This window comes from Pseudomonas benzenivorans (assembly GCF_024397895.1).
Taxonomy (GTDB): domain Bacteria; phylum Pseudomonadota; class Gammaproteobacteria; order Pseudomonadales; family Pseudomonadaceae; genus Aquipseudomonas; species Aquipseudomonas benzenivorans_A.
Genome location: NZ_CP073346.1, coordinates 1,133,490 through 1,588,061 on the forward strand (window position 1 = coordinate 1,133,490; position 454,572 = coordinate 1,588,061).

Below are 454,572 nucleotides of genomic sequence, written 5' to 3' on the forward strand. Positions count from 1 at the left end.
TCCACCAGGTCGCGTAGGTGGAGAAGCGGAATCCGCGTTCGGGGTCGAACTTTTCCACCGCGCGGATCAGGCCCAGGTTGCCTTCTTCGATCAGGTCGAGCAGCGACAGGCCCCGGTTGACATAACGCCTGGCGATCTTCACCACCAAACGCAGGTTGCTTTCGATCATCCGCTTACGCCCAGCGGGATCGCCCTTCTGCGCCAGGCGCGCGAAGAACACCTCCTCTTCGGGAGTGAGCAGGGGAGAGAAGCCGATTTCGTTGAGGTACAGCTGAGTGGCGTCGAGCGCCCGAGTGTAGTCGATGTATTTATGCTGCTTGCTGCTGGTGGAATTCTTGGCCTTAGCGCGAGAAGCCGGCGCTGGCTTCTCCTCTTTCGACCCGCCGTCCAGAACGATGCCCGGCTCCATCAGGAGCACTTCATCGTCGACGTCAAACTCCGGCGTTTCTTTTTTTTTGAGAGCCATTGTGGTTGCTCCTTGCTGAGTTCGACAGCAAGCCCGAGCGTTGCCTGGATCCTTGGCTACACTAGAGCCCGTTCCTCCTACGAAATGGAACAGGCTGGCGACCGATCAACGACGCGGCAGGTATTGCAATGGGTCTACAGGTTTACCCTGACGGCGAATCTCGAAGTGGAGTTTCACCCGGTCGGTTCCCGTGGAACCCATCTCGGCAATTGTCTGTCCGGCCTTGACCCGCTGCCCCTCCCGTACCAACAGCCTGCGGTTATGTCCGTAGGCACTGACGTAGGTATCGCTGTGTTTGATGATCAATAACTCGCCGTAGCCCCGTAAACCACTCCCGGCGTACACCACTGACCCATCAGACGCAGCTAAAACAGGCTGGCCCAATTCCCCCGCGATATCAATGCCTTTATTCAAACTGCCGTTTGAGGAAAAGCGCCCTATCACTGCGCCATTTGATGGCCAGGCCCAGCCGGTCGCGGAGCGCTGAACCGGCTGCACCGGCGTGGTCGCCGGGGTCACCTGAACCGGTGCCTTTGGCGCGCTGCGTACCGTCGCCGGAGGGGCCTGAATAGCGGGCGCTGGCTGCACGACAGGCGCCGGGCGGGTCATCACCGGCGCCGATTTCGCCACCACGACCGGGGGCGTGGTGCGATGGCCATCGAAGCGAATGACCTGCCCGACCCGGATCAGGTAGGGCGCGGTGATGCCGTTGCGGGCCGCCAGCGCCTTCCAGTCCCAGCCGAAGCGAAAGGCGATCGAATACAGGGTATCGCCACGGCGCACCACGTACTGGCCACTGGTCACGGTCGGGCGTTGTTGAGTCGCGGCGCGATGGGCACGGTCGACCACCTGCACCCCACCGGACGGCGGGCTGGCGCAGCCACTCAACAGCACGCCCAGCAGCAGTCCACTCAACAGGCAACGGGCACTGCTGCAGCGAATTCGCGATTGAATGGCAGTGAAGCTCACCCGTGTCTCCCTAATCTGGCTACTGGCGTGGGGTAGTAGGCGCGTATTGTGCCGTAATTAATCGCGGCAACCAGCGTTTTGCTGGAGACGTGCAGCCAGCCACTCCAGGCCGAGCACCAGCAGCACCCCGAACAGGGCCAGGCCAATCGCCAGCAGCAGCTGCGGGTCTTGGCCACTGATCTCGGCAAAGCGCCCGGGCAGCAGATTGGCCTGCAGCAGTGGCACCGACTCTCCGTGGCGGTCGGTGTGCCAGGTCAGGGTCTCCTTCCACGGCCAGATCTTGTTCAGCGAACCGAGCATCAGCCCGGTAAGGAACGCCAGGCTCAGGTCGCGCCAACGCACCAGCAACCAGCGCAGAATGCTGGCGAAGCTGACGATGCCGACCAGGCAACCGCTGGCGAACAGCACCAGCACACCGACATCCAGGCTTTTGACGGCGCCGAGCACGAAGGGGTAGAGCCCCAGCAGCACCAGGATGAAGCTTCCGGAGATGCCCGGCAGGATCATCGCGCAGATGGCGACGGCGCCGGCGAAAAACAGGCTGAGCGGATCGTGCCCCCACTGCATCGGCGCCGCCACGGTAATCCAGTAGGCGAAGGCCATACCGAGGATGAAGCTGAGCCCGCGACTCCAGTTCCAGCGCTGAATCTCCCGCGCCACGATGTGGGAGGAGACCAGAATCAAACCGAAGAAGAACGACCATACCGGAATGGGTTGCTCAACCAGCAGATAGCTGATCAGCCGCGCCAGACTCAGCACACTGGTGAGAATGCCGGCCAGCAGGACCATCAGGAAGGTCGCATTGGCCGCCTGCCAGGCCGCCACGATACGCCCGCGCAGCAACATTCCCAGCGCTGCCGGCACGCTGGCGATCGAGCGCAGCAGCTCATCATAAATGCCGCTGATAAAGGCGACGGTACCACCGGACACCCCGGGCACCACGTCGGCCGCGCCCATGGCTATGCCTTTGGCATAGAGCAGAAAATGTTTCTTCATGGATCCATCCAGTTACGCGAAAGGTCAGGCCAAGGGCCCATTGAGCAGCGGCACGAAACGCACGGCGTCCAGCACGTGCCGGGCAAATCCGTGTTCCTCGCGAACGATCAGCAACAGCTGCTGCACATCGCCGGTGCCGACCGGAATCACCAGGCGTCCGCCCGGGGCCAACTGATCGAGCAGGGCCTGGGGCACCTCGGAAGCCGCCGCGGTGACGATGATGCCGTTGTAGGGCGCCAGCGCCGACCAGCCCTCCCAGCCATCCCCCCAACGGAACACCACGTTGCGCAGGTTCAGTTCGCTCAGGCGTTCCTTGGCCCGCTCCTGCAACCCCTGGATGCGTTCGACGGTGAACACCCGCTCCACCAGTTGAGCGAGGATCGCGGTCTGGTAACCGGAACCGGTGCCGATCTCCAGCACCTTGTCCAGCGGGCCGGCCGCCAGCAGCAGCTCGCTCATCCGCGCCACCATATAGGGCTGGGAGATGGTCTGGTTACTGCCGATCGGCAGCGCCGTGTCTTCGTAGGCGCGATGGGCCAGGGCCTCATCGACGAACAGATGACGGGGCGTGCGGCGGATGGCTTCGAGCACGTGGGCGTTGGACAGGCCCTCCTCGTACAGGCGCTGGATCAACCGCTCGCGGGTGCGCTGCGAGGTCATACCAATGCCCCGGCGCTGCAGTTCGCCCTGGTCCCGGTTCATCAAAGCAGGCTCTCCAGCCAAGGTTGCAGGCCGGCCAAGCCTTCCCTGAAGGTGCGGTCCAACTGCAGCGGGGTCACCGACACATAGCCTTCCATCACCGCATGAAAATCCGTTCCCGGACCGCCATCCTCGGCGGCGCCGGCGGCGGAAATCCAGTAGCCCTCCTTGCCCCGCGGATTGACCACCTTGACCGGCGCCGCCGCCCGCGCACGGTGTCCCAGGCGCGTCAGCTGGATACCGCGGATCTGCTCCAGCGGCAGGTTGGGGACATTGACGTTGAGCACCGTGCGCGGCGGCAGGTCGAGGCGCTCATGGGCGGCCACCAGCTTGCGTGCGAAATAGGCGGCAGTCGGCAGATGGTCCGGTGCCCGCGACAACAGCGAAAAGGCGAAGGCCGGGCGCAGCAGGAAGCGCCCCTCCAGGGCGGCGGCCACGGTGCCGGAATACAGCACGTCATCGCCCAGGTTGGCGCCAAGGTTGATCCCCGACACCACCAGATCGGCCAGTTCGGGCAGCAGGCCATTGAGCCCCAGGTGCACGCAATCGGTGGGCGTGCCGTTGATGCTGATGAAGCCGTTGGCCAAGGTCTGCGGGTGCAGCGGCCGGTCCAGGGTCAGGGAGCTGCTGGCGCCACTGCGGTCCTGGTCGGGCGCGATCACCGTGCAATCGGCATAGTCGAGCAGCGCAGCATGCAGCGCGGCGAGACCCGGCGCCGCTACGCCGTCGTCGTTAGAAATCAGAATACGCATGGGTTATCCGTCTGCCCTGCCGGCAGCAGATCGACGAGTTCGCGCACCAAAACGGTGGCGAAGCATCCAGCCGGCAGGACGAATTCCAGTTGCAGAATGTCAGGCTCCGGATAATGCCACGTCAAACCGCCGATGGGGAGGCGCAGGATGCGCCGTTCGTGCTGCAGGCCCGCTTCTGCCAGCCAATCGACCAGCCCTGACTCGTCCAGGCTCAGGCGCTGCTCCAGCTCCTGGGCGGCGCCACCGGCCGGTGAGGGGCCGACGCCCCACAGCGGCCCGGTCGGGTGCAGGTCGAGCAGCGCCAGGCGTGGATCGCTGCACTCGGCCTCGCCGGCCATGAAGAAGCTGCGGCTGTCGGTGAAGGCCAGCAGGTCGCCGACCTGCGCCCGGTTCCAGCTGCCGGCGGCCACCCGCGCGGCCAGGGCACGGTTGAACAGGTAACTGCGCGCCGCCGAGAGCACCCGCGAGCGCACATTGCGCTTCTCCGGCAGGCTGTTGCCCGCGGCGAAGTGCCGGGCATGGGCCAGGTTGCCGCCCTCATGACCGAAGCGTTGCGCCCCGTAGTAATTGGGGATGCCCTGGGCGGCGATCTGCTGCAGACGCTGGTCCAGTGCCGCAACATCGGCCTTGAGCTGGGTCAGGCGCAGGGTGAAGCCATTGGCGGCATGGGCACCGCGCTGCAGCTTGCGGCTGTGCCGCACCTGCTTGAGGACGCTCAGGCTGGCGTCTTGCGCCGCGCTCAGATCGGGATCGAGCTTGCCCGGCAGGTGCAGGCTGAACCATTGCCGGGTCAGGGCTTGGCGATCCTTCAGGCCGGCGTAGCTGATCATCCGCAGCGGCACGCCAGCGGCACGGGCAATGCGCTTGGCGGCCTCCTCGGTATTGAGTTCGCGCTTCTCCACCCACAGCCAGAGGTGTTCGCCCTCGCCGGCCAGGGGAATGTCCAGCACCTCGTCGACCTGAAAGTCTTCCGCGCTGGCCTTGAGCAGCGCAGTGCCGCAGGCCGGGCCGTGGGCGCGCGGGCCGAGCAGTTCGAGCTCGGTCATGGGCCGACCAACAGCGCCACGGCATGCACCGCAATGCCTTCCTCGCGACCGGTAAAGCCGAGCTTCTCGGTGGTGGTGGCCTTGACGTTGACCTGATCCAGGTCGACCTGCAGGTCTGCGGCGATCCGCTCGCGCATGGCCGGAATATGCGGGGCCATCTTCGGCGCCTGGGCGACTATGGTGGCGTCGACATTGCCGACCCGCCAGCCCTTGGCCTGGATCAGGCCGAGCACGTGGCGCAGCAGCGCCCGGCTGTCGGCGCCCTTGAAGCGCGGGTCGGTGTCAGGGAAATGCTGGCCGATATCGCCCAGCGCCGCGGCTCCGAGCAACGCATCGCTCAGCGCGTGCAGCAGCACATCGCCGTCGGAATGGGCGATCAGCCCGAACTTGTGGGGAATCTGCACGCCGCCGAGGGTGACGAACTCGCCCTCGCCGAAGCGGTGTACGTCGTAGCCGTGACCAATACGCATAAAGAACAACGCCCTGAAAATTCAGGGCGTGATTCTACAGGAGTATCGGCGACTGGGCGCTTTCAGCCCTGCAAGGCCTGCGCGTGATGGCGCAGGTGATCGCCGATGAAGCTGGCGATGAAGTAGTAGCTGTGGTCGTAGCCCGGCTGCAGACGCAACGTCAGCGGATGCTCCGCGGCCTGGGCGGCGGCCTGCAATGCCTCCGGCTTGAGCTGGTTGGCCAGGAAGTCATCGCGATCGCCCTGATCGACCAGGATCGGCAACTTCTCCTCGGACTCGGCCAGCAGCGCGCAGGCATCCCACTCGCGCCAGCGCGAACGATCCTCGCCGAGGAAACGGGAGAACGCCTTCTCGCCCCAGGGACAGTTCATCGGGTTGCTGATCGGCGAGAAGGCCGACAGCGACCGGTAACGCCCCGGGTTGCGCAGCGCGCAGACCAGGGCGCCATGGCCGCCCATGGAGTGACCGCTGATGCCGCGCTTGTCCGATACGGGAAAGTTGGCCTCGATCAGCGCGGGCAATTCCTGCACCACGTAGTCGTGCATGCGGTAATGCCGAGCCCAGGGCTCCTGGGTCGCATTCAGGTAGAAGCCGGCGCCCAGACCGAAGTCCCAGGCCCCTTCAGGGTCGGCGGGGACATCGGCGCCACGGGGGCTGGTGTCCGGCGCCACGATGATCAGTCCCAGCTCCGCGGCCAGGCGCTGGGCTCCGGCCTTCTGCATGAAGTTCTCGTCGGTGCAGGTGAGGCCCGACAGCCAGTACAGCACCGGCAGCTTGGCGCCCTGCTCGGCCTGCGGCGGCAGGTAGACGGCGAACACCATGTCGCAGTTCAGGGTGCTGGAGCGATGACGGTAACGCTTGTGCCAGCCGCCGAAGCTTTTCTGGCAAGACAGATTTTCCAAAGTCATGACCTTCTCCGTAGGGTGGAAAGCGCCTCGCGTTCTCCACCGCTGGACGGTGGATGCCGGAAGCGGCATCCACCTCGAGCAATCAGAAGTGAATTACGGTGCGGATGCTCTTGCCTTCGTGCATCAGGTCGAAGGCCTGGTTGATGTCGTCCAGCGGCATGTTGTGGGTAATGAAGGTGTCCAGGGGGATCTCGCCCTTCTGCGACTTCTCGACATAACCCGGCAGCTCGGTGCGGCCCTTGACGCCACCGAAGGCGCTACCACGCCAGACCCGGCCGGTGACCAGCTGGAACGGACGGGTGCTGATCTCGGTACCGGCCGGCGCCACGCCAATGATGGTCGACTCGCCCCAGCCCTTGTGGCAGCACTCCAGCGCCGCACGCATCAGCTGCACGTTGCCGATGCACTCGAAGCTGTAGTCGACTCCGCCGTCGGTCATCTCGACGATGACGTCCTGGATCGGCTTGGCATGGTCCTTGGGATTGACGAAGTCGGTCATGCCCAGCTCACGGGCCACGGCTTCCTTGGCCGGGTTGATGTCGATACCGATGATGCGCGAGGCCTTGGCCATCTTCGCACCGATGATCGCCGCCAGGCCGATGCCGCCCAGACCGAAGATCGCCACGGTGGCGCCCTCTTCGACCTTGGCGGTGTTGAGCACCGCACCGATGCCGGTGGTGACGCCGCAGCCCAGCAGGCAGACCTTGTCCAGCGGCGCTTCCTTCGGGATCACGGCAACCGAGACTTCCGGCAGCACGGTGTACTCGGAGAAGGTCGAGCAGCCCATGTAGTGGTAGACCGGCTGACCCTGGTAGGAGAAGCGCGAGGTGCCGTCCGGCATCAGGCCCTTGCCCTGGGTGGCACGGACCGAGCTGCACAGGTTGGTCTTGTTGGACTTGCAGAACTTGCACTGGCCGCACTCGGCGGTGTACAGCGGGATCACGTGATCGCCCACTTTGACCGAGGTCACCCCTTCGCCAACCGCCTCGACCACACCACCGCCCTCGTGACCCAGGATGCAGGGGAACACGCCCTCGGAATCCTGACCCGACAGGGTGTAGGCATCGGTGTGGCAGACACCGGTGGCGACGATGCGCACCAGCACTTCGCCGGCCTGGGGCGGCGCGACGTCTACTTCGACGATTTGCAGCGGTTGGTTGGCGGCAAAGGCCACGGCAGCACGGGACTTGATCATGTTCGCTCTCCGGCGGGTTGCAAAAGTGGCGGAAAGTATAGATCAGCGGTTTACGTCAATAATCAGCCGCCCGTAAAAACATTATTGCCATACAGGGACAATAGCCCCTTCTAGCACCTAGAATCGCGCCATCGACAAGGCACAAGGAGCGCGGCGATGAACCGCTGGGAAGGACTGGATGAATTCGTCGCGGTGGCCGAGTGCGGCCAGTTCACCGCGGCGGCGGAGCGCCTGGGGCTGTCGTCCTCCCAGGTCAGCCGGCAGATAGCCCGCCTGGAGGAGCGCCTGCAGACCCGGCTGTTCTACCGCAGCACCCGCCGGGTGGCGCTGACCGAGGCCGGGCAGACCTTCCTGCAGCATTGCCAGCGCCTGCAGGACGCCCGCGAAGAGGCGCTGCGCGCCGTTGGCGACCTGGGCAGCGCGCCCAAGGGGCTGCTGCGCATGACCTGCGCGGTGGCCTACGGCGAGCGCTTCATCGTGCCACTGGTGACCGACTTCATGAGCCGACATCCGCAATTGAGGGTCGAGATCGAACTGAGCAACCGCACCCTGGACATGGTCCAGGAGGGCCTGGACCTGGCCATTCGCCTGGGCCGCTTGCAGGACTCGCGCCTGGTGGCCACGCGCCTGGCGCCGCGGCAGATGTACCTGTGCGCGGCGCCGGCCTATCTGCAGCAATACGGCCGCCCCCACAGTCTGTCCGAGCTGAGCCGGCACAACTGCCTGATTGGCAGCTCCGACATTTGGACCTTTCAGCTCAACGGCCGTGAATCGGCGCAGCGGGTTCAGGGTAACTGGCGCTGCAACAGCGGCCAGTCGGTGCTGGAGGCGGCATTGCGCGGCCTAGGCCTGTGCCAGTTGCCCGACTACTACGTGTTGGAACACCTGCGCAGCGGCGCGCTGGTGTCGCTGCTGGCCAACCAGCAGCCGCCCAACACCGCGGTCTGGGCGCTCTATCCGCAGCAACGCCACCTGTCGCCGAAGGTGCGTCAGCTGGTGGACTTCCTCAAGGACGGCCTGGCGCAGCGCCGCGAATACAACCTGAAGCACTGGCCGGAGATAGAAGGGAGCGATGGTCAAGGCTGACGCCAGAGCAGCGCCAGACTCTGCAGGTCTTCCGGTCGGGTTACCTTGAGGTTGTCGGCGCGTCCCTCGATCAGGCGCGGCGCGTGGCCAGCCCACTCGATCGCCGAAGCCTCGTCGGTGATCGCCACGCCGGACACCAGGGCATCGGCCAGCGCCCGATGCAGCTGGCCGAGGCGAAACATCTGCGGCGTGTAGGCGTGCCAGATCGGCGCACGGTCGACGGTTTGCTGCACCCGGCCATCGGCGCCGGCGCGCTTGAGGGTGTCGCGCGCCGGCACGGCCAGCAGGCCGCCGACCGGGTCGTCGGCAAGCTCGCCGAGCAGCAGGTCGAGGTCGCCGCGCGTCAGGTTGGGTCGCGCCGCGTCGTGCACCAGCACCCAGTCCTGCTCCTCGGCGCCCAGCTCCGCCAGGCGATGCAGGCCGGCCAGCACCGAGTCGGCACGCTCGCACCCACCTTCGGCGCGCTGGATGCGCCCGTCCTCGGCGCACGCCAGGGCCGGCCAGTAGGGGTCGTCGGCCGCCAGGCTGACGACCAGGCCGCGCAACTGCGGATGATCGAGAAAGCAGGCCAGGGTGTGCTCGAGAATGGTCCTACCGGCCAGTTCCAGGTACTGCTTGGGGCGGTCGGCGCGCATGCGACTGCCGACACCGGCGGCCGGAATCAGCGCCCAGAAAGGAGGCAGGCTGGAAGCAGTCATTCGGTCAACTGGAAGAGGGTCTCGCCCTCTTTGACCATGCCCAGCTCGTGACGGGCGCGCTCTTCGACGGTCTCCATGCCTTTCTTCAACTCCATCACCTCGGCCTCGAGGATACGGTTGCGCTCCAGCAGGCGCTGGTTCTCGCCTTGCTGGTCGGCGATCTGCTGCTTCAGGTCGGCCACCTGGGCCAGGCTGCCATCACCCACCCACAGGCGGTACTGCAAGCCGGCGAGCAGCAGAACCAACATCAGCCACAACCAATAGGGGCTACGCATAGGGGAAAAAGCATCCGAACGAAAAAGGGGCGACTCGCGCCGCCCCTCTTTTACCACGACTGAGTTCAACCACGGAACTCGGCGCGACCCCGATAGGCGGCCTTGCCGGCCAGCTGCTCTTCGATGCGCAGCAGCTGGTTGTACTTCGACACGCGATCGGAGCGGCACAGCGAACCGGTCTTGATCTGGCCGGCGGCAGTACCCACCGCCAGGTCGGCAATGGTGCTGTCCTCGGTTTCGCCGGAGCGGTGCGAGATCACCGCGGTGTAGCCGGCGGCCTTGGCCATCTGGATGGCCTCCAGGGTCTCGGTCAGCGAGCCGATCTGGTTGAACTTGATCAGGATCGAGTTGCCGATGGACTCGTCGATGCCGCGCTTGAGGATCTTGGTGTTGGTGACAAACAGGTCGTCGCCGACCAGCTGCACCTTGGCGCCGATCTTGTCGGTCAGCACCTTCCAGCCGGCCCAGTCGGACTCGTCCATGCCATCTTCGATGGAGATGATCGGGTAACGCTGGCTCAGCCCGGCCAGGTAGTCGGCGAAACCGGCGGCGTCGAACACCTTGCCTTCGCCGGCCAGATCATACTGGCCGTTCTTGTAGAACTCGCTGGAGGCGCAGTCCAGGGCCAGGGTGACGTCATCGCCCAGCTTGTAGCCGGCATTGGCCACGGCTTCGGCGATGGCCGCCAGGGCGTCTTCGTTGGACGCCAGGTTCGGCGCGAAGCCGCCCTCGTCGCCCACCGAGGTGCTCAGGCCACGGGCCTTCAGCACGGCCTTGAGGTGATGGAAGATCTCGGTGCCCATGCGCAGGGCGTCGGAGAAGGTCTTGGCGCCGACCGGCTGGACCATGAACTCCTGGATATCGACGTTGTTGTCGGCGTGCTCGCCGCCGTTGATGATGTTCATCATCGGCACCGGCATGGAGTACTGGCCCGGGGTGCCGTTGAGGTCGGCGATGTGCGCATACAGCGGCACGCCCTTGGCCTGCGCGGCAGCCTTGGCGGCAGCCAGGGACACGGCGAGGATGGCGTTGGCGCCCAGGCTGGCCTTGTTCTCGGTACCGTCCAGCTCGATCATCGCGCGGTCCAGGGCCTGCTGGTCGATGGCGTTCTTGCCCAGCAGCAGCTCGCGGATCGGCCCGTTGATGTTGGCCACGGCCTTGAGCACGCCCTTGCCCAGGTAACGGCTCTTGTCGCCATCGCGCAGTTCCAGCGCTTCGCGGGAACCGGTGGAGGCACCGGACGGCGCGCAGGCGCTGCCGATGATGCCGCCCTCGAGGATCACATCGGCTTCCACGGTCGGATTGCCACGGGAATCGAGAACCTCACGGCCTTTGATGTCGACGATCTTTGCCATTGCGTTGAGCACTCCAAAAGTTGACGAAAGGGTAGCGCCGGACTGAGCACCTATTACCCGCGGTCGAATGGACCAGCGACTAAAATGTATCAGCTAGCCAACAAAATTGTATACAACCAATGCCTTTAATGAAGAACCACCTTTTCAGGCAGTCTCAATCGGCGGAAAACTCTTGATCAGGTCGTCCAGCTGCTTGAGCTGAGCCAGGAAGGGCTCCAGCTTGTCCAGGCGCAACGCGCAGGGACCGTCACACTTGGCGTTGTCCGGGTCCGGATGGGCCTCGAGAAACAGGCCGGCCAGGCCCTGGCTCATCCCCGCCTTGGCCAGGTCGGTGACCTGGGCGCGACGACCGCCGGCGGAGTCGGCACGACCGCCCGGCATCTGCAGGGCGTGGGTGACGTCGAAGAACACCGGGTACTCGAACTGCTTCATGATGCCGAAGCCGAGCATGTCGACCACCAGGTTGTTGTAGCCGAACGAGGTGCCGCGCTCGCAGAGGATCAGCTGATCGTTGCCGGCCTCCACGCACTTGGCCAGGATGTGCTTCATCTCCTGGGGCGCAAGGAACTGGGCCTTCTTGATGTTGACCACCGCGCCGGTCTTGGCCATGGCCACCACCAGGTCGGTCTGCCGCGAGAGAAAGGCCGGCAGCTGGATGATGTCGCAGACATCGGCCACCGGCTGCGCCTGGTGCGGCTCGTGTACGTCGGTGATCACCGGCACGCCGAAGGTTTTCTTCACTTCCTCGAAGATCTTCAGCCCCTCGTCCAGGCCCGGGCCGCGGAACGAGGAGACCGACGAGCGGTTGGCCTTGTCGAAGCTGGCCTTGAACACATAGGGAATGCCGAGCTTCTCGGTCACACGTACGTACGCTTCGCAGGCCCGTATGGCCAGGTCGCGCGACTCGAGCACGTTGATGCCGCCGAACAGCACGAATGGCTTGTCGTTGGCGATCTCGATCGCGCCGACACGGATGGTCTTCTGCGCCATGGCTGTTATGCCTTCTTCGCTTGCTGGGCCAACGCGGCATTGACGAAGCCGCTGAACAGCGGGTGACCGTCACGCGGGGTCGAGGTGAACTCGGGGTGGAACTGGCAGGCGACGAACCAGGGGTGATCCGGTGCCTCGACCACTTCCACCAGCGCACCGTCGCCGGAACGCCCGGTGACCTTGAGGCCCGCCTCGATCAGCTGCGGCAGCAGGTTGTTGTTGACCTCGTAGCGATGACGATGGCGCTCGACGATCACGTCCTGACCGTAGCATTCACGGACCTGGGAACCGCTTTCCAGCTGGCAGTCCTGGGCGCCCAGGCGCATGGTGCCGCCCAGGTCGGAGGCTTCGGTACGCTGCTCGGTGGCGCCGGTGGCGTCCTGCCACTCGGTGATCAGGCCGACCACCGGGTGGCTGCCGCTGCTGTCGAACTCGGTGGAGTTGGCATCGCTCCAGCCCAGCACGTTGCGGGCGAACTCGATTACCGCGACCTGCATGCCGAGGCAGATGCCCAGGTAGGGAATCTTGTTCTCGCGGGCGAACTGCACGGTCTTGATCTTGCCTTCCACGCCGCGCAGACCGAAGCCGCCGGGGACCAGGATGGCATCGACGCCGTCCAGCAGTGCGGTGCCCTGATTCTCGATGTCCTCGGAGTCGATGTAGCGCAGGTTGACCTTGGTGCGGTTCTGGATGCCGGCATGGCTCATCGCCTCGATCAGCGACTTGTAAGCGTCCAGCAGCTCCATGTACTTGCCGACCATGGCGATGTTCACTTCACGCTCGGGGTTGAGCTTGGCATCGACCACGCGGTCCCACTCGGACAGGTCGGCGCCGCCGCAGTCCAGGCCGAAACGCTCGACGACGAAGTCGTCCAGGCCCTGGGCGTGCAGCACCGACGGGATCTTGTAGATGGTGTCGACGTCTTCCAGGGAAATCACCGCACGCTCTTCGACGTTGGTGAACAGGGCGATCTTGCGCCGCGAGGACACATCGACCGGGTGGTCGGAGCGGCAGACCAGCACGTCAGGCTGCAGGCCGATGGAGCGCAGCTCCTTCACCGAGTGCTGGGTCGGCTTGGTCTTGGTCTCACCGGCAGTGGCGATGTACGGCACAAGGGTCAGGTGCATCAGCATGGCGCGCTTGGCGCCCACTTCCACGCGCAGCTGGCGAATGGCCTCGAGGAAAGGCTGCGACTCGATGTCGCCGACCGTGCCGCCGATCTCGACCATGGCCACGTCGGCATCGCCGGCGCCCTTGATGATGCGGCGCTTGATCTCGTCGGTGATGTGCGGAATCACCTGGATGGTGGCGCCCAGGTAATCGCCCCGGCGCTCCTTGCGCAGCACGTCTTCGTAGACGCGGCCGGTGGTGAAGTTGTTGTTCTGGGTCATGGTCGTGCGGATGAACCGCTCGTAATGGCCCAGGTCGAGGTCGGTCTCGGCGCCGTCGTGGGTGACGAACACCTCGCCGTGCTGGAACGGACTCATGGTGCCCGGATCGACGTTGATATAGGGGTCCAGCTTGAGCATCGTGACCTTCAGGCCCCGCGCCTCCAGGATGGCCGCCAATGAAGCCGAGGCGATGCCTTTCCCCAAAGAAGAAACAACACCACCCGTGACGAAGATGTAGCGCGTCATGAAAAACCCTAGAAGTCTGCGTTTAAGCGGTCAGCGCCGCCGGGGAAAGCGAAGGAAAGCCGAAGCTCCAATCGCGGACCAGCCGCAATTGGCAAGCCGTCACCGACTCCGGAATTCTCGAGGAAAGGGAGTCAGCAAAAGCTCTAATAAGACGGGAGCGTAGTCTACCGGAAAGGCCCTACCAGCTCAAACCCGGATCACAGGGTGGCGGCTGCCAGCTGAGCCGCGACTGCCCGTCGACCGGCCCATCCAGTCCGGACAGATTGGCCACCGCCCGCACCTCGCCGTCACACAGCAACAACGGCAGGCGACCGCGAACGAAAGCCGGTACCTGACGCTCGTTGAGCAGGCGCTTGAGATCGCGGTGACCGCGACCGGGCAGATTCATGACCTCGCCCCCCTGGCGATAGCCCAGTCGCCACTCCCCGCCCCCACTCAACCGCCCCTCGATACGCACACTGCCGTTACCGGGCAGCGGCAACACCTGATTGGCCTGTGGCGCCACAGCGGGCAGCGCCGGCGTTCGCAGCCAATCGCCGGCGAGCCACCACAGCCGCTCGTCGGCCCGATGCAACTCCCCGGCCGCGAGACGCCAGATCGGCGCGGCGTCGACAGCCGCCGAGAGCAGGGCCTGCCAGCCGACCCAGTGCTCGGCATCCGGCATCGCCGTCAGCGGGCGCAGCCAGGCACGCAGGGCGTTGCGCTGACGCGCCTCACTCAAGTCGCGCAATGGCGCCAGGGCCAGACTCGGCATCGGCAGCCAGCCAAATGCGCTGGGCGCTCGCGCCGGCGCCAGGTCCAGCTGCGCCAGCTCGTCGAGCAACAGCGCGGACTCGCCCAGCAAAACGGCACTGCGCGCCATGCTCGCGGCCGCCTGCGGCCAGCGCGCGCGCAGCGCCGGCATCACCTGGTGGCGCAGGTAGTTGCGCGCATAGCGGTCATCGGCGTTGCTGGGATCTTCGATCCAGGTCAATCGATGCTCGGCGGCGTAGGCCTCGAGCTCGTCTCGCGAGCACTGCAGCAGGGGACGCAGCAGCTGTCCCCCACCCAGCGGCCGACTCTGCGGCATGGCCGCCAGCCCCCGGGTGCCGGCGCCGCGCAACAGGCGAAACAGCAGGGTTTCGGCCTGGTCGTCGCGGTGCTGCGCGGTGAGCAACAGCTCACCCGCGCCGAGTGCCGTGGCGAAGGCCGCGTAGCGGGCGTCGCGCGCGGCACGCTCGACGCTCGCCCCCGGCTCCACCTCGACCGCCTGGACCTGCAGGGGAACGCCCCATTCCTCGCACTGGCGCCGACAATGCGCCGGCCAGGCGTCGGCCGCGGCCTGCAGACCGTGGTGGATATGGAGAGCGGAAAGTGGCGGCAGGGCCTCGCGTTGCGCGAGACCAGCCAACAGATGCAACAGCACGGTGGAGTCGAGCCCACCGGAAAAGGCGACACGCCAGGCGGGCGCATCACGCCAAGGAGCCAGATTCCCCAGCACCTTGGCGTGCAGGCTCATTTAGGCGACGCCGTAACTCATCAGGCGCTCGTAGCGACGCGCCAGAAGCTCGGCGCTGTCGAGCTTCTTCAGGGTGCTCAGCTGGGAAGCCAGCTCCTGGCGCACCGACTCGGCCGCCGCGGCCGGATCGCTGTGGGCGCCGCCCAACGGCTCGGGAATTACCTTGTCGACGATGCCCAGGCCCTTCAGGCGCTCGGCGGTGATGCCCATGGCCTCGGCGGCGTCCGGCGCCTTATCCGCAGTCTTCCACAGGATCGAGGCGCAGCCTTCCGGCGAAATCACCGAGTAGGTCGAATACTGCAGCATGTTCAGACGATCGCACACGCCGATCGCCAGGGCGCCGCCGGAGCCACCCTCGCCGATCACGGTGGCGATGATCGGGGTCTTCAGGCGCGCCATCACCCGCAGGTTCCAGGCGATCGCCTCGCTCTGCCCGCGCTCCTCGGCATCGATACCCGGGTAGGCGCCGGGGGTGTCGATGAAGGTGAGGATCGGCATCTTGAAGCGTTCGGCCATCTCCATCAGGCGGCAGGCCTTGCGGTAGCCTTCCGGACGCGGCATGCCGAAGTTGCGGCGCACTTTCTCGCGCACGTCACGGCCCTTCTGGTGACCGATGACCATCACCGGCTCGCCATCCAGGCGCGCCACGCCGCCGACGATGGCGGCGTCATCGGAGAAGTGCCGGTCGCCATGCAGTTCGTCGAACTCGGTGAAGATGTGCTGCAGATAATCCAGGGTGTAGGGGCGGCGCGGATGACGGGCGAGCTGGGCAATCTGCCAGCTGGTCAGGTTGCCGAAAATGCTTTCGGTCAAGGCGCTGCTCTTGTCCTGCAGGCGGGCGATCTCTTCGTTGATGTTCAACGCGTTGTCGTTACCCACCAAGCGAAGCTCTTCGATCTTGGCTTGCAGGTCGGCGATCGGCTGTTCGAAATCGAGAAAGTTCGGGTTCATAGTCATCCGTCTTGCGTCGACGGCCAAGCGGCCGGGGAGCTGTATCCGTTTCGCGCCCTACCTTAAGGGATCAGGCGCATTGAGGTCGACACCCAATAGCGTGTCGGACCGACTGGCGAGGCACGGCCTCGTCTATCAGCGGTAGTGCAGGAAGACGTTGTCTCGCCCGAACTGGTCACGCAATGCCTGAATCAGGCTGTCGGCCGGGTCGATTCGCCAGCTTTCGCCAAACTGCAGCAAAGCCTTGGCGTCCTGTCCGGTGTAGTCCAGGGTGATCGGGCAGGCGCCCCGATGGCGACTGCACAGGTCCGCCAACCAGCGTAGCCGATCGCCCTTGAGCGTCGCACTGGCAACCTTCAGTCGCAGGCTCTCGGCCAGGCCGGTGCGCGCCTCCTCCAGGCTCATCACCCGTTTGGCGCGCAGGCGCAGTCCGCCGGAGAAGTCGTCGTTGCTCACTTCGCCTTCGACCACCACCAGGGCATCGGTCTGCAACAGCGCCTGGGCACCGGCGAAGGCATCGGCGAACAGCGAGGCCTCGATCCGTCCCGAGCGATCGTCGAGGGTGATGAAGCCCATCTTGTCGCCCTTCTTGTTCTTCATCACCCGCAGGGCGACGATCAGCCCGGCGACTGTCTGGCTGTCGCGCGCCGGCTTGAGGTCGACGATGCGCTGGCGGGCGAAACGCCGCACCTCGCCCTCGTACTCATCGATCGGGTGGCCGGTCAGGTACAGGCCGAGGGTCTCCTTCTCACCCTTCAGGCGCTCCTTGAGCGTCAGCTCACGGGCCTTGAGGTGGTTGGCGTAGACGTCCGTCTCGGCGTCGGCGAACACCCCGCCGAACAGGTCCATATGCCCGCTGTCATGACTGCGCGCAGTCTGCTCGGCCGCCTGCACCGCCTCTTCCATGGCCGCCAGCAGCACCGCACGATTGCGGTCGATATTGGCGTGGTAGGCCTTGATCTCGTCATGGAAGTAGGGCCCCAGGCGATCCAGGGCACCGCTGCGGATCAAGGCTTCGAGGGTGCGCTTGTTGATGCGCTTGAGGTCGACCCGCGAGCAGAAATCGAACAGATCCTTGAACGGGCCATCTTGACGGGACTCGACGATGGCCTCCACCGGTCCCTCGCCAACGCCCTTGATCGCGCCCAGGCCATAGACGATGCGGCCGTCGTCGTTGACCGTGAATTTGAATTCCGAGGTGTTCACGTCCGGGGCGTCGAGGCGCAGCTTCATGCTGCGGCACTCCTCGATCAGGGTGACCACCTTGTCGGTGTTGTGCATATCCGCCGACAGCACCGCAGCCATGAAGGCCGCCGGGTGATGGGCCTTCAGCCAGGCGGTCTGGTAGGAGACCAGGCCGTAGGCCGCCGAGTGCGACTTGTTGAAGCCGTAGCCGGCGAACTTCTCCACCAGGTCGAAAATGTTGCCCGCCAGGTCGGCATCGATGCCGTTGTTGGCGCAACCCTCGATGAAGCCGCCGCGCTGCTTGGCCATCTCCTCCGGCTTCTTCTTACCCATGGCACGGCGCAGCATGTCGGCGCCGCCGAGGGTGTAGCCGGCCATGACCTGGGCGATCTGCATCACCTGTTCCTGGTACAGGATGATGCCGTAGGTCGGCGCCAGCACCGGCTTGAGGCCTTCGTACTGATAATCCGGGTGCGGGTAGGCGAGCTCCGCGCGGCCGTGCTTGCGGTTGATGAAGTCGTCGACCATGCCGGACTGCAACGGGCCGGGGCGGAACAGCGCCACCAGGGCGATGAGGTCTTCCAGGCAGTCGGGCTTGAGCTTCTTGATCAGCTCCTTCATGCCGCGCGATTCGAGCTGGAACACCGCGGTGGTCTCGGCCTTCTGCAGCATCTGGAAGGTCGGCTTGTCATCCAGCGGGATGAAGTCGATGTTCAGCGGCTCCAGGCCCTGCTTGGCCTGTTCGCGGTTGATGGTCTCCATGGCCCACTTGATGATGGTCAGGGTACGCAGGCCGAGGAAGTCGAACTTCACCAGGCCGGCCGACTCGACGTCGTCCTTGTCGAACTGGGTCACCAGGCCGCCGCCCTCTTCATCACAGGCGATCGGCGAGAAGTCGGTGAGCTTGGTCGGCGCGATCACCACGCCGCCGGCGTGCTTGCCGGTACCCCGGGTGATGCCCTCGAGCTTGAGCGACATCTCCCAGATTTCCGCCGCCTCCTCGTCGACCTTGAGGAAGTCGCGCAGCGCCTCCTCCTGCTCGTAGGCCTTCTCCAGGGTCATGCCGACCTCGAAGGGAATCATCTTCGACAGACGATCGGCCAGGCCGTAGGACTTGCCCTGGGCCCGCGCCACGTCGCGGACCACCGCCTTGGCCGCCATGGAGCCGAAGGTGATGATCTGGCTCACCGCGTTGCGCCCGTACTTCTCGGCCACGTAGTCGATCACCCGGTCGCGACCGTCCATGCAGAAGTCGACGTCGAAGTCGGGCATCGACACCCGCTCGGGGTTGAGGAAGCGCTCGAACAGCAGGTCATAGGCCAGCGGATCGAGGTCGGTGATCTTCTGCACATAGGCCACCAGCGAGCCGGCACCCGAGCCCCGGCCGGGGCCTACCGGGACGCCGTTGCTCTTGGCCCACTGGATGAAGTCCATGACGATCAGGAAGTAACCGGGGAAGCCCATCTGGATGATGATATCTAGCTCGAAGTTCAGGCGGTCGACATAGACCTGGCGCTTGGCCTCGTAGTCCGGGGTGTCCGGGGGCAGCAGCACGGCCAGACGCTCTTCCAGGCCGTCGAAGGAGACCTTGCGGAAGTACTCGTCCATGGTCATGCCGTCGGGGATCGGGAAGTTCGGCAGGAAGTAGGTGCCGAGCTGCACCTCGATATTGCAGCGCTTGGCGATCTCCACGGAGTTCTCCAGCGCTTCGGGCAGGTCGCTGAACAACCCCCACATCTCTTCCGGGGTCTTCAGGTACTGCTGGTCCGAATAGGTACGCAGGCGCCGCGGGTCGTCGAGCGAGCGCCCCTCGCCGATACACACACGAGTCTCGTGGGCGGCGAAATCCTCCTGTTTGATGAAGCGCACGTCGTTGGTCGCCACCAGAGGCGCACCGAGTCTGTGGGCCAGCGCTACCGCGGCGTGCAGGTGCTCCTCATCATTGACCCGGTTGGTGCGCTGCACCTCCAGGTAGAAGCGCTCGGGGAACACCGCCTGCCACTCGCGCAGCCGCGCTTCGGCTTCGGCCTGATCGCCCTCGAGCAGGGCATGACCGACCTCCCCTTCCTTCGCCCCGGACAGGGCGATCAGGCCCTCGGCAGCGGCCTTGACCCAGTCGCGCTGGATGATCACCAGGTCGTTGCTCTGCCCCTCCATCCAACCGCGCGAGACCAGCTCGGTGAGGTTGCGGTAACCCTGGGCATTCATCGCCAGCAGGGTCATGCGGCTCAGGGGGCCGTCCTCGTCGGGACTGGCCAGCCAGATATCGGCGCCGCAGATCGGCTTGATTCCGGCGCCCATGGCCGCCTTGTAGAACTTCACCAGGGCGCACATGTTGCTCATGTCGGTGATCGCCACCGCCGGCATACCGGCTCCCGCGGTCGCCTTGATCAGCGGTTTGACCCGCACCAGGCCGTCGACCAGGGAGTACTCGGAATGCAGACGCAGGTGGACGAAGGAAACGGTCATGGCAAGCCTATGCAAAACACGAAAACGACAAGGCCCGGATTGTACCGGGCCCGGGGATAAAGACCAGAGATGCGCGCCCAGCGAGGCCCCCGTCGCCCTCAGGACTCCAGCAGGGCGCGTACCGGCGCGAACGAACGCCGATGAATGGGCGTCGGCCCCAGGCGCCGCAGGGCCTCCAGATGGCTCGGCGTGGGATAGCCCTTGTGCCCGGCAATGCCATAGCCGGGGTACTGCAGGTCGAGCTGCTGCATCTCGCGATCGCGACTGACCTTGGCCAGGATCGAGGCGGCGGCGATGGCCGGCACCTGGCTGTCGCCCTTGACCACTGCGGCGCTGGGCACCTGCAGGCGCGGGCAGCGATTGCCATCGATCAGCGCCAGCTTGGGCGTCACGCTCAGTCCCTCGACTGCACGCTGCATGGCCAGCATGGTGGCCTGCAGGATGTTAAGCCGATCGATCTCCTCGACTTCGGCGCGGGCAATGCACCAGGCCAGCGCCTTCTCGCGGATCTCTTCGAACAGCTGCTCGCGGCGCGCCTCAGTGAGTTTCTTTGAATCGTTCAAGCCAACTATCGGTCGCTGCGGATCGAGAATCACCGCCGCGGTGACCACGGCCCCGCAGAGTGGTCCACGACCGACCTCGTCGACGCCGGCCACCAGCTCCTGCACCTGGGTGAAATCCAGCCCCAACTGCATCAGGCGCGCCCGACCAACTCGAGCACGGCATCGGCTGCCTGAGCCGACGCATCGCGGCGCAGCGCGCGATGAATCAGGTCGAAGCTCTCGGTCTGCTCCTCGCCTTCCTCCAGGAGCGGCGCCACATGCTGGGCCAGGGCCTCGGGCGTCGCCGCGTCCTGGATCAGCTCGGGCACCAACAGGCGCTCCGCAAGCAGATTGGGCAAGGAGATATAGGGACTCTTCACCAGGCGCTTGAGGATCCGGTAGGTCAACGGTGCCACCCGGTAGGCGACCACCATGGGTCGCTTGTACAGCAGCGCCTCCAGGGTTGCGGTACCGGAGGCGATCAGCACCGCATCGCAGGCGGCCAACGCCTCGTGGGAACGACCGTCGAGCAGGGTCAGCGGCAAGTCCCGCCCGACCAGCAACTGTTCGAGCTGTGCACGACGCTCGGGACTGGCGCTCGGCACCACGAAACGAATGCCTGGGCGCAGGGCCCGCAGGCGCGACGCCGCATCGAGAAACAGGCTACCCAGGCGCGCCACCTCGCCGCCGCGACTCCCCGGCAACAGGGCCACCACCGGGCCATCGACCGGCAAGTCCAGGGCGCTGCGAGCCGCAGCACGATCGGCATCCAGCGGGATGGCATCGGCCAGGGGGTGACCAACGAAGCGCACCGGCACCTGCTGGGCATCGTAGAACTGCGCCTCGAAGGGGAACAGGGTCAGCATCAGGTCGCAACCCTGACGGATCTTCAACACCCGCTTTTGTCGCCAAGCCCAGACCGAGGGGCTGACGTAATGCACGGTCTTGATACCGGCGCGGCGCAGCTTGAGCTCGAGGTCCAGGTTGAAGTCCGGGGCATCGATGCCAATGAACACGTCCGGCCTGGCCGCGATCAGGTCGCGCCGCAGTCGACGCCGGCGCGCGAGCAGCTCCGGCAGGCGGCCGAGCACCTCGACCAGCCCCATCACTGCCAGACGCTCCATGGGAAAATAGGACCTCAACCCCTCGGCCTCCATCAGCGGTCCGCCAACGCCGATGAATTCGATCTGCGGGTGCCGGGCTTTAAGCCCCTGCATCAGCCCCGCTCCGAGGATATCGCCGGAGGCTTCGCCAGCCACCAGGGCGACGCGCAATCGCTCGGCCATGAACTAGCGGGTAATGCCGCGTTTGGAAGCCAGGATCGAGTCGCGGAAGACTGCGACCTCGGGAAACTGCGCCGACGGCTCGGCCAACTCGGCCAGGGCCTGCTCGACCGTCAGCCCCTGGCGATACACCGTCTTGTAGGCGCGCCGCAATGCGGCAATGGCCTCGGTGCTGAAGCCACGACGACGCATGCCTTCGAAATTCATGCTGCGCGCCTCGGCGGGGTTGCCGAAGACCGTGACATAGGCGGGCACATCCTTGCCGATGGCCGTGCCCATACCGGAGAAGCTGTGGGCGCCGATGCGGCAGAACTGGTGCACCAGGGTGTAGCCGGAAAGAATCGCCCAGTCGTCGACGTGGACGTGGCCGGCCAACGCGGTGTTGTTCACCAGAATGCAATGATTGGCGATGACACTGTCGTGGCCGATGTGCGCATAGGCCATGAACAGGTTGTGGTCGCCGATGGTGGTTTCGCCACGATCCTGCACCGTGCCGCGGTGGATGGTGACCCCTTCACGAATGACGTTGTGGTCGCCAATCACCAGGCGCGTGGGCTCACCCTTGTACTTGAGGTCAGGGGTATCTTCCCCGACCGAGGAAAACTGGTAGATGTGGTTGTGCTTGCCAATCCGGGTCGGCCCCTTGAGTACCACATGAGGGCCGATCACCGTGCCCTCGCCGATTTTCACATTGGCGCCGACGATCGACCAGGGACCAACGACCACGTCGTCCGCCAGCTGTGCGCTGGGGTCGATGATGGCACGAGGGTCAATCAAACTCATAGTTTGCGTTCCGCACAGATGATTTCGGCCGAACAGACTTCCTTGCCATCAACGCTGGCCTTGCACTCGAACTTCCAGATGCTGCGCTTGGTACTGAGGAACTTGGCCTCGAGAATCAGCTGATCACCCGGGACCACCGGCTGACGGAAGCGCAGCTTGTCCGAACCGACGAAATAGTAGAGGGTACCATCGGAGGGCTTGGCCCCCATCATCTTGAAGCCAAGGATACCCGCGGCCTGGGCCATGGCTTCGATGATCAACACACCGGGCATGATCGGGTGCTCGGGAAAATGCCCATTGAAGAAAGGCTCATTGATGCTGACATTCTTATAGGCACGAATGCACTTGCCCTCAACATCCAGCTCGGCAACCCGGTCGACCAGCAGGAACGGGTAGCGGTGCGGCAGGTATTCGCGAATTTCGTTGATGTCCATCATGTCCAGAGAAGCCTGTAGTAAAAAGAGGGGAGCACGACATCCGCCGGGCTCAGGCATCAGATGAGGCATTACCGCCCGAGGTCACGGCAGCCAACTGTTTTTCCAGTTCTTTCAGACGCCGTGCCATGTCGTCCAACTGACGAATGCGTGCCGCACTCTTCTTCCACTCACCGGCGGGCTGCATGGCCGTGCCGGACGAGTAGGCGCCAGGCTCGGTGATAGAGCGGGTGACCATGGTCATACCGGTGACGAACACGCCATCGCACACCTCGATATGCCCGACCATGCCGACGCCGCCAGCGATCATGCAGTTCTTGCCGATCTTGGTGCTACCGGAAATCCCGGCGCAACCGGCCATGGCGGTGTTGTCGCCGATCTGCACGTTGTGCGCGATCATGATCTGGTTATCCAGCTTGACGCCGTTGCCGATCAGGGTGTCTGCCAATGCGCCACGATCGATGGTGGTGTTGGCGCCGATCTCGACGTCGTCACCGATCAGCACCCCGCCGATCTGTGCAATCTTCTGCCAGACGCCCTTCTCATTGGCGAAGCCAAAGCCCTCGCCGCCAATCACCGCGCCCGACTGGATCACCACCCGCTTGCCGATGCGCACGTCGTGATACAGGGTCACGCGAGGAGCGAGCCAACCACCCTCACCAATGACCGAACGTGCGCCCACCACGCAATGCGCGCCCAGGGTCACCCCGGGACCGATCTGCGCACCACTTTCCACCACGACATAGGCACCGATGCTGGCGCTGGCGTCGACCTGCGCGTCGCCGGCAATCGAGGCGGTCGGGTGCACACCCGCTGGCGCCTGCGGCTTGCGATCGAACAGATGGGAGAGCTCGGCGTAGGCCAGGTAGGGATTGACGACGATCAAGGCGTCACCAGCATAGCCCTCGGCATCAGCTTCGGTCAGCAGCACCGCGCCCGCCTGGCAATCACCCAGGTACTTGCGGTACTGCGGATTGGCGAGAAAACTCAGCTGATCCGGACCGGCTTCCTGCAAGGTCGCCAGTCCGCTGATCGGCTTGTCGGCGGCGCCACGCAAGGTGGCGCCCAAACGCTCGGCCAGTTGGGCCAGGGTGAAAAGCGGCGCCTTCATGTTCAGCGCAGCTGGTTCATGCGCTCGATGACTTGCAGCGTGATGTCGAACTGGGGTTTGACATCGATCACCGCGCCGCGCTCGAGCACCAGGTCGTAATTACCCTTCTTGATCACTTCCTCGACCGCCTTGTCCAGGTTCGGCTTGAGCTTTTTGAGCATGTCGCGGTCGGCAATGGCCTTGGCTTCGTTGAGCTCCTTGGACTGGAACTGGAAGTCGCGGGCCTTCTGCTTGAACTCCAGTTCCAGGCGCTCGCGCTCGGCGGTCTGCATCTTCTCGCCGTCCTTGACCAGGCGATCCTGGATGCGCTTGGCGTCGCTCTCCAGGGTCTTGAGCTTGTTCAGCTGCGGGCCGAACTTCTTCTCGGCATCGACGGCGTAACGCTTGGCCGCATCGGACTCGAGCAGCGCCATTTGATAGTTCAGCACCGCGACCTTCATTTCGGCGAAGGCAGGCATTGCCAGCAGGGCAGCACTTAACAGAACCAGTTGAGTCAACTTACGCACGATGCACTCCTGCAAAAAACTGTGATTGTTCAGGGGCCAGCCCCTTAGAAGGTCTGGCCGAGGGAGAACTGGAATACCTGGGTGTCGGCATCGTCGGGTTTGACCACCGGCATCGCCAGGCTGAAGCTCAACGGCCCCAGCGCGGTGATCCAGGTCAGGCCGACACCGACGGAGCTGGCCAGTTCGCCGGCGTCGATGCTGGTGCAACTGGTCTGGGTTTTGCCGCAGCTGGTGTCAAACACGTTGCCCACGTCCCAGAACAGCGCGGTGCGCAGCGAACGCTGGTCCTTGACGAAGGGCATCGGGAACAGCAGCTCGACGCCACCCTGGACCAGCACGTTGCCACCGAAGGGCAGCGGGTCTTGATCCGGGTCGAACTGGGTCCCCGGATTCGTCCCTTTGCTCGGGGTACTGCGTGGCCCCAGGCTGCTGTCGTCGAAACCCCGTACCGAGTTGAAACCGCCGGCGTAGTAGTGCTCGTAGAACGGCAGTTCGGCGGTCGATCCATAGCTGTCGCCATAGCCCAGCTGGGTGTGCAGGCGCAGGGTATAGGTGTTGCTCAGCGGTTTGAAGATCTGCCCGCGGTAATCGACCTTGTAGAACGACAGGTCGCTGCCCGGAACGGTGGTCTCGAACACCAGGCTCTGGGAGTGGCCACGGGTGGCCAGCACGCCCTTGTTCAGGGTCGACTCCGACCAGCCGACCGAGGCCTTGAAGTTCAGGTAGTTGTCGCCTTCCTGCTCGATGAACTTGAAGATCTCGTCGACCGTGAACACGCCGGTATTGATGGTGTCCTGCTGGGCGGTCAGGCCATAGGTCAGGCGCGAGGTTTCGCTGATCGGGTAACCGATGCTCACGCCTGCGCCCAGGCTATCCACGGCGAAGCTCGAGACCTGTGTGTCCAGCTCATCGTAGTCGGTGGTGCGATAGAAGGCGTTGTAGCCCAGGCTGACACCGTCTGGCGTCCAGTAGGGATCGACGAAGCCGAAGTTGTAGCTGGTCTGATACTCGCTGCGATTGAGGCCGACGCTGACCTTGTTACCGGTCCCGAGGAAGTTGCTCTGGCTGATCGAGCCACCGAGAATAAGGCCGGCGTTCTGGGCGAAGCCGACACTGGCGGTGATCGAACCGGACGCCTGCTCCTCGACGCTGTAGTTGACGTCGATCTGGTCGTCGGTGCCCGGCACCGGCGGGGTTTCGACGTTGACTTCCTTGAAGTAGCCGAGACGCTCCAGACGGGTCTTGGACTGGTCGATCAGGTAGGTCGAGGCCCAGCCGCCTTCCATCTGGCGCATTTCCCGGCGCAGCACGTCGTCTTCGGTCTTGGTGTTGCCGCGGAAGTTGATGCGATTGACGTAGGCGCGCTTGCCCGGGTCGACGACGAAGGTGATCGACACCGTGCCATCTTCATCGTGGGCTTCCGGCACGCCATTGACGTTGGCGAAGGTGTAACCCTCGTTACCCAGGCGACGGGTGATCAGCTCCGAGGTGGTGGTCATCACCTTGCGCGAGAACACCTGGCCTTCCTTGACCAGCAGCAGCGCGCGAATGTCTTCTTCCGGCACCTTCAGGTCGCCGGACAGCTTGACTTCGCGGACGCTGTACTTCTGCCCTTCATCGACGTTGACCGTGATGTAGACGTGCTTCTTGTCCGGCGTGATGGACACCTGGGTGGAGGAGATGTCCATGTTGATGTAACCGCGGTCCAGGTAGTAGGAACGCAGACGCTCCAGGTCGCCGGAGAGCTTTTCGCGGGCGTACTTGTCGTCGTTCTTGAAAAACGACAGCCAGTTACTGGTCTTCAACTCGAACAGGTCGATCAGATCTTCGTCGGCGAAGACCGTGTTACCCACCACGTTGATGTGCTGAATCGCCGCGACCGAACCTTCGTTGATGTTGATCTTCAGCGCCACCCGGTTGCGCGGCTGGGGGATCACTTCGGTCTCGATCTCCGCCGAGTAGCGGCCCTGGGCCACGTACTGACGCTGCAACTCGTTGCGCACGCCCTCGAGGGTCGCGCGCTGGAAAATCTCGCCCTCTGCCAGGCCGGACTGGTTGAGACCCTTGAGCAGATCTTCGCTGGTGATCGCCTTGTTGCCATCGATCTCGATGCTGGAGATCGAAGGACGCTCCACCAGGGTGATGACCAGCACGTCGCCATCGCGCCCCAACTGGATGTCCTGGAAGAAGCCGGTCTTGAACAGTTCGCGCGTGGCTTCCACCAGGCTGCGGTCATCGGCCTGTTCGCCGACATTCAGCGGCAAGGCGCCGAACACGCTGCCGGCGGAGACCCGCTGGAGGCCGTTGACGCGAATATCGGAGATGGTGAAGGACTCGGCGTGAACTTCGGCGATCATCAATGCGGCAAGCACCGCAGGTAGCAGCAGACGTTTCATGAAGTCCTTTCTTATTCCAACTGACGATAAAAAATCTGTCGCTCGAGGCGACAGATTTGTAATTCAGTAGCGACTACAACCGACCGAGATCGTTGACCAGGGCCAGCAACATGACCCCTATCACCAAACTGATGCCGATCTGCATCCCCCACCCCTGCACCCGCTCCGACAGCGGACGACCGCGCGCCCACTCGACCAGATAAAAAAGCAGATGCCCCCCATCCAGCACTGGGATCGGCAGCAAGTTGAGAACCCCCAGACTTATGCTCAGATAGGCGAGGAAATTCAGGAAATCCCCCAGGCCCGACTCAGCCGAAGCGCCCGCCACTTTAGCAATGGTTATCGGCCCGCTCAAGTTTTTTACCGAGAGCTCGCCGAACAGCATTTTCTTTAGCGAATCAAGGGTCAGCAGGCTCATGGTCCAGGTGCGCGACAGCGCTTCACCGACGGCCTCCAGCGGACCGAAGCTTACTTCGCGGAGCATCTCGGGCGGCCATTCGCCGCCTTCCACGCCAGCGCCCAGGTAGCCGCTACGGCCCTCACCTTCGCCACGCGCGGCCAGCGTCACCGCCAATTCCCGCTGTCGACCCTGGCGCTCCACCAGCAGGCGAACGTCCCGGCCCGGCAGCGCACGCACCCGATCGACCAGCTGCTGCCAGTCGTCCAGAGGCGCATCGTCCAGCGCCAGGATGCGATCACCGATCTGCAGGCCGGCCGCCTTCGCCGGACCCGCGTCATCCAGATGTGCCAACACCGGCGCCAGCATCGGCCGCCAGGGCCTAATACCCAGGGACGCGATGGGGTCCGGCTGGTCGACCCCCTGGAGCCAGTCGGACAGCGCGATCTGCCGCGGACTCTCGAGTGTGGAGCCCGGCTCTCGCACGGTGACCTGCAGACTGCCCGTCTCGCCTAACCGCCGCACCAGTTGCAGATTGACCGCCGCCCAACCGGCGGTCGGCTCGTCATTCACGGCGACGATTTCCTGCCCCGCCTGCAAACCGGCCTCTGCTGCCAGGCTGCCGCTCTCGACCGCACCGATGACCGGCCGCACCTGCAGGCTGCCGAGCATGGCCACCAGCCAGAAGAACAGCAAGGCGAGCAAGAAGTTGGCGATAGGCCCCGCCGACACGATGGCGATGCGCTGGCGCACCGTCTTGCGATTGAACGATTGATCGAGCTGCGCCGGCGGCACGTCGCCCTCGCGCTCATCGAGCATCTTCACGTAGCCGCCCAGGGGAATGGCAGCAATGACGAACTCGGTACCCTGACGATCATGCCAGCGCAGCAACGGACTGCCGAAACCGACCGAGAAGCGCAGGACCCTGACCCCACAGCGGCGCGCCACCCAGAAGTGGCCGAATTCGTGGAAGGTCACCAGCACCCCAAGGGCAACCAGGGTACCGATAATCATGTACAGCGTACTCATAGGGCTTCTCCGTGCCGCTTAGCCGCGGCGGCTCAGCCATTGGGTGGCCAGTTGACGGGCCTGACGATCAGCCGCCAACACCGTTTCCAGGCTTTCGACCGCAACCACCGGCTCTGTGTTCAGCACCTGGTCGATGATACTCGCGATCTCGGGAAAGCGAATACGCCGGTCGAGAAAGGCCGCCACCGCCACTTCATTGGCCGCATTGAGCATGGCCGGCGCAGTTCCGCCCGCCTCGGCCGAGGCCCTGGCCAGGCGCAGGCAGGGGAAGCGCTGCTCGTCCGGCGCCTGAAAATCCAGGCGGGCGATGGCGAACAGGTCGAGCGGCGCCACGCCCGAGTCGATCCGCTGCGGCCAGGCGAGGGCATGACTGATCGGCGTGCGCATATCGGGATTGCCCAGCTGCGCCAGCACCGAACCATCGACGTAATCGACCAGGGAATGAATCACGCTCTGTGGGTGAATTACCACTTCGACCTGGTCAGGCCGGGCATCGAACAGCCAGCAGGCCTCGATCAGCTCGAGACCCTTGTTCATCATGCTGGCCGAATCCACGGAAATCTTGCGCCCCATGGACCAGTTGGGATGGGCACAGGCCTGCTCCGGGGTAACAGCGGCCAACTGCTCCAGCGGGGTTTCACGGAATGGCCCACCAGAGGCCGTCAGCATGATTCGGCGCACCCCGACCTGCTGCAGGCCACGCCCATAGTCGCCCGGCAGGCACTGGAAGATCGCATTGTGCTCGCTGTCGATCGGCAGCAGGGTCGCCCCGCTGCGACGTACGGCCTCGATAAACAAGGCGCCGGACATCACCAGCGCCTCCTTGTTGGCCAGCAACACCTTCTTGCCCGCCTCGACGGCGGCCAGGGTCGGCTTGAGCCCCGCGGCTCCGACGATCGCCGCCATCACCGCATCAACCTCGGCGTGCGCCGCGACCTGGCACAAGCCCTCCTCGCCCGTCAGCACCCGGGTATCCAGCCCCGCCGCGTGCAGGCCTTCCTGCAACGCACGGGCCGAGTCGGCATCGGCGACCACGGCAAACCGCGGCCTATGGATCAGGCACAAGGCCTCAAGCTCTGCGACCCGGCTGTGCCCCGACAGGGCAAAGACCTGATAACGCTCCGGATGACGCGCAATGACATCGAGGGTACTGAGGCCGATGGAGCCCGTGGCGCCAAGCACGGTAACCTGCTGCGGCAGACTCACAGCACACCCCAGCCAGCCAGCCAGAGCAACGCGGCGAACACTGGCACCGCCGCGGTCAGGCTGTCGATGCGGTCCAGCACGCCGCCATGGCCTGGCAGCAGGTTGCTGCTGTCCTTGACCCCGGATTGACGCTTGAACATGCTCTCAGTCAGGTCACCGACCACCGAAATCAGCACCACCACGGCGGCGCCGGTCAGGGCCAGCAAAAGCGCAGCGCCGCCCCAGCCTCGATAGAGCCCGGTGACCAGGGTCAGCAACAGGCTGGTGAGCAGCCCGCCGAGAAGCCCCTCCCAGCTCTTGCCCGGACTGACCTGCGGGGCCAGCTTGCGCCTGCCAAAAGCCTTGCCGGAGAAATAGGCGCCGATATCCGCCGCCCACACCAGCACCATCACGGCCAGGATCAGGCCATTGGCCATGGGCCACTGCTTGAACAGCACCAGACCCTGCCAGGCCGGGAGCAGAATCAACAGACCGATCAGCAACTTGTGCCCAGCGCCCTGCCAGTAGCGACTGCTGGCGGGGTAGCCCAAAACCAGCAGGGTCGCCAGCCCCCACCAGAGCACGCCCAGCGCTACAACGCCGGCCGCCAGAGCAGGCACGTGGTAGAGCCCGAACAGCAACAGCGCCACCAGCGCCGCATAGGCGACGCGCTGGGGCTGCCCCTCGAATCCGGCGAGACGCGCCCACTCCCAGGCTCCCAAGCCGATCACCGCACCGATGAACAGGGCAAAGGCCGCGCCCTCGAGCAGAAAAAAGCCGCCCAGCGCGATGGGCAACAGCACCAGCGCGGTAATCACTCGTTGTTTAAGCATTAAGTGCGCGCCTCGGCTTCGACCTGTTCACTGGTTCGACCGAAACGCCGCTGGCGCCTGGCGAAATCAGCAAGCGCCTTGCGCATGGCCTCATGTTTGAAATCCGGCCAGAACAGGTCGGAGAAGTACAGCTCGCTGTAGGCGAGCTGCCAGAGCAGAAAATTGCTGATGCGGTGCTCGCCGCCGGTGCGGATGCACAGGTCGGGCAAAGGCAGGTCGCCGGTGGCCAGACACCCCTGCAGCAGCTGCGGCGTGATGTCCTCCGGGCGCAAGTGACCGCCCTGGACTTCGCGCGCCAGGCGCTGCGCGGCCTGGGCGATGTCCCACTGGCCGCCGTAGTTGGCAGCGATCTGCAGGATGAAACGCTTATCACCGGCAGTCTGCGCCTCAGCCTCGCGCATGGCCGCCTGCAACTCAGGATGGAAGCGCGAGCGATCGCCAATGATGCGCAGGCTGATGCCATTTTCGTTGAGCTTGCGCGCCTCGCGGCGCAGCGCCCCGAGAAACAGCTCCATCAGCGCCCCCACCTCATCGGCCGGGCGCTGCCAGTTCTCGCTGGAGAAGGCGAACAGGGTCAGCACCTCGACCCCGGCCTCGGCGCACACCTCGATCACCGCACGCACCGCGTCGACGCCCGCCTTGTGCCCGGCTACCCCCGGCAGCAGGCGCTTCTTCGCCCAGCGATTGTTGCCATCCATGATGATGGCAACATGCCGCGGGACGGCGACCTGAGTCCCGCCTTTGGTCTTTTCCATGACGACACCCGGCTGTCAGACAGCCATCAGATCCGCTTCTTTCTGCTTCATGGTTGCATCGATCTCGGCCACGAACTTGTCCGTCAGCTTCTGCACCTCATCGGCGGCGCGGCGCTCCTCGTCCTCGCTGATCTCCTTCTCCTTGACCAGGTCCTTCAACTGGCTCAGGGCGTCGCGGCGAATATTGCGCACTGCCACGCGGGCATCTTCTGCGGCATCGCGCGCCTGCTTGGTGTAGCCCTTGCGGGTCTCCTCGGTCAGGGCCGGCATGGGGATCAACAGCAGCTCACCCAGGTTGGTCGGATTGAAGCCCAGACCGGAGCTCTGGATCGCCTTGTCCACAGCTGCCAGCATGTTGCGCTCGAAGGCCACTACCTGCAGGGTCCGCGAATCCTTGACGGTGACGTTGGCGACCTGATTGATCGGCGTATCGGTGCCGTAGTAGGGCACCATGACACCGGCCAGGATGCTCGGGTGGGCCTGCCCGGTGCGGATACGACTGAAGGCGTGGGCCAGGGATTCCAGGCTCTTCTGCATGCGTACCTGGGCGTCTTTCTTGATCTCGTTGATCATTGCTTGTCTTCCTCAATCAAAGTGCCTTCGGTGCCACCGACTACCACGTTGAGCAGGGCGCCAGGCTTGTTCATGTTGAATACGCGCAGCGGCATCTGGTGATCGCGACACAGGCAGATGGCCGTCAGGTCCATGACCCCCAGCTTGCGGTCCAGCACCTCATCGTAGGTCAGGCGCTCGAACTTCTCGGCATGCGGATCCTTGAACGGGTCGGCAGTGTATACGCCATCGACCTTGGTCGCCTTCAAAACCACGTCGGCATCGACCTCGATGGCGCGCAGGCAGGCCGCCGAGTCGGTGGTGAAGAAAGGGTTGCCGGTACCGGCGGCGAAGATCACCACCTCGCCGGTCTTCAGATGACGCATCGCCTTGCGCCGGTCGTAATGGTCGGTCACCCCGACCATGGAGATGGCCGACATGACGATGGCCGGAATGTTCGAGCGCTCCAGCGCATCGCGCATGGCCAGGGCATTCATCACGGTCGCCAGCATACCCATGTGGTCGCCGGTCACCCGATCCATGCCCGCCGCGCTCAAGGCCGCGCCGCGAAACAGGTTGCCGCCGCCGATGACCAGACCGACCTGCACACCGATGCCGACCAGCTGACCGACTTCCAGGGCCATGCGATCGAGCACCTTGGGGTCGATGCCGAAGTCTTCCGAACCCATCAGCGCTTCGCCGCTAAGTTTGAGCAGAATGCGCTTATAGCGCGGTTGACGACCACTCACCTGCTGAGCCATTACCAGTCTCTCCTGCGGCGTTTGAATTCTGCGCGGGCGAAAATACCCGCCGTAATCGGGCGCTTAGACCGCACCCAGAGCCTTTGGTGCCAAGCACCGCGACTCGCTTCCCAGGCCAATTGCCACCCCACTTCGAAAAAGAGGCCGCACGCGCGAGCGGGCAGCCTCTTCGGGGCGACAGCCTGAGCAGACTGCTAGACCAGTTTACTGCTTGCTGGCAGCAACCTGGGCAGCAACTTCGGCAGCGAAGTCGGTCTCGGCCTTCTCGATGCCTTCGCCTACTTCGTAACGAACGAAGGAAACGATCTCGGCACCGGCCTTCTTCACCAGCTCACCGACCTTGACTTCCGGGTCCATGATGAACGCCTGCTCAACCAGGCTGGCTTCAGCCAGGAACTTGTTGATACGGCCCTTGACCATGTTCTCAACGATGTTTTCCGGCTTGCCGGCGATCTTCTCGGCGTTGAGCTGCAGGAAGATTTCCTTCTCTTTGGCAACCAGCTCTTCGGAAACCTGATCCGGGCTGATAACAGCCGGGTTGGACGCAGCAACGTGCATGGCAACGTGCTTGGCCAGCTCGTCGTTGCCGCCCTTCAGGACCACCAGAACACCGATGCGGTGGCCGTGCAGGTAGGCACCAACGGTGTCGCCGGAAACGGCAGTCAGGCGACGGATGTTGACGTTTTCGCCACACTTGGCAACCAGCGCCTCACGCGCGGACTCGCGGGAAGCGATCAGCGGAGCAGCCTCGCTCAGGTTCTGCTCGAAGGCCTCGTCCAGGCTGTCCTTGACGAACGCCTTGAAGTCGTCCTGCAGAGCCAGGAAGTCGGTCTGCGAGTTGACTTCGATGATCAGGCCACGGCCACCTTCGACGCGAACGGCAATCGAACCTTCGGCAGCAATGTTACCGGCCTTCTTGGCCGCCTTGATGGCGCCGGAAGCGCGCATGTCGTCAATGGCCTTCTCGATGTCGCCACCGGCGGCAACCAGGGCCTTCTTGCATTCCATCATGCCTTGGCCGGTGCGCTCGCGCAGTTCTTTAACCAGGGCTGCAGTAATCTCTGCCATGTTCGAATCCTCTTGGATAGGTCTTCAACCACTTCACCCGTCAGGCCGGGTGATTAATTCTGTGAGTGGCAAAAAGGGGGCCTAGCCCCCTTTTTGCGCAGCGAGTAACGCTAGAAGCTTACCGCTTAGCCTTCAGCCGCTTCGGAAGCCGGGGCTTGCTCGACGAACTCGTCGGTGCCGCCACCAGCATTGCTGCGACCACGCACTACGGCGTCGGCCATGGCACCCATGTACAGCTGGATGGCGCGGATGGCGTCGTCGTTACCCGGGATGATGTAGTCCACACCTTCCGGGCTGCTGTTGGTATCGACTACGCCGATGACCGGAATGCCCAGCTTGTTGGCTTCGGTGATGGCGATGCGCTCGTGGTCGACGTCGATCACGAACAGGGCGTCCGGCAGGCCGCCCATGTCCTTGATACCACCCAGGCTGCGATCCAGCTTTTCCAGGTCGCGGGTGCGCATCAGGGCTTCTTTCTTGGTCAGCTTGGTGAAGGTGCCATCCTGCGCCTGGGTTTCCAGGTCACGCAGACGCTTGATGGAAGCGCGAATGGTCTTGTAGTTGGTCAGCATGCCGCCCAACCAGCGGTGATCGACGAACGGCGAGCCACAACGAGCGGCTTCTTCGCGAACGATCTTGCCAGCGGAACGCTTGGTGCCGACGAACAGAATCTTGTTCTTGCCCGCAGCCAGCTTCTCAACGAAGGACAGCGCCTCGTTGAACATCGGCAGGGTTTTTTCAAGGTTGATGATGTGAATCTTGTTGCGCGAGCCGAAAATGAACTTGCCCATTTTCGGGTTCCAGTAACGGGTCTGGTGGCCGAAGTGCACACCGGCCTTCAGCATATCGCGCATATTGACTTGGGACATGATAGTTCCTTAATAAGTCGGGTTAGGCCTCCACGCATCCCAATCTCCAACCCTTGCGGGCACCCAGGAAACCGTGTCGATACGTGTGTGGGTTTGGGCTTTCGGGCTTGAAGCCCTGAAAGCGGCGCGTTTTATACCACACCACCACCTCATAAGCTACACGCAGCGTGCATATCCCGCTGTGCGGAGCGCTCGCGTGCGGCCGGGCGCCGCCTTCTCTGATAGAATCCCGGCTTTCCTTTTTTTGCCTTGCGCCGTCGAGCGCCGAGAGAGACCGCATGACCGTCACCATCAAGACGCCGGAAGAAATCGAAAAAATGCGCGTGGCCGGCCGCCTGGCCGCCGAGGTGCTGGAAATGATCGGCGAACACGTCAAGCCCGGCGTGACCACCGATGAACTGGACCGCATCTGCCATGACTATATTGTCGACGTGCAGCAGGCCATTCCCGCGCCACTCAACTACAAGGGTTTCCCCAAGTCGATCTGCACCTCGGTCAACCATGTGGTCTGCCACGGCATCCCCAATGAGAAGCCGCTCAAGGACGGCGACGTCATCAATATCGACGTCACCGTGATCAAGGATGGCTACCACGGCGACACCAGCAAGATGTTCATGGTCGGCAAGGTGCCCGAGTGGGCCGAGCGCCTGGCCAAGATCACCCAGGAATGCATGTACAAGGGCATCGAGCTGGTCCGCCCGGGCACCCGTCTCGGTGATATCGGCGAAGTGATCCAGAAGCACGCCGAGAAGAACGGCTTCTCCGTGGTTCGCGAGTATTGCGGACACGGCATCGGCAAGGTGTTCCACGAAGAACCCCAGGTCCTTCACTACGGCCGCGCCGGTACCGGCATGGAACTCAAAGAAGGCATGACCTTCACCATCGAGCCGATGATCAATCAGGGCCGCGCAGAAACCCGCCTGCTCGGCGACGGCTGGACCGCCATCACCAAGGATCGCAAGCTCTCGGCGCAGTGGGAGCACACCATCCTGGTCACTGCCGACGGCTACGAGATCTTCACCCTGCGCAGCGACGACACCATCGCCCGCACCTCGGCCTGATCCGCCGCCAATAAAGGAAAGCCGCTGCATGCCGCAGGTAGACCCGGAATTGTTCGACCGCGGCCAGTTCCAGGCGGAACTGGCCTTGAAGTCCAGCCCCATCGCGGCCTTCAAGAAAGCCATTCGCCGCGCCCAGGACGTCCTCGACGCACGCTTTCGCGCGGGGCGCGAGGTGCGCCGCCTGGTCGAAGACCGCGCCTGGTTCACCGATCAGATCCTGCGCGAGGCCTGGCACCGCCTGGACTGGCGCGGCGACACCGAGATCGCCCTGCTGGCGGTCGGCGGCTACGGCCGTGGTGAGCTGCACCCCTTTTCCGACATCGACCTGCTGATCCTGCTCGACAGTGCCGATCACGAGGCCTTCCGCGACCCGATCGAGCAGTTCCTCACCCTGCTGTGGGACATCGGCCTGGAGGTCGGCCAGAGCGTGCGCTCGGTCGAGGAATGCGCCGAGGAGGCCCGCGCCGACCTGACGGTGATCACCAACCTGATGGAAAGCCGCACCATTGCCGGCCCGGAGCCCCTGCGCCAGCGCATGCTGGAGGTCACCAGCAGTGAGCGGATGTGGCCGAGCAAGCAGTTCTTCCTGGCCAAGCGCGAGGAGCAGCGCGCCCGCCACCGCAAGTACAACGACACCGAGTACAACCTCGAGCCAAACGTCAAGGGCTCGCCTGGCGGTCTGCGCGACATCCAGAACATCCTCTGGGTCGCGCGCCGGCATTTCGGCACCCTCAATCTGCACGCGATGGTCGGCCAGGGCTTCCTCCTGGAAAGCGAACAGGCCCTGCTCGCCTCCAGCCAGGAGTTCCTCTGGCGGGTGCGCTACGCCCTGCACATGCTCGCCGGTCGCGCCGAAGATCGCCTGCTGTTCGACCATCAGGGCCAGGTCGCCGCCCTGCTCGGCTTCGAGAGCAGCGACAGCCAGCGCGCCATCGAGCGCTTCATGCAGAAGTACTACCGCGTGGTCATGGGCATCGCCGAGCTCAGCGACCTGATCAAGCAGCACTTCGAGGAAGTCATCCTGCGTGCCGGCGAGAAGGCGCCAGCCACCCCGCTGAACAGCCGCTTCCAGCTGCGCGACAGCTATATCGAGGTCACGCACCCGAACGTCTTCAAGCGCACGCCCTTTGCCATCATGGAAGTCTTCGTGCTGATGGCCCAGCACACCGAGATCAGGGGCGTGTGCGCGGACACCATCCGCCTGCTGCGCGACCACCGCCACCTGATCGACGACGAGTTCCGCAACGACATCCGCAATACCAGCCTGTTCATCGAGCTGTTCAAGAGCGGCCAGGGCATCCACCGCAACCTGCGGCGGATGAACCGCTACGGCATCCTCGGCCGCTACCTGCCGGAGTTCGGCCATATTGTCGGACAGATGCAGCACGACCTGTTCCACATCTATACGGTCGACGCCCACACCCTCAATCTGATCAAGCACCTGCGCAAGTTCAGGTGGCCGGAGTTGGCGGAGAAGTTTCCCCTGGCGAGCAAGCTGATCGACAAGCTGCCCAAGCCCGAGCTGATCTACCTGGCCGGGCTCTACCACGACATCGGCAAGGGCCGCGGCGGCGACCATTCGGAGCTCGGAGCGATCGATGCCGAGGCCTTCTGCGCCCGCCACCACCTGCCCGAGTGGGACGCCAAACTGGTGGTCTGGCTGGTCCAGCAGCACCTGGCGATGTCCACCACCGCGCAGCGCAAGGACCTCTCCGACCCCCAGGTGATCCACGACTTCGCCCTGTTCGTCGGCGACCAGACCCACCTGGATTACCTCTACGTGCTCACCGTGGCCGACATCAACGCCACCAACCCCAGCCTGTGGAACTCCTGGCGCGCCAGCCTGCTGCGCCAGCTCTACACCGAGACCAAGCGCGCCCTGCGCCGCGGCCTGGAAAATCGCCTGGAACGGGAAGAGCAGATTCGCCTGACCCAGGGCGCCGCCCTGGACATCCTGGTGCGCGGCGGCACCGATCAGGACGATGCCGAGCAGCTCTGGGCGCAGCTCGGCGACGACTATTTCCTGCGCCACACGGCGGGCGACGTGGCCTGGCATACCGAGGCGATCCTGCAGCACCCCAATGACGGCAATCCCCTGGTGCTGATCAAGGAAACCACCCAGCGCGAGTTCGAGGGGGGCACCCAGATCTTCATCTACGCCCAGGACCAGCACGATTTCTTCGCCGTGACCGTGGCGGCCATGGCGCAGCTCAACCTGAACATCCACGACGCGCGGATTCTCACTTCCACCAGCCAGTTCACCCTCGACACCTACATCGTGCTGGAGGGCGAGGGCGGCTCGATCGGCGACAATCCGGCGCGGATCAAGCAGATCCGCCAGGGCCTGATCGATGCGCTGAAGAACCCCGACGAGTACCCGAGCATCATCCAGCGCCGGGTGCCGCGACAGCTCAAGCATTTTGATTTTCCACCGCGGGTCACCATCTACAACGATGCCCAGCGGCCGGTGACCGTGGTCGAGCTGACCGCCCCCGACCGCCCAGGCCTGCTGGCACGGGTCGGACGAATCTTCCTCGATTTCGACCTGTCGGTGCAGAATGCCAAGATCGCCACCCTCGGCGAACGGGTGGAGGACGTGTTCTTCGTCACCGACGCGAACAACCAGCCGTTGTCCGACCCGGCGCTGTGCGTGCGCCTGCAGGAAACCATCGTCGCCCAGCTCACCGAAGCCAGCGAGCTGCTGAGCGAACCGAACCGAATCAGTATTTGACCGACCGCCTTGCACCGCCGCGGCGCCCAGCGAGGCCCGTCGGCAAGCCCCAGCAGTCCCAGGAAATTGCCATGAATGATGCGTTGAACCAGTTGCAGCCCTACCCCTTCGAGAAGCTCCGTGCCCTGCTGGCCGGCGCCCAGCCGAGCGCCGCGAAGAAGGCCATCGCCCTGTCGATCGGCGAGCCCAAGCACCGCTCGCCGGCCTTCGTCGCCGAGGCCCTGAGCGCCAACCTCGACCAGTTGGCGGTCTACCCGACCACCCTGGGCGTGCCGGCGCTGCGCGAGGCGATCGCCAACTGGTGCAGCCAGCGCTTCAACCTGCCGAACGACTGGCTCGACCCGGCCCGCCACGTGCTGCCGGTCAACGGTACCCGCGAGGCGCTGTTCGCCTTCACCCAGGCCGTGGTGCAGCGCGACGACCAGGCCCTGGTGGTCAGCCCCAACCCCTTCTACCAGATCTACGAAGGCGCGGCCCTGCTCGCCGGTGCCCAGCCCCACTACCTGCCCTGCCTGGAAGAACACGGCTTCAACCCGGATTTCGACGCGGTGCCGGCGGACATCTGGCGACGTTGCCAGATCCTCTTTCTCTGCTCGCCGGGTAACCCGACCGGCGCCCTGATCCCCCTGGACACCCTGAAGAAGCTGATCCAGCTGGCCGACGAGTTCGACTTCGTCATCGCCGCCGACGAGTGCTACAGCGAGCTGTACTTCGACGAGCAGCACCCGCCCGCCGGCCTGCTCAGCGCCTGCGCCGAACTGGGCCGCAGCGATTTTGCGCGTTGCGTTGTGTTCCACAGCCTGTCCAAGCGTTCCAACCTGCCGGGCCTGCGCTCGGGCTTCGTCGCCGGCGACGCCGAGATTCTGAAAGCCTTCCTGCTGTACCGCACCTACCACGGCTGCGCCATGCCGGTGCAGACCCAGCTGGCCAGCGTCGCCGCCTGGAACGACGAGGTGCACGTGCGGGCCAACCGCGCCCTGTACTGCGAGAAGTTCGACGCGGTGCTGGCGATTCTCGACGGCGTGCTCGAGGTGCAGCGCCCGGACGGTGGTTTCTACCTGTGGGCCAAGACCCCGGTCGACGACGAGACCTTCACCCGCGAGCTGTTCGCCCGCGAGCAGGTCACCGTGGTGCCGGGCTCCTACCTGTCGCGCAGCGTCGACGGCTGCAACCCGGGCGCCAACCGCGTGCGCATGGCCCTGGTCGCACCGCTGGCCGAGTGCGTCGAGGCCGCCGAGCGCATCCGTGACTTCGTGAAGAGCCTGTAACCATGAGCAAGACCCTGTTTGGCATCAAAGCCTGCGACACCATGAAGAAAGCCCGCACCTGGCTCGACGAGCACGGCGTGGACTATGCCTTCCATGACTACAAGGCGGTCGGCATCGACCGCGCGCACCTGCAGCAGTGGTGCGAGGAGCACGGCTGGGAGACCATCCTCAACCGCGCCGGCACCACCTTCCGCAAACTGGATGAGGCGCAGAAGGCGGATCTCGATCAGGACAAGGCCATCGAACTGATGCTGGCCCAGCCCTCGATGATCAAGCGTCCGGTGCTGGACCTGGGTGACAAGACCCTGGTCGGCTTCAAGCCCGAGCGCTACGCTGCCGCGTTGTCCTGAACCAAGGAGCACCGTCATGGAGATCGCCTGGTTGCTGTTCATCCCCGCCTGCTTCGCCCTGAACCTGGCGCCGGGACCGAACAACCTGCTGTCGCTGAACAACGCGGCGCGCCAGGGCCTGCGCGTCGCCTGCCTGGCCTCCAGTGGCCGGCTGCTGGCGTTCGCCGGCATGATCGCCCTGGCGGCGTCCGGCCTGGCCCTGGTGCTGCAGGCTTCGGCCAGCCTGTTCCTGGCCATCAAGCTGCTCGGCGCGGCCTACCTGTTCTGGCTGGCCCTGCAGCTGTGGCGCGCCCCATCGGCGCAGCTCGACGGCCGGGCCGGCTCGCCAGGTCAGTCGTTGTGGACGCTGTGCCGCCAGGAGTTCTGGGTGGCCGCCGGCAATCCCAAGGCCATTCTGATCTTCACCGCGTTCCTGCCGCAGTTCGTCAACCCGCAACAGCCGGTGACCCTGCAGTTTGCGGCGCTCGGCCTGGCCTTCCTGCTTCTGGAATGGCTGGCCGTGCTGCTCTATTCACTGGCCGGGCTGCAGCTCGGCCGCCTGCTCGCCGCCCCTCGGGCGCGGCAATTGTTCAACCGTGGCTGCGCCGCCCTGCTGGGCAGCGCCGGCCTGGGCCTGCTGCTCAGCCGCCGGCCCGCCTGATTCCACCTATTCAGCAAGAGGAAAATCCATGTCCACCCAACTCTTCAGCGTCGCCTTCGGTGTCGGCACCCAGAATCGCCAGGGCGCCTGGCTGGAAGTGTTCTACGCACAACCCCTGCTCAATCCGGCCAGCGAACTGGTCGCCAAGGCCGCCGAGAAGCTCGGCTACAGCGGCGGCAACCAGGCGATCGCCTTCACCATCACCCAGGCCGGCGAACTGGCCGAAGCCCTCAAGGGCATCGACGCCGCCCAGGCCAAGCTGCTGACCCGTCTGGCCGAAAGCCACCAGCCGCTGGTCGCCACCTTCCTCGCCGAAGACGCGGCGCCGGCCAGCACGCCCGAGGCCTACCTCAAGCTGCACCTGCTGTCCCACCGCCTGGTCAAGCCCCACGGCGTCAACCTCACCGGCATCTTCCCGTTGCTGCCCAACGTCGCCTGGACCAGCCAGGGCGCCGTGGACCTCGCCGAACTGGCCGAACGCCAACTGGAAGCCCGCCTCAAAGGCAAGCTGCTGGAGGTCTTCTCGGTGGACAAGTTCCCGAAGATGACCGACTACGTGGTCCCGGCCGGCGTGCGCATCGCCGACACCGCGCGCGTGCGCCTGGGCGCCTACATCGGCGAAGGCACCACCGTGATGCACGAAGGCTTCGTCAACTTCAACGCCGGCACGGCCGGCCCGGGCATGATCGAAGGCCGTGTCTCCGCCGGGGTATTCGTCGGCAAGGGCTCGGACCTGGGCGGCGGCTGCTCGACCATGGGCACCCTGTCCGGCGGCGGCAATATCGTCATCTCCGTGGGCGAAGGCTGCCTGATCGGTGCCAACGCCGGCATCGGCATCCCCCTGGGCGATCGCAACACCGTGGAGTCCGGCCTGTACGTCACCGCCGGCACCAAGGTGGCGCTGCTCGACGACAAGGGCGAGCTGGTCAAGCTGGTCAAGGCGCGCGAGCTGGCCGGTCAAGCGGACCTGCTGTTCCGCCGCAACTCGCAGACCGGCGCCGTGGAGTGCAAGACCCACAAGTCGGCGATCGAGCTGAACGAAGCGCTGCACGCCCACAACTGATGGTCGAGGCCCACCCGGCAACCCCGGGTGGGCTACCTTTTCTACACCTTCTCCCGATTTCCCTGCCATGTCCCTGCCCTCCCCCTGGCGCACCGATTTCCCCGGCATCCTGGCGCTCGAAGCCGAGGGCCAGACCTACCTGGACAGTGCCGCCACCGCACAGAAGCCCCAGGCCGTGCTCGATGCCCTGCTCGGCTACTACGGCGCCGGCGCGGCCAACGTGCATCGCGCCCAGCACCTGCCCGGCGAGCGCGCCACCCGCGCCTTCGAGGCGACCCGGGACAAGGTCGCGACCTGGCTGAATGCCGCCGAGCCGAGCCAGATCGTCTTCACCCGCGGCGCCACCGAAGCCTTCAACCTGCTGGCCTATGGCCTGGAGTCCGAGTTCCAGGCCGGCGACGAGATCGCCGTCAGCGCCGCGGAGCACCACGCCAACCTCTTGCCCTGGCAGCAGCTGGCGCAGCGTCGCGGCCTCAAGCTGGTGGTGCTGCCCCTGGATGACGGCGGGCGCATCGACCTGCAGCGGGCCGCCGAGCTGATCGGCCCGCGCACCCGGCTGCTGGCTATCAGCCAGCTGTCCAACGTGCTCGGCTGCTGGCAGCCGTTGGCCGAGCTGATCGCCCTGGGCAAGGCCCAGGGCGCGCTGTCCGTGGTCGACGGCGCCCAGGGCGTGGTCCACGGCCGTCACGACGTACAGGCGCTGGGCTGCGACTTCTACGTGTTTTCCAGCCACAAGCTCTACGGCCCGGATGGGGTCGGCGCGCTCTACGGCAGCCGCGCGGCCTTGCGCCGCCTCGGTCACTGGCAATACGGCGGCGAGATGGTGCGCCTGGCCGATTACCAGTACGCCGAGTTCCGCGACGCGCCGCTGGGCTTCGAGGCCGGTACGCCACCCATCGCCGGGGTGATCGCCCTCGGCGCCACCCTGGATTACCTGGGCGGACTGGACGCCGCCGCGGTCAGCGGCCACGAGGCGGCGCTGCACCTCAAGCTGCTCGCCGGCCTGTCCGCCCGCGACGGCATCCAGCTGCTCGGCGCGCCGCGGGTGGCGCTGGCCAGCTTCGTGGTCGAGGGCGTGCACAACGCCGATCTCGCCCATCTGCTGACCGAACAGGGTATCGCCGTGCGCGCCGGCCACCACTGCGCGATGCCGCTGCTCAACAGCCTCGGCCTGGCCGGTGCGGTGCGGGTGTCCCTGGGGCTGTACAACGACGACACGGACCTGCAGCGTTTCTTCACCGCCCTGGACCAGGCCCTGGAGCTGCTGCGATGAGCCTCCCCAGCAGCGCCGAGGAAGCACTCGACGCCTTCGCCCAGTGCCCAGGCTGGGAACAGCGCGCGCGCCTGCTGATGCAATGGGGCGAGCGCCTGACGCCGCTGCGACCGGAGGAACGTGACGAGGCCAACCGGGTACACGGTTGCGAGAGTCAGGTCTGGCTGGTGGGCGAGGTGCAGGAGGGCCATTGGCACTTCCGGGCGGCCAGCGATGCGCGGCTGCTGCGCGGCCTGCTGGCCGTGCTGCTGGCGCGAGTCGACGGCCTTAGCTGCAGCCAGCTCGGCGAGGTGGACCTGACGGACTGGTTCAACCGCCTTGGCCTGTCGCGGCAACTGTCACCGTCGCGCAGCAACGGGCTGAACGCCGTGCTGCAGCGCATGCGCCAGCTGGCCGCAGAGAACTAAGGCGCTTTCGCCGCGCGCTCGGCCGGTCGCCGCGCCCCGGCGACCAGCTTGTCCACCGTCTTGGCCACCGCTGCCATGCCGAAGCTGGCGGTGACCATCATCACCGCCCCGAAACCGCCGGCACAATCGAGCTTCACCCCCTCACCGACGAAGCCCTTGGCCTGGCACACCGTGCCGTCCGGCTTGGGGTAGCGCAACTGCTCGGTGGAGAACACGCAAGGCACGCTGTAGGTGCGCCCCGGGGTGCGCGAGAAGTTGTACTCGCGGCGCAGCACCGAGCGCACCTTGGCGGCCAACGGGTCGTTGAAGGTCTTGTTGAGGTCGGCGATCTGGATCTGGGTCGGATCGACCTGACCGCCGGCACCACCGGTGGTGACGATCTGGATCTTGCGCCGCTTGCACCAGGCGACCAGCGCCGCCTTGGCCGCCACGCTGTCGATGCAGTCGATCACCGCATCGAGCTGCTCGGTGATGTATTCGGCCATGGTTTCGCGGGTGACGAAGTCGGCCACCGCGTGCACCACGCAGGCGGGATTGATGGCACGGATGCGCGCCGCCATGGCCTCGACCTTGGCCTGACCGACCGCACCGTCCAGGGCATGCACCTGGCGGTTGGTGTTGGTGATGCACACGTCGTCCAGGTCGAACAGCGAGATTTCACCAACGCCCGAGCGCGCCAACGCCTCCGCCGCCCAGGAGCCCACACCGCCAATGCCGACCACCGCGACATGGGCGGCCAGCAGGCGCTCTGCCCCTTCGCGGCCATACAGGCGGGCAATTCCGGCAAAGCGTTGATCGTCGAACTGCATTTCATCACCTCGGCACCCAGAACACGGGCAGGCGCGCATTATAGGAAGGCTGCGGCTATCACCCAAGGCCGGATGACGCGACCCTGAAGTAGAACCGTCCCCCTACCCTGAATCCGGAGGCTGAAACCGCGGTACTCAGGCCCCAGCGCGATTGCCTGCCGACCAGCCCCAACCGAATGCCCCCTTTCACGGCACAGCCCGGCCCATAGCTACCAACTGGGCCTCGATCACATTAACCGCCGGGTCAACCGGTTATACTGCCCGGCTGACGTGCCGGGAGGCGCGGCACGACCACAGGGACGTCGTTCACACAGGAGATTCACCGTGCACAAGCTACTCACCCTCGGCGCCTGCCTGCTGCTTGGCGCCTGCGCCGGCCAGCAACAGACGACTCACAGCCACGCGCCGCAGGCGGACGCCGACGCCTTCCCCGCCGGCACCCTGGCGGCCGTCAATCATGCCGAAGCCGTGCCCCTGCCGGTGAACCCTGGCCTGCTGCCGGCGCAGCGCTCGAACACTGTCGAGCAGGCGCGCCTGGCGCCGCCGTCGCTGTCCAACTACCGGGTATATGCCATGCACCTGAGAAAGGGCGAACGCTATCGGCTGAATGTCAGCTCGCTGTGCCGTGACGCGTGCCTGGACCTGCCCAGGCCCAGCCTTACGCCGCGCGCCTTGCTGCTCGATGCCAACGGCGCGGTGATCGCCAGCCAGCAGTCGCCGGCTGCCGTCGGCTTCGGCCCGCAGAGCCTTGGCTGGGACGGTGAAGCGCCGGAAGATGGCACCTACTACCTGCTGGTGGCGGCGGATGTGGAGAGCAGCGGCAAGGCCATCGTGATCGACGATGTGTGGGTCAACAATTCGCCGCTGATGGCCGTGGAGACCGGCCTGAACGGCGCGCCTATGCTGGACTGACAGCTTCGCGGCAGCTGGGCGACCCGCTCGAGCTGCCGCCGATAGCCTCTATCGAGACGAATGATTTCAGCTTTGCCCCTGCGCCCAATAGCCTGTGTGCCTGCCGTCAACGCCGTCCACAGGTACTCCGATGCACCGTCCGAATCGCTTCGCCCTCGCCGGCCTCGTGCTGGCACTCGCCGGCTGCACAACCCCGCCACCGGCGGAGCGCCCCTACAGCGACGCCGAGATCAAGCAGTTCTCCCTCGAACTGCTGAGCCGCAGCGGCCTGCCCTATGAAGACTACGAGCGAGTCCGCCGCGCCCTGATGAAGCCCGAGCGGCGGATGTCCAACACGATCCGCGATCTCGACTCACTGCCCCCCACTGACCCGCGGCGCGGCTGACGCCAGCCGCCCGCTATTCGCAGCGCAGCGCCTCCACCGGCTGCAGGCGCGCCGCCCGGCGGGCCGGGGCAATGCCGGCGAACACACCGATCAACGCGGCCAAGAGCAATGCCAGCAGCAGGAACAGCGGCTGCAGGGCGAGGGGCAGCCCCGGCAACAGCAGGTGCAACACAACCAGCAGCAATGCCATCAGCAGCAACCCCAGCACCCCGCCGAGCACGGACAGCAGCAACGCCTCGCCGAGAAACAGGCCGAGCACCTGCCGCGGCGTGGCGCCGATGGCGCGCAGCAGGCCGATTTCCGCGGCGCGCTCGCCGACCGTGGTGGTCATGATGGTAAGGATGCCGACCGCGCCGACCAGCAGGGAAATACCGCCGAGTGCGCCGATGGCCAGACTGAGGATGGCGAGGATACGGTCCAGGCTGCGCAGCATGTCGTCCTGGGTGGTGAGGCTGAAGTCCTCGTCGCCGTGGCGCTCGATCAGCAACCGGCGGATCTGTTCGCTGAGCGCCAGGGCCGTGGTCCCGCCATTGAACACCACGTTGATCTTCGCCAGGCCGCTGCGGTTGAACAGGTTTTCCGCCCAGTCCACCGGAATGTAGGCGATATCATCGATATCGAAGCCGAGCAGCCGGCCCTTCTCCTCCATCACGCCGATCACCCGGAAGCGCATCCCCCCGACACGCACCATCTGGCCCAACGGGTTGGCCGCCCCGAACAGCTCCTCGCGCAGGGTATGGCCGAGCACCACGTAGGGCGGCGAGCGCCCGTCGCGCGGCTCGGGCAGGAACTCTCCGAGGGCCAGGCGAAAGCGCCAGGCCTGGGCCATCTGGTGACCGCTGCCGAGGATGCCGATGCGCCGGTCGAGGCGGCCATACTGCACGTCGCCGTGGCCCTGGATGATCGGCACCACCGCCTCGACGTGGGGCAGTCGGCGCAGCGCATCGGCGTCGGCGATGCTCAGCGGGCGCACGCTGCCGAGCAGCCCGCCGAGGCCGGCGGTCTGGGTCAGGCCCGGGCGGACCGACACGTTACGCGTGCCGAACTGGGCGAAGTTGTCCTGCACATAGTCGCGCAGGCCCTCGCCGATGGCGGTGAGCAGCGCCACCGCGGCGATGCCGATGGCCACGCCGAGCAGGGTCAGCAGGCTGCGCAGCGGCCGGCTGAGCAGGGCCGAGCCCGTCAGCCGGAGCGCATCCTGCCAGTACATCAGCGGCCCCCGGCCAGCGGCCGCAGTGCCGCCACCGGCGCCAGGGCCGCGCCGCGACTGGCCGGCAGCCAGGCGAACAGCAGGGCGCAGGCCAGCGCCAGCGCCAGAGCACTGAGCCGCGCCCACCAGGGTGCGTAGAGCGGCAGCTGGAAGAGCAGGCGTGCAAGCCACAGCAGCAGCTCGCCGAGCAGCAGGCCGGCCAGGGCACCGCCCAGGGCCAACACAGCCGCCTCGCCGAGAAACAGCAGGCGCACCTGTCCCGCCGTCGCGCCCAGGGCCTTGAGCAGGCCGATTTCGGCCGTACGCTGGCTGACCGATATCCAGGTGACGTTCATGATCAGGATGCCGGCCACCAGCAGGCTGATGGCGGCGATCCCGCTCATCGCCAGGGTCAGGGCCGCGAGAATATCGGTGAAGGCGCCGAGCAGACTGCCCTGGCTGATCAAGGTGACATCCTCGTCTCCACCATGACGATCCCTGAGGGTGGCGAGAATCTGCAGGCGGCTGCTGGCCATAAAGCGTGGCCCGCGGATCTCGGCGAACACCCGCAACAGCCCCTCGCGGTTGAACAGCGCCTGGGCATTGGCCAGCGGGATGATCACCAGTTCGTTGAAATCCATGCCGAAGGATTCGCCACGCGGCTCGAGGATGCCGATCACCCGAAAGCGCCGGTCACCGGCACGCAACCACTCGCCGAGCGCAGGCCCGGTGCCGAACAGCTCGCGGCGCAGTCCGGCGCCGATCACGCAGACCGCCTCGGCCTCGTCGAAGCCCAGCTCCGGCAACGGTCGTCCCTGGGCGACCCGCAGCCGGCGAATGGCGAAAAACTCGGAACTGGTACCCAGGGCCAGGGCCTCGCGACTGCGATTGCCGACGTTGACCTGCAGCTGCCCGGCCTGCTGCGGCGCGACCCGCCGCACATGGGGCAGGCGCGCGATCGCCCGGGCGTCCTGTGCGGTCAGATCCCGCGGCGACAGGCCGGTGATCGGCGGCATGCCGCCGGTGGTTTCGCTGCGTCCGGGGAGGATGATCAGGGTGTTGCGCCCCAGACTGGAGAACTCGTTGAGCACGAAGGCCCGCGCACCCTCACCGAGACCGGTGAGGAGGATCACCGCGACCACGCCGATGCCCACCGCCAGCAACAGCATCAGGCTGCGCGAACGATGCCCGCGCAAGGCGCCGAGCCACAGCTGCACGGCGTCCCCGGCGCGCATCAGGCCAGCTCCCAGCTTGCCTCATGCACCCGGCGACCGTCGCACAGCCTCAGCTGGCGCCGCGCGCGGGCCGCGTGCTGGGCATCGTGGGTCACCACGATCAGGGTCAGGCCCTCGGCATTGAGTTCCTCGAGCAGGGCGAACACCTCTTCGCCGGCGCGGCTGTCGAGGTTGCCGGTGGGCTCGTCGGCCAGCAGCAGCTCCGGCTGCATGGCGATAGCCCGGGCGATCGCCACCCGCTGGCGCTGCCCGCCGGACAGTTCGCCCGGGCGATGCTGCAGGCGGCTGCCCAGGCCCAGGCGCTCGACCAGCTCATGGCTGCGCTGGCGACGCACCTCGGGTTCGATGCCGGCCAGGACCATCGGCAACTCGATATTCTCCAGGGCGGTCAGGCGGGGAATCAGGTGGTAGGACTGGAACACGAAGCCGATCCAGCGGCTGCGCAGCTCCGCGCGGCGGGCCTCGCTGAGGGTCGCCGTGGCCTCGCCGTTGAGCCAGTACTCGCCGGCATCCGGGGCGTCCAGCAGGCCGAGGATATTGAGCAGGGTCGATTTGCCCGAGCCGGACGGCCCCATCACCGCCAGGTAGTCGCCGGCGGCAACCTCCAGCTCCAGCGCATCGAGCCCCACGACCCGCTGCTCGCCGGCCTGAAAGCAGCGGGTCAGCCCGCACAGGCGGATCATCGCCGCGGCTCCAACTGCTCGGCCGAGACCACCGCGATGCCATCCTTCAACCCTTCCTGGTCGAGACTGGCAAGAATCCGCTCCCCCTCCTGCAAGCCTCCGAGCACTTCGGTCCAGCGCCAGTTGGCCAGCCCGGTGTTCAGCGCCACCTCGCGCAGCATCCCGGTGTTGGGGTCGTAGCGCAGCACCCGGCGCCCCTCCAGCAGGGTCTCGGTGGGGATGCGCAAGCCCCCGGCGCTCTGCTCCAACAGAATCTCCACGTCGGCGCTGTAACCGGTCAGCAGCGCCACGTCGACCGGCAACTGGACGAAGCGCACCTCGACGTCGACGGTGCGCGCCTGCTTCTCCAGCTCGCGGACGAAGGGCGCGATGCGGCTCACCTGGCCGGTGAAGGAGCGTCCACGGAAGGCATCGAGACTGATGCGCACCGGCATGCCGATGCGCACGCGACCGGCGTCGACCTCGTCGATTGGCGCGTCCACGTAGAGGCAGCTGTCGTCGATCAGGTCCACCGCCGGCGGTGTCGGGATGCCCGGCGGCGACGGGGTGACGAACTCGCCGAGTTCACCGTTGATCTGCGCCACTATGCCGGAGAACGGCGCGCGCAGATTGGCCTGGTCGAGCAAGGCGCGCTGCAGCGCCAGGTTGGCATCGGCCTCACGGATCAGCGCGTCGCTGGAGCTGCAAACCATCTGCGCCAGGCGCGCGCGGGTCTCGGCCTGGTCCAGGCGGTCGGCGGCCAGGAGCTTGCGCGCGGCCAGGCGCTCCAGGCGCTTGAAATCGCGCTGATCGAGCTTGGCCTGGCGACAGGCCTGCTCGCGGGCATTGCGCTTGGCCTCCAGGCGCGCCTCGGCCTCCTGCACCCGGGCCTGACGATCATCCTGACGCAGCCGCATCAGCACCTGGCCCTGTTTCACCGACTGGCCCTCGTCGACCAGCAGTTCGCTGACCTGGCCGCCAATATTGAATGACAGACGCGAACGCCGGCAGGACTTCAGGGTTCCGGCCCGGGTATTGGCCACCAGCGTCTCCACCGGGCCCCGCTCCACTGCCACCAACTGCACAGGCATGGGCTGGGGGCGGTTCCACCACCAACCAAACGCCAGAAAACAGGCGAGTACAACTAGGCTGATCGATAGACTACGCATAGGTGCCTCTATTTTGACACTGGCTTCTTGAGCCTAGGACAGCCCCTCGTAGATGCAACGAGGCATTTCTGCTGTTGGTCGCCTGATAACCGTTCTTAGTCCGGTTGAGCCATAGGGCCGCCCCAGGCTGCGCGCTGGCCCCGGCCGCCCTGGGCGAGGCGAGCGCGCATGGCGGCGCTCCGTTCGATTCGGAGGCGCAGAAGCGCGCGCCCCTTCAGTGCCGGCAGTGAGGTCCGAGGGATGATCAACCCTTGCGTGGAAGCCGCCGTGCGCGGCCGCGCCGAGTCGCCTAGAGCAGGGTCTTGGCGGCCAGGGTCGCACCGACGCCGATCAGCAGAATCGCCAGTACGGCCACGGCGGCCGGCAACAGACCCTTCAGTCGTGATCCAGGGGCACCGGGTGGCGGCTCGGCCTGCGCCAGCGGCCGGGGCGCGGCTGCACCGCGTAGCGGGTTGAGCGTGCTGGCGGCGGAGCTGGCGGGCTTGCCCTTGAGGGGTTTGGGCAGATCGAGGGCGCGCATGAACAGGGTCGCATCCTCTTCCTCGGCCGGCGCCACGGCGACCTTGGGACCTATCACCAGCAGGCTGACCGAGCCCATCTTCAACTGGTCGCCTGGCTGCAGCACCGCCGTCGTCACCCTCTGCTGGTTGACCCTCACGCCGTTGGCCGAGGCCAGGTCCTTTACCTCCAGCACATCGTCCTTGAGGAAAAACTCGCAATGGCGGCGCGACAGCTCCAGGTCGCTGAAACTCATCTCGCACCTGGCGGAACGGCCGAAGGTCATCGAGCCATGGATGTGGAACTTCTTGCCCTCGTGCTCCCCCTTGATCACCTGGAGAAACCAGCGCGGCGCCGTTTCGGCCTTGCTCCGGGCCGTCGCCGGGTCGAGCAGCAGCAACTCCAAAGCCCCCAGGCGCACCCGGTCGTTGGCACGCAGCTGGTAGCGTGCCCCGATGCGCTCTTCATTGACGAAGGTGCCGACCTGGGTACCGCAGTCGGTGAGGTAGTAGTAGCCGTGATCCAGACGCACCTCGGCATGGAAGGCGGCGATCAGGGGATCGTCCAGCACCAGGTTGTTTCGACTGTCGTGGCCGATAGTGAAACGCTCGTCCGCCAGCCAGATAGGTGCCTGACGGTTGTCGCCGAAATGAACTCTGAGCATGTGCCGTGCTGCCTCGAGAAAGACCCTGAGCCGATGGGACGCCACGCAGTGCGCAGGCCTGGTCGCCGACCGCTCACCGATTGAAGATGTTGTTCCACAGCCGTTTGATCGGATTCTGGCTACCCTGCTGCGGCGCTTGCGCGCTCCGCTGACGAGGCGCCGCTGCCGGCGCGCGCGGCGCCTGAGCCAGGCGCACCCGCCGATCGTGATCGTCATAGAGTTTTAGCAGGGTTTCGTTGGCTGGCTCGACCTCCAGCCCCTGCTTGATGTGTTCCAGCGCCAGCGCAGGCTCACGCCGGGCGTAGGCCCGCTCGCTCAGCTCGATGAAGCGCTGCACCACACGGTCCAGGCCGGCGAGGGCCAGCAGGTTATCCGCTTCCCAGGTCAGCACACGGCGAAAATAAAAGGTCGCGCTGTCATCTTCGGGCAGCAACAGGCGGTTCTCCGCCATGCGTTGTTCGGCCAGCGCCAGGTCGCTGGCGATGTGGGCCTGCAGCACTCGCTGCAAACCATCCAGGGCCTGGGCATTGTCCGCGTCCAGGGCCAGGGCCTGGCGGAAGAAGTAGTCGGCATTGTCCTGGTGCGGCGCGAGCAACTGACCTTCGACCAGGCGCTGCTCCGCTCGGGCCAGGAAATCGGCCAGCTGCATCTGCCGGTAGCCGAAATATCCGGCACTGCCCGCCCCGACCAACAGCAGCATGCCGAGCAGCGCCCAGACCAGCAGCGGGCGCCGAGCGCTCACGGATTCGCCGCCCCGTGCAGGGCCTGGCCTGAGCGCCGGCGCTCGGCGGGTGCTCTCGGTGTCGTCCTCGGACAGCTCGTCAAGACTCGCCAGCAATACCCGGCAATCGTCGAAGCGCTCGTCCGGGTCCTTGGCCAGCATGCGCGCCAGCAACCACTGAAAGTCCTCCAGCGCTGGCGACAGCTGCGGCAACTCCATCTGCAGGTGGTTCATCACGGTCTGGGTGTAGTTGGCGCCGCGAAAGGGATTACTACCAGTGAGCATCTCCAGCAGGATCACGCCGAGACTGTAGATGTCGCTGCGCGCGTCCAGCGGCTGGCACTGGGCCTGCTCGGGGCTGCTATAGGCGGGACTGCCGACGGCAATTCCCACCTGGGTGAGGTCTTGATCGAAGCTGACCTCCTTGGCCACGCCGAAATCGGTGAGTACGGCGGTGCCGTCTTCACGAAAGAGGATATTGGCCGGCTTGATGTCCCGGTGCACCAACCCGCTGTCGTGGACCACGGCTAGGGCGCTGGCGATCTGCCGGACAATGCGCAGCGCCTGGAGCGGTTCGAACTGCTGCCCCTTGTGCTGGGCCAGGTCGCCGCCGGGGACGAACTCCATCGCCAGGTAGTGGCGACCGTCGGCGAGCCGGTCGATGTCGTGGATGGTGATGATCGAGGGGTGATGCAGCGAGGCCAGCAGGTGGCCTTCCCTGATAAAGCGCTGGCTGAACGCCTGATCGTCGGCGCTGAGCAGCACCTTCACCGCCACCTTGCGATGCAGCGACAACTGGGTGGCCAGGTAGACCTCGGCCATGCCGCCCTTGCCGAGGCGGCCATGCACGCGGTAACCGGGAATCTCGAGCAATGCTTCGGTCATGGCGATGGTCGGCTATCCAGTGGTCAGGATTTCAAGGGTTTGAACAATCTGCTGAGAAATCCGCGCGGGCGTTCGACCGCGGCCGGCCCGGTGGGACTGCCGCCCAGCACGATGCAGGAAATATTGTCACGCCCCCCCTGGTGATTGGCCTGGGCGATCAACGCGGCCACCAGTTCATCCAGGGTAGCCGCGGCGGCGCACTGCTGCTGAATCTGCCCGTCGTCCAGCTCGCCGGTCAGGCCATCACTGCACAGCAGCAGCAGCTCGTGCGGCTGCAACCGGCCCTGCAGCAGGCCGACCTCCAGGCTCTGATCCTCACGCCCCAGGCACTGGAAGATCACCCCACGCTGGGGATGGCAGCGCGCCTCGGCCTCGCTCATCTCGCCGGCATCGATCATCGCCTGAACCCAGCTGTGATCGTGCGTCAGGGGCTCGATGGCATCGGCGTCGACGCGGTAGGCGCGGCTATCGCCGACCCAGGCAATCTGGTAATCGGCGCCGCGACACTGCACGGCGACCAGGGTGGTACCCATGCCACGGCACTCGGCGTCGGCCTCGGCGGCCGCCAGCACGGCGGCATTGGCCGCATGCACCGCCGCGCTCAGCTCAAGTCCCTCGACGCTGGCGGCGCGCAGCGCCTGCAGGGCCAGGGCACTGGCCACCTCGCCGCGCCGGTGGCCGCCCATGCCGTCGGCGACCGCCCACAGGCCAAGCTCGGGGCAACAGAGCACGGCGTCTTCGTTGTGACCGCGTACCTGGCCGACGACGGTATCCGCTGCATACACCAGGGGCTGTAGATTCGCTGTCATCGACATGCCTGCTGCCACCCCCTCATGGATCGAACACCGAATACAGACCATAGCGTGGATGATGCGACGACACCGCCACGGCTGTCACCGGTTCGGCCGACTATTCCCGCGAAGTGTTAACCAGTCGAACCGCCCCCGTCCTGCACCGGACAGGCGGCGCGCATGCGCGCCCATGGCCCGCGCCAGAGGTCGACCAACCGGCTATTCTTAAGCTGACGCTGACGGCTGTCAGTTCATGCAGGCTCATGCAGCCTGGGAGGTGGGAGTGACCTGGAAAGCAATCATCCTGGCGAAATCGTCGACCACTTCTTAGCGTGAGATAACGATCATGAGCAAAGGTTTGGATGCGAAGAAACAAGGGAAGAAAAAGCCGCTGAAGAGCGCCCACGAAAAGCGCATGGCCAAGAAGGACAAGCGCGCGGGCAAGGGCCTGCTGGGCAGCCACTCGGCCAACTCCTGAACCCACCGCCCAGCGCAGACCAGGCGTCTGTCGCTGGGCCCCCAACCCCCACCACGGACCCATGCCCGATCTGCAGTTCTGCGCCTTACCGACTCAACTCACGCCGCTGGCCGACAAGTTCTATCGCAGCCATCGCTCGCCCATGCGCCCGCGCCAGCAGGACAGGGTATGGGTGGCCCGACAGCAGGATATTCTCGCCGCGCTGTGCCTGCGCCCCGTTGCCGGCGGTCAGTGGCTGACCAGCCTGTTCGTCGCGCCACAGCACCGTCGACAAGGACTGGGCCGCCAGTTGGTCGAACGAGCCCTGGCCAGCGCCGAGGGTCCCACCTGGCTGTTCTGCCACCCGGAATTGCACCCCTTCTATCAACCGCTGGGCTTCAGCAGCCACGCTTGCCTGCCAACGGAGCTCAGTGAGCGCCTGCAGCGCTACCAGCGGCACAAGGCCCTGATCGCCCTCGCGCACGGCGCCGACATCGACTGCCCCACGCAGCGATGATGGCGGGATTCCCTGCAAAAGCGTGCAGCAACCCGCCTCCATAATGGCACTTTGCCCGGAATTGCTCCTTGCCAGATCGGGGCAAAGCTCTGCATGCTTGACCGGCCTTTAGCCCATTAAAAATAAAAGTACCGGCTATGCCCAAGCTCACCTCGCTGCTGCTCAGGCGGCTGCGCAAAGACTATCAACTGTCCATCATCACCCTGATGGGCCTGTTCGGCGTCCTGGCCGTTACGCCTTACGCGGTGTACCGCTTCGTCCAAGGCAACTACCTGGTCAGCATCGCCGACAGCATCATCGTGCTGTCGACCATCTTCGCCGTGCTCCACGCCTGGCGGACCGGCGACACGGTGAAACCGGGAATAGCGCTGGCGGTGATCTTCTCGGCGGGCGCCACGGTGATCGCCATCAACCTCGGGGTCAACGGCCTGTTCTGGATCTACCCGCTGACGCTCTTCAACTTCTTCATGGTTTCACCGGGCAAGGCCATGGTGCTCATGCTCATGGTGCTGGCCTCCCTGCTCGGCCATGCCTTGTTGATTCCCGGCTCGGTATTCGAAAGCGACTACCAGATGATGTCGTTCCTGGTCACCGGCCTGATGGCCAGCGTGTTGACCTGCATCTTCGCCTTCCGCACCCGCAGCCAGCGCGATCAGCTGCAGGCCATGGCGATCCTCGACCCGCTGACCGGTGCGCGCAATCGCCGGGCGATGAACGAAGAGCTCAGAATCGCCGTGTCCACCCATCGCCGCCATGGCAACAACTACGGTGTATTGGTGATGGACCTGGACCATTTCAAACAGATCAACGACAAGTTCGGCCATCCCGCAGGCGACCAGGTGCTGGTGGATTTCGTCGATCTGATCCAGCAGTCCTCGCGCCAGGAGAATCGCCTGTTCCGCTTCGGCGGCGAAGAGTTTCTCCTGCTCCTGCCCAATACCGACGTGCCGGCCCTGGAGGCCGCAGCCGCGCACCTGCAGCGTCAGGTCAGGGAAGACCTGCGCGGCCCCGGGGGGCCGGTGACCATGTCCGTGGGCGGCGCCATCCTGCGCACGGGCGAACCCTGGGAAGGCTGGCTGCAGCGCGCCGACGAACACCTGTACCAGGCGAAAAGTTCCGGTCGCAACTGCTCCATCATCGAAGCAAAGCCCGAGTCCCAGATCGCCTGAACCCTAAAGCTCCTGAGGCTGCCCCCGCCGTTTAGCGCCGCTGCGCTCAGTGGATGACCGACACCGCGACAAGAGCGGTGGCGAAGAACGCGCGATCACGCCTACTTGTCGTCGCTCAGGGCAGTCATTCACTGACGGGCAAGTTGGCCGAGGCTTCTCTGGAACAGGCTTTTCCGGGCGACAGGCGACCCAGGTAGAAGAACAGCGGCAGTCGCGATCAAGGTCCAGGGCCGTCCCTGCAGAGCGCTCGCCTGTAACAATCGGGTCGCTGGCCTGTCTACAGATCGAACCCTTGTGCAGAGACTCGCCATGAAACGACGTTCCCTTCTCCAGGGCATGGCCCTGCTGCCAGCCCTGCCGCTGCTGGCCAGCCAGGTGCCACCGGGCCTGGCCGAAACCAAGACGGCCGGCATCACCGTGGTACCACTCGACAAGCCACACGAGGCCTGGCGCGAATTGCTGGCGCCCGATGCCTATGCGGTGCTGTTCGAGGAAGACACCGAGCGCCCCGGCAGCAGCCCGCTGAATCACGAAAAGCGCGCCGGCACCTACATCTGCGCCGCCTGCTACCTGCCGCTGTTCGACAGCCAGCACAAGTACGACAGCCGCACCGGCTGGCCGAGCTTCACCCAGTCGATCGAAGGCCATACCGGCTTCAAGCGTGACTTCAGGCTGATCTTCCCCCGCACCGAGTACCACTGCGCGCGCTGCGGCGGCCACCAGGGCCACCTGTTCAACGATGGCCCGGCACCCCGCGGCGAACGCTGGTGCAACAACGGCCTGGCCCTGCGCTTCGTTCCCCAGGGCGATGCCCTGCCCGCCCTGAGGAGTTGAGCATGAGACCTAAGCCGTTTCCCAGCCTCGGCCTCGGTGCATGGGCCGCCTTGCTGCTCGGCGCCCTGCTGCTCAGCGCCTGCAAACCCGGCGCGCCGCAGGTGCAGCAGGCGCAAGCCAGCGAGCCCAGCGACCTCGCCGCAGGCGAACAGGGCGTCGCGATCTTTGCCGGCGGCTGCTTCTGGTGCACCGAGGCGGACTTCGACAAGCTGCCCGGGGTGATTTCGACCACCTCCGGCTACACCGGCGGCCATGCCGCCAACCCCAGCTACCAGCAGGTCTCCGCCGGCACCACCGGTCACACCGAGGCCGTGCGGGTCAACTACGACCCGCGCAAGATCGGCTACGCAGAACTGCTCGAATACTTCTGGCCGACCATCGACCCGCTGACCGCCAATGCCCAGTTCTGCGACCATGGCTCGCAATACCGCAGCGCGATCTTCTACGGCAACCCCGAGGAAAAGGCCCTGGCCGAAGCCTCGAAAGCCGCCTTGCAGGCCTCGGGCCGCTTCGACCGGCCGATCGTCACGGAAATTTTGCCCACCTCGACCTTCTACCCGGCCGAGGAGTACCACCAGGACTATCACCGCAAAAACCCGCTGCGCTACACCTACTACCGCAATGGTTGCGGCCGCGACGACCGGCTCGAGCAGCTGTGGGGCAAGCAGCACTGAGCTGGCACCCGCGCCGACTCGGGCCATGAGAGCCCGATCGGCCGTGGGGAAACAGCCTGACGGCGGCCAATGGCCGCCGTTTTGCTTTAAGATGGCGGCCTTTCCGCTAGACGCCGCCCTGGAGCCGCAATGACTGCCCCCGCCTCGCCCCTATCCGCCACCCTGGAGCTCGCCTGCGATCTGATTCGCCGTCCTTCCGTCACGCCGGTCGATGAAGGCTGCCAGGAACTGATGATGCGCCGCCTGCAAGCCGCCGGCTTCGCGGTCGAGCCGATGCGCATCGAGGAAGTGGACAACTTCTGGGCCAGCCACGGCGAGCAGGACGGTCCGGTGCTCTGTTTCGCAGGCCACACCGACGTGGTGCCGACCGGCCCGCTGCAGGCCTGGCAGCACCAGCCGTTCGACGCCCTGATCGACGAGCACGGCATGCTCTGCGGCCGCGGCGCCGCCGACATGAAGGGCAGCCTGGCGTCGATGATCATCGCGGTGGAGCGTTTCGTCGCCGACCACCCCAAGCACAAGGGGCGTATCGCCTTCCTCATCACCAGCGACGAAGAAGGCCCGGCCCAGCACGGCACCAAGGCGGTGATCGAGCGCCTGGCGGCGCGCCAGGAGCGCCTGGACTGGTGCATCGTCGGCGAACCCTCGAGCACCTCGCTGGTCGGCGACGTGGTCAAGAACGGTCGCCGCGGCTCCCTCGGCGCCAAGCTCACGGTGCGCGGCGTGCAGGGCCACGTGGCCTACCCGCACCTGGCCAAGAACCCCATCCACCTGGCCGCACCGGCCCTGGCCGAAATGGCCGCCGAGCACTGGGACGACGGCAACGACTTCTTTCCGCCGACCAGCTTCCAGGTCTCCAACCTCAACTCCGGCACCGGCGCCACCAACGTGATCCCGGGCGAGCTGCAGGCGATCTTCAACTTCCGCTTCTCCACCGAGTCGACGGTCGAGGGCCTGCAGAAGCGCGTCGAGGCCATTCTCGACAAGCACGGCCTGGACTACCACGTGGAGTGGGCGCTGTCCGGCCTGCCGTTCCTCACCGAGCCCGGCGCCCTGCTGGATGCCGTGGCCGCCAGCATCAAGACGGTGACCGGCCGCGAGACCACGCCGAGCACCAGCGGCGGCACCTCCGATGGCCGCTTTATCGCCACCCTGGGCACCCAGGTGGTCGAACTCGGCCCGGTCAACGCGACCATCCACCAGATCAACGAGCGGGTGCTGGCCAGCGACCTGGATGTGCTGACCGAAATCTACTACCAGACCCTCGTCAAGCTGCTCGCCTGATGCTCAGCTGTCCGATCTGCCAGGACGCCCTGAGCGCGGTCGACAACGGCGTGGCCTGCCCCGCCGGCCACCGCTTCGACCGCGCGCGCCAGGGTTACCTGAACCTGCTGCCGGTGCAGCACAAGAACAGCCGCGACCCCGGCGATAACGCCGCCATGGTCGAGGCGCGGCGGCGCTTTCTCGAGGGCGGCCACTATGCCCCGCTGGCCCTGCGCCTGGCCGAACTGGCCGCCGCCCAGGCGCCCGAGCGCTGGCTGGATATCGGCTGCGGCGAAGGCTATTACACCGCGCAGCTCGCCGAGGCCCTGCCCCAGGCCGAGGCCGAGGGCTATGCCCTGGACATCTCCCGCGAAGCGATCAAGCGCGCCTGCAAGCGCGCCCCGCAGCTCGAATGGCTGGTGGCGAGCATGGCCCGGGTTCCCCTGGCTGACGCCAGCTGCCAGCTGCTGGCCAGCGTGTTCAGTCCCCTCGACTGGCGGGAAGCCCGGCGCCTGCTTGCCCCCGGCGGCGGCCTGCTGCGCATGGGGCCCAGCCGCGAGCACTTGCTGGAACTGCGCCAGAAACTCTATGACGAGGTGCGTGACTACGACGATCAGAAGCACCTCGAGTTGATACCCGAAGGCATGCGCCTGGCCCACAGCGAGACCCTGCGCTTCGCCCTGCCGCTGGCCAGTGCCGAGGCCCGTGCCGACCTGCTGGCGATGACCCCCCACGGCTGGCGCGCCAGCGTCGAGCGGCGTAACGCGGTGATCGCCGCGCCGTTCGAGGTGACCGTCGCCATACGCTACGATTGGATCGAGAAACTCTAGGGACCTGCCCCATGCGCCAACCGGATATCGAGATTTACCTGAAGGATGCCGAGCATCAGGCCGTCGCCGACTGGCTGGGCCAGGCCATCGGCCCCTGTACGCCCTGGCAGCAGAAGGGCCAGACCTTCAAATGCCGCGCCGGCGAGGTGCCGGTAACCTGGCTGCCGAAGGCCGTCGGCAAATGGCACAGCCTCTTCCTGGAAAGCGACGCCACGCCCTGGGAGGACGACCTGGCCTGCGCCCAGGCGGCCTTCGCCGCGCTGCAGGTCGAGGTGCGCTGTGCCCCCGGCGGCTGGCAGGAAGAGGAAAGCGACGAGCAGGCCGACCGCTGGCTGCGCATCAGCGCCGATGGCGTCGAAGAGATCACCTGGCGCACCGGCTGACGCCGATTCCAGGCGCTAAGCGTGCAAACAAAAAAGCCCGTCGATGACGGGCTTTTTTGTGCGGCCGGGATTCAGATTGCGGCCACGTCTTCGGCCTGCAGGCCTTTCTGGCCCTGGGTCACCGCGAACTCGACCTTCTGCCCTTCGACCAGGGAGCGGTGGCCGTCGCCACGGATGGCCCGATAGTGCACGAACACATCGGCGCCGCTCTCGCGCTGGATAAAGCCATAACCCTTGGAATCATTGAACCACTTGACGGTTCCAGTCTCACGATCAGCCATTACTACACTCTCCAACTCGCAGTTTTTTATTGTCCCGTAAAGGCGCTTCGACGGTTCGGTGCACACGTTGTTCCAGTCATGCCCGACCTCGCCGAAGCAGGCGCGGAGCGGGTACAAACGATGGCGTTAAAACAACGACCGCTGCCGGAGTATAAAGCAAGCCCGGAGCCTGAAAAGCACTTTTTTGATCGGGCTGAGAGCCATGCGGCACTAAGCTCTCAGCCCTTTTTTGAGGACTCCGTCAATGGCCTTCCGACGCTGCCCGGACAGCCCCGCCATCAACCCTGCCGACGCCGCCGCCACAGCCACAGCGCCAGCACGCCGAGGGTCAGCAACAGCGGCACCAGGGCGATGTTGACGAACTTCAGGGTCCGCCCCAGTGCCTCGATATCGGCGTTGAGCCGATAGCGCACGTCGCGCAGCTCCTTGCGGATCTTCAGTTTCTCCTGGAGGAACTGCTGCACCGTGGCCTGCTGTTCAGGACTCAGCTCCAGCGCCTTGCTCGGGTCGTCGCTGCGCTGCAGGGCGGCGAGCTTCTGCTCGGTGTCGGCCAGGCGCGCCTGCAGCGCCTGCTCCTTCTCGCGGAAGCGCGCCTCGGCCTCGCGCTGCAGTGCCTCGACCACCTCGAACGGCCGGCTGAAGCGGCCGCGTGAACGCACGCTGATCAGCGCCTCGGAACCGCTCAGGTTGTCCAGCGCGTTGATCGCGAAGCCGGCGTTGTCCGCCCAGGGCTGCGGGATGCGCTGGCCGAAGAAGTCCTGCACCTGCACCCACATGCGATCGCTCAGCAGGTCGGTATCGGCCACCACGATGACGTTGATGTTGTCCGCCTGCTTGAGACCGTCCTTGCGCCCCTCGATGCCGTCCGGGTAGGCCGACTGCGCCGGCCCGCTGATACGCGCGGCGAGGGTGTAGCGTTCGCCGGTCGGCTGCAGCTCGCGGATCAGCTCCTCGGGGTTCTGCAGCAGGCCGAAGCGTTTGACATCGAAGGGCATCGCGTACTGCGAACTCTGGATCAGGGGGATGAAGCGGGTCTTGGCGTCTTCCAGCGGTTCGAGCATGCCGGCGGTGGCCACGGTCAGGTTCTCCAGCGCCGCGGTGCTGATATCGTCCTGGTCCAGGGCATTCTTCGGCAGGCTCAGCCAGGCGGCATGGCGCACCGGCCGCTCGCCCTGGCCCATGCTCACGGCCATGGCGTAGGCACCGTCGCCAAGCACCTGATCGGGCAGCATGCGCAGGCCCCAGGACTTGAACAGCGGCCCCAGGTCGGAGGACTTGTCGAGGGCCATTTCCCCGGGCAGCTCGGCCAGGGTATCGGCTTCGCTGAACGGGTCGACAAAGGCCAGCAGCTTGCCGCCGCGCAGGACGAACTGATCGATGGCGTAGAGGGTCTGCTGCGGCAGGTGCTTCGGGTGCACCAGCAGCAGCACCGAGACCTTCTCGGGAATCTGATCGATGTCGGTTTTCAGGCTCTCGATCTTGAACAGCTGGCGGATCTCCTCCATGACCATCCAGGGCGGCGTCGGCTGGCGCGCCATCATGTCGAAGCCGCCGTTGATCTGCAGCCCCGCGAGCACGCCGACCACCGGCCGCTCGGGCTCGGCCAGGCTCTGCACCAGGCGGCTGAGTTCGTACTCGAGGAACTCCTCCTGATCCAGGGCGAAGAACGGGATGACCTGGGTATCGCCCCGGGCGTTCTTGCCGGCCAGGCCGAAATAGAGCGAATCGCCACCCTGCTGCAGCGGGATGGCCTGCAGGCCGAATTCGGCGGCCCTGTCCTCGTCCTCGGAGAAGGGCTCGGGGTCGATCACCTGCAGCTTGAGCTGGCCGTCGGCCTCGCGCTGGTAGGCCCTGAGCATCTCCTCCACGCGGCTGGCGTAGGTGCGCAGTGCCGGCAGGTCCTTGGCCAGGCCGTCGGAGTAGAAGAAGCTCAGTTCGATCGGCTCCTCCAGGCTGCCGAGTATCTGCTCGGTGCCGGCGGAAATGGTGTAGAGCTTCTGTTCGGTCAGGTCCAGGCGGGCGCCACTGAGGCCCAATCCGGCGAACAGGTTGAAGGCAAGAAACGCCAGGGCGATGAGCACCAGCCCGGCGCTGGAATACATCAGCTTTTTCATCGGCGCAGGTCCTCAGTCGGCTTTCTTCAGGTCGATGACCACCGCGGTCGCGGCCAGCCAGGCGGCGATCAGGGTGAGGAAATACAGCAGGTCGCGCAGGTCGATCACGCCCTTGCTGATGGCATCGAAACGGGTCAGGAAGCTCAGCGAAGCGACGGCGTCGACCCACCACTGCGGCGCCCAGCCGCTGAAGGCATCGAGCACCATGGGAAAACCGCTGACGATGAACAGGAAGCACAGGCCCACGGCGAGGATGAAGGCGATCACCTGATTCTTCGCCAGGGCCGACATGCACGAGCCAATCGACAGGTAGGCGCCGGCCAGCAGCCAGCTGCCCAGGTAGCCGGTGACGATGGCGCCATTGTCCGGCTCGCCCAGGTAGTTGACCGTGATGACCATCGGGAAGGTCAGCAACAGGGCCAGGCCGGCGAACACCCAGGCGGCGAGGAACTTGCCGGTGACCGCCTCGAAACGGCTGATCGGCAGGGTCATCAGCAGCTCGATGGAGCCGGACTTGCGCTCCTCGGCCCACAGGCGCATGGCGATGGCCGGCACCAGGAACAGGTACAACCAGGGGTGGAAGTTGAAGAAGGGCGCCAGGTTGGCCTGACCGCTCTCGAAGAAGCCGCCCAGGTAGAAGGTGAACACCCCGGACAGCACCAGGAAGATCACGATGAACACGTAGGCCAGCGGCGTGGCGAAATAGCTCGCCAGCTCGCGTTTGAAGATAACCGACAGCTGCGTCATACCACCTCCCCTCGGGTCAGGCTGCGGAACACCTCGTCCAGGCGGCCGCGCTCGACATTCAACTCCTTGATCCTCCAGCCGCGCTCGGCGATCAACCGATTGACCTGGGGGAAGATCACCTGGCCCGGCCTGGCCAGCACGCTCAGGCTGTGTTCCTGGGCATTGGCCTCCACCCCGAGCACCCCGGGCAGGGTCGCCAGGGCGTCATGGTCCAGCGGCTCCTCGGCCAGCAGGGTCACCGCCTGGTGGTAGCGCGAGCGGCTCTCCAGTTCCAGCGGCGTGCCATCGGCCAGCAGGCGGCCGTGGGCGATCACCACGGCGCGGGTGCACACGGCCGAGACCTCCTCGAGGATGTGGGTCGAGATGATGACGATCTTGTCCCGGGCCAGGCCCTGGATCAGCTTGCGCACCTGGTGCTTCTGGTTCGGGTCGAGGCCGTCGGTGGGCTCGTCGAGGATCAGCACCCGCGGATCGTGCAGAATCGCCTGGGCCAGGCCGACCCGGCGCTTGAAGCCCTTGGACAGGGTCTCGATGGTTTGCCCCAGGACCTTTTCCAGTTCCACCTGGGCCACCGCGTGCTGGACCCGCTGCAGTTTCTCCTTGCCGCGATAGCCGCGGACCTCGGCGATGAACTGCAAGAAGCCCTGGACCGTCATGTCGCCATAGCAGGGCGCGCCCTCCGGCAGATAACCGATCTGCCGCTGGGCCTTGCGCGTGTCCTTCTGGATGTCGAAACCGAGGATGCTGGCGCTGCCGGAGGTCGGCGCGAGAAAGCCGGTGAGCATCTTCATGGTGGTGGACTTGCCGGCGCCGTTGGGGCCGAGAAAGCCCAGCACTTCACCGGGCTGCACGCGGAAGGACAGATTGTCCACCGCGGTGTGCTGTGCAAAACGCTTCGTAAGATTTGTTATCTCGATCATGGTCTCTCACCATTGCGGTCAAACCCTGTCCGCTACCCGTACAGCAGCGAGACGGGCCTTTCGAATGCGCGCAGGACTATAAGGACTCGGGCTTTGCCAGTGCAAGGCCACGACTTTGCGCAAATGTTGCGCCGCCGCGCAAAGCGCGGCGAGGGTCAAGTTTTTTGCCGGCGCGCCGGCGATACGGCACACTAACCGGCCCGAGCAAGTGCTCGTTTTACACCACCAGCAGACTCCGTATGACCCGTTCTCCGTTCCATCGTCTCGTGTTCGGCACCCTGCGCCGCCTGCTGTACCTCTGGGTACGCTCGGAAACCATCAACCAGTCGGCCTTCACCCTCAAGCTGGACCGCAGCAAGCCGGTGTTCTACGTGCTGCAGCTGCCCTCGCTGAGCGACCTGGCGGTGGTCGACCGCGAGTGCCGCAAGGCCGGACTGCCACGACCGGTCCTGCCGGTCAGGGTGGGCAAGCTGGAGGAGCCGGCGGCCTTCTTCTACCTGACCCCGGAGCCGGACTGGCTCGGCCGCCAGGACAAGCGCGGCAGCTCGCCGACCCTGGCGCGGCTGGTCGCGGCGCTGAGCCAGCAGGCCGTCGACGATGCCCAGATCGTCCCGGTCAGCGTGTTCTGGGGGCAGTCGCCGGACCGCGAGACCAGTGCCTGGAAGCTGCTGTTCGCCGACAGCTGGGCGGTCACCGGGCGCCTGCGCCGGCTGGTCAGCATCCTGATCCTCGGGCGCAAGACCCGGGTGCAGTTCTCCAGCCCCATTCACCTGCGCGAACTGGTGGAACAGGACAAGGGCCACGAGCGCACCCTGCGCATGGTCCAGCGCATGCTGCGGGTGCACTTTCGCAACCAGAAGACCGCGGTAATCGGCCCGGACGTGTCGCACCGACGCAACCTGGTCAAGGGCCTGGTGCATGGCCCGCTGGTGCGCCAGGCGATCGGCGAGGAATGCGAGCGCAGCGGTATCAGCCCGGAAAAGGCCGAGGCCCAGGCGCTGCGCTACGGCAACGAGATCGCCTCGGACTACGCCTACACCGCGATCCGCTTCCTCGAACTGGTGCTCAGCTGGTTCTGGAACAAGATCTACGACGGCATCCGGGTCAACCATATCGAGGGCGTGCAGGAGGCGGCCCAGGGCCACGAGGTGATCTACGTGCCCTGCCACCGCAGCCATATCGACTACCTGCTGCTGTCCTACCTGCTGTTCCGCAACGGCCTGACACCGCCGCACATCGCCGCCGGCATCAACCTCAACATGCCATTGATCGGCGGCCTGCTGCGCCGCGGCGGCGCCTTCTTCATGCGCCGCAGCTTCAAGGGCAACCCGCTGTACACCGCGGTGTTCAATGAATACCTGCATACCCTGTTCAGCAAGGGCTTCCCGGTCGAGTACTTCGTCGAGGGCGGACGCTCGCGCACCGGGCGCATGCTGCAGCCCAAGACCGGCATGCTGGCCATCACCCTGCGCAGCTTCCTGCGCAGCCACCGCCTGCCGGTGGTCTTCGTGCCGGTATACATCGGCTACGAGCGGGTGCTGGAGGGCCGCACCTACCTGGGCGAGCTGCGCGGGGCGAGCAAGAAGAAGGAATCGATCTTCGACATCTTCAAGGTCATCGGCGCGCTCAAGCAGCGCTTCGGCCAGGTCTGGGTGAACTTCGGCGAACCGCTCAAGCTGGCCGAGTTTCTCGACCAGCAGCAGCCGGACTGGCGCGAGCAGGACTACGCCGGGCAGTTCCGCCCGGCCTGGCTGAACGAGACCACCCATCGCCTCGGCCAGCGCGTGGCGCAACGGCTCAACGAGGCGGCGGCGATCAACCCGGTCAACCTGGTGGCCCTGGTGCTGCTCTCCACCAGCAAACTGGCCCTCGACGACAGCGCCCTGGCGCGGGTCCTCGACCTCTACCTGGCGCTGCTGCGCCAGGTGCCCTACTCGCCCCACACCACCTTGCCGGAGGGCGACGGCCGGGCGCTGATCGACTACGTCAAGGGCATGGACCTGCTCGCCGAACAGCGCGACGCCCTGGGCAAGATCCTCTACCTGGACGAGCACAACGCGGTGCTGATGACCTACTACCGCAACAATGTGCTGCATATCTTCGCCCTGCCGGCGCTGCTGGCGAGCTTCTTCCAGAGCAGCGCGCGGATCAGCCGCGAGCAGATCCTGCGCTTCACCGAGGCGCTCTACCCCTACCTGCAATCCGAGCTGTTCATTCGCTGGGAAGTGGAAGAACTGGAGACCGTGGTCGATCAGTGGCTGGCCGCCTTCGTCGGGCAGGGTCTGCTCAAGCTCGAAGGCGATGTCTATGTGCGGCCGGCGCCGAGCTCGCGCCAGTTCGTGCTGCTGACTCTGCTGTCGCGGGCCATCGCGCCAACCCTGCAGCGTTTCTACATGGCCATCGCCCTGCTGCTCAACGCCGGGCAGAACCTCATCAGCGCCGAGGAACTGGAGGACCTGTGCACGGTGATGGCCCAGCGCCTGTCGATTCTCCATGGCCTCAATGCCCCGGAGTTCTTCGACAAGAGTCTGTTCCGCCATTTCATCCAGACCCTGCAGGACCAAGGCGTGCTGCTGCAGGACGAGGCCGGCAAGCTCGGCCACCACGTCAAATTGGGCGAGCTGGTCGAAGGCGCGGCCAAGCGCGTGCTGCCGGCCGAGCTGCGCCTGTCGATCCGCCAGGTGGCGCTGGAGCGCGGCGAGCAGGCCCCGGCCAGCCAGTGAGTCAGGACGCGCTGCGGGTCAACCAGCGAAACAGCGCGAGCTGGGACGGCAGGTAGAACAGGTACTCGGGGTGCCACTGCACGCCGAGGATGGGCCGGCCATCGCTGGACTCCACCGCCTGCACCAGGTTGTCCAGGTCCCAGGCCACCACCTGCAGGCCATCGCCCGGTTTGCGGATGGCCTGATGGTGCAGGCTGTTGACCCGCAGGCGGGCCTTGGCGCAGACCTGGGCCAGCCGCGACTCGGCATCGACGCGCACCTGCTTGGTCGGCAGCAGGCCCGGCCGGTTGTAGGTGTGCACGCGCATCGGGCGAATGTCCTGGTGCAGGTTGCCGCCCAGCACCACGTTGATCAGCTGCGCACCGCGGCAGATGCCGAGCAGCGGAATGCCCTCCTCCAGCGCCTGCTCGATCCAGCGCATTTCCAGCGTGTCGCGCTCCGGGTCGCTGCGCACCATGGCCTCGATGTCGCCGCCGTAATGCTCCGGCGCGATATCGTCGCCGCCGCCGATGATCAGGGCACTCAGGGGCCGGCCGCTGGGGGCATGCGCCACGCTGATGCGCTCGGCCTGGGCACCGACCAGGCGCAGCGCGCAACGGGTCGACCACCAGGACGGCGACCAGCGCCGATGGTTGCCGGTTACCCCCACCCGCGGTCGTTCAGCCATCGCCCGACGTACTCCAGCCATGCGCCACGATTGAGTCCCAGCAGCGGCCGCCAGTGCTGCCCGAAGGCCTCGCCAAGGGCCTGCAGGTCGTCCTCATTACCGGCCAGCTGCTCGACCACCCACCACAGGTTCCAGGAACTGGCCAGGGACCAGTCGGCCTTCTCGATCTGGCAGTTGGGCAGGCGGTAGTGGAAGGTGGGCCGGGCCTTGATCTTGGGGTCCGGCACCGCCTGGCGCACCCGCTCGGCATCGATCTGCGCCAGCAGCGGCAGCAGGTCGAGCGCGCGGTTGCGCGTGGCGTTGTGCTCGAGGTAGTCGTCGAACAACTGCGCCATGTCGGGCCTGGGCTGCTCGACCAGGCGCCTCACGTAGGCTTCCGGGTACAGGTCGATGTAGGGACTGATCTTGCGCGACAGGTCCACCTGGTGGGCGTCCACCAGCCACCATTGCAACAGGCCGAAGGCACGCAGGTAGGCGCTGATGGTGGCGGGATCGAGCCGCGGAATGTCCGGATTGAGGTGCACGCCGAAGGCCGCCATCGGCGAGTTCTCGGTGCCCACCGCGCCCGCCTGGCGCAGGCCGGCGATCATGCCGTCCAGACGCCCCAGCTCGCCGATGTCGATGGGGGGGCAGACCACCTCCAGGGGCACCATCAGGCTCGCGGCCCGACTGAGCAGGTCCATCCACTCCGGGCTGCCTTCCTGGGCGTTCTCCGCCTTGAGCGACTGGCGTTTGAGGAGGTCCCAGTCCAGCTCGATGTTGAACTTGCCCAGACCGTCCACCCGCAGCACCCGCTCGCTCGCCGAGGTTCTCGACAGCTCGCCCCCCAGCGCATCCTGCACCGCCGCGGCGGTCTGCTCCAGGGTCAGGCCGGTGAACTCCAGCTCGAAGCCGACCTGGCGCGACGCGCCGTCTTCCTTATGAGGGACTGGGGGCTGCTTGAATTCGAGGTCTCGAGGCATCGCGTCAATAGCCTTTGCAGTGGGAAAGGCCTTCCAGTAATAACCTGTGGGACGCCTCGGCGCAAACCACGGCGGGCCGCCGGCGAACACCCCACTACGAGCCGACCGCCGCCAGGCCCGGGTTTGCGCAGCCCCGCCGCTCCGCTAAGCTCGACCCATCCCCTCCTGAAGAAGGACCGCCCCATGTTGCGCCTTTCCACATTGATCGCCGGCCTGGCCTTGTCCGCCAGCGCCTTTGCCCTGTCGCTCGCCGACCTGACCCAGCAGGACGCCAGCGGCGGCCTCAAGGACGCGCTGATCCAGGGTGCCCAGGTCGCGGTCAAGCAACTCGGCGCTCCCGGCGGTTTCAACGACAACCCACAGGTACGCATCGAGCTGCCGGGCAACCTCGGCAAGGCGGCCAAGACCATGAAGCTGATGGGCATGGGCAATCAGGTCGAGCAGCTGGAGCTGAGCATGAACCGCGCCGCCGAAGCGGCCGTGCCCGAAGCCCAGGCGCTGCTGGTCGACGCGGTGAAGAAGATGACCCTGCAGGACGCCAAGGGCATCCTCAGCGGCCCGCAGGATTCCGCCACCCAGTACCTGGACCGCAGCAGCCGCGAGCAGATTCGTGCGCGCTTCCTGCCGATCGTCAAACAGGCCACCGACCGGGTCGGCCTGGCCCAGCAGTACAATGCCTTCGCCGGCCAGGCGGCCAACTTCGGCATGCTCGACGCCAAGAACGCCAGTATCGAAGGTTACGTCGCCGAACAGGCGCTGGATGGCCTGTTCGCCATGATCGCCGAGCAGGAGGCCAGCCTGCGCAAGAACCCGGCCGGTGCCGCCACCAGCCTGGCGAAGAAGGTCTTCGGCGCCCTGTAGCGCGCTTAGCTGGCTTCTTGCAGCAGTTCGCGCACGCCCTGGGCCATCTTATGTTTCGCCGCCAGACGCTGGGTGATGCGCTCGACCGTTTCCAGGCGCGCCGCCGCCAGGCTGCGCATTTCCATCAGCGCCTGTAGGGCCACGGCAGACTTGTCCAGACTGGCGCGGGTCGAAGTATCGACCTGCGACAGGCCGGCACGTGCATCTTCGGCGGTACCTTGCAGCCCCGCCACGATGCCGCGGATCTGCTCGCTGGCCTCGTTGCTGCGCTTGGCCAGATTGCGCACCTCATCGGCCACCACTGCGAACCCCCTGCCCTGCTCGCCGGCCCTGGCCGCCTCGATAGCAGCATTAAGCGCCAGCAGATTGGTCTGCTTGGCGATGTCCTGGATGCTCCCGACAATCACGCCGATGCGTTTGGACTGGTCGCTGAGTTCGTTGAACACATCGATGATGTGCAGCATGTACTCGGCCAAGGCGCCAATGGATTCGGTCGAAGCCTGGATGCTGTCGCAACTCAGGTTCAGGTTATCCCCGGCACGACGGGCCAGCGTGTTGGCCTGCTGAATGTCGTCTTCACTCTGCGCGATGGCGTCGATCAATGACAACAGGCGCTCCTGCAGTTCCTCTATCGGCAGGTAGATCGCAGGCTCGCTGGGCTTCGTCTCGACCGTCACCAGGGACACCGGCTGCTGCGCATGCGGCTCGTTCAGGGGAATGGATTCGGCCAGGACAACGGGCGCAGCCGCCGTCAGGGCGTGATCCCGCGAATAGAACCACAGGGCAAACAGACAGCAGGCCAGAGCAGCAGCTGCCACGCCCTGGTGCATCCTCTCGAAGCCAAGGGCTACCAGCATGGCGGTAGCCAACCACAAGGCGAGAATTACCACCTTCTTTTGCAACATATCGATTCTCCGCTAAGAGTTGCCTCCCGATTTCGGGAGCTTCTCTCTCCATTCCGAGAGAAGCTGAGGTAAGGAGCAGAACTCACTCGGGCTGCAGACCAGGAGCCACCCGTTCCAGTCCCGATCAGTGTTGGCCAGCGCTTGCCAAGCCCCCAGAGCCGTGCCTCTCTGCCAGGCGCGGATTGCCTTGCAGCAAGGTCGGCGTTTGCCCTGGCACAGGCACTAGATCGTCACTGGATTCATCATCCATACACCAGCCGCCAGGGGCGACCGACACGCCCTGACGCGCGCAATCCTTCGTGACAAGCGTCGAGGCGGTCAGCGGATGACCGGCCAGGCTTGGCTATCGCCTGGTTTCAAATTGCGCTGCTGACCTTGACCGGAATTCTAGGCAGCCTTAGATTATTTAGACATGCAATATCAGAAATACTCATCATTTAAATTATGAATATTTATCCCTCATGATTCGCTTGAGCGAGATCGACCTGAACCTGCTGGTCGTCTTCCAGTTGATGTATCGGGAGCGAAAGACCGGGGTGGTGGCCGAACAGCTGGGACTCTCGCAACCGACCATCAGCAACGCCCTCGCGAGGCTTCGCAAGACCTTTGGCGACGAGCTGTTCGAGCGCACGGCCAGGGGCATGCGCCCGACCCCTTTTGCCGAGGGAATAGCCGAGTCCATCGCCACGGCACTGACCAGCCTGGAAGAAACCTTCAACCGCGATGATCAGTTCGTACCGAGCACCAGCACGCGGGCTTTTCGGGTGGCCATGACCGACCTGGGCGAAGTCCATCTGCTGCCGAGCCTGATGACCCGATTCGCCGAAGAGGCGCCAGGGATCACCTTGACCACCGTGCGCGACAACACGATTCCACTCAAGGAGGAACTGGAATCTGGCAGCGTCAATCTGGCACTCGGCCTGCTGCCGCAGCTTGGCGCGGGGTTCTATCAGCGCCGGCTGTTCAGCCAGAAGTACGTCTGTCTCATGCGTCGCGAGCACCCGCTGGCGAAAGGACCGTTCGACCTCGAGCAGTTCAGCCAGGCGCACCACGCCGTAGTGGTTGCCCAGGGCACTGGCCACGGCAGGGTGGAAGAGCTACTCGCCAAGTCGGGCGTGCCGCGCCCCGTGAGGCTGAAGCTGCCTCACTTCGCCGCGGTTCCCTACATCATCAGCGAAACCGACCTGATCGTGACAGTCACCGAGAAGCTTGCCTCGCAGACCGCGAAGCGGTTCGATCTGGTTGCCCGCCCGCACCCGATGGAGATGCCGACAGCTCAGATCAACCTCTTCTGGCATCGGCGCTTTCATCAGGACAAGGGCAATATCTGGCTGAGGAATCTGATTGTAGAGATGTTCGCGGAATAACTTGCCACCGGTATCCAAGGATCCACGGCGAGACGAGCGCTCCAGCGCAAGTCTGTAGTGGCATAGGGTCGGCGTAGCCAGCAAGCCGGCCCCAATGAACCTTTCAATTGGCGAGCGCTTCTTGCTGGCGGCCTGCACCAGGTAGAGGAACAGGCCGGCCACCCCATTTCCACCCCACACTCAACCCGGAGTCGATATGACCATTTCCCGATACGAAACCAGCGCGCGCATGAGCCGAATCGTGGTGCATAACCAGACCGCCTACCTCTGCGGCCAGGTGGCCGAAGATCGCACGGCCGGGATCACCGAGCAGACCCGCACCATGCTGGCCAAGGTCGACACCCTGCTGGAGTCGGTCGGCAGCAGCCGCGAACAGATCCTCTCCGCCACCCTCTACCTCAAGGACATGAGCCTGTTCGCCGAGATGAACAGCGTCTGGGACAACTGGGTGCCAGCTGGCCATGCACCGGCCCGCGCCTGCGTGCAGGCGTCGATGGCCAGCCCCGAGCTGCTGGTGGAAATCTCGGTGATCGCCGCCGTCTCCCCCTGACAGGCGCCCGCCCCGAGCCGACGACGCCTCTCCTGAAGATGGGTGCCGCGAGCCCGGTCATCGACCTTTGTCAGCCCGCTGACATCCCTGTCTAATGTACGGCCCATTCATCGACCACTCGCCTCGAGCAGCGCCAATCGCTACCTTGGGGCGCTTCGCTGCAAGGAATCCCGCCATGCCGCTGGGCAAATCCCTCGCCTCCTGGTGCCAGGAGTATCCATTGATCGCCGAGCTGATCGCGCTGCAGCCGGTTAGCTGGTTCAACCCGGGGGTCGCCCCCGCCGCCGAGGCCCTGGACGACGTCGGGCTGAACCAGGCCGACGTCGACGCCGCCAGCGCGCGCCTGGCCCGCTTCGCGCCCTACCTGGCCCGGGCCTTCCCGGAAACGGCGGGCAGTGGCGGCATCATCGAGTCGCCGATCATGCCGGCGCCACGGCTGCAGGCAGAACTGGCCAGGCGCTATGGCCTGGAGCTGGGCGGCGCGCTGTGGCTCAAGCAGGACAGCCACCTGCCGATCTCCGGCTCGATCAAGGCCCGCGGCGGCATCTACGAGGTGCTCAAGCATGCCGAGCAGCTGGCGCTGGCCGAGGGCCAGCTGGGGCTCGAGGACGACTACGCGAAACTCGACAGCGAGGCGGCGCGGGCCTTCTTCGGCCGCCACAAGATCGCCGTCGGTTCCACCGGCAATCTAGGCCTGTCGATCGGTATCATCGGCGCGCGCCTGGGCTTTAAGACCACCGTGCACATGTCCGCCGACGCCCGCCAGTGGAAGAAGGACAAGCTGCGCGCCCACGGCGTGGAGGTCGTCGAATACGCCAGCGACTACAGCGTGGCAGTGGCCGAGGGGCGCCGCCAGGCCGATGCCGACCCGCTCTGCCACTTCGTCGACGACGAAAACTCGCCCGACCTGTTCCTCGGCTATGCGGTGGCCGCCGAACGCCTCAAGGGGCAACTGGCCGCCGCCAATATTCGCGTCGATGAGCAGCATCCGCTGTTCGTCTACCTGCCCTGCGGCGTCGGCGGTGGGCCCGGCGGGGTGGCCTTCGGCCTCAAGCTGGCGTTTGGCGATGCGGTGCACTGCCTGTTCGCCGAGCCCACCCACTCGCCCTGCATGCTGCTCGGCGTGCATACCGGCCGGCATGAGCAGATGGCGGTGCAGGACTTCGGCATCGACAACCTCACTGCCGCCGACGGCCTGGCGGTGGGCCGCCCCTCCGGCTTCGTCGGCCGCGCCATGCAGCGCCTGATCGACGGCTACTACACCGTCAGCGACGAGGAGCTGCTGCGCCTGCTGGCGCTGCTGGCGGCCAGCGAAGGACTGCGCCTGGAGCCCTCGGCCCTGGCCGGGGTGCCGGGCATCGCCCGGGTGCTGGACGAGCGCCAGGGCTACCGGGCCCGCCTCGGCCTGACGCCCGAGCGCCTGGCCGGCGCCACCCATCTGGTCTGGGCCACCGGCGGCAGCATGGTGCCGGACGCCGAGATGGACGCCTATCTGGCACGCGGCCAGGCCTTGCTGCGGGCCGAGCAGGACTAGCTAGCCTGGCGACTCCGCGCAGAAAAAAGCCCGGTCGTACGACCGGGCTTTTTCATGGCAACGCCTGACGTCAGCGGGCCGTGGGCTTGACCCTGAACCAGGCGGCGTAGAGCGCCGGCAGGAACAACAGGGTGAGCGCCGTGGCGATGATCAGGCCGCCCATGATGGCCACCGCCATCGGCCCGAAGAACACGCTGCGCGACAGCGGGATCATCGCCAGCACCGCGGCCAGGGCGGTCAGCACTATGGGGCGGAAGCGCCGCACCGTGGCTTCGATGATGGCCTGCCAGCGGTCCAGGCCGGCGGCGATGTCCTGCTCGATCTGATCGACCAGGATCACCGAGTTGCGCATGATCATCCCGGACAGGGCGATGGTGCCGAGCATGGCGACGAAGCCGAAGGGCTGGCGGAAGATCAGCAGGAACAGGGTCACGCCGATCAGCCCCAGCGGCGCGGTGAGGAACACCATGGCCGAGCGCGAGAAGCTCTTGAGCTGCAGCATCAGCAGGGTCAGCACCACCACGATGAACAGCGGCACGCCGGCGTTCACCGACTGCTGCCCGCGCGCCGAGTCCTCCACGGTGCCGCCGACGTCCAGCAGGTAGCCGTCCGGCAGGGCGGCGCGGATCGGTTCCAGGGTCGGCAGTATCTGTTTGACCAGGCTGACCGGCTGCTGCTGGCCATAGATGTCGGCGCGCACGGTGACGGTCGGCAGGCGGTTGCGGTGCCAGATCACCCCCTCCTCGAAGCCGTACTCGAGCACCGCGATCTGCGCCAGGGGCACCCGCTTGCCGCTGTCGGTGGGCACCGCCAGGCTCGGCAACAGGCCCAGTTGCTGGCGCTCGCCGGGGGTGCCGCGCAGGAGGATCTCGATCAGCTCATTGCCTTCGCGGTAGTGGCTGACCGGCGTGCCGGTCAGCGAACTCTGCAGGAAGCGCGACAGGTCGGCGCTGCTCACGCCCAGGGCGCGGGCACGCTCCTGGTCGATGTTCAGACGCACCACCTTGCTCGGTTCTTCCCAGTCCAGGTGCACGTTGACCACATGGGGGTTCTGGCGGACCTTCTCGGATACCTCACGGGCCAGGGCGCGAACCTCGTCGATATGCTCGCCGGACACGCGGAACTGCACCGGATAGCCGACCGGCGGGCCGTTCTCCAGGCGCGAGATGCGCGTGCGCAGGGTCGGGAACTCCTGGTTCAGGGTGTCGATCAGCCAGCTGCGCAGCTTCTCCCGCTCCTCGATGCTCTTGGCCAGGACCACGAACTGGGCGAAGCTGGCCGCCGGCAGTTGCTGGTCCAGCGGCAGGTAGAAGCGTGGCGAGCCGGTGCCGACGTAGGCGACGTAGTTGTCGATGCCCTCATGCCCGCGCAGCAGCTCCTCCAGGCGCTTGACCTGGGCCTCGGTGCTGCTCAGCGAGGCGCCCTCGCCGAGCTTGAGGTCGACCATCAGCTCCAGACGCCCGGAGGCCGGGAAGAACTGCTGGGGCACGAAACGGAACAGCGCGATGGAGGCGACGAACAGCACCAGGGTCAGCACGATCACCGTCTTGCGCCGGCGCACGCACCAGTCCACCACCCGCCGCACGCGCTGGTAGAACGGCGTGTCGTAGGGATCGTAACCCTGCGCGCTGCCGCCGTGCTTGGCCGCGTGCAGCTTGGCCAGGTCCGGCAGAAGCTTGGCGCCCAGATAGGGCACGAAGACCACCGCGGCGATCCAGGACACCACCAGGGCGATGGTCACCACCTGGAAGATCGAGCGGGTGTACTCGCCGGTGCCGGATTGCGCGGTGGCGATCGGCAGGAAGCCGGCGGCGGTGATCAGGGTGCCGGTGAGCATGGGAAAGGCGGTGCTGCTCCAGGCGTAACTGGCCGCCTTGAGGCGGTCGTAGCCCTGCTCCATCTTGATCGCCATCATCTCCACCGCGATGATCGCGTCGTCCACCAGCAGGCCCAGCGCCAGCACCAGGGCGCCGAGGGAAATCTTGTGCAGGCCGATGTCCAGGTAATACATGGCGGCGAAAGTCATCGCCAGCACCAGGGGGATCGACAGCGCCACCACCAGGCCGGTGCGCAGGCCCAGGGAGAAGAAGCTCACCAGCAGGACGATGATCAGCGCCTCGGTAAGCACCTGGACGAACTCGCCCACGCCGGTCTTCACCGCCGCCGGCTGGTCGGACACCTTGCGCAGCTGCATGCCGGCCGGCAGGGTCTCCTGCAGGCGGGCGAACTCGCCCTCCAGGGCCTCGCCCAGGACCAGGATGTCGCCGCCGCTCTTCATCGACACCGCCAGGCCGATGGCGTCTTCGCCCATGAAGCGCATGCGCGGCGCCGGCGGATCGTTGAAGCCGCGCTTGACCTCGGCCACATCGCCGATTCGGAAGGTGCGCTCGGCCACTCGAATGGGGAAGTCGCGGATCTGCTCGACCGACTCGAAGCGCCCGGTCACCCGCAGCTGCACGCGATCGGAGGCGGTCTCGAAGAAACCCGCCGAGGCCACCGCGTTCTGTTCATCCAGCGCCTGCTGCACCACGCCCAGGGGCAGGCCGAGGGTGGCCAGCTTGGTGTTGGACAGCTCGATCCAGATCTTCTCGTCCTGCAGGCCGAGCAGATCCACCTTGCCGACGTCCTTGACCCGCTGCAGCTGCAGCTGGATGCGGTCGGCGTAGTCCTTGAGCACGGCGTAGTCGAAGCCGGCGCCGGTCAGCGCGTAGATATTGCCGAAGGTGGTGCCGAACTCGTCGTTGAAGAAGGGCCCCTGGATGCCCTGGGGCAGGGTGTGGCGAATGTCGCCGACCTTCTTGCGCACCTGGTACCAGAGCTCGGGGATGTCCGCCGAATGCATGGAATCGCGGGCGACGAAGGTGACCTGGGACACGCCGGGGCGCGAGAAGGAGACGATCTTGTCGTACTCGCCGGTCTCCATCAGCTTCTTCTCGATGCGCTCGGTGACCTGACGCGACACCTCCTCGGCCGTGGCCCCCGGCCAGTTGGTGCTGACCACCATGGCCTTGAAGGTGAAGGGCGGGTCTTCGCTCTGTCCCAGCTTGGTGTAGGACAGCGCCCCGACCACGGCCAGCAGCAGCATGACGTAAAGGACGATCTGGCGATTGCGCAGCGCCCAGGCGGACAGGTTGAAATCCATCGGGCCTACTCCTTAGCCGCCAGCTCGACCAGACGGTTCTCGCGGTCCACCGGACGCACCTGCTGCCCCTCGCGCAGCACCTGCACGCCGGCCGCCACCACCCAGTCACTCGGGCTCAGGCCTTCCAGGATCGGCACGCTCTTCTCGCCGTAGGCACCGATCCGTACCGGCCGGCGCTCGAGGGTGGAGTCCGGCGCAGTGACCACCCAGACGAAGGGCCGGCCCTTCTCGGCGCTCAGTGCCGAGAGCGGCACCGCCAGCGGCACCTCGCCGTTGTGGGCGATGAAGACTCGGGCGCTCTGCCCCAGCTCGGCCGGCACCTCGCCTTCGCTGAAGGCGACCCGGGCGGCGAAGGTGCGCGACTGCGGATCGGCCGACGGCGACATCTCGCGGATGCGCCCGGAGAAACGCTGATCCGGTTGCGACCACAGCTCCACCGCGACCTGCTGCCCCACCTTGAAGCGCTCGAAGGCCTGCTCGGGCAGGCTGATCAGCACCTCGCGCTCGCCGTTGGCGGCCAGGGTGAAGACGCTCTGCCCCGCCGCGACCACCTGGCCGACCTCGACCATGCGCCGGGCGATGATGCCGTCCTGGGAAGCGCGCAGCACGGCGTATCCGGCCTGGTTACTGGCGACATCGAACTCGGCCTTGACCTGCTTGAGCCGCGCCTGACCGGAACGGTAGAGGTTCTCCGCGTTGTCGAACTGCGAGCGGCTGACCAGCTGGCGCGCCAGCAGCTTCTGATAGCGGTCACGCTCGGCGCGGACCAGGCGCAGATTGGCCTCGGCCGCGGCGACCTGGGCGCGCATCGCCTCCAGCTGCAGGCGCACGTCCTGGGGATCGAGCTCGGCCAGCGGCTGGTCCTTCTTCACCCGATCGCCGACTTCGACCAGGCGCTTGGTCACCTTGCCGCCGATACGGAACGCCAGCTCCGGTTCCAGGCGCGCGCGCACCTCCCCCGGATAGCTGTCCATCAGCTCGCCGGCCGGCTGGGGCTGGACCACCAGCGCCGGACGGATGGACTGCGCGACCGGCTCGCCATTGCCGCAGGCGGCGAGCAGAGCGATTAAACTGGCGGGCACTGTAACGGACAGGACATGACGCAACATGATCGAAGACCTTTCGCCAAGGTTTGGAATATTTGTACTGCCGGGTATAGTAAAAATAGCAAACTCGCCAGTCCAGTATTAAAAGCAGCCAATGTCCAAGCAATTGTTACCACCCAGCGGCCCCGGCCGACCGAAAGACCTCACCAAGCGCCAGGCCATCCTGGATGCGGCGAAGAACCTGTTCCTCCGTAACGGCTACGACGGCAGCAGCATGGACGCCATAGCGGCCGAAGCCGGGGTGTCCAAGCTGACGGTCTACAGCCACTTCACCGACAAGGAGACGCTGTTTTCCGAGGCGGTAAAGGCCAAGTGCCAGGAACAGCTGCCCGAGCTGCTGTTCGAGCTGAAGGACGATGCCCCAGTCGAGCGGGTGCTGCTGGATATCGCCCGCGGCTTCCACAGCCTGATCAACAGCCGCGAGTCGATCGAGCTGCACCGGGTGATGGTCTGCATGGGCACTCAGGACCCCAAGCTGTCGCGGGTCTTCTACGAGGCCGGGCCACAGCGCGTGCTGCAGGAGATGGAGCATCTGCTGCGCCAGGCCGACCGGGCCGGCAAGCTGCGCATCGACGACCCGCATGAGGCGGCCGACCAGTTCTTCTGCCTGGTCAAGGGCGGCGCCAACTTCCGCCTGCTGATCGGCTGTGGCGAGCCGCAACACGGCGCGGTCGCCGAGCAGCATGTGGCCAACGTGGTGAAACTGTTCATGCGGGCCTACCGGCCCGACTGATCAGGCCTTGCCCAGGGACTTCTTCGGGTAGATGTCGTAGCGGCTCGACTTGCCCTCCAGGGCGTAACCGGGCTTGGGCCCGTCGATGACCGGCGCCTTGCGCGGGCGCTTGACCACCACCCGGTGGCTGGCCAGCCCGAGGGCCGCGGCGAGCAACGCCGGCGCATCCAGGTCGTCGCCGACGAAGGGGCGGAACAGGCGCATTTCCTTCTTCACCAGCGCGCTCTTGTCGCGGTGGGGAAACATCGGGTCGAGGTAGATCACCTGGGGCGCCTCTTCCGCCCAGGCCCCCATCAGCTCGATGGCATTGCCGGCCAGCAGGCGCATGCGGGCGACGATCGCCCCCACCTCGGCATCGCCGGCGGCGCGCGCCAGGCCATCCTCGAGCAGCGCGGCGATCAACGGCTGGCGCTCGATCAGGGTCATTTCGCAGCCCAGGCTGGCCAGGACGAACGCATCGCGCCCCAGGCCCGCGGTGGCATCGAGCACCCGCGGGCGCACGCCCGGTTGCACCCCGACGGCCTTGGCGATCATCTGTCCGCTGCCGCCGCCGAACTGCCGGCGATGGGCCATCGCCCCTTCGACGAAGTCCACCCGCACCGGCCCCGGCGCCTGGGGCCCCAGTTCGACCAGCTGCAGCCCCGCTTCCCCCAGTTGCAGGGCGAACTGCGCCTCGCCGTCCTGCGGCAAGCCGAGGCGCGCGGCCCAGGCGGCGGCGGCCTCGGTCAGGTGGGCGGCCAGGGCGTCCATGCGAATGCTGGCGCTGGGCTGTGGATCAGTCATGGGAATCACGCTCGACATCGTTCAATTTGGCCGCGCGGCGGCCGATAACCGGTTTGGGTCGGCATTCTGCCAGACCCGGCCCCGTCCAGCCGCACCGAGTTGTCGATGATCAACGCCCCCGCCATCTTTCGCCCCGCCTCCGTCCCCGGCAGCAGTCTGCCCGCGGCGAGCAGTGCGGCGGAAGTACGCGGCTATCTGGACTTTCAGCTGCTCATGAGCCGGATGCTGTCCGAACAGGCGCCGGCCGGCGCAGAGCCCGCGGAGCCTGCCGCCACGCCGGCCAGCGCCGACCCGGACCAGCGAGCGTTCGTCACCCGCCTGCAGCTCGAGCTGGGCGAGCATCTGAAAGCCAGCTGGCAATGTGTCGACCGCCTGAGCCTGGCCATGCTGGCCGACGCCTGCGACGCCTGCGCCCGGGTCAGCGCGCCAGCGGCGACGCTCGCCCTGCCCGCCCCGCAACACTGACCGCGGCGGCCAGGGCGGCACCGCGGTTCAACGGCCCTGCTGCGTGGTCGCGCGAAAGCGTCCCGGGGCGACGTCGAAGAACTCGCGGAAACAGCGACGGAAGTGGGAAATGCTGACGAAGCCACTGGCCACGGCGATCTCCGCCATGGACTTGTTGGTCTGCTGCAGCAGCTGGCGCGCGCGGGTCAGGCGCAGCTCCAGGTAATAGCGCGAGGGGGTGGCGTTGACGTGGCGACAGAACAGACGCTCCAGATGACGCCGGGAGATGCCCACGCACTCGGCGATCTCATCCACCACCAACGGCTCGTCGATATTGTTGTGCATCAGCTCCAGCGCCAGCTTCAGGGTCTGGGGCAGAGTCGGGTCGTAGTCCACCGATACCACCGATACATCCATCACCTCACGCATCTTGTCGCAGCTGAGCACCTCCTCCACGGCACTGACCAACTGCTCGCCGCCGCTGCAGCGCACCACCTCGAGCATCATCCCCAGGGAGCTGTTGGCGCCGGCGCAGCTGATGCGCTCGCGATCGACCACGTGGGCATGGCTGGACAACTTCACCCGCGGGAACAGCTCGGCCATCATAGCCCGGCCATCGGGGTGGAAGGCGCACTCGTAGCCGTTCAGCAGGCCGGCCTCGGCGAGAAAATAGGCGCCGTTCCACAGGCCGCCGAGGATGGCGCCGGCCGCCTCCGCCGAGCGCAGCTTGCTGCGCAACAGCGGCTCGCCCTGCAGGCGCACGCGGAATCCGCCGCACACCACCAGGACATCCAGCTTCTTTTCCTCCAGCTCGGCCAGGCGGCAGCCGGCCGAGATGGCGATGCCCAGATCGCTGACCACCAGCGCCTCAGTGCCCCCGACCACCAGCACCTCGAACAGCGGTGACGAGCTCATCAGGTTGGCGGTGACCAGGGCATCCACCGCACCGGTGAAGGCCATCATCGAGAAGTGTTCCTGCAACACGAAGGCGACCCGCCGCGGCGGCAGCGAGGGCCCCGCGCTCACCATCTTGTCGAGGTGAGCCAGGTTCTTGTTTTTCAGCACGCTCTCGAAGGACGATCTCATCTGGCAACTCGGTCGGACATGAAGGCCATGGGGTTATTCTACTGATTCCGGCTGGAGGCTCGGCAAGCGCCGCGACCGGGCCACGCCTGCAGCCTCATGGCCTGCGGCGCGATGCCCGCTAGCATAGCCTGCCCCCTCGGTCATTCCGCAAAAAATCATCGATGTAAATGACCTGTAACAGCGCGATTACAAGCTGATACAGCAGGCGATAAAGCGGTTCACATCGGCTTGCTAGGTTGAATCCTCCAAGAACTACAAAAAAGATCGCCGGCTTCGCAAGGCGATCGCCCCTGGAGGAAGCACGTGAACCGTAACGACAACAATCGACCGTCTCTCATCCTCGCCCTGATCCCCATCGTCCTGACGCTCGGGGTACTCGGCATCCAGCTCTTCTACTACGGCGACTTCACCCCCCACGTTCCCCTGGCCATCGGCCTGGCCATCACCGCGCTGATCGGCTGGTTCCAGGGCTACCGCTGGAAGGACATCGAAGAAGGCTCGCTGCACGTGGTGTCCATCGGCCTGCAGTCGATCGGCATCCTCATCGTGGTCGGCATGATCATCGGCACCTGGATCGCCAGCGGCACCGTACCGCTGATGATCTATGGCGGCCTCAAACTGCTCTCGCCCGAGCTGTTCCTTGCCGTCGCCATGCTGATGTGCGCGGTGGTGTCCGTTTCGCTCGGCACCTCATGGGGCACGGTGGGCACCGTCGGTCTGGCCTTGATGGGTATTGGCGCAGGTTTCGACGTGCCGATGTACTGGACCGCCGGCGCCGTGGTCTCCGGCGCCTTCTTCGGCGACAAGATCTCGCCGCTGTCGGACACCACCAACCTGGCTCCGGCCGTTACCGGCGTCAACCTGTTCGACCACATCCGCAACATGCTGCCCACCACCGTTCCGGCCATGCTCATCGCCCTGGTCATCTACCTGCTGGCGGGCTTCCACCTGATTGGCGGCCAGGACGTCGACGCCAGCAAGATCGACCAGATCACCAACGGCATCGCGCAGAACTTCGAGCTGAGTTGGGTGCTGCTGTTGCCCGCCGTGCTGGTCATCGGCCTGGCATTGAAGAAGATGCCGGCATTGCCCTCGCTGTTCGCCGGCGCAGTCACCGGCGGCATCCTCGCCATGGTCTACCAGGGCGCCAGCCTGCACGAGGTGTTCAGCTTCATGCAGAGCGGCTACAGCATCGACACCGGCATCAAGGCGATCGACAGCCTGCTCAACCGGGGCGGCATCCAGTCCATGGCCTGGGTCATCACCCTGGTGATGATCGCCCTGGCCCTGGGCGGCGCACTGGAGCGCACCCGCTGCCTGGAGGTGATTGTCGAGGCGGTGCTCAAGCGCACCCGCAGCTTCGGCAGCATGCAGGCCTCGGCCATCGGCACCTCGGTCGCCACCAATCTGGTCGCCGGCGACCCCTACCTGTCCATCGCCCTGCCCGGACGCATGTACGCCCCGGCCTATCGCGGCAAGGGCTATTCGACCCTCAACCTGTCCCGCGCGGTCGAGGAAGGCGGCACCCTGATCTCCCCGCTGGTGCCCTGGAACGCCGGCGGCGCCATCGTCATCGCCTCCCTGGGGCTGACCGTCGGCGAAGGCAACTTCGAGAACCTGCTGTACATTCCGCTGGCCTTCGCCTGCTGGCTGTCGCCACTGATCGGCATCGCCTACGCCTACCTGGGCTGGTTCTCGCCCAGGGCCAGCGCCCAGGAGCGCGCCAGTTGGCAGGAGCTGGGTGAAGCGGTGCAGGTCGTCGAGCCGGCCGAACCGGGTTTCCGCACCGTGGCGGCGGCCGACTGAGCTAACCGGCGGGCCAAGCCCCGCCGCAACCGCCACCCGCAGGGCCGGCCGTCATCGACGCCCGGCCCTGTTGCGTTGGCGGCGCCGCACCCGGGGGGTCAGCCCTCGCAGGCCTCGCGGGCGCTGGCCAGGGAACGGCGCAGCACGCGCTTGAACTCGGCCAGCAGCGCCGGACAGCCCGCACCCTCGTCCTGCCGACTGCCGTCTTCCAGTGCCTGCGCCAGCTCGGCCGCCGCGACCAGGCCGAGGGTCTGGCAGCTGCCGGCCAACTTGTGCGCCAGCTCGCCGACCTCGTACAGATCGTCCAGCTGCAGGGCCTGCTCCAGCTGCGCCAGCACAGCCGCGGCCTGCTCCTCGAACTGCTCGAACAGGGTGGCCAGGCGAGCCCGGCCGAACACCTGACGGTGCATGCCCAGCAGCTGCAGATCGACCCCCGACTGCACCACCGATGGTGCAGGGCAGGCCGCGCCCGGCGTCTGCTCGCACAGGCGCGCCAGCAGTTGCTGCAAGGCCTCGAGCTGCAGCGGCTTGGCCTGCACCGCATCGATGCCCGCGGCCTGGTAGGCCCTGATGTCCGCCACGCCGACGCTGGCCGTCAGGGCGATCACCGGGGTGGCGGCGTTGAGGCTGTCGCCGGCGGTGCGAATGGCGTGGGTCACCTCGATACCGCTCATCCCCGGCAGGTGCATGTCCATCAGGATCGCGTCGAAGGCCTGCTGCCGGCACACCGCCAGGGCCTGCTCGCCGTCCGCAGCCAGCTGGACCAGATGCCCGGCGTGCTCCAGCAGGCCGCGGATGACCTGCTGATTGATCGGTGTGTCCTCCACCAGCAACAGACTCAGACTGGCCAGCTGCACGGGAGTAGCGTCGGCTACTGACTGCTGCGACGGCGCCTCGGCGGGGCTCAGCGCCACCTCGAACCAGAAGGTACTGCCATTGCCCTCAACGCTGTGCACACCGATTTCCCCGCCCATGGCCAGGACCATCTTCTGGCAGATGGCCAGACCCAGGCCGGTGCCGCCGAAGCGCCGGGTGATGCTCTCGTCGGCCTGGGTGAAACGCTCGAAGATCCGCCGCTGTTGCTCGGTGCCGATGCCCATGCCCGTGTCGCACACCTCGAAACGCAGGTGCTGGCCACCGCGCTCGCCCGCGCCAACCCGCACCTCGATGCTGCCTTTATCGGTGAACTTCAGCGCATTGCTGAGCAGGTTGGACAGCACCTGGCGCAGACAACCGGCGGCGCCGTGGTAGCAGGGATGCAGCGTCGACTCGATCCGGCAGCTGACCCGCAATCCCTTGTTCTGAGCCTGGGCCCCGGCCAGCAGGATCTGCTCCTCGAGCAACTGCCGCAGATCGAACGGCTGCTCTTCCGGCACATAACCGCCCTCCTCCAGCTTGGCGTAGTCGAGCACCCCGTCGAGGATCGCCAGCAGGTTCTCGCCGGACTGGCGCAGGGCCTGCAGGTAGCCGCGAGCCTGTCCGGTCTGGCGGGTGTGGGCCAGCAGCTGGGTCATGCCGAGGATGCCGCTGATGGGTGTGCGAATCTCGTGGCTGATGCCGGCGAGAAACTGCGAGCGCGCCTGGCTGGCGGCTTCCGCCGCCTCCTTGGCCTGGCGCAGGCTGCGGGTGCGTTTTTCGACCCTGCGGCGCAACTGCTCGCGACTGAACAGCAGTTGCTCGTGGGCCCGTTCGCGGCGGTCGATGTCCTGGTTGATCGCCAGGCGCATGTCGTTGAGCGCTTCGGCCACCGCATCGAGTTCGTCGCTGCGCGCCGCTGGCTGACGTTCCAGTTGCAGCGGCGCATCGCGCGGACCGCTGCCCAGGCTGCGGGCATAGCGGGCCATGCTCTCCAGGTGGCGGGTGACCAGGCGCTGGAAGATCAGCATGACCACCAGCACCACCAGGAAGATGGTCAGGGTCTGGCCGAGAAACAGGGTCAGGGCGCTGCGACCGAGGCGGGCATAGACGGCGCCCAGATCGGTATGCACCACCAGCTGACCCAGGTTGCGCGGGCCCAGGGACGTCTGGTGAAGCAGCTCGAATCGGTGCTGCGCGGTACGCCCAGCGGGCTTCGGCCCCGCGTGCAGGAGCAGGCTCTCACCGCTGTCGGCGTCCTCCAGGGTCAGCGCGCTGATGTCGGGGAAGTCGAGGATGCCGCGCATCTGCAGGCGCAACTGCTCCTGGTCGACGTCCCAGATGCTCTTGGCCAGACTGCCCAGATAGACGTTACGAATCAGCTCGATGCGCTGCTCGATCACCCGCATCTCGCGGCGGTACTCGATGACCGCCTGGATGGCGGTGGACAGGACCACGAACAGCAGGCTGCTGACCAGCACGTAGCCCATCATGCGGTAGCCGAGCGGGTGCTCCTGGCGATAGGTGAGCAGTTTGCGCCATCGGCTTTCAGGGGGCTGGGTCATAGAGGCTGGGCATGCGGTGGGGTTCGGCGAGGTAGCGGGCGCTGTAGTGCTCGTCCAGGCGGCGCAGGGTGCCGTCCTCGGCCAGCTCGCGCAGACGCTGGTCGAGGTGCGGCAACAGGGCCAGCAGCGAGGGTTCACGGCGCACGCCGAGGTAATAGTGTTCGGTGACCAGCTCGCCCGGCTGCTGGACGATCAGCTGGTCGTAGCCGAATCGACGGTTCTGCAGCGTCCAGCTGTACAGGCCGACCGGCATGAAGTCGATGCGCCCCTGGGCCAGCTTGATGAAATTCTGCTCGCCGCTGGAGACCCACTCGATATTCAGGTGCCGAGCGGCAAACTGGTCGAAGCGCTCGCCGAAACTGTCACCGAGCAACAGGCCGACGGTCAGCCCGCGCAGGTCGTCCCAGTCGTCGAAGCGCACCGGTCGGTCGCGACGGGTGAACAACAGGATGGGGTCGGCCACCAGCGGCGACTGGCTGAAGCCCATCCAGGCCTCGCGCTCGCGCGTGCGGTAGGCCGCCACCACTATATCCACGCGGCCCCGCTTGACCTCCAGCAGGCAGCGCTTCCAGTTGCCCAGCACCAGCAGGCGCACCTCGTGGCCCAGCTCGGCGAACAGCTCGCGCGCGACCTGGGGCGCCAGGCCCACCAGCTGACCCTGGGAATGCCAGGACACCGGTGGATAGGACGGATGACCGCAGGCCAGCAGCTCGCGCGCCAGCGCCGCCGGCGCGAGCAGGCACAGCAGCAGTCCGAGCGCCGCGCGTTTCACCGGGACTGCAACGCCTTGGCCGCGAGCAGGTAGCCGACCCCGTGGATCGTCAGGATGATCCGCGGGTTGGCCGGGTCATCCCTGAGCTTGCGGCGCAGACGACCAACCAGCACGTCGACGGTGCGGTCGTTCGGTGCCCACTCGCGGTTGCGCATCTGGTCGAGCAGCTGATCACGGCTCATGGTCTTGCCGATGTTGCTCAACAGCACGCTGAGCAACTGGAACTCGCCCGCGGTGAGCGGGCTGACCTGGTTGTCGCGGCCGCTGACCTGGCGCAGGCCCAGGTCCACCGTGCATTCGTCGAACCGCAGCAGCTCCGCCTCGACCTGGCTCGGCGCCTGGGCGCGAGTCAGCCGCACGCGACGGCAGAGGTTCTTGGCCCGGGCAAGGATTTCGCGCGGGTTGAAGGGCTTGGTCACGTAATCGTCGGCGCCGCACTCCAGGCCGATCAGCTGGTCGACGGCGTCCTGGCGGGCGCTGATCAGGATGATGCCGACCTCCGAATGCACCCGCAGCTCACGGGTCAGGGTCAGGCCATCCTTGCCCGGCATGCGGATGTCCAGCAGGATCAGGTCCACCGCCTCGCGCGCCAGGATCTGCTCGGCCTCCTCGGCCGTGGCGGCGGCCAGCACCCGGTAGCGCTCTTCGGAAAAATAGTTGCACAGGCACTCGCGGGTGATGAGTTCGTCATCCACCACCAGCACCGTCAGGTCATCGAACATGCCAGGCCTTCCAGGACTGAAAACTGTCGACTGGACCTCGGTTGGAGCCGTTCGCTGCCCAGTCTGGTCGATGCACTGTATTACAAACGCACGCGCCCCAGGTGCCTACTTCCGACACCTGGGGCGCGCTGGCGCAGGGCATCCTGCCCGCGGCGACTCAGAACGGCAGGGGCAGCTTGGCGGTGCGGCCGCCGTCGACCACCAGGATCTGCCCGGTGACGAAGGCCGCCTCGTCGGAGGCGAGGAACACCACCGCGCCACCGACATCCTGCGGCGTGCCGGTGCGGCCCACCGGGTGCATGGCCAGCAGGCCCTGGCGCGCCCCGACCGGGTCGGCCTGGACGTCGATGTAGGCGTTGCTCAGGTCCGAGTCGATCCAGCCCGGGGCGATGGCGTTGCAGCGCACCCCGTCGCGCCCCAGGTCCACCGCCAGGGCCCGGGTCAGGCCGTGGATACCGGCCTTGGAGGCGCAGTAGGCGGCGTGCTGCGGGTTGGCGCCGAGGCCTTCGATCGAACCGATGTTGATGATGCTGCCGCCGCCGCGCTGGCGCATCTGGCCCAGCAGCTCGCGGGCGAGGAACACGGGCGCGCGCAGGTTGACCACCAGCATTCGGTCCCAGTCCTGCTCGCTCATCGTCTCGATCGGCTGCTCGAACATGAAGCCGGCGTTGTTCACCAGCACATCGATGCCGCCGATCAGCTCGGCCGCGGCCTGGGCGATCAGGCGCGGGGCGCCGGATTCGGCCAGGTCGGCCTCGACGAAGAACACGTCCGGGTGATCCGCCAGCTCGGCGTCCAGGGCCTGGCGCTGGGCCACCAGCACCCGCGCGCCGGCGGCCAGGAGTTTCTCGGTGATGCCGCGGCCGATGCCGCGGCCGCCGCCGGTGACCAGGGCATTCTTTCCAGTCAGTAACATGGTCGTCTCCTTAGCCCGAAACCGGCTTGGCGCCGGTCACCTCGAGGGTCTCGCCGGCGATGTAACGGGCCTCGTCGGAGGCCAGGAAGGCGATCACGTCGGCGATGTCCTCCGGCTCGGCGATGCGCCCCAGGGGCACGCTCTTGTTCAATTCTTCCACCGCCTGGTCCGGGTCCAGGCCGCGACGGGCGAAGCCGGTGCGGATCATCGGCGTGTTGATCTCGTGGGGGCACACGGCGTTGACGCGGATGCCCAGGGGCGCGCAGTCGCGGCCGAGGTTCTTGCTCAGGGCCGCCACCGCGCCCTTGCTGGTGCAGTAGGCGACGTGCCCCGGGCCCGGATAGACGCCCCACACCGAGGAGGTGTTGACGATGGCCGCGCCCTTGCGCCCCTTCATGTGCGGGATGGCCGCGCGGCAGATGTAGAACACCGCGTTGAGGTTGACGCCCATGGCGTCGAACCACATCTCGTCGGTGGTTTCCTCGATGGTGCCGCGGGGGATGATGCCGGCGTTGTTGAGCACGATGTCGAGGCCGCCGAAGGCCTCCACCGCGGCGCTGACCAGCGCCTCGCAATAGCTCTTCTGCTTCAGGTCGCCGGCCAGGTAGCTGACCTCGGCGCCGAGGGCGCGGGCGCGCTCGGCGATGGCCGCGCAGCCCAGCTCGTCGCGGTCCGACAGCATCAATCGGGCGCCCTCGCGGGCGAACAGCAGGGCCAGGGCCTGGCCGACGCCGCCGGCGGCGCCGGTGATCAGGGTCGCTTTCTCGGCAAACTTCATAGGGCGATCTCCATGGCGTGAGGTTGAGCCGCCAGCGCTTGCGCGGCTTCGGGCTGGAACAGCAGATCAAATAGAACCGAGCAGTCGCTGCTGGCCGGCAGCGCGGCGACGGCCTGCTCGATGGCCTGGCACTGGCTAGCACTGAGGCTGACCGAGGCCAGCAGGTGGAACTTGGCGCTGAATTCCGCCGCGCTCATGGCGGTGGCCGGATCGCCCTTGGCCGCGGTGATCGGGCTGGTGAAGCCTTGGCCATCCTTGAGCGACACCGAGACCCGCGAGAGGATTTCATTGGGGAAGCGTGCCGACAGGTCATCGGCCTCGACGATCTCGATGCGCCGGCTGACCGCGAGGATGTCGGCGGCGTGGATCGCCTCGCCGGTCACCTCCAGCGGGCCGACCTGGCCGCGGGCCACCAGGGCCGCCAGGGGGAACGCCAGGGCGTACTGGGCCTCGTCGGCGTTGGCCGGGGTATGACCCTGCAGACGCATGGACTCGTGGAAGGTCTCGACCTCAATGCGCTCGATGGCCTCGCCGGTGATCTGCGGGTGCTCGGCCAGCAGCGCGGTCATCGCGGTCAGCGCCGGCTGCGCCCAGCGGCACACCGGCCAGGGCTTGAAGTACTGGGCGTCGATCTCCCAGCGCTGGCCGAGGTCGTGCCACTGGGCGGCCACGGCCGTGGTCTCCACGGTTTCGGCCGGTGCCCCGGTGACCCCGGCCTGGGCCAGCAGCAGGGCGTTGAGCCCGGCATGGGCGCCGGCGCCGTGGGCGTCACGCAGCATCGAGGGGTGATCGACCAGGCGCATCATCGGGCAGCGCGGGCCGAAGTATTCGGCAATGCCCAGGGCATGGCGGAAGGTCTGCTCGTCCAGGCCGAGCAGGCGCGCGCCGCCACAGACCACGCCAAGCCCGGAGAAGGCGCCGGATGCGTGGTACTCGGGCGCCGTGGCCATCAGCGCGGCGCCGGCGCGCAGCGCCGTCTCGTAGCCGATGCACAGGGCGCTGAGCAGCTCCTCGCCGCTGATCGCCCGGCCCTGCTCGCGGCAGGCATCGACCAGCGCCAGCAGCGCCGGCACCACGGTGGCGCCGGCATGGCCCTTGGAGGTGAAGTGGCCCTCGTGGGCATCCAGGCTGTCGACGCTGAAACCGCCGGCCCAGGCCGCGCCCAGGGGGTGCACCGCGCGCCCGTCGAACAGCAGGCGGCTGGCCAGGGCGCCGGCCGGGTAATGGCTGACGGCGTAGTGTTTGAGGGCCTGACTGGTCTGGTTGTCGCGGGCGCCGGCGGCGACCCCGAGGATATCCAGCAGGCAGGTCTGCAGCAGCGCGCGGGTATGGGCCGGCGCCTGGTTGAAACTGAAATCACGGACGAACGAATAGAGCGACATGCGGTAACTCCACAGACGACACTCGGACAGGCGGGAAAAAAAGGTGCCCGTAGCGGGCACCTAACAGGGTGGAAGCGGGAAAGGCAGGACTCAGTTGGCGGCGGCGCGGGAGGCGGCCAGCCAGGCGTCGAACTGCTCGCGGTTAGCGGCGATCCACTCGGCGGCGTGGCGCTCGATATCCTTGGCGCTGTTCTCGCCGTTCTGCATCTTCAGGTTCTGCGCGCTCTCATCGCCGGAGCTGATCTGCACCTGGGACAGGAACTTGGTGGCGACCGGGTTCTCGGCGGCGAAGTCCTTGTTCAGCACGCTCTGGATCTTGTCCACGGCGAAACCGAGGTTCTTGCCGTCGAAGCTGGTGTTGGTGTCGTTCTTGCCGTCCGGCAGGTCGGTGTGCGGCACTTCCAGCCAGACCACATCCTTGCCCTCGACCAGCACGCCGGCGATCCACTGCGGCACCCAGGTGTAGTAGAGGATCGACTGACCGTCCTTGTAGCGGGCGATGGTGTCGGCCATCAGGGCGAAGTAGGAGCCGCGGTTGTGGCTGACGGTCTGCTCCAGGTCATAGGCCTTGAGGTGGTGGTCGATCACCAGCTCGCAGCCCCAGCCCGGGTTGCAGCCGGTGAGGTCGGCCTTGCCGTCGCCGTTGGCGTCGAACAGCTTGGCGATCTCCGGCTTCTTCAGGTCGGCCACGGACTTGATGCCATGGGCATCGGCGGTCTTCTTGTCGATCAGGTAGCCCTGCAACACACCGGGGATCACTTCGCCGGCCTTGACCAGGGTGTCGTCGCCGCCGACCTTCTGGTAGAAGGTGTCGTGCAGCTTGTCCCACAGGTGCACGGAGAAGTCGGCATCGCCGTAGGACAGCGCCAGCATCATCGCCGCGTATTCGGTTTCCTTGGGTTCCTGTACCTCGTAACCCAGCTCGCGCAGGCCGGCCATGGCCACCTCACCGCGGAAGCGCTCCTCGGCGATGCTCGGGAAGATCGGCGTCACTTCCACGCCCTCGCCGGGCTTCTCGGCGCTCGCCGCCTGGCCATACAGTGGCAGCAGGCTCAGGGACGCCACGGCGGCGCAGTGCAGGACCTTCTGGGTGAAGCCACGCTTTTCGAAACTCATCGTCATCTACCTCTGGGTTTTGTTGTTCGTCGGGTATTTCGATTGGGTTCAGGAACCAGGCCTCAGGCCTGGGCTTTGGCACTTGCCGGGCGGCTGCCCAGCAGGCCCATCAGCAGGCCGATGGGGCCGCTGTGGTACCAGCGCAGGCTCGGGTCGGCGCTGCTGCGCTCGCCCATGGCCTGGGTCAGGCGGTCGAGGAAGATTGCCAGCAGCACCAGACCGACCCCGCCAACCGTGGCCAGGCCCATGTCCAGGCGGCCGATGCCGCGCAGAACCATCTGCCCCAGGCCGCCGACCGAGATCATCGAGGCGATCACCACCATCGACAGCGACAGCATCAGGGTCTGGTTGACGCCGGCCATGATGGTCGGCGCGGCCAGCGGCAGCTGCACGCGCCGCAGCATCTGCCAGGGGGTGCAGCCGAAGGCGCGGGCCGCCTCGATCTTGTCTTCCGGCACCTGGCGGATGCCCAGGTTGGTCAGGCGCACCAGCGGCGGCACGGCGAACACGATGGTCACCAGCACCCCCGGCACGTTGCCGATGCCGAACAGCATCACCACCGGCACCAGGTAGACGAAGGCCGGCAGGGTCTGCATGGCGTCGAGCACCGGCCGCACCACCTTCTCCAGGCGATCGCTGCGGGCCGAAAGGATGCCCAGGGGCACGCCGACCAGGGCGCAGAAGAACACCGAGGTCAGCACCAGGGCCAGGGTGGTCATGGACTCCGACCAGACCCCGATCAGACCCAGCAGGGTCAGGGTCACGGCACACAGCAGGCCCATGCGCGGCCCGGCCACCTGCCAGCCAAGCAGCGAGGACAGGAGGATGCCGATGGTCGGCGGGATGCTCTGCAGGGTGAACTCGAAGCCGTTGAGTACCTGGTCGATCGGCCAGCGAATGGCGCGAAAGAAGTCGCGAAAGTTCTGCACCAGGTAATTGAGGCTGCTTTCCACCCAGTCGCCCAGGGGGATGTTCAAGGTCTGGAAGGGATCGAGAAGGCTGAACTCTGACATCGTGGTTACCTATTCTGTGAAGTTGCGGCGCATGCCGGGTCGACGGTCCGCCGCTCAGTGGCGACTCATGGTGTGCAGCAGCAAGCTCTTGGAAATGGTGCCCTTGAAGGCGCCGGCATGGTCCAGCACCGGCACCGGGTAGGGCACCTCGGCGACGATATCCAGCACGTCGTGCAGCGGCGTATCGATGTAGATGGGCTGGTGGCAGTCCAGTCGGAGCTGCTCGATGCGCCCGGGTTCGGCGCCGTCACGCATCTGCGCCGGGTCGACCACGGCGAGCAACTTGTCCTGCTCGTTGACCAGGTAGCCGAAGGGCACGCCTGCGGCGAAGGCCGGCACATGGCCGTTGACCCGGCACACCGTGGTCGGGTCCAGTTGGGCGACGTCGCCGGCCTTGAGCACCCGGGAGCTGTCGAAGCCCTTGAAGAAGGCCTCGACATAGTCGTTGGCCGGGTTGCACAGCAGTTCCTGGGGCGTGCCGATCTGCACCACCCGACCGCCTTCCATGATGGCGATGCGATGGCCGATGCGGATGGCCTCTTCGATGTCGTGGGAGATGAAGATGATGGTGCGCTGCTGCTCGGCCTGCAGGCGGATCAGCTCGCCCTGCATCTCGCTGCGGATCAGCGGGTCGAGGGCGGAGAAGGCTTCGTCCATCAGCAGGATGGTCGGGTCGTTGGTCAGCGCCCGGGCCAGGCCGACACGCTGCTGCATGCCGCCGGACAGCTGGTGCGGGTAGCTGTTCTCGTGCCCGGCCAGGCCGACCTGGGCCAGGGCCTCCATGGCCCGGGCGCGGCGCTCCTGCTCGCTGATGCCGGAGATCTCCAGGCCGAACGCGGCGTTGTCCAGCACGCTCATGTGCGGCATCAGGGCGAAGGACTGGAAGACCATGCCCATTTCCTTGCGCCGCACGTTGGTCAGCTCCTTGTCCGACAGCCCGGTGATCTCCCGGCCGTTGAGGTGGATGCTGCCGGAGGTGGGTTCGATCAGCCGGTTGAACAGGCGCACCATGGTCGACTTGCCCGAGCCGGACAGGCCCATGATGACGAAGATTTCGCCGCGCTTGACCGAGAAGCTGGCGTCGAACACGCCGACGACCTGGCCGGTCTTCTGGAATATCTCGTTTTTGTCGGCGCCCTTGCGCAACATATCCATGGCCACTTCCGGCTGCGCGCCGAATACCTTGAATATGTTCTTGACCGAAAGTATCTCGTCAGCTTGGGTCATTACGCCCTCTTCTTATCGATATATACAGCGTGACTTGGCTGGCGCCGTTTGGCGCTTTATCCAGGGCGAAGTCATCCCGCCAGCACACAACTTCGGAGAAGTTGTCGCCGGCCAATCAATGGCCTGGATCACCGTGAATATGCCCTTGGTGGCGACCTGTAGGAGTGCCGCCGGGTGAGTTCAAATTAGAGTTTGGGCGGCCGAGCGTCCAACTACATTTGTTCGGCTTAAACAATAACCTGATGTTATTGATTGACCGGGCAGTCACCGCCGAGCGAAGTGGCTGGCGGAGGCGCACAGCGCTCAAACGCAGTACCGGGAAAGCGCGCGGGCAAGGAGGTCGGGAAGCAAGCGCCCAGCCGGGCGCCGGGCTATCTTCTGGGTTGGGCGTAGCCGGCTTTCATGCGCTGGGCTGCCGCTTCGGCCGCCTCCAGCCCGGCGTCGACGGCCTGCTTGAAGCCGGCGTCGAGCATGGCCTGCAACCCGGCGGCGGTGGTGCCGCGGTAGTCGAGCATGGCCTGGACCATCTCGGCCGGCGACATGCCGCCGCGGCCGAGCAGCTGGCTCGCACCGACCACCACGCCGCGCACCGCGTTCTCGGCCACCTGAGGCGAAATACCCCGGGCCAGGGCATGGGCGAGCATGGCCTCGGCCAGCAGCGCCGGATAGGCCGCGCCCGAGCCGACCAGTCCGGTCAGGTAGTCGAGGTCGGCTTCGCCAGCCACTTCGTCGGCGCTGCCGCAGGCCTCGAACATCGCCTGGGTGAAGGCCTTGTCGGCGGCCGTCACCGCCGCCGTGGCGAACCAGGGCGCGTAGCACTGGCCGATCTCGGCCGCGGCATTGGGCATCGCGCGGATCACCCTGCGGCTGCCGGTGCGCTCGACAAGGGTGTCGACCGAGACCCCGGCCATAAAGGAGATCACCAGCTTGTCCGCCGCATCGACCTGCACCTCGGCGAACTGCTCGGGGCGCACCGACAGCACGATGACGTCGGCTTGCCGCGCCAGTTCCCCGTTATCCGTGGTCAGCTGCACCTCGGGCCAGGCGTCGAAGCCCTCGACCCGCCCGCTGCGGCTGGAGAGAATCAAATTGGCCGGCGCCAGCACGCCCTTGACGAGCATGGCGGCGCCGATGGAGCGGCCCAGCCAGCCGCCCCCGCCGATGATTCCGAGCGTCATTGCCTGTGCCATCTCACCCCCTATGAGCCGATTTCGTTGATTCAAGGGAAAGGCCGCGGTTCGCGGCGCCGCTTACCGCCCGTACCGGCGCAGCACACCTGTACGGTGGGCAGCGCCAGTGGATGGCTACGGCCGGCCACCCCAGGGGCGTGGAACTTTGCTCGCTCGAGTCCGCGGCGCTAGCGCTGCAGCGGACTCTTCGCCCCCAGCGCCACCAGGGTCGGCGCCTGCACGGCATAGCCATGGCGGGCATAGAAGCGCTCCAGTTCGCGGGGCTGCGGCAGCTGGCCGGTGAAGATCTTCACGTACTCGGGAATGCGCTGCATGCGCGTCAGCGCATCCTCGCGGGTGTTCATGCTGATGTAGCCGATCTGCGTCAGGTAGGTGGAGCGGGCGCGTACGTCGGCACTGATGGGCTCGTAGCCGAAGCGCTCGAACATGGCGCCCAGCGCCGCCAGGCGTGTCTTGTCCGCTACCTCGACCTCCTCCGCCACCCTGGGTTCCTGCAGCGCCCAACTGCGCACCGCGAACTCGAACTGGGAGTCGAACAGGGACGGATTCAGCCAGCAGTCGAACACGTTGAGCGTGGCCTCGGCGATGCTTTCGGCGTAGGCGTCGGCCTGGCTGACCAGGTTGCCGGTGTTCTTCGCCCGCCAGCGCTCGATCAGCGCCGCCAGCAGTTCCTCGCGGTCCTTGAAGAACCAGTAGAAGCTGGTGCGCGACAGGTTCAGCTTCTTGGCCAGTGGCTGGATGCGCACGGCCTCGACGCCCGACTCGACCAGGCTGTCGTAGGCGGCCTGCAGCCAGCCCTCGGCCGAGCCGCGCCAGCCGCTCTCGGTGGATTTGCTCTGTGTAGTCATGGCCCGATCCTAGCGGCCGCCCCCCCTCTGTACAAGCAGAATGTCCAGAAACGTTGGTAAAAATGACATAGCTGTACATTCAACCCAAACCACCAGCGCCGCTGGATATTCCGCCAGGAACAGCTAGACGCCTTAGAACCAATGATTTGACTCTGTAAACGCCATTGCCTGCGACATCAAATAGTCGTGAGCGACATCTGAGCTTCAGACAAATGTACATCTAGGTTCACTAAATAGACACTCATGTACATTAAGCCCGAACGGCCACCCCAACCCTTCTCTGCGTGGAGCCCAGACCATGTCCAACGACCCGCTTCTCCAGCCCTACCAGCTCAAGCACCTGACCCTGCGCAACCGCATCATCACCACCTCCCACGAACCGGCCTACCCCGAGGACGGCATGCCCAAGGCGCTGTATCGCGCCTACCACGTGGAGCGGGCCAAGGCCGGGGTGGCCCTGACCATGACCGCCGGTTCGGCGGCGGTGTCGCGCGACAGCCCGCCGGTGTTCAACAACATCCTCGCCTACAAGGACGAGGTGGTCGGCTGGATGAAGGACCTGACCGACGAGTGCCACGAGCACGGCGCCGCGGTGATGATCCAGCTGACCCACCTGGGCCGGCGCACCCGCTGGGACAAGGGCGACTGGCTGCCGGTGGTGTCGCCCTCGCACAATCGCGAGGCGGCCCACCGCGCTTTCCCCAAGAAGCTGGAAGACTGGGACATCGAGCGCATCATCAAGGACTACGCCGACGCCGCCGAGCGGATGAAGGCCGCCGGCCTCGACGGCATCGAACTGCAGGCCTACGGCCACCTGATGGACCAGTTCTGGTCGCCTTTGACCAACGAGCTGGACGCGCCCTACGGCGGCTCCCTGGACAATCGCCTGCGCTTCACCTTCGACGTGCTCAAGGCCGTGCGCCAGCGCGTCGGCAACGAGTTCATCGTCGGCGTGCGCTACACCGCCGACGAGGCGCTGGCCGGCGGCCTGGGCGCCGAAGAAGGCCTGGACATCTCGCGCCGCCTCAAGGACAGCGGCATGGTGGATTTTCTCAACATCATCCGCGGCCACATCGACACCGACCCGGGCCTGACCGACGTGATCCCGATCCAGGGCATGGCCAACTCGCCGCACCTGGATTTCGCCGGGCAGATCCGCGCCGCCACCGACTTTCCCACCTTCCACGCCGCGAAGATTCCGGACATCGCCACGGCGCGCCACGCCATCGCCTCGGGCAAGGTCGACATGGTCGGCATGACCCGCGCGCACATGACCGACCCGCACATCGTGCGCAAGCTGATCGAAGGCCGCGAAGAAGCCATCCGCCCCTGCGTCGGCGCCAACTACTGCCTCGACCGCATCTACCAGGGCGGCGCGGCCTACTGCATCCACAACGCCGCCACCGGCCGCGAAACCAGCATGCCCCACGACATCCCCAAGGCCGCCGCGCGGCGCAAGGTGGTGATCATCGGCGCCGGTCCCGCCGGGCTGGAGGCGGCCCGGGTGGCCGGCGAGCGCGGCCACCAGGTGCTGGTGATCGAGGCGGCCGACCAGCCCGGCGGGCAGATCCGCCTGACCGCCCGCAGCCCGCGCCGGCGCGAGATGCTCAGCATCATCGAATGGCGCATGAGCCAGTGCCAGGCCCTGGGCGTGGAGTTTCGCTTCAACACCTGGGCCGATGCCGAGAGCATCCGCGCCGAGCAGGCCGACGTGGTCATCGTCGCCACCGGCGGCTTCCCCCACAGCGAAGTGCTCAGCGCCGGCAACGAGCACGTGGTCTCGGCCTGGGACATCATCTCCGGCGACGTCAAGCCGGGGCGCAACGTGCTGCTGTTCGACGACGCCGGCGACCACGCCGCCCTGCAGGCCGCCGAATTCATCGCCCAGAGCGGCGCCAAGCTGGAAATCATGACCCCCGACCGCAGCTTCGCCCCGGAAGTCATGGCCATGAACCTGGTGCCCTACATGCGCTCGCTGCAGAAGCTCGACACCACCTTCACCGTCACCTACCGCCTGGCCTCCGTGGCCCGCGACGGTGGCGAGCTGGTGGCGCAGATCGACAGCGACTACGGCGGCGTGCGCAAGGAACGCCGGGTGGACCAGGTGGTGGTCAACCACGGCACCCTGCCGATGGACGAGCTGTACCTGGAACTCAGGCCCTTCTCGCGCAACCTCGGCGCGGTCGAATACGCCGACCTGATCGTCGGCCAGCCGCAGACCCGCGACGACAACCCGGACGGCGAGTTCCAGCTGTTCCGCATCGGCGATGCAGTGGCCGCACGCAACACCCACGCGGCCATCTACGACGCCCTGCGCCTGGTCAAGGACCTGTAAGGGCCGGGCCTGACGAGCCAGCAGGCACCAGGGGCACATGACGATCGAACCGTCATGTGCCTTGCTTCCGCGCAGGTTGCCCCCGACCCACCGACCTCGCTCACGCCCTACAGCAGCACATAGCTGACCTGCGCTCGCAGGCAGAGCGCGCGCATTCACTGCTCGAAAATTGGGAAGCAGTACGGCCCAGGGCATGAGCAGCCTTGGCAAACGACGACCCTCGGCTTGACCCCATCGCGGCCTGGAAAAACCGACACCTCAGCCAACAGCAGTCGAATACTGTCGAATGCGCGTGCTTCCTCAGCACCGACTCGGAAATATTGGGTTTTTCGTGCATGGCCCATCATTTTCTTGTTGCCCCCGCTGGCACCTCCCAAACAGGCAAGGAACGCCCAAGGCGAAAAGAAATGTCACCCAAATAACGGTGCGTTCAACCCGCCAACTGGCGTCTAATTTTCGTTACGCGTTGCTTACGGAATAGTTGCCAAGCAAAACGACTGCGCTCCGGCACAACGATTGGCGGGCGACGACGCAACAAACTCCGCGCATGCCAGAACCACCACTCAACACGAAAGCCATCGTGCTCTCAACCGAGGAGACCAGGGACCATGCGACAGTCTATAGCCGGCTCAATGAGCGCCATTTATTTAACAGGCGCCATGCTTCTCAGCGGTACAGCAACTGCACAACCTGCTTGGTCAGACGCGGCGCCGTTGCCGTCGCCACGACAGGAAATTTACGCCACTACGCACAACCGGATGATTTATACGGCCGGCGGGCTTGGAGAAGGGGCTTCTGCGGTACGGAGCGAATTTAACGCTTTCGATCCGCAGGAAAATCGCTGGATTGAACTGGCCAAGCTGCCCGCCCCTCGGCATCACGTCACGCTGTCAGCGCTGGACGGCGCAATCTACGCGGTGGGCGGTTTTTCCGGCGCGTTCCCAAACTGGAAATCGGAAAGCTCAGCCTATGCCTACGACCTCGAGACGGGTCAGTGGAGCGCACTCCCTGCTCTGCCTGTTGCACGAGGTGAGCATGTCTCGGCGGCGGTAGATGGAAAGATCTACGTTATTGGCGGACGGGTCGGAGGAACACCAAAGGCAGCTCATTACAAGGATTACCGCGATACGAGTCGCGTCGATGTTTTTGATACAGCCAACCGAACCTGGTCGCGCGGGGTCGACGCGCCAACTGCGCGAAACAGTGCGGCGGGTGTGGTAATTGGCGACAGAATCTACGTCGTCGGTGGTCGCCAGTATCTTGAGTCGAACGGCAACGCAGTCAATGTGAACGTGGCAGCCCTCGAGGTCTTCAATACCAAGACCGGGCTGTGGTCAGTAAAGGCACCGATGCCGAGGGCTTCGGGCGGCATCGCCGCAACCACACTCGATGGAAGACTCTACGTTTTCGGCGGTGAACAATGGACCCCGACCAAGGAAGTGCTCGCCAATGGCTGGGCTTATGATCCGTCTGCGGATGCCTGGGAAGCCTTGCCAGACATGAAGGTGCCACGGCATGGGGCGGCGGCCGGTGCCATCGGTGATCGCATATTCGTTTTTGGCGGGGCGACCAAAGTCGGTGCGGGCGACGTGGCTGTAAACGAGGCGCTTGCGCTAGAGCCGTAACCACATAGCTAAAGGGTCGGAGTGATTTATTTTTATTCACTCCGCCCCCTTTATTGCTGCTCGCCCTGTCGAACCTGTGGATGGTGCGCAGACATTTACTGACGAATGCAGGAGAGGTGCGCCTGTAATGTGGGAAATGGCCGATGCAAGCTGCTCGCGGCGGCTAAAAGTTCAGAAATGAGCGGATGACTTGATCCTTTTTGGTCGAATCGTCGCATCTAAAATCGGCAAGGGCTGAAGTCGGCCGGAAATACCGGGCTACTTCAGACCATCCTTAGGCAAAAAACAGTAGCGAGAACTTAAAAAATGAACAAAACGCAACGGCCGATTAATTCTCACAAAGCCTATCATGCTCATATTTATTTCGACGAAGCGACTAAAGCACAGGCAAGGAAACTGTGTGACATTTCTGCAGAGAAATTTCATCTCAACGTCGGTCGATTTCACGAAAAGTTGATTGGCCCACATCCATGCTGGAGTTGTCAGGTGACATTTGGTGCGAAGGATTTTGAAAACTATATTCCTTGGTTAGATGCTAACAGGGAAAACTTGACGGTATTGGTTCACGCGCTCACAGGTGACGATTATAAAGATCATACTGAGTTCGCCTATTGGCTGGGCCAAGAAGTTGAATTGAATTTGGCTTTTTTCAAAAATACCTAACAAGCATATATGGACGCCCCCCGCAAGCAGCGAGGAATCGCTTTTCAAGCATGCCGTCAGTGTGGTTGGGAAAAAGGGGACAGGTCTATTTATTCAAGCCAAAGGGGGGCGGAGAGCTAAAGGGGTCGGAGTGATTTATTTCTACTCACTCCAACCCCCTTTTATTACGACAATCCGGTCGGCGAGCTCCAGCTGTTGCGCATCGGCGACGCGGTAGCGGCGCGCAACACCCACGCGGCCATCTACGACGCCCTGCGCCTGGTCAAGGACCGCTGACAGAGGCTGCCTGCACGCCGCACACGCCGTCCAATGACGGCGTGTGCGGCGTGCAGGATGTCAGCAGTGAAAGCTCCACCGACCAAGCCGCTCCAAGCCCCCTAATTGATTAAATCCGCTTATGCATGGCATTGGGCGAACTCGTTTGTCAGCAAAACCGCGCCAGCCTAAATTTCACCCACCCGAATAGGGAGCCGCTGATTGATTCGGTTTGCCGCCGCCGAGGCACCCCGCAAGCCTTGATCCAGCTGCGCCTTCGGGACGTTGGCAAAACACCGAGCGACACGCCGCGCTGTTCGCGTTGGCAAACGCTTTGGTAAGCCCCTGCAAGCCAGGGAACAGGTGAATTGAGAGCAGCAAAGCGCTGACACTTCGCCGGAACATCGATTGTTGAAGCGCGAACGGGACAGCAGCCAATAGCGGCGGCCACTTCAGAATCTTTATTAAGAGAAACAGTCTTGGAAAACTACATTTCTGGAATGGGGCTTCCTCAGGAAGCCATATTCGACCTTGATCGTGCCAAGCGTCTTTATTCGAAGAAGTGGTTCTTCGCGGGCACCCGCGGTGACGTGCCCAAACCCAGGGACTACCTCAAGTTCTCCTTGTTCGACGACGAGTATTTCCTGCTGCATGGCACGGACGGCGTGATCCGTTGCATGGCGAACCGCTGCGCGCACCAGAGCGCCCGCCTGCTGCGCGAGACGCATGGAACATGCCCACCGATGATCATGTGCCCCAACCATCAGTGGGTCTATGAACTCAATGGCGGCCGTTTGCTCAATGCACCTGGATTTGCCCCCGACTTCCCTGGCTCGGAGCTGGGACAGTCGATGCATCTCGACAGCCTGCCAGTGGTCGAGGTACACGGTCTGCTGTTCGCCAGTCTGGACCCTGAGTGTGATCGCAGCGATCTGGAAGAAATCGAGAAAATCATCGCACCCTACGCGGCGCCGTTTGGCTTGCAAAACGGTGGCTACAAGCTGGCCTATCACGAATGCGAAATTGTCGACGCCAGCTGGTTCTTGGTGATGATCAACAACCGCGAGTGCTGCCATTGCAATATGAACCACCAGGGCCTGGTTAAACTATTCGACCCCTCCAGTTTCAATGGCGCGCAATCTCCAGCCTATGAGCAACTGTTTGCCCGGGCGGTACAGCGCTGGGAGTCGCTCGGACTGGCGTGGCAGGAGCAAGCCTTCTCACCGAATGATTGCTGCCGCGTGGCGCGCTATCCCATGCAGGAAAACTTCCAATCCATCACCTTTGATGGCAAGCCGGCCAGCAAGAAGCTGATCGGCCCGTTCAAGGACTACGATCAAAGCACGCTGTCGATGTGGTTCAACCCCAACGCCTGGATTCACTTCACCTCGGACCACATTGCGACCAACTGGGTGCTGCCGCTCGGCAGTGACAAATGTGCGCTCTATACCAGCTGGATCGTGCGTGAGGATGCCGTCGAAGGCGTCGATTATCATCCCGAACACATGAAGGAAGTCTGGCAGGTGACCAACGCGGAAGATGTCGCCCTGTGCCAATCGATGACCGCAGGCGCCAAGTCCGCTTTCTATCGACCGGGACCCTTCGCGAAAGATGAGAAGTTTTGTGTTCAGCTAAGCGATTGGTACATGGAGCATTCGGCCGGCTGAGAATTCGCCGGCCTGGCGGGTCAGTGCTTGCCGCCGTGCCTGCGGCGGGGCCGTTGAATCAGCGCCTGGAGAAAACGGTGAACATCGCGGGCTCAGGCCCGCGATGTTCGTTTATCAGCCGTCTGAGCTTCGCCCGTTATCCACTCATGAAAGGCGCGTACGGCGGGTCGCTCCAGCGCGTCGTCCCGGCACACGACAAAATAGCCGTAGCCCTCGAGCGAGATATCGAAAGGCCTGACAAGACGCTTGAGGGATATCTCGTCGGCAATAAGCTCATCGGCCATTGCCCAGCCGCGCCCATCGATGGCCGCCTGGAGGTAAACGTTCGGGTCGCTGATCTTCATGTCATAGGTAGGCCCCGCATCATCGAAACCGGCCAATTTCAGCCACTTCGACCACGCCTCATAGTGCACTTCATCGCGCAACAGAGCCTGCTTGCGTAGCCCTTGAGAGGAGGCTGGAGCCGCCAGGTTTTCAAATAGCGCGGGGCTACAGACAGGGCTGACGGCCGAGGAAAACAACAACTGACTGTTGAGGCCAGGTTGCGGAGCCCAGTCACGCGCCTTCCACATGATCACCATATCCACGCCATCGACACCTGGGCGTGCATTGGTCTCAGGGTGCTGCAATCTGAGCTGGATATCCGGATGCAGATTAGAGAAGCGCCCCAATCTTCTAGACAGCCAATGAATCGCAAAATAGGTACTGAGCGCGACCGTGAGTCGCTCTTCGCGGCTTGTGGCCGAAAAAGTGGCTATTCCTTCGGCAATCTCTGAAAACGCCCGTTGCAACACGGGTAACAGCTGTTGCGCACCCTCGGTTAGCACCACTGTACGTTTCTCACGCAAGAACAGCCGGGCGCCGAGTTCATCCTCCAACATGCGAATCTGGTAACTGACGGCGCCCTGGGTGATATGCAGTTCCTGCGCGGCCTTCGTAAAGCTCAAGTGGCGTGCTGCCGCTTCGAAGGCTCGCAGCGCGGAAAGAGAAGGCAGTCTGGCCATCGGTTAATAGCGTCCAGATTAATTGGATGGGTCATTCAGGTTAGCGCCCATGCGCTATTGCCTTCGCCGTCGTCCAATCACGGACTGGACTATCGCAAGGGCGCGCTTGATCCGGTCAAGCTTGAACGGGTTTCGTCCTCGCCGAACTCAGTCAGCGCGATCTCGCCGCCCACTCGAACGAGGAAAGTCTGCGCATTGCGGTGCCTCAGGCACAGCACCTAACCTTTACACCCATTGTTGCCATACGGCAGGTCGGTTGCGACCTGTAGCGTCCCCCCGCCGTCAGCCCCTCCTCCTGCGGCCCCTTGCGCCCAATTGCTGCTCTGCATTACCCGCCGATGACCACATCCTGCAGATGGGTGTAGCTGTCAACGAACCGCTTGTATTTGTGCTGGCCGCTGGTGTACGGCTGGTACTTGCTGGGTCTGTCTGCACTGATGCAGGTAGGCACCACATCGACCACCGCATCGAAATCGAGGTCGATGAAGAACGGCACCGAATAGCGATCCACACCGCTGGTATTGATCACGCGGTGCATGGTGGAGATATAGCGGTCGTTGGTGAAGGTCTGCACCAGATCGCCGATATTGACAATGAAGGTATCCGCCACCGGCGGTGCGCTGACCCATTCGCCGTCTCGATTCTGCACCTGCAGACCGCCATTGGAATCCTGGGAAAGGATGGTCAGAAAGCCGTAATCGGTGTGCGCACCAATGCCAATCTCTTTCAGCGTGATATCGCCGAACTGTGGCGGATAGTGCAACAGCCGCTGAATAGTGATCGGTTTCTTCTGCAGTTTCTCAAAATAATCCGCCGGCAGATTCAGGCTCAAGGCGATCGCGCTGATCAGTTTACGTGCAAGCCCCAGCATGGCTGCGTGATAGGTCTCCATGACCTGCTTGAATTCTTGAATAGACTCCGGCATCAGGTTGGGGCCAAAGAACGGTGATACCGCCTCTTCGTGCCGACCATAGTCAAAACACTCTTTGAAATCCCTGGTGTTCTGCGGGTCGACATTTTCGCCATACATGGGAATGTAGCCGCGCAAGGTCTGGCCGGAGTTGACGATATTCAACCGATTCTTGACGTCGAATGGCAAGTCAAAAAACTTGCGGGAGAGCCGATACACATCACGCACCAGAGAAGCGGGGACCCCATGATTCTTGATATACAAGAAACCGACATTCTCACAGACACGGCCAATTTGACGCGCCACCGAATGCACATCACTGTCATCCAACAATGGCCCGACATCGACAATGGGGATCTCGTTGAAAGACGTTGACTTGCTGGAAAGACAGCTCTCGATTACTTGCGCCATACTCTGACCCTCGATTTCGGTGGAGTGAAGATAGCCGCTAGCTTCTGCTCACCGGGGTTTCAGAGCTATAACAGAACCGAAGAAATTTATAACTTTTTGACGCTGCGCAAGTGGCTCGGGGAAAAGCCATAGGCCTCCCTGAATCGCTTGGTGAAGTAGCTCTGCGAGGCGAACCCCGTCGCCTGAGCAACAGTTGCGATGGGTAGCAGGGTATCCTCGATCAGGGTCCTGGCGCGCCGCAGCCGCAATTGGAGATAGTAATTGACTGGCGTGGTGTTTTCGTGAGTGCGGAATACCTGCTCCAGCGTCCGCACCGTCGCGCCAATTTTCCCGGCCAATACTTCGATGGGGTAAGGCGCATCGATATTGCTTTCCATCAGTTCGATTGCCGCCCCCAGGCAGGACGACTTCATTCTCAACTCAAGATAGCGGCGACTGTTCTGTATTTCATCCCGCGTTCTGATTCTGTCCTGACAGAACTGATGGGACACTTTCAATGCAAAGTCGGCGCCATGGTCTTGGCCGATGATATAAAGCAGCATGTCGAGCGCGGTAGTGCCGCCCTGACAGGTAAAGACACCCTCCCCCACGGTATAGATGCTCTCGTCAACCGTGACAGCCGGATAGAGCTCCTTGAACGTCGCTATTTGCTCGTTAAACAGCGTGCAGGGAGTTTTTCCCAGAACGCCCGCTTTGGCCAGGATAAAACTGCCACTGGACAAGGATGCGAGTCTGCAACCTTTCTTTTTCAGAGCCTTCAACTTCGAGAACAGCGCGACCCCATCATATCCAGCCGCCTTCTTGTAAGCACAAACAAACAACAAGTTACTGTCTTCGATGTCGCCACAGTGCCCGGACACCCTGATGGGAACGCCGTTCGAGCTACAGACCTCAGTCGCCGTCGGATCGACATCCCCGCTGTACAACCGGTATTCATAGGCCACTTCACCCCATAGGGCGTTGGCGACGCTAAGCGCCTCGATCGCCAACGAAAAAGAAGTCAGGGCAAATCCGGGTACCAGTACAAAGCCGACGCGCCTTGTCTCACATTGATGCAGCTGTGGTGGCATGGCGGCCATTCTCTCTGCTTGAGCACACGATAAGAACGCGGGCGGGAGCCTTGTCATGCCCGCCAGGCTCCGTTGCATCGTCACGCGACATAACCCGGACGTTTCACCAACGCTAAAGGGGTCGCTAAAGGGGTCGGAGTGATTATTTAATCACTCCGACTTCTTTGTTCCGCTTTCAACGGCCTGCTAGGAGATCTCGTCCGTCTCCTCCGGCACCGGTACCGGCACCAACGCAGGCTCCGGCAAGGTGCCGCCCTGGCGAGACAGGATGATCGCCGCCGCCACCACCAGCAGGCCGCCGCCGAGCATGCCGGCGCTGATCTGTTCGCCGATCAGCAGCACGGCGATGGTCACCGCCACCACCGGCTCCAGGGTCGACAGGGTGGAGGCCGCGGACGAGCCGATCAGCGGCGAGCCGGCGAGGAAGAAGGCCACCGGCAGAATGGTGGCGAACAGCGCCAGGCCCAGCATCGACCACCAGGCCGGCGCCCCGGACGGCGTCGACGCCCCCCAGCACAGCGCGGCCACGGCGAAGGTCAGGGCGCAGCCCAGCAGCACCATGGCCGCCGAGGCCAGCGGCTGCTCGTGGCGGATGCTGTGGGTGCCGTAGATGATGGCCGCGCCGTAGCTCAGGGCCGAGAACAGCGCCCAGAGCACCCCGGACAGGTTGCCGCGCAGGCTCAGGCCGGTGGCCAGCAGCACGCCGCCCAGGGCCAGCACCAGGCTGAGCAATTTCAGCGGGCTGGTGCGCTCGCCCAGGTAGGCGATCGACAGGGCGGTGACGAAGGCCGGGAAGGAATACATCAGGATCACCGCCAGGCTCACCGAGGTGCTGCGGCTGGCGGTGTAGTAGCCCAGGGCAGTCAGGCCGTAGCCGATGCCCACCAGCAGGTTCTGCCAGGCCAGGCGCCCACGCGGCAGGCGAATACCGCGCAAGCGCAGGAACAGCATCAGGATCGAGGCGGCGATGGCGAAGCGCACCAGCAGCAGGCCCACCGGGTCGGCGCCACCGGCATAGGCGTATTGGGCGAACAGCGGCTGCAGGCCGTAGCAGAAGGCCGACAGCAGCACGAGCATTAAGCCGCGGGCATAGGCGCTGCCGAGTAGCGGGATGGACGCAGGCTGCATCGCTGATGCTCCTGTAAGAAGATACGCTCGGGGAAACCAAAAGCCCCGCATGACCGGGAAGGGCCATACGGGGCAGTGCGTGTTGTCGGTGGGCGCGTCAGTCGGCCAGCTTGCGCGCCATGGTGGCGCAGTACCAGTCGTCGAACTGGCACACGCCGTTCTCGGCGATCGAGGAATACGGGCCCGGCTCATAGGCCGGCGAGTTGACCCCGGCCTGGGTGCCCTCGACCAGGCGGCGATCCTGGTCGTTGGTGGCCAGCCACACCCGGGTCAGGGTCTCCAGGTCGTAGTCGAGGCCTTCCTGGGCATCCTTGGGCACCAGCCACTTGGTGGTCACCAGGGTCTCGTTGGGCCCCATCGGCAGCACGCGGAAGCTCAGGGCGTGGTCGCCGAGGAAGTGGTTCCAGGTCGAGGGGTAGTTGAAGTACAGCAGGGCGCCGATGTTCTCCACGCCGCTGGTGTCCAGGCGCCGACTCACCGCTGGCTTGCCGTTCATGGTGTAGCTGACGGCGCCGGAGGACAGCGGAATGCGGGTCATGCGGAACTGGCCGTTCTCGTCCATCACCAGGCGGCTGGGCAGGCCGCCCGCCTCGCAGCTGTCCCAGTGGGCGACCAGTTCGGGGTCCTCTTCACCGCCGACCCCGGCCACCGAGAGGTTCTCGACGAAGGAGTTCATCAGCTCCGGGTGGGTGCCGTCGCAGTGGAAACACTCGCGGTTGTTCTCGAACACCAGCTTCCAGTTACCCTTCTCCACCAGGTTGGACTCGAAGGCCACCTTGCAGTCGTCGAGGTTGTGCGGGGCGATGAAGGGCGACAGGGCGGCGCGGAATTTCTCGAAGTCCGGCGCCTGCTCGGCCACGCAGACATAGATGTAGCTGTTGACCACCTCGCAGTGGGCGGACTTGAGGCCGTACTCGGCGTTGTTGAAGTCCACGCCCATGTTGCCGGCGAACAGCAGCTTGCCGTCCAGGTCGAAGGTCCATTTGTGGTAGGGGCAGACCAGCTTGGCCACCTTGCCGCTGGCCTCGCTGCATACCTTGGAGCCGCGATGGCGGCAGGCGTTGTGCAGCGCGCGGATCTGGCCGTCGCCGCCGCGCACCACCACTACCGGGTAGTCGCCGATCTGCAGGGTCAGGTACTGGCCCGGTTTCTCCAGCTCGAAGGTGTGCCCGGCGAAGATCCACTCCTTGTGCCAGATCTGCTCCAGGTCCTGGCGATACACCTCGGCATCGCTGTACAAGGCCGTCGGCAGCGCATGACGCGGCTTGCGCTGCTGGATGAGTTCTGCAACCTTCGCTTTGTTGTTCACGTTATCGGCACTCCAACACTTATCCGGATGATCCAACGGGCGCTATCGGATAACCTCCGAGCCCGATTGCGGGCGGCAACGCCGTTTTTGGCACAGTCGAAAGTCTAGTGCGGGGCTATAGTCGGCAGAACCGACTTTTTATTCAGGAAATTGAATACTTGCCGTTATGGTTAAACACACTGAACCCGATCAGACGCTGATCAAGATGCCCTCGCTGCGCGCGGTGAAGTCCTTCGTGGCCGCGGCCAAGTACCAGAACTTCACCCGTGCCGCCGAGGCCCTGTGCGTGACCCAGGCGGCGATCAGCCGGCAGATTCGCGAGCTGGAGACCTACCTGGGCGCCGAGCTGTTCAAGCGCGCCGGCCGCGCGGTGGAGCTGACCGCCGCCGGCGCCATCTTCTTCGATGCCGCCCAGCTGTCGTTCGTCAACATCGCCCAGGCGGCCGAGCGCATCCGCAGCCGCAACGTCGGCAAGCGGGTGCTGACCCTGTGCTGCTCGCCGGCGTTCTCGGCCATGTGGCTGGCGCACCGCCTCCCGAGCTTCTTCAGCGCCAACCCGGACGTCGACCTCAACCTGATCACCACGCAGAACTTCCTGTCCATGGAACCCGGGGTGCGCCCGGACATCTTCATCACCAAGATGGCCAAGATCCGCGCCGGCTACCGCAGCCTGCCGATGTTCCACGACGTCATCTACCCGGTGTGCACCCCGCGCTACCTGGAACAGCACCCGGAGCTCGGCAGCCTGGAGGGGCTGCGCGACAGCGTGCTGCTCAACCTCAGCCCCTACGGCCGCTCGCAGGTGGCCGAGCACGTCGACTGGGGCGTCTGGCTGGCCTTCCACGACGTCGATATCGAGGCGCGCGGCAGCGACAGCCCGCACTTCTTCAACGCCAACGACTACAACATGCTGGTGCAGATGGTCCTCAACCACCAGGGCGTGGCCCTGGGCTGGCACCACCTGGTCGGTCATCTGGTCGAGCAGGGCCTGCTGGTGCGTCCGGTGCCCGAGCAGGTGGTGCACAAGGAGAGCCAGCACTACCTGACCTTCAACGAAGACAAGGAAGACGACGAGGCCTGTTGCCGCCTTCGCGACTGGCTGATGGAGCAACTTTGATAACGGCCGGTTATTGGCTGCCACAACCCCACGTTATCCATATCCAGTACAAGGCGAGTTGAACTTTCAAGCGTTCGCCTTCCCCCCAATAAGAGGACCTGCCTGGCGCAGGTTTTTTTATGCCTGAAGCCCCCATTCTCGGCCCATCCATAACCTTTGATTATTAATTAACGGCCCTAAATGTTTCTTGTTGCCGGGCGCAGAACGGCCGTAACCTTTTTCTCGAAATCGACCCAACATTCAACTTCTTGGAATCAGGTGATCGCATGAACTTCGATGGTATTTGGACTCCCGTGGTAACGCCCTTCAACCAGGATGGGGCGATCAACTTCGCCGCCCTGCGCGAGGTCATCGACAGCCTGATCGGCGACGGCGTGCACGGCCTGATCATCGGCGGCACCACCGGCGAGTACTACGCCCTGAGCAATGCCGAGCGCAAGCAGCTGTTCGACGCGGTCGCCGAGCAGGCCAAGGGCCGCATCACCCTGATGGCCGGGATCAACGCCACCAGCACCGAGGAAAGCCTGGACCTGGGCCGCTACGCCAAGGCCGCCGGCTACGACTGCATCCTCCTGGCCGCGCCCTACTACTGCCAGCCGACCCAGGAAGAACTGCTGGCCCATGCCCTGTGCGTCGACGATGCCCTGGACATGCCGATCATGCTCTACAACTTCCCGGCCCGTACCGGCACGCCGATGAGCTTCGAGTTCATCGACGCCCTCAAGGGCCGGCCGAACTTCCAGGCGATCAAGGAGAGCACCGGCTCGATCGAGCGCATGCACACCCTGACCCAGGAATACGCCGACCAGCTGCAGACCAGCTGCGGCATGGACGACCAGGTGCTGGAGTACTTCACCTGGGGTGCGCGCAGCTGGGTCTGCGGCGCCTCCAACTTCCTCGCCCGCGAGCACGTGGCCCTGTACCAGGCCTGCGTGGTCGAGCAGGACATGCTCAAGGGTCGCCAGCTGGCCCAGCGCCTGTTGCCGATGCTCAACCTGCTCGAGGGCGGCGGCAAGTTCTGCCAGTACATCAAGCAGGGCTGCGAGTTGGCCGGCCTGCCGGTGGGCGTGACCCGCCGTCCCCTGCTGCCGCTGAACGACGCCGAGAAGTCCGCCTTCAAGCAGACCTACGAGCAGCTCATCGCCCATCGCGGCTAACCCTTCGGGCGTGGAGGCACTCCCTATGCAACTGCACTGCAATTCCCTGCCCCAGAACGATGGGCGCTGCGGTTGGTACGAGACCCTGCCGCCACCGCCGCCGAGCACGCCGCTGCGCGGCACCGTACAGGCCGACTGGGTGGTGCTCGGCGCCGGCTACGCCGGCCTGGCCGCCGCCCGCCGTCTGGCCGAACTGCAGCCCGAGGCCTCGGTGGTGCTGATCGACGCCAAGCGCGTCGGCTTCGGCGCCGCCGGGCGCAACTCCGGCTTCATGGTCGACCTGCCCCACGACCTGACCTCCCACAGCTACACCAGCAGTCACGAGGCCGACCACAAGACCATCCGCCTGAGCCGCGGCGCCATCGACTACACCCGCGAGATCGTCCAGCGCCACGGCATCGACTGCGACTGGCGCGAGCAGGGCAAGCTGCATGGCGCGGCCAACGAGCGCGGTGGCCTGGCCCTGGATGAATTCGCCAAGGGCCTGAGCGTCCTCGGCGAGCCCTATCGCCTGCTCGATGCCGGGCAGATGAAGGCCGTCACCGGCAGCGACTTCTACCAGGCCGGCCTGCATGCGCCGGGTGCGGTGCTGGTGCAGCCGGCGGCGCTGGCGCGCGGTTTGGGCCAGAGCCTGCCAGCCAACGTGCGGCTGTTCGAGGAAAGCCCGGTGCTGGACATCGTGGTGGGCAAGCCGCACACCCTGACCACCGCCGAGGGCTGCGTGAAGGCGCCGCGCCTGGTGCTGGCCAACAACGCCTATGCCTCGAGTTTCGGTGAGCTGGGCCTCAAGGGTCGCCTGCTGCCGGTGTACACCTACGGCAGCATGACCCGCCAGCTGACCGAGGAAGAGCAGGCGCGCCTGGGCGGTGAGCAGAGCTGGGGCCTGATTCCGGCCGACCCGCTGGGCTCCACCGTGCGCCGCCTGGCCAATGGGCGCATCTGCGTGCGCAACTCCTTCACCTACAACCCGGACGTGCACGCCTCGGCTGGCACCCTGCAACGGGTGCTCAAGGCCCACCGCACCTCCTTCGCGCGGCGCTTCCCGATGCTCCCGGAGGTCGACTTCGAATACACCTGGGGCGGCGCCCTGTGCCTCTCGCGCAACGCCGGCTCGGTGTTCGGCGAGCTCGCCCCCGGCGTGTTCGGCGCCATGTGCTGCAACGGCCTGGGCCTGACCCGCGGCACCATCTCCGGCAAGTTGATCGCCGAGTACGCCCTGGGGATGGACAGCGACCTGCTGAGCATCATGCTGGAACAGCCCAAGCCCAGCCGCAATCCGCCCGAACCCCTGCTCGGGATCGGCGTGCGCTCCTCCATCGCCTGGAAAGAGTGGTCCGCCGGCGTAGAACTCTGAAACTGTCCCAATCTTCAGGAGAACAACAATGACTGACGCCCTCACCCGCAGCGCCATCGACCAGCAGCTCGAGCGCCTGGAATACCGCAACCTGGCCTTCATCAACGGCCGCTTCGTCGCCGCCCGTTCGGGCGCCACCTTCGCCACCCTCAACCCGGCCACCGGCCAGGTGCTGACCGAGGTCGCCGCCTGCGACGCCGAGGACATCGATGCCGCCGTGCAGGCCGCCCGCGCCGCCTTCGACGCCGGGGTCTGGTCGAAGCTGGCGCCGGCCGAGCGCAAGGCCATCATGCTGCGCTTCGCCGACCTGATCGATGCCAATCGCCTGGAACTGTCGGTACTGGAGTCCCTGGAGGCCGGCAAGCCGGTCGGCGAGTGCTTCGGCATCGACATCCCCGACACCGCCAACACCATCCGCTGGCACGCCGAGGCCGGCGACAAGCTGTACGACGCCATCTCGCCGTCCAGCCCGGGCAACGTGGGCATGATCCGCCGCGAGCCGATCGGCGTGGTCGGCGCCGTGCTGCCGTGGAACTTCCCCTGCATGATGGCCGGCTGGAAGCTCGGCCCGGCGCTGATCACCGGCAACAGCGTGGTCCTCAAGCCCGCCGAGCTGACCTCCCTGGCCACCCTGCGCCTGGCCGAGCTGGCCTTCGAGGCCGGCATCCCGGCCGGCGTGCTCAACGTGGTGCCGGGCCTGGGCCACACCGCCGGCAAGGCCATCGGCCTGCACCCGGACATCGACCTGGCGGCCTTCACCGGCTCCACCGAGGTCGGCCGGCTGTTCCTCGAGTACTCGGCCAAGAGCAACCTCAAGCGCGTGGTGCTGGAGTGCGGCGGCAAGAACCCCCAGGTGGTGATGGGCGATGCCGGCGACCTTTCGGCAGTGGCCGGCAACGTGCTCGCCGCAGCCTTCTGGAACATGGGTGAGAACTGCTCGGCCGGCTCCCGGCTGATCGTTCATCGCTCGCTCAAGGATGCGCTGCTCAAGGAAATGCTCAGCCAGCTGGAAGACTGGGCCACCGGCGACCCGCTGGACCCGAGCGTACGCCTCGGGGCGCTGATCGAAGAGGCGCACATGGCCAAGGTCCTGGGGCATATCGAGCAGGCCAAGGCCGAGGGCTGCAAGCTGGTCACCGGTGGCGTGCGCCTGCATGCCGAGAGCGGCGGCTATTTCGTCGCCCCGACCATCTTCGAAGCCGACTCCAACGCCGCCTCGGTGGCCCAGGAAGAGATCTTCGGCCCGGTGCTGGCGGTGATCGCCTTCGACACCGAAGAAGAGGCCATCGCCATCGCCAACGACACCTGCTACGGCCTGGCCGCCTCCCTGTGGACCGCCAACATCAACACCGCCCACCGCATGTCGGCGGCCATCCGCGCCGGCACCGTGTCGGTCAACTGCTTCTCCGAGGGCGACATCTGCACCCCGTTCGGCGGCTACAAGCAGTCCGGCTTCGGCGGCCGCGACAAGTCGATCTATGCCCACGACCAGTACTGCGAGTTGAAGACCACCTGGATCCAGTTGTCCTGACGCCAGCCTCTCCCGGCCGCACCCGCGGCCGCTCCCCCTAGATCGACAGTCCCCTCCCGGCAACCGCCGGCGAGGGGGCTTTGCCTATTGCCGAGAAACGCCCATGCACAGCCTCACCAGCAGTGATTACCTCAACCCGGTCAGCACCCAGACCTGGGCCAACGGCCGCCATCTGGTACGCTGCCTCAAGGTCATCCGGGAAACCGCGGACGTCATCACCTACTGCTTCAGCATGCAGGAGCCGGTGCTGTTCTTCTTCAAGCCCGGGCAGTTCGTCACCCTGGAGCTGGAGATCGACGGCGAGCAGGTGATGCGCTCCTACACCATCTCCAGCGCGCCCTCGATTCCCTACAGCTTCTCCATCACGATCAAGCGTGTGCCCGGCGGCCTAGTATCGAACTGGCTGCACGAACACCTGAAGGAAGGCGAGGTGATCGCCGTGCACGGCCCGGTCGGCCAGTTCAACTGCATCGACTACCCGGCCGACAAGGTGCTGCTGCTCTCCGGCGGCGTCGGCATCACCCCGGTGATGTCCATGGCCCGTTGGTTTTTCAACACCAACAGCGAAGTCGACATGGTGTTCGCCCACAGCGCGCGCACCCCGGCCGACATCATCTACCGAGCCGAACTGGACTACATGTCCACGCGCATCGACAACTTCAAGCTGCACCTGATCTGCGAACGCAACGAGACCGGGCAGATCTGGGGCGGCTACCGCGGCTTCCTCAGCCGCGAGATGCTCCAGCTGATCGCCCCGGACTTCCTCGAGCGCGAGGTGTTCTGCTGCGGCCCGGCGTCCTACATGCGCGCCGTGCGGCGCCTGCTCACCGAGGCCGGCTACGACATGGCGCGCTACCACGAGGAGTCTTTCGGCGAGACGCCTGCCGAGGACATTGCCAGCGCCGAGGAACAGGCGGCAGAGGCCCAGGCCCTGGCCGACGAACCCCAGGTCAGTCACTGGGTGACCTTCAGCGACTCTGGAAAATCGGTGCAGGCGCCACTGGGTGCGACCCTCTACGAGGCGGCCGCCAGTGCCGGCCTGACCATTCCCAAGGCCTGCGGCATGGGCATCTGCGGCACCTGCAAGGTGCGCGTGGCAAGCGGCGAGACCGCCATGGAGCACAACGGCGGCATCAGCGAGGAAGAGATCGCCGAGGGCTTCGTGCTGAGCTGCTGCACCCGGGTCACCGGCGCCGTCGAGGTGGAGTACTAGAGACCGGCCTCAGAGCAGCGCCAGCTGCTCTCGAGTATCTGGCGGAGTCGGCTCCGGCAGCACCGCCAGGCCGGGCAAACGCTGCCTCAGCTGGGCATGAAAACGCCGCGCCAGCTGCGCCGCCAGGCGGTTGTCCGGGGTGTGCAGGAAGGCATAGGGGGTGCGCCCCGCCTCGATCCAGGCGGCGACCTTGTCCAGCCAGGGCGCCATAAAGGCATCGTTGGCCGCCAGCTCCGGGTGGCCGATGAAACGCAACTGCGGCGCCTGGCTGAAGGCGGTCGGGCGCACCGGCAGGCGCGGCTTCTTCGCCTGGGCATGGTGCACGGCGGGTTCGTCCGAGTTACAACTGAACAGCGCCCGCGAATCCAGGCAGATTCGCTCGATCCCCTGCCCCAGCAGCAGACGGTTGAGCGCCCGCTCCTCCTCGCCCCTGGCGAAGAACGCCGGGTGGCGCAGCTCCACCGCCAGATCGGCGCCCGCCCAGTGCTCGACGAAGGCAGCCAGCTCCCCCAGGCGCGACGGACCGAAGCTCGCCGGCAGTTGCAGCCAGAACGGCGCCACACGGTCGCCGAGGGGCGCGAGCAGGCGGCGAAAGCTGTCGGCGGCGCCCAGTTGCTCACGCAGATCGCCGCCATGGCTGATATCCCGCGGCAGTTTGGCGCAGAAGCGAAACTGCGCCGGCATCGCCGCGGCCCAGCGGGCGACGGTATCGGGCGAGGGACTGGCATAGAAGGTGGTGTTGCCCTCCACCGCATTGAACAGCTGCGTGTAGAGCGGCAGGAAGTCGTGCGCCCGGGCGTTTTCCGGGTACAGCGAGCCGCGCCAGGCCGGCTCGCTCCAGGACGGGCATCCGAGGAAATAGGGCAGCACTAGGCGTAGAGGTCGAGACCCAGCACCTGCTGCGCGTCGGACTCGCTGGCAAAGGCGGCGGTGCTGCTGTAGCTGGCGAGGGCCTGGGCGGCGCGGTTGCTCAGCGTGGGGCGGTAGTCGGGCTCCTGGGCCCGCGCCGACAGGTTGTCGCTGCCGCCGCTGGCGGCCTGAACCCGGCGCAATTGCGGCAGCTGCTCGAAGCCCTGGCTGCTGGCCGGTGCGGCCGGCTGCTCACGACGCGCCTCGACTTCCCGCTGGGTCTCGCGATAGGGCGTGACCGCCGTCCCCGAGCGGGGGCCGCGATCTGGCGAGTAGGGAGCGATGGAGCCGTCGATGCGCATCAGTTACTGCTCGGCCGGGTGGGCCAACTGTGTGGGATTTGACCAATCTACCGCCGTCGACCCGGCTTGGCAATCGAGCACTGGGCCGCGAGCCGCGCCAGATCGGCCGCAGCCGACTATTGCGGGGCCTTGGGCGTGGCGACCTGGTCGCGCAGGTACACTGGCTGCGCCTGGTCGGCCGGCAGCGCCTCGCCACGGGCCCAGGCGAAGCGGGCCAGGCTGAGCAGGTCTTCGGCGTGGGGCAGCATCGCGCCGTCCTGTCCGGCCAGCATCGCCGGCAGCCGGGCGGCGTGAGTGCCCCAGCCGGTGCCGGCGCCGAACCAGTCGCCGGCGGCCTCGCGCGGCAGCCCGGCCAGCTCCGGCGGCAGCACCGCCTCGTCACCGAGCAGGCGCATCTCGCCCTGATCGGCGCGGTAGCAACCCCAGTAGACCTCGTCCATCCGCGCATCGATGGCCGCGGCTACCTGCTGCGCGCCGTGCTCGCGCAGCGCCCGCTGCGCCAGCACGGCCAGATCGGAGATCGGCAGCACCGGTCTATCCAGGCCGAAAGCCAGGCCCTGGACCACGCCAATGGCGATGCGCACGCCGGTGAAGGCACCGGGTCCACGGCCGAAGGCGATGGCATCGACGGCCGACAGGGCGACACCCGCCTCGTCCAGCAACGTCTTGATCATCGGCAGCAGCCGCTGGGCGTGCAGGCGCGGAATCACTTCATAGTGGCTGTACACCCGGTCGTCATGCAGCAGGGCGACGGAGCAGGCTTCGGTGGCGGTATCGAGGGCCAGCAGAGTGGTCATGGCGAATGGGCAGACTGGAGATTGGCCGGGCATTAAAACGGTTTACGCGCGTTTTGGCCAGCCGCCGCCCCGTCATTGCGACGGCGCGGCAGTCTGGCACCCACCACCGGGGGGCGGGTGCCTGGACTTCAGTGCAGCTGGTCGGGGCTGACCACCAGCCAGTTCTTGTCGGCGGTCACCGGCAGGCCCAGTTCGGCCTGGCGCTTGGCCGCGGATGCCTGCCAGTCCTTGACCTGCTGGATGTACTTGGCCTTGCGATCGACCCAGATGCGCAGGCCGCCCTTGCTGGTATCGGTGGCGTTGAACAGCATGTAGCCATCGGACAACGGGGTGTCGCCGGCCACCAGCACCGGCATCTTCCACTGGTCGATCCAGCCGAAGATGGACCCGAGCTTGCCTTCGTACCAGGTCATCGGGTTCATCAGGTAGGGGGTCAGCTCCAGGTCGAGGTTTTTCGCCGGGTCATAGTTGCCCTTCTGCACCTGCAGGCGCGAGGTGGTCAGGGCGCCGGTCTTGCGGTCCTTGAGCAGCATGTTGACGCCGATAACGTTCTGCGGCTTGACGTTGTAGCCGTACTTCGGGTCGCTGGCGATCATCCGCACCAGCTCCTCGCTGGCGGCGCTGATCACGTAGACCTCGATGCCGTTTTCCTGCAGGCGGTTGTACAGCTCCTGCATGCCGGCGAAGGGCTTGGGCGGGTTGACGCTGCCCTCGACCACCTTGTCGCCGTCGTAATACTTCAGCGGGATCGGCTTGCCGTAGGCCATGACCTCGTCGACATAACCCTTGAGCTCGCGCAGGGTGAAGCCGGAGAAGATCTGCGCCACCCAGGGGTAGCACACCAGGTTGTCGACTTCGCACAGGCGGTAGTAGTAGCTGTTGAGGCTTTCCTTGAACGCCGGGGTGTCCTTGAACGGAATCAGCTTGAGCGAGGGATCCATGGTCTCGCGGGTCAGCACACCCTTCATTTCCAGATAGGGCAGCAGCGACTCCTCGATGTCGAACTGGTAGGTGGTGTTGTCCATGTCGAAGACCGCGTAAGCGCCCTTGTTGGCGTTGGCGGCGATCATGCTGTCGATCTTGGCGGCCGCCTCGCTGGGCCAGTGCTGCAGCTCGGTAGCGGCCACGGCGCCCAGGGACGCAACGCTCATGGCCAAACCCATCATCCACGCCTGCATAACTCTCATGTGTTCTCCTACTTCCGTTTAGTGAGGAATGAAGCCTATCTGGTATAGACCAGAGACTCGAGCCTAGCTTGCCCGAACAAGATGACTGTTCCGAGAACGACGACAACCCGGCTGCCGCAACGCCAGAAACGACAACGGCCCGCAAGCGGGCCGTTGTTTCAAGGAGACCGAGAACTCAGCTGAGCGCGGCCAGTACCTTGGCGGTGATCTCGTCCACCGAACCGACGCCGGCGACGGCGCTGTATTTCGGCGTGCCTTCGCTGGCGGCCAACTGCTGGTAGAAGTTGACCAGCGGCTTGGTCTGCGAGTGGTAGACCGACAGGCGATGACGCACGGTCTCTTCCTTGTCGTCGTCGCGCTGGATCAGCTCGTCGCCGGTTTCGTCGTCGAGGCCGGCAACCTTGGGCGGGTTGTGCTCGGTGTGGTAGACGCGGCCGGACGCCGGGTGCACGCGACGGCCGGCGATGCGGCTGACGATTTCCTCGTCGTCGACGGCGATCTCGACCACGTAATCGATGGTCACGCCGGCTTCCTTCAGGGCTTCGGCCTGGGGAATGGTGCGCGGGAAGCCGTCGAAGAGGAAGCCGCCGGCGCAATCCGGCTGAGCGATGCGCTCCTTGACCAGGTTGATGATCAGGTCGTCGGAGACCAGGCCGCCGGCGTCCATGACGCTCTTGGCCTTCAGGCCCAGCTCGGTGCCGGCCTTGACCGCCGCGCGCAGCATGTCGCCGGTGGAGATTTGCGGAATGCCGAACTTCTTGGTGATGAAGCCAGCCTGGGTACCTTTACCGGCACCGGGCGCCCCCAGCAGAATCACGCGCATCGATGTGCTCCTCAAGACTTAAATAGAAAATCGTCGGACTCGCCTCTTGGGGCCAATCTCAGAATGGTTTCGGCAGCACTGCGCACGGGTGCCTGACTGCCAGAAGGCCGATCAAGATACACAGCGCATCCCTGGCGCACAAGCCACCGAAAGTCGCACAGGCTGTCGCAGCCCGGACGCCTGAAAGACGCCCGCCGAGCCGCTTACAGCCACCGCCCGGCGCCTGGCCAGGACGCCGGGACAGCTTGATCAGCCGGTGTTGCGCAGCCCTGCGGCGATGCCCGCGACACTGACCAGCAAGGCCTGCTCCAGAGGGCTGTCGGCCTCATCCTGGCGCTGTCTGGAGCGCGCCAGCAGCTCGGCCTGCAGCAGGTGCAGAGGGTCCAGATAGGTGTTGCGCACGCTGATGAACTCCAGGGTCTCGGGGCTGTGCGCCAGCAGCTGCGACTGACCGGTCAGCCCCAGCACCGCGGCCACCGCCTGCGACAATAGGTCGCGCAGATGCTCGCCCAGACGTCGCAAATCCGATTGAACGAGGCGCTCATCGTACAGGCGGGCAATCGCCGCGTCGGCCTTGGCCAGGACCATTTCCAGCATGTCGATGCGGGTGCGGAAGAACGGCCAGTGCTCGCGCATCTGCCCGAGCAGCTCGCCTTCGCCGCGCTTCAACGCGTTGCACAGGGCGTACTCCCAGCCGAGCCAGGCCGGCAGCATCAAGCGCGTCTGGGTCCAGGCGAAGATCCAGGGGATCGCCCGCAGGCTTTCCACCCCGCCCGCGCGGCGCTTGGCCGGCCGGCTGCCGAGGGGCAGCCGGCCGAGCTCCTGCTCCGGGGTGGCCTGGCGGAAATATTCGACGAACTGCGGGTGTTCGCGCACCACGCCGCGGTAGGCGGTGACGCCATCGGCGGCCAGCCGGTCCATCAGCTCGCGCCAGGCCGGCTCGGGGGTTGGCGGCGGCAGCAGGGTGGCCTCCAGCACGGCGGCCAGGTAGAGATTGAGGTTCTGTTCGGCGACATCCGGCAAGCCGAACTTGAAGCGGATCATCTCGCCCTGCTCGGTAGTGCGGAAGCGCCCCGCCACCGAGCCCGGCGGCTGCGACAGGATCGCCGCATGGGCCGGACCGCCGCCCCGACCGACGGTACCGCCGCGGCCGTGGAACAGCAGCAGTTCGACCCCATGGCCAGCGCAGACCTGCACCAGGGTCTCCTGGGCGCGGTACTGGGCCCAAGCCGCCGCCGTGGTGCCGGCATCCTTGGCCGAGTCGGAATAGCCGATCATCACCTCCTGCGGCCCCGCCAGGCGCGCGCGGTACCCCGGCAGGCCGAGCAGGCGGTCGATCGCGGGCCCGGCGTGATCCAGGTCGGCAAGGGTCTCGAACAGCGGCACCACACGCATCGGCCGCTGCAGGCCGGCTTCCTTGAGCAGCAACTGCACCGCCAGCACATCGGAAGGCGCGCCGGCCATGGAGATCACGTAGGAACCCAGCGAGGCGGCCGGCGCCGCCGCCACTTCGCGGCAGGTGGCCAACACTTCGGCGGTTTCGGCACTCGGCTCGAAATGCGTTGGCAGCAAGGGCCGACGATTGTCCAGCTCGGCCAGCAGGAAGCCCTGGCGGGCCTCTTCGCCCCACTCGGCGTAGCGCCCCAGGCCCAGGTAGTCGGTGATCTCGTCGAGCGCCGCAGTATGGCGGCTGGCATCCTGGCGCACGTCCAGACGCACCAGGAACAGGCCGAAGGTCACGGCGCGGCGCAGGCAGTCGAGCAACGGGCCATCGGCGATCACGCCCATGCCGCAGGCGTGCAGGGACCGGTAGCACAGGTTCAAGGGTTCGAGCAGTGCAGCATTGTCCTGCAGCACTGCCGCCGAGGGCGTTACCGGGCCCTGCAAAGAATCCTGGGCCCAGGCGCGGGTCGCCCGCAGACGCTCACGCAACTGCTTGAGCAGGCTGCGATAGGGCTCGGCGCTGTCGCCGACGCGGGCCCGCAGTTCGTCGCTGGCCTGCTGCATGGACAGCTCGGCGGCCAGCTGTTCGAGGTCGCGCAGGTACAGATCGGCGGCCATCCAGCGTGCCAGCAACAGCACCTCGCGGGTCACCGTCGCGGTGACATTGGGGTTGCCGTCGCGGTCACCACCCATCCAGGAGGCGAACCGGATGGGCGCCGCCTCCAGCGGCAAACGCTGGCCCGTCGCCGCCTGCAGGGCGCGGTCGGCCTGGCGCAGAAAGTTCGGCACGGCCTGCCACAAGGAATGCTCGATCACCGCGAAGCCCCACTTGGCCTCGTCCACCGGACTCGGCCGGCTGCGGCGAATCTCCTCGGTATGCCAGGCCTCGGCGATCAGCCGCTGCAGGCGCTGACCCACCTGTTCGCGCTCGGCGGCAGACAGGTCGCTGTGATCCTGGGCCGCCAGCTGGGCGGACATGGCGTCGTACTTCTGGATCAGGGTGCGACGCGCCACCTCGGTCGGGTGGGCGGTCAGCACCAGCTCGATCTCCAAGCCGCCGAGCTGGCGCGCCAAGGCCTCGGGGGCATGTCCACCGGCCCGCAGGCGCTGCAGCAGGTCGGGCAGCACCCGCGCCTCGAACGGCTCGGGCTCGTCGGCGCCGCGGCGGCGCACGCGGTGGTACTGCTCGGCGATATTGGCCAGGTTGAGGAACTGATTGAAGGCACGCGCCACCGGTAGCAGCTCATCATCGGCAAGCCCATCGAGGGCCGTGCTGAGCTGCTCGGCGCCGGCGGCGGAGCCCCGCCGAGCCGCCTTGGCGCCCTTGCGGATGCGCTCGATCTTGCCCAGAAAGGCCGTGCCGAGCTGGGCACTGATGGTATGGCCGAGCAACTCGCCGAGCTGGTGCACATCCTCGCGCAAGCGCGCGTCGATTTCCGTCATGGTCAATCCTCCGTCGGTGGCTGGCTCAAGAGTGCCCAGCGCGGCAACTTCTTACAAGGGCGCGACGCCGAACCTGCTGGCGCCGGGAGCGGTCTAGTCTAGATAGAAAGGGGGCGCGAAAGGCCTGGCCCCCTTTGAGCGGATAGCACACCGTTTACCTGCAGCAGGCAAAGGACGAGGTAGTTATGAAGATTCGCGAGCTTGTCCATCACTGGGAACAGAACGCCAAGGGCCGCCTGACCCGCAACACCTACCAGATCCACCTTGACCTGGAAGCTGCTGCGCGCCTGGCGGCGCTGACCGAGATGTACCCCAAGCACCACACCGAAGAGCTGCTGGGCGAGCTGATCGGCGCGGCCCTCGAGGAACTGGAGGCCAGCCTGCCCTACGTCAAGGGCAGTCAGGTCGTGGCGACCGACGAACTGGGGGACCCGCTGTACGAAGACATCGGCCCGACCCCGCGTTTTCTTGCCCTGTCACGCAAGTACCTGCGTGAACTGATGCAACAACAGGACAGCGCCGAGCACTGAGCCCGGCGCCCCCCCGGTCTACTGCGTTGCCGAGGGCGTCTGCGCGCCAAGGCAGCGCACGGCCTGCTTGCGATTGTCCACCAGCACCCCGGTGAGCCCCTTCTGCTCCAGATCGAACAGCACCAGCACCCCATCGACGCACTGCGCCACCTGCCCGGCGGGCTTGAGGGAAACCTTGTAGTCTTCGCCGGGAACGGTCTTGAGCATGGTGAAATCGGCGAGCAGCAGGGCATCCTGGGGCTTGGCGATATGCAGGTAGCCGTAGTACCAGAGCACGGCAATAGTGGCGCAGATGCTGCCGATGGCGGTGAGGATCAGGGGAATGGGCTCGCGTTCACTCATTGAGGGCTCTCAGAAACGGGACGTTCCGCCAGATGCCGCAGGCCGGCGAAACCACTGGGGTCACGCATGAACTGCAGCATCAGCTGGCGCCAGTCCGGGTCGGTAAATGTCTGTACGTGGCCACCGCGGGTCGGCTGGAACACCCGCGGCGGAGCCGCAGCTTGATACAAGCGCTCGCCGTTGGAAAGGGGCACCAGCGGATCATCGACGCTGTGGTAGATCAGCAGCGGCAGGTTTTCCAGACGGTCCATGACGTTGATGGCGCTGTCCTCATCGGGCACCAGCCAGCTCAGCGGCACCTGCAACGACCAGGTCAGCCAACTGGCCCCCAGGGCGTGCCGGGCGACCTCGCGGTAACTGGCCGGCACGCCATCGAGGATCAACGCGCTGACCCGCGCGCGCTGCCGCGGCTGCTCGGCCAGGTAATGCACGGCCAGGGCACCGCCCAGGCTCTGACCGAGGACGAACAGCGGCTTGCCCTGGGCCGGCGGCGCCTGCTCCAGCCAGGCGAACGCCGCCGCGACGTCCTGATACACCGCCGGCAGGCTTGGCGAACCTTCGGACAGGCCATAGCCGCGGTAGTCCAGCATCAACACCTGATAGCCCTGCTCCGGCAGCCACCAGATACCGCCGAGGTGGCTGGCCAGGTTGCCGCCGTTGCCATGCAGGTGCAGCACCGTGCCCTTGACCTCGACACCGGCCTTGGCCGGCAGCCACCAAGCGTGCAGGCGGGTGCCGTCGGCGGCCTTCAAATACTCGTCGCGGTAATCCAGGCGCGCATTGGCCGGCGTGTAGGGCAGGCCCGGCTCGGGATAGAACAGCAGCTCGCTGCAGCCGTGCAGGCAGACCAGGACGGCCAGCAGCCAGCCGAGGCCTTTCACTGGCCGCCGGCGCGAGTTTCCTCGCGCGCCTTGAATGTCGCCTCATAGACCCGCTCGGCCAGCCGCGAGAACGGCAGGCTCTGGATCCACACCGTCCCGCTGCCCTTGAGCGTCGCCAGGAGGATGCCCTCGCCGCCGAACAGCATGCTCTTGAGCCCACCGGCCAGGGCGATGTCGTAGTCGATACCGGCGCTGAACGCTACCAGGCAGCCGGTGTCCAGGCGCAGGGTCTCGTTGTTCAGCTCCTTGCGGATCACCGTGCCACCGGCGTGCACGAAGGCCAGGCCATCACCTTCGAGCTTCTGCAGGATGAAGCCCTCACCACCGAAGAAGCCGGCGCCTAGGCGCTTGTTGAAACTGATGCCCAGGGCGGTGCCGTGGGCGGCGCAGAGGAAGGCGTCCTTCTGACAGATCAGCTGGCCACCCACCTGGGCCAACTGGATCGGCACCACGGTGCCCGGATAGGGGGCGGCGAAGGCCACCCGGGCGGGCACTTTTCCGGCATTGCTGAAGTGGGTCATGAACAACGACTCACCGGTGAGCAGGCGCTTGCCGACACCCCACAGCCTGCCCAACACCCCGTTCGCCGAGCCGTCACCCATGCGGGTTTCGAAGCGCACGCCCTCGGTCATGTAGTTCATCACACCGGCCTCGGCGATCACCGTCTCGCCGGGATCGAGGATGATCTCCACGCTCTGCGCCGAGGCGCCGAGAATTTCGTAATCGAGCTGATGACTGGGCATCGCGGGCTCCTGGCAAATCGAGCCGGCTGCCCGACCCGAACGGCATCCGGGCTGACAGCCTGCTGGCACTTGGCACCGTCGCTTGCGAAGGCAGAATCCCTTGCAACACCGCCTGGTCGGGCGCAGCGGCCGCTAGAGGATATTGGCGTAGTCGGCCTCGATCCGGTCGAGGCTCAGGTGATTGAGGAAGTTGGAGAAACACATCCACGCCGACAGCGAGTTGAGGTCGCTGAACTGCGGCGGCAGGTATTTCGGCGCCACCACCAGGCCTTCGTCGACCAGCTGACGCAGGGTGCGCATGTCCTCCAGGGTGGTCTTGCCGCAGAACAGCAGCGGAATCTGCTCCAGCTTGCCCTTGCGCACGGCCAGCTGAATGTAGTTGTAGACCATGATGAACCCCTTCAGATACGACAGGTCCTTGGTGAAGGGTAGTCCGGTCGGGGACGAACCGCGAAACGCGCGACTGGCGTTGCTGTAGCTGTCCTCAAGACTGAAGCCCTGCTGGCGATAGAAATCGCAGACCTGCAGGAAATCGGCGCCCTCCTCGGCCATGTGGATGGCGCGGGTGCGGTTGGTCAGCTTGCGCAGGCGCGTCGGGTAGGAGGCGAAGGCGATCACCTCCATGAGGATCGCCAGGCCCTCCTGGGTCACGGTGGACGAGGGTGGCCCCTTGGCCAGGAAGGTGCAGATCGGCTGGTTCTGCCCGTTGAGGGTGGTGGCCACGTGCACCAGGCCCTCGTGCACCTCCAGGGCCTTGACGTCGCGCTCGTTGAACATGGCGTCGGCGCGGATCTTGATGTAGTCGGCGCCGGCCGCCGCATCGGCGAGGATGCCGTCGGACTCGAATACCCGGATGGTCTCCTCCGCCTCGCCGAACACCTTGTTCAGGCGATGCTGGAGCAGGTCCACGGCCTGCTTGGCCGTGAGGTTCTTCGGTTCGTCCTTGAGGTCGCCGCGGTCGTCGATGTTGTTCAGGAAGTCGGAGAACATCAGCCCCAGGTCGGACAGGGTCGGATCGCCGGCATGGAAGGCATCGGACGCGGCGCCATAGAGGTCCTGGGAGATCAGGCCGAAATCCTCGGTGCCGCGCGCCTCGAGCATGCGGATCACCATGCGGTACTCGCGGCACATGCGTCGCATGATCTGCCCGACCGGATTGAACTGACCGAGCTGACGGGTGATGTCGCGCTCGATGTTCTGGAACTCCAGCTTCTTCGCCGCGGGGTCATAGGCCAGCGGGCGTCCGGCGTAGTAGTCGCGATCGACCGCCGGCAGCTTCTTGCCCTTGTGCTTGAGAAAGTCGGCGCGGACGTTGTCATCCCACTTCACCGCATCCAGCACGCGAATCGGCGTCTGCGCCTCGACGATACGGTCGGACAAGCCGCGCACGGTCAGTTGATAGTCGTCCAGCTCGTTGAGACTGTTCATCGAATCCTCATTGCGGCGCCCGCGGTTACCGACCGACGCGCTGATAGCGTGCGACTTCGACGAACACATCCGCGTTGGCCGGGTTATCGAGATAGGCGAACAGCTTGTCCAGCGGGCTGGTGATCAGCGCGCCGTCACCCTGGGAGGTATCCACCACCTCGCCCGCCAACACGCCCAGTTCGACCTCCTGCAGGATGCGCTCGACATCCAGGCTGTAGAGCACCAGTTCGCTACGCTGGGTCAGCTCGAAACCGGCGATGGCGAAATTCGCCCCCAGGCGCTTCGGCAGGCCGACGGACAGGTACCAGCGCCGGCCGTGGTGGGCCACGGTAAAAGCGTACTCCTTGCGGCTGTCGAGGTTTTCCGGGTCGTCGACAAAAGTCTCGGCCCTGTAGGTATTGGAGCCGGAGCGACTGATCCGTAGGAACAGCTCCTCACCCCACTCATTGGTGCGCGCCCATTCGCCAAGCAGGGGAATCGGCGCCGCTTCATTGGCCGGGATCGGATCCTTGACGGTGACCAGGCAACCACTCAATAGCAGGAAGGACAAGGCGACCACCATGCGCCAGGCTTTCATTACGCTCTCCTTGTGAAACGATTCGGCACTGCGCCCATCGGCGAACTCATCAGTTGAGACAAAGCGAGCCACGGCGAGGTTCGATGCTGGCCCCCATGGCCCACATATAACTTAAGCGTATAACACAGCGGCCTGCCTGATGTCCGCACTGGATACGCCCTGCCCCTCAGAGCCCCAGCACCAGGTGCATGTAACGCTTGAGCGTGGCCAGCATGCCCTGGCTGTCCAGATGCTCGACGCCATCCAGCAGCCCCTGATACTCCATGCGCAGGATGATCGCAGTCAGCAACCGGGCATCCTGCTCCGGCTGCTGCGAACCGAGCACCTCGAAGAAGCGGATCACGCCCTGGGCGAGAATCTGCCCATGGGCACGGACCAGGTCGTGCAGGCGGGGATTGAGCAGCGCCTCCTGCTGGAACGCCTGCTCGGCCAGCAGATGGTCGCGACGATTGATGAGCTGATAACGCACGTACTCCACAGCCAGGCGGGCAATCTCGTCGGCCAGACGACGCCTGGCCTCGCCGCTGCCGTCGAGCTGGCCGACCAGTTCCTGCAGCACCCCCTCGGTGCTGCTCCAGAACTTCGCCATGTAGGCGGCGCTGCGCTCGACGAACTGGGCGAAGGTATCGGTGATCAGGTCGTTGATGTCCTTGAAATAGTAGGTGGTGGCCGACAGAGGCACGCCGGCCTCGGCCGCCACCGCGCGATGGCGCACGGCGCGCACGCCCTCGCGCACGATCAGGCGCATGGCGGCATCGAGTATCGCCTGGCGGCGCTGTTCGCTTCCTTGACGACTGGCCTTGCGCCCCAGGTACTGGACGCTCTCAGCGACGGCGGTGGCCACCTTGGTGGCGTTTTCTTGAGCAGGCTTATCGATCACGGCGGAACAATCCTCTGGCACATACGAACTGACTTCAGGCACAACCTCTAGCCCGCAGAATAGGCGATGGTCAGCGCACAAAAAAGCCGCCCTAAGGCGGCTTGCGTTCCCGTCAGGCCTGTGGGCGCATGTGCGGGAAGAGGATCACGTCGCGAATCGACGGCGCATCGGTGAGCAGCATGACCAGGCGGTCGATGCCGATGCCTTCGCCGGCGGTCGGCGGCATGCCGTATTCCAGGGCGCGGACGAAGTCGGCATCGTAGTGCATGGCCTCGTCGTCGCCGGCGTCCTTGTCGGCCACCTGGGCCATGAAGCGCTCGGCCTGGTCCTCGGCATCGTTCAGCTCGGAGTAGGCGTTGGCGATCTCGCGGCCGCCGATGAACAGCTCGAAACGGTCGGTGACGCTCGGGTCCTGATCGTTGCGCCGCGCCAGCGGCGACACCTCGAAGGGGTACTTGGTGATGAAGGTCGGCTGCTCCAGCTTGTGCTCGACCAGCTCCTCGAAAATCATCACCTGCAGCTTGCCCAGGCCCTCGAAGCCCAGCACCTTGGCGCCGGCCTGCTTGGCGATGGCGCGGGCCTTGTCGACGTCCATCAGGTCGGCGGCGCTGATTTCAGGGTTGAACTTGAGGATCGAGTCGAACACCGACAGGCGGGCGAACGGCTCGCCGAAGTGGAACACCTTGCCCTGGTAGGGCACGTCGGTGCTGCCCAGCACCAGCTGGGCCAGCTCGCGGAACAGCTCCTCGGTCAGGTCCATGTTGTCTTCGTAGTCGGCGTAGGCCTGGTAGAACTCGAGCATGGTGAACTCGGGGTTGTGCCGGGTCGAGACGCCCTCGTTGCGGAAGTTGCGGTTGATCTCGAAGACCCGTTCGAAACCGCCGACCACCAGGCGCTTGAGGTACAGCTCCGGGGCGATGCGCAGGAACATCTGCATGTCCAGGGCATTGTGGTGGGTCTCGAACGGCTTGGCCGCGGCGCCGCCGGGAATGGTCTGCAGCATCGGCGTTTCCACTTCGAGGAAGTCGCGCTGCATGAGGAAGTTGCGGATATGGGCGATCACCTGGGAACGCACGCGGAAGCTGTGACGCACCTCCTCGTTGACCATCAGGTCGACGTAGCGCTGGCGGTAGCGCAGCTCGGTGTCGGTCAGGCCGTGGTGCTTGTCCGGCAGCGGACGCAGCGACTTGGTCAGCAGGCGCACGTCGGTCATCTCGACGTACAGGTCGCCCTTGCCGGAGCGGGCCAGGGTGCCTACGCAGCCGATGATGTCGCCCAGGTCCCAGTGCTTGATGGCTTCCAGGGTCTCGGCCGACAGGGTCTTGCGATTGACGTAGACCTGGATGCGCCCGCTCATGTCCTGGATCACCATGAAGGCGCCGCGGTTGAGCATGATGCGCCCGGCGACCTTGACCGGAATGGCGGCGGCGGCCAGATCTTCCTTGCTCGCGTCGACGTATTGTTTCTGCAGGTCCGCGCAGTAGCAGTCGCGGCGGAAATCGTTCGGGAAGGGGTTACCCTGCTCACGCACGGCGGCAAGCTTTTCCTTGCGCTGGGCAATCAGCTTGTTTTCTTCCTGCTGCAGTTCGTGTTGGTCGTGCTGCTCGAGTTGTTGGTCGCTCATGGTCGCTTGGTTCCGTAACTGGTTCGTCCTCTCTTGCCGGCGGGCAGAGAGTCGGGGTGAGGGGGCGGACAGGACAGCGCAGCGTCCGGCCCCTCACCCCCGTCCTCCCCCGGCATCGGCCGGGAGAGTCAAAAGCCTTACAGGCCCTGTTTCAGGCTGGCCTCGATGAACTCATCGAGGTCGCCGTCGAGCACCGCGTCGCAGTTGCTGTTCTCGATGCCGGTGCGCAGATCCTTGATCCGCGACTGGTCGAGCACGTAGGAGCGGATCTGATGACCCCAGCCGATATCCGACTTGGAGTCTTCCAGGGCCTGGGAGGCGGCGTTGCGTTTCTGCATTTCCTGCTCGTACAACTTGGCCCGCAGCATCTTCATGGCGGTGTCCTTGTTGGCGTGCTGGGAACGCTCGTTCTGGCAGCTGACCACGGTGTTGGTCGGCACGTGGGTAATACGTACCGCCGAGTCGGTGGTGTTGACGTGCTGACCACCGGCACCGGAGGAGCGGTAGGTGTCGATGCGCAGGTCGGCCGGGTTGATCTCGATCTCGATGTTGTCGTCGATCTCCGGCGACACGAACACCGCGGTGAACGAGGTGTGGCGGCGGTTGCCGGAGTCGAACGGACTCTTGCGCACCAGGCGGTGCACGCCGATCTCGGTGCGCAGCCAGCCGAAGGCGTATTCGCCCTTGATATGCAAGGTGGCGCCCTTGATCCCCGCCACTTCGCCGGCGGACAGCTCCATGATGGTGGCGTCGAAGCCACGCTTGTCGGCCCAGCGCAGGTACATGCGCAGCAGCATGTTGGCCCAGTCCTGGGCCTCGGTGCCGCCGGAGCCGGCCTGGATGTCCAGGTAGGCGTTGTTCGGGTCCATCTCGCCGCTGAACATGCGGCGGAACTCGAGCTTCTCGAGGATCCCGCGCAGGCGCTCGACCTCGGCGGCGACATCGTCCACCGCGCCCTGATCGCCTTCCTCGGCGGCCATGTCCAGCAGATCGCGGGAGTCGGTCAGGCTGCCGTTGAGGTCGTCGAGGGTCTCGACGATCTGCGCCAGGGACGCACGCTCACGCCCCAGGCTCTGGGCGTACTCGGGATTGTTCCAGACGTTCGGGTCTTCCAGCTCGCGGTTTACTTCGACCAGACGATCATGCTTTTGATCGTAGTCAAAGATACCCCCGAATAGTCTGGGTGCGCTCGGACAGGTCCTTGATGCTGTTGAGGATCGGGTTGATTTCCATGGCGGACGGCACTCGCAGGTGAAACTTTCGGAAAAGCCGGCGAGTATACCCCAGGCCACGCCCCTCTGGCAGCCCGAATAGCGGGCGCCAGCACGGCCGAGCGGACCGACGGCCGCGCGCGGCGGGCCGGGACGATCCTCCACGACTCAGCGCGGGGCGATATGCGCCACCATCAGCTGCACGCTTTCCTGGCCGCGGTACTCGTTGACGTCCAGCTTGTAGGCCACCTCGACCCAGCGCACCGTGGGATTGGGCCAGACTTCGCGGTCGACGTTGAAGGCGATGCCGTCCAGGGTCTGGCCGCCGCACTCGGTCTTGAGCACCAGTTTGAGGTGCTTTTCGCCGACCACCCGTTGCTGCACGATCTGGAAGATGCCGTGAAACAGCGGCTCGGGAAAGTGCTGCCCCCAGGGGCCGGCATTGCGCAGCGCCCGGGCCAGCTCCAGGTGAAACTCCTCCACCGCCAGACTGCCATCGGACAGCAGGCGCCCGGTCAGGTCATCCTCCACCAGCTGGCGGCGCACTTCGGCATCGAAGGCCGCGGCGAAGGCGCCGAAATGCTCCTGGCGCAGGGACAGGCCGGCGGCCATGGCGTGCCCGCCGAACTTGCTGATCAGCCCCGGATGCTTGGCCGCCACCGCGTCCAGCGCATCACGGATGTGGAAGCCCGGCACCGAGCGCGCCGAGCCTTTCAACACCCCGTCGCCGGCGTCGGCGAAGGCGATGGTCGGCCGGTGATAACGCTCCTTCAGGCGCGAGGCGAGAATGCCGATCACCCCTTGGTGCCAGTCCGCCTCGAACAGGCACAGGCCGAACGGCAGGTCCTCCAGCGCCAGCTCCTTGAGCTGGGCCAGGGCTTCGCGCTGCATGCCCTGCTCGATCGTCTTGCGATCCTGATTGAGCTGATCCAGCTGCGCGGCCATGTCGCGGGCCAGCGCCTCGTCCTCGCAGAGCAGGCACTCGATGCCCAGGCCCATGTCGTCCAGGCGCCCGGCGGCATTCAGGCGCGGACCGAGGATAAAGCCCAGGTCGGTGGAGGTGATGCGCCGATGATCCCGTCCGGCCACCTCGAGAATCGCCCGCAGCCCCGGTCGCGCGCGGCCGGCACGGATGCGCGCCAGGCCCTGGTGCACGAGAATGCGGTTGTTGGCGTCCAGCGGCACCACGTCGGCGACGCTGCCCAGGGCCACCAGGTCGAGCAGCTCGGCCAGGTTCGGTTCCGCCAGACCAGCCCGGGCGAACCAGTCCAGCTCGCGCAGACGCGCCCGCAGCGCCAGCAGCACGTAGAACATCACCCCTACGCCGGCCATCGCCTTGCTGGGAAAGGCGCAGCCAGGCTGATTGGGGTTGACGATGGCGTCGGCCGCCGGCAATTCGGCACCGGGCAGGTGGTGATCGGTAACCAGCACCTTGAGCCCGGCGGCCTTGGCCGCCGCCACGCCGTCGACGCTGGAGATGCCGTTGTCCACCGTGATCAACAGTTGCGGCTCGCGCTGCAGGGCCACCGCGACGATCTCCGGGGTCAGGCCGTAGCCGTACTCGAAGCGATTGGGCACCAGGTAGTCGACCTCGGCGGCGCCGAGCAGGCGCAGGCCGAGCACCCCGACGGTACTGGCGGTGGCGCCATCGGCATCGAAGTCGCCGACGATCAGCAGGCGCTGACGCTGCTCCAGGGCCTCGACCAGCAGCGTCACCGCCGCCTCGATACCCTTGAGCTGCTGATACGGAATCAGCCGCGCCAGGGCCTTGTCCAGCTCCGCTGCCGATTGCACGCCGCGGGCGGCATACAGGCGGGTCAGCAACGGCGGCAGGTCGCCCAGGTCGGGCAGGGTTTCGGGCAGCGGGCGGGGTTCGATACGCATCGGGATTCCAATATCTGTTTTATGCAAACAAGCCGTAGGGTGGAAAACCGCGAAGCGTTTCCCACCAGAAGCCGGAGGATGTAAACAGCGACATCCACCCTGCAGAAGCGATCAGCGTTCGCCGACCAGCCACTCCAGGGGAATCTCGTGCTGGCCACGCTCGTCGGTGACGAACAGCTCGCCGTCGCTGATCATCACGCTCCAGCTCAGCGCCCGCGGCATGTCCAGGGCCAGGCTGGCCAAGGCTTCCTGGCCTACCGCAACGACGTTGATGTTCTTCAGGGTGCGCACCGGGTCGAGTTCCTTGGTCTGCCACACCCGCAGGTTGCCGTAGGCCACCAGGCTGAACTTCTCGGTGCGCCGCGAGCACCAGGTGATGCGCTCGCTGTCCGGCTGACCGACCTCGATCCAGTGCAGCACGCGGTCGTCCAGGCTCTTCTCCCACAACGCAGGCTCATCGACATCGGACAGACCACGACCGAAGGCCAGCTGCTCGTGATAGAACAGCGCATAGGCGATCAGCCTGGCGGCCAGGCGTTCCTCGGTTTCCGAAGGATGGCGGGCGACGGTGAAGCGCAGGCTCTGGTAGACGCTGCGGTCGAGGTCGGTGAGGTTCAGGTCGATCTTGTAGGTGGTGGACGGCAGGGCCATGGGCGGGCTTCTTGACTGGGCGAAAAGGCCGCAAGTCTAACCCAAACGACCGCTGCCGAACCGCCGGATCGCCGAGCCGTCGAGTCAGCAGCGCATCCGCTGCTCGCTGCCATCCTCGGGATCCAGGTAATGGATGATCGCCTGACTGGTGCTCAGCTCGACCTGCAGCCGGCAATAGTGCGGACCATGCCGCCAGGCCATGGCCAGGCTGCTGTCGCCGGACTGGATCAGTTCGAAACGACCGCCGAAGGCCGGGTGCTGGCAGCGAAAGCGCATCAGCGCCAGCAAGCGCTGCACCACCGGCTGTTGCAGGGCCTCCTCGGCCTCGGCCTGGCCGTAGTAGCGGCGATTGACGTCGCGCGCCTCGCCGCTGCGCTCGGCCAGCTCGAAATCGTTGCAGCCGGCCAGCAGGCCGACGTAGTAGACCTGGGGAATGCCCGGGGTGAAGAACTGGATGGCCCGCGCGGCGATATAGGCCTCGTCGTTGCGCATCAGCGCCTCGTAGAAGGTGCAGGTCAGTTGGTAGATGGCCCCGACGCTGTGCACGTTGACCGCCGAGCGGCGCATGATCGGATCGGCGCTGCGGGTCGAGACCTCATCGACCAGGTAACGGATCTCCGCTTCCGGCAGCACGCCTTCGACGTCGGGAATGCAGATGCCGTCGTGGGTATCCAGCACGGTGACCTGGTTGCGCGGGCACATGCGCAGCCACTGCTTGAGGTAGCGGCTGTTGCCGGCCAGGAAGGCATGCAGCACCAGCGGCGGCAAGGCGAAGGCGTAGGGACGCATGCTGCGCCGCGAGATGGCGTACTGGTAGCTGATGTGGTCGTGCACCTCCGGGAGCATCTCGGCGCCGTATTTGGCGCCGGTCTCGCGGAACCACTCGAGGATCCGGTAGACGTCCGGCTCGACCAGAAAGCAGCTGCTGCCGATGCGTTTGGTGGTGTAGCCGAAGGCGTCCAGGCGGAACAGCTTGACCCCGCGCGCGGCGAGGAAGGCCATGTACTCCTCCATCAGCTGATAGGTCTGCGGCGACTCGTAGTTCAGGTCGATCTGCCGCTCGGTGAAGGTGCACCAGACCCGGCACTGGCTGCCGTCGACCAGCTGTACCTGGCGAAACGGCTCCTTCTCCTTGCGGATATGGATCTTCGCCAGGTCCTCCAGGCTGATCTCGCCCAGCCTGTCGACCTGGACGAACAGCTCGGCGGACGGCGATGCCTGGCCGCGGGCGAGAAAGTCGAGGAACTGCGGCGACTCGTCGGAAATATGACTGATGATCAGGTCGACACAGAGGTCGAAGCGCGCCGAAATGCGCTCCACATCCGCCCAATCACCGTAGCGCGGGTCGACCTCCATATGGGTCAGCGGCGAGAAGCCACCGTCGGCGTTGGACGGATAAAGCGGCAGGATGTGCACGCCGCCAAGCGCTTCGGCCAGGTGCTGGTCGAGCAGTTGATAGAGTTCGCCGAGATTGCGGCCGAGACGGTCGGGATAGGTGATCAGCTGGACAGCGTTGCGCAGTGGCATGCGTACTCCTGAATGGACTGGATGCATTGCGAGCCCGTGGCCCCCCTCCCCTCGTTTAGGAGAAACCCAGCCGACTCGTCAAGCCAGGCTTCCAGCCGTTGCCGTGCCAAGGCAGCGCGCCAGGCGACGCCGATCGGCCTGCAGGCCAGGGCAGGCAGTGCCTGCGGCCACTGGTGATCGCGCCGCACGCGGCCGCTCATTTTTTCCCGCCGGGCAGCCCCCAGGCTGCGTGCAATCGAATAGGCTAGGCCCAGCCAACTGCCCACGGAGCCAACATGCAAGCCGCCAAACCCCTCACCGGCCTGAAAGTGATCGAACTCGGCAGCCTGATCGCCGGCCCCTTCGCCGCGCGCATCTGCGCCGAGTTCGGCGCCGAGGTGGTCAAGGTCGAGTCGCCCGACGGCGGCGATCCGCTGCGCAAGTGGCGCAAGCTGTACGAGGGCACCTCGCTGTGGTGGTTCGTGCAGGCGCGCAACAAGCAGTCGCTGACCCTCAACCTCAAGCATGAGGCCGGCCGCGAGGTGCTGCTGAAGCTGCTCGCCGAGGCGGACATCCTGATCGAGAACTTCCGCCCCAGGGTACTGGAGAAGCTCGGCCTGGGCTGGGACGTGCTGCACGCCCTCAACCCCAAACTGGTGATGGTGCGCCTGTCCGGCTTCGGCCAGAGCGGCCCGCTGAAGGACCAGCCGGGCTTTGGCGCGGTGGGCGAGTCCATGGGCGGGTTGCGCTATATCACCGGCTTCGAGGATCGCCCACCGGTGCGCACCGGCATCTCCATCGGTGACTCCATCGCCGCCCTCTGGGGCGTGATCGGCGCCTTGATGGCGCTGCGTCATCGCGAGGTCAACGGCGGCCAGGGCCAGGTGGTGGATGTGGCGTTGTACGAGGCGGTGTTCGCGATGATGGAGTCGATGGTGCCGGAGTTCGACGTGTTCGGCTTTATCCGCGAACGCAGCGGCAACATCATGCCCGGCATCACCCCCTCCTCTATCCACACCTGCAGCGATGGCAAGCACGTGCAGATCGGCGCCAATGGCGACGCCATCTTCAAGCGCTTCATGCAGGCCATCGGTCGTCATGACCTGGCCGACTCCCCCGACCTGGCCAGCAACGACGGCCGCGATGCACGGCGTGACGAACTCTACGGGGTGATCGACCGCTGGGTCGGCTCGCTGCCCCTGGAGCAGGTTCTGGCCACCCTGAACCGGGCCGAAGTACCGGTCAGCCGGATCTTTTCGGCCGAAGACATGCTCGGCGACCCGCAGTTTCTCGCCCGGGAGATGTTTCTCAGCGCCAAGCTGCCGGACGGCAAGCCGTTCAAGATGCCCGGCATCGTGCCCAAGCTGTCGGACACCCCGGGCTCTGCCGAGTGGATCGGCCCCAAGCTCGGCGAGCACACCGACATGCTGCTCACTGAACTAGGCTATGACCATGAGCAGATCGCCGAACTGCGGCGCAGCGGCGCCGTCTGAAGGCACCCGGGAGGCGTGCGATGCAGCAGGCCGAAGACAAGCTGCCGACTGATGTGCTGCGGGCCCTGCATGCCGGTCACCGCGCGAAGGCCATCGGCTTGCTGCGCGCCCATTCGGCCATCGGCGCCCAAGAGGCCGAAGCGCGCATCGACCGCTATCTGGAGGAGAACCCGCCCATCCCCCTGCGCGGCGCGGGCATTCTGGTTTCCAACCGGCTCAACGCGCTGGTATGGCTGGCACTGATCGTGCTGATGGGCCTGGCCTACTGGCTGCTATCGGGCTAAGGCGCAACAGCGCGGGCGCCTAGAGTCGGTGACTGAACAGCAGCAGGAGCACGCCCAGCAGCAGGCTCAGCAACAGCCAGAACAGCAGACCGTGGCGGCGACCGCTTCCCCGGGCGGCGGCGAACAATTCGGGATGATCGTGCAGGTAGGCCTCCACCTCGGCCTTGGCCTCCCGCAGATCCAGCCCGCGACTTTCCCGCAGCCGCTTGATCGCCTCGATCTTGTGACCTTCCTTCAGTGCCGCGACCACCTCGGCCGGCATGTCGTCCTGCTGTTGGCTCATGACTAGCCTCGCGCCACCCTGTCGGTAACACCTTGAGCCTAGCCGGCAACGGCTGTCCCTGCCGAGAGCCCCAAAAGACAAAGGCCCGGTGCCGCCAAAGGCGGCACCGGGCCTTGCTGACTGCAGCCGAGAGTTAAAGCGGCTTGCCGCGGTTGCCGTGGGCGTTGACGAAGCCCTGCACGGCCTTCAGGTCGTTGGCCAGCACGGTGCAGCGCTCCTCGCGCTCGAACAGATCGGTGAGGTGCGGCGGCAGCTGCGGCGACTGACCGATGCCGGCCTTCTCCACCGCTTCCGGAAACTTCACCGGATGGGCGGTGCCCAGAATCACCATGGGCACTGCCAGGCTGCGCCGGCATTCACGCGCAGCGCGCACGCCGATGGCGGTGTGCGGATCGAGCAGCTCGCCACACTCCTTGAACACCTCGGCGATGGTCTCGCAGGTCGCCCGGTCATCCACCGCCAGGGAATCGAACAGCTTGCGCGCCTCGGTCCAGCGGTCTTCTTCGACGCTGAAGCCGCCACCCTGCTTGAAGTTGGCCATCAGTTCGGCGATCGCCGCGCCGTTGCGCCCGTGCAGGTCAAACAGCAGACGCTCGAAGTTCGACGACACCATGATGTCCATGGACGGCGACAGGGTCGGGTGCAGGGTGTCCTTGACGTACTGATTGCCGCTCATGAAACGGTGCAGGATGTCGTTGCGATTGGTCGCCACGATCAGCTGACTGATCGGCAGGCCCATGTTGCGCGCCAGGTAGCCGGCGAAGATGTCGCCGAAGTTGCCGGTCGGCACCGAAAACGCCACCGAGCGCGCCGGACCGCCGAGCTGCAGGGCCGCATGGAAGTAGTAGACGATCTGGGCCATGATCCGCGCCCAGTTGATCGAGTTGACCGCCACCAAACGCGTGCCCTTGAGGAAGCTCTGGTCGGCGAAGCTGTCCTTGACCATCTCCTGGCAGTCGTCGAAGTTGCCTTCCACGGCGATGTTGTGAATGTTGTCACCGAGGATGGTGGTCATCTGCCGGCGCTGCACCTCGGACACCCGCTGGTGCGGGTGGAGGATGAAGATGTCGACGTTGTCGCAGCGGCGACAGCCTTCGATGGCGGCCGAGCCGGTGTCACCGGAGGTGGCGCCCATGATCACCACGCGCTCGCCGCGCTTTTCCAGCACGTGATCGAGCAGGCGACCGAGCAGCTGCAGGGCGAAGTCCTTGAACGCCAGGGTGGGACCGTGGAACAGCTCGAGCACCCACTCGTTGCCGTTGAGCTGGCGCAGCGGCGCCACGGCGTTGTGGGCGAAGACCCCGTAAGTCTCCTCGAGGATCTTCTTGAAATCGGCGTCGCTGATACTGCCGGTGACGAACGGGCGCATCACCCGGAAGGCCAGTTCGTGATACGGCAGGCCGGCCCAGGAAGCGATTTCCTCCTGGGTGAAGCGCGGCAGGTTTTCCGGCACATAGAGGCCGCCGTCGCTGGCCAGACCGGCCAGCAGCACGTCTTCGAAATTCAGGGCCGGTGCCTGGCCGCGGGTACTGATATAACGCATGACTCTGCTCCTCAGACCAGTTGCTCGACACGGATACGGACGACGCTGCCGACCACGTCGTCCAGCGCTTCCAGGGCGGCGATCGCCTCGTTGATGCGCGCCTCGACCACCCGATGGGTGACCAGGATCATCGGCACCAGGCCGTCATGCTCCTCGACTTCCTTCTGCATGATCGACTCGATGTTGATGCCGCGCTCGGAGAGGATGCTCGCCACCTGGGCCAGCACACCCGGGTGATCCTTGGCCTGGATGCGCAGGTAGTAGGCGCTCTCGCACGATTCGATCGCCAGGATCGGGTGGTCGGACAGCGAGTCCGGCTGGAACGCCAGGTGCGGCACGCGATTGGTCGGGTCGGTGGTCAACGCGCGAACCACGTCGACCAGGTCGGCCACCACCGACGAAGCGGTCGGCTCCATGCCGGCGCCGGCACCGTAGAACAGGGTGCTGCCGGCGGCATCGCCATTGACCATCACCGCGTTCATCACGCCGTTGACGTTGGCGATCAGGCGGTCGGCCGGGATCAGAGTCGGGTGCACGCGCAGCTCGATGCCGCTGGCGGTGCTGCGCGCCACACCCAGGTGCTTGATGCGATAGCCCAGCGCCTCGGCGTAGTTGACGTCGGCAGTGGTCAGCTTGGTGATGCCTTCGGTGTAGGCCTTGTCGAACTGCAGCGGGATGCCGAAGGCGATGGAGGCCAGGATGGTCAGCTTGTGCGCCGCATCGATGCCTTCGACATCGAAGGTCGGGTCGGCCTCGGCATAGCCGAGGGCCTGGGCTTCCTTGAGCACGTCCTCGAAGGCACGGCCCTTCTCGCGCATTTCGCTGAGAATGAAGTTGCCGGTGCCGTTGATGATGCCGGCCAGCCAGTTGATGCGGTTGCCCGCCAGACCCTCGCGGATCGCCTTGATCACCGGGATACCGCCGGCCACTGCCGCTTCGAAGGCGACGATGACGCCCTTCTCGCGGGCCTTGGCGAAGATTTCGTTGCCGTGCACGGCAATCAGCGCCTTGTTCGCGGTGACCACGTGCTTGCCGTTGTCGATTGCCTTGAGCACCAGATCGCGGGCCAGGGTATAGCCGCCGATCAGCTCGATGACGATATCGATCTCGGGGTTGCTCGCCAGCTCGAAGACATCCTTGGTAATCGCGATACCGGTAATGTCGCACTGCGGGTTCTGCGAACGCAGCGCAATCTGCGCCACTTCGATGCCACGCCCGGCACGACGCGCGATTTCCTCGGCGTTGCGCATGAGCACGTTGAAGGTACCGCCACCGACGGTTCCCAGCCCACAGATGCCTACTTTGACCGGTTTCACACTGAACTCCCCATCTGCACTGCGTAAAACGGCCGGAGCAAGCTCCGGCCGTGGAAAAAGAGCCGCACCTTACGAAGCGGCCGAATATTAGTCAATCGACTCGAGACCAGTAACTACTTGGCCTCCAGGGCCTGCTGGGCCAGCTGCGGCGCCGGCTGGTAGCCGGGAATCAGCTTGCCGTTGGCCAGGACGATCGCCGGCGTGCCGTTGACCCCGATCATCTGCCCCAGGGCGTACTGCTGGGCCACCGGGTTGTCGCACTGGGCCTCGGGCACGTCCTTGCGGGCCTTGGCCAGGTCCATTGCCGCCTGACGATCCTTGGCGCACCAGACGCTGACCAGCTCCTTGTAGGCCGCCCCCTGCAAACCCTGGCGCGGGAAGGCGAGATAGCGCACCTCGACGCCGAGCTTGTTGAGCTCGGGCACCTCGCTGTGCAGCTTCTGGCAGTAGCCGCAGTCGGTGTCGGTGAACACGGTGATATGGGTCTTGGCCTGCTGGGCCGGGAACACCACCATTTCCTTGGCGGGAACGTCGTTGATCTGCTTGGCGATGGCCAGGCTCTCTTGCTGCTCGGTCAGGTTGACCGCCTGGCCGTCCTTGAACTGGTACAGGTAGCCCTGCAGGACGAACTGGCCGTCGGCGCTGGCGTACAGCTGGCGGCCGCCCTTGAGCTGGACCTGGTAGAGGCCCGGCATGGGGCTCTCGGCGATGGCCTCGATCGGCATGTCGGGCTGGATCGACAGCAGATTCTTGCGGATCGCCTGGTCGGGATCTGCGGCCAGGGCGAAGGTGCTGGCCAGGGCTACAGCCACAGCCGCCGAAATGCGAGTGAAACGCATGGAAACTCCTGTCGAGCGAGGGACTAACGAAGATCGCCACAGCCTACCATAGAAGCCCGCCAAGGCAGACCGCGGCAGCCAGACGGCCGTCTCAGCCGCGCGGGTGGTGCTGGGCGTGCAACTCCTGCAGGCGCGCGCGGGCAATGTGGGTATAGATCTGGGTGGTGGACAGGTCGCTGTGACCGAGCAGCATCTGCACCACGCGCAAGTCCGCACCATGGTTGAGCAGGTGGGTGGCGAAGGCGTGGCGCAAGGTGTGCGGCGACAGCGCCTGGATGATGCCGGCGGCCCGGGCCTGGTGCTTGATGCGGTGCCAGAAGGTCTGGCGGGTCATCTGCACGCCGCGCAAGCTGGGGAACAGCACGTCGCTGGGCTTGCCGTCGAGCAGCAGCGGCCGCGCCTCCTTGCTGTAGCGCTCGATCCAGGCGATGGCTTCCTCGCCCAGGGGCACCAGGCGCTCCTTGCTGCCCTTGCCGAAGACCCGCAGCACGCCCTGACGCAGATTGACCTGCTCCAGCGTCAGCCCGACCAGCTCGCTGACCCGCAGGCCGCAGGCATAGAGCACCTCGAGCATGGCCCGGTCGCGCAAGCCGAGCGGGTCATCCAGGTCGGGAGCCCCTAGCAAGGCCTCCACATCGGCCTCGGACAGCGACTTCGGCAGCGGCCGCCCGAGCTGCGGCAGGTCAACCTGCAGGGTCGGGTCCAGGGCGATCAGGCCTTCGCGCAACAAGTACCGGTAAAAGCCGCGCAAGCCGGAAATCAACCGCGCCGTGGAGCGCGCCTTATAACCTTCGCCGAGGCGCCAGGCCAGATAGTCGAGAATCGCCTCGCGCCCGGCCTGCTCCAGCAACAGCCCGCGACCATCCAGCCAGCCGTTGAAGTGAGCCAGATCGCTGCGATAGGCGGCCCGCGTGTGCACGGACAGGCCCTTTTCCAGCCACAGGGCGTCGAGGAAACGATCGATCAGGGGGTGGTCTATGGCGGGCATACGGGACTATGGCGGCATCTGAAAGCGGGTTAGTCTTTCACAGCCTGGCCAAGTACGACCAGCGCCTTGCATTCCAAGGACATTCGATGAACGAACCACAGATCCTCCTCGCCTTCGCCACCATTGGCGCCTGCGCTTTGGCCTGCCAGTGGCTGGCCTGGCGCCTGCGCCTGCCGGCAATCCTGTTCCTGCTGATCAGCGGCATTCTCGCCGGGCCGGTGCTTGGCTGGCTCGATCCGCAGGCGCTGTTCGGCCCCCTGCTCTTCCCCATGGTGTCGATGGCGGTGGCGCTGATCCTGTTCGAGGGCAGCCTGACCCTGCACCTGTCCGAGTGGCGTGAAATCGGCAGCGTGGTCAAGCGCATGGTCACCGTCGGCGCCCTGGCGACCTGGGGCGTGATCGCCGTGGCCACCCACTACCTGCTGGACTTTTCCTGGGAGATGGCCCTGCTGTTTGGCACCCTGACCCTGGTTACCGGCCCCACCGTGATAGTGCCGATGCTGCGCGTGGTGCGTCCCAAGTCCTCGGTGGCCAACATCCTGCGCTGGGAGGGCATCGTCATCGACCCGATCGGCGCCCTGCTCGCGGTCGTGGTGTTCAGCTTCATCATCGCCAGCGGCGAAGCCGAGGGCTGGAATCAGAGCCTGACCACCTTCGCCGGGGTCATCCTCTGCGGCTCCCTGCTCGGCGTCGCCGGCGGCTGGGCCCTCGGTCAGGTGCTGCGACGCCAGTGGCTGCCGGACTACCTGCACAACCTCGCGGTGCTGGCCACGGTGCTGGGCGCGTTCATCATCTCCAACATGCTCATGCATGAGTCCGGCCTGCTCGCCGTGACCGTGATGGGCATGTGGCTGGCCAACATGAAAGGGGTGGATGTCCGGCATATCCTGCACTTCAAGGAGAACCTCAGCGTGCTGCTGATCTCCGGCCTGTTCATCCTGCTCGCCGCACGCCTGGACCTCGGTGCACTGCTCGCCCTGGGGCCGGCGGTCTTGGTGCTGCTGGCGGTGATCCAGTTCATCGCCCGTCCGCTGAACGTGGCCCTGTCCACCTTCGGCTCCAGCCTGAACTGGCGCGAACGAGCCCTGCTGGCCTGGATCTCCCCGCGCGGCATCGTCGCCGCCGCGGTGTCGGCGATCTTCGCCATCCGCCTGAGCGAGACCGGCCACGCCGGCGCCGAGCTGCTGGTGCCGCTGACCTTCGCCGTGATCATCGGCACCGTGGTGCTGCAGAGCGCCACCGCCCGCCCCTTGGCCAGCCTGCTGAAAGTGGCCGAGCCGGCGCCCAGCGGCTTCCTGATCATCGGCGCCAACCCGGTCGCCCGCACCATCGGCAAGGCCCTGCAGCAGCTGGGCAGCCGCGTGCTGCTGACCGATTCGAGCTGGGAGAATATCCGCGCCGCCCGCATGGACAACCTGCCGACCTATTTCGGCAATCCGGCCTCCCAGCATGCCGAAGCCCACCTCGACCTGGTCGGCATCGGCCACCTCCTGGCGCTGTCCCCGGCCGGCGAGCTGAACACCCTGGCGAGCATGCGTTTTCGCCACGAGTTCGGCCACACCCGCCTGTTCAGCCTGGCCAGCGGCCAGGAGAGCCGCCGCAGTGACAAGCATCGCGCTAGCGACGAACACCGCGGCCACCCCCTGGGCAGCCAGTCGCTGACCTACCCCCAGGCCGCCAGTCGCCTGGCTCAGGGCGCCGAGCTGTACAGCACCACCCTGACCGACAGCTTCACCTGGAACGACTACCAGGCCCTGCATGGCACGCGCGCGACCCTGCTGTTCGCCCGCGCCCCGGAAGGCCGAGTGCAGGTGGTGACGCCGCAGAGCGAGCTGCTACCGCAGACCGGCTGGACGCTGGTGGCCCTGATCGAAGCCCAGGCGAGCGACAGTGCGAATACCAGGCAGGAAAGCCTCGCGACCTCATAATCATCAGTCCGTCCGAGCGCGCCGCCAGCACCTCGATGGTGGCGCGCCCAATCCGGCGACTCTGGCTCATGCAGAATCGGACGCTGCCACGACGAGCCCTGAGCCGGCCATCCGTCGTCGCGACTTCTGACGAGGCCTGCGCGCTATCTGCGGCGTGATGAGATGCACGGCGACCGGCGAGTCACGGCAGTGAGCACCGCCTCGCAAATCCCCCGTTTGGTTTTTTGCCAACCGCAAAAACAAAAAAAGCAGCCCGAGGGCTGCTTTTTTCTGCAGGGAAGCGCCTTAGGCGAGCTTCTCCTTGATGCGTGCGGCCTTACCGGACAGGTCACGCAGGTAGTACAGCTTGGCTTTGCGCACGTCACCGCGACGCTTGACAGCCAGGCTGTCGACCAGCGGGCTGTAGGTCTGGAAGGTACGCTCAACGCCGACACCGTTGGAGATCTTACGCACGGTGAACGCGCTGTTCAGACCACGGTTGCGCTTGGCGATTACCACGCCTTCGAAGGCCTGCAGACGCTGGCGATCGCCTTCCTTCACCTTGACCTGAACGACAACGGTGTCGCCTGGGGCAAAGGTCGGGATCTCTTTGGTCATCTGCTCAGCTTCGATCTGCTGAATAATCTTGTTGGTCATGCTGCGCTCCTAAGACAGGCCACCCGGCCGGTCATCGATACGTTAACTATCGTCCCGCTGGCGGATGTATTCCTCCAGCAGCTTCTTCTCTTCTCCAGAAAGCGAGCGGCTATCCAGAAGATCGACACGGCGTTCCCAGGTCCGACCAAGGGACTGCTGCAAACGCCAGCGCCGGATGTGTTCGTGGTTGCCACTAAGCAACACCTCGGGAACACGCTTATCCGCATACACCTCCGGGCGGGTGTAGTGCGGGCAGTCGAGCAAGCCATCCGTAAAGGAGTCTTCCTCGGCCGAGTCTGCATGACCTAATGCACCAGGCAAAAGGCGCGTTACCGCATCGATCAGCACCATGGCCGGCAGCTCACCGCCGGACAGGACGTAATCCCCGATCGACCATTCCTCATCCACGTGCGCCTCGATAAAGCGCTCGTCGATGCCTTCGTAGCGACCGGCGATAAGGATCAATGCCTCCTCGTTCGCCAGTTCGCGTACTGCTGACTGGGTCAGCTGACGACCTTGCGGCGACAGGTAGATCACCTTCGCCTGACCACCTGCGGCCTGCTTGGCATCGAGCAAAGCATCCTCAAGTGGCTTGATCTTCATCACCATGCCGGGACCACCGCCAAAGGGCCGGTCATCCACAGTGTGGTGACGGTCCGTGGTGTAGCTCCGCGGATTCCAACAGGTCAGCTGCAACAGCCCCTGTTTCACCGCGCGACTGGTGATGCCGTAGTCGCCGATGGCGGCAAACATCTCCGGGAACAGCGTAATGACTTCGACACGCAAGCCTGGCATGGTGTTCAGAAGTCCGCGTCCCAGTCGACCTGCATCTCGCCGGCAGCGAGATCAATCGCCAACACGCACTGCTCCGTATAGGGCAACAGGCGCTCGCGATCATCCAGACTGCCCGAGCAGGGCTTGACCACCATTACATCGTTGGCACCGGTCTCGAACAGATGATCGACCTTGCCGAGCAATTGCCCTGCCTGATCGATGACCCTGAGGCCCTCCAACTGATACCAGTAGAACTCGCCATCGCTGAGCTCCGGCAGCTCGCTGCGGGGAACGCAAATCTCGAAGCCGGCGTACGTACGCGCCACTTCGCGATCATCAAGTCCCTTCAGCTTTGCCACCAGGACCTTGCCCTGCAAGCGTCCACTGGCCAACTCGACCTGCTTTACCTCGCCGTCGCGCTTGAGCGTCCAGCGCTGGTAATCGAGCACGTTGTCCACAGGATCGGTAAAGGAATACACCTTCACCTCCCCTCGCACGCCATGCACCGAAACTATCTTGCCGAGTACAACCAGATCCTCGGCGGGTGCCGGCGTCGTGCTCATAGGAATGCTTAGGCTGCGGCCTTAGCAGCTTCCTTGAGCAGCTGAGCAACACGCTCAGACGGCTGCGCGCCCTGGCTCAGCCAGTAGCTTACGCGCTCTTGATTCACGGACAGCTTCACTTCGGCACCCGAGGCAACCGGGTTGAAGAAACCGACGCGCTCAACGAAGCGACCATCGCGCGCATTGCGGCTGTTGGTCACGGTCAGGTGGTAGAAAGGGCGCTTTTTGGAGCCGCCACGGGCAAGACGGATGGTTACCATTGAACTTCGTTCCTGTAGTCGGTGCTGCAAAACTGAAATGCAAGCATAGGGCACTAGGCCCGAAAGGCCGCATATTCTAAGGATTATCCGGCCTTTTGCAAATCTCTTTTTCCGGCCGCCGGTCGCTGCCGGTACGCACGCCCTGACAGCGCGCGCGCGCGGGGGTCAGATCTTCGGCAAACCGCCACCCGGGAACATGCCGCCCATCCCGCGCATCATCTTGGCCATGCCGCCCTTGGCGGTGAACTTCTTCATCATCTTCTGCATCTGCTTGTGCTGCTTGATCAGCCGACCGATGTCCTGCACCTGGGTGCCGGAGCCCATGGCGATGCGACGCTTGCGCGACCCGCTGATGATCTCGGGGTCGCGACGTTCGGCGGGGGTCATCGAGTTGATGATCGCCTCCATCTGCTTGAACTGCTTCTCCGCGGCACCCTGGGCGCCGCCCATCTGCGCCAGGTTGACGCCGCCCATCTGCGGCAGCTTGTCCATCAAACCGCCGAGGCCACCCATGCTCTTCATCTGCTGCAGCTGGTCGCGGAAGTCTTCGAGGTCGAAGCCCTTGCCCTTCTTCAGCTTCTTGGTGAGCTTCTCGGCCTTCTCGCGGTCGAGGGTCTGCTCGGCCTGCTCGATCAGGCTGAGCACATCGCCCATGCCAAGGATGCGCGAGGCGATCCGCTCCGGATGGAAAGGCTCGAGCGCCTCGCTCTTCTCACCCATGCCGATGAACTTGATCGGCTTACCGGTAATGTGGCGCACCGACAAGGCCGCACCGCCACGGGCATCGCCGTCGACCTTGGTCAGCACCACGCCGGTCAGCGGCAGCGCGTCGGCAAAGGCCTTGGCGGTATTGGCGGCGTCCTGGCCGGTCATGGCGTCGACCACGAACAACGTCTCGGCCGGCTTGATCGCGCCATGCAGCACCTGGATCTCGGCCATCATCTCGGCGTCGATGGCCAGGCGACCGGCGGTATCGACAATCACCACGTCGATGAACTTGAGCTTGGCTTCCTTGATCGCCGCCTCGGCGATCGCCACCGGCTTCTGGGTGATGTCCGAGGGGAAGAAGGTCACGCCGATGTCGGCGGCCAGGGTCTCCAGCTGCTTGATGGCCGCCGGGCGATAGACGTCGGCCGAGACCACCAGCACGCTCTTCTTCTTGCGCTCCTTGAGGAAGCGCGCCAGCTTGCCCACCGTCGTGGTTTTACCGGCGCCCTGCAGGCCGGCCATCAGCACCACTGCCGGTGGCGTGACATTCAGGGCGAGATCTTCGTTGGCCGCGCCCATCAGGGCTTCCAGCTCGGCGCGCACGATCTTTACGAACGCCTGGCCCGGCGTCAGGCTCTTCGACACCTCGGTGCCGACCGCCCGCTCCTTGACCTTGTTGACGAAGTCCTTGACCACGGGCAACGCGACGTCGGCTTCGAGCAGGGCCATGCGCACTTCGCGCAGGGTGTCTTTGATGTTGTCCTCGGTCAGCTTGGCTTTGCCAGTGACACTTCGCAGGGTCTGCGAGAGGCGGTCGGTAAGATTTTCGAACATGCGCGTTCCTTTCGGGTTCTTCTGAACCGAGGCTGAGCTTGCGGCAGGCGGCGGATTATAGCGAAGAGTCCCCGGCACCGACACCGCCAGCGGTCTTTCGTGGGGCGCCGGTTGTATGCCACACTCAGCGCCTTTCGGGCCTGCCTAACAAGGATTTATGCACCCTCTGCTGCCCAGCCTCGCAGCCGCCTGCCTCTACGCCGGCGCGACTGCCTACCAGAGTTTTCGACTCAGTCGGCGCACCGCGCCGGACAAACGCCTGCTGAGCCTGCTCGGCCTGCTCGCCCTGCTCTTTCACGGGGCCAGTCTGTTCATCCAGATGAATCATGCGACAGGCCTGGCCCTGGACTTCTTCAACGCATCCAGCCTGATCGCCTTCGCGGTGATCCTGCTGAGCCTGCTGGCCTGCATGCGCATGCCGGTCGAGAACCTGCTCCTTCTGCTCTACCCGCTGGGCTGCCTGACGGTGCTGCTGGCGCAGCTCATGCCCAACGGCACCCTGCGACCGATCAGCGAGAGCCCCGGCATTCTGGCCCATATCCTGCTGTCGATCATCGCCTACGGCATCCTCACCATCGCTGCCTTCCAGTCGCTGCTGCTGCTGTTGCAGGACCACCAACTGAAGCACAAGCACCCGTCGGGACTGATCAAGAGCTTCCCACCGCTACAGACCATGGAAAGCCTGCTGTTCGGCTTCCTCTGGGCCGGCTGGGCGCTGCTTTCGCTGTCGCTGCTGTCAGGCGCGGTGTTTCTCGACGACCTGTTCGCCCAGCACCTGGCGCACAAGACCATCCTCTCCAGCTTCGCCTGGGTGGTGTTCGCCGTGCTGCTGTGGGGCCGCCATCAACTCGGCTGGCGCGGACACAAAGCCATCCGATGGACCCTGGCGGGCTTCTGCCTGCTGATGCTGGCGTATTTCGGCAGCAAGCTGGTTCGCGAATTCATCCTGCATATCTAGGCCCTGTCCCGTGGAAAACGCACACCCCGGTTTCTTGATTGGCCTGCTGGTCTTCCTGCTGGCATGCTCGGCCTTCTTCTCCAGCTCGGAGACCGGCATCCTCAGCCTCAACCGCTACCGCCTGCGCCACCTGGCCAAGGAGGGGCATCGCGGCGCCAAGCGGGTCAGCGACCTGCTCAGCCGCCCGGACCGCCTGCTCGGCACCATCCTGATCGGCAACAACTTCGTCAACATCCTCGCCTCGGCGATCGCCACCGTGCTGGCCATCCAGCTATGGGGCGAGGCCGGTATCGCCATCGCCACCATCGGCCTGACCGTGGCGCTGCTGATCTTCGGCGAAATCACCCCGAAGACCCTGGCCGCCCTGCACCCGGAACGGGTCGCCTACCCGTTCAGCCTGCCGCTGCTGGTGCTGCTCAAGCTGTTCTATCCGCTGGTGGTGCTGCTCAGCTGGATCAGCAATGGCCTGCTCAGACTGCTCGGCGTCGACCCTTCGAGCAAGAACAACGACAGCCTGACCACCGAAGAGCTGCGCAGTGTGGTGCGCGAATCCGGGCACGAGCTGCCGAAGAACCGCCAGAGCATGCTGCTGGGCATCCTCGACCTAGAGAAGGTCACGGTGGACGACATCATGATTCCGCGCAACGAGGTCACCGGGATCAATCTGGACGACGACATCGAAACCATCATCGACCAGTTGCGCACCACCCCGCATACCCGCCTGCCGGTGTTCCGCCAGGACATCAACCAGATCGAGGGCGTTGTGCACATGCGCCAGATCGCCCGCCTGCTCAGCCATGACCAGCTGACCAAGGACGCCCTGCTCAGCGCCTGCAACGAGCCCTACTTCGTCCCGGAAAACACGCCGCTGTCGACGCAGCTGATCAACTTCCAGAAACACAAGCGGCGCATCGGCATCGTGGTCGACGAATACGGCGACGTGATCGGCATCGTCACCCTGGAGGACATCCTCGAAGAGATAGTCGGCGACTTCAACAACCAGGACAACCTGCGCAGCCCGGACATCCACCCCCAGGAGGACGGCACCCAGGTGATCGACGGCGCCGCCTATATCCGCGAGGTGAACAAGGCGCTCGGCTGGCACCTGCCCTGCGACGGCCCGAAGACCCTCAACGGCCTGATCACCGAGGCGCTGGAAAGCATCCCGGACAGCACGGTGTGCCTGAAAATAGGTCCCTACCGCCTGGAAATCCTGCAGTCCTCGGACAACCGCGTGAAGAGCGTGCGCGCCTGGCAGGCCAGCACTACCCCGCAGCCGGAATCGCTGGAAGAGTAAGGCGCTCGGCCACCCCCTGGGCCCACACCCGATAGCCCAACCCGGACGGATGGTAGCCATCCAGCGCCAGGTACCGGCTTGAGAACGGCAGGCTCACGGCGCAGTAGTCCGCCGCCGTCTGCCCGGCCAGCCGACGCAGGCGCGCATCCAGCAGCGCCGCCCGCGCGCCAAGCAGGGTACGCAGCAGCCAGGGCAAGGCGTGAAAGTGCTGCAGCGGCGGCACCGCACTGAAGGCGACGCGCGCCCCGCGCGCTTTGAGCGCCTCGGTCATCAGCCCGAGCGCCAACTGCCAGCGCCGCAGCGAGGTGAGTCCGGTACTGTCGTTCACCCCGAACACCAGCAACGCCAGCTCCGGTGAATCGTCCAGCGCCCGGGGCAACAGGCGCTCACAGGCCTGGGCCGCAGTGATCCCATTCTCGCCGCAGGCCCGCCAGGCCACGGGCCGACCGAATCGTTCGCTGAGCGCCTGAGCCAGGCAGCCCGCCAGGGCGTGCTGCAGGCAGCTGACACCCACCCCGGCCACCGTCGACTCGCCCAGTACCAGCAGCCGAAACGGCTCGCCTGACAGTTGCGCCCCGGCCAGGCCCTGGGCGGGGCCCGCCGCCGGCGCCAGGCGCAGGGCATGACGACGGGTGTGCAGGGCCAGCGGCAGGATCAGCGGCAGCGCCGGCAGCAACAGCAGCCACCAGCGCAGCTCGCGCCAGGCACTCACAACTGGGGGCTGACGGCCCGGGCCGCGCGGGTGGCCTTGTCGCGGGCCGCCTGCAGCGACTCGTCACGGGCCAGGGCCACGCCCATGCGTCGCTGCCCACTGACCTGCGGCTTGCCGAACAGGCGCAACGCGGTGTCCGGCTCGGCCAGGGCCGCGCCGAGATTTCCGAAGCTGACCTGCTGCGACTCCCCCTCCACCAGCACCACCGCCGATGCCGACGGCCCGAGCTGGCGAATTGCCGGAATCGGCAGACCGAGAATGGCCCGCGCATGCAGGGCGAACTCGGAGAGGTCCTGGGAGATCAGGGTGACCAGACCGGTGTCGTGGGGCCGCGGGGAGATCTCGCAGAACCACACCTGGTCGCCCTTGACGAACAGCTCGACGCCGAACAGGCCGCGGCCACCCAGCGCCGCGGTGACCGCCAGGGCGATGCGTTCCGCTTCGGCCCGAGCCTTGGCGCTCATCGGCTGTGGCTGCCAGGACTCCTGGTAGTCGCCCTTGACCTGACGATGACCAACCGGCGCGCAGAAGGTGGTACCGGCGCTGTGGCGCACGGTGAGCAGGGCGATCTCGTAGTCGAAGTCGACGAACCCCTCGACTATCACCCGCCCCTTGCCGGCACGTCCGCCGGCCTGGGCATAGTCCCAGGCCGACTGCAGATCATCGGGACTCCGGAGCAGCGACTGGCCCTTACCCGAGGAACTCATGATCGGCTTGATCAGACAGGGAAAGCCCAATGCCTGCACTGCTGTGCGACATTCCTCGAACGAGTCGGCGAAGCGGTAGGGCGAGGTTGGCAACCCCAGCTCCTCGGCCGCCAGCCGGCGAATGCCCTCACGGTTCATGGTCAACTGCGCGGCACGCGCGCTGGGAATCACCGTATAGCCTTCGTTTTCCAGTTCGACCAGGGTCGCCGTGGCGATCGCCTCGATCTCCGGGACGATGTAATGCGGGCGCTCCAGCTCGATCACCGCACGCAGCGCCGCGCCATCGAGCATGTCCAGCACGTGACTGCGGTGCGCCACCTGCATCGCCGGCGCATCGGCGTAGCGATCCACGGCGATCACCTCGACGCCCAGGCGCTGCAACTCGATCACCACTTCCTTGCCCAATTCGCCAGCGCCACAGAGCAGCACGCGGGTTGCACTGGGCGACAGCGGGGTTCCGATACGGGGCATAACTCATCCTCGAGAGGTTTCGAATACAAGAGGGGGAAAAAACGTGAAACGGGGGCGGGGCAGCCCTACAGCAGCATGCCCTTGGCCGCGGCACGCTCATGACAGCGCTGCAGCACCTGACGCCGCTCGCCGTCGTCCATGCGGCTCCAGTGGGTGATTTCGGCGACATTGCGCTGACAGCCGATGCAGATGTCCTCGTCGTCCAGCGCGCAGATCTGCACGCAGGGCGAGGCCACCGGACGATCTACGTGCATCAGTCGTCCTGCTCGGCCAGTTCGCGGGCATAGCGCTGGGCGTTGTGCACGTAGTGGGCGGCACTGGCCTCGAGCATCTTTTTCTGTTCCTCGCTCAGCGTGCGGATCACCTTGCCCGGCGAGCCGACCACCAGGGAGCCATCGGGGATTTCCTTGCCTTCGGCGATCAGGGTATTGGCGCCGATGATGCAGTACTTGCCGATCTTGGCGCCGTTGAGCACCACGGCATTGATGCCGATCAGGCTGTAGTCGCCCACCGAGCAGCCATGCAGCATGGCCTTGTGGCCGATGGTGACGCCCTTGCCAATGGACAGCGGAAAGCCCATGTCGGTGTGCATCACGGTGCCGTCCTGCACGTTACTCTGCGCGCCGATGAGGATCAGCTCGTTGTCGCCACGCAGCACGGCATTGAACCAGACGCTGGCCTGCGCCTCGAGCCTGACCTTGCCTACCAGCGTGGCGTTCGGCGCCACCCAGCTGTCCGGATGGGCCTCGACCTGCGCGTGTCCCAGGCGGTATTTCATGAACGGCTCCTCGTCTTGCGATTCAATGGAGCGCGATGAAATGCGCAGGGGGCTGGTGCAGGGCGATCTCGGTGTCGTACAGCAGGTTGACCAGCTCGACCAGCATGATCGCCGTCAGCCCCCAGATCTTGTATTCGCCATATTGGTAGCTGGGCACGTACCAGCTCTGCCCTAGGTAGTCGATGCGATGGGTAACGTCCCGCGGATCGTCGCGAAAGAACGCCAGCGGCACCGAAAATACCGAGGCGATCTCGCCATCGTTGGCCTCGTAGTCGACGTAGTCCGGGACCAGGCCGACATAGGGCGTGACGTGGATGCCATGGCGCGACACCACCGAACTGAGCGGGCCGATCACCTCGACCAGCCCCGGCGGCAGGCCGATCTCCTCCTCCGCCTCACGCAGCGCGGTATGGATCAGGTCACGGTCCTCAGGGTCGCGGCGGCCGCCGGGAAAGGCCACCTCGCCGCCATGGGTGGATAGACCGCTGGCGCGCAGGGTCAGTATCACTTCCGGTTCGTCGCTGCGGGTGATCGGCACCAGCACCGCCGCTTCAGGGAAGTCGCACTCGGTCTCCAGAAGGCGCGGCCTGTGACCTCGCACGCGGTGGAGCAGCTCGTCCAGCATGGGCATTCTCGGGCATTATTTCTGCCCCGGATAATCGCACGAAAGCCAGCCGGCACCCAAGCCCCGCCGGCCGCCCACGCCGCCGACAGCGCTTGCCGCCAAGCCGGCTGGCGCGCCAAGATAGGCCATGAGCCCGGAGGATTCGGCATGAAGTTCTGTTGTCAGTGCGGCAACCCGGTCAGCCAGCGGATTCCCGCTGGCGACAACCGCCTGCGCTATGTCTGCGAGCATTGCCACACCATTCATTATCAGAACCCGCGCATCGTCGCCGGCTGTCTGCCGGTCTGGGGTGAACAGGTGCTGCTGTGCCGGCGCGCCATCGAACCGCGGCGCGGCTACTGGACCCTGCCGGCCGGCTTCATGGAAAACGGCGAAACCCTGGAGCAGGCGGCTGCCCGGGAAACCCAGGAGGAAGCCTGCGCCCGGGTGCGCGACCTGTCCCTCTACACCCTGTTCGACCTGCCGCACATCAATCAGGTCTACCTGTTCTTCCGCGCCGAACTGGTCGACCTGGATTTCGCGGTGGGCGAGGAGAGCCTCGAGGTTCAGCTATTTCACGAGCGCGACATCCCTTGGTCAGAGCTGGCTTTCCCGACTGTCGGCCGTACCTTAGAATGCTTCTTCGCCGACCGCCGGGAGCATGTCTATCCGGTACGCAACGAGCCCCTGGAGGCCTTGCGCGCGCTCCACAAGAAACCACTTTGATCCCTGGATACCCCCATGCGTCGGTTGCTCGCCCTGCTCTGCCTGTCCCTCAGCCTTGCCGCCCAGGCCAGCACCACCAACAGCCTCGACGGCCCAAGCGTGGACAAGGTGCTGGTGGTCAAATCCGAGCGCAAGCTGCAGTTGATCAGCCGCGGCCAGACCCTCAAGTCCTACCGCATCTCCCTCGGCAAGCAGCCCAACGGCGCCAAGCAGCGCGAGGGCGATCTGCGCACCCCCGAGGGGCTCTACTGGATCGACTGGCGCAAGACCAGCGAGAAGTACCAGCTGTCCTTGCACATCTCCTACCCCAACGCCCGCGACATCGCCAAGGCCCGCGACCAAGGGGTACCGGCCGGGGGGATGATCATGATCCACGGCACGCCGCTGGACGAGGAGTACCCGGAGTGGTTCTTCCATACCCTGGACTGGACCGAGGGCTGCATCGCCATGAAGAACAGCGACATGCGCGAGGTGTGGACGCTGGTCAAGGACGGCACCCTGATCGAAATCCGCCCATGATCATCCGCTCCGAGCGGACGGCATAAAAAAGGCGCCCTTTCGGCGCCTTTTTTCATTTGATCGTCCTAGAACTGCAGATCGGAAAGACGCCACACCTCGAACGCCGGGGTCTCGTAGGGGTGACTGCCCTTCAACGCCTTGACGGTTTCATGGATCAGCTCGTCGGCCACCACCAGCTCGACCTTCCACTCAGCCAACTGCTCCAGGGTGCCGGTCTGCCCGAGATACGGCTGACTGCCCTGCAGCGGACGGAACTGCCCTTGCCCGAGGACCTGCCAGCAGCAGCTGTCGTATTGGCCGATACGCCCGCCCCCGGCGGCGAAGACGGCCCGCTTCACCTCTTCCAGGTGGCTTTCCGGTACGTAGAAACACAACTTGTACATCAGGGTCTCCGCAGCTGGAACTCAGATCAGCACACCACAGCAGGGTGGCACTTTGCCTGGAAAGCGATCCACGGCACTCGTCACAGGATGAAGTTTTTGACCAACAGCGCGCGGCGACGTTCAGCCGCGCGCAACGAGGACAGGGGATAGTCTAGCGCGAGGTCTGCGGAATCGGATTCAGCTCATGAAGGGGTGACGACGGCGCCTAACCCTCACCGTGATCCATGGCCGGCAGCGACGGCCGCGGAAGCGATTGCATCGACGAGGACGCGACGCCGGGCTTGCCCCGGCGTGCTCAGGCGAGCGATGGCGCGGACAAGTCCGCGCCTCGGTACTCAGTCCACCCAGACCCGGGCGTTGCGGAACATGCGCAGCCAGCCGGCATCGTCCTGCCAGTCGTCCGGACACCAGGAGTTCTGCACGGCGCGGAATACCCGCTCCGGGTGCGGCATCATGATGGTGACACGGCCGTCGCGACTGGTCAGGCCGGTGATGCCGCGCGGCGAACCGTTGGGGTTGGCCGGGTAGGCTTCGGTGACCTTGCCGTGGTTGTCGACGAAGCGCATGGCCACGCAGCCGGACAGGTCGGCCTCGAGCAACGCCTCGTCACTGGCGAACTCGGCATGGCCCTCGCCATGGGCGATGGCGATCGGCATGCGCGAACCGGCCATGCCGCGCAGGAAGATCGACGCCGACTCCTGCACCTGGACCATGGCCACGCGGGCCTCGAACTGCTCGGAGCGGTTGCGCACAAAGTGCGGCCAGAATTCGCTGCCGGGGATCAGCTCATGCAGGTTGGAGAGCATCTGGCAACCGTTGCACACACCCAGACTGAAGCTGTCCTGGCGCTCGAAGAAGGCGCTGAACGCGTCGCGCGCGCGGCTGTTGAACAGGATCGACTTGGCCCAACCTTCGCCGGCGCCGAGCACGTCGCCGTAGGAGAAGCCGCCGCAGGCGACCAGGCCCTTGAAGGTCTCCAGGTCGACGCGACCGGCGAGGATATCGCTCATATGCACGTCGATCGCGTCGAAGCCGGCGCGATCGAAGGCCGCGGCCATCTCCACCTGACCGTTGACCCCCTGCTCGCGCAGCACGGCGATCTGCGGGCGCACGCCTTTCTTGATATAGGGCGCGGCGATGTCCTCGTTGACGTCATAACCCAGCTTGGCGCTGAGGCCCGGGTTGTCTTCCTCGAGCAGCGCATCGAACTCCTGATCGGCACACTGGGCATTGTCGCGCAGGCGCTGGATCTGGTAGCTGGTCTCGGACCACTGACGCTGCAGCAGACGACGCTCGCCGCCGAACACCGGCTGACCGTCGAAGCTGATGCTGACCTCGGCGTTGTTGAGCGGCTGGCCGATCACCGCCACGCAGTCGCCCAGGCCGGCCGCGCTGAACTGCGCCAGCACGTCCGGGGTGGCATCCTGGCGCACCTGGATGACCGCGCCGAGCTCCTCGTTGAACAGCACCGCGGCCAGCTCCTCGCGGCCATCGGCCAGCGCGTCGAGCTGCAGGTTGAGGCCACAGTGGCCGGCGAAGGCCATTTCCAGCGCGGTGACCAGCAGGCCGCCGTCGGAGCGATCGTGGTAGGCCAGCAGGTGACCATCGGCGTTGAGGCCCTGGATCACCGCGAAGAACGCCTTGAGGTCTTCGGCGTCGTCGACGTCCGGGGCCTGGCGGCCGATCTGCCCGTGCACCTGGGCGAGGATCGAGGCGCCCATGCGGTTCTGCCCGCGACCCAGATCGACCAGGATCAGGTCGGTCTCGCCCTTGTCCATGCGCAGCTGCGGGGTCAGGGTCTGGCGAATGTCGCTGACCGGGGCGAAGCCGGTGACGATCAGCGACATCGGCGCGGTGACGCTCTTGTCGGCGCCATCGTCCTGCCAGCGGGTCTTCATCGACATCGAGTCCTTGCCCACCGGGATGGTGATGCCCAGCTCCGGGCACAGCTCCATGCCGACGGCCTTGACCGTGTCGTACAGCCGCGCGTCTTCACCCGGGTGGCCGGCGGCGGCCATCCAGTTGGCCGACAGCTTGATGTCGGAAATCTTCTCGATGCGCGAGGCCGCCAGGTTGGTCAGGGTCTCGCCGATCGCCATGCGTCCGGAAGCCGGGGCATCCAGCAGGGCCAGCGGCGTACGCTCGCCCATGGCCATGGCTTCGCCGGTGTAGACATCGAAGCTGGTGGCGGTGACCGCGCAATCGGCCACCGGCACCTGCCAGGGGCCGACCATCTGGTCGCGGGCGACCAGGCCGGTGATGGTGCGGTCGCCGATGGTGATCAGGAAGCTCTTGCTGGCCACGGCCGGATGGCGCAGCACGCGGCTGACGGCATCCTCGAGGTCCAGGCTGCCGGCGTCGAAGTCGTCACCCAGTTCCGCCTCGCGACTGGCCGAGCGGTGCATGCGCGGCGCCTTGCCGAGCAGCACGTTGAGCGGCATGTCCACGGCGTTGTTGCCGAAATGGCTGTCGGCGACGGTCAGGTGCGGCTCCTCGGTGACCTCGCCGACCACCGCGAACGGGCAGCGCTCGCGCTCGCAGATCGCCTTGAAGCGCTCGAAGTCGGCGGCGTCGACAGCCAGCACGTACCGCTCCTGGGACTCGTTGCTCCAGATTTCGTGGGGCGCCATGCCCGGCTCGTCGTTGGGCACGTTGCGCAGCTCGAAGCGGCCGCCGCGGCCGCCGTCGTTGACCAGCTCGGGGAAGGCGTTGGACAGGCCGCCGGCGCCGACGTCATGGATGAAGGCGATCGGGTTCTTGTCGCCCAGCTGCCAGCAGCGGTCGATCACTTCCTGGCAACGGCGTTCCATTTCCGGGTTCTCGCGCTGCACCGAGGCGAAATCCAGGTCGGCCGAGCTGGCACCGGTGGCCATCGACGAGGCGGCGCCGCCACCCAGGCCGATCAGCATGGCCGGGCCACCGAGCACGATCAGCTTGGCGCCGACGGTGATCTCGCCCTTCTGCACATGCTCGCCACGGATGTTGCCCATGCCGCCGGCGAGCATGATCGGCTTGTGGTAGCCGCGCACTTCTTCGCCGCGCGGCGTCATGATCGCCTGCTCGAAGGTGCGGAAGTAGCCGGTAAGCGCCGGACGGCCGAATTCGTTGTTGAACGCGGCGCCGCCGAGCGGGCCTTCGATCATGATGTCCAGCGCCGTGACGATGCGCTCGGGCTTGCCGTAGGGCACTTCCCAGGGCTGTTCGAAACCGGGGATCTGCAGGTTGGACACGGTGAAACCGGTCAGGCCGGCCTTGGGCTTGGCACCGCGGCCGGTGGCGCCTTCGTCGCGGATCTCGCCACCGGAGCCGGTGGAGGCGCCCGGGAACGGCGCGATGGCGGTCGGGTGGTTGTGGGTTTCCACCTTCATCAGGATGTGCACCGGCTCTTGCACCGCACCGTACTGGCGGGTCTCGCCATTGGGGAAGAAGCGCCCGGCTTGGTGACCGACGATCACCGCGGCGTTGTCCTTGTAGGCCGACAACACCCCCTCGCTGTGCATCTGGTAGGTGTTCTTGATCATGCCGAACAGGGACTTTTCCTGGCTTTCGCCGTCGATGTCCCAGCTGGCGTTGAAGATCTTGTGGCGACAGTGCTCGGAGTTGGCCTGGGCGAACATCATCAGCTCGATGTCATGGGGGTTGCGCCCCAGGTCGCCAAAGCTCTTCACCAGGTAATCGATTTCGTCCTCGGCCAGGGCCAGGCCCAGCTCGACGTTGGCCTGCTCGAGCGCGGCGCGGCCACCGCCCAAGACGTCCACCGCAGTCAACGGCTTGGGCTCGGCATGGCTGAACAGCGCCGCGGCGCCTTCCAGGGAGTCCAGCACCAGCTGGGTCATGCGGTCGTGCAGCAGCGCGGCGACCTGCTCGGCCTCGACCGCGTTCAGCTCGCCGGACACGTAGTAGGCGATGCCGCGCTCGATGCGCTGGATCTTCGCCAGACCGCAATTGCGCGCGATGTCGCTGGCCTTGCTCGACCAGGGCGATATGGTGCCGAAGCGCGGAATGGTCAGGAACAGGCGGCCGCTGGGCTCCTGCACCGGCACACTCGGCCCGTACTTCAACAGACGGGCCAACACCCGCTCTTCGTCGTCGCCGAGCACACCGGAAACGTCGGCAAAATGCGCGAACTCGGCATACAGTCCGGTCACAGCAGGTATCTTGCCGGTCAGTTGCTCGAGCAATTTACCGTGGCGGAAAGCAGAAAGGGCGGGAGCGCCGCGCAGGATCAACATCGGGGACAGCCTCTGGGAAGGGGTGTACTTTGAGGCCGTGCATTCTAGCCTAAAGCGACGCGCGGCGGCACCCGTAGCGCAGCCCATACGGCGCGTTGAGCGCTAGCAGAGACGGCTGACGCTGTCGAGATATGGCGCATCGAGCGCTTTGCGTATACTGCGTTAATGTTTGCCCAATCCGCGTTCCGCTCCCGCTGCGCCCGCTGGCTGTCAGCGATCGGGATCCTCCTGCTGCTCGGTGGCTGTGTTGAAGAACCCAGCACCCTCGAGCGCGTCCAGGCGGACGGCGTGCTGCGCGTGATCACCCGCAACAGCCCCTCCACATACTTCCAGGACCGCAACGGCGAAACCGGCTTCGAATACGAGCTGCTCAAGCGATTCGCCAAAGACCTGGATGTCGAACTGCAGATCGAAACCGCCGACAACCTCGACCAGCTGTTCGCTCGCCTCGGCGAGGCCAAGGGCCCGGTGCTGGCCGCCGCCGGCCTGGTGGCAAGCGACGGGCGGCAGCAAATCGCCCGCTTTTCCAAGTCCTATCTGCAGGTGACCCCGCAGATCATCTACCGCAACGGCCAGCAACGCCCGACCCGTCCGCAGGACTTGCTCGGCAAACGCATCCTGGTGCTCAAGGGCAGCAGCCACGCCGAGCAGCTGGCGGCGCTCAAGGCCGAACAGCCGGAACTGAAGTACGAGGAGTCCGCCGAGGTGGAGGTGGTCGACCTGCTGCGCATGGTCGACGAGGGACAGATCGACCTGACCCTGGTCGATTCCAACGAGCTGGCGATGAACCAGGTGTATTTCCCCAACGTCCGGGTGGCCTTCGACTTCGGCGACTCGCAGAGCCTGGGCTGGGCCGTCGCCCCCGGCGAGGACAACAGCCTGCTGGAGGAGATCGACGCCTTCTTCGCCCGCGCCCAGGAGAACGGCAGCCTCAAGCGCCTGACCGAACGCTATTACGGCCATGTCGACGTGCTCGGCTACGTCGGCGCCTACACCTTCGCCAAGCACCTGCAGCAGCGCCTGCCACGCTACGAGAAACACTTCCGCCAGGCCGCCCGCGTCGAAGGCGTGGACTGGCGCCTGCTGGCTGCCATGGGTTACCAGGAATCGCTGTGGCAGCCCACCGCCACCTCCAAGACCGGTGTGCGCGGCCTGATGATGCTGACCCTGCGCACCGCCCAGGCCATGGGCGTGTCCAACCGCCTCGACCCCAAGCAGAGCATCGACGGCGGCGCCAAGTACATCGTCAAGGTGAAGAAACAATTGCCCGAGAGCATCGTCGAGCCGGATCGCACCTGGTTCGCCCTGGCCGCCTACAACGTCGGCGCCGGCCATCTGGAGGACGCGCGCAAGCTCACCGAAGGCGCCGGCCTGGACCCCAACAAGTGGCTGGATGTGCAGAAGATCCTGCCGCGCCTGGCGCAGAAGCAGTGGTACAGCAAGACCCGCTATGGCTACGCCCGCGGCGGTGAGCCGGTGCACTTCGTGCGCAACATCCGCCGCTACTACGACATTCTCACCTGGGTCACGCAGCCGCAGCTGGAAGGCACCCAGGTGGCCGAATCCGGCCTGCACGTGCCGGGGGTCAACAAGAATCCGCCGCGCGACCAACTGCCGCCGCTCTGACTCCTAGCGCGCTTCCCGGCGGGCCTTGAAGAAGGCGCTGAGCATGGCGCTGCACTCCTGAGCCAGCACCCCACCCTCGATCAGCACCCGATGATTGAGAAAGCCCTGACTGAAGAACTCGCCGCGACTCATCGCCACGCCGGCCTTGGGCTCGGTGGCGCCGTAAACGACCCGCTCGACCCGCGAATGGACGATCAGGCCGGCGCACATGCTGCACGGTTCCAGGGTCACGTAGAGGGTGCTGCCCGGTAGGCGGTAGTTGCCGAGCGCCTGCGCCGCGGCACGGATCGCCACCATCTCGGCATGGGCACTGGGGTCAGAGGTAGAGATCGGGCAGTTGAAGCCGCGGCCGATGACGGCGCCGTCCTGCACCAGCACGGCGCCGACCGGCACCTCGCCGCGCTCGGCGCCCTCGGCGGCCTGGGCCAGCGCCTCGCGCATGAAGCGCTGATCCTGGCTCCTGTCGATGATTTTCGGCTGACGCATCAGGCCACCTCAATCGCGGCCATCAGGCCGGTTTCCATATGATCGACGACATGGCAATGAAACATCCACACGCCTGGATTATCGGCGACCAGGGCAATGCGCGCGGTTTCGTTCTTGCCCAACAGGTAGGTATCGGTGAAGTACGGGGTGATCTTGCGCCGATCCGAGTCCAGCACCTTGAAGGTCATGCCGTGCAGGTGAATCGGGTGCAGGTACTGGGCCATGTTGCGCAGCACGAAGATGTAATGACCGCCCCGCTTCAGGCTGGCGATGGGCCGATCGGCGCAGGTCTTGTCGTTGACGTTCCAGGCCTGCCCGTTGATCTGCCAGTAGCGATAGCCGGCCTGCTCGACGTTCTGCGACAGCATCGCCGCCCACTCGAAATTGAAGCGCAGGGTCTCGGCCCGGGCCAGGTCCGGCTCGGCGACCGGATTGGCCGGCAAGGCCGGCGGCCAGTCCGCAACCGCCGCGCCACTGACCTGGCTCTTGAGGGTCGCCAGACGTAGCGGACCGTTGCGCAAGGCCAGCTCGACGCCCGCCGCGGGCACCTTGAGCGCCAGGTCCATACGCATGCCCGGCCCCAGCCAGTACTCTTCGCCCAGGGGCCGTGGCGCGACCGGATTGCCATCCAGGGCATAGATGCGCGCCTCGGCGCCCGGCAGATTGAGCCGATAGGTCACCGTGTTGTCGACATTGATCAGGCGCAGGCGCACCACCTGCCCGGCCGGCAAATCCAGGGTCGGCGCATGCGTGCCATTGACCGTGCTCAAGCGCCCGCGGGTGCCCTCGCGCGCCGCCTCACGGGGCACGCTGAAGGCACTGAAGGCGCCCTGCTCATCCACATGCCAGCTCTTCAAACAGAGCGTGCGCTCATGCACGAAGCCGCTCGGCTCGCACTCCTCGACGATCAGCGGGCCGACCAGGCCGCGGCCGAGCTGCTCGCTGCTGGCGGTATGGGGGTGGTACCAGAAGCTGCCAGCATCGGGAGTCTTGAACCGGTAGTCGAAGTACTCGCCCGGCAGCACCGGCAACTGCGAGACATAGGGCACCCCATCCATCTCCAGCGGCAGGCGGATGCCGTGCCAGTGAATGGTGGTCGGCACCTCGAGGCGGTTAATGAAACGCACCCGCAGCCACTCGCCCTGCCTGGCGCGTATCTCGGCGCCCGGCGCCTGGCCACCGAAAGCCCAGGCCGGGGTGAGATGGCCCGGCACCAGCTCAAGATCCAGCGGCGCGGCAATCAGCTGGTAATCGTACTCGGCGGCGACCAGCGGCCGCCCCAGCCAGTAACGCACGCCGCCGGCGCCGAGGCCGACCGCGCCGAGACCGGCCAGGCCGGCCAGCATCTGTCTGCGGGTAAAGGACATCTTCAGTTCCGTGACCCGAATGAAAGTCGGGAGAATTCCGTCCCGGACTGTAGCCGAGCGCTCAATTGCAACATCTTCTCATTTAAGCGCCACCACTGGCGAGCCCGAACGCCAGGCCGCGATGGACCCGCGGGCTACAGATGCGACAAGGGCAGCCTGGGCTGCCCTTGTCGTTCAGATCACTCCCACTCGATCATCAACAAGCCGCCCGAGCCCGCTTGGATAAAGGGGTTGGCTGAAATTGACATGGGTCCTACCGTCACTTCTACCGTCAATCGCACAGAGCTTTTGCTGACGCGGGAGATAGGTCGGCGGAGCGACGACTCGGACGAATCAATCAGTCCTCATATTATCCGTCCCTTGCCTGCGAGACGAGCCTGAATATGCGTTGCCTGAAACCGGCTGAGTCAACTGAGCCCGCACGTCCCACAGACCTAGAATCCCACCTACGCCATAGCTGGTTGCCATCCTGAAACCCTCGGGCTAGAGTGCGCCCGTCGTGGTCAATCCCACGGCAGGGCGTGAGAACCCAGATGTTGTCCAAGGCGCGGTAGCGCCATAGTGCGAAGCCAATGGTTATCCATTGTGCTGCTGCATATCTATGGCGGGCCGTGTGAGGGGAAGCGTTCAACCAGGGCGTGAAGCTAGCCCAGACCTGGCTCGACCACGCGCGCAGCCGCTGGCACTGGGCAGTCATGATCGCCGAGCGAGATCTGCTGCCCTACGCGATGGAGAGGCGCGCGTTCGAGGTTGGATTCCTAAGCCGCATTCATCAGCGGGTTTGCTCTCAAAAGCACAGCGTCCAGCCGGTTAGAACCATATCTCTGCAGCTTTAAAGCAAGTGGTCGAGCCGGCTTTTCCGGCTCGCGCTTACCGCCAAATGCCCAGAGCCAAATTCATAGCCTTCGGCTCACCGGGGATCGTTAACACACTTAACGCAATCAGGGCACCGATGGCCTACGCAGAGCCTATGCATGCGTCCGACGAAAACACCGTGCAATCCATACCAGCGGACGAGTCCATAACTCACTAATATATATAGCGTAATCAAGGGCGCTCGCTGCAACCGATGCCCAACAATGCCGGACGAGTTTCAACGCTTTCCCGCAAAACTCCCTTCACAACCGAGCTGTTGTCGAAGCCATCAACACCGTAGTACGCCTGCGTACAAGCAGCCAAACGAGCCAACTTCCAGATTAGCGGCCGTGGCGGGAGCCGTTTATCTATCCTGGGCGATGACGACCGAAACGAACTAACGAGGCGCGAGGGGATTAGCGGCTCATATCTCGGATTCGGCACAGGTACTAGGAATAGGACCTCGTGGTGTTTAGGCAGACTGCGCCCCTCAGTGGCTATAATCCCTTCCCTTGGCCCCTGTAGGAATACATCATGAACAAAGCTGAACTGGTTGAGGCCATCTCGCTCTCCGCCGACCTGCCGAAGTCCACAGCAACACGTGCACTAGACGCCATCACCGGCACCATCTCAGCAGCCTTAAAGAACGGCGAAGACGTCACGCTCGTGGGATTTGGCACCATCGCGGTGAAGACCCGTGCCGCGCGCGACGGACGCAATCCTCAGACAGGCGCGACCATCAAGATCGCGGCAGCTATGCAGCCCAGCTTTCGGGCCGGCAAGATGCTTAAAGACGCTGTCAACTGACGCCCGAGCATGACCTAAGCGCCTCTGTTCCTTGACCACTTCTAGCTGCCCGCCATAACCACCTTCATGCTGAGAGCCAAATAAAACGGTGGGGCAAGACCCGTGGCGAAGTGCGCTTGGAGTTGGCCTGCCGTCGCGCCCTCAGCCTCGGCGCGTGCAGCTACAAAAGCCTCGAATCGATCCTGCGCCAGGGCCTGGAAAACCTGCCCTTGGCTCAGGCCAACCTGCCTCTGCTGCCGGACGACCACGCCAACCTGCGCGGCCCCGGTTACTACCACTGACCCCAAGGAACCCCACCATGCTGCCTCACCCGACCCTGGACAAGCTCCAGCCCCTGCGCCTGCACGGCATGCTCAAGGCGCTCGCCGAACAACTGAAAATCCCCGACATCGACAGCCTGAGCTTCGATGAACGCCTCGGCCTGCTGCTCGACCGCGAGCTGGCCTAGCGTGACAACCAGCGCCTGGTGCGGCTGCGCAAGAAGGCCAAGCTCAAGTACGCCAACGCCTGCCTGGAAGATCTCGACCGCCGCTCCGGCCGCGGACTGGACGAGCGCCTGATCGCCAGCCTGGCCAACGGCGACTGGATACGCCAACAGCACAACCTGCTGCTGACCGGCCCGACCGGCGCCGGCAAGACCTGGCTGGCCTGCGCCCTGGGCAACCAGGCCTGCCGCCAGGGCTACAGCACCCTGTACCTGCACACCCCGCTCCTGCTGGAGCAACTGCGCATCGCCCACGGCGACGGCAGCTTCGGCCACACCCTGCAACAGCTGGCCAAGGTCGATGTACTGGTGCTCGATGACTGGGCGCTGACCCCGCTGGAGGAAGGGGCTCGTCACGACCTGCTGGAAGTGGTCGACGACCGCGCCGGAAGCCGCGTAAGCGCTCCACGAACCCCACCTGCCCATAGCCCGCCGATCATTGGATGCTGAGCTCCCGTTTTACTGGAGCTCACCCCATGATGCGTCCCGACGCCAAGGTGCAGAGGGTCTACCTCTATCCCAAGCCCGTCGACTTCCGCAAGTCCATCAACGGCCTGGCCGCCCTGGTCGAGCTGGATATCAAGGTCGAAGTGTTCAACCCGGTGCTGTTCGTGTTCCTCAATCGCACCCGTAGCCAGGTCAAGATCCTCTACTGGGAGCGCAATGGCTTTTGCCTGTGGCTCAAGCGCCTGGAAGCCGAACGCCTGGGTTGCTGGGCGCATGCGCGGCGCAAGTTCGTCGACGCGCAGAAGGTGCAACCGAAGGGAAAAACCGGCCGTGCCGACATGGCACTGAACCTGATCAACAAGCTCTACGGCATCGAGCGTGACCTGAAAGAGGCCACCGACAGCGAACGCCTGGCCGCCCGTCAGCAACGCAGCCAACCCCTGCTCGACCAGCTCAAGGCCTGGCTGGACAAAACCCAGCCGCAGATCGTCGGGCAGACGGCCCTGGGCAAGGCGGTGAACTACCTGGCCAGCAACTGGAGCAAACTGGTGCGCTACGTCGAAGGTGGGCATCTGCCGATCGACAACAACCGCGCAGAGAACGCCATCCGCCCGTTCGTCATCGGTCGCAAGAACTGGCTGTTCAGCGACACGCCCAAGGGCGCCACGGCCAGCGCACAGATCTACAGCCTGATCGAAACCGCCAAGGCCAATGACCAGGAGCCCTACGCCTGGCTGCGCTACATCCTCGAACGCCTGCCAACCGCCAGCAGCGTTGAAGACTACGAAGCACTGCTGCCGTGGAGTTGCCGGCTAGCTGCCCCATCCTGACAGGCTCGCCCCAACAGTAATAGGTGGGGTTTGTGGAGCGCTTACGAAGCCGCTCCACCATCCTGACCAGCCAGCTCCCCATCGAACACTGGCATGGCTGGATCAACGACCCGACCCTGGCCGACGCCGTCCTTGACCGTCTGGTGCACAGCGCCTATCGACTGACGATGAAGGGCGAGTCGCTGCGCCGGAAAAAAACCGAGGAGCAAACCGCATCGTGACCGATGCGATTACAATCCAGAACCCGCGCAACCGGGGTGGAAGCGCCGGTCACGTACCAGCGAAACGCTCGGTCACGTTCACCGAAATCCGCAATCAGCGATCTCACCTGGCACAGACTCAACGCACACCGATGTAAGAAATACAAGCAGCTATACAGAGCAGGTATTGCCCGAGACCCCCTGGGCGTACCTGCTGAGCAGAACGGCTAGCAGCCCTGCTACCCCCTCATCAGAACAGCGGCAATGAGTAGCTAATGATCAGGCGGTTCTCGTCCTGAGCACGCTGGACGTTGCCACGGTAGGTGATATTGCGCCAGCCGAAGCCGACGTTCTTCAACGCACCACTCTGCACTACATAGTCCACCAACAAGTCACGCTCCCACTCCTTGCCATGGCTACCTCCAGCCGTGTTGATTTGATCACCACTGAAGTAGGCAACGGTGCTAGTAAGGCCGGGGATACCGAGACCGGCGAAGTCATAGGTGTACATCGCGTATTGGGTACGCTCACCGGCACGGTTGAACTGCCCAACAAAGCGATCGGTGCCGATGTACATGGAGCCACCTACTGCGCCTTCCCCCAATCCGCCTTGGTTGGGCTGGATAAAGTTACTGCCGCCGGAAACCTGCTGATAACCCGCCACCAAAGTGTGAGCATTGTTGTTATAGGTCAGCGCAAGCGACCAAGTATCGTTATCGATTTCACCCGTGTTGCCTTCGGTGTAACCACCGGCGCTGTAGCCTTTGGCCCGGCCGCTGGCGGAGCTGTTCGCACCGTCGGAGCGGGTACGAAAATAGCGCAGGTCAGCCTTGAGGCTTTGCTTCTCACCCAGTTTCCACAGCGGCTGCAGGCCGATAAAGTTCTGTGTGTAATAGTCCTCAAGGTTTGAGTAGTAGTACTGCGCCGTCAGCAATTGGTTAACGGCGTAGTCGCCACCGGCAAAGAACAGGCCATCACTTTCGCGGTTACCAGCAGCCGGACCAACCACTGCCAGCCCCGTGCGGTTGCTCGATGCACGGCCCACGGCTTTGTCGATCCAGCCTGTGTGCAGGGTCAGACTGTCGATGTCACGGGAGGTGATGTGTAGACCTTCGAAAGTCTGTGGCAGCAAGCGCGCATCGGTAGCGACCAGAATGGGCAGGCGTGGCGTCAGAGTGCCGTAACGCAGCTCGGTTTGGGCGACGCGAGCTTTGGCAGTCAGGCCCAGACGGCTCCAGTTGCTAACGCCCTTTCCATCGCGGTCATCGGGAATCATCGAGCCGCCAGGGTGATGCCCCTTGCCGCCATCAAGTTTGATCCCTTGCAGGCCAAGGGCATCAACACCAAAACCAACTGGTCCTTCGGTGAATCCCGACTCGAAGCGCAGCATAAAGCCCTGCGCCCACTCTTCACTCCGCGACGAGGCACCCTTACCGCTTCTGAAGTCACTGTTGATATAGAAGTTGCGCAGGTTGAGGGTGGCATGGCTGTCCTCAATAAAGTCAGCCCAACTGCTGGAGCTGGCGAGGGTGCTGATGCAGACCAAGCCAATAGCGGAGGGTTTAACATAGGTATTTTTCGACATCGTTCGATCCTTATATTTGCTTTACTTACTTTCTGTTGCAGGCACAGCAATAAAAATCTGAGCATGAATAAAGAAATAAAAACTACGCAAACAAAACCCACAAGCCCTATATAAGAGGCCTGCCCAAATACGCTATACAAGATAATAGAAACGCACTCCGCGCGCTATCACGCAGACTACCTTAAATCACTTTAAAAACCACCTATCACTGCGTCGCAAATACATCTAACGCATCACAACGCCACCTAAACTATACTCTATCAACTGACTCAAACAGTGCGAAATACCAGATATCAGTAATAACTTTAGCAGCTGTCGTAACGTCCGTAATATCACTACACAGTTGCGCCTGAGAAAACCAGACAAACGCCGATTGCTCAGTTGTAGAAGCCAGCGCCTCAACCACCTTTGTAGCACTTACACCACGAATCTCGCTGATACCGTGATCACGGTAAAGTGCCGCCACGACTGGCTTTATATGGCGCTCACGCATATACCACCACATATCCCTATATCGGGTATCGACCATGGTGGCCTCAATGAAAGCACGCATCACCTCGCGATTTTCATAGTAATGCCTCATATACCCAAGATTGGATCTGTACAACGTTTCATAGGGTTCTTTTTTAAATGACCCTGTGTAGCCCGCACGAGTGACTGCGTATAATTCCTCATGAATATCTTCAACCACCGACAAAAAGAGATCGTCCTTTTGCTCGAAATAGCGGTACAGCGCACCAAGCGACAAGCCTGCCTCAGACGCCACGTCCGTCATCCTCATACCCACATATCCTGATGAAGAAAAGACCCGGCGTGCAGCGTCCAAAATATTCTTTCGGGTACGCTGACCCTTTGGGGTTAATGCCTGGGACGGCTTAACTTCACTCTGGTTAGATTCCATTATCTCTCCTCAACCCTATCCGCAGAAGGATACGTCGTTAAAGTTCCTGCCTATTTAATTCAGCCAAACAGACAGGAACGGTGCACCATTTAAAACCATAACCCAATCGAACTACATTTTACTGGGAAGCCAAGTCACAATTTGCGGCCAATAAACAATGGCCAGCAAAACCACTAACTGCACAAGAAAGTAAGGTATTGCCGCGCGGATAATTTCCCAGTAAGTGGTATCTTTCGGGGACACCCCCATCATTACAAACAGCAGCAGGCCCAAGGGAGGAGTAATCAACGACATTTCGAGGGTGATCAGCACCATCACTCCGAACCAGATCATGTCCAGTTTCAGGGCGGCAACCAGCGGCAGGAGTATCGGGAAGGTGATCATCATCATCGAGGTCTGATCAACAAACATGCCCAGAATCAACAGCACCAGCAGCATCATCAGGAGGACTTCGTAGGTTCCCAGGTCAAAGGACAGTGCAAACTTTACTGCCTCACTGCTGGCACCACTGAAGGACAGGAGTTGCGCGAACGCCGCGGAGCTGAGCAGGATAATCAGCAGCAGCGACGTGCTGCGCGATGATGCCACCAGGCTGGTGATCAGGGTTTTGAGGTCAACGCGGCCTTTGAACAGCGCCACCAAAAATACTGCTACCACACCGAATGCGGAGGATTCAGTCGGTGTAGCCACCCCCATGACCAACAGACCGATGACAGCGAAGACGATCACGCACATCGGCAGCAGCTCGCCCATAGCCTGCAGGAAGTTTTTGCGCCAGCTTTTTATTTCCACGTCATAGGCCGGTGCATGGTCCGGATTGATCACCACTTGCACACCAATCAGCAGCATGTAGGCAGCCGCAATGATCAGGCCCGGTACAATCCCACCCACCAGCAAGTTACCGATGTTCATGTTACCCAGCGTGGCCAGCAACACTGCAAGACTGGACGGCGGAATCAGCGCCGCGATGCAGCCGGCGCCCATGATCGGGCCATACACCATGTTCTGGTGATACTTTTTCTCGAACATGGTCGGTGCCAGTGTGGTGCCCATCATCGCCGTGTTGGCCATGCTGGAACCGGACAGTGTGGCGAAAATAGTGCCGCCGGACACCGCCACGAACGACAAGCGACCGGGTACACGGCCCATCAGTAGTTCAACGGCATCGAATACCCGAGTGGCCAGCCCTGTTCGGAAGAACAGCTCGCCCATCAGGATAAATAACGCCACTGGAATCAAGGTAAACGTCGAAATCGACTGGGTGGAGTTATAGATAACCTGCTGAATACCGACGTCGCCGCCCATCAGAGCAAAGGCTGCAACTAGGTTGACGGTAATAAAGGCAACGGCTACTGGCATACCCAAAGCTGCCAGCAGCATAGTGCCTAATATGAAGGCAGTAACAACGAAATACCATTCCATATCTCCACCTATTACTTGTTGTTAATTTCGAGACGAAAATAAACCAGCAGGAAACTCCTGACCGCTTGAAGCGACATCATGCCGAAGCAAAAAGTAATCGGTGCGGTCAGAACTGCGAACGGAACAGAAATGGCCCGCGCATCCAGATAGCCATTTTCAATAGCAATGGCGGTCACTTGGGCAGCATACACCGCCATGACTGCGCACGTGACCGTGGTGATAAAAAGGCCGACCAGCAACAGCACACGGCGGACCTTGACTGATACAGACTTGATCAGTGCATCGACCACAATATGCTGGCCGTCGCGCATGACTTGGGGCGCGGCAAACAAGGTGGCCAACATTAAAGCGTAAGCGGTTATCGGGTCCGGCCACAGCGGTGGCTGGTCCATAACAATGCGTGCAATGGCGGCGTAGAGTACGCCATACAGCAACAAAGCTATTAACGCAGCGGCGGTATACAGCGCCACTTTGTTAATCGCGTCCATCAATTTTTCAATGCGATACAGAAACGTCATTTTTCACCTATACAACTGTAAGTATTTATATTTTTGCGAGACGCTTTGGGCATGACTCTGATTAATCGTGGGTGTAGATTTTCATAACCCCGTCTAACTCGAAGTTGAAGGTACTTTTGTTTCTTTCGAGAAAGTCGCGATAGGAGCTTTTCGCGATGGCTGCGAAGTTGGCGCGTCCTTCGTCACTCAAGACCAGCTCTTCCATGCCGAGCTTTTGCAGTGACTTAGTCGCGTTCTTCTCACGTTCGCCATACAGCGCATACAGGTCGTTTTCAAATTTCAGCGATGCCTGAGTCAGAATTTCGCGGGCCTGTGGAGATAGCCGGTTAATGCTGTCGTTGTTGGCGAAAATCGCCACGCTGCCGGTGAACATACGCGGTTTGATCACATACTTGAGGTAAGTCGCCCAGCCGGCGCGCTCGACGTCAGTGATCGTGAAGCCCACGCCATCGACCATGCCACGCTCCAGCGCACTGTAGGTTTCGCCGTATGGGATCACCAAACTGGTGGCGCCGAGTTTTTCGTAAACCGGCATGTACAGCGGAATGGCGCGCAGGCTAAAACCACGCAAATCCGGAACACCATTGGCCAGGATCTTCGGTTTGCGTGTGGTGAAGATGTACAGGCCGTAATCGCCGTCGGCAAAGGCGATGAGCTGAGAGTTCAGGCGCTTGCCCAAAGACTCGTTGTAGAGCTCAACACCACCAGCTTCACGTACTTCTGTGGCGGTTTTGGTTTTGGCGGCAAAGACATCCGCCTCTGGGAAGCGTCCGGAGAGGTAAACCGAAGGCGTGTGGAGCATGTCCACGATGCCGTTGGACAGCATGGTGCCCTGCTCAGACGCTGGACCGGTTTCAGGTCCACCTTTGTGCTTAATCTGTACAACGCCCTTACCCATTTCATTGACTAGGGCGATGTAGTTAATAAAGTCCTTTCCCAAATCCGAGGAGCCAGGATAGGCCGACACCGCGGTGAGCACCTCGACCGGTTTGGTCTCAGCCAGGGAGTAGCTGTTACCAGCCATTACTACTATTGTCGTAATAAGCAATATTCCTAACTTCTTCATTTGCATTTCCTTTATTATCTTTGTTAATGCTTGACTTTGCTGCTGTTAGCCCACAAGCCACCCCCGATTCACCGGACTTAACTTGTGGGGCGAAACAGTGTTATGAGAGCGCGCTTTTGAGAACCTTCCCGGAACTGGCGATGGGCATTTCGGCGATGAAGTCGACGATTTTCGGAACTTTGTAAGCAGCCAGGTAGCTTGAGCAGAAGTTGATCAACTCCTCGGCAGTGACCTCAGGATCACGCTTAACCACCACCGCTTTAACGATTTCGCCATATTTCGGGTCGGCCTTACCGATCACTGCGGCGGATGCAACACCGCTGTGTTTCATAAGAATTTCTTCAACTTCAATCGGTGCGATTTTGGCCCCACCGGAAATAATCTGTTCGCGCTTACGGCCGACGATGAAGTAGCAGCCATGCTCATCGACAGTGACGATGTCACCGGTTTTGAACCAGCCGTTCTCAAGCGCTTCAGCCGTGCGCGCCGGATCTTTGAAGTATTCGCCATAGAAGCTTGGGCCTTTGACCAGCAACTCGCCCCGCTCACCCGGCGCAACATCGTTACCGGCGTCGTCAATCAAACGCACTTCAGTTGGTTCAATCAGATAGCCTGACGAGCCCTTGCTAGGTGCGCGCTCGCGACGCAAGTCAAACGAGAAGATCGGGCGGATTTCAGTCATGGCGTAGTAAGGGCTGACCTCAATACCCAGGTAGGCTTTGCAGTCGTCCTTAACCTGTTCGGTCAAGGCGGCACCCGAGCACATGGCCACACGCAGGAAAGACAGGTCGGGTTTGATCCCCTGCTCTTTGGCGTACTCCGCCAGAATGGCATACATGGTCGGCACACCCGGGAAGGTGGTCGGGCGGTACTGCTGCATAGCATTAAGTACCAACTCGGGCTTAAAACGCGGCAGGATAATCGTCGCTGCGCCATGCGACAGGGCTACGTACGAGGCGGCATGCAGGCCGTAGGAGAACGTCAGCGGCAGCGCCACCAGGACTTTGTCCGCCGCGCTCATGGTCCACATGTTGCCGTAGGCGGTGGCCGATTCCATCTCGTTGAGGTGCGACACTGGCACACCTTTAGGCGCGGCAGTGGTGCCAGAGGTGTAGCAGATAAGCACCAAGTCTTCCGGCTTTTGCCACATCTCGCTTTCTGCTAGCGGCTCAGCGACAGCGACTTTGACAGCGTATTGCTCAAGGCTCAGCAGCGCCGGTGCATTAACAATGCCGTCAATCCCTGCAAGGTATTTGTCGAGCAAATCTTCCATACAGATAACCAGCTTGGGCTCGCTGTGATCGATGATGTAGCGAATCTCACTGGCGGCGTAACCTGCGTTAACCGGGACAAAGGTCGCCCCGATAAATGCCACAGCCAGGTAGTTAACCAGTACATCAACACGGTTTGTAGAGATCATCGCCACACGATCACCGCTGCCGATATCCTGCTCTTGCAGCACACGGGCAGCCTTCAGTACCGAGGCCGACAAGGCGCTGTAGGACAGCACGATGTCATCATGAATCAAGGCCACGCTTTCGGGCGCATTGCGTCCGAAAGCGAAGACCGGTGCAACAATATTCTTGTATTTGCTTTTCATGATCGGTTCCCCGTTACACCAGACCGAGTAGAGTCGGGCCATCGCTCGCCAACATTCCGCGGGCAATGATGTTGCGTTGAATTTCGTTGGAACCTTCGGTGAGCATGTACAGCGGTGCCTCGCGGTAGAAACGCTCGGCTGGGAACTCCGCCACATAGCCATAACCGCCAAGTACGCGCATGGCTTCGCGGGTGATGTTGATACCTGCTTCGGTGGCGAACACTTTGGCCATCGAGGCCATCATGTCGGCGCGACCCAGTTTCTCTTTCTGACGTACGGCTTCACGGACCAGACAACGCGCAGCGGTCAGCTCAGTACCCATGTTGGCCAGGTGAATTTGAATAGCCTGATGCTTGCAAATCGGCACACCAAAAGCCTGACGCTCTTGCGAGTAACGAAGGGCAGTATCCAGTGCTGCGCGCGCCAGCCCCACCGCACTACCTGCCATGGCTATCCGCCCGACTTCAATCACCGACAGAAGTTGCGACAAGCCCTTCCCGATCACACCGCCAACTAGGGATTCTTTCGGAAGTTGCACGTTTTCGAAGCGTAACTCTGCGGTGTCAACATGATGGAAGGCCATCTTGTCGATCAGGCGGGTCAACTCGAAACCAGGCGTATCGCGCTCGAGTATGAACAGGCTTATATTGCTCTCGGTACTGGAGGCATTGCCTGCAGGAATGGTACGCGCAAGCACTAGATGCAGACCGGCCCGCATACCGTTAGTGATGAACACTTTGTCCCCGCTGAGGGTATAGCTACCATCGGCGTTTTCACGGGCTGTGGTACGGATGGATTTGAGGTCAGACCCTGCGCCCGGCTCAGTTAGGCTAATCGCTCCGCGGCCGCTGCCATCGGCCAGGCGCGGCAGGTAGTTGCTCTTTTGCGCGTCGGTACCGAACAAAGTGAGGATGCGCGCAACGGTGCAGTGGCTATTGAGGAAGCTAGGCAGGGACGACCAGCCAGCCGCCAGCTCTTCCATGATGGCCACGTACTCAGCCAGCGACAGGTTAATACCGCCAAACTCTTCCGGTACTGGCATGCCGAACAGGCCTAGCTCCGCCATCTTGTCGAGGATGTCCTGAGGGAATTCATCCCCGGCCTCGATCTCCGCCACGCGCGGGATAACCTCGCTCTGCAAGAAGCGCTTTACGCCAACAACTACTTCCATCTCATCTACATCGTGCGACATCTTCTTATCCTCTCTCTACGTACCGTATGGGCCACCTCGCATGCGCCAGGGACCAATCGCTAGGCACTACGTCCTATTTGAAAGAAACAACGCCGTCTTTCAGAACGGCAGTACCGTTGTCATGCGCCTCAAAGCGCACCTGGCCGTTTGCGCTCGCCAGCGAGACTGCGATGGACGCGCCCGGTAATACCGGTGCGCTCAGGCGTACTGACATGGATTGCAGGCTGGTCGGATCAACACCCAGATTTTCAGCAACCTCGCGCAGCGCAATGCCCAAGGTGCACAGGCCGTGCAGGATAGGTCGCTCGAAGCCGTTGGCCTGAGCAACACTGGTGTCGATGTGGATGGGGTGCAGGTCACCGGTCAGGCGGTACAACGCCGCGTGTTGTTCGGAGGTGGTGAACACCGAGCCCGGATGCAGTGCAGGGACCTGCGCATCTGCGGTTTTCGCCGGTGTGTTGCTGCCCCCCCAGCCACCAACACCCGGCAGGAAGATGGAGTAACCCAGGGTAAAGAACTCGCTGGTGACTTCAATTTCTACAATGGTGGCCTTGCCCTTATCCCAAGCAGCGACCACCTTGCCACGGCTCTCAAAACGGCCGCTGCGTGGCAGTTCTGCATGCATGACCAGCGATTGGGACGCGTGCAGCGAGCGCTTGGGGTCATAAACACCCAGCGCGCCGGTTTTTTCAACAGCCCACAGACCCAGCGCACAGGCGTAACCCGGCAGTACTTTCAGATCACGCTCGTAAACCAGGGACAGGTCGGAGGCTTTGGCACCACAGGCCAGTGCGTAGAGGATCGCATCACGCTTGGTGTAGGCGATCTCGCTGGTCCCCAGATCGTAGCCAATGAGTTCCTGGAAGGTCGAAGGTAAGGCGGTAGTCATCTTCTAGCCCTTTTTGATTGTTGAAATAATTCTGTTCCGGTCGCTGGAGCCAAGCAGATCGCGGCGCAGTTGCTGCCACTCGTGTGCCACAAACTCATCAGCTAAATGCGAGTTCAGCGCCGCTTTGGCGGCGTACACAGCACCGGCTGGCAAAGCCGCAATCGCGACAGCGATGGCGTCGGTTTGTGATTGCAGATCGTTGTCTTCAACCAGGTGTGTGGCGATGCCTGCTGTGGCTGCTTCTGCGCCGTTGAGCGTGTCGGCTTGCAGCAGCAGGCGTGCCATGGCCGCCGGTGTGACCGAGCGCAGCATGTGCGCGAGGCTATCGGGGTTGTATAAAATGCCGACCTTGGCAGCCGGCAGGGCAAAGCGTGTGCGCGCTGCAGTCACCCGCAGGTCACAAGCCATTGCCACGTCCAGCGCAGCCCCCATGCACACCCCGTGAATGGAGGCCACAACGACGGCCTTTGACCCACGAATCGCCGCAGTCAACTCGGCTACGGCATCGTCGTACTGCTCGTCGGCCACGGTGCCGGTGATCTCGGCAAAATCCGCTCCGGCGCTAAAGCACGGACCGCTGCCGCTCAGCACAATCACCCGCACGTCCTGAGTTGCTGCCGCGCTGATCGTGCTGAGCAGCTCGGCAATCATTGGACGTGACAGCGCGTTGCGCTTATCCGGACGCTCCAGGCAGATGCGCAGTACACCCGCTGAATCGACGTGTGAGCGAATGACACTCATGCCAATGGCTCCGGGTTACGCGGCGCCGTGCTGGGCTTACCCAGGTACTGGAACCCGATCGCCTCTTCCAAGGCTTCGGAAATATCCAGCAGCAGAGGGTCTGCCCCCACACGTGCCACCAACTGCGCACCGACCGGCAACTCGTTGGCCAGACCACAGGGAATAGACGCGGCAGGGTTACCTGCCACGTTGAACGCGGCGGTGAACGGGAACGGACCCCAGACACGCGACGTTTTCACACCATTGATCGACTCAGGCCGTGTACCGATATCGAACGTGGTGGTTGCCGTGGTCGGCGTCAGGATGATGTCGTACCTGTCAAACAGGCGGTCGACCTGAGTGCGGTAGACAAAATGCTGTGCACGCGCACTGGCGATTTTCTCCGGCGTCAGATCACGGGCAGCATTGAGGCTGGACAGCTCATAGTTGGAGAGTAAGTGCGGTGCGATATCCAGGATATGCCCACGCTCGCGCCATTCTTCTGCCAGAACGAGCGGACCGAAAACATCAAACCAACCCGACAAATCGAGGTCAGGTTGTTCAACGTTGTGCCCCAGGCTTTGCAGCAGCTCAGCCACCTTCCTCACGGCGGCTGCCACAGCGCTGTCGACCGGGTTACCTTCTGGATTGGGGATATATGCGATGCGCAACCCACGCTGCTCACGGCGACTGAAATCAGTCTCCATCAGCACACCTAGGAAGCGGCGCGCATCGGCAACTTTATTGGTCAGTGGGCCTGGGCAGCAGAACTCGCTCATACCACGGAAGCCGCCTTCATCCATGCAACTGGCATAAGTTGGCTTGATGCCATATACACCGGTGAACGAGGCCGGAATGCGGATCGAACCGCCACCGTCCGCACCCAATGCCAGCGGCGCATAGCCTGCTGCAACTGAAACCGCCGCACCGCCACTGGAGCCGCCCGGTGATTTTTCGGTATTCCATGGGTTACGCACGACGTACGGCAGCCGGTTTTCGTTAGTGGCTGACTGACCGCACTCTGCGGTGTTGGTTTTACCTACGAACACGGCACCGGCTTTGCGCAGGCGACGCACAACGCCGCTGTCCTCAAACGCCCTGTAGTTTTGGTACACCAGCGAGCCGCGGGTAGAGACGAAACCAGCCACATCAAAAGTATCTTTAATGGTCACTGGCACACCTGCCAACGGGCCGGCGCTGCCATCACGGTAGGCCTTTTCAGCTGCCTTGGCCTGCTCGCGTGCAAGATCATCCATGCGCGTAAGCATTGCGCGGCAATTGCCGTCCAACTGGTCGATTTTGCTCAGCGACAGTTCGGCAATTTCCAAGGGAGAGGCTTGGCCGGTGCGGAAGAGCTGAACCAGCCCCTCCGCCGACGCCAGGCTCTGATTCTCAGCAGCGTGACGGTCAGGCATGCGGATGAACCCCGCCACTGATGCCGTAGGACTCGCCGGTGATGTAGCCCGCTTTGTCGCTGGCCAGGAACGATACGAGGTGCGCAACATCTTCGGGAGTGCCCAAGCGACCGACAACCGAGCGGTTCTCCAAGTAGCCATCGAAAAAGCTGTCTGGGTATATGCGGCGCAGGAAATCATTGTAGATCAGGCCCGGAACCACCGCGTTAACACGAATACCGTGACGGCCGTTTTCAGCCGCAGCCACACGGGTCAACGCCATTACGCCAGCTTTGGCGGCGGAGTATGCCGCGCCGTGCTCTTCAGTCATCTCCCAGCCAGAAATAGAGGAGATGTTGATGATGTTGCCGCTGCCGCCCTTGATCATGTAAGGCAGCGCATGACGCATGCAGCTGAAAGTGCCGGTCAGGTCGATGTCGATGCACTTCTGCCAGGTTTCCAGCGACATCTCGGCAACCTTCTCGATCTTGCTCCAGCCAGCGTTGTTAACCAGAACGTCGATTCGGCCGAACTTCTCATAGACTTCACGGCACAGTTGTTCTGCGGAACTGAAGTCAGCGACATCCAGCATATAAGCCGGGCACTCGATACCGGTTTCCGCCTGCAGCTCTTCGGAGAGCTTGTTGCGGCGCACTTCATGGATGTCGGTGATGACGACGTGCATACCGTCCTGCGCGAGCTGACGGGCAATCGCAGCACCAATACCAGCACCTGCAGCAGCAGTTACGATGGCAACTTTTCTTTCAGCTTTCATTTTCTAAGTCTCTGAGTTGTTTATTTTTTAAGAAATTCTGGCAGTCAGCGCTGCGTCAATTGTCTGCGCGTAAAGCGCTGGCTGGTCGACGCTCATAAGGTGACCTGCACCCGCTACTTCGTAGTAACCGGCGTTAGGCATGGCTTCTTTGAGCATGTCAGCGGCTTTGGCCGGGCAGAACACGTCCCGATCGGCATGAATGATGTCTACCGGAGACAAGATCGCTCCCAGTTGTTCAGTCATTGGAGCGTCGCCCAGGCCAACCATGGCTTGAGCTGCGTTGATGTAACCGGCACCTTTGCCCACCGCTGCTACGCGCTTGAGTGCAACCTGATCAACCATGTCGCGCGCTTGAATGATCTGTGCGTCAGTATCTTTTGAGAGTTCGCCGGCGAAGCTGAATGGGTCAGTTTTCAGCAGCTCTATGCGCTCGCGGAAGAACTGTTGGGCAGCCCGACCGACCTTACTGGAGGTACCAGCCACAATGGCATGCTTGATCAATACGGGGGATTTCAGCGCTGCCGCCAGAACAATCACGCCACCAAGCGAGTAACCCACACAAGCAGCCGGGCCGGTGACGGTTTTAACGAAACCGATAAGGTCGTCAGCCAGTTGCGAAACGCTGCCTTGTGGGTTGCCGAGAGTGGTTTCAGCATGCCCGCGCAGATCAACTGAGTAGCAGGTGAAGGAGCCAGCGAGCTGCTCGACAATAGCGTTCCAACTGCTCTTGTCTTCGGCCAACCCGTGGATGAATACCACAGCCGGACCGCTGCCTACTTGCGTGTAAGAAATGTCGATATCACCGACAGAAACATTGTTTTTTTCATGTTGCATTGCCGCTTCTCCACAGCATCTTTTGCAGTAAATTAGTGCCAAAATGAAATAAAAGCAATAGTGACGTCACTTTTTCTTTCTTACAAAAAAAGCCTGTAGAAAAGTCGCAAACCACCGTTCCAGACGCAGGCCAACGGCCTGCTCAGGACCGCGCAAAAAGTTGAGCATCGCAGGCAAACTGCTACAACCGGCGCAGCCAGTCGCCTTGCGATGACGCGTTACATATTGGGGTAGTTAGGCCCGCCGATGCCCTCAGGGGCCACCCAGGTGATGTTCTGGGCTGGGTCCTTGATGTCACAGGTTTTGCAGTGCACGCAGTTCTGCGCGTTGATCTGGAACTTTTTCTCGCCGTCTTCCTGGGTGACGATTTCGTACACCCCGGCCGGGCAGTAGCGCTGTGCCGGTTCGTCGTAGAGCGGTAGGTTCTTGCTCAGCGGAATGCTTGGGTCAGTGAGCTTCAGGTGGCAAGGTTGTTCCTCTTCATGGTTGGTGTTGGAGAGGAATACCGAGCTGAGCTTATCGAAGCTGAGCTTGCCATCGGGTTTCGGGTAGCTGATCTTCTGCGCGTCTGCTGCCGGCTTCAGGCAGGCGTAATCCGGCTTGGTGTCGTGCAGGGTGAAGGGGATCTTACCGCCAAAGATGTTCTGATCCAGCCAGTTGAAGCCGCCACCGACCAGCGGGCCAAACTTGTGCAGAGCCGGGCCGAAGTTGCGGCTGCGGAACAGTTCATCGTACAGCCAGCTGGCCTTGAATGCATCGACATAGCCGGTCAGTTGATCGCCGCCTCCTTTGCCAGCAAACAGTGCATCAGCCACGGCTTCAGCAGCCAGCATGCCGGACTTCATCGCAGTGTGGCTGCCCTTGATCTTGGCGAAGTTCAAGGTGCCCAGGTCGCAACCGATCAGGGCGCCACCGTTGAAGACCATTTTCGGCAGGGAGTTGAGACCGCCTTTGCAGATGGCGCGAGCACCGTAAGCGACGCGTTTGCCGCCTTCCAGGTACTGGGCAATCACCGGGTGATGTTTGTAGCGCTGGAACTCATCGAACGGCGACAGGTGCGGGTTGCTGTACGACAGGTCGACGATCAGGCCAACTACTACCTGGTTGTTTTCCAGGTGATAAATGAAGGAGCCGCCGGTGTTTTCGTTCTTGGCAACGTCCAGTGGCCAACCAGCGGTGTGCACCACCAGGCCTTGCTCGTGTTTGGCTGGGTCGATGTCCCAGATTTCCTTGAGGCCGATGCCGTAATGCTGAGCATCGGCTTCGGAGTCGAGGTTGAGTTTCTTGATCAGCTGCTTGCCGATATGGCCACGACAGCCTTCGGCGAACAGGGTGTACTTGGCACGCAGTTCCATACCGGGGGTGTAGTAACCCTCTTTCGGGTGACCTTCGCGGTCGACGCCCAGATCACCAGTAAGAATGCCGTAGACCGAGCCGTTCTCATCGATCAGCGCTTCCTGAGCGGCGAAGCCTGGGTAAATTTCTACGCCGAGGTTCTCGGCCTGCTGGGCCAACCAGCGGCACAGGTTACCCAGGGAGATAATGTAGTTGCCATGGTTGTGCATGGTATTGGGCACAAAGAAGTCCGGGATCTTGGTGGCCTTCTCTGCGTTGCTGAGCACGTAGATGTCGTCGCGCTTGACTTGGGTGTTGAGCGGCGCGCCGAGCTCCTTCCAGTCGGGGAACAGTTCATTCAATGCACGCGGCTCGAACACCGCACCGGAAAGAATGTGCGCGCCGACTTCCGAGCCTTTTTCGACCACGCAGACGCTGATTTCTTTACCCGTTTCGGCGGCTTTCTGCTTCAATCGGCAGGCGGCGGACAAACCAGCAGGGCCGGCGCCGACGATGACGACGTCGAACTCCATAAATTCGCGTTGCATGTGTTGTTATCCTCACGGCTTGGTAACGGGGCTGCAAAAGTAAAAGGGCAACATGAGCGCTGCCCTTCTACCGACATCAACCGAGCAAAGCGCTCAGCTCTGGCACAGCTTCGAACAGGTCTGCCACCAGGCTGTAGTCCGCCACCTGGAAGATCGGCGCTTCCTCGTCCTTGTTGATCGCAACGATCACTTTGGAGTCTTTCATGCCGGCCAGGTGCTGAATCGCGCCGGAGATACCGACGGCGATGTACAGCTCTGGCGCAACGATCTTGCCGGTCTGACCGACCTGCATGTCGTTCGGTACAAAGCCTGCGTCAACGGCGGCGCGTGAGGCACCCACTGCAGCGCCTAGCTTGTCGGCCAGCGCGTACAGGTGTTTGAAGTTGTCGCCGTTCTGCATGCCACGACCACCGGAAATGACGATCTTGGCAGCGGTCAGTTCAGGACGGTCCGACTTGGCCAGTTCTTCGCCGACGAAAGCCGATTTACCAGCGTCAGCTGCGCCGTTCACTGCTTCAACAGCAGCACTGCCGCCTTCGGCAGCAACCGGATCGAAACCAGTGCTACGCACGGTGATCACTTTCACCGCAGCGGAGGACTGTACGGTGGCGATAGCATTACCGGCGTAGATCGGACGCTTGAAGGTGTCAGCGCTTTCAACAGCGATGATTTCCGAGATCTGATCAACGTCCAGCGCAGCGGCAACGCGCGGCAAAATGTTCTTACCATTACTGGTAGCAGCAGCCATGATGTGGCTGTAGCCCTTGCCCCCCTCGCCATTCACAAGAGCAGCAACCAGCGGCGCGACGTTTTCCGGCAGTTGGTTGGCATAGGCGGCGTTGTTGGCAACCAGGACCTTGGCTACGCCAGCGATCTTGCCAGCGGCATCGGCAGCAGCGCCAGCATTTGCACCGGCCACCAGAACGTGAATGTCGCCACCGATCTTCTGCGCAGCAGCAACGGTGTTCAGGGTAGCGGCAGCCAGGGCAGCATTGGTGTGTTCAGCGATAATCAGGATAGTCATTTAGATTACCTTCGCCTCGTTCTTCAGTTTCTCGACCAGTTCAGCCACGGACTTGACCTTGATGCCAGCGCTGCGGGTAGCAGGCGCTTCGACTTTCAGAGTCTTGACGGTGGAAGCGGTGGAAACGCCCAGATCAGCCGGAGTAACAGTTTCCAGCGGCTTTTTCTTGGCTTTCATGATGTTCGGCAGCGACGCGTAGCGCGGCTCGTTCAGACGCAGGTCGGTGGTCACGATAGCCGGCAGGTTCAACGCTACAGTCTGCAGACCGCCGTCGATTTCGCGGGTTACATTGACCTTGTCGCCAGCCACTACAACCTTGGAGGCGAAGGTGCCCTGGGCGAAGCCAGTCAGCGCACCGAGCATCTGGCCGGTCTGATTGTTGTCGCTGTCGATGGCCTGCTTACCCAGGATCACCAACTGCGGCTGCTCTTTGTCGACCACTGCCTTGAGCAGCTTGGCCACAGCCAGGGAGTTCAGCTCGTCGCCAGACTCAACCAAAATCGCACGGTCAGCACCCAGTGCCAGTGCGGTACGCAACTGCTCTTGAGCAGTGGCCGGGCCGATGGTGACGACGACGATTTCGCTCGCCACGCCTTTCTCTTTCAGACGTACAGCTTCTTCCACGGCGATTTCGCAGAAAGGGTTCATCGACATCTTGACGTTGGCAAGATCAACGCCGCTGTTGTCCGCTTTGACGCGAACTTTGACGTTGTAGTCGACCACTCGCTTTATAGCGACCAGTACTTTCATACAGCTCTCCTCTCTCAGACCCGTTCAAAAATTGCAGCGATGCCCTGGCCACCGCCGATGCACATAGTGACTAGCGCGTAGCGACCGCCACTTCGTTCAAGCTCGTAAAGGGCCTTGATGGTAATTAGTGCGCCGGTAGCACCGATCGGGTGACCAAGGGAAATGCCGGAGCCATTGGGGTTAACTTTGGCCGGGTCTAAACCAAGCTCTTGAGTCACGGCGCAAGCCTGAGCGGCGAATGCTTCGTTGGCTTCGACTACATCAAGGTCGCTGACGCTAAGACCGGCACGCTCAAGGGCCAGTTTGGACGCCGGAACCGGGCCAATACCCATGTGCAACGGATCAACACCGGCCACGGCATAAGACAGCATCCGCGCCAGCGGCTTGAGGCCACGCGCCTCGGCAACGGAACGTTCCATCAGCACTACCGCAGCAGCGCCGTCATTAAGGCTGGAGGCATTGCCTGCGGTGACCGTGCCGTCGTTACGCTCAAAAGCAGGTTTCAGCTTGGCCAGATCGTCGACGGTCAATTGCGCGCGTACGTGCTCGTCGGTGTCGAACTGCACGTCGCCGCGGCGGCTTTTCAGTGTGATCGGCAGGATCTGCGCCTTGAAGCGGCCCTCTTCGATGGCCTGAGCCGCACGACGGTGCGACTCGACGGCCAGCGCGTCCTGATCTTCGCGGGATATGTTGTAGGTGCGGCGCACATTTTCCGCCGTGATACCCATATGCACCTTGTGCAGCGGATCGGTCAGCGCGCCCAGCATCATATCGACCATACCGCTGTCGCCCATACGTGCGCCGAAGCGCAGCGCGGGTACAGAGTAAGGGGCACGGCTCATGCTTTCTGCGCCGCCCGCCAGGGCAATTTCACTGTCGCCAAGCAGGATATTCTGCGCCGCAGTGATGATCGCCTGCAGGCCCGAGCCGCACAGACGGTTGAGGGTCAGAGCGGTAGACGCATCACTAACACCGCTGTTCAGGGCGACAAGGCGTGACAGGTACATATCCACCGCTTCGGTGTGGATGACGTTGCCAAACACCACCTGATCCACGTCGCTGCCATTTACGCCAACCCGCTTCAGCGCTTCGCTGGCGACCAAGGAGCCCAATGCGCTGGGTGAAAAATCTTTCAGGCTGCCGTCGAAATCACCGATGGCCGAACGCACACCGCTGACTATCACGACTTCACGTTGTTGCTGTTGCATGAAAGCTGTCCTCTTACCGAGTAATGAGTGGTGTCAGGCTTTGTTGATGCGGTTCAGGCCCGCAGCAACCAGTTGTTCAAGTAGTGGCGCAGGTTTGAACCACAGTTCACCGTAGGCTCCCAGCTGGGCACGGTAGTGGCGCAAACCCTCAAGTACGCGGCTGAGGCCCAGGTGTTCGGCGTAATGCAGCGGGCCACCTAACCAGGTAGGGAAGCCATAACCGCAGGTCCACACCAAGTCGATATCGCCTGCGCGCAGGGCAATACCTTCATCAAGAATCTGGATACCTTCGTTGATCAGCGCGAACAGGCAGCGGTCATGGATTTCCTGATCACTGATGACGCGACGTTCGATCCCCAACTCGGCCGCCAGCCCCTCGGTCATGGCCAGTACTTCAGAGTCGTCCTGACGCTCGCGACCTTCGTAGATGTAAGTTCCGCGGCCAGTCTTCTGACCAAAGCGACCCAGCGCGTACAGCTCGTCAGCCAGTCGGCAGTAACTGGGGTCTTCGCCCAGCACGGCGCGCATCGGCGTACGGATCAGATAGCCGACGTCGATACCCACCAGGTCGTACATGCTCAGCACGCCCATGTTGAAGCCAAGGGCGGTGAGCACGCGGTCGACCTGCGCCGGGCTGGCACCCTCCAGCAGCAGGCGATAGGCCTCGCGGGAATAGGGCTCAAGCATGCGATTGCCGATAAAGCCGTGACAAACTCCGGACACCACCCCCAGCTTACCGATCTGCTTACCGAGTTTGAGCGCGGTAGCCAGCACGTCCGGAGCGGTTTCTTTGCCGCGCACTATTTCCAGCAGGCGCATGACATTGGCAGGGCTGAAGAAGTGCAGCCCGATCACATCCTGCGGGCGGCTGGTGAAGGCGGCGATCTGATCAACATCGAGGGTTGAGGTATTGGTGGAGAGAATCGCTCCGGGTTTGCAGACCTTATCTAAGGTCATGAACACCTGACGTTTTACATCCATGCTCTCAAACACGGCTTCAATCACCAGATCGGCATCCGCCAGGTCGGCATAGTCCAAGCTGCCGCTGAGCAGAGACGTGCGCTGTTCGACCTGCTCTTGAGTCAACTTGCCGCGCTTGGCGGTGATCTCGTAGTTCTTGCGGATTTGCCCGAGGCCGCGCTCCAAGGCTTCAGCTTTTTGCTCAAGCAGCAGCACCGGGATACCGATGTTGACGAAATTCATGGCGATGCCGCCGCCCATGGTGCCCGCACCGATCACCGCGACTTTATTGATGGGACGCAGTGGCAAGTTGCTGTCGAGGTTTGGCACCTTGCCTGCCTCGCGCTCAGCGAAGAACAAATGACGCAGAGCCTTGGACTGCGGTGAAGCCATGGCATCGGTGAACAGCCCAAGCTCAAGCGTCAGGCCTTCCTGCAACGGCAGCTCGCAGGCCGCTTGTACGGCCGACAGAATCATTTGCGGGGCAACCTGACCAGCACATTTGCCGGCCTTCTGCGTCGCATAGGTGCTGAAAAAATCGATGGGCAACGCGCTACCAGGCTGAGGATGTCGGCTGCTGGGTTGTGCAGGTGCGTTGCCAGTCAGCAACTCGCGGGCAAAGGCGCAGGCCTCATCCCGCAGGCTGCTGGCAGATCCGGCCACTCGGTCGAGTAAACCCAACTCCAGGGCGCGCCCGGCGTTTACAGGTTGCCCGGACAACATTAACTCCAACGCCTGCTCAGCGCCGATCAGACGCGGTAGGCGCTGGGTGCCACCTGCGCCCGGCAGTAAGCCCAGATTAATCTCCGGCAAGCTCAGACGCGCCTTGGGCTCGCTGATGCGATAACCGCAGGCCATGGCCAACTCCAAGCCGCCACCAAGGGCCAGCCCAGCAATAGCAGCAATGACGGGTTTGCTGCTGCACGACAACTCATTAAGCAGCTCAGGCAGGCTCGGCTCTTGCCAGAAGCCACCCACCTCGAATTCAACAATATCCGCGCCCGCACAGAATGGTAGGTCGCGACCGTAGATCACGATGGCCTTCGCGGCTGGATCGGCGCAGGCATCACGCAAAGCGCTCAGCAACTCGCCGCGCAAACCGTGACCCATGGCATTGACGGGGGCTCGAGCCAGACCAATCAGGGCCAGATCGTCCATCACGGCGTAATCAATAAGGGTGTACATGGCAAACGTCCCTCGGAACAATTATCTAAATGCGGGCAAGGGCAAGCAGGGGACGTAACGAGTCCCGACACCATGGCCACGTGCTAGAAAAACTCTGCAATCAGAATCAGGTCGACTGTTTTGCTGGACGAGGCGCGGGTAGATCCCCCGTCCCATGCAAACCCTGGAATCAGTCAGCTCCAGAGCCCAGTAGCGGGCCAGAACCTTGCTATTGGGCGCTAGGGATTGGCGTGTCGGCAGCCCCGTTTTGGGGCGCCCGCTACACACATACGAGCATGTGCATGTTGTTCACGCGACGGCTCGCAGCCTGGTGGGGCGCGGTTAACGCCCTGTCCTGTCAGGCGGTGATCAGAAGAACGCCTGCAGGCCGGTCTGTGCACGGCCGAGGATCAGCGCGTGAACGTCGTGGGTGCCTTCGTAGGTATTGACCACTTCCAGGTTGACCAGATGGCGGGCTACACCGAACTCGTCGCTGATGCCGTTGCCGCCCAGCATATCGCGGGCCATACGGGCAATTTCCAGCGACTTGCCACAGCTGTTGCGCTTCATGATCGAGGTGATTTCCACCGCAGCAGTGCCTTCGTCTTTCATGCGGCCCAGACGCAGGCAGCCTTGCAGGGCCAAAGTGATCTCGGTCTGCATGTCAGCCAGTTTCTTCTGGATCAGCTGAGTTTGTGCCAACGGACGGCCGAACTGCTTGCGGTCCAGGGTGTACTGGCGGGCGGTGTGCCAGCAGTCTTCGGCGGCGCCCAGGGCACCCCAGCTGATGCCGTAGCGAGCCGAGTTCAGGCAGGTGAACGGGCCGCGCAGGCCACGTACATCCGGGAAGGCGTTTTCTTCAGGACAAAACACGTTGTCCATAACGATTTCGCCGGTGATCGATGCACGCAGACCAACCTTGCCGTGGATCGCCGGGGCGCTCAGACCCTGCCAGCCTTTCTCCAGCACGAAGCCGCGGATTTCGCCGGCGTCGTCTTTCGCCCAGACCACGAATACGTCAGCGATTGGCGAGTTCGTGATCCACATTTTGACACCAGTCAGGAGGTAGCCGCCGTCCACTTTCTTGGCGCGGGTGATCATCGAACCTGGGTCGGAACCATGGTCCGGCTCGGTCAGACCGAAACAACCGATATATTCGCCGCTGGCCAGCTTTGGCAGGTACTTCTGCTTGGTGGCTTCATTACCGAATTCGTTGATTGGCACCATCACCAGGGACGACTGCACGCTCATCATAGAGCGGTAGCCGGAGTCGACGCGCTCCACTTCGCGGGCGATCAGGCCGTAGCATACGTAGTTCAAACCGCTGCCGCCGTAGGCTTCGGGGATGGTCGCGCCGAGCAGGCCGGTTTCGCCCATCTCGCGGAAGATCTTCGGGTCAGTCTGCTCGTGACGGAATGCTTCCAGCACGCGAGGTGCAAGCTTGTCATCGGCGAACTGCTGGGCACTGTCGCGCACCATGCGCTCTTCTTCGGTCAGTTGTTGATCCAGCAGCAGAGGGTCTTCCCAGTTGAAGCGAGCATTACTAGCCATGCGTGAAATCCTTGAATGTTATTGTGATCTACTAGGTCGGTTGACAGATGCTAGGTGCTGGCAATGGCCACAGACAATGCGGTGATGACGGCGTGCATACCGTCCTGCGCGAGCTGACGGGCAATCGCAGCACCAATAAACAACACAGCCGGACCGCTGCCTACTTGCGTGTAAGAAATGTCGATATCACCGACATAAACGTTGTTTTTTCTTGTTTCATTGCCGCTTCTCCACACCATCTTTTGCAGCAAGTTAGTGTCAAAATGAAATAAAAGCAATAGTGACGTCACTTTTTTCTTTTTATCGAATTAAACCCTTGGAAATGTCGCATAAGCCCGCCCCAGAGGCAGGTCAACAACCTGCTCGGAGCCGCACAAAATGTCGAGTTTCGCAGGAAAACTGGCATAAACGGCGCAGCCAGGGTAAGCGAACGGGCATTACACCTTGCCGGTGGATACCCAGTTGTACGGCAGCAGCTCGGCCAGGGCGCTGGCCTTCTGCGTCGGCAGGCGCGTCAGCACATCCTTCAAATAGGCATACGGTTCATGCCCATTCATGCGTGCCGACTGGATCAGGCTCATGATCGCCGCCGCCCGTTTGCCGCTGCGTAGCGACCCGGTAAACAACCAATTCGAGCGTCCAAGGGCCCACGGCCGGATCTGGTTGTCGGGTAGTCAGATGCGGTTACCCGCGTCCAACCCCCTAAGAACCGTGCATGCGAGTTTCCCAGCACACGGCTCAAGCCTCTGCTAAGGCGCCATTGGGCACCCGGTTATACATCGTCGACATTGGCAAATTGCACATCCCTTGGGCAACGTAGGTGGTAGATCTCAAGATTAGCGGCCGCATCCGTCCCACCATGACTCAGCTTCACACAATGGCGGCTGTGCCATGGTGTGTCTTTGGTGACCGGTTTAAGGCATGCGCAGCAGCGGCCACCTTGCTGTAGCCACACCCGGTACAGCTTGGCCCGACCCTTTGGGGAGATAAGCATTCTTTTGCCCCATCGGGATTCGAAGTACTCATCCCATGCAGGGTCGTGAGGGTTGGCAGCGGCCTTGATCTTGATATGCCGCACAATTGGCGTACCCGAGGCGTCCACTAACGTGTACTGACGCTTCCAACCATCGGCGGATTTTTCAGCACATGAGAACACCCATCGACGCGCCCCTTGTACTTTGAAATACCGATCCTTCACCGGGGCGACATTGCTCGGCAGACTGTCGGCCAAGTCCTTCACCAGTGCCGCCGGCAGCAACAGGATGGTGCCGGGCGTGAACAGCGCCTTGCGTTAGAACGAGGTACCTATATGGGAAGGCAGGTCCTTGCCATCGATGATCTCGTACGCCTGCCCGAGCTTGTCCAGCCCGCTTTTGTAGGCTTCCAGGACACGTAGCCACTTGCCCTCGATCCCGGCCTGATATTTGCCAATCGGGCTCAACTGGCAATCGATTGCGAACTGGGAAACCAGGCGCTTGATGATCTCCTGTGCCGCGTGGTTCAGCTGCAGATTCATCCGGGCGGTCGCCGGATTACCGATGTAATCGGGAGCGCCGAGGTCATGCGGCAGGTCGATGGCGAACCCGGAATTTCTGCCCGAAGCGCCATAGCCCACCTGCTGGGCTTCGACCAGCACGACTTCATCTTTGGGGAACTTCAGGGCCAACTGCCGTGCGGTAGCCAAGCCGGTGAACCCGGCCCCCACCACCGCCCAGCGGGCGCGGGCCTGGCCGGCGTGAGCCGGACGGGCCGTGCGGTTCCTGCTGAGATGGAACCAGCCGCAGGAACTATCGTCAGCTGGGAGTTCTTGTATTTTCACGACGATCGACTCTCCAAGATGTGAGTCGATTGTGCGGCGGGCGGCATGTGGCGCCTATAAAGAAAATGATGATTGTCAGCAGGAATCTCTCCCTTCCTCTGCAGCGCCGATTAGCCTTCGCAACTGAGTGCCATTCGTGAAATCAAGTCCGACTAGCTGCTAGGGATGGTCTTATCTGGCATTGAGCAGGATGGCAACCCCGCAAAACGAAAGCTCCCAACAACCAACCGTAGTCCTGCGACGACACGCCGTAATACTCGATGTAGACGAAGGGCGAAGCGGTGATAATGGCAAACGACAAACCCATGCACAGGATGAACCACCTGCGCCTGCGGCTGACGGGTAATCAGCGCATAGGCACGAAACACCGACCCGAAGGACTCGCCGCAGCTGTAGGCAGGATGAGTTTCAGGAGTCTTGCTGAGCACCAGCAGCAGGCGGCGCCGACCGAAGCTATCCGAAGGCAAGCCATACAGCAGCATGCCAAGCCAGAGCCCCCCGCCAGAATGACGCTGATATCCAGCTGAATGTGCGCCTCGGGTGCCTGCAGAGCCTCGGTGATCGTCGGCAGGCACATGTCGATCGAAAGCGGGCAAAGGCGGCCAGTGCCGCCAACGGGACAACAAGGCGCTACGGATTGGCTGCGCCAAGCCTTTGGATGCGCTCTCAAAAGAAGAAGGCTTACGGAGAGCCTTAGCGAAACCAGAACGCCGGAGGGTTGCCTTCCGGCGGTTCAGATCGCTCAGTAGCCCTGGCCCGGTATCCAGCTGGTGCCGGCCAGCGGTACTCGCGCCATAGCGGCGGACTCCACAGTCAGCGCCACCAGGTCCTCGGGGTCGAGGTTGTGCAGGTGCGACTTGCCGCAGGCCCGCGCCATGGTCTGGGCTTCCAGCACCAGCACGCGCAGGTAGTTGGCCAGGCGCCGGCCACCCTCGACCGGGTCCAGGCGTTTGGCGAGCTCCGGGTCCTGGGTGGTGATGCCGGCTGGGTCGCGGCCGTTCTGCCAGTCGTCGTAGAAGCCTGCCGCCGAGCCGATCTTCTTCAGCTCCTCGTCCAGACGCGGATGGTTATCGCCCAGGGCGATCAGGGCCGCGGTACCGATGGCCACGGCATCGGCGCCCAGGGCCATGGCCTTGGCCACGTCGGCGCCGTTGCGGATGCCGCCGGAGACGATCAGCTGCACCTTGCGGTGCATGCCCATCTCCTGCAGCGCCTGCACCGCTTGCGGGATGGCCGGCAGGATGGGGATGCCGACGTGCTCGATGAACACTTCCTGGGTGGCCGCGGTGCCACCCTGCATGCCGTCGAGGACGATCACATCGGCGCCGGCCTTAACCGCCAGCTTGACGTCGTAATACGGGCGGCTGGCGCCGATTTTCACGTAGATGGGTTTTTCCCAGTCGGTGATCTCGCGAATCTCGGCGATCTTGATCGCCAGGTCGTCCGGACCGGTCCAGTCAGGATGACGGCAGGCGCTGCGCTGGTCGACACCGATCGGCAGGGTGCGCATGCCGGCGACCCGCTCGGTCACCTTCATGCCCAGCAGCATGCCGCCGCCGCCCGGCTTGGCGCCCTGGCCGAGGACGATCTCGATGGCGTCGGCCTTGCGCAGGTCATCCGGGTTCATGCCGTAGCGCGACGGCAGGTACTGGTACACCAGGTGCTGCGACTGGCCGCGCTCTTCCGGCGTCATGCCGCCGTCACCGGTGGTGGTACTGGTGCCGGCGATGCTGGCACCACGGCCCAGGGCCTCCTTGGCGTTGGCCGACAGCGCGCCGAAGCTCATCCCGGCGATGGTCACCGGGATCTTTAGGTGCAGCGGCTTCTTGGCGAAGCGGTTGCCGAGGATCACGTCGGTACCGCACTTCTCGCGGTAACCTTCGAGGGGGTAACGCGACACGCTGGCACCGAGCAAAAGCAGGTCGTCGAAGTGCGGCAGCTTGCGCTTGGTGCCGCCGCCACGAATGTCGTAGATGCCGGTCTCGGCGGCCCGCTGGATTTCCTGGATGGACAGGCGGTCGAAGGTGGCCGACTCACGCAGCACTGGAGGGGTTTTCTCGCTCATGGTCATGCTCCTGGATCAGTACGCGGAGGCGTTGTCGACTTTGAAGTTGTACAGTTGGCGGGCCGAACCATAGCGTTTGAAGTTCGCCGCCTTTTCATTGAAACCGGCGCGATCGAGCAGCGCCTGCAGCTCCTCGAGGTGCTCGGCAAGCATCTCCTTGGCGATGCAGTCCGAACCCAGCGACTCAACGGTGCCCTTGACGTAGATGCGCGTCTCGTACAGTGAGTCGCCCAGCGCATCGCCGGCGTCGCCGCACACCACCAGGCGGCCGGCCTGCCCCATGAAGCAGCTCATGTGGCCGATGCTGCCGCCAACGACGATGTCGACGCCCTTCATGGAGATGCCGCAGCGCGCGCCGGCATCGCCCTCGATCACCAGCAGCCCGCCGTGGGCGGTAGCGCCGGCGGCTTGGGAGGCGCTGCCCTTGACCCGCACGTAGCCACTCATCATGTTCTCGGCGCAACCGACGCCGACATTGCCATGCACGGTGACCGATGCCTTCTGGTTCATGCCCGCGCAGTAGTAGCCGGCATGGCCCTCGATATCGATGGAGATGTCCTGGTTCACGCCAACCGCGAGGTTGTGCGCGCCATTGGGATGGGTGACCACCCACTCGCGGTCCTGCAGGTCGCTGGCCTGATCGTGCAGGGCCTGGTTCAGCTCACGCACAGTGGCGGTGCTCAGATCAATGGTTTTCATGTGCGTGCTCCTTAAGCCGACTCGCGTTCCCAGATGTACATGGTGGCCGGGACCGGTTCCCAGACCTTGGCCTTGTCGATGCCCGGCAGGCTCGACAGCGCTTGGTATTCGGAGGCCATGGCAACGTAGTCCTCGGTCTCGGCGAGGATCGCCGGTTTGCAGGCAATCGGATCGCGTATCACCGCAAAGCCGTTACGGGTACCAATGGCGAAGGTGAAGAAGCCGTCGAGATCCTCCAGCGACTTGTCCAGGGCCTGCTTGAGGGTGTCGCCCTGCTGCAGGCGCCAGGTCAGGTAGCCGGCGGCCACTTCGGTGTCGTTCTCGGTTTCGAAACTGATGCCTTCGCGGCGCAGGTTCTGACGCAGGCGCGAGTGGTTAGACAGCGAGCCGTTGTGCACCAGGCACAGGTCGGCGCCGGTGGAGAACGGGTGGCTGCCTTCCATGGTCACGGCACTTTCGGTGGCCATGCGGGTGTGGCCGATGATGTGGCTGCCGCGCATGCCGGCCAGGCCGAAGCGCTGGGAAATTTCCTTCGGCAGACCCATGCCCTTGAGGATCTCGATGCTCTGACCGGCGCTCATGATCCGCACGCTCGGCGCCAGCTCGGCCAGCACGGCACGCACGCCGGCCTCCTCGGCCTGCACCTTGAGCACCACGGCGCTGGCGTTCTGGACCCACTCCAGGGCGGTGCCCAGGCGCGCATCGACGGCGCCGATCAGCGCCTCGAAGTCGAAGCCTTCGGTGGTGGCCTGCAGGGTCAGCTTGACCCAGCCATCGGCCACTTCGTCACCGTAGATGGCGAAGCCGGCACTGTCCGGGCCGCGGTCGGTCATGGCTTCCAGCATCGGCTCGAAGAGCTTGCCGAGCTGAGATTCCAGCTTGGGATTTTTCAGGTATAGACCCACGATTCCACACATATCAGAAACTCCAGGGCAGAAGACGTCCCACCCAGTCACGGGACGTCAGAAAGGGTTGGTGACGATCGAAAATCAGAAGAACTCGGTGTAGCGCTGGATTTCCCAGTCGCTCACATGGCGGCTGTACTCCACCCACTCCATGCGCTTGAGCTTGATGAACTCATCGACGATCCCAGGGCCGAGCACCTCGCGAAACAGCGGGTCGGCCTCCAGCGCGTCGCAGGCTTCCTTGAGCGACTGCGGCAGGGTCTTGATGCCGCGCGCGGCGATCTCCTCCAGGCTCAGCTTGTAGAGGTTCTCGTTGCAGATATTGTCGATTTCCAGCTTGCGGTCGATGCCATCGAGGCCGGCGGCGATGATCGCGGCAGTCACCAGATAGGGGTTGCAGCCCGCATCCGGCAGACGGAACTCCAAGCGCCCGTAGGGCACCCGCACCATCGCCGAGCGGTTGTTGGCGCCAAAGGCGATGAAGGCCGGCGCCCAGGTCGCTCCGGACAACGAGTTGCCGACCACCAGGCGCTTGTAGGAGTTCACCGTGGGCGCAGCGAAGGCGCACAGCGCCGGGCCGTGGGCCAGCAGGCCGGCGGCGAAGTGGTAGGCCAGCTTCGACAGGCCCATGCCACTTGGATCGCTGGCGTCGTGGAACAGGTTCTTGTTGCTGGCACTGGCTAGCGACAGGTGGAAGTGCATACCGTTGCCCGCGCGCTTGGGATCGGGCTTGGGCATGAACGAGCAGATCATGCCCATGTCGTTGGCGATCTCGCCGGCGGCCATGCGGAAGAAAGTGAAGCGGTCGGCCGACTCCATGGCGTCGCTGTACGTGTAGTTGATCTCGAACTGGCCGTTGGCATCCTCGTGGTCGATCTGATAGATGTCGAAACCCACCGGCTGAAGCGCCTCGGTCAGGCGCTCGAGGAATTCACGCGAACGCGACAGGCCCTTGTAGTCGTAGCAGGGCTTGTCCAGGTTATCGGAGCCGTCGACCAACTGCAGCTTGCCCTGGGCGTCACGGCGGAACAGGCTGAACTCCGGTTCCAGGCCGGTGTTGAGGATCCAGCCCTTGTCGCTCAGGCGCTGCACCTGCTGCTGCAGCACATAGCGGCTGTCGTACGGATGCGGCTGGCCCTCCACGTGACCAATGCACACCACCCGCCCATAGCCCTGCTGCCAAGGCACCGGGATCAGCGTGGCAAGATCGCCACGGGCCATGAAGTCCGGGCCATGGGGCTCCATGCCCATGCCGCAGATGGCAAAGCCGGCGAACCCGGCGCCTTCCTCGGCGACCGCCTTGAGGCCGTTGACCGGCACGGATTTGGTCTTCGCGGCGCCGTGGATATCCACGAACTGCGCCAGCACGTACTTGATCCCGTACTGATCGATGATGCGCTGCGTTTCAGTGGGCAACATGAGTCTTCACTCCTGGAAAAATGGCATGGCAATGGGGTGATGGCAGGCAACAAGGGCACAGATGCGCGCGACGACCGCAGGATTTCCAGGCATGCCGATTGCTCGGGCGGCTGGAGGGAATGCTTGGAGGTGGGTCATGGCGCATTAAATTCCTTAAGGGAAATTTAGTTTCCCACAAGGAATGCAATCAGCTTGCCAACCCGAAGCGAGGCTGACGAAACGGGTTTAATCAGCGCTTCGCCACTATTTATATGGGAAACTACTATTCCCTTGAGGAAAGTCGCGGCGCCGTCCGGTGGCGAACTCCTCCCCGACGCACTTTACCGGTGCGAATGTTACTTTCTTGGACAGAAACAGTGCAGGACATTGAATCCATGTCGACCGACACCCCACCGCGCCTCCGCCTTGAGCAGTACCTGGGCATGCAGATCAAGCGCCAGCGCCAGGCACAGGAGCTCAAGCTGGCAGACGTGGCCCGCATTGCCGGCATCAGCCAGGGCATGCTGAGCAAGATCGAGAACGCCCAGGTGTCGACCAGCCTGGATACCCTCAGCCGTCTCTGCGACGTGCTCGGCATGCCCATGTCCAAGCTGTTCAGCCAGTACGACCAACCCGACGGCAACGCCATCCTGATCAAGGCCGGCGAAGGCCTGGAGGTGGTTCGCCGCGGCACCGAGAAAGGCCACACCTACCATCTGCTCAACCACACCCGGGGGCCGAAGAAGAACTTCGAGGCCTATATGGTGAGCATGGATGACGCCAGCGAGGAGTTCCCCACCTTCTCCCATCCCGGCACCGAGTTTCTCCACCTGCTGGAGGGCGAACTGATCTACCGCCACGGTAACCAGCTCTATCACATGCAGGCCGGGGACAGCCTGACATTCGATGGCGACGTGCCCCATGGCCCGGAGGAACTGGTGCAGGTGCCGATCCGCCTGCTGTCGATAATGAACTACGGCAACGACTGACGACTCAGACCGCCGCTGAAGTCCCCTGCCGTATCGGCGCCTTTCCCCAAGGCGTCGTCCCTCCTTTTGGCTTGTGCATCCCCAGTGCTGCCCCAGGTGCCCCCTTCCCCGCTGAAACTCAACTAGGCGCCCAGCCAAAAACTTTCCTGTGATGATAAAAAGTTTCATGACCTGCTAGACCCGCGAGCCCTCTTCGCATATAAAGGCACACAGGGAAATAATTATTCCCCATGGGAAACTTTCTCCGCCGATAAATTCCGATTTCACCCTTGAACTTTCGCCTTGCGATGCGCTGCCACCACCTGAACAGAGGACTCGAAATGCAACACGCCACCCGTCATTTCATCATCAAGATCAGCTGCCCGGCGTCCTCGGGCATCGTGGCAGCAGTTACCACCTACCTGGCGGACAAGGGTTGCTACATCAGCGAGATGTCCCAGTTTGACGACGACACCAGCGGGCGCTTCTTCATGCGTGCGGTGTTCCGCTTCAATGACGGACAGCAGGCCGACATCATTCCAGTCGAACAAGGTTTCACCGATGTGGCCGCCCGCTTCGACATGGAGTGGACCCTGCACAGCAGCTCCCAGCCGATGCGCGTGCTGCTGATGGTGAGCAAGTTCGACCACTGCCTGACCGACCTGCTGTATCGCCACCACAAGGGCGAGATGGACATGCAGATCACCGCCATCGTCTCCAACCACCTCGACCTGCGGCCCATGGCCGAGCGCGAGGGCATCCGCTTCATCTATCTGCCGGTGACCAAGGAGACCAAGGCCGAGCAGGAAGCGGCGCTGATGGAGATCGTCGACGAGACCCGGACCGAACTGGTGGTGCTCGCCCGCTACATGCAGATCCTTTCCGATGACCTGTGCCAGCAACTGTCGGGCCGCGCCATAAATATCCACCACTCCTTCCTGCCCGGCTTCAAGGGCGCCAAGCCCTATCACCAGGCCTACGCCCGCGGCGTCAAATTGATCGGTGCCACCGCCCACTACGTAACCAGCGACCTCGACGAGGGGCCGATCATCGAGCAGGAAGTGCAGCGCGTCGACCACGCCTACCTGCCCGAAGACCTGGTCGCCATCGGCCGCGACACCGAGACCGTGGCCCTGTCCAAGGCGCTCAAGTACCACCTCGAGCACCGGGTATTCATCAACCAGGACCGCACGGTGATCTTCCGATGAGCACTCAATCCCGCGTCAAACTCATCGACGGCAAGGCCGCCGCCGCCCGGGTGCTGGCCGAGGTCAGCAGCGAAGTCAGCCAGTTGCACGGCCTCGGCATCCAGCCCGCGCTGGCCGTGGTGCTGGTGGGCAGCGACCCGGCCAGCCAGGTCTATGTGCGCAACAAGGTAATGCGCGCCGAGGAAACCGGGATCCGCTCGATCGAGCACCGGCTGCCGGCCGACACTGCCGAGACCGCCCTGCTCGAACTGATCGAACGGCTCAACGCCGATCCGGAGGTCAACGGCATACTCGTCCAGCTGCCCCTGCCGCTGCACATCGACGAGCATCGGGTGCTGCAGGCCATCGATCCACTCAAGGACGTCGACGGCTTCCACGCCGAGAATGTCGGCGGCCTAAGCCAGGGCCGTGAGGTGCTCACCCCCTGCACACCCGCCGGCTGCCTGCGCCTGCTGCAGGACAGCTACGGCGAGCTGGCCGGCAAGCACGCGGTGGTGATCGGCCGCTCCAACATCGTCGGCAAGCCCATGGCCGCACTGCTGCTGCAGGCCCATTGCAGCGTCACCGTGGTGCACTCGCGCAGCAGCAACCTGCGCGAACTCTGCCGCCAGGCCGACATCGTCGTCGCTGCCGTCGGCCGCCCGCGCCTGGTCGATGCCAACTGGCTCAAGCCTGGCGCAGTGGTCATCGACGTCGGCATCAACCGCATCGAACAGGACGGCAGGAGCCGACTGGTCGGCGACGTCGACTTCGACAGCGCCCTCGGCGTGGTCTCCGCCATCACCCCGGTACCTGGCGGTGTCGGCCCCATGACCATCGCCTACCTGATGAAGAACACCCTGGCCGCAGCCCGCCTTCAGCACCGGACTCTCATTTCGCAACCCCAGCTTTCGGAGGCGTCATGCCCTTCAATCTCCTGAAATACGGTCTGAGCTCCGAGTACGCGGTGGAGGTCGACCTGCCCCCGCCGCGGGAGCTGAAAAAGTCCTATGACGTGGTGATCATCGGTGCCGGCGGCCATGGCCTGGCCATCGCCTATTACCTGGCCAAGTATCATGGCGTCACCAATGTGGCCGTACTGGAAAAGTCCTACCTGGGCGGCGGCAACACCGCACGCAACACCGCGGTGATTCGCTCCAACTACCTCACCTCTGAAGGCGTGCGTTTCTACGCCGAGTCGGTGAAGCTGTTCCAGAACCTGGCCAACGAGTTCGATTTCAACATCATGTACTCCGAGCGCGGCCAGCTCACCCTGGCTCACACGGACGCTACCGTGCGCGCATTCCGCCAACGCGCCGAAGTGAACAAGCACTTTGGCGGCCGCACCGAAATGATCGACCGCCAGCAGATCCGCGAACTGGTACCGACGCTCAACCTCGACCCCGGCCACCTGCCGGTGATCGCCGGACTCTGGCATATCGACGGCGCCACCGCCCGTCATGACGCCGTGGCCTGGGGCTACGCCAAGCAGGCGGCCAAGCGCGGCGTGGAGATCCACCAGCTCACCGAGGTGCAGGACCTGGTGGTGGAGAACGGCCGGATCACCGCGGTGAAAACCAACCGTGGCACCGTGCAATGCGGCTGCGCCGTGCAGGCCATTGCCGGACACAGTTCGCTGATGATGGCCAAGGCCGGCATCCGCGCGCCCATCCACACCTACCCGCTGCAGGCCATGGTGACTCAGCCGTTCAAGCCCTTCCTCGATCCGCTGGTGAGCTCCTCGGCGCTGCACTGCTACGTGCAGCAGACCAGTCGCGGCGAGATCGTCTTCGGCGGCGGCTCCGACCCCTACCCGCTCTATAACACTCGCTCCACCCTGGACCTCAAGGAGAGCCTGCTGGCCCACGCCATCGAAATGTTCCCCTTCATGGCCAACGCCAAGCTGATGCGCCAGTGGGCGGGCATCACCGACATGACCCCGGACTACAGCCCGATCATGGGCCTGTCACCCGTGCAGAACTATTACCTCGACGCCGGCTGGGGCACCTGGGGCTTCAAGTCCACGCCCATCTGCGGCAAGACCATGGCCGAACTGGTGGCCAGCGGCGGCAAGGTGCCCGAACTGATCAAGCCGTTCGCCCTGGAACGTTTTTCCACCTTCCAGCAGGTCAACGAGATGGGCGCCACGGCGGCCAGTCACTAAAGGAGCGGAAGATGAAAATCATGATTTGCCCGCTCAACGGGCCACGCAATATCAGCGAGTTCACCTACGGCGGCGAGTTCAAGCGCATGCCTGACCCCGTCACCTGCAGCGACGGCGAATGGGCCGACTACGTGTTCAACAGTGACAACGCCGCCGGCGTGGTGCGCGAGTGGTGGATGCACAACGCCTCCAGCTACTGGTTTCTCGCCGAGCGCCACACCGTCACCGACCAGATCATTCGCACCTTCGACCCGAAAGAAGTGTTCACCCAGCGGGTCGAGTTTTGCCCCCCCCCCCAGGAGATCGCCGGATGAGCCAGCCCAGCCGCTTGCCCGCCCCCATGGGCCTGCTGATCGACCGCGCTCAGCCCCTGGCCTTTCGCTTCGATGGCACCGATTACGGGGGCTTTGCCGGTGACAGCATCGCCAGCGCCCTACTCGCCAACGGCCGCTGGCTGCTGTCGCGCTCCTTCAAGTACCACCGCCCACGCGGCCCGTTGACCATGGCCGGGCAGGACGCCAACACCCTGGTGCAACTGCCCGACGAGCCTAACGTGCTGGCCGATGCCCATCGGCTCCAGGCTGGCCTGGAGGTGTCCGGACAGAACTTCAACGGTTGCCTGATCAACGATCGCGACGCCTACCTGGGCAAATTTTCCAAACTCATGCCGGTGGGTTTCTACTACCGCTCCTTCTACAAGCCCAAGGGCATGTGGAAGGTCTGGGAACCCTTGATCCGCAAGAAGGCCGGCCTCGGCGTGCTGGACCTGAACTTCAAGCCGCAGTACTACGACAAGGCTTACCTGTTCGTCGACCTCGCCGTGATCGGTGCCGGCCCCGCCGGCCTGAGCGCCGCGCTGACCGCCGCCAATGCCGGCGCCAAGGTGCTGCTGGTCGAGCAGCAGGCGATTCTCGGTGGGTCGCTGACCTATGCCCGCTTCGATATCGACGGCACCCGCGGCGAAACCTTGCGCCGCGAACTGGTGGAGGCGGTGGAAAGCCATGCCAATATCCAGGTGCTGGCGGACGCCACCTGCAACGCCTGGTTCACCGAGAACTACCTGCCAGTGATCCAGGGTCGGCGCATGTACAAGGTGCGCGCCCAGCAGTGCATCGTCAGCGCCGGCTCCTTCGACCAGCCGGTGGTGTTCCGCAACAACGACCTGCCCGGCGTCATGCTCGCCAGCGCCGCCCAGCGCCTGATGAAGCTCTACGCAGTCAAGCCCGGCAAGCGCGCCGTAGTGCTCACCGGCAACGACGACGGCTACCTCACCGCCCTAGACCTGCACGAGCAGGGCGTACAGGTCGCCGCCCTGGTGGATATGCGCCGGCAGCCCGGCAATGGCACACTGAAGACTGCCCTCGAGCGTGCCGGTATCACCTGTCATCTGGACAGCACCGTTTACGAGGCGCTGCACGAAAAAGGCATGCGCCACGTCAGTGGCGTGGAGCTGCGCAAGATCAACGGCCAAGGCCAAGTAGCCGAACACGGCTTGCGGCTGGATTGCGACCTGGTGTGCATGTCGGCCGGCTATATGCCGGTCTACCAGCTGCTCTGCCAGGCCGGCGGCAAGCTGGCCTATGACGAGCAGAAAGCCGAGTTCGCCATCAGCGGGCTGCCGCAGGGACTGGCCGTGGCCGGTTCGGTAAATGGTCGCCACAGCCTGGACAACGTGCTGCTCGATGGCGCCCTCGCCGCCGCCCGTGCCGTGAAGGCTCTGGGCCTCGACGCTGGGATTGGCGAACAGGCCTTCGGCGAAGAGGCGCGAGTCAACTTCGACTGGCCGATTTTCCCGCACCCCAAAGGCAAGGATTTCGTCGACTTCGATGAAGACCTGCAGGTGCGCGACATCGTCAATGCCACCCGTATCGGCTACCGCGACGTACAGCTGGTCAAGCGCTTCTCCACCGTTGGCATGGGTCCATCTCAGGGACGTCACTCGGCGCTGCCCACCGCCCGCCTGGTGGCCAAGGCCACTCAGCGCAGCATTAGCGAGACCGGTGTGACCACCGCCCGGCCACCGTTCGAGGCGGAGAAACTCGCCCACGTCGCCGGCCGCGCCTTCGATCCCTATCGGCAGACGCCGATGCACCGTCGCCACCTGCAGGCCGGCGCGAAGATGATGCCCGCCGGCATCTGGCTGCGCCCCGCCTACTACGGCAAACCGGAAGAACGCGAGCGTTGCATGCAGGACGAAGCCCGTCACGTGCGCGAGCGCGTCGGCCTGATCGATGTCTCCACTCTAGGCGGCCTCGACGTTCGCGGCCCGGATGCCGCCGAACTGCTGGAGCGCATGTATACCTTGCCATTCAAGAAGCAGCCGGTAGCGCGCACTCGCTACGCCCTGATGACCAACGAGCACGGTGTGGTGATCGACGACGGAGTCTGCGCGCGGCTGGCCGACAACCACTTCTACGTCACTGCTACCACCAGCGGCGTCGACCGCATCTACCAGCAGATGCTCAAATGGAACGCCCAGTGGCGCCTCAATGTCGACATCGCCAACGTCACCGCCGCGATCGCCGCGGTGAACCTGGCCGGTCCGCTGTCACGCCAGGTGCTTGAGAAGGTCTGCCAGGATGTCGATCTGAGCGCGGAGGCCTTTCCCTATATGGGTGTGCGCACTGGCCGCGTAGCCGATATCCCGGCACGCCTGATGCGCGTCGGCTTCGTCGGCGAACTCGGCTATGAGATTCATGTGCCGGCGCGCTATGCCGAGCGCCTGTGGGACGTACTGATGGACGCTGGCGCCGAGTTCCGCATCCGTCCGTTCGGTGTCGAGACCCAACGTCTGCTGCGCCTGGAAAAGGGTCATGTGATCGTCAGCCAGGACACCGACGGCATGACCCATCCCGGCGAACTCGATCTGCAGTGGGCGATCGGCCGTAAGAAGCCGTTCTTCGTCGGCAAGCGCTCCATCGAGATCCTCGAGGCCCAGCCGCTCAAACGCAAGCTGGTCGGCTTCAGCCTGCCCCAGGGCAGCCCGCAGCCACTCGAGGGACACCTGGTCCTCAAGGGCGCGGACATCAGCGGCAACGTCACCTCCTGCGAGTATTCGCAGACTCTCGGCCAGATCATCGGCCTGGCCTACGCAAGCGCCGACCAGGCCGAACCAGGTGCGCAGATCCCGATTCGCGTGGAGGGCGGCCAGGTGGTCAACGCCACAGTGGTGAACCTGCCCTTCTACGACCCACAGAACCTTCGCCAGGAGCGTTAAGCCATGACCAGCCTCACCGCCGAAGATTTCATCGAACGCAGCCCGCTCTACCCCCTCCATGCCGGTGCGCGCCTGGCCGCGCTCGGCAACAGCGCCGTGGTGGCGCGCTACAGCGAACAGGAAGAGCGCGCACAGCTGGAACGCTGCGCCCTGATCGACCTGACCAACCTGCCCCGGGTGGGCTTTCGCGGCGCGGACAGCGCCGCCTACCTCAGCGCCCGCGACTTCCAGTTGCCGGATGCAGCGAACCAGTCCCTGACCCAAGCCGACAGCAGCCTGATCGCGCGCCTGTCGCAGACCGAATATCTGCTGCTCGGCAGCCTGCACGATGTCGGCGCGCGGATTGCGGCGCTAGAAGCCGACTGGCGCCTCGGGGACAGCGCCAACTACCTGCTGCCGCGCCAGGACAGCCATGCCTGGCTGCAACTGACTGGGCAATACATCGCCGAAGTCATGGCCAAGCTCTGTGGCGTCGACCTGCGGCCAAAGGCCTTCCCGATGGGTGCGGTGGCACAGACTTCGGCAGCGCGGATCAACGTCATCGTCATCAACCAGAGTGCCGGTGACCTGCCGAGCTTCCAGATCCTCTGTGACCGGGCTTCGGTCAACTACTTCTGGGACGCCATGCTCGATGCCATGCAGGAGTTCGGCGGAGCTCCGGTCGGCGTCGACGCCCTGCTGGACTGAACAGGCAACGGCACCTGCCTGGCAGGTGCCGTCTTGCCATGGTGCACAGATGAACGACATCGAAGAGATGGAACGCGAGACCGATTACCGCGTACCCGCCTTGCAGCGCGGCCTGAGCATCCTTGGCATGTTCAGCGCCCGGGAGCGCATCCTCAGCATGAGCGACATGGCCGAGCGCCTTGGGGTGAGTAGCTCGGCGGTGTACCGAATCGTGCAGACACTGGTCGACATGGGCTACTTGCGCCGAGTCGGGCGCAACGCCTTCGAGCTGGGTACCCGGGTAATTTCGGACGGCTTCAGCTATCTGGCCAGCCGCGACATCGTCGAAGTGTCGATGCCCCACCTGAACGCCCTGCGCGATCGCACATCCCTATCATGTCACCTGAGCATTCGCGACCAGACGGACAGCCTCTACCTGTACCGGGCCTTGGCTCCTCAGCGACTGACCGTGAATATCCCGGTCGGTACGCGGCTGCCCTGCCACAGCACGGCCATGGGCCGAATGCTGCTCACCGGACTGGACGAGCTCGAACTGGCCCAGCTCTATCACAACGTCCGCCTCGACGATTATCCGCTGCCAGCCCCGCGCACCCTGCCGGAACTGCAGCAGCTCATCGCCCGGGATCGAGAACAAGGCCAGGTAGTGCACCGCTCCGACTACTCCACGGCCATCGCGACCGCGATCTACGACCATCAGGGACAGGTCGTTGCAGCGATCAACCTTTCCGGACCGGATGCCGTGATGACTACCCCCTTCGCCCAGGAGCAGTTTCTGAAGTCGCTGTTAGCTACTCGCGACAGCATATCGGGCGAGCTGGGGAGCTTGTAGGGACAACTGAGAAGAGCCAAGGACGGTTCGCGACTTGGATGACCGAAAACCACGAATAAGTTCAATGCAGGTGTTTGAGGCTTATAGACTCCCGCAGCCTCAAAGCACTTCGATCCGTCCGCCTAGGCGCGCCTGCGGTGCGCAGCGTTCAACAAACTCATTTCACTAAACGCTGAAGCAGGCGCTCAAGGCCGGTTCGTTCCAGGAAAAATACAACTGCAATTGGAGGGTGACCCGTTTTGACGCGCCGGATATACCCTACCGTATGCCTGTATGTGGTAGGACTTAGCGCCTCTGTCACTGGAACCCGATTGCTATAATCCATAAGTGCTGATGCAAAAGATCAGCAATCTTTCCTGAGTCAGATATGTTGCTCCTCCTGCACACCGCAGCGCGCCTTGGGTTCCGGGAGAGAAGAATGTGCCGATGCCGGTCTCGATCAGGATGTTGCGTACATCCTCCTTCGCCAACAGCGCACTGCAACTAAGTTCGAATACGGTTTTGCTCGTCCGCCGGCATCCAGCGCTGCCAAAGGGACTTGGGCGCATTGCCGAACATGGCGCCACCATCAAGCTTCTGACTGTTGCCTACCAAAGAGGTAAGAGTTCGCATTTCTGGGCCTCGATCAAGAAGTAGGGGCTTGGTCAGGCCGGCCCCGAGAGCAGGCGCTGCACCGGCAGGCAAGCAGTTGCTCAAGCACGTTCAATGGCCAGGGCCACGCCTTGTCCTCCACCGATGCACAAGGTGGCCAGGCCTTTCTTGGCGTCGCGACGGACCATTTCATGAACCAGGCTAACCAGCACCCGACAACCCGAAGCGCCGATCGGATGACCAAGTGCGATGGCGCCGCCGTTGACGTTGACCTTGCGATAGTCCAGATCGAGCTCGCGGCTGACCGCGAGTGCCTGGGCTGCGAATGCTTCGTTGGCTTCGATCAGGTCCAGTTGTGCGAGGCTCCAGCCGGCTTTGTCCAGTGCTTTGCAGGTCGCGAAAACCGGGCCTATGCCCATGATTGCCGGGTCCACGCCGGCGCTGGCGCTGGCTTTTATGCGTGCCAGCACTGGCAAGCCCAGGCTCGCGGCTTTCTCCGCGCTCATCAGCAATACGGCGGCGGCCCCGTCATTAAGTGTCGACGCATTGCCGGCGGTCACACTGCCGTCGGCTTTGAAGGCTGGCCGCAATTTGGCCAGGGTCTGTGCGGTCGTGCCCTGGCGTGGTTGCTCGTCGACGCTGAATTCAATGGGGGGGGCATTGCGCAGCGGTATTTGCACAGGGATGATCTCGGCCTCGAAGCGTCCGCACTCGATAGCTTCACAGGCGCGCTGCTGTGAAAGGGCGGCGAAGGCGTCCTGTTCATCACGCGACAGTCCGTACTGCTCGGCCAGGTTCTCGGCGGTGATTCCCATGTGGTAGTGGTTGAAGGCATCCCACAGGCCATCTTCGATCAAGCTGTCTACCAGCTTGCCGTGACCCATTCGCAGGCCCGAGCGCGCCTGTTCGACAACATAGGGCGCCAGGCTCATGTTTTCCTGGCCACCTGCGATGATGATTTCGGCATCCCCGCAGCGAATTGCCTGGGCGCCGAGAATCACCGCTTTTAGGCCTGAGCCGCAGACCTTGTTGAGTGTCAGTGCCGGCACCGTATGAGGCAGTCCAGCCTTGAGTGCTGCCTGTCGTGCCGGATTCTGGCCGGCACCAGCGGTGAGGACCTGGCCGAGAATGACTTCATCGACCAGTTCCCCCGCAATGCCACTTTGCGCGAGTAGCCCCCGAATGACCGTCGCCCCCAGTTCGACTGCGGGAATACGGCTAAGCGCGCCTTGAAAACTACCGATAGCGGTGCGGTTGGCCGCTACGATCACAACTTCATGCATGAAAACTCCTGGGGCAGGGGTTACCCGGACCTGATTCGTGGGACACAGGGACTGTTGTTGGCGTTAGCTGGTGTGCTGAGTCATAGCGCGTTGATTCACTGCGCTGTGCTCGCATTTCTTTCGGTACGTTTCTGCATTGCCTCAAAGCCCTGGTTGAGGACATCGCGGATGCAAATCAACAGCGGATCCAGCTGCGACCGGTATAAAAAAGCGCGGAGCCTAGGTGCAGCACTCCGCGCAACGCTCAATCGTCAGAACTGCTCGGCGCTCAGGCCGAACAGTGGGGCGCTGCCGGCGCGGATACAGGCTTCCAGGCCCAGGGTGCGCGGCAACAGGCGTGAGAAGTAGAAGGCTGCAGTCGCTAGTTTCGCGGTGTAGAAGTCGTCTGCCTCGGCTTTGGCCTGTGCGACAGCCGCCATCCGTGCCCACATGTAGGCATAGGCGACATAGCCAAGTAGATGCAGGTATTCAACCGAGGCGGCTCCGACTTCGGTGGGGTTGTCCTTGGCCTGATCCATCAGCCAATCGCTGACAGCCTCCAGGCGCTCGGTCGCTGCTAGAAGATCGTTGCGGTACGGTGTTTCGGCCGGGGCGGCAAAGGCGCGGATTTCTCCGGTGAACAGACGCAGCGTGGTCCCGCCATTTCCCAGCACCTTGCGCCCGAGTAGGTCGAGGGCCTGGATGCCGTTGGTGCCTTCGTAGATCTGCGCAATGCGCACGTCGCGCACCAGTTGTTCCTGGCCCCACTCGCGGATGTAGCCGTGGCCGCCGAACACCTGCTGGCCGTGCACGCAACTATCGAGCCCTGTATCGGTAAAGAACGCCTTGGCCACCGGCGTCAGCAGGGCGACCAGGGCCTCGGCGTTGCGTTTCTCCTCGGCGTCTTCGGCAAACTTGCTCAGGTCGAGTTGTTGCCCAACGTAGCTGGCGAAGGCGCGCCCGCCCTCGGTCATGGCCTTCATGCTGAGCAACATGCGACGCACGTCGGGGTGCACGATGATCGGGTCGGCGCTCTTGTCCGGTTCCTGTGGGCCGCCCGGTGCGCGGCTTTGCAGGCGCTCGCGAGCGTAACTCACGGCGTTCTGGTAGGAGGCTTCGGCGCAGCCGATGCCCTGTAGGCCGATCGACAGGCGCTCGTAGTTCATCATCGTGAACATCGCTGCCAGCCCCCGGTTGGCCTCACCGACCAGGTAGCCGCTGGCACCGTCGAAATTCATCACGCAGGTGCTGGACGCTTTGATGCCCATCTTGTGCTCGATCGAGCCGCAACTCACGGCGTTGCTTGCACCCAGGCTGCCATCGGCGTTGACCAGTTTCTTGGGCACCAGGAACAGCGAGATGCCTTTGGGGCCAGACGGCGCATCCGGCAATTTGGCCAGCACCAGATGGATGATGTTCTCGGTCAGGTCCTGTTCGCCGCCGGTGATGAAGATCTTGCTGCCGCTGATGCGGTAGCTGCCGTCGGCCTGGGGTTCGGCGCGGGTGCGGATCAGGCCCAGATCGGTACCGGCATGGGCTTCGGTTAAGCACATGGAACCGGCCCAGCGGCCCGCGTACATCGGTGGCAGGAAGGTGCTTTTCAGTTCCTCGCTGGCATGGGCATCGATCGCCAGACAGGCACCGGCGCTCAGCGCCGAGTAGAGCGCGAAGCTGGAATTGGCGGCGTAGAGCATCTCCTCGAACTGCACGGCGAGCATTTTCGGCATGCCCATTCCGCCGTACTGCGGGTTGCCCGACAGGCCGACCCAGCCTCCGTTGATGTAGGTCGCGTAGGCCTCCCTGAAACCGCTCGGCGTAGTGACCTGGCCATCCTGCCAGCGCGCCCCTTCTTCGTCGCCCGTGCGGTTGAGCGGGGCGATCAGCTGGCCGGTGACCTTGGCGGCTTCCTCGAGAATCGCGCTGGCGGTTTCGGCATCCACGGCCTCCGCCAGGACCGGCAGGCGCGCCCAAAGGCTGGGGGCCTGGAAGACTTCATGAAGGACGAAATGCAGGTCGCGCAGGGGGGCATTGAATTCAGGCATAGCAAACTACTCATAGTGGTTCACGCATATCGCGCGCGAAATGATAAAAGACATAGCCTCGATTTCGAACATCACGTCGGGAAGCGCCAGTGCCTTAACCTCGACGATACTGTCCGCCGGATAGGGCGGGCGGAAGAAACGTTATTGCAGCGTCACCACCTTGAGGAAATAACGCATGTCGGTGATTGACAGCGTGACTTTAGTCACGTCATCCCGGCTAGAGCCTCCGGGCAGGAGCATCTGTTCAAGCTTGCAAAAGCCGCACTCGGTTTGCCGCAAGAAATCGCTTGACCCGACCACCACACCTTGGCGTCCATGAAAGCCTGGCCCGAAATGAACAGCCAGCCCCCGCAGCAATCGCCTGTTACAGGGCAAAGGCTCGAAGGATTTCGGATCGGCCCATACCCGCTGCATTGCAGTTGCAGGCTGCCTCATGACGCTCTCCTTATGAGTGGCGTTGCCCGGACGATGTGCTCAGTCGGCAGTGATCCGCAGCACCACCTTGCCAAAGTGTCGCCCCGACTGCAGATGAGCTAAGGCGCCTGGCAGCTTGAGCCAGTCATGCATACTATCGATCATCGGCCGCAAGCCACTGGCCTCGATGGCATGGTTCATCGATTCGAACGACTGGCGCGGCCCAACCGAGATACCGCGTACTCGGGCATTACGTTGCAGGATCAGCAGCGGGTTAATCTCGCCCTGGTGACCGCCCAAATAGCCGATCACATTGACCTGCCCACTGGGATGCAGAGACTGCAACGACTGCGTAAAGCTGCGCGGGCCACCCACCTCGAGTACATGGTCGACGCCATAGCCGTCGGTAATGGCCATGACCTGCTCATGCCAAATGGCCGTACTGCGGTAGTTAATCAGCCCGGTCGCCCCCAGCTTTGCCAAACGCTTTAGCCTGTCGTCCTGGCTGGAGCTGACGATCACCCGCGCGCCATGCAGCAACGCGAACTGAAAGGCAAACAATGACACTCCACCTGTGCCTTGCAGCAGCACCCAGTCGCCGGCCTTCAATTGGCCCTCGACTACAAGTGCCTGCCAGGCCGTCAATGCGGCACAGGGCAAGGTGGCGGCCTCTTCCATGGACAAATGCGCCGGGCAAGGCACCACTCCCCGCTCATCGAGCAGCACATACTCGCTGAGCATTCCGTCGAGCGGGCCGCCAAGCGGCAGTGCAGCACTGTCGCTCAGTCGGCCAGCCTCCCAGCCCTGCCAGAAACAGCCGATCACCCTCTCGCCCGGCGAGAAGCGCGTGACCGCCGCCCCTACCTCGACCACTTGACCGGCACCATCGGAGAGCAAGGTGAACGCCTGTTGTGGCTGGCCCTGGTAGGTGCCAGTCGCCATCTCTAGGTCACGGTAATTCAGCGCAGCAGCCTGCACCTTGATCAGTACTTGCCGCGGGCCGGGCGTGGGCCGCGGCAAGTCGATTAGCCGTAGCGCATCGAACCCGAACGGCGGCGTTGCCTGCCAGGCTTTCATGCTTGACCCTCCCCACTCTGCAGGCGCTTGAGGCGGCGCCACAATGTGGTCTGGCTGATGCCTAAGTACTCTGCGGCCATGCTCTTGTTGCCGCCGAACACTTGCAGTGCCTTGACGATTTCCTCCTGCTCTACGTGATGCAGATGTCCACATTTCTCTCCTTCGCCAAGCGGTGCATAGAGCTCTGGCACCACCCGTGGCAACGCGTCGACCAACGCCTCCCAACTGCCGTAGAGGCGCTGCGAGACGATTAGCCTTTCCACGACGTTCTCCAGTTGGCGCACGTTGCCTGGCCAGTGATAACGACGAAACACCGTTGTTACACCCTTGATCAGCGCGTCCGGCTCCACCTCGAGGGCATAGCGCAGGCCTTCGCGGCGCATCAGGTAGCTGGTAAGCAGCGGAATGTCTTCGACCCGCTCGCGTAACGGCGGGATGTGCACGGCAAAGGTGCTGATGCGGTAGTACAGGTCTTCGCGGAAGCGCCCGGCACGGACTTCGTCCATCAGGTCGACGTTGCAGGCCGCGACGAACTTGATGTTCAGCGAGATTGGCCGGCGCGCGCCTACCGGGCTCACCTCGCGCTCCTGCAATACGCGCAGCAGCTTGGCCTGCTGTGGCAGGGGTAACGAATTGATTTCGTCCATGAAGAAGGTGCCGTCGTTGGCGTTCTCGAGCAGACCGGACTTGCCGCCGCTCTTCGCGCTGGTGAAAGCACCATCCGCGTAACCGAACAGTTCCGATTCGAAAAGCTCAGCCGGGATCGCCGCGCAGTTGATCGCTACGAACGGCCCATTAGAGTTGGCGCTGGCGGCGTGCACCTGACGCGCCGCCAGCTCCTTACCAGTGCCAGTTTCGCCGCGGATCAGCACAGTGCCAGGCGTCGCGCCGTATACGATCAGCTGGTTCTGAACTTCTGCCATACGGCTGGACTGGAACACCAGGCGCCGGCCGTCGTCCTGCGGTACTGCCAGCGGGCTCAGTTGAAAGCTATAGAGGAAACCGACAGGCTCGCCGTCGAGTTCAAATGGCTGCTTATTCAGACTGCACAAACGGTCGCCTAGCAACAGGCCTTCGGCCCGGAGGCTCAGAGCACCAAGCATCTTGCTGTCGAGCACACCATCCAGGCGCCGACGCCGACTGATGGTGGGAATCAGCGTGCTGGCCGCCGCGTTCCACGCAACCACCCCGCCGCTGCGGTTGGTCAGGATCTGCGGTTGCTGATTCTGTTCCAGAAGGAATTGACCGATAGCCATCTGCTGTTGCTCACGCTTGTGTTGACCGGCTTGGCGAATTGCCTTGCGAAGCAGGTTGCGGCACGACTCGCGCGAGTACAGCAGAACCGACTGCAACCCTGCGTGCTCGGCCAAGTCGCAGGCGTAGCTGGATCCGATGACCACGCCAAAGCCCTCACCGCGCACGCTGTGGAAGATTTCCTTGGCGTGCTCGGCGGTACTGTATGTGTGGTGAGTTAGCTTGATCCCGTCGAACAGGCTGAGCAGTTCGACATTGAATTCCTGCCGCTCGTAGCTGAGCAGCAGGATCTTCGAGGAGATGCGTCGTGCGGTGAGCACCGCCTGGATCAGGTCTGTCTGCTCCACCTTTAGCGCCAGCACCGGGATCGGCAACGTGTCCTGCAGGTAGAAGGCGTTGGCCCCGGCGCTGATAAAGATATCAACTTGTTGCTGATCAATCAGGTCACGGGCCGCCTTGACCGCATCATTGAAGATGTTGTCGATTATGGTGATGCTAGCCAGCGATTCGAACTCTGGAATCAGGCTGTGCACTACCTGGCTCAATTTCGAGTTGCCGATCAGACAAATCCTGACCTGGTCGGGTTCTGCGTTGGCGAATTCCACGGATTGCTAACCCCTTTTTGTTGCACGGAATCTGAAACCTGCTTGCGAACTAGAAATCAGGAGCGGGGAGCAATCGCTCAGCTACGAAAAAGCCAGGGCTCACTGACCCGGCGGCGCTCCTCGTACGCGCTGATCTGCGGCCCGAAGTGCAGGCTCTCGCCCACCTCATCGAGGCCGTTTAGCAAGCGCTGACGGCGTCCTTCATCGAGTTCGAAGGACCATACTCCATCCCCAATTGAAAGTAAGCGCCGCTCGACATCAACCTTGGCCTGCAGCCCAGGCTGCGCCTCGGTCTGAACGAAAAGCTCGTCCACCACACCCTGCTCCAGCACCATAGGCAGCACGCCGTTGTTGAAACAATTGTTGCGGAAGATATCGCCGAAACTAGGGGCGATGACCACCCGCAAGCCGAAATCGCGCAATGCCCAAACTGCGTGCTCACGGCTGGAACCGCAGCCGAAGTTGGCCTGAGCCAACACCACGCTGCCCTGGCGATAGGGCGACTGGTTGAGGATGAAGTTCGGGTTCTCGCGGCGCTTGTCCAGCGACGTGTCAATTTCCCCGGGGTCGAGGTAACGCTCGTCATCAAACAGGAAACCACCGAACCCCGAGGCCTCGAGGCTCTTGAGGTACTGCTTGGGCAGCAACATGTCGGTGTCTATGTTGGCCCGGTTCAACGGAATGATGATGCCCTGGTGAATGATCAGCGGCTGCATGTTCATAGGTTCCTGAAGTCAGTCAGTTCACCCGCCACGGCAGCCGCGGCGGCCATGGCGGGCGACATAAGGTGGGTGCGCCCGCCCTTGCCCTGGCGACCTTCAAAATTGCGGTTGGAGGTCGCCGCGCAACGCTCACCGGGATTCAGCCGATCAGCGTTCATCCCCAGGCACATGGAACAGCCAGGGGAGCGCCACTCGAAACCGGCTGCCTTGAAGACACGGTCTAGCCCTTCACGCTCGGCCTGCAGGCGAACGAGGCCGGAGCCCGGTACCACCAGCGCCTGGCGAATACGGTCGTGCACGCGACGACCCCGCAACACTTCGGCCGCTGCGCGTAGGTCCTCGATGCGGCCATTGGTGCAGGAACCAATGAAGATGCGGTCCACCGCCACACCGACCAGCGACTGGCCCGGCCGCAGGTCCATGTATGTCAGCGCACGCTCCCAATCCATACGCTGCAACGCATCCCGCGCCATGCCCAGAGTCGGGACGTGGCCATTAATCGACATAACCATTTCCGGCGAGGTGCCCCAGGTTACCTGCGGAAGAATGTCGTCAGCCTGGACTAGTAGCTCCTGGTCAAACTGCGCGTTACTATCCGAGTGCAGCGTTTCCCGCCAGTAGGAGACGGCCGCTTCCCAATGTTCCGCCGTCGGCGCCAGCGGGCGGCCACGCACGTACTGTTCTGTGATCTGGTCATATGCAATCAGGCCTACGCGCGCGCCTGCCTCGATGCTCATGTTGCACAGAGTCATGCGCGCTTCCATCGACATCGACTCGATCGCAGGACCGCAGAACTCAATTGCATGCCCGCTGCCACCGGCGCTGCCGATCAACCCAATGATGTGCAGGGCCAGATCCTTGGCGGTAACGCCCAGTGCAAGTTGCCCTTCGACACGAATGCGATAGTTCTTCAGCTTGCGGCTGCGTAACGTCTGGGTCGCCAAAACATGCTCGACCTCACTACTGCCGATACCATGGGCCAGGGCTGCCAGTGCGCCGTGGGTCGCAGTGTGCGAGTCTCCACACACCAAGGTCATGCCCGGCAAGGTCAGTCCCTGTTCGGGACCGACCACATGGACGATGCCCTGGCGCATGTCGTCGAGCGCGAACAGCGGGATGCCAAACTCGCTACTGTTACTTTCCAGCACAGCGATCTGCTGTCGGGCGATACGATCGCTGATACCGCCCAGGCCCTGTTCGCGGTTTATGGTCGGCACGTTGTGATCGGGTGTCGCCAAACTGGTGTCCACGCGCCAGGGCTTCCTCTGGGCTAGACGCAAATTGGAGAAGGCCTGCGGCGATGTCACTTCGTGCAGCAGGTGGCGGTCGATATAAAGCAGTGTGGATCCATCGGCCAGATCTTCGATCCGATGACGATCCCAGAGCTTGTCGTAGAGCGTTTGTGCTCCCACAGTAGTTACCTCGGCAAATGAATTGCTGCTCTTTTTCTGTCAACGCTTGGCGGGTGCCCAGGGCATCCAGCGGTACAACTCGCTGCCACCTGGATCCGCGATTCGGTAGCCGCAATAACTGTCCAGTCGGCCACCCGCTCTCGGCTGCACGATGCAGAACGGCCGGCGACATGCGGCTTCATTCTGTCCGGCATCGTTGAGCGCCTGGCGAGCCTGCCGCAACACTTGGTCGAAGGAGGCCACCTGCTGGCCATCAAGCCTTGCCACTTTGGCCTGGAAATGACCGACCCACGCCGCGACGAATACTTCGCAAAGGTCGCCGCCGGCCACGTCCACTGCTGGCGACGGCCCGCGGTGCGGGGCTTTCGTCGAGCATCCGGCGACGGCAACCAGCACCAGTGCACTAGCCCAGTAGCGCAAGACAATCCTCCAGATCGCGCACATCGGCATACTTGATCTGCAGGTCACGCAGGTTGGCCCGATGCGCCTCTGCATCGCGATCCCCTACCGCCTGCTCGGGCAAGATCACACGGAACTCGTGCTGCAAGGCATCCAGTGCGGTCGCCCGCACGCAGCCACTAGTGGTCAGTCCTGTCACCATTACTCCATCGGCACCGGCATCCAGCAGGCGCTGAGCCAGGTCAGTGCCGAAAAACGCACTGGCCCAATGTTTCACCAGCACCGGTTCGCCTTCCAGCGGGGCCAAGCGGGGGTCGATCCCGACCAGTTCCGAGCCCGCTGACAGCACGTTAAGTGCCGGGATCTTTTCGCGGAAGACCCGCGCCTGCGACGGGTTGTCATAAGCCACCGTGGTGAAGATCACTGGCCAGCCGCAGCGGCGAAATGCCTCCAGCAGCTTACGGTTGGCCTCGATTATCGCTGGACATTCACTGGCCAGTGGGCTTTTCGTCGGGTCGGTGAAACCGACTGAGAGGTCCACCAGCACCAGCGCATAGCGCTGGGCCGGGGACAGAGAGTGTGAAACCAGAGCCATGGCGATTCCTCAAGCCCAGGACGGCGTAGTCGGTGCCGGCAGGCCCGTTTCGGCCAGGCAACGCGCCTTGAGCTCGTCCAGGGTGCCGCCACGATCGAACAGCTGGATTTCGCAACGCTCGGCAGCCATTACTTCACGCAGGGCACAGGTCGCCACGTCATCCACCAAACCATCGGTGATGACCACGCCGTACCGGCGAGCGCCTTCGACACTGACCAGGCCCTTGTGAATATCGCTGAGGATCTTCGTCGGGTCGCGTTGTAGCGGGTCGCCCCAGCCGCCGCCGCCCCAGGTATCGAACAAAACTAGATCGCCCGCCTTGACCTGGATGTTGTCGCACTTGGCCGGCAGCATCTGCCGCGTGCCGTCGGCACGGATCAGTTCCTTGCGGCTGCGTGCTCCCGGTGCGCCGCCGTTGACGCCCCAGGGATAGGTCAGCCAGCGGTCATCGTGGATCGAGACTTCGCCATCGACCAGCAGTCGGTACGCCACGCGCAGGCCGTTGCCGCCACGATGCAGGCCGGCGCCGCCGGAGTCGGCGAGGGTCTCGTAGGTTTCGATGCGCAGCGGGAAGTACGCCTCGACGAACTCGTTGGGCACGTTGGTGAAGCCCGGCCACAGCGAGTGGCCGTCCGGGCCGTCGCCCACCGGCCGTCCCGGAATGCCGCCGAAGCCAATCTGGAACAGCTGGAACCACTCACCTTGCTGGTCGTAACCCGAATACATGAAGTGCGGCGAGTCGGAGAAGCCGGCGGCGTTCATCGCCTGCGGCGTACTCTGGCCGAGCAGTCCACCCATCATGTCGAAGATACGGCCCAGCAGGTGGGTCCTGCAGGACAGTGCGGCCGGGAAGTTCGGCTTGAGAATTGAGCCCTGCGGAATGCGCACTTCGACTAGGTCGTAGAAGCCGTCGTTGAGCAGGATCGCCGGGTCGAATAGGCTGATGGTCAGCGCGCCGAAGAATATCTTGAACATCTCTTCGTTGACGTAGAAGTTGACCGACGACGGCGCCTGCGGGTCGGTGCCTTCGAAGTCGAAGATTGCCTTGTCACCCTCGCGCCACAGGGCGCAACGCAAGGTGTAGGGACCGAGACCGGCGCCATCGTCGCAGATGTAGTCCTCGAACTCCTGCCGGTGCTCGGGAACCACACGGCTGATTACTTCCTTCATCGCCCGGTGGGTGCGCTCGAGCATTTCCTGTTGGGCGCTGTAGAACACGTCGTCACCGAAGCGCTCGGCCAGTTCGACGCAACGTTTGCCGGCGGTACGGCAGGCGGCAACGATGGCGTTGAGGTCGGAACGGTTCCAGCGCGGCATGCGCACGTTGTGCAGGATGACGTCGAGCATGTCGCTGTTCATCTCGCCACGGCGATACAGCTTCACCGGCGGGATGCGGATGCCTTCTTCCCAGATCGAGCTGGCGTTGGTCGGCAGGCTACCCGGCACCTTACCGCCTACGTCGGACATGTGGCCGAACATGGCGGCGTAGTTGATCACCCGGCCGTCCTTGAATATCGGCATCAATACCAGCCAGTCCGGCAGGTGGCTAACCGCGCCGCTGCACAGGTAGGGGTCGTTGGTGAGGAACACGTCGCCTTCCTCGATCTCGCCGTCGTAGCTGCGCAGGAAGCCTGTGATGAAGGAGCCAAACTGGCCGACGATCATCTTGCCGTCGCAAGTGGCGATCATCGGGAAGGCGTCGCCCTGCTCGCGGATGCCCGGACTCATGGCGGTACGGAAGAGCACCGCGTCCATTTCGTTACGGGCGTTTCCCAGGGCATTCTCGACGATGTCGATGGTGATGCCGTCGACCTCGACACGCTGGAACGGATTGCTGTTTTCTTGTTTGATACGCGCAACCATGACGCTTACTCCTGATGGCCCAGCGGGCGGATCAACAGATTGCCGACGCGGTCTACGGCCGCTTCGTAACCCGGAAGAACGAGGGTGGTGGAGTCCATCTCCATGACGATGGCCGGCCCCGGCACGACCAGGCCCGGACTCAGCTTGCCGCGCGCATACAGCGCTGCACGGTAGTCCTGGCCGGCGTAGTGCACCGGGCTCTGGCCGACCTGCGCCTCTGCGAGGCTGCTGGCGGCGCTCTCGAAGGCACGCTCGGTGATTTCCGGGCGCGGCGCGCGGGCGATGGCGCGCAGGTTGACCAGCTCATGGGCTTCGTTGAGGGCGAAGGTGAACAGCTGTTCGTGCTCGGCATCGAAGGCTGCAGTGATGGCCTGCATGCCGACGCGGGCCAGTTCATCCGGATCGATGTCAAGGGTCAGCAGCAGCGCCTGGCCCTGGTAGCGCACGTCGGCCTGCCAGGTCAGTTGCTGTACCTCGGCCGGGATGCTCTGTGCGGCCAGCGAGCTGCGCACGCTGTCGCCAAGCTGCTGGAGAATCTGCACGACTTCGTCGACGCTCATGTCGTTGACTCGCCGCACCAGCGAGCGCGAGGCCTCGTCCTTGACGCGGGTGGTGGCATCACCGTAGGCGCAGAGCACCCCCGGGCCCGGCGGGATGATCACCGGCCAGGCATTCATCAAGATGCCTAGGGCGTTGGCGTGCAGCGGGCCGGCCCCACCGAAGCCGCACAGAGCGAAGTCACGCGGATCGTAACCCTGCTCGACGCTGATCAGACGCAGTGCGCCGAACATGTGTTCGTTGGCGATGCGCACGATGCCTTCGGCGGCCTCGAACAGCGATACGCCCATGGCATCAGCAGTGACCTGCACGGCGGCGGTCGCCAGATCCTTGCGCACCTGGAAGTCGCCGCCGAGCTTCTGCTCGGCTGGCAGATAACCCAGCACGACGTTGGCATCGGTCACGGTAGCCACGGTGCCGCCCTTGTTGTAGGCCGCCGGACCGGGCACGGCGCCGGCGCTTTCCGGGCCGACGCGCAGGGCGCGGGTCAGTTCGGGCACCGCGGCCATGGAACCGCCGCCGGCACCGATGGTGCGCACGTCGACCGAAGGTGCACGTACCGCCACATCGCCCACGCGGGTTTCGCGGCGAATGCGCGCATGGTTGTTGTCGATCAGCGCCACGTCGGTGGATGTGCCGCCCACGTCAAAGGTCAGCACCTTGCTGAAGCCGCCACGGGAGCAGAACCAGATTGCCCCAGCTACGCCGCCTGCCGGGCCGGAGAGCAGCAGGTTGACCGGCGTGCTGGCCGCCGACTGACTGGTGGCCAGACCTCCGTCGGAGCGCAGGATGGACAGTTGCACGTCCGGGCGCAGGCGGCTGCACAGCTCGCTCTGCAGGTGCTCCAGATAGTTGGCCACTTCCGGACGTACGTAGCTATTGACTACGGTGGTTTCGGTGCGCTCGTACTCCTGCATCTCCGGCACCACTTCCGAGGACAGCGAAACCGGCACGCCGGGCATCACGTCACGGGCGATTTCGTGGATGGCCTGTTCGTGGGCGCCGCTGGCGTAGGCGTTGACCAGGCTGATGGTCAGCGCCTCGATGCCGGCCTGCTTGAGACGCAGCAGATCGGCGCGGATCGCCTTGCGGTCCAATTCGCGTACCACCGCGCCATGGGGGTCGATACGCTCGTCGGCTTCGACGGTCAGTTCCAGCGGGGCGAGCAGTTCGCCCTTGTTGAAGGTCACCCAGCCGCCCAGGCCGCCGGGGACGAAAGAGCGGGCGATATGCAGTACCTGCTTGTAGCCCTTGGTGGTCACCAGGCCGACCTTGGCGCCGCGGCGGGTCAGGATGGCGTTGGTCGCTACCGTGGTGCCATGCATCACGGAGCGAATCTCGGACGGATCGACACCCGAGGTCTGACAGATCTTCTCTATCCCATTGAGCACGGCAATGGAGGGATTGTGCGGCGTGGAAGGCACCTTGGCGGTATAGCTGTAACCCGTCACATCGTTGATCAGGAGCAGGTCGGTAAAGGTTCCGCCTACATCAACACCCAAACGAAAACTCATGTTGCCTCCAAGCACTTTCTTGGCTTTGTTGTGCATCTTGGGCCGGGGCGCATCGGGGCCCCGGCTGGTTCGGCTTAACGCGCGGCTTTTTCGAGTTCGCGCAGGTTGACATCGTCAGCAGTGACTCCGGGCGTGTTCAGGCGCGGGCCACCGAGTACGAATACCGTACCGTGACGGCGCTGGTAGTCGATGGTGAAGCCGGCCGCGGACACGATCCCCACGTCGCCATCCTCGGTCTTGATGGTCTTGAGGTGATAGTTCATCCACTTCCAGAACTGCCCTTTGCGATCATAGGCTTCGGCCTGATAGAAGCGCGGAAACTGGGTGTCCATGTACATCACTTTCTTGCTGTACGGGTGCTCCGGCGGGGTGGTGGCCTCCAGCACCCAGACTTCACGCGGCTCCCATTCGGCCTTGGGGTTCCAGTGCGGCGCGTTGTCCAGGTCGATGACCGGGAACTCGGCATTGCCGCTGGCACTCTGGTTCCATGTTTCGCCTTGGGAGTTGGCCACGGCGAGAATCCAGCGCTTGCCCAGGAGTTTGTAGTCCGGGTACCAGCTCGGGTGGGCGTTGAAAATCTCGATGTCGTCACTGAGCTGGTCGGTGCCGCCGATCGGGTCCATCCAGGTACCACCGGACAGCCGACGGGTACGCCGCACCGACTTCACATAGGCCCAGGAGTCTTCCAACTTGGGCGAGTCGTAACGCACGGTGAACAAACCTAGGCCGCGAATATCGTTGGGGTAGGTCGCGTACAGTAAAGTCTTGGTCAAAATGCTGCCGTCACCCTCAACGGTCTGCGCGGTGCCCAAGCGGCCCTTCATGTAATAACGCTTGAACGCCCACTCCTGACGACGCTCCAGGCCGACCTTGTCGTTGAGGAACAGGTAACCGAAACTCGGGTAGTCCTGCAGGTTCTTGGTTGGCTGGGCGTAGTGATGGTTCCAGATCAGCTTGGCGGCCGCGTCCGGGTCGTCCTGGCTGACGTTGGGGAACGGGATGCCCGCCACCCAGCCATCGACCTGACGGGTGTCACGGTTGTACACCGCCTTGCCTTCATTGGCCTTGGTCGCGGCCATGTAGTCCTTGCCCAGGGTGATCGGCTCGGAGGGCTTGAGGGTGATGGCCAGGCCTTCGTCCTTGATCAGGATCTGCATGCGCTCGGTGAGCAGGTCGCCGACGCCATGGCCCTCGAAGGTGTCGCCCATGTGCTGGACGAGGTTGCTTGCATCGATCCGCGTGCCAGGCGTCAGCTCGGCGGCCTGAGCCGCCAGCGTGACCGAAAAGGTCAGCGCGAGAGAAGCGACAAAGTGATTCTTGAAAGATGTCATTGTTGTTATCTCCAGGATCAGAACTGGTAGGTCACGCGGACAGCCAGTTGGTCGTTGCCATCGAAATAGCCGAATAGGTTGGTATTGTTGAAGCCCTGCAGCGCGCGTTTCTGCCGCTCATCGTTGAAGAACAGATCCGCCTCGACCCGAACCCGCCAGTTGTTGCCATAGGCAAACTCGACGCTCGGCACCATAAAACTTCCGCCATAGGTCAGGTCAGTACCAACTGCCAGGCTTGGATTGATTCGATCGTTGTCGTAGTTGGTTGCCAAAATAGCCGTGGCAATGGTCGAGAACTCTTTGGTACGACCACTGAAACCTGCGCTGTTGACGACTTCATCGTCACGGTCATAGTTGGTGATCCAGGTATTGAATAGCTGCACCGAGAAGAACGAGGGGCGACTGGTGCCCAGGTAGTTCTGCAGCGCCAGTTGCTTGTCCATGCGCACCATGGTTTTCACCACGTCTTTTTCGATGATGCCGCAGAAGCCAGGAAAGAATGCGCAACCACCCCTCTCACCCGCTTGGATACCGATGTTGTAAGGGGAGTTGGGGATGTAGGAGATTTCGGTGGAAAACACCGCGTCCACCGATTCGAGGTAGCGGTTCGCCGTCACCCCAAATACATCAACGAACGGAAAGATCAGCTCACCCACCGTCGAGCCTGGATCAGATCGATAGTCGTTCTTGTAGGCGCCGACGAAGGTCCGTCCGCTTGCGGCATCACCCACGCCTAGCGGGCTGTTCGGGTTGGCATTAATCACCGGGTTCACCGACGGGCCGTGGAACCAACCCAGCGAGTATTCCCACTCTTCGGCCATGCCCTTCCAGCGCAGACCATAGGACGGGTCGTCCATGTCGGCAGCCTTGTGTTCGTAGTTGTAGGGCACGTCCGCACCGAAGGTCGCCGACTCGAAGGTGATGCCCTTGTTCGGGTTGTTCGCCCAGCGTCCACCCTCTAGATCGAAGCTGTTGCCACGATCACGTGCACGGTTCATGCGCCCGGGGATGTACAACATTTGCAGGGTGCCGTCGACACTGTCGAAGCGCTCCATCACGTTGACCATCCACAGTGGCTTGCGCACATCCTCGTTCTCCGGCTCGAGGAACGAACGGATGCGCATGTCATAACCGTGAATAACATCTAGCGACTGGAAGAAATCGGTCTCGCCCCAGACTACTTGCTGCTTACCCAGCTTCAGGGTGGTGGTGGGCGTAACCTCGTTCTGCCACCACAACTCGCGAATCTCTTCGCTGTTGTAGACGTCATCCATCAGGTTGACCGAAGACTTGGTACGGTTGCTGAAGAAGTCAGACGCGGCGTTACCGTCCATTGACTCCTGCAAATCTTTCAAGTAGTTGGTTTCAACTTCGCGGGCCACACGCCCGGAGATGTTGAACTGCGAATTACCAAAGTCTTTGAACAGATTTAGCTTGAGGGTGGTACGCGCCATAGAAAGGTCGTAGCGATAGTTACCCTTACGCTTGGCACCGACCAACCCGTTAGAGTCATCAGTGTCCATCAGATAAGGGTTTTCCAGATTCCAGGACAAATGCTCACGCAAGTAGCCGCTTACCTCCCAATCGGAGAGAAACCCCTCCTCGGCATGGGCACCCGCCTGTGCGCCTAGCCCCGCCAGCAGAACTGCGCAGGCAATTGGCGTTTTGCCCGGCCACACTCTCGTATTATTTTTCTGTGCGCTCATTTTAGTTCCTGATGTGTTCAGGTTGATGGATTCGTCCAATAATTGGGACTTCATTTTTCGTCTGGCCGTGTTCAAATATGAATTTCGGCTTGAACACCAGCGCAAGCGAAGGCATGACGAAGAGTGAGGTGAGTGCTGAGACCATCAGCCAGAGGCCGATCAGCATGCCCATCTCCGCCTGGAAACGAAGGGAGGAGAACGACCAGAACAAAACTCCTGCTGCAAGAGTGAAAGCCGTCAGCAGCACGCCACGACCTGCCGAGCCCAGCGACTGGAGTACCGCGTCGAGCGGTTCGGCATCTGGGTGTTTCTCCAGGTACTCCTTCATGGAATCGACGATGTAGAAGGCGTAATCCACGCCCAAGCCGATGCCCAAAGCCACCACAGGCAAAGTGCTGATGCTCATACCGATGCCCTGCCAGGCCATGAAGGCGAAGGTAACCACGTTGGAGATGAGCACCGGGATGATGAAGAAGATCCCGCTGACCGAAGAGCGATAAACCACCAGGCAGCACAGCACCACCACCAGGAAGGCCAGCGCGGTCGCCTCGATCTGGTCGCCAAGTAGAATCTCGTTGACCGCGGCAATGATGCCCAGCACACCACCCACCAGTTTCACCTCTGCGCCTTCTAGCGGGTTGTCGCGGATGAACTCGTTGGCATAGTGAGTCGCTTTGCGCAGGGTTTCGCCCTTGTGATCACGGAAGAACAGAGTCACAGCGGCGTTACGGAACTGCACGTCGGCGAACTGGGTCAGGTCATCCGGATCGGCGCCCTGCATATAGAAGCTGATCAACTCGCCGTTCTCCATGCGGCTGAGCCCCAGCTCGCCGTAGCGCGGGTTGCCCTCGTAGAGGTTACGGCGAATGTCGATGACGATGTCGGCCAGCGATACGGAGCCGCCGACTTCTGGCTGGCGTTCCATATAGCGCGAGAAGCGCAGCATCCAGTCGAGCACCTCAGGGGTTTTCATCGCATCCAGCTCTTTGCCTTCGAGCACCACGAACATTTGCTCGGAGCCAGGATAGAGACGGTTGATCTCCGCGTTGTCGCGGTTGAAGGACGAGTCCTGCCAGAGAATCGGCGAACCGTCGCTGGCGTCGCCGACGTTGATCCGGGTAGCCTCGAACATGAAGCCGCACAGCAACACCAGGGTTACCGGGGCGACCCAGTAGCGGGCACGGCTGCGCACCAGCCACTTCGCAGCGTTGAGGACGAACTGCATGAAACCGTCGAGGTTGACCGGATGCACATAGCCTCGCGGGCGCTTGACGTAGGACAGCAGAGCCGGCGTCAGCAATACTGCTGACACTGCGATGGTCATCACCCAGATCGCGCCGATGATCGCCACTTTGTGCATAAGCGGAATCGGCGTAAGGATGACGCAGAGAATCGCTCCTGCATCGGCATACAAGCCCAGCATGCTCGGACGGAACAGCTCGCGCATTGTCTGTTCAGCGGCCTTGCGCGGTTCGATGGACTCGCCCACCGCCAGATCATCGAAGCGAGTGATCAGTTGCACCGAGTGGGAGAACGCCCGCGCCGTAATGATGAAGGCCACCACGATCACCAGCGGGTCGAAGTTGTAGCCCAGCAGGCTGCCCACTCCCAGCGCCCAGATAGCCGAGACGACTCCGGCCATCAGCGGCAACAACGTGCCGCGCCAGGTGCGGCTAAAGACGAACAGCAGAATCAGCATGGCCGCAAGCGACAGTAGTGCGATGCCAACGGTCTCACTGAGGTAGTGCGCCACCCAACCATACAGGATCGGTTCGCCGACCAAATGCAGGCTGACTTCATCCTTGACCGGCGAGGCGTCGAGAATGGCCTCAATCTGCGGAAAGATCTTCGAGTAGTCGACTAGGTGGTCGTAGAAATCGACCTGGATCAGCGCCGAGCTCAGCTCACGGTCGACATACAGGCCATAGACCAGCGGGTTGTTTAGCACCGCCTGGCGCAGCTCGCGCATCTGCTGCACATCCTTGGGCAGGTCCGGCCACATCAGCGGACGGGTTTCGATTCCCTCGCTGGAAGCATTGACGCGTTTGAGCTTCTTCGACGCCAGCGAGGTGATCTGCATAGGATTGACGCCCTCGACCTGCTGCAGGTCGTAGGTGATCCGGCGCACTTCACCGAGCACACTCTCTCGAAAGATATCGCCCTCTTCGGCCTTGACCAAAATGGTCACGCGATTACTCGCGGCGAAACTATCCTGATACTTCTGGTGCACCTTCACGTACGGGTGGTCATGGGGGACCATGTCGCTGAAACGGGTGCGGATATCCAGGTTGACTAGGCTGATAGCGAAAACTGCGGTGATCACCCCGACCACCACGCATACCAGCAAGCGATTACGGATCGCCCACAGTGAGAGGTGCGCGGCAAAATTCATGGCTGCATTCATTGTTGTTGCTCCCGAGGCCAGAGTCGCAGGTCGTCCTGGCGCAGCAAGCCGAGTTGATGGCCGATCAACACCACACCGTCAGCGGTGTCGAGCAGGCGGCTGTGATAGCTCTTGTCGAGCCCATTCGGAGTCCAACTCTGCCAAGTACCGGCAGGCTCCCGAGAGCGGAACAGCGCACCGCGATCCCCCGTGGCCAGCCACTCACCACGGTGTACGGTGACGTCGAACAAATGCTCACGAGTGAACCGCTTCACGGCCTGCCAGGTGTCGCCACCATCTGTGCTGATGAAGGCCTGTCCCTGGTTGCCCACCGCAATCCCGGTGTGGTCGTCGAAGACCAGAGCACGCAGGCTTTCGCTACCCAGTTCCTGAATGCTCCAGGTAACGCCACCATCGCGGCTGCGCAGCAGGCGTCCGAATTCGGCGGTGATCCACAGATCACCTTCCACACCGGCACGAATGCTGTTGAACGTGACGTCTTCACCAACGCCCATGGCCTCCCAGTGCGCGGCATCAGCATCACCGCGAAACAGCGCGCCCATCTCGCCGACCGCCCAGAAATGGCCGTCGATGAAACTTATGCTCAGAAGCTTCCCCGCCAGGTCGGAGACCACCAGGCCCTGGCTCTGCCATGGTTCGCTACCTAGCCGGGTCCACAGACGCCCCTGGTTGCCCACCACCACTTGCCGCCCCTTGTCGGAAACTGCGATGGATTGCAGATTGCTTCGTGCCGGCAACTCTTCGCGCGTCCAGCTCGCCCCGGCATCGAGGCTCGAGAGCAAGGCACCGTTCTGACCGACTACCCACAACCGCTCGCCCAGTACCGCGCCATCGAAAAAGGCATCGCGGCGCTCAAGCAGCGGTTGATCCAGCGGTACCGGATTTACCGAGGGTTTAATGAACACCGCGGCATACGCCAAGCTGCCGATGACCATCCAGGGTGCCAAACAGGCAGCCCGGCCAAGGAGGCGATTAAACATGGTTCACCCCCTGGCGCTTGCCGGACTGACGCTCGAGCCAGCGGAATGAATGACCGCCCAGCGGGGTATTGGTCAGCGCCTGCACTCGCCGCACCGTATTGACCAATGCCAGCGGTTCGATACCGGTACGCAGCCCCATGGCGTCGAGCATCAGCACTAGATCTTCGGTGGCCAGATTACCGGTCGCACCAGGCGAGAATGGACAACCACCAAGGCCGCCGATGGAACTGTCGAACTCGCGCACGCCGCAGTCCAGCGCGGCCAGCACGTTGGCCAGGGCCATGCCACGGGTGTCGTGGAAATGGCAGGATAACTGGCCGGCAGTGCTGCGCGATGCCAGCCGCTCCAGCACTTGGCGCACGGCATGCGGGTTGGCCGCGCCAATCGTGTCTGCAACGATCACCTTGCGCGCGCCGGCTTCAAGCATGCGCATGGCAAGCGACTCCACCACCGCGGGTGGTGTCAGTCCCTCAAACGGGCATTCAAAGGCCACAGCCACATAGGCGCGAGCCTCGATTCCGTCTTCTCGGGCTCGCTGCATCAGCTCGGCACAGACGGTAGCGGTCTGCTCGAGGCTCATGTTTATGTTGCGTTGGTTCATGGTCTCGGTGGCCGAGAGCACCACGGCCACCGACTGCACACCGGCTTCGCGCGCCAGTTCGTAACCCCGTAGATTTGGCACCAGTGCCGAGTAGGCGACCGCGCCAGCCATCGGTAACAAGCTGAAAAGCTCGCTGGTGCCAGCCATCTGCGGCACCGCCTTGGGCGACACGAAGCTGCCTACTTCAATGCTGCGGATACCGCCAGCAAGCAGGGCGTCAATCATCGTTAAACGCTCCTGGATGCTCAGCGTCTTGCCCTGGCTTTGCAGCCCGTCGCGCGGGCCAACTTCATTGACTATGACGAAATCGCTCATGGTTCACCCCACCGTCCGCTGCGTTTTAAGCGCGGCGACGCGCGCCTCGTCGTAACCCAGCACGCGCCGCAGCACTGCGTCGGTGTGCTGGCCCAGCAGCGGCGGCGCGCTGAAACTTTCTTCGTTGTCGGCAGAGAGCTTGATCGGGTTACCCGGCGCCTCGACGCTTCCGCCTTCGGGATGCGGGATACTCACCACCATGCGGCGGTGGCGCACCTGCGGATCGGACAGCGCCTCGCTGAAGCGATTGACTGGCGCGCATGGCACGCGCACGGCGGACAGCTTGGCAACCCAGTGCGCGGTGTCGCGGGTAGCGAAAAGTTCGTTGAGGATGCCGTCGATCAGTCGCTTGTCAGCCAGGCGGGCCGGCTGGGTCTTGTACTTGGGATCCTTGAGCGCCTCGACATCTAGCAGGCCGACCAGGTTGTCCCAAAAGCTGTCGAAGATCACCGCGACGATGATGAAACCGTCGGCCGTGCGGTAAGTGTTGTACGGCACGTGAACGAAGTGGCCGTTGGCCAACGGCTCAGGGTTTTCACCGCTGAGGAAGTACATGGTGGCCATGTAGTTAAGCATGCTGATCTGGCAGTCGAGCATGCTGATGTCGACGTGCTGACCATGGCCCTTGCTATGGCGCGCCTGCAGCGCTGCAAGCACACCCATGACAGCGAACATGCCGCCACCCAAGTCGCCAATTGGAATACCTGCGCGGGTCGGGTTTTCGGCATTGTCGCCGGTGATCGACATGCCGCCACCAATTCCCTGTACCACTTGGTCAAACGCAGGGCGCAGGTAGTTGGGGCCGTCCTGGCCGAAGCCGGACACAGAACAGGTAATAATCTTTGGGTTGATCAGCTTGAGGTGGGAATAGTCGATCTTCAGCTTCTGCGGAACACCAGCACTGAAGTTGTCCAGCACCACGTCGGCCTTGCACACTAGGTCGTAGAACACCTCGAGGCCGGCTTCGCTCTTGAGGTCGATGCACACGCTCTGCTTATTGCGATTGAGCGTTAGGAAGTAGGCACCCATGCCATTGAGCGAATGCCGCGGATCTTTAGCCAGCAATGCGCGGGTACCTTCACCCGCCAGCGGTTCGACCTTGATTGTTTCCGCACCTAGGTCGGCAAGGATCATTCCGGCATAGGGGCCGGACAGCATGTGAGTCAGATCGAGGACCCGAATTCCCTCTAGCGGTTTGCTCATCGTTACTCTCTTTTACTTGTTTGAAATATCCGCAAAAGAGGTATTGCAATCCGCCTGCCAACTTTAACACGAGTTTTAAATTATTGTTTTATAAGTGTTTTTTTAGCGAACACTTAAGCTGTCTCAGCTCTGTTGATATCTAGCTATTTCATGCTGAAGTTAATTTTTTCAGTTTGAATTTTCCGTTCTCGGCCGCAGTTGCGATGGCGATGGCGATGGCGATGGACATGAACACGGCCTTCGACCCGGAGGTGAAACTCCATTGCCCGCGGGCCGAGGTGGTATACGACCTGTTTCATGTGGTGGCGCGCTACGGCCGCGAGGTGATCGACCGTATCCGCGCGGATCAGGCCAACCTGCTGCGGCATGACAAACCGGCGCGACAAGTGGTGAAGCGCAGTCGCTGGTTGCTGCTGCGCAACCGGGCCAGCCTCAAGAGCGAGCGAGCGAGCGAGCGGTGCAGTTGCAGGAACTGCTGCAAGCCATTGAGTCACTGGCCACCGTCTACCCTCTCAAGGATCCGCTCAAGGACATCTGGTACGCGCCCAGCGTCTGGGAGGGCTGGCAGCGCTGGCGGGACTGGCAACGGCACGTCCGGGACAGCGGCCTAGCACCGCTGCAGCGCTTCGCCAAGAACCTCAGGCTTTACATTCGCGGCATCCTCGCCAGTGTCCGCTTCCCGATGCACACCAGCGTGCTGGAGGGCGTGAACAACCGCATCAAGGTCATCAAGCGCATGGACTATGGCTTCCGGGACTCGGACTACTTCTTCCTGAAAATCAAGGCTGCTTTCCCCGGGAAAGTGCGATGAACCAAAAAGTGGCTATGTACCAATAGCGTGCTGCAGGGTTCTGCCTACTGCCTCCTGAATGCAGTGAACTGGCCGAATACTTCGCTGATAGAGCCCTAGCATGCGGCGCCAGCCCAGGTAATTCGGGAGGTAGCGGGTGGCCACGCCATGAAAGCGGGCCATCCAGCTCGTCAAGCGGCTGTGGTAGGCGTTGACGTTCTGGATATGGAAAGCGCCTTGGCGTACGCGCTGACCGGGGCGGGCATGCACGACCTGATGGGTGGTGCCCTGTGTCCGGGCAAAACTGGCATAGACCGCCGCCCCGTCACTGCAGAGCACGGCCTCCCGGTCGATCAGCGGCATCAACGCCTCTCGCACATGATTGGCATCGAGCTTGGCCAACTTGAAGTCAGCGGTGTGGCCCTCCCGGTCGCGCACCACCATCACCGGGATCTGGTCTTTACCCGTGCCGCGGGTCACGCCCCCCCCCCCACCTCGTTTACGGGGCGGCCGAGGCAACTGCCTCTGGTCCTTGAAGGACTCCAGAAAGAACGTCTCATCCACTTCGACAATCCCTGCCTCATGCGTGGCGTGATGCTCAGCCGCTGCAGCCAGAAAGCGATGCCTCCAGAGCAGAGCGGTGTTCTTGCTGATGCCGCATGCCTGGGCCGCCTTGCGCACGCTAAGCCCGTCGATCAGTGCCTGGGCGTAGTCTTTCCAGCGTTCGGGGTAGTGCAGGCGGGCAAGGCCTGTGGCCGACAGCGCGGTGCATGTCCGTCGACAGCTGCGGCAGCGATAGCGGCGCAGGCCTCGTGACCAACCCCAGGGCGAAAGCTGCTTCGCGCTGGTCGGGCAATGCGGGCAACGCTGCAGTGCCGGCAGGCAATCGAGCACTTCTGTCGCCGGCGGGTTCTGCAGTGCTCGAAGAAGGGTGGAATGCTGCTGGGTGCTGAGCTGGCTCAATTGAGCCAGCCAGTGGTGAAAGGCCTGAGTATCCATGATGGGTAGGTCTCCCGAACGGATGCCTACCATTCAGATTTGTTAATGCAACACATCATTGGGACATAGCCAAAAAAAAAGCCGGTCACATGTCTGTGCCGGCCAAGGAGCAACGCACGATGAATCAGCTGAAGCGGGTCTGCTTGATCGGGCCGTTGAATTGCTCAATCGAGCCCGGTTCTATGTAACGCTTCCAGTTGTCGAATATCTCCCGACCGGCCAGGAAGCCCTCGAAGATCGCGTGATCAGTCTTACGCGGCACCACGCAATCACCCACGCGATGGACATTCTCCAGCTCGACCTTAAGCGCGTGGTACAGGTCGTCCACCGGCAGATGGCGTACCGCTAGGACAATGCTGTCGAAGCCCTCCAGGGTTTCCTCCTCGGCGCTGTACAGATTGAACAAATCCACCGCCGGACCACGTACCTGGCTGACCCAGGCATTCAGCGTATAAGTCAGGCCACGACTGAACAAATTGGCATATACTACCGGCTGATCGAGGGTGGTCCCGAGGCGGTGGAACAACGCATTCCAGCGCGTGACCACATGCACTTCGTGACCACTCTCCACCAGCAGTTCTGTGATGCCAGCAGAGTAGCGGTTGCCCTCCTCATCCAGCACCAGCACACGCTTGCCAACACGCTCCGGATGCGCCAGCACGTCGAGTGCAGTTAACACGTGATCGGCATCCAGACCAGGCACCTGGTCGACCAGCGGATTGATGTCTGAATAGCCACTACGATCAGGCAGCGAGCCGGTTGCGACGATTACCCCATCCGGCTGCAATGCTTTGATCGACTCGACGCTAGCCTCGCAGCTAAGGTGTACTTGCACGCCAGCCTTGGCCATATGCACCTTGAGGTCTTCAGTGATCCAGGCGAAGGAGTCACGCCGTGGTAGACGGACGATTTGGTTGACCTGGCCTCCCAGCTCGGCACCCTTCTCCAGCAAGGTAACCCGATGCCCGCGCTTACCTAGCCCTTCCGCTGCCTTCATTCCAGCGGGGCCACCACCGATCACGACCCAATGCTTCGCCGCCGGCGCCAACTCCAGAGTCTGCGGACCGAAGACCTCCTCGCGACCGGTGGCCGGGTTGATCTGGCAGGTCATCGATGTGCCGTGGAATAGCCGCGAGACACAGCCCTGGTTGCAGCGCAGGCAGTGGTAGATCTCGTCCTCGCGGCCCTCCGCGGTCTTGCGCGCGAATTCTGGGTCGGCGATTTGTGCGCGGGTCATCGCCACCATGTCAGCGTCACCGCGGGCGAGGATCGCCTCGGCTTCGCCGGCACTGCCAATTCCCGATACGCAGAACACTGGCAGCTTCACCGCACGTTTGAGGCGCGCCACCGGGTCGACCAGCCAGCCGTTCGGCACATCGTACGGCGGCATGATGTAGGTGGCTGACTGGTACACTCCGGCAGTGGCCATGATGTAGTCGATATGGCCAGTGGCCTCGACCGTCTGCGCCACCTTGATCCAGTCGGCGATCTCCATGCCACCAGGGACCATCTCGTCCATCGATAGGCGAATGCCGACCACGAAGTCCGGCCCAACCTTATCGCGCACCGCCTTGATCACCTCCAGCGGAAAGCGCATACGATTCTCGTAGCTACCGCCGTATTCATCCCCACGCTTGTTGAACAACGGTGAGATGAACTGGTGCAACAGATAGCTGTGCGCCAGATGCACCTCGACCCCGTCAAAGCCAGCCAGGCGCGAATACTCCGCCGAGCGGACCCAGCCCTCGACGATCTCGTCCATGTCCGAGCGCTCCATGGCCTTCGCCATTTCACCGAACACCGGCGACTTAATGTTGGACGACGACCAGAGCACTCTATAGTCATCCATGGCGTGGGTTTCGCCCATCACACCAAAGTGGTTGAGCTGGGCAAAGATGTGCGCACCGAAGCCATGCACGGCCTCAGTCAGCGCCGTGTCGCGCTCGACCATTTCCTCACGGTAGCCGTAGGGATATCCACGGCAGAACGTGTTGGAGGTCGGGTGGATTAGGCGGTTGCCGGTGACCATCAGGCCGATGCCACCCTTGGCCCGCGCGGCATGGTAGTAGATGTCCCGGTTATTGGTCAGTCCATCGGGCGAGTTGAAAGCCATGGCATGGGCTGACTGCATGATTCGATTGCGCAGAGTGATCCCGCGCAGTTGCAAGGGTTGGAACAGATGCGGATAGCGTTCGACAGTCATAACTATTCTCCCACGGCTGGTCATCCACCAGCCGCGCTCATTCGGAAGAAATGGTGGAATGAATCAGAGTGCCGGAGCCCCCATGGCGCCGCGCCAATCGGCACCGAAACCCTCCAACTCGCCCTGTTCGATGAATCGCGTCGGGTCGTCCAACAGTTCGCGGCCCGCCAGCATGCCTTCGTAGAGGGTGTCCTGCAGCGGACGCGGCAGGCGGGCATCCCCAATGCAATGCAAGTTCTTCACCCGCCCCTGAAGGGCTCGGTACAACGCATCGTGTGCGCTGTGCCCAGCGGCGATGACAAAGGTTTCGGCCTCCAGGCACTCACTGTCCTGGTCGGTGAACAGGTTGAACAACTGCGCGCGCTTGCCATCGATGCCGCGTACCCAGGTGTTCAGGGTGTATTTCAGCCCCTTGCGGAACACATGCTGGTAGTTCACCGGCAGGTCCAGGGTCAATGCTAGGTTGGGCGATAGCGAAATGAAGCGGCTGACCAGGTGCACTTGATGACCACGGTCGAGCAAGTATTCAGCCGTGCCCAGTGCATAGCGGCCACCGTCCTCGTCGAACAACACAACACGCTTGCCTACGCGCGCCGGGTTTTCGAGCACCTCGACTACACTGAGCACGTTGTCCTGCTGAGTACCCGGTACTCGATCCACCGCGGGACGCGTCGAAGTGAAGGCGGTTTTCAGAGGTGTCGATCCGGTGGCCAGAATCACGCCATCTGCTCCGAACGCCACTACCTCATCGGCACTCATGGTACAGTTCAGGCGAACCTCGACACCGGCCTTGCGCAGCTGCCGCTCAAGGTCGCGAGGAATGAAGCCAAACTTCTGCCGGCGCGGCAGTTGTGCGGCCAGGTTGAGCTGGCCGCCGAGACGGTCGTCCTTCTCCACCAGAACGACCCGATGGCCACGCTGGCGCAAGGTCAGAGCTGCCTTCATGCCGGCCGGTCCTCCCCCCACTACCAACCAATTGCCTGGTTCTTGCGCCGGTTGCAAGGTATGCAGACCGAAGCGCTGCTCACGCCCGGCCGCCGGGTTGACCACGCAGGATATCGCATTGCCCGCCATCAGCCGGGCGATGCACGCCTGGTTGCAGCGGATGCAGTGGTTAATCTCGTCTTCGCGCCCCTCGCGCAGCTTGTTGCAGAACTCAGGGTCGGCGATCTGTGTGCGAGTCATCGCCACCATGTCGGTAGCGCCGTTGGCCACTAATGTCTCTGCCTTGTCCGGGTCGACGATGTGGCCGACGATGAACACCGGAATATCGCTGACTTCACGCAAGGCGGCTCGTAGGCGGGCACCGTCATCCACGAGCCAGTTCTCAGGGTAGTCGCCCGGTGGAATCTGGTCGGCGTGGGCTGCATATGTGCCAGCGGTGGCGCTGACATAATCGATTAACCCAGTCTCTACCATCTTGCGGGTCATCTGGATCGCCGTCTCGGCGTGCATGCCATCGACGGTGCACTCATCAAGCGACACTCGGATGCCGACCACGAAATCCGAGCCGACTACGTCGCGCACTCGCTGCATCGTCTCAATGGGGAAGCGCACGATATTTTCCAGGCTTCCGCCGTACTCGTCGGTGCGTTTGTTGTATACGAAGGACAGGAACTGCTGGTGCAGATAGCCGTGTGAGTAATGCAATTCGACCCCATCGAAACCGGCCGCTTTAGCGTTCAAGGCGGTCAGGGCGAAGTGTTCCGACACCTCATCCATGTCCGCCTTGGTCATCCCCTTAGCCCACTCGTTGTAGGCCGGCGACTTCATGGTCGATGGTCCCCACTGTACGCGGTAGTCGTCAAGCGCACCGCTTCGTCCCTGCGGTCCGAAGTGGATCAACTGAGCTATGATTCGCCCTCCGAAGGCATGCACCGCATTCACCATCTCGGCATCACGCTCGATCATCTCTTTGCGGTTTCCACGCGCCAGGGAGCGATTGGGGCCGGTAGAGCTGGGGTGGGTGTGGCGTGCACCGGTTACGATCAGGCCAATGCCGCCCTTGGCGCGTTCAGCCTGGTAGTGAATGTCACGATCGTTGGTAAGCCCCTCGGCCGAGGCGAACCCTTTGGCGTGGGCAGTTTGCATGAGCCGATTTCGAACGGTGATGTTGCCGATCTTCAATGGGGTAAAAAGTGAGGGATAGCGAAGCTCCCCCGGTGTCTTGGGCTGGATCATTTTACTCATCCTTTTATCTTGTTTTGGTGAGTTGTCCGCTTTCGAGAGACGGCCCTGTAGCGACAACCTTGCGACGCCTCTGCCGAGGCCTGTCGTAAAGCTCCCTGAGAGCATCACGACGATGCTCTCGGGACGTACATACGATTTCCTCAGCGCAGGACGTTCTCGCCGCTCATAAAGACGAACACGCGACTGAATTTTCCATCCTTGACGTACCAAAAGTTGCAGTTTCGCAAGCGGGTTTCATTGCCTTGCGCATCCTTCAGGTACACGTTGAAGCGCGAGCAGATAGTCTGCGTCTCGACATCGATCGCGAGTTCGAAATCGCCGTGCCAGATCTCCTCGAAGTTGCTGAATAGATTGTCGAACATCTTGCGCACGCCTGGATGGCCGTAGTGCGTGAGGTTGTCGGTCTGGATAGTGAAAGATACGTCTTCATGAAAGCAGTCCAGTACGGCCGCCATGTTCTTGCTGTCCACGTTGGCGAAGTACTTCTGCGTAGCCATATCGCTCAGTTGCGCACGGGAAAGACGACTCATAGTGCTTGTTCTCCTTATTGATGTTATTGACCAGCAAAGCAGTGATAGGCGGCGTCATTGAGGTTCTGCGGAGTGGGATAGGCCTTGCGGCTCTGCTTGAGCCCCAGGGTCAGCAACATTTCGCAGAGCTTGTAGGAAACCAAGCCAGGGTTAATCACCGGAATCGGAAGGCGCTCCGCCAGGTAGGCGTGAGACTGGTGCATGGTGGTCGAGCCGAGCACGATCACATCCGCGCCGTCCTCCTCCATTGCCCGGCGCGCCTCGGCCTCGAGCTTGGCGAACACAACCTCTTCCTTGCCTTCCAGCAGCTCTTTCAGATCAGGACGGGTCTTAATTGAGCGCAGCGAGGCCAGGCGCGACCACAAGTGGTATTCGGTCAGGGTCTTTTCATACAGAGGAAACCACTCATCCCACATAGTGATAATGCTGAACTTCTTGCCCAGCATGCAGGCGGTGTGAAACGCCGCCATTCCTGGTGCGATCACCGGGATATCCAGCCGCGAGCGTAGCGCGGCCAGGCCAGAGTCGCTCACAGTGTCAATGCACACGGCGCTGTAGCCTTCTTCCTGAGCTCGGAGTCCGGCTTGTACTACGGAAAAATCCATGAGCAGCACATCGTACGCGCTATCGCCCAGCGAAGCGCCCTTGGCGACCGGAACAAACTCGGGATAGAAGCCGGGAAGAACCATACTGTCTGGCAGCTGTGACGCTCTGTTGTCGGCACCTATCTTGTCCATAGGGATGGGGATAATGACTTTAATACGATGGTCCACAAATACCTCCCGTTATTACCGAAGCGAAATTCTATTAATCACAACTTGATCTACTAGCAAGTACTAGGCCAACCGCTCACAGCCAACTCAACTTGTTGATTTAATTATATTTATTTAAATAGCCAGAACAGAGAAAATTCCAATTCGGAGAATTATTTTTCAAATTGAAATACTGGAAACTAAAGCAGGCGGACTACTCCAGGCCACCCCCAGGAAGAATGAGATGCCATCGCATTGCAACTGAACATGCGTCCGCGCAAACGCTTCGACTTCAAGATCCCTATCGAAGTCATCAATGAGGTGATGCAGAAAACCATGGCTATACGGCATGATGCTCTAGTTTCAATTCAATAGCGTATTGCAACCATCTTCCGCACCCCGAATCTTTCAGATTGCATCCAAGTCTTTCTATATGAATCGCGATCCATTCGAGTTATATTTTAGAAACAAATAAATCTATATAAATCATCAGCTTATTTTCCTATGGGATATGGCATTTCTTTTGCTTGGTCTTGGTTAAATAAAGCCCGTGCCAAGGTATTTTACGCAACGGTTATTTCTCTAGGAGACCAGCATGGCTCGTACGTATCAGGATTGTTACCCCCATCCACCGGTCCCATGCCTACCTGAGTGAGCATCTGCCCATTCCAGTGATCATTCCTGTCTTAGTGTCCTACAAGCTCTGTGAACTACTCCTGAGCTTGGGGCTTAAACAGAGTCGCAAGGCTTATCCCGCTCTGTAGAACCTAAATGACGCTGCTTATTAAGGCCTTTCCGGAAAACTAGTCCAATAAAAGAAGGAGGTGCATTATGAGTAATATTTAAGAAAATGGTCCGTCCCACGACGACGGACCACTAACCAGAACAAGAAAAAAGGATAAGCACAACAATCCAACCCATGATATCTAGCCGGCTTGATGTTTCTTCGCCTGGTAGTTCACTTAATATCAACACTATCATCGCGAAAAATTCGCTTACCACTATTATTGAATCCGTTAAGTTTCTCGCCGCTCTTATAGACAACGCCGAACATTGACCAAGAATATTCAGAAAAGGCGCATATCCCTCACCGGCTTCGAGCACGAAGTTCAACTAGATTGTCGACGGGAGTTCCCGGAAGTAAATTTTTTTTCACTTTCCGTGAAAACAAAAACTATTCCGGACGTTTCATCTCATTTGCTTGGGGCAGAGTGATACCATGACACCAGATCTAAATACTGGCCTTGTAGAAGCCACACAGAATAGCGCAACAATTTGCAACGAAGCGTGGACACTGGATTACGAACGGCGTGTTCTATCAAGGGCGCGCCAAGAAATAACACTAACAAAAACAGAGGTAGTTATCTTACAAAGCTTCGTTGTCCGTGAGCAGCGCGCGCTTAATAAGTCCGAGCTTTTTGCCTGTCTAGGCAAAAAGCCGGACAGCTATACGGGATTAAATATGTGCATATACAGACTTCAGAGTAAGTTCAATAGGCACGCGGACGGAGCGGATCTATTTAGATCGATCCGCCATCGTGGGTATTGTTTAGTACAAGAAATTAAAATACGCGACCAGGGTAGACCTTAAGGGGTGGTTCCAACCTCAGTTTTACCGGCCACTGAGCCCGGAGGTAATCTGTATCTTGGACAAACCTTAGGGCCGAATTCAGGTAATGTAATACCTTAAAAGTTTGCACAACGCCGTAGAAATAATAACAAACCTAGGGTGAAGTAATGAATCGAGCTTGGGTAATCCTTATGGCAGCTTTGCCGCCGTCAATCTGGGGCAGCACCTACTTGGTAACCACCGAATGTCTACCGGCGGATAAACCGTTGACGGCGGCGGTGTTGCGTATTCTGCCGGTGGGCTTGCTGCTGGTGCTATTCAATCGACATTGGCCGCGTCCTGAACAATGGCTGAAATTGCTGGTACTCAGCTTACTATGCATGTCGTTGCTGCATTGGCCGCTGTTTGTCAGCGCTTATCGTCTACCTGGCGGGCTGGCGGCATTGTTGATTTGTGCTCAACCGCTGATCGTTCTGGTTCTGGGCTATCTGCTGTTTCAGCAACGAACCAAGGCACGCATTCTACTTGCCTCCTTGATTGGCTTGGCCGGTGTGGCGCTGGTGCTGGTATCGCCCAGCCGCTTGGTTTGGGACACCCTCGGTATATTGGCGGCCGCGTTGGCGGCGTGCAGCATGGCATTGGGCACGCTGTTGATCCGTCGTTGGCAGTTAAACATCCCGGTGTGGGCATTTACAGGCTGGCAGTTGCTATTAGGTGGCCTGTTGCTGCTGCCGTTTATGTATTGGTTCGAGCAGCCTCTGCCAACCCTGCAAGCTAAGCACGTGGGCGGTTATCTGTACCTGGCCGTGCTGGGTACGCTGATTCCTTACCTGCTTTGGTTTAGCGCCATGCGCTCTCTGGAGCCGGTGCTGATTTCAATATTTTTGCTGCTAAGTCCGCTGTCGGCACTTACGCTCGGTTACTTTTTCTTGGATCAAACGCTGACCCTGTGGCAGCTAGCGGGCGCCTTAACGGTATTTGCCGGCATTGTGCTAAGCCAATACACAACTCGGCCGCGTGCTTCGATAACAACAATAAAGACCTGATCAGATGTGAGCCCCATATAGAGTACTCCCGTTACCCGTTGCTGATATTGCCACTCAAATTTTTCAGTCAAGGACTGACTTATACGCTGAACTCGTGGGGTCAGCCAGGTACGTGGTTCGGCGGTGGATTTGTTCAACCTGTACAGCGCCGAGGAGGAAACCCTGGAGGGCTTCGACAGCATTGTCCTCGCGGTGCGCCATCTGCCGGTGACCGACCTGTACCACGCGCTTAAGGTCGAGCTTGAGAATGTCCATCGCGTGGGCGATTGCGTGGTACCGCGTAAGACTGATCACGCAATCTTCGAGGAATTCCTGGCCGGTCGGGAGATATTCGACAACTGGAAGCGTTACATAGAACCGGGCTCAATTGAGCAACTCAACGGCCCGATCGACTGTCGGGCGCTGGGGATCATCGAAATCCACAAGAAAATCGCTGGTCAGAACCTGCGAGGTGCCCTGGTAGCAACCATGGGGAAGGCCAAGCTCCTCAGCGAGGCGCTCCGTATCTTCGACCCGCATCGGAAACTGTTCACGGATATCGGTGACATGGGGAGACCGATCCAATGTCAGGAAGATGGCAAGCTCGAGATCGGATAGAAGGTGGTGAAGACGTCGCGTCTTGCTACCGGGGAGGCGGTGGGAACGGCCCTGCGAAGATACATCCCTGGTGTAGATGAAAGGCTTGTAGTCCGGTCCCTGGCCTTGGCCACGGCCCTCCTTTAGCCTTCGATCGATCTGGGCCCGGGTCAGTCCCTTGAATGTTCCAGACATGATAAAGCCACCATCCGCTGTGTAGATCATCTCAACATAGCGGATAGTGGCTTAGGATGAAACTCTATTAATACGGATGATACTTTATTCGCACCGATGAGACTTTATTTAGCTCCCACAAAACCACACTTCTTTTGCTTGACTCTGGAGTGGGCTCCAAGGTCTATCGTCAAATTAGCGTGACGGATTGAGGGAGGTCGCCTACCTCTGAGTCCAGCGCTACCTGGAAACTATCGACATAGGAGGAGCGACAGCATGGCTACGCAACGTCAGATCGAAGTTTTCAGCGCAGGTTGTCCCGCTTGCGAGGAGGTCGTAGCGCTCATCCAGAACGCGGCTTGTCCATCTTGCGAAGTTCATGTACTGGACATGCGCCAAACCGCCGTCGCCCAACGCGCCAGGGCGCTGGGCGTGCGTTCGGTGCCGGCCGTGGTTATCGACGGCAAGCTGGCCGATTGCTGCGCCAACCGTGGGATTGATGAAGGCATATTGCGCGCAGCCGGTCTGGGCCGGCCACTGCCCTAGCGGCGTGGCGATGCTCACCATCGGCCAACTCGGTCGGCTGGCCGCGGTCAGCCCCGATACCCTGCGTTACTACCAGAACGAGGGTTTGTTGCAGCCAGATGGCAAGAGCGCTGCCGGCTATCGGCTGTACACAGCTGCCGCCGCCCAGCGGATTCGCTTCATCAAACACGCCCAGGAGTGCGGTTTTTCACTGGCCGAGATCCGCGAACTGCTGACCCTGCGTCATAGCGAATCGGCGTGCTGCGGCGATGTCCGCCGTCTGGCGGTCGAGAAGAAGCTGCTGCTCGAACACAAGATTCGCGCGATGCAGGCGATGTCCACGGCACTCGACCGGTTGATCACCGATTGCAATGATGAGGCCGGCCCGGTAGACGACTGTCCGATTCTAGCCGCGCTGGATCAGGCCGATGCGCCGGCGCCACCCCGTGGAGGCCGAGCATGAAGGTCGAACTGCTCCAGCTTGCAGGCTGCGATCGCTGCTGCGATGCCCGCCTGGACTTGCAGGCGGAGGCACAACGCCTACTGGGCGCCGAACTGGAGTGGCGCGAAGTAGATGCGCTGGTCGAGTTGGACTATGCCGTCGAACTGGGTGTGCTGTCCCTGCCAGCACTCGCCATCGATGGCCAACTGGTGTTCGCTTCGCTGCCAACGCCTGCGCAACTGGCTGCCGAACTGCGCAGGCGACTGGGAGAACGTCCCGATGGAGCTTGAGGCGCTGCGCTTGGCGATTACCCAGGGCACCCTCGTCGCCGTTGGCCTGAGCCTCATGGCGGGTCTGTTCTTCAGCCTGAGTCCCCTGGCTTTGGCGGCGCTGCCGGTGCCGCTCGCTTATGTCACCCGTGCCCGTTCGCCTCAGGATGCCGCTCGCTATGGCCTGAGTTTCATCGCCGGCATGCTCGCGGCCCTGGCTCTGCTGGGCCTGTTGGCCGGCTTGGGCGGTGGCTGGGTGCAGGATTTGCTGGGGCGCTATTGGGGTCTTGTCCTTGGACCCTGGCTGATCCTGCTTGGGCTACTGTGGTTGGGTCGAATCAGGCTGTCCTTGCCTGCCCCGGGCTTCAAGGCCAGACGACCCAGCACGGCCTGGGGCGCTTTTGCACTGGGCGTACCGTTCTCGGTGGCGGTGTGCCCGGTGTGCGCGCCGGCGCTGATCGTCCTGCTGGGAGCAGCCGCCGCAAGTGGATCACCGGCATTGGGCGCACTGCTGCTGGCCAGTTTCGCCGTGGGTCGTGCAATACCGCTGGCGATCGCGACCACGGCTGTCGGAGGGCTGCAACAGTTGCAAGCGGTGGCTCGATTCGGCCAGCTCTACGAGCTGTGCGGCGGCATTGGCTTGGTGCTGACCGGGCTGTACCTGCTCAACGCCTATTTCAGGTTCCTGCCCGCACTGGCGGGTTAGGCACAAACGCCATGGCCCGTTTAGCTCGCCACAACAGCACCCCGCAGGTCGAACCTGCTCCCCCAGGGTCAGTGTTGCGCTGGCTGGCACTGCTGTCTTCATCGGGCACCCTGATCTGTTGCGCGCTGCCGATTCTGCTGGTGTCCCTCGGCCTCGGCACCGCCGTGGCCGCCCTGACCGCCGAGTTACCGCTGCTCATCACCCTGGTCGAATACAAAGCCTGGGTGTTTGCCGTCTCGGCCGCGCTACTGGCGGTGGCCGGCTACAGCACCTTTCGCCCTAGCCGGCTATGCCCAGTCGACCCGGCGCTGGCCGCGGCTTGCCAGCGCGCGCAGCGCTTGAGTGCACGGTTGTTCTGGCTGTCGCTGACGATCTGGAGCCTGGGCTTCTTGATGGCCTATCTCGCCTTGCCGGTACGTATCTGGCTGGGCGAATGAAGCCTCCACCCGAAACGGAGGGACTCGATGAAAACGCTCAATATGAAATCACTGCTTACCCTGCTGCTATGCCTGCCAGTTCTGGCCTGGGGCATCCAGCGTCAGGTGGTAGAGATCGAGGTACGCGGCCTTACCTGCCCGTTCTGCGTCTACGGCTTGTCGCAAAACCTCAACAAGGTGCCAGGCGTAGACAAGGCCGAGGTCGATCTCGACGCACGCCGTGCCCGGATCGAGCTGAGCCCAGGACAGACGCCCAACATCGAGCAGTTCAGAGCCATCATCCGCGACGCCGGTTTCACCCCGGGCGAGGCCCGAGTGCATAGCGAGGAGCTGAGCCCATGAGAACTTCCGCCGCGAGTTTGCTGTTGATCGCCGGCCTGGCCGTGCTGCCAGCGTCGGCCATGGGCCTGCGCTCCTTCGTTGCCCTGCCGCTGGAAAAGGGCGGCACCGTATTGCGGCCGCTGGTGGAGTACAACGGCGAAGCCGACACGACCCAGCTCACCACTGAGCTGGGTTACGGGCTGTCCGCGAACCAAACGCTGTTGTTGGCGCTGCCCTATAGACTTGCCGGTGGCCAAGGCGAGCGAATCGGGGATCTTTCGGCGCTCTACCGTCACCAGCTCTGGTCAGCCGATAGCTATTCCGGCACCACGCGCTGGTCGTTGCTCGGCGGTGCCTTCGTTGATCGCGACGGGAAGCTGCGCCCGCAACTGGGCACTGTCGCCACTTGGTTCCACGACCGTCATGAGATAGATGCCGACTTGCTGGCCGCCGGGAGTGGCAGTGGCGCCCCCCGCAGCGGGCGCTACGACCTGTCCTGGCAGTACCGTCTGAACCCGGGCGACAGGGTGTGGTGGATGTCGGTTCTGGAACTGGGCGGGCGCTGGCAAGAAGGACACCGCGCGACACAACAACTGACGATGGGGCTGCAACGCATCGAGGGCCGCTGGGTCATCGAAGGTGGCGTGGTGCGCGACCTCAACAATGACCACGACACCTCGACCTTACTGGGCGTCCGCTTTCATTTTTGAGCGTCGAGGGCAGGACTCTAAAGCAAAATGCGACTCCAGCTGCTTCTTTGCGTGCACCGCTTCTCATCTGGTTGCAGCTCGGTGGTTGCAGAAGAAGCGATCCAGCCATCAATGGGGACACCCGATCCTCCCACCCTGTGGCTCAGGCTCTTCGAATGAGCGATGCCCCGTCTTGAAGGCGGAGGTAGTCGGTACAGCACGTTCGATGTGCGTGGCGAACAATCCTGCTACGCCACAGTATGTTGCCATCCTGAAACCCGCAGGCTAGAGTGCGCCCGTCGTGGTCAATCCCACGGCCGGGCGTCAGAACCCGATGAAACCAGGGCGCGGTAGCGCCATAGCTGAGCAGCAGACACGCTGATGTACTGCTATCGCTTTTCTATGGCAGGCCGTGCGGGGCAGGCTTTTGCCTGGCCGGTTCCCTTGGTTTCCGGTTTCTGACCCCCGTACGGTCTGCCACCATACTGCGTCAGAACGGTCGGTGGCGGCTCCTTAATCAAACCGAGGAGCATAAGGAAAATGCGCTACCCCCTTTTTACCCAAGAGCTCCGCCTTGGGCCTCTGGTCTTGTTGTTTGCCTCCATCCCGGAGGTGCGCCATGGCTGAGTTCGAAACCTGCGTTGTGCCCTTCCCGCGGCAGCCGAGTCCGCTGCACGAATCCGAACGCTCGCCCCTGCCCGTCGAAGCCGCCGCCGAATTGCGCGCCACCATGCTCGGTAATTTGTTGGATCAACTGGCCGAGCCGGACGGCTTTCAGCCAGATGACCTGCGTGTACGGGTGGCGGCCTACTCGGCCCTGGACCTGCTGGACGAGCTGGTCGTGCTGTACCGCCGCGCGCTGTCCGAAGCGCGAGGAGGTGTCGCGTCATGAGCAAAGGTGTCGTCACCCTGCTGCCGCCGCACGACGGCCATCCCGGCATGGAAATCAACTGGGCTGCGGACTGTCGTCCGGCCTTCAACCGAGGCGTCAGCTTTGCCCAGACCTGGCTCGACAACACCCGCAGTGGTTGGCTCTGGGCGGCGATGATCGCCGAGCGCGATCACCTGCCCCGGGCCATCGAGCGCCGCGCTTTCGAGGTGGGTTTTCTCAGCCGCATCCACCAGCGCCTGTGCTCACCCCGCTGCGGGGTGGAGCCGCTCAGGGATGTAACCCTGAGTCTCTAGGCCAGTAGCTGAGCCGGCGCTGCCGCCGGCTCAGCTGACAGAAGCAGGGGTTCTTGCCCCCTCAAAATCAAGAAAAATAGACGGTTTCCACCCGGCCGCTGCGCGGGGTGGAGCCTCCGCGATTTTTCCTGACTTTTTCACGACGGCCTTAGTCGCCCTAGTCGGCAGGGGTTCATGCGCAGCGCAAGCGCAGAACCCTGAAGACCAAGGAGCGAAAGCCATGAGCGAAGAAATCAGGATTTTTGTAGCCGACCTGGCCGCCTACAACGCCGGTCACCTGCATGGCGTCTGGATCGATGCCACCCTGGAGCTGGACGCCATCCGGGCGCAGGTCGACGCCATGCTGGCAGCCTCGCCGGTCGAGGGTGCGGAGGAATACGCCATCCACGACTTCGAGGGCTTCGACGGCTATCGCCTCGGTGAATACGCAGGCCTGGAGAGCGCCCACGAGATCGCTTGCTTTATCGAGGAGTACCCCGCGTTCGGCGGCGCCCTGCTCGCCCACTTCAACGACCTGGAGCACGCGCGCAAGGCGGCCGAGGAAGACTACTGCGGCTGCTACAGCTCGCTGGCCGACTACGCCCAGGAGCTGACAGAGGAAACTAGCAGCATTCCCCAGCACCTGGCCCTCTACATCGACTACCGCGCCATGGCTCGCGACCTGGAGATGGGCGGCGATGTGTTCACCCTGGAGACCGGCTTCGAGCAGGTGCACGTGTTCCGGAATCGCTAGACCGAACGCAGGGCACCGGGGCCTACCCGGTGCCTTTGTTTTCTGCGCCCCTGTCCTGTCGGCCACCCGCGCGCCCCACCCAGGAGGCTGATCCACGGTGCGAGCACCTGGCGCTCAGCCTGAAGCCGTCGCCCTGTGGGGATGCTGATTCAGACCGTTACGGTCTTACGTCTTTGCCCAAATCCGTAGATCCGTATCCACGGATTTACGGATCTGTGGGGATGCGGATTTACGCTTCTACGGATTTACGGAAATCCGTGAATGCGTAGTTCAGGTTTTACAGAAAGCCGTAGAAGCGTAACTACGTAGCCCCACGCGCTCGGTTTGTCACGCAGGTGCTTGTGGCTGGTGGTCGCTCGCGTAAGTGGGCGTACTCGGTCAGCGCCCAGACCTTGCGGGTCTCAATCCACGCCCCTGTTGCCTTCGCATTCGCCCAGACCCAACCCAGCATGATCAACCACGACGAGTGCCGCACGGTGCACCTCCCACGTCAACGGAGGACACCCCCATGTCGCGCTCACCCGAGCTTTCCCGTCACCCGCAGCCCATCGATCTCGACGCCCCGCTGCACCGCAAAGCCGGCCCCACGGCCCACGCCCTGAGACCCGTAGAGCGCGCCAGTGAAGCGCTCACGCCCCAGGCCTGCCCTTCCCCGCGCTACCTCACCAACCACGAAGCCGCGGCCTTCCTGCGCCTGTCGCCGCGCACCCTGGAGAAGCAGCGGGTGATCGGCGGCGGGCCGCGTTTCCACAAGTTCGGTCGACGGGTGATGTATGCGCTGGCCGATCTCGAGGCCTGGGCCGGTGAGCGCAGTTTCGAGACCACCTTCGACCCCGAGTACCTCGACCGCCACCCGGGAGCCCAGCGTGATGAGCAGTGAAGCCCTTGCCCATGAATCGCGACGTACGTGCCCTGCCTGCGCAGAGCGGGCAACTGGAGCTGTTTCGTGCCCTGCCGGGCGATCTGGCGCCGCGCGACGCCCAGGACCTGATGGCGCACCCGTTCTTCTCCCTGGCCAAGTCACGCCGTACGGTGCCCATCGACTTTCGCTCGGGCGAAGTGAGGGTGCGCGTGGAAGGCACGCTGGAACATGGCATCGCCACGATCTGGGATGCCGACATCCTGATCTGGGCGGCCAGCCAGCTGGTCGAGGCGCGCGATGCAGGCATCCCCACCTCGCGACTGATGCGCGCCACGCCCTACCAGATCCTGCGCTTCATCGGCCGCGGCACCTCGTTGCGCGACTACCAGCGCCTCAAGGCCGCCCTGGATCGGCTGCAGTCGACCAGCGTGGCCACCTCGCTTCGCGCGCCCAGCGGCCGACGCCTGCACCGCTTTTCCTGGATCAACGAGTGGAAGGAGCTGGCCGCGGCGGATGGCCGGCCGCTGGGCATCGAGCTGATCCTGCCGGACTGGTTCTACCGCGGGGTGCTGGATCAGGCCCTGGTGCTGACCATCGACCCGGCCTACTTCCGCCTCACCGGCGGCATCGAGCGCTGGCTGTACCGCCTGGTGCGCAAGCATGGCGGCAAGCAGAAGGACGGCTGGCAGTTCGACTTTCGCCACCTGCACCGCAAGTCGGGGAGCTCGGCGCGCTATTCGGACTTCGCCAAGGATCTGCGCGCGCTGGTCGTTCGTCAGTCGCTGCCGGGGTATCGCCTGGAGGTTGTGCGCCTGTGTCCCTCGACCGAACTGCTGAGCTTCCGGGCCGTGCCGTAGACGGCACGGGGATAACTTCGGGAAAAGCTGTGAATTCAGTCGTGCTATCAGGCGCAAGCGGACTCGTGCTATCGGGCGCATCACTATCGTGCCATCAGGCGCACAAACTCCTCTGCAGGCCACGGCTGGCGCGGCATCCAGCCTCCCTTAACTTAACTAACTTAAAAGCTCTAACTTGTTATTGGGGCAGCGCCCGATTGTGGACAGGTGCCGATCGGGGCGGTTTGGCCGGGGAGAAACGGCCATGATCCTCGCCCTGCTCAACCAGAAAGGCGGGGTCGGCAAGACCACCCTGGCCACCCACATCGCCGGCGAACTGGCCCTGCGCGGCCACAACGTCATCCTGCTCGATGCCGACCCGCAGGGCTCGGCCCTGGACTGGACCCAGCGACGCAGCCAGCAAGGCTTGCCCCGGCTTTTCGGCGCCGTCGGCCTGGCCCGCGAAACGCTGCACCAGGAGGCGCCGGAGCTGGCCCGCCGTGCCGACCACCTGATCATCGACGGGCCACCGCGCATTGCCGCCCTCGCCCGCTCGGCGTTGTTAGCCACCGACCGCGTGTTGATCCCGGTGCAGCCCAGCCCCTACGACCTGTGGGCCAGCGCGGAGATGGTCAACCTGATCCGCGAGGCGCAGCTGTTCAGGCCTGCGTTGCGCGCGGCGTTTGCCATCAACCGCCGCGTCAGCACCACGGTGATCGGCCGGGAAGCGCGCGGCGCCCTGGCCGAGCAACCGCTGCCGGCGCTGCAGGCCGAGGTGCGCCAGCGCATCGTCTTCGCCGAAAGCGTGGCAGCCGGTCGCCTGGCCCGTGAACTGGCGCCGGACAGCGCCGCCGCGCACGAGGTCAGCCGCCTGGTCGACGAGCTGCTGGGGTGGTCAACATGAGCGGCAAGCGCATCGGTATCGGTGCACGCCCGCTGGCCGATCCGCAGGCCGAGGCCTGGATACGCCAGGGCGCCGCCATCGACAACGGCAAGGCCGCACGCTACACGGCGCGGCTGACACTGGACGTGACGCCGGCACTGCGCACGCGGATCAAGCTGGCGGCGTTCAATCGCGGCGTAACGGTGGCGCAGCTGCTGCGCGAGGTGCTGGAGCGGGAATACCCGGAGGTCATGTCATGAGGCGGGGCACTCGCTGTGCGCGCTGGCCCCTGGCCCTGGCAGCCGGCGCCCTAGTTGCACTGGGCTGGGCGGCGCTCGCGAAGTCGCCGCCATGGCTGGTCTACAACGCCTCCTACAGCGCGCCCATCGGCTGGTATCGCATCACACCAACCAGCACGGTTGCAGCCGGCGATCTGCTGCTGGTTCGCTTGCCAGCAGAGGCGATGACGCTGGCAGCGCAGCGGGGCTATCTACCGGCGAACGTGCCGCTGCTGAAGACCGTGGCGGCAGCGGCGCCGCAGCAGGTGTGCGTGCAGGGCAACCAGGTGCGCATCGATTACCGGCTGGTGGCCAGGCGTTTGCGACGAGATCGACAGGGTCGCACGCTGCCAGCCTGGACAGGTTGTCGGCGCCTGGTTGGCGATGAACTGTTCCTGCTCGGCAGCCACCCAGAGTCGTTCGACAGCCGCTACTTCGGCCCGGTGCCTGTCGACGCGGTAATCGGCCAAGCGCAGCCCTTGTGGTTGGAGTCGCGTCGATGAGCCGGTCGTTTCCAGGTCGATCCGCCTGCCGACTCTGCGTGCTCGGCGTGCGCAATCGCGCGCCGCCACTCTCTCGGCAGAACTGCCCTTGCCCACCGGGTCGGACACTCGTTGGCACGCAACCTGATCACCCTGATCAACCACCCGGGACAGGCCAAGGCAGAGGAAGAGCGGAGGGCAAGATAAAAGGGGGCGGCACTTCGTTGGCCCGGAAAGCAGTCTGCACGGGGGTTGGAGACGGCACCCAGCTGGTGCTGTGGCGTGCCGTATATACCCAATAGCCGCGCCACTACTGGCCCAATCTCGTGCCTAGTACGCGGCACTACGATTAACTTGGAGGAGCTTCCGACATGGCAAAGGAGCGCCATCAGAGCAACAGAGCAGCCGGACTCATGCCTGCCACAAGGTAGCGATCAGGGCGGCGATACGCCCCATCTGCCCCATACCAACTTAATGGCGAAGGCCTGGCAACTGAATCAGCGACCACCCTGCCTCCGGCTCCTCCAGCACCAGCCGCACGCCTTGCATGGGCCTTGGGTCCAGCAACTTGGGCGCCAGGTCACCTACCATCCAGTTAGCTGTATTTGACGCAATGATCCGGCCCTCGGTGGATATCAAAACTGCTTCGTTTGCCAAGCACATGAGACTGCGGATCAGCATTTTCTCGACGTTGTGCAGTGAAAGGTCCAGCCCGGCGACCCCGATGAAACGGTCATCGACGATGATCGGCATCGTGAAGGTCAGCACGTACATGTTGGTGCCATAGAGATCTACATACGGCCCCTCGACGCTGCTATTGTGAGAATCCCGCGGACGGGCATACCACGGCATGTTGGTGTAGTCGTAGAAGTTCTCTCGGCGCCGGTCGAAGTTCGGGCGTAACGGCAGGGTTTTGCCTCCATCGGCCAGGTACCACCATTCGAGGTGCATCTCGCGGTCGGCCAGACAACCTGGCTCGACGATCACCCCGCCACCACAGCCGAACGCGCCCGTAGCCAGCAATTGCGCATCGATCGCAGGACGCAGCAGTGCCAAATCCTTCGAGGCCGGCTGACGCCCCTCCGCTAGCACACGCGCCCACAGCTCGACCGTTACGTCCACCAGTTGCCGAACCTGGCTGAAGATGGTCCCCACCGTGCTGTTGAGCTGCCGGGCACAAACAGCAAGGGGGTCGTTATCGCTCACGACAGACATGGCATTTTCCTCACGCAGGTTCTTTTGTACGTTGTTGTTATCAAAATGCTCTGGCACTGCTTGGTATATGGGCCGAGTTCGCACCGCAACGGCCAGGCAGCGAGCTCAGCTCGGCAGCTCATTGTCGGCCAGCAGCTCCAGGCGCAACGCCATCAGACGCTTGATGCCCCGGCTCACATGAGCTTCGGCCAGAGCTCCAGCCAGCACCGCATCGCCATTGACCAAGGCTTCGAGAATGGCCCGGTGCTCCTGTTCGATCACGGTCACGTCACTGCCACCGGCGGCTTCCATCCAGAGCAGCTCGCCGATTTCCGACTGCAGGCGCATTTCGGCATGGGTCAGGCGCAGCGACTGAGCGGCAGCAGCCACCTCGATATGGAAGCGCGCATCGGCACGATGCCGAGCCAGGCGCGTGGAGGCCTGTTTCAGCGACTCGATGTGCTGGGCAATGCGCGTCTGCTGCTCGCGGGAACTGCGATGAGCCGCCAGACGCGCCGCGGTACCGGAAATCGCTATCTGCTCGTCGCCAAGATCGCGCAGGTCCGGGCCGCTCATGTCCTGCAAACGCCGAAGCAGCAACGGCTCGGGCAACTCCACCGGTGCACAGACGAAACTGCCACCGTTGCGCCCTCGACGCGTCTCGATCAGCCCACGTTGACGCAAGGTGACCAGCGCCTCGCGCAGCGTCACAGTCGCCACCCCCAACTGCAGGGCCAGCTCGCTTTCACTTGGTAGTTGCTGGCCCTCGGCGAACAGCCCCAACTCAATGGCCTCCACCAGCCGGCGCACCACCTCGTCGGTACGGCCTTCCTGGCGCAGGCGGATAAATGCGGTGCTGCGGGCGGTATTCAGGGCACTCAATTGACTCTCCCTATTCAGTAGGTTCAACCAGGCCCGAAGGGCAAAGGGTTAAACGTTCAATTCCGCATCTTATAGAGGTTAGGGGGGCACTGATACGGTCGCTACCCCCCCTCTCCAACCCATGAAATCGCGTTCGCGAGCAATTATCGATGAAAAGGTTGGCAACCTTCAAACATTAAGATATGTTTTCATATGTTTAAGGCCTGAACCCCAACGACAAAACCCACAAGGGAGCCGCCATGCAAACGAACCTCCTGATCGACGGCCAGCTGGTCGCCGGTGAAGGTGCCAGCCACGCCGTGTACAACCCCTCCATCGGCGAAGTGCTGGTCAACATCAACGAGGCCAGCAGCGCCCAGGTGGACGCCGCCGTACAGGCCGCCCAGCGAGCCTTCGACGCCTGGTCGCAGACCACGCCGAAATGCCGTGCCGAGCTGCTGCTGAAGCTGGCCGAGCGCATCGAGGCCGAAGCCGAAACCTTCGCCCGCCTTGAGTCGCAGAACTGCGGCAAACCTTATCAGGCCGCACTGAACGACGAGATTCCGGCGATTGCCGACGTGTTTCGTTTCTTCGCCGGCGCCAGCCGCTGCATGAACGGCTCCGCCGGTGGCGAATATCTGCCCGGCCACACCTCGATGATCCGCCGCGACCCACTGGGCGTGGTCGCCTCCATCGCGCCGTGGAACTACCCGCTGATGATGGTGGCCTGGAAGCTCGCGCCGGCCCTGGCCGCTGGCAACTGCGTGGTACTCAAACCGTCCGAACAGACCCCGCTGACCGCCCTGAAGCTGGCCGGCATCATCAACGATCTGTTCCCCGCCGGCGTGGTCAACATTCTCATCGGCAAGGGCCCCAGCGTTGGTGAACCTCTGGTGACCCATCCGCAGGTGCGCCTGGTCTCGCTCACCGGCTCCGTGGCCACCGGTGCACGCATCGTTGCCAATACCGCCAGCAGCGTTAAGCGCACCCATATGGAACTGGGCGGCAAGGCCCCGGTACTGATCTTCGAGGACGCCGACATCGACGCCGCAGTCGAGGGCATCCGCGCCTTCGGCTTCTACAACGCCGGCCAGGACTGCACCGCAGCCTGCCGCTTGTACGTGCAGCAAGGCGTCTACGAGGAGTTCGTGCAGAAGCTGGGGGCGGCCGTGGGCAGCATCCGTTACGGCCTGCAGGAGGACCCGCAAACCGAGCTCGGCCCACTGATTACACGCGACCATCTGGAGCGCGTGGAAGGCTTCGTCGAACGCGCCAAGGCGCTGCCGCACATCCGCGTGATCACCGGTGGCAAACGCGTGCCCGGCCCAGGCTACTTTTTCGAACCGACCGTGCTGGCCGACGCCCGCCAGGACGACGAAATCGTCCAGCGCGAGATCTTCGGCCCGGTGGTCAGCGTCACTCCGTTCAGCGACGAAGCCCAGGCCCTGAGCTTCGCCAACGACTCCGACTACGGCCTGGCTTCCTCGGTCTGGACCCGCGACGTCGGCCGCGCCAATCGCCTGGCCTCGCGCTTGCAGTACGGCTGCACTTGGGTCAACACCCACTTCATGCTGGTCAGCGAAATGCCCCACGGCGGCATGAAGCAATCCGGCTACGGCAAGGACATGTCCATGTACGGCCTGGAAGACTACACCTGCGTGCGGCATGTGATGTTCAAGCACTGAGCCTGAGCAGCAGCCTTGTGCGCCATTGAGGCATACAAGGCCTGGCACAAGGGGTGCGCCCCAATCTCAATAAGGGCTAACTGCCTTCGAAATAAAACATATAAAACAATAGGTAAAATGGCATAAATCCTACTTGGTCTCTGCCATTCACCAGCGAGGAGTCACCATGCTTATCACCGGCATCAAGAGCCGCCCGGTCTATGACCGCCTGCAACCGATGGTAGGTGGCCTGCGCCACCTTATCGTGGGCCAGGGCAGCGGCGGTGCGGCCATGCTGCGCCTGATCGGGGAGATGTCCCCGGCCCAGCGCCAGTCCAGCACCCTGCTCTACTCCACCGAATCTTTCTCCGGGCACAACCACCTGACCGAGCTGCGCCAGACGGAAGCCGACGACCTGCTGGTGTTCGACAGCAATCATGCGCTGATCGAAGGCCTGCGTCGCCTGCTGGAAAGCGCACACATGGGCACCCGTCTGTACCTGAGCGGTTCGGAGAGCTTCATCGGCACCGCCATGCAGGCCGCCAACGCAGTGGATCTTAATCGTGACGAAGTGCTGCGCGAGCACAGCGGCACCCTGGTACGCCGCGTCTGGTGCGCACACTGCGACACCTATACCGAGAACGTCACCCAACGCGTGTTCATCTGCCCCGGCTGCCAGCTGAACCTGGTCGTGCGCGACCACTACTCCCGCCGTCTGGCCGCCTTCCAGGGCATCAAGGCCGACGGCGAAGTCCCGGGCGAACTGCCACCTGCCGAGGAGCTGGATACATGAACACCCATAACGGAACCCTCAGCGTGCGGGTCGCGCGCATCGAGACCCTTACTCCGGAAATCAAACGTTTCACCCTGGTCGATCCGGACGGCAAGCACCTGCCGGCATTCTCCGGCGGTAGCCACGTGGTGGTGGTGATGGAAGACGGCGACAAGACCCACCGCAACGCCTACTCGCTGATGGGGTCGCCCTACGACTCCAGCGCTTACCAGATCGCCGTACGCCGGGTCGAAGATGGACGTGGCGGCTCGCGTTATCTGCACGACCGCGTGGAACAAGGCGCGCTGTTGCAGATCCTGCAGCCGGCCAACCTGTTCCCACTAGCCAAGCATGCCCGCCAGCACATATTCATCGCGGGCGGCGTGGGCATCACCCCGGTGTACTCGCAGATGGAAGAGCTGCACATCAAGCAGGCCGACTTCGAGCTACACCTGTCGGTACGCGGAGCGGAACACACCGCCCTGGGCCTAGAGCTGCAGGCCCGCTACGGAGCGCGCGTACACCTGTACGTACAGGGCCAGGATGCGCGCATGGACATCCGCCAGATTCTCGCCGGGCGCCCGCTGGGCAGCCACGTCTACGTCTGCGGCCCGGACAGCATGATCGACGACACCATCGACAGCGCTCACGTCCTGGGCTGGACCGACAGCCACATTCACTACGAACGCTTCGTCGAGCAGGGCTCCAGTGGCCAGTCGTTCAGCGTCACCCTGGCCCGCCAAGGCGTGACCATCGAGGTGCCCCCAGACCAGTCGCTGCTCGAAGCCGCCGAACAGGCCGGCTACAAGGTGCCCTACCTGTGCCGCGGCGGCGCCTGCGGCTACTGCGAAACCGAAGTGCTGGAACTCGACGGTGAACTGGACCACCGCGATGACTGGCTCAGCGAGGAGGACAAGCTGAGCAAACGCAAATTCATGCCGTGCGTATCCCGCGCCACCTGCAGCCGCCTGGTCGTAGACCTCTGAGATAGGAAAACAAAAATGACCGTATTCAAGCCAATCGAAACCTACGCCGACGACGACGCCAAGGACTTCACCTATTGCAACAGCCGCGAGGCCATCTTGCGCCTGCCCTTTCCGTACCCGGAAGACCAGTACATGTACTCGATGAACGTCGAGCCCCATGTGCCGTTCGGCCAGGGTGCGCTGCGCGCCCAGTTCGATATCGACGAGCATTACATTTCCGAATGCCACCACCGTGCGCAAACCCTCGACAGCCAGCCAGGTGTGCACTATGCCGCGCTGCCGCACATGATGGAGGCCCAGTGGGACCTGCTGGAGCTGCTGATGGAGTCCTACTCGCGGGACTTCCCCGAGCACTTCACACTGGTGAAGAACGGCAGCCAGTGGCACTGGATCAACCGCCCGCTGAAGATCGACCAGACCTTCACCTTCGGCGACGCCAGCAGCCTGCCGATGGAGCCTATGGAGTACATCACCCGCCAGGCCCAGGGCGAGTTCATCCTGCTCGAAGAGCGTGACGACACCCTGGTGATGGGGGCCGGCATGGCCACCCAGCGCGCCGACTACTCACTTCGCTTCAACCTGGGCATGAGCTTCATGGAATTCCACGGCCCAGTGCCGAAGCTGCACGAAATGGGCATCCTGCAACGCGCGCTGAAGTTCCTGCTGCGCCTGCGTCCGGGCCACCCGGTGCGCCGCACCAACTGGTCGATCACCGTCAACCCGCGCCTGGAAACCTCCGCCGAGACCCTGCCGGACTGGGCGCCGGATCGTACCATCGTCACCCCGGAAAACGCCGGTGAGCTGGTCAACCTGCGTATCGAGCTGCAACCGCTGCACCGCCTGCCGCGCAGCAACGCCGTGCTTTTCCCGGTGCGCACTTACCTGGTCAGCCTCAAGCAGCTGGCGGAGGCCGCGCCACAGTGGGCCAAGCGCATGCACCGCGTGATCCGCGACCTGGATCAGGAGCTGGTGGACTACAAGGGCTTCACTCGCTACCGCGACGCCATGGTCACCTGGCTCTCGCAGTACGACGACGGCACGCCTGTCGACGAAAGCCTGCAGCAGTAAATCTCAATACCCTGGGCGCGTCATTCCAGCGCGCCTTTTCTGCAATGCCATACTGGCCAATCAGGGATTACCCCGATGAATAAAACAATACGCAATGCCTTGCCCGAAAGCTGGAGTCTGGTGTTTTCCGCGGCGGGTTCCGCCTATGGCGTGGGCCTGCTCGGCCTGTGGGCGCTGCCGTTTTTGATCAGCGCCATCATCAACGACCTCGATCTCAACGAAGCCCAGGCCGGGCTACTGATGTCGGCCGAGTTCGGCTTCACCATGCTCGCCTCGCTGCTGGTGGCGCCCTTCATGGGGCGCGCGCCGCGCCGTACCCTAGCGCTAGGCGGCACCCTGCTGGCGATTGCCGCCAACCTGGTCAGTGCGCACATGAACGACCTGTATGCCCTGGGCGCCGTGCGCTGCGTGGCTGGTATCGGCGCGGGTCTGGCCCTGGCCTGCGGCAATGCCTGCGTAGCCAGTGCGAAACAGCCAGACCGCATTGCCGGGCATATGAACATCCTCTCGGTGTTGCTGATGATCGTGGTGATGCTCGGTTATGCCAAGGTCATGGCGCTGTATGGCTTGGCCGGCCTGTACTACGCGATGGCGGGAACCATGGCGGTGATGCTACTGGCGATTCCGGCGATGGAGCAGCGTGCAACGCTGGTCGAAGCCGCGGTGGTCGCGAAAAGTGGCCCGGGCAATGTACTGCTGAGCCTGCCGGCGATCTGCATGATGCTGGCGATGTTCGTGTTTCAGGCTCGCGACACCATGGGCTGGGCCTTCGTCGAGCGAATCGGCATCATGGTCGGCTACAGCGGTGAAGAGGTGGGTGTGCTGTTGTCATTCCAGTCCTTCGTCGGCCTGGTTGGGCCGCTGCTGGCGGCGATGATAGGCAAGCGCTTCGGCCTGAGCACCCCCGTGATCCTGGCGATCTTGCTGACCGGCGCGACCAGTCTGTGCTACGTGCTGGGCGAGTATTCCAAGACCATGTACACCGTGGGCGTGATGACTATCTGCATCACCTACTTCTATGCCCTGAGCTACCTGACCGGGCTGGCAGCAGCGATGGATCGCGAAGGCCGGATCGTAGCCGCATCAAGCAGCTTCCTGAGCCTGGGCCTGGCCGTGGGACCGGCAATTTCCGGTGGCTTGATCTCGCTGGGCGGGTTCAGCCTGGCGGCATGGGGCATCGCGGTGACCGTGGTGCTGACCCTGCTGCTGGTCATAGTCCCGCTGGCGAGCATTCGTCGTGAACATACCCAGATGAACCTGGCGGTAGCCTGACACGTACATATCTACAAGAGCGCCTGCTCTTGTAGATACTACGGTGCCGACGAGGGGGGGGCGAATCACCGAAACGGTAGTTAACGCCCCCTAAACCTCAAACCATATATTGTGGCAACTCGCGCTTATGCGCGGACTTGCAGCGGGAGAAACAACCCTTTTTCAACAGAATTGGTCGGGAACTACTCTTGCGTCCGCCGTTCTACGCTACAACAAGTTGTGCCGACGGACACTGATATCCACCATCTCCCCATGGAGCGTAATCATGGAGATAGAGATGGATACTTATGCGCGTACAACCGATGCCCTCGAGACTGCGTCTGAGCAGCACCTCCCCTTACCGGGCACGGAAGCCTACGAGTCGCTTCCGCAGTTCCCCAAGGGCAGTCCCCTGCCCTTCCGGCGCACCATTCGCAAGCATGAGCTTAGACAGATCGTCCCCCTGGCTGAATCAACGATCTACGAAATGGAACGTCGTGGCGAGTTCCCCAGGCGCTTCAACCTGACACCACGTTGCGTGGTCTGGGACCTGGCCGAGGTGGAGGCCTGGATCGAGGAGCGCAAACGGGCACCTCGGGTCAATATCAGCAAGCCGGATGTTTACCTCAGGAAAACCCGCCCTGTCCGGGCGGGCTCAAACCAAGCATGAAGTCGGCGCCGGCCTCATCCGACAAGGGCCTGCAGTTCCTTGGAGGTGGGACGCGTTAGCCGCCGCTCTTCCTTCGCTAGATTGACCTGTAGGGCCACCTGAGCCACGTCCAAGACACCGCCAGGCAGCAAATAGCTGCCTTTGGCCTGCAGCCAGGTCAGCACGTCCGCCAGGTGCCAGATCGAAGCACTGCCCTCGTGCACCGGCGTGGGGAAGCTGCTCGGATAAGCCAACATCAGCTTGCGCATGTTCTGGCGTGACACGCCGACGATCTCCGCCACATCGGTTAGTCCGACCAGGTCCGGTGCCACCTCGATCAGCCTGGCCGACAGTACGGCACTGCGCACGTCGGCCAGTCCGCTGCGCACAGCCGCTTCAGCGTTCTCCGCTTCACGGGTGAACTCCAGCGCCAGACGACCTGGCTGGCCAATGCCGATCAGGGCATCGTCGCATCCGGCCTCACCGAGGCGCTCGACCAATGCTTCCAGGTCACGGTCATCGTCGGCCAGTTGGTATTTCAGAGTGAAGGTGTATTCCATAGCGCTACTCCTCTGCGCCCTCAGCGCCCTCAGCGCCCTCAGCGGTCTGCCGCTGCTTACGGTGCGTGGTGCAGTTGTCGACGACGCGCCGAAGGGCACGCGCATGGTTGCCTGGATTCTTCGGTGTACTCCACACGCTGGTGATGCAGAATTCGCCGCAGCGACACTCTTCATCGTTGTAGGGGCAGTAGATTCGCCCCCAAGCATGGCTACCACCCAGCTCTATGCGCCAGCCCTGCTCTTCGGCATGCCTGAGTGCTTCTTCGACCTCTTTCTTCGAGTGAGAAGGACGGGTCATCAGTGATCTCCAGTATTCGCATGACCGGCAAGGTTGTCAACTGACAACCTTGTACTTTCCTTAAACCGTGGCACTCAACACCGGCACTACAACGCTGTCCGGCAGCAGTTGGGGAACATGAGTGCGGCCATCGATCCAGGCGTCGACCATGTCCGCCCACTCCTGCAGCATGTGCCGGCGCTGCTCCGCGTACTCGGCCTTGTTGTAGACCGAGCGAGAGGAGCGACCATCTTCGTGAGCCAGGCATTTCTCGATCCAGTCGCCGTTGAAGCCCACCTCGTTGAGCAGCGTGGAACCCGTCCTGCGCAGATCGTGGACGGTGAACGGCTCCAACGGCAGGCCTGCTTCCTTCGCACGGGAGGCGATAAGCTGGGTGATGCGGTTCAGGGTGGCGTGCGACATGCAGCGGTAGATGTCATAGCGCGAGGGCAACACATAGCGGGAACCAGCCGCACAGGTGTGCAGCGCCACGAAGATGTCCAAGGCCTGGCGCGACAGGTAGACAACGTGCGGGTTACGCCCCTTCATCCGTTCCTTGGAGATCGTCCAGGTGGCGTTCTCGAAGTCCACCTCGTCCCAGGTTGCCTCGATCAGCTCACTCTTGCGTACCAAGGTCAGCAGCACCAGCCGCAAGGCCAGTTTGATCGTGGGATAAGCAGCGATGGACTCCAGTTGATGGAAGGCCAGCCGAATTTCGGTCGGGCTCAGTGCCCGATCCTTCGGCACGAAAGTGGCGATGGAAGACGACTTAACGTCGTCAGCCGGATTCTCGACCTTCTCGCCATGCAGGATCGCGAACGCGTAGACCTGTTTCACGATGTCGCGAATATGGACCGCAGTTGCCGGCGCTCCTCGAGCCTTTACCTTGGCACACAGGGCTCGCAGATCGTCAGGGGTGATTTCGGTCAGCAGCCGATTGTCGAAGACCGGCAGGATGTCGCGATCGATGATGCTTTTGCGCATCGCGCGCGTGCTGTCGGCCATGCGCGCGCCGGCCAACCACTTCGTCAGCGTTTCACCGAAATTCTTGGCAGCATTGAGGCGCCGCTTAGCGCGCTGCTTCTCCAGGGAGGGAGACTTGCCCAGAGCGACCATGCGCTTGGCATCGAGCAGCTTCTCGCGAGCCATGGCCAGGGAAATGCCAGTTGGCCCATAGCGTCCGATGGTCAGCGTTTCTCGGCGCCCATTGAGACGGTAGTCGTAGCGAAAGGTGACGGTACCGGTAGGCGATACCGTCACGTACATACCATCGCGGTCGGAAGCCTTGTACAGCTTGGACTTGGGCTTGAGATTGCGCAGTTTGGTATCAGTAAGCATCGAGGTTTTTACTCCTGTTCATGACGGCTTTTACCGTCAAGGGTCAGGAGACCTGTTGATGCCGGGAAAGCCGCACGGAGCAAGCTTTCCCAAGGAGCGATTTACCGTCAAAGACCGGTTTTGACCGGATAGTAAACAGAACGGTCTCAATCCGACCGCTGTTTACTACCGTCACCGCTACCGCCAATCCGTTCTGCTAATCGGCGATAGGCCTCGATAACCATTGCAACGAATTTTCTTTTAAATCAACACGTTGCAATTGGCTATCGATACATCTCAATGAGCCCAGAAGGACCCGACATCACTCCCACTCGATGGTGGCAGGCGGCTTGCTCGACACGTCGTAGGTGACGCGGGAGATGCCCTCGATCTCGTTGATGATGCGGTTGCTGACCTTCTCCAGCAGCTCGTAGGGCAGGTGCGCCCAGCGCGCGGTCATGAAGTCGATGGTTTCCACCGCGCGCAGGGCCACGACCCAGGCGTAACGGCGGCCGTCACCAACCACGCCGACCGACTTGACCGGCTGGAACACCACGAAGGCCTGGCTGGTCTTGTGGTACCAGTCGAAGTTGCGCAGTTCCTCGATGAAGATGTGGTCGGCGCGACGCAGCAGGTCGGCGTACTCCTTCTTCACCTCGCCGAGAATACGCACGCCCAGGCCCGGACCCGGGAAGGGATGGCGGTAGACCATGTCGTAGGGCAGGCCCAGCTCCAGGCCGATCTTGCGCACCTCGTCCTTGAACAGCTCGCGCAGCGGCTCGACCAGCTTGAGGTTCATTTCCTCCGGCAGGCCGCCGACGTTGTGGTGCGACTTGATCACGTGGGCCTTGCCGGTCTTGGCGCCGGCCGACTCGATCACGTCCGGGTAGATGGTGCCCTGGGCGAGGAACTTGATGTCGTGCAGCTTGCTCGCCTCGGCATCGAACACGTCGATGAAGGTGCGGCCGATGATCTTGCGCTTCTTCTCCGGGTCGGCTTCGCCGGCCAGATTGCCAAGGAACTGCTCCTCGGCGTTGGCGCGGATCACCTTGACGCCCATGTTCTCGGCGAACATGGCCATCACCTGCTCGCCCTCATGCAGGCGCAGCAGACCGTTGTCGACGAACACGCAGGTCAGCTGCTCACCGATGGCACGGTGCAGCAGCGCGGCGACCACCGAGGAGTCGACGCCGCCGGACAGGCCCAGCAGCACATTGCTGCTGCCGACCTGGGCGCGCACCTGGGCGATGGCGTCCTCGACGATGTTGGACGGCGTCCACAGGGCCTCGCAGCCGCAGATTTCCAGGGCGAAACGCGAGAGGATGCGGCCACCCTGCTTGGTGTGGGTCACTTCCGGGTGGAACTGCACACCGTAGTAGCGACGGTCATCGTCGGACATCGCGGCGATCGGGCAGCTCGGGGTGCTGGCAAGGATGTGGAAGCCTTTCGGCAAGGTGGTGACCTTGTCGCCATGGCTCATCCACACGTCCAGACCGAACACGCCGTCGTCGTCCACGTGGTCCTCGATACCGTCGAGCAGGCGGCCCTTGCCGACCACGTCGACACGGGCGTAGCCGAACTCACGGACGTCCGAGCCCTGCACCTTGCCACCCAGCTGCTCGGCCATGGTCTGCATGCCGTAGCAGATGCCCAGCACCGGCACGCCGAGGTCGAACACCGCGTGGGGCGCGCGCGGGCTGTCGGCCGCATGCACCGACTCCGGGCCGCCGGCGAGGATGATGCCGCGCGGAGCGAAGGCGCGGATGTCCTCGTCGCTCATGTCGAAGGGGTGCAACTCGCAATACACGCCGATCTCGCGCACGCGGCGGGCGATCAGCTGGGTGTACTGGGAACCGAAATCCAGGATCAGGATGCGGTGAGCGTGAATATCATGGTGGGCCATGGCCGTCTCTCGTAGCGGAATTCACAAATGACACGGGGCTGAATCGAACAGCCCCGTGACTTCATAGCAACTCTGTGGCGTTACCCAACACGGTAGTTGGGCGCTTCCTTGGTGATCTGCACGTCATGCACATGGGACTCGGCCATGCCGGCGCCGGTGATGCGCACGAACTCCGGCTTGGTGCGCATCTCCTCGATGGTCGCGCAGCCGGTGTAGCCCATGGAGGCGCGCAGGCCGCCCATCAGCTGGTGGACGATGGCCGCCATGGCGCCCTTGTAGGGCACGCGACCTTCGATGCCCTCGGGCACCAGCTTCTCGGCACCGGCGGAGGAGTCCTGGAAGTAGCGATCCGAGGAGCCCTGGGCCTGGGACATGGCGCCCAACGAGCCCATGCCGCGATAGGCTTTGTAGGAACGGCCCTGGAACAGCTCGACCTCGCCCGGCGCCTCTTCGGTACCGGCCAGCATCGAGCCGATCATCACCGCCGAAGCACCGGCCACGATGGCCTTGGACAGGTCACCGGAGAAGCGGATGCCGCCGTCGGCGACCAGCGGTACGCCGCTGCCAGCCAGCGCCGCGGCGACGTTGGCCACCGCAGAAATCTGCGGTACGCCGACGCCGGCGACGATGCGGGTGGTGCAGATGGAGCCGGGACCGATGCCGACCTTGACGCCGTCCGCGCCGGCCTCGACCAGCGCCCTGGCGGCGTCCCCGGTGGCGATGTTGCCGCCGATCACCTGGACTTCCGGGTAGTTCTGCTTGACCCAGCGTACACGGTCGATCACGCCCTTGGAGTGGCCATGGGCGGTGTCGACGATGATCACGTCGACACCGGCGTTGACCAGCGCGGTGACCCGGTCGCCGGTATCGGCACCGGTGCCCACGGCGGCGCCGACGCGCAGGCGACCCTGGTCGTCCTTGCTGGCCAGCGGGTAGGCCTTGGCCTTCTCGATGTCCTTGACGGTCATCATGCCCTTGAGATTGAAGGCGTCGTCGACGATCAGCACCTTCTCGATGCGGTGCTTGTGCAGCAGCTCGCGCACGGTTTCCTTGTCGACCCCTTCCTTGACAGTGACCAGGCGCTCTTTCGGCGTCATCACTTCACGCACGGTGGCGTCCAGGCGGTTCTCGAAACGCACGTCGCGGGAGGTGACGATGCCGACCAGGTCACCGTTGGACAGCACCGGCACGCCGGAGATGTTGTTCTGCCGGGTCAGCTCGAACAGGTCGCGGATGGTCGCCTCGGCCTCGATGGTGATCGGGTCCTTGACCACGCCGGCCTCGAACTTCTTGACCTTGCGCACCTCGGCAGCCTGCTGCTCGATGGTCATGTTCTTGTGGATGATGCCGATGCCGCCTTCCTGTGCCATGGCAATGGCCAGGCGGGCCTCGGTAACGGTGTCCATGGCGGCGGACAGCAGCGGAATATTCAGCTCGATGCCACGGGTCAGGCGAGTCTTGAGGCTGACATCCTTCGGCAGAACTTCGGAATAACCAGGAATAAGTAGAACGTCGTCGAAGGTAAGAGCTTCTTGACTGATACGCAGCATGGCGGGGGCTCCCAGACGGGAAAATTGGAAGCGCGCCATTATACCCAGGCGCCCCCCTCCACTCAATGCAAAGAATGCACCGAAGACTCAGGGGCGTGCGGCCGCGCGACGAGCTGCGGCCCAGGAGCGGAACTCACGGGTCGACGCTCACCCGCGAGAGCGGAAAACCCAGGCGCTCGGCGAACTCGTCGAGGAAGTCCTGCCTGAACCCGGCCGCTCCCCAGCCGTTGAAGATGAAGCCCAGGTTGGAGAAACCGCAGGGCTGCAGAAACAGGAAGCCGTTGATGTCGTCCTCATGGCCACACTCCGGGCAGCTGAAATTGTCGGTATGGCCCGGCATCCATTCCTCCAGGCTGTCGAACAGGGCCTCGCCGATTTCCCGGCGGCACTGCGGACAGCCGGCCTCCTCGAGAAAGTCCCGGGTCGGCGTGTAGATACAGCGCTTGGTGACGATCTCCAGGCCGTTGATCGTCTGCCCGAACGGCAGCAACTGCGGCTGCTCGACCACCAATCTCGCCCCCGGCGCCAGGGCATGGGCCAGGCCACCGGCAGTGCGACCACAGGGCGTCAGCCGCTCCTCGACTATGCGCCGCTGCACCAGCCAGCGGACGATCGCCCGTGCCCGCGCCTCGTGCCCGGGAAAACTGGAAACCCGCGGCACCAGGATGCTTTGTTGCTCGCCCATGATCTGGTCTGCCTTGAGGGAAAGGCGCGCAGCTTAATGGCGCCGGCGCTGCGGTCAAGCCATCGCCCTATGGCAGGCCCGGCAAAGCCTTTATCATGCCGGCCATGATCAAAGACCCGTTCCAGCGCCTGAACCTCGACCGCGAGGTGCTCAGCGTCAGCCAGCTCAACAACCGCGCCCGCCTGTTGCTGGAGGATGTGTTCGCCAGCATCTGGGTCGAGGGGGAGATCTCCAACCTGGCCAAGCCGGCGTCCGGACACATCTATTTCACCCTCAAGGATAGCCAGGCCCAGGTGCGCTGCGCGCTGTTCCGGCAGAACGCGGCACGGGTGCGACAGGCCCTGCGCGATGGTCTGGCAGTCAAGGTGCGCGGCAAGGTCTCGTTGTTCGAGGGGCGTGGCGACTATCAGCTGATTCTCGATGCGGTCGAGCCGGCCGGCGACGGCGCCCTGCGCCTGGCCTTCGAGGCGCTCAAGGAGAAGCTGGGCGCCGAGGGGCTGTTCGCCGCCGAGCGCAAGGTGCCTCTACCGGCGCACCCGAAACGCATCGGCATCGTCAGCTCGCCCAGCGGCGCGGTGATTCGCGACATCGTCAGCGTGTTCCGCCGCCGCGCGCCGCAGGTCGCCTTGACCCTGATCCCCACCGCCGTGCAGGGCCGCGAGGCCACGGCGCAGATCGTCCGCGCCCTGCAACTGGCCGACCGCCAGGGCTTCGATGCACTGATCCTGGCCCGCGGCGGCGGCTCCCTGGAAGACCTCTGGAGCTTCAACGAGGAGGCCGTGGCCCGCGCCATCGATGCCTGCGCCACGCCCATCGTCAGCGCCGTGGGCCACGAGACCGACGTGTCGATCAGCGATTTCGTCGCCGACGTGCGCGCCCCGACCCCCTCGGCCGCCGCCGAACTGCTGGCGCCCGACTCCAGCGAGCTGGTGCAGCGCCTGCACGGCCTGCAGCGCCGCCTGATGCTCTATATCAAGGGCCGCCTGGCGCGTGAGCACATGCAGCTGGACGGCCTGCGCCGGCGCCTGCGCCATCCCGGCGAGCGTCTGCGCCAGCAGGCGCAGCGCCTGGACGACCTGGACATGCGCCTGCGACGCGCCTTCGAGCGCCAGCTGCACGTCCGCCAGGAGCGCCTGGCGCGCCTGCAGACCCGCCTGGCCGGCCAGCACCCGGAGCGCGCCCTGCAGCTGCTGCGCCAGCGCCTGGCCAGCCTCGCCGAACGGCTGCCACGGGCCATGCGCGAGGGGCTCAAGGAACGCCGCCTGCAACTGCACAGCCAGGTGCAGACGCTCAACGCGGTCAGCCCCCTGGCGACCCTGGGGCGCGGCTACAGCATCCTCCTCGACGACCGCGGCCAGGCCATCCGCCGCGCCGCCGACACCCAGCCGGGCCAGCGACTCAAGGCGCGCCTCGGTGAAGGCGAGCTGGACGTGCGCGTCGAAGACAACCATGTGCAGCCGGCGACCCTGTCGCTGCTGGACTGATGATCCATCCGGCGGAAGAAAATGGTCTCGTCCGCCCCCAGCTGGGGAATCCCATGCGCTTTGCCCTGCTCGTCCTCACCCTGTGCCTCGCCCTGCCCGCCCAGGCCGATGGCTTCATCACCCGCCTGCTGAACCAGCCGGTGCCCGGCGGGGTCGCGGTGATCGACCTTGGGCCGGGCACAGATGCGCCACGAGTCCGCTACCAGGACAGACCGGTGCTGGTGATCCACGAGGACAGCCAGCGCTGGATCGCCATAGTCGGCCTGCCCCTGAGCGTCCGCCCCGGCAACCAGCAGGTCGAGGTGGACGGCCGGACCCAGAGCTTCCAGGTCGGCAGTCGCCACTATGCCGAGCAGCGCATCACCCTGAACAACCCGCAGCAGGTCAACCCCAACCCGGCCAACCTCAAGCGCATCGAGCGCGAGCTGGCCGAGCAGACCCGCGCCTACCGCCAGTTCAGCCCGCGCCAGCCGAGCAACCTGCTGTTCGATCGGCCGGTTGCAGGTCCACTGTCCAGCCCCTTCGGCCTGCGCCGCTTCTTCAACGGCGAGGAGCGCAACCCGCATTCCGGCCTGGACTTCGCCGCGGCGCGTGGCACGCCGGTCAAGGCGCCGGCGGCGGGCCGGGTGATCCTGGTCGGCGACTACTTCTTCAACGGCAAGACGGTGTTCGTCGACCACGGCCAGGGCCTGATCAGCATGTTCTGCCACCTCTCGGCGATCGACGTGAAACTGGGCGAAGAGCTGCCCCGCGGCGGCGTGCTCGGCAAGGTCGGGGCCACCGGCCGCGCCACCGGGCCGCACCTGCACTGGAACGTCAGCCTCAACGACGCGCGCATCGATCCGGCGATCTTTATCGGCGCCTTCAAGCCCTAACCGCAATACCGCGCAAGACTCCGATAACGGCAAACACCGGCCCGCTTTGCTAAGGTGCGCCCTCGTCGCCGGCCCGCCCTCGAGCTGAGCGCCCTGCGCAAGACGCGAGGCGTGCGCGCAGCGCGACCGTTACCCCGCAGCGAACGAGGATCGTCATGAAGGAACACTACGCCACCACCCTCCAATGGCTCGAGCGCTACCCGCAGCTGCACAGCCTGATCAGCCTGGGCCTGCTGGTCCTCGGCGCCTGGATCGCCAACTGGCTGGTCAAGCGCATCCTCCTGCGCGGCCTGTATCGGGCGCTGGAGGCCACGTCCGTGGGGCAGGACCCGGCCATCGCCGAGTCGAAGATCACCGCGCGCCTGGCCAATATAGTGCCGGCGCTGATCCTCTCCGCCGGCATCGGCCTGGTACCGCACCTGCCCGAGGCCGCGGTCACCGTGGTCGACAACGTCTGCAGCGCCTTTATCGTGCTGACCGTGGCCCTGGCGCTCAGCGGCGCCCTGGGCCTGCTCAACAGTTTCTACGAGCGCCGCCCGGACGCCCACCTCAAGCCGATCAAGGGCTACATCCAGCTGCTCAAGATCGTGGTCTTCGCCATCGCCGCGATTCTCGTGATCGCCACCCTGATCGACCGCTCGCCGCTGATCCTGCTGTCCGGCCTCGGCGCCATGGCCGCGGTGCTCATGCTGATCTTCCAGGACACCCTGCTGTCACTGGTGGCCAGCGTGCAGATTTCCTCGAACGACATCATCCGCGTCGGCGACTGGGTGGAGATGCCGCAGCTCAACGCCGACGGCGACGTCATCGACATCGCCCTGCACATGGTCAAGGTGCAGAACTGGGACAAGACCATCACCAGCATCCCGACCAAGCGCTTCATCAGCGACCCGTTCAAGAATTGGCGCGGCATGCAGGAGTGTGGCGGCCGGCGGATCATGCGCAACCTGTACCTGGACCAGACCAGCATCGCCTTTCTCGAGCCGGAGCAGATCGATCGCCTGCGCCGCCTGACCCTGCTTGGCGAGTACCTGCAGAACAAACAGAACGAGCTTCAGGAGTGGAACAGCGCCCTGGCCGATGCCGGGAAAGAGCCGGCCAACACCCGCCGGGTCACCAATATCGGCACCTTCAGGGCCTACGTGGAGCACTACCTGCGCCAGCACCCCGGGGTGCATCAGGACATGACCCAACTGGTGCGCCAGCTCAACCCGACTGCCAACGGCCTGCCGCTGCAGCTCTACTGTTTCGCCAACACCACCGCCTGGGCACGCTACGAGGGCATCCAGGCGGACATTCTCGACCACTTGCTGGCGATCCTCCCGGCGTTCGGTCTACGGGTGTTCCAGCACCCGAGCGGGGCGGACATGCGCGAGCTGGGACGCCAGCAGGCGGCGGCGAACACGCCAGTCTGAGTACTTCGTTCTGCCCGGCCGAGGAAGACCCCGTCCGGGCAAAAGCGCTGCGCAATCGGAGCCAGCCCTCAAGCAACTCTGCGCAATAAAAAACCACCTGAACAGCCAAAATAGCGGTTTCTACCAATTTTTTCACAATGCTTGCCAGCATTGGCCGCCATGGTTAGGGTTGACGCCATGAACGCTACCCATACCCTCATCCTCCTGCGGCAACACGCCAATCTCTGCCTGGTCAGCCAGCGACTGCGTGGCTAACGCCCCTCCTTTCTGATCTCGCCGATTTTGCCTGGCCCCTCAGTGGCCGCCGCCAACAAGGATTTTTCCATGAGCATGCTCAAAGACCCGTCCAGCAAGTACCGCGCCTTTCCCGCCATCGACCTGCCCGACCGCACCTGGCCGTCGAAGACCATCACCGAAGTTCCGGTGTGGTGCAGCTCGGACCTGCGCGACGGCAATCAGTCGCTGATCGAGCCGATGGATGCGCAGAAGAAGATGCGCTTCTTCAAGACTCTGGTGCAGGTCGGCATCAAGCAGATCGAAGTGGGCTTCCCCTCCGCCTCGCAGACCGATTTCGACTTCGTCCGCGAGCTGATCGAGGGCGGGCACATCCCGGACGACACCACCATCCAGGTACTGACCCAGGCCCGCGAAGACCTGATCACCCGCACCTTCGAGTCGCTCAAGGGCGCGAAGAAGGCCATCGTTCACGTCTACAACGCCACCGCGCCCTCCTTCCGCCGCATCGTCTTCAACCAGGACAAGGCCGGCGTGGTGAATATCGCGGTGAACGCGGCGCGGATCATCAAGGACCTGGCCGCCCGGCAGCCACAGACCCAGTGGACCTTCCAGTACTCGCCGGAGATCTTCACCTCCACCGAGCTGGAGTTCGCCGTGGAGGTCTGCGACGCGGTGCTCGACGTCTGGCAACCGACCCCGGACAACAAGGCCATCCTCAACCTGCCGGCCACCGTGGAGGTGGCCACCCCTAACGTCTACGCCGACCAGATCGAATGGTTCTGCCGCCATATCAGCCGCCGCGACAGCGTGCTGATCAGCCTGCACACCCATAACGACCGCGGCACCGGCGTGGCCGCCAGCGAACTGGGCCTGATGGCCGGGGCCGACCGCGTCGAGGGCTGCCTGTTCGGCAACGGCGAGCGCACCGGCAACGTCGATCTGGTCAACCTGGCGCTGAACCTCTACACCCAGGGCATCCACCCCGGCCTGGACTTCTCCGACATCGACGCGGTGCGCAAGGTGGTCGAGGAGTGCAACCAGATTCCGGTGCACCCGCGTCACCCCTACGTCGGCGACCTGGTCCACACCGCCTTTTCCGGCTCGCACCAGGACGCCATCCGCAAGGGCTTCACCCAGCAGGACCCGGACGGCATCTGGGAGGTGCCCTACCTGCCGATCGACCCGGCCGACATCGGCCGCAGCTACGAGGCGGTGATCCGGGTCAACAGCCAGTCCGGCAAGGGCGGCATCACCTACCTGCTGGAGCAGGAGTACGGCATCAGCCTGCCGCGACGCATGCAGATCGAATTCAGCCAGGTGGTGCAGAAGGAAACCGACCGCCTGGGCCTTGAGATGAGCGCCGCACAGATCTACCAGCTGTTCGACCGCGAGTACCTGCAGGCCAGCGCGCCCTACGCCCTGAAGAGCCATCGCCTGCAGGAGGAGAATGGCACCAGCGCGGTCGACGTGGAGATCGTCGCCGGCGGCGAGAGCCAGCATTGGCGCGGTATTGGCAAGGGTCCGCTGGAGGCTCTGGTGGCCGGCCTGCCGGTGGCCGTGGAGATCATGGACTACTGCGAGCACGCCATAGGCGCGGGCACCAACGCCAAGGCGGCGGCCTACATCGAACTGCGGGTGGACGGCGGTCGTGCCCTGCATGGCGTGGGCATCGACGAGAACCTCACCACCGCCAGCTTCCGCGCCCTGTTCAGTGCGCTGAACCGCGCCCTGAAGCAGGTCGAGGCCCAGGCCGCCTGAAGCACTCGGCCAGACCGAACGACGCCGGGCACTGCCCGGCGTTTTCGTTTCTGCAGGATGGGCCATGCACAGCGAACCTCATCGACCCTGGGTATCGCTGCAATCAACTCAGGCTAGGGCTTCAGCTCGAAGGCATCGGCATCCAGATAGGCCGGAAAACGCTCGCGGTAGGCCGCCAGTGCCGCGCCAGACAGGGCGAAGCGGAACACCCCGCCAGCCGCCTCGGCGTTGAGCAGCGCTTCGCCCTGGAAGTCCAGGACCTGGCTGTCGCCGCTGTAGGCGTGGCCCTTGCCGTCCTCGCCAATGCGGTTGACCGCCGCCACGTAGCACAGGTTCTCGATCGCCCGGGCCGGCAGCAGGCGGTTCCAGTGCTGGCGCCGCGCGGCCGGCCAGTTGGCGGTGTAGAGCAGCAGGTCGGTGTCACGGGGATCACGGCTCCACACCGGAAAGCGCAGGTCGTAGCAAATCAGCGGGCGGATCTGCCAACCCTTGAGCGCCAGCAGCTGCTGCTGATCACCGGCAGCGTAGTGCTTGTGTTCACCGGCCATGCGGAACAGGTGACGCTTGTCGTAATGCGCCAGCGAGCCGTCCGGGCGCGCCCAGAGCAGGCGATTGCGGTAGCTGCCGTCGGCCGCCTGGATGATCAGGCTGCCGGTGACTACCGCCTGCAGGCGGCGGGCCTGCTCCTGCAGCCAGACAGTGCTCGGGCCGTTCTCCGGCTCGGCCAGGCTGGCCGAGTCCATGGAAAAACCGGTGCTGAACATCTCCGGCAGCACCACCAGATCGACGCCCTCGAGGGGCGCCAGCAGCGTTTCGAAATGCGCCCGGTTGGCCGCCGGGTCGTGCCAGGCCAGCTCGCTCTGCACCAGGGCCAGCTGCAGGTCGGGTAACAGGCTCAGATCGCGCATAGCTTCTCCGCGGCCTGGCGCAGGGTGTCCTCGCGCTTGGCAAAACAGAAGCGCACCAGGCGCAGGTCCGGGGGCGGCAGCTGGTAGAACACCGAAACCGGAATGGTCGCCACGCCGTGCGCGCGGGTCAGCCACTCAGCCATGGCGACGTCGTCCAGGTCGTCACGGATCGCCGAGTAGTCGGCCAGCTGGAAATAGGTGCCGGCGGCGCGTTGGAAGGTGAAGCGCGAGTCGCCCAGCAGGTCGCAGAACAGGTCACGCTTGGCCTGGTAGAAAGCCGGCAACTCCTCGACATGCTCGGGGTGCTCGGCCATGAAATCGGCCAGCGCCCACTGCAATGGCGTGACGCCACAGAAACTCACGTACTGGTGCACCTTGCGCAGCTCGGCGGTGAGCGCCGGCGGCGCCACCACGTAGCCGGTCTTCCAGCCGGTGACGTGGTAGGTCTTGCCGAACGAGCTGACCACGAAGGCGCGCCGGTACAGTTCCTCATGGGCCAGGATGCTGGCGTGGCGGGCGCCGTCGAACACCAGGTGCTCGTAGACCTCGTCGCTGACCAGGTAAATGTCGCGGTCGCGGATCAGCGCCGCCAGCTGATCCAGCTCTTCGCGGGAAATCAGCGCACCGCTGGGGTTGTGCGGGCTGTTGAGGATGATCAGGCGGGTCTTGGCGCTCAGCGCCTCGCCCAGCCGTTGCCAGTCGATGGCAAAGCCAGGCAGCGCCAGCGGCACGTGCACGCAGCGGCCGCCGGCCAGTTCCACCGAGGGCTCGTAGCTGTCGTAGCAGGGGTCGAAGACGATCACCTCGTCGCCCGGGCGGATCAGCGCCTGGATGGCGCAGAAGATGCCCTGGGTGGCGCCGGGGCTGATGGTGACCTCGTTGTCCATGTCGACCCTGCGGCCATAGCTGCGGGCGATCTTCGCCGCCACCTGCTGGCGCAGCGCCGGCAACCCGGCCAGCGGCGCGTACTGGTTGTGGCCGGCGGCGATGTGCCGGCCGACCGCGTCGCGCAGCGCCTGCGGGCCTTCGAAGTCGGGAAATCCCTGGGACAGGTTGAGGGCCCCGGTCTCGGCGGCGAGCTGGGACATGCGGGTGAAGATGGTGGTGCCGACATTCGGCAGCTTGCTGTGGATCATGACGTCTTCCTGCTGATCACCGCGAACGGCTGGCGGTGCCGAAGGGCCAGGATAGCCGATCGACCGGGCACGAAAAAGGCGCCCGCAGGCGCCTTCCGTTAGAGCGGGGCGGCCGGGATCAGCGCTTCTTGTCCTTGCGCTTCTTCTCGGCCTTCTTGTGGTGACTCATCAACCGGCGCTTCTTGTTGACCTGACGATCGGTCAGGGTGTTCTTCTTGTCCTCGTAGGGGTTCTCCCCGCCCTTGTACTCGATGCGGATCGGCGTGCCGACCAGCTTGAGCACGCGGCGGTAGGTGTTCTCCAGGTAACGGGAATAGGCGCGCGGAACCGCGTCCACCTGGTTGCCGTGGATCACGATCAGCGGCGGGTTCGCGCCACCCAGGTGGGCGTAGCGCATCTTGATCCGGCGGCCGTTGACCATCGGCGGCTGGTGCTCGCGCACCGCGTCCTCGAGGATCTGGGTCAGGCGACTGGTGGGCCAGCGGGTGATGGCCGACTGGAACGAGGCCTGCACAGACTTGTACAGGTGACCGACACCGGTGCCATGCAGCGCCGAGATGAAGTGGATGTCGGCGAAGTCGACGAAGAACAGCCGGCGCTGCAGCTCGGTCTTCACGTAATCGCGCTCGCCGGGCTCCATGCCATCCCACTTGTTCAGGGCGATGACCAGGGCGCGGCCGCTTTCCAGGACGAAACCGAGCAGGTTGAGGTCATGGTCGACCACGCCCTCGCGGGCATCCATGACGAACACCACCACGTTGGAGTCCTGGATGGCCTGCAGGGTCTTGACCACCGAGAACTTTTCCACCGCCTCGAAGATCTTGCCGCGGCGGCGCACGCCGGCGGTGTCGATCAGGGTGTACTTCTCGTCGTCGCGCTCGAAGGGAATGTAGATGCTGTCGCGGGTGGTGCCGGCCTGGTCATAGACGATCACCCGGTCCTCGCCGAGCATGCGGTTGACCAGGGTCGACTTGCCGACGTTGGGCCGGCCGATGATCGCCAGCTTGATGCCATCCTTCTCGCTCGGCCCGGGAATACGCTTGGCTTCCTCGCCCTCGGCCACCTCTTCGGCCTCCTCGCCCTCCTCCGGCTCGCCGGCGTCCTTGGGGAAGTCACCCAGCACCGCCTCGAGCATCTGGGTGATGCCGCGGCCATGGGCGCCGGCGATCGCCAGGGCCTCGCCCATGCCCAAAGGGCTGAACTCGGCGCGGGCCAGATCGGGATCGAGGTTGTCGACCTTGTTCACCACCAGGAAGCTGCGTTTGTTGCGCTTGCGCAGGTGCTCGCCGATCATCTGGTCGGAGGCCGACAGGCCGGCCCGGGCGTCGACCAGGAACAGCACGGCATCGGCCTCTTCGATGGCCTGCAGGGACTGCTCGGCCATCTTCGCGTCGATGCCCTCCTCGTCACCGGAGATGCCCCCGGTGTCGATGACGATATAGGTGCGCCCCTGCCACTTGGCTTCGCCGTACTGGCGATCGCGGGTCAGGCCGGATAGGTCGCCGACGATGGCGTCGCGGGTCCTGGTCAAGCGGTTGAAGAGGGTGGACTTGCCGACATTCGGACGGCCCACCAGGGCAATTACGGGAACCATTAGGCTCTCCACTACGTTATTTCAGAAAATACAAAGGCCGCTGCCTGGGCAGCGGCCGGAATTCACAACTCGGGCCGGCTCACCCCACAGCGTCGCTGTGCAGCATAGCCAAGCCCGCTAGCGGCCGGTCACTTGATGGTCAAGGCAACCAGTTTGCCACCGTTACCGTAGGCGTACAGCCAGCTGCCGACCACCAGCGGGCGGGCCCGCAGGCCGTCGCTGTCGACACGCTTGCGGCCGACGAAACGACCATCCACCTGGCTGATCAGGTGCAGGTAGCCTTCCAGATCGCCGAAGGCGACGTAGCTGGAGAACACTTCCGGCGCCGACAGCTGACGGCGCGCCAGGGCGTCATTGTTCCACAGCGCCGAAGCCGAGCGCTCGTCGATGCCTTCGACACTGCCGTCGGCCAGGCTGACGTAGACGTTGCCGAAGCCCTGGGCCACGCCGACCGAACTGGAGGCCTCGCGCTGCCAGAGCACGCGACCGCTTTCCAGCTCCAGCGCCGCCACGCGGCCCTGGTAGCTGACGACGTAGAGGGTGCCACCGGACAGCAGCAGGCCGCCGTCGATGTCGACCACCCGGTCCAGTTCCGAACGCCCCTGGGGAATGGCCACGCGCTGCTCCCAGACCGGCAGGCCGCGCTGGGTATCCACGGCGATGACCTTGCCGCTGGACAGCCCGGCGATCGCCAGACGGTTGGTCAGCACCGGACTACCGGTACCACGCAGGGTCAGTACCGCCGGGGTATTCTCGAAGATCCAGCGCTGCTTGCCGCTGTCGGCATCGAAGGCAATCAGGCGGTCGTCCTGGGTCTGCACCAGCACCACGTCGCCATTGACCGCAGGCGCCGCCAGCACCTCGCTGGTGACGCGCGAGCGCCACTTCTCATCACCGGAGGCAGCGTCCAGGGCGATCACCTCGCCCTTGAGGGTACCCAGCAGGACCAGGCCATAACCCGCGCCGACCGCGCCGGAAACCGGTGCCTCGAGGTCCTGCTTCCAGATCACCTTGCCGGTCAGGCGGTCGAGCGCCATGACCAGGCCTTCGACGTCAGCGGCGAAGATGCGCTCGCCGTCGACGGCGGGAACCAGCATATTGAAGGTCTCGCCCTGGCCTTCGCCGATCGAGCGGCTCCACTCCTCCTGCAGCACCACTTCTTCTTCGAAGTCGCTCAACTCGGCGGGCGGCAATTCCTTCTTGGTGTTGCTGCTGCAACCCACGGCCAATACGGCCAGGGCCAGCAGTGCGGCATTCTTCCAACGCATCACGTCACGCATCCCCTTTTGCCAGGTCGTCGAGCTTCATCTGCAAACCGCCCACTGCGGCGTCTTCGGCCAGTGCAGCCTTGGCCTTCAGGTAGGCGGCATGGGCCTCATCGTCACGCCCCAGCTTCACCAGCAGGTCGCCCTTGAGCTCTTCGCGGCTGGCCAGGTAGGCCGGCTCCGCATCGCCCTCGAGCAGCGCCAGCGCCTTCTCGGCCTGGTCCTGCGCAGCCAGGACACTGGCCAGACGCTGACGCGCCAATTCGGCCAGGGTGTCGTCGGCCGGCGAGTCGACGATCACCTGCAGCTCGCGGGCGGCGTCGTCCAGCTTGCCGGCCTCGACCGCAACTTTGGCGACGAACAGGCTGCCGTACTGGGCGTAATGGCTACCGCCGAATTCGTTCTTGAGCTGGTTGCCCAGTTCGGCGACCTTGGCGGCGTCCGGCTCGCCCGCCGGAGTCAACGCGGTCTCCAGCAACTGCTGGTAGAGCATCGAGGCGTTCTGCGCCTGGCTGGTCTGGTATTTCTGCCAGCCCTGCCAGCCGACCACCGCCACCAGGGCCAGTACCGCACCAGTCAGCAATGGCATGCCGTTGCGCTGCCACCATTCCTTGATCACCGCCAGCTGTTCTTCTTCGGTACGCGATTCCACCCCAATACTCCTGTTCGCTAAATCGGCGTGTGCTTGATGCGTTAAACCTGCTCGAGGCAGGGTGCCAGACGCTCGGCGAGAGCGTCCCAGGCGATGGTTTGCTGCTCGCCCTGATCGCGCAGCGGCTTGCAACCTACCACTCGCTGGGCCAGTTCGTCTTCACCCAGAACCAGCGCGAAGAGCGCCCCGCTCTTGTCGGCCTTCTTCAACTGACTCTTGAAACTGCCGGCCCCGGCGTTGACCTGCAGGCGCAAGCCCGGCAGCTGGTCGCGCAGACGCTCGGCCAGAACCAGCCCCGCCAGCTCCGCCGCCTCGCCGAAGGCGCACAGGTAGACATCGACCTGGCGGGCGATTTCCGCCGGCACCTTGTCCAGGGTCTCGATCAGCAGCACCAAGCGCTCGATGCCCATGGCAAATCCGACGCCCGGCGTCGGCTTGCCGCCCATCTGCTCGACCAGGCCGTCGTAGCGGCCACCGGCGCACACGGTGCCCTGGGCGCCGAGGCTGTCGGTGACCCACTCGAACACGGTCTTGCTGTAGTAGTCCAGGCCGCGGACCAGCTTGGGGTTGATCACATAGGGGATGCCGGCGGCATCCAGGCGCGCCTTCAGGCTCTCGAAGTGGCTGCGCGAATCCTCGTCCAGGTAATCCGCCAGCCGCGGCGCATCGGCCAGCAGCGCCTGGGTTTCCGGGTTCTTGCTGTCGAGCACGCGCAGTGGATTGCTGGTCAGGCGACGGCGGCTGTCCTCGTCGAGCTGATCGGCCCGCGCCGACAGGTACTCGACCAGCGCCTCGCGGTAGACCGCGCGGGCCTGGCTGGTGCCCAGGCTGTTGAGCTCCAGGCGTACCGCCTCGCGAATGCCGAGCAGGCCCCAGAGGCGCCAGGTCAGCACGATCAGCTCGGCATCGATGTCCGGGCCGTCGACATTGAACACTTCCACGCCGATCTGGTGAAACTGGCGGTAGCGGCCCTTCTGCGGACGCTCGTGACGGAACATCGGGCCGATGTACCACAGTTTCTGGGATTGCCCGCCACCGGCCAGGCCGTGCTCCAGCACCGCTCGCACGCAGGCCGCGGTGCCTTCCGGACGCAGGGTCAGGGAGTCGCCGTTGCGGTCCTCGAAGGTGTACATCTCCTTCTCGACGATGTCGGTGACCTCGCCGATGGAGCGCTTGAACAGCTCGGTGAACTCGACGATCGGCATGCGGATCTGCCGATAGCCGTAGCCGTCCAGCAGACGTGCCACGCGCTCTTCGAAGTAACGCCAGAGCGGGGTCTGCTCGGGCAGGATGTCGTTCATGCCACGGATGGCTTGCAGGGACTTGCTCAATTCGATTCCTTAGCTATTGCAGGTACGCAGGGACTCAGCTGCGCACGATCAAGGCGGCATCTGCGGCGACCTTCTCGGCCGCCTTCTGGCGGATCAGCCTTTCCAGCTCATCCACCAGGTTGTCATTGTTGAGCTTCTGCGCCGGCTTGCCGTCGATGTACACCAAGTTGTTCGGCGTGCCGCCGGTCAGCCCGACATGGGCTTCCTTGGCCTCCCCCGGACCGTTGACCACGCAGCCGATCACGGCCACATCGAGGGGCACCAGCAGGTCTTCGACCCGTGCCTCCAGCTCGTTCATGGTCTTGACCACATCGAAGTTCTGCCGCGAGCAGCTCGGGCAGGCGATGAAGTTGATGCCCCGCGAGCGCAGGCGCAAGGACTTGAGGATGTCGAAGCCGACCTTGATCTCCTCGACCGGGTCGGCGGCCAGGGAGATGCGAATGGTATCGCCGATGCCCTCGGCCAGCAGCATGCCCAGGCCCACCGCCGACTTCACCGTGCCGGAGCGCAGGCCGCCGGCCTCGGTGATGCCCAGGTGCAGGGGCTGCTCGATCTGCTTGGCCAGGAGGCGATAGGCTTCGACCGCCATGAACACGTCGGAGGCCTTGACGCTGACCTTGAAGTCCGGGAAGTTCAGGCGATCCAGGTGCTCCACATGGCGCAGCGCCGACTCGACCAGGGCCGCCGGGGTCGGTTCGCCGTACTTCTTCTGCAGGTCCTTTTCCAGGGACCCGGCATTGACCCCGATGCGGATTGGAATGCCCTTGTCCCGCGCAGCCTCGACCACCGCGCGGACGCGGTCCTCGCGGCCGATATTGCCGGGGTTGATGCGCAGGCAGTCGACGCCCAGCTGGGCCACCCGCAGGGCGATCTGATAATCGAAGTGGATATCGGCAACCAGCGGCAGGGCGACCTGCTGCTTGATCTTGCCGAAGGCCTCGGCCGCGTCCATGTCCGGCACCGAGACCCGCACGATATCGGCCCCCGCCTCTTCCAGGCGGCGGATCTGCGCCACGGTGGCAGCCACGTCGTTGGTATCGGTGTTGGTCATGCTCTGCACCGAGATGGGCGAATCACCGCCAACCGGTACCGAGCCGACCCAGATTTTCCGCGACTGACGACGCTTGATCGGCGATTCGCAATGCATGTTATTGCCCACCCAGCTTCAGGCGCGCGGTCTCGCCGGTGACGTAGGGCGAGACATCGACCGCCTGGCCGTTGTAAGTCACTTGCGCGCCGCGGGCAAAGCCCAGGCGCAGTTCCAGCGGCGCCTTGCCGGCCAGCCGCAGACTGTCGCCACTGCGCTTCAGTGCGCTGACCAGGACCTTGCCGTTGGCGTCGGTCAGCTGAGTCCAGCAATCGGCGGTGAAGCGCACCTCGACGACGCCCTCGCCGGAAGCGGCCACCGGGACCTCGGCCGCCTGCTCGGCGGCGGACGCCGCCACTACCGGCTCACTGGTCGCCGGCGCGTCTTGCGCCTGGGTCACCGGCTCAACCGGGGTTTCCAGCGATGCGCCCGGCGCAGGCGCCGGGTTCTCGGTCACAACCGCCTCAGGAGCCGGCTCGGTCAGTTCCTGGGTGGCCACCTGCTCGCCCTGCTGCAATGTTGCGCCTGGCAGGCTCAGCTCGCTCGACTCCTGGGCCGCGACCACAGCCTGGTCCTCCGGCTCGTCAAGCGCGTGAATCTGCGTGGTGCCGTCGGCACCCTCCACTTCGACGTGCTCGAGGCTGGTCGCCGGTTCCTCGGCAGTACGCTGGGCCTGTTCCTGCCACCAATAGAGGCCGACGCCGGCCAATGCCAGCAGCAATGCCAGACCGACAAAACGCAGGATGTGCTGCGAATGGCTCAACGGTTGCTCGATGCGGCCGAGGCTGTGCACGTTGCTGCCCGCCGCACTGCTGCCGGTGAACTGGTCGAACTCCAGCACCAGGCGCGCCTGGTCCATGCCCAGCAGCTTGCCGTAAGCACGGACGTAGCCCCTGGCGAAGGTGTGCCCCGGCAGTTTGTCGAAGGCACCGTCCTCGATCTGCCCCAGGCGCTGGGGCGTCAGGTTCAGCTGGGTTGCCACCTCGGCGATCGTCCAGCCCTTGCTTTCGCGACCGATGCGTAGGGATTCGCCTGGATTGACGTTTTGCGCCACTGCTTCTTCAGAATGCGCCGCTTTCATCTTTGCTCCGACAGGTATTGCTGATATTCCGGTGTCCCGGGATAAAGACGTTTCAGCTGCAGACCGAGGCTGGCCGCAGTGTCGCGGTCCTCGAAGATCGCCGCCAGCCGCGCCCCCAGCAGCAGGCTGCGGGCGTTCTGCTCGGCCAGTGCGCTGAAGCTGTCGTAGTAGCGGCGGGCCGGCACGTACTGCCGATCCTCGAAATGCAGCTGCGCCATCTCCAGCAGGGCTCGCGGCTGCCGGCTGTTGAGGCGCAGGGAACGCTCGAAATAGGTTTTCGCCTGCTCGCGCTGCTCGAGCATCATGGCAGTCATGCCGAGGTTCTCGAATACACGCGAGCGCTCCGGGTAGAGATTGTCCCGGGCGGCCTGCTGATAGCGCTCCAGCGCCTCGTCGTAACGCTTCTGTTCGAACAGGAAACTGCCGTAGTTGTTCAACAGGCGAGCATCGTCGCCGCGCTGCGACAAGGCCTTGCGATAGTGTTCGTCAGCCAGTTTGGCTTCCATCTCGATCTGAAACACCAGCGCCAGGGCGGCGTGGGCATCGGCGCTGGACGGATCGAGCTCCAGGGCTTTCTTCAACGGCACCTTGGCCCGCTCACTCGCCCCTTGCTGCAGGTAGCCCAGCCCCAGATGGACATAGGCGTCACGCGCCTCGTCGCGCCCCTTGTCGGTTCTCATCGGGTCGACGGCGCCGGTCGATACGCATCCGGCCAGCAGGCTGGCGATTAGCAAGAACAGCGCTGGGCGCAGGGTCATGGGTTTCCTCTCTTCAGGTTCGATTGGCGGAGGACGGCGTGGTGTCCGCCTCGCTGCTCAATTCACGCACGGCGATATAGCGCGCGCTGCGACGGGTACGGTCCATGACCTGACCGACCAGTTGACCACAGGCGGCGTCGATATCTTCGCCACGGGTGGTGCGCACGGTGACGTTATGCCCGGCCTTGTGTAGCAGGTCCTGGAAACGGCGGATGGCATTATTGCTCGGCCGCTCATACCCGGAGTGGGGAAAGGGATTAAACGGAATCAGGTTGATCTTGCAAGGCACATCCTTGAGAAGTGCGATCATCTCCTCAGCATGGGCCGGCTGATCGTTCACATCCTTGAGCAGGGTGTATTCGATGGTCAGCACCCGCTTTTCGCCAAGACGCGACACGTAGCGCTTGCAGGCGGCCAGCAGCATCTCCAGCGGGTATTTCTTGTTGATCGGCACCAGCTGGTTGCGCAGCGCGTCGTTGGGCGCGTGCAACGACAGCGCCAGTGACACGTCGATGACTTCACCCAGCTTGTCGATCATCGGCACCACGCCCGAGGTGGACAGGGTCACCTTGCGCTTGGAGATGCCATAACCGAGGTCGTCCATCATGATCTTCATGGCGGCGACCACGTTGTCGAAATTCAGCAGCGGCTCACCCATGCCCATCATCACCACGTTGGTGATGGCGCGATCGATCTTCGCCGGCACGGTGCCGAAAGACTTGTTGGCGATCCACACCTGGCCGATCACCTCGGCGGCGCTCAGATCGCTGTTGAAACCTTGTTTGCCGGTGGAACAGAAACTGCAGTCCAGCGCACAACCGGCCTGGGACGAAACGCACAGCGTGCCACGCCCGCCTTGCGGAATGTACACGGTCTCGACGCAGCTGCCCGAGGCCACCCGTACCACCCACTTGCGTGTGCCGTCGGTGGAAATGTCTTCGCTGACCACTTCCGGGCCGCGAATCTCGGCACAGGCCTTGAGCTTCTCGCGCAAGGCCTTGCCGACATTGCTCATGGCGTCGAAGTCATCGACGCCAAAGTGGTGAATCCATTTCATCACCTGGCCGGCACGGAAGCGCTTTTCTCCGATCTGCTCGAAGAACTGCTCCATTTCTGGCTGGGTCAGACCCAGCAGGTTGATCTTGCCGGTAGCTTCAGTCATGGCTTCACCCTCGCGTGTTTCGCCTTAGCGAATGCGCGCGCACACTTCGGTGGAAGCGAAGAAGTAAGCGATTTCGCGAGCTGCGGAAGCCTCGGAGTCGGAACCGTGTACGGCGTTCTCGTCGATGGAAACGGCGAAATCGGCGCGGATGGTGCCGGCAGCAGCTTCTTTCGGGTTGGTGGCGCCCATCAGCTCGCGGTTCTTGGCGATGGCCTCTTCACCTTCCAGCACCTGAACGATGACCGGGCCGGAAGTCATGAAGGCAACCAGGTCCTTGAAGAAGCCACGCTCGCTGTGCTCGGCGTAGAAGCCAGCGGCTTCGCGCTCGGACAGCTGAACCATCTTCGAGGCGACGACGCGCAGGCCGGCCTTTTCGAAGCGAGTGGTGATCTCACCGATGACGTTCTTGGCGACGGCGTCAGGCTTGATGATGGAGAAGGTACGTTGAACAGCCATGGAAAACTCCAGAAACAGGGATTAAAGCGAAAAATTAAACCCGCGAATTATACGCGGGTTCCGGTTAAATGCGTAGGGCGGCGCCGGCTCGGCGCCCAGCTCAGTCGAGCTCTTCGATCCAGGCCGCCTGAATCGCCTCGAGAACCTTCTCTCCGCCGCGCTGCGGATCATCGGAGAACTCCGGCAAATCCAGCACCCAGCGGTGTAAATCGACGAAGTTGACGTAGCGCGGGTCGACTTCGGGCTTGGCTTCGGCCAACTGGATGGCAATCTCCAGCACATCGGTCCATTTCAGACTCATGACCTGCTCCTTACTTCCCTAAGAGGTTCAGTGACCTTCGGAAACCTGATTGATGGTGTACTTGGGAATCTCCACCACCAGATCCTGGTCCGCCACCACCGCCTGACAGGACAGTCGCGAATTCGGCTCCAGCCCCCAGGCCTTGTCGAGCATGTCGTCTTCCAGCTCGTCGGAAGGCTCCAGGGAGTTGAAGCCCTCGCGAATCACCACGTGACAGGTGGTGCAGGCACAGGACTTCTCGCAGGCATGCTCGATATCGATGCCGTGAGCCAGGGCGGCATTGAGCACCGTCTCGCCCGATTCCACCTCGAACACTGCGCCCTCGGGGCAATGCTCGGCGTGGGGCAGAAAAATCAGCTGCGGCATGCTTACTCCTCAATCTCGTTAAGACTACGGCCGGCCAACGCGGCCTTCACCGTGGCATCCAGGCGGCGCGCAGCAAAGGCGTCCGTCACCTGGGTCAAGCGTTTGGTCTGCTGTTCGATGGCCAAGCCATCGTCGCCCGCCATCAGCTCGCGCAATTCATCCATCTGCGACTCGATCGCCAGACGCTCGTCGGCGCTCAACAGGCGCTCGCCGTCGGCCTCCAGCGCCGCCTGCACGGCCTCGAGCAGGCGCCGGGCGTCGACCTGCTGCTCGCGCAACACCCGCGCCACCTTGTCGTCGCCGGCGTGCTGGAAGGAATCCTGCAGCATCCGCGCGATCTCGCCATCGGTCAGGCCGTAGGACGGCTTGACCTGAATGCTCGCTTCGACACCGGACGCCAGCTCGCGGGCCGACACCCCGAGAAGACCGTCGGCATCGACCTGAAAGGTCACGCGGATCTTCGCGGCGCCCGCCACCATCGGCGGAATGCCGCGCAATTCGAAACGCGCCAGGGAGCGGCAGTCGCTGATCAGCTCCCGCTCGCCCTGCAACACATGAATCATCATGGCCGTCTGGCCGTCCTTGTAGGTGGTGAACTCCTGGGCGCGGGCCACCGGGATGGTGGTATTGCGCGGAATCACCTTTTCCATCAAGCCGCCCATGGTCTCCAGACCAAGGGACAGCGGAATCACATCCAGCAGCAGGAGCTCCTCGCCCTCGCCGCGCTGATTGCCCGCCAGGGTATCGGCCTGGATTGCCGCACCGATGGCAACCACCTGATCCGGGTCGATATCGGTGAGCGGCTCACGGCCGAACAGCTCGCTGACCGCCTGGCGCACGCGCGGCACCCGGGTGGAGCCACCAACCATGACCACCGCCTCGACGTCCTCCAGCTCGATCCCGGCATCGCGCACGGCGCGCCGACAAGCCTTGAGGCTGCGGGCGACCATGGACTCGATCAGCTGATCGAAATGCTCGCGGGTCAGCACGCCGCGCCAGGCGCCATGGCTCAACTCAACCGAATCGCTGGCGCTGAGCGCCTCTTTCGCAGCACAGGCCGTGCTGAGCAGGCTGCGCTGGGCACCAGGATCGAGGTCGGCGGACAGGCCTGCCTGCTCGACTATCCAGCCGGCAATGGCGTGATCGAAGTCATCGCCGCCCAGGGCGCTGTCGCCGCCGGTGGCCAGCACCTCGAAGACCCCACGAGTCAGGCGCAGGATGGAAATATCGAAGGTACCGCCGCCCAGGTCGTAGATCGCCACGACACCTTCGGCCTGCTGATCCAGGCCATAGGCCACGGCCGCCGCGGTCGGCTCATTGAGCAGGCGCAGCACGCTCAAGCCAGCCAGGCGTGCGGCGTCCTTGGTGGCCTGGCGCTGCGCCTCGTCGAAATAGGCCGGCACCGTGATCACCGCACCGACCAGCTCGCCTCCCAGGGTGCTCTCGGCACGCTGGCGCAGAACTTTGAGAATATCGGCCGAAACCTCGACCGGGCTCTTCGCGCCCTGCACGGTGTCGATGAAAGGCATGTGCGACTGGCCTTCGACGAAGCGATAGGGCAATTGCTCACCCAGCTGCTTGACGTCTTCCAGGCCACGCCCCATCAGGCGCTTGACCGACAGCACGGTGTTCAACGGGTCACTGGAGGCGGCCGCCTTGGCGCTCTCACCCACTTCGACGCGATCGACGTGATAACGCACGGCAGAGGGCAGGATCACCTGCCCGTCAGCGTCCGCCAAGGGCTCGGACAGGCCGCTGCGCAGCGCAGCAACCAGCGAATTGGTGGTACCCAGATCAATCCCCACAGCCAATCGACGCTGGTGTGGCTGGGGGCTCTGTCCGGGCTCAGCGATCTGCAGTAAGGCCATGATTAATAAATGCTTATCTGGATTTCAGGTACGCAGGAAAACTGCGTTAGCGTTAGTCGTCGAGGCGCTCTTCCAATTGACGCACCTCGTGAGCGAGCTTGTCGAGGAACTGCATGCGGCGCATCAAGCGCTCGGCTTCCTCGCGCCGCACGGGATCATCCCAGCAACTGGCGAAACTTTCGTTCAGCTCGTCCTGAGCCACTTTCAGGCGCCGCTTGAACGCCGCCACCCCCGCCAGATCCGCACTGTCCTGCAGATCCTCGAGCTCCTCGCGCCAGTGCATCTGCTGCATCAGGAAGCCCGGATCCTGCACCGTGACCTCAAGTGGCAACTCGGGGCCACTCAGGGTCAGCAGGTAGCGAGCCCGCTGGGGTGCGTGCCTGAGCGTCTGGTAAGCCTCGTTGAGGCTGGCCGAACGCTCCAGGGCCACCCGCTGCTCGCGCTCAGGGGCGTCGGCGAAGCGGTCCGGATGGACAGTGCGCGCCAGCTCTCGATAACGCGCAGCCAATTCGTCCAGGTCCAGGCGGAAACTCGGCTTCAGGTCGAACAGGGCAAAATGACAAGGACTTCCCACAAGCGCCTCAGATGTTGAAGCTCTCGCCGCAGCCACATTCGCCGCGCACGTTGGGGTTGTTGAACTTGAAACCCTCGTTCAACCCTTCCTTGACGAAGTCCAGCTCGGTGCCATCGAGGTAGACCAGGCTCTTCGGATCGATGATCACCTTGACGCCGTGACTCTCGAACACCTGATCCTCGCCGGCGGGTTCATCGACGAACTCCAGCACATACGCCAGGCCGGAACAGCCGGTGGTGCGCACTCCCAGGCGAATACCCTCGCCCTTGCCGCGCCCCTCGAGGGAGCGCCGCACGTGCTGCGCGGCAGCTTCGGTCATGCTGATAGCCATCGACATACCTCCTTAGAGCAAACCTTTCTTCTGCTTGTAGTCGCGTACGGCCGCCTTGATGGCGTCCTCGGCGAGCACCGAGCAGTGGATCTTCACCGGCGGCAGGGCCAATTCCTCGGCGAGCTGGGTGTTCTTGATGGTCTCGGCTTCGTCCAGGGTCTTGCCCTTCATCCACTCGGTGGCGAGGGAGCTGGAGGCGATGGCGGAACCGCAGCCATAGGTCTTGAACTTGGCGTCTTCGATCACGCCCTGCTCGTTGACCTTGATCTGCAGGCGCATCACGTCACCGCAAGCCGGGGCGCCGACCATGCCGGTGCCGACACTGGGATCTTCCGCGTCCATCTTGCCGACGTTGCGCGGGTTTTCGTAATGGTCGATGACCTTTTCACTGTATGCCATGCTGTCATTCCTCTCTCATCAGGTGCCGCTCTTCGGCAGCTAGATTAGTGTGCTGCCCATTCGATCTTCGACAGATCGACACCGTCCTTGTACATATCCCACAGCGGCGACAACTCGCGCAGCTTGGTGACCGCCTCGCGAACCTTCTGCGCGGCGTAGTCGACTTCTTCCTCGGTGGTGAAGCGACCGAAGGTGAAACGGATGGAACTGTGTGCCAGCTCGTCGTTGCGGCCCAGGGCCCGCAATACGTAGGACGGCTCCAGGGAGGCCGAGGTACAGGCCGAGCCGGACGATACCGCCAGGTCCTTGAGCGCCATGATCAGCGACTCACCCTCGACGTAGTTGAAGCTGAGGTTGAGATTGTGCGGCACCCGGGAAGTCAGGCTGCCATTGACGTACAGCTCTTCCAGACCATCGACCTGAGCGAAGAAGCGGTCGCGCAGGGCCAGCACGCGCTGGTTTTCCTGGGCCATCTCTTCCTTGGCGATACGGAAAGCTTCGCCCATGCCCACGCACTGGTGGGTGGCCAGGGTGCCGGAACGCATGCCGCGCTCGTGACCGCCACCATGGGTCTGGGCCTCGAGGCGCACGCGTGGCTTGCGGCGCACATACAGGGCGCCAACGCCTTTGGGGCCGTAGGTCTTGTGCGCCGAGAAGGACATCAGATCGACCTTGAGCTTGTCCAGGTCGATCTCCACCTTGCCAGTGGATTGGGCGGCATCGACATGGAACAGCACGCCACGGGAGCGGGTCAGCTCACCGATACCCGCGATGTCGTTGACCGTGCCGATCTCGTTGTTCACGTGCATGATCGACACCAGAATGGTGTCATCGCGCAGCACCGCCTCGACCATGGCAGGCGTGATCAAACCGTCCTCGCCCGGCTCGATGTAGGTGACCTCGAAGCCCTCGCGCTCCAACTGGCGAGTGGTGTCCAGGACCGCCTTGTGCTCGATCTTGGAGGTGACGAGGTGCTTGCCCTTGCTGCTATAGAAGTGGGCCACACCCTTGATCGCCAGGTTGTCGGACTCGGTGGCACCGGAGGTCCAGACGATCTCGCGAGGGTCCGCATTGACCAGCTCGGCGACCTGACGGCGTGCATTTTCCACCGCCTCTTCAGCCTTCCAGCCGAACACATGAGAGCGCGACGCCGGATTACCGAAGTTGCCATCGACCAGCAGGCACTCACTCATTTTCTGGGCGACACGCGGGTCGACCGGCGTGGTGGCGGAATAATCGAGGTAAATCGGCAATTTCATTGACTCTCTCCTAACAGGTCTCGGACTTCGCTGCCCGGCTGCCCTTGCATTCAATCGACGGTGGACGCTTCTATCTTGTCCAGATGCGGCATCAAGCCACTGCTGCAGCGACGCTGATCCTGACGCTGAGCAACTTCCTGCACCTCGCGGCGCGTCACCAGATCGGCGAGGCTGATGCCACTGAGGAATTCGTGAATCTGCTGACTGAGGTCACACCACAGGTGGTGGGTCAGACAGGTGTCGCCGGCATGGCAATCGCCCTGCCCCTGACAGCGGGTGGCGTCGACCGACTCGTTGACCGCATCGATCACCTGGGCCACCTGAATGCCGCACATGTCGCGCGCCAGCTGATAGCCGCCACCCGGACCGCGCACGCTGGACACCAGATTGCCGCGGCGCAGCTTGGCAAACAGCTGCTCCAAGTAGGACAGGGAAATGCCCTGGCGCTCGGAAATATCGGCGAGGGACACCGGCCCATGCTGCGCGTGGAGCGCGAGATCGAGCATCGCCGTGACGGCGTAGCGGCCTTTGGTGGTCAGTCGCATGGAGGGTTACCACGGAATATCTGTGTGCCGCGAGTATGCAATTCCCGAGTATTTAAGTCAACTATAAGACCTATTGATTTACTCGGGATTAAGCGGCGCGAGGGGCGCGAGGGGCGCGCAGGATAACAAAATGCCGCCCCCCATGCATCAGGCGGCCGGCTTGCCGTCCTGATCCTTGCAGACACCGGCGAAGTCCTCGTCACGCAGCGCCGGCAATTCCTTCGCGCAGTAGTCGCTGCCCAGCGCGGTAAGCGCGCTGCACATGCCTTCCAAGCGGCCATCCACTGCCTGCAGATGATCGAGCAACTGACCGATGGCCCGCGCAACCGGGTCCGGCATGTCCTGACCGACGCCGTAGGCATCGAAGCCAAGCTTTTCCGCCATCGCCTGACGCTTGGCCTCCTGGTCGCCGTCGAGCTTGGCGATGATCCGCCCCGGAATCCCCACGGCGGTAGCCCCCGCCGGCACCGCCTTGGTCACCACGGCGTTGGAGCCGATCTTCGCGCCCGTGCCGACGGTAAACGGCCCCAGCACCTTGGCGCCGGCGCCGACCACCACACCATCCTCGAGGGTCGGATGGCGCTTGCCCTTGTTCCAACTGGTGCCACCCAGGGTCACGCCCTGGTACAGGGTGACATCATTGCCGATCTCGGCCGTCTCGCCGATGACAATGCCCATTCCGTGGTCGATGAAGAAGCGCCGCCCAATCTTCGCCCCCGGGTGAATCTCGATTCCGGTCAACCAGCGCCCGAAGTTGGACACCATTCGCGCCAACCACTTCCAGCCAGAACCCCACAGCGCATGGGCCACACGATGCAACCAGACCGCATGCAGACCCGGGTAGCAGGTCACCACCTCCAGGGCGTTACGCGCCGCCGGATCGCGATGAAATACACTCTGGATATCTTCCCGCATGCGCTCAAACATCAGACTTCCCCTGTTTATGGTGCTCACCACGCGCGGCCTTGACGGTTTCCGTCAGAATGCCGCGCAAGATATTCATTTCCAGCTTACTGACACCACTACGACCATAGAGGCGCCGCAATCGACTCATCAAGTGCCGCGGCTTGGCCGGATCGAGAAAACCGATTTCCACCAGGGCCAACTCCAGGTGCGCATAGAAAGACTCCAACTCATCAGCCGTTACCGGCTGCATATCGAGCATGGCCGTGGCTTCCACCTTGGCGACCTTGGTCGGCTGATTCTGCGCCGCCAGCCAGGCCATACGCACCTCATAGGCCAGCACCTGCACCGCCGCCGCCAGATTCAGCGAGCTGAACTGCGGATCCGACGGGATATGCACATGGAACTGGCAGCGCTGCAGCTCTTCGTTGGTCAGCCCGGCATACTCACGACCGAACACCAGCGCCACCTCACCGCCCTGAGCGGCCTGCTCACAGGCCGTCACGCCACACTCACGCGGATCAAGCAGCGGCCAGGGGATACGACGATCACGGGCGCTGGTACCGAGCACCAGGCTGCAGCCGACCAACGCCTCCTCCAGCGTGCCCACCACCAGGGCGCCGTCGAGGATATCGGTGGCGCCGGACGCTCGCGCCACCGCGTCCCCACTGGGAAAGTCGATCGGATCGACCAGCACCAGTCGTGACAACCCCATGTTCTTCATGGCGCGCGCAGCGCCGCCGATATTGCCCGGATGACTGGTATTGACCAAAACCACGCGAATGTTCTGCAGCAACTCGAGCACTCACATCAAAAAACGAAGGGGAACAAATCTTACAGAACCCCCCTCATTTATGCCATGCGCGACACAGGCAGCACTTCAATCGTTTGGCTTTTCTGCTAGAATGGCCGGCTTTCTTTAACGACCCAGGTGAACATCCATGCAGCCCATGCTGAATATCGCGCTGCGCGCAGCCCGTAGCGCCGGTGAAATGATTTTCCGCTCGATCGAACGCTTGGACGTCATCTCGGTCGACGAGAAAGATGCCAAAGATTACGTGACCGAGATCGACCGCTCCGCAGAGCAGCTGATCATTCAGGCACTGCGCAAGGCCTACCCGAACCACGGCTTCCTCGGCGAAGAAGGCGGCCTGATCGAAGGCAGCGGTGAAGGCGCCGATTACCAGTGGATCATCGACCCGCTGGATGGCACCACCAACTTCATCCGCGGCGTCCCGCACTTCGCGGTCAGCGTGGCCTGCAAGTACCGCGGCCGCCTCGAGCATGCGGTCATCATCGATCCGGTTCGCCAGGAAGAGTTCACCGCCAGCCGCGGCCGCGGCGCCGCCCTCAACGGTCGCCGCCTGCGCGTCAGCACCCGCAAGAGCCTGGAAGGCGCCCTGCTCGGCACCGGCTTCCCGTTCCGCGACAGCCAGCTGGACAACCTGGAAAATTACCTGGGCATGTTCCGCAGCCTGGTCGGCCAAACCGCCGGCGTACGCCGCGCTGGCGCCGCCAGCCTGGACCTGGCCTATGTCGCCGCCGGCCGTTTCGACGCTTTCTGGGAGTTCGGCCTGTCCGAGTGGGACATGGCCGCCGGCGCACTGCTGATTCAGGAAGCAGGCGGCCTGGTCAGCGACTTCAGCGGCAGCCATGAGTTCCTCGAGAAGGGCCAGATCGTCGCCGGCAACACCAAGTGCTTCAAGGCGGTGCTGACGGCGATCCAGCCGCACCTGTCGACCTCGCTGAAGCGCTGATCGCCCCGCTCCAGAAAAAACCGGCCTCGCGCCGGTTTTTTATCGCCCATAGAAAAAGCGCCCCGCGGGGCGCGTTTTTGTGTGCACTGGAAAAGCGGTGACTACTGCGCGGGCGCGGCCAATACCAGCTTGCCTTCCCTGACCGGAATCTGGCGACCCGGATCATGATCCATGCGCACCTGACCCACCTCGCCGTCCAGCCGGTACTCGACATCGTAACCGACCAGCTTCTCGCTGGTGTCGGTCACCGTATTGCAGCGGGTTTCGGTGGTGGTGTAGGTGTCATTGGTCTGCATATTCTCCTGCACCTTGTTGCCGGCATAGCCGCCACCCACTGCGCCGGCGACCGTGGCGATCTTCTTGCCGGTGCCGCCGCCCACCTGATTGCCGAGCAAGCCACCGACCACCGCGCCGATCGCCGTACCGGCGATGCGGTGCTGATCCTTGACCGGCTTCTGCCGGGTCACGGCGACGTCGCGACATTCCTCACGGGGGGTCTGGATGGCTTCCTTGACCGGCTGCACCGCCAGCACCTCGGCATACTCGGGACCGCTGACCATCTTGTAGGTCGCGACCGCGCCCCCGGCAGTGACTGCCACAGCGCCCAATACCGCGCCCACGAGCATCGATTTGTTCATGGTTTCTCCTGGCTCACGCTCTGTCTATTCGGCGGATCTCGCCTTGTTCGCAGGCTTCGACCGAGGCCAGCCGCGGCAAGTTCCATGCTCACCGCAGCCACTCGTCCCGAATGCGACAGCGCGCACAGACTCAGGGACGATCGTCGACCTCTTCGGCGACCACCGGCGGGATCAGATCCTCGACCGTCAGGTCGAGCCATACCAGTACCACGTTGGCGATATACACCGACGAGTACGTGCCAACCAGCACACCGATAAACAGCGCAATGGAAAAGCCGAACAGGTTGTCGCCGGCGAACAACAGCAGCGCACCGACTGCCAGCAAGGTGGAAATCGAGGTTGCCAGGGTGCGCAGAAGGGTCTGGGTGGTAGAGATGTTGATGTTGTCGAGCAGGCTGGTCTTGCGCAGCACCCGGAAGTTCTCGCGCACCCGGTCGAACACCACGATGGTGTCGTTCAGCGAATAGCCAATGATCGCCAGCAGGGCCGCCAGCACGGTCAGGTCGAAGGTGACCTGGAAAAACGCCAGGAAGCCCAGGGTGACGATGACGTCATGCACCAGCGAGAGCATGGCCCCCATGGAGAACTTCCACTGAAAGCGGAAGGCCAGGTACAGCATTATCCCGCCCAACGCCAGGAGCATGCCGAGCCCGCCCTGGTCGCGCAACTCCTCACCCACCTGCGGCCCGACGAACTCGACCTTCTTCACCTCGAGCGCATCGCCGGACTGGCGCAGGGCCGTGGCGACCTTGCTGCCCAGATCGGGATCGTCACCCTGCATACGCACCACCACATCGGTGGTCGCACCGAAACTCTGCACCACGGCACCGGCAAAACCGGCCTCGGACAGCTGCTGGCGCACCTTGCCGAGATCGACCGGCTGTTCGTAGCCCAGCTCGATCTGGGTACCGCCGGTGAAGTCCAGCCCCAGATTCAGGCCCTTGATAAACAGGCTGCCCAACGACAGAAGCGTCAGCACCACCGTGAGGGCGAACGCGATATTGCGCACGCCCATGAAGTTGATCGTACGATTCATCTCAGCCCCTTAGATCCACAGCTTCTTGAAGTCACGCCCACCGACACTCAGGTTGACCATCGCGCGCGTCACCAGAATCGCCGTGAACATCGAGGTGAGGATCCCCAGCGACAAGGTCACGGCAAAGCCCTTGACCGGACCGGTTCCCATGGCGAAGAGGATGCCGCCGACCAGCAGGGTGGTCAGGTTGGCATCGACGATGGCCGTGAAGGCGCGATCGAAGCCTTCATGAACGGCGCGCTGCACCGACATGCCATTGGCGATTTCCTCACGGATGCGCGAGAAGATCAGTACGTTGGCGTCCACCGCCATACCCATGGTCAGCACGATACCGGCGATACCCGGCAAGGTCAGGGTGGCACTGAGCAGCGACATCAGCGCCAGCAGCATGACCATGTTGAAGCCCAGGGCAATGGTCGCCAATACACCGAAGAAACGGTAGATCGCAATGATGAACAGCGACACGAAGAGCATGCCCCAGAGCGACGCATCGACACCCTTGGCGATGTTGTCGGCACCCAGGCTCGGGCCGATGGTGCGCTCCTCGGCGAAGTACATCGGTGCGGCCAGGCCACCGGCGCGCAGCAACAGCGCCAGCTCGGAGGACTCGCCCTGGCCGTCCAGGCCGGTGATGCGGAACTGACTGCCCAGCGGCGACTGGATGGTCGCCAGGCTGATGATCTTCTTCTCCTCGACGAAACTCGGGATCGCCACTTCCTGCTCGACGCCGTCGACCACCTGGCGGGCGTAGCGGGTCACCGGCTTCTGCTCGATGAAGATCACCGCCATGCTGCGCCCGACATTGTTACGGGTCGCCCGGCTCATCAGATCGCCGCCATGGCCATCCAGACGGATATTCACCTGCGGCCGGCCGTTCTCGTCGAAACTGGCCTGGGCATCGGTCACCTGGTCACCGGTGATGATCAGCTCGCGCTCCAATTGCACCGGCGGCCGACCCTCTTCGCGAAACTCGAAGGATTCGGTCGAAGCACGCGGCGCATCCAGCTCGGCAGCCAGGCGGAACTCGAGGTTCGCGGTCTTGCCCAGGATGCGCTTGGCCTCGGCGGTGTCCTGCACGCCCGGCAGCTCAACCACGATGCGATTGGCGCCCTGGCGCTGAACCAGCGGCTCGGCCACACCCAGCTCGTTGACCCGGTTACGCACCGTGGTCAGGTTCTGCTTGATCGAGTACTCACGGATCTCCGCGAGCTTGGCCTGGGTCAGACTCAGGCGCAGCACCTGCTGGTCGCCGCGCTCGACTGTGGCCTGTTCGAAGTCGGTGAAGTCCTGACGAATCAGACGCTGCGCTTTCTCCAGGGTCGCCTCATCGGCGAAGCCCAGCTGAATCACGCCATTGGCTTCGGGCAGGCTGCGATAGCGCACCCGCTCCTTGCGCAGCAGGCTCTTGACCTCGCCCTCGTAGACCTTGCGACGGGCGTCCAGGGCCTTGTCCATGTCCACTTCCAGCAGGAAGTGCACGCCACCGGACAGGTCCAGACCCAGCTTCATCGGTCCGGCGCCGATATTGCGCAACCAGTCCGGGGTGGTCTGCGCCAGGTTCAGGGCGACCACGAAGTCGCCACCCAGCACCTTGCGCACCACGTCCTTGGCCGGCAACTGGTCTTCCTTGTTGACCAGACGCAGCAGACCCGCGCGCCCCTGCTCGGCCAGGCTGGACGCCTTGACCTCGATGCCCGCCTCGCTCAGGGCGCGACTGGCGCGCTCCAAATCGGCCTGCTCGACGCGCATCGCCGTGCTGTTACCGCTGATCTGAATCGCTGGATCGTCCGGGTACAGGTTGGGAGCCGAATAGACGAAGCCGATCGTCAGCACAGCCGCGATCAGCAGGTACTTCCACAGAGGAAATTTATTGAGCATGACGCCGCCCGTTATGACGCGGGGCGCATTAAGCGCCCCGTCGAGTGGTAATGATGTGAAACTCAGATGGCTTTCAGCGTGCCCTTGGGCAGGGTGGCGGCGATGGCCACTTTCTGGATCTTCAGCTCCACGGTGTCAGAGGCTTCGATCACCACGAAGTCATCGCTGACCTTGGTGACCTTGCCGGCGATACCGCCGCTGGTCACCACCTCGTCACCTTTCTGCAGATTGCCGATCAGGCTCTTGTGCTCCTTGGCGCGCTTGGCCTGCGGACGCCAGATCATCAGGTAGAAGATGACCAGGAAACCGACCAGAAACACCCACTCGAAACCGGTACCGGCAGGACCAGCAGCCGGGGCAGCGGCATCGGCGTAAGCAGCGGGGATCAAAAAGCTCATTTAACACTCCTGTTGGATAAGGTCTTTAGAACAGCGATAGATCAGGCGAGCGGCGGTGTCGGCAGGCCGCGTCGCGCATAGAAGGCATCGACAAAGGCGGCCAATGTACCCTGTTGAATTGCCTCGCGCAAACCAGCCATGAGGCGCTGATAGTGGCGCAAGTTGTGGATGGTATTGAGCATGCTTCCCAGCATTTCGCCGCACTTATCCAGATGATGCAGGTAGGCCCGGGAGAAATGCTGGCAGGTGTAGCAATCGCAGGACGCGTCCAGCGGCGAGTCGTCGTGCTTGTGCACCGAATTGCGGATTTTCAGCACCCCGGTCTCGACGAACAGATGGCCGTTGCGTGCGTTGCGCGTCGGCATCACGCAGTCGAACATGTCCACGCCGCGGCGCACCCCCTCGACCAGGTCCTCCGGCTTGCCGACGCCCATCAGGTAGCGCGGCTTGTCCGCCGGCAACTGCGCCGGCAGGTAGTCCAGCACGCGGATCATCTCATCCTTGGGCTCACCGACCGATAGGCCGCCAATCGCCAGACCGTCGAAGCCGATCTCGCTCAGCCCCTCCAGCGAGCGCATGCGCAACTCTTCGTGCATGCCGCCCTGGACGATGCCGAACAGCGCGGCGCTGTTCTCGCCATGGGCCTCCTTCGAGCGCTTGGCCCAGCGCAGCGACAGCTCCATGGAGCGCTTGGCCACGTCGAATTCGGCGGGATAGGGCGTACACTCGTCGAAGATCATCACGATGTCGGAGCCGAGGTCGCGCTGCACCTGCATCGACTCCTCCGGCCCCATGAACACCTTGGAACCATCTACCGGCGAGGCGAAGGTCACGCCCTCCTCCTTGATCTTGCGCATGGCGCCCAGGCTGAACACCTGGAAGCCGCCCGAATCGGTCAGGATCGGACCCTGCCATTGCATGAAGTCGTGCAGGTCGCCATGGCGCTTGATCACCTCGGTACCCGGGCGCAGCCACAGGTGGAAGGTATTGCCGAGAATGATCTGCGCACCGATGGCCTCGATGTCGCGGGGCAGCATGCCCTTGACCGTGCCATAGGTGCCGACCGGCATGAATGCCGGCGTTTCGACCACGCCCCGGGGAAAGGTCAGGCGCCCGCGACGGGCCTTGCCATCGCTCGCCAGCAACTCGAAAGACATGCGACAGGTGCGCGTCATAGTGTTTCCTCGGGGCCCCGCGGTGCGGGATTGCGGGTGACGAACATGGCATCACCGTAACTGAAGAAGCGATAACCCTCGGCGACCGCACTCTGGTAGGCCGCCATGGTTTCCGGGTAACCGGCGAAGGCCGACACCAGCATCAGCAGGGTCGACTCCGGCAGGTGGAAGTTGGTGACCAGGGCGTCGACCACATGCAGCGGACGGCCCGGGTATATAAAGATGTCGGTGTCACCGCTGAATGCCCTGAGCACGCCGTCGCGCGCCGCGCTTTCCAGCGAACGCACGCTGGTGGTGCCGACCGCGATCACCCGCCCACCTCGGGCCCGGCAGGCGGCCACGGCATCCACCACGTCCTGGCCGACCTCCAGCCACTCGCTGTGCATGTGGTGATCCTCGACCCGCTCGACCCGCACCGGCTGGAAGGTGCCCGCACCCACGTGCAACGTGACGAAGGCGGTCTCGACCCCCTTCTCGGCGATCGCCGCGAGCATCGGCGCATCGAAGTGCAAGCCGGCCGTGGGGGCTGCCACCGCGCCAGCGCGCGCCGCATAGACGGTCTGATAGCGCTCGCGGTCGGCGGCCTCGTCCGGGCGGTCGATATAGGGCGGCAACGGCATATGGCCGATGCGCTCGAGCAGCGGCAGGACTTCCTCGCCGAAACGCAGCTCGAACAGCGCGTCGTGTCGCGCCAGCATCTGCGCCTCACCACCGCCCTCGAGCAGGATGGTCGAGCCCGGCTTGGGCGACTTGCTCGAGCGCACATGGGCCAGCACCCGATGGCTGTCCAGCACGCGCTCGACCAAGATTTCCAGCTTGCCGCCCGACGCCTTCTGGCCGAACAACCGCGCCGGAATCACCCGGGTATTGTTGAACACCATCAGGTCGCCGGGACGCAGGTATTCGAGCAGGTCGCCGAACTGACGATGGGCGAGCTGGCCGCTGGGGCCATCCAGCACCAGCAGGCGACTGGCGCGGCGCTCGGCCAGCGGGTGACGGGCGATCAGGGAATCGGGCAGTTCGAAATGGAAGTCGGCAACGCGCATGGCGGGAAAGGGGTCGTATTTCAGGGCGGCAAAGCTTACCGGAATTCCTGCAAACTGACCACGCAGGTGGATTGACCGAGGACAACGGCCTCCCTATACTGCGCCGCCATTGTGCCCCGGTGGCGGAACCGGTAGACGCGGCGGATTCAAAATCCGTTTTCGAAAGAAGTGGGAGTTCGAGTCTCCCCCGGGGCACCATAGTTTCAGTCGCTTCAGCCACCCAGAAGCGACATCAGGCAGTCGTCCGAACTGCCTTCCCAGCGCTCTCGATTTCCAGCCTGAACAACCTCCTCGATAGTCCGTGAAAGCCCTCGATCCGCCACGATTCTCGGGCCGCGCAGGGGTTGGCATTTGCCCAAAACTTAGCGTAGAGTGATTGAACTGTGTTTGCATGGGTCGCCGTGAATCGTGACCTGATGCAGTAGATCCTCTCGATCCGCTACATCCCGCTCGACTTCTATTACTCTTTGCAACCAGTCTCAGTCCTCTATTATTTAGGGGCTGTCATCAACTCTAGTTTCAAGGAAATAAGACATGTCGAATCGTCAGAACGGTACCGTCAAGTGGTTTAACGACGAGAAAGGTTTTGGTTTTATCACTCCAGAAAGCGGTCCGGATCTGTTCGTGCACTTCCGCGCGATCGAAGGCAACGGCTTCAAGAGCCTGAAAGAAGGCCAGAAAGTCAGCTTCGTTGCAGTGCAAGGTCAAAAAGGCATGCAGGCTGACCAGGTTCAAGTCCTGAGCTAAACCTGCCGCTTTGAAGAACCCCTGATGTCATCATCAGGGGTTTTTTTATGCCTAAAGGTAGGCAAAAACGCCTGCTTAAGACTTAACCGCACTATTACCCGACGAGCCCACCATGCCGAAACACCTGCTGCGCCCGCAGGGTGAATTTCCCGCCGCCGGCCTGACTCGCCGCCTCGCGGCCCTGTTCTACGACTTCCTGCTGTGCGTCGCCCTGCTGATCGTCGTGACCTTCATCTACAAACTGGTGCTTATGGGCTTCTATGGCGAAGCACAGCTCAAACAGCTGTCCGACGCCGGCGCCCTGGACGGCGACCCCTTGCTGTCGACCTTGCTGCTGCTCAGCCTGTTCGGCTTCTTCGCCAAGTTCTGGACCCACACTGGCCAGACCCTGGGCATGCAGGTGTGGGGGATCCGCATCCAGAACCCCGATGGCAGTGCGATCAGCCTGTGGCAGGCACTGCTGCGCTTTCTGGTCGCCATCGCCTCATGGCTAAGCTTGGGCCTGGGTTTTCTATGGATTCTGTGGGACAAGGAGAAACGCAGCTGGCACGACATCTATTCCGACAGCCGCACCGTGCAACTGCCAAAGAACATCCACAAGAAGTAAGCCTTAAGAAAAAAGCCGGCGATGTGCCGGCTTTTTTCATGTGGCGGCGCCTTAACCAGCGCGTCGCAGCAGCACCATACCCACCAGCGCGCAGATACCCGCGGGAATCACCACCGCGAGCAGCGGCGAAAAGCCGAACACCAGGCTGGACGGGCCGAGCAGATCCTGGGCGATGCTGAACACGAACCCCACCAGCACCCCGGTGAATACCCGCTGCCCCAGGGTGACGGAGCGCAGCGGGCCGAAGATGAAGGAAATGGCCAACAACACCAGGGCGGCGGTCACCAGTGGCTGCAGCACCTTGGTCCAGAAGGCCAGCCAATACTGACCGTTGTTCAGCCCCTGCTCGCCCAGGTACCGGATGTAGCGCCACAACCCCGTCACCGACAGCGCATCCGGCTCCAACACCACAGTGCCGAGCAGCTGTGGATTGAGCTCAACGTCCCAGCGCTCGGTCGGCGTCTTGATCACCTCGGTGCTGCGTTCACGGAAATGCGTGGTCGCCACCCGCTCCAGCTGCCAGTGATCGCCCTGGAACTGGGCCCGCCGTGCGAAGCTCGAAGACAGCAGATGACGCTGCTCGTCGAAGCGGTAGCGGGTCACGCCATACAGCACGCCATTGGGCTGCACGGCGTTGATATGCACGAACTCCTGCCCCTGGCGGTGCCACAGGCCGCGCTTGGCGCTCTGCGCCTCGCCGCCTCCCTGCGCCATGGCGCGATTGGCCTGAGCCTGGTTCTCGCTCCAGGGCGCCAGGTACTCGCCGATCAGGATGCCGACCAGCATCAGCACCAGCATGGGCTTCATCACCGCCCAGACGATCCGCCCGACCGATACGCCGGCGGCGCGCATGATGGTCAACTCGCTGTTGCTGGCCAGACTGCCGAGGCCGATCAAACAGCCGATCAGCGCCGCCATCGGCAACATTTCATAGACCCGCCGCGGCAGGGTCAGCAACACATACCAGGCGGCCTCGCCGAGGCTGTAGCCGCCCTCTACGTCGCCCAATTCGTCGATGAAGGCGAACAGCAACGACAGGCCGACGATGATCCCCAGCACGGACAGGATGGCGTAGAACACCTGAATGCCGATGTATTTATCCAGCCTAACCACGAGCCACCTCCCGCGCAGTACGACGCGCTGCCCACTTCAAACGCAGCGGCTCCCAGTAGAGCAACAGCAGACCGATCAGCACGAACACTGCGTGCACCCACCACAAGCCCAGCTCCTGGGGAATCTTGCCCTTGTCCAGGGCACCGCGTGCGGCGATCAGCAGCCCCAGATAAGCCATGTACAGGAGAATGGCCGGCAGCAGCTTGAGGAAGCGCCCCTGGCGCGGATTGACCCGCGACAGCGGCACGGCCAGCAGGGCAACGACGAACACCAGCAACGGGATCGACAAGCGCCACTGCAGTTCGGACTGCAGGCGCGGGTTGTCGCTGCCGATCAGCTCGCGGGTCGGCACCGCCTCGCGCTCGCTGATCTCGCCCCTCACCGAGGGCTTGGGCAGCAGCACACCGTAGGTATCGTATTGAATCGCCCGGTAGTCCGCCTGACCGGGATTGCCGTCGTAGCGGTAGCCGTTTTCCAGAATCAGGTAGCGACTGCCGTCGGCCTGCAACTCCTGGCGCCCGCTTTCGGCCACCAGCACGGTGATGCCACGCTCCTTGCCGCCCTCGCGGGAAAAGCGCTTCTCGGAAATGAAGATCCCTGCCAACTCGCCGCGGTCTTGGGACAGCTCCTGGGTATAGGTCACCCGCGAGCCGTCCTTCATCGCCTGAAAGCGCCCCGGCACCAGGGTGTCGAACTCGGTCAGGGCATCCTGCTCGTTGAGAATCCGCATCTGTTCGGCCACGCCCTGGGGCGCCAGCCCCAGGCTCAGCCATGCAACCAGCAGCGCCACCAGCAACGACGGCGCCAGGCTGTAGACCATCAGGCGCTGCTGACTCATGCCGGTGGCCGACAGCACGGTCATCTCGCTGTCCAGATAGAGCCGCCCATAGGCCAGCAGGATGCCGAGAAACAACCCCAGGGGCAGGATCAGCTGCAGGAAGCCGGGGAGACGGAAGCCCATGATCAGAAACAGCACCCCCGGGTCCAGCAGGCCTTGCGCTGCCTGCGCCAGATACTTGATGAAGCGGCCACTCATGATGATCACCAGCAGCACGGCACTCACCGCACTCAGGGTCACCAGAACCTCACGGGACAAATAACGGAAGACGATCAAACCAGACACTCCAGGGTTGTCAGGCTCAGGCGGCTACGATCAAACTAGCCGCACTGCATGCCGGCTCGCCCACGGACGAACCACTGAAAAAATAGCCGGCATTATCCTGCAATACCGACTTCTTGTCTTGGGGACACTACGCCATGGAACTTCTTGCCAAAAGCGCTCGCCCGGAAACCTTGAAAACCGCCACCCTGGTCATCGCCGTCGGCGAAGGCCGCAAGCTCGGTGAAACGGCGACCGCGGTCGACAACGCCTGCGCCGGCGCGATCAGTGCGCTGCTCAAGCGTGGCGACCTCGCCGGCAAGCTCGGCCAGACCCTGCTGGCGCACAACCTGCCAGGCCTCAAGGCCGAGCGCGTGCTGCTGGTCGGCAGCGGCAAGGACGCTGAACTCTCTGACCGTCAACTGCGCAAACTGATCGTCGCCGCCCACGCGATACTCAAGGGCCTGGGCGGCAGCGACGCCGTGCTGGCGCTGCAGGACCTGAGCGTCAAAGGCCGCGACGCCTATGGCAAGACCCGTCTAATGGTAGAGACCCTGGTCGACGGCGACTATCAGTTCGACCAGTTCAAGAGCCAGAAGGCCGAGCCGCGCGCCCTGAAGAAAGTCACCCTGAGCTGCGACAAGGCCAACCTGGCGGATGTCGAGCGCGCCACCCAGCATGCCCTGGCGATCGCCGCCGGCATGGCCTTCACCAAGGACCTGGGCAACCTGCCGCCAAACCTGTGCCACCCCAGCTACCTGGCCGAGGAGGCCAAATCCCTGGCCAAGGCGTACAAGAACCTCAAGGTCGAGGTTCTCGACGAGAAGAAGCTCAAGGAGCTCGGCGCCGGCGCCTTCCTCGCCGTGGCCCAGGGCAGCGAGCAGCCGCCGCGGATGATCGTGCTCAACTACCAGGGCGGCAAGAAGACCGACAAACCCTTCGCCCTGGTCGGCAAGGGCATCACCTTCGACACCGGCGGCATCAGCATCAAGCCGGCCGCGTCGATGGATGAAATGAAGTACGACATGTGCGGCGCCGCCAGCGTGTTCGGCACCCTGAAAGCCGTGCTCGAGCTGCAGCTGCCGATCAACCTGGTGTGCCTGCTGGCCTGCGCCGAGAACATGCCCAGCGGCCGCGCCACCCGCCCTGGCGACATCGTCACCAGCATGAGCGGGCAGACCGTGGAGATCCTCAACACCGACGCCGAAGGCCGCCTGGTGCTGTGCGACACCCTGACCTACGCCGAGCGCTTCAAGCCCCAGGCGGTGATCGACATCGCCACGCTGACCGGCGCCTGCATCGTCGCCCTGGGCAGCAACGCCTCCGGCCTGATGGGCAACAACGACGAGCTCGTCCAGCAACTCCTGAGCGCCGGCCAGAACGCCGACGACCGCGCCTGGCAGCTGCCGCTGTTCGACGAGTACCAGGAGCAGCTCGACAGCCCCTTTGCCGATATCGCCAACATCGGCGGGCCGAAGGCCGGCACCATCACCGCCGGCTGCTTCCTCTCGCGCTTCGCCAAGAAGTACCACTGGGCTCACCTGGACATCGCCGGTACCGCCTGGATCAGCGGCGGCAAGGACAAAGGCGCCACCGGCCGTCCGGTGCCCCTGCTGACCCAGTACCTGCTAGACCGCAGCCAGGCCTGACCCGCGCCGGGGCGAGCGTGCCCGCCCCGGCCACCGCCGCCCATCGTCGAAACCGCCATGCCCCGAATAGAGTTCTACGTCCTCTCCTCCGCCACCCCTGCTGACCGCCTGCGCGCCGCCTGCCAGCTGGCGATGAAGGCCTGGCGCGCCGGCCTGCCGGTATTCCTGCGCGCCGCCGATGCGGCGCAATGTGCCGAGCTCGATGAGCTGCTGTGGCGCTTCAAGGCGGAAACCTTCGTCCCTCACGACCTGCATCAGCATGATCCGCAGGCTCCGGTGGTCATCGGCCTGGATGAGCAACCGGCCACCGAGCAGGGTGTACTGATCAACCTCAACCCGAGCCTCTCGCCCTTCGTCGACCGCTTCAGCCGGGTCATCGAGATCGTCAATCAGGAACCGGACCTGCTGACCGCCTGCCGGGAGAATTACCGCAGTTACCGCCAGCGGGGCTATGATCCGAAACGAGTCGAGCTCTAGTTGCACGCCATGGACAAGCCAACGCCACCGAAAAAACCCACCCAACTGCTGAACGACCTCGAGTCGATCCGCGAACTCCTGGGTGACGAGGGCCTCGAGCCGCCGCTGCTGGTCGACGCCCTCGACCCGGATGTCATCCCGGTGCTTTCGGACATCGTCAGCGCGCCGCCGCTCCCGGTGCCGACGCCAGCGCCCAGCTATCGACCCAAGGCCGCTGCCGAACCGCTCGAGCCTGCCCCCCTCGCGGACCTGCGCGGCACCCTGGAGCAGACGCTGCAGCGCGACAGCGGCGCCGAACTGAAGCGCCTGGACAGCGAACTGCGCGCGGCTGCCCAGCTGATCCTGCAGGATGTCATCGACGACTTCGTGCCGCAGATCGAAGCCGAGCTGAAACGCCGCCTGGAAGCGCGCCTGACCCGCTTGCTGCCACCCCGCCGCAGCTGAATCGCCGGCGGCGCACCCGCCCCACCAGTCAGCTTCCCCGCGCGCGGCCTTACGCCCCCCACGCCTTCCCCGTTATACTTGCCGGCTTTTCCGATCAGCCGTCAAAAGGGTCCCGCCGCGCATGGACAAGACCTACCAGCCGCACGCCATTGAAACCGCCCTGTATGAGAACTGGGAGGCGAACAATTATTTCGCCCCACAGGGTTCGGGCGAGCCCTACACCATCATGATCCCGCCGCCGAACGTTACCGGCAGCCTGCACATGGGCCATGGCTTCAACAACGCGATCATGGATGCGCTGATCCGCTTCCGCCGCATGCAGGGCCGCAACACCCTGTGGCAGCCGGGCACCGACCATGCGGGCATCGCCACCCAGATGGTGGTCGAGCGCCAGCTGGCCGCCGACGGCATCGGCCGCCACGACCTGGGCCGCGAAAAATTCCTGGAGAAGGTCTGGGAATGGAAGGAGCAGTCCGGCGGCACCATCACCCGGCAGATCCGCCGCCTGGGCAGCTCGGTCGACTGGTCGCGCGAGCGCTTCACCATGGATGAGGGCCTGTCCGAGGCGGTCAAGGAAGCCTTCGTGCGCCTGCACCAGGACGGCCTGATCTACCGCGGCAAGCGCCTGGTCAACTGGGACACCAAGTTCCACACCGCCATCTCCGACCTGGAAGTGGAGAACCACGACGAGAAAGGCTCGCTGTGGAACCTGCGCTACCCGCTGGCCGATGGTCACAAGACCGCCGACGGCAAGGACTACCTGATCGTCGCCACCACCCGCCCGGAAACCATGCTCGGCGACGCCGCCGTGGCCGTGCATCCGGAAGACGAGCGCTACAAGGCGCTGATCGGCACCTATGTGGAGCTGCCCCTGGTCGGCCGGCGCATTCCGATCATCGCCGACGACTATTGCGATCCCGAGTTCGGCACCGGCTGCGTGAAGATCACCCCGGCCCACGACTTCAATGACTATGAAGTGGGCAAGCGCCACAACCTGCCGCTGATCAACATCTTCGACAAGAACGCCGCGGTACTGGCCACCGCCCAGGTGTTCAACATCGACGGCAGCGTCAACGCCGAAGTGGATGGCAGCCTGCCGGCCGAGTACGCCGGCCTGGACCGCTTCATCGCGCGCAAGCAGATCGTTGCTGCATTTGAAGCCGCCGGCCTGCTGGAGAAAATCGACGAGCATGCGTTGAAGGTGCCGAAAGGCGACCGCTCCGGCACCATCATCGAGCCGTGGCTGACCGACCAGTGGTACGTCAGCACCAAGCCGCTGGCCGAGAAAGCCATCGCCGTGGTGGAAAGCGGCGAGATCCAGTTCGTGCCCAAGCAGTACGAGAACATGTACTTCAGCTGGATGCGTGACATCCAGGACTGGTGCATCAGCCGCCAGCTGTGGTGGGGCCACCGCATCCCGGCCTGGTACGACGACGCCGGCAACGTCTATGTCGGCCGTGACGAGGCGGAAGTGCGCGCCACCCACAACCTCGGCGACGCCAACCTGCGCCAGGACGAGGACGTGCTGGACACCTGGTTCAGCTCCGGCCTGTGGACCTTCTCCACCCTCGGCTGGCCGCAGCAGACCGACTACCTGAAGACCTTCCACCCCACCGACGTGCTGGTCACCGGCTTCGACATCATCTTCTTCTGGGTCGCCCGGATGATCATGCTGTCGACCCACCTGACCGGACAGATCCCGTTCAAGACCGTGTATGTGCACGGCCTGGTTCGCGACAGCCTTGGCCAGAAGATGTCCAAGTCCAAGGGCAACGTGCTCGACCCGCTGGACATCGTCGATGGCATCAGCCTCGACGCCCTGCTGGAGAAGCGCACCAGCGGCATGATGCAGCCCAAGCTGGCGGAGAAGATCGCCAAGCAGACCCGCGCCGAGTTCCCCGAGGGTATCGCCGCCTACGGCACCGACGCCCTGCGCTTCACCAACCTGGCGCTGGCCTCCACCGGCCGCGACATCAAGTTCGACATGGGCCGGGTCGAGGGTTACCGCAATTTCTGCAACAAGATCTGGAACGCCGCCAACTTCGTCCTGGAGAACACCGACGGCCAGGACTGTGGCGTCAACGGCGAGGAGGTCGAGCTGTCCTCGGTCGATCGCTGGATCATCTCCGCCCTGCAGCGCACCGAAGCCGAAGTGACCCGCCAGCTCGACGCGTTCCGCTTCGACCTGGCGGCGCAAGCGCTGTACGAGTTCATCTGGGACGAGTACTGCGCCTGGTACCTGGAGCTGGTCAAGCCGGTGCTGTGGGACGAGAACGCACCGCTCGAGCGCCAGCGCGGCACCCGCCGCACGCTGATCCGGGTGCTGGAAGTGGCGCTGCGCCTGGCCCACCCGTTCATGCCGTTCATCACCGAAGAGATCTGGCAGCGGATCAAGGCGCAGGCCGGCAAGGACGGCGCCACCCTGATGCTGCAGGCCTGGCCGGTGGCCAATGAAAGCCGCATCGACGCCGCCGCCGAAGGCGACATCGAGTGGGTCAAGCAGCTGATGCTGGGCCTGCGGCAGATCCGTGGCGAGATGAAGATCTCCATGGCCAAGCGCATCGACATCATCCTGCAGAACGCCAGCGACGAAGACCAGCGTCGCCTGGCCGACAACCTGCCGCTGCTGAACAAGCTGGCCAAGCTCGAATCGGTACGGGTGCTTGCGGCCGGCGAAGAAGCGCCGATGTCCGCCACCGCCCTGGTCGGCGACATGCAGGTGCTGGTGCCGATGGCCGGGCTGATCGACAAGGATGCCGAACTGGCGCGCCTGGACAAGGAAATCGCCCGTCTGGACGGCGAGGTCAAGCGGGTCGGCGGCAAGCTCGCCAATGAGGGCTTCGTCGCCAAGGCACCGGCCGAGGTGCTCGACAAGGAGCGCGCCAAGCTGGCCGAGGCGGAACAGGCCCTGGGCAAGCTGGTCGACCAGCGCGCCCGCATCGCCAGCCTCTAAGGCAACCCAAAGGCCCGCTTCGTGCGGGCCTTTTTGCATCTGTGGCCGAGCCTAGAGGTTCGCCACAGGGCACCCACGGCGGCGCAAGCCTTTCCATAACCCCCGTGGTTGAGGCATGCTCCCCGCCGCTTTCAGACCCGAATAACAACAACCTGCTGACGGGAACCCACCTATGTACGCCCTCATGGCCCTGATATTCATACTCGGCTACCTGTGTATCGCCCTCGAGCACCCGCTGAAGATCGACAAGGCCGCCTCGGCCCTGCTGACCGCCGTAATGGCTTGGACCGTGCTGGTGCTCGGCGCCGAAAGCATCACCCCCCTGATTGCCGCCGCCCTGGAGCATGGCAGTAGCGACAGTGCTCACTATGCAGTGAGCGAACTGCGCCATCACCTCGGCGAGATCTCGGAAATCCTGTTCTTCCTGATGGGGGCCATGACCATTGTCGAACTGATCGACGCCCACGAAGGTTTCAAGGTCATCACCGACCGCATCCGCACCACCAAGCGCGTACACCTGCTCTGGCTGGTCGGGCTGATCACCTTCTTCCTGTCCGCCGCGCTGGACAACCTGGCCACCACCATCGTCATGATCTCCTTGCTGCGCAAGCTGATCGCCGACCAGCACGAACGCTGGTTCTACGCCGGCATCGTGGTGATCGCCGCCAACGCCGGCGGCGCCTGGTCGCCGATCGGCGACGTCACCACCACCATGCTGTGGATCGGCCACCAGATCACCGCCAGCGGTATCGTAGTCAAGTTGATCGTGCCGAGCCTGGTGTGCCTGCTGGTCCCGTTGATCATCATGAGCTTCGTACTCAAGGGCGATATCAAGTCGCCCAAGCTCAAGGAAAGCCTCGAAAGCCGCCGCGACCCCACCACCCCCTTCGAACGCAATCTGGTGTTCTGCCTGGGCCTGGCTGCCCTGGTCTTCGTCCCGGTGTTCAAGACCGTCACCGGACTGCCGCCTTACATGGGCATACTCTTCGGACTGGGTATCCTCTGGATCACCACCGAAATCATCCACCGCAGCAAGAACAGCGAGGATAAAGACCCCCTCTCGGTGGTCGGCGTACTGCGCCGCGTAGACGTACCCAGCGTACTGTTCTTCCTCGGCATCCTGCTGGCGGTCTCCAGCCTGTCGACCGCAGGCCACCTGCTCGAGGTGGCCACCTACCTCAAGGACAGCCTGGGCAACATCTACAGCATCGCCATTTCCATCGGCCTGCTCTCGGCCCTCGTGGATAACGTGCCAATGGTCGCCGGCGCCATGAAGATGTACCCGCTGGTCAGCCCGCAGGCCCTGGCAGAGGCCGCGGCCGCTGACGTGCCGTGGCTGAGCAATTTCGTGGTCAACGGCAACTTCTGGGAGATGCTCGCCTACTGCGCCGGCACCGGCGGCAGCTGCCTGATCATCGGCTCGGCAGCCGGCGTAGCCGCCATGGGCATGGAGAAAATCAACTTTCTCTGGTACCTCAAGTACATTACCGGTCTGGCCTTTGCCGGTTATATCGCCGGCGCGATGACCTATATGGCCATCTTCGCCCTCTAGCTCAGGCGCGCCAACGGGTGCCTCACCAGGCACCCGTTGCCTTTCTCAAGGTGCATGCCATGGAAATCAGCAAAACCCGTAGCAGTTTCTACCGTCGCATCTACGTGGCCTGGCTGATCGACAGCGGCAGCGCGACCAGCGTGCCGGCGTTGATGGCGGCCACCGGCATGCCACGGCGCACCGCCCAGGACACCCTGACGGCGCTGGCCGACCTGGATATTAACTGCGAGTTCGTTCAGCAGCAGGGCGAGCGCAACAACGCCGGCCACTACGTGATACGCGACTGGGGCCCCATCGATCCGCAGTGGATCGCCAGCCACCTGGGGCGGATCAAGTCCATACTCGGGTATCCCTGAACCGGAGAGCGACATGCGCGGCTCTCTTCGTCTGCTGCTGGTGCTGCTGTTTCTCGTCGGCCTGTATGGGGCGTTCGAGGCCATGGGCCTGCGCGCCCGGTTCAACCTGCAGATGCTCCAGGAGCTGATCCTGATGCACCAGGTGATCGGCCTGCTGCTGTTCAGCCTGCTGTTCGCCCTGGGCAACCTGACCCAGATTCCCGGCTGGCTGTTCCTCGCCGCCGCAGTGCTGGCGCTGCGTCGGGTCCACGGGGGACTGGCCACCTACCTGGCTGCCAGCTTTTCCTGCGTATTCACCTTTTTCATCATCCGCCTGCTCGGCGGCAATGCCCTGCGCAAGCTCGACAGTCCCCTGGCCCAGCGTCTGCTGGCGCAACTCGACCGCCGTCCACTGGCCAGCATCGTCGCCCTGCGCATGCTGTTCCAGACCGTGCCGGCGCTCAACTACAGCCTCGCCCTGTCCGGGGTGCGCTTTCGCCACTACCTGCTCGGCACCCTGCTGGGGCTGCCGCTGCCGATTGCCCTGTATTGCCTGTTCTTCGATTACCTGGCGATGTGGCTGAATATCGCCCAGAGCTAGCCAGGGCCGCCCCATTGTGAATAATGCCCGGTCCTGCACTCGCCCAAGCGGACTGCCATGCCTCGCCGACCCTCGCGCCCCACACCGTCCCAGCCCGCCGCCCAGGCCGACAAGGGCCAGCTGCACCCGCGCAACCGCCACCAGGGCCGCTACGACTTCCCGGCGCTGATCGAGGCCAGTCCGGAATTGGCCGCCTTCGTCATTCTCAACCCCTATGGCAAGCAGAGCATCGACTTCGCCAACCCGGAGGCGGTGAAGGTGTTCAACCGCGCCCTGCTCAAGCAGTTCTACGGCATAGCGCACTGGGATATCCCGGCGGACTACCTGTGCCCGCCGATCCCCGGCCGCGCCGACTACCTGCACTACCTGGCCGACCTGCTGGCCGAGGGCAACGGCGGCGAGATTCCCCGCGGCGCCCGGGTCCACGCCATGGACATCGGCGTCGGCGCCAACTGCATCTACCCGCTACTGGGTCATCACGAATACGGCTGGCGCTTCCTCGGCGCCGACATCGCCGCCAGCGCCATCGCCTCGGCCCGGGCCATCGTGCAGAGCAACCCCGGCCTGAGCGAAGCCATCGAACTGCGCCAGCAGGATCACGCCGAGCACATCTTCCAGGGCCTGCTGCAGGCCGACGAGCGTTTCGACCTGAGCCTGTGCAACCCGCCCTTCCACGCCTCGGCGGCCGAAGCGGCCAGCGGCAGCAAGCGCAAATGGCGCAACCTGGGCAAGCTCGATCCCAAGCGCAAACTGCCGGTGCTCAACTTCGGCGGCCAGGCCGCCGAACTCTGGTGCCAGGGCGGCGAGGCGGCCTTTATCGGCCGGCTGATCCGCGAAAGCGCGCAGCACCCGGAGCAGGTGCTGTGGTTCAGCAGCCTGGTGTCCAAGGCCAGCAACCTGCCCGGCGTCCATGCTGCCCTGCAGAAGGCCGGCGCCCGCGACGTGCGCACCGTGGAAATGGCCCAGGGCCAGAAGCAGAGCCGCTTCGTCGCCTGGACCTTCCTCGACCCGCAGCAGCGGCAGGCCTGGCGCCAGGCGCGCTGGCAATAGCCCCTGACCGCGGCGTACGCGTCGAGTACGACGCGCACTGGACGCCTAGCTCGAGCGCCAGAAACGCTGCATCTCGACGAACAGGAAAGACGCGGTCCAGGTGATCAGCACCAGCCCGGTCAGGGCCTCGATACCGGTCAGGAAGCGCAGCTCACCCAGCGGCTCGATGTCGCCGAAGCCCAGGGTGGTGAAAGTGGTGAAGGAGAAATACACACAATCCATCAGGCTGCCGTCGAAGTTGCCCGCCAGGCGCCCCCAGCCCTCGGCGTCATGCATGAGGAAATAGGCAAAGGCGAAGATCCACACCTCGACCGCGTGGGCCAGCAGCGCGCCGCAGACCCCCAGCACAATGCGGAAGCGGTGACGGACCCGTAGTTTCGGCAACAGTACTGTCAGTCGAAAGAGGAATTCGTAGTGGATGACCACGGCACCGATCACCACCAGGCTGTTGACTAGAAATAGGCTGATCACAGGGGCCCCGACCTCCATGGAAATGACAGCTGCGCCGGCCCGCACCGACCACGCCTCAAACCAGCAGTATGCCGGTGCCGCAACCACCCGGCCACGCAAATGCCTCGATATATCGGCCGGTGCTGGAGATCGACCCGAAGCCCGTCAACCCGCGCCCAGCGGCTAGCTAGAATGCACAAGCGGCGCAGCGCGCCGGCCAAGTCCGCGCACGATTCGCTCAGGCCTGCGGCATCGACGCATCAGCGCGCGCCTCATCGCTGGGCAGGCACCTGGCAGCTACGCTATAAGTTCCCGTGCCACCGGCACGTCCAGAATGGCCGAGCCGGCTACAAAGCGGACCGCTGCATAAATCAAATCACCAATACGCAGTCTCAGGTGTAGGGAGTGGCTGGAGCCATGAGCAGTGACCCCGCTCGCAGCAAAGCAAGGCCCAAGACGAGGCGTCGGCTTCGCGAGTGGCGCGGACACTCGATCACCGCCGGTTTCGTCCTGCTATGGCTGATCGGCTCGCTGGCCATCTATCGCGACGCCCGGCAGATGATCGTCGACACCGAAGCCAAGATCCGCAAGGAAATGAGCCTCGAGACCCGGGCCATGGCGCAAACGCTGGCCGGGATGCTCGAGCGCACCTACCTCACCATCAGGACCGTCTCGCTCTTGCCGGCGGTGCGCGCCGCCGTGCCGCACAACCGCGCCAACACCGACGAAGACGTGGTCGAACAGGGCTACTTCAGCGACCGCGACACCACCATCATCCAGCAGCTGTACAACCACATCGCCGCCGACATCGACGTCTCGGAAATCTATCTGGTGTACGACGGCTTCGATCCCGAGCAGGGCCAGGTGCCCTTCCTGATGTTCGACGAAGTGCTGCTCGAGCGCATCGGTCTGGCCAAGGAGGCGGAGCCGACCCATGACGCCGACGAGCCCGAGGAATACGAGGCTGCCGAATATATGGAGTACGTCCAGCAGCTGGACCACCTGCGCCGCCACGCGCCACTGCTGCCTGTGGAGGCGCCCAATGGCATCGCCGCGGTTACCTCGGCGCTGCTGCGTACCTGCGACAACTCCCAGTACACCTCGCTGGCCAACGGCGACGAGCGCGACAGTCACGGTCTGCTGCTGTCCGTGCCGGTCTATGACCTGTCCAGCAAGCAGTTCAAGGGGCTGGTCACCGCCGTGCTGCGCGCCAACGTGCTGGAAGCCGCGCTGCTGGGCTGGCCGCGTCTGCCCATCACCGAACTGGACAAGCGGCTCCTGGCCCAGCGTCACACCGACCTGAGCACCGCGCCCGCCGAGTACGTGCTGGAAAACCGCGAAACCGGCGACCGCATCATGGACCGGCGCAGCGCCAGCCTGCCACGCTTTCTCGGCGGCCTGGAGCAGCCGGCGATTCATCTGGAACAGACGCTCGAGCTGCCCTACTCCTCGGCCTGGCACCTGCACCGCTACAAGTCGACGGCCCACCTCGACAGCGCCATCGCCCCGATCCAGCGCGACATGTGGCAGCGCCTCGGCCTGCTCAGCCTGCTGCTGGCCGGACTCGGCCTGGCGGTGGAGCGGGTCTTCGCGGTGCAGCGCAAGTCGACTCGCACGCTCACCCGCATGGCCAACTACGACGCCCTGACCGGCCTGCCCAACCGCCGCCTGGTGGCCGAGCACCTGTCGCACGCCCTCGATCGGCAGCAGCCCGGGAACAGCCAGTACGGCGTGCTGATGATCGACCTGGACGACTTCAAGGAAGTCAACGACACCCTCGGCCACCAGATCGGTGACCGACTGCTGATCGAGGTATCGCAGCGCTTCGTGCACAGCCTGCGCACCTCGGATCAGCTGTTCCAGCTGCACAACGAGGCCGCGCCGGCCGATGAGCACAGCGCCATGGTCGGTCGCCTGGGCGGTGACGAATTCCTCGTACTGCTACCCAACCAACCTGGCCTCGAGCAGATACTGGGCATCGCCGAACGCCTGCAGGCCAGCCTGCTCGAGCCCATCGACCTGGGCCAGGACCAGGTCTACGTACACGCCAGCATCGGCATCGCGGTCCATCCAGAGCATGGCAGCGACGGTCCGCTGCTACTGCGCAGCGCCGATACCGCCATGTACCTGGCCAAGCGCCAGGGACGCGGACAGACGGTGGTGTTCCAGCAGGACCTCGACGAGAAGTCGCGGCAGCGCCTGCAGTTGCTCACCGACCTGCACTCGGCCCTGACCCAGAAGCAGTTCGTCCTGCACTACCAGCCCGAACTGAACCTGGCCAGCGGCCGGATCGATTGCGTCGAGGCGCTGATCCGCTGGCAGCACCCGACCCTGGGCCTGATCTATCCGGCAGACTTCATCACCCTGCTGGAGCAATCGGCGCTGATTCTCGAGGTCGGCCAATGGGTTCTGGAGACCGCCTGCCGTCAGCTCAAGGCCTGGCAGGACGCCGGCTCGGGGATCGAACACATGTGCGTCAACGTATCGCTCAGACAATTGACCCAGCCGGGCTTTGCCGAAACCCTACAAAGCACCATCCGCCGGGCTGGCATCTCGCCTGGAAACTTGAGCCTGGAGCTGACCGAGTCGATGCTGATGCAGCATCCGGAGGCGAACATCCGCCTGCTGCACGAGCTGCGCAAGACCGGCGTGAAGATAGCCCTGGACGATTTCGGCACCGGCTACTCATCGTTCAGCTACCTGCGCCAACTGCCGCTGGACGTGCTCAAGATCGATCGCAGCTTCGTCATCGACACCGCCACCGAACAGGGCCAGGCCATCTGCCAGACGCTGGCGGCGCTGGCGCAACGCCTGGGCCTCAAGGTCATCGCCGAGGGAGTGGAGACGACCGAGCAGTTCTTCAACATGAGCGAGGTCGGCAGCGACTGGATGCAGGGATACCTGATCTCCCGGCCTCTGGCAGCGGAGCGGACCGAGCAGTTAGCCCGGTCCTTCGACTGGCAGGCGTTCAAGACCGACAACGGCCTGCACGGCCACAGTCCCGACTGGGCGCCCCGTCACCCGAGCAGCGCCACGCAGCCGTCATAGCTAATGACTGCGGCCGGCCGCCGGCGCCCAATTAGCAGGCAAAGCGGCAATCCAGGCCGCTGTAGCCCATGCCGATGCCCTTGTGCACCTTCAGCTGCACCGGGATGCGTTCCTTGAGCGCCTCGACATGGCTGATCACCCCGATCATCTTGCCGCTGGCATTGAGGCTGTCGAGGGCATCCAGGGCTACCTCCAGGGTTTCGCCGTCGAGGGTGCCGAAGCCTTCGTCGAGAAACAGCGAGTCGATGCTGGTCTTGTGGCTGACCAGATCGGACAGCGCCAGGGCCAGGGCCAGGCTGACCAGGAAGCTCTCGCCGCCGGACAGCGTCCGGGTGTCGCGGGCCACATCCGCCTGCCAGGTGTCGATCACCTGCAGCTCCAGCTCGCCGCCGTCCTTGCGCGCCAGCTGGTAGCGGCCATGCAGGCGCTCGAGCTGCCGGTTGGCCAGGTAGACCAGATGATCGAGGGTCAGGCCCTGGGCGAACTTGCGGTACTTGGCGCCGTCGGCCGAGCCGATCAGGCTGTTGAGCTGCTGCCACAGGTCGTAGTCGGCCTGCTGGGCGTCGATCGCCGCGAACAGCGCCTGCTGATTCAGCCGCCGCGCGGCATCGCCCTGCAGCAGCGCACGGATTTCGCCCTGGCGTTGGCTCAGACCCTTGAGTTGCCCGCTGACCTCCAGCAGGCGCGCCTCCAGCTGTTCCCGCGGCCTTGTGTGCTCGGCACCGGCTTGCTGCTCGGCCAGTCGCTGCATGGCCGCCTGGGCCAAGGCCTGGGCCTCGTTCAGCGCACGCTGCAGGCGCGCGTGCAGCTCGCGCAATGCGCGGCGCTGCGACTCGTCCAGCACGGCCGCGAGGAAGGCCGCTTCGTCGCCAAACGGACTGGCCTGCAGCGCCGCCTGCCAGGCGTCGGCGGCCGCCTCCTGGGCCTGGCGCTCGACCGCGAGGCGCCGCTGCAGCGACTGGGCGCCGCCCTGCAGCTGGAGATGACGCTGCTGCGCCTGTTCCCACTCGCCTTGTAGCCGCTGCACCTCGGCCTGCGGATCGGCCGCCGGCGCCAGCGGTGCGAGTGCTGCGCGTTGCTGCTCGCGCCAACGCTGCTGCCACAGCTCGGCCAGCTCCTGCCCGCGGGTCAGCCGGTGGCGTTGCTCGCCCTGCTCCTGGGTCAGTTCGCGCAGGCGCTGCTGATCCTGCTGCCAGGTCTGCCACTCCTGCTCCCGCGCCTGAAGCCAGGCGACGCCCTCTTCCGGCAGCGCATAACCCAGCTCGGCCAGGCTCTCGCCCAGGCGCTGGCGCTCTGTTTCCAAAGCGGCGCCCAGCTGCTCCAGTCGCGTGCCGCCGGCCTCCGATGTCTGCTGCAGGTTGAGCCGATCCTTTTCCAGCATGGCCAGGCGATTGCCGCAGGCGGCCAATTCCTGGTCGCGCCGCTGCAGCTCATCGCCCGTCTGCTGCAGCGTGCCCTTGCAGCCATCGAGCTGATCGAGACGCGCCTGCAGGGCGGCCTGGCGCGCGGCGCTGCGTTGTAGCGCGGCGGCAAGCGCCGTTTCATCGTCCGCCGACAGCTGCGCTTGCCGGCATCCCTGCTGCCAGCGTTCCTCGGCCTGCCGCATCTCCTCCCGGCAGCGCTCGCGGTTCTGCCGGGCCTGCTCGATCTGCGCCTCGACCCGGGCCAACTGGCGGTTCAGCTCGTCACCCTGGCCATGCACCTGCTCCAGCGCCTGCCGCTTCTCCTGCAGCGCCTGCGCGGTGGCCGACAGGTCCAGCGCCTGGTACTCGGCAATCGCCGGGTGCTCGCGGGCGCCGCACAACGGGCAGGCTTCGCCCGGCTGCAAGGCGGCGCGGTAATGCTCGAGCTGCTCGATGCGCCGCTCCTGTTCGAGGAGTTTCTGCTTGTCCTCGATCTGCTGGCGCAGTTCGCCGAAGCGCCTGCGCAACTCATCCCGCTTTGCCCCCAGCCGGGTCCGTTCGGCCTGCTGCTGCGCCAGCTGCGGCTCGAGCGCGGCGAGCTGCGCGGCCAGCTGCCGACGCTCCCCGGTCAGCTGCTCAAGGCGCTCCAGCTGACGCCCCTGCTCGAGCAGCTGCTGCCATTGCCCGCGCAGGGCGGCGTCGTCCTGGCCATCCAGCAGCCCATGCAGCTGCGCCTGCTGGCTGGCATGGGCCTGTTGCGCCTGGTTTCGCGCCGCCTGCGCAGCCTGGAGCGTGGCCTGCTGCTGGCGCAGCGCCTGCGCCAGCTCGTCGAGCTGTCGACTCAGCTGCTGCTGGCTGGCCTGCAGCTCGCGCGTATCCGCTCGCCCCTTGTCCAGCGCGGCGAACTGCCCACGCCAGGTTCCGAGACATTCGCCCAACCGAGCCCGCAGCGGGTGTGCGGCCAGGCGCTGCGACAGCTCGGTCTGGCGCTCGACCAGTTGCTGCAACGCCTGCTGCTGCGCCTGCAACGCCTGCTGGCTCCGCTGCTCGCCGCGCCAGGCCGACTCGCACAGATGCTCGGCCATCTCCCGCAGCCCCTGCTCGGCCAGCTGCAGCTCGGCCTGGCTGCCCTGCAACTGCTGACGGGCGCGCTGCCACTCGCGATAGGCCGGCTGCAGCTCGGTCGCCGGCTCGCTGGCGGCCAGCCGCGCCAGTTGCGGCGCAGCCGCCTGCCACGCGGCCTGGGCCTGCTGCTCGGCCTGCGCGGCCGTCTGTTGCTGGGCTTGCGCCTTGGTCAGGTCCTCGTACCAGCGCAGCTGGCGTTGCAGCTCGACCTGCTCGGCGCCCAGGTGCCCCTCATCGGCGCCGAGGCGCTCGGCCTCGGCCTGGAGTTCGTCGCGCTGCTCGTCGCCGAGCAGCTCCACGCCCTCGGCCCGGGCGCGCAGCTGATCCAGGGCCGCCTTGACCTCGCGGGTCTGCTCGAACACCCGCTGGGAGATCTGCCCGTAGATGTCGGTGCCGGTCAGCTCCTCCAGCAGCTCGGCGCGCTGGTTGGCATTGGCCTCCAGGAACGCGGCAAAGCCGCCCTGGGCCAGCAGCATGGACTTGGTGAAGCGCTCGAAATCCAGACCGGTAAGGCGCTCGGTCTCGCGCAGCTTCTCGCCCACCTTGTCGGTGAGAATCTGCCCGTCGGCCGCGGCCAGCTCCACCTTGGGCGCCTGCAGCGCGCCGTCGACCTTGTCGCGGGCCCGGCGCTGGCTCCAGAACGCGCGGTAGCCGACGCCCTTGACCTCGAACTCGACCTCGGCCAGGCAGTCGGCGGTGTGCCGGGTCATCAGCTCGTTGCCGCTGGCCGACAGCGTGCTCATGCGCGGGGTGCGGTGGTACAGGGCCAGGCAGATGGCATCGAGCAAGGTGGTCTTGCCGGCACCGGTCGGCCCGGTGATGGCGAACAGGCCGTTGCCGGCGAAGGGTTCGGTGGTGAAATCCACCTTCCACTCACCCTTGAGCGAATTGAGGTTCTTCAGGCGCAGGCTGAGGATTTTCATGTCAGGGTCGGGGAACGTCGGAAAACGGCCATTCTGCCATCGATGGGGGACTGGCGCAGACGCTTCATGCACGGATTCAGGCGAGTCCTGCAGCGGAACAAGGCCGATAACAAGTGTGATCTTCGCGATCGTTTGAACGCTTCGCCCCCGCTGTGCGAACTACAGAATGGCCAGGGCATGACTGCCCACAACAGGCCGGATATACGAATGCAACCGCACTGACGACAGGCTTGAAAAGCGATTCCTCACTGCTTGTGGGGAGCGTCCATATACCTGTTGTTATGCGTGCACTTTTTTCGGTTTCCAAAGAGCGCGAAGTGCTCTCCAAGTGAATCCATTTTGAAAACACCTGTTTTTTAATTCTTGCTCGGACAATACGCTGTCTTTTTCAAAGCCATTAAGACGAGTTCTATGTATATCCCAGTCCGAATTGACAAACATACGGTCTGCATTGCCACCCAGGTCTCTTATTTTTCGTGCGGCAGCACGGTGCTTTCTCCGTGTTTTCACTAGAAACAAAGCTGCAAGGATGCTGACAGGCTCATTGAAATCAATATTTATGGGTAAGCAGACAGGTCCTGCATATTGAATGAAGTGCAGATTTTTCTTTTCTAGACAGGTGTCGTTATTTATTGAAATTCGTATATATAAGACATTGAATGTGGTGTTCTCGTTGCGGGACTGCCAGAATGTGTGTAGCGACCCTATTTGAGAATCATCGATGAGAATGCCTCTGGCTCCAGTTAGCGCATCAAGTATAGGTTTTGTTATGTTGTCAATGTCGCCAACTTTATCTGTTTCTTGGCGATCAACGCCGTGAAGATACCACGTGAATTCTACATTTACGCTTCCCGCAACAATCCATGCAAATTTAGAGAGCTCTTCTTGTATTGCTCTGCAGATTTCGGTTTTCTTTTCGTTGCGTGATTGAACGCTGATAATCTGCTCAATTTCCAGCTTTAATATAACTTCGCTGTTGGCGGACTCTTCGATCAGATACCAATTTTTTAAATCGCAGTTATCTGTTGTTATCGAGATATTCATGTGCAGCCCAAGCTAAGTGCATAACGTTTGGTTAAGGGGCGGGCTTTAGCCCGTCCCAGTGAGCGCAGCGAGCGATTTGAATGCTGTAATGGACACTCCCCGCGCCACGCTTCTATACCGATAGCGGTGCTGACTGTTCGCTGGGAGGGTGTGATGAAACGCATAGCGGTTGATCTGGCCAAGTCCGTTTACCAAGTTGCCGAGAGTGTCCGTGCCGGCGTGGTGAGTCAGCACAGGCGGCTGAGTCGTGAGGCGTTCGGGCGATATATACAGGAGCAGGCCGAGTCGGTCGAGTGGCTGATGGAGGCCTGTGGCACGGCGCACTATTGGGGGCGGCTGATGCAGGCGCGCGGGCATCGGGTGGTGCTGCTGCATGCGCGCCATGTGCGGCCCTACCGGCGCGGCAGCAAGACCGACCGCAACGACTGCGAGGCCATCCTCGAGGCCGGGCGCTGCCGGGGCATGCGCCCGGTGCCGGTGAAGAGCCTGGAACAGCAGCAGTTGCAGCAACTGCACAAGCTGCGCGAGGCCTGGAAAAAGTCGCGGGTGCAGCGCATCAACCTGCTGCGCGGGATCTTGCGCGAGGCCGGCCTGCAGGTCGCCGACGGCCCGCGGGCCTTTCTGCGCCAGGCCGGCGAACTGGTCGAGCGGCCGGAGGTCGGCGCCCTGCGCGGCGCGCTGCAGGTGGTGCTGGCCGAGATCAGCCTGTACGAACAGTCGATGCACGAGTGCGAGCAGCAACTGGCACGGCTGCACGCCGACGACGCCATCGTGCACAAGCTCGACGAGGTCAGCGGCATCGGCCTGCTCACCGCCAGCGCCCTGAAAGCCGCGGTCGGCCAGCCTGAACGCTTCGCCAACGGGCGCCAGCTCAGCGCCTGGCTGGGCATGACCCCGAGCGAACACAGCAGCGGCCTGCGCCGGCGCCTGGGGCGCATCAGCTGCAAGGGTAACGTCTATGTGCGCACCCTGCTGGTTCACGGCTCGCGCGCCAGCCTGTTGGCGGCCAGGCGTTGCCAGGCGCGCACGCCCGAACGCCTGACCCACCTGCAGCGATGGGCGTTGGCGACGGCCGAGCGTATCGGCCACAACAAGGCGGCGGTGGCCCTGGCCAACAAGCTGGTACGGATCTGCTGGGCGGTGTGGTGCCACGAGCGACGTTTCAGCGGTGACTGGCCCAGCGCCAGGCCCGCCTGACGGCGGGAGTAATCAGGAGGGAATGCAGGTTTTCCAGTGGTTGTGGTGAGAGGCGAGACTGTCGAAACAGGCGAGTCCTGCAGCGGAACAAGGCCGATAACAATGCTGATCTTCGGGATCGTTTGAACGCTTGGCCCCCGCTGTGCGAACTACAGAATGGCCAGGGCATTACAGCCCACAACAGGCCGGATATACGAATGCAACCGCACTGACGACAGGCTTGAAAAGCGATTCCTCACTGCTTGTGGGGAGCGTCCATATACCAGTTGTTAGGTGCTCTACTCATCAGGTTTTGATTTTGCGTCCCGTTTCTCAATGCCCTCTAATTTTGCTTTTGGCAAATCACTGTAAAGTTCATTTATTTGCTTAGGCTGGGAAATCATTTGCTCGCAAATTATATTGACGAGTCCAAAAAGTTTTACGGCTATTTCTTTGTTGTCGTTAAGATTTATTTCGCCAGGGTGAACTGACTCGTTCCCAATAACTCGGACAACGTCTAGAGCTTTTTGGATTAGAGGATTCAACCCTTTTGCTACAAGAGCCGCTATATCCTTGTCAATATTTTTCCCGCTTTCTCCTAGCTCTTTGCAGAGATACTGGACGCACAACCTTAATAGTGCAGCAGCTCCTTTTGGTGAACAGCTGACAATTTCTCTGGCTTCTTCAAAGAGCTGTTTAATGTGCTCGGGAAGGTCGTTGTTGGCGGGGATGTCGATTTTTGTATTTGGGTAGACTATATGGTCATGGACCCATACTGATATTTCTTTGCAGTTGTAACACTCGGAAATGTTGCAGTTTTGAACGATAGGGCGGCTGTATAGACTGTTGTTGTTGTTTTCAAAGAAGGGTTTTTCACGGAGCATTTTTTCGCAAAATGACACCAAGTTGTCTCTGGTTTCCTTCGGTATTTCTCTGTCAGCCTTGAACTCCTCAATCATTTCCAATGTTGGTATGGATGGTGTTCTATGTTTCTCGCCGTATGCGTCAGCTACAAGCTGATACCAATGCTGCGTAGTGTAGGCGCCGCAATGAGGGCAGTTAAATGCCGTTTTCGTAATAAGCGGTATGGTGTTTTCACTTGTCACTGAGAACTCCTTTGACACCTAACGTTTGGTTAAGGGGCGGGCTTTAGCCCGTCCCAAGGAGCGAAGCGAGTGATTTGAACCAATTGTTATATGCGTATCACGATGCTTCATTGATATAAATTTTGTGCTCTGTGCCTTTGTTGTCGATGGCCTGCATATATTTGCTTTGGCTGGCAGGCCATACAAGCAATAAAGATGAAAGACTTTCCAGATTCACATTGTGGGATGAACAATGTTTTTTTAAGGAATCGCCCCAATAGCCAATTGATTTCTTGATTCTTTCTGACTCAAGCTGAGCTGGACTGAACTCTCTTGTTAGCCAGTTTATTTCGATGTCGTATCCCTGATTATGAATTTTACCAATTTCATCAATGACGTAATCTTGATCAACGTAATTCATTAAGCTGACAAAGCTATGGCCAAAGTTATGAATTGCAGACTTGATGTTTTTATACTTCATGGCTAGATCAGCATATAACGCCAAAAACAGCGGCGCATTTATGCGTCCGGCTGCTTTTTCTTGTTAGGGCTTTGCGATTCTTCACGCACGTAGCTGACTGCAGATGAAAAAAGCATTACCACATAAGCCAAACTCAGAATAATTTGAAACATTACCACCAACCTGGATGATCCACTCGTGGGCGTAATATCTCCGTAACCGACAGTTGTTGCTGTTACTAATGAAAAATACACCCCATCGATAAAAGAAAGAGTTCCGCTAGAGAAAGCATCTTCGGTAATGTTTGAGATAAACGTATATATCACTCCAAACCCATATACCATGAACAAGAATGAAAGAAATGCTAAAAATAGAACTCCAAATCCACTCTTTTTCTCTACGCCCTTTTCCTCATAGCGATGTAAATCTAAAAAGCTAAAAAGTCGTTTTCTTTCAAAGTGGAACACAGCAGCTGCGGATTCGTAAGCAAATTCGGCAATTAACATCCAAAGCTGGAATAACATAAATGCGGCAAACGCTGTATTGCCTACGGAAATCTCCATTGTTCCAGATGCAACTAAAGCTGGCAGGACAAAAAGATAGAAAATCGCCGCTATGCTAACGATAGGTAAAAATACAATTCTAAATACTCTTTTCATACTCTCGATGTGCTTCCTTGTGCCCTAACGCCAATATTAAGCGGCGCCCGACTGGGGCGTCCGGTGGACGGCCGCCAGGCCGGGAACGAACTTGAATGAATGGTTAGGCATAGATTACTCCGGCGACTCCGAGTCTCGAACAGGTACCTCGTTAATTCCGGTAAAAACGCTCAGAATGCCGGCACCAAGAATGAAGCCGAATGCCAAATTTTGGGATAGGCTAAACAAGAATAGCGTGAGCGTGACCATCCCTAGACCTATACCTCCCATCGCTGCGATCGCCATTGCTTCCGGTGAATGCGAAATGAGGTGAAAACCAAATATCTTTCGCGGCTCTATCCGGAACTCCGAAAGCCATGCTCCTACAATACATAGTGGCATGCTGAGCCCTAGCATTAGCGCTATACCAGAGTGTTGGTCCCACCACTCTGGTGTTGTTGCCATGGTAAGAGTGACTGCAAAGCAGGCTCCGGCCACTGCATACGATATTTGAGCAACTCGCTTCATCCTGATGCGCCATTTCCGAATTCAATTTGTGCCTAACGTTTGGTTAAGGGGCGGGCTTTAGCCCGTCCCGAGTGAGCGAAGCGAGCGACTTGAACCATTTGTTAGAAGGCTACACGCTGAATGCGTTCGTGCGGCTCTACTAAGGTATTTAGGGCGATTAGCCTATTAATTGTTATTTGAAACTGCCCGTTAGTTGGTGGTTTCCGCCCTTCAAAATTACGCCACACGCGATCACCAAGGCCATTATATATTTCTGTAAAACTTCCATCTTTATGGATTTTAAGAACAAGAACGTATTCAGGAGATGATCTGAAAGCCACGCTTGAGCCTTGCGTGGCTTTTATTTCGATTGATTTTCCGTCTTTTATTGCGTCGCGACCTTTCGATGAAGCGGTAAGAAGCTGAAGACCATAGTAATGCGCAGCTAGAGCTTCGCCAATACTTCCGACCATGTGACCGTCAGGGGTGAAATGCCGGCCTTCAAACATAACTTCAAGCTCAGATACCAAGCTATAGATTTGTTGGATTATCTTGGGGAATCGCTCGGTATCCATATTGCCTTCTAACGCTTGCAGTTGCGGCTTGGGTAAGCTGGCGGCTTTTTTGCTGCGCAGCGCGAAAAAGGTGACAGTTTACCCAAGTCCGGCAAGCTGCACTTGTTAGTTGCTGTCACTAGATAGAACCCTATCTTTAGCTAGACATTCTTTTTCAAATTTTAGAGCTTCTTTTCTATCGCCGAGATATCGAGAAACTCCACCAAGAGCCATAAAACCGCCTATTTGATGCTTATGATACCCAATGAGCAGGCCACCAGAACAATTATGAGCATGGCAGCCTTGTAACACCGTTGCATTATTAGTTATTAGAATATTAGTGGGTCGCACCAAGATTTCGACGCCATTGTGAAGGAAACGACCACGATTTATTACAACCTTATTAGGTGGTTGAAAGTCTATTTCAATAAGTATTTTTCGGTGAGCTTCCCTGACAGTCAAGGTTGTTCCTACCAGCTGAATGTCCCATGGTTCTGTTGAATAGAACAGCTGGTTATTTTTTATATGCAGAATTGGGTTATTAACTTCATCAAATACAACCAAATTTAACAAGAAATGACCATCGGCTAGAATCAGTCCGATTAGAGGAGTACCGTCAACACTAATTGGCGCCATCGCTGTCCCGTAACCCTGATCTTCACAGGTAAAGCTGTTGCCACCAATTTCAACACAAGCCTGCTTCCCAGAAAAGTGGAGGTCGTATGGTTTTGACGCATTTTCTTTAAGATTGAAAGGTGATGAGTTGGCCTCCCTCACAGCTTCTTTTGGCAGAAGACCACCCGTTTTCTCACGATGATGCTGATCGCAAAGAAGAGTTATTTCTTCAGCAATATGGCGCTTTACTTGAGCCCATTCTTCCATATGCTCATACTCATATAAAGGCATGCCACATATCACACAACCAAAGCCGCAACGCTGTCTTACCTCTCTTTGAATGGGAAGCGGAATATTCCGGCTATTGCATTCCTTTATTTCATCCATGGATACCTCGATGTCTTTGGGCAACTAACGCTTTGCTCAGCCGAATTTTGGCTGGAATGGAGTTTTGGGGTAAAGTGGCGGAGCCACCCCAAAACGGAAAGTAAGCCAAAATGTCGGATGCAGCAACTTGTTAAGTGTTGACGCCATACACGTGTAATTTAGGTTGATTATCAGGACACCAGACCGCCTCATTAAGTATCTTTTCAAGCCCATACTCGACCGATACATCATTTTGAAAGTTGCTGGTGTAATCAAGCTCGTAAAAAAGAACTTCTCGACTGGCTATTTTTTCTTCAAGTCTTTCGATTAAATAGGACTTAAGACTATCTCGGCTCATCTCATCGCCGAATCTCTGAACCAACTCACTAAGAATCTCTTCGACATGAGACTATTCGTGAATATTAATATCCACGATACCTTCTTTAGTTTTCGGTGATATATCCATAAACACTTAACAGTGATTAGATGGAATTCTGCGTTAATCCGATAGTAGAGAATTCTGCATAACACCGCATCACTTTGCCTATCCCCCAACAAAAATCAAAAGCAAATCAATGGGTTAACCATACCTCGTCAATCGAGACGCGTATTCGCTTGACTTCTCTATCGTGCCCTACCATTACTACTGTATAAAAACACAGCCAGCAGGATGCCGAAATGGACAGTTCAGCCTCCAAACCCCGACTGCAGGAGCAGGTCAGAGCGGTGATGCGCGTGCATCACTACAGCATCCGCACAGAGAAGTCCTACTGGTACTGGATCCGCTACTTTATCCGCTTCCATCAGTTGCGCCATCCTCTTGAGTTGGGCGCGGCAGAGGTGAATACCTTTCTCACCTGGCTGGCCGTCGAGCGCAAGGTGGCAGCCGCGACCCAGAATCTGGCGCTCAATGCCTTGGTGTTTCTCTACGACAAGGTGCTGCAACAGCCACTGGGCCAGGTCGGCGAGGTCGTACGGGCCAAGCGTTCCGCGCGCATTCCCTGCGTACTGACCCATGCCGAGGCGACCGCGCTGATAGGCCTGCTGGGTCAGCCCTACCAATTGCTGGCCTCACTCATGTATGGCGCCGGCTTGCGAGTGGTAGAGGCGGCACGTCTGCGCATCAAGGATGTGGATTTCGACAAGCAGGTGATTACCGTGCACGACGGCAAGGGCGCGAAGGACCGCACCACCTTGCTGCCGGCCGCGCTGATCACGCCGCTGCAGGAACGCCGGCAGCGCATGTTCGCGGCCTGGAAGCAGCAGGACAGCTTCTACCAGGCCCCCGTCAGCCTGCCCTTCGCGCTGCGGCGCAAATACCCGAATGCGGCGCGTTCGTTCGAGTGGCAGTGGCTGTTTCCTTCCACTGGCCTGTGCATGGATGAAGATGGCCGCGTGGTGCGCCATCACATCCATGTCAGCTCCATCCAGAAGGCGGTCAAGCAAGCGGTGCGGCGCTGCGCCCTGCATAAGCCGGCCGGCTGCCACACCTTTCGCCATAGCTTTGCCACCGAGCTGTTGCGCCGCGGCAGCGACATACGCACGGTGCAGACCTTGCTGGGCCACGCCGATGTGCGCACCACCCAGATCTATACCCATGTGCTGGGCCAGGCCTTTGCCGGGGTGCAAAGCCCGCTTGGCTAGGAGTCAGTCCGTTCGCCCTGCACGGCCTCCAGCACCTGGCGGTAGAGCCCCTGCAGCCGCTGTGCATCGGCCGCGTCCAGTTGCTCGTGCTGCAGGCGCTGGGCGAACACCTCCTCCACGCTCAGCTCATCCAGGGTTTCGCGGCCCTGGCTGCGCAGGCCAACGGCGGCATTGGCGCGCTCGCGGCGAATGCGCAGCACCTCCACCGGCAGGCCTTCGCACAGCGTGGCGACGCGCTGCTGCAGGTCGCTGAGGTAATCGTCGCCGCTCACGCGGACCTCCAGCCAAACCGGCCGCTCGGCGCTGCCCTGGGCGGCCGCCTCGACTATCGCCTGCTGCAGTTCCTGGAGCGATCCAGCCACCGACAGCAGCGGCTGGAAGCGCGGCACCGACAGTGCCCTGACCGCTCCCAGGCCCTGCCCGTCCAGCTCGACCAGCAGCACCTCCTTCAGCTGCCGGGCCTCGTCGAAGCTCAAGGGGATCGGCGAGCCGCAGTAGCGGATGTGCGCCAGGCCGCCGACCTTCTGCGGCCGGTGGATATGCCCCAGGGCGATATAGGCGGCCGGCGGGAAGGCGCTGGTGGGAAAGGCCTCGAGGCTGCCGACGTAGATCTCGCGCACCGACTCGCTGGCGCTGGCGCCGACCGTGGTCAGATGCCCGGTGGCGATGATCGGCAGCTGACCGCCGAGCGCATCGCGCCTGGCCTCGGCCAGGTCATAAAGGTCGCGGTAGTGCGCCTGGATCGCCTGCTGCAGGGCGCCCTGCTTGTCCGCCGCGCTCTGCCCGGCCTGGCTCAGCAGCACATCGCGGGGACGAATGAAGGGAATGCCACAGAGAATGGCGCCGGGCTCACCATCGCGGCGTTCGAGCACCAGCAGCTGCTCGTCGAGGTCCGCGCATACGCCAGGAATCACCCGGGTCCCCAGGCGCTCCAGCAGGGTCTTGCTCTCGCCGAGCATGGCCACCGAGTCGTGGTTGCCGCCGAGCACCACCAGCGCGCAGCCGGTGGCGGACAGCTCGACGACGAAGCGGTTGTACTGCTCCCGGGCGTAGCTGGGCGGCGCGCCGGTGTCGAACACGTCGCCGGCGATCAGCAGCGCGTCGACGGCATGCTCGCGGACCTGATCGATCAACCAGGTGCAGAAGGCCTGATGCTCGGCCTGGCGGGTCTTGCCCATGAAGTGCTGGCCCAGATGCCAGTCGGAGGTGTGGAGGATGCGCATGGAACCGCTCACATCGGCCAATCCGTGACCACCATGTGGGTCTTTACCTTGTGCATGCCGGGGTAGTTTTCGATCTGCCCGCGGATCTCGCTGAGCCGCTCCATGGACGGCGCCTCGATATACACCAGCATGTCGGTCTCGCCGCTGATGCCGCTGCAGCGACGTATCTCGCTGAAACTGCGCATGCGCGCCACGTAGTTCTCGCAGCGCCCGCCCTGGTAGAACAGCTCCAGATAGGCCTTGACCACCGCGCCTGCCGGCTCGGCGACCCGGGCGTGGTAGCCCTTGATCACCCCGGCCTGCTCCAGATGTCGGATGCGCTCGCTCACCGCCGAGCGTGACAGATTGACGTCGCGGGCGATCTGGCTCACGGCCAGACGGGCATCGGCGCGCAACAGGGCGAGGATCTGCTGATCGAACTTGTCCACTCGGGGGTCTCACGCAAAGAACGGATTGACGGGCAATACCGCCATTTTGCCGGTCAAAGCCGGCGCTTCGCCAGCCATCGAGGGGCGCGAGGCGGCGTAACATGGCGGGGCCAGAAAAGGATCGCACGAGCATACATCATGAGTCGCCTCAACCAAGAACTGGGTCTGTTACAAGGCATCGGCCTGCTGAGCACATCGCTGCTCGGCACCGGCATCTTCGTCGTGCCGGCCCTGGCCGCCACCGCCGCCGGCGACGCGTCGCTGTGGGCCTGGCTGATCCTCATCGCCCTGGTGCTGCCGGTGGCCTTCACCTTCGCCCAACTGGGGCGCCGCTTTCCCCACGCCGGCGGTGCGCCGCACCTGATCGGCCGCGCCTTCGGCCCGCGCCTGGAGCGCGTCAGCGCCTGGCTGTTCCTGGCCGTGCTGCCGGTCGGCCTGCCGGCGGCGCTGAACATCGCCAGCGGCTTCTGGCAGGTGTTGTTCGACCTGGGCCATGGCCAGCTCCTGGCAGTGCAGCTCGCCACCCTGGCGGCCATCCTGCTGCTCGGCCAGCGTCCGGCCAAGGCCTCCGGAGCGGTGCAGGGCGCCATCGCCCTGGCGATCATCGCCACCGTCGCGCTGGTCTGGTGGCTGGGTGATCTGCCGCGCGCCAGCCAGCCGCTGCTGCCGCCCCTCGCCGGTTCCTGGCAGCTGCTGCCGGCGGCGCTGGGGGTGATGTTCTGGTGCTTCGTCGGCATCGAGGCCTTCACCCACCTGGGCGAGGAATTCAAGCGGCCGCAGCGCGACTTTCCCCTGGCCCTGCTGCTCGGCGTGCTGCTGGCCGGCGGGGTGTACTGGGCCTGCTCGGTCGCCGTGCTGAGCTTCAACGCCTACGGCAACGTGCATTCGGACGCCGCCTCGCTGCCGCGCATGCTCGACCTGCTGCTGGGCGAGAAGGCGCGCTGGCTCAGTGCGCTGGTCGGCTACCTGGCCTGCTTCGCCTCGATGAACGTGTATATCCAGGGCTTTGCCCGCTTGATCTGGAGCCTGGCCGACGAAGGCAAGCTGCCGGCGGCCATGGCCCAGCGCAATCGCCACGGCGTACCCGGCCGCGCCCTGCTGCTGGTGGTGGCGGCCTGCGCCCTGTGCGCCACCCTGGCCTGGAGCCTGTCGCTGTCGGTGGACCAACTGATCCGCTACGCCAACGGCAACTTCGTGCTGATCTACCTGCTGAGCATGGCGGCCGGCTGCTACCTGCTCAGGGGCCTGTGGCTCTGGCTGGCTGGACTCAGCACCCTGCTCTGCACCGGGGTGTTGGCCATGCTCGGCCACGACGCCTGGTACGCCCTGGGCTTGCTGGGCCTGCTCGTGCTGCTCGACGGCGTTCGCAGCCTGCGGCCGCGCAGGTTGCCCGGTGCAACGCATCCCTCGCCCTAGACTGGAGGGGTGACCCCGTGCGGCCGTGGGTTCTATGCTTGGGGCGAACCCGCCGAAAGGACGCCCCATGCGCCGTGTGCTCAAAGACCTGAAGATCGTTCTGCTGGCCAACCTGTGGATAGTGCCGGTGGTGGCCGGCCTGGTCGGCGCCTTGTTCTACTTCGTCGCCCCGCCGCCGCCGATGAGCGCCACCATGGCCACCGGCGCGGAGGGTGGCGGCTACCGGGCCTTCGCCGAGAAGCTCAAGGCGGAGCTGGCCAAGCAGGGCTTCGAGTTGACCCTGCAGCCCAGCGCCGGCTCGCGGGACAACCTGCAACGGCTGCTGACCGCCGAGCCGCAGGTGCAGATGGCGCTGGTGCAGAGCGGCCTGGAGCGCCAGCTCGAGGCCGCCGAGCGCGCGCGCCTGGAAAGCCTGGGAGCGGTGTATCAGGAGCCGCTGTGGCTGTTTCACCGGGCAGACATCGGCTTCGAGCAACTCAGCGACCTGCACGCCCTGCGGGTGAGCCTGGGCGGTGTCGGCAGCGGCACCCGCGCCGCCAGCGAAGCACTGCTCGCCGCCAATGGCATTACCGCTGACCAGTACCCGGCCGGCTGGCAACCCTTGGGCGGCAACAAGGCCGCGGATGCCCTGATCGCCGGCGAGCTGGACGCCGCCTTCTTCGTCAGCCCGGCGGAGAATGCGCGCATCCAGCGCCTGGCCGCCACGCCCTCGCTGACGCTGGCGCACTTCAGCCGCGCCGCGGCCTACCAGGCGCACCTGCCCTTCCTCAAGCGCGTCACGGTCGCCGAGGGCCTGCTCAACCTGGGCCTGAATGCACCGGCCAGCGCCACCGACATCCTCTCGCCGGTCGCCACCCTGGTGGTCAACCAGGACTTCCACCCGGGGCTGGCACCGCTGATCCTCGAGGCGGCACGGGAGGTGATGAAGGACGGCAGCCTGCTCGACCCGGCCGGCAGCTTCCCCAGCGCCGAGCCGCGTACCTTTGCCTTGTCCGGCGACGCCGCGCACTACTACCGCAACGGCCTGCCGCTGCTGCAGCGCTACCTGCCGTTTCGTATCGCTTCCCTGGCCGATCGCTACATCATCCTGCTGATTCCCCTGCTGATGGTGCTGATCCCCCTGTTCAAGGCGGTCGGACCGCTCTACCGCTGGCGCATCCGTGCGCGCATCTACCGCTGGTACAAGCACCTGCGCGAGATCGACCGGCAGCTGGACGCCGGCACCCTGCCGGAACGCCTGGGCAGTGAAATCCAGCGCCTGGAGCGTCTGGAGGACAGCCTGTCGAAGGTCGAGGTGCCGCTGTCCTACTCCAACGAGCTGTACCAGCTGCACATGCACCTGCGCTACGTCATCGAGCGTTTGCAGGCCTTGCAGCGGCGACGGGCGACCCAGGACGAGCCGCTCGGGTAAACTGCCCGCCATCTCCGGGGCGTCGACTGCCGATAGCGCACTGCCACGCCCCCGCTTACCGCTGAAGCTTGCCAAGAGAGTCACCCATGCCGATCCGCCACTGCATCGTCCACCTGATCGACAAGAAGCCCGATGGCACCCCCGCCGTGCTGCACGCCCGCGACACTGAGCTGGGGGCCTCCCAGGCCATCGAGAACATGCTCGCCGACCTCAACGAGAGCTATAACGCCAAACAGGGCAAGGCCTGGGGCTTCTTCCACGAGGAGTCCGGCGCCTACCCGTTCAGCGGCTGGCTGAAGGCCTATGTCGAGGACAGCCAGGACTTCACCGCCTTCAGCCGCCAGGCGGTCGAGCACCTGCAGAAGCTGATGGAGGAGTCCAACCTGTCGGTCGGCGGGCACGTGCTGTTCGCCCACTATCAGCAGGGCATGACCGAGTACCTGGCCATCGCGCTGCTGCACCATAGCGAAGGGGTGGCGGTGACCGACGCGCTGGACGTCACCCCGGCCAAGCACCTGGACCTTGGCCAGCTGCACCTGGCGGCTCGGATCAACCTGTCGGAGTGGCGCAACAACGCCCACTCCAAGCAGTACATCTCCTTCATCAAGGGCAAGAACGGCAAGAAGGTCTCGGAATACTTCCGCGACTTCATCGGCTGCCAGGAAGGCGTCGACGGCCCGGGCGAGACCCGCACCCTGCTCAAGGCCTTCAGCGACTTCGTGGAAAGCGAGGACCTGCCGGAAGATGCGGCGCGGGAGAAGACCAAGACCCTTGTCGACTACGCCAGCAGCCAGGCCAAGCAGGGCGAGCCGATGACCCTGCAGGAACTGTCCGGACTGATCGACGAGGAGCGCCCCCAGGCGTTCTATGAGCACATCCGCAACAAGGACTACGGCCTGTCCCCGGAGATCCCGCCGGACAAGCGCACCCTCAACCAGTTCCGCCGCTTCACCGGGCGCGCCGAAGGCCTGTCGATCAGCTTCGAGTCGCACCTGCTGGGCTCGAAGATCGAATACGACGAAGCCCAGGACACCCTGATCATCCGCAACCTGCCGACCCAGTTGACCGATCAGCTGAAGCGGCGCAAGGACTGACCCCCGGCGCGCCAGGCTGAGCTAGAGTCAGAGGATCGGGGTCCAGCCTCTGTCGCCAGGAACCGGAAATGAAGTTCCCCCGCCGCCGGGCAAGCATGCGCTCGCATGACCGCCACTGGCTCATGCAGGGGCTGCTGTGCCTGACGCTCCTGGCCACCCCGGTGCCCCTCATGAGCTCGGATGAGCCACCGCCGGCGGCCTTGCGCAGCGATACCGCGCGCTTCGTCGCGGTGAACGTGGAGTTCACCCTGCTGCACGAGATGGGCCACCTGCTGATCGCCGAACTGGGTCTGCCGGTCCTCGGCCGCGAAGAGGACGCCGCCGATCAGCTCGGCTTCATCAGCCTGTTCCTCTCCTCCGGACGCCAACGCGACGCCGGCTTCTACGCCAAGCTGCTGGACGTCGCCGACTACTGGCGCCTGGAATGGCAGCGGCCGAAACCGGCGTCCGAAGAGGTCTATGTCTGGGGTAGCCACGGCCTGGACGCCCAGCGCTTCTACAACCTGGCCTGCCTGATCTACGGCAGCGATCCGGATCGCCTGGAATGGGTGCCCAAGGTCACCGGCCTGCCGGTGGAACGCGCGCTCTACTGCGATCAGGAGTACGCCCAGGTACGCAAAGCCCTGGCCTGGGTCGAATTGCAGCACGGACGCCGCCCTGGCGAGGCCGACGGCCATGTCATTCGGGTGGTCTACGAACCAACGAGTCTGCGTAGCGGTCAGTACCTGCTCGAACAGCTGCGCCGCTCCGGCGAGGTGGAGGCGATCGCCCGTCGCGCCAGCGAGACCTACCGCCTACCGCGCGACCTGGTGCTGCGCCTGGCCAATTGCGGCGCACCGGATGCCTGGTACAGCCGTACCGGTGCCGAACTGGTGCTCTGCTACGAGCGCCTGGAACATTTCCAGACCCTCGCCGCGCAACTGCCCGATCTGCGCCAGGCAAAGGCGCCAGCGCGCTGCGCCCTCTGCGCCAGCCCCTAGTCGCCGCTTGACCTGCCGTCAGCCTGGACCCCGACCGCGCGAGCCCTGCGACCTCTGCTAACGCGCCTCGATGCGAAAGCCCATGCGCGGGAAATGTACATGCACGCAGCCGGCACGCGGGTCTTCCCGGCGCAGGATCAACTCCTCGCTGCCGCAGAACAGCAACTCGCCCTCGACCGGGTCGACGCCGTAGTCGGTGGCAGCGATCGCCACCTGCTGGCCCGGCTGAAAGCCGTTGGGGTCGACGAAGGCCTCATCCGGCAGCGCCGCCGGCGTAGCCTCGCGCGCCACGGCGATGGCCTCGTCGGCGCTCATGTCGCTGAGCGAGCCGTGACCGAAGCCCAGCACCCGGGCCAGCCACGCGGTTACAACCGGGTAGTCGTCGACCAGGGGCGCGGTCACCGGGGTGCCACGCAGGAACCACAGCGGATGGGCCATGGCGAAGTCAGCCAGCGACGGCTCGCCGAACAGAAAATCGCCCTGCTCCCGCGCCAGCTGCTGGTGCAGGCGGGCCATCAGGCCCGGCCACTGGTGCTTGGCCTGCTCCAGCGGCAAGCGGGTGGCCTGACCGCCGCTGAACAGAGCGCTGCGGTCGGCGACAAAGGCCTTGAGGAACTCCGGCGGCAGCGAGCCGAAACGCGCGGCGACGGACTCGGGCTGGAACACCAGGCTCACCGCATGCTGGAACACCAGCGTATCGGCCCATTGGGCGAAACTGGCGACATTGAACTCCTGGCCCTCGGGAAACAGCGCCGGAATGGCCTTTTCCGCCTCCAGGCGGCGGGCAATCACGCCGGTATCGCAGTAGATGTCGGCACCGACCTGCAGCACCGGGGTCTTGCGATAGCCACCGGTCAGCGCGGTCAGGTCCGGTTTGGGCATCAGCGGCGGAATCATCACCGAGCGCCAGGACAGCTGCTTGAAGCCCAGCATCAGGCGGGTCTTCTCGGCGAACGGCGAGGTCGGGTAATGGTGCAAGATCAGCTCGTGCATGAAGGGCTCCGCAACGCGTGGATAAAGTTCAAGCTTAGCCGGCTGCGCCGCGCCGGCCTACCCGGCTAGCCTGATAGCGCCTCATCAACTGCACCGATAGCGCCGGCAGTGGCCACCAGGGTTTCCTTGGCAGCCTTGCCGAGACGTTTGATGGCGCGCTCGCGGCGCAGCGCATCCCCCTTGCCGGCACAGGCCTCGGTGTAGACCAGTGCCTCCGCTGGGCTGGAGTGGAAGAACCGCGCGCCCTTGCCGCTCTGATGCTGGGCGAAGCGGCGCTGTGGGTCGTCGCTGATGCCGCAGTAAAGCGCGCCGTTAGCGGCACGCACCAGGTAGACGAACCAGGTCTTGTCGCAGGCTTCAGTCATCGACCGCAAACCACTCCCGGGCCGTACGCCACAGGCAGATGCCGACGAAATAGGCCGATGCCAGCAACCAGACCGCCAGCAGCCAGGTCGGGTTGACCGGATACTGCACAATCAGCAAGCCGCAGGCGAGCATCCACACCAGGGTGACCGTGATATTGATCGGCATGAACTGGCGTACCCGGAACGGGTGGAGGAACTTCATCCGCGTCAGGGTCAGGCCCGACAGCAGCAGGATGGTGGCAACGCTCAACCAGGGCGAGAAGTCCAACAGGTACAGGTACACCACCACCACGTTCCACGCCGCCGGAAAGCCGACGAAGTAGTTGTCCTTGCTCTTCATGTTGACGTTGCAGAAGCAAAACAGCGAGGACAGCAGAATCAGCCCGACAGCCGGCAGCAGGGTGTAGTCGGGCAAGGGCACGAAGCGGTAGACGAAGATCGCCGGAATGAACACATAGGTGAGGTAGTCGATCACCAGGTCCAGGGTCACCCCATCGAAATGCGGCAGCACCCCCTTGACGTCGAACTTGCGCGCCAGGGTGCCATCCAGGCCATCGATCAGCAGCGCCAGACCGAGCCACAGGAGACACACCTCGGGCCGCCCATCGAGCACCGCGACCAGCGCCAGCAACGCGAGAATGACCCCACTGGCAGTCATCGCGTGCACGGTCCAGGCCTTGGCCTTGTCTAGGGATAGCAACAGTTCATTCACGGTCGGGCTTCCTGGAGGGCGGCGCTCATGCTCATCGGACAGCGCAACCTTGCACGCTGCGCCTATATCGGATGAAAGCACGGGGCACAGAGATTACCACTGCGCCAGCACACAACCTAGGAAGCCGACCGCCGCCTACCTAACGCGCCGCCCTGAACTGCGCCAGCCCCTTGAGGGCCTGGCGACGAATGGCCTGCTGCACCGGCGGCGCCCAGCCCAGCAGCCACCCCTTGAGCCCCAGAGCCTGACGCGACCAGCGCCACAGGTCGAAACTGTCATGGTGCTCGATGATCTTGCCGTCGCGGAAAAGAAAGCGGGCCTCGATCCGGTTGACCACGTGCCTGCCGGTCTGGCTGAACAGGTAACGGGCGACCCAGCGCGCACGGCCCTCATGTTCGTCCGCCTGCACCTGGTCGAAGGTCAGGGAAAAATCCTGGGCCCGCGCCGCGAGCATGCGCCACATATCGGCCGCCTCGGCGCCGCGCAGGTCTTCGAACACCGGGTCGCTGAAGCGCACCCCTTCGGCGTAGCAGGCGGCCATGGTTTCGGCATCCAGTTGCTGGAAGGCCTGATAGAAGTGCGTGATCAGCTCGGCATTGGCATGGCTCATCGGCCCGGCTCCGTAAACAAGACGCCACCAGTATGGTCATGCATTGGCGGTACCGCGATTGGCGAAACGGACAACAATGTGGCAATAATCGCCAACCTGCTGCCAAGGCTCGCCCCCATGCTCGAGATCGCGCTCCATGTCTGCCCACAGACGCTGTGCTCCAGCCTGAGCATGGCTCACGACACCTTCGCCCTGGCCAACCGCCTGGCCGGACAAGCACTGTTCAACCCGCGTCGCTTCAGCCTGGATGCCCAGGCGGTTGAATTGGAGTTCGCCCGTATCCGGGTCGACGGCGGCCTGGAGCTGGCGGCCCGCGCCGACCTGCTGATAGTGCCGGCAACCGGCAGCGCCATCGACGCCAGCCTGGCGGCGAATGCAGCATTTCTGCCCTGGCTGGCGCAGCGCCCCGCGCGCCAGCAGGTCGCCAGCCTGTGCAGCAGCGCCTTTCTGCTCGCCGCCGCCGGCCTGCTCGACGGGCGTCGCGCCACCACCCACTGGGCACTGGCCGACGCGTTCCGCAGACGCTTCCCAAGGGTTGAGCTGGACATCGAGCAGTTGCTCTGCCACGACGGCAACCTGCTCACCTCCGGCGGTGCCCATGCCGGCCAGGACCTGTGCCTGTCCGTGGTCGCTCGGCATGCCGGCGACGACCTGGCGCGACGGGTCGCCAACGCCCTGGTATTCGACAGCCCGCGCGGCCAGCAATCGCGCTTCGCCCCGTTGCTCCCCCAGCTCAGCCGCGAAGACGCACAGCTCGGCCCGCTGTTGCACTGGCTACATCAGCATCACGCCGAGCCGATCGACCTCAACCGCCTGGCCTCCCTGGCCAACTGCTCGCCGCGCACCCTGCTGCGGCGCTTCAGGGCGGGCACGGGCCTGACGCCCAACGACTATCTGCAGCGCCTGCGTATCGCCGCCGCGCAGCGCGCCCTGGGCAACCCGGCATGTTCCCTGGAGCAGGTGGCCGAGCTGGTCGGCTACGCCGACCGTGCGTCCTTCGCCAAACGCTTCAAGCAACTCTGCGGGGAAACCCCTGGAGCCTTTCGCCGGCGCCTGCGTCAGGCGAACTGAGACCGCCAAGAGCAGGCTTGAGGCAAAGAAAAAGGGGAGCCCTGAGGCTCCCCTTTTCTTGCTGCGAGTCGATCAGTGCAGGATCTGGCTGAGGAACAGCTGGGTCCGCTCGTTCTTCGGGTTGGTGAAGAAGGTGTCCGGATCCGCCTCCTCGACGATCTCGCCCTTGTCGAGGAACAGCACGCGGTTGGCCACGGTACGGGCAAAACCCATCTCGTGGGTCACGCAGAGCATGGTCATGCCGTCTTCGGCCAGCCCCACCATGGTGTCCAGCACCTCCTTGACCATCTCCGGATCGAGGGCCGAGGTCGGCTCATCGAACAGCATGATCTTCGGCTTCATGCACAGCGCCCGGGCGATCGCCACGCGCTGCTGCTGGCCCCCGGACAGCTGCCCGGGATACTTGAGCGCCTGCTCCGGAATGCGCACCCGCTCCAGGTAATGCATGGCCACTTCCTCGGCCTCCCGCTTGGGCATCTTGCGTACCCACATCGGCGCCAAAGTGCAGTTCTGCAGCACGGTGAGGTGCGGAAAAAGGTTGAAGTGCTGGAACACCATGCCAACCTCGCGGCGCACCGCCTCGATGTGCTTGAGGTCGTGGGTCAGTTCGGTGCCATCGATAACGATGCGCCCCTGCTGGTGCTCCTCCAGTCGGTTGAGGCAGCGGATGGCGGTGGACTTGCCCGAGCCGGACGGCCCGCAGAGGACGATGCGTTCGCCCTGCTGCACGTTCAGGTTGATGTCCTTGAGCACATGGAACTGGCCGTACCACTTGTGCACGCCGTCCATCTGGATGATTCCCGGCGCGGCGCTGATCGATTGCTTGATAGCTTCACTCATGTCGAAACTCCTAACGCTTGTGGCCGGTGTCCAGCTTACGCTCCAGATTCATGGAGTAGCGGGACATGCCAAAACAGAAAATCCAGAAAATCAGCGCGGCGAACACATAGCCCTCGGTGGCCATGCCCAGCCAGGCTGGGTCGGTGGTCGCCTGCTTGATGCTGTTGAGCAGGTCGAACAGACCGATGATGATCACCAGGCTGGTGTCCTTGAACAGCGCAATGAAGGTGTTGACGATGCCGGGGATTACCAGCTTCAGCGCCTGCGGCAGAATCACCAGGCCCATCATCCGCCAATAACCCAGGCCCATGGCTGCAGCCGCCTCGTACTGCCCCTTGGGGATGGCTTGCAGGCCACCGCGTACCACCTCGGCGATGTAGGCCGACTGGAACAGGATCACCCCGACCAGGGCGCGCACCAGCTTGTCGAAGTGCATGCCTTCAGGCAGGAACAGCGGCAGCATCACCGAGGACATGAACAGCACGGTGATCAACGGCACACCGCGCCAGAACTCGATGAACGTCACGCAGATGACGCGTATCGCCGGCATGTCCGAGCGCCGCCCCAGTGCCAACACGATGCCCAGTGGCAGGGCGCCGACAATGCCGACCGCAGCGATCACCAGGGTCAGCATCAGGCCGCCCCACTGGCTGGTTTCCACCTCGCTCAGGCCGAAGAAGCCACCATGCAGCAGCCAGAAGGCCAGCAGCGGATAGGCGACCAGAAAGCTCAGGCCGTAAACAGCCTTGCGCGGCATCTGCGGGATAAACAGGGGGGCCGCCCCGATCACCGCCATCCACAGCGTCAGGTCGACACGCCAACGCAGGGTCTCCGGGTAAAAGCCGTACATGAACTGGCCGAAGCGCTGCTGCACGAATACCCAGCAGGCGCCCTCCTTGGTGCAGTCCGCACGTGTGGTACCGACCCAGTTGGCGTCGAGGAACGCCCACTGAATCATCGGCGGCACGATCAGCCAGACCAGATAGATGGCGACGAAGGTCAGCAGCGTGTTGAACCAGTTGGAGAACAGGTTTGCGCGCAACCAGCCGAGCACGCCGACGCTCAGCACCGGTGGCGGCATGTCCGGTTTGAAAGTATGAGTCTGCATGGGCTGCTCCTTACCGCTCGATCAGCGCGATGCGCTTGTTGTACCAGTTCATCAGCATGGAGATGCTGATGCTGATCGCCAGGTACACGCTCATGGTGATGGCGATGACCTCGATCGCCTGGCCGGTCTGGTTGAGCACCGTGCCGGCGAACAGCGAGACCATGTCGGGATAACCGATGCCGGCCGCCAGGGAGGAGTTCTTCGCCAGGTTGAGGTACTGACTGGTCAGCGGCGGAATGATCACCCGCAGCGCCTGGGGGATCACCACGAAACGCAGCGTCAGGCCGCGACTCAGACCCAGGGAGTGGGCCGCCTCGCTCTGGCCATGGCTGACCGCCATGATCCCGGAGCGCACGTTCTCGGCGATGAAGGCAGCCGTATAGATGGTCAGCGCCAGGGTCAGCGCGATCAATTCGGGGATCATCACCCAGCCGCCGCGGAAGTTGAAGCCGGCCAGCTCGGGCATGCTCCATACCAGCGGATTACCCGTCACCGCAATCGCCAGACCTGGAAGCCCGATGATCAGCGCCGCCGCAGCGATCGACACGTGGAAGACCTTGCCGGTCGCCTCGCGGCGGGCCTTGGCCCAGCGCCCGATCAGCACGGTAGCGACGATGGCGATCAGCACCGCGCCAATAAAGGTGCCGAAGGCGTCCGACGCGCCTGGCGCCGGCATATAGAGGCCGCGACTGTTGAGGAAGAAGGACTGGCCGACCTCCAGGCTCTGCCGAGGCCCGGGCAGGGACAGCATGACCGCGAAGTACCAGAAGAAGATCTGCAGCAACGGCGGAATGTTGCGGAAGGTCTCGATGTAGACCGTGGCCAGCCGGCTGATCAGCCAGTTGTGCGACAGCCGCGCGACGCCGAGGATGAACCCCAGGATGGTCGCCAGCACGATACCGATGATCGACACCAGCAGCGTGTTGAGCAAGCCGATAACAAATACGCGTCCGTATGTATCGCTCTCGGAATAATCGATCAGGTGCTGGGCAATACCGAAGCCCGCGCTGTTGTTGAGGAAGGAAAAGCCGGAGGTGATGCCGCGCTTCTCCAGATTAGTCTGGGTGTTGTCGAACAAGTACCAGCCGATCGCGATCACGGCGATGACGGCAAGAATCTGGAATATCCATGCGCGTACCTTGGGATCGGTCCAGACCGAACCCTTGGGGTGCGAGGTATCTGCGGTGTTTTGCATAGGAGCCCTCATGGAACTCCCCGGCCCGCACCGGCGGGCCAGGGGTTCACTTCACAGAACGATGCCGATGGCCCAGGACGGGCCATCGGCAAGGACGGTCAGCGCACCGGCGGTGCGTACTGCAGACCACCTTTGTTCCACAGGGCGTTGAGGCCACGCTCGATCTTCAGCTCGCTGCCGGCACCGACGTTGCGATCGAAGCTCTCGCCGTAGTTACCCACTTGCTTGACGATCTTCACCGCCCAGTCTTTCGGCAGCTTCAGGTCCTTGCCGAACTCACCCTCGGCGCCCAGCAGGCGAGCGATGTCCGGGTTCTTGGTCGACTTGGCCATCTCTTCGACGTTCTTCGAGTCGATGCCCAGTTCTTCGGCGTTGACCATGGCGTACAGCGACCAGCGCACGATGTCGAACCACTCCTCGTCACCCTGACGCACGACCGGCCCCAGCGGTTCCTTGGAGATTACTTCCGGCAGCACCACGTACTCTTCCGGCGCGGCCAGCTTGATGCGCTGAGCGTACAGCTGCGACTGGTCGGAGGTCAGTACGTCGCAACGACCGGCTTCCACCGACTTGGCGCTCTCGTCGGAGGTGTCGTAGGTGATCGGGGTGTACTTCATTCCGTTGGCACGGAAGTAGTCGGAGAGGTTCAGTTCGGTGGTGGTACCGGCCTGGATGCAGACGGTGGCGCCATCGAGTTCCTTGGCGCTGGAAACGCCGAGTTTCTTGTTCACCAGGAAGCCCTGGCCGTCGTAGTAGTTGACGCCGGCGAAGTTCAGGCCCAGGCCCGAGTCGCGCGAGCTGGTCCAGGTGGTGTTGCGGGAGAGGATGTCGACTTCGCCGGACTGCAGCGCGGTGAAGCGCTCCTTGGCGGTCAACGGGCTGTACTTGACCTTGGTTGCGTCGCCGAATACGGCAGCTGCCACGGCACGGCACACATCAACGTCGAGGCCCAGGTAGTTGCCTTTCTCATCCGCATAGGAGAAGCCAGGCAGACCATCACTGATACCGCACTGCACGAAGCCTTTCTTCTGCACCGCGTCCAGGGTAGCGCCCGCCTGCGCGAAGCTGCTGACCCCAAGTACGGCTGCGGTAGTCAGTACCGCCAGGGTGGATTTCACCATCTTCATCAAAACCTCCAGTTGCTTTTGTTGTGTTGGAGTCTCGGCCCTACCACCTTGCCCTTGTGGGGCATCTCGAACGCGTCGGCAGCAACGCGTCAAACAGGCGGATCAGACCTCTGCGAGAGTCTAGTTGGCGAATCTTCCTTCAGCCACACAACTCTCGCTCACCCACTGGTCGAGTGGGTCGGAGACGGATAGCCATCTGCTCATCGCCACACATGCAATGCTAGGCGAACTTTTTGGAAACCCCCATCAAACTGGCTTCCATCTGTTCCGCGCCCGGCCTGGCCAATGTGTTACCGCGTCCGGGCAACGTCTTCAGTCCTGTTGGCATCTGCAAGGCCCGTACCAGCACCTTGCCATTACCACCATACGGACAGGTCAAGCGTAAAACTTGTAACCTTGCGACATCTTCTTCCCATATTAGTCACTTAGCGGAACGCCGGACGCCCCACAGGCGCGCGACCGCACCAGTCTGGAGCCCTCCATGAGCGAACCCTTGATCCTTCACCCCACACCCAGCGCCGACGCCTGCGTCATTTGGTTGCACGGACTGGGTGCCGACCGCTACGACTTCCTGCCAGTAGCCGAGGCCTTGCAGGAACGCCTGCCCAGCACCCGCTTCGTGTTGCCCCAGGCGCCGACCCGGGCGGTGACCATCAACGGCGGTTGGGCGATGCCCAGCTGGTACGACATCCTGGCCATGAGCCCGGCCCGGGCGATCAACCAGGAACAGCTGGAGGCCTCGGCGCAACAGGTGATCGCGCTGATCGAAGCGCAGCGCGACAGCGGCATAGACCCGGCGCGGATAGTCCTCGCCGGCTTCTCCCAGGGCGGCGCGGTGGTGCTGCACGCCGCGTTCCTGCGCTGGCAAGGGCCACTGGGCGGCGTGCTGGCGCTGTCCACCTATGCCCCGACCTTTGCCGACGAGATCCGCCTCGCCGACAGCAAAAAGCAGTTGCCGGTCTTCTGCCTGCACGGCACCTTCGATGACGTGGTGCAACCCACTTTGGGACGCGCCGCCCATGACTACCTGGCCACCCAGGGCGTAGACGTCGCCTGGCGCGAATACCCCATGGCCCATGAAGTACTGCCCGAGGAGATTCGTGACATCGCCGAGTGGCTGGCACAGCGGCTCGACAGTGAAAGCCCTTCTTCCTAGCCGGCGCAGAACGGCGAAGGGGTACGAACGCCGCGCGGAGGTCTACCCGAGCAGGCGCCACTGGCGCAGGGAGCGCCAAAACGTGACGCGCTAGTCATAAACCGTGGCCGCCGGCCACGCGGACAGGCACTTAGCATTGCCAGTCCCGGCTTGTCGGCATACTGTCGGGGTTGGAAATCGCCTTACAACAGGGAGTGTTTGCGATGCCCACCCACTCTTATTGCCGTCCGCCCTCGCCATGAATCAGGCGCATTGGCAGGCCGACCTGCAGCACGTTCGCCAGTGGCGACTGTTCAATAACGTCGCCGCCAACTGCGTGGATCAGGTGCTCAAGGCCTTTCATGCCTGTGAGCTGGAGACGGGCGAGGTACTGCTCTCCCCCGTCAGCCGCAACCAGCACCTCTATCTGCTGATCAAGGGCCAGCTCAAGGTCTATCTCGGCTCCCTGGACAGCCATCCGGTGTGCACCTTGGCGGTCGGCGACTGCGCCGGGGAAATCAGCTTCATCGACGACCAGGCGCCCTCGGCCTATGTGGTGGCCAGCGAACCCAGCTGCGTGCTGCGCTTGCACAGGGAGTCGATGGTCACGCTATTCCAGCAATCGCCGCAGCTGATGCACAACTTGCTCGATCTGCTTTGCCAGCGGGTACGCAGCGGTAATCGTGTGCTGCTGAACAGCGAACAGAACGCCAATATCGACACCCTCACCGGCGCCTTCAACCGCCGCTGGCTGGAGCATGTGTTCGAGCGTGAAAGCACGCGCTGCGCCTATAACCAGCAGCCGCTGAGCATGCTCATGCTGGATGTCGATCACTTCAAGGCCTACAACGACCAGCACGGTCACCTGGCCGGCGACTTCGCCCTGTGCCTGGTCACCCAAACCTTGCGCAAGCAACTGCGCCCCAAGGACAGCCTGATTCGCTACGGCGGCGAGGAGTTCGTCATCCTGCTGCCGGAAATCGACGAAGAGGAGGCGTGGCGCATCGGCGAGCGCCTGCGTCAGGCGTTGCAACAGGTGTCCTCCTTCTATGCGCCGATCGGCGAGCTACCTGGCGTAACCCTGTCCATCGGCCTGGCACTGATGCACCAACAGGACAGCCTGCAAAGCCTGATCGCCCGGGCCGACAGCGCGCTGTACCGGGCCAAGCAGCAGGGGCGCAACTGCCTATGCAGTTGAGCCAGGACGGGTTAGGTCGCAAGCCGCGCACAGGCTCGAGCAGTCGGCGTTCTTTATATCGTCATCCAGCGCCATTCAACTGGCCGGCGTTCGCATTCACCCGTCGCCGAACTCTTGTAGAGTGCCCGGCATAACAAAAAGCCTGGATGGCCTGCTCATGCGCAAACTGCTGATCGCCCTGCTGCTTCTGGCGCTTTCGACCCTCGTCTTCTTCAGCCTGCCGCACCTGCTCGATCGCACGCTGAACAGCGTCGCCAGTGCGCCGCCCTACCCGACCGGCGAACCCGCCAGACAATTGCATGAGCAGCTGTTCGTCGCCGACCTGCACGACGATGCGCTGCTGTGGCAGCGCGACCCGCTCGAGCGCCATGACTATGGCCACTCCGACCTACCGCGCCAGCTCGATGGCCGCGTGGCGCTGCAGGTGTTCTCCACCGTGACCAAGTCTCCGCGCGGGCTCAACTACGAGAGCAACGGCGCCGACAGCGACAACATCACCCTGCTGGCCATGGCCCAGCGTTGGCCCAAGGCCACCTGGGACAGCCTGCTGCAGCGCGCGCTGTACCAGGCCGGCAAGCTGCAACAGGCGGCAGCCGATAGTCATGGACGCTTGGTGCTGATCCGCTCTCGCGGCGATTTAGCCGCCTTCATCCGGGCCTGGCACCAGGACCCGCAGCGGGTCGCGGCGCTGCTGGCCACCGAGGGACTGCACCCGCTGGAGGGCCGCCTGGAGAACCTCGACCGGCTATACGACGCCGGCTTTCGCATCGCTGGCCTGACCCACTTCTTCGACAACGAAGTCGGCGGCTCGGCCCACGGCCTGGACAAGGGTGGCCTGACGCCCCTGGGCCGCCAGGTCATCAGGCGCCTGGAGGACAAGGCGATGTTGATCGACCTGGCCCACGCCTCCCGCGCGCTGATCGACGACGTGCTGGCCATGGCCCAACGCCCGCTGCTGGTCTCCCATACCGGCGTCGAAGGCACCTGTCCCGGCACGCGCAACCTCAGCGACCGGCACCTCAAAGCCATTGCCGCCACCGGCGGGGTGGTCGGCATCGGCTACTGGGACACGGCCGTCTGCGCCACCTCGGTGGAGGCCATCGTCCAGGCCATCCGCTACAGCGCCGAGCTGATCGGCGTCGAGCATGTCGCCCTCGGCTCGGACTTCAACGGCACCGTGCACACGCCCTTCGATGTCACGGGCCTGGTGCAGCTGACCGAGGGCCTGCTGGCGGCCGGTTTCAGCCACGCCGAAATCGCCGCGATCATGGGCGGCAATGTCCAGCGCCTGCTGCTCGCCAGCCTGCCGCAGGACTGACCGAGGAGCCCGCCACGCGCTCTTCAGGCCCGGGGCGCAGCGGGCATTGACAAGTGCGCCCGGCATGGTACTTCGCCGCGCCCGCTTCTTGCTTTACACTGGCCGCCGTTCACTCCTTAACCAATTGATGAGATGACCGTGCTCAAAGCACTCAAGAAAATGTTCGGCAAAGCCGAAGGCGAGCAGCCCAGCACGCCCGCCACACCCGCAACGCCTCGTGGCAACGACGCCTCGCACGAAACAGCCAGCCGCCCCGCCAAGCCCAAGCGCACCGAAGACGTGGCGCCCTCCACCGCTGCCGGCGAAGAACCTGCGAGCAAACCGGCCAAGCCGCCCCGCAGCGACAAGCCGCGCCGTGAGCGTCCGGCCAAACCCGTCGACACCTGGAAGCTGGAAGACTTCAAGGTCGAGCCGGCCGAAGGCAAGACCCGCTTCCATGATTTCAAGCTCGCCCCCGAGCTGATGCACGCGATCCACGACCTCGGCTTTCCCTATTGCACGCCGATCCAGGCCGGCGTACTGGGTTACACCCTCAAGGGTCAGGACGCCATCGGCCGCGCCCAGACCGGCACGGGAAAGACCGCGGCGTTCCTGATCTCGATCATCACCCAGCTGCTGCAGACCCCGCCGCCGAGAGAGCGCTACATGGGCGAGCCGCGGGCGCTGATCATCGCGCCGACCCGCGAGCTGGTGGTGCAGATCGCCAAGGACGCCACCGAGCTGAACAAGTACACCGGGCTCAACGTCATGCAGTTCGTCGGCGGCATGGACTTCGACAAGCAGCTCAAGCAACTGGAGTCGCGCTTCTGCGACATCCTGGTCGCCACCCCCGGCCGCCTGCTGGACTTCAACCAGCGCGGCGAGGTGCACCTGGACATGGTCGAGGTGATGGTGCTCGACGAAGCCGACCGCATGCTCGACATGGGCTTCATTCCCCAGGTCCGCCAGATCATCCGTCAGACCCCGATGAAGGGCGAGCGCCAGACCCTGCTGTTCTCCGCCACCTTCACCGAAGACGTGATGAACCTGGCCAAGCAATGGACGATCGACCCGGCCATCGTCGAGATCGAGCCGGAAAACGTCGCCAGCGAAACCGTCGAGCAGCACGTCTACGCCGTCGCCGGCGCCGACAAGTACAAGCTGCTGTACAACCTGATCACCCAGAACGACTGGAGCCGGGTCATGGTCTTCGCCAACCGCAAGGACGAGGTGCGGCGCATCGAAGAGCGCCTGACCCGCGACGGCATCAGCGCCGTGCAGATGTCCGGCGACGTGCCGCAGCACAAGCGCATCCGTGCCCTGGAAGGTTTCCGCGAAGGCAAGATCAAGGTCATGGTGGCCACCGACGTGGCCGGCCGCGGCATCCACGTCGAAGGCATCAGCCACGTGATCAACTTCACCCTGCCGGAAGATCCGGACGATTACGTGCACCGCATCGGCCGTACCGGCCGCGCCGGTACCAGCGGCACCTCGATCAGCTTCGCCGGCGAGGACGACGCCTTCGCCCTGCCACCGATCGAAGAGCTGCTCGGCCGCAAGATCAACTGCGAAATGCCGCCGGACGAGCTGCTCAAGCCGGTGCCGCGCAAGCACTGACGGCCCATGCAAAAAGGCGAAGCGGATGCTTCGCCTTTTTTGTGCCCCGCAGCGGCGCAACCGGCGTCCATCAGGGAAAGGGAGGACCCACAGCATGTCCGTCAAGCTCACCGCCGCCGACCTCGACCGGGCGACCGCCGCCGGTATCCTGCAGCCCGGCCAGGCCCGGGCCCTGCTGAGCTTCCTCGAGCAAAGCGCGCCACCGCGCGCCAGTTTCCAGCTCGCCCACGTCAGCTACTACGGTGGCGCCCTGCTGATCATCGGTGCCCTGGGCTGGCTGCTGACCGAGGCCTGGATGCAGGTCGGCGACATCGCCCTGCTGGTGCTGGCCCTGGGCTACATGGCCACGTTCACCGCCTGTGGCCTGGGCCTGTGGCGCCATGACCAGCATATCCCGGGCGGGTTGCTCGGCGCCCTGGCGGTCAGCCTCACGCCACTGGCGGTATTCGCCGTGCAGCGCCTGACCGGCCTGTGGCCGCTGGAGGACGAGCAGCTCGACTACCAGAATTACTACCGCTATGTGCAGGGCGGCTGGCTGGCGATGGAGGCGGCGACTCTGCTGGTCGGGCTGCTGATGCTGCGCCTGCTGCCCTTCCCCTTCATCGTCATGCCGATCGCGGTGGCGCTCTGGTTCATGTCCATGGACCTCACCGAGCTGGCCTATGGCAATGAGTTCGACTGGGATCAGCGCCGCTGGGTCTCGCTCTGGTTCGGCCTGGCACTGCTTGTGGCCAGTCTCTGGCTGGACGGTCGCACCCGCCAGGATTACGCCTTCTGGGGCTATCTGGCCGGGCTCGCGGCGTTCTGGGGGGGCCTGAGCCTGATGGACAGCGACAGCGAGCTGGGCAAGGCGCTCTACTGCCTGATCAATCTGGTGCTGATAGGGCTCGCCGTGCTGCTGCGACGGGTGCCCTTCCTGGTGTTCGGCGCCCTGGGCGTGGCGGGCTACCTGGGCCACCTGGCCTACGAGGTGTTCGCCGACTCGCTGCTGTTCCCCATCGTCCTAAGCCTGATCGGCCTGGCGGTGATCGGCCTCGGCCTGCTCTACCAGCGCCATCGCCAGCGACTCAGTAGCGGCCTGCGCGCACGCCTGCCCAAGACCCTGCTGGCCTACCTGCCGGCGCTGCGCCGCTAGCGGCCAATGCCGGACGGATTATCATCGACAGCGTTGCAACGCACGGAGCGCCTGCCATGCATGACGCGGACTACCTGATCATCGGCGCCGGCATCGCCGGCGCCTCCACCGGCTACTGGCTCGCCCCCCACGGGCGGGTGCAGGTGCTCGAACGCGAGTCGCAGCCCGGCTATCACTCCACCGGACGCTCGGCCGCGCTCTATACCGTGGCCTATGGCCCACCCCATGTGCGGGCGCTGACCGCCGCCAGTCGGCCCTTCTTCGAGGCCCCGCCGCCGGGCTTCGCCGAGCAGCCGCTGCTGAGTCCGCGCGGCGAGCTGACGGTGGATTTCAACGGCGACCCGGATGAACTCGAGCGCCAGTACCAGGCCGCCACGGCCTGCGTGGCCGAGACCCGGCGGCTGACGCCCGAACAGGCCTGCGCCCTGCTGCCGGCGTTGCGCCGGCAGCAGGTATTCGGTGCCTTCTACGACCCGACCGCCGCCGACATCGACACCCACGCCCTGCATCAGGGCTACCTGCGCGGCATCCGCCAGCAGGGTGGGCAGATCACCTGCGACAGCGAGGTGACGGCCATCGAACGCCGTGACGATGCCTGGGAGGTGCGGTGTGGCGCCCGGCGCTACCGTGCCCGGGTGCTGATCAACGCCGCCGGGGCCTGGTGTGACCGCGTCGCCGAGCTGGCCGGGATCAAGCCCCTGGGCCTGGTGCCCAAGCGCCGCTCGGCCTTCACCTTCGCCCCGCCGGAAGGCCTGGATGTCCAGCACTGGCCGATGCTGCTGGCCCTCGACGACGCCTTCTACCTCAAGCCGGACGCCGGCATGCTGCTCGGCTCGCCGGCCAACGCCGACCCGGTCGAGCCCCACGACGTGCAGCCGGAGGAGCTGGATATCGCCACCGGGATCTACCACATCGAACAAGCCACCCAGTTGCATATCCACCGCCCGCAGCACAGCTGGGCCGGATTGCGCTCCTTCGTCGTCGACGGCGATCTGGTCGGCGGCTACGAGCCTGAGGTACCGGGGTTCTTCTGGGTCGCCGCCCAGGGCGGCTACGGCATCCAGACCTCGGCGGCGATGGGCCAGGCCTGCGCCGCCCTGGTGCGTGGCGAGCCGCTGCCGACGCAGCTGACCGGCTTCGGCGTCAGTGCCGAGTCGCTGTCACCGGCGCGACTGCGCTCCCAGACGCGCTAAGCCTTGCGCCAGCGCTCGGCGGCATCCTGGTCGCTGGCGCGGCCTTCGACCCAGCGCGGGCCTTCACTGGTGTCTTCCTTCTTCCAGAACGGCGCGCGGGTCTTCAGGTAGTCCATGACGAAGGCGCAGGCGTCGAACGCAGCCTGGCGGTGGGCGCTGCTGGTGCCGACGAAGACGATCGGCTCGCCGGGCTCCAGGCGACCGATGCGGTGGATGATCTGGATGTTCAGCAGCGGCCAACGCTGTCCGGCTTCTTCGGCGATCTTGCCCAGGGCCTTCTCGGTCATGCCGGGAAAGTGCTCGAGGAACATGCCGCCGACCTCGCGGCCCTCGTTGAAGTCGCGCACGTAGCCGACGAAGCTGACCACCGCGCCGACGCCAACGTTGGCCGCGTGCAGCGCATTGGTTTCGGCGCCCGGATCGAACGCCTCGAGCTGCACTCGGATGGCCATGCTCAGCCTCCGGTCACGGTGGGGAAAAAGGCCACTTCATCGCCCTCTTCCAGGGGTTCGTCGAGGCTGCACAACTCCTGGTTGCGCGCACACATCAGGTTCTGCTCGGCCAGCACCTCCCACACCCCGCCGCGGGCCAGCAGGTGCCGACGCAGGTCGTCGAGGGTGGCGAAGTCCTGACTGTCGCGCAACTGCTCGCCATCCAGGCCCAGCGCCTCGCGGTAGCGGGCGAAATACTGCACACGGATCATTGTTCGTCCTCGGCCAGGAAGTGGCCGCTCTTGCCGCCGAGCTTCTCCAGCAGGCGCACGCTTTCGATGACCATGCCACGGTCCACGGCCTTGCACATGTCGTATATCGTCAGCGCGGCGACGCTGGCGGCGGTCAGCGCTTCCATTTCCACCCCGGTCTGCCCGGTCAGCTTGCAGCGCGCGCTGATGCGCACCGCATCGCTACCCTCGGCGGACAGCTCGACCTTGACGCTGGTGAGCATCAGCGGATGGCACAGGGGGATCAGGTCCGAAGTCTTCTTCGCCGCCTGGATGCCGGCGATACGCGCGACGGCAAACACGTCGCCCTTGGGGTGATCGCCGTCGACGATCATCTGCAGGGTCTGCGGGCGCATGCGCACCCGGGCTTCGGCCACCGCTTCACGGACGGTCAGCGCTTTGTCGCTGACGTCGACCATATTGGCGCGACCTTGGGAATCGAGATGGGTTAACACAGCGTTGCTCCAGGCGGGTATCGGCCGATTGTAAACCTGCGAGTCAGGTTTCGGCACCTGTGAATGCCAGGGATCGGGTAATGGATGCAGCGCGGGGGGCAAACACAGCCGCGCCGGGCAATGCCCGGCGCGGTGGATGGAGAGGAGGCTTTGCTACATGTGGCTTTCGGCGAACTCGGCGAGAATCGAGCGCGGCACCCCTTGCAGGGTGATGTGCACGCCATGTTCGAAGTCCTTGAAGCGCTCGGTAAGGTAGGTCAGGCCGGAACTCGGCGCCGACAGGTAGGGCGTATCGATCTGCGCCAGGTTACCCAGGCAGACCACCTTGGAGCCGCTGCCGGCGCGGGTGATGATGGTCTTCATCTGGTGCGGGGTGAGGTTCTGACACTCGTCGATAAGGATCAGACTCTGCTGGAAACTGCGCCCGCGAATGTAGTTCAGCGATTTGAACTGCAGCGGCACCTTTTGCAGGATGTAGTCGACGCTGCCGTGGGTGTTCTCATCCTCCATATGCAGCGCTTCCAGGTTGTCGGTGATGGCGCCGAGCCAGGGCTCCATCTTCTCCGCCTCGGTGCCGGGCAGGAAGCCGATCTCCTGGTCCAGCCCCTGCACGCTGCGGGTGGCGATGATGCGCCGGTAACGCTTGCTCACCATGGTCTGCTCGATGGCCGCGGCCAGGGCCAGGATGGTCTTGCCCGAACCGGCGGCGCCGGACAGGTTGACCAGGTGGATGTCCGGGTCGAGCAGGGCATAGAGCGCCAGGGCCTGGTAAATGTCGCGCGGGCGCAGGCCCCAGGCCTCCTGGTGCATCAAGGGTTCCTGGTGCAGGTCGAGGATCACCAGTTCACTGGCTTCGATGCCCTTGATCCAGCCGACGAAGCCCTGCCCGTCGACGATGAACTCGTTGACATGCACCGCCGGCAGGTTGTCGATCAGCTGGACCCGGTGCCAGGTACGGCCGTGATCCTGATGGGTTTCCACGGTGCTCACTCGGTCCCAGAACGAACCCTCCATGCTGTGATAGCCCTGGGACAGCAGGGACACGTCGTCGACCAACTGGTCGGTGTGGTAGTCCTCCGAATCGATGCCGCAGGCCCGCGCCTTCAGGCGCATGTTGATGTCCTTGGTCACCAGCACCACGGCCACCCCGGGACGCCGCGACTTGAGCTCGACCAGCTGGTTGATGATCTTGTTGTCGTTGAGGTCTTCCGGCAGCCAGGTGATCGGCGAAGCGCTCTTGCTCATGAGAATCGACAGGAACCCGCAGGGCCCGCTCTTCTCTCGCTGAATGGGTACGCCAAGCTCAACTTCGTCGGGCGCGGCACTGCCGAGAATCTTGTCGATCAGGCGGATCGCCTGACGGCATTCGGCGGCGACGCCTGCCTTTCCGGTCTTCAGCTTGTCCAGTTCCTCCAGCACGGTCATCGGAATGGCCACGTGGTGTTCCTGAAAATTCAGCAACGCATTGGGGTCGTGGATCAGGACATTGGTGTCGAGAGCGTAAAGGGTCGGAGCGGTGGGCTTGGTGCGTCCATGGTCATCCATACGCGGTCACCTTCTTCTAGTAGCCATGCGACGGAATGCCAGTGCAGCGCTCCGCCGCGGGAGGCCGCCGACGACTCAGTTTGGGGCTGAGGAGGTGCAAGCAGGATGAGGGTCGAAGGACGCCACCTGTCTGCAGGGTTCGGCGGTCTTGCCTTTTTAATTACTCCAAAAAAGATGACAGGCAAACGATCTTTTCAGTTTTTTTAACTTTATTTTGCCTCACGACGAATAGTGCTTGGCGAGCCCCCCCTGCCTCGTTAAAGTCGTAAGTCCTATCGGCTCAATTGACGCCAAAAAACGCACTTTCTGCGTATTTCAACCCTGCACTTCGGCACAGCGATTGACCTCGACCGTGACGTGCACCAGTTCGCGAATGCCTGCCAGACGCGCCTTGTAACGATCCGCCGAACCATTGCCGTGGGTCACCACGCTGACGATGCAGGCGAACTGCGCCCGTCCCACCCGCCACAGGTGCAGGTCCGCCAGCTCGGTATCCGGCTCCTGCTCCAGGGCCTGCCGTACCCGCTGCACCACCGGGCTGTCCATCTCCCGATCGAGCAGCACCTTGCCGGTCTCCAGCAGCAGGCCCTTGGCCCAGACGGCGATGATCACCGCGCCTATCACCCCCATCAGCGGGTCCAGCCAGTTCCAGCCGAACAACCAGCCACCCAGCAACGCGACGATGGCCGCCACCGAGGTCAGGGCGTCGGCCAGCACGTGCAGGAAGGCGGCATGACGGTTGAGGTCGCGCCCATGGGAATGGCCATGGGCGTGATCGTGGCCGCCGTGGGCGTGGCCATGGGCATGACTGTGTTCGTGCTGGTCGCGCAGCAGCCAGGCCGATGCCAGGTTGACCAGCAGGCCGATCACCGCCACCAGCAGGGCCAGGTCGAAGGCGATCTGCTGCGGTTGCCACAGGCGCCACAGCGACTCGAACGCCAGCATGACCACCACCACCAGCAGCAACAGCGCGCTGGCGAAGCCGGACAACACCTCCACCTTCCAGGTGCCGAAGGCGAAGCGCGGGTCATTGGCATAGCGCCGCGCCAGCAGGTAGGCCAGCGCCGTCAGGCCGATGGCGAGCATGTGCGAGGCCATGTGCCAGCCGTCCGCCAGCAGCGCCATGGAGTTGAAGGCATAGCCGGCGGCGATTTCCACCAGCATGGTCGCCCCGGTCAGGGCCGCCACCTGCCAGGCCTGGCGCTCGGCGCGGGACTCCAGCGGGCGGTAGTCGTGGGAAGGTTCCCAGCGCGAATGGTTGCAAGCGGTCATCACGGCTCCTTGTTGGCGAGGGGTTCCTGCTCACACTAAAAGACCGTGGCGGCCCCCAGGTCAACCCTGCACAAGCAGGGACACGACAGCGACCGCCGGGCAATCGATCGAGTCGATAGGTAGAGCCATGGGCACCACTCGGCCTAGAATCGCCACCAAGACCTCAAGGAGCCACTCCATGCTGATGGTGATTTCCCCGGCCAAGACCCTCGACTACGAGACGCCGCCGGCGACCCAACGCTACACCCAACCCGAACACCTTGACCACGCCCAGGACCTGATCGCCCAGTTGCGCGACTTCAGCCCCGCGCAGATCGCCGAGCTGATGCACCTGTCGGACAAGCTCGCCGGCCTGAATGCCGCGCGCTTCGGCAGCTGGACCCCCGGATTCACCCCGGAGAATGCCAAGCAGGCGCTGCTGGCGTTCAAGGGTGACGTCTACACCGGGCTCGATGCCGAATCCTTCAGCGAGACCGACTTCGACTTCGCCCAGCGCCACCTGCGCATGCTCTCCGGCCTGTATGGCGTGCTGCGGCCGCTGGACCTGATGCAGCCCTATCGCTTGGAGATGGGCACCAAGCTGGCCAACCCTCGCGGCAAGGACCTCTACGCCTTCTGGGGCGAGCGCATCAGCGGCTGGCTGAATGAAGCCCTGGCTGCCCAGGGCGATCAGGTGCTGCTCAACCTGGCCTCCACCGAATACTTCGGCGCGGTCAAGCGCAAGGCCCTCGACGCGCGGATCATCGACACCGAGTTCAAGGACCTGAAGAACGGCCAGTACAAGATCATCAGCTTCTACGCCAAGAAGGCCCGCGGCCTGATGGCCCGATACGTGATCACCGAACGCCTGACCGACCCCGAGGGCCTGAAGGATTTCGGCTCCCAGGGCTACCGCTACTCGGCAGAGCAATCCAGGGTCGACAAGCTGGTCTTTCTGCGCGATAGCCCCGAGGACTGAGCCCGGCGGCGCTTTTTCCGCCGCCGCACATGCCCGCCGGCCCGGCCTTGTGTAGGATGGGCCGGTGTCCGTCCACCAAGGTCGTCCCCCATGCTAATCGGCGTGTTTCTGCTGCTGACCTGGCTGATCCTGCTGATCCGCTACCCGAGCAAGGCCCTGCCGATCTCCATGGCCGCGCTGCTGGGCCTGGGGCTGGTCGCCAGCTGGGTGATCTGGCAGGAGAGCCGTGAGGCGTATCGCCTGGACAACCTGCAGCTGCGTCTGAGCTACGCCCCCGAACGCTGCCCGGGCAATCGCCCGTTGGCCCTGGAGCTGACCAACGGCAGCGACGCGGCACTGCAGGCGCTGCGTTGGCAGATCGCCGCCTACCGTCCTGGCGAGAGCGTCAACCTGGCCCGCCAGCTGTACGAATCGCCGCGCTACAGCGGCCCCGGCGACCTGCTTCCCGGCGCCACCTGGCAGGATTGCCTGCCCCTGCCGACCCTGCGCAGCGGCTACCGCGCCAGCACCCTGGAATTCCGCGCCGAGCGCCTGGAAGGCAGTTTCGCCCACTGATAACGGCCCGCACGGCGAATCGCGCCCCGCCCCCCTGAACAGTCGAAAGGAAGCTCCATGACCCAGCCCAGCGTATTTATCAGCGGATGCTCCAGCGGCATCGGCCGCGCCCTGGCCGCGGCGTTCCAGGGCGCCGGCTATCGGGTCTGGGCCAGCGCGCGCAAGGCCGAGGACCTCGTCGCGCTGGAGGCCGCCGGCTTCAACGCGGTGCAACTGGATGTCAACGATGGGGCCGCGCTCGAGCAACTGGCCAGCCGCCTGGAGCAGGAAGCCGGCGGCCTCGACGTGCTGATCAACAATGCCGGCTATGGCGCCATGGGGCCCTTGCTCGACGGCGGCGTGGACGCCCTGCGCCGGCAGTTCGAGACCAATGTGTTCGCCCTGGTCGGGGTCACCCGCGCGCTGTTCCCGCTGCTGCGCCGCAACCGTGGCCTGGTGGTGAATATCGGCAGCGTCTCCGGCGTCCTGGCGACTCCTTTCGCCGGCGCCTACTGCGCCTCCAAGGCGGCCGTACATGCCCTGTCCGACGCCCTGCGGCTGGAGCTGGCGCCCTTCGCCATAGAGCTGATGGAGGTACAGCCCGGCGCCATCGCCTCGAGCTTCGGCGCCAACGCCAGCCGCGAGGCCGAACAGCTGATTGCCGAAGGCTCGCCCTGGTGGCCGGTCCGCGATGGCATCCGCGCCCGCGCCAACGCCTCCGAGGACAACCCGACGCCGACCGAGCGCTTCGCCAGCGATCTGCTGGCCGCTGTGCAGCGGCGCAAGCGCCCGCAACTGCTGCGCCTGGGCAACGGTAGCCGCACTATGCCGCTGATGGCCGCGCTGCTGCCCAGGGGATTGCTGGCCCTGCTGCTGAAAAAGCGCTTCGGCTTGAACGTCCAGCTCTGAATCGGCCGCATGCCCCTGATCCTGGCCAGCCCGTAAAGCGCTGGTGTATAAAATCGACGCTGCCCGGGGTTGGGTAGCCGAGCAACAGACCGGCCACCGAATGGGAGACCGCCCATGAGCCAAGACTTCGACGCCGCGGCCAGCCGCCAGGCCGAACGCCTCGCCCTGACCTTCCTCGACCGGGTGTGGCAGCCGCCCCACGACCTGGACGCCATCGACGAGCTGATGACCGAGGACTACGTCATCACCTCCGGCGGTCAGACCATTCGCGGACGCGAGGCGTTCAAGGCCTGGGTCAAGGCCTTCCAGGGCCTGCTGCTGGATGCCCGCACCGACAACCAGGACGTATTCGCCAGCCCCAGCGGCGACCGGGTGGTGTCGCGCTGGCTGTGCTCGGGGCGCAACAACGGCATGCTCGGCACGCCGGCCGACGGCCGCCCAATCGCCTTCAGCGGCGTCGCCATCTGGACGGTACGCGACGGCCGGCTGGCCGAATGCTGGGTCGAGCGCAGTGCCTGGGAGCTGTATCAGCAGCTGTCATCGCCCGAGTGAGCGCGCTCGCCACACACAGCCACAGCCGCCAGCAGTCGATTGCCGAACCGACATAGGATGCCGGGAGCCTGCGCCAGCGCCTATGCTGAGCTGACACCCCGACAAGCGAAGCGCCCGCCCCGTGAAGCCGCGCCCGGCCCTACTGCTGCTGGTCCTGACTCTGTTCGGCTGCGCCAGCACGCCGCCCCTGCCAACGGGCGCCGCGCAGAACGGCGAGGGGCGACGGGTTCTGGTGCTGGATCACGGCCTGCATGCCGGCCTGCAGATCGCCCGCGGCGATCTGCTACGGGCGCTCCCGGCACTGGCCGAGTCACTCGGCGACGGCGACTGGATCGAGCTTGGCTGGGGTGACGAGGCGTTCTACCGAACCCCGCAGGCCGGCGTCGGCCTGGCGCTGCAGGCGCTGCTCAGGCCGACGCCGGCGGTGCTGCATGTGCGCGGCATCGGGGCCGATTCGCCGCGCCTGCCCGCCCACGCGCGCATCGAGTTGCGGCTGGACGAAGCGGGATACCAACGGCTGCTCGCCTTCATCGACGCCAGCTTCAGCCGCGCAGCGCCGGGCGGCTTGGTCGATCTCGGGGCCGGACTGTACCGCGACAGCCGTTTTTATCGGGCCGAAGGCCGCTATTCGCTGCTGCGCACCTGCAACACCTGGCTGGCCGAGGCGCTGGCCGCAAGTGGCTGCCCACTGCGACCGGCCACGGTGGTGACCAGCGGCCAGTTGCTGACCCGCCTGCGCGCCATGCCGGCTGCAGGCAAGGGCTGTCGACCGGAGCCCTGAACCCTGAGCCTGAAAGGCCATACCCTGGCGTTCTTGGCCTGTTCCAAACTGGCATAAACAGCCGCCTGGCCTTCGGCTATCGTCACCAGGAGAACTCGATCGCACAGAGCCTCCTCGTGTGCACTGACTCCCTGGTTGCCCTCTGGCGATGAGCCCCGCCCCACCCGGCTCAACCCCTGCAAGAGGAAACCACCATGAGCCCCTTAAGCAACGTTGCAGTCACCCTGGTCCTGCTGAGCGGCGCCTGGCTGACGCAGGCAGCAGCGGCCGAAGAAGCCGCCTTGATCGCCGCCCGGGCGTCCGAACTGCAATGGACCGCGGCGCCCTCCGTGGGCCCGGGCGCGATGATCGCGGTGATCGAGGGCGATCCGAAGGCGGCCGGCCCCTTCACCTTCCGCCTGAAGCTGCCCGCCAATTCGAGCGTCGGTGTGCACACCCACCCCGCGACCGAACGCGTCACCGTGCTCTCGGGCAGCTTCTACCTTGGCACGGGCGACACGCTCGACCCAGCCAAGGCTGCGACCTACCAGGCCGGTGACACCCTGATCATCCCGGCTGGGGTGGCGATGTCCGCAGGCACCCGCAGCGAGGCAGCCGTCCTGCAGCTGCATGGCACTGGCCCCTGGGGCATCAGCTACCACGACCCGGCGGATGACCCACGCAACCCGTGATCGGCCGCTGTGCATCGATCGGCTGCGGCGACGCGCGGAACCTGGCGGCCACCCGGCGGTTCTATACTCAACCGAGTCGTGCATGGGTTGGAGGCCCGCCATGCCAGAGCCAAGCGCCACCCTCCAGGAGCACCAGTACCTCACCCGCGCGCTGCGCACCCTCAGCGGCTGCAACCGCGCCCTGTTGCGCGCCGAGGACGAAGCGAGCCTGCTGCAGGACATCTGCCGGGTGATCGTCGAAAAATGCGGCTACCGCATGGCCTGGGTCGGCCGCGCCGAGCGGAACGAGGCGAAAGCCGTCACTCCGGTGGCCTTCGCCGGGGTAGACAAGGATTACATCGAATCGCTGAACATCAGCTGGGCCGATAACGCCCGCGGCCGCGGCCCCAGCGGCACGGCGATCCGCAGCGGCCGGCCGAGCCTGTCGCGCAACCTGCTGACCGACCCCAATACCGCACCCTGGCGCGAGGGCGCCATTCGTCACGAAATCGCCTCGGTGCTGTCGCTGCCGCTGCGGGTCGACGGCGAAATATTCGGCTCCCTCGGCATCGGCGCGCCGGAACCGGACGCCTTCGGCGAGCAGGAACTGGAACTGCTGGGCGAAGCGGCCGAGGACCTGGCCTTCGGCCTCCAGGCCCTGCGCAGCAAGGCCCGCCGCGCCCAGGCGGAGGCGGAAGTGCAGCGACTCAACCGGGCCATGGCGACCCGGGTGGCGGTCAACCATGCGTTGATTCACGCCGGCGATGAACCGGCGCTGCTCGAGGAAATCTGCCGGGTGCTGGTGCAGGACTGCGGTTACCGCCTGGCCTGTGTCGCCTACCGCCAGGACCAGCTGCCGCAACGCTTTCGTCCCATGGCCCACGCCGGGCTCGATCAAGGTTTCCTGGCGCTTGGCAATGCCTGGGCCGCCAGCAGCGAAGGCCTGGCCTTCGTCCTCAGGCTGGAGGCGATGATCGAGACCGGCCGCCCCTTGGTGCTGCGCAACATCCTCGACCATGCCGAGGCGCCGCTGCGCGACGAAGCGCACGCCCGCGGCTTCGCCGCAGCCATCATGCTGCCGCTGCGCGCCGATGGCGCACTGATCGGCCTGCTGGGGATCATGGCCACGGAAGCCGATGCCTTCGACCCCCGGGAAGTCGAACTGCTGTTCGCCACGGCCAACGACCTGGGTTTCGGCATCGCCACCCTGCGCACCCGTGCCCGGGCCGCCGAGGCCGAGGCAACCATCAGGCGCATGGCCTATACCGACTGCCTCACCGGCCTGCCCAACCGCCTGCACCTGGGCGAGCAGCTGGAGGCGGCGATTGCCCGCGCCAAGCAGGAACACCACCCGCTCGGCCTGCTGCGCCTGGAGATCGGCAGCAACCAGGAGATCAGCGATACCCTGGGCTATCGCGAGGGCGACCGCCTGCAGCAGGCCATCGCCGCACGCCTGGTTCAGGCGGCCGGCCCCGGCACTGCGGTGGCGCGCATCGGCGAACAGGAATACGCCGTGCTGATGCCCCAGGGTGGCGCCGAGCAGGCCACGCAGCTTGCGCAACAGATCCTGGTGGCGCTGTACGAGCCGATCGACCTGTCCGAGCTGCGTCTCGATGCCCGCGCCAGCGTCGGCATCGCCCTCTATCCCGGCCACGGCACCGAGGCCGACGCCCTGTTGCGCCGGGCCGGCAGCGCCCTGGACCGGGCCAGGCGCGCCAGTACCGGCTTCGCCCTGTACCAGGGTGGCCAGGACCGCGAATGCGCCCAGCACCTGACCCTGATGAGCGACCTGCGCCGGGCCATCGACGGCAATCAGCTGCGCCTGCACTACCAGCCGCAGCTGCTGATCGCCACCCACAAGGTGTGCGGCACCGAGGCCCTGGTGCGCTGGCAGCATCCCAAGCGCGGCCTTCTGTCGCCCAACCAGTTCATCCAGCTGGCGGAAAGCTCGGGGCTTATCACCCCGCTGACCTACTGGGTGCTCGACAGCGCCCTCAGCCAGGGCTACGCCTGGCGCGAGGAAGGCGACTCGCGGCCGATCTCGGTCAACCTGTCGGCCCGCGACCTGCGCGACCCCAAGCTGATCGAGCGCATCCGCAGCGCCTTCGCCACCTGGGGAGCCGAACCGGACTGGATCGAATTCGAGCTGACCGAGAGTGCGCTGATGGACGACCCGGTGACCGCGCTGGAAACCCTGGTGCAGCTGCGCAACCTCGACTCGCGCCTGACCATCGACGACTTCGGCACCGGCTACTCCTCCCTGGCCTACCTGCAGCGGCTGCCGGTGGACTCGCTGAAGATCGACCAGTCCTTCGTCACCGGCATGTGCAGCGACGACGATGACTCGGCGAAGATCGTCCGCTCCATCGTCGAACTGGCACACAACCTCGAGATGGAGGTGGTCGCCGAGGGCGTCGAGGATGAGGAGACCCTGACCCGCCTGGGCAACTTCGGCTGCGACATCGCCCAGGGCTATTCGATCTGCCGGCCGCTGCCGGGCAACCGGGTGCTCGCCTGGGAGGCCCGCTCGGCCTGGCAATGAGGCGCGCCGGGCCGGCCTATCCGGCCTTGCCCTCCAGCCCCGAGCCTGGCGCCAGCGGCAACAGCGGCTTCGGCTTGCGGAACACCAGCACGTTGCCGAGCATCACCAGCAGCAGGCCGAGCAGTGCCGGTGCGGTCCACTGGTAGCCCTCGGCGAACACCGAGATGTTCAGCGCCACCACCGGGAACAGCACGGTGCAGTAGGCCGCGCGCTCCGGACCCAGGCGGCCGACCAGGGTCAGGTAGGCGGTAAAGCCGATCACCGAGCCGGGAATGGCCAGGTACAGCAGCGAGCCGACGTAGCGCGTACTCCACTCGAAGCCGAACGGCGTGCCGCTGACCAGGCAGATCGTCACCAGCATCAGCGCGCCGTAGAGCATGCCCCAGGCATTGGTGGTCAGCGGCTTGAGCCCAGCCTTCTGCTGCAGGCTGGACAGCAGGTTGCCGGCGGAGAAGCACAGGGTGCCGAGCAGGGCCAGGCCGATGCCCAGCAGCGACTCGCGGCTGGCCGGATGACCGGCCACCTCCGGCCAGAACAGCAGCAGCAGGCCGGCCAGGCCCAGCCCCCCACCGGCCAGCACATTGGCGGCGATCCGCTGTTTGAAGAACAGCCGCGCATTGAGCGCGTTCCACAGCGTCGCGGTGGAGAAGATCACCGCCACCAGGCCGCTGGGGATCCACTGGCTGGCGGTGTAGAAGCACAGGAAGTTGATGCAGAACAGGCACAGGCCCTGCACCAGGCAGATCAGCTGACCGCGGCGGTCGAGCGGCTGCAGCCTGCCGCTGAGCAGCAGGACGCCGAACAGCACCGCCGCGGCCAGGGCGAAGCGGTAGGCAATGGACGCGGCGATCGCCACCTCGCCCATCTGCAGCTTGATGGCGATCCAGGTGGTGCCCCAGATCAGGACGGTCAACAGATACAACGACAGGCTCATTCGCGCGACTCCCGGTGAATGGCCACCAGTCTGCGCCGCCCCTTCGGCCCGCGCTTGCACAAAGTTGCGGCTTTCTGCTCCCGGCCTGCGAGTGCCGCGCCTTGAGCCATTGCGGCCAGCGCCCATACTGAGGGGTATATGGCCAGTACCCGCAACAGCGCAGCGGCGGTGTTCCGCACCCGAGGGGTGACCAAGGTCTATGGCGAAGGGCCGGGCGCCGTGCGCGCGCTGCGCGGGGTCGACCTGGAGCTGCCCGGCGGCGAACTGGTGGTGTTGCTCGGCGCCTCCGGCAGCGGCAAGTCGACGTTGCTCAACATCCTCGGCGGCCTGGACCGGCCGAGCGCCGGCAGCGTGCACTTCTTCGAGCAGGAGCTGACGACCATGAGCGACGGCCAGCTCACCCAGTACCGGCGCCGGCATGTCGGCTTCGTCTTCCAGGCCTACAACCTGATGCCCAGCCTGACCGCCGAGGAAAACGTCGAGCTGGTCACCGAGATCGCCGAAGAGCCGCTGGCCCCGGCCGAGGCCCTGGCCCTGGTCGGCCTGCAACAGCGCCTGGAGCACTTCCCGGCGCAGCTGTCCGGCGGCGAACAGCAGCGCGTGGCCATCGCCCGGGCCATCGCCAAGCGCCCGACCGTGCTGTTCTGCGACGAGCCCACCGGCGCCCTCGACAGCGACACCGGGCGGGCCGTGCTGCGGGTGTTGCAGGACATCAATCAGGAGCTCGGCACCAGCGTGCTGATCATCACCCACGCCGCCGCCACCGCGGCCATGGCCGACCGTGTCCTGCACTTCGCCGACGGGCGCATCCGCGAGGTCGAGTGCAACGCCCACAAACGACCGGCCGAAGAGATCGTCTGGTGAAGGCCAGGCGGCGCGGCCCATGAGTCCCCTCGACCGCAAGCTGCTGCGCGACCTGCACCGGGTGCGCGGCCAGGCCCTGGCCATCGCCGTGGTCATCGCCCTCGGCGTGCTGCTGCTGGTGATGATGGACGGCCTGGTCAACTCCCTGGAGGACAGCAAGCGCGCCTACTACCAGCGCTATCGCCTGGCCGAGGTGTTCGCCCCGGTCAAGCGCGCACCGCGCCAGTTGCTCGAGCAGATCGCCGCGCTGCCCGGCGTCGCGGCGGTGGAGGGGCGCATCAGCGGCGGCGCGCTGATCGACCTGCCGGGCGTGGCGGTGCCGGTCCGCGCCCAGGCCGTATCGCTGCCGGACTTGCGCCCGCCGCGGCTCAATGCCGTGCACCTGGTCGCCGGCCGTCACCTCGACCCGACCCGGCGTGACGAGATCCTCCTGCTCAAGGGGTTCGCCGAGGCCCGGGGCCTGTCCCCGGGCGACCAGCTGCAGGTCAACCTGAATGGCGCGCGGCGCAGCCTGCGCATCGTCGGCCTGGCCCAGGCCCCGGAATTCCTCTACGCGGTGGCGCCGGGCGAGCTGGCGCCGGACGATGCCCGCTTCGCCGTGCTGTGGATGAACGAAGAGGCCCTGGCCGCGGCCTTCGACCTGGACGGCGCGTTCAACCAGGCGCTGCTGGCATTGAGCCGCGAGGCCCGTCTGGCCGAGGTGCTCGAGGGCCTGGAGCGGCTGCTCGCCCCCTACGGCAGCAGCGGCGCCTTCGGCCTGGCCGACCAGCTGTCCAACCGCTTCATCAGCGAGGAAATCGAGGGCCTCAAGGCCTCCAGGCGCGTGGTGCCGCCGATCTTCCTCGGCGTCGCCGCCTTCCTCCTGTACATCGTCATCTCGCGGATGATCCAGGCCGAGCGCGAGCAGATCGGCCTGCTCAAGGCCTTCGGTTACAGCAGCGCCGCGGTGGGCCTGCACTATGCCAAGTTCGTCCTGTGCATCGCCGTGGCCGGCGCCCTGCTCGGCTGCCTGTGCGGGGTACTGGCCGGCCGCAGCCTGGTGGATGTCTACCTGGCCTACTACAAGTTTCCCTTCCTGCTGTTCCGGGTCGACCCCGGCGTGTTCATCACGGGCCTGGCGGTCAGCGTGCTGGTCGCCTCGGCGGGCGGTCTGCTGGTGCTGCGCCGGGTCTTCGCCCTCACCCCGGCCGCGGCCATGCGCCCACCGGCCCCGGCCGACTACAGCCGTTCGGCGCGCCTGGGCCGCACCCTGCTGCGCCTGCTCGACCAGCCCAGCCGCATGGTCCTGCGCCGCCTGCTGCGCCAACCCGGGCGCACCCTGACGGCCGCCTGCGGGATCGGCGCCGGCATGGCCCTGTCGGTGGCGATGCTCAGCCTGATGAGCGCCTTCGAGCGCAGCCTGGAGCTGAGCTTCAGCGTCATCGACCGCAGCGACGCGACGGTCAGCTTCATCGAGCCGCTGTCCGACAAGACCCTGCTCGAACTGGGGCGCATGGCCGGGGTGATCGAGGTCGAGCCCTTTCGCAGCGTGCCGGTGATGCTGCGCCACGGTCGCCACAGCTACCGCGGCGCGATCAGCGGCCTGGTCGGCCAGCCGCGCCTGAACCGTGCGGTGGATGCTCGGATGCAGGGCATCTACGTGCGCGCCGATGGCCTGATCCTCTCCGAAGCCCTGGCGCAGATCCTCCACATCCAGCCCGGCCAGCGCCTGACCGTGGAGGTCCGCGAGGGCCGCCGCCCCCACCTGCAACTGCCGGTGGCCGGTATCGCCCAGACCCTGCTCGGCGCCCCCGCCTACCTCGAGCTGGGCGCGCTGAACCGGGCGCTGCGCGAACCCGGCCGGGTGTCCGGCGCCTACCTGCGGGTCGACAGCCTGCAGGGCGAGCCCCTCTACCGCGCACTCAAGGACATGCCGGCGGTGGCCGGCGTCAGCCTGCGCAGCGAAGCGCGGGCCGCGTTCAAGAAGCTGCTGGACAGCGGCGCCGGGGCGATCCGCTACATCATGGCGGCCATCGCCGCGGTCATCACCTTCGGCATCGTCTACAACAGCGCGCGCATCGCCTTCGCCGAGCGCGCCCGCGACCTCGCCAGCCTGCGGGTGCTCGGCTTCACCCGGGGCGAAACGGCCTTCGTGCTACTCGGCGAACTGGCGCTGATCACCCTGCTGGGCCTGCCGCTCGGCGCGTTGCTCGGCTACTACTTAACCGAGGCGGTGGCGGTCGGCTTCAGCACCGACCTGTACCGCATTCCGCTGCTGCTGGTCCCGCAGAGCTACGGCAGCGCCGCCCTGGCGGTGCTGGCGGCGGCGGTGATCTCCGGCTGGCTGGTCAAGCGCGACATCGACCGCCTCGAACTGGTCTCGGCCCTGAAGACACAGGAGTGAAGCGACAGGTGGCCCACAGCAGATCACGCACCTGGATCAGCCTCGGCCTCGGCGCCCTGCTCGCCGCGGCGCTGGCCTATGCCTTCTGGCCGCGTCCGCTGCAGGTCGACGTCGGTACGGTGCGGCGCGCGCCCATGCAGCTGAGCATCGACGAGGAAGGCCGCACCCGGGTGCGCGACCCCTATGTGGTCTCGGCGCCTTTCGCCGGACGGCTGCTGCGCGTCGAGGTGGAGCCCGGCGACCGCGTCGAGGGCGGCAGGAGCGTCGTCGCGCGCCTGTTGCCGAGCCTGCCGGCGCCGCTGGACAGACGCAGCCGCGAACAGGCCCGCGCCCAGCTCGACGCCAGCAAGGCGGCCCTGGCCGAGGCGCAAGCCACACTGAGCGGCGCCACCGCCGAGCAGCGCCTGAGCGACGTCGAGCTGAGTCGCACCCGGCGCCTGCGCGCCCGCGACGCCGTGGCCCCGGCCGAACTGGACCGCGCCGAGCGCGCCGCGCGCATCGCGGCGGCCGAGCGCGAGCGGGCGCAGGCCGGCGTGACCCGGGCCGAGGCCGAGGTGGCCAGCGCCCGTGCCCGCCTGCTCAGGGTCGAACCGGAGGCCCGGGACGCGGCCACGGCGCCGGCCGACGGCGGCCCGGTGGCGATGCGCGCGCCGGTTTCCGGCCAGGTCCTGCGGCTGTTCCAGGAGAGCGCCAGCAGCCTGGCGGACGGCGCGCCCATCCTCGAGATCGGCGACGTGGCCAACGACCTGGAGGTGCTGGTCGAGCTGCTGTCCAGCGATGCGGTACGGGTCGCCCCCGGCAACCCGGTGATCATCGACAACTGGGGGGGCGCCGATCCGCTGCAGGGGGTGGTCGAGCGCATCGAACCGGCCGGCTTCACCAAGTTCTCCGCCCTCGGCGTCGAGGAGCAGCGGGTCAACACCCTGATCCGCCTGAGCGATCCCCCCGAGCGCCGTGCCGGCCTCGGCCACGGCTATCGGGTGCTGGCGCGGATCATCGTCTGGCGCGCCGCCGAGACCCTCAGCCTGCCCTCCAGCGCCCTGTTCCGTCATGACCGCGACTGGGCCGTATTCGCCGTCGAGGCCGGGCGCGCCCGCCTGACCCTCGTCGAGGTCGGCGCCAACAACGGCCGCCAGGCGCAGATCCTCGGCGGCCTGGACGCCGACGCGCGGGTCGTTCTCTATCCCGGTGCCGAACTGAGCGAGGGCGCCCGCGTCGAGCCGCGCAGCCTCGCGCAAGGCCGCTGAACGTGTCGATACACGCCAGTCACATGGGGCTGGCATGCTAAGGTGCAGGTCGATAACCGCTTCGCGTCCCCCAGAGAATGCCCCGCCATGCCGAAGATCGAGTCCCTGCTGCTCACCGCGGCGCGCATCTGCACCTACGACGGCCAGCGCCAGCTGACCAATGCCAGCGGTTTCTTCTTCGCCCGCGGCAAACGCCTGTTCCTGGTGACCAGCCGCCACGTGATGATCGACGAGCCGAGCAAGCACTTCCCCGATCGTATCGTCATCGAGGTGCACACGGCCGAGGCCAACATGGCCAGTTCCACCGGCTTTTCCATTCCCCTGTACCGCGACGGCAAGAGCATCTGGCGCCAGGGCCTGGATACCGCCGGCGAGATCGACGTGGCGGCGATCGAGCTGGACCGCGACGCCCTGCCCGAGGCCATGGTCTACAGCGCCTTCACCCCCGACCACCTGCCGGGGCCGGAAGAGCCTATCGAGGTGGGCTCATCGGTGCTGGTGGTGGGTTTCCCCCTCGGTTTCCACGACACCCTGCACCACATGCCGGTGGTGCGCCACGCGGTGCTCGCCTCCTCCTTCGGCCTGCGCTTCCAGGGCCAGGGCTACTTCCTCACCGACGGCCGCACCCACCGCGGCACCAGCGGCGCACCGGTGGTGCTGCGCGTGGCCGATGCGCCGGGCAAGCCCAGCGACCTGCCCTGGCGCCTGCTAGGCGTGCACTCGGCGCGCCTCGACCTGGGCACCCGCGACCTGGAACTGGACGAGGCGCTCGGCCTGAACTGCACCTGGTACGCCGATATCCTGCTGACGCTGACGGAGTGACGGCGGGCTCAACGCTCGAACGGTAACGCCCCGGTCGCGCCTGTGTTGGCGTGCATGCAGCCCTGCACGGCGCTAGTATGGCTATCCCTACGCCATCAAGGGGACACCATGAACGCCGGCCCACCATCTGGTGCGGGTGCGCTGAATTGGGACGATCTGCGCATTGTCCTGACGATTGCCGAGCACGGCACGCTGTCCGCTGCGGCGGCGCACCTGTTCATCAGCCATCCGACCCTGTCGCGTCGCCTGCAACAACTCGAGCGGCGGCTCGGCACGCGCCTGTTCAAACGCACGCCACTGCGCCTCACGGCGGCGGGCGAGGAGGTGCGCGAGCTGGCGCTGAGCATGCGCGAGCGGGTGACCACCCTGGAGCGCAGCATCGCCGGCCGGGACACTCAGCAGGCGGGCCTGGTGCGGCTGACGGCACCGGATGCGGTGGCCGAGTACCTGTTGCCGGATATTCTCGCCACCCTGTGCCGCGAGTTGCCGGGGCTGACGATCGAGCTGGTGGTTTCCAACCAGGTCGTGTCGCTGGCACAGGGGGCGGCGGATATCGCCTTGCGCGTCACCGCCAACCCAACCGATACCCTGCGGGGACGGCCCGTGGGCACGGTCGACATGGCGGTCTACGCGGCCCAGGATCGTGAGCCGGATCGCGCGGCGGCGCCCTTCTTCGATACCGACTGGGTCGGTTTCGACGCGGCCCTGGCCTGTAGCGGTCCCGGCACCTGGATCAGTCAGCATGTACCGGAGCGCAATGTCCGGTTTCGCGCCAACACCCTGCTGGGCGCCGCCCAGGCGATTCGCTCAGGGATAGGCATTGGCCTGCTGCCGTGCTTTGTCGGCGGCTCCCTGCCTGGGCTGATGCGCATCAGCGAGCCACTGCCGTCCCTGGCTGTGCCGCTTTGGCTGCTGTTTCATCCAGAGGCCGCCGAACTGCCCAGGGTACGGCGGACCTGCGAGGCCCTGGCCAACCAGTTGAAGGACAAGGCGCCCTTGCTGGCCGGTACCGCCTAGGCGGTTGCCGGTTCCGCGAGCAGCCCCGCCAGGTGGCTACCGCGGCCACGCAGGTAGTGGCGGAACACCTCGGGATAATCGGCCACCACCACCGCTTGCACGCTGGCGCGATGCGCCAGGGCGGCGCGATAGGCCGCAACGCGTTGCAGGCCCTCGAACAGCTGGTGGTCGACCACCTCATCGAACACGTCGAACAGACGGAAGATCGGCGCAAAGGCCGCGTCGACCAGGCCGAAGTCATCGCCGGCGAAGTAGGGCCCCTGCCCCAGGTGTTGTTCCAGCCAGCGAAAGCGGGCCGCGAGATCCGCACACTTGGCGGCGAAGGCCGGCTGATCCGGTGCCATGTAGAAGCCGTAGATATCGGCGATGATGGCCGAGGCGAACTCGGCCCAGCCCCGCTGATGGGCGCGCGCCAGCGGATCGGCGGGGAACAGCGGCCGCGATGGGGTCGCCTCTTCGATGTACTCGCAGATCACCGCCGTCTCGAATACCACGCTGTCTTCGACCTGCAACAACGGCACCTTGCCCAGGGGCGAGAGGCGCACAAACCAGTCCGGCTTATTGGCCAGGTCGATATAGCTGCGCTCGAAGGCAATGCCTTTTTCCGCGAGCAAGATCGCGGCGCGCTGGGTGTAGGGGCATAGGGTGTTGCTGATCAGCTTGAAGGTGGGCATCAGAAAAGCTCCTGCTCAGGGCGTGCACGCTGGCACCGACCGGGTCAATCTAGGAGCGCTGGGGCGGTGCGGCGATAGAAAGGATTTACAGCCTGCTGTGCAGAAATGTGCAGGCGCACTTGCTTGTACCTGGGTGCAGCCCTATGAGGGGCTCGCGACCTGGCGCTGGCCGAGGCGCCACCGCCCTGCGTGGCCTCGCGCACCCCGTCCGGTTGCCGGCAGCCCGTTTTCCCCGACGTAGTGCCAGGCTATTACCCGCCCGTTCGCTCGGCGGCGGAAACTCACCGCGTCATCAACCTGTCAGGAGAACAGCATGACTGCGAAGAATATTTTGATGCTGGTCGGCGACTACGTCGAAGATTACGAAGTGATGGTGCCGTTCCAGGCCCTGCAGATGGTCGGTCACGTCGTGCATGCGGTCTGTCCGGACACAGTCGCCGGACAAAGCGTGCGCACCGCCATCCACGACTTCGAGGGTGATCAGACCTACAGCGAAAAGCCCGGGCACAACTTCGTGCTGAACTACGACTTCGCCAAGGTCCAGGCCGAGCATTACCAGGGACTGCTGATTCCTGGCGGTCGTGCTCCGGAATACCTGCGGTTGAATGAACAGGTGCTGGAGCTGGTCAGAGCCTTCGCCAAGGCTGACAAGCCGATAGCCGCGATCTGTCACGGTGCCCAGCTGTTGGCGGCGGCGGGTGTGCTCGAAGGGCGTGCCTGCAGCGCATACCCGGCCTGCGCCCCGGAAGTGCGGCTGGCCGGTGGCGAATATATGGAAATCGCCGTGGATCAAGCGCATATCCAGGGTAACCTGGTCACCGCACCGGCCTGGCCGGCGCACCCGGCCTGGCTGGCCGGTTTCCTCACGCTGCTGGGCACCCGAATCAGCCTGTAGGTGTGACGTTTCAATTGTGGCAGCGGCCGCAAGGCGGCCCAGTAGGCGACAATCGGCTCCCCTTCGCTGCCACAGCATCCCGATCGAGAGGCCCTGGACTATGTGCGAGCTCTACGTCAAAGCCGATCCGATTCTCTACGAATCGCGCTCGCGGTCGCTGCGCATTCGTGGTGTGGTCACCACCCTGCGCCTGGAGAACCAGTTCTGGGACATCCTCCGCGAGATCGCCGAAGTCGACGGCATGACCACCAATCAGTTGATCACCAAGCTGTACGAGGAGGTCATCGACTACCGTGGCGAGGTGGTCAACTTCGCCTCCTTCCTGCGGGTCAGCTGCACCCGATTTCTCAGTCAACGGCGTGGCGCGGTCAGTGAGTTGAGCCTGGTGCCGGGGCGTGCCCTGCCCTGAGCGGCAGCCGCTCGACGATATTCGGCGTGCTCGCTAGGAAGCCGCCCGCTGACAGAATGACCGGTGCCCGGCTCTGCACGCCGGGCAGCTCATCAACAATCGATCCAAGGAGGCTCCATGACCACCCCACCGCAAGCGCTGCGAATCGACATCGTCTCCGATGTGGTCTGCCCCTGGTGCATCATCGGCTACCGACAGCTGGCCAAGGCGCTGCAGGCGACCGGCACGCCCCATGAGATTCACTGGCATCCGTTCGAGCTGAACCCCGACATGCCGCCCGAGGGCCAGAACCTGCGCGACCACGTGGCCGAGAAGTACGGCACCACCCGGGAGCAATCGGAGGACAACCGGGTCAGGTTGACCGCGATCGGCGCAGAGCTCGGCTTCGCGTTCCGCTTTGCCGACGACATGCGCATGCACAACACCTTCAACGTGCATCAATTGCTGCATTGGGCCAATCAGCACGGGCACATGAACGCCCTTGAACAGGCCCTCTTTACCGCTCACTTCACGCATCGCCGGAACCTGTCTGACAACAGCGTGCTGGCGGATGTGGCTGCGGAAGTCGGGTTGGATCGAGCCGAAGCCCTGGCCATTCTGCACGATCAGCGTTTTGCCGCAGAGGTGCGCACTGCCGAAGAGTCCTGGCTGAACCAGGGCATTCGCGGCGTTCCGGCGGTGATCTTCAACCGTCGCCACCTCGTGAGCGGTGCGCAAGGGGAAGAGAACTACAGGCGAATTCTAGAGCAACTGGCCGCCGGGAATGACTGAGCGCGTACCTGGCATGCCGTGCCTCGGCCTCGAAACGCAGCAGGCCCCGTCGCGGCCATTCGCAGAAGCTGGCCGACCCGCAAAGGTTGGCCAGTCTTAGCAACGCCTGATACAGGCCAGTCTTAGTTCCGAGAAAGGTCGGTCAGCAGCTGGCCGGGACTCACTTGAAGTGTTCGAGATGGGCCTTGGTGAACTCCTGCAGGTAGTGCATGAGCTCGGCGGAGGCCGCCACCGCGCCGTCCTTGTCCTGGTTGACCAGGGCCTGCATCTGCTTGATGTAGAGCTGGATGCAGTAAGCCTGGTCTTCGCTTGTCGCGTAGTAACACCAGAAGCGCCGGGAAAGACCCTGGGTGGTCTTGATGGTGGCGAGAATGAACTCGTTCTTCGAGGAACGCGCGAGGATGTGGTGCATGCGTCGCAGCAAGGCCATGAAACCTGCGCGATTATCGCTGGCCAGGCCTTGAAGCGCCTGGATCACCTCGCGGATGGGTGGCTTGTCGTCTTCGACCAGGCGCTCGACGGCTTTCTCGATACACAGCCGCTCGATCAGCACCCGAGGCTCCAGCAACTTGAGCATGGTCAGCGGGTTGAGCTCGGGGATCACCACGCCAGCGCGCGACAGGCGCACGAGGTTCTCGTTCGCCAGCTTCACCAGCGCCTCGCGCACAGGGGTGCGGCCCAGGCCGAGAAACTCGCTGATCTCCGTTTCGGTCATCACCGAGCCCGGGGCAATCCGGCAATCGACGATCGCCGCCTCGAGCTCGTCATGGGCAATTTCAGCTTTGCTTCGTTTATCTACGGCGTTCTGCATGCGTTGACCAAGTCCCAGTTGAGCTCGAGCCCAAGCCCGTGTGCGCTCTCATCGAGGCTGATCATACCCTGCTCGTCCGGGCGAAGTGGATTGAGCAGCAACTGGCGGCGAAGAATCGAGGGACTGGTCGAGTACTCCAGCGGCTCGATACGCGCCTGGGTGCAGAGAAACTGGGCATTGACCGCGATGGTCAGGTCGGTGTTGTAGGCGTGGGGCACGATCCGCTTGCCCTTGGGCGCGAGCAGGTCCCGCAGCTTCATGACCTCACTGACGCCACCGAACATGGTGATATCCGGCTGGGCGATGTCGAACGCATCGGCCGCCAGGTAAGGCTGAAACTCCTTGCAGGTGGTGAAACCCAGGTCGCCCACCCCCACCGGGATGCTGGTTACGGCCCGCAGTCGACGATGGTCGTGCAGATTGTCTGCGTCGAAAGGCGCCTCGATCCACTTGAAGTCCAGCGCCTGCAAGGTGCCGAGAAACGGCTCGAGCTGCTCGAAGCGGGTGAACTCCATGGCCACATCGAGCATCAGCTCGATGTCGGGACCGACAAACTCACGCAGGCGGTGAAGATTGCCGATGGCCTTCGCCTGGTCCTGCCACCAGGGCTCCACGCAGATCTTGATACGCTTGAAGCCTTGCTCCAGGCACGCCCCGACCTGTTGCTGGAACAGCTCCGGCTCCGCCTGCATCGGGTAGAGGGTGGCGTAGACCGGCAGCCGTTTGTGCCTCACACCGCCGAAGTAGCTGTGCAGCGGCCGCCGTTCGGAGCGGGCATGCAAATCCCACAGGGCGATATCCAGGGCGCTGATGGCGTGGATCGCCACGCCGTAGCGGCCATGCCAGTTGGTGCTCTGGTACATCTTGTTCCACAGACGCAGCGGATCATCCAGCACCTCGCCGACCAGCACGCTGGCCAGTCCCGAGGACAGGTAGTTGTAGGGCCGCGACTCGACCAGGGCCTTGATCACCTGCGGCGGCGAATCGGTTTCGCCGATGCCGTACAGGCCGTTGTCGCCGCGCACCACGACCAGGGCGTTCTGGTAGCTGCCCTCGAAGCGGACAAAGTCCGCTTGTGGGTCCTGCAGGCAAATCACCTCGACGCTTTCGATCCGCACGCTCATTGCGCGCCACCCAGGCTGAACTGACGCTTCTGGTAGATGAACGGCTCCAGCACATCCCAGTCCAGCTCGACGCCGAGGCCAGGCAGGCCGGTGGGATGGATGAAGCCCTCGCTGTCCGGGCGAAACACCTGCCTGGCGCCCACTTCGTACTTCTCGTAGGGTGCGGCCTGCTCGAAGAACTCGCAGTTGTCGTAGGCCAGCATCATGTGCAGGTTGGCCGCCTGGGTCAGGGTGTAGCCCCAGGACTGCAGCTCGGCCTTGAGGCCCTGGGCGCGGGTCACACCCATCACCTGGGTGGCGCCGGTGTAGCCGCCGATGCTGGTGACATCGAAACGGCTGCGGTCCCAGCAATGGTGCTGCAAACCATGCTTGATCAGCTGCAGGTTGGGCAGCGAGTTGCCGCCGCTGATGACGTCCAGGTCCAATGCCGCGGCCAGCTTCTTGTAGCCATCCAGGTCCGAGTCCGGCAGCGGCTCCTCATAGAACTCCCACTGGTAGCGATCGAGCAGGCGGCCCATCTGCAGGGCCTCCTGGAAGCCGTAGTTGGCGTCGATATCCAGACTCCAGCCGATGCCTCTGCCACCGAACTCCTCATGCAAGGCATGCACCAGCGCGGTGTCCTCGGCGAACACGCAGCGCGGGTGGATCTTGATGGCGTTGAAGCCCTGCCCGAGCATCCGGTGGCAGTACTCGATGTACTCATCGACACCGGCCATGACCGGGCTGGAGGCGTAGGCGCGGACCTTGTGCTTGGCGGCGCCCAGCATCTGGTAGATGGGCAGGTTCAGGGCCTTGGCCTTGGCGTCGTGCAGGGCGATGTCGAACAGGGACATCGACAGGTGCTTGAGCGGCACGTACTTGCCAGCCATGGCCTTGGCGATCTGCGGGGCCTCGTGCAGCCCCTTGCCCAGCAGGAACGGGGCCATCAGCGCCAGGCTGTGGAAGGCGGTCTGGTCGAACTCGTGCTCGGTGTAGGTGGTCAGACCGGCGATGCCCTGCAAGCCGTTATCGAAGGTCAGACGGGCGACGATCATCGCTTCGTACATCGGCCCCAGGTGAGAAGACCAGCTGATCTTCTCCCCGTCCGGGCCTATCGCGAATATCTCGATGTTTTTCACAATAGGCTGCGACATATCAGGCGTGGTCTTCTTTGATGTATTTGATCGTGGTGTACATCATCAGGCTGATGACCACCAGCAGGGGCAGCGCGGTGATGACCGAGGCCGTCTGCATGGTTTTCAGCCCGCCGAGGAACAGGAACACCAGCGGCACGATGGCGATGGCGAAACACCAGAACAGGCGGTTGGCGCGCTCCGGCTCCTGGCCTTCGCCCAGCTGCTTGGTGGAGGCGCACGCCATGACATAGGCTGCCGAGTCGAAGGTGGTGGCCAGCATCACGATGCCGGACAAGGCCACGGCCAGCAGCACCAGGCCGCTCAGGGGCAGGGTCTTGAATATTTCGATGATCGCCGGGGCAACGCCCTGGGTATTCACCAGTTCGGAAACCGCCAGGGTCTCGGTGATCTGCAGGTTGATGCCATAGCCGCCCAGCACGATATAGACAATGGCGCAGCCAAACGTCCCCCAGCACAGCATGCCCAGCACCACCTCACGAATGGTCCGGCCACGGGAGATGCGCGCAGTGAACAGGCCCACGAACGGCGCATAGGCGATCCACCAGGCCCAGTAGAACACCGTCCAGGCCTGCGGGAAGCCGCTCTGGTTGACGCTGTCGGTCCAGGTGCTCATGCGCATGTAGTTTTCCACCGCATAGCCGACCGAATCCATGCCGAGCGCCAGAATGAACTTGGTCGGGCCAACCACCAGCACATAGACCACGATCGCCAAAGTGATCACGGTGGCGAAGGTACTCAGGCGCTTGATGCCCTTGCTCAGGCCCAGGCCGCTGCTGACGGTGAACACGGCCGTACAGACCAGGATGATGGCGGCGTCCAGGTAGACACTGGCGTTGATCCCCAGCACCGATGCCAGGGCTCCGCCGATCATCGGCGTACCCAGCCCAAGCGAAGTCGCAGCGGCACCCAGCACACCGAAGATGACCAGATAATCGATAAAGGTACCGACCGGGCCATCGACCAGATCACCGAGCGCACCGCGGCAGGCCTCGCTGATCTTGTAGATGTGCTTCTTGCGCACGTAGTAGATATAGGAAATGGCAATGCTCGGGATGCAGAACACGGCCCAGGCGCTTGGCCCCCAGTGGAACATGCCGTACGCCTGACCCACGGCGTACATCTCCGTGGTCTTGGCTTCCAGACCGAAGGGCGTCCACGCGTAGTGATAGCCCCACTCGGTGCCGGCCCAGAGCATCAGGCCGGAGGCGATACCGGACAGGAACACCATGCTGGTCCACGCGAACTTGGAGAAATCGGGAGCCGCCGTTTTGTCCGCGCTGAGCTTGATGTCGCCGTAACGAGAAAAGGCCAGCGCGACGGAAAAGATCAAAGAGATCAAACAGACGCCGAGATAGGCGAAGTCAAAGGTGTGAGTAGTCCACTTGAACAGATCGTTGATTACCGCCGAGCCCTGCTCGGGAAACAGAATCAGGGGGATGGATACGGACAACACGATCAGCATGCTGACGATCTGCATTGACCTGTTGGTTTCGAGCCCTGTCGACAGGACTGCGGCCACCGGTGCATCCAGTGGCACGTCCGCTACTTTCACATTCATTGCATGACCTCTTAGTTCTTGTACTTGTTGAGAGTTGCCGCGATTGGAAGACTCTGAAAAATCCGGTTATTGCCAGATGGCACCCAGACTTTTTCAGACCGTTCCAGGTTGCAGCGCCTGCCTGACTCCAGAGCCTTTTCCCTTCCGCCCAGCGGGCTTGAGGGGTAACCGTTACGGTGCTCGGCGATCAGTCAGAACGATGCGAACCGGATTCTCTTGGAGATGCAAAATCATCGGAATCAATAAATTAGCCACCATTGCCCACTGAAAATTTATGGCTGCTGCATCAGGTAGGCCATATGCCCGCCTTCGAGCGCCTGGAAGGAAATTTCTTCCTTGATCGCCAGGTCCGCCGCCAACGCGGCCGCCCGGCCATATTCGAAGCACTGCGCGGTGACCCGGCAGCTGGCCAGCGCCTCGTGTTCGCTGCTCAGGCAGCGGCCGGCGACGATGAGGTTCCTGCCGACCTTGGGTACCAGGGTGTGGAACGGCACTTCGTAGTAGTCGTCGACCAGCCACTCGGTCTTCGGCTTGGCGCCGTAGTGCAGCTCGATCGGCCAGGAGGTCCTGGCGATGGCGTCGCTGAACTTGCGCTTGCTGATCACATCGTCGTTGGTCAGGCGCGCCACCCCGTCGATGGAGCGGGTCTGACGCACGCCCACTTCGGTGGCGTAGTCGATGAAGTAGCTGTCTTCACAGCCGGGCACGTTGGCCTTCATGAAGTCGAAGAAGGCCTTGGCCTGATAGATGGAGAACTGCTCCGCCTCGCTGTGGTCGACCGGGTCGGTGACGTCCAGGGCACGCTTGTCGAAACCGGTGATCTTGGTGGCATTGACCAGCAGTTCACCGGGATTGACCGTGGGGAATAGCCAGACCTTCTTGCGCAGCAATTCATCCTGGGCTTCGAGCATGCTCACCACCTTGGGCGGCGAGATGGTGTCCTGGCCCCAGTAGGCCAGGTACTTGGGCAGGTCGACGTTACCGACCTTGAACATCATGGTGGGGTTCTGAATGACGCCGTTGTTACCCTTGGTGGTCTTCAGGCCCATCTTGTAGACCACATCCGCATCGCCGCTGGCATCGATGACCTTCTTGGCGTAGACCGCGGTGAACCCCGACTTGGTGTGCAGCACCATGCCCTTGAGCTCTTCCTCCTCGGCAATCACATCGATCATCTGGGTGTGATACAGCACGGTGACCTTGGCCGCGCGCAGCATGTCGGTGGCGACCTTCTTGTACTTGGCGCAGTCGTGGGTGGCGACCCAGGTCTTGCCGTAGATCTGCGGCTCGGTCAGCCCGCCCTCGCGGTACAACGCATCGCGGAAGCGTTCGGCGAAGCCGAAGATGATCTGTTCCGGCGTAGCTTTGCTCGGGTCTTCGACCGTCATGTACAGGCCGCAGATGGTGCCGGACAGACCGGCGACGGCCGCGCCGCCACAGAATCCCAGGCGTTCGATGAGCAACACGCTGCGCCCGCCCTCACCCGCCGTGACGGCCGCGGCGATGCCGGCCGGCCCTCCGCCGACCACCACGACGTCGAAGTGGCCGAAGCAGTTCAGCTCGGCCTTGAATCCGGAGGGAAGATTGCGGGTGTAGGTCATCTGGTTACTCACTCATCACGAACAATATTTGAAATATATCTTGAATATACTCAAATAAGACTCCCTTGAGAGCGCCTTGTCAACGACCAGTTATCCACTCGCCATGCGCGCCAGTGACCCCACTGCCTGAGGGGGAGCAAACGGCGTCCATGAGTCAGCCGGGCTTTGGCAAAGCGCGCGTTCGCGATGTGAGCGGAGCCCCCAGCGCAAGACGCCGACAGGCCCCAGAGCGAATCGTTTGGAGGGAAGAATGGTTTGGAGAAATTCGCCGAGTACCTGCCCGGCGCGATGAGACCGGTCGAGGGTGGGGCTGCCTGGCCGAAGGCCGTTATCCGAACGACAGGGAACGGCGGCGCCGGCCAACGGAACACTGGCGCCAGATCCCTACGCACTCGGCCCTCGGCGCCTTGGCTGCCGCAACCTGAAGCCAGGCGTCAGGCACCGAATCCGGGCTTTCCTGTCTATATGCGGTTGAGGTGTCGACGCCCTGGACCGCAGATTTCCGGCCGGATCTGCATGTTCCAGGCATGGGACTGAAGTTCAGTGGCTACTATAAATCTGATACCCAAAACTTATTGGAGCGGTCGCCCCCCAGACTCCAAGCTGAGCCTGGTCAGATGAAATCACGCAAAGGAGAGAAGCATGACAACCGAAGCCAAGTGCCCATTCTCAGGTGGCTCCCGCGGTCAAACCGTAGCGGGCGCGACCGGCAATGCAGACTGGTGGCCCAACCAGCTGAACCTGAAGATCCTGCACCAGCACTCCTCCCTGTCCAGCCCGATGGACCCGGAGTTCGACTACGCCAAGGAATTCAAGAGCCTCGACCTGGATGCCGTGATCAAGGACCTGCATGCCTTGATGACCGATTCGCAGAGCTGGTGGCCGGCTGACTACGGCCACTACGGTCCCTTCTTCATCCGCATGGCGTGGCACAGCGCCGGCACCTACCGCGTGGCCGACGGCCGCGGCGGCTCGGGCACCGGCAGCCAGCGTTTCGCGCCGCTCAACAGCTGGCCGGACAACGTCAACCTCGACAAGGCACGGCGCCTGCTCTGGCCGGTCAAGCAGAAGTACGGCCGCAAGCTCTCCTGGGCCGACCTGATGATTCTCGCCGGCAATGTCGCCCTGGAGTCCATGGGCTTCAAGACCTTCGGCTTCGCCGGCGGACGCCCGGACATCTGGGAGCCGGAGGAGTCGGTTTACTGGGGCCCCGAGTCCGAATGGCTGGGCGACAAGCGCTACAGCGGCGACCGCGAGCTCGCGCAGCCGCTGGCCAACGTGCAGATGGGCCTGATCTACGTGAACCCGGAAGGGCCGAACGGCAACCCGGACCCGCTGGCCGCGGCGCGCGACATCCGCGAGACCTTCAAGCGCATGGCGATGAGCGACGAAGAGACCGTGGCGCTGATCGCCGGTGGCCACACCTTCGGCAAATGCCACGGTGCGGCACCGGAATCGCACAAGAACCGCGAACCCGAGGGCGCCGGCATCGAGGAGCAGGGTCTCGGCTGGACCAGCAATTTCAACAGCGGCGTCGGCGTCGACACCATCAGCAGCGGCCTGGAGGGCGCCTGGACCAAGAGCCCGGCCACCTGGGACAACAACTACCTGGAGAACCTGTACGGCTACGAGTGGGAGCTGACCAAGAGCCCGGCCGGCGCGCACCAGTGGACGCCCAAGGATGCGGACGCCCAAGGCACGGTGCCGGATGCTCACGACCCGTCCAAGCGCCACGCGCCCATGATGCTCACCACCGACCTGTCGCTGCGGATGGACCCGGCCTACGCGAAGATCTCGCGGCGTTTCCACGACAACCCGCAGGAGCTTGCCGACGCCTTCGCCCGCGCCTGGTACAAACTGACGCACCGCGACATGGGGCCGAAAGCCCGTTACCTCGGCCCGCTGGTACCGCAGGAGGAGCTGCTCTGGCAGGACCCGATTCCGGCCGTCGACCACAAGCTGATCGACCAGCAGGACATCGCCGCCCTGAAGGCCAAGCTCCTCGCCTCCGGCCTGTCGACCTCCCAACTGGTCAACACCGCCTGGGCTTCGGCGGCGACCTACCGCGACAGCGACAAGCGCGGCGGCGCCAATGGCGCGCGCATTCGCCTGGCGCCGATGAAGGACTGGGCAGTCAACCAGCCGGCCGAACTGGCGAAGATTCTGCCGGTGCTGGAGAAGATCCAGAAGGACTTCAACGACGCCCAATCCGGCGGCAAGAAGGTCTCGCTCGCCGACCTGATCGTGCTGGGCGGCTGCGCAGCGGTCGAGGAAGGGGCGAAGAAGGCTGGCGTCGAGGTCAAGGTGCCCTTCACCCCGGGTCGTATGGACGCCACCCAGGCGCAGACCGATGTCGAATCGGTCAATGCACTCGAGCCGCTCGCCGATGGCTTCCGCAATTACGTGAGCAAGGCGTGCCAGGGCCTGGCCGCCGAGTTGCTGATCGACCGGGCGAACCTGCTGAAACTGACCGCGCCCGAGATGACCGCGCTGATCGGCGGCCTGCGCGCGCTGAACGCCAACGTCGGCCAGGCCGAGCACGGCGTCTTCACCAAGCGCCCCGGCACCCTGACCAACGACTTCTTCGTCAACCTGCTGGACATGGGCACGAAGTGGCAGAAGTCGGCGTCCGCCGAAGGCGTGCTGGAAGGCCGTGATAGAGCCACCGGCGACCTCAAGTGGACCGGCACCGTGGTCGACCTGGTCTTCGGCTCGAACTCCCAGCTGCGCTCCCTCGCCGAGGTCTATGCCTGCGCCGATGCTCAGCAGCGGTTCGTGGGTGACTTCGTGGCGGCCTGGGACAAGGTGATGAACCTCGACCGCTTCGACCTGAAGTAATCGCAGCGCGCAGGCCTCTCGGGGCCTGTCCATCTGCGCTGCCGCGACCTGGCCCGGATCACCCGGTTTCAGGCTGCGGCTTCCAAAAAAGCCGGGCCCCTGGGGCCCGGCTTTTCCGTTTCTCAACCCTCGTCATCGCCGCCTTCAGCGACCCGCCGCACAGACCTCCCAGACCAGCCCACGCAGCCAGCGATGGACCGGATCGGCGTCCATGCGCGGGTGCCAGAGCATGGCAATGGTGATCTCCGGCGTAACAATCGGCAGGGCGAAACTGTGCATGCCGGCGCGCAGGTTGCCGGTGTGCAGTTCCGGTACGGTGGCTATCAGGTCCGAGGCCTGGGCGAGCGCCAGGGCGGCCGCAAAGCCGCCGACGATGGTCGCGATCTCCCGCTCCAGCCCCTGCGCGCTCAAGGCGTCGTCGATCAGTCCCTGGTCGCGTCCGCGCCGCGTCAGGCCGATGTGCCGGCCGGCCGCATAACGGGCCGGCGTGATCGCGCCCTGACTCAAGGAATGCCCCGCCCGCACCACGCCCACGAAGCGGTCGCGGAACAGCGCCCGGGTGCGCACTTCCGGCCCCATGGCACCGCTCACGACGCCGGTTTCCAGGTCGACGGAGGCGTCGCGAAGCGGCCCGCTGTCCTTGTCCAGCTTCGGCACGAAGCGCAGCCGCACGCCGGGCGCCTGTTCGCTGACGCGGGCAATCAGCTCCGGCCCGAAGTTTTCCACGAAACCCTCGCGGGTCCGCAGCGTGAAGGTGCGCACGAGGTGCTGGAGGCTGGGCGCCTCGGCAGGTCGCAGAACCGCCTCCACGTCCTGCACCAGCTGGCCGACCCGCTCGCGTAGCTCCAGCGCTCGGGGCGTCGGCACGAGGCCGCGGCCGGCCCTCACCAGCAGCGGATCGCCAGTGGTCTCGCGCAGCCGCGCCAGTGCCCGGCTCATGGCCGAGGGGCTCAGGCGCAGGCGCTCGGCGGCGCGGGCCACGCTGCCCTCGGCGAGCAACACATCCAGGGTGATCAGCAGATTGAAATCGGGCGTCGACATACCGCAACCCTAGCAGGGTCCAGCCAATATATGGCGTCAAACGCAACAATAAACTGCAAATGCTGCGCCTTCCGCCCTGTCCCGTACCGGCCTAGGATCCTGAAACCACCCAGTGCCAGAGGTCGACATCATGAAATGCATCGCAGAGCCAGGCGCAACACGAGAGCAGACCGCAGTCGCCGGACGTTCACTGCCCCCCGCCGCCACCTGCAGCGCCGAGGAGGTGGTCACGGCCTTGGCGGGCGAACTCAGGATCGAGCAGGCCGGTCGGCTCGGGCGCGTAATAGAGATCGACGCGGGCAGCCGCACCGCCATCGATCGTCGGGTGCGGGGCGTACGGTCATGAAAACACTGGTCGATAGCATGATCGGGGACGGTGCGCTGCGGGCCCCTTCGGCTGCCTGGGCGCTGACAGCTCTTTCCCTGAGCATGCTGCTGTCCTCGCTGGGCGTCAGCATCGCCAATGTCGGTTTGCCAACCCTGGCGAGCGCATTCGACGCCGCCTTCCAGGACGTGCAGTGGATCGTCCTCGCCTATCTTCTGGCCGTCACCAGCCTGATCGTCAGCGTCGGACGGCTCGGCGACCTCAGCGGCCGGCGGCGCCTGCTGATGGCCGGCATCACCTTGTTCACCCTGGCCTCGCTGCTGTGCGCCCTGGCGCCCACGCTCTGGCTGCTGATCGCCGCCCGGGCGATGCAGGGGCTGGGCGCGGCGATCATGATGGCGCTGACCCTGGCCTTCGTCGGTGAAACGGTGCCCAAGGAAAAAACCGGTAGCGCCATGGGCCTGCTCGGCACCCTGTCCGCGATAGGCACCGCGCTCGGCCCGTCGCTCGGCGGCATCCTGATCGACAGTTTCGGCTGGCCGGCGATCTTCCTCATCAAGATCCCCCTGGGCATCCTGGCGCTGCTGCTCGCCTGGCGCTTCCTGCCGGCCGACCGCCGGGACTCATCGGCAGAGCGGCCACGCTTCGACCACCTGGGCACCCTGCTGCTGACCCTGACGCTCGCGGCCTATGCGCTCGCCATGACCATCGGAGGGGGCCGTTTCGGCCCACTCAACCTGGCGCTACTGCTGGCTGCAGGCTGCGGGCTGGGCCTGTTCCTGCTCGCCGAAGCCAGGGCGGCGTCGCCGCTGGTGCGCCTGGCGATGTTCCGCGATCGGCAGCTGAGCGCCGGCTTCGTGATGAGTGCGCTGGTCACCACCGTGGTGATGACCACCCTGGTGGTCGGGCCGTTCTACCTGTCCGGCGCGCTGGCGCTCGACGCGGCTCAGGTCGGCCTGGTGATGTCCTGCGGTCCGCTGGTCGCCGCCCTGACCGGCGTACCGGCCGGCCGCCTGGTGGATCGCCTCGGCCCACCGCGCATCAGCCACCTCGGGCTCGGCGCCATGGCACTCGGCTGCGGCGCGTTGCCCTTGCTGCCGACGGCCTCTGGCGTGCCGGGCTACATCGTCCCGCTTCTCGTCATCACCGCCGGCTATGCGCTGTTCCAGGCTGCCAACAACACGGCCGTCATGGGCAACATCAGCGCGCAGCAACGCGGCGTCGTATCGGGCCTGCTCAACCTGTCGCGCAACCTCGGCCTGCTCACCGGCGCCGCCGTGATGGGCGCCGTGTTCGCCCTCGGCGCGGCCACCACAGCGGTTACAACGGCGCAGCCCGCGGCCGTTGCCAGCGGCATGCGCATCACCTTCGCCGTCGCCGCGCTGCTGGTTCTCGTGGCGCTCGCCATCGCCGTCGTCAGCCATGCCGCCGCGCGGCCAGAAGCTCGACTGGAGGCAGGCCCTGGCCAAGGGTAGAGGCTGAGGCGTCGGCGCCACTGCCATCGGGCTGCGGGTCGGTTGTCGCCGTTTATATCAGAGGCGCCTATCGACCCGAAGCGACTGGTCGCGACAGTCTATTAATGGCCGGAAGCAACGGACGTGTAGAGCAGGAAATAATCTGCCCCCTTTGGCCCACGGACCCAGCCAAGACTGAATACAATTGGCGCCCGATTACCCCGGGCCATGAATATGGCTGCATCGCACAAGGAACTCGCCTCCATGGCCTCCCCAGATAAACAGCAAAAACGCGCCCAGCGGGCCAAAGCCAAGGCCAAGCAGAACCGTTCGGGCAAGGCCAGAGCCAAAGCCCATGTCGTACATCCGCTGCTGGCCGACCCGCTGATCAACGAGCCGTTCGATGATGTCGAAATCGACCTGAGCACCTTCGACTTCAAAGACATCGCAGATAATGGTTTCGACCCGGCGGACTTTTACGATCTGTTCCAGGCGATGAAAGTCGGCGAAGGCATCAGCCTGCTGGCGATGTGCCTGGTGTTCCTGCAATACCCGGTGCTGGAGCTGGTGGTCGCCGAGGAGGAGGAAGACGCGGCCACCGACTTCATGATGGGCCTGCTGATCACCTATCGCGGGATCTTCCACGATGAAGACGAAGACACGGCGGTGGACTGGATCAGCGCCGACGCCTTCCTGGACGCCTACAACGAAGCCTCGATGATCCTGCAGAAGAAATACGCTCGCGACGCCCCAGGCGCAGGCGTTTAGCCGCGCGCCCAGATGCCACTGTGGGCACGCCCATTCGGCCGGTGTGCGGACCCGCCGGCAGCGGTCAGTGCGCTGAATCGGCCGATCACTGCGCTTGCCCGGCAGTGGCCGGTCACACAGGAACGCAACGGCCCCTTCACGGCCAATCGCCGGCCTTGGTTGACCGCCAACCTCCCCTACGCCCGCGATGGCGCAGTGCTTTCCCGCCGCGCTTTTCCAGGTTCCCTCGCGGCGTCAGCCGGCGAGGCTGGACATCGCCTGCACCTCGGCCGCCCCCGCGTCGGCGAGGGCGCGTTTGCCGCGGATGGTCAGGTCGCTGACGAATTCGAACTGGTCACGCAGGTCGAACGGATAGGCTTTCAACTGGTAGTGGGTGCCGAGCGGAGTCTGGGCCAGCATGACCAGCACGGGCTTGTCGTACTCCAGGTAGGCACTGGTCATGGCCACATCGCGCAGCGCCGCGCGCACCCGGGCGGAGTCATGGTCAGGCGCGACGTAGAACGACGCCACGCACATCAGGGTGTGGGCGCCGTCGTTGGCGTTGGAGATGTTGCTTTTCCAGATCTTGTCGTGCGGCACGTGGATGACGTTGTCGGCCGGTGTGCAGATCTCGATCGCGCGCATGCCCACCGAGCGCACTTCGCCGTAATCGCCATCGATCTCGACCCAGTCGCCGGGGCGGTAGGGGCGCTCGAAGATGGCCACGATGCCGGCAATCAGGCTGCTCGCGTAGTCCTTGAAGGCGAAACCCAGCGCCACGCCCATCGCGCCCGATATGACGAGAAAGTTCTGGAAGGTGATGTTGAAGATGAGCGGGATCACCCACAGCACCGCCATCACCAACAGCAGCATGCGGATGATCGGCACCCCGCCCAGCAGGTACAGGCGCAGCTGGCTCGGCCCCCGCTCGGCGAGGTACGGCAGCAGCTTGCGGGCGACCAGGATGACCAGCCAGGTGCCGGCCAGGATCAAGCCGATCTTGGTGAAACTGATGTCCTGCAGGTCGTGGATCAGCTGGGCAGCCTGCTGCTGACTGTCGTTCGCGGCGGCCATGTCTAGATCCCTCCCGTTGGAAAGCCGGCCGAGCGCAAGGCCTGACGCACCGCCGGATAGGCCAGCGCACGCACACGGAACAACGGCCCTTCGCGCTCGACGAAGCCGGCCGCCACCAGGGCCGGTATCACATCCGGCTCGCCGGTTGCCGGGAGCACGGCGTCCAGTTCCTGGGCGGTCAACGACTCGTGGATCAGCAACGCCTGCAGCGCCAGCAGCGACCTGTCCTCGTGCCCCGGCGGCAGGCGGCAGTCGTCGACATCGCCGATCCACACCGTGCGTTCGTCGTTCCCTGTGGCCCGGCGGGCACGCTCCGGCAGGTCTTCATCGGGGCTGCGCCTGACGTTCAGGCTGGCCCGCCACAGGTGCACGGCCACCCAGGGAATGCCCCCGCTGCGCGCCGCCAGCTGTTGCAGGTGGCCGTGGCGCAAGGCGCCACTGTCGTCGGTCGCCAGTACATCGACACCCGACTTCGCCAGGCGAAAGGTGATGCGCCTGCCGACATCGTCCACCGCCGTCGGCGCGAACCAGGCGTGCAGACCGGCCGCATCGGTGGCCGCCAGGGTCTGTGGCCGGGGCAGCAGGAGATCGGCGCCAACCGACTTGACGAGAAACCGCCAGGCCCAGACGTTGCAGCAGATCAGGCAGCGACGCTCGAGCGTCGGCAAGCGGGCCAACAAGGCACGGATCATGTGCAGGCCATGACGCTGGCGGATGAACCAGTGCTCGAGGCGCGGAATCACCAGCAGGCCGCTGCCGTCCAGATCCGGGGCAACGGCATCCTCGCGCAGCAATTCATGGCGCGCAGGCGCCGCCAGCACCTGGTGTCCCGCGGCGCGGGCCCAGTCCTCGACGAGGCCCTGCGGATCACAGGAGGGCACGATCAGCAGCTTGAGCCACGAGCCAGACGCCTCGGCCTTCAGCCAGCTGGCCACTTCCGTGTCGAGGGCGTCGCGCAGGAAGCCGTCGGCGGACTGGCACATCGCGTCGAGCCCTTTCAGCGAAGCGCGCTCCAGCCCATCCTGGCGCAGCACCGACTCTTCGTCGTTGCCACTGAGCTTCTTCTTGAGCTTGGTCAGCGCCTTGCGAACGGCATGCTCGGTCGGCATGGTCGGCGCCACGTAGTCGGCCAGGGGAATCAACTCGGTCAATGGACACCTTCTTCGTGCGCTGCCTGCCTGGATCGGCCACGCTGATGGTATCCGACGCGGTGCCCCATGTGGGAGTAGCGACGATTATCAGGCGGCCGGCACACCGGCGGCACCCCGCTGCCTTGCACGATCTTGCGTATTTCTCGCCCGGGGGCTGGCAGCCTGCGCGAGGCGGCGTAGCATGGCTGGGTTAGAGGATCAGTAGATGGCGCCGTTCGAACAGCTTCAGGTCTTTCAGAGCATGAGCCGCTCACCCCACGCCCGCCTGCTGCGCAGCGCCGAGCTGGGCGACGGGCTGGCGGCGGCCCAGTGGAGCAACCACCACGACAGTCGCGACTACCACGCGCCGAGCCACCACACCCTGTCCTGCTACCTGGCCGGGGGCACCGGCACCTTCCGCCGCGACCGGCCCTGCAGCAAGGGCAGCCCCGACAAACTGTGCATCCTTCCGGCCGGGCACGAGTCGGCCTGGGTGATCAATGGCGAGATCCAGCTGGCGCACCTGTATGTCAGCCAGGAGCAGTTCGCCCTCGGCGCCGTTCGCCTGCTCGACCGCGAACCCCGCGAATTGCAGCTGCGCGAGAGTACCTTTCTCGATGATCCGCAGCAGGCGCGGCGGTTTCGCCAGCTGAGCCAGCTGGACTGGCAGGAACCCGCCGAACGCCTGTTGACCAGCAGCCTGGCCCATGAGTTGCTCGATCAGACCCTGCTGTCCCAGGTCGGTCGGCGCGACGGCTTGCGCCTCACCGGCGGCCTGGCTCCGCGGCAGCGCCGACGCCTGCGCGAGTTCATCGACAGCCACCTGGCCGAGCCCCTGAGCCTGGGGCAACTGGCGGCACTGTGCGCCTTGTCCGAGTACCACTTCGCGCGGATGTTCCAGCTCAGCTTCGGCGTGCCGCCGCACCGCTACCTGCTCAACCAGCGCCTGGCCCGCGCCCAGGCACTGCTGCGCCAGACCTCGCTGGCCCTCGGCGAGATCGCCCTGGCCTGCGGCTTCGCCAGCGCCAGCCACTTCAGCAACCGCTTTCGCCAGGCGTTCGCCGCCACGCCGGGACAATACCGCCGGGCATTCGCCGGCTGAGGCCCGCAAGTCGGCGCGGCTGTGTCAAAATCATCGGCTTTTCAGCGTTCGGCACCCGCATGCCAAGACTTCACTTCATGCCCGCGAGACTCGCGCGATGAGCCTGGATATTCTGCAGCTGCACCAGGAGGACTGGCGCGCCGCGATCGGCGAAGGCGACTTCGCACGCGGCCGCGGCTACGCCGAGCAGGGCCGCAGCCGCCTGCTCAGCCTCAAGGACCACACCCTGCTGGCCAGCTGCCGTGGCTCGGGGGCGCAGACCTACCGCCAGCGCATCAGCCTGCACCCCCGCGGCCAACGCTGGGAGGTCACCGGCCACTGCGACTGCCCGGTGGGGTTCAATTGCAAGCACGTGGTCGCCGCCCTGCTGACCCTGGAACAGCAGCAACGGGCCGGCATCGACCTGAGCCCGCTGATCGTGCCGGACAAGGGCGTCGCCGAGCAGCGCATCGAAGGCGTCACGCCGCGGCCGGTGCTGGCCCTGGGCAGCCACGTGCGGGTGCACTTCGACGCGCGCAAGGGGCGCATGCACGAACAGACCCAGCACCGCGCGGCCCTGGCCTTCGACTACCAGGGGCACCTGGCCCACGGCAAGGCCAGCAAGGACCTGCTGGTGCGCCAGAGCGCCAACCTCAACCTGCGCATCATCCGCGACGGCGCCGCCGAGGCGAGCCTGCGCCAGCGCCTCGACGGCACCGACCTGCAGGTGGCGCTGCGCCAGAGCGAGGCCCTGGCCGAGCATCCCGGCGAGCATTTCGAACTGGCCAACGAGGCGGCCTGGCTGACGTTCGTCCAGCAGCAGCTGCCGCAACTGCGCGAGGAGGGCTGGGAGGTCCGCATGCAGCCGGAGTTCCAGTACAACCTGGCACAGGTGGACGACTGGTACGCCGAGGTCGCGGACGACCCGGAACACGACTGGTTCGACCTGGAGCTGGGCATCGAGGTCGAGGGCCAGCGCCTCAGCCTGCTGCCGATCCTGCTCCAGGCGATTCGCCAGAAGCCCTGGCTGCTCACCGGAGAGGCCCTGGCCCAGCGCGCCGATGAGGAGATGCTGCTGGTCAACCTGCCCCACAGCGCACGGCGCATCGCCCTGCCCTTCGCCCGCCTCAAGCCGCTGCTGGGCACCCTCGGCGAGCTGTTCTTCCGCGAGCCGGAGGAGCTGGGCCAGCGCCTGCGCCTGGGTCGCGCCGACGCCGCACGCCTCAGCGCCCTGGAGCAGGGCCCGGCGCTCAACTGGCACGGCGGCGAACGCCTGCGCGGCTTCGCCGAACGCCTGCAGGCCCTGCCGGGCAAGCGGACCAAGGCGCCGGCCGGTCTGCAGGCCAAACTGCGCCCCTACCAACTGCACGGCCTGACCTGGATGCAGACCCTGGCCGAGCTGGAGGTCGGCGGCGTGCTGGCCGACGACATGGGCCTGGGCAAGACCCTGCAGACCCTGGCGCATATCCTCGGCGAGAAGCTGGCCGGGCGCCTGCAGCGGCCGGCGCTGATCGTCATGCCCACCAGCCTGATCCCCAACTGGCAGGACGAGGCCGCGCGCTTCACCCCCCAGCTGAAGGTACTGGCGCTGCACGGGGCCAAGCGGCGCAGCCAGTTCGCCCTGATCGGCGAACACGACCTGATCCTCACCACCTATGCCCTGCTGCCCCGGGATCTCAAGGTGCTGGCGGCGCAGCCCTACCAGCTGCTGATCCTCGACGAGGCGCAGAACATCAAGAACCCGCGCAGCAAGGCGGCCCTGGCCGCCGGGCAGCTGAAGGCGCGCCAGCGCCTGTGCCTGACCGGCACGCCGCTGGAGAATCACCTGGGCGAACTCTGGTCGCTGTTCAACTTCCTCATGCCCGGCTGGCTCGGCGACAGCAAGGCCTTCACCCGCGACTACCGCACGCCGATCGAGAAGCAGGCCAACGCCCAGCGCCTGGCCCACCTGCACGGGCGCATCAAGCCCTTCCTGCTGCGCCGCACCAAGGAACAGGTGGCCCGCGAGCTGCCGCCCAAGACCGAGATCACCCACTGGGTCGAGCTGACCGACGCCCAGCGCGACCGCTACGAGACCCTGCGCCTGGCCATGGACAGCAAGGTCCGCGCCGAGATCGCCCGCCAGGGCCTGGCGCGCAGCCAGATCGTCATCCTCGAAGCATTGCTGCGCCTGCGCCAGGCCTGCTGCGACCTGCGCCTGCTCGGCGACCCGGACGCCGCCTTGCAGACCAGCGACTCGGGCAAGCTCAGCGCCCTGCTGGACATGCTCGAAGAGCTGGTCGACGAAGGCCGGCGGGTGCTGCTGTTCTCCCAATTCACCTCGATGCTCGAGCTGATCGAGGTGGAGCTCAAGGCGCGCAAGATCGCCTACGCCAAGCTCACCGGCAGCACCCAGGACCGCCGCACCCCGGTGCAGCAGTTCCAGGCCGGGCAGTTCCCGGTGTTCCTGATCAGCCTCAAGGCCGGCGGCGCCGGCCTCAACCTCACCGCCGCCGACACGGTGATCCACTTCGACCCCTGGTGGAACCCGGCGGCCGAGGCCCAGGCCAGCGATCGCGCCTACCGCATCGGCCAGGACAAGCCGGTGTTCGTCTACAAGCTGATCGCCCGCGGCAGCGTCGAGGAGAAGATCCAGCAGCTGCAGCAGGCCAAGGCCAGCCTCGCCCAGGGCGTGCTGGAAGGCGGCAGCCAGGCGCAATGGCAGATGAGCGAGGACGACCTGGCCGCACTGTTCGCGCCGCTGGACTGAGGCGGCCGGTCGACGGACTCGGTGGTCGCCCCGCAAACCGGCACCGCGCCCCAGTCCGCTCGATAGTGGTGCGGCAGGTCGGTGATCAGGGAGCAGAACGCCGCGCAGGAACAGGTTGCCTCCCGGGTTTCAATACAGCCCTTGAATCATCGGTCCAGGACATTTTCCCCGACCACATCCCCCGTCGCGTCTATCGCCTTGCTGGATGGGAACTTGTACGAAGCGAACCTGACGGCCAGGACCGAAAGCGACAGAAGGAATATCCCGCCACACAAATACAGCAGGCCGATATCCGGCGCTTTATGGTGGGACACGTCACCGATCAGATAACGCGTCAATGCCGTTATCGCGATGTACAGCAAGAACCGTATGGGCAGGTGGTTGGTCTTGAAATAGATCCCGACCATTGCTCCCAGCTCCAGATAGATGAAGAGCAAGAGAATGTCATCGATGCTCGCGTGGCCTTTATCGACCATGTCCATAAAGGCCATCAGCGAAGCCCAGGCGGTGGCCGCTCCGATGGCGAACAAACCCAGATAGTGAAATCCTTCAACCAGCAGATTCCCGATGGAATTTGCTCCGTCATGCATGCGCTTGCGGCTACCGTCTGCCCACTTCATGTTCCATTACCTCAAATCAATCCAGATACAGGGACAGCTCGGCTTACCAGCCAGCAGACTGCACGAAAGCTTGTGTCAGATAGGTTGGGCCAGCCTCGGCACAGCCTCCCGCCAGGGCGCCCGGCCCAGGGTAGATGCACGGCCGGTTGCCTTGTGACTCGGCCAGGTCGCGCGCCTGATGCCGCATTATTTCCGCCCAGTTGATTCTCACGCTGCTGCTCCTTGGTACGTCTTGCCTGGAGTTTCCAGGCGCCCGGATGACAACCCGCCCATGCAGGATCGGCGCCACAGCGCCCCGCAGGTGCGACGGGAACATGGGGGAATAGTACGCAGATGGCGCGACACGGCCCTGCGGCGCATGGCCGCAGAGCCAGGGCGCAACCGGATGGAGGCTGCAACGACAGGTCGCGGCGAGCCTTAGTTACTCACTGATGGCGCCGCACTGGGCGGTCGGCATGAGCTTGAGGAACTGCTTGGAGCTCATGTGCACCAGCCCTTCATGGTCGCCGGACTCGAAGTACAGGTCCTTGACGTCCTTGAGCGACTCGTCGATGACGGTGTCCATCTCGAAGGCGCTGCCCACCGGTGGAATCGCGCCGTTGGCGCAGTCGCTGAAGCGCGGGGTGAACTCGTTCTCCCGCGCCAGGCGCCAGTGGCGCTTGGTCAGCTTGCGCACCTTGTTGAGATTGACCTGACGGGTCGCCGGGACCACTGCCATCAGCCAGTGGCCCTGGAAGTCGTCGAGGATCACCGACTTGGCCATCAGGTGCGGCGGCACGCCGGCACGCCGGGCCGCTTCGCGCGTGGTCATCGAGGGGTCGTGCTGGAGCATGTCGTACCGCGAGTGGTGCTCCGACAGGTAGCTTTGCAAACGATTGGCCATGGTCATGATGCACCTCCTGCCGTTGGCCAGAGGATTGACGCCGGCCCCATCGTCCCGATGAAACCCGCGAGGGCCGGTGCTCACGCAGCCGACCGTTGTCGCGGCGCGCCCGTTGCGCGCCGCGGGGCGCTTCCCGGCGCCCGACGCGAGCGAGCGGCACCCGCCGCTGCCCACACCCTAAGTTTAGTGCACGGCCCTGCCGGCGCAGCGCCGCAGGGCGGATGGCAGCGCCTTGCCGACTGCCCCTAATCCTCGGCGTAGTCCGCGCCGACCACCTCGAGAAAGGCGGCCACCACCTTCGGGTCGAACTGCTTGCCGCTGCGCGTGCGGATATAGTCCAGGGAGTCGGCCAGCGACCAGGGCTCCTTGTACGGCCGCCGGTGCATCAGCGCGTCGAACACGTCGACCACCGCGACGATGCGCGCCGCCAGGGGAATCTCCTCGCCCTTGAGCCCCCCGGGATAACCGTTGCCATCGTAATGCTCGTGGTGGCCGGCGGCGATCTCGGCGCCGATCGACAGGTAGCTCTGGCCTTCGACCATGCGCGCCGAACGCTGCAGGATGGCCGCACCGATACTGGCATGCCGGCGCATCACCTCGCGCTGCGAGTCGTCGTGCACCCCGGGCTTGAACAGCACCAGATCGGGGGTCGCGACCTTGCCGACGTCGTGGAGGATGCTGGCCATGCCGACCAGTTCGAGGAAACGCCTGGTCAGCTGTTCGGGGTAGTCGCCGCGTTCGGCCATGCGCTTGGCCGTGCGCGCGGTCCAGCGCTCGACCCGCAGCACGTGATCGCCGGTGTCGCAGTCGCGGTACTCGGCCAGGTCGGCCAGGGCCACCACCGTGGCCTCCTGGGCACGGGTCATCTGCAGGTGGTGATGGAGGTTGTCGAAGGCCGAGGCGATGCGGCTGCAGAACACCTCCAGCAAATCCTTGTCCACCTCGGTCAGCGGCCAGGGCGGGGTGAAGTACAGGAGGAACTCGTGATGGGTCTGGGTCGGGATGTAGAGCACCTCGTTGGGGTAGGCATAGAGGCTCTGACGGGTCTCGATGGCCTGCAGCATCAGCGGGTAGGCCGGGTGCTCCTCGTCCAGCTCATCATGCTGGGCCATCTCGGCGAAGCTGCCGGTGGCGCCGAGCACCTGCAGCGCCACCGACCCCGAGCCGGCGCCCCGGCGCACGCAGAGGATGCCGTGGGTGCCGACGTCGAGGATGGCGCCGATCTGCGCCAGCACCCCCGAGGCGAACTCGCGCAGCGAGTGCATTTGGTAGAGGTTGGCCGAGCCTTCGAGGATCTTGCTCAGGCCCTGGCGGCTGCGCTCGATGGCCAGCAGGCTCTCGTAGGCGCGCAGGGAGGAGATGACCGTGGTGTAGAGCTTCTGCAGGGTCAGCTCGGTCTTGGCTTTGTAGTCGTTGATGTCATAGGCGACTATCACCTCCTGCTCCGGGGCCTGCCCAGGTTGGCCGGTGCGCAGGACGATGCGCACCAGCTGGTTGTCCAGCTCCTCGCGCACCCGCCGGACCAGGCGCAGGCCGGCGTCGTCGGTCTCCATCACCACGTCGAGCAGGGTCAGGGCGATATCCGGCTGATCGCGCAGCAGGGCGAAGCCCTCCTCGCCGGAATAGGCGCTGAGCAGTTCCAGGCCGCGGCCCTTGTATTCGATGCCACGTAGCGCCAACTGGGTAACCCGGTGCACATCCGGCTCGTCGTCGACGATCAGCAGCCGCCAGGGCGCCTGCAGCTTGCCGCCGGAGACCTCGGCGCTGTCATCGATCAGCCAGTCGTCCGCCGCTTCGGGGTGTTCGTTGTTCACCTTGCCTCCTCCGCCGGGTGCGGGGCAACGAGTGGCATGCGCAGGGTGAAACAGGTACCGCTGCCCACCGTGCTCGCCACCTGAATCTGCCCGCCCAGGCGCTGGGTCACAATGTTATAGACCACGTGCAAACCCAAACCGCTGCCACCCACGCCACGTTTGGTCGTGAAAAAGGGTTCGAAGATGTGTGGCAAATGCTCGGCGGCGATGCCCTGGCCGTCATCCTCGAACTGCAGGACGAGCCAGTCGCCTTCGACGCGGGCACTGAGTTCGACCGCTCCTGCCGCACCCGTGGGGAACGCATGGGTCACCGCGTTGACCAGCAGGTTGGTCACCACCTGGGCCAGGGCGCCCGGATAGCCGTCCAGCTGGATGTCCGCCGCACAGCTGTTGTGCACCTGAATGGGCCGGCGTTTGTAGGTCGGGCGCAGGCTCTCGACCACCTCGTCCAGGTAGCTAGCCAGGTTGAACTCGCGCCGCGCCTCGCTGGTCTGGTCCACCGCCACCTGCTTGAAGCTGTGCACCAGATGGGCGGCGCGGTTGGCATTGGCCAGGATCAGCTCGACGCTTTCCTCGGCCGTGTGCAGGTAGCCCTCGACATCCGACTTCTTCAACTGGCCGGCCCGCAACTGGCCGCCAACGCGCCGGGTCTCCTCGGCCAGCACACTGGCGCCGGTCAGGGTGATGCCCAGGGGGGTGTTGATCTCGTGGGCGACGCCGGCCACCAGGCCGCCCAGGGCGGCCAGCTTCTCCGCCTGGATCAGGGTCGCCTGGGTGCGCTGCAGTTCCTCGTAGGCCTGGCGGATGTCGCGCTCGGCCTGGCGCCTGGCCTGGAGGTCCTCGGCCATCCGCTGGGTGATACGCCGGAAGCCGCCCAGCACCTCGCCGAACTCATCGAGACGAGTGCTCGGCAGCACCAACGACTCGGGGGGACCGCGGTGTTCGGCCGCCTGGTGCAGCGCGTCGCGCAGCGCCACCAGGGGTTTGAGCACCTGCAGGCGCAGGCTCAGCGACAGTGCCGCGACCAACAGCACGTCGAGTGCGAGAATCTCCAGGAAACGCCGCCACACCTGCTCGCTCAGCGTGTCCTCCATCTCCTCGCGCGACAGCAGCACCTGCGCGCGCCCGAGCACCTGTTGCGCGTTGCGCCCATGGTTGTACACGGGAAAACTCAGCTGGTCATAGTCGCCGGCGCGCCGGCGCGCCGGCTCCAGCACGCCGACCGACGCCAGCAACTCGCCGTATTCGCTGGTCACCACGATGCCCAGCACCGGCGGTTTGACCTCGGCGACCAGGTTCTCCTGCAGCGTCGCGGTATCGAAGTTCCACAGTGGGTTGACCAGATTGGTCTGCAGGCGCTGCTGCACGCTGTCGCGGCTGCGCTGATACTGTTCGAGCAACTGACTGCGCATGCTCCAGTAGGCCAACGCCCCGGAACAGCTGAGCAGCAGGGTGACCAGCACGACGAACAGGGCATTGAGGCGAAAGCCTATGCTGTTTCTCATCACCTACCCCCGCCGATCGCAGGCGTAGTCAGACGGCGCCGGAATCGGCAGCGCGAGATGGACGGGGTGAAGCCTTAGTTACCACCATAGTCCACTGGGCGGGTACGGTCCCGGACTTCGCCCGGGCGGAACGCCTAGGCTTGTAGAAGAAGTCGCGAACCGTATTCGTCCCCGCCCCCGCTGGGCGCCACCGAGTGACTCTGCAGATGGACGACATGAAACACTGGCGAGCCGCCTTGTTGCTCCTGGCGACACTGACCCTGGCAATGCCCATGGCGGCCCGCGCCGACACCCTGGTGACCCTGCTGGTCGACGAAGCCTATCCGCCCTTTACCTATCGCGAGGCCGAGGGCAGCGCCGCCGGCATCTACATCGCCGTGCTGCGCGCCGCCGAGCCGCACCTGCAGGGCTACCGCCTGCGGTTTCGCCCCATGCCCTGGCGCCGGGCGATGATCGAGATCGAGGCCGGACGGGCGCTGGCGGTGGTGCCGCCCTACTTCCGGCCCGAGGAACGGCCGTGGATCAAGCCCTACTCGGTGCCGATCCTGCAGGAGCGGGTGGTGGTCTTCTGCCACCGCGACGTGTTCGCCGAGGCTCCGCGGCCGAGCTGGCCGGACGACTACCGGGGCCTGCGTTTCGGCAACAACCCGGGCTACCTGTCGGCCGACGCGACCTTCTGGCGCGAAGTGGCGCGCGGCGCGATCCAGATCGAGGACGCCCCGGGTAATCGGGCCAATCTGCAGAAGCTGATGCACCGGCGCATCGACTGCTACTTCAACGAACGCCTGTCGATCCTCGCCGAGCTGGCGCAAATGCGCCGCGATGGCCTGTTTGGCGACACGGAAAGCGGGGCGATCGCCGAGGGGCCGACCATCTCGGTGGAAAACAGCTACGTCGGCTTCAGTGACCGCAGCGGCGATCGCTTCCCCTACAAGGAGGACTTCGTCCGCCAGCTGAACGCGGCCCTGGAGCAGCTGCGCCGAACCGGCGAGATCGAGCGGATCGCCCAGCGCTACACCCAGTGAAACGGCCGCCCCCAGGGCGCGGGGCGCGGGCCGACGGCCTGCCGGCATGGGCGAGACCAGGCCGTGAGCGTCGCGCGGGCTTTGCAGTGAGCCCCGACTGCACTACACTGCGCCACCACTGTATAAATAAACAGTTTCTAGCAACCCTATCAGCGTGAAGGCGTAGAGGTGATGAATGGCCGTCGAAGTGGTGTACCGCAGCAGTCGAGATCTGGAGCGTTTGTTTATGGATAAGGCCGAAGCCGATCGTCACGACAAGATGCTGGAACTGGCCGAGCTGCTCACCGAGGTGCTGCAGAAGGCCGTACCTTCGCTGAACGAGCAGCAAGGCGAAGAACTGGGCATCTACATGGCGAAGAACCGCGAGATCTTCGCCAAGGCGTTCAAGAACCAGCCCGATGCCCTGAGCGAACTGGGCAAGGACGAAGCGGCGGAGTAACACACGCCGCCGGCTCTAGCTCGGCCGGTGCCATCTAAAGCAGGCCATGCCCGGCGCGCTTGTCATTTCCCCGAGACTGCGGCAGGGTCGAGAAAACCCACCGTTCTGCCGCAGGAATCGCGCCCATGTCCAACGTCTTTCCCAGTATCGATCCCGATGGCCTGGTCGAGTATTCGGTGGTCTATACCGACCGCTCGCTCAACCACATGTCGCAGTCGTTCCAGCAGGTGATGAACGACATCTCGCGCACCCTCAAGCAGGTCTACAACGCCCAGGGCGTGGCCGTGGTGCCGGGCAGCGGCACCTTCGGCATGGAGGCGGTGGCGCGCCAGCTGGCGACCGGGCAGCAGTGCCTGGTCATCCGCAACGGCTGGTTCAGCTACCGCTGGAGCCAGATCTTCGAGATGGGCCAGATTCCGGCGGCCACCACGGTGCTCAAGGCCCGCCCGGTCGCCTCCGGCCGCCAGGCCGCCTTCGCGCCCGCGCCCCTCGACGAAGTGCTGGCGCGCATCGCCGCGGAACGGCCGCAGCTGGTGTGCGCGCCCCATGTGGAAACGGCCTCCGGCATGCTCCTGCCCGATGACTACCTGCGCGCCGTGGCCGACGCCGTGCATGAGGTGGGCGGCCTGTTCGTGCTCGACTGCATCGCCTCCGGCACCCTCTGGGTCGACATGCAGGCGTGCGGCATCGATGTGCTGGTCAGCGCGCCGCAGAAGGGCTGGAGCGGTTCGCCCTGCTGCGCCCTGGTGATGCTCAGCGAGCGCGCCCTGGCGCGGGTCGAGGCCACCCAGAGCAGCAGCTTCGCCTGCGACCTGAAGAAGTGGCTGCAGATCATGCAGGCCTACGAACAGGGTGGTCACGCCTACCACGCGACCATGCCCTGCGACGCCCTGGCGCGCTTTCGCGACGTGATGCAGGAGACCGAGGCCTACGGCTTCGCCAGGGTGCGCGACGAACAGCTCGAACTCGGCGCGCGGGTGCGCGAGCTGTTGAGCGCTCGCGGCTTCGAGAGCGTGGCTGCCGAGGGCTTCCAGGCGCCCGGCGTGGTGGTCTGCTACACCGACGACGAGGGCATCAAGAGCGGCAGGAAGTTCGCCGCCCACGGCCTGCAGACCGCCGCCGGCGTGCCCCTGCAGTGCGACGAGCCAGCCGACTTCCAGACCTTCCGCATCGGCCTGTTCGGCCTGGACAAGCTGCACAACATCGAGCGCACCGTCCGCACCCTGGAGCAGGCACTGGACCAGGTGCTGAGCGACTAGTCGCGACCCTATGCCGAGGCGTCCCCGGATGACGTCTCGGCGCTGCTGAACACCAGCGCCTTGAGCCCACCCAGGGGGTCGATATCGGCGAACTCGGGCGGGTTGTCCAGGCGCTCGACAAAGCGCAATCCCGGCGCCTGCTCGGCCATCGCCTCGAGCAGGTACTCGGGACCGATGGCCGGATCGTTGAGGCACGCCAGCACGGTACCCTGGGGCGCGAGCAACTCGGGCAGGCGCCGCAGCACCTTGTGATAGTCCTGGGTCAGCACGAAGCTGCCCTTCTGGAAGGACGGCGGGTCGATGATCACCAGGTCGTAGGGCCCGGACTTCTTCACCTTGCCCCAGGACTTGAACAGTTCATGGCCGAGGAAGCTCACCCGAGCGAGGTCATGCTGGTTGAGCCGATGGTTGTCCCGGCCCCGGCTCAGCGCCGCCTTGGCCATGTCCAGGTTGACCACCTGCTCGGCGCCACCGGCGAGCGCCGCCACCGAGAAACCGCAGGTGTAGGCAAACAGGTTGAGCACCCGCTTGCCCTGGGCATGCTCGCGCACCCAGCGGCGGCCATAACGCATGTCGAGGAACAGGCCGGTGTTCTGCTTTCTACCCAGGTCCAGCAGGAAACGCAGGCCGCCTTCGCTGATCTGCCAATGTTCGCAGGGCTCGCCCAGCAGCCACTCGCCGGGGCTGTCCGGCAGGTAGCGGTGCTGCAGCACAATCGCCTGGGCCTGGCTTGCCCGCCAGGCCGTCGACTCGGCCAACGCCAGCAGCAGCTGCCGCAGGGCGGCCAGCTCGCCCGCCTCCGGCTGGCGAAACAGCGACACCAGCAACACCCCCTGCAACCAGTCGACGGTGAGCTGCTCCAGGCCCGGCCAGCGTCGCCCGCGTCCGTGGAACAGCCGACGGGCCTCGGCCGGCGGCGGATTCAAGGCGCAGAGCAGGTGCTGGTGCAAGGTGTCGAGGGCGGTTGGATTCATGAGCGCGTATCGCTGAGACGTGAGGCCGTATTCTAAGCGCAAGCACCGGCGTCAGTGCTCGGGAGATCCCCCGCCAGATAAAAAGCGCTTACCATTCAACGATATACCGTATGAACAGGGTGCACGCGCTCGATGTTATCCGCCGTCAAACGCTACAGGCTGCAGCTCTCCGGGGCCCTGGCGCGCTACTTCCCACGCACCACCGCCTACCTGCACGCCGAACGTGAAGCCGGCCTTGTCGAGCCGCCTCCCGCCCGGAACTCGAGAAAGCCCGGCGCCGCCAGTGCCAAGAAGCCGAGCGCGCCCCGGAAAAAGTCAGCGGGAACGAGCAAGGCCGCCAAGCAGGCCAGCCCGGGCATCTACGGCCCCGCCCCGCTGCCGATCGAGGCCGGGCAGGTCCGCGCGATGCGCGAGCGGGTCGCCGCCGCCGTGGCCGCCGGGGTGATCAGCCCGCCTTCCGAGGAACAGTGGGCGATGATCCTCTGCCGCGCGCCGGCCACGCGCATCTTCGCCGGCGCCGGCTCGGGCAAGTCCACCACCCTGGTGCTGCGCGTGGTGTTCATGCTCTGTCACCTGGGCGTCGAGCCCGGTCGCCTGACGGTGATTTCCTTCACCAACGCCTCCTGCGCCCAGCTGCGCGAGCAGTTGCTGCGGGTCCTGGAGTTCTGGCAGTACCCCTTCGACGCCGCCATGGCCCGGCAGGCGGTGCGCACCTTCCACTCGGCGATGGCCGCCCTGGCCCGGGAAGTGCTCGACCACCCGGCCTGGTTCGAACAACTGGACGACAAGGCCGGCGGCGAGCCGGACAACCCGTTGACCAGCGCGCGCCTACGCCCGGCCCAGGAGCGCCTGCTCAAGCAGGCCTATCAGGATTGCTACGACCAGGACGCGCAGTTTCGCCAGCGGGTGCACAGCCTGCTGGGACTGCCGCCGCCCGCCGCCGACCAGCACAGCACCAAGGCGCCCCTGGACGGCTTCAAGCTGGCCGGGGAGTTCACCCCGGCGCCCTTGTACGAGGCCTTCCATGCCCAGGCCGAGTTCATCGAAAGTATCGGCCTGCGCATCGACCGGCTGCAGCCGGCGAGCCTGTCCTGCGCGGCCGGCGAGCGCACCTTCGTCGAAGCCCTGATGCCGTTCTGGCGCTGCTTCCAGGCCTCCCTGCAGGCCCGGGGCCTGATGACTTTCAACGGCGCCTTCCAGCGCCTCACCGACAGCCTCGCCGCTGGCGCGCCCGGCCTTCCGGCCCAGGCCCTGGCGCCCTTCCAGCACTTGCTGATCGATGAATTCCAGGACATCTCGCCACAGATCGTGCAATGGCTGCAGGCCCTGCACCGCGCCCTGCAGCGCCAGAAGCAGGCGGTCAGCCTGATGGCGATCGGCGACGACTGGCAGTCGATCTACGGCTGGCGCGGCAGCTCGCCCGAACTGTTCATGGACTTCGACAGGCATTTCCCCGGCCGCGGCCGCTCGAAGCACAGCACCATGCTCATGCTGGAAACCAACTACCGCTCCATCGAGCCGGTGATCCGCGACGGCGAGGCGGTGCTGGCGGCGCTGGAATTCAAGAAGGCCAAGCGCAGCCAGGCGTTCAAGGCCGCGCACCCGGGCGATCATGGCGTCAGGCTGGTATCGGGCTTCGACCTCAAGGCGCGCCTGCCGGAGCTGATCAAGGAAATCGAGGCGCAATGCCGGCATGCCGCCGCACGCCCAAGCCGCGAGCGTACCGCCGTGCTGGTCCTGAGCCGGCGCAACCAGCCCCTGCAGGCCATCCAGGCCCAGCTGGACCGCAAACTGCCGGTCAAGGCCTACACCATCCACCGCGCCAAGGGCCTGCAGGCCGAAGTCGCCATCATCGTCGACGACTGCACGCCGCCGGAAAAGCACCCGCTGCGCAACGCCCTCTACGCCCAGTCGGGGTTCTTCCGCAACAGCTACGACCAGGCCATGCAGGACGAAAGCCTGCGCCTGGCCTATGTCGCCATCACCCGCGGCGTCAGCCGCGTGCTGTGGTTCACCCGCAAGCCCCAGGGCGCGACCGAACTGCTGGCAAGGCGGGCCAAGGGCTGAAGCACCCGTGAAGGCTGCCGGGTGGGGAACCTTCGTTGGAAGGGCCGGACTCGACCCGAAGCAGCCTGAGGCAACCGGCAGAAAGTGGCCAGAATCGGACGCCCACCTGTCTCGCCTCGGGCGGATCAAAACTGCCGGAAAAGCGCAGCAGCCAACACTCCAGCAGCGATTGCTGGAAGCGGCTTCTTCAGCAGCAACATGGTGCCTGCCGTCGTCAGCAGGGCCAGTCGTGCGGCGTTGTCACCCTGTAGCGCCATTGGAGCCAGAAGGGCTACCAGCACCGAGCCAGACATTGCGCCGATGAATTGTTTTACTCGATAGCCAATGGGCACGAAGGACATCACATAGACTCCGCCCCAGCGGGTTGCCAGCGTCACAAGTGCCATGAGCAGTACCAAGGCGAGGGCATCTAAACCTGCCGTTTCAATGCTCACGCTTGTTCTCCGTCCAGATTGTTCCGACGAGTCCGCCGGCCACCGCACCCACGACGACATGGCTGTTCTCGGGAAGATACCGGTATGCCAGCAGCGACGCGCAAGCGGCGACGATCCAGATCATCAAGATGCGCAGGTTTTTATCCCCGCCGACCACCATTGCCAACAGGAAACAGCCCATCACCATGTCCAGCCCCAGAGCCTTGGGATCATGAATGGAACCGCCAAAAAGGACACCAAGCCAGGTGCCGGCCACCCAAGCCAGCCATAGAGCCAGGCCGCCGCCCAGCAAGAGCCCCAAGCCGGGCTGGCTGTTGCCAAACGCCTGCATTGACAGCGCCCAGTTGGCGTCGGACGCGACCAGCATCACCCCGTAGCGCTTCCTCAGGGGCAGGTGTTGCAGCCACGGATAGAGCGTTGCACCCATTAGCAAGTGGCGGGCATTGATTGCGAACACGGTGATGCTCAGGGTAAGCAGGGAGACGTCGGGGCCCCACAGCTCCAGAGCGGCGAACTGGGACGCGCCGGCAAACACAAGGGTGCTCATTGCCACGATTACGGCGTCACTCAGTCCCGCCTGGGTGGCCGCCAATCCGAAAGCCGCCCCGAATATCGCCACAAACAGGGAAATGGGCGCCAGCTTGGTAAAACCGACCCAAACCATCCGATGGTCGAACTCATGCAGCTTGTCGGCAACCTCTGTCATGTCGTGGGCACTTCCGCGTGGCGATTATTTAAATGGCACGTGCTGCGTGTCGCTAAAGGCAACACCTGACTTCGCCACTAATATGCTTCCGCTACGCACCAAAAGAAAAACGGATAAAACAGCGTTAAGCTACCTGGTAATCGAATGACCGAGTTAAACCATGACGTTCCATGATCTGCAGATAGATTGGATGAAATGCTTCGTGGCCGTGGTGGATGCAGGTTCGCTATCTGGCGCCGCTCCGCAAGTGCATCGCTCTCAGTCGGCGGTCAGTATGCAGATCAAGAAGCTGGAGACGGCCCTGGGTTGTCAGCTTTTGGTGCGAGGGCCGCGCCAGCACCAGCTTACGGCTCAAGGGCAGTTGTTGCTGGGTTACGCACGGCGAATGCTTGATCTGCATGCCGAAACCCAGGCGGCCTTCCATGGGGAGGAGCTGACGGGGCGGATTCGTCTTGGCGTACCGGATGATTACGCCGCGCGTTACCTGACACCAGCACTCAAACGCTTCGCTCCGAATTTCGGTGCGGTGGAAATCGAGTTGAACTGCGAGCAATCGACTTCCCTGATTCCCCGAGTGAAAAGCGGCAATCTTGATCTCGCCCTGGTTTCTCGTGACAACCCTCGGCATGGAGTCTTGCTGTTTCATGAGCCGATGGTCTGGGTCGGCGATGCCCAGTTCCAGGCCTGGCGACGCGACCCGCTGCCCATCGCCGTCTATGAGGACGCCAGTCTTGCCAAGCGCAGCGCGTTGCAGTCGTTGGCACTCCAAGGGCGTCGATTCAAGGTGGTGTACAACAGCTCCAGCTTGGCGGGCCAAATTGCCGCCGTCGAAAGCGGCCTGGCGGTAGCGGTGCTTACACAATGCAGTGTTCCAGCGCACTTGAAGATCTTAGGCAGCGAGCAAGGCTTAGGCCCGCTGGAGCCCATGGAGGTCGCCGTGTTCCGAAGCGAGGCATCTCGGGGCTCGAAAGCGGTGGACAGTCTTCATGACCTTCTTATCAAGACACTTCGACTTTCTGCCCCTCCTAAGGCGCAATAGCCACGCCATGAGAGCGTCCGCTTCGGCCGATAGCGGCCACATCAATATGTAAGCACGACTGGGTACCTGCTGCTTAAGACAACAAAACGGGATTGACGCCTTACGCATCAATCCCGTTTCAGTTTTCAACCGCGCGGCAAAGACGCAGCGGGGCAAGCGCTTAAGCCACCACCGGGATCGACGGGTCAGCCGCAGCCAGGGCCGTTTTTCGATCTGCTGCCGGTGGGTAGATCCACCGGGTGTTGATCCGGGTTTTCAGCTCCTTGCCTTCCTTGCCGGTCAGTAGCACTTTGCGCGCCCAGCCTTCGGTAAATACCGCACCCCAGCCGCCCAGGTCCAGGCAGGTGACGTACTTGGCCTGGCTGTAGGCAATCGGTGCCACGCCGATCAGGTCCGCTGCGGCGTTATTGCCGGCTGAACGGCCCTGGGCTATAGCGTGTTGGCAGGTCATCAGGGCGTGATTGCCCTGGTCGTCCACAGCCGCGCAGGCGGTGTCGCCAGCGGCATAGATAGCGTCCTGGCCGAGCACCCTAAGGTTGCGGTCGACATGCAGGCGGCCATGCGAGTCGCGCTCACCCTTGATCTGCCGGGTCAGCGGTGAGGCCTTCACGCCCACGGCAAAGATCACCGTGCTGGTGGCAATGCGTTCACCATTGCCCAGCTGTACGCCATGCTCATCGCCCCTGGAAAGCGGGCTGCCAAGCCTCCAGGTAACACCCAGGCTGGCGCTGGCTTCGGCGACGATCCCGGCAATTTCCTGGCCCATGGCACTGCCAATCTGTTTGGCCGTATCCACCACGATCACGCGGACCTGCGTCTTGTCTCCGAGGATGGCGCGCAGGCGCGCCGGCATTTCGGTGGCGGTTTCGATACCGGTAAAGCCGCCGCCGACCACCACCACGGTGTTGCGCGCCGCGCTCTCCGGCTGCCGGCCCAGGCTCTGCAGATGCGCTTCGAGTCTCTGCGCCGACTCCAGGCTGTCGACATCGAAAGTGACGCGCCCGCCTCCCTCCAGTGGCGGGCGGGCGACTTGGCTGCCGGAGGCGAGAATCAGGCGGTCATAACCCAGCTCGGCTTGGCTGCCCGAGGCGTCGCGGTAGGTCACGCGTTTGCTCTGCCCATCAATCTGCGTGGCGCTACCCTGGACGAAGCGCACGCCCACGGTATCGAACAACGCGCCGAGCGGGGCGACGGTGCTGGCCAGGTCGGTTTCGTAGAAGCGTGGCCGCACGCGCAGTTCCGCCTGGGGCGCGAGCAGGGTGACGGCTACGTCCAGGCGTTGCTGTTGATCGAGCAGGCGCACGGCGCTGAGCGCGCTCCACATCCCACCGAACCCGGCACCGATGATCAGAATTTGCTGTTTCATGCTGTGCGATACCCTGGTGAAGAGAAAGACAATTGGCTGAGAACGGGAGTGATTCTGCCTCTGGCCTGGATCAACGTATTGATCCACTCTTGCTTGAGTTAACTGATCCACTTTGGAGCAGCCATGCCCCCCGAGAAATCGCCACCGCAGGTGCTCTTCCTGCCTCTGGGCATGCCCGAGCCGGGCGTTAGCCTGCAACGTTGGCTGTACGAAGCGCTGCGCAGCGCCATTCTCGCCGGGCGTCTGCCGGCCGGCAGCAAGCTGCCCAGTACGCGCGCCCTGGCCGAGTACTACCAGCTGGCCCGGGGCACCGCCCAGGCGGCCTACCAGCAGCTGCTTTCCGAGGGCTATGTGGTGGCGCAGACCGGCAGCGGCACTCGGGTTTGTCAGGTGTTGCCGGATGCCACGCTCGACGCCGGCTACGTGCGCCGCAGGGTCGAGGGCCAAGTGGAAGTCCCGCGCACGCCACCGACAACGCCGTGGATCGAGCGGCTGGATGCGATCGATCCGGTGTTTGCGCGGCGGCAGGTGATGCCCGGGCTGCGGCCGTTCTTTCCCCACCGTGGCGACACCCAGGCGTTTCCCGTCGATCTATGGCGCAAGCTGCATATCCAGCAGTTGCGTGCATCGCGCCTGTCGATCCTGCTGGATTCGGACCCCGGCGGGCTGCCGGCGTTGCGCGCGGCCATCGCCGGCTACCTGGCCATCGCCCGCGGTGTGCAGGTGCCCGCCGAGCGCATTCTGGTGCTCAACAGCGTGCAGCAAGGCCTCGACCTCTGCCTGCGGCTGTTGGCTCCGGGCGACTCCCGGGTGTGGATGGAAGATCCCGGCTACCCCGGGGCGCGCCAGCTGATCGATGTGTCGGGCGTACAGCGGGTGGACGTGCCAGTGGACGCTTTCGGCATTCAGGTGGAAGAAGGCGTGCGCCTGGCCCCCGATGCCAGGCTGGCCTACGTCACCCCATCGCGTCAGGCGCCACTGGGTGGTGAGTTGTCGCCGGCGCGGCGGCTGGCGTTGTTGCAGTGGGCGGCGCAGCACGGTAGCTACATCTTCGAGGACGACTACGACAGCGAGTACCGCTTTATCGCCAAGCCGATTCCGGCGCTGCGCTCAATGCCGGCGGCGGAGCAGTCGGTGATTCTTGCCGGCACCTTCAGCAAGCTGCTGTTTCCCACTATCCGTCTGGCCTACCTGGTATTGCCAGAGCATTTGCTGGAAAGCTTTACCCGTGCCGCTGCGCTGATGTCGCGCCACGCCAACAGCCTGGCGCAGGCGGTGTTGGCCGACTTTATTCATGAAGGACATTTCGACCGCCATGTGCGGCGCATGCGCAAGATCTATGCCTCACGCGCCGAGGCGTTTGCCGAGTCTGCTCGGCGTCATTGGCAAGGGCTGATCGAAGTGCCGGAAATTCGCGCCGGGCTGGATATCTCCTGCAACCTGCAGGTGGAAAGCGAGCAGGATGCCTTCGCGCGCCTGCAGGCGGCGGGTATCGATGTGCTGCCGCTGGCACGCTATTGCGTGAAACCGCGCCCACCGGGGCTGGTACTGGGTTTTGCCCCCTACGATGAACGTGCCATCGAGGACGCTGCCAAGGCTGTGGCTGTGGCATTGAGGTGATAAGGCCGCGCGACGCTGCCGCATACCTGAGTCGTCAACAGCGTTGACCGGTACCGGGCGGGGGCGAATGGCTGGAATCGACCTAGCGTTGCCACCGGTAGCCAGGAGAAAGCGGCCGGTCGACCCCATAAGCATGCGCAGGCGCTCGACCTTGATGACACCTATCGGCTGTCGGGAATCGCCCCGGGTTGACGATGAACCCCATTCACTCGGACCTGACTTTGGCTGGCGCACCTGACAGGAACGGGGTGATCGACGCTCAGCGGGGCGACCCTCCACAACGGATGGGTTTCAGTCCGCCGTAGCAGACCGGAACCGACCCATTGCGGCCAATCTGCTTTGCTCCCCGGCAAAAGCGCCCGCGCTTGCCATGGCGGTTCGCCGACGGCGCATCCGGGCACGGGCGCTGGTTCAGCCGTCCGGCTGCTCGAGGGCCTGCACCAGCGCCTTGAGAAAGCGCGCCGCCTCGCCGCCGGTGACCGCGCGGTGGTCGAAGGTCAGCGACAGCGGCAGGATCGGGTGCACCACCACCTTGCCGCCCACCGCCACCGGCTCGTCGCGAATGCCGCCGGCGCCGATGATCGCCACCTGCGGCGGCACCACGATGGGGTTGGCGTAGCGGCCGAACAGGGTGCCGAAGTTGGACAGGGTCAGGGTCGCGCCCATCATTTCCTGGGGCGGTATCGAGCGTGCCTTGACGTCGGCTCGCAGGCACGCGGCGCCCTCCTTCAGGTCCTCGGCGCTGCGTGCGCCGACGTTGCGCAACACCGGCACGAACAGGCCCTCGGGGCTGTCCACGGCGATGCCCAGGTCGAGCTGCTCGTGCTGCTTGAGCGACAGGTTCTTGCCGTCGAACCAGCTGTTGAGCACCGGCTCGGCCTGGCACGCCACGGCGATGGCCTGGGCCAGGCGCACCAGCGGGTCGCGGGCCTGCTTCCAGCGGTGCAGGTCGGCGTCGCCGACGATGACCACCGGCACCACCTCGGCGTGGGCGCGGGCCATGTTGATCGCCATGCTGCGCCGCACGCCGCGCAGCTTCTCGCCGCCGAACTTGTCGCGGGCGCTCTGGGTGGCGGCCTCGACGTCGGCGCGGGTGATCAGGCCGTCACTGCCGCTGCCGTCCAGCGTGCCCAGGTCGACACCCAACTGTCGCGCCAGCTGACGCACCGCCGGCGTGGCCCGCGGCGCCAGGTGCTCGCGGGTCGAGGGCGCGGCGCCGACGAAGAAGCTGTCGTCCTGCGTCTCGCCGCCGCCCTCCAGGCGGCCGACCACCGTGCCCGAATCGGCCTCGCCCGCGTAGGCCAGCAATGGCTCGCCGACGTGCAGGATGTCGCCCTCGCCGCCGAAGGTCTTGAGCACCACGCCGTCGTAGGGCGCGGGGATGTCGACGATGGCCTTGGCGGTTTCCACCGAGACCAGCAGCTGGTCGGTCTTCACCTCGTCGCCGGCCTTGACGTGCCACTCGACGATCTCGGCTTCCTGCAGGCCCTCGCCCAGGTCGGGCAGCTTGAAGTACTTCATCGTTGCGTCTCCTCACCAGAATCCGTCGTTACCCTTGTGCCGGCTCCGTAGGGTGCGCTGCGCGCCCCGTTGTCCCGCCACCCCCCCACGCCGGTGCGCACAGCGCACCCTACGGCTGATGGGCCTTGCGCGGCGTCGCCCTAGGCGTAGTTCAGCACGGTGTCGCAGGCCGCGAGGATGTCCTCGACGCCCGGGATATAGAGCTGCTCCAGGCGATACAGCGGCGGCGGAATGTCCGGCGCGGTGACCCGCTGGATCGGCGCCTGCAGGTCGAGCAGGGCCCGCTCGTAGAGGCTGGCGGCGATCTCGGCGCCGACCGCGCAGCTCTTGGGCGCCTCGTGGACGATCACGCAGCGCCCGGTCTTGCGCACCGAGGCCTCCAGGGTGTCGAGGTCCAGCGGCTTGACGCAGGCGACGTCGATCACCTCGGCGGCGATGCCCTGCTCGGCCAGGCGGGCGGCGGCCTGCAGGGTCTCGTGAACGCTGGCGCCCCAGCTGACCAGGGTCAGGTCGCTGCCCTCGCGCAGGGTGAAGCAGGTATCGAGCGGCAGGCGCTTGCCGTCGTCGACCAGCACCTGGGGATTCATCCGGTACAGGCGGGTCGGTTCGAGGAAGATCACCGGATCGGGGTCGTCGATCGCCGCCAGCAGCAGCCCGTAGGCCCGCGCCGGCGAGGACGGCATGACCACCCGCAGCCCCGGCACCTGGGCGAACATGGCCTCGGTGCTCTCGCTGTGGTGCTCGGGTGCGCGAATGCCGGCGCCCATCGGCGTGCGCAGCACCATCGGGCAGGTGAGGCGGCCGCGGGTGCGGTTGCGCAGGCGGCTGGCGTGGGACACCAGTTGGTCCAGGGCCGGGTAGATGAAGCCCATGAACTGGATTTCCATCACCGGCTTCAGGCCCTGGGCGGCCATGCCGACGGCAAGGCCGGCGATCATGGTCTCGGCCAGCGGCGTATCGATCACCCGTTTGAAGCCGAAGGCCTCGCGCAGGCCAAGGGTGGCGCGAAACACCCCGCCGTTGACGCCGATATCCTCGCCGAGCACCACGACGTTCTCGTCCTCGCCCATGGCCCGGTGCAAGGCCAGGTTGACCGCCTCCAGCAGGCTCAGCTTGCGCTCACTCATGGCCGTTCTCCTCACGGCGGGCGGCCCGCTCGCGGAACTGCTCGCGCTGTTCGGCCAGGACCGCCGGCCACTGCGCGTAGACGTAGTCGAAGACCGTGTCCGGGGCCTGGTTGCCGGCCGCCTCGAAGGCCTCGACGGCCCGCAGCACCAGGCCCTGGCACTCGCCGACCAGCTCCTGCTCACGCTGCTCGCCCCACACGCCCTGGGCCGCCAGATAGCTCTGCAGGCGCTTGATCGGCTCTTCCTGCCAGGCCTGCTTGACCTCCTCCGAGCTGCGGTAGCGGCTGGCATCGTCCGCCGTGGTGTGGTCGCCGAGGCGGTAGCTGATGCACTCCAGCAACACCGGCCCCTTGCCCTGGCGGGCCCGCTCCAGGGCGCTGCGCATGCGGTCGTAGACGGCCAGGATGTCGTTGCCGTCGACCTGCTCGCCGTGGAAGCCGGCGCCTGTGGCCTTCTGCGCCAGGGTCGGGGCGCCGCACTGGATGCGCCGCGGCACCGAAATCGCCCACTGGTTGTTGTTGACCACGAAGACCACCGGCAACTGCCAGGCGCCGGCGACGTTCAGCGCCTCGAGGAAATCGCCCTTGCTGGTGGCGCCGTCGCCGCAGGTGGTGACGGCCACGCGGTGCTCACCGCGGATCTTCATCGCCGTGGCCACGCCGCAGGCATGCAGGGCCTGGGTGGCGATCGGCACGCACAGCGGGAAGTCCTGGCCCACGGCCGGATCGACGTAGGCGCTGCCGCGCTCGTCGCCGCCCCAGTAGAGCAGGATCTCCTCCATCTTCACCCCACGCATGACCTGCGCCGCGGTGTCGCGGTAATAGGGCACCAGCACGTCCTCGGGACGCATCAGGGCGCCGATGGCCACGCCAATGGCCTCCTGACCGATGGTCGGCGCATAGGTGCCGATGCGGCCGGTGCGCTGCAGGGCCACCGCCTTCTGATCGAATAGGCGGGTCAGCACCATCTGCCGGTACAGGCGGATCAGCAGATCGAAGTCGTCGGCCCACTCCGGCAGGCTGCCGTGCAGCGCGCCATCGGGCTCGAGGTAGCGGGTATAGGGCAGTTTCAGACTCTCGGGCATGCGAAACCTCCTTGGCACCGGGTAGGTGGTTGGGCGCTCCCCGCAATTCGTGGCTACGGGTTGCCCCGGGGCGCCGCCGGTAAGCAGGCACCCCGGATTGGCGCGCCCCTCAGCGGTCGAACAGCAGGCGCTCGGCCAGGCTGTCGGCCACCCGCGCCGGCGAGCGTTTCTCGGCCTGGGCGTGGGCGTAGATTTCGGTCAGGCGTTCGCCGATCTTGGACAGGTGGGCCGTAATAGTCGCCAGGCTCTCGCCGCGGTGTTGCAGCGCCACGTAGATCAGCCCGCCGGAGTTGATCACGTAATCCGGCGCATAGAGGATGCCGCGGCTCTGCAGGGCGTCGGCGACCTCCAGGTCCGCCAGCTGGGTATTCGCCGCGCCGGCCACCGCCGAACAGCGCAGCTGCTTCACCGTGTCGGCGTTGAGGATGCCGCCCAGGCCGCAGGGCGCGAGGATGTCGCAGGGCGTGGCGAGCAGGGCGTCGCTGGCGACCGCCTTGGCGCCCAGCTCCTCGACCGCCAATTGCACCCGCCCGGCGTCCAGGTCGCTGACCAGCAGCTCGGCGCCGACCGCGTGCAGCTGCTCGGCCAGGGCATAGCCAACGTGGCCGAGGCCCTGGATCGCCACCCTCAGCCCCTCCAGGTCATCGCTGCCCAGGCGGGCCATGGCGGTGGCGCGAATCCCGGCGAACACGCCCATGGCCGTGTGCGGCGAAGGGTCGCCGCCGCGGGAGGTGCTGGTGACATGGCGGGTGTGCTGGGCGATGCAGTCCATGTCCGCGCTGGAGGTGCCGCTGTCCACGGCGGTGATGTAGCGCCCGCCCAGGCTCTCGATCATGCGGCCGAACGCCTCGAACAGTGCGCCGCGGTTGTCCACGTGGGGCGGCCGAATGATCACCGATTTGCCGCCGCCCTGCTCCAGCCCCGCCAGGGCGGCCTTGTAGCTCATGCTCCGGGCCAGGCGGATGGCGTCGCGAATGGCGCTCTGCTCGTCGGGGTAGGCCAGGTAGCGACAGCCACCCAGGGCCGGGCCCAGGCGGGTGTTGTGGATGGCGATCACCGCCTTGAGTCCGGTCGCCGGGTCTTGGGCGAGATGCAGGGCCTCCAGCCGCGAGGCTTCCATCATGGCGAACATGCTGTGACTCCTTGGGCCGGAGCCTCACCGGCGTGCAGTCCGCTTGCCGGTGCCCCGAGCCTCGTCGTTATCGCCAGTATAGGCACCCTCCTCGCCAGCGCCGGGGCGAGCCGACACAAGACTGGACGCCGCCGCCATGGCCGGCTACAAACGAGGGAATCGCCGAGGTGACCATGAGCCCGCGCCAATCCTGCCTAGCCTGCCTTGACCGTGAACCGCCGGCCCTGTTCGAGGCGGCGTTGTGGGTCGCCGCCGAGCACGACCCGACGCTGCAGCCCGAGCAGGTGCTGGGCGAGCTGCACGGCCTGCAGCAGCTGGTCGATGTTGGTTTGCCCAGCCTGCCCGTTCGGGAGCTGGCGCAGCCGCTGCTGCGGCGCCTGAGCGAGCTGGACTTCCACGAGGACGAGGCCAGCCCACCGCAACCCCGCGCCGCCCTGCTGCACCAGGTGCTGCGGCGGCGCCGCGGCCAGCCCTTGTCCCTGGCGCTGATCGCCCTGGAGCTGGCGCAGCGCCTGGACATCCCGCTGCAGGGGGTGAACTTCCCCGGACACTTCCTGCTGCGCGTACCGGGGGCCGATCACCTGCTCGACCCCTGCGGTGGCCGGCGCCTGTACACCCGCGACTGCCGCGAGCTGCTGCTGCGCCAGTTCGGCGCCCAGGCCGAGCTCAACGCCAGCCACCTGCTCGCCTGCGATGCCGGCAGCATGCTGCAGCGCCTGTCGCGCAACCTGCGCCAGCTGCACCAGCTCAATGACGACCACCTGGCGGCCCTGAAGGATGCCGAGCGGGTGCTGCAACTGGGCCCTCCGAGCGTCGCCGACCACCTGGCTCGCGCCGATCTCTACCACCTGCTGGACTGCCCCCAGGCCGAGCGCTTCGACCTGCAGCGCGCCCTGCTGCTGTGCGACGAACCAGGCCAGCGCCTGCAGCTCGGCGAGCGCCTGCGCCGGCTGAACAGCACCCCGGCACTGCATTAGCCACGCAGCGCCGCTTGTTTCGACGGCGCGCCGTATTTAGAAGGAGCCTGGCGATGCCGGCCCAGCCACCGATCAGCCTATGGATGGACCAGATCGATACGCCCGCGCCACCCCGCGCGGCGTTGGGCGGCAGCCTGGAAGTCGACGTGGCGATTGTCGGCGCCGGCTACACCGGCCTGTGGACCGCCTACTACCTCAAGCGCCAGGCCCCCGAGTTGCGTATCGCCATGCTCGAAGCCGAGTACGCGGGCTTCGGCGCCTCGGGGCGCAACGGCGGCTGGCTGCTGGGCGGCCTGCTGGGCGAGGAGCGCCTGCTCGCCGCCCTGCCGGACGAGGCGCGGCGTGCCGCCTTCGCCCTGTTGCACGGCATTCCCGACGAGGTGGCGGCGGTGCTGCAGCGCGAAGGCATAACCTGCGACTACCGCAAGGGCGGCGTGCTGCATTGTGCGGCGCGCTACCCCGAACAGGCCGAGCGCCTGCGCACCTGGCTCGAGCAGCTGCACGGCCAGGGCCTCGGCGAGGCAGACTACCGCTGGCTGACGCCGGGCGAGCTGGGCCGACAGTTGCGTATCCACGGCGCCCTCGGCGCGGTCCACAGCCCCCACTGCGCAACGGTCCAGCCGGCCAGGCTGGTACAGGGTCTGGCCCTGGCGGTCGAACGGCTGGGCGTGCAGCTGTTCGAGCAGAGTCGCGTCTGCCACTGGCAACCGGGCCTGCTGCGCACCACCCAGGGCGAGCTGCGCGCCGAGTGGGTCGTGCCGGCGGTCGAAGCCTATGCCGGCGAACTGCCGCCGCTGACCGGCGCGCCGGGGCGCTGCACGCGCCTGCAGCGCTTTCAGCTGCCGGTGCAGAGCCTGATGGTGGCCACCGAGCCCCTGCCCCTCGAGCTGTGGCAGACGATCGGCCTGGAACAGGGGCAGGCCTTCGGCGAGTTCAGCCGCCAGGTCACCTACGGCCAGCGCAGCGCCGACGATCGCCTGGTATTCGGCGCCCGCGGCGGCTACCGCTTCGGCGGCCGGCTGCGCCGTAACTTCGCCCTGACTGACGAGGAAATCGGCCTGCGCCGCCAGCTGCTCGGCGAGCTGTTTCCCCAGCTGCGCAATGTCGCGCTCAGCCATGCCTGGGGCGGCAACCTCGGCATGGCGCGGCGCTTTCAGCCGCACATGCTGCTCGACCGGCACGGTCGCATCGCCCTGGCCGGCGGCTACGGCGGCGAGGGCGTCGGTGCCAGCAACCTGGCCGGGCGCACCCTGGCTGACCTGCTGCTCGGCCGCGCCAGCCCCCTGACCGCGCAGCCCTGGGTGTTCGCCGACAGTCCACTGACCGGCCTCAAGGCCTGGGAAGCGGAACCCTGGCGCTGGCTCGGCTACAACGCCATCGTCCACAGCTTCGGCCATGAGGACCGAGTCCTGGCCGATCCGCACAGCCCGCCCTGGCGTCGCGCCCTGGCCGCCCGGCTGGCGGACTTCATGGAAGGCCTGATGGGCTGATGCGCGGCCACGCGGACGCCACCGGCCGCCCGCCAAACACCCTCACCCGTATCGATTTCAATACAGCGTAACGAAAGCGACACAAAAGCGACGCGCACCTGTCAGACCGCGACATCAGTGGCTCCTCGCCGCCCATTCGGCTCGCGCCAAGCCGGAATGTATTGAATTCGATACATGGCAATTGCACTGCGCTTCATATCTAATATCTTAACTTATTGATTTTATTGATTTTTATGTCAGTGGCATTACCCTTGCTTAGTCCCTGACAGATGGCTCGCTGCCCAGCACGAGCGCCCCGATCACGCCCGCAGCAGAAACGGGCGAACCCGCCCCCTTGAGGAGTTCACATGAGCGAATTGCGTTTTACCGTCGATCACGAATGGCTGCGTCAGGATGCCGATGGCCTGGTCACTGTTGGCATTACCGCCTATGCCCAGGAAGCCCTGGGGGATGTGGTATTCGTGCAGCTGCCGGAAGCGCAGGGCTATGCCCAGGGCGATGAAGTGGCCGTGCTGGAGTCGGTCAAGGCCGCCAGCAACATCGCCATGCCCCTGGACGGTGAAGTGGTCGAAGTCAACGCCGACCTCGAAGGCAGCCCGGAGCTGGTCAACGAAGACCCGCTGAACAAGGGCTGGTTCTTCCGTTTCCGTCCCACCGATGCCAGCGCCGTCGCCGCCCTGCTCGACCAGGACGCCTACCAGCGCCTGCTCAAAGCCAACGACGAAGCCTGAGGCCCGCGCCATGCCTGAACTGACGACCCAGAACGAATTCATCGCCCGGCATATCGGCCCCCGTGACGCCGACACCGCCGCCATGCTCGCCACCCTCGGCTTCGACTCCGTCGAGGCGCTGATCGCCAGCGTCATCCCGGAGACCATCAAGGGCACCAGCGTACTCGGCCAGACCCCGGGCCTGAGCGAAGCCGACGCCCTGGCCAAGATCAAGGCCATCGCCGCTCAGAACCAGCAGTTCAAGACCTACATCGGTCAGGGCTACTACGGCACCCACACGCCGAGCCCGATCCTGCGCAACCTCCTGGAAAACCCGGCCTGGTACACCGCCTACACGCCCTACCAGCCGGAAATCTCCCAGGGCCGCCTGGAAGCGCTGCTGAACTTCCAGACCCTGATCAGCGACCTCACCGGCCTGCCGATCGCCAACGCCTCCCTGCTGGACGAGGCCACCGCCGCCGCCGAGGCCATGACCTTCTGCAAGCGCCTGTCGAAGAACAAGGCCAGCAACGCCTTCTTCGCCTCGCAGCACTGCCACCCGCAGACCCTCGACGTGCTGCGCACCCGTGCCGAGCCCCTGGGCATCGAGGTAGTGGTCGGTGACGAGCACGAGATCAGCGATGCCAGCGCCTACTTCGGCGCCCTGCTGCAGTACCCGGCCAGCAACGGCGACATCTTCGATTACCGCGAACTGGTCGAGCGTTTCCACGAGGCCAAGGCGCTGGTCGCCGTGGCGGCCGACCTGCTGGCCCTGACCCTGCTCAGCGCCCCCGGCGAGTTCGGCGCCGACGTGGCCATCGGCAGCGCCCAGCGCTTCGGTGTACCGCTGGGCTTCGGCGGCCCCCACGCCGCCTACTTCGCCACCCGCGATGCGTTCAAGCGCGACATGCCCGGCCGCCTGGTCGGCCTCTCGGTCGACCGCTTCGGCAAGCCGGCGCTGCGCCTGGCCATGCAGACCCGCGAACAGCACATCCGCCGCGAGAAGGCCACCAGCAACATCTGCACCGCCCAGGTGCTGCTGGCCAACATCGCCAGCATGTACGCCGTGTACCACGGCCCCCAGGGCCTGAGCGCCATCGCCCAGCGCGTGCACCAGCTCACCGCCATCCTCGCCGCGGGCCTGGCCAAGCTGGGCCTGCCCGCCGAGCAGGAGAGCTTCTTCGACACCCTGACCCTGGCCACCGGCGCGCGCACCGCGCAGCTGCACCAGCAGGCCCACGCCATGGGCATCAACCTGCGCGAGATAGACGCCGAGCGCCTCGGCCTGTCGCTGGACGAAACCACCGACCAGGCCGCCGTCGAGCGCCTCTGGGAAGTCTTCGCCGAGCCGGGCCAGAGCCTGCCGGACTTCGCCGAGCTGGCCGCCGCCGGCGCCGCGCGCCTGCCCCAGGCCCTGCTGCGCCAGTCGGCCATCCTCCAGCACGAAGTGTTCAACCGCTACCACAGCGAAACCGAGCTGATGCGCTACCTGCGCAAGCTGGCCGACAAGGACCTGGCGCTGGACCGCAGCATGATCCCGCTGGGCTCCTGCACCATGAAGCTCAACGCCGCCAGCGAAATGATCCCGGTGACCTGGCCCGAGTTCGGCAACCTGCACCCCTTCGCCCCGGCCGAACAGAGCCAGGGCTACCAGCAGCTGACCGACGAGCTGGAGGCCATGCTCTGCGCCGCCACCGGCTACGACGGCGTGTCCCTGCAGCCGAACGCCGGCTCCCAGGGCGAGTACGCCGGCCTGCTGGCCATTCGCGCCTACCACCGCAGCCGCGGTGACGAGCAGCGCGACATCTGCCTGATCCCGCAGTCCGCCCACGGCACCAACCCGGCCACCGCCAGCATGGCCGGCATGCGCGTGGTGGTGACCGCCTGCGACGCCCGCGGCAACGTCGACATCGACGACCTGCGCGCCAAGGCCCAGGAACACCAGCACCGCCTGGCCGCGCTGATGATCACCTATCCCTCGACCCACGGCGTGTTCGAGGAAGGCATCCGCGAGATCTGCCAGATCGTTCATGACAACGGCGGCCAGGTGTACATCGACGGCGCCAACATGAACGCCATGGTCGGCCTCTGCGCCCCGGGCCAGTTCGGCGGCGACGTCTCGCACCTGAACCTGCACAAGACCTTCTGCATCCCCCATGGCGGCGGCGGTCCGGGCGTCGGCCCGATCGGCGTCAAGGCGCACCTGATCCCCTTCCTGCCGGGCCACGACAAGATGGCGCGCAAGGAAGGCGCGGTCAGCGCCGCGCCGTTCGGCAGCGCCAGCATCCTGCCGATCACCTGGATGTACATCACCATGATGGGCGGCGAAGGCCTCAAGCGCGCCTCGCAGATGGCCATCCTCAACGCCAACTACATCGCCCGTCGTCTGGAAGAGCACTACCCGGTGCTGTACAGCGGTGAAGGCGGCCTGGTGGCCCACGAGTGCATCCTCGACATCCGCCCGATCAAGGAAACCAGCGGCATCAGCGTCGACGACGTGGCCAAGCGCCTGATCGACTTCGGCTTCCACGCCCCGACCATGTCCTTCCCGGTGGCCGGCACCCTGATGATCGAGCCGACCGAGAGCGAATCCAAGGAGGAGCTGGACCGCTTCTGCGACGCCATGATCGCCATCCGCGAGGAAATCCGCGCGGTCGAGCGTGGCGACCTGGACGCCGAGGACAACCCGCTGAAGAACGCCCCGCACACCGCCCTGGAACTGGTCGGCGAGTGGACCCACGGCTACAGCCGCGAACAGGCGGTCTACCCGGTCGCCAGCCTGGTGGACGGCAAGTACTGGCCGCCGGTCGGTCGGGTCGACAACGTGTTCGGCGACCGCAACCTGATCTGCGCCTGCCCGTCGATCGAGGCCTACCAGGACGCCTAAGCGGCACCCCTGGCCCGGCGCGCGCCGGGCCAGCCAACAGCGGCCTCGAGCGGCGTTGACCGGTTCGAGGCCTGCAGGAGTTTGTGGGTGCGCGCTGTGCGTCCCTGTGTCGGCAAACCCATGGCACACAGCGCGCACCCACAACCGGTTCGCCGTTCCACGGCGGATCGTTTATCGCAAAACAGTAATTCCCATCGCGGCACAACCGCACGACAGCCCTTATTCGATGCAGGTCACCCCTGCGCACCAACAACAAGAAAAGGAGCGTTACATGGAATTCATCACCCATCTGGTCAATCAAATCAACGGCCTGGTCTGGGGTCCACCCATGCTGGTGGCGATCCTCGGCACCGGCCTGTTCCTCATGCTGCGCCTCAAGCTGATGCCCCTGAGCAAGATCGGCGCCGGCTTCGCCCTGATGTGGCAAGGCCGCAAGAAGGACGACGAGGCCAGCGGCGAGATCAGCCCGTTCCAGGCGCTGATGACCTGCCTGGCCGCCACCGTCGGTACCGGCAACATCGCCGGCGTGGCCACCGCGATCTTCCTCGGCGGCCCCGGCGCGCTGTTCTGGATGTGGTGCACCGCCCTGGTCGGCATGGCCACCAAGTACTGCGAAGTGGTGCTGGCGGTGCACTACCGCGAGAAGGATGACCGCGGCGAGCACGTCGGCGGGCCGATGTACGCGATCAAGAACGGCCTGGGCAAGAAGTGGCTGTGGCTCGGCAGCGCCTTCGCCATCTTCGGTGGCCTGGCCGGCTTCGGCATCGGCAACATGGTCCAGGTCAACAGCATGGCCCATGCCCTGCAGAGCACCTTCGACATCCCGCTGTGGGCCACCGGCCTGGTCAGCATGGTGCTGGTCGGCCTGGTGATCCTCGGCGGCATCCAGCGCATCGGCAAGGTCGCCGCGACCCTGGTGCCGTTCATGTGCGTGGCCTACATAGTGGCCGCCGTGGCGGTGCTGGTGGCCTTCGCCGACGCCATCCCCGGCGCCTTCGAGCTGATCTTCACCCACGCCTTCAGCCCGATCGCCGCCGCCGGTGGCTTCGCCGGCGCGGCGGTGATGGCGGCGATCCGCTTCGGTGTGGCCCGCGGCATCTTCTCCAACGAGGCGGGCCTGGGCACCGCCGGTATCGCCCAGGCGGCCGGCACCACCAACAGCGCCGTGCGCTCCGGGATGATCGGCATGCTCGGGACCTTCATCGACACCATCATCATCTGCAGCATGACCGGCCTGGCGATCATCGCCTCCGGCGTGTGGACCAGCGGCGAGAGCGGCGCGGCCCTGTCGGCAGCGGCCTTCGAAGCGGCCATGCCCGGTTTCGGCGGCGCCGTGCTGAGCATCGCCCTGGTGGTCTTCGCCTTCACCACCATCCTCGGCTGGAGCTACTTCGGCGAGAAGTGCTGGGAGTTCATGGTCGGCACCAAGGCCATTGTGCCGTTCCGCATCATCTGGGTCCTGGCCGTGCCGTTCGGCGCCATCGCCCAGCTGGACTTCGCCTGGTTGCTGGCCGACACCCTCAACGGCCTGATGGCACTGCCCAACCTGCTCTCGCTGCTGCTGCTGAGCCCCGTGGTGGTCAAGCTGACCCGCGACCATTTCGCCAACAAGGCCAGCATCGGCGGCGCCGCTGCCGTGCAACGTTAAACCCTCGCATGCCCCTGGCGCGGCCGGATCACGGTCGCGCCCTTCGCCAAGGACCTCTCCCATGTTCCACAAGAGCCTGACCCTCAACGACTACGATCCGGCCCTGGCCCACGCCATCGCCGCCGAAGAGAGCCGCCAGCAGGACCACATCGAGCTGATCGCCTCGGAAAACTACTGCAGCCCGGCCGTGATGCAGGCCCAGGGCACCGGCCTGACCAACAAGTACGCCGAAGGCTACCCGGGCAAGCGCTACTACGGCGGTTGCGAGCACGTCGACAAGGTCGAGCAGCTGGCCATCGAGCGCGCCAAGCAGCTGTTCGGTGCCGATTTCGCCAACGTCCAGCCGCACTCCGGCTCCTCGGCCAACGCCGCCGTCTACCTGGCCCTGCTCAACGCGGGCGACACCATCCTGGGCATGAGCCTGGCCCACGGCGGCCACCTGACCCACGGTGCCAAGGTCAGCGCCTCCGGCAAGCTGTACAACGCGGTGCAGTACGGCATCGACGAGAACGGCCTGATCGACTACGCCGAGGTCGAGCGCCTGGCCGTGGAGCACCAGCCGAAGATGATCGTCGCCGGCTTCTCCGCCTACTCGCGGACCCTGGACTTCGCCCGTTTCCGCGCCATCGCCGATCAGGTCGGTGCCTACCTGTTCGTCGACATGGCCCACGTCGCCGGTCTGGTCGCCGCCGGCCTGTACCCCAACCCGCTGCCCTTCGCCGACGTGGTCACCACCACCACCCACAAGACCCTGCGCGGTCCCCGTGGCGGCCTGATCCTGGCCAAGGCCAACGAAGAGATCGAGAAGAAGCTCAATGCCGCGGTCTTCCCCGGCGCCCAGGGCGGCCCGCTGATGCACGTGATCGCGGCCAAGGCCGTGTGCTTCAAGGAAGCCCTGGAGCCAGGCTTCAAGGAATACCAGCAGCAGGTGATCAAGAACGCCCAGGCCATGGCCGAGGTGTTCGTCAGCCGCGGCTTCGACCTGGTCTCCGGCGGCACCGACAACCACCTGTTCCTGCTCAGCCTGATCAGGCAGGGCCTGACCGGCAAAGCCGCCGACGCGGCATTGGGTGCGGCGCATATCACGGTAAACAAGAACGCCGTGCCGAACGACCCGCAGTCGCCCTTCGTCACCTCGGGCCTGCGCATCGGCACCCCGGCGGTGACCACCCGCGGCTTCAAGGAAGGCGAGTGCCGCGCGCTGGCCGGCTGGATCTGCGACACCCTCGACGACATGGACAACCCCAGCGTGATCGAACGGGTCCGTGGTCAGGTCGCCGACCTGTGCGCCAGCTTCCCGGTCTACGCTGAATAGATAGGTTCGCTTCGCGGCCCGGCGGCGCTCCAGCGGCGCGCCGCCAGCCCCTTTAGGAAGTCGGAGATAAGCATGTCACTCAGCGTTTTCGATCTGTTCAAAATCGGCATCGGCCCCTCCAGTTCGCACACCGTCGGGCCGATGCGCGCCGCCGTGCGTTTCGTCGAGGGCCTGCGCCGCGACGGCCTGCTGGCCAGCACTGAATCGCTCAAGGTCGAGCTGTACGGTTCCCTCGGCGCCACCGGCAAGGGCCACGGCAGCGACAAGGCGGTGCTGCTCGGCCTGGAAGGCGAGCAACCCGACACCGTCGACACCCGCACGGTGGAACCGCGCCTGGCGGCGATGCGCAAGGCCGGCGAGCTCAACCTGCTCGGCGAGAAGACCATCCGCTTCGTCGAGAAAGAACACCTGGCGATGATCCGCAAGCCCCTGCCCTACCACCCCAACGGCATGATCTTCCGCGCCTTCGACGGCGCCGGCCTGCAGATCCGTTCGCGCGAATACTATTCGGTGGGGGGCGGCTTCGTGGTCGATGAGGAGGCCGCCGGCGCCGACCGCATCGTCGAGGACCGCACGCCCCTGACCTACCCCTTCACCACCGCCAAGCAGCTGCTGGCGCACTGCGCCGAGCACGGCCTGTCGATCAGCCAGGTGATGCTGACCAACGAGACCGCCTGGCGCCCGGAGGCGGAGACCCGTGCCGGCCTGCTGAAGATCTGGCAGGTGATGCAGGACTGCGTCGAGGCCGGCTGCCAGAACGAGGGCATCATGCCCGGCGGACTCAAGGTCAAGCGCCGCGCCGCCGCCCTGCACCGTCAGCTGTGCAAGCACCCGGAGGCGGCCCTGCGCGACTCGCTCAGCGTGCTCGACTGGGTCAACCTCTACGCCCTGGCGGTCAACGAGGAGAACGCCAGCGGCGGGCGCGTGGTGACCGCACCGACCAACGGCGCGGCCGGCATCGTGCCGGCGGTGCTGCACTACTACGTGCGCTTCATCGCCGGCGCCAACGATGACGGCGTGGTGCGCTTCCTGCTCACCGCCGCGGCCATCGGTATCCTCTACAAGGAGAACGCCTCGATCTCCGGCGCCGAGGTCGGCTGCCAGGGCGAGGTCGGCGTGGCCTGCTCGATGGCCGCCGGCGCCCTGTGCGAGGTGCTCGGTGGCAGCGTGGCCCAGGTGGAGAACGCCGCCGAAATCGGCATGGAGCACAACCTCGGCCTGACCTGCGACCCGATCGGCGGCCTGGTTCAGGTGCCCTGCATCGAACGCAACGCCATGGGCTCGGTCAAGGCGATCAACGCCGCCCGCATGGCCCTGCGCGGCGACGGCCAGCACTTCGTCTCGCTGGACAAGGTGATCCGCACCATGCGCCAGACCGGCGCCGACATGAAGAGCAAGTACAAGGAAACCGCCCGCGGCGGCCTGGCGGTCAACATCATCGAATGCTGATCAGTAGGGTGCGCGGGGACGCCTAGACCCCGCGCACCAAACCCTTTAACGGTGCGCATGGCGCACCCTACCGGAGACATTGCATGACCACCGAAACCCTGGCGAAAACCCCGCTGCATGCCCTGCACCTAGAGCTCGGCGCGCGCATGGTGCCGTTCGCCGGCTACGACATGCCGGTGCAGTACCCGCTCGGCGTGATGAAGGAACACCTGCACACCCGCGACCAGGCCGGCCTGTTCGACGTCTCGCACATGGGCCAGATCATCCTGCGCGGCGCCGAAGCCGCCAAGGCCCTGGAGACCCTGGTGCCGGTGGATATCGTCGACCTGCCGGTGGGCATGCAGCGCTACGCCATGTTCACCGACGAGAACGGCGGCATCCTCGACGACCTGATGGTCGCCAACCTCGGTGACGACACCCTGTTCCTGGTGGTCAATGCCGCCTGCAAGCACCAGGACCTGATGCACCTGCAGCAGCACATTGCCGGCCAGTGCCAGATCGAGTCCCACTTCGACCGCGCCCTGCTCGCCCTGCAGGGTCCCAAGGCCGTCGACGCGCTGGCGCGCCTGGCGCCGGAAGTGGCGAAGATGACCTTCATGCAGTTCGCCCCGGTGCGCCTGCTCGGTGTCGACTGCTACGTCAGCCGTTCCGGCTACACCGGCGAAGACGGCTACGAGATCTCGGTGCCGGCCGAGCACGCCGAGACCCTGGCGCGCAGCCTGCTGGCCGAACCCGAGGTCGAGGCCATCGGTCTCGGCGCGCGCGATTCGCTGCGCCTGGAAGCCGGTCTGTGCCTGTATGGCCACGACATGAGCAGGGCCACCACGCCGATCGAGGCCAGCCTGCTGTGGGCCGTGTCCAAGGCCCGCCGCGCCGATGGCGTGCGCGCCGGCGGCTTCCCCGGCGCCGAGCGGATCTTCGCCCAGCAGCGTGAGGGCGTCGCCAGCAAGCGCGTAGGCCTGCTGCCCCAGGAGCGCATGCCGGTGCGCGAAGGCGCGGAGATCGTCGACGGCGACGGCCAGGTGATCGGCCAGGTGTGCAGCGGCGGCTTCGGCCCGACCCTGGGCGCCCCGGTGGCCATGGGCTACGTGCAGAGCAGCCATATCGCCCTGGACAGCGAAGTCTGGGCCGTGGTGCGCGGCAAGCGCGTGGCCATGAAAGTCGCCAAGACCCCCTTCGTGGCGCAGCGTTACTACCGCGGCTGAAGGCCAGGCCCTTTGCGCGCGAGCGCAAGGGGCCTCCCCCCTGACGCCAGCTGGCCGCGCCCGTGGCCGACTGGCCGACTGTCGCTACAAGTCCACGCCTGTCCGCCCCGCCGAGATGCGACTTGCCCAATCGCCACCGGCTAGCCAGACTGGAGCCTACGACCCAGTCACCATCTGGCTGAAGCTTCATGCTGGCGTTCGCGACCACGCCCCAAAGGGGACGAAGCGCAGCGCCTAGCGACCAAGGCAGTACGCTTCCCCTATGGATAGACCCCCTTACTCGCCCCCGTCCGCCTTCATCGACCTGCTGCTCGACGCCGTCTGCGTGGTCGACGCCGAGGGCCGCTTCGTCTTCGTCAGCGCCGCCTGCGAACGCATCTTCGGCTACAGCCCCCAGGAGATGATCGGCCGGCCGATGATCGAAATGGTCGCCCCGGAGGATAGGGCCAGGACCCTGCAAGCCGCCGACGAGATCATGGCCGGACAGGCCAAGCCGCATTTCGAGAACCGCTACCTGCGCAAGGATGGCAAGATCGCCCACATCATGTGGTCGGCTCGCTGGTCGGAAGCCGATCAACTGCGCATCGCCGTGGCCCGCGACATCACCGAGCGCAAGCAGGCCGAGTCATTGCATGCCGCGCTCTACGCCATCTCCGAGGCGGCCCACACCGCCGAGGATCTGCTGGCGCTGTTTCGCCAGATTCATCAGATCATCGGCGCGCTGCTGCCGGCGCAGAACTTTTCCGTGGCGCTCTACGATGCCAGCCACGACCGACTGAGCTTTCCCTATCACGTCGATGAGCGGGAGCAGGCCAGTACGCCCCGCTGCTCAGCCGCGGACGCCCTCTGCGCCGAAGTGATTCACAGCGAACGGGCGCTGCTGCTGACCCCCGAGACACAACACGAGCTGGCCGGGCAGCTGCAGCCCGCCGTCGACCCGGATGCCCTGTGCTGGCTGGGCGTGCCCCTCAACTCGCCCGACGGGGCCATCGGCGCCCTGGCGCTGAAGAGCTATCGCGGCGGGGCGCTGTACAGCGACCAGGACAAGGAACTGCTGCAGTTCGTCTCCAACCAGGTGGCTGCCGCCATCGAGCGCAATCAGCTGCACGCCCGTCTGCGCCACATGGCGCAGTACGATCAGCTGACCCAGCTGCCCAACCGCGGACTGCTGCATGACCGCCTGCGCACCGCCCTGGCCCGGGCGCGCCGGGAAACGGGCCGGATGGCCCTGCTGTACCTCGACCTGGACAACTTCAAGCAGATCAACGACAGCCTCGGCCACGCCGCTGGCGACCTGCTGCTGCAAGAGGTCGCCAGCCGGCTCAAACTCTGCGTGCGCGACGCCGATACCGTCGCCCGCATCGGCGGCGACGAGTTCGTGGTGCTGCTCGAGAGCATTCAGGTACCGGCGCATGCCGCAGCCCTGGCGGAAAAGATTCGCGAACTGCTCAACCAGCCCATGGACCTGGCCGGTCACGCCCTGTGCATCCTGCCCAGCATCGGCATCGCCCTCTATCCGGAGCACGGCGATACGATGGAGCAGCTGCTCAAGCACGCCGATGACGCCATGTACGGCGCCAAGAGCCGCGGCGGCAACCGCATTCAGCTGCGCATCAGGACGGGGCCCGACGGTGACGACTTCGAGGCGTCAGCGCCGGCCTGACCCCTGCGCCCCCCAGATCAGCGCAGCTCGCCGACCATCGCCGCCGCCACACTGAGCACGTCCCGCCCCAGACGCATCGAACGCCGACCGTTCCACCCGGTCAGCGGCGCCGGGCTGTCGTCGTGATCCTTGAACGGCATCTCGATGGTGAACGACAGGCAATCGAACTCCTGCCCCACGGCGTTGCAGGCCAGGGTCAGGTTGGCCTGACCCGGTTCGTCGCGCGGGTAGCCGAAAGCAGTCTGGAACTCGGCGCCGATGGCCGCCAGGCGCTGCCGGAACGCCTCCTCGAGGGCAGCCAGACGCGGACTGTAGCCGGGGTTGCCTTCGCAACCGGCGGTGAATACGTGGGGAATTTCCTCGTCGCCGTGGATGTCGAGGAACAGGTCCACGCCGACCCGACGCATCTGCTGCTGGACGAAGAACACCTCGGGACTCTCCGCCTCGCTGGCCGACTGCCAGGCCCGGTTGAGGTCCTTGCCGGCGGCGTTGGTGCGCAGGTGACCGCGAAAGGCGCCGTCGGGATTCATGTTTGGCACCAGGTACAGGTCCGCCTCGGCCAGCAAGGCACTCAGCTCGGCGTCGTCCGGGTTTTGCAGGCGCTCGATCAGCCCCTCCACAAACCACTCGGCCATGTGCTCGCCGGGATGTTGCTGGGCGATGATCCAGATCTTGCGTTGGGCCTGCGGCGTGCGGCTGATGCGCAGCAACTGGATGTCGCGACCCTCGATGCTCTTGCCGCAGGCGAACAGCTCGGCGCCGGCCACGTCCAGCGCCTGCTGGATCAGCCAGTCATGGCGGGCGCGGCTGTAGGGTTCGAAGTAGGCGAACCAGACCTGCGCCTCTTTCGTCTCGAGCTCGAACTGCAGCGCGCCGTCCTCGAAGCGGCTGGGCACGCGAAACCAGTTGGTCTGATCGTAGGAAGCGGCGGCGTTATAACCCGTCCAGGCCTGGCTGTAGGCCGACTGACCGGCATTGGTCAGGCTGAAGCCGTAGCGCTGACCCGGGGTCAGGCCCTCGGCCTTGAAATGGAACCACTGGAAGTGATGGCTGTTGAGGTCCGGGCGCATGGCCAGCAGGACCTGCTGCGGGTTGTCGGCATCGAGCACCTCGATATTGCCGCTGTCGAAGTCGGAGCTGATGAGCATGCTTACCTCTGGCGCAAGGAGCTGGGGAAGCGTGCGAGCATCGCAGTTCGATGAGCGGATGAAAACGCGGAATGCGACAAATCCCTACTCATTCGGATCAGCCCCCCTGCCTGGCGAGCCATCAGGCCTTCTCCACCACCTGGCGCAGCTGCTCGAGCCCCTGCTCGAAGTCGCCGCCGATCAGCTTGTCCATGTCCATCAGCAGGTGGGCGGCCTTGGCCATGAAATTCTTGTGCCCGCTCATGCTCCAGCTCACACGGGTACCACCGAGCTCCTCGGCGAAGCTGAACAGTGCCTCGTTGCTGGCCTTGAAGGGTTTGAGAAAGTCCAACAGGATGCGCACCCGCTCGCTCGCCCGGCTCTCGATGATGGTCGCACTGCCCTCACCGACCGCCTTGTTACCGGACCAACGATAGACCGCCCCCACCCCGGCATCCGCTCCCTGGTAATCGACCCGCATGGCCGGGTCGCGCCTGGCCCAGGGCGACCACTGCGGCCAATTGTGGAAGTCGTTGACCTGGACGAACACCGCCTCCGCCGGTGCGGCCATGAAGGCCGAACGCTCGACGCGGAACTGATCCGGCTGCCGGGCGATCAGCACCAGCAACAGAATGACGATCACCGCAAGGGTGAGGAGCAGATAGCTGAGCATGCCAATGATTCTCCTGAGTCTGTTGCGTGCTCGAGTACTCACCCCTTCGCGGGTGCCGCTCGGGGTTGCTGATCGAGCAGCGCGCTACCAATGACCGCGTCGATGGACACAGAAAATCAGATACGGGTGAAAGACTGCCCAGGCAACCCGCCGGTGAAGGTGCTTATTACACCGCATCCCGAAAACTTGTTCCGGCTGGCCTTTTTCCCGCCAACCGCAGTCGAAGACATAGCCTTTATGTTATGCGAGCAACTATATAGACCGGCCGGTCACGTCGCCACTGCGCGCACATTAACGGCAAATATTCGGATAGGTTATCGACTCGCTTGCCGCCGAATTCGTGACAGGTCGCACGTACTGTTCTTAACTTACCCGTGCAGTTTGCTAGACTTTTAACGGGTGTTCGCCATAATTGTCGCCGCGTGCCGATCACGCACCGCGACAATTGGCCGAGAAAACATCTAATCCATTGTTTTCAAAGCTCTTTATCACACAAGCAAGACAACTTCTTAGCACCTCGAATAACCAGAAGCAGCTCAGACTGCACCCTGATGGGTGACCGCAGCAGTAAGGCAGGCCGCCTTACGTTGTCACCTCAGTACAAACAGACCATGGGTAACCACGTGACGAAAGACGAACTGCGCGCCGAACTCGAGCGCCAGGCGCAGCGTTACAAGGACGTATACGGCGGGGAAGTCATTACCTACGCCGCTCAACCAGATCCCGAGCGCAAGCCTTGGCGCAAGAAATCCAATTTTCTCGATCAAGCCTTCGAGAAAGAACTGGAAAAGATCGAAAAAGAACTGAAAGACAAAGCCGAAAAACCGCTCGACTAACGACGACGGCGAAGCGCAACTGTGGACGACTGCTCCATCAGCCCAGCGTTGATGCGTCTGGGCCTGGGGCAGTTGGTTAACGCCGCTTCCCGCCCAATAGCGAGCCCATCAGTCCTCGCACCAGTTGCCGGCCGATCTGGTTGGCGACTTGCCGTACCGCACTCTTCAGCGCCTGGCCGGCCAGACTGCCCAGCAGGTCGCCCGCCATGCCGCCAACGGACGGCTTGTCGGCCTTGGCCTGAATCGCCTCCTGCGCTCGTTCGACGCTGGCCGCCGCGGCCCGGGCGCTGAGCAACTCGTAGGCGGACTCGCGATCAACGGCCTGGTCGTAGCGGCCCTTCAACGGCGACTGACTGATCAGCGCCGCGCGCTCCGTCACGCCCAGCGGTCCGATCCGCGACTGCGGCGGCGCGATGGCCACCCGCCTGACCATGGCCGGGGTGCCCTTGTCCTCCAGGGTAGCGACCAGGGCCTCGCCGATGCTCAGCTCGGTCAGCAGGCTCAGGGTGTCGAAGGCCGGGTTGGGGCGAAAACCCTCGGCCACGGCGCGCAGGGCCTTCTGCTCCCGCGTGGTAAAGGCGCGCAGGCCATGCTGAATGCGCAGACCGAGCTGAGCCAGTACGTCATCGGGCAGATCACCCGGGGACTGGGTCACGAAATACACGCCGACACCTTTCGAACGGATCAGCCGCACCACCTGCTCCAGGCGCTTCTGCAAGGCCTTGGGGGTGTCGGCGAAGAGCAGGTGCGCCTCGTCGAAGAACAGCGCCAGCACCGGTTTGTCGGCATCGCCCCGCTCTGGCAGCTGCTCGAACAGCTCGGCCAGCAGCCACAGCAGGAAGGTCGCATAAACCTTGGGCGCCTCGTGCACCAGGCGACTGGCATCGAGCAGGTGAATGCGCCCGCGCCCATCAGAGTCGGGATGAAGGATGTCCTCCAGCTGTAATGCCGGTTCACCGAACAGGGCCTCGGCGCCTTGTTGCTCGAGGCTGGCCAGGCGCCGCAGCAGGGCATGCGCCGAGGCGCTGGTGAACAACGCGGTGTCCTCGCCGAGTACCTCGGGGTGGGCCTTGAGGTGGGAGAGCAGGGCCTTCAGATCCTTCAGGTCGAGCAGCAGCAAGCCTTCGCGATCCGCCACCTTGAAAGCGGCATAGAGCGCGGCCTGCTGGCTTTCGCTGAGCTCGAGCAAGGCGCCGAGCAACAAGGGCCCCATCTCGCTCAGGGTGGTGCGCAGCGGGTGACCACTGCGTCCCTCGACATCCCACAGGGTCACGGGATAGGCCCTGGGCCGATGGGCAAGCCAGGGCATGCTGGCGATGCGTTCGGCCACCTTGCCCTGGGGCGCACCGATGGCGCCCAGGCCACAGAGATCGCCTTTCACATCGGCGGCGAACACCGCCACCCCGGCGTCGCTGAAGCCCTCGATCAAGCGCTGCAGCGTGACCGTCTTGCCGGTGCCGGTCGCCCCCGCCACCAGGCCGTGCCGGTTGGCCAGACGCAGGGGTTGGGCGACCGGCTGAGCGGCGGAGTCAGCGCCAAAAACAAAGTGTTCAGATACGGACATTTCGGTGTCTCCCACATTAAAGCTTTCGTCCATGAAGACCGACACAAGAGTACCGCCGGCCCCCGACCAGCGCTCTTCTCCCGCACCGCCTGCAACCTGAAGCCAGCCCAGACTGGCGGCCGCCCCTAACGGACAGCATAAGCCATGACCAACAACCTGAAGTTCAGCCACAAGATTCTGCTTGCCGCCTCACTGGTGGTGATCGCGGCCTTCTCCCTGTTCACCCTGTACAACGATTACCTGCAGCGCAACGCCATTCGCGCCAACCTGGAGAACTACCTGCACGAAATGGGTGAGGTGACCGCCGGCACCATTCAGAACTGGCTGTCCGGCCGCATTCTGCTGGTCGAGAGCACGGCCCAGTCGATCAGCCGCGACGCGTCGAACGACAAGGTCGTGAGCCTGCTCGAGCAGCGCGCACTGACCTCGACCTTCGCCTTCGCCTACCTGGGCGGCGGCGATGGCAACTTCACCTCACGTCCGGAAAGCGATCTGCCAGAGGGTTATGATCCGCGCACCCGCCCCTGGTACAAGGACGCCGTGGCCGCCGGCGGCACCACGCTCACCGAGCCCTACATGGATGCCTCCACCAACGAGCTGACCATTACTATCGCCACGCCGGCGCAACCGGCCGGCGTAGTCGGCGGCGACCTGGGTCTCAGCACCCTGGTCGAGCTGATCAACTCGCTGGACTTCAACGGCATCGGCTACGCATTTCTGGTCAGCGCCGATGGCACCATCCTCGTGCACCCGGACCAGACCCTGGTCATGAAGAGCCTCACGGACGTGTTTCCGCAGGCCACGCCGCGGATCAGCGGCGACTTCAGCGAGACCGAAGTGGAAGGCGACACCCGCATCTTCACCTTTACCCCGGTCAAGGGCCTGCCCTCGGTCTCCTGGTACATCGGCCTGTCCATCGACAAGGCCAAGGCCTACGCGATGCTCAGCGAGTTCCGCGCCTCGGCCATCGTCGCCACCCTGATCGCGGTGGTGCTGATCATCCTGCTGCTGAGCATGCTGATCCGCGTGCTGATGCAACCGCTGCGCGTGATGGGCAAGGCCATGCAGGACATCGCCCAAGGCGAAGGTGACCTGACCAAGCGCCTGACAATCCACTCCAATGACGAGATCGGCGAACTGGCCAAGGCCTTCAACCGTTTCGTCGAGCGGATTCACGCCTCGATCCGCGAAGTGTCTTCGGCCACCCTGCAGGTCAACGAGGTCGCCAAACTGGTGGTCAACGCCTCCAACTCCTCCATGCTCAACTCCGACGAGCAGGCCAGCCGCACCAACAGCGTGGCCGCCGCGATCAACGAACTGGGCGCCGCTGCCCAGGAGATCGCCCGCAACGCCGCCGACGCCTCGACCCAGGCGTCCGATGCCCGCGGCCAGGCCGAGGACGGCCGCCAAGTGGTGGAACAGACGATTCGCGCGATGAACGACCTGTCGAGCAAGATCAGCAGCTCCTGTGTGCACATCGAAACCCTGAACAGCAAGACGGTGAACATCGGCCAGATCCTCGAGGTAATCAAGAGCATCTCCCAGCAGACCAACCTGCTGGCGCTCAACGCCGCCATCGAGGCGGCCCGGGCCGGCGAGGCCGGGCGCGGCTTCGCCGTGGTCGCCGACGAGGTGCGCAACCTGGCCCACCGGACCCAGGAGTCGGCCCAGGAAATCGAGCAGATGATCGAAGAACTGCAGGTCGGCTCCCGCGAATCGGTCACCACCATGACCGAGAGCCAGCGCTATAGCGAGGAAAGCGTGGAGATCGCCAATCAGGCCGGCCAACGCCTGAGCAGCGTGACCCTGCGCATCGGCGAGATCGACGGCATGAATCAGTCGGTGGCCACCGCCACCGAGGAGCAGACCTCGGTGATCGAGTCGCTGAACATGGACATCAACGAGATCAACACCCTCAACCAGGAAGGGGTGGAAAACCTCCAGGCGACCTTGCGCGCCTGCGGCGATCTGGAACAGCAGGCCACCCGACTCAAGCAGTTGGTGGGCAGCTTCCGCATCTAACCCCTGCGCGGAACGACAACGGGGCGCTCTCAAGGCGCCCCGTTTCACTTCTCCTGCGGCTTCTCCGGCCGCTCGGGCTGCTCCTGCAACTGCCGCCACAGCTCGGCGGCGCCGGAGAAATCGCTGCCAATGCTTTCGTCCATGGCCTCGGGGTCATATCGCCGCACGCAGCCTTCGCCGAGCGTCGGCGGCGGCCTCGAGGTGGCGCGCGCGAGTGGATCCTTCATCGTTTCATCCTCTGACGGCGGCCAGGACGCAGTCTATGCCTGTTCGACACCCTGCTCGTGCTGGGCGAACTCCTTGACCGCGCGCAACACGTCGCTGCGGCTGATCTGCCCCACCAGCCGGCCGTCCTCGATCACCGGCAGCCGCCCCAGGCGCCCGCGCAGAAAGCGCTGGGACACCTCGATGATGTCGACCTCCGGCGAAATGGTCTCCACCTCGGTGTTCATGTAGCCGCTGACAGTGCCGCCAATGGCCTCGTAGTAGGCGCCCGAGAGTATCCCACGCAGGCAGTCGCCCTCCGACAGCAGGCCGATCAGGTGGCCCTGGGAATCGACCACTGGCGCGCCGGAAATGCGGTGCTCCAGCAGGCGGTTGATGGCGGTGAACAAATCGGTATCGGACCGAAAGGTCACCAGATGGCGCGTCATGTAGTCCCGCACCTTGATTGACTTGAGCATAAGCGAACTCCTGTGCCGTCCACCCTAGCGGCCCACGCCAGCAAGCTCAGTCGAACACCACCGTCTTGTTGTCGTGCACCAGCACCCGGTCTTCCAAGTGATAGCGTAGCCCACGGGACAGCACCATCTTCTCCACATCCTTACCCAGGCGGACCATTTCCTCGACGCTGTCGCGGTGACTCACGCGCACCACGTCCTGCTCGATGATCGGCCCGGCATCCAGCTCTTCGGTGACATAGTGCGACGTAGCGCCAATCAGTTTCACGCCACGCATCGAAGCCTGGTGATAGGGCTTGGCGCCTACGAACGACGGTAGAAAACTGTGATGGATGTTGATCACCCGCTGAGAAAACTCGGCACAGAGTTGCGGAGGAAGAATCTGCATGTAGCGCGCCAGGACGATGGCATCGGCGCCATGGGCCTTGACCAGCCGCTCCACTTCGGCGAAGGCCGGTTGCTTGTTCTGCGACTCGACCGGTACATGGAAATAAGGAATGCCATGCCATTCGACCATGCTGCGCAACTCGTCATGATTGGAAATGACACAGGGAATATCGCAATCGAGTTCATTGCTGTGCCAACGGTGCAGCAAGTCGGCCAGGCAATGCGACTCACGGCTGGCCATCAGCACCACTCGCTTTTTCTGCGCCGAATCGGTAATCCGCCATTCCATGGAAAATTCCCGGGCTATCGGCGCAAAGGCCTGGCGCAGCCCCTCTAGTTCAAACGGCAAGGAGTCGGCGCGAATCTCATGGCGCATAAAGAACCACCCGCTCTGCGTATCCGAGTGGTGACTCGCCTCGGTTATCCAGCCGTTGTAGGTCGCCAGAAAATTACTGACCTTGGCCACGATACCGACGCGGTCCGGACAGGCGATGACCAGCCGAAAAGTGCGCATTAGAGACTCCAGAGTTTTTGCAAAGTCGGCCATTCTAGCCAGCGCGCAGGAAAACTGCAGTAGCCCGAAAGCAAAAGCCGACGTGGCTCAGCCGACTACCCCGCGACCGCCAATAACGCCGACGCGCTAGCGACTTGCAGGGTACTTTAGCGCCAGCCGATAAGACCCGGACTGCCCGAGCAATTACGCCCTGCGGCGCAGCCAAGAGTTAACGCCCGGCAAAAAGAACCCATAAATATGACGGTTTGTGACATTCATCAATAAACCAGTTTACTTGTGAAAAGTGCCTGACTATTATTACCGACACTTAGCCATCACCCAATTACGGATCAAGGTAAACCTATGTCGCTGATCAATGAATACCGCGCCACCGAAGAAGCCATCAAAGAGCTGCAAGAGCGCCTGAAGAACCTGTCGCAAGACGACAAGCTGAAGAAAGAGCTGGAATTCGAAGGCAAGCTGCGCACGCTGATGGGCGAATACCAGAAGTCCCTGCGCGACATCATTGCCCTGCTCGACCCGGAAGCCAAAGTCAGCAAAGCCGCCCGCACCGCCAAGCCGGCCGGTACCAAGCGCGCGCGCAAGGTGAAGCAGTACAAGAACCCGAACACCGGTGAAGTGATTGAAACCAAGGGTGGCAATCACAAGACGCTGAAAGAGTGGAAAGCCAAGTGGGGCGGCGATGTCGTAGAAAGCTGGGCCACCCTGCTGGGTTGATCACCGCGTCTACGTTGATTTTCAGCGCATAAAAGAACGCCAGCCGAGTTGGCGTTTTTTTATGGCCGCAGGATCAGCAATATCAACCGCCACTCGGCCATTCCCAAGCCAACTCACAACTCAAGTACGCCGGCGTAACGCGCCCCGGCGCACTTGCCGAGCGCAACTGAATTCGTCGTACGCCTGCCCTATCGGTTACCCAACTTCGCTCGCCCTGCGGTTGAGGCCACGTCCTACGGACACGTAGCAGCGCGACAAATAAAGGTGGACGCAAGAACCAATACAGCCGGCGACAATAGCGGCTCCCTGGTGCCCATCAGCCAAATAGTCTTTGCCCAGCAGCGCCGCGCCGCACGCACTCGAACTAGATTGCGGGCAAAACGCCGCCCCCATATCCGAGCACCCTCGATTCGTTAAAGCGTGTAGCGCTCCCGCAATTGCTGCGCGTAGTCCCGCCACTGGCACAACAGCGACTGCTGCTCCGGCGACGCCGTCGTGAACAGTTCGGCCACCGCCACCTCGAAACTTTCCAGGGTATTGGGCGCGCCGCATTCCGCGCGACTTAATCGTTGTTGACAGAACTCGCGCCAGCGCTGTTGCTCGGCCGCGGTCAAACTGGGGAAGAAATTTCGCGCGCGATAGCGGAACAACAACTCCGGCAAGCGCGCATCATCGAACGGCCAGCTTTGCGTTGCCAGGACTGACGGCTCGGCATTACGCACCTGCTCGCACAGACGCCGGTCGCGATCGCCAATAAACCCTTCATATAACTGCTGCTCCGGATCTTCGTTCGCGGCGAAGGTTTCTTCGCCGTAAACCAGGGCAAGTTTGTCCTGCCACTGCGCCTGAGTGTCCGCGAGCAGCTTGGCCCGGGCCTGGCACTCCGGCATATCCAACTGCAGGCGCTGAATATCTTCCTCGCGCAATACCTTGAGTGGCGCCACCACCGGACAACGGTTGATATGCAGCAACTTCAGCGGTACCGGTAGTTCACCCTCGGCCAATTGCTCGCGCCGGGTGTACAGGCGCTGGCGCAAGGTTTCTCCATCTTCGCCCAGCAAGGGTGCAGGATCGGCCTGCAGGTCGCAGACAATCAGGGCATTGCGATTGCGTGGGTGCCAGGCCAGCGGCAGAACCACCGACAGATAGTGGCGGGCGCCGGCGAAGCGCCCGGACACATGCACCAGCGGCTGCAGCAGGCGAACCTGATCGAGCACGCGCGGCTTGCTGCGCAGTTGATAGAGGTAGTCGTACAGCTTGGGCTGCTTGTCGCGCAGCAGACGCGCCAGGGCGATGGTCGCGCGCACGTCGGAAAGCGCATCGTGGGCCTGACCGTGGTCGATGCCGTTGGCCTGGGTCAGGCGCTCCAGCTTGAGGCTGACGCGGCCCTCCTCCTGAGGCCAGACGATGCCCTCCGGTCGCAAGGCATAGGCCGTGCGCACCAGGTCGATCAGGTCCCAGCGACTGTTGCCGCCCTGCCATTCACGGGCATAGGGGTCGAAGAAGTTGCGGTAGAGGCTGTAGCGGGTGACCTCATCGTCGAAGCGCAGGCTGTTGTAGCCGGCGCCACAGGTGCCGGGCTGGGCCAGCTCGGCGTGCACCCGGGTCATGAACTCGGCTTCGCCCAGGCCCTGTTGCGCCAGGCGCCCCGGGGTGATGCCGGTGACCAGGCAGGCGGCCGGGTGGGGCAGGATGTCGTCGCTGGGCTGGCAGTAGATGTTCAGCGGCTCGCCGATTTCCCGCAGTTGCTCATCGGTGCGAATGCCGGCGACCTGCAAGGGCCGATCACGCCGCGGGTCGATGCCGGTGGTTTCGTAGTCGTACCAGAAGATGGAAGTCACGTGCTTTTCCCGAGTCGGTGGCCGCGGCAGTCTAGCATCCAGCCCGGCGTGGATTGGCGGCGCAGACACTTGCTCCAGTACGCAGCCGGCCTGGCCGGCGTCTTGCCGGCAGCGGGCCGACACAGCTAGAGTGGCCACTTGACCCACTCTTGTGCACAAGGATGTCCCATGAGCGAAACCATCAGCTCCAACCCCTACGCTGCGCCGACCAGCGAATTGCAGGAACCGAGCCGCGACGATCAGGTGCCGACCATCGAAGAAGCCCTGAGTCGCGGCTATGACTTTCGCATCGGCGAATTGCTCGGCGAATCCTGGCGCTTGGTCAAGGGCACCAAGGGCATCATCATCGGCGGTGCGCTGGTGTTCTACGGGGTGATGCTAGTCGCCTCCCTGCTCCTGGGGGGTGCGTTCGGCGTTCTCGGCTTGTTCAGCGCGGGCTCAGCTGGCGCCGTGGTCGGCGAGCTGGTCTTCGGCATCTTGGCTACCGCCTTGGCCTACCCCTTCATGGCCGGTGTCAGCATGGTCGGCATTCGCCGCGCCGCCGGCCAGCCACTCAACTTCAACGAAATCTTCAGCCACTTCGGTCGGGCAGCTCCGGTATTCGTCACGGCGCTGATCATGACCGTCCTGTTTTATGTGGGTACGCTTCTGCTCATTATTCCGGGCCTGTATCTCGGCGTGGCCTATGCACTGGCCATTCCGCTGGTGGTGGAGCGCGGCCTGTCGCCCTGGCAGGCTCTGGAAGCATCGCGCAAGGCGATCACCCAGCACTGGTTCAAGGTCTTCGGCCTGTTCCTGCTGCTCGCTCTGATTTTCATGGTCAGCGCCATTCCCCTGGGCATCGGCCTGGTCTGGAGCATGCCGCTGTTCGTGGTGGCCATGGGCGTGCTCTACCGCACCATTTTCGGTGTATTGCCGCCCCCTCAGTAGCGAGCGGCGCCCCGACCAACGCCCCAAGACACCGGGCCCGCCACCGAGTCCGGTTGCTTACCCGCCTGCTGCTGGCTAGCATCGGGCTTTCTTCGACGCAGTCTGCCGATGCCGCTCTTCTCCGCCACTTGCCCACCCGCCGCGCACAGGCCGCCGCTGGATACCCGTTACCCGGTGGAAACGCCGGAAGGCATCGACCTGAACCTGCGCCCCGCCGGCCTGGTGCCGCGCGCCCTGGCGTTCAGCATCGACCTGGCGATCCGCGGTCTGCTGCTGGCCGCCCTGTTCATCCTCCTCGGCCTGCTCGGCCAGTTCGGCATGGGCCTGGCGACCATCCTGCTGTTCCTGGTGACCTGGTGGTACATGGTGCTGTTCGAGGTGCTCAACCAGGGTCGCTCACCCGGCAAGCAGCTGCTCGGCCTGCGCGTGGTGCACGACGACGGCACCCCGGTCGGCTGGGCCGCCTCGCTGACCCGCAATCTGCTGCGCGTCGTCGACCTCCTGCCGTTCGCCTATACCCTGGGCATCCTCAGTTGTCTCAATCACCCGGCCTTCAAACGTCTCGGCGACCTCGCCGCCGGCACCCTGGTGGTCTACCGCGACACACCGCCGGCGCCGCGCAGCCTGCCGCACGCCGAGCCCGTGCCGGCACCCATCGGCCTCAGCCTTAGCGAACAACGTGCCCTGCTGGCGTTCGCCGAGCGCGCCGAGCAGTTGTCCAGCGCCCGCCGGGGCGAACTGGCGGCCCTGCTCGCCGAACCGCTGCAGGTGCCGCCGGAGCAGGCCGAACAGCGGCTCCATGGCATCGCCCGCGGCCTGCTGGGGCCGACATGAAGCAGAGTCAGTTCGAGCTTCGCCATCAGGCCGACTGGCAGACCTTCGCCACCCTGCTCGAGGCACTCGAGCGCGACAAGGCCGACCCGCAGCAGTGCCGCGGCTTCGCCGCCGCCTATCGGCGCCAGTGCCAGCACCTGGCCCTGGCACAGGCGCGTGGCTACAGCAGCCAGCTGGTCGAGCAGCTGCAACAGCAGGTGATGCGCGGACACCAGCAGTTCTACCGTCACCGCAGCCCGCTCGGCGCGCAGCTGCTCGGTTTCCTGCTCGGCGGCTTTCCGCGCCTGGTCCGGGCCGAATGGCGCTGCGTGCTGGCGGCCAGTTTGCTGTTCTTCGGCAGCCTGCTGGGCATGGGCATGCTGGTCTATCTGTTCCCGGATCTGGTCTACAGCCTGGTCGCCCCGGAGCAGGTGGCCGGCATGGAGCGCATGTACGATCCGGACGCCAGTCGCCTGGGGCGTTTCGGCGAGCGCGACTCCGGCGACGACTGGATGATGTTCGGCTTCTACATCATGAACAACATCGGCATCGCCTTTCAGACCTTCGCCAGCGGCCTGCTGCTGGGCCTCGGCAGCCTGTTCTTCCTGCTGTTCAACGGCCTGATGATCGGCGCGGTGGCCGGTCACCTGACGCAGATCGGCTACGGCCAGACCTTCTGGTCCTTCGTCATCGGCCACGGCGCCTTCGAGTTGACCGCCATCGCCCTGGCCGGGGCCGCCGGCCTCAAGCTCGGCTGGGCGCTGCTCGCCCCGGGCCGTCTGCCGCGCAGCGATGCCCTGCGCCGGGCCGCCGCGGGCGGCGTACGCCTGGTTGGCGGGGCCACCCTGTTTCTCCTGCTGGCAGCCTTCATCGAGGCCTACTGGTCGTCGATGACCCTGGCCAGCGCCCCGCTCAAGTACGCGGTCGGCGCGGCGCTCTGGCTGTTGGTGCTGGCCTACCTGTTACTCGCGGGACGAGGTGGCCATGCGCCTGACTGACGCCAGCGTGACGATCCGCCCGCGCCCCGCCTGGGAGGCACTGGACCTCGGCGTGCTGCTCGCCCGCCGCCATGCCGGGCTGCTGATGGCCAGCTGGGCCCTGGTGACCCTGCCGATCTTCGCCCTGCTGTGCGCGCTGCTGTGGGAGCACCCCGGCTGGGCCATTCTCGCCTTCTGGTGGCTGAAGCCGGCCTTCGAGCGCCTGCCGCTGTACATCCTCGGCCGCGCCCTGTTCGGCGATACGCCGACCCTGCAGCAGGCCCTGAAGGCCTGGCCCGGCCTGCTCAGACCGCAGCTGCTGGCCAGCCTGACCTGGCGCCGCCTCAGCCCCAGCCGCAGCTTCGACCTGCCGGTGCTGCAGCTCGAAGGCCTGGCCGGCCAGACACGCAGCGCACGCCTGGCGGTGCTGGGACAGCGCGATGCGTCGGCGGCGACCTGGCTCACCCTGGTCGGCGTGCACCTGGAGATGGCGTTATGGCTGGGTCTGATCGGCCTGTTCTACCTGCTGCTGCCCCAGCAGATCGAACTGGATTGGGGCTGGCAGAGCCTGATCCAGGCCAGCGCCAGCGACTGGCTGTGGCTGGAACACCTGTCCAACCTGCTCTACGCCCTGGTGCTGGTGCTCTGGGAGCCAATGTATGTGGCCTGCGGCTTCAGCCTCTACCTCAACCGCCGCACCGCCCTGGAAGCCTGGGACATCGAGCTGACGTTCCGCCGGTTACGCCAGCGCCTTACCGGCGCGGCCTACGCGCTGATCCTGGGCCTGGGACTGGTTCTGGCCCAGGCGCCGGGCCCGGCGCTGGCGGCCGACACCAGCAGCTGTGCGCTGCCAGCGGAAGATCCCCATGGTCCCGAGGCGCCACGCCTGCTCAAGCAGCCGCTGAGCAGCCAGGGCGCCCAGCAAAGCATCGGCCAGCTGCTGGATGCACCGCCCTTCGAACACCGCGAGACCGTCACCCGCTGGCGCCTGGGCGAGGCCGAGCCGGCCGAGCAAGGGAATGATCTGGACCTCCAGGCGCTGCTCGAACAGTTGCGCAAGCTGGTCGAGTACTGGCAGCACCTGGACAGCCTCGCGCTGTTCTTCGAGGTCCTGCTGTGGGCCTGTCTGTTCGGCCTGTTGCTCATGCTGGTGCGCCGCTACCGCGACTGGCTGGGCGCCTTCGTCGGCCGTCCGGGCGCCGCGCCGCGGGCCGCAGCGGCACCCCCGAGCCAGTTGTTCGGCCTGGAAGTCACGCCGCAAAGCCTGCCGGCAGACGTGCCCGGCGAGGTCGAGCGGCTCTGGGCCGAACAGCCCCGCGCAGCCCTGGGCCTGCTCTACCGCGCCCTGCTCAGCCGCCTGCTGCACGACTACCGCGTGCCGCTGAACAGCGCCCACACCGAAGCCGAGCTGCTCCAGCTGGTTCACCAGCTGGAGCAGGAAGACGTGGACGATTTCAGCCGCACGCTGATCCACCACTGGCAGAACCTCGCCTACGGCCATCGCCTACCGCCGGACGAACTCAGGGTGCAACTGTGCGACGCCTGGCGGCGCCTGTTCGCCGGCGAGGTGCGAGCATGAGCCGGCGCCGCCAGTTCCTCCTCGGCGCCGCGCTGTGCCTGCTGCTCGGCCTGCTGGCCCTTTATCTGCTGGGGCGCCTGGAGCCCTACCAACAGACGATCGAGCACGGCCCGGCGCCCGAGGCCAGGGTCAACCCCTACCTGGCCGCCGAACACTTCCTGCGCCGCCAGGGCCTGCAGGTGCAGCGTGCCGACGGCCTGCAGCTGCTGCCGGAGCTGCCCAGCGCTGGCCAGACCCTGCTGCTGCTCGGCGATCGACAGCACATGAGCCCGCGCCAGGCCGAGCGCCTGCTCGACTGGGCGGCCAAGGGCGGGCACCTGCTGTTCGTCGCCGAGCGCCTGTGGGACGAGAAGGCCGGCGCCAGCGGCGACCTGCTGCTCGACCGCCTCGGCATCCAGCAATACCAGAGCGACGCGCTCGACGCCGAAGACAGCTCAACCGAAGACGCCGCAAGCGACCCGGCGGCGGAGCCCTTGGACGAGGCCAATCGCTACCCGCAGCTGACCCAGCTGTATCTGGAGAACGAGCACGCGCCGGCCTATATCGGCTTCGATACCGGCTTCCACCTGTACGACGCGCAGAACCGCGCCCATGCTTGGGCCAACGGCGGCGAAGCCACGCACATGCTGCAGCTGTATCACGGCGACGGCCTGGTCACGGTGCTGAGCGACGCCTGGATCTGGCGGAACGACCGGATCGCCCGATACGACAACGCCTGGCTGCTCTGGTACCTGAGCCAGGACAGCGCCGTGACCCTGCTCTACCGGGCCGAGCGCGATGACCTGCTGAGCCTGCTGCTGCGACACTTCCCCCAGGCCCTGGTCGCCCTGGCCCTGCTGCTCGCCCTGGCTCTGTGGCATGTCGGTATGCGCCAGGGCCCGCTGCAGCTGCCGGCCAGCCTGGCACGCCGGCAGCTGCGCGAACACCTGCGTGGCAGCGCCGATTTCCTTCTCCGGCGCGACGGCCAGCACAGCCTGCTGCAGGGCCTGCAGCAGGATATCCAGCGCCGCGCGCGCCAGCGTCACCCCGGATTCGAACGCCTCGGCGTGGCCGAACAATGGCAGGTGCTCGCTCGCCTGAGCCGCCTGCCATCGCGCGCCATCAGCCAAGCCATGCGGCCGCCGCCCCAGCAGCGCCTGACCGCCGCCGACTTCACCCGTCAGGTCGCCCACCTGCAACTCCTCAGGAATACCCTATGAGCGAATACACGCCCGACCAACCGAGCAGCCCGGCCACCGCCCCCACCGCAGCCCCCACGCCGAGCGCCCCGGCCAACCCGGCGCCGCAGCGCCAGCGCGCCAGCCAGCTGGTCCAGGCCCTGCGTCTGGAGCTGCAGAAGGCGCTGATCGGCCAGGGCGAGGTGATCGACGATGTGCTCACCGCCCTGATCGCCGGTGGCCACGTGCTGATCGAGGGCGTTCCCGGTCTCGGCAAGACCCTGCTGGTGCGCGCCCTGGCCCGCTGCTTCGGCGGCGAGTTCGCGCGCATCCAGTTCACCCCGGACCTGATGCCCAGCGACGTCACCGGCCATGCCGTGTACGACCTGGCCAGCGAACAGTTCAAGCTGCGCAAGGGGCCGGTGTTCACCAATCTGCTGCTGGCCGACGAGATCAACCGGGCCCCGGCCAAGACCCAGGCGGCGCTGCTGGAAGTGATGCAGGAGCGCCAGGTCACCCTGGAGGGCCGTGCCCTGGCGGTGCCGCTGCCGTTCATGGTGCTGGCCACCCAGAACCCGATCGAACAGGAGGGCACCTACCCGCTGCCCGAGGCGGAGCTGGACCGTTTCATGCTCAAGCTGCGCATGGACTATCCCGAGCAGGACGAGGAAATGCGCATGGTGCGCCAGGTCGCCCGGTCGACCAAGGCCGACATGCTCGAGGTCACCGCCCTGCGCACCCTGCTGCAGGCCAAGGACGTTCAGGCCATCCAGAAGATCGCCAGCGACCTGCCGATCGACGATCAGGTACTCGACTACGCCGTGCGCCTGGCCCGTGCCACCCGCAGCTGGCCGGGGCTGGCCATCGGCGCCGGCCCCCGCGCCTCGATCGCCCTGGTGCGTGGCGGGCGCGCCCGCGCCCTGCTGCGCGGCGGCGACTTCGTGGTGCCCGACGACATCAAGGGCTGCGCCCTGGCCGTGCTGCGCCACCGCGTGCGCCTGGCGCCGGAGCTGGATATCGAAGGCCTGTCGGTCGACCAGGTGCTGCGCCAGTTGCTCGACCAGGTGGCGGCGCCGCGCCTATGAGCGACTCCAACACGGGTGAAGCATGAAGCCGTCGCGCCTGCTGCTGGCCCTGCTCGCCAGCCTGTTCGCCCTGGCCCTGCTGCTCGGCGCCCTGCACGCCCTGGCGATCCCGCTGCCCGCCACCCTGCAGGCGCTCTGGTGGGGCCTGCTGCTGGTGCTGTTTGGCGTGGCGCTGGTCGACGCCCTGCGCCTGCGCCGCCTGCCCTCGCCACAGCTCGAGCGCCAGTTGCCGGGCAATCTGCCGCTGGGGCGCTGGCACGAGGTGCACCTGTGCCTGCACCACGACTATCCCCGTTCGCTGCAGCTGGAGCTGTTCGACCACGTCCCCGCCGGCATGGCCGTCGAGCACCTGCCCCAGCGCGTCATGCTGCATCCCGGCCAGCTGACCCGCGTCGCCTACCGCGTGCGCCCGCTGCAGCGCGGCCACTTCCATTTCCCCCTGTGCGAAATCGGCCTGCCCAGCCCCCTCGGCCTGTGGCGCGCGCGGCGCCACCTGGCGCTGGCTGGTGAAACCCGCGTCTACCCGTACTTCGCCCGCCTCTACGGCGCCCAGCTGATGGCGGTGGACCACTGGCTCAGCCAACTCGGCGTGCGCCAGCATCAGCGCCGCGGCCTGGGCCAGGAGTTCCACCAGCTGCGCGAGTTCCGCGACGGCGACAGCCTGCGCCAGATCGACTGGAAGGCCACCGCGCGCAAGCGCACACCGATCGCCCGCGAGTACCAGGACGAGCGTGACCAGCAGATCGTCTTCCTGCTCGATTGCGGCCGGCGCATGCGCAGCCAGGACGGCGAACTGGCGCACTTCGACCACGCCCTCAACGCCAGCCTGCTGCTCAGCTACGTGGCGCTGCGCCAGGGCGACGCGGTGGGCCTGGCGACCTTCGCCGTGGAGCACGGGCGCTTCCTGGCGCCGGTCAAGGGTGCGGCGCAGCTCAAAGTCTTGCTCAATGCCGTGTACGACCTCGAGACCAGCGGCCAGCCGGCCGACTTCGCCGCCGCCGCCGACCTGCTGCTCAGCCGCCAGCGGCGCCGCGCCCTGGTGGTGCTGGTGACCAACCTGCGCGACGAGGACGACGACGAGCTGCTGACCGCGGTCAGGCGTCTGGGCCGCCAGCACCGGGTGCTGATCGCCAGCCTGCGCGAGGAAGTGCTCGACAGCCTGCGCCAGGCACCGGTGGAGGATTTCGAGGGCGCCCTGGCCTACTGCGGCACCGTGGACTACCTCAATGCCCGCGCCCGTCTGCACGAGCGCCTGGCCGCACACGACGTGCCGGTGCTCGATGCCCGACCCAGCGAGCTGGGCCCACAGCTGGTCAGCCGCTACCTGGCCTGGAAAAAGGCCGGGACGCTCTAGACCGCGCAGAAAAAAGCCCGCGACTGGGCGGGCTTTCTTATCGTCGGCGCTGATTCAGCGGCGGGCGGCCTTGATCACCTCGATATAGGGTTCGGCCTGGCGCTGATCCTGGATCAGGTCGATGAAGTCGTTGCCCTGCTCGTCCTTGGCCTCGAGGTCGTAGCCGGCCTCGACGAAGAAGCCGACGAAACGCTCGAAGTCGTCGATGCGCAGGCCGCGGTAGGCCTTGATCAGTTTGTGCAAGGAAGGCGGCGTGGCATCGGCCGGCTCCACCGCGAGAAACAGTTTGATCGACTCTTCACCGATCTCTTCGCCAATCACCTGCTTCTTGTCTTTGCGCATCGTTCACTCCAGCTAACCAGGCCACACGGGGCCGGCAGTGTACCTCCGCCACGCCCAGGTGCTCAACGCATCCGCCCACCCATCGGCCAATCCCCGGTACAGTTTGAAACGGCGCTCACTGCGGGTTGATGGCGGGCGCACGGCGCGCGGGGCCTCGTATACAATATCCGCAACCATGACCCTAAGCGGGGACTCGCCCTTGCCACTGCCCAGTTTCAACGCGCCCAACCTCGGCGTCACCCCGACCGCCTCGGAGATCATCACCAAGCACCTGCGCGAGGCGATCATCGGCGGCCACTTCGCCGAAGACGAACCGATCCGCCAGGACGACGTGGCGCGCCTGTTCAACGTCAGCAAGATCCCCGTGCGCGAGGCGCTCAAGCGCCTGGAAGCCGAGGGACTGGTGATGTTCCAGCGCAACAAGGGCGCGGTGGTGACCAGGATATCCGAACCCGAGCTGGCGCAGATCTTCGAGGTGCGGGTGCTGCTGGAGGTCCAGGCGATCCGCCTGGCGGTGCCGAACATGACCGAGGAAACCTTCGCCCGCGCCGAACGCATCTGCCAGGAGTTCGTCGGCGAGACCGACATCGGCCACTGGGCCGAACTGAACTGGAAGCTGCACGCCTGCCTCTACGAACCGGCGCAACGGCCGTTCCTGGTCAACCTGATCCGCTCGATCCACGACAAGGTCGAACGCTACCTGCGCATGCAGATGAGTCTGTCCGAGGGCAAGGACCGCGCCGACCAGGAGCATCGCGAAATACTCGCCGCCTGCCGTGCCGGCGACGCCGACAAGGCCGGCGAACTGATCGAGCAGCACATCATCGGTGTCTGCCGCACCCTCTACGAGCACCTGCCGAACCCGCCGACACCCAGCTGACGGCTCGCGGGCGCTCAGTCGTCCCGCGTCAGCACTTCGAGCAGTTCGATCTCGAAGATCAGGTTGGAATTGGCCGGGATGTGCTCGCCGATCTTGCGTTCGCCATAGGCCAGGTGGGCCGGCACGAACAGCCTGCGCTTGCCGCCGACGCGCATGCCCATCAAGCCCAGATCCCAGCCCTGGATCACCCGCCTGGTGCCGATCACGCACTGGAACGGCTTGCCGCGGTCATAGGAGGAATCGAACGTGGTCCCGTCCTCCAGGTAGCCGCGGTACTGGGTGGTGATCAAGGCCCCCTTGACCACCGCCTTGCCCTCGCCCACCAGGATGTCTGTCACCTGCAGTTCTCTGCTCATCGCTCACTCTCGTTAATCTGGGCCGGCTTCTGGCTGGCCAATCGGGCAGCCTTTTCCCAGAAAAGCGCTCGACTGACAAGGGGCCTGGTTGGCACATGGCCCTCAGACGGCGCAGCACGCTCACAGGTTGCCCTTCGTGCGGCGCCTGTCCTTGGCCTTGGCCGCCAAGGCATCGGTGAGCAGTAGCAGCTTGCCCTCGGCCTTTTGTAGCGCCTCGACAGCCTCGCTCTTCCATTGCTCGCGCAGCGGTTGCAGGTCCGCTTCCTGGCTGGCCCTCAGGCACCACTGATAGCGGTCGTGCCAACGGCCCAAAGCCCCTTGCACGGCCTTGAGGGCCAGCACGCCGTCGGCCGAGATGGGCGAATGCTGCGGATAGGCCTCCTGGGCGTAGCGGTTGCGCTTGACCAGCAAGCGCAGTCGATGCGGGTCATGCTGCGGATCGGCCAGGGCATCCTGCAGGCGCACCTTCAGTTTTCCCAGGCGCTTGTTGAGCAACCCGTCCAGTCGGCGCAACTCGCCCTGGCGCTGCGCCAGGCGCAGATCCGCCGGCCATGCCGCCAGGCGGTCGAACAGCTGCTGCAGCACCGGGCTGCGCAGTATTTCCTCGTGGCTGGCCATCAAGCGCGCCGCTCTGCTGCTGGCAGGCGCGAGCAGGCCGCGTTTGCGCAGCTGCTCGATCAGCACCTCCAGGTCACGAGCCGGCGTGGTCAACTCGCCGACGGCGGCGGCAGCCTGCTCCAGTGCGACCACGCCCTCTTTGCCACGCAAGGGCCTGAGCAGACTGCGCAGGCGCCGCACAGCGATGCGCAGGTCATGCAGGGCTTCACCGTCGGTGCCCGCCTCGAGCCGCGCGCGGGCGTGATAGAGCGCGGTTTCCAGTCGCAGGACGTGGGCGACGATGGCGTCGGCTAGGGACATTGCATTCTCGCGGCGAGGTGACTCTCAGCGCAGAATAGCCGAAGCCGGGACGCCGCCTAATCTTCCCCGAGATTGACTGCCAGCCTCGCTCAACCTTCCAGCAGATTGAACAGTGCTCGGAACTGTTGCGTCAGCCTGTGCCGGGGCGCCAGGTGGATCAATGGTTTGCACAGGTGGTGTGACTCGCCCATCTTCGCCGAGCTCATCAGGTAGATGGGCAGCAATGGCAGGCCCTCGCCGAGCAGTTCCTCGACCAGCTGGCCGGGCAATGCCGCGCGGGACTGGAACTGATTGACCACGATGCCCTCGAGCGTCAGGCGCTCGTTGTGGTCGGACTGGATTTCCTCGATTTCCCCGAGCACCTCATAGAGCGTCTGGCGGGAAAAACTGTCGCAGTCGAAGGGGATCAGGCAGCGGTCGGCGGCGATCAGCGCCGAAAGGCTGTAAAAGTTGAGACCCGGCGGGGTATCCAGGTAGATCCGCTCGTAGTCCGGCGCCAGGCGCTCGAGCAGCTTGCCGAGCTTGCGCACCTTGTAGCGTGCCTCCAGCCTGGACTGCAGCTCGCGCAACTCCGCCGAGGCGGCGACCAGGTGCAGATTGGCGAACGGGGTTTCGTGCACCTGGACGCGCGGTTTTTTCTTCTGCGGCCCGGCGGCCAGCGTCTGTTTGAAGAAATCGGCGATGCCGGTGGGGACTGCGGTCGCGGTCAGTCCGGTCAGGTACTGGGTCGAATTGGCCTGGGCATCCAGGTCCACCAGCAGGGTGCGATACCCCTCTGCGGCGCTGATGGCCGCCAGGTTACAGGCGATACTGGACTTGCCCACTCCGCCTTTCTGGTTGAACACCACGCGCCGCATCCGATCCTCCAAGCAATCTTCGAGCTGGAAGTCTAACGGCTGAATGTGGCAATCGCGGTATTTTGCGCAGCGGTGTCCGGCAATGGGGCTGGGCCGATCGGGCTGGCGTGCACCCCGGCAACGGCGACGGTGCCATCAAAAGGTAACAAGGCCGCTCTAGAGTGCCCACTCCAACTCAGGAGGACCACCCAGGTGAGCCGAGCAACCCGACACATCTGCAAGACGCTGGACCTGGTCGCCGCCAATAACGAGGCGGCGGCCATCGCCGTGATGCGCGCCGCCGAGCGCATCGGCGATGAGTTGCTCAGGCAACAGCTGCTCAACGTGATCCACCGTCTGAACCAGGACGCCACCCAGCTGCGACTGACCCGGGACGACATCGCCGGGCAGGCTCTGAAGCGCGCCTAACCCCGCGACGGCCCCTGTTCCCCCTGGCTGTCCTCCCAGCCCGGGGCGACATAGGCCGGCACATCCAGCGGTTCGAGCAGCGCCTTGCCGAGAATATGATCGGCCGCCTTCTCGCCGATCATGATGGTCGGGGCATTGATGTTGCCGTTGCTCACCGTGGGCATGATCGAGGAGTCCACCACGCGCAGGTTGTCGATACCGGACCGCATCAGCAGCCTCGGCGAATTGAAGGCACTGGCGCTGAGGATCACCTGGCGCCGTGCCTGGACGCGAAGGGTCTTGCCCTTCTGACGGTACTCGACGCCGACGGCGCGCTTGCCTTCCAGCACCACCCGGGTGGTCAGGGCACGCATCTGCAACCGCAGATTGGGCCTGGCCAGGGCCGGCTTTTCGAGCACCAGCACCTGGTGCGTGCCACCGGCGCTGAGGCGGTCGGCCAGTACCGCGCCCGCCGAGTCGGTGAAGAACATGGTCCACAGGGCGAATGCCACGATGCCGATGGCCGACCCGAAGAAGACCATCGGATTGATCCGGTCCTTCCGCTCGTCAGCAGACGCTTCAACGCCTTCAGATTCCTTCGACATGCCTTGCTCCTGCTGGGACCCACGCCAGAAGAACCGTGCATGAGTCGGCGACTGGGCGAGAAAACGGGGAGAAATGGCGGCTATCGGCAGCGATAGAGAGGCCTGCGGCACAGCCAGCCAATAGCTGAAACGATAGACAGGATTCCCCAACGCGGCCGCAGGCCCGGCGGTGCGCAAGCGCAGCGGCTACCTGGGGCTCGCCGCGGCGACTGTGCCGGTTTCGTCATTTACCGCCACGAAAGCCATCAAGCCTGAACGCCACAAAAGCGCCAGGCTTGCAGCAACCCATCCCGCACAGGTAATCGCCCCCATGAAGCGCATCCACGTCATCGACTCCCACACCGGCGGCGAACCGACCCGCCTGGTGATCGACGGCTTCCCCGAGCTGGGCCGGGGCAGCATGCTCGAGCGCCGCCAGCGCCTGGCCGAGCGCCACGACGACTGGCGCACCGCCACCGTGCTGGAGCCGCGCGGCAGCGACGTGCTGGTCGGTGCGCTGCTGTGCGAGCCGGTCGACCCCAGCGCCTGCGCCGGGGTGATCTTCTTCAACAACACGGGGTATCTCGGCATGTGCGGCCACGGCACCATCGGCCTGGTCGCCTCCCTGGCCCACCTGGGCCGCATCCAGCCCGGCCTGCACCGCATCGAGACGCCGGTCGGCACCGTCGAGGCGACCCTGCACGCGGACTGCTCGGTCAGCGTGCGCAACGTGCCCGCCTACCGCTACCGCCAGGCGGTGTCCCTGGAAGTGCCGGGCCACGGCAAGGTCACCGGCGATATCGCCTGGGGCGGCAACTGGTTCTTCCTGATCGCCGAACACGGCCAGCGCGTCGCCGGCGACAACCTGGAGGCGCTGACTGCCTACACCTGGGCCGTGCGCCAGGCCCTGGAGGCCCAGGGCATCCGCGGCGAGGACGGCGGCGAGATCGACCATATCGAGCTGTTCGCCGACGACCCCGAGGCCGACAGCCGCAACTTCGTTCTGTGCCCCGGCAAGGCCTACGACCGCTCGCCCTGCGGTACCGGCACTAGCGCCAAGCTGGCCTGCCTGGCCGCCGACGGCAAGCTGGCGCCCGGCGCCCTGTGGCGCCAGGCCAGCGTGATCGGCAGCCAGTTCGAGGCCAGCTACCAGTGGCAGGACGCGCGCCGCATCATCCCGACCATCCGCGGCCGCGCCCACATCAGCGCCGAAGCCACCCTGCTGCTGGAGGACGACGATCCCTTCGCCTGGGGCATCCGCGGATGAATGCCGAGGTCATCGTCATCGGCGCCGGCATCGTCGGCAGCGCCTGCGCCCATGAATTCGCCCGCCGTGGCCTGGATGTGCTGGTGCTTGACAGCCAGCGCGGCGGCGCCACCGGGGTGGGCATGGGCCACCTGGTGGCGATGGACGACAGCCCGGCGGAACTGGCCCTCAGCCGCTACTCCATCGAGCTGTGGCGCCAATGGGCGCCGCAGCTCGACGCCGACTGCGCCTACAGCAACTGCGGCACCCTGTGGCTGGCGGCCAACCGCGAGGAGCTGCAGGCGGCCGAACACAAGCGCGAGGTCCTCGGCGCCCAGGGCATTGCCTGCGAGATGCTCGACGCCGAGGCCCTGCACCGGGCCGAGCCAATGCTGCGCCGGGATCTGGCCGGGGCGCTGAAGGTCAGCGGCGACAGCATCGTCTATGCGCCGAACGCCGCACGCTGGCTGCTCGCCCAGGGCGGCGGACGCATCCAGCTGCGCCACGCGCAGGTCGGCGAAGTCGACGGCAACCGCGTGCGCCTGGCCGGCGGCCAATGGCTGCAGGCCCAGTTCGTGGTGCTGGCAGGTGGCATCCACGCCAGCGAGCTGTGCCCGGAGTTGCCGGTCCGCCCGAAGAAGGGCCACCTGCTGATCACCGACCGCTACCCCGGCCGTATCCACCACCAACTGGTCGAGCTGGGTTACGCCGCCAGTGCCCACGCCAACAACGGCACCTCGGTGGCCTTCAACGCCCAGCCGCGGCCGACCGGGCAGATCCTGCTCGGCTCTTCGCGCCAGTTTGACAGCCTCGATCCCCAGGTCGAGGGGCCGGTGCTGGCGCGCCTGCTGCGCCGCGCCCTCGACTACCTGCCGGCGCTGGCCGGGATGAACGCCATCCGCAGCTGGACCGGCTTTCGCGCCGCCACCCCGGACGGCCTGCCGCTGCTCGGCCAGCATCCGCAGCAGGCCGGCCTGTGGCTGGCGGTCGGCCACGAGGGCCTCGGCGTCACCACCGCGCCGGGCAGTGCCCGGCTGCTCGCCGCCCAGCTGTTCGGCGAGCGCCCGGCCATCGACCCCGCCCCCTACCGCCCCGAGCGCTTCGTCCACACCACCGTTCCTCTGGAGCCAGCCCCATGATCGAACTCAACCTCGATGGCCAGACGATCCGGGTACCCGCCGGCAGTACCGTCGCGGCCGCCCTGTATCTGGGCGGCGACGGTTGCAGCCGCACCGCGGTCGGCGGCCAGCGCCGCGCGCCACTATGCGGCATGGGCGTGTGCCAGGAGTGCCGGGTCAGCATCGACGGCCAGCGCCGCCTGGCCTGCCAGACCCTGTGCCAGCCCGGCATGCGGGTGGAGACCCGGCCATGACCCGCGACTTCGACCTGCTGATCATCGGCGCCGGCCCCGCCGGCATGGCCGCGGCCCTGGCCGCCGCGCCCAGCGGCGCACGCATCGGCCTGATCGACGACAACCCGGCGCCCGGCGGGCAGATCTGGCGCGACGGCGTGCTGGCCCAGCTGCCGGCCATCGCCCGGCACTACCGCGAGGCGTTGGCGGCGGCGGGCAATATCCAGCTGTTCCACTCGACCCGGGTAGTGGCCATCGCCGGCCCGCACCGGCTGCTGCTGGAAGATGACACCTGCGCCTGGTGCGCTCGTTATTCCAAGCTGATCCTCTGTACCGGCGCCCGCGAACTGCTGCTGCCCTTTCCCGGCTGGACCCTGCCCGGGGTGACCGGCGCCGGCGGCCTGCAGGCCCTGATCAAGGGCGGCGTGCCGGTGGCCGGCGAGCGCCTGGTGATCGCCGGCAGCGGCCCGCTGCTGCTGGCCAGCGCCGCCACCGCCAAAAAGGCCGGCGCCCGGCTGCTGCGCATCGTCGAGCAGGCGCCATTCGCCGCCTTGAGCGCCTTCACCCTGCAGCTGCCGCGCTGGCCGGGCAAGCTGCTGCAGGCCGCCCAACTGTTCGATCGCCATTACCGCAGCGCCAGCTTCGTGCTGGCCGCTCTCGGCAACGAGCGCCTGGAAGGCGTGCGCCTGAGCCAGGGCGGCAAGGTGGTGGAAATGGCCTGCGAGCGCCTGGCCTGCGGCTTCGGCCTGATTCCCAATACCCAGCTGGGCCAGGCCCTGGAGTGCCGCCTCGACGGCCAGGCCATCGCCGTGGATGACTGGCAGGCCTGCAGCCGGGACGGCCACTACGCCGCCGGCGAATGCACCGGTTTCGGCGGCAGCGAACTGGCCCTGGTCGAGGGCGCCATCGCCGGTCATGCCGCGGTCGGCGAGCGGGCCGCGGCCCGCGCCCTGTGGCCGCGACGTCGCCGATGGCAGGCCTTCGCCGGGCAACTCGGCCGGCATTTTGCCCTCGATGCGAGGCTCAAGCAGCTGGCGAATGCCGACACCCTGGTGTGCCGCTGCGAGGACGTGGCCTACGCCGAAGTCGCCGGGCGCAGCGGCTGGGTCGATGCCAAGCTGCACAGCCGCTGTGGCATGGGCGCCTGCCAGGGCCGTATCTGTGGCGGCGCCACCCGGTTCCTGTTCGACTGGCCGGCGCCGACACCGCGTCCGCCCTTTTCGCCGACGCGCATCGACAGTCTGGCGCAGCTGGCCGAAGCGGCCGAGGATGCGCCGCTTCCCTGAAGGCGCCAGCGCACCTTAGAGTAGGGCCGCGGCCGCCGTGGCAGCCGCAGCCCTCTGCCCTGCCCGGACCCAGCCGACCCATGTTGTTCGATGCCCTGCCACTGCCCACCCCAGAGGATCTGCCCGAACTGCTCGGCAGCCTGCAGCAGATCGCCCCCCTGCTCGATGCCATGCCGGACCTGGTGTTCTTCATCAAGGACACCGAGGCGCGCTACGTGCTGGTGAACCAGACCCTGGTCCAGCGCTGCGCCCTGAAGGAGCGTCAGGCGCTGCTCGGCATGACCGCCGAACAGGTCTTCCCCTCGCGCTTCGGCCCGCTCTACACCGAGCAGGATCGTCGCGTGCTGGAGAGCGGCAGCCAGCTCAGCGACCAGCTGGAACTGCACCTCTACCCCGGCCGCCAGCCAGGCTGGTGCCTGACCCACAAGCTGGCCCTGCGCAACCGCGACGGCGCCATCATCGGCATGGCCGGCATCTCCGCCGACCTGCAGGCGCCCCAGGCCAGCCACCCGGCCTACCAGAAGCTGGCGGCGGTCGACGCCCATATCCGCCAGCACTATGCCCAGCCCATTGCGGTGAAGGATCTCTGCGCCATCGCCGGGTTGTCCGTCGCCCAGCTGGAACGCCTGTGCAAGCGCATCTTCGGCCTCAACCCCAGGCAGATGATCCACCGCGCACGCCTGGGCGCCGCCTCCCGGTTGCTGACCGGCGAGCGGCCGATCACCGAGATCGCCCTGCGCTGCGGCTACACCGACCACAGCGCCTTCAGCCGCCAGTTCAAGGCCCTCACCGGCCTCTCTCCCAGCCAGTACCGCGAGCGCCAGCGCAGCCCGTAGGTTGCGCCGCGCCCACCAGCCAGCACGCACCCCGGCGGCAAATGGTGCGCATGGCGCACCCTACTCAGAGCAACCGCATGTAATCGGGCGATAGATGATGGCGAGGCGGCCCCGGAGCTTTGTCGTCGTTTCGTCGACTGTTACCCCGTGTCGCCCAAGGGTGCGGTTCTACCCACCCTGCTTCCTTCTGTGACACCACCGCCCCCTTCTGCGCCACTACGGCTGTCCCGTTCGCGCCAGACAGCGATCCCGGCGACCTCAGCGTTGTCAGCTGCGACATGCATGAACAGCGGGCTGCAGCTCGACAGCCGGCGCCCCGTGACAGCCCCTACTCGCCGAGGTCGAGCATTGGCACAGCCAGTGCATATAAAATATCGTATACGAAATCATCTACACGAAAGACGATATCCACATAAACCGCTCGACCCCACCCGACCACGAGGCCCCTATGAAAAAACCAACAACTGCCGTAGCCCTCACCGCTGTCCTGAGCGCCGCCCTGATCGGCCAGGCCCAGGCCGACAAACTCGACGACATCATCGAGTCCGGCAAGCTGCGCTGCGCCGTGACCCTGGACTTCCCGCCCATGGGCTTCCGTGACGAAGGCAACAACCCCGCCGGCTTCGACGTCGACTATTGCGCCGACCTGGCGAAGATCCTCGGCGTCACCCCGGAGGTGGTGGAGACCCCCTTCCCGGACCGCATCCCGGCGCTGATCTCCGGCCGCGCCGACGTCATCGTCGCCTCCACCTCCGACACCCTGGAACGGGCCAAGACGGTCGGCATGACCGTCCCCTACTTCGCCTTCCAGATGGTCGTGCTGACCCGCGACGACAGCGGCATCAACAGCTACCAGGACCTCAAGGGCCGCCCGGTCGGCAACACCAGCGGCACCTACGAGGCCATCGCCCTGGAAAAAGACGTGAAGAGCTGGGGCGGCGGCAGCTTCCGCGCCTACCAGAGCCTCAACGACACCATCCTCGCCGTCACCCAGGGGCATATCGATGCCACCGTGGTGACCAACACCGTCGCCGCCTCGACCCTCAAGTCCGGCAAGTACAAGGGCCTGAAGATTGCCGGCGACGCGCCCTACACCATCGACTACGTGTCCCTGGCGGCCAAGCGCAACGAGTACGGCCTGCTCAACTACATGAACCTGTTCATCAACCAGCAGGTGCGCACCGGTCGCTACCAGGAACTGTGGAACAAGTGGGTCGGCGAGCAGGTCACCCCGGCCAACCTGGCCGTACCGGGCGTGTACTACTGAGTGGCGCAACGCCCGCGTTGAACCCAAACCCACCAATCGACGTGCGGCCCCCGGGCCGCACGGGAGCTACAGATGCCTGAACTGTCGATACACGCGCGCAGCCTGGTTGCCGGCGACGCCCAAGGCGACCTACTGTACGCCGATGTTGGCTTGAGCTTCTGGGGCGGGGTCGACCCCTTCAGCGGCGAGGTGATCGATCGCCATCACCCCTTGAGCGGCCAGATCATTGCCGGCCGCGTGCTGGCGCTCCCCAGCGGGCGCGGCTCCTGTACCGGCAGCAGCGTGCTGCTGGAACTGATTCTCAACGGCCACGCCCCCGCCGCCCTGGTGGTGGCGCAGCCCGAGGAAATTCTCAGCCTGGGCGCGCTGGTGGCCCAGACCCTGTTCGAACGCGGCCTGCCCGTGGTCTGCGTCGGCGAAGAGGCCTTCGCCTGCCTGCGCGACAAGCACTACGTGCGCATTGCCGACGGCCAGGTCCAGGCCTTCGATCTGCCCCCCGATGACGGCTGGCGACCGGCGCCGCCGGACCTGGCCCGGCAGCTTGCCCGCCGCAGTGGCGTGGCCCTGAACGACGGCGACCGCGCCCTGCTCGAGGGCAGGCACGGCAAGGCCGCCCAGGTGGCCATGCAGATCGTCCTGCAGATGGCCGAGCTGCAGGGTGCCACTGAACTGATCGATATCGCCCAGGCGCATATCGATGGCTGCATCTATACCGGCCCGGCCAGCCTGCGCTTCGCCCGCCAGTTGCTGGACTGGGGCGCGGCGGTGCGGGTGCCGACCACCCTCAACGCCATCTCCGTGGACCAGCGCCGCTGGCGCGCCCAGGACATCGATCCGGCCTTCGGCGAACCGGCCAGCGCCCTGGGCGATGCCTACATGGCAATGGGCGCGCAGATGAGCTTCACCTGCGCGCCCTACCTGCTGGACAGCGCGCCGTCGGCGGGCGAGCAGGTGGTCTGGGCCGAGTCCAACGCGGTGGTGTACGCCAACAGCGTGCTGGGCGCCCGCACCCAGAAGTACCCGGACTACCTGGACATCTGTATCGCCCTGACCGGCCGCGCGCCCCTGACCGGCTGTCACCTGGAGCAGGGCCGGCGCGCCACCCTGCTGGTCGAGGTGCCGGCGCCGGCAGGCCTGGACGATGCCTTCTATCCGCTGCTGGGCTACCACATCGGCGCCCTGGCCGGCAGTCAGATCCCGGTGATTGCCGGACTGGAGCGAAGCGCACCGAGCCTGGATGACCTCAAGGCCTTCGGCGCGGCCTTCGCCACCACCTCGGCGGCGCCGATGTTCCACATCGTCGGCGTGACCCCGGAGGCCGCGACCGCCGAGCAGGCCCTGGGCGGCGAGCCGGCGCGACAGACCGTGCGCCTCGGCCGGCAGGACCTGCTCGCCAGCTGGCGCGAGCTGAACAGTGCCGACAGCCCCGAGCTGGGCCTGGTGTCGCTGGGCAACCCGCACTTCTCCCTGAGCGAATGCGCCACCCTCGCCCGCCTCTGCCAGGGCCGCCGCAAGCACCGCGAGGTGGCCCTGGTGATCACCTGCGGCCGCCACGTGCACGAACAGGCCCGCCAGGCCGGCCACGTCGCCGCGCTGGAGGCCTTCGGCGCGCAGTTCGTCACCGATACCTGCTGGTGCATGCTCGGCGAGCCGGTGCTGCCGGTGACGGCCAAGACCCTGATGACCAACTCCGGCAAATACGCCCACTACGCCCCGGGCCTGGTCGGCCGCAAGGTGCATTTCGCCGGTCTGGCGGCCTGCGTCGAGGCCGCCTGCAGCGGCCAGGCCAGCGGCGAGCTGCCGGCCTGGCTGAACCCGGCCACCCCCTGCCAAGGAGCCGCTTGAGCCATGTTCGACTACAGCTTCCATTGGCGCTCGGCCTTCAAGGCGCTGCCCGACATGCTCGGCGGCGCCTGGGTCACCTTCGAGACCGCCGCCCTGTCGATGATCTTCGGCGTGCTGATCGCCCTGTGCCTGACCCTGATGCGGCAGACGAGCAATCCGCTGACCCGTGGCTTCGCCGAGGCCTGGGTCTCGGTGGCGCGCAACACGCCGTCGCTGTTCCAGATCTACCTGCTGTACTTCGGCCTGGGCTCCTTCGGCCTGCACATCAGCTCCTGGGCCGCGCTGCTGGCCGGGATCACCTTCAACAACGCCGGCTACCTGGCGGAGAACTTTCGCGGCGGCCTCAAGGCCGTGCCCGATACGCAGATGCGCGCGGCCCGCTCCCTGGGCATGAGCGCGTTCAAGGCCTACCGCCTGATCATCGTGCCGCAGCTGCTGCGCATCGTCTTCTACCCGCTGACCAACCAGATGGTCTGGGCGGTGCTGATGACCTCCCTGGGGGTCATCGTCGGCCTCAACAACGACCTCACCGGCGTCACCCAGGACTACAACGTGAAGACCTTCCGCACCTTCGAGTACTTCGCCCTGGCGGCCGTCCTCTACTACCTGATCGCCAAAGCCATCGTGCTGACCGCCCGCCTGCTCGGCTGGCGCCTGTTCCGCTACTAGGAGAGCACCGGCCATGTTCGTCACCAGCCTTACCTCGACCGACCTGCTGTACCTCGCGCAGGGCGCCTGGACCACCATCCTGCTGACCCTCGGCGCGATGTTCCTGGGCACCCTAGGCGGCGTGCTCTGCGGCCTGCTGCGGGCCACCCTGCCGCGCGCCACCCTGCCCCTGGCCTGGCTGCTGGACGTGTTCCGCAGCGTGCCGCTGCTGATCCAGTTCGTCCTGTTCAACTCGCTGAAAAGCATCGCCGGCCTCGACTGGAGCGCCTTCAGCGTCGCCTGTGGGGTGCTGGGTATCTATGCCGCCGCCTACTGCACCGAGATCGTGCGCAGTGGCGTGCTGGCCGTGTCGCCCAACGTGCGCCGCGCCGCCCGCTCGCTGGGCCTGAACTACTGGCAGGACCTGCGTCATATCGTCCTGCCCATGGCCACCCGGGTGGCCTTTCCGGGCTGGCTGAACCTGACGCTGTCGGTGATGAAAGACACCGCCCTGGTCATGTGGATCGGCATCGTCGAGCTGCTGCGCGCCTCGCAGACCATCGTCACACGCATACAGGAGCCGCTGCTGGTGCTGTGCATCGCCGGGCTCATCTACTACTTCATCAGCCTGGTGGTGGCTCGCCTGGGTAACCAACTGGAGAAAAGGTGGCAGGAAAATGATTGAGATCGACAACGTACACAAATCCTTCGGCGACCTGGACGTGATCAAGGGCGTCAGCCTGACCGTGGACAGGGGCGAGGTGGTGTCCATCATCGGCGGCTCGGGCTCGGGCAAGTCGACCCTGCTGATGTGCATCAACGGCCTGGAGTCGATCAAGCAGGGCAGCATCCGCGTCGACGGCACCGAGGTCCACGCCAAGGCCACCGACCTCAACAAGCTGCGGCAGAAGATCGGCATCGTGTTCCAGCAGTGGAACGCCTTCCCCCACCTGACCGTGCTGGAGAACGTCATGCTGGCGCCGCGCAAGGTGCTCGGCCAGAGCCGCCAGGAGGCCGAGGCCATGGCGGTCAAGCAGCTCACCCACGTGGGCCTGGGCGACAAGCTCAAGGTGTTTCCCGGCAAACTCTCCGGCGGCCAGCAGCAGCGCATGGCCATCGCCCGCGCCCTGGCCATGTCGCCGGACTACATGCTGTTCGACGAGGCCACCAGCGCCCTCGACCCGCAGCTGGTCGGCGAGGTGCTCGACACCATGCGCCTGCTCGCCGAGGAAGGCATGACCATGGTCCTGGTGACCCACGAGATCAGCTTCGCCCGCGAGGTGTCCGACCGCGTGGCGTTCTTCCGCAACGGCCTGGTGCACGAGATCGGCACGCCCGAGCAGGTGCTGGGCAACCCGCAGCGGGCGGAGACCGCCGACTTCCTCAAGTCCGTGCTCTAGTGCGCGGCCTCGGAATCATCGTGGCGAAGGCTCCGGCTCGTAGGGTGCGCCGTTCGCACCGGCATCCGGTCGTCGGTGGCGCGCACGGCGCGCCCTACACAGGCCAGCCACTTGAACAATGGATTGGCGAGACAGCACACCAGGAGTAATTGCATGCGTTCATCGAAAATCATCCATGTGGTCAGCTGCCACGCCGAGGGCGAGGTGGGCGACGTCATAGTCGGTGGCGTGGCGCCGCCGCCCGGCGACACGCTGTGGGCGCAGTCGCGCTGGATCGCCGAAGACCAGAGCCTGCGCAACTTCATGCTCAACGAACCGCGCGGCGGGGTGTTCCGCCACGTCAACCTGCTGGTGCCGGCCAAGGACCCGCGGGCGCAGATGGCCTGGATCATCATGGAGCCGGCCGACACCCCGCCGATGTCCGGCTCCAACTCGCTGTGCGTGGCCACGGTGCTGCTGGAAAGCGGCATCCTGCCGATGACCGAGCCCGAGACCCGCCTGCTGCTGGAGGCCCCCGGCGGCCTGATCGAGGCACTGGCCCAGTGCCGCGACGGCAAGGTCGAGCGCGTCGAGGTGACGAACCTGCCGTCCTTCGCCGACAAGCTCGACGCCTGGATCGAAGTGGAGGGCCTGGGCTCGCTGCAGGTGGACACCGCCTACGGCGGCGACAGTTTCGTGATCGCCGACGCCCAGGCCCTGGGCTTCGCCCTGAAGGCCGACGAGGCCGCCGACCTGGCCGCCACGGGCCTGAAGATCACCCGCGCGGCCAACGAGCAACTGGGCTTCGTCCATCCGCTGAACCGCGACTGGGACCACATTTCCTTCTGCCAGCTGGCCGGCCCTCTGCAGCGCGAGCAGGGCGTGCTGAGCGCCGCCAACGCCGTGGTGATCCGCCCCGGCAAGGTCGACCGTTCGCCCACCGGCACCGGTTGCTCGGCGCGCATGGCGGTGCTGCACGCCAAGGGCCAGCTGCAGGTCGGCGAGCGCTTTATCGGCCGCTCGATCATCGGCTCGGAGTTCCACTGCCGTATCGACAGCCTCACCGAGGTGGCCGGGCGCCCGGCGATCATCCCCTGCCTGTCCGGACGGGCCTGGATCACCGGGACCCACCAGCACCTGCTCGACCCGAGCGACCCCTGGCCCCAGGGCTATCGCCTGTCCGACACCTGGCCGGTCGAGGCCTGATCCCGAGCACACCACTCGCCAGCCGCGCTGGCGAGCGTGGAAAAGCAACAGCCAGCTACCCCGTTTAAGTGAGCGAAATTTGGCTGGCATTTTTCCGCTCAAAAGATATCGTATACGAAATACTTTCAAACTGCCCAGGAGGCAACACCATGAACAGCAACATCTTCACCGGCACCATCCCCGCCCTGATGACCCCCTGCACCGCCGAGCGCAAGCCGGACTTCGATGCCTTGGTGCGCAAGGGCCGCGAAATGATCGAAGCCGGCATGAGCGCGGTGGTCTACTGCGGCTCCATGGGCGACTGGCCGTTGCTCACCGAGGCCGAACGCCAGGAAGGGGTGGCGCGCCTGGTCGCTGCAGGCATCCCGACGATCGTCGGCACTGGTGCGGTGAACAGTCGCGAAGCAGTATCCCACGCAGCCCACGCAGCCAAAGTCGGCGCCCACGGCCTGATGGTCATCCCGCGGGTTTTGTCCCGTGGCGCTTCGCCAGCCGCCCAGCAAGCGCACTTCTCCGCCATTCTCGAAGCGGCGCCGAAGCTTCCGGCGGTGATCTACAACAGCCCGTACTACGGCTTTGCAACCCGCGCCGAACTGTTTTTCAAGCTGCGTCGCCAGTACCCCAATCTGATCGGCTTCAAGGAATTCGGAGGCGCCGCCGACATGCGCTACGCCGCCGAGCACATCACCTCGCAGGATGACGAAGTGATTCTCATGGCCGGCGTCGATACCCAGGTTATGCATGGCTTCGTCAATTGCGGTGCGACCGGCGCCATCACCGGTATCGGCAACGCCTTGCCGCGTGAAGTGCTGCAGCTGGTCGAACTGAGCAAGCAGGCCGCCAAGGGCGACGCCATTGCCCGCCGCCGCGCCCTGGAGCTGTCCGAGGCGCTGAACGTGCTGTCGTCTTTCGACGAAGGCACCGACCTGGTTCTCTACTACAAACACCTGATGGTGCTGGGCGGCGACCAGGAATACGCCCTGCACTTCAACGAAACCGATGCGCTCAGCGACGCCCAACGTAACTACGCCGAGACCCAGTACAAGCTGTTCCGCCAGTGGTACGCCAACTGGTCGGCCGAACAGAACCTCGCCTGATCGCTGTACTTCGGCCGGGTGCTTCCAGCGAATCCGGCCGGTCTGGCATGCAATAGCCGCGTCGATCGGCCGTTTGCCGAGCCCAACTTGACAGCTAAGGCCTTTCCTTACGTGTTCCTAGGCCCTCAACAGGAGCTAACAATGCCCGCTACCATCGGCCACAACTTCATCGCCGGCGGCCGCAGCGCTGCCGGTGAGGTCATCCTGCAGAGCCTCGACGCCACGACCGGCGAGGCGCTGCCCTACAGCTTCCACCAGGCCACCGCGGACGAGGTGGCTGCCGCCCCCGGGCGGCGGCGAGAGCGCTTACCCGCTTTTCCGTAACCTGGCGGCCAGCCGCCGCGCCGAATTCCTCGAGGCCATCGCCGACGAGATCGACGCCCTGGGCGAGGACTTCGTCGAGCTGGTGTGCCGCGAGACCGCCCTGCCCACCGCGCGTATCCAGGGCGAGCGCGGCCGCACCAGCAACCAGATGCGCCTGTTCGCCCAGGTGTTGCGCCGTGGCGATTTCCATGGCGCGCGCATCGACCGTGCGCTGCCCGAGCGCCAGCCGCTGCCGCGCCCGGACCTGCGTCAGTACCGCATCGGCCTGGGGCCGGTGGCGGTGTTCGGCGCCAGCAATTTTCCCCTGGCCTTCTCCACCGCCGGCGGCGACACGGCCGCGGCCCTGGCCGCCGGCTGCCCGGTGGTGTTCAAGGCCCACAGCGGCCACATGGCCACCGCCGGGTGCGTGGCCGATGCGATCCTGCGTGCGGCGGAAAAAACCGCCATGCCGGCCGGGGTATTCAACATGATCTACGGCGCCGGGGTCGGCGCCGACCTGGTCAGGCACCCGGCGATCCAGGCGGTCGGCTTCACCGGCTCGCTCAAGGGCGGCCGGGGGCTGTGCGACCTGGCCGCGGCGCGCCCGCAGCCGATCCCGGTGTTCGCCGAGATGAGTTCGATCAACCCGGTGGTGCTGCTGCCGGCGGCGCTGAAGAGCCGCGGCGCGCAAATCGCCGGCGAGCTGACCGGCTCGGTGCTGCTCGGCGGCGGCCAGTTCTGCACCAGTCCGGGCCTGGTGATCGGCCTGCGTTCGACCGAGTTCAGCGCGTTCGTGCAGGACTTCGCCGCCAGGATGGCCGCGCAGCCGGCCCAGACCATGCTCAACGCCGGCACCTTGGCCAGTTACCACACCGGCCTGGCGCGGCTGCACGCTCACCCGGGCATCCGCCACCTGGCCGGCAGTGCACAGGCGGGCCGGCAGGCCCGGCCGCAGCTGTTCCAGGCCGACGCCCGCCTGCTGCTGGAGGGCGACGAACTGCTGCAGGAAGAGGTGTTCGGGCCGGCCACCGTGCTGGTCGAGGTGGCCGACCAGGCCGAGTTGGAGCGGGCGCTGCGCGGCCTGCACGGCCAGCTCACTGCCACGCTGATCGCCGAACCGGCGGACCTGGACGACTGTGCGCCCCTGCTGGCGCTGCTCGAGCAGAAGGCCGGGCGCCTGCTGTTCAACGGCTATCCGACCGGCGTCGAGGTGTGCGACGCCATGGTCCACGGCGGCCCCTACCCGGCCACCTCGGACGCCCGCGGCACCTCGGTCGGCAGCGCGGCGATCGAGCGCTTCCTGCGTCCGGTCTGCTACCAGAACTGCCCGGACGCACTGCTGCCGGCCGCACTGCAGAATGCCAACCCCCTGGGCATCGCCCGCCTGGTGAACGGCGAGACCACGCGGGAGCGCCTGGACTGAACGCCTTTGGCGGACAGTTCGGCGTTTCCCTTTCGCCCCGGCATTGCCGGGGCTTTTTTATCCAGTCAGCCCATCATCCGGCGACGATCAGCGCCCTGAGGTCGTCGTACAGGGCCTGGGGAATCTGCACGCCCTGCCCGGCGCTGCGCCCCCGGGCCTCGTAGCGGCGCTGCGAAGGCAGGCGCGCGCCCTGGCCCTGGATGCTGGCGAACAGGGTCTCGGCGCGCCCCAGGTGGCGGTCGGCGTCCTCGCCGAGAAAGCGCCGTGGGTCCAGGGCGATGATCAGCTCGCCGTGATAGGGCGATGACCGGCTGCCGGCGTCGAACGCCAGGGATTCGGCGCTGGTCAGGTCGCCGATCAGCGGGCCGGCGATCAGCTCGACCATGGCCGCCAGGGCCGAGCCCTTGTGCCCGCCGAAGGTCAGCATGGCGCCGTTCAGCACGGCGGCGGCATCGGTGCTGGGCTGACCCTGGGCATCGATGCCCCAGCCCAGGGGAATCGGCTGGCCGGCACGGCGGTGCAGCTCGATGTCGCCGCGGGCGATGGCGCTGGTGGCGAAGTCGAAGATAAAGGGGTGGCGGCCCGACCGCGGCCAGCCGAAGGCGATCGGGTTGGTGCCGAATACCGGCTGGGTGCCGCCCGCCGGCGCCACCCAGGCATGGCTGGGGGTGCAGGCCAGGGCCACCAGCCCGGCATCGGTCAGGGCTTCGATCTCCACCCACAGGGCGGAGAAGTGCACGCAGCGGTTTATCGCCAGGGCGGCGATTCCCGAGTCCCGGGCCTTGGCCAGCAGGACGGGCAGACCGGCCTGAAAGGCCAGCTGGGAAAAGCCGCCCCGGGCATCGACGCGGACGATCGAGGGGGCCTGGTCGATCACCTCGGGCTCGGCATCGGCGGCCACCTTGCCGGCCTTGAGCGAGCTGACGCAGCCGAGCAGCCGGTACAGGCCGTGGGAAGCGCAACCGTCACGCTCACCGGCCAGCACCGTGGCCGTCACCGCCTGCACGTGGGGCTCGCTGAAGCCATTGCTGCGCAGGATGTCCTGCGCCAGTTCGCGCGCTTGTTCCAGGGTCAATCGAATCACGGTGCGGCTCCTCTGCTAACCAACGGTTAGCGTGGCGCCTCGAACCGGGAGCGGCTTGAGCTGTTTAGCCCAGGGAACTGACGAATTCGGCACAGTCGCGCTCAGGCGAACTGCTCGCGCATCCAGACCAGGTACTCGGCCGCGCCGGCCTCGCCCTCGCTCGGCGCCCAGGGCGCGCGCTCGCCCTCGCCGACCGGCCGGTAGGGACCGGCCTTGCACTCGAACAGGATGCTGTCGGCCTGCAGCACCACCAGAGCGTGGAACACCCCGGGCGGCAGGTCGACGCCGACGCAGTCGCCGCCGGCCTCCAGCAGCTGCCTGTCGCGCAGCTCACCCTGGTCGTCGAAGATCAGCAGGCCCAGGCGCCCCTTGAGCACCAGCAGAGTCTCGGCCTTGTCCGCCGAGAGGTGACGGTGCGGCGGGATGTAGGTGTCCGGCTGCAGGCCCACGGCCATGCGGTGGCACGGCTCCTCCATCTGGTGGAAGTTGTGGTGCTGACGCTGGCGCGGGTTGGCTGCGGCCTGCGCGGCCAGTTCGCCGAACAGTCGTCGATCGAGCAGGCGTGGCGCGCTCATGGCTCAGAGGCCCTTGACCGCGAAGATACCGGCGGCATTGCGCCAGTAGCCCTTGTAGTCCATGCCATAGCCGAAGATGTAGCGGTCGATGCACGGCAGGCCGACGTAATCGGCCTTGAGGTCCGGACGCGCCTTGCGGTCGTGATCCTTGTCGATCAGCACCGCGGTGTGCACCGCCGCCGCGCCGGCATGACGGCAGAAGTCGATGATCGCGCCGAGGGTGTGCCCTTCGTCGAGGATGTCGTCGATGATCAGCACATCGCGGTCGATAAAGGAGATCTCCGGCTTGGCCTTCCAGAACAGTTCGCCGCCGCTGGTCTCGTTGCGGTAGCGGGTGGCGTGCAGGTAGGACAGCTCCAGGGGGAAGTCCAGCTTGGGCAGCAGCTTGCCGGAGAAGATCAGGCCGCCGTTCATCACGCAGAACACCACGGGGTTGCGCTCGGCCAGCTCGCCGTTGATCGCCGCGGCGACCTGGTCGATGGCGGCCTCCACTTGGGCCTCGGTGTACAGGCAGTCGGCTTCTGCCATGACTTGGCGTATGTGCGCGAGATCGGCGGGCATGATGATTCCTCTTCGGTAAGCGGCACTGCGCCAGGCAGAGAACCTGATCGGTGCGTCAAAATAAAAGTCGGCAAAGGTACGCATCCGGCCGCCAGGGGGCAAGCCCCGGCGGACAAACGTCCCAACCAGGCGGTTTTCTCGGCGAACGGGGCGATATTAAACGCAAACCTCCGGCAAGACTCGGCAAACCGCGCACCACTTGGCCGACGCAATGCATTACTCTAACGCCATTTTTCGCCCGTCCCGCCGGAGATCCGCCCATGCCCATCCTCGAGATCCGCCACCCGCTGATCCGCCACAAGCTCGGCCTGATGCGCCGCGCCGACATCAGCACGAAGAACTTCCGCGAACTGGCCCAGGAAGTCGGTGCCCTGCTGACCTACGAGGCGACCAAGGACCTGCCCCTGGAAAGCTACGAGATTCCCGGCTGGGCCGGCCCGGTGCAGGTGGAGAAGATCTCCGGCAAGAAGATCACCGTGGTGCCGATCCTGCGCGCCGGCATCGGCATGCTCGACGGCGTGCTCAGCCTGATCCCCGGGGCCAAGGTCAGCGCCGTGGGCGTGGCGCGCAACGAGCAAACCCTGCAGGCCCATACCTACCTGGAGAAACTGGTGCCGGAGATCAACGAGCGCCTGGCCATGATCATCGACCCGATGCTCGCCACCGGCGGCTCCATGGTCGCCACCATCGACCTGCTGAAGAAGGCCGGCTGCAAGGAGATCCGCGCCATGGTGCTGGTCGCCGCGCCCGAAGGCATCAAGGTGGTCAATGATGCCCACCCGGACGTGAAGATCTACACCGCCTCGATCGACGAGCGCCTCAACGAGCACGGCTACATCATTCCCGGCCTGGGCGATGCCGGCGACAAGATCTTCGGCACCAAGCAGAAGGACGCCTGAGCATGCAGGACCACATGCAGGACCCCACCTGGCGCCAGGCCCTGGCCGGCTCGCAGATGCTCTTCGTGGCCTTCGGCGCCTTGGTGCTGATGCCGCTGATCACCGGCATGGACCCCAACGTGGCGCTGTTCACCGCAGGCCTCGGCACCCTGATCTTCCAGCTGGTGACCAAGAACCAGGTGCCGGTGTTCCTGGCCTCCAGCTTCGCCTTCATCGCGCCGATCCTCGCCGCGAAGAACGACTTCGGCCTGCCGGCGACCCTCGGCGGACTGGTCGCCGCCGGCGGCATGTACATGCTCCTGGCCGGTGCGGTGCGCCTGAAGGGCACCGGCTTCATCGACCGCCTGCTGCCGCCGGTGGTGATCGGCCCGGTGATCATGGCCATCGGCCTGGGGCTGGCGCCGGTCGCCGCCAACATGGCCATGGGCAAGGCCGGCGATGCCAGCGTGCAGCTGGTGCCCTATGACACGGCCCTGATGATCTCCCTGCCGGCGCTGATCACCACCCTGATCGTCGCGGTGATCGGCCGCGGCATCTTCCGCCTGATCCCGATCCTCTGCGGCGTCGCGGTGGGCTACGTGCTGGCCGTGCTGTTCGGCGTGGTCGAGTTCAGCGGCGTGGCCGCCGCGCCCTGGCTGGCCATGCCCAACTTCGTCGCCCCCGAGCTGCACTGGGGGGCGATCCTGTTCATCCTGCCGGTGGCCATCGCCCCGGCCATCGAGCACATCGGCGACGTGCTGGCGATCGGCACCGTGACCGGCAAGAACTACCTGAAGAAGCCCGGCCTGCACCGCACCCTGCTCGGCGACGGCCTGGCCACCTCGGCCGCCGGCCTGCTCGGCGGCCCGCCCAACACCACCTACTCGGAAGTCACCGGGGCGGTGATGCTGACCAAGAACTTCAACCCGAAGGTGATGATCTGGGCCGCGCTGATCGCCATGGCCCTGGCCTTCATCGGCAAGTTCGGAGCGGCGCTGCAGAGCATTCCGGTACCGGTGATGGGCGGCATCCTCTGCCTGCTGTTCGGCTCCATCGCGGTGGTCGGCCTGAACACCCTGATCCGCCACCAGGTCGACCTGTCCGAGGCGCGCAACCTGGTGATCGTGGCGGTTACCCTGGTGTTCGGCATCGGCGGCATGGTCATCGGCGCCGGCGATGTCAGCCTCAAGGGCATCTCCCTGTGCGGCATCATCGCCATCCTGCTCAACCTGTTGCTGCCCGGCGGCAAGGGCTGGCGCAGCAAGGCGCTGAGCGAAGAGCAAGGCTGACAGCCTCCCACGAAAAAGCCCCGCTTGAGCGGGGCTTTTTTCTGCCGGTCGGGCGTCAGAGCATCAGCGGCGCGCGCTCGCACAGGCGCTTGAGGGCGGCCACCCAGCTGGGGTGGTCGTTGAGGCAGGGCACCAGCTGCAGGCTCTCGCCACCGGCCGCCTGGAACTGCTCGCGGCCGCGGTCACCGATCTCCTCCAGGGTCTCGATGCAGTCGGCGACGAAGGCCGGACACATCACCAACAGTTTCTTCACCCCCTGCCGCCCCAGCTCGTCCAGGCGGGTCTCGGTATAGGGTTCGATCCACTTGGCCCGGCCCAGGCGCGACTGGAAGGACACCGACCACTGCTCGGGTCCGAGGCCCAGACGCGTGGCGAAGGCTTCGGCGCTGCGCAGGCACTGGGCCCGGTAGCAAGTGGCGAGCACCTGCGGCGGCGCCGTGCGGCAGCAGTCGGCGCCCTTCAGGCAGTGGCCGCTGGGGTCGAGCTTGTGCAGGTGGCGCTCGGGCAGGCCGTGGAAACTCAACAGCAAATGGTCGAAGCCCTGCTCCAGATGGGGCTTGGCGCTGTCCACCAGGGCATCGAGGTACTCCGGCTGATCGTAGAACGGCGGCAGGATGGCGAAGTCCAGCTTCAGGCCCTTCTCACGCACCACCCGTTTGGCCTCCTCGATCACCGTGGTCACCGTGCTGTCGGCGAACTGCGGATAGAGCGGCGCCAGGGTGACCTGGCGGGTGCCCTGGGCGGCCAGGCGAGTCAGCACCGTCTCGATCGACGGCTCGCCGTAGCGCATCGCCAGCTCGACCGGGCCGTGCGGCCAGTGCGCGACCATCGCCGCCTGCAGGCGGCGGCTGAGCACCACCAGGGGCGAGCCCTCGTCCCACCAGATCGACGCATAGGCCTCGGCCGACTGCGCCGGGCGCTTGATCAGGATCAGCGACACCAGCAGCCGGCGCACCGGCCAGGGCAGGTCGATGACGTAGGGGTCCATGAGAAATTGATTGAGGTAGCGCCGCACATCGGCCACGTCGGTCGAGGCCGGGGAGCCCAGGTTGACCAGCAGCAGGGCGTGATCGGTCATAAACAGTCCTATTCAGTGGGAATCGGCCAGAAGATCCTCGAGGGCCGCGTCCAGATCGGTGAAGCGAAATTGATAGCCCGCCTCGCTCAGGCGCACCGGCAGCGCCCGCTGGCCGCCGAGCAGCAGGCCGGACAGCTCGCCCAGGGTGGCGCGCAGCACGAAGGCCGGCGCCGGCAGGATCGCGGGACGGTGCAGGGCCCGG

Annotated in this window: 414 protein-coding genes, 1 tRNA gene and 15 pseudogenes (2 of these 430 running past the window's edge); 180 read left to right on the forward strand and 250 right to left on the reverse strand. The window is 64.6% G+C overall.

Annotation, left to right across the window (positions count from 1 at the left end; translation table 11 throughout):
• The 9 genes from rpoS to KDW96_RS05390 form a co-directional block, all read right to left on the reverse strand.
• A protein-coding gene (gene rpoS, locus KDW96_RS05350) for an RNA polymerase sigma factor RpoS (protein ID WP_255839397.1) crosses the window boundary here: on the reverse strand, positions 1–466 show its 5' portion. 542 nt of this gene lie to the left of the window's left edge; only the first 466 of its 1,008 coding nucleotides appear in the window; it begins with the start codon at positions 464–466; its stop codon lies beyond the left edge, outside the window.
• A gap of 105 nt (positions 467–571) precedes the next feature.
• Positions 572–1,435, reverse strand: a complete 864-nt coding sequence (locus KDW96_RS05355) for a peptidoglycan DD-metalloendopeptidase family protein (protein WP_255839398.1) — start codon at positions 1,433–1,435, stop codon at positions 572–574.
• Positions 1,436–1,492: 57 nt separating this feature from the next.
• Positions 1,493–2,431 (reverse strand): polyprenyl-phosphate transporter, encoded by a 939-nt coding sequence (locus KDW96_RS05360; RefSeq protein WP_255839399.1) that lies wholly within the window; start codon positions 2,429–2,431, stop codon positions 1,493–1,495.
• A 24-nt stretch (positions 2,432–2,455) separates the two neighbouring features.
• Positions 2,456–3,091 carry a protein-L-isoaspartate(D-aspartate) O-methyltransferase gene (locus KDW96_RS05365; RefSeq protein ID WP_255840483.1) on the reverse strand — a complete coding sequence of 212 codons (636 nt, stop codon included), beginning with the start codon at positions 3,089–3,091 and terminating at the stop codon, positions 2,456–2,458.
• Between the two features lie 41 nt (positions 3,092–3,132).
• The gene (surE, locus tag KDW96_RS05370; protein ID WP_255839400.1) at positions 3,133–3,882 is read right to left on the reverse strand and encodes a 5'/3'-nucleotidase SurE; all 750 of its coding nucleotides are present in this window, start codon (positions 3,880–3,882) and stop codon (positions 3,133–3,135) included.
• A complete protein-coding gene (truD, locus tag KDW96_RS05375) occupies positions 3,870–4,928 on the reverse strand; it encodes a tRNA pseudouridine(13) synthase TruD (RefSeq protein ID WP_255839401.1) in 1,059 nt (352 codons plus the stop codon). Before truD ends, surE begins: the two co-directional genes overlap by 13 nt.
• Positions 4,925–5,398 carry a 2-C-methyl-D-erythritol 2,4-cyclodiphosphate synthase gene (ispF, locus tag KDW96_RS05380; protein ID WP_255839402.1) on the reverse strand — a complete coding sequence of 158 codons (474 nt, stop codon included), beginning with the start codon at positions 5,396–5,398 and terminating at the stop codon, positions 4,925–4,927. The genes truD and ispF overlap by 4 nt, the downstream gene beginning before the upstream one ends.
• A gap of 62 nt (positions 5,399–5,460) precedes the next feature.
• Positions 5,461–6,306, reverse strand: coding sequence for an S-formylglutathione hydrolase (gene fghA / locus KDW96_RS05385; protein ID WP_255839403.1), 846 nt, complete (start codon positions 6,304–6,306; stop codon positions 5,461–5,463).
• 82 nt (positions 6,307–6,388) lie between these two features.
• The gene (locus tag KDW96_RS05390) at positions 6,389–7,501 is read right to left on the reverse strand and encodes an S-(hydroxymethyl)glutathione dehydrogenase/class III alcohol dehydrogenase (protein WP_255839404.1); all 1,113 of its coding nucleotides are present in this window, start codon (positions 7,499–7,501) and stop codon (positions 6,389–6,391) included.
• Positions 7,502–7,657: 156 nt separating this feature from the next.
• Here KDW96_RS05390 and KDW96_RS05395 point away from each other — a divergent pair, with 156 nt between their 5' ends.
• Positions 7,658–8,587 (forward strand): LysR substrate-binding domain-containing protein, encoded by a 930-nt coding sequence (locus KDW96_RS05395; protein ID WP_255839405.1) that lies wholly within the window; start codon positions 7,658–7,660, stop codon positions 8,585–8,587.
• Here the strand turns inward: KDW96_RS05395 and ispD are convergent.
• From ispD to rpsB, 23 genes are all read right to left on the reverse strand, one after another.
• A complete protein-coding gene (gene ispD, locus KDW96_RS05400) occupies positions 8,578–9,285 on the reverse strand; it encodes a 2-C-methyl-D-erythritol 4-phosphate cytidylyltransferase (RefSeq protein WP_255839406.1) in 708 nt (235 codons plus the stop codon). The genes KDW96_RS05395 and ispD overlap by 10 nt on opposite strands.
• The gene (gene ftsB, locus KDW96_RS05405; RefSeq protein WP_255839407.1) at positions 9,282–9,560 is read right to left on the reverse strand and encodes a cell division protein FtsB; all 279 of its coding nucleotides are present in this window, start codon (positions 9,558–9,560) and stop codon (positions 9,282–9,284) included. The genes ispD and ftsB overlap by 4 nt, the downstream gene beginning before the upstream one ends.
• Positions 9,561–9,625: 65 nt before the next feature.
• Positions 9,626–10,915, reverse strand: a complete 1,290-nt coding sequence (gene eno / locus KDW96_RS05410; RefSeq protein WP_255839408.1) for a phosphopyruvate hydratase — start codon at positions 10,913–10,915, stop codon at positions 9,626–9,628.
• A gap of 144 nt (positions 10,916–11,059) precedes the next feature.
• Entirely contained in the window at positions 11,060–11,905 is an 846-nt protein-coding gene (kdsA, locus tag KDW96_RS05415) for a 3-deoxy-8-phosphooctulonate synthase (protein WP_255839409.1), read from the reverse strand.
• A gap of 5 nt (positions 11,906–11,910) precedes the next feature.
• The gene (gene pyrG, locus KDW96_RS05420; protein ID WP_255839411.1) at positions 11,911–13,542 is read right to left on the reverse strand and encodes a CTP synthase; all 1,632 of its coding nucleotides are present in this window, start codon (positions 13,540–13,542) and stop codon (positions 11,911–11,913) included.
• Positions 13,543–13,720: 178 nt separating this feature from the next.
• A complete protein-coding gene (tilS, locus tag KDW96_RS05425; RefSeq protein ID WP_255839412.1) occupies positions 13,721–15,040 on the reverse strand; it encodes a tRNA lysidine(34) synthetase TilS in 1,320 nt (439 codons plus the stop codon).
• Positions 15,041–15,991, reverse strand: coding sequence for an acetyl-CoA carboxylase carboxyltransferase subunit alpha (locus KDW96_RS05430; protein WP_255839413.1), 951 nt, complete (start codon positions 15,989–15,991; stop codon positions 15,041–15,043).
• A gap of 135 nt (positions 15,992–16,126) precedes the next feature.
• Positions 16,127–19,645 carry a DNA polymerase III subunit alpha gene (gene dnaE, locus KDW96_RS05435; protein WP_255839414.1) on the reverse strand — a complete coding sequence of 1,173 codons (3,519 nt, stop codon included), beginning with the start codon at positions 19,643–19,645 and terminating at the stop codon, positions 16,127–16,129.
• 98 nt (positions 19,646–19,743) lie between these two features.
• A complete protein-coding gene (gene rnhB / locus KDW96_RS05440) occupies positions 19,744–20,340 on the reverse strand; it encodes a ribonuclease HII (RefSeq protein WP_255839415.1) in 597 nt (198 codons plus the stop codon).
• The gene (gene lpxB / locus KDW96_RS05445) at positions 20,340–21,473 is read right to left on the reverse strand and encodes a lipid-A-disaccharide synthase (protein ID WP_255839416.1); all 1,134 of its coding nucleotides are present in this window, start codon (positions 21,471–21,473) and stop codon (positions 20,340–20,342) included. The genes rnhB and lpxB overlap by 1 nt, the downstream gene beginning before the upstream one ends.
• Positions 21,474–21,476: 3 nt before the next feature.
• On the reverse strand, positions 21,477–22,253 hold the full coding sequence (gene lpxA, locus KDW96_RS05450) for an acyl-ACP--UDP-N-acetylglucosamine O-acyltransferase (protein WP_255839417.1): 777 nt from the start codon (positions 22,251–22,253) through the stop codon (positions 21,477–21,479).
• Positions 22,250–22,690 carry a 3-hydroxyacyl-ACP dehydratase FabZ gene (gene fabZ / locus KDW96_RS05455; protein ID WP_255839418.1) on the reverse strand — a complete coding sequence of 147 codons (441 nt, stop codon included), beginning with the start codon at positions 22,688–22,690 and terminating at the stop codon, positions 22,250–22,252. Before fabZ ends, lpxA begins: the two co-directional genes overlap by 4 nt.
• 49 nt (positions 22,691–22,739) lie before the next feature.
• Positions 22,740–23,798, reverse strand: a complete 1,059-nt coding sequence (gene lpxD, locus KDW96_RS05460; protein ID WP_255839419.1) for a UDP-3-O-(3-hydroxymyristoyl)glucosamine N-acyltransferase — start codon at positions 23,796–23,798, stop codon at positions 22,740–22,742.
• A 2-nt stretch (positions 23,799–23,800) separates the two neighbouring features.
• The gene (locus KDW96_RS05465) at positions 23,801–24,304 is read right to left on the reverse strand and encodes an OmpH/Skp family outer membrane protein (protein WP_255839420.1); all 504 of its coding nucleotides are present in this window, start codon (positions 24,302–24,304) and stop codon (positions 23,801–23,803) included.
• A gap of 44 nt (positions 24,305–24,348) precedes the next feature.
• A complete protein-coding gene (bamA, locus tag KDW96_RS05470; RefSeq protein ID WP_255839421.1) occupies positions 24,349–26,700 on the reverse strand; it encodes an outer membrane protein assembly factor BamA in 2,352 nt (783 codons plus the stop codon).
• A gap of 73 nt (positions 26,701–26,773) precedes the next feature.
• Positions 26,774–28,126, reverse strand: coding sequence for an RIP metalloprotease RseP (gene rseP, locus KDW96_RS05475; RefSeq protein ID WP_255839422.1), 1,353 nt, complete (start codon positions 28,124–28,126; stop codon positions 26,774–26,776).
• Positions 28,127–28,144: 18 nt separating this feature from the next.
• Complete coding sequence (gene ispC, locus KDW96_RS05480; protein ID WP_255839423.1) at positions 28,145–29,332, reverse strand: 1-deoxy-D-xylulose-5-phosphate reductoisomerase; 1,188 nt, start codon at positions 29,330–29,332, stop codon at positions 28,145–28,147.
• Entirely contained in the window at positions 29,329–30,144 is an 816-nt protein-coding gene (locus KDW96_RS05485; protein WP_255839424.1) for a phosphatidate cytidylyltransferase, read from the reverse strand. The genes ispC and KDW96_RS05485 overlap by 4 nt, the downstream gene beginning before the upstream one ends.
• A complete protein-coding gene (gene uppS, locus KDW96_RS05490; RefSeq protein WP_255839426.1) occupies positions 30,144–30,899 on the reverse strand; it encodes a polyprenyl diphosphate synthase in 756 nt (251 codons plus the stop codon). The genes KDW96_RS05485 and uppS overlap by 1 nt, the downstream gene beginning before the upstream one ends.
• A gap of 15 nt (positions 30,900–30,914) precedes the next feature.
• On the reverse strand, positions 30,915–31,472 hold the full coding sequence (gene frr, locus KDW96_RS05495) for a ribosome recycling factor (protein ID WP_255839427.1): 558 nt from the start codon (positions 31,470–31,472) through the stop codon (positions 30,915–30,917).
• Positions 31,469–32,212, reverse strand: a complete 744-nt coding sequence (gene pyrH, locus KDW96_RS05500; protein ID WP_208708791.1) for a UMP kinase — start codon at positions 32,210–32,212, stop codon at positions 31,469–31,471. Before pyrH ends, frr begins: the two co-directional genes overlap by 4 nt.
• A 204-nt stretch (positions 32,213–32,416) precedes the next feature.
• The gene (gene tsf / locus KDW96_RS05505) at positions 32,417–33,280 is read right to left on the reverse strand and encodes a translation elongation factor Ts (RefSeq protein ID WP_255839428.1); all 864 of its coding nucleotides are present in this window, start codon (positions 33,278–33,280) and stop codon (positions 32,417–32,419) included.
• 125 nt (positions 33,281–33,405) lie between these two features.
• Positions 33,406–34,149, reverse strand: coding sequence for a 30S ribosomal protein S2 (gene rpsB, locus KDW96_RS05510; RefSeq protein ID WP_255839429.1), 744 nt, complete (start codon positions 34,147–34,149; stop codon positions 33,406–33,408).
• A gap of 278 nt (positions 34,150–34,427) precedes the next feature.
• Here rpsB and map point away from each other — a divergent pair, with 278 nt between their 5' ends.
• The 8 genes from map (at position 34,428) to KDW96_RS05550 (ending at position 42,942) form a co-directional block, all read left to right on the forward strand.
• Entirely contained in the window at positions 34,428–35,210 is a 783-nt protein-coding gene (gene map / locus KDW96_RS05515) for a type I methionyl aminopeptidase (protein WP_255839430.1), read from the forward strand.
• A 28-nt stretch (positions 35,211–35,238) separates the two neighbouring features.
• Positions 35,239–37,941, forward strand: a complete 2,703-nt coding sequence (locus tag KDW96_RS05520) for a [protein-PII] uridylyltransferase (RefSeq protein WP_255839431.1) — start codon at positions 35,239–35,241, stop codon at positions 37,939–37,941.
• Positions 37,942–38,012: 71 nt separating this feature from the next.
• The gene (gene dapC, locus KDW96_RS05525; protein ID WP_255839432.1) at positions 38,013–39,209 is read left to right on the forward strand and encodes a succinyldiaminopimelate transaminase; all 1,197 of its coding nucleotides are present in this window, start codon (positions 38,013–38,015) and stop codon (positions 39,207–39,209) included.
• Between the two features lie 2 nt (positions 39,210–39,211).
• Entirely contained in the window at positions 39,212–39,559 is a 348-nt protein-coding gene (locus tag KDW96_RS05530) for an ArsC family reductase (RefSeq protein WP_255839433.1), read from the forward strand.
• 16 nt (positions 39,560–39,575) lie between these two features.
• Positions 39,576–40,199 carry a LysE family translocator gene (locus tag KDW96_RS05535; RefSeq protein WP_255839434.1) on the forward strand — a complete coding sequence of 208 codons (624 nt, stop codon included), beginning with the start codon at positions 39,576–39,578 and terminating at the stop codon, positions 40,197–40,199.
• Positions 40,200–40,227: 28 nt separating this feature from the next.
• Positions 40,228–41,262 (forward strand): 2,3,4,5-tetrahydropyridine-2,6-dicarboxylate N-succinyltransferase, encoded by a 1,035-nt coding sequence (dapD, locus tag KDW96_RS05540; RefSeq protein WP_255839435.1) that lies wholly within the window; start codon positions 40,228–40,230, stop codon positions 41,260–41,262.
• 67 nt (positions 41,263–41,329) lie between these two features.
• Positions 41,330–42,535 carry an aminotransferase class V-fold PLP-dependent enzyme gene (locus KDW96_RS05545; RefSeq protein ID WP_255839436.1) on the forward strand — a complete coding sequence of 402 codons (1,206 nt, stop codon included), beginning with the start codon at positions 41,330–41,332 and terminating at the stop codon, positions 42,533–42,535.
• A complete protein-coding gene (locus KDW96_RS05550; RefSeq protein WP_255839437.1) occupies positions 42,532–42,942 on the forward strand; it encodes a SufE family protein in 411 nt (136 codons plus the stop codon). The genes KDW96_RS05545 and KDW96_RS05550 overlap by 4 nt, the downstream gene beginning before the upstream one ends.
• Here the strand turns inward: KDW96_RS05550 and tcdA are convergent.
• The gene (gene tcdA / locus KDW96_RS05555; protein WP_255839438.1) at positions 42,939–43,751 is read right to left on the reverse strand and encodes a tRNA cyclic N6-threonylcarbamoyladenosine(37) synthase TcdA; all 813 of its coding nucleotides are present in this window, start codon (positions 43,749–43,751) and stop codon (positions 42,939–42,941) included. The genes KDW96_RS05550 and tcdA overlap by 4 nt on opposite strands.
• A 324-nt stretch (positions 43,752–44,075) precedes the next feature.
• On the opposite strand from tcdA, the gene KDW96_RS05560 reads away from it, so the two are divergent.
• Together KDW96_RS05560 and KDW96_RS05565 are read left to right on the forward strand one after the other, a co-directional pair.
• Positions 44,076–44,663 (forward strand): hypothetical protein, encoded by a 588-nt coding sequence (locus tag KDW96_RS05560; RefSeq protein WP_255839439.1) that lies wholly within the window; start codon positions 44,076–44,078, stop codon positions 44,661–44,663.
• A 130-nt stretch (positions 44,664–44,793) separates the two neighbouring features.
• The gene (locus KDW96_RS05565; protein WP_255839440.1) at positions 44,794–45,048 is read left to right on the forward strand and encodes a hypothetical protein; all 255 of its coding nucleotides are present in this window, start codon (positions 44,794–44,796) and stop codon (positions 45,046–45,048) included.
• 13 nt (positions 45,049–45,061) lie between these two features.
• Here KDW96_RS05565 and KDW96_RS05570 read toward each other — a convergent pair whose 3' ends face one another.
• The 7 genes from KDW96_RS05570 to KDW96_RS05600 form a co-directional block, all read right to left on the reverse strand.
• Positions 45,062–46,258, reverse strand: coding sequence for an ABC transporter permease (locus tag KDW96_RS05570; RefSeq protein WP_255839441.1), 1,197 nt, complete (start codon positions 46,256–46,258; stop codon positions 45,062–45,064).
• A complete protein-coding gene (locus KDW96_RS05575) occupies positions 46,258–47,472 on the reverse strand; it encodes an ABC transporter permease (RefSeq protein ID WP_255839442.1) in 1,215 nt (404 codons plus the stop codon). The genes KDW96_RS05570 and KDW96_RS05575 overlap by 1 nt, the downstream gene beginning before the upstream one ends.
• Entirely contained in the window at positions 47,472–48,155 is a 684-nt protein-coding gene (locus KDW96_RS05580) for an ABC transporter ATP-binding protein (RefSeq protein WP_255839443.1), read from the reverse strand. Before KDW96_RS05580 ends, KDW96_RS05575 begins: the two co-directional genes overlap by 1 nt.
• Positions 48,152–49,303, reverse strand: coding sequence for an efflux RND transporter periplasmic adaptor subunit (locus KDW96_RS05585; RefSeq protein ID WP_255839444.1), 1,152 nt, complete (start codon positions 49,301–49,303; stop codon positions 48,152–48,154). Before KDW96_RS05585 ends, KDW96_RS05580 begins: the two co-directional genes overlap by 4 nt.
• Before the next feature lie 289 nt (positions 49,304–49,592).
• On the reverse strand, positions 49,593–50,465 hold the full coding sequence (locus KDW96_RS05590) for an FHA domain-containing protein (RefSeq protein WP_255839445.1): 873 nt from the start codon (positions 50,463–50,465) through the stop codon (positions 49,593–49,595).
• 73 nt (positions 50,466–50,538) lie between these two features.
• On the reverse strand, positions 50,539–52,071 hold the full coding sequence (locus tag KDW96_RS05595) for a serine/threonine-protein kinase (protein WP_255839446.1): 1,533 nt from the start codon (positions 52,069–52,071) through the stop codon (positions 50,539–50,541).
• Between the two features lie 23 nt (positions 52,072–52,094).
• Positions 52,095–52,886, reverse strand: coding sequence for a PP2C family protein-serine/threonine phosphatase (locus KDW96_RS05600; RefSeq protein ID WP_370295332.1), 792 nt, complete (start codon positions 52,884–52,886; stop codon positions 52,095–52,097).
• A gap of 322 nt (positions 52,887–53,208) precedes the next feature.
• Between KDW96_RS05600 and KDW96_RS05605 the strand changes: the two genes are divergently transcribed.
• The 8 genes from KDW96_RS05605 to KDW96_RS05640 all read left to right on the forward strand — a co-directional run bounded on the left by KDW96_RS05605 (position 53,209) and on the right by KDW96_RS05640 (position 58,989).
• Positions 53,209–53,340 carry a hypothetical protein gene (locus KDW96_RS05605; RefSeq protein WP_255839448.1) on the forward strand — a complete coding sequence of 44 codons (132 nt, stop codon included), beginning with the start codon at positions 53,209–53,211 and terminating at the stop codon, positions 53,338–53,340.
• A 61-nt stretch (positions 53,341–53,401) separates the two neighbouring features.
• Positions 53,402–53,836, forward strand: a complete 435-nt coding sequence (locus KDW96_RS05610; protein ID WP_255839450.1) for a GNAT family N-acetyltransferase — start codon at positions 53,402–53,404, stop codon at positions 53,834–53,836.
• A gap of 137 nt (positions 53,837–53,973) precedes the next feature.
• A complete protein-coding gene (locus tag KDW96_RS05615; protein ID WP_255839451.1) occupies positions 53,974–55,005 on the forward strand; it encodes a GGDEF domain-containing protein in 1,032 nt (343 codons plus the stop codon).
• Positions 55,006–55,314: 309 nt separating this feature from the next.
• A complete protein-coding gene (msrB, locus tag KDW96_RS05620) occupies positions 55,315–55,839 on the forward strand; it encodes a peptide-methionine (R)-S-oxide reductase MsrB (protein WP_255839455.1) in 525 nt (174 codons plus the stop codon).
• 2 nt (positions 55,840–55,841) lie between these two features.
• Positions 55,842–56,513: a peptide-methionine (S)-S-oxide reductase MsrA gene (gene msrA / locus KDW96_RS05625; RefSeq protein WP_255839456.1), complete on the forward strand. Its 672-nt coding sequence runs from the start codon at positions 55,842–55,844 to the stop codon at positions 56,511–56,513.
• 129 nt (positions 56,514–56,642) lie between these two features.
• Positions 56,643–57,797: a succinyl-diaminopimelate desuccinylase gene (dapE, locus tag KDW96_RS05630; RefSeq protein WP_255839458.1), complete on the forward strand. Its 1,155-nt coding sequence runs from the start codon at positions 56,643–56,645 to the stop codon at positions 57,795–57,797.
• Positions 57,797–58,606, forward strand: coding sequence for a putative RNA methyltransferase (locus KDW96_RS05635; RefSeq protein WP_255839459.1), 810 nt, complete (start codon positions 57,797–57,799; stop codon positions 58,604–58,606). Before dapE ends, KDW96_RS05635 begins: the two co-directional genes overlap by 1 nt.
• An 11-nt stretch (positions 58,607–58,617) precedes the next feature.
• The gene (locus tag KDW96_RS05640; RefSeq protein WP_255839460.1) at positions 58,618–58,989 is read left to right on the forward strand and encodes a hypothetical protein; all 372 of its coding nucleotides are present in this window, start codon (positions 58,618–58,620) and stop codon (positions 58,987–58,989) included.
• Positions 58,990–59,060: 71 nt separating this feature from the next.
• Here the strand turns inward: KDW96_RS05640 and KDW96_RS05645 are convergent, their stop codons facing one another.
• From KDW96_RS05645 to KDW96_RS05660, 4 genes are all read right to left on the reverse strand, one after another.
• Positions 59,061–59,270 carry a cold-shock protein gene (locus KDW96_RS05645; protein ID WP_255839461.1) on the reverse strand — a complete coding sequence of 70 codons (210 nt, stop codon included), beginning with the start codon at positions 59,268–59,270 and terminating at the stop codon, positions 59,061–59,063.
• Positions 59,271–59,548: 278 nt separating this feature from the next.
• Positions 59,549–61,384 (reverse strand): GldG family protein, encoded by a 1,836-nt coding sequence (locus KDW96_RS05650; RefSeq protein WP_255839462.1) that lies wholly within the window; start codon positions 61,382–61,384, stop codon positions 59,549–59,551.
• A gap of 12 nt (positions 61,385–61,396) precedes the next feature.
• On the reverse strand, positions 61,397–62,131 hold the full coding sequence (locus KDW96_RS05655; protein ID WP_255839463.1) for an ABC transporter permease subunit: 735 nt from the start codon (positions 62,129–62,131) through the stop codon (positions 61,397–61,399).
• Positions 62,128–63,051: an ABC transporter ATP-binding protein gene (locus tag KDW96_RS05660; protein ID WP_255839464.1), complete on the reverse strand. Its 924-nt coding sequence runs from the start codon at positions 63,049–63,051 to the stop codon at positions 62,128–62,130. Before KDW96_RS05660 ends, KDW96_RS05655 begins: the two co-directional genes overlap by 4 nt.
• A gap of 239 nt (positions 63,052–63,290) precedes the next feature.
• On the opposite strand from KDW96_RS05660, the gene plsB reads away from it, so the two are divergent.
• On the forward strand, positions 63,291–65,774 hold the full coding sequence (gene plsB / locus KDW96_RS05665; protein ID WP_255839465.1) for a glycerol-3-phosphate 1-O-acyltransferase PlsB: 2,484 nt from the start codon (positions 63,291–63,293) through the stop codon (positions 65,772–65,774).
• A gap of 1 nt (position 65,775) precedes the next feature.
• Here plsB and KDW96_RS05670 read toward each other — a convergent pair whose 3' ends face one another.
• Positions 65,776–66,441 carry a gamma-glutamyl-gamma-aminobutyrate hydrolase family protein gene (locus tag KDW96_RS05670; RefSeq protein WP_255839466.1) on the reverse strand — a complete coding sequence of 222 codons (666 nt, stop codon included), beginning with the start codon at positions 66,439–66,441 and terminating at the stop codon, positions 65,776–65,778.
• Complete coding sequence (locus KDW96_RS05675; protein WP_255839467.1) at positions 66,414–67,403, reverse strand: amidoligase family protein; 990 nt, start codon at positions 67,401–67,403, stop codon at positions 66,414–66,416. Before KDW96_RS05675 ends, KDW96_RS05670 begins: the two co-directional genes overlap by 28 nt.
• Positions 67,404–67,586: 183 nt before the next feature.
• Here KDW96_RS05675 and KDW96_RS05680 point away from each other — a divergent pair, with 183 nt between their 5' ends.
• Entirely contained in the window at positions 67,587–68,264 is a 678-nt protein-coding gene (locus KDW96_RS05680) for a DUF4197 domain-containing protein (RefSeq protein WP_255839468.1), read from the forward strand.
• Between the two features lie 5 nt (positions 68,265–68,269).
• Here the strand turns inward: KDW96_RS05680 and KDW96_RS22170 are convergent.
• Positions 68,270–68,671 (reverse strand): annotated as a pseudogene (locus KDW96_RS22170) (methyl-accepting chemotaxis protein); the annotation flags it as partial.
• A 968-nt stretch (positions 68,672–69,639) separates the two neighbouring features.
• On the opposite strand from KDW96_RS22170, the gene KDW96_RS05690 reads away from it, so the two are divergent.
• The 3 genes from KDW96_RS05690 (at position 69,640) to dsdA (ending at position 72,620) form a co-directional block, all read left to right on the forward strand.
• Entirely contained in the window at positions 69,640–70,536 is an 897-nt protein-coding gene (locus tag KDW96_RS05690; protein ID WP_440447119.1) for a LysR family transcriptional regulator, read from the forward strand.
• Positions 70,537–70,732: 196 nt separating this feature from the next.
• Entirely contained in the window at positions 70,733–71,086 is a 354-nt protein-coding gene (locus KDW96_RS05695) for a RidA family protein (RefSeq protein WP_255839471.1), read from the forward strand.
• A gap of 175 nt (positions 71,087–71,261) precedes the next feature.
• Complete coding sequence (gene dsdA, locus KDW96_RS05700) at positions 71,262–72,620, forward strand: D-serine ammonia-lyase (protein WP_255839472.1); 1,359 nt, start codon at positions 71,262–71,264, stop codon at positions 72,618–72,620.
• Between the two features lie 70 nt (positions 72,621–72,690).
• Here the strand turns inward: dsdA and KDW96_RS05705 are convergent, their stop codons facing one another.
• Together KDW96_RS05705 and KDW96_RS05710 are read right to left on the reverse strand one after the other, a co-directional pair.
• Positions 72,691–75,762, reverse strand: a complete 3,072-nt coding sequence (locus KDW96_RS05705) for an efflux RND transporter permease subunit (protein ID WP_255839473.1) — start codon at positions 75,760–75,762, stop codon at positions 72,691–72,693.
• Positions 75,763–75,767: 5 nt separating this feature from the next.
• Entirely contained in the window at positions 75,768–76,871 is a 1,104-nt protein-coding gene (locus tag KDW96_RS05710; RefSeq protein WP_255839474.1) for an efflux RND transporter periplasmic adaptor subunit, read from the reverse strand.
• Between the two features lie 91 nt (positions 76,872–76,962).
• Here KDW96_RS05710 and KDW96_RS05715 point away from each other — a divergent pair, with 91 nt between their 5' ends.
• The gene (locus KDW96_RS05715; protein ID WP_255839475.1) at positions 76,963–77,601 is read left to right on the forward strand and encodes a TetR/AcrR family transcriptional regulator; all 639 of its coding nucleotides are present in this window, start codon (positions 76,963–76,965) and stop codon (positions 77,599–77,601) included.
• Here the strand turns inward: KDW96_RS05715 and KDW96_RS05720 are convergent, their stop codons facing one another.
• A complete protein-coding gene (locus KDW96_RS05720) occupies positions 77,602–78,384 on the reverse strand; it encodes a class I SAM-dependent methyltransferase (RefSeq protein ID WP_255839476.1) in 783 nt (260 codons plus the stop codon).
• A 105-nt stretch (positions 78,385–78,489) separates the two neighbouring features.
• On the opposite strand from KDW96_RS05720, the gene KDW96_RS05725 reads away from it, so the two are divergent.
• Positions 78,490–78,849: a hypothetical protein gene (locus KDW96_RS05725; RefSeq protein WP_255839477.1), complete on the forward strand. Its 360-nt coding sequence runs from the start codon at positions 78,490–78,492 to the stop codon at positions 78,847–78,849.
• A 27-nt stretch (positions 78,850–78,876) separates the two neighbouring features.
• Here KDW96_RS05725 and KDW96_RS05730 read toward each other — a convergent pair whose 3' ends face one another.
• A complete protein-coding gene (locus tag KDW96_RS05730) occupies positions 78,877–79,914 on the reverse strand; it encodes a GlxA family transcriptional regulator (protein ID WP_255839478.1) in 1,038 nt (345 codons plus the stop codon).
• A 303-nt stretch (positions 79,915–80,217) separates the two neighbouring features.
• Here KDW96_RS05730 and nhaC point away from each other — a divergent pair, with 303 nt between their 5' ends.
• A complete protein-coding gene (gene nhaC, locus KDW96_RS05735; RefSeq protein ID WP_255839479.1) occupies positions 80,218–81,720 on the forward strand; it encodes a Na+/H+ antiporter NhaC in 1,503 nt (500 codons plus the stop codon).
• A 98-nt stretch (positions 81,721–81,818) separates the two neighbouring features.
• Here nhaC and KDW96_RS05740 read toward each other — a convergent pair whose 3' ends face one another.
• From KDW96_RS05740 to KDW96_RS05790, 11 genes are all read right to left on the reverse strand, one after another.
• A complete protein-coding gene (locus KDW96_RS05740; protein ID WP_255839480.1) occupies positions 81,819–84,140 on the reverse strand; it encodes an ATP-binding protein in 2,322 nt (773 codons plus the stop codon).
• Positions 84,124–84,912: a substrate-binding periplasmic protein gene (locus KDW96_RS05745; protein ID WP_255839481.1), complete on the reverse strand. Its 789-nt coding sequence runs from the start codon at positions 84,910–84,912 to the stop codon at positions 84,124–84,126. Before KDW96_RS05745 ends, KDW96_RS05740 begins: the two co-directional genes overlap by 17 nt.
• On the reverse strand, positions 84,909–85,634 hold the full coding sequence (locus tag KDW96_RS05750) for a response regulator (protein ID WP_255839482.1): 726 nt from the start codon (positions 85,632–85,634) through the stop codon (positions 84,909–84,911). Before KDW96_RS05750 ends, KDW96_RS05745 begins: the two co-directional genes overlap by 4 nt.
• Before the next feature lie 157 nt (positions 85,635–85,791).
• On the reverse strand, positions 85,792–86,550 hold the full coding sequence (locus KDW96_RS05755; protein ID WP_255839483.1) for an SDR family NAD(P)-dependent oxidoreductase: 759 nt from the start codon (positions 86,548–86,550) through the stop codon (positions 85,792–85,794).
• A 10-nt stretch (positions 86,551–86,560) separates the two neighbouring features.
• On the reverse strand, positions 86,561–87,328 hold the full coding sequence (locus KDW96_RS05760) for an SDR family NAD(P)-dependent oxidoreductase (protein WP_255839484.1): 768 nt from the start codon (positions 87,326–87,328) through the stop codon (positions 86,561–86,563).
• Positions 87,325–88,710: an MmgE/PrpD family protein gene (locus KDW96_RS05765; protein WP_255839485.1), complete on the reverse strand. Its 1,386-nt coding sequence runs from the start codon at positions 88,708–88,710 to the stop codon at positions 87,325–87,327. The genes KDW96_RS05760 and KDW96_RS05765 overlap by 4 nt, the downstream gene beginning before the upstream one ends.
• 90 nt (positions 88,711–88,800) lie before the next feature.
• Entirely contained in the window at positions 88,801–89,826 is a 1,026-nt protein-coding gene (proX, locus tag KDW96_RS05770; protein ID WP_255839486.1) for a glycine betaine/L-proline ABC transporter substrate-binding protein ProX, read from the reverse strand.
• A 62-nt stretch (positions 89,827–89,888) separates the two neighbouring features.
• On the reverse strand, positions 89,889–90,839 hold the full coding sequence (gene proW, locus KDW96_RS05775) for a glycine betaine/L-proline ABC transporter permease ProW (protein WP_255839487.1): 951 nt from the start codon (positions 90,837–90,839) through the stop codon (positions 89,889–89,891).
• A gap of 54 nt (positions 90,840–90,893) precedes the next feature.
• Positions 90,894–92,066: a quaternary amine ABC transporter ATP-binding protein gene (locus KDW96_RS05780; protein ID WP_255839488.1), complete on the reverse strand. Its 1,173-nt coding sequence runs from the start codon at positions 92,064–92,066 to the stop codon at positions 90,894–90,896.
• Between the two features lie 371 nt (positions 92,067–92,437).
• Positions 92,438–93,244 carry a pyrroline-5-carboxylate reductase family protein gene (locus KDW96_RS05785; protein ID WP_255839489.1) on the reverse strand — a complete coding sequence of 269 codons (807 nt, stop codon included), beginning with the start codon at positions 93,242–93,244 and terminating at the stop codon, positions 92,438–92,440.
• A gap of 179 nt (positions 93,245–93,423) precedes the next feature.
• On the reverse strand, positions 93,424–94,104 hold the full coding sequence (locus KDW96_RS05790) for a TetR/AcrR family transcriptional regulator (protein ID WP_255839490.1): 681 nt from the start codon (positions 94,102–94,104) through the stop codon (positions 93,424–93,426).
• Positions 94,105–94,402: 298 nt separating this feature from the next.
• On the opposite strand from KDW96_RS05790, the gene KDW96_RS05795 reads away from it, so the two are divergent.
• From KDW96_RS05795 to KDW96_RS05810, 5 genes and pseudogenes are all read left to right on the forward strand, one after another.
• The gene (locus KDW96_RS05795; protein WP_255839491.1) at positions 94,403–96,439 is read left to right on the forward strand and encodes an NADH:flavin oxidoreductase; all 2,037 of its coding nucleotides are present in this window, start codon (positions 94,403–94,405) and stop codon (positions 96,437–96,439) included.
• A 608-nt stretch (positions 96,440–97,047) separates the two neighbouring features.
• Positions 97,048–98,064 carry a Kelch repeat-containing protein gene (locus KDW96_RS05800; protein WP_255839492.1) on the forward strand — a complete coding sequence of 339 codons (1,017 nt, stop codon included), beginning with the start codon at positions 97,048–97,050 and terminating at the stop codon, positions 98,062–98,064.
• Positions 98,065–98,370: 306 nt separating this feature from the next.
• Positions 98,371–98,727 carry a DOPA 4,5-dioxygenase family protein gene (locus tag KDW96_RS05805; RefSeq protein ID WP_370295340.1) on the forward strand — a complete coding sequence of 119 codons (357 nt, stop codon included), beginning with the start codon at positions 98,371–98,373 and terminating at the stop codon, positions 98,725–98,727.
• A gap of 180 nt (positions 98,728–98,907) precedes the next feature.
• Positions 98,908–99,003 (forward strand): annotated as a pseudogene (locus KDW96_RS22175) (hypothetical protein); the annotation flags it as partial.
• Between the two features lie 458 nt (positions 99,004–99,461).
• Positions 99,462–100,649 carry an aromatic ring-hydroxylating oxygenase subunit alpha gene (locus tag KDW96_RS05810; RefSeq protein WP_255839493.1) on the forward strand — a complete coding sequence of 396 codons (1,188 nt, stop codon included), beginning with the start codon at positions 99,462–99,464 and terminating at the stop codon, positions 100,647–100,649.
• 92 nt (positions 100,650–100,741) lie between these two features.
• Here the strand turns inward: KDW96_RS05810 and KDW96_RS05815 are convergent, their stop codons facing one another.
• From KDW96_RS05815 to KDW96_RS05835, 5 genes are all read right to left on the reverse strand, one after another.
• Positions 100,742–101,653, reverse strand: a complete 912-nt coding sequence (locus tag KDW96_RS05815; RefSeq protein ID WP_255839494.1) for a LysR substrate-binding domain-containing protein — start codon at positions 101,651–101,653, stop codon at positions 100,742–100,744.
• Positions 101,654–101,981: 328 nt separating this feature from the next.
• Complete coding sequence (locus KDW96_RS05820; protein ID WP_255839495.1) at positions 101,982–102,974, reverse strand: isopenicillin N synthase family dioxygenase; 993 nt, start codon at positions 102,972–102,974, stop codon at positions 101,982–101,984.
• 86 nt (positions 102,975–103,060) lie between these two features.
• Positions 103,061–104,053, reverse strand: coding sequence for a GlxA family transcriptional regulator (locus KDW96_RS05825; protein ID WP_255839496.1), 993 nt, complete (start codon positions 104,051–104,053; stop codon positions 103,061–103,063).
• Positions 104,054–104,230: 177 nt separating this feature from the next.
• Entirely contained in the window at positions 104,231–105,172 is a 942-nt protein-coding gene (locus KDW96_RS05830) for a DMT family transporter (RefSeq protein ID WP_255839497.1), read from the reverse strand.
• 97 nt (positions 105,173–105,269) lie between these two features.
• Positions 105,270–106,481: an aromatic ring-hydroxylating oxygenase subunit alpha gene (locus KDW96_RS05835; protein ID WP_255839498.1), complete on the reverse strand. Its 1,212-nt coding sequence runs from the start codon at positions 106,479–106,481 to the stop codon at positions 105,270–105,272.
• A gap of 166 nt (positions 106,482–106,647) precedes the next feature.
• Here KDW96_RS05835 and KDW96_RS05840 point away from each other — a divergent pair, with 166 nt between their 5' ends.
• The 5 genes from KDW96_RS05840 (at position 106,648) to gbcB (ending at position 112,853) form a co-directional block, all read left to right on the forward strand.
• Positions 106,648–107,598 carry a LysR substrate-binding domain-containing protein gene (locus KDW96_RS05840; RefSeq protein ID WP_255839499.1) on the forward strand — a complete coding sequence of 317 codons (951 nt, stop codon included), beginning with the start codon at positions 106,648–106,650 and terminating at the stop codon, positions 107,596–107,598.
• A 266-nt stretch (positions 107,599–107,864) separates the two neighbouring features.
• Positions 107,865–108,755 (forward strand): dihydrodipicolinate synthase family protein, encoded by an 891-nt coding sequence (locus KDW96_RS05845; protein ID WP_255839500.1) that lies wholly within the window; start codon positions 107,865–107,867, stop codon positions 108,753–108,755.
• 25 nt (positions 108,756–108,780) lie between these two features.
• Complete coding sequence (locus KDW96_RS05850) at positions 108,781–110,109, forward strand: NAD(P)/FAD-dependent oxidoreductase (protein WP_255839501.1); 1,329 nt, start codon at positions 108,781–108,783, stop codon at positions 110,107–110,109.
• Between the two features lie 28 nt (positions 110,110–110,137).
• The gene (locus KDW96_RS05855; protein ID WP_255839502.1) at positions 110,138–111,640 is read left to right on the forward strand and encodes an aldehyde dehydrogenase; all 1,503 of its coding nucleotides are present in this window, start codon (positions 110,138–110,140) and stop codon (positions 111,638–111,640) included.
• Between the two features lie 103 nt (positions 111,641–111,743).
• The gene (gbcB, locus tag KDW96_RS05860; RefSeq protein ID WP_255839503.1) at positions 111,744–112,853 is read left to right on the forward strand and encodes a glycine betaine monooxygenase reductase subunit; all 1,110 of its coding nucleotides are present in this window, start codon (positions 111,744–111,746) and stop codon (positions 112,851–112,853) included.
• 9 nt (positions 112,854–112,862) lie between these two features.
• Here the strand turns inward: gbcB and KDW96_RS05865 are convergent, their stop codons facing one another.
• The 6 genes from KDW96_RS05865 to ppc form a co-directional block, all read right to left on the reverse strand.
• Positions 112,863–113,723 carry a DUF72 domain-containing protein gene (locus KDW96_RS05865; protein ID WP_255839504.1) on the reverse strand — a complete coding sequence of 287 codons (861 nt, stop codon included), beginning with the start codon at positions 113,721–113,723 and terminating at the stop codon, positions 112,863–112,865.
• Positions 113,723–114,064 carry a hypothetical protein gene (locus tag KDW96_RS05870; protein ID WP_255839505.1) on the reverse strand — a complete coding sequence of 114 codons (342 nt, stop codon included), beginning with the start codon at positions 114,062–114,064 and terminating at the stop codon, positions 113,723–113,725. The genes KDW96_RS05865 and KDW96_RS05870 overlap by 1 nt, the downstream gene beginning before the upstream one ends.
• A gap of 116 nt (positions 114,065–114,180) precedes the next feature.
• Positions 114,181–114,861, reverse strand: a complete 681-nt coding sequence (gene tsaB / locus KDW96_RS05875) for a tRNA (adenosine(37)-N6)-threonylcarbamoyltransferase complex dimerization subunit type 1 TsaB (protein WP_255839506.1) — start codon at positions 114,859–114,861, stop codon at positions 114,181–114,183.
• Positions 114,862–114,989: 128 nt separating this feature from the next.
• On the reverse strand, positions 114,990–116,048 hold the full coding sequence (locus tag KDW96_RS05880; RefSeq protein ID WP_255839507.1) for an HAD family hydrolase: 1,059 nt from the start codon (positions 116,046–116,048) through the stop codon (positions 114,990–114,992).
• A 175-nt stretch (positions 116,049–116,223) separates the two neighbouring features.
• On the reverse strand, positions 116,224–116,871 hold the full coding sequence (gene adk / locus KDW96_RS05885) for an adenylate kinase (RefSeq protein ID WP_255839508.1): 648 nt from the start codon (positions 116,869–116,871) through the stop codon (positions 116,224–116,226).
• A gap of 249 nt (positions 116,872–117,120) precedes the next feature.
• Positions 117,121–119,757, reverse strand: a complete 2,637-nt coding sequence (gene ppc, locus KDW96_RS05890) for a phosphoenolpyruvate carboxylase (RefSeq protein ID WP_255839509.1) — start codon at positions 119,755–119,757, stop codon at positions 117,121–117,123.
• 185 nt (positions 119,758–119,942) lie between these two features.
• Here ppc and KDW96_RS05895 point away from each other — a divergent pair, with 185 nt between their 5' ends.
• Positions 119,943–120,287, forward strand: a complete 345-nt coding sequence (locus KDW96_RS05895) for a pilin assembly protein (RefSeq protein ID WP_255839510.1) — start codon at positions 119,943–119,945, stop codon at positions 120,285–120,287.
• A gap of 18 nt (positions 120,288–120,305) precedes the next feature.
• Here the strand turns inward: KDW96_RS05895 and KDW96_RS05900 are convergent, their stop codons facing one another.
• The 11 genes from KDW96_RS05900 to gtfA all read right to left on the reverse strand — a co-directional run bounded on the left by KDW96_RS05900 (position 120,306) and on the right by gtfA (position 132,035).
• Entirely contained in the window at positions 120,306–120,629 is a 324-nt protein-coding gene (locus KDW96_RS05900; protein WP_255839511.1) for a PA3694 family proteiin, read from the reverse strand.
• Positions 120,626–121,510, reverse strand: coding sequence for an alpha/beta hydrolase (locus tag KDW96_RS05905; RefSeq protein WP_255839513.1), 885 nt, complete (start codon positions 121,508–121,510; stop codon positions 120,626–120,628). Before KDW96_RS05905 ends, KDW96_RS05900 begins: the two co-directional genes overlap by 4 nt.
• Entirely contained in the window at positions 121,507–122,253 is a 747-nt protein-coding gene (locus KDW96_RS05910) for a TIGR00266 family protein (protein WP_255839514.1), read from the reverse strand. The genes KDW96_RS05905 and KDW96_RS05910 overlap by 4 nt, the downstream gene beginning before the upstream one ends.
• Positions 122,254–122,385: 132 nt before the next feature.
• Complete coding sequence (locus KDW96_RS05915) at positions 122,386–123,681, reverse strand: flavohemoglobin expression-modulating QEGLA motif protein (RefSeq protein WP_255839515.1); 1,296 nt, start codon at positions 123,679–123,681, stop codon at positions 122,386–122,388.
• A 25-nt stretch (positions 123,682–123,706) separates the two neighbouring features.
• Positions 123,707–124,258, reverse strand: a complete 552-nt coding sequence (locus KDW96_RS05920; RefSeq protein WP_255839516.1) for a hypothetical protein — start codon at positions 124,256–124,258, stop codon at positions 123,707–123,709.
• 166 nt (positions 124,259–124,424) lie between these two features.
• Positions 124,425–125,138: a TetR/AcrR family transcriptional regulator gene (locus tag KDW96_RS05925; RefSeq protein WP_370295344.1), complete on the reverse strand. Its 714-nt coding sequence runs from the start codon at positions 125,136–125,138 to the stop codon at positions 124,425–124,427.
• A 112-nt stretch (positions 125,139–125,250) separates the two neighbouring features.
• Positions 125,251–126,762, reverse strand: a complete 1,512-nt coding sequence (lysS, locus tag KDW96_RS05930; protein ID WP_255839517.1) for a lysine--tRNA ligase — start codon at positions 126,760–126,762, stop codon at positions 125,251–125,253.
• Between the two features lie 137 nt (positions 126,763–126,899).
• Positions 126,900–127,995 (reverse strand): peptide chain release factor 2 gene (gene prfB, locus KDW96_RS05935; RefSeq protein WP_255839518.1). Its coding sequence is split into 2 segments (ribosomal slippage): positions 126,900–127,922 and positions 127,924–127,995, totalling 1,095 coding nucleotides; the frame shifts between segments, so codons are not numbered across the junction.
• A 146-nt stretch (positions 127,996–128,141) separates the two neighbouring features.
• Complete coding sequence (recJ, locus tag KDW96_RS05940) at positions 128,142–129,857, reverse strand: single-stranded-DNA-specific exonuclease RecJ (protein WP_255839519.1); 1,716 nt, start codon at positions 129,855–129,857, stop codon at positions 128,142–128,144.
• Positions 129,858–129,968: 111 nt separating this feature from the next.
• Entirely contained in the window at positions 129,969–130,508 is a 540-nt protein-coding gene (locus KDW96_RS05945) for a YaeQ family protein (RefSeq protein ID WP_255839520.1), read from the reverse strand.
• Between the two features lie 84 nt (positions 130,509–130,592).
• On the reverse strand, positions 130,593–132,035 hold the full coding sequence (gene gtfA, locus KDW96_RS05950; RefSeq protein ID WP_255839521.1) for a sucrose phosphorylase: 1,443 nt from the start codon (positions 132,033–132,035) through the stop codon (positions 130,593–130,595).
• Positions 132,036–132,310: 275 nt separating this feature from the next.
• Between gtfA and KDW96_RS05955 the strand changes: the two genes are divergently transcribed.
• Positions 132,311–133,507: a CaiB/BaiF CoA transferase family protein gene (locus KDW96_RS05955; protein WP_255839523.1), complete on the forward strand. Its 1,197-nt coding sequence runs from the start codon at positions 132,311–132,313 to the stop codon at positions 133,505–133,507.
• A gap of 20 nt (positions 133,508–133,527) precedes the next feature.
• The gene (locus tag KDW96_RS05960; protein ID WP_255839524.1) at positions 133,528–133,791 is read left to right on the forward strand and encodes a hypothetical protein; all 264 of its coding nucleotides are present in this window, start codon (positions 133,528–133,530) and stop codon (positions 133,789–133,791) included.
• Positions 133,792–133,810: 19 nt separating this feature from the next.
• Here the strand turns inward: KDW96_RS05960 and KDW96_RS05965 are convergent, their stop codons facing one another.
• The 5 genes from KDW96_RS05965 to xerD form a co-directional block, all read right to left on the reverse strand.
• On the reverse strand, positions 133,811–134,074 hold the full coding sequence (locus KDW96_RS05965) for a hypothetical protein (RefSeq protein WP_255839525.1): 264 nt from the start codon (positions 134,072–134,074) through the stop codon (positions 133,811–133,813).
• Between the two features lie 133 nt (positions 134,075–134,207).
• Positions 134,208–135,617, reverse strand: coding sequence for a threonine synthase (thrC, locus tag KDW96_RS05970; protein WP_255839526.1), 1,410 nt, complete (start codon positions 135,615–135,617; stop codon positions 134,208–134,210).
• Between the two features lie 11 nt (positions 135,618–135,628).
• Positions 135,629–136,933, reverse strand: coding sequence for a homoserine dehydrogenase (locus KDW96_RS05975; RefSeq protein WP_255839527.1), 1,305 nt, complete (start codon positions 136,931–136,933; stop codon positions 135,629–135,631).
• Between the two features lie 113 nt (positions 136,934–137,046).
• Complete coding sequence (locus KDW96_RS05980; RefSeq protein WP_255839528.1) at positions 137,047–137,772, reverse strand: thioredoxin fold domain-containing protein; 726 nt, start codon at positions 137,770–137,772, stop codon at positions 137,047–137,049.
• Positions 137,773–137,863: 91 nt separating this feature from the next.
• Positions 137,864–138,760 carry a site-specific tyrosine recombinase XerD gene (gene xerD, locus KDW96_RS05985; protein WP_255839529.1) on the reverse strand — a complete coding sequence of 299 codons (897 nt, stop codon included), beginning with the start codon at positions 138,758–138,760 and terminating at the stop codon, positions 137,864–137,866.
• Between the two features lie 86 nt (positions 138,761–138,846).
• Between xerD and KDW96_RS05990 the strand changes: the two genes are divergently transcribed.
• Positions 138,847–140,688, forward strand: coding sequence for a cation:proton antiporter (locus KDW96_RS05990; protein WP_255839530.1), 1,842 nt, complete (start codon positions 138,847–138,849; stop codon positions 140,686–140,688).
• Between the two features lie 285 nt (positions 140,689–140,973).
• Here the strand turns inward: KDW96_RS05990 and rplS are convergent, their stop codons facing one another.
• The 5 genes from rplS to ffh all read right to left on the reverse strand — a co-directional run bounded on the left by rplS (position 140,974) and on the right by ffh (position 144,463).
• Complete coding sequence (gene rplS / locus KDW96_RS05995) at positions 140,974–141,324, reverse strand: 50S ribosomal protein L19 (RefSeq protein WP_208708689.1); 351 nt, start codon at positions 141,322–141,324, stop codon at positions 140,974–140,976.
• 42 nt (positions 141,325–141,366) lie between these two features.
• The gene (trmD, locus tag KDW96_RS06000; protein ID WP_255839531.1) at positions 141,367–142,119 is read right to left on the reverse strand and encodes a tRNA (guanosine(37)-N1)-methyltransferase TrmD; all 753 of its coding nucleotides are present in this window, start codon (positions 142,117–142,119) and stop codon (positions 141,367–141,369) included.
• A gap of 5 nt (positions 142,120–142,124) precedes the next feature.
• Entirely contained in the window at positions 142,125–142,661 is a 537-nt protein-coding gene (rimM, locus tag KDW96_RS06005) for a ribosome maturation factor RimM (protein WP_255839532.1), read from the reverse strand.
• 8 nt (positions 142,662–142,669) lie between these two features.
• The gene (gene rpsP, locus KDW96_RS06010; protein WP_208708687.1) at positions 142,670–142,921 is read right to left on the reverse strand and encodes a 30S ribosomal protein S16; all 252 of its coding nucleotides are present in this window, start codon (positions 142,919–142,921) and stop codon (positions 142,670–142,672) included.
• A gap of 165 nt (positions 142,922–143,086) precedes the next feature.
• A complete protein-coding gene (ffh, locus tag KDW96_RS06015; protein ID WP_255839533.1) occupies positions 143,087–144,463 on the reverse strand; it encodes a signal recognition particle protein in 1,377 nt (458 codons plus the stop codon).
• Between the two features lie 157 nt (positions 144,464–144,620).
• On the opposite strand from ffh, the gene KDW96_RS06020 reads away from it, so the two are divergent.
• Together KDW96_RS06020 and KDW96_RS06025 are read left to right on the forward strand one after the other, a co-directional pair.
• The gene (locus tag KDW96_RS06020; protein WP_255839534.1) at positions 144,621–145,421 is read left to right on the forward strand and encodes a cytochrome C assembly family protein; all 801 of its coding nucleotides are present in this window, start codon (positions 144,621–144,623) and stop codon (positions 145,419–145,421) included.
• A 10-nt stretch (positions 145,422–145,431) separates the two neighbouring features.
• Entirely contained in the window at positions 145,432–146,718 is a 1,287-nt protein-coding gene (locus tag KDW96_RS06025; protein WP_255839535.1) for an HlyC/CorC family transporter, read from the forward strand.
• On the opposite strand, the gene KDW96_RS06030 is transcribed toward KDW96_RS06025, so the two are convergent.
• The 5 genes from KDW96_RS06030 to KDW96_RS06050 form a co-directional block, all read right to left on the reverse strand.
• Positions 146,687–147,430 (reverse strand): SGNH/GDSL hydrolase family protein, encoded by a 744-nt coding sequence (locus tag KDW96_RS06030; RefSeq protein WP_255839536.1) that lies wholly within the window; start codon positions 147,428–147,430, stop codon positions 146,687–146,689. The two genes, KDW96_RS06025 and KDW96_RS06030, sit on opposite strands and share 32 nt — an antisense overlap.
• A complete protein-coding gene (gene purT / locus KDW96_RS06035) occupies positions 147,427–148,608 on the reverse strand; it encodes a formate-dependent phosphoribosylglycinamide formyltransferase (RefSeq protein WP_255839537.1) in 1,182 nt (393 codons plus the stop codon). The genes KDW96_RS06030 and purT overlap by 4 nt, the downstream gene beginning before the upstream one ends.
• Before the next feature lie 65 nt (positions 148,609–148,673).
• Complete coding sequence (locus KDW96_RS06040) at positions 148,674–148,862, reverse strand: DUF1289 domain-containing protein (protein ID WP_255839538.1); 189 nt, start codon at positions 148,860–148,862, stop codon at positions 148,674–148,676.
• A complete protein-coding gene (locus KDW96_RS06045; protein WP_255839539.1) occupies positions 148,862–149,386 on the reverse strand; it encodes a gamma carbonic anhydrase family protein in 525 nt (174 codons plus the stop codon). Before KDW96_RS06045 ends, KDW96_RS06040 begins: the two co-directional genes overlap by 1 nt.
• A gap of 22 nt (positions 149,387–149,408) precedes the next feature.
• On the reverse strand, positions 149,409–150,011 hold the full coding sequence (locus KDW96_RS06050) for a CoA pyrophosphatase (RefSeq protein ID WP_255839540.1): 603 nt from the start codon (positions 150,009–150,011) through the stop codon (positions 149,409–149,411).
• A 147-nt stretch (positions 150,012–150,158) separates the two neighbouring features.
• Between KDW96_RS06050 and KDW96_RS06055 the strand changes: the two genes are divergently transcribed.
• On the forward strand, positions 150,159–150,716 hold the full coding sequence (locus KDW96_RS06055) for an NUDIX hydrolase (RefSeq protein ID WP_255839541.1): 558 nt from the start codon (positions 150,159–150,161) through the stop codon (positions 150,714–150,716).
• 15 nt (positions 150,717–150,731) lie between these two features.
• Positions 150,732–151,235: a L,D-transpeptidase family protein gene (locus KDW96_RS06060; RefSeq protein WP_255839542.1), complete on the forward strand. Its 504-nt coding sequence runs from the start codon at positions 150,732–150,734 to the stop codon at positions 151,233–151,235.
• Positions 151,236–151,300: 65 nt separating this feature from the next.
• Here the strand turns inward: KDW96_RS06060 and KDW96_RS06065 are convergent, their stop codons facing one another.
• Complete coding sequence (locus KDW96_RS06065) at positions 151,301–151,618, reverse strand: YqfO family protein (RefSeq protein WP_255839544.1); 318 nt, start codon at positions 151,616–151,618, stop codon at positions 151,301–151,303.
• Between the two features lie 335 nt (positions 151,619–151,953).
• The gene (purL, locus tag KDW96_RS06070) at positions 151,954–155,850 is read right to left on the reverse strand and encodes a phosphoribosylformylglycinamidine synthase (protein WP_255839545.1); all 3,897 of its coding nucleotides are present in this window, start codon (positions 155,848–155,850) and stop codon (positions 151,954–151,956) included.
• Positions 155,851–156,015: 165 nt separating this feature from the next.
• Here purL and mltF point away from each other — a divergent pair, with 165 nt between their 5' ends.
• Entirely contained in the window at positions 156,016–157,476 is a 1,461-nt protein-coding gene (gene mltF, locus KDW96_RS06075) for a membrane-bound lytic murein transglycosylase MltF (protein WP_255839546.1), read from the forward strand.
• Positions 157,477–157,479: 3 nt separating this feature from the next.
• Here the strand turns inward: mltF and tadA are convergent, their stop codons facing one another.
• Together tadA and KDW96_RS06085 are read right to left on the reverse strand one after the other, a co-directional pair.
• Positions 157,480–157,962, reverse strand: coding sequence for a tRNA adenosine(34) deaminase TadA (tadA, locus tag KDW96_RS06080; protein ID WP_255839547.1), 483 nt, complete (start codon positions 157,960–157,962; stop codon positions 157,480–157,482).
• The gene (locus KDW96_RS06085) at positions 157,962–159,329 is read right to left on the reverse strand and encodes a multicopper oxidase family protein (RefSeq protein ID WP_255839549.1); all 1,368 of its coding nucleotides are present in this window, start codon (positions 159,327–159,329) and stop codon (positions 157,962–157,964) included. Before KDW96_RS06085 ends, tadA begins: the two co-directional genes overlap by 1 nt.
• A 620-nt stretch (positions 159,330–159,949) precedes the next feature.
• On the opposite strand from KDW96_RS06085, the pseudogene KDW96_RS06090 reads away from it, so the two are divergent.
• From KDW96_RS06090 to KDW96_RS06120, 6 genes and pseudogenes are all read left to right on the forward strand, one after another.
• Positions 159,950–160,165: pseudogene (locus KDW96_RS06090) on the forward strand (LasR-specific antiactivator QslA); the annotation flags it as partial.
• 553 nt (positions 160,166–160,718) lie between these two features.
• Positions 160,719–160,991, forward strand: coding sequence for an HU family DNA-binding protein (locus KDW96_RS06095; RefSeq protein WP_255839552.1), 273 nt, complete (start codon positions 160,719–160,721; stop codon positions 160,989–160,991).
• Between the two features lie 80 nt (positions 160,992–161,071).
• Positions 161,072–161,272, forward strand: a pseudogene (locus KDW96_RS06100) (IS21 family transposase); the annotation flags it as partial.
• 17 nt (positions 161,273–161,289) lie between these two features.
• Positions 161,290–161,871: pseudogene (locus KDW96_RS06105) on the forward strand (ATP-binding protein); the annotation flags it as partial.
• Between the two features lie 83 nt (positions 161,872–161,954).
• Positions 161,955–162,752, forward strand: a complete 798-nt coding sequence (tnpC, locus tag KDW96_RS06115; protein WP_370295436.1) for an IS66 family transposase — start codon at positions 161,955–161,957, stop codon at positions 162,750–162,752.
• 35 nt (positions 162,753–162,787) lie between these two features.
• Positions 162,788–162,973 (forward strand): annotated as a pseudogene (locus KDW96_RS06120) (ATP-binding protein); the annotation flags it as partial.
• A 229-nt stretch (positions 162,974–163,202) separates the two neighbouring features.
• On the opposite strand, the gene KDW96_RS06125 reads toward KDW96_RS06120, so the two are convergent.
• The 25 genes and pseudogenes from KDW96_RS06125 to glnT all read right to left on the reverse strand — a co-directional run bounded on the left by KDW96_RS06125 (position 163,203) and on the right by glnT (position 191,295).
• Positions 163,203–164,537, reverse strand: coding sequence for an OprD family porin (locus KDW96_RS06125; protein WP_255839553.1), 1,335 nt, complete (start codon positions 164,535–164,537; stop codon positions 163,203–163,205).
• 250 nt (positions 164,538–164,787) lie between these two features.
• Positions 164,788–165,438: a TetR/AcrR family transcriptional regulator gene (locus KDW96_RS06130; RefSeq protein WP_255839554.1), complete on the reverse strand. Its 651-nt coding sequence runs from the start codon at positions 165,436–165,438 to the stop codon at positions 164,788–164,790.
• 111 nt (positions 165,439–165,549) lie between these two features.
• Entirely contained in the window at positions 165,550–166,860 is a 1,311-nt protein-coding gene (locus tag KDW96_RS06135; protein WP_255839555.1) for a TRAP transporter large permease, read from the reverse strand.
• Positions 166,861–166,871: 11 nt separating this feature from the next.
• A complete protein-coding gene (locus KDW96_RS06140; protein ID WP_255839556.1) occupies positions 166,872–167,378 on the reverse strand; it encodes a TRAP transporter small permease in 507 nt (168 codons plus the stop codon).
• A gap of 61 nt (positions 167,379–167,439) precedes the next feature.
• A complete protein-coding gene (gene dctP, locus KDW96_RS06145; RefSeq protein WP_255839557.1) occupies positions 167,440–168,444 on the reverse strand; it encodes a TRAP transporter substrate-binding protein DctP in 1,005 nt (334 codons plus the stop codon).
• Between the two features lie 100 nt (positions 168,445–168,544).
• Positions 168,545–170,044: a class I adenylate-forming enzyme family protein gene (locus KDW96_RS06150; RefSeq protein ID WP_255839558.1), complete on the reverse strand. Its 1,500-nt coding sequence runs from the start codon at positions 170,042–170,044 to the stop codon at positions 168,545–168,547.
• A 13-nt stretch (positions 170,045–170,057) separates the two neighbouring features.
• Positions 170,058–171,236: an acyl-CoA dehydrogenase family protein gene (locus KDW96_RS06155; RefSeq protein WP_255839559.1), complete on the reverse strand. Its 1,179-nt coding sequence runs from the start codon at positions 171,234–171,236 to the stop codon at positions 170,058–170,060.
• Between the two features lie 73 nt (positions 171,237–171,309).
• Positions 171,310–172,125 (reverse strand): MaoC/PaaZ C-terminal domain-containing protein, encoded by an 816-nt coding sequence (locus KDW96_RS06160; protein WP_255839560.1) that lies wholly within the window; start codon positions 172,123–172,125, stop codon positions 171,310–171,312.
• A gap of 3 nt (positions 172,126–172,128) precedes the next feature.
• Entirely contained in the window at positions 172,129–172,866 is a 738-nt protein-coding gene (locus KDW96_RS06165) for an enoyl-CoA hydratase/isomerase family protein (RefSeq protein ID WP_255839561.1), read from the reverse strand.
• The gene (locus KDW96_RS06170) at positions 172,863–174,260 is read right to left on the reverse strand and encodes an amidase (protein ID WP_255839562.1); all 1,398 of its coding nucleotides are present in this window, start codon (positions 174,258–174,260) and stop codon (positions 172,863–172,865) included. Before KDW96_RS06170 ends, KDW96_RS06165 begins: the two co-directional genes overlap by 4 nt.
• Positions 174,253–175,014 (reverse strand): SDR family NAD(P)-dependent oxidoreductase, encoded by a 762-nt coding sequence (locus KDW96_RS06175; protein ID WP_255839564.1) that lies wholly within the window; start codon positions 175,012–175,014, stop codon positions 174,253–174,255. Before KDW96_RS06175 ends, KDW96_RS06170 begins: the two co-directional genes overlap by 8 nt.
• 27 nt (positions 175,015–175,041) lie before the next feature.
• Positions 175,042–175,848: an alpha/beta fold hydrolase gene (locus KDW96_RS06180; RefSeq protein WP_255839565.1), complete on the reverse strand. Its 807-nt coding sequence runs from the start codon at positions 175,846–175,848 to the stop codon at positions 175,042–175,044.
• A 218-nt stretch (positions 175,849–176,066) separates the two neighbouring features.
• Positions 176,067–177,731, reverse strand: a complete 1,665-nt coding sequence (locus KDW96_RS06185) for an electron transfer flavoprotein-ubiquinone oxidoreductase (protein WP_255839566.1) — start codon at positions 177,729–177,731, stop codon at positions 176,067–176,069.
• A 76-nt stretch (positions 177,732–177,807) separates the two neighbouring features.
• Positions 177,808–178,755, reverse strand: coding sequence for an electron transfer flavoprotein subunit alpha/FixB family protein (locus KDW96_RS06190; protein ID WP_255839567.1), 948 nt, complete (start codon positions 178,753–178,755; stop codon positions 177,808–177,810).
• A complete protein-coding gene (locus KDW96_RS06195; RefSeq protein WP_255839568.1) occupies positions 178,756–179,505 on the reverse strand; it encodes an electron transfer flavoprotein subunit beta/FixA family protein in 750 nt (249 codons plus the stop codon).
• Between the two features lie 14 nt (positions 179,506–179,519).
• On the reverse strand, positions 179,520–180,713 hold the full coding sequence (locus KDW96_RS06200) for an acetyl-CoA C-acyltransferase family protein (protein ID WP_255839569.1): 1,194 nt from the start codon (positions 180,711–180,713) through the stop codon (positions 179,520–179,522).
• Between the two features lie 33 nt (positions 180,714–180,746).
• The gene (locus KDW96_RS06205; RefSeq protein ID WP_255839570.1) at positions 180,747–182,858 is read right to left on the reverse strand and encodes an enoyl-CoA hydratase/isomerase family protein; all 2,112 of its coding nucleotides are present in this window, start codon (positions 182,856–182,858) and stop codon (positions 180,747–180,749) included.
• 348 nt (positions 182,859–183,206) lie between these two features.
• Positions 183,207–184,388: an acyl-CoA dehydrogenase gene (locus KDW96_RS06210; RefSeq protein ID WP_255839571.1), complete on the reverse strand. Its 1,182-nt coding sequence runs from the start codon at positions 184,386–184,388 to the stop codon at positions 183,207–183,209.
• A gap of 50 nt (positions 184,389–184,438) precedes the next feature.
• Complete coding sequence (locus tag KDW96_RS06215; RefSeq protein ID WP_255839572.1) at positions 184,439–184,678, reverse strand: hypothetical protein; 240 nt, start codon at positions 184,676–184,678, stop codon at positions 184,439–184,441.
• A gap of 147 nt (positions 184,679–184,825) precedes the next feature.
• Positions 184,826–185,056 (reverse strand): annotated as a pseudogene (locus KDW96_RS06220) (transposase domain-containing protein); the annotation flags it as partial.
• Positions 185,057–185,589: 533 nt separating this feature from the next.
• Positions 185,590–186,207 (reverse strand): annotated as a pseudogene (locus KDW96_RS06225) (NAD(P)/FAD-dependent oxidoreductase); the annotation flags it as partial.
• Positions 186,208–186,949: 742 nt separating this feature from the next.
• The gene (locus KDW96_RS06230; RefSeq protein WP_255839573.1) at positions 186,950–188,272 is read right to left on the reverse strand and encodes an FMN-binding glutamate synthase family protein; all 1,323 of its coding nucleotides are present in this window, start codon (positions 188,270–188,272) and stop codon (positions 186,950–186,952) included.
• A 15-nt stretch (positions 188,273–188,287) separates the two neighbouring features.
• Complete coding sequence (locus tag KDW96_RS06235) at positions 188,288–188,971, reverse strand: GltB/FmdC/FwdC-like GXGXG domain-containing protein (RefSeq protein ID WP_255839574.1); 684 nt, start codon at positions 188,969–188,971, stop codon at positions 188,288–188,290.
• Between the two features lie 11 nt (positions 188,972–188,982).
• A complete protein-coding gene (locus KDW96_RS06240; protein ID WP_255839575.1) occupies positions 188,983–189,888 on the reverse strand; it encodes a class II glutamine amidotransferase in 906 nt (301 codons plus the stop codon).
• A 72-nt stretch (positions 189,889–189,960) separates the two neighbouring features.
• Complete coding sequence (gene glnT, locus KDW96_RS06245; RefSeq protein WP_255839576.1) at positions 189,961–191,295, reverse strand: type III glutamate--ammonia ligase; 1,335 nt, start codon at positions 191,293–191,295, stop codon at positions 189,961–189,963.
• 374 nt (positions 191,296–191,669) lie between these two features.
• Between glnT and KDW96_RS06250 the strand changes: the two genes are divergently transcribed.
• The 8 genes from KDW96_RS06250 to KDW96_RS06285 all read left to right on the forward strand — a co-directional run bounded on the left by KDW96_RS06250 (position 191,670) and on the right by KDW96_RS06285 (position 200,326).
• On the forward strand, positions 191,670–192,263 hold the full coding sequence (locus KDW96_RS06250; protein ID WP_255839577.1) for a helix-turn-helix domain-containing protein: 594 nt from the start codon (positions 191,670–191,672) through the stop codon (positions 192,261–192,263).
• A 320-nt stretch (positions 192,264–192,583) separates the two neighbouring features.
• Complete coding sequence (gene purU / locus KDW96_RS06255; protein ID WP_255839578.1) at positions 192,584–193,450, forward strand: formyltetrahydrofolate deformylase; 867 nt, start codon at positions 192,584–192,586, stop codon at positions 193,448–193,450.
• Positions 193,447–194,370 carry a bifunctional methylenetetrahydrofolate dehydrogenase/methenyltetrahydrofolate cyclohydrolase FolD gene (gene folD / locus KDW96_RS06260; RefSeq protein WP_255839579.1) on the forward strand — a complete coding sequence of 308 codons (924 nt, stop codon included), beginning with the start codon at positions 193,447–193,449 and terminating at the stop codon, positions 194,368–194,370. The genes purU (KDW96_RS06255) and folD overlap by 4 nt, the downstream gene beginning before the upstream one ends.
• On the forward strand, positions 194,352–195,593 hold the full coding sequence (locus KDW96_RS06265) for an FAD-dependent oxidoreductase (protein WP_255839580.1): 1,242 nt from the start codon (positions 194,352–194,354) through the stop codon (positions 195,591–195,593). Before folD ends, KDW96_RS06265 begins: the two co-directional genes overlap by 19 nt.
• An 11-nt stretch (positions 195,594–195,604) precedes the next feature.
• Entirely contained in the window at positions 195,605–195,907 is a 303-nt protein-coding gene (locus KDW96_RS06270) for a sarcosine oxidase subunit delta (protein ID WP_255839581.1), read from the forward strand.
• The gene (locus tag KDW96_RS06275; protein ID WP_255839582.1) at positions 195,904–198,810 is read left to right on the forward strand and encodes a 2Fe-2S iron-sulfur cluster-binding protein; all 2,907 of its coding nucleotides are present in this window, start codon (positions 195,904–195,906) and stop codon (positions 198,808–198,810) included. The genes KDW96_RS06270 and KDW96_RS06275 overlap by 4 nt, the downstream gene beginning before the upstream one ends.
• Before the next feature lie 3 nt (positions 198,811–198,813).
• Positions 198,814–199,497 carry a sarcosine oxidase subunit gamma gene (locus KDW96_RS06280; protein ID WP_255839583.1) on the forward strand — a complete coding sequence of 228 codons (684 nt, stop codon included), beginning with the start codon at positions 198,814–198,816 and terminating at the stop codon, positions 199,495–199,497.
• Between the two features lie 49 nt (positions 199,498–199,546).
• Positions 199,547–200,326, forward strand: a complete 780-nt coding sequence (locus KDW96_RS06285; protein WP_255839584.1) for an IclR family transcriptional regulator — start codon at positions 199,547–199,549, stop codon at positions 200,324–200,326.
• Between the two features lie 364 nt (positions 200,327–200,690).
• On the opposite strand, the pseudogene KDW96_RS22180 reads toward KDW96_RS06285, so the two are convergent.
• From KDW96_RS22180 to KDW96_RS06370, 18 genes and pseudogenes are all read right to left on the reverse strand, one after another.
• Positions 200,691–200,938: pseudogene (locus KDW96_RS22180) on the reverse strand (MBL fold metallo-hydrolase); the annotation flags it as partial.
• Between the two features lie 80 nt (positions 200,939–201,018).
• A complete protein-coding gene (locus KDW96_RS06290) occupies positions 201,019–202,200 on the reverse strand; it encodes an acetyl-CoA C-acetyltransferase (RefSeq protein WP_255839585.1) in 1,182 nt (393 codons plus the stop codon).
• 251 nt (positions 202,201–202,451) lie between these two features.
• On the reverse strand, positions 202,452–204,221 hold the full coding sequence (locus KDW96_RS06295) for an acyl-CoA dehydrogenase C-terminal domain-containing protein (protein ID WP_255839586.1): 1,770 nt from the start codon (positions 204,219–204,221) through the stop codon (positions 202,452–202,454).
• Positions 204,222–204,362: 141 nt separating this feature from the next.
• Complete coding sequence (locus KDW96_RS06300; RefSeq protein WP_255839587.1) at positions 204,363–204,656, reverse strand: RidA family protein; 294 nt, start codon at positions 204,654–204,656, stop codon at positions 204,363–204,365.
• A 39-nt stretch (positions 204,657–204,695) separates the two neighbouring features.
• Positions 204,696–205,712: a zinc-dependent alcohol dehydrogenase family protein gene (locus KDW96_RS06305; protein WP_255839588.1), complete on the reverse strand. Its 1,017-nt coding sequence runs from the start codon at positions 205,710–205,712 to the stop codon at positions 204,696–204,698.
• Complete coding sequence (locus tag KDW96_RS06310; RefSeq protein ID WP_255839589.1) at positions 205,709–207,571, reverse strand: sigma 54-interacting transcriptional regulator; 1,863 nt, start codon at positions 207,569–207,571, stop codon at positions 205,709–205,711. The genes KDW96_RS06305 and KDW96_RS06310 overlap by 4 nt, the downstream gene beginning before the upstream one ends.
• A gap of 77 nt (positions 207,572–207,648) precedes the next feature.
• A complete protein-coding gene (gene leuD, locus KDW96_RS06315; RefSeq protein WP_255839590.1) occupies positions 207,649–208,287 on the reverse strand; it encodes a 3-isopropylmalate dehydratase small subunit in 639 nt (212 codons plus the stop codon).
• 2 nt (positions 208,288–208,289) lie between these two features.
• On the reverse strand, positions 208,290–209,705 hold the full coding sequence (leuC, locus tag KDW96_RS06320) for a 3-isopropylmalate dehydratase large subunit (protein ID WP_255839591.1): 1,416 nt from the start codon (positions 209,703–209,705) through the stop codon (positions 208,290–208,292).
• Positions 209,706–209,744: 39 nt separating this feature from the next.
• On the reverse strand, positions 209,745–210,125 hold the full coding sequence (locus tag KDW96_RS06325) for a hypothetical protein (protein WP_255839592.1): 381 nt from the start codon (positions 210,123–210,125) through the stop codon (positions 209,745–209,747).
• The gene (locus KDW96_RS06330; RefSeq protein WP_255839593.1) at positions 210,109–210,699 is read right to left on the reverse strand and encodes an isochorismatase family protein; all 591 of its coding nucleotides are present in this window, start codon (positions 210,697–210,699) and stop codon (positions 210,109–210,111) included. Before KDW96_RS06330 ends, KDW96_RS06325 begins: the two co-directional genes overlap by 17 nt.
• A gap of 9 nt (positions 210,700–210,708) precedes the next feature.
• Positions 210,709–212,562 carry a hydantoinase B/oxoprolinase family protein gene (locus tag KDW96_RS06335; protein WP_255839594.1) on the reverse strand — a complete coding sequence of 618 codons (1,854 nt, stop codon included), beginning with the start codon at positions 212,560–212,562 and terminating at the stop codon, positions 210,709–210,711.
• A gap of 5 nt (positions 212,563–212,567) precedes the next feature.
• Entirely contained in the window at positions 212,568–214,634 is a 2,067-nt protein-coding gene (locus tag KDW96_RS06340; RefSeq protein ID WP_255839595.1) for a hydantoinase/oxoprolinase family protein, read from the reverse strand.
• 74 nt (positions 214,635–214,708) lie between these two features.
• On the reverse strand, positions 214,709–215,965 hold the full coding sequence (locus tag KDW96_RS06345) for a DUF1329 domain-containing protein (RefSeq protein WP_255839596.1): 1,257 nt from the start codon (positions 215,963–215,965) through the stop codon (positions 214,709–214,711).
• 17 nt (positions 215,966–215,982) lie between these two features.
• Positions 215,983–217,671, reverse strand: a complete 1,689-nt coding sequence (locus KDW96_RS06350) for a DUF1302 family protein (protein ID WP_255839597.1) — start codon at positions 217,669–217,671, stop codon at positions 215,983–215,985.
• A 1-nt stretch (position 217,672) separates the two neighbouring features.
• Positions 217,673–220,075 carry an efflux RND transporter permease subunit gene (locus KDW96_RS06355; RefSeq protein ID WP_255839598.1) on the reverse strand — a complete coding sequence of 801 codons (2,403 nt, stop codon included), beginning with the start codon at positions 220,073–220,075 and terminating at the stop codon, positions 217,673–217,675.
• Positions 220,072–221,055 (reverse strand): WD40/YVTN/BNR-like repeat-containing protein, encoded by a 984-nt coding sequence (locus KDW96_RS06360; protein WP_255839599.1) that lies wholly within the window; start codon positions 221,053–221,055, stop codon positions 220,072–220,074. Before KDW96_RS06360 ends, KDW96_RS06355 begins: the two co-directional genes overlap by 4 nt.
• A complete protein-coding gene (locus KDW96_RS06365) occupies positions 221,048–221,971 on the reverse strand; it encodes a hydroxymethylglutaryl-CoA lyase (protein ID WP_255839600.1) in 924 nt (307 codons plus the stop codon). The genes KDW96_RS06360 and KDW96_RS06365 overlap by 8 nt, the downstream gene beginning before the upstream one ends.
• Before the next feature lie 3 nt (positions 221,972–221,974).
• Positions 221,975–223,174 (reverse strand): CaiB/BaiF CoA transferase family protein, encoded by a 1,200-nt coding sequence (locus KDW96_RS06370; protein WP_255839601.1) that lies wholly within the window; start codon positions 223,172–223,174, stop codon positions 221,975–221,977.
• Positions 223,175–223,386: 212 nt separating this feature from the next.
• Here KDW96_RS06370 and KDW96_RS06375 point away from each other — a divergent pair.
• Positions 223,387–223,985: pseudogene (locus tag KDW96_RS06375) on the forward strand (transposase); the annotation flags it as partial.
• A gap of 12 nt (positions 223,986–223,997) precedes the next feature.
• Here KDW96_RS06375 and KDW96_RS06380 read toward each other — a convergent pair.
• The 5 genes from KDW96_RS06380 to KDW96_RS06400 all read right to left on the reverse strand — a co-directional run bounded on the left by KDW96_RS06380 (position 223,998) and on the right by KDW96_RS06400 (position 230,659).
• The gene (locus tag KDW96_RS06380; protein ID WP_255839602.1) at positions 223,998–224,963 is read right to left on the reverse strand and encodes an IS1595 family transposase; all 966 of its coding nucleotides are present in this window, start codon (positions 224,961–224,963) and stop codon (positions 223,998–224,000) included.
• A gap of 124 nt (positions 224,964–225,087) precedes the next feature.
• The gene (locus KDW96_RS06385) at positions 225,088–227,166 is read right to left on the reverse strand and encodes an oxidoreductase (protein WP_255839603.1); all 2,079 of its coding nucleotides are present in this window, start codon (positions 227,164–227,166) and stop codon (positions 225,088–225,090) included.
• Between the two features lie 63 nt (positions 227,167–227,229).
• A complete protein-coding gene (locus tag KDW96_RS06390) occupies positions 227,230–229,347 on the reverse strand; it encodes an oxidoreductase (RefSeq protein ID WP_255839604.1) in 2,118 nt (705 codons plus the stop codon).
• A gap of 149 nt (positions 229,348–229,496) precedes the next feature.
• Entirely contained in the window at positions 229,497–229,886 is a 390-nt protein-coding gene (locus KDW96_RS06395) for a nuclear transport factor 2 family protein (protein WP_255839605.1), read from the reverse strand.
• A gap of 23 nt (positions 229,887–229,909) precedes the next feature.
• Complete coding sequence (locus tag KDW96_RS06400) at positions 229,910–230,659, reverse strand: aspartate/glutamate racemase family protein (protein ID WP_255839606.1); 750 nt, start codon at positions 230,657–230,659, stop codon at positions 229,910–229,912.
• Positions 230,660–230,881: 222 nt separating this feature from the next.
• Between KDW96_RS06400 and KDW96_RS06405 the strand changes: the two are divergent.
• The 20 genes and pseudogenes from KDW96_RS06405 to KDW96_RS06495 all read left to right on the forward strand — a co-directional run.
• Positions 230,882–231,013, forward strand: a pseudogene (locus tag KDW96_RS06405) (IS30 family transposase); the annotation flags it as partial.
• Positions 231,014–231,857: 844 nt separating this feature from the next.
• Positions 231,858–232,229 (forward strand): winged helix-turn-helix domain-containing protein, encoded by a 372-nt coding sequence (locus KDW96_RS22185; RefSeq protein WP_370295352.1) that lies wholly within the window; start codon positions 231,858–231,860, stop codon positions 232,227–232,229.
• 3 nt (positions 232,230–232,232) lie between these two features.
• Positions 232,233–232,328 (forward strand): annotated as a pseudogene (locus KDW96_RS06410) (3-oxoacyl-ACP reductase); the annotation flags it as partial.
• A gap of 47 nt (positions 232,329–232,375) precedes the next feature.
• The gene (locus tag KDW96_RS06415) at positions 232,376–233,254 is read left to right on the forward strand and encodes an EamA family transporter (RefSeq protein ID WP_255839607.1); all 879 of its coding nucleotides are present in this window, start codon (positions 232,376–232,378) and stop codon (positions 233,252–233,254) included.
• Positions 233,255–233,383: 129 nt separating this feature from the next.
• On the forward strand, positions 233,384–233,851 hold the full coding sequence (locus KDW96_RS22385; protein WP_440447120.1) for a hypothetical protein: 468 nt from the start codon (positions 233,384–233,386) through the stop codon (positions 233,849–233,851).
• Positions 233,852–234,280: 429 nt separating this feature from the next.
• The gene (locus KDW96_RS06425; RefSeq protein WP_255839608.1) at positions 234,281–234,550 is read left to right on the forward strand and encodes a thioredoxin family protein; all 270 of its coding nucleotides are present in this window, start codon (positions 234,281–234,283) and stop codon (positions 234,548–234,550) included.
• A complete protein-coding gene (locus KDW96_RS06430) occupies positions 234,504–234,992 on the forward strand; it encodes a heavy metal-responsive transcriptional regulator (RefSeq protein WP_255839609.1) in 489 nt (162 codons plus the stop codon). Before KDW96_RS06425 ends, KDW96_RS06430 begins: the two co-directional genes overlap by 47 nt.
• Entirely contained in the window at positions 234,989–235,261 is a 273-nt protein-coding gene (locus KDW96_RS06435; protein WP_255839610.1) for a thioredoxin family protein, read from the forward strand. Before KDW96_RS06430 ends, KDW96_RS06435 begins: the two co-directional genes overlap by 4 nt.
• On the forward strand, positions 235,251–235,946 hold the full coding sequence (locus KDW96_RS06440) for a cytochrome c biogenesis protein CcdA (RefSeq protein ID WP_255839611.1): 696 nt from the start codon (positions 235,251–235,253) through the stop codon (positions 235,944–235,946). Before KDW96_RS06435 ends, KDW96_RS06440 begins: the two co-directional genes overlap by 11 nt.
• Before the next feature lie 11 nt (positions 235,947–235,957).
• The gene (locus KDW96_RS06445; RefSeq protein WP_255839612.1) at positions 235,958–236,383 is read left to right on the forward strand and encodes a hypothetical protein; all 426 of its coding nucleotides are present in this window, start codon (positions 235,958–235,960) and stop codon (positions 236,381–236,383) included.
• Positions 236,384–236,410: 27 nt separating this feature from the next.
• Positions 236,411–236,725 (forward strand): heavy-metal-associated domain-containing protein, encoded by a 315-nt coding sequence (locus tag KDW96_RS06450; RefSeq protein WP_255839613.1) that lies wholly within the window; start codon positions 236,411–236,413, stop codon positions 236,723–236,725.
• Positions 236,722–237,414 (forward strand): hypothetical protein, encoded by a 693-nt coding sequence (locus tag KDW96_RS06455; RefSeq protein WP_255839614.1) that lies wholly within the window; start codon positions 236,722–236,724, stop codon positions 237,412–237,414. The genes KDW96_RS06450 and KDW96_RS06455 overlap by 4 nt, the downstream gene beginning before the upstream one ends.
• A 598-nt stretch (positions 237,415–238,012) precedes the next feature.
• On the forward strand, positions 238,013–238,285 hold the full coding sequence (locus KDW96_RS06460; RefSeq protein ID WP_255839615.1) for a hypothetical protein: 273 nt from the start codon (positions 238,013–238,015) through the stop codon (positions 238,283–238,285).
• Positions 238,282–238,578, forward strand: a complete 297-nt coding sequence (locus KDW96_RS06465; protein ID WP_255839616.1) for a LasR-specific antiactivator QslA — start codon at positions 238,282–238,284, stop codon at positions 238,576–238,578. The genes KDW96_RS06460 and KDW96_RS06465 overlap by 4 nt, the downstream gene beginning before the upstream one ends.
• A gap of 220 nt (positions 238,579–238,798) precedes the next feature.
• Positions 238,799–239,311 (forward strand): antirestriction protein ArdA, encoded by a 513-nt coding sequence (locus tag KDW96_RS06470; protein ID WP_255839617.1) that lies wholly within the window; start codon positions 238,799–238,801, stop codon positions 239,309–239,311.
• Positions 239,312–239,819: 508 nt separating this feature from the next.
• Complete coding sequence (locus tag KDW96_RS06475; RefSeq protein WP_255839618.1) at positions 239,820–240,191, forward strand: helix-turn-helix transcriptional regulator; 372 nt, start codon at positions 239,820–239,822, stop codon at positions 240,189–240,191.
• Positions 240,192–240,202: 11 nt separating this feature from the next.
• Complete coding sequence (locus tag KDW96_RS06480) at positions 240,203–241,030, forward strand: replication initiator protein A (RefSeq protein ID WP_255839619.1); 828 nt, start codon at positions 240,203–240,205, stop codon at positions 241,028–241,030.
• Between the two features lie 244 nt (positions 241,031–241,274).
• A complete protein-coding gene (gene parA / locus KDW96_RS06485; RefSeq protein WP_255839620.1) occupies positions 241,275–241,913 on the forward strand; it encodes a ParA family partition ATPase in 639 nt (212 codons plus the stop codon).
• Positions 241,910–242,152: a hypothetical protein gene (locus KDW96_RS06490; protein ID WP_255839621.1), complete on the forward strand. Its 243-nt coding sequence runs from the start codon at positions 241,910–241,912 to the stop codon at positions 242,150–242,152. Before parA ends, KDW96_RS06490 begins: the two co-directional genes overlap by 4 nt.
• On the forward strand, positions 242,149–242,673 hold the full coding sequence (locus tag KDW96_RS06495; RefSeq protein WP_255839622.1) for a S26 family signal peptidase: 525 nt from the start codon (positions 242,149–242,151) through the stop codon (positions 242,671–242,673). Before KDW96_RS06490 ends, KDW96_RS06495 begins: the two co-directional genes overlap by 4 nt.
• A gap of 450 nt (positions 242,674–243,123) precedes the next feature.
• Here KDW96_RS06495 and KDW96_RS06500 read toward each other — a convergent pair whose 3' ends face one another.
• Both KDW96_RS06500 and KDW96_RS06505 read right to left on the reverse strand, forming a co-directional pair.
• A complete protein-coding gene (locus KDW96_RS06500; protein ID WP_255839623.1) occupies positions 243,124–243,867 on the reverse strand; it encodes a cache domain-containing protein in 744 nt (247 codons plus the stop codon).
• A gap of 105 nt (positions 243,868–243,972) precedes the next feature.
• Positions 243,973–244,728 carry a FadR/GntR family transcriptional regulator gene (locus tag KDW96_RS06505; protein WP_213640978.1) on the reverse strand — a complete coding sequence of 252 codons (756 nt, stop codon included), beginning with the start codon at positions 244,726–244,728 and terminating at the stop codon, positions 243,973–243,975.
• A gap of 239 nt (positions 244,729–244,967) precedes the next feature.
• On the opposite strand from KDW96_RS06505, the gene KDW96_RS06510 reads away from it, so the two are divergent.
• The 6 genes from KDW96_RS06510 (at position 244,968) to KDW96_RS06535 (ending at position 251,118) form a co-directional block, all read left to right on the forward strand.
• Positions 244,968–246,392, forward strand: a complete 1,425-nt coding sequence (locus KDW96_RS06510; RefSeq protein ID WP_255839624.1) for a gamma-aminobutyraldehyde dehydrogenase — start codon at positions 244,968–244,970, stop codon at positions 246,390–246,392.
• 166 nt (positions 246,393–246,558) lie between these two features.
• Positions 246,559–247,164, forward strand: coding sequence for a dimethylamine monooxygenase subunit DmmA family protein (locus KDW96_RS06515; protein ID WP_255839625.1), 606 nt, complete (start codon positions 246,559–246,561; stop codon positions 247,162–247,164).
• Entirely contained in the window at positions 247,161–248,129 is a 969-nt protein-coding gene (locus tag KDW96_RS06520) for a PDR/VanB family oxidoreductase (RefSeq protein ID WP_255839626.1), read from the forward strand. The genes KDW96_RS06515 and KDW96_RS06520 overlap by 4 nt, the downstream gene beginning before the upstream one ends.
• A 15-nt stretch (positions 248,130–248,144) precedes the next feature.
• On the forward strand, positions 248,145–249,197 hold the full coding sequence (locus KDW96_RS06525; protein ID WP_255839627.1) for a heme-dependent oxidative N-demethylase family protein: 1,053 nt from the start codon (positions 248,145–248,147) through the stop codon (positions 249,195–249,197).
• A gap of 75 nt (positions 249,198–249,272) precedes the next feature.
• Positions 249,273–250,469, forward strand: a complete 1,197-nt coding sequence (locus KDW96_RS06530) for an MFS transporter (protein ID WP_255839628.1) — start codon at positions 249,273–249,275, stop codon at positions 250,467–250,469.
• 265 nt (positions 250,470–250,734) lie between these two features.
• Positions 250,735–251,118: a helix-turn-helix transcriptional regulator gene (locus KDW96_RS06535; protein ID WP_370295355.1), complete on the forward strand. Its 384-nt coding sequence runs from the start codon at positions 250,735–250,737 to the stop codon at positions 251,116–251,118.
• 14 nt (positions 251,119–251,132) lie between these two features.
• Here the strand turns inward: KDW96_RS06535 and KDW96_RS06540 are convergent, their stop codons facing one another.
• The 6 genes from KDW96_RS06540 to KDW96_RS06565 all read right to left on the reverse strand — a co-directional run bounded on the left by KDW96_RS06540 (position 251,133) and on the right by KDW96_RS06565 (position 257,389).
• Positions 251,133–251,657, reverse strand: a complete 525-nt coding sequence (locus KDW96_RS06540; RefSeq protein WP_255839629.1) for a helix-turn-helix transcriptional regulator — start codon at positions 251,655–251,657, stop codon at positions 251,133–251,135.
• 4 nt (positions 251,658–251,661) lie between these two features.
• The gene (locus KDW96_RS06545; RefSeq protein ID WP_255839630.1) at positions 251,662–251,955 is read right to left on the reverse strand and encodes a hypothetical protein; all 294 of its coding nucleotides are present in this window, start codon (positions 251,953–251,955) and stop codon (positions 251,662–251,664) included.
• A 60-nt stretch (positions 251,956–252,015) separates the two neighbouring features.
• Positions 252,016–253,272, reverse strand: a complete 1,257-nt coding sequence (locus tag KDW96_RS06550) for a tyrosine-type recombinase/integrase (protein WP_255839631.1) — start codon at positions 253,270–253,272, stop codon at positions 252,016–252,018.
• 301 nt (positions 253,273–253,573) lie between these two features.
• Complete coding sequence (gene guaA / locus KDW96_RS06555) at positions 253,574–255,154, reverse strand: glutamine-hydrolyzing GMP synthase (RefSeq protein WP_255839632.1); 1,581 nt, start codon at positions 255,152–255,154, stop codon at positions 253,574–253,576.
• Between the two features lie 80 nt (positions 255,155–255,234).
• Positions 255,235–256,704, reverse strand: coding sequence for an IMP dehydrogenase (gene guaB, locus KDW96_RS06560; protein ID WP_255839633.1), 1,470 nt, complete (start codon positions 256,702–256,704; stop codon positions 255,235–255,237).
• Between the two features lie 133 nt (positions 256,705–256,837).
• Positions 256,838–257,389: a sugar ABC transporter ATPase gene (locus KDW96_RS06565; protein ID WP_255839634.1), complete on the reverse strand. Its 552-nt coding sequence runs from the start codon at positions 257,387–257,389 to the stop codon at positions 256,838–256,840.
• A 104-nt stretch (positions 257,390–257,493) separates the two neighbouring features.
• Between KDW96_RS06565 and xseA the strand changes: the two genes are divergently transcribed.
• The 4 genes from xseA (at position 257,494) to leuA (ending at position 263,158) form a co-directional block, all read left to right on the forward strand.
• Positions 257,494–258,873, forward strand: coding sequence for an exodeoxyribonuclease VII large subunit (gene xseA, locus KDW96_RS06570; RefSeq protein ID WP_255840487.1), 1,380 nt, complete (start codon positions 257,494–257,496; stop codon positions 258,871–258,873).
• A 53-nt stretch (positions 258,874–258,926) separates the two neighbouring features.
• Positions 258,927–259,748: a peptidoglycan DD-metalloendopeptidase family protein gene (locus KDW96_RS06575; RefSeq protein WP_255839635.1), complete on the forward strand. Its 822-nt coding sequence runs from the start codon at positions 258,927–258,929 to the stop codon at positions 259,746–259,748.
• Positions 259,749–259,903: 155 nt separating this feature from the next.
• Positions 259,904–261,163 carry a mechanosensitive ion channel family protein gene (locus KDW96_RS06580; RefSeq protein ID WP_255839636.1) on the forward strand — a complete coding sequence of 420 codons (1,260 nt, stop codon included), beginning with the start codon at positions 259,904–259,906 and terminating at the stop codon, positions 261,161–261,163.
• 324 nt (positions 261,164–261,487) lie between these two features.
• On the forward strand, positions 261,488–263,158 hold the full coding sequence (gene leuA / locus KDW96_RS06585; protein ID WP_255839637.1) for a 2-isopropylmalate synthase: 1,671 nt from the start codon (positions 261,488–261,490) through the stop codon (positions 263,156–263,158).
• 113 nt (positions 263,159–263,271) lie between these two features.
• Here leuA and KDW96_RS06590 read toward each other — a convergent pair whose 3' ends face one another.
• The 21 genes from KDW96_RS06590 to trmJ form a co-directional block, all read right to left on the reverse strand.
• Entirely contained in the window at positions 263,272–264,066 is a 795-nt protein-coding gene (locus tag KDW96_RS06590) for an amidohydrolase (protein WP_255839638.1), read from the reverse strand.
• Positions 264,054–265,202: a pyridoxal phosphate-dependent aminotransferase gene (locus KDW96_RS06595; protein WP_255839639.1), complete on the reverse strand. Its 1,149-nt coding sequence runs from the start codon at positions 265,200–265,202 to the stop codon at positions 264,054–264,056. Before KDW96_RS06595 ends, KDW96_RS06590 begins: the two co-directional genes overlap by 13 nt.
• 118 nt (positions 265,203–265,320) lie before the next feature.
• Positions 265,321–266,796 carry a ribosome biogenesis GTPase Der gene (gene der / locus KDW96_RS06600; RefSeq protein WP_255839641.1) on the reverse strand — a complete coding sequence of 492 codons (1,476 nt, stop codon included), beginning with the start codon at positions 266,794–266,796 and terminating at the stop codon, positions 265,321–265,323.
• 128 nt (positions 266,797–266,924) lie between these two features.
• A complete protein-coding gene (gene bamB / locus KDW96_RS06605) occupies positions 266,925–268,076 on the reverse strand; it encodes an outer membrane protein assembly factor BamB (protein ID WP_255839642.1) in 1,152 nt (383 codons plus the stop codon).
• Entirely contained in the window at positions 268,069–268,650 is a 582-nt protein-coding gene (locus KDW96_RS06610; protein ID WP_255840488.1) for a tetratricopeptide repeat protein, read from the reverse strand. The genes bamB and KDW96_RS06610 overlap by 8 nt, the downstream gene beginning before the upstream one ends.
• A 104-nt stretch (positions 268,651–268,754) precedes the next feature.
• Positions 268,755–270,044 carry a histidine--tRNA ligase gene (hisS, locus tag KDW96_RS06615; RefSeq protein ID WP_255839643.1) on the reverse strand — a complete coding sequence of 430 codons (1,290 nt, stop codon included), beginning with the start codon at positions 270,042–270,044 and terminating at the stop codon, positions 268,755–268,757.
• A 34-nt stretch (positions 270,045–270,078) separates the two neighbouring features.
• Positions 270,079–271,191, reverse strand: coding sequence for a flavodoxin-dependent (E)-4-hydroxy-3-methylbut-2-enyl-diphosphate synthase (ispG, locus tag KDW96_RS06620; RefSeq protein ID WP_255839644.1), 1,113 nt, complete (start codon positions 271,189–271,191; stop codon positions 270,079–270,081).
• Position 271,192: 1 nt separating this feature from the next.
• Positions 271,193–272,212: a RodZ domain-containing protein gene (locus tag KDW96_RS06625; protein WP_255839645.1), complete on the reverse strand. Its 1,020-nt coding sequence runs from the start codon at positions 272,210–272,212 to the stop codon at positions 271,193–271,195.
• The gene (gene pilW, locus KDW96_RS06630) at positions 272,209–272,970 is read right to left on the reverse strand and encodes a type IV pilus biogenesis/stability protein PilW (RefSeq protein ID WP_255839646.1); all 762 of its coding nucleotides are present in this window, start codon (positions 272,968–272,970) and stop codon (positions 272,209–272,211) included. Before pilW ends, KDW96_RS06625 begins: the two co-directional genes overlap by 4 nt.
• Positions 272,971–272,983: 13 nt before the next feature.
• Positions 272,984–274,132, reverse strand: a complete 1,149-nt coding sequence (gene rlmN / locus KDW96_RS06635) for a dual-specificity RNA methyltransferase RlmN (protein WP_255839647.1) — start codon at positions 274,130–274,132, stop codon at positions 272,984–272,986.
• Positions 274,133–274,156: 24 nt separating this feature from the next.
• Positions 274,157–274,588, reverse strand: a complete 432-nt coding sequence (ndk, locus tag KDW96_RS06640) for a nucleoside-diphosphate kinase (RefSeq protein WP_255839648.1) — start codon at positions 274,586–274,588, stop codon at positions 274,157–274,159.
• Between the two features lie 100 nt (positions 274,589–274,688).
• Positions 274,689–274,889, reverse strand: coding sequence for a Fe-S cluster assembly protein IscX (iscX, locus tag KDW96_RS06645; RefSeq protein ID WP_255839649.1), 201 nt, complete (start codon positions 274,887–274,889; stop codon positions 274,689–274,691).
• A 27-nt stretch (positions 274,890–274,916) separates the two neighbouring features.
• The gene (gene fdx / locus KDW96_RS06650) at positions 274,917–275,255 is read right to left on the reverse strand and encodes an ISC system 2Fe-2S type ferredoxin (protein WP_255839650.1); all 339 of its coding nucleotides are present in this window, start codon (positions 275,253–275,255) and stop codon (positions 274,917–274,919) included.
• A gap of 2 nt (positions 275,256–275,257) precedes the next feature.
• Complete coding sequence (hscA, locus tag KDW96_RS06655) at positions 275,258–277,123, reverse strand: Fe-S protein assembly chaperone HscA (protein ID WP_255839651.1); 1,866 nt, start codon at positions 277,121–277,123, stop codon at positions 275,258–275,260.
• Positions 277,124–277,175: 52 nt separating this feature from the next.
• Entirely contained in the window at positions 277,176–277,697 is a 522-nt protein-coding gene (gene hscB / locus KDW96_RS06660; protein WP_255839653.1) for a co-chaperone HscB, read from the reverse strand.
• A 7-nt stretch (positions 277,698–277,704) separates the two neighbouring features.
• Positions 277,705–278,028 carry an iron-sulfur cluster assembly protein IscA gene (gene iscA, locus KDW96_RS06665; RefSeq protein ID WP_255839654.1) on the reverse strand — a complete coding sequence of 108 codons (324 nt, stop codon included), beginning with the start codon at positions 278,026–278,028 and terminating at the stop codon, positions 277,705–277,707.
• A gap of 12 nt (positions 278,029–278,040) precedes the next feature.
• Positions 278,041–278,427 carry a Fe-S cluster assembly scaffold IscU gene (iscU, locus tag KDW96_RS06670; protein ID WP_090239371.1) on the reverse strand — a complete coding sequence of 129 codons (387 nt, stop codon included), beginning with the start codon at positions 278,425–278,427 and terminating at the stop codon, positions 278,041–278,043.
• A 44-nt stretch (positions 278,428–278,471) separates the two neighbouring features.
• The gene (locus tag KDW96_RS06675; protein ID WP_255839655.1) at positions 278,472–279,686 is read right to left on the reverse strand and encodes an IscS subfamily cysteine desulfurase; all 1,215 of its coding nucleotides are present in this window, start codon (positions 279,684–279,686) and stop codon (positions 278,472–278,474) included.
• Positions 279,687–279,736: 50 nt separating this feature from the next.
• Entirely contained in the window at positions 279,737–280,231 is a 495-nt protein-coding gene (iscR, locus tag KDW96_RS06680; RefSeq protein WP_208708644.1) for a Fe-S cluster assembly transcriptional regulator IscR, read from the reverse strand.
• A gap of 147 nt (positions 280,232–280,378) precedes the next feature.
• A complete protein-coding gene (gene cysE / locus KDW96_RS06685) occupies positions 280,379–281,158 on the reverse strand; it encodes a serine O-acetyltransferase (protein ID WP_255839656.1) in 780 nt (259 codons plus the stop codon).
• Positions 281,151–281,930: a tRNA (cytosine(32)/uridine(32)-2'-O)-methyltransferase TrmJ gene (gene trmJ, locus KDW96_RS06690; protein WP_255840489.1), complete on the reverse strand. Its 780-nt coding sequence runs from the start codon at positions 281,928–281,930 to the stop codon at positions 281,151–281,153. Before trmJ ends, cysE begins: the two co-directional genes overlap by 8 nt.
• 145 nt (positions 281,931–282,075) lie before the next feature.
• Between trmJ and suhB the strand changes: the two genes are divergently transcribed.
• Complete coding sequence (gene suhB / locus KDW96_RS06695; protein ID WP_255839657.1) at positions 282,076–282,891, forward strand: type III secretion system regulator SuhB; 816 nt, start codon at positions 282,076–282,078, stop codon at positions 282,889–282,891.
• Between the two features lie 101 nt (positions 282,892–282,992).
• Here the strand turns inward: suhB and KDW96_RS06700 are convergent, their stop codons facing one another.
• From KDW96_RS06700 to queA, 6 genes are all read right to left on the reverse strand, one after another.
• Complete coding sequence (locus KDW96_RS06700; RefSeq protein ID WP_255839658.1) at positions 282,993–283,529, reverse strand: glycine zipper 2TM domain-containing protein; 537 nt, start codon at positions 283,527–283,529, stop codon at positions 282,993–282,995.
• Between the two features lie 130 nt (positions 283,530–283,659).
• Positions 283,660–284,565: a protein translocase subunit SecF gene (gene secF / locus KDW96_RS06705; RefSeq protein WP_255839659.1), complete on the reverse strand. Its 906-nt coding sequence runs from the start codon at positions 284,563–284,565 to the stop codon at positions 283,660–283,662.
• A 9-nt stretch (positions 284,566–284,574) separates the two neighbouring features.
• Positions 284,575–286,443 carry a protein translocase subunit SecD gene (gene secD / locus KDW96_RS06710; protein WP_255839660.1) on the reverse strand — a complete coding sequence of 623 codons (1,869 nt, stop codon included), beginning with the start codon at positions 286,441–286,443 and terminating at the stop codon, positions 284,575–284,577.
• Positions 286,444–286,505: 62 nt separating this feature from the next.
• The gene (gene yajC, locus KDW96_RS06715) at positions 286,506–286,841 is read right to left on the reverse strand and encodes a preprotein translocase subunit YajC (RefSeq protein ID WP_255839661.1); all 336 of its coding nucleotides are present in this window, start codon (positions 286,839–286,841) and stop codon (positions 286,506–286,508) included.
• Positions 286,842–286,882: 41 nt separating this feature from the next.
• Entirely contained in the window at positions 286,883–287,998 is a 1,116-nt protein-coding gene (gene tgt, locus KDW96_RS06720) for a tRNA guanosine(34) transglycosylase Tgt (RefSeq protein ID WP_255840490.1), read from the reverse strand.
• Between the two features lie 14 nt (positions 287,999–288,012).
• Positions 288,013–289,062 (reverse strand): tRNA preQ1(34) S-adenosylmethionine ribosyltransferase-isomerase QueA, encoded by a 1,050-nt coding sequence (gene queA, locus KDW96_RS06725; RefSeq protein ID WP_255839662.1) that lies wholly within the window; start codon positions 289,060–289,062, stop codon positions 288,013–288,015.
• 113 nt (positions 289,063–289,175) lie between these two features.
• Here queA and KDW96_RS06730 point away from each other — a divergent pair.
• The 3 genes from KDW96_RS06730 to KDW96_RS06740 all read left to right on the forward strand — a co-directional run bounded on the left by KDW96_RS06730 (position 289,176) and on the right by KDW96_RS06740 (position 290,416).
• A tRNA-Leu gene (locus KDW96_RS06730) sits at positions 289,176–289,260 on the forward strand.
• A gap of 336 nt (positions 289,261–289,596) precedes the next feature.
• Positions 289,597–289,809, forward strand: coding sequence for a cold-shock protein (locus tag KDW96_RS06735; protein WP_208708635.1), 213 nt, complete (start codon positions 289,597–289,599; stop codon positions 289,807–289,809).
• A gap of 112 nt (positions 289,810–289,921) precedes the next feature.
• Positions 289,922–290,416 carry an RDD family protein gene (locus KDW96_RS06740; RefSeq protein WP_255839663.1) on the forward strand — a complete coding sequence of 165 codons (495 nt, stop codon included), beginning with the start codon at positions 289,922–289,924 and terminating at the stop codon, positions 290,414–290,416.
• Between the two features lie 51 nt (positions 290,417–290,467).
• On the opposite strand, the gene lptG is transcribed toward KDW96_RS06740, so the two are convergent.
• Positions 290,468–291,529, reverse strand: a complete 1,062-nt coding sequence (gene lptG / locus KDW96_RS06745; protein WP_255839665.1) for an LPS export ABC transporter permease LptG — start codon at positions 291,527–291,529, stop codon at positions 290,468–290,470.
• Positions 291,522–292,643: an LPS export ABC transporter permease LptF gene (lptF, locus tag KDW96_RS06750; protein ID WP_255839666.1), complete on the reverse strand. Its 1,122-nt coding sequence runs from the start codon at positions 292,641–292,643 to the stop codon at positions 291,522–291,524. The genes lptG and lptF overlap by 8 nt, the downstream gene beginning before the upstream one ends.
• Before the next feature lie 143 nt (positions 292,644–292,786).
• Between lptF and KDW96_RS06755 the strand changes: the two genes are divergently transcribed.
• From KDW96_RS06755 to rlmF, 8 genes are all read left to right on the forward strand, one after another.
• Complete coding sequence (locus tag KDW96_RS06755) at positions 292,787–294,277, forward strand: leucyl aminopeptidase (protein ID WP_255839667.1); 1,491 nt, start codon at positions 292,787–292,789, stop codon at positions 294,275–294,277.
• A gap of 57 nt (positions 294,278–294,334) precedes the next feature.
• Positions 294,335–294,754 (forward strand): DNA polymerase III subunit chi, encoded by a 420-nt coding sequence (locus tag KDW96_RS06760; protein ID WP_255839668.1) that lies wholly within the window; start codon positions 294,335–294,337, stop codon positions 294,752–294,754.
• A gap of 9 nt (positions 294,755–294,763) precedes the next feature.
• Complete coding sequence (locus tag KDW96_RS06765) at positions 294,764–295,198, forward strand: DNA polymerase III subunit chi (RefSeq protein WP_255839669.1); 435 nt, start codon at positions 294,764–294,766, stop codon at positions 295,196–295,198.
• A 121-nt stretch (positions 295,199–295,319) separates the two neighbouring features.
• A complete protein-coding gene (locus tag KDW96_RS06770; RefSeq protein ID WP_255839670.1) occupies positions 295,320–298,151 on the forward strand; it encodes a valine--tRNA ligase in 2,832 nt (943 codons plus the stop codon).
• Positions 298,152–298,323: 172 nt separating this feature from the next.
• The gene (nhaD, locus tag KDW96_RS06775; RefSeq protein ID WP_255839671.1) at positions 298,324–299,703 is read left to right on the forward strand and encodes a sodium:proton antiporter NhaD; all 1,380 of its coding nucleotides are present in this window, start codon (positions 298,324–298,326) and stop codon (positions 299,701–299,703) included.
• A gap of 59 nt (positions 299,704–299,762) precedes the next feature.
• The gene (locus tag KDW96_RS06780; protein WP_255839672.1) at positions 299,763–300,059 is read left to right on the forward strand and encodes a winged helix-turn-helix domain-containing protein; all 297 of its coding nucleotides are present in this window, start codon (positions 299,763–299,765) and stop codon (positions 300,057–300,059) included.
• A gap of 13 nt (positions 300,060–300,072) precedes the next feature.
• On the forward strand, positions 300,073–300,639 hold the full coding sequence (locus tag KDW96_RS06785) for a VTT domain-containing protein (RefSeq protein ID WP_255839673.1): 567 nt from the start codon (positions 300,073–300,075) through the stop codon (positions 300,637–300,639).
• 57 nt (positions 300,640–300,696) lie between these two features.
• Positions 300,697–301,689 carry a 23S rRNA (adenine(1618)-N(6))-methyltransferase RlmF gene (gene rlmF / locus KDW96_RS06790; RefSeq protein ID WP_255839674.1) on the forward strand — a complete coding sequence of 331 codons (993 nt, stop codon included), beginning with the start codon at positions 300,697–300,699 and terminating at the stop codon, positions 301,687–301,689.
• A gap of 45 nt (positions 301,690–301,734) precedes the next feature.
• Here rlmF and KDW96_RS06795 read toward each other — a convergent pair whose 3' ends face one another.
• Entirely contained in the window at positions 301,735–302,160 is a 426-nt protein-coding gene (locus KDW96_RS06795; RefSeq protein WP_255839675.1) for a potassium channel family protein, read from the reverse strand.
• 396 nt (positions 302,161–302,556) lie between these two features.
• Here KDW96_RS06795 and KDW96_RS06800 point away from each other — a divergent pair, with 396 nt between their 5' ends.
• Positions 302,557–305,187: a putative bifunctional diguanylate cyclase/phosphodiesterase gene (locus tag KDW96_RS06800; RefSeq protein ID WP_255839676.1), complete on the forward strand. Its 2,631-nt coding sequence runs from the start codon at positions 302,557–302,559 to the stop codon at positions 305,185–305,187.
• Between the two features lie 31 nt (positions 305,188–305,218).
• Here the strand turns inward: KDW96_RS06800 and KDW96_RS06805 are convergent, their stop codons facing one another.
• Together KDW96_RS06805 and KDW96_RS06810 are read right to left on the reverse strand one after the other, a co-directional pair.
• Positions 305,219–308,638, reverse strand: a complete 3,420-nt coding sequence (locus KDW96_RS06805) for an AAA family ATPase (RefSeq protein ID WP_255839677.1) — start codon at positions 308,636–308,638, stop codon at positions 305,219–305,221.
• A 279-nt stretch (positions 308,639–308,917) separates the two neighbouring features.
• On the reverse strand, positions 308,918–309,682 hold the full coding sequence (locus tag KDW96_RS06810; protein WP_255839678.1) for a RusA family crossover junction endodeoxyribonuclease: 765 nt from the start codon (positions 309,680–309,682) through the stop codon (positions 308,918–308,920).
• 153 nt (positions 309,683–309,835) lie between these two features.
• Between KDW96_RS06810 and KDW96_RS06815 the strand changes: the two genes are divergently transcribed.
• On the forward strand, positions 309,836–310,879 hold the full coding sequence (locus KDW96_RS06815) for an IS110 family RNA-guided transposase (RefSeq protein WP_255839679.1): 1,044 nt from the start codon (positions 309,836–309,838) through the stop codon (positions 310,877–310,879).
• 278 nt (positions 310,880–311,157) lie between these two features.
• Here the strand turns inward: KDW96_RS06815 and KDW96_RS06820 are convergent, their stop codons facing one another.
• The 5 genes from KDW96_RS06820 to KDW96_RS06840 all read right to left on the reverse strand — a co-directional run bounded on the left by KDW96_RS06820 (position 311,158) and on the right by KDW96_RS06840 (position 315,104).
• Entirely contained in the window at positions 311,158–311,964 is an 807-nt protein-coding gene (locus KDW96_RS06820; protein WP_255839680.1) for a DUF4145 domain-containing protein, read from the reverse strand.
• A gap of 97 nt (positions 311,965–312,061) precedes the next feature.
• Entirely contained in the window at positions 312,062–312,424 is a 363-nt protein-coding gene (locus tag KDW96_RS06825; protein ID WP_255839681.1) for a hypothetical protein, read from the reverse strand.
• A gap of 38 nt (positions 312,425–312,462) precedes the next feature.
• Positions 312,463–313,062 (reverse strand): potassium channel family protein, encoded by a 600-nt coding sequence (locus KDW96_RS06830; protein WP_255839682.1) that lies wholly within the window; start codon positions 313,060–313,062, stop codon positions 312,463–312,465.
• 608 nt (positions 313,063–313,670) lie between these two features.
• On the reverse strand, positions 313,671–314,123 hold the full coding sequence (locus KDW96_RS06835) for a DUF6998 domain-containing protein (protein ID WP_255839683.1): 453 nt from the start codon (positions 314,121–314,123) through the stop codon (positions 313,671–313,673).
• A gap of 105 nt (positions 314,124–314,228) precedes the next feature.
• Complete coding sequence (locus KDW96_RS06840; RefSeq protein ID WP_255839684.1) at positions 314,229–315,104, reverse strand: hypothetical protein; 876 nt, start codon at positions 315,102–315,104, stop codon at positions 314,229–314,231.
• A 657-nt stretch (positions 315,105–315,761) separates the two neighbouring features.
• Here KDW96_RS06840 and KDW96_RS06845 point away from each other — a divergent pair.
• The gene (locus KDW96_RS06845; RefSeq protein ID WP_304665576.1) at positions 315,762–316,727 is read left to right on the forward strand and encodes an integron integrase; all 966 of its coding nucleotides are present in this window, start codon (positions 315,762–315,764) and stop codon (positions 316,725–316,727) included.
• On the opposite strand, the gene sbcD is transcribed toward KDW96_RS06845, so the two are convergent.
• Both sbcD and KDW96_RS06855 read right to left on the reverse strand, forming a co-directional pair.
• Complete coding sequence (gene sbcD / locus KDW96_RS06850) at positions 316,724–317,950, reverse strand: exonuclease subunit SbcD (RefSeq protein ID WP_255840492.1); 1,227 nt, start codon at positions 317,948–317,950, stop codon at positions 316,724–316,726. The genes KDW96_RS06845 and sbcD overlap by 4 nt on opposite strands.
• A gap of 8 nt (positions 317,951–317,958) precedes the next feature.
• Positions 317,959–318,378 (reverse strand): Lrp/AsnC family transcriptional regulator, encoded by a 420-nt coding sequence (locus KDW96_RS06855; protein ID WP_255839685.1) that lies wholly within the window; start codon positions 318,376–318,378, stop codon positions 317,959–317,961.
• Positions 318,379–318,516: 138 nt separating this feature from the next.
• Here KDW96_RS06855 and yjeH point away from each other — a divergent pair, with 138 nt between their 5' ends.
• From yjeH to KDW96_RS06875, 4 genes are all read left to right on the forward strand, one after another.
• Positions 318,517–319,794: an L-methionine/branched-chain amino acid transporter gene (gene yjeH / locus KDW96_RS06860; RefSeq protein ID WP_255839686.1), complete on the forward strand. Its 1,278-nt coding sequence runs from the start codon at positions 318,517–318,519 to the stop codon at positions 319,792–319,794.
• A 67-nt stretch (positions 319,795–319,861) separates the two neighbouring features.
• On the forward strand, positions 319,862–321,205 hold the full coding sequence (locus tag KDW96_RS06865) for a TAXI family TRAP transporter solute-binding subunit (RefSeq protein WP_255839687.1): 1,344 nt from the start codon (positions 319,862–319,864) through the stop codon (positions 321,203–321,205).
• 86 nt (positions 321,206–321,291) lie between these two features.
• On the forward strand, positions 321,292–322,299 hold the full coding sequence (gene yejK, locus KDW96_RS06870; protein WP_255839689.1) for a nucleoid-associated protein YejK: 1,008 nt from the start codon (positions 321,292–321,294) through the stop codon (positions 322,297–322,299).
• A 68-nt stretch (positions 322,300–322,367) separates the two neighbouring features.
• Positions 322,368–323,279, forward strand: coding sequence for a DUF4344 domain-containing metallopeptidase (locus KDW96_RS06875; RefSeq protein WP_255839690.1), 912 nt, complete (start codon positions 322,368–322,370; stop codon positions 323,277–323,279).
• 57 nt (positions 323,280–323,336) lie between these two features.
• On the opposite strand, the gene KDW96_RS06880 is transcribed toward KDW96_RS06875, so the two are convergent.
• The 4 genes from KDW96_RS06880 to KDW96_RS06895 form a co-directional block, all read right to left on the reverse strand.
• Entirely contained in the window at positions 323,337–324,272 is a 936-nt protein-coding gene (locus KDW96_RS06880; RefSeq protein ID WP_255839691.1) for a glutathione S-transferase family protein, read from the reverse strand.
• A gap of 65 nt (positions 324,273–324,337) precedes the next feature.
• The gene (locus KDW96_RS06885; RefSeq protein WP_255839692.1) at positions 324,338–324,637 is read right to left on the reverse strand and encodes a GIY-YIG nuclease family protein; all 300 of its coding nucleotides are present in this window, start codon (positions 324,635–324,637) and stop codon (positions 324,338–324,340) included.
• A complete protein-coding gene (gene pcsA / locus KDW96_RS06890; RefSeq protein ID WP_370295437.1) occupies positions 324,630–325,295 on the reverse strand; it encodes a phosphatidylcholine synthase in 666 nt (221 codons plus the stop codon). Before pcsA ends, KDW96_RS06885 begins: the two co-directional genes overlap by 8 nt.
• 193 nt (positions 325,296–325,488) lie before the next feature.
• Positions 325,489–325,959: a nuclear transport factor 2 family protein gene (locus KDW96_RS06895; RefSeq protein WP_255839694.1), complete on the reverse strand. Its 471-nt coding sequence runs from the start codon at positions 325,957–325,959 to the stop codon at positions 325,489–325,491.
• Between the two features lie 117 nt (positions 325,960–326,076).
• Between KDW96_RS06895 and KDW96_RS06900 the strand changes: the two genes are divergently transcribed.
• A complete protein-coding gene (locus tag KDW96_RS06900) occupies positions 326,077–327,030 on the forward strand; it encodes a GlxA family transcriptional regulator (protein WP_255839695.1) in 954 nt (317 codons plus the stop codon).
• A gap of 72 nt (positions 327,031–327,102) precedes the next feature.
• Here the strand turns inward: KDW96_RS06900 and KDW96_RS06905 are convergent, their stop codons facing one another.
• The 4 genes from KDW96_RS06905 to KDW96_RS06920 form a co-directional block, all read right to left on the reverse strand.
• Complete coding sequence (locus KDW96_RS06905) at positions 327,103–327,870, reverse strand: amino acid ABC transporter ATP-binding protein (protein WP_213641073.1); 768 nt, start codon at positions 327,868–327,870, stop codon at positions 327,103–327,105.
• A gap of 10 nt (positions 327,871–327,880) precedes the next feature.
• Positions 327,881–328,978: an amino acid ABC transporter permease gene (locus KDW96_RS06910; RefSeq protein ID WP_255839696.1), complete on the reverse strand. Its 1,098-nt coding sequence runs from the start codon at positions 328,976–328,978 to the stop codon at positions 327,881–327,883.
• Positions 328,979–328,988: 10 nt separating this feature from the next.
• The gene (locus KDW96_RS06915; protein ID WP_255839697.1) at positions 328,989–330,173 is read right to left on the reverse strand and encodes an amino acid ABC transporter permease; all 1,185 of its coding nucleotides are present in this window, start codon (positions 330,171–330,173) and stop codon (positions 328,989–328,991) included.
• Positions 330,174–330,271: 98 nt separating this feature from the next.
• The gene (locus KDW96_RS06920; protein WP_213641076.1) at positions 330,272–331,300 is read right to left on the reverse strand and encodes an amino acid ABC transporter substrate-binding protein; all 1,029 of its coding nucleotides are present in this window, start codon (positions 331,298–331,300) and stop codon (positions 330,272–330,274) included.
• Positions 331,301–331,781: 481 nt separating this feature from the next.
• On the opposite strand from KDW96_RS06920, the gene KDW96_RS06925 reads away from it, so the two are divergent.
• From KDW96_RS06925 to KDW96_RS06950, 6 genes are all read left to right on the forward strand, one after another.
• Entirely contained in the window at positions 331,782–332,456 is a 675-nt protein-coding gene (locus KDW96_RS06925; protein ID WP_255839698.1) for an alpha/beta hydrolase, read from the forward strand.
• A gap of 238 nt (positions 332,457–332,694) precedes the next feature.
• Positions 332,695–333,633: a GGDEF domain-containing protein gene (locus KDW96_RS06930; RefSeq protein WP_255839699.1), complete on the forward strand. Its 939-nt coding sequence runs from the start codon at positions 332,695–332,697 to the stop codon at positions 333,631–333,633.
• A gap of 157 nt (positions 333,634–333,790) precedes the next feature.
• Entirely contained in the window at positions 333,791–334,951 is a 1,161-nt protein-coding gene (locus KDW96_RS06935) for a dipeptidase (protein WP_255839700.1), read from the forward strand.
• Positions 334,952–335,089: 138 nt separating this feature from the next.
• Positions 335,090–336,547 carry an ATP-dependent RNA helicase RhlB gene (rhlB, locus tag KDW96_RS06940; RefSeq protein ID WP_255839701.1) on the forward strand — a complete coding sequence of 486 codons (1,458 nt, stop codon included), beginning with the start codon at positions 335,090–335,092 and terminating at the stop codon, positions 336,545–336,547.
• A 94-nt stretch (positions 336,548–336,641) separates the two neighbouring features.
• Positions 336,642–337,682 (forward strand): DUF2157 domain-containing protein, encoded by a 1,041-nt coding sequence (locus KDW96_RS06945; protein WP_255839702.1) that lies wholly within the window; start codon positions 336,642–336,644, stop codon positions 337,680–337,682.
• A 56-nt stretch (positions 337,683–337,738) separates the two neighbouring features.
• Positions 337,739–338,875, forward strand: coding sequence for an NAD(P)/FAD-dependent oxidoreductase (locus tag KDW96_RS06950; protein WP_255839703.1), 1,137 nt, complete (start codon positions 337,739–337,741; stop codon positions 338,873–338,875).
• Here KDW96_RS06950 and moaE read toward each other — a convergent pair.
• The 5 genes from moaE to dmeF all read right to left on the reverse strand — a co-directional run bounded on the left by moaE (position 338,872) and on the right by dmeF (position 342,868).
• Positions 338,872–339,327 (reverse strand): molybdopterin synthase catalytic subunit MoaE, encoded by a 456-nt coding sequence (gene moaE, locus KDW96_RS06955; protein WP_255839704.1) that lies wholly within the window; start codon positions 339,325–339,327, stop codon positions 338,872–338,874. The two genes, KDW96_RS06950 and moaE, sit on opposite strands and share 4 nt — an antisense overlap.
• A gap of 2 nt (positions 339,328–339,329) precedes the next feature.
• A complete protein-coding gene (locus tag KDW96_RS06960) occupies positions 339,330–339,578 on the reverse strand; it encodes a MoaD/ThiS family protein (protein ID WP_255839705.1) in 249 nt (82 codons plus the stop codon).
• Entirely contained in the window at positions 339,575–340,051 is a 477-nt protein-coding gene (gene moaC, locus KDW96_RS06965) for a cyclic pyranopterin monophosphate synthase MoaC (protein ID WP_255839706.1), read from the reverse strand. Before moaC ends, KDW96_RS06960 begins: the two co-directional genes overlap by 4 nt.
• 153 nt (positions 340,052–340,204) lie before the next feature.
• Positions 340,205–341,596 (reverse strand): PhoH family protein, encoded by a 1,392-nt coding sequence (locus KDW96_RS06970; protein ID WP_255839707.1) that lies wholly within the window; start codon positions 341,594–341,596, stop codon positions 340,205–340,207.
• A 315-nt stretch (positions 341,597–341,911) separates the two neighbouring features.
• Positions 341,912–342,868, reverse strand: a complete 957-nt coding sequence (gene dmeF, locus KDW96_RS06975) for a CDF family Co(II)/Ni(II) efflux transporter DmeF (protein ID WP_255839708.1) — start codon at positions 342,866–342,868, stop codon at positions 341,912–341,914.
• Positions 342,869–343,046: 178 nt separating this feature from the next.
• On the opposite strand from dmeF, the gene yaaA reads away from it, so the two are divergent.
• The 7 genes from yaaA (at position 343,047) to KDW96_RS07010 (ending at position 349,794) form a co-directional block, all read left to right on the forward strand.
• Positions 343,047–343,826 (forward strand): peroxide stress protein YaaA, encoded by a 780-nt coding sequence (yaaA, locus tag KDW96_RS06980; RefSeq protein WP_255839709.1) that lies wholly within the window; start codon positions 343,047–343,049, stop codon positions 343,824–343,826.
• Between the two features lie 90 nt (positions 343,827–343,916).
• The gene (locus KDW96_RS06985) at positions 343,917–344,381 is read left to right on the forward strand and encodes a multidrug transporter (RefSeq protein ID WP_255839710.1); all 465 of its coding nucleotides are present in this window, start codon (positions 343,917–343,919) and stop codon (positions 344,379–344,381) included.
• Positions 344,382–344,438: 57 nt separating this feature from the next.
• Positions 344,439–345,269 carry an SDR family oxidoreductase gene (locus KDW96_RS06990; protein WP_255839711.1) on the forward strand — a complete coding sequence of 277 codons (831 nt, stop codon included), beginning with the start codon at positions 344,439–344,441 and terminating at the stop codon, positions 345,267–345,269.
• A 114-nt stretch (positions 345,270–345,383) separates the two neighbouring features.
• On the forward strand, positions 345,384–345,821 hold the full coding sequence (locus tag KDW96_RS06995) for an ester cyclase (RefSeq protein ID WP_255839712.1): 438 nt from the start codon (positions 345,384–345,386) through the stop codon (positions 345,819–345,821).
• Between the two features lie 121 nt (positions 345,822–345,942).
• On the forward strand, positions 345,943–346,602 hold the full coding sequence (locus tag KDW96_RS07000) for a DUF2459 domain-containing protein (RefSeq protein WP_255839713.1): 660 nt from the start codon (positions 345,943–345,945) through the stop codon (positions 346,600–346,602).
• A 194-nt stretch (positions 346,603–346,796) separates the two neighbouring features.
• A complete protein-coding gene (locus KDW96_RS07005) occupies positions 346,797–347,273 on the forward strand; it encodes a cupin domain-containing protein (protein WP_255839714.1) in 477 nt (158 codons plus the stop codon).
• A gap of 100 nt (positions 347,274–347,373) precedes the next feature.
• Positions 347,374–349,794 carry a bifunctional diguanylate cyclase/phosphodiesterase gene (locus tag KDW96_RS07010; RefSeq protein WP_255839715.1) on the forward strand — a complete coding sequence of 807 codons (2,421 nt, stop codon included), beginning with the start codon at positions 347,374–347,376 and terminating at the stop codon, positions 349,792–349,794.
• 16 nt (positions 349,795–349,810) lie between these two features.
• Here KDW96_RS07010 and KDW96_RS07015 read toward each other — a convergent pair whose 3' ends face one another.
• Complete coding sequence (locus KDW96_RS07015) at positions 349,811–350,728, reverse strand: DMT family transporter (protein ID WP_255839716.1); 918 nt, start codon at positions 350,726–350,728, stop codon at positions 349,811–349,813.
• A 138-nt stretch (positions 350,729–350,866) separates the two neighbouring features.
• On the opposite strand from KDW96_RS07015, the gene KDW96_RS07020 reads away from it, so the two are divergent.
• From KDW96_RS07020 to KDW96_RS07040, 5 genes are all read left to right on the forward strand, one after another.
• Positions 350,867–351,592 (forward strand): ABC transporter ATP-binding protein, encoded by a 726-nt coding sequence (locus KDW96_RS07020; protein WP_255839717.1) that lies wholly within the window; start codon positions 350,867–350,869, stop codon positions 351,590–351,592.
• Positions 351,593–351,611: 19 nt separating this feature from the next.
• On the forward strand, positions 351,612–353,975 hold the full coding sequence (locus KDW96_RS07025) for an ABC transporter permease (protein WP_255839718.1): 2,364 nt from the start codon (positions 351,612–351,614) through the stop codon (positions 353,973–353,975).
• Complete coding sequence (locus KDW96_RS07030) at positions 353,972–355,222, forward strand: efflux RND transporter periplasmic adaptor subunit (RefSeq protein WP_255839719.1); 1,251 nt, start codon at positions 353,972–353,974, stop codon at positions 355,220–355,222. Before KDW96_RS07025 ends, KDW96_RS07030 begins: the two co-directional genes overlap by 4 nt.
• A gap of 87 nt (positions 355,223–355,309) precedes the next feature.
• A complete protein-coding gene (locus KDW96_RS07035) occupies positions 355,310–356,044 on the forward strand; it encodes a S1 family peptidase (RefSeq protein ID WP_255839720.1) in 735 nt (244 codons plus the stop codon).
• A 108-nt stretch (positions 356,045–356,152) separates the two neighbouring features.
• Positions 356,153–357,061: a LysR family transcriptional regulator gene (locus KDW96_RS07040; protein ID WP_255839721.1), complete on the forward strand. Its 909-nt coding sequence runs from the start codon at positions 356,153–356,155 to the stop codon at positions 357,059–357,061.
• Here KDW96_RS07040 and KDW96_RS07045 read toward each other — a convergent pair.
• Positions 357,058–357,735 carry a glutathione S-transferase family protein gene (locus KDW96_RS07045; protein ID WP_255839722.1) on the reverse strand — a complete coding sequence of 226 codons (678 nt, stop codon included), beginning with the start codon at positions 357,733–357,735 and terminating at the stop codon, positions 357,058–357,060. The genes KDW96_RS07040 and KDW96_RS07045 overlap by 4 nt on opposite strands.
• 313 nt (positions 357,736–358,048) lie before the next feature.
• Between KDW96_RS07045 and KDW96_RS07050 the strand changes: the two genes are divergently transcribed.
• From KDW96_RS07050 to KDW96_RS07060, 3 genes are all read left to right on the forward strand, one after another.
• Positions 358,049–358,630, forward strand: a complete 582-nt coding sequence (locus KDW96_RS07050; protein ID WP_255839723.1) for a DJ-1/PfpI family protein — start codon at positions 358,049–358,051, stop codon at positions 358,628–358,630.
• Between the two features lie 100 nt (positions 358,631–358,730).
• A complete protein-coding gene (locus KDW96_RS07055) occupies positions 358,731–359,039 on the forward strand; it encodes a ribbon-helix-helix domain-containing protein (RefSeq protein ID WP_255839724.1) in 309 nt (102 codons plus the stop codon).
• A 117-nt stretch (positions 359,040–359,156) separates the two neighbouring features.
• Positions 359,157–359,810 carry a DsbA family oxidoreductase gene (locus tag KDW96_RS07060; RefSeq protein ID WP_255839725.1) on the forward strand — a complete coding sequence of 218 codons (654 nt, stop codon included), beginning with the start codon at positions 359,157–359,159 and terminating at the stop codon, positions 359,808–359,810.
• Positions 359,811–359,970: 160 nt separating this feature from the next.
• Here the strand turns inward: KDW96_RS07060 and KDW96_RS07065 are convergent, their stop codons facing one another.
• From KDW96_RS07065 to KDW96_RS07085, 5 genes are all read right to left on the reverse strand, one after another.
• Positions 359,971–360,621 carry a GntR family transcriptional regulator gene (locus KDW96_RS07065; RefSeq protein ID WP_255839726.1) on the reverse strand — a complete coding sequence of 217 codons (651 nt, stop codon included), beginning with the start codon at positions 360,619–360,621 and terminating at the stop codon, positions 359,971–359,973.
• A complete protein-coding gene (locus KDW96_RS07070; RefSeq protein ID WP_255839728.1) occupies positions 360,606–361,745 on the reverse strand; it encodes a mandelate racemase/muconate lactonizing enzyme family protein in 1,140 nt (379 codons plus the stop codon). The genes KDW96_RS07065 and KDW96_RS07070 overlap by 16 nt, the downstream gene beginning before the upstream one ends.
• Entirely contained in the window at positions 361,742–362,878 is a 1,137-nt protein-coding gene (locus KDW96_RS07075) for a mandelate racemase/muconate lactonizing enzyme family protein (protein WP_255839729.1), read from the reverse strand. Before KDW96_RS07075 ends, KDW96_RS07070 begins: the two co-directional genes overlap by 4 nt.
• A 1-nt stretch (position 362,879) precedes the next feature.
• Positions 362,880–364,439 (reverse strand): BCCT family transporter, encoded by a 1,560-nt coding sequence (locus KDW96_RS07080; RefSeq protein ID WP_255839730.1) that lies wholly within the window; start codon positions 364,437–364,439, stop codon positions 362,880–362,882.
• A 272-nt stretch (positions 364,440–364,711) separates the two neighbouring features.
• Positions 364,712–366,040, reverse strand: a complete 1,329-nt coding sequence (locus tag KDW96_RS07085) for an FAD-dependent oxidoreductase (RefSeq protein ID WP_255839731.1) — start codon at positions 366,038–366,040, stop codon at positions 364,712–364,714.
• Between the two features lie 642 nt (positions 366,041–366,682).
• Here KDW96_RS07085 and katG point away from each other — a divergent pair.
• Positions 366,683–368,878 carry a catalase/peroxidase HPI gene (gene katG, locus KDW96_RS07090; protein WP_255839732.1) on the forward strand — a complete coding sequence of 732 codons (2,196 nt, stop codon included), beginning with the start codon at positions 366,683–366,685 and terminating at the stop codon, positions 368,876–368,878.
• Between the two features lie 144 nt (positions 368,879–369,022).
• Here katG and KDW96_RS07095 read toward each other — a convergent pair whose 3' ends face one another.
• Positions 369,023–369,919 (reverse strand): LysR family transcriptional regulator, encoded by an 897-nt coding sequence (locus KDW96_RS07095; protein WP_255839733.1) that lies wholly within the window; start codon positions 369,917–369,919, stop codon positions 369,023–369,025.
• Between the two features lie 342 nt (positions 369,920–370,261).
• Here KDW96_RS07095 and KDW96_RS07100 point away from each other — a divergent pair, with 342 nt between their 5' ends.
• Positions 370,262–371,719, forward strand: a complete 1,458-nt coding sequence (locus KDW96_RS07100; RefSeq protein WP_255839734.1) for an MFS transporter — start codon at positions 370,262–370,264, stop codon at positions 371,717–371,719.
• A 243-nt stretch (positions 371,720–371,962) separates the two neighbouring features.
• Positions 371,963–372,466 (forward strand): hypothetical protein, encoded by a 504-nt coding sequence (locus KDW96_RS07105; protein ID WP_255839735.1) that lies wholly within the window; start codon positions 371,963–371,965, stop codon positions 372,464–372,466.
• Between the two features lie 234 nt (positions 372,467–372,700).
• Here KDW96_RS07105 and KDW96_RS07110 read toward each other — a convergent pair whose 3' ends face one another.
• Positions 372,701–373,519, reverse strand: coding sequence for a mechanosensitive ion channel family protein (locus KDW96_RS07110; RefSeq protein ID WP_255839737.1), 819 nt, complete (start codon positions 373,517–373,519; stop codon positions 372,701–372,703).
• Between the two features lie 2 nt (positions 373,520–373,521).
• A complete protein-coding gene (locus tag KDW96_RS07115; RefSeq protein ID WP_255839738.1) occupies positions 373,522–374,670 on the reverse strand; it encodes a hypothetical protein in 1,149 nt (382 codons plus the stop codon).
• A 205-nt stretch (positions 374,671–374,875) separates the two neighbouring features.
• Here KDW96_RS07115 and KDW96_RS07120 point away from each other — a divergent pair, with 205 nt between their 5' ends.
• Together KDW96_RS07120 and KDW96_RS07125 are read left to right on the forward strand one after the other, a co-directional pair.
• Positions 374,876–375,751, forward strand: coding sequence for a helix-turn-helix domain-containing protein (locus tag KDW96_RS07120; protein WP_255839740.1), 876 nt, complete (start codon positions 374,876–374,878; stop codon positions 375,749–375,751).
• 97 nt (positions 375,752–375,848) lie between these two features.
• Complete coding sequence (locus tag KDW96_RS07125; RefSeq protein ID WP_255839741.1) at positions 375,849–378,479, forward strand: DEAD/DEAH box helicase; 2,631 nt, start codon at positions 375,849–375,851, stop codon at positions 378,477–378,479.
• A 146-nt stretch (positions 378,480–378,625) separates the two neighbouring features.
• Here KDW96_RS07125 and KDW96_RS07130 read toward each other — a convergent pair whose 3' ends face one another.
• The 4 genes from KDW96_RS07130 to KDW96_RS07145 form a co-directional block, all read right to left on the reverse strand.
• Positions 378,626–379,099, reverse strand: coding sequence for a phosphate-starvation-inducible protein PsiE (locus KDW96_RS07130; RefSeq protein WP_255839742.1), 474 nt, complete (start codon positions 379,097–379,099; stop codon positions 378,626–378,628).
• A gap of 421 nt (positions 379,100–379,520) precedes the next feature.
• Positions 379,521–379,988: an aminoacyl-tRNA deacylase gene (locus KDW96_RS07135; protein ID WP_255839743.1), complete on the reverse strand. Its 468-nt coding sequence runs from the start codon at positions 379,986–379,988 to the stop codon at positions 379,521–379,523.
• A 239-nt stretch (positions 379,989–380,227) separates the two neighbouring features.
• Complete coding sequence (locus KDW96_RS07140; protein WP_255839744.1) at positions 380,228–381,796, reverse strand: DUF3369 domain-containing protein; 1,569 nt, start codon at positions 381,794–381,796, stop codon at positions 380,228–380,230.
• Complete coding sequence (locus KDW96_RS07145; protein WP_255839745.1) at positions 381,793–383,301, reverse strand: sensor histidine kinase; 1,509 nt, start codon at positions 383,299–383,301, stop codon at positions 381,793–381,795. The genes KDW96_RS07140 and KDW96_RS07145 overlap by 4 nt, the downstream gene beginning before the upstream one ends.
• A gap of 215 nt (positions 383,302–383,516) precedes the next feature.
• Here KDW96_RS07145 and KDW96_RS07150 point away from each other — a divergent pair, with 215 nt between their 5' ends.
• The 3 genes from KDW96_RS07150 to KDW96_RS07160 all read left to right on the forward strand — a co-directional run bounded on the left by KDW96_RS07150 (position 383,517) and on the right by KDW96_RS07160 (position 386,024).
• Positions 383,517–384,326, forward strand: a complete 810-nt coding sequence (locus KDW96_RS07150) for a substrate-binding periplasmic protein (protein ID WP_255839746.1) — start codon at positions 383,517–383,519, stop codon at positions 384,324–384,326.
• 175 nt (positions 384,327–384,501) lie between these two features.
• Positions 384,502–384,765, forward strand: coding sequence for a YebG family protein (locus KDW96_RS07155; protein ID WP_255839747.1), 264 nt, complete (start codon positions 384,502–384,504; stop codon positions 384,763–384,765).
• Positions 384,766–384,890: 125 nt separating this feature from the next.
• A complete protein-coding gene (locus KDW96_RS07160) occupies positions 384,891–386,024 on the forward strand; it encodes an aminotransferase class V-fold PLP-dependent enzyme (protein ID WP_255839748.1) in 1,134 nt (377 codons plus the stop codon).
• A gap of 8 nt (positions 386,025–386,032) precedes the next feature.
• Here KDW96_RS07160 and KDW96_RS07165 read toward each other — a convergent pair whose 3' ends face one another.
• Positions 386,033–386,998, reverse strand: coding sequence for a class I SAM-dependent methyltransferase (locus tag KDW96_RS07165; protein WP_255839749.1), 966 nt, complete (start codon positions 386,996–386,998; stop codon positions 386,033–386,035).
• 132 nt (positions 386,999–387,130) lie between these two features.
• Between KDW96_RS07165 and KDW96_RS07170 the strand changes: the two genes are divergently transcribed.
• Complete coding sequence (locus KDW96_RS07170) at positions 387,131–389,065, forward strand: DEAD/DEAH box helicase (protein ID WP_255839750.1); 1,935 nt, start codon at positions 387,131–387,133, stop codon at positions 389,063–389,065.
• A gap of 125 nt (positions 389,066–389,190) precedes the next feature.
• Here KDW96_RS07170 and KDW96_RS07175 read toward each other — a convergent pair whose 3' ends face one another.
• Positions 389,191–389,499, reverse strand: a complete 309-nt coding sequence (locus KDW96_RS07175) for an AzlD family protein (protein ID WP_255839751.1) — start codon at positions 389,497–389,499, stop codon at positions 389,191–389,193.
• Complete coding sequence (locus KDW96_RS07180; protein WP_255839753.1) at positions 389,489–390,205, reverse strand: AzlC family ABC transporter permease; 717 nt, start codon at positions 390,203–390,205, stop codon at positions 389,489–389,491. The genes KDW96_RS07175 and KDW96_RS07180 overlap by 11 nt, the downstream gene beginning before the upstream one ends.
• A 160-nt stretch (positions 390,206–390,365) precedes the next feature.
• Between KDW96_RS07180 and KDW96_RS07185 the strand changes: the two genes are divergently transcribed.
• Positions 390,366–391,244: a LysR family transcriptional regulator gene (locus tag KDW96_RS07185; RefSeq protein ID WP_255839754.1), complete on the forward strand. Its 879-nt coding sequence runs from the start codon at positions 390,366–390,368 to the stop codon at positions 391,242–391,244.
• 160 nt (positions 391,245–391,404) lie between these two features.
• Here KDW96_RS07185 and KDW96_RS07190 read toward each other — a convergent pair whose 3' ends face one another.
• Positions 391,405–392,610 carry an NAD(P)/FAD-dependent oxidoreductase gene (locus tag KDW96_RS07190; protein ID WP_255839755.1) on the reverse strand — a complete coding sequence of 402 codons (1,206 nt, stop codon included), beginning with the start codon at positions 392,608–392,610 and terminating at the stop codon, positions 391,405–391,407.
• A 123-nt stretch (positions 392,611–392,733) separates the two neighbouring features.
• On the opposite strand from KDW96_RS07190, the gene pdxR reads away from it, so the two are divergent.
• Positions 392,734–394,230: a MocR-like pyridoxine biosynthesis transcription factor PdxR gene (pdxR, locus tag KDW96_RS07195; protein ID WP_255839756.1), complete on the forward strand. Its 1,497-nt coding sequence runs from the start codon at positions 392,734–392,736 to the stop codon at positions 394,228–394,230.
• Between the two features lie 411 nt (positions 394,231–394,641).
• On the opposite strand, the gene KDW96_RS07200 is transcribed toward pdxR, so the two are convergent.
• From KDW96_RS07200 to KDW96_RS07215, 4 genes are all read right to left on the reverse strand, one after another.
• Positions 394,642–395,751 (reverse strand): dihydrolipoamide acetyltransferase family protein, encoded by a 1,110-nt coding sequence (locus KDW96_RS07200; protein ID WP_255839757.1) that lies wholly within the window; start codon positions 395,749–395,751, stop codon positions 394,642–394,644.
• A gap of 140 nt (positions 395,752–395,891) precedes the next feature.
• Complete coding sequence (locus KDW96_RS07205; protein WP_255839758.1) at positions 395,892–396,878, reverse strand: alpha-ketoacid dehydrogenase subunit beta; 987 nt, start codon at positions 396,876–396,878, stop codon at positions 395,892–395,894.
• On the reverse strand, positions 396,871–397,962 hold the full coding sequence (pdhA, locus tag KDW96_RS07210; protein WP_255839759.1) for a pyruvate dehydrogenase (acetyl-transferring) E1 component subunit alpha: 1,092 nt from the start codon (positions 397,960–397,962) through the stop codon (positions 396,871–396,873). The genes KDW96_RS07205 and pdhA overlap by 8 nt, the downstream gene beginning before the upstream one ends.
• 109 nt (positions 397,963–398,071) lie before the next feature.
• Positions 398,072–399,094: a Leu/Phe/Val dehydrogenase gene (locus tag KDW96_RS07215; protein WP_255839760.1), complete on the reverse strand. Its 1,023-nt coding sequence runs from the start codon at positions 399,092–399,094 to the stop codon at positions 398,072–398,074.
• A gap of 173 nt (positions 399,095–399,267) precedes the next feature.
• Between KDW96_RS07215 and KDW96_RS07220 the strand changes: the two genes are divergently transcribed.
• The 9 genes from KDW96_RS07220 (at position 399,268) to KDW96_RS07260 (ending at position 412,438) form a co-directional block, all read left to right on the forward strand.
• Complete coding sequence (locus KDW96_RS07220; protein WP_255839761.1) at positions 399,268–400,071, forward strand: SirB1 family protein; 804 nt, start codon at positions 399,268–399,270, stop codon at positions 400,069–400,071.
• 53 nt (positions 400,072–400,124) lie between these two features.
• Positions 400,125–401,561: an NAD(P)/FAD-dependent oxidoreductase gene (locus KDW96_RS07225; protein ID WP_255839762.1), complete on the forward strand. Its 1,437-nt coding sequence runs from the start codon at positions 400,125–400,127 to the stop codon at positions 401,559–401,561.
• Between the two features lie 347 nt (positions 401,562–401,908).
• On the forward strand, positions 401,909–402,292 hold the full coding sequence (gene gcvH, locus KDW96_RS07230) for a glycine cleavage system protein GcvH (protein ID WP_255839763.1): 384 nt from the start codon (positions 401,909–401,911) through the stop codon (positions 402,290–402,292).
• Positions 402,293–402,302: 10 nt separating this feature from the next.
• Positions 402,303–405,158 (forward strand): aminomethyl-transferring glycine dehydrogenase, encoded by a 2,856-nt coding sequence (gene gcvP, locus KDW96_RS07235; protein WP_255839764.1) that lies wholly within the window; start codon positions 402,303–402,305, stop codon positions 405,156–405,158.
• A gap of 271 nt (positions 405,159–405,429) precedes the next feature.
• On the forward strand, positions 405,430–406,806 hold the full coding sequence (locus KDW96_RS07240) for an alanine/glycine:cation symporter family protein (protein WP_255839765.1): 1,377 nt from the start codon (positions 405,430–405,432) through the stop codon (positions 406,804–406,806).
• A gap of 61 nt (positions 406,807–406,867) precedes the next feature.
• Positions 406,868–408,121 carry a serine hydroxymethyltransferase gene (glyA, locus tag KDW96_RS07245; protein WP_255839766.1) on the forward strand — a complete coding sequence of 418 codons (1,254 nt, stop codon included), beginning with the start codon at positions 406,868–406,870 and terminating at the stop codon, positions 408,119–408,121.
• Between the two features lie 72 nt (positions 408,122–408,193).
• The gene (locus KDW96_RS07250; RefSeq protein ID WP_255839767.1) at positions 408,194–409,570 is read left to right on the forward strand and encodes an L-serine ammonia-lyase; all 1,377 of its coding nucleotides are present in this window, start codon (positions 408,194–408,196) and stop codon (positions 409,568–409,570) included.
• An 83-nt stretch (positions 409,571–409,653) separates the two neighbouring features.
• Positions 409,654–410,775 carry a glycine cleavage system aminomethyltransferase GcvT gene (gene gcvT, locus KDW96_RS07255; protein ID WP_255839768.1) on the forward strand — a complete coding sequence of 374 codons (1,122 nt, stop codon included), beginning with the start codon at positions 409,654–409,656 and terminating at the stop codon, positions 410,773–410,775.
• Between the two features lie 262 nt (positions 410,776–411,037).
• Positions 411,038–412,438, forward strand: a complete 1,401-nt coding sequence (locus KDW96_RS07260) for a sensor domain-containing protein (protein WP_255839769.1) — start codon at positions 411,038–411,040, stop codon at positions 412,436–412,438.
• 17 nt (positions 412,439–412,455) lie between these two features.
• Here the strand turns inward: KDW96_RS07260 and KDW96_RS07265 are convergent, their stop codons facing one another.
• Both KDW96_RS07265 and KDW96_RS07270 read right to left on the reverse strand, forming a co-directional pair.
• Positions 412,456–413,586, reverse strand: coding sequence for a M14 family metallopeptidase (locus KDW96_RS07265; protein ID WP_255839770.1), 1,131 nt, complete (start codon positions 413,584–413,586; stop codon positions 412,456–412,458).
• A gap of 121 nt (positions 413,587–413,707) precedes the next feature.
• Entirely contained in the window at positions 413,708–414,238 is a 531-nt protein-coding gene (locus tag KDW96_RS07270; protein WP_255839771.1) for an SRPBCC family protein, read from the reverse strand.
• Between the two features lie 623 nt (positions 414,239–414,861).
• Between KDW96_RS07270 and KDW96_RS07275 the strand changes: the two genes are divergently transcribed.
• Entirely contained in the window at positions 414,862–415,074 is a 213-nt protein-coding gene (locus KDW96_RS07275; protein WP_255840493.1) for a hypothetical protein, read from the forward strand.
• A 76-nt stretch (positions 415,075–415,150) separates the two neighbouring features.
• Here the strand turns inward: KDW96_RS07275 and KDW96_RS07280 are convergent, their stop codons facing one another.
• Positions 415,151–416,638 (reverse strand): helicase HerA-like domain-containing protein, encoded by a 1,488-nt coding sequence (locus KDW96_RS07280; RefSeq protein ID WP_255839773.1) that lies wholly within the window; start codon positions 416,636–416,638, stop codon positions 415,151–415,153.
• Between the two features lie 288 nt (positions 416,639–416,926).
• On the opposite strand from KDW96_RS07280, the pseudogene KDW96_RS22195 reads away from it, so the two are divergent.
• Both KDW96_RS22195 and KDW96_RS22200 read left to right on the forward strand, forming a co-directional pair.
• Positions 416,927–417,757, forward strand: a pseudogene (locus KDW96_RS22195) (cache domain-containing protein); the annotation flags it as partial.
• Between the two features lie 138 nt (positions 417,758–417,895).
• Positions 417,896–418,660: a methyl-accepting chemotaxis protein gene (locus KDW96_RS22200; protein ID WP_370295439.1), complete on the forward strand. Its 765-nt coding sequence runs from the start codon at positions 417,896–417,898 to the stop codon at positions 418,658–418,660.
• 44 nt (positions 418,661–418,704) lie between these two features.
• On the opposite strand, the gene KDW96_RS07290 is transcribed toward KDW96_RS22200, so the two are convergent.
• The 3 genes from KDW96_RS07290 to purU (KDW96_RS07300) are packed head-to-tail and all read right to left on the reverse strand — an operon-like array spanning position 418,705 to position 420,241.
• Positions 418,705–418,887, reverse strand: coding sequence for a hypothetical protein (locus KDW96_RS07290; protein WP_255839775.1), 183 nt, complete (start codon positions 418,885–418,887; stop codon positions 418,705–418,707).
• A 33-nt stretch (positions 418,888–418,920) separates the two neighbouring features.
• Complete coding sequence (locus KDW96_RS07295) at positions 418,921–419,343, reverse strand: CBS domain-containing protein (RefSeq protein WP_255839776.1); 423 nt, start codon at positions 419,341–419,343, stop codon at positions 418,921–418,923.
• A gap of 46 nt (positions 419,344–419,389) precedes the next feature.
• Positions 419,390–420,241 carry a formyltetrahydrofolate deformylase gene (gene purU, locus KDW96_RS07300; protein ID WP_255839777.1) on the reverse strand — a complete coding sequence of 284 codons (852 nt, stop codon included), beginning with the start codon at positions 420,239–420,241 and terminating at the stop codon, positions 419,390–419,392.
• A gap of 342 nt (positions 420,242–420,583) precedes the next feature.
• Here purU (KDW96_RS07300) and mvaT point away from each other — a divergent pair, with 342 nt between their 5' ends.
• Complete coding sequence (gene mvaT, locus KDW96_RS07305) at positions 420,584–420,958, forward strand: histone-like nucleoid-structuring protein MvaT (protein WP_255839778.1); 375 nt, start codon at positions 420,584–420,586, stop codon at positions 420,956–420,958.
• A 413-nt stretch (positions 420,959–421,371) separates the two neighbouring features.
• On the opposite strand, the gene sbcB is transcribed toward mvaT, so the two are convergent.
• Complete coding sequence (sbcB, locus tag KDW96_RS07310) at positions 421,372–422,799, reverse strand: exodeoxyribonuclease I (RefSeq protein WP_255839779.1); 1,428 nt, start codon at positions 422,797–422,799, stop codon at positions 421,372–421,374.
• A gap of 168 nt (positions 422,800–422,967) precedes the next feature.
• Here sbcB and KDW96_RS07315 point away from each other — a divergent pair, with 168 nt between their 5' ends.
• From KDW96_RS07315 to KDW96_RS07345, 7 genes are all read left to right on the forward strand, one after another.
• Positions 422,968–423,729 carry a DUF975 family protein gene (locus KDW96_RS07315; RefSeq protein ID WP_255839780.1) on the forward strand — a complete coding sequence of 254 codons (762 nt, stop codon included), beginning with the start codon at positions 422,968–422,970 and terminating at the stop codon, positions 423,727–423,729.
• 108 nt (positions 423,730–423,837) lie between these two features.
• Complete coding sequence (locus KDW96_RS07320; protein ID WP_255839781.1) at positions 423,838–424,563, forward strand: RDD family protein; 726 nt, start codon at positions 423,838–423,840, stop codon at positions 424,561–424,563.
• Positions 424,560–425,540 (forward strand): stage II sporulation protein M, encoded by a 981-nt coding sequence (locus KDW96_RS07325; RefSeq protein WP_255839782.1) that lies wholly within the window; start codon positions 424,560–424,562, stop codon positions 425,538–425,540. The genes KDW96_RS07320 and KDW96_RS07325 overlap by 4 nt, the downstream gene beginning before the upstream one ends.
• Positions 425,527–427,098 carry a DUF4129 domain-containing protein gene (locus KDW96_RS07330; protein ID WP_255839783.1) on the forward strand — a complete coding sequence of 524 codons (1,572 nt, stop codon included), beginning with the start codon at positions 425,527–425,529 and terminating at the stop codon, positions 427,096–427,098. The genes KDW96_RS07325 and KDW96_RS07330 overlap by 14 nt, the downstream gene beginning before the upstream one ends.
• Positions 427,095–428,297: a DUF4350 domain-containing protein gene (locus KDW96_RS07335; protein ID WP_255839784.1), complete on the forward strand. Its 1,203-nt coding sequence runs from the start codon at positions 427,095–427,097 to the stop codon at positions 428,295–428,297. The genes KDW96_RS07330 and KDW96_RS07335 overlap by 4 nt, the downstream gene beginning before the upstream one ends.
• On the forward strand, positions 428,294–429,340 hold the full coding sequence (locus KDW96_RS07340) for an AAA family ATPase (RefSeq protein WP_255839785.1): 1,047 nt from the start codon (positions 428,294–428,296) through the stop codon (positions 429,338–429,340). Before KDW96_RS07335 ends, KDW96_RS07340 begins: the two co-directional genes overlap by 4 nt.
• A 22-nt stretch (positions 429,341–429,362) precedes the next feature.
• Positions 429,363–430,694, forward strand: a complete 1,332-nt coding sequence (locus KDW96_RS07345) for a DUF58 domain-containing protein (RefSeq protein WP_255839786.1) — start codon at positions 429,363–429,365, stop codon at positions 430,692–430,694.
• A 54-nt stretch (positions 430,695–430,748) separates the two neighbouring features.
• Here the strand turns inward: KDW96_RS07345 and KDW96_RS07350 are convergent, their stop codons facing one another.
• Positions 430,749–431,036 (reverse strand): PA4642 family protein, encoded by a 288-nt coding sequence (locus KDW96_RS07350; protein ID WP_255839787.1) that lies wholly within the window; start codon positions 431,034–431,036, stop codon positions 430,749–430,751.
• A gap of 205 nt (positions 431,037–431,241) precedes the next feature.
• Between KDW96_RS07350 and KDW96_RS07355 the strand changes: the two genes are divergently transcribed.
• Positions 431,242–431,916 (forward strand): GntR family transcriptional regulator, encoded by a 675-nt coding sequence (locus KDW96_RS07355; RefSeq protein WP_370295440.1) that lies wholly within the window; start codon positions 431,242–431,244, stop codon positions 431,914–431,916.
• Between the two features lie 14 nt (positions 431,917–431,930).
• Here the strand turns inward: KDW96_RS07355 and KDW96_RS07360 are convergent, their stop codons facing one another.
• The 3 genes from KDW96_RS07360 to KDW96_RS07370 form a co-directional block, all read right to left on the reverse strand.
• On the reverse strand, positions 431,931–432,272 hold the full coding sequence (locus tag KDW96_RS07360) for an FKBP-type peptidyl-prolyl cis-trans isomerase (RefSeq protein ID WP_255839789.1): 342 nt from the start codon (positions 432,270–432,272) through the stop codon (positions 431,931–431,933).
• Between the two features lie 120 nt (positions 432,273–432,392).
• Positions 432,393–433,190: a CHAD domain-containing protein gene (locus KDW96_RS07365; RefSeq protein ID WP_255839790.1), complete on the reverse strand. Its 798-nt coding sequence runs from the start codon at positions 433,188–433,190 to the stop codon at positions 432,393–432,395.
• Between the two features lie 89 nt (positions 433,191–433,279).
• Complete coding sequence (locus tag KDW96_RS07370) at positions 433,280–434,047, reverse strand: ParA family protein (protein ID WP_255839791.1); 768 nt, start codon at positions 434,045–434,047, stop codon at positions 433,280–433,282.
• A gap of 192 nt (positions 434,048–434,239) precedes the next feature.
• On the opposite strand from KDW96_RS07370, the gene KDW96_RS07375 reads away from it, so the two are divergent.
• Complete coding sequence (locus tag KDW96_RS07375) at positions 434,240–434,455, forward strand: hypothetical protein (RefSeq protein ID WP_255839792.1); 216 nt, start codon at positions 434,240–434,242, stop codon at positions 434,453–434,455.
• On the opposite strand, the pseudogene KDW96_RS07380 reads toward KDW96_RS07375, so the two are convergent.
• Positions 434,452–434,841: pseudogene (locus KDW96_RS07380) on the reverse strand (GMC family oxidoreductase N-terminal domain-containing protein); the annotation flags it as partial. The gene KDW96_RS07375 and the pseudogene KDW96_RS07380 sit on opposite strands and share 4 nt — an antisense overlap.
• 508 nt (positions 434,842–435,349) lie before the next feature.
• On the opposite strand from KDW96_RS07380, the gene KDW96_RS07385 reads away from it, so the two are divergent.
• The 13 genes and pseudogenes from KDW96_RS07385 to KDW96_RS07445 all read left to right on the forward strand — a co-directional run bounded on the left by KDW96_RS07385 (position 435,350) and on the right by KDW96_RS07445 (position 448,905).
• Positions 435,350–436,285, forward strand: a complete 936-nt coding sequence (locus KDW96_RS07385; protein WP_255839794.1) for a 4-hydroxyproline epimerase — start codon at positions 435,350–435,352, stop codon at positions 436,283–436,285.
• Entirely contained in the window at positions 436,282–437,403 is a 1,122-nt protein-coding gene (locus tag KDW96_RS07390; protein ID WP_255839795.1) for an NAD(P)/FAD-dependent oxidoreductase, read from the forward strand. The genes KDW96_RS07385 and KDW96_RS07390 overlap by 4 nt, the downstream gene beginning before the upstream one ends.
• Positions 437,400–437,636: a (2Fe-2S)-binding protein gene (locus KDW96_RS07395; RefSeq protein WP_255839796.1), complete on the forward strand. Its 237-nt coding sequence runs from the start codon at positions 437,400–437,402 to the stop codon at positions 437,634–437,636. The genes KDW96_RS07390 and KDW96_RS07395 overlap by 4 nt, the downstream gene beginning before the upstream one ends.
• Positions 437,633–438,901 (forward strand): NAD(P)/FAD-dependent oxidoreductase, encoded by a 1,269-nt coding sequence (locus KDW96_RS07400; protein ID WP_255839797.1) that lies wholly within the window; start codon positions 437,633–437,635, stop codon positions 438,899–438,901. Before KDW96_RS07395 ends, KDW96_RS07400 begins: the two co-directional genes overlap by 4 nt.
• 80 nt (positions 438,902–438,981) lie before the next feature.
• A complete protein-coding gene (locus KDW96_RS07405; protein ID WP_255839798.1) occupies positions 438,982–439,737 on the forward strand; it encodes an AraC family transcriptional regulator in 756 nt (251 codons plus the stop codon).
• Between the two features lie 448 nt (positions 439,738–440,185).
• Positions 440,186–441,004, forward strand: coding sequence for an ABC transporter substrate-binding protein (locus tag KDW96_RS07410; protein ID WP_213639187.1), 819 nt, complete (start codon positions 440,186–440,188; stop codon positions 441,002–441,004).
• Positions 441,005–441,076: 72 nt separating this feature from the next.
• A complete protein-coding gene (gene lhpI, locus KDW96_RS07415; RefSeq protein WP_255839799.1) occupies positions 441,077–442,849 on the forward strand; it encodes a cis-3-hydroxy-L-proline dehydratase in 1,773 nt (590 codons plus the stop codon).
• 3 nt (positions 442,850–442,852) lie between these two features.
• A complete protein-coding gene (locus KDW96_RS07420; RefSeq protein WP_213639189.1) occupies positions 442,853–443,518 on the forward strand; it encodes an amino acid ABC transporter permease in 666 nt (221 codons plus the stop codon).
• 13 nt (positions 443,519–443,531) lie between these two features.
• Positions 443,532–444,182 (forward strand): amino acid ABC transporter permease, encoded by a 651-nt coding sequence (locus tag KDW96_RS07425; protein ID WP_255839800.1) that lies wholly within the window; start codon positions 443,532–443,534, stop codon positions 444,180–444,182.
• Positions 444,175–444,897: an amino acid ABC transporter ATP-binding protein gene (locus KDW96_RS07430; RefSeq protein WP_255839801.1), complete on the forward strand. Its 723-nt coding sequence runs from the start codon at positions 444,175–444,177 to the stop codon at positions 444,895–444,897. Before KDW96_RS07425 ends, KDW96_RS07430 begins: the two co-directional genes overlap by 8 nt.
• Before the next feature lie 153 nt (positions 444,898–445,050).
• Entirely contained in the window at positions 445,051–446,082 is a 1,032-nt protein-coding gene (locus KDW96_RS07435; protein WP_255839802.1) for a trans-3-hydroxy-L-proline dehydratase, read from the forward strand.
• Between the two features lie 149 nt (positions 446,083–446,231).
• Positions 446,232–447,179 carry a dihydrodipicolinate synthase family protein gene (locus tag KDW96_RS07440; protein WP_255839803.1) on the forward strand — a complete coding sequence of 316 codons (948 nt, stop codon included), beginning with the start codon at positions 446,232–446,234 and terminating at the stop codon, positions 447,177–447,179.
• 141 nt (positions 447,180–447,320) lie between these two features.
• Positions 447,321–448,905 (forward strand): annotated as a pseudogene (locus KDW96_RS07445) (aldehyde dehydrogenase (NADP(+))).
• A 73-nt stretch (positions 448,906–448,978) separates the two neighbouring features.
• Here the strand turns inward: KDW96_RS07445 and KDW96_RS07450 are convergent.
• The 3 genes from KDW96_RS07450 to KDW96_RS07460 form a co-directional block, all read right to left on the reverse strand.
• The gene (locus KDW96_RS07450; RefSeq protein WP_255839804.1) at positions 448,979–449,989 is read right to left on the reverse strand and encodes an Ldh family oxidoreductase; all 1,011 of its coding nucleotides are present in this window, start codon (positions 449,987–449,989) and stop codon (positions 448,979–448,981) included.
• 101 nt (positions 449,990–450,090) lie between these two features.
• Positions 450,091–450,564, reverse strand: coding sequence for a WbuC family cupin fold metalloprotein (locus tag KDW96_RS07455; RefSeq protein ID WP_255839805.1), 474 nt, complete (start codon positions 450,562–450,564; stop codon positions 450,091–450,093).
• 3 nt (positions 450,565–450,567) lie between these two features.
• Positions 450,568–451,125: a hypoxanthine-guanine phosphoribosyltransferase gene (locus tag KDW96_RS07460; RefSeq protein ID WP_255839806.1), complete on the reverse strand. Its 558-nt coding sequence runs from the start codon at positions 451,123–451,125 to the stop codon at positions 450,568–450,570.
• A 260-nt stretch (positions 451,126–451,385) separates the two neighbouring features.
• Between KDW96_RS07460 and upp the strand changes: the two genes are divergently transcribed.
• A complete protein-coding gene (gene upp, locus KDW96_RS07465) occupies positions 451,386–452,024 on the forward strand; it encodes a uracil phosphoribosyltransferase (RefSeq protein WP_255839807.1) in 639 nt (212 codons plus the stop codon).
• A 2-nt stretch (positions 452,025–452,026) separates the two neighbouring features.
• The gene (locus KDW96_RS07470) at positions 452,027–453,292 is read left to right on the forward strand and encodes a uracil-xanthine permease family protein (RefSeq protein WP_255839808.1); all 1,266 of its coding nucleotides are present in this window, start codon (positions 452,027–452,029) and stop codon (positions 453,290–453,292) included.
• Between the two features lie 55 nt (positions 453,293–453,347).
• Here KDW96_RS07470 and hemH read toward each other — a convergent pair whose 3' ends face one another.
• Both hemH and KDW96_RS07480 read right to left on the reverse strand, forming a co-directional pair.
• Positions 453,348–454,370 (reverse strand): ferrochelatase, encoded by a 1,023-nt coding sequence (gene hemH / locus KDW96_RS07475; RefSeq protein WP_255839809.1) that lies wholly within the window; start codon positions 454,368–454,370, stop codon positions 453,348–453,350.
• A 12-nt stretch (positions 454,371–454,382) separates the two neighbouring features.
• Positions 454,383–454,572: the 3' portion of a TIGR01777 family oxidoreductase gene (locus KDW96_RS07480; RefSeq protein WP_255839810.1), read on the reverse strand. It continues 716 nt past the right edge of the window; 190 of the gene's 906 nt are visible here — the last part of the coding sequence; its start codon lies off the right edge, out of view; its stop codon occupies positions 454,383–454,385.

Coding starts and splice junctions, on each gene's coding strand:
- KDW96_RS05360 (WP_255839399.1), bottom strand. CDS start 2,431: ATGAAGAAACATTTTCTGCTCTATGCCAAAGGCATAGCCATGGGCGCG.
- KDW96_RS05365 (WP_255840483.1), bottom strand. CDS start 3,091: ATGACCTCGCAGCGCACCCGCGAGCGGTTGATCCAGCGCCTGTACGAG.
- surE (WP_255839400.1), bottom strand. CDS start 3,882: ATGCGTATTCTGATTTCTAACGACGACGGCGTAGCGGCGCCGGGTCTC.
- truD (WP_255839401.1), bottom strand. CDS start 4,928: ATGACCGAGCTCGAACTGCTCGGCCCGCGCGCCCACGGCCCGGCCTGC.
- ispF (WP_255839402.1), bottom strand. CDS start 5,398: ATGCGTATTGGTCACGGCTACGACGTACACCGCTTCGGCGAGGGCGAG.
- fghA (WP_255839403.1), bottom strand. CDS start 6,306: ATGACTTTGGAAAATCTGTCTTGCCAGAAAAGCTTCGGCGGCTGGCAC.
- KDW96_RS05390 (WP_255839404.1), bottom strand. CDS start 7,501: ATGATCAAGTCCCGTGCTGCCGTGGCCTTTGCCGCCAACCAACCGCTG.
- KDW96_RS05395 (WP_255839405.1), top strand. CDS start 7,658: ATGAACCGCTGGGAAGGACTGGATGAATTCGTCGCGGTGGCCGAGTGC.
- ispD (WP_255839406.1), bottom strand. CDS start 9,285: ATGACTGCTTCCAGCCTGCCTCCTTTCTGGGCGCTGATTCCGGCCGCC.
- ftsB (WP_255839407.1), bottom strand. CDS start 9,560: ATGCGTAGCCCCTATTGGTTGTGGCTGATGTTGGTTCTGCTGCTCGCC.
- eno (WP_255839408.1), bottom strand. CDS start 10,915: ATGGCAAAGATCGTCGACATCAAAGGCCGTGAGGTTCTCGATTCCCGT.
- kdsA (WP_255839409.1), bottom strand. CDS start 11,905: ATGGCGCAGAAGACCATCCGTGTCGGCGCGATCGAGATCGCCAACGAC.
- pyrG (WP_255839411.1), bottom strand. CDS start 13,542: ATGACGCGCTACATCTTCGTCACGGGTGGTGTTGTTTCTTCTTTGGGG.
- tilS (WP_255839412.1), bottom strand. CDS start 15,040: ATGAGCCTGCACGCCAAGGTGCTGGGGAATCTGGCTCCTTGGCGTGAT.
- KDW96_RS05430 (WP_255839413.1), bottom strand. CDS start 15,991: ATGAACCCGAACTTTCTCGATTTCGAACAGCCGATCGCCGACCTGCAA.
- dnaE (WP_255839414.1), bottom strand. CDS start 19,645: ATGACCGTTTCCTTCGTCCACCTGCGTCTGCATTCCGAGTACTCCCTG.
- rnhB (WP_255839415.1), bottom strand. CDS start 20,340: ATGCAGTTGGGGCTGGATTTCACCCAGGTGCAGGAGCTGGTGGCCGGC.
- lpxB (WP_255839416.1), bottom strand. CDS start 21,473: ATGGCCGAGCGATTGCGCGTCGCCCTGGTGGCTGGCGAAGCCTCCGGC.
- lpxA (WP_255839417.1), bottom strand. CDS start 22,253: ATGAGTTTGATTGACCCTCGTGCCATCATCGACCCCAGCGCACAGCTG.
- fabZ (WP_255839418.1), bottom strand. CDS start 22,690: ATGATGGACATCAACGAAATTCGCGAATACCTGCCGCACCGCTACCCG.
- lpxD (WP_255839419.1), bottom strand. CDS start 23,798: ATGAAGGCGCCGCTTTTCACCCTGGCCCAACTGGCCGAGCGTTTGGGC.
- bamA (WP_255839421.1), bottom strand. CDS start 26,700: ATGAAACGTCTGCTGCTACCTGCGGTGCTTGCCGCATTGATGATCGCC.
- rseP (WP_255839422.1), bottom strand. CDS start 28,126: ATGAGTACGCTGTACATGATTATCGGTACCCTGGTTGCCCTTGGGGTG.
- KDW96_RS05485 (WP_255839424.1), bottom strand. CDS start 30,144: ATGCTTAAACAACGAGTGATTACCGCGCTGGTGCTGTTGCCCATCGCG.
- uppS (WP_255839426.1), bottom strand. CDS start 30,899: ATGGAAAAGACCAAAGGCGGGACTCAGGTCGCCGTCCCGCGGCATGTT.
- frr (WP_255839427.1), bottom strand. CDS start 31,472: ATGATCAACGAGATCAAGAAAGACGCCCAGGTACGCATGCAGAAGAGC.
- pyrH (WP_208708791.1), bottom strand. CDS start 32,212: ATGGCTCAGCAGGTGAGTGGTCGTCAACCGCGCTATAAGCGCATTCTG.
- tsf (WP_255839428.1), bottom strand. CDS start 33,280: ATGGCAGAGATTACTGCAGCCCTGGTTAAAGAACTGCGCGAGCGCACC.
- rpsB (WP_255839429.1), bottom strand. CDS start 34,149: ATGTCCCAAGTCAATATGCGCGATATGCTGAAGGCCGGTGTGCACTTC.
- map (WP_255839430.1), top strand. CDS start 34,428: ATGACCGTCACCATCAAGACGCCGGAAGAAATCGAAAAAATGCGCGTG.
- KDW96_RS05520 (WP_255839431.1), top strand. CDS start 35,239: ATGCCGCAGGTAGACCCGGAATTGTTCGACCGCGGCCAGTTCCAGGCG.
- dapC (WP_255839432.1), top strand. CDS start 38,013: ATGAATGATGCGTTGAACCAGTTGCAGCCCTACCCCTTCGAGAAGCTC.
- KDW96_RS05530 (WP_255839433.1), top strand. CDS start 39,212: ATGAGCAAGACCCTGTTTGGCATCAAAGCCTGCGACACCATGAAGAAA.
- KDW96_RS05535 (WP_255839434.1), top strand. CDS start 39,576: ATGGAGATCGCCTGGTTGCTGTTCATCCCCGCCTGCTTCGCCCTGAAC.
- dapD (WP_255839435.1), top strand. CDS start 40,228: ATGTCCACCCAACTCTTCAGCGTCGCCTTCGGTGTCGGCACCCAGAAT.
- KDW96_RS05545 (WP_255839436.1), top strand. CDS start 41,330: ATGTCCCTGCCCTCCCCCTGGCGCACCGATTTCCCCGGCATCCTGGCG.
- KDW96_RS05550 (WP_255839437.1), top strand. CDS start 42,532: ATGAGCCTCCCCAGCAGCGCCGAGGAAGCACTCGACGCCTTCGCCCAG.
- tcdA (WP_255839438.1), bottom strand. CDS start 43,751: ATGCAGTTCGACGATCAACGCTTTGCCGGAATTGCCCGCCTGTATGGC.
- KDW96_RS05565 (WP_255839440.1), top strand. CDS start 44,794: ATGCACCGTCCGAATCGCTTCGCCCTCGCCGGCCTCGTGCTGGCACTC.
- KDW96_RS05570 (WP_255839441.1), bottom strand. CDS start 46,258: ATGTACTGGCAGGATGCGCTCCGGCTGACGGGCTCGGCCCTGCTCAGC.
- KDW96_RS05575 (WP_255839442.1), bottom strand. CDS start 47,472: ATGCGCGCCGGGGACGCCGTGCAGCTGTGGCTCGGCGCCTTGCGCGGG.
- KDW96_RS05580 (WP_255839443.1), bottom strand. CDS start 48,155: ATGATCCGCCTGTGCGGGCTGACCCGCTGCTTTCAGGCCGGCGAGCAG.
- KDW96_RS05585 (WP_255839444.1), bottom strand. CDS start 49,303: ATGCGTAGTCTATCGATCAGCCTAGTTGTACTCGCCTGTTTTCTGGCG.
- KDW96_RS05590 (WP_255839445.1), bottom strand. CDS start 50,465: ATGCTCAGAGTTCATTTCGGCGACAACCGTCAGGCACCTATCTGGCTG.
- KDW96_RS05595 (WP_255839446.1), bottom strand. CDS start 52,071: ATGACCGAAGCATTGCTCGAGATTCCCGGTTACCGCGTGCATGGCCGC.
- KDW96_RS05600 (WP_370295332.1), bottom strand. CDS start 52,886: ATGTCGATGACAGCGAATCTACAGCCCCTGGTGTATGCAGCGGATACC.
- KDW96_RS05605 (WP_255839448.1), top strand. CDS start 53,209: ATGAGCAAAGGTTTGGATGCGAAGAAACAAGGGAAGAAAAAGCCGCTG.
- KDW96_RS05610 (WP_255839450.1), top strand. CDS start 53,402: ATGCCCGATCTGCAGTTCTGCGCCTTACCGACTCAACTCACGCCGCTG.
- KDW96_RS05615 (WP_255839451.1), top strand. CDS start 53,974: ATGCCCAAGCTCACCTCGCTGCTGCTCAGGCGGCTGCGCAAAGACTAT.
- msrB (WP_255839455.1), top strand. CDS start 55,315: ATGAAACGACGTTCCCTTCTCCAGGGCATGGCCCTGCTGCCAGCCCTG.
- msrA (WP_255839456.1), top strand. CDS start 55,842: ATGAGACCTAAGCCGTTTCCCAGCCTCGGCCTCGGTGCATGGGCCGCC.
- dapE (WP_255839458.1), top strand. CDS start 56,643: ATGACTGCCCCCGCCTCGCCCCTATCCGCCACCCTGGAGCTCGCCTGC.
- KDW96_RS05635 (WP_255839459.1), top strand. CDS start 57,797: ATGCTCAGCTGTCCGATCTGCCAGGACGCCCTGAGCGCGGTCGACAAC.
- KDW96_RS05640 (WP_255839460.1), top strand. CDS start 58,618: ATGCGCCAACCGGATATCGAGATTTACCTGAAGGATGCCGAGCATCAG.
- KDW96_RS05645 (WP_255839461.1), bottom strand. CDS start 59,270: ATGGCTGATCGTGAGACTGGAACCGTCAAGTGGTTCAATGATTCCAAG.
- KDW96_RS05650 (WP_255839462.1), bottom strand. CDS start 61,384: ATGAAAAAGCTGATGTATTCCAGCGCCGGGCTGGTGCTCATCGCCCTG.
- KDW96_RS05655 (WP_255839463.1), bottom strand. CDS start 62,131: ATGACGCAGCTGTCGGTTATCTTCAAACGCGAGCTGGCGAGCTATTTC.
- KDW96_RS05660 (WP_255839464.1), bottom strand. CDS start 63,051: ATGATCGAGATAACAAATCTTACGAAGCGTTTTGCACAGCACACCGCG.
- plsB (WP_255839465.1), top strand. CDS start 63,291: ATGACCCGTTCTCCGTTCCATCGTCTCGTGTTCGGCACCCTGCGCCGC.
- KDW96_RS05670 (WP_255839466.1), bottom strand. CDS start 66,441: ATGGCTGAACGACCGCGGGTGGGGGTAACCGGCAACCATCGGCGCTGG.
- KDW96_RS05675 (WP_255839467.1), bottom strand. CDS start 67,403: ATGCCTCGAGACCTCGAATTCAAGCAGCCCCCAGTCCCTCATAAGGAA.
- KDW96_RS05680 (WP_255839468.1), top strand. CDS start 67,587: ATGTTGCGCCTTTCCACATTGATCGCCGGCCTGGCCTTGTCCGCCAGC.
- KDW96_RS05695 (WP_255839471.1), top strand. CDS start 70,733: ATGACCATTTCCCGATACGAAACCAGCGCGCGCATGAGCCGAATCGTG.
- dsdA (WP_255839472.1), top strand. CDS start 71,262: ATGCCGCTGGGCAAATCCCTCGCCTCCTGGTGCCAGGAGTATCCATTG.
- KDW96_RS05705 (WP_255839473.1), bottom strand. CDS start 75,762: ATGGATTTCAACCTGTCCGCCTGGGCGCTGCGCAATCGCCAGATCGTC.
- KDW96_RS05710 (WP_255839474.1), bottom strand. CDS start 76,871: ATGTTGCGTCATGTCCTGTCCGTTACAGTGCCCGCCAGTTTAATCGCT.
- KDW96_RS05715 (WP_255839475.1), top strand. CDS start 76,963: ATGTCCAAGCAATTGTTACCACCCAGCGGCCCCGGCCGACCGAAAGAC.
- KDW96_RS05720 (WP_255839476.1), bottom strand. CDS start 78,384: ATGACTGATCCACAGCCCAGCGCCAGCATTCGCATGGACGCCCTGGCC.
- KDW96_RS05725 (WP_255839477.1), top strand. CDS start 78,490: ATGATCAACGCCCCCGCCATCTTTCGCCCCGCCTCCGTCCCCGGCAGC.
- KDW96_RS05730 (WP_255839478.1), bottom strand. CDS start 79,914: ATGAGATCGTCCTTCGAGAGCGTGCTGAAAAACAAGAACCTGGCTCAC.
- KDW96_RS05740 (WP_255839480.1), bottom strand. CDS start 84,140: ATGACCCAGCCCCCTGAAAGCCGATGGCGCAAACTGCTCACCTATCGC.
- KDW96_RS05750 (WP_255839482.1), bottom strand. CDS start 85,634: ATGTTCGATGACCTGACGGTGCTGGTGGTGGATGACGAACTCATCACC.
- KDW96_RS05755 (WP_255839483.1), bottom strand. CDS start 86,550: ATGTTACTGACTGGAAAGAATGCCCTGGTCACCGGCGGCGGCCGCGGC.
- KDW96_RS05760 (WP_255839484.1), bottom strand. CDS start 87,328: ATGAAGTTTGCCGAGAAAGCGACCCTGATCACCGGCGCCGCCGGCGGC.
- KDW96_RS05765 (WP_255839485.1), bottom strand. CDS start 88,710: ATGTCGCTCTATTCGTTCGTCCGTGATTTCAGTTTCAACCAGGCGCCG.
- proX (WP_255839486.1), bottom strand. CDS start 89,826: ATGAGTTTCGAAAAGCGTGGCTTCACCCAGAAGGTCCTGCACTGCGCC.
- proW (WP_255839487.1), bottom strand. CDS start 90,839: ATGTCAGAGTTCAGCCTTCTCGATCCCTTCCAGACCTTGAACATCCCC.
- KDW96_RS05780 (WP_255839488.1), bottom strand. CDS start 92,066: ATGACCCAAGCTGACGAGATACTTTCGGTCAAGAACATATTCAAGGTA.
- KDW96_RS05785 (WP_255839489.1), bottom strand. CDS start 93,244: ATGACGCTCGGAATCATCGGCGGGGGCGGCTGGCTGGGCCGCTCCATC.
- KDW96_RS05790 (WP_255839490.1), bottom strand. CDS start 94,104: ATGACTACACAGAGCAAATCCACCGAGAGCGGCTGGCGCGGCTCGGCC.
- KDW96_RS05795 (WP_255839491.1), top strand. CDS start 94,403: ATGTCCAACGACCCGCTTCTCCAGCCCTACCAGCTCAAGCACCTGACC.
- KDW96_RS05800 (WP_255839492.1), top strand. CDS start 97,048: ATGCGACAGTCTATAGCCGGCTCAATGAGCGCCATTTATTTAACAGGC.
- KDW96_RS05805 (WP_370295340.1), top strand. CDS start 98,371: ATGAACAAAACGCAACGGCCGATTAATTCTCACAAAGCCTATCATGCT.
- KDW96_RS05815 (WP_255839494.1), bottom strand. CDS start 101,653: ATGGCCAGACTGCCTTCTCTTTCCGCGCTGCGAGCCTTCGAAGCGGCA.
- KDW96_RS05820 (WP_255839495.1), bottom strand. CDS start 102,974: ATGGCGCAAGTAATCGAGAGCTGTCTTTCCAGCAAGTCAACGTCTTTC.
- KDW96_RS05825 (WP_255839496.1), bottom strand. CDS start 104,053: ATGGCCGCCATGCCACCACAGCTGCATCAATGTGAGACAAGGCGCGTC.
- KDW96_RS05830 (WP_255839497.1), bottom strand. CDS start 105,172: ATGCAGCCTGCGTCCATCCCGCTACTCGGCAGCGCCTATGCCCGCGGC.
- KDW96_RS05840 (WP_255839499.1), top strand. CDS start 106,648: ATGGTTAAACACACTGAACCCGATCAGACGCTGATCAAGATGCCCTCG.
- KDW96_RS05845 (WP_255839500.1), top strand. CDS start 107,865: ATGAACTTCGATGGTATTTGGACTCCCGTGGTAACGCCCTTCAACCAG.
- KDW96_RS05850 (WP_255839501.1), top strand. CDS start 108,781: ATGCAACTGCACTGCAATTCCCTGCCCCAGAACGATGGGCGCTGCGGT.
- KDW96_RS05855 (WP_255839502.1), top strand. CDS start 110,138: ATGACTGACGCCCTCACCCGCAGCGCCATCGACCAGCAGCTCGAGCGC.
- gbcB (WP_255839503.1), top strand. CDS start 111,744: ATGCACAGCCTCACCAGCAGTGATTACCTCAACCCGGTCAGCACCCAG.
- KDW96_RS05870 (WP_255839505.1), bottom strand. CDS start 114,064: ATGCGCATCGACGGCTCCATCGCTCCCTACTCGCCAGATCGCGGCCCC.
- tsaB (WP_255839506.1), bottom strand. CDS start 114,861: ATGACCACTCTGCTGGCCCTCGATACCGCCACCGAAGCCTGCTCCGTC.
- KDW96_RS05880 (WP_255839507.1), bottom strand. CDS start 116,048: ATGAGAGTTATGCAGGCGTGGATGATGGGTTTGGCCATGAGCGTTGCG.
- adk (WP_255839508.1), bottom strand. CDS start 116,871: ATGCGCGTGATTCTGCTGGGGGCGCCCGGTGCCGGTAAAGGTACCCAG.
- ppc (WP_255839509.1), bottom strand. CDS start 119,757: ATGACGGAAATCGACGCGCGCTTGCGCGAGGATGTGCACCAGCTCGGC.
- KDW96_RS05895 (WP_255839510.1), top strand. CDS start 119,943: ATGAAGATTCGCGAGCTTGTCCATCACTGGGAACAGAACGCCAAGGGC.
- KDW96_RS05900 (WP_255839511.1), bottom strand. CDS start 120,629: ATGAGTGAACGCGAGCCCATTCCCCTGATCCTCACCGCCATCGGCAGC.
- KDW96_RS05910 (WP_255839514.1), bottom strand. CDS start 122,253: ATGCCCAGTCATCAGCTCGATTACGAAATTCTCGGCGCCTCGGCGCAG.
- KDW96_RS05915 (WP_255839515.1), bottom strand. CDS start 123,681: ATGAACAGTCTCAACGAGCTGGACGACTATCAACTGACCGTGCGCGGC.
- KDW96_RS05920 (WP_255839516.1), bottom strand. CDS start 124,258: ATGAAAGCCTGGCGCATGGTGGTCGCCTTGTCCTTCCTGCTATTGAGT.
- lysS (WP_255839517.1), bottom strand. CDS start 126,762: ATGAGCGACCAACAACTCGAGCAGCACGACCAACACGAACTGCAGCAG.
- recJ (WP_255839519.1), bottom strand. CDS start 129,857: ATGCGTATCGAACCCCGCCCGCTGCCCGAAACCCTGCCCGACCTGGGC.
- KDW96_RS05945 (WP_255839520.1), bottom strand. CDS start 130,508: ATGGCCCTGCCGTCCACCACCTACAAGATCGACCTGAACCTCACCGAC.
- gtfA (WP_255839521.1), bottom strand. CDS start 132,035: ATGCCACTGCGCAACGCTGTCCAGCTGATCACCTATCCCGACCGTCTC.
- KDW96_RS05955 (WP_255839523.1), top strand. CDS start 132,311: ATGCAAGCCGCCAAACCCCTCACCGGCCTGAAAGTGATCGAACTCGGC.
- KDW96_RS05960 (WP_255839524.1), top strand. CDS start 133,528: ATGCAGCAGGCCGAAGACAAGCTGCCGACTGATGTGCTGCGGGCCCTG.
- KDW96_RS05965 (WP_255839525.1), bottom strand. CDS start 134,074: ATGAGCCAACAGCAGGACGACATGCCGGCCGAGGTGGTCGCGGCACTG.
- thrC (WP_255839526.1), bottom strand. CDS start 135,617: ATGCGTTATATCAGTACCCGCGGCCAGGCACCGGCCCTGAATTTCGAA.
- KDW96_RS05980 (WP_255839528.1), bottom strand. CDS start 137,772: ATGCGTTTCACTCGCATTTCGGCGGCTGTGGCTGTAGCCCTGGCCAGC.
- xerD (WP_255839529.1), bottom strand. CDS start 138,760: ATGCCCGCCATAGACCACCCCCTGATCGATCGTTTCCTCGACGCCCTG.
- KDW96_RS05990 (WP_255839530.1), top strand. CDS start 138,847: ATGAACGAACCACAGATCCTCCTCGCCTTCGCCACCATTGGCGCCTGC.
- rplS (WP_208708689.1), bottom strand. CDS start 141,324: ATGACCAACAAGATTATTCAGCAGATCGAAGCTGAGCAGATGACCAAA.
- trmD (WP_255839531.1), bottom strand. CDS start 142,119: ATGCCAGGCTTGCGTGTCGAAGTCATTACGCTGTTCCCGGAGATGTTT.
- rimM (WP_255839532.1), bottom strand. CDS start 142,661: ATGAGCACGACGCCGGCACCCGCCGAGGATCTGGTTGTACTCGGCAAG.
- rpsP (WP_208708687.1), bottom strand. CDS start 142,921: ATGGTAACCATCCGTCTTGCCCGTGGCGGCTCCAAAAAGCGCCCTTTC.
- ffh (WP_255839533.1), bottom strand. CDS start 144,463: ATGTTCGAAAATCTTACCGACCGCCTCTCGCAGACCCTGCGAAGTGTC.
- KDW96_RS06020 (WP_255839534.1), top strand. CDS start 144,621: ATGCACCCTCTGCTGCCCAGCCTCGCAGCCGCCTGCCTCTACGCCGGC.
- purT (WP_255839537.1), bottom strand. CDS start 148,608: ATGCCCCGTATCGGAACCCCGCTGTCGCCCAGTGCAACCCGCGTGCTG.
- KDW96_RS06040 (WP_255839538.1), bottom strand. CDS start 148,862: ATGCACGTAGATCGTCCGGTGGCCTCGCCCTGCGTGCAGATCTGCGCG.
- KDW96_RS06045 (WP_255839539.1), bottom strand. CDS start 149,386: ATGAAATACCGCCTGGGACACGCGCAGGTCGAGGCCCATCCGGACAGC.
- KDW96_RS06050 (WP_255839540.1), bottom strand. CDS start 150,011: ATGCTGGACGAGCTGCTCCACCGCGTGCGAGGTCACAGGCCGCGCCTT.
- KDW96_RS06055 (WP_255839541.1), top strand. CDS start 150,159: ATGAAGTTCTGTTGTCAGTGCGGCAACCCGGTCAGCCAGCGGATTCCC.
- KDW96_RS06060 (WP_255839542.1), top strand. CDS start 150,732: ATGCGTCGGTTGCTCGCCCTGCTCTGCCTGTCCCTCAGCCTTGCCGCC.
- KDW96_RS06065 (WP_255839544.1), bottom strand. CDS start 151,618: ATGTACAAGTTGTGTTTCTACGTACCGGAAAGCCACCTGGAAGAGGTG.
- purL (WP_255839545.1), bottom strand. CDS start 155,850: ATGTTGATCCTGCGCGGCGCTCCCGCCCTTTCTGCTTTCCGCCACGGT.
- mltF (WP_255839546.1), top strand. CDS start 156,016: ATGTTTGCCCAATCCGCGTTCCGCTCCCGCTGCGCCCGCTGGCTGTCA.
- tadA (WP_255839547.1), bottom strand. CDS start 157,962: ATGCGTCAGCCGAAAATCATCGACAGGAGCCAGGATCAGCGCTTCATG.
- KDW96_RS06085 (WP_255839549.1), bottom strand. CDS start 159,329: ATGTCCTTTACCCGCAGACAGATGCTGGCCGGCCTGGCCGGTCTCGGC.
- KDW96_RS06095 (WP_255839552.1), top strand. CDS start 160,719: ATGAACAAAGCTGAACTGGTTGAGGCCATCTCGCTCTCCGCCGACCTG.
- tnpC (WP_370295436.1), top strand. CDS start 161,955: ATGCGTCCCGACGCCAAGGTGCAGAGGGTCTACCTCTATCCCAAGCCC.
- KDW96_RS06125 (WP_255839553.1), bottom strand. CDS start 164,537: ATGTCGAAAAATACCTATGTTAAACCCTCCGCTATTGGCTTGGTCTGC.
- KDW96_RS06130 (WP_255839554.1), bottom strand. CDS start 165,438: ATGGAATCTAACCAGAGTGAAGTTAAGCCGTCCCAGGCATTAACCCCA.
- KDW96_RS06135 (WP_255839555.1), bottom strand. CDS start 166,860: ATGGAATGGTATTTCGTTGTTACTGCCTTCATATTAGGCACTATGCTG.
- KDW96_RS06140 (WP_255839556.1), bottom strand. CDS start 167,378: ATGACGTTTCTGTATCGCATTGAAAAATTGATGGACGCGATTAACAAA.
- dctP (WP_255839557.1), bottom strand. CDS start 168,444: ATGAAGAAGTTAGGAATATTGCTTATTACGACAATAGTAGTAATGGCT.
- KDW96_RS06150 (WP_255839558.1), bottom strand. CDS start 170,044: ATGAAAAGCAAATACAAGAATATTGTTGCACCGGTCTTCGCTTTCGGA.
- KDW96_RS06155 (WP_255839559.1), bottom strand. CDS start 171,236: ATGTCGCACGATGTAGATGAGATGGAAGTAGTTGTTGGCGTAAAGCGC.
- KDW96_RS06160 (WP_255839560.1), bottom strand. CDS start 172,125: ATGACTACCGCCTTACCTTCGACCTTCCAGGAACTCATTGGCTACGAT.
- KDW96_RS06165 (WP_255839561.1), bottom strand. CDS start 172,866: ATGAGTGTCATTCGCTCACACGTCGATTCAGCGGGTGTACTGCGCATC.
- KDW96_RS06170 (WP_255839562.1), bottom strand. CDS start 174,260: ATGCCTGACCGTCACGCTGCTGAGAATCAGAGCCTGGCGTCGGCGGAG.
- KDW96_RS06175 (WP_255839564.1), bottom strand. CDS start 175,014: ATGAAAGCTGAAAGAAAAGTTGCCATCGTAACTGCTGCTGCAGGTGCT.
- KDW96_RS06180 (WP_255839565.1), bottom strand. CDS start 175,848: ATGCAACATGAAAAAAACAATGTTTCTGTCGGTGATATCGACATTTCT.
- KDW96_RS06185 (WP_255839566.1), bottom strand. CDS start 177,731: ATGCAACGCGAATTTATGGAGTTCGACGTCGTCATCGTCGGCGCCGGC.
- KDW96_RS06190 (WP_255839567.1), bottom strand. CDS start 178,755: ATGACTATCCTGATTATCGCTGAACACACCAATGCTGCCCTGGCTGCC.
- KDW96_RS06195 (WP_255839568.1), bottom strand. CDS start 179,505: ATGAAAGTACTGGTCGCTATAAAGCGAGTGGTCGACTACAACGTCAAA.
- KDW96_RS06200 (WP_255839569.1), bottom strand. CDS start 180,713: ATGCAACAGCAACAACGTGAAGTCGTGATAGTCAGCGGTGTGCGTTCG.
- KDW96_RS06205 (WP_255839570.1), bottom strand. CDS start 182,858: ATGTACACCCTTATTGATTACGCCGTGATGGACGATCTGGCCCTGATT.
- KDW96_RS06210 (WP_255839571.1), bottom strand. CDS start 184,388: ATGGCTAGTAATGCTCGCTTCAACTGGGAAGACCCTCTGCTGCTGGAT.
- KDW96_RS06230 (WP_255839573.1), bottom strand. CDS start 188,272: ATGAGCGAGAAAACCCCTCCAGTGCTGCGTGAGTCGGCCACCTTCGAC.
- KDW96_RS06235 (WP_255839574.1), bottom strand. CDS start 188,971: ATGAAAACCATTGATCTGAGCACCGCCACTGTGCGTGAGCTGAACCAG.
- KDW96_RS06240 (WP_255839575.1), bottom strand. CDS start 189,888: ATGTGTGGAATCGTGGGTCTATACCTGAAAAATCCCAAGCTGGAATCT.
- glnT (WP_255839576.1), bottom strand. CDS start 191,295: ATGTTGCCCACTGAAACGCAGCGCATCATCGATCAGTACGGGATCAAG.
- KDW96_RS06250 (WP_255839577.1), top strand. CDS start 191,670: ATGTCGACCGACACCCCACCGCGCCTCCGCCTTGAGCAGTACCTGGGC.
- purU (WP_255839578.1), top strand. CDS start 192,584: ATGCAACACGCCACCCGTCATTTCATCATCAAGATCAGCTGCCCGGCG.
- folD (WP_255839579.1), top strand. CDS start 193,447: ATGAGCACTCAATCCCGCGTCAAACTCATCGACGGCAAGGCCGCCGCC.
- KDW96_RS06265 (WP_255839580.1), top strand. CDS start 194,352: ATGCCCTTCAATCTCCTGAAATACGGTCTGAGCTCCGAGTACGCGGTG.
- KDW96_RS06270 (WP_255839581.1), top strand. CDS start 195,605: ATGAAAATCATGATTTGCCCGCTCAACGGGCCACGCAATATCAGCGAG.
- KDW96_RS06275 (WP_255839582.1), top strand. CDS start 195,904: ATGAGCCAGCCCAGCCGCTTGCCCGCCCCCATGGGCCTGCTGATCGAC.
- KDW96_RS06280 (WP_255839583.1), top strand. CDS start 198,814: ATGACCAGCCTCACCGCCGAAGATTTCATCGAACGCAGCCCGCTCTAC.
- KDW96_RS06285 (WP_255839584.1), top strand. CDS start 199,547: ATGAACGACATCGAAGAGATGGAACGCGAGACCGATTACCGCGTACCC.
- KDW96_RS06290 (WP_255839585.1), bottom strand. CDS start 202,200: ATGCATGAAGTTGTGATCGTAGCGGCCAACCGCACCGCTATCGGTAGT.
- KDW96_RS06295 (WP_255839586.1), bottom strand. CDS start 204,221: ATGCCTGAATTCAATGCCCCCCTGCGCGACCTGCATTTCGTCCTTCAT.
- KDW96_RS06300 (WP_255839587.1), bottom strand. CDS start 204,656: ATGAGGCAGCCTGCAACTGCAATGCAGCGGGTATGGGCCGATCCGAAA.
- KDW96_RS06305 (WP_255839588.1), bottom strand. CDS start 205,712: ATGAAAGCCTGGCAGGCAACGCCGCCGTTCGGGTTCGATGCGCTACGG.
- leuD (WP_255839590.1), bottom strand. CDS start 208,287: ATGCAGCCGCTGATCATTCACCAGGGCATCATCATTCCGTTGAACCGG.
- KDW96_RS06330 (WP_255839593.1), bottom strand. CDS start 210,699: ATGGCTCTGGTTTCACACTCTCTGTCCCCGGCCCAGCGCTATGCGCTG.
- KDW96_RS06335 (WP_255839594.1), bottom strand. CDS start 212,562: ATGGTTGCGCGTATCAAACAAGAAAACAGCAATCCGTTCCAGCGTGTC.
- KDW96_RS06340 (WP_255839595.1), bottom strand. CDS start 214,634: ATGAGTTTTCGTTTGGGTGTTGATGTAGGCGGAACCTTTACCGACCTG.
- KDW96_RS06345 (WP_255839596.1), bottom strand. CDS start 215,965: ATGACATCTTTCAAGAATCACTTTGTCGCTTCTCTCGCGCTGACCTTT.
- KDW96_RS06350 (WP_255839597.1), bottom strand. CDS start 217,671: ATGAGCGCACAGAAAAATAATACGAGAGTGTGGCCGGGCAAAACGCCA.
- KDW96_RS06355 (WP_255839598.1), bottom strand. CDS start 220,075: ATGAATGCAGCCATGAATTTTGCCGCGCACCTCTCACTGTGGGCGATC.
- KDW96_RS06360 (WP_255839599.1), bottom strand. CDS start 221,055: ATGTTTAATCGCCTCCTTGGCCGGGCTGCCTGTTTGGCACCCTGGATG.
- KDW96_RS06365 (WP_255839600.1), bottom strand. CDS start 221,971: ATGAGCGATTTCGTCATAGTCAATGAAGTTGGCCCGCGCGACGGGCTG.
- KDW96_RS06370 (WP_255839601.1), bottom strand. CDS start 223,174: ATGAGCAAACCGCTAGAGGGAATTCGGGTCCTCGATCTGACTCACATG.
- KDW96_RS06380 (WP_255839602.1), bottom strand. CDS start 224,963: ATGGATACTCAGGCCTTTCACCACTGGCTGGCTCAATTGAGCCAGCTC.
- KDW96_RS06385 (WP_255839603.1), bottom strand. CDS start 227,166: ATGACTGTCGAACGCTATCCGCATCTGTTCCAACCCTTGCAACTGCGC.
- KDW96_RS06390 (WP_255839604.1), bottom strand. CDS start 229,347: ATGATCCAGCCCAAGACACCGGGGGAGCTTCGCTATCCCTCACTTTTT.
- KDW96_RS06395 (WP_255839605.1), bottom strand. CDS start 229,886: ATGAGTCGTCTTTCCCGTGCGCAACTGAGCGATATGGCTACGCAGAAG.
- KDW96_RS22185 (WP_370295352.1), top strand. CDS start 231,858: ATGACACCAGATCTAAATACTGGCCTTGTAGAAGCCACACAGAATAGC.
- KDW96_RS06415 (WP_255839607.1), top strand. CDS start 232,376: ATGAATCGAGCTTGGGTAATCCTTATGGCAGCTTTGCCGCCGTCAATC.
- KDW96_RS06425 (WP_255839608.1), top strand. CDS start 234,281: ATGGCTACGCAACGTCAGATCGAAGTTTTCAGCGCAGGTTGTCCCGCT.
- KDW96_RS06430 (WP_255839609.1), top strand. CDS start 234,504: ATGAAGGCATATTGCGCGCAGCCGGTCTGGGCCGGCCACTGCCCTAGC.
- KDW96_RS06435 (WP_255839610.1), top strand. CDS start 234,989: ATGAAGGTCGAACTGCTCCAGCTTGCAGGCTGCGATCGCTGCTGCGAT.
- KDW96_RS06440 (WP_255839611.1), top strand. CDS start 235,251: ATGGAGCTTGAGGCGCTGCGCTTGGCGATTACCCAGGGCACCCTCGTC.
- KDW96_RS06445 (WP_255839612.1), top strand. CDS start 235,958: ATGGCCCGTTTAGCTCGCCACAACAGCACCCCGCAGGTCGAACCTGCT.
- KDW96_RS06450 (WP_255839613.1), top strand. CDS start 236,411: ATGAAAACGCTCAATATGAAATCACTGCTTACCCTGCTGCTATGCCTG.
- KDW96_RS06455 (WP_255839614.1), top strand. CDS start 236,722: ATGAGAACTTCCGCCGCGAGTTTGCTGTTGATCGCCGGCCTGGCCGTG.
- KDW96_RS06460 (WP_255839615.1), top strand. CDS start 238,013: ATGGCTGAGTTCGAAACCTGCGTTGTGCCCTTCCCGCGGCAGCCGAGT.
- KDW96_RS06465 (WP_255839616.1), top strand. CDS start 238,282: ATGAGCAAAGGTGTCGTCACCCTGCTGCCGCCGCACGACGGCCATCCC.
- KDW96_RS06470 (WP_255839617.1), top strand. CDS start 238,799: ATGAGCGAAGAAATCAGGATTTTTGTAGCCGACCTGGCCGCCTACAAC.
- KDW96_RS06475 (WP_255839618.1), top strand. CDS start 239,820: ATGTCGCGCTCACCCGAGCTTTCCCGTCACCCGCAGCCCATCGATCTC.
- KDW96_RS06480 (WP_255839619.1), top strand. CDS start 240,203: ATGAATCGCGACGTACGTGCCCTGCCTGCGCAGAGCGGGCAACTGGAG.
- parA (WP_255839620.1), top strand. CDS start 241,275: ATGATCCTCGCCCTGCTCAACCAGAAAGGCGGGGTCGGCAAGACCACC.
- KDW96_RS06490 (WP_255839621.1), top strand. CDS start 241,910: ATGAGCGGCAAGCGCATCGGTATCGGTGCACGCCCGCTGGCCGATCCG.
- KDW96_RS06495 (WP_255839622.1), top strand. CDS start 242,149: ATGAGGCGGGGCACTCGCTGTGCGCGCTGGCCCCTGGCCCTGGCAGCC.
- KDW96_RS06500 (WP_255839623.1), bottom strand. CDS start 243,867: ATGTCTGTCGTGAGCGATAACGACCCCCTTGCTGTTTGTGCCCGGCAG.
- KDW96_RS06510 (WP_255839624.1), top strand. CDS start 244,968: ATGCAAACGAACCTCCTGATCGACGGCCAGCTGGTCGCCGGTGAAGGT.
- KDW96_RS06515 (WP_255839625.1), top strand. CDS start 246,559: ATGCTTATCACCGGCATCAAGAGCCGCCCGGTCTATGACCGCCTGCAA.
- KDW96_RS06520 (WP_255839626.1), top strand. CDS start 247,161: ATGAACACCCATAACGGAACCCTCAGCGTGCGGGTCGCGCGCATCGAG.
- KDW96_RS06525 (WP_255839627.1), top strand. CDS start 248,145: ATGACCGTATTCAAGCCAATCGAAACCTACGCCGACGACGACGCCAAG.
- KDW96_RS06530 (WP_255839628.1), top strand. CDS start 249,273: ATGAATAAAACAATACGCAATGCCTTGCCCGAAAGCTGGAGTCTGGTG.
- KDW96_RS06535 (WP_370295355.1), top strand. CDS start 250,735: ATGGAGATAGAGATGGATACTTATGCGCGTACAACCGATGCCCTCGAG.
- KDW96_RS06540 (WP_255839629.1), bottom strand. CDS start 251,657: ATGGAATACACCTTCACTCTGAAATACCAACTGGCCGACGATGACCGT.
- KDW96_RS06545 (WP_255839630.1), bottom strand. CDS start 251,955: ATGACCCGTCCTTCTCACTCGAAGAAAGAGGTCGAAGAAGCACTCAGG.
- KDW96_RS06550 (WP_255839631.1), bottom strand. CDS start 253,272: ATGCTTACTGATACCAAACTGCGCAATCTCAAGCCCAAGTCCAAGCTG.
- guaA (WP_255839632.1), bottom strand. CDS start 255,154: ATGGCCCACCATGATATTCACGCTCACCGCATCCTGATCCTGGATTTC.
- guaB (WP_255839633.1), bottom strand. CDS start 256,704: ATGCTGCGTATCAGTCAAGAAGCTCTTACCTTCGACGACGTTCTACTT.
- KDW96_RS06565 (WP_255839634.1), bottom strand. CDS start 257,389: ATGGGCGAGCAACAAAGCATCCTGGTGCCGCGGGTTTCCAGTTTTCCC.
- xseA (WP_255840487.1), top strand. CDS start 257,494: ATGATCAAAGACCCGTTCCAGCGCCTGAACCTCGACCGCGAGGTGCTC.
- KDW96_RS06575 (WP_255839635.1), top strand. CDS start 258,927: ATGCGCTTTGCCCTGCTCGTCCTCACCCTGTGCCTCGCCCTGCCCGCC.
- KDW96_RS06580 (WP_255839636.1), top strand. CDS start 259,904: ATGAAGGAACACTACGCCACCACCCTCCAATGGCTCGAGCGCTACCCG.
- leuA (WP_255839637.1), top strand. CDS start 261,488: ATGAGCATGCTCAAAGACCCGTCCAGCAAGTACCGCGCCTTTCCCGCC.
- KDW96_RS06590 (WP_255839638.1), bottom strand. CDS start 264,066: ATGCGCGATCTGAGCCTGTTACCCGACCTGCAGCTGGCCCTGGTGCAG.
- KDW96_RS06595 (WP_255839639.1), bottom strand. CDS start 265,202: ATGATCCACAGCAAGCTGCCGAATGTCGGCACCACCATCTTCACCCGC.
- der (WP_255839641.1), bottom strand. CDS start 266,796: ATGGTTCCCGTAATTGCCCTGGTGGGCCGTCCGAATGTCGGCAAGTCC.
- bamB (WP_255839642.1), bottom strand. CDS start 268,076: ATGCGTGACGTGATGCGTTGGAAGAATGCCGCACTGCTGGCCCTGGCC.
- KDW96_RS06610 (WP_255840488.1), bottom strand. CDS start 268,650: ATGCCATTGCTGACTGGTGCGGTACTGGCCCTGGTGGCGGTGGTCGGC.
- ispG (WP_255839644.1), bottom strand. CDS start 271,191: ATGCATTGCGAATCGCCGATCAAGCGTCGTCAGTCGCGGAAAATCTGG.
- KDW96_RS06625 (WP_255839645.1), bottom strand. CDS start 272,212: ATGAAAGCGGCGCATTCTGAAGAAGCAGTGGCGCAAAACGTCAATCCA.
- pilW (WP_255839646.1), bottom strand. CDS start 272,970: ATGACCCTGCGCCCAGCGCTGTTCTTGCTAATCGCCAGCCTGCTGGCC.
- rlmN (WP_255839647.1), bottom strand. CDS start 274,132: ATGACTGAAGCTACCGGCAAGATCAACCTGCTGGGTCTGACCCAGCCA.
- ndk (WP_255839648.1), bottom strand. CDS start 274,588: ATGGCTGTTCAACGTACCTTCTCCATCATCAAGCCTGACGCCGTCGCC.
- iscX (WP_255839649.1), bottom strand. CDS start 274,889: ATGAGTCTGAAATGGACCGATGTGCTGGAGATTGCCATCCAGTTGGCC.
- fdx (WP_255839650.1), bottom strand. CDS start 275,255: ATGCCGCAGCTGATTTTTCTGCCCCACGCCGAGCATTGCCCCGAGGGC.
- hscA (WP_255839651.1), bottom strand. CDS start 277,123: ATGGCCTTACTGCAGATCGCTGAGCCCGGACAGAGCCCCCAGCCACAC.
- iscA (WP_255839654.1), bottom strand. CDS start 278,028: ATGGCTATCAGCATGACCGAAGCTGCCGCGCAGCACGTGCGGCGCTCC.
- iscU (WP_090239371.1), bottom strand. CDS start 278,427: ATGGCATACAGTGAAAAGGTCATCGACCATTACGAAAACCCGCGCAAC.
- KDW96_RS06675 (WP_255839655.1), bottom strand. CDS start 279,686: ATGAAATTGCCGATTTACCTCGATTATTCCGCCACCACGCCGGTCGAC.
- iscR (WP_208708644.1), bottom strand. CDS start 280,231: ATGCGACTGACCACCAAAGGCCGCTACGCCGTCACGGCGATGCTCGAT.
- cysE (WP_255839656.1), bottom strand. CDS start 281,158: ATGTTTGAGCGCATGCGGGAAGATATCCAGAGTGTATTTCATCGCGAT.
- suhB (WP_255839657.1), top strand. CDS start 282,076: ATGCAGCCCATGCTGAATATCGCGCTGCGCGCAGCCCGTAGCGCCGGT.
- KDW96_RS06700 (WP_255839658.1), bottom strand. CDS start 283,529: ATGAACAAATCGATGCTCGTGGGCGCGGTATTGGGCGCTGTGGCAGTC.
- secF (WP_255839659.1), bottom strand. CDS start 284,565: ATGAATCGTACGATCAACTTCATGGGCGTGCGCAATATCGCGTTCGCC.
- secD (WP_255839660.1), bottom strand. CDS start 286,443: ATGCTCAATAAATTTCCTCTGTGGAAGTACCTGCTGATCGCGGCTGTG.
- yajC (WP_255839661.1), bottom strand. CDS start 286,841: ATGAGCTTTTTGATCCCCGCTGCTTACGCCGATGCCGCTGCCCCGGCT.
- tgt (WP_255840490.1), bottom strand. CDS start 287,998: ATGTCTTTCGAGTTGCTGGCGAGCGATGGCAAGGCCCGTCGCGGGCGC.
- queA (WP_255839662.1), bottom strand. CDS start 289,062: ATGCGCGTTGCCGACTTCCATTTCGAACTGCCCGATTCCCTGATCGCC.
- KDW96_RS06735 (WP_208708635.1), top strand. CDS start 289,597: ATGTCGAATCGTCAGAACGGTACCGTCAAGTGGTTTAACGACGAGAAA.
- KDW96_RS06740 (WP_255839663.1), top strand. CDS start 289,922: ATGCCGAAACACCTGCTGCGCCCGCAGGGTGAATTTCCCGCCGCCGGC.
- KDW96_RS06755 (WP_255839667.1), top strand. CDS start 292,787: ATGGAACTTCTTGCCAAAAGCGCTCGCCCGGAAACCTTGAAAACCGCC.
- KDW96_RS06760 (WP_255839668.1), top strand. CDS start 294,335: ATGCCCCGAATAGAGTTCTACGTCCTCTCCTCCGCCACCCCTGCTGAC.
- KDW96_RS06765 (WP_255839669.1), top strand. CDS start 294,764: ATGGACAAGCCAACGCCACCGAAAAAACCCACCCAACTGCTGAACGAC.
- KDW96_RS06770 (WP_255839670.1), top strand. CDS start 295,320: ATGGACAAGACCTACCAGCCGCACGCCATTGAAACCGCCCTGTATGAG.
- nhaD (WP_255839671.1), top strand. CDS start 298,324: ATGTACGCCCTCATGGCCCTGATATTCATACTCGGCTACCTGTGTATC.
- KDW96_RS06780 (WP_255839672.1), top strand. CDS start 299,763: ATGGAAATCAGCAAAACCCGTAGCAGTTTCTACCGTCGCATCTACGTG.
- KDW96_RS06785 (WP_255839673.1), top strand. CDS start 300,073: ATGCGCGGCTCTCTTCGTCTGCTGCTGGTGCTGCTGTTTCTCGTCGGC.
- rlmF (WP_255839674.1), top strand. CDS start 300,697: ATGCCTCGCCGACCCTCGCGCCCCACACCGTCCCAGCCCGCCGCCCAG.
- KDW96_RS06800 (WP_255839676.1), top strand. CDS start 302,557: ATGAGCAGTGACCCCGCTCGCAGCAAAGCAAGGCCCAAGACGAGGCGT.
- KDW96_RS06805 (WP_255839677.1), bottom strand. CDS start 308,638: ATGAAAATCCTCAGCCTGCGCCTGAAGAACCTCAATTCGCTCAAGGGT.
- KDW96_RS06810 (WP_255839678.1), bottom strand. CDS start 309,682: ATGAATATCTCGATAACAACAGATAACTGCGATTTAAAAAATTGGTAT.
- KDW96_RS06815 (WP_255839679.1), top strand. CDS start 309,836: ATGAAACGCATAGCGGTTGATCTGGCCAAGTCCGTTTACCAAGTTGCC.
- KDW96_RS06825 (WP_255839681.1), bottom strand. CDS start 312,424: ATGAAGTATAAAAACATCAAGTCTGCAATTCATAACTTTGGCCATAGC.
- KDW96_RS06830 (WP_255839682.1), bottom strand. CDS start 313,062: ATGAAAAGAGTATTTAGAATTGTATTTTTACCTATCGTTAGCATAGCG.
- KDW96_RS06835 (WP_255839683.1), bottom strand. CDS start 314,123: ATGGATACCGAGCGATTCCCCAAGATAATCCAACAAATCTATAGCTTG.
- KDW96_RS06840 (WP_255839684.1), bottom strand. CDS start 315,104: ATGGATGAAATAAAGGAATGCAATAGCCGGAATATTCCGCTTCCCATT.
- KDW96_RS06845 (WP_304665576.1), top strand. CDS start 315,762: ATGGACAGTTCAGCCTCCAAACCCCGACTGCAGGAGCAGGTCAGAGCG.
- sbcD (WP_255840492.1), bottom strand. CDS start 317,950: ATGCGCATCCTCCACACCTCCGACTGGCATCTGGGCCAGCACTTCATG.
- yjeH (WP_255839686.1), top strand. CDS start 318,517: ATGAGTCGCCTCAACCAAGAACTGGGTCTGTTACAAGGCATCGGCCTG.
- KDW96_RS06865 (WP_255839687.1), top strand. CDS start 319,862: ATGCGCCGTGTGCTCAAAGACCTGAAGATCGTTCTGCTGGCCAACCTG.
- yejK (WP_255839689.1), top strand. CDS start 321,292: ATGCCGATCCGCCACTGCATCGTCCACCTGATCGACAAGAAGCCCGAT.
- KDW96_RS06875 (WP_255839690.1), top strand. CDS start 322,368: ATGAAGTTCCCCCGCCGCCGGGCAAGCATGCGCTCGCATGACCGCCAC.
- KDW96_RS06880 (WP_255839691.1), bottom strand. CDS start 324,272: ATGCACGAGCTGATCTTGCACCATTACCCGACCTCGCCGTTCGCCGAG.
- KDW96_RS06885 (WP_255839692.1), bottom strand. CDS start 324,637: ATGACTGAAGCCTGCGACAAGACCTGGTTCGTCTACCTGGTGCGTGCC.
- pcsA (WP_370295437.1), bottom strand. CDS start 325,295: ATGACTGCCAGTGGGGTCATTCTCGCGTTGCTGGCGCTGGTCGCGGTG.
- KDW96_RS06895 (WP_255839694.1), bottom strand. CDS start 325,959: ATGAGCCATGCCAATGCCGAGCTGATCACGCACTTCTATCAGGCCTTC.
- KDW96_RS06900 (WP_255839695.1), top strand. CDS start 326,077: ATGCTCGAGATCGCGCTCCATGTCTGCCCACAGACGCTGTGCTCCAGC.
- KDW96_RS06905 (WP_213641073.1), bottom strand. CDS start 327,870: ATGAGTGAAGCTATCAAGCAATCGATCAGCGCCGCGCCGGGAATCATC.
- KDW96_RS06910 (WP_255839696.1), bottom strand. CDS start 328,978: ATGCAGACTCATACTTTCAAACCGGACATGCCGCCACCGGTGCTGAGC.
- KDW96_RS06915 (WP_255839697.1), bottom strand. CDS start 330,173: ATGCAAAACACCGCAGATACCTCGCACCCCAAGGGTTCGGTCTGGACC.
- KDW96_RS06920 (WP_213641076.1), bottom strand. CDS start 331,300: ATGAAGATGGTGAAATCCACCCTGGCGGTACTGACTACCGCAGCCGTA.
- KDW96_RS06925 (WP_255839698.1), top strand. CDS start 331,782: ATGAGCGAACCCTTGATCCTTCACCCCACACCCAGCGCCGACGCCTGC.
- KDW96_RS06930 (WP_255839699.1), top strand. CDS start 332,695: ATGAATCAGGCGCATTGGCAGGCCGACCTGCAGCACGTTCGCCAGTGG.
- KDW96_RS06935 (WP_255839700.1), top strand. CDS start 333,791: ATGCGCAAACTGCTGATCGCCCTGCTGCTTCTGGCGCTTTCGACCCTC.
- KDW96_RS06945 (WP_255839702.1), top strand. CDS start 336,642: ATGTCCGTCAAGCTCACCGCCGCCGACCTCGACCGGGCGACCGCCGCC.
- KDW96_RS06950 (WP_255839703.1), top strand. CDS start 337,739: ATGCATGACGCGGACTACCTGATCATCGGCGCCGGCATCGCCGGCGCC.
- moaE (WP_255839704.1), bottom strand. CDS start 339,327: ATGGCCATCCGAGTGCAGCTCGAGGCGTTCGATCCGGGCGCCGAAACC.
- KDW96_RS06960 (WP_255839705.1), bottom strand. CDS start 339,578: ATGATCCGTGTGCAGTATTTCGCCCGCTACCGCGAGGCGCTGGGCCTG.
- KDW96_RS06970 (WP_255839707.1), bottom strand. CDS start 341,596: ATGGATGACCATGGACGCACCAAGCCCACCGCTCCGACCCTTTACGCT.
- dmeF (WP_255839708.1), bottom strand. CDS start 342,868: ATGACCGCTTGCAACCATTCGCGCTGGGAACCTTCCCACGACTACCGC.
- yaaA (WP_255839709.1), top strand. CDS start 343,047: ATGCTGATGGTGATTTCCCCGGCCAAGACCCTCGACTACGAGACGCCG.
- KDW96_RS06985 (WP_255839710.1), top strand. CDS start 343,917: ATGCTAATCGGCGTGTTTCTGCTGCTGACCTGGCTGATCCTGCTGATC.
- KDW96_RS06990 (WP_255839711.1), top strand. CDS start 344,439: ATGACCCAGCCCAGCGTATTTATCAGCGGATGCTCCAGCGGCATCGGC.
- KDW96_RS06995 (WP_255839712.1), top strand. CDS start 345,384: ATGAGCCAAGACTTCGACGCCGCGGCCAGCCGCCAGGCCGAACGCCTC.
- KDW96_RS07005 (WP_255839714.1), top strand. CDS start 346,797: ATGAGCCCCTTAAGCAACGTTGCAGTCACCCTGGTCCTGCTGAGCGGC.
- KDW96_RS07010 (WP_255839715.1), top strand. CDS start 347,374: ATGCCAGAGCCAAGCGCCACCCTCCAGGAGCACCAGTACCTCACCCGC.
- KDW96_RS07015 (WP_255839716.1), bottom strand. CDS start 350,728: ATGAGCCTGTCGTTGTATCTGTTGACCGTCCTGATCTGGGGCACCACC.
- KDW96_RS07020 (WP_255839717.1), top strand. CDS start 350,867: ATGGCCAGTACCCGCAACAGCGCAGCGGCGGTGTTCCGCACCCGAGGG.
- KDW96_RS07025 (WP_255839718.1), top strand. CDS start 351,612: ATGAGTCCCCTCGACCGCAAGCTGCTGCGCGACCTGCACCGGGTGCGC.
- KDW96_RS07035 (WP_255839720.1), top strand. CDS start 355,310: ATGCCGAAGATCGAGTCCCTGCTGCTCACCGCGGCGCGCATCTGCACC.
- KDW96_RS07040 (WP_255839721.1), top strand. CDS start 356,153: ATGAACGCCGGCCCACCATCTGGTGCGGGTGCGCTGAATTGGGACGAT.
- KDW96_RS07045 (WP_255839722.1), bottom strand. CDS start 357,735: ATGCCCACCTTCAAGCTGATCAGCAACACCCTATGCCCCTACACCCAG.
- KDW96_RS07050 (WP_255839723.1), top strand. CDS start 358,049: ATGACTGCGAAGAATATTTTGATGCTGGTCGGCGACTACGTCGAAGAT.
- KDW96_RS07055 (WP_255839724.1), top strand. CDS start 358,731: ATGTGCGAGCTCTACGTCAAAGCCGATCCGATTCTCTACGAATCGCGC.
- KDW96_RS07060 (WP_255839725.1), top strand. CDS start 359,157: ATGACCACCCCACCGCAAGCGCTGCGAATCGACATCGTCTCCGATGTG.
- KDW96_RS07065 (WP_255839726.1), bottom strand. CDS start 360,621: ATGCAGAACGCCGTAGATAAACGAAGCAAAGCTGAAATTGCCCATGAC.
- KDW96_RS07070 (WP_255839728.1), bottom strand. CDS start 361,745: ATGAGCGTGCGGATCGAAAGCGTCGAGGTGATTTGCCTGCAGGACCCA.
- KDW96_RS07075 (WP_255839729.1), bottom strand. CDS start 362,878: ATGTCGCAGCCTATTGTGAAAAACATCGAGATATTCGCGATAGGCCCG.
- KDW96_RS07080 (WP_255839730.1), bottom strand. CDS start 364,439: ATGAATGTGAAAGTAGCGGACGTGCCACTGGATGCACCGGTGGCCGCA.
- KDW96_RS07085 (WP_255839731.1), bottom strand. CDS start 366,040: ATGACCTACACCCGCAATCTTCCCTCCGGATTCAAGGCCGAGCTGAAC.
- katG (WP_255839732.1), top strand. CDS start 366,683: ATGACAACCGAAGCCAAGTGCCCATTCTCAGGTGGCTCCCGCGGTCAA.
- KDW96_RS07095 (WP_255839733.1), bottom strand. CDS start 369,919: ATGTCGACGCCCGATTTCAATCTGCTGATCACCCTGGATGTGTTGCTC.
- KDW96_RS07100 (WP_255839734.1), top strand. CDS start 370,262: ATGAAAACACTGGTCGATAGCATGATCGGGGACGGTGCGCTGCGGGCC.
- KDW96_RS07105 (WP_255839735.1), top strand. CDS start 371,963: ATGGCCTCCCCAGATAAACAGCAAAAACGCGCCCAGCGGGCCAAAGCC.
- KDW96_RS07110 (WP_255839737.1), bottom strand. CDS start 373,519: ATGGCCGCCGCGAACGACAGTCAGCAGCAGGCTGCCCAGCTGATCCAC.
- KDW96_RS07120 (WP_255839740.1), top strand. CDS start 374,876: ATGGCGCCGTTCGAACAGCTTCAGGTCTTTCAGAGCATGAGCCGCTCA.
- KDW96_RS07125 (WP_255839741.1), top strand. CDS start 375,849: ATGAGCCTGGATATTCTGCAGCTGCACCAGGAGGACTGGCGCGCCGCG.
- KDW96_RS07130 (WP_255839742.1), bottom strand. CDS start 379,099: ATGAAGTGGGCAGACGGTAGCCGCAAGCGCATGCATGACGGAGCAAAT.
- KDW96_RS07135 (WP_255839743.1), bottom strand. CDS start 379,988: ATGACCATGGCCAATCGTTTGCAAAGCTACCTGTCGGAGCACCACTCG.
- KDW96_RS07145 (WP_255839745.1), bottom strand. CDS start 383,301: ATGAGAAACAGCATAGGCTTTCGCCTCAATGCCCTGTTCGTCGTGCTG.
- KDW96_RS07150 (WP_255839746.1), top strand. CDS start 383,517: ATGAAACACTGGCGAGCCGCCTTGTTGCTCCTGGCGACACTGACCCTG.
- KDW96_RS07155 (WP_255839747.1), top strand. CDS start 384,502: ATGGCCGTCGAAGTGGTGTACCGCAGCAGTCGAGATCTGGAGCGTTTG.
- KDW96_RS07160 (WP_255839748.1), top strand. CDS start 384,891: ATGTCCAACGTCTTTCCCAGTATCGATCCCGATGGCCTGGTCGAGTAT.
- KDW96_RS07165 (WP_255839749.1), bottom strand. CDS start 386,998: ATGAATCCAACCGCCCTCGACACCTTGCACCAGCACCTGCTCTGCGCC.
- KDW96_RS07170 (WP_255839750.1), top strand. CDS start 387,131: ATGTTATCCGCCGTCAAACGCTACAGGCTGCAGCTCTCCGGGGCCCTG.
- KDW96_RS07180 (WP_255839753.1), bottom strand. CDS start 390,205: ATGACAGAGGTTGCCGACAAGCTGCATGAGTTCGACCATCGGATGGTT.
- KDW96_RS07185 (WP_255839754.1), top strand. CDS start 390,366: ATGACGTTCCATGATCTGCAGATAGATTGGATGAAATGCTTCGTGGCC.
- KDW96_RS07190 (WP_255839755.1), bottom strand. CDS start 392,610: ATGAAACAGCAAATTCTGATCATCGGTGCCGGGTTCGGTGGGATGTGG.
- pdxR (WP_255839756.1), top strand. CDS start 392,734: ATGCCCCCCGAGAAATCGCCACCGCAGGTGCTCTTCCTGCCTCTGGGC.
- KDW96_RS07200 (WP_255839757.1), bottom strand. CDS start 395,751: ATGAAGTACTTCAAGCTGCCCGACCTGGGCGAGGGCCTGCAGGAAGCC.
- KDW96_RS07205 (WP_255839758.1), bottom strand. CDS start 396,878: ATGAGTGAGCGCAAGCTGAGCCTGCTGGAGGCGGTCAACCTGGCCTTG.
- pdhA (WP_255839759.1), bottom strand. CDS start 397,962: ATGCCCGAGAGTCTGAAACTGCCCTATACCCGCTACCTCGAGCCCGAT.
- KDW96_RS07215 (WP_255839760.1), bottom strand. CDS start 399,094: ATGTTCGCCATGATGGAAGCCTCGCGGCTGGAGGCCCTGCATCTCGCC.
- KDW96_RS07220 (WP_255839761.1), top strand. CDS start 399,268: ATGAGCCCGCGCCAATCCTGCCTAGCCTGCCTTGACCGTGAACCGCCG.
- KDW96_RS07225 (WP_255839762.1), top strand. CDS start 400,125: ATGCCGGCCCAGCCACCGATCAGCCTATGGATGGACCAGATCGATACG.
- gcvH (WP_255839763.1), top strand. CDS start 401,909: ATGAGCGAATTGCGTTTTACCGTCGATCACGAATGGCTGCGTCAGGAT.
- gcvP (WP_255839764.1), top strand. CDS start 402,303: ATGCCTGAACTGACGACCCAGAACGAATTCATCGCCCGGCATATCGGC.
- KDW96_RS07240 (WP_255839765.1), top strand. CDS start 405,430: ATGGAATTCATCACCCATCTGGTCAATCAAATCAACGGCCTGGTCTGG.
- glyA (WP_255839766.1), top strand. CDS start 406,868: ATGTTCCACAAGAGCCTGACCCTCAACGACTACGATCCGGCCCTGGCC.
- KDW96_RS07250 (WP_255839767.1), top strand. CDS start 408,194: ATGTCACTCAGCGTTTTCGATCTGTTCAAAATCGGCATCGGCCCCTCC.
- gcvT (WP_255839768.1), top strand. CDS start 409,654: ATGACCACCGAAACCCTGGCGAAAACCCCGCTGCATGCCCTGCACCTA.
- KDW96_RS07260 (WP_255839769.1), top strand. CDS start 411,038: ATGGATAGACCCCCTTACTCGCCCCCGTCCGCCTTCATCGACCTGCTG.
- KDW96_RS07265 (WP_255839770.1), bottom strand. CDS start 413,586: ATGCTCATCAGCTCCGACTTCGACAGCGGCAATATCGAGGTGCTCGAT.
- KDW96_RS07270 (WP_255839771.1), bottom strand. CDS start 414,238: ATGCTCAGCTATCTGCTCCTCACCCTTGCGGTGATCGTCATTCTGTTG.
- KDW96_RS07280 (WP_255839773.1), bottom strand. CDS start 416,638: ATGTCCGTATCTGAACACTTTGTTTTTGGCGCTGACTCCGCCGCTCAG.
- KDW96_RS22200 (WP_370295439.1), top strand. CDS start 417,896: ATGCTCAACTCCGACGAGCAGGCCAGCCGCACCAACAGCGTGGCCGCC.
- KDW96_RS07290 (WP_255839775.1), bottom strand. CDS start 418,887: ATGAAGGATCCACTCGCGCGCGCCACCTCGAGGCCGCCGCCGACGCTC.
- KDW96_RS07295 (WP_255839776.1), bottom strand. CDS start 419,343: ATGCTCAAGTCAATCAAGGTGCGGGACTACATGACGCGCCATCTGGTG.
- purU (WP_255839777.1), bottom strand. CDS start 420,241: ATGCGCACTTTTCGGCTGGTCATCGCCTGTCCGGACCGCGTCGGTATC.
- mvaT (WP_255839778.1), top strand. CDS start 420,584: ATGTCGCTGATCAATGAATACCGCGCCACCGAAGAAGCCATCAAAGAG.
- KDW96_RS07315 (WP_255839780.1), top strand. CDS start 422,968: ATGAGCGAAACCATCAGCTCCAACCCCTACGCTGCGCCGACCAGCGAA.
- KDW96_RS07320 (WP_255839781.1), top strand. CDS start 423,838: ATGCCGCTCTTCTCCGCCACTTGCCCACCCGCCGCGCACAGGCCGCCG.
- KDW96_RS07325 (WP_255839782.1), top strand. CDS start 424,560: ATGAAGCAGAGTCAGTTCGAGCTTCGCCATCAGGCCGACTGGCAGACC.
- KDW96_RS07330 (WP_255839783.1), top strand. CDS start 425,527: ATGCGCCTGACTGACGCCAGCGTGACGATCCGCCCGCGCCCCGCCTGG.
- KDW96_RS07335 (WP_255839784.1), top strand. CDS start 427,095: ATGAGCCGGCGCCGCCAGTTCCTCCTCGGCGCCGCGCTGTGCCTGCTG.
- KDW96_RS07340 (WP_255839785.1), top strand. CDS start 428,294: ATGAGCGAATACACGCCCGACCAACCGAGCAGCCCGGCCACCGCCCCC.
- KDW96_RS07345 (WP_255839786.1), top strand. CDS start 429,363: ATGAAGCCGTCGCGCCTGCTGCTGGCCCTGCTCGCCAGCCTGTTCGCC.
- KDW96_RS07350 (WP_255839787.1), bottom strand. CDS start 431,036: ATGCGCAAAGACAAGAAGCAGGTGATTGGCGAAGAGATCGGTGAAGAG.
- KDW96_RS07360 (WP_255839789.1), bottom strand. CDS start 432,272: ATGAGCAGAGAACTGCAGGTGACAGACATCCTGGTGGGCGAGGGCAAG.
- KDW96_RS07365 (WP_255839790.1), bottom strand. CDS start 433,190: ATGTCCCTAGCCGACGCCATCGTCGCCCACGTCCTGCGACTGGAAACC.
- KDW96_RS07370 (WP_255839791.1), bottom strand. CDS start 434,047: ATGCGGCGCGTGGTGTTCAACCAGAAAGGCGGAGTGGGCAAGTCCAGT.
- KDW96_RS07385 (WP_255839794.1), top strand. CDS start 435,350: ATGAAGCGCATCCACGTCATCGACTCCCACACCGGCGGCGAACCGACC.
- KDW96_RS07390 (WP_255839795.1), top strand. CDS start 436,282: ATGAATGCCGAGGTCATCGTCATCGGCGCCGGCATCGTCGGCAGCGCC.
- KDW96_RS07395 (WP_255839796.1), top strand. CDS start 437,400: ATGATCGAACTCAACCTCGATGGCCAGACGATCCGGGTACCCGCCGGC.
- KDW96_RS07400 (WP_255839797.1), top strand. CDS start 437,633: ATGACCCGCGACTTCGACCTGCTGATCATCGGCGCCGGCCCCGCCGGC.
- KDW96_RS07405 (WP_255839798.1), top strand. CDS start 438,982: ATGTTGTTCGATGCCCTGCCACTGCCCACCCCAGAGGATCTGCCCGAA.
- KDW96_RS07410 (WP_213639187.1), top strand. CDS start 440,186: ATGAAAAAACCAACAACTGCCGTAGCCCTCACCGCTGTCCTGAGCGCC.
- lhpI (WP_255839799.1), top strand. CDS start 441,077: ATGCCTGAACTGTCGATACACGCGCGCAGCCTGGTTGCCGGCGACGCC.
- KDW96_RS07420 (WP_213639189.1), top strand. CDS start 442,853: ATGTTCGACTACAGCTTCCATTGGCGCTCGGCCTTCAAGGCGCTGCCC.
- KDW96_RS07425 (WP_255839800.1), top strand. CDS start 443,532: ATGTTCGTCACCAGCCTTACCTCGACCGACCTGCTGTACCTCGCGCAG.
- KDW96_RS07430 (WP_255839801.1), top strand. CDS start 444,175: ATGATTGAGATCGACAACGTACACAAATCCTTCGGCGACCTGGACGTG.
- KDW96_RS07435 (WP_255839802.1), top strand. CDS start 445,051: ATGCGTTCATCGAAAATCATCCATGTGGTCAGCTGCCACGCCGAGGGC.
- KDW96_RS07440 (WP_255839803.1), top strand. CDS start 446,232: ATGAACAGCAACATCTTCACCGGCACCATCCCCGCCCTGATGACCCCC.
- KDW96_RS07455 (WP_255839805.1), bottom strand. CDS start 450,564: ATGAGCGCGCCACGCCTGCTCGATCGACGACTGTTCGGCGAACTGGCC.
- KDW96_RS07460 (WP_255839806.1), bottom strand. CDS start 451,125: ATGCCCGCCGATCTCGCGCACATACGCCAAGTCATGGCAGAAGCCGAC.
- upp (WP_255839807.1), top strand. CDS start 451,386: ATGCCCATCCTCGAGATCCGCCACCCGCTGATCCGCCACAAGCTCGGC.
- KDW96_RS07470 (WP_255839808.1), top strand. CDS start 452,027: ATGCAGGACCACATGCAGGACCCCACCTGGCGCCAGGCCCTGGCCGGC.
- hemH (WP_255839809.1), bottom strand. CDS start 454,370: ATGACCGATCACGCCCTGCTGCTGGTCAACCTGGGCTCCCCGGCCTCG.